Raw genomic sequence first — 461,373 nt, 5'->3', positions numbered from 1 at the left:
AAGCTGATCATTATAACTTAAAGTATCAAGTTTTGGATGAGTCACTGTATGAGCTTCTATAGATATTCCATTTTTGTCCATCTCCTTAAGATGATCTGTAGTCATATAATCTTCGTGTTTGTCAACAACACCAGAGATTACAAATACAGTTGCCTTAAATCCCAATTCTTTTAATATTGGGTACGCATTTGTATAGTTATCCGCATAGCCATCATCAAAGGTTATTACAATAGGTTTTTGAGGAATCTCTGAACCAAGGAGCATATGAGAATATAATTCATTTAAGCTAAGAGGATTAAATCCTTCCTTCTTTAAATACTCCATTTGCTCTTTAAACTTTTCCTTTGGTATTCTAAGTTCATTATCCTTTTCATATTTTATGGAATGATACATAAGTATAGGTATCTTTTTAGAGTCTCCTTGTCCATTTATTGCAGCTTTTAACTTAATTGGATCTTCCAGTTTAGTTTTTTCTTGTTGTCTTTTTAGTTCTTCTTGTTTCCTGAGATCATCTTGCTTTTCCTGCTGCTGCTCAGCTTTGTCTTCCTTCTGGGCCTGGAGTATAATGGTACTTTCATTTTGCTGAACTGGAACCTTGGCACATCCTGTTACAAATAATATAAATACTGATGCAACAGTTATAATCTTTTGTATCTTGTTTTTCATAATAAAATTTCAACTCCGTTAATTATCACTATTCTAATCCTTAGTATACCACATAGCTGTTAATGAAAAAAAGAGGGAATAAAATCCCTCTTAGATTATGCTATATCTTAAATACTTTTAATTCATGCAGTGCTCTCGTAGCCATAACATAGTTAAGCTTGCTTTCCTGCTCTTTATCCTTATGCTGAAGCAGTATTACAGCATCAAACTCAAGTCCCTTTGCAAAATAAGAGGGAATAACTACGATACCTCCGCTGTAAACTATATCTTCATTGTCAATTACCTTAACATAATCTCTTGCTTTAAGTTTTGCCCCAAGCCTTTCTGTTTCTTCTAGATCTCTGCATAGTACAGCTATATTTTCATATTCTTTTTCTTTCAAGTTATGAAGGGCTTCGTCTATTTTTTCCACCAGCTGTTCTTCATTATTAACAATTATCTCTTGAACCGCTTCTCCACTTCTAACAAGAGGGATTATTCTGCTGTCACCAATATATCTATTTGCATACTCCATAATTTCCTTTGTAGATCTGTAGCTCTTATACAAATTAAAATCTTCAATGCTTAAAGTTGGTACAATTTCTCCAAGCTGAAGCATTGGAGTCTTGCCTTCTAAAGGAAGCAATCTTTGATTGCTGTCTCCAACAATAGTCATTGAACTGCATCTTGTAAGTTCTTTGATAACTAAAAACTGTATAGGACTATAATCTTGAGCTTCGTCTATAACTACATGCTTAGTTTCTTCCTTAATTTTTAATCCTTCAAGCTTAATTTTAAGATAAAGTATTGGCGCTAAATCATCCTGAGTAAATTCATCACTTCTATTAAATTCACCATAAAGATCAATACAGTCAGGATTTTGTATCCAAGCCATTTCTTTTTTTGCTTTCATAACCTCTTTAATAACTTCTCTAATATCATGCTTTCTCTTCATATTAAGGGAAGTTTCATATATTTCAAGCTCAGACTTAGTCATTTTGGCAATTCTTTCATTGTATTCCTTTTGAATTCTTCTTACTTCTTCATCTCTATAGTCTCTAAGCTTTGAAAATACAATTCTTCTTATTTTTTTACTTCTTCTAAAAAGAGGCATATCTTTATAGTAATTAGTAAACAGCTCCTTAAGTTCCTCTGAATTAATTACCGTTCTATCATAAAATCTAACATTATTAATCTTAAAATATTCCTTGTCTAATCTATCTACAAAACTGTTTATCTCATGTAAAAAGTCCATGGAAGTTTTATAAAGGATATCATCAATAAATTCCTTATCATTATTTAAAACTCTCTCCATATATTCCTTAAAACTCATAATATTGTTCATTTCTAAAATATCTAATGCAAAATCTCTAAAGGTTGTCTGTCTAACTCCAACCTCACCTAAGCTCGGAAGTACAGTACCTATATATTCCATAAAAATACTGTTAGGACCCAATATAAGCACCTTGTCCTGTAGAGTATCTCTATGATTGTAAAGAAGGTATGCAACCCTATGAAGAGCAATTGTAGTCTTACCACTACCTGCTACACCATCAACTACGATGGTCTTATCCTTAGGCTGCCTTATTAGATTGTCCTGTTCTTCCTGGATAGTCATTATTATATCACGAAGTTTATCGGAAGTATTGCCACTTAAAACCATTTGAAGTATGTCATCCCTAATGTCCAAAGCTGAATCAAACAATCCAATTAGCTTTGCTCTTTTAATAATATACTGCCTCTTTAAAAGTATATTTACATCTACCTTTCCAGCTGGAGCAGTGTAAGAGTTTTGACCAAGGCTGCTTGTATAAAATAAGGCTGCTACAGGAGCTCTCCAATCAATCACTACAGGCTCGTATTCACCCTCTGGAGTCATTCCAAATCTACCCACATAAATACTTCCTAAATCATCGAACTCTTCGTCCCTGAAATCTACTCTTCCAAAATATGGTGCAGTAGCTAATATTGTAAGTTCCTTAAGCCTTCTATCTATTGTCTTGAAGGCTTCCTCTTTTACAAATCTTTCGTGGTCAAAATATTCAATAACCTTGTCTTCATCATCTCTATATTCCTCCAAAACATTTTTTCTGTAGTCTTGGATATAATCTGACATTTCTTTTCGCTTGCTTATATAATTTAAAACTTCCCTATTTATCTGATCAACAACATCTCTAAGCTTCTCAATCTCAAGATTCAGCTGCATTTCTTTCTCAATAGCCATCTGCTTTTCAAGCTTTAAATCTTCATTTTCCATTAGCACCGCTCCCCTAATCTTATTTATCTAGACTTTCAAGAACACCGCTTTCCTTAACTATTTCCATAAACTCGTCACCCATTATTGTTTCTTTTTCTAAAAGTCTTTCTGCTATATTAGTCATAAGTTCTCTGTTATTTTTCAGAATATCCTTAGCTTTCTGGTGAGCCTCTTTTATAATGTTTAAAGTTTCTTCATCTATTATCGCAGAAGTCTCTGCACTGCAATTTTGTACCGGCCTGCCATCGAGATACCTGTTTGATGGAGATTCAAGTCCCATCATATCAAAACGATCAGACATTCCATACATGGTTACCATACTTCTTGCGGTTTGAGTAGCTCTTTCTATATCGTTTGATGCGCCAGTTGAAATAGAATCAAATTCCACTTCTTCTGCAGCCCTTCCACCTAAAAGGATGGAAATTTGATTTAAAAGTTCTTCCTTAGTTGATAGATATTTATCCTCTTCAGGAAGCTGCATAGTATACCCTAAAGCTCCCATAGTTCTTGGTACAATAGTTATCTTGTGAACAGGATCTGTTCCTTTTAAAAGTGCTGCCACTAAGGCATGACCTACCTCGTGGAAAGCAACAGTCTTCTTTTCCTTATCTGACATTATCCTGTCCTTCTTCTCTTTACCTGCTATTATAACCTCAATTGCCTCTTCTAAATCCTCTTGTATAATTTCTTTCCTTGAATGCTTAACTGCTCTAAGAGCTGCTTCATTTACCATATTGGCTAAATCAGCGCCTACAGCACCAGGGGTTGCTTTTGCTATAGCTTCTGTATTTAAATCTTCGGAATACTTTACAGCCTTTAAGTGGACCTTTAAAATAGCTTCCCTTCCTTTTAAATCAGGTCTGTCAACTATAACTCTCCTGTCAAAACGACCTGGTCTCAAAAGAGCCTTATCAAGTATTTCAGGTCTGTTTGTAGCAGCCAGAATAACCACAGGCTTTGTAGAATCAAAACCGTCCATCTCAGCTAAAAGCTGGTTTAGTGTCTGTTCTCTTTCATCGTTCCCGCTAATATTTCCTTCTCTGCTCTTACCTATGGCATCAATTTCGTCAATAAAAATTATACATGGAGCTTTTTCTGCAGCTTGCTTAAACAAATCTCTAACTCTAGCAGCACCCATACCAACAAACATTTCAACGAATTCAGAGCCAGACATTGAGAAGAAAGGCACCTTAGCCTCTCCAGCCACTGCCTTTGCAAGAAGAGTCTTACCTGTTCCAGGAGGACCTACTAAAAGTGCCCCTTTAGGCAGCTTAGCACCAATTTCTGTGTACTTTTGCGGTTGATGAAGGAAATCAACAATCTCCACCAAGGATTCTTTAGCCTCATCTTGACCTGCTACATCTGCAAAAGTCTTTCCTGTCTCATTTTCTGCATATAGCTTTGCAGTGTTCTTCCCAAAGGACATAACGCCGCTTCCAAGCTTTTTATCTAGCCTTCCAAATATAAGCCTTCCTAAAAAGGTAAACATAATTATTGGAAGTACCCAGTTTATAAAAAAGTTTTTAAAAGGATTATTATCGGGAACTACAGAATTAAAAGTAACTCCTGCAGTCTTAAGGTTTTCAATAAGTTGAGGATCTCCTACATTTCCTGTATACATTATTTTTTTCTTCTGACCCTCTTCTGTCTTCGGTATTATAATTAGTCTATCCCTAGATATTTGAACTTCTTCAACCCTCTTTTCGTTTACCATCTGTAAAAACTCGTTGTATTTAATTGATTGAGTTTTCATATCTACTAAAACAAAGTTTAAAATCATTAATACTATAGCAGCACCTACAGCATAATATGCCGTATATTTGAATTTCTTGTTGTCAAACATGTTACCCTCCTGTATTCCTTATTCTGTGCACAAGCATTATTAATACTTGCGCCTCCTGTATTCCTTATTCTGTGCACAAGCATTATTAATACTTGCGCCTCCTGTATTCCTTATTCTGCACAAGTATTATCGATACTCGTGCCTTCTATATATTAATCCCCAGAATAATATCATATTACAGATTATAAACCAAAATAACCTACATTAGATATACTCTTCATAAAATATTAAAAATAATTTCAAATAGAAACCTCAAAATTTCTAGAATTGCGCTTTTGATTATGCTTTGATTCTCCTCTCTTTAACTCCAAGAACATATATTCCTATTAATTTTATCACAAATTCAATTTTATACAAGTTAATTTTAATGTTTTTTATATAGTTACTGGCAAGCATTAGAAAAAATATTTTGTGAGAGGATGAATTTAAAAATTGATACTCATCTGTTTTTTATGAGTATATAGAAAAGCTAAAGAATATGCTAGTCTAAAAATTTATAAGTAGATTGCAAAGCAATCTACTTATTTTCTATTCTTGTATATAATATTTTCCAGCCTTAAAATTGTGAATAAGTTCTATCATTTTTTCCGTAAGCAATTTAAATATTTTCTCACCCTTTTCTACAGTAGCAAGAGTTGCATCTCCAGAAAGCGCATTTTCATACAGTACACTTCCTCTGTCCTTAAAGTATACCCTCATTAAAGGCTTCTTTGTATTCTTGATTGCCTTATCCATCTGAACAAGTTTTTCATCATAGTATAGAATTGCTGAGCTTTCATCTTCCCCTGCATGTCCTTGTCCTTCTGTTACAGTTAAGATATCCTTTGAAAAATCAAGCCACCAATTTATTATTACAACGTCCATACCAAGCTGCATAAGCTTTTCACTGGCAAGATTAAGAGCATTTACATTTCCACCGTGACCATTTAAAAATATTAGCTTTTTCATACCATTGGCTAATAGACTTTTTCCTACAAAAAAAATATAATTCGATACTATCTCAGTTGGAATATTTATAGTTCCCGGGTATACAGATAAATCATAGCTTTGGCCATATGGAATTTCTGGCGCAATCCAAATTTCCTCACCTATTCTTTCATTTATTAATTTGCAAAAAAGCCTTGGTGAAAAAATATCTGTTCCAAGAGGTAAGTGATGTCCATGAGCCTCAACAGAACCTATTGGAACAATAGCAATTTCAGCTTTTGATAAATTAGCTTTAAAGTCATCACTAGTATAATTAACTAAGTACATTATATATCCCCCCTTTACCTCCGCCGCTTAGCAATCGACAGATAATACTCTATTCATGCCCTAAATGTTCAAGTCCTGCATTAAAAATGCTTCCAATATGCTCATCGTCAAGAGAATAATAAACAACCTTACCTTCTTTTCTAAACTTAACAAGCCTTGCTGCTTTTAACACTCTAAGCTGGTGGGAAATTGAGGACTGACTCATTCCTAAAAGCTCAGCAATATCGCAAACACAAAGTTCTTTTTTAAAGAGCGCATATATTATTTTTATTCTAGTATAATCTCCAAACACCTTAAAAAGCTCAGACAAATCAGTAAACACTTTGTTACTAAGCATATTTTCCTTAACGCAGTTCACACAATCCTTATGTATCTCTGTGCAGTTACATACTTCTATGTTACTTTCCATTCAACCACCTTATATTTCTTATTCCTGCAACAATAGTAATTTAATGTTACAGGAATAAAACAACCTTCTTTTTACCTATTATAGTATTATTAGTATTTTAATTCAACCTATAAGTATTTAGCTGAATAAAATATTACCATATAACCATATAACCATTTTCGGCACTGATACTAATTTATAAAATTTAAAGGGCTAATCATGCTGACATCTCTTTAGCCCTTTAAATTTAATGCGATAAGTCTAAATCTTGGCCAATCAAAGGCAACCCTTGCTTTTCTAGATACCTATTTATTTCGGGTATAATAACATCTAAGCATTGGGTAAACAATACTATAACCTCGCCATGCTGAGAATGTTCCATAGCATATACTATCGCATCCTCTTCCTTTAATATAACTTTTAAGTTTTGCTCGTTAAAGTTTGCCTCAAAAATTCCCTGCTTTATTAACCCAGCACTTTCTCCAACAGCCCTTCCTCTTAAATCAGCTTGCTCTCTGATTATTATATCATCACAATATTGAGCAGATATATAACCAAGCTCCTTTATATGCCTATCCATTCTATCTCCTGCTGCAGCAATTATAGCTGTTAGCTTTGTAGGATTTAATGATCTTCCTATGCTTAGTACCTCATGAAATGCTTCAGCATTGTGACCATAATCTAATATTACCTTAAATTTATCAAAGTCTAATATATTTTGCCTGCCTGGATTAAAATACAAGTCGCATTGGAGCTCCATAATTGTGCTTATAATTTCACTTTCATTCGGATAAATTGTTGATACTGCTGCTATAGCCGACATTATATTTTTTATATTTCCTTTTGATATCCCTCCATGAGTAAATGGAATACTTTTAACATCTAAAAGCTTTTTTTCTTGTTTATCTTTGCAATAAATTATATAATCCTTCTCAAGATAAAAAGCTTCTCCTCCATTTTTAATGTGCTCGCCAATATAAGTATTTTTTTCTACCTCATATAAGCATACATTATCCCTGCCTTGCACACATTCTACAAGTTCCTGCTGTGCCTTAACAATTAGCTTTCCGCCGCTATCAACCTCATCAATAATAGTGCTCTTTATATTAACTAAATCTTTAGTGCTTTTTATACCATGCATACCTATATGATCTTCCGATATGGAAGTTATAACAGCTGCCTTAGCTTTTTCATAACCCAGTCCATTCTTCAGAATTCCACCTCTTGCTGTTTCCATAACGGCTGTATCTACTTCAGTATTAGTTAGTACATCTCTAGCACTTAAAAATCCAGTAGTATCTCCATTTTTGATTTTTCTGCCTGCTATAAAAATTCCACCTGTAGATGTAAGTGCAGATTTATAGCCAAGCTTAAGTAAAATATAGTTAATTAGTCTTGAGGTAGTTGTTTTTCCATTTGTACCTGTTACTGAAATTATTGGTATCAAACCTATATTTTTTTTCAATAAAGAATATATAAAATAGTCTATAACCTTATCTTTTACTTCTTTTAACTCCTCTGCAACATCAAATACACAGCCCAAATCAGTAACTTTAAGTTCTTCTTCTTCTTGAAGATCTATAAACATGAATTCTATCGGAATACTCGTGTAAATCATTTTACAAAATTTTTTAAGTTTATCTAGTGCTTCAGCTAACTCCAATACTTCAAGGCTCTTTTCTTTAATCTCAATCACCTTGTATGCACCTTCCTTTTTCAGCATCAGCCCCACTTCTCCACCGAAGCAAATCAATCTATATTTAACATTGCCGCTGTACACAAAGGCCCTTGTGTACATATTCATCATATTTTTCAAAACCCTATTTAACTCTTCCTGATCAGAAATAGTTATTTTAATATCCATGGATTTATCTATGCTTCGAAGATTTAAAGGATACTTAAAATTCTCCAAATCCTTTATTTCTTCCATACTGTAAAGCACTCTTCCTTCTACTTTTGGAATTTGAGAATATCTTAAATGCTGCCAAAGACTTTTCCTATTTCTAGACACTTCAACCTTGACCATATTCTCATAGCTTTGATAATTTTTGCCTATAATAATAGAATTTTTCCCATATCCAAGCTGAAACAGGTCCTCATTTATATCTATTACAGGCAATCCTTTTTCTCTGAATGCTGCGACTATATCATATAAAAATCCTTCCTTAATAAGACTATTAGCCTTTTCTGCAATTTTTTCAGAGTTATCAAGATTATATAAAATGTTATTTAAAAGATACTTAGAGAGTTCCTCTTGTGTATATGTAACCCACAACTTAACGAGGTTATCTTCTCTATCTATGTCTACTAGCTGTTCTTTAAAGCCAAGCAAAAAGGAAACCCTGAAGTATGCCTTTAAATATTTTTTCACTTCAGAGTCAGAAGCATTTTCAAGAAAAACATTCATGATTCTCTTTCTTCTTTTTATATTATTTCCTTCATATACTTTTAGAGAAGTTATCCTCATTATTACCACATCCTTATAAAAATTGCTTGAGTAAATTATGGATATTAACCCTATGATTAGTATTCCAAAATTTTTCTGTTATATTTATGCAAATAAATAAAATGTAGCATTGACAAGTAAATGTTTTCGATTTATATTTTAATTAATAACAATTATTAATTAGGAGATTTTATTATGATTAGTATAAAAAATGAATGTATTAACCCCCATTTTAATTTAGCTCTTGAAGAATATGTTACCAAATACTTCAATCCTGATGAGGACTATGTTATACTCTGGCAAAACGAGCCCTCAGTTATTATTGGAAGAAATCAAAATACTATAGAAGAAATAAATCTTAAATATATAACCGATAATAAAATAAACGTAGTCCGTCGTCTTTCTGGCGGTGGCGCTGTTTACCATGATTTTGGAAATCTTAATTTTACCTTCATAGTTAAGAATGATAAGGATGTTGTCAGCAACTTCAAAAAATTTACTGAGCCTGTGATAAATGCATTAAGGGAACTAGGTGTAAATGCTGAGTTTTCAGGGAGAAACGATATAACAATTGAAGGGAAAAAATTTTCAGGCAATGCACAATACTATTTTGGGAACAGACTTCTTCATCATGGTACAATCCTATTCAACTCTGATTTAAACGTTGTTCAGGAGGCTTTAAATGTAAAGCAGGATAAAATTGAGTCTAAAGGTGTTAAATCTGTTAGAAGCAGAGTAACAAATATTTATCCTTACTTAACTGATAAGGTCAGAATTGAAGAGTTTAAAGATACACTGCTTAAATTTTTTATGAAGGATGAAAATTATAAGGATAAGGAATATATTTTAACAGATAAAGATTTAACAAAAGTAAAAGAACTTATGGCTAGTAGATACTCTAAGTGGGATTGGAACTTCGGGGAATCTCCTGAGTTTAACATTGAAAAAGGAAGAAGATTTGCTGGTGGAAAACTTGAGTTGCGTTTTAATGTACTTGAAGGGAAAATTAGCAGTATAAAAATATTAGGTGATTTTTTTGGAAAAAAGGAAGTTTTCGAGCTTGAAGCTTTACTCATCGGAGAGCAATATAAGGAAGAAGTGCTCAGAAAATTATTAACAACAATAGATTTTGAAAGCTATTTTGCCGCAATAACTGTGGATGACTTTGTGGAATGTATGTTTTACTAATATTTAAGGCTGCCTTTTAAAGATTAAAGCAGCCTTTTTAACAGCGTCAAATATTTTTTGTTGTAGTAAGAATAGTCAGCTTAATAATATCATTTAGTGTAGTTTCCCCCCCAGTAATCTCTTCCAGCTAATATTTGAAAGCTTCTATAGAAATCTTACAAAAAAACATATTAAAATTTAGGTTCATTTGCTTCATCAATGATTAATGTTATGCCACAGGATCTGCAAGTTTTATTTATACTATGGTTTACAGCGCCACAAGCTGGACAGTACTCTGCCTTTATATCTGTATCACCTAATACTTGTTCTTCTTTTTTTCTTTTGAATACAACAATTACTTCCCTAGAGCCCCCTTCATGCTGACTTGTATCAAAGCAGGATATTACCTCCCACCCATCATCACCATATCTATTAAGCTCCATGTTAAAGCTGCTTTCCTCTAGTATTCCTCCCCAGAAGCCTTTAGTTTGAAATTTTACAGTTTTGTATTCCCATTTATTCACTGCTCTTTCCCCTCTTTCAGTTGAATATATGCCAAAAGCAATTATTTTTTCTAATACCATTATAAGTTATATTTTGGTAATTTTAAAGAAATTAAATGAAATTCACATTGACATACTAATAATAAGATGATATTATAATCTTATAAAATTAAATTGTATAAGATTATATATGATGATATATTTTTTAAATAGGGAGGAAATATTATGAATATCTATGATTTTAAGGTTAAAACTATTGATGGGGAAGAAATATCTTTAGAAAAGTACAAAGGTAAGGTTTTATTAATAGTAAATACAGCAAGCAAGTGTGGCTTTACACCACAATACAAAGATCTTCAAAAGCTTTATGAAAAATATAATGATAAAGGTTTCGAAATTCTAGGCTTCCCCTCAAACCAATTCGGAGAGCAAGAGCCAGGAGCAAATCATGAGGTTAAGAGCTTCTGTGAAATAAATTATGGGGTTAGCTTTCCAATGTTTGAAAAAATAGAGGTTAGAGGCGGCAATGCTCACCCACTGTTTAAATATTTAACTCAGCAATCTCCTTTTAAAGGCTTCGATTTAGAAAATGCAACAGCTAAATTCCTTCATGGGCATTTAGTTAAAAATTTTCCTGATTACTTAATTGGCGATTCAATAAAGTGGAACTTCACTAAATTTATGATCGATAAAGAAGGAAATGTTATATCTAGATTTGAATCTCCAGTAGAGCCTATGGATATAGGTCTAGAGCTTGAAAAGCTGCTTTAATAATTTTAGGAAGTGAATAATCAAATGATAGATGAATTTCTTAAGCTGGATAATCAGCTTTGCTTTGCAATGTATGCTGCTTCAAAAGAAATAACTCGGTTATATAAACCTTTTTTAGATGAGCTAGGTTTAACCTATACCCAATATATTACTTTGCTGGTTTTATGGGAAAAAGACAATATAACTGTAAAAGAGCTTGGCGAGAAACTATATCTTGATTCAGGTACCTTGACTCCACTACTTAAAAAGCTTGAAGGAATAGATATTGTGAAGAGGTCTCGTGATACAAAGGATGAACGAAATGTTTTTGTTGAGCTTACAGACAAAGGAAGGTCTATGAAAAACAAAGCTATAGAATTTCCACATAAAATTTTATGCGGCACTGGTCTTTCAATTGATGAAGCTGTGGACTTAAGAGAAAAACTTAAGGCCTTGTTAATAACTTTAAGTAAATAGCTATTAAATATCATAAAGCCCCTTTCAAATGAAAGGGGCCTTGATTTTACTCATTTTTTGAATATATGAATCGGTTTTCCTATAGCACCATGAGCTGCTTCCATAACAACCTCCGACAGAGTCGGGTGAGGGTGAACTGCTTTTGCTAAATCATATACTGTTCCTTCTAATTCTAGTGTAGCGACAGCCTCCGCTATCATATCCGTTGCATGAGATGCAATGATATGAACTCCAAGAACTTCTCCATACTTTTCATCAGCCACTATTTTTACAAAACCATCTGTTTCACCTTCTGCCATGGCCTTGCCATTTGCAGTCATAGGGAATATACTAGTTATAATTTTATGGCCTCTTGCTCTTGCTTCCTCTTCTGAAAGCCCAACTGCACCAACCTCTGGAAAGGTATATATACATGAAGGTACTTTATCGTAGTTTATTTTTTCACTCTTTCCCATAATATTTTCCACGGCTATAATCCCTTCCGCTGAAGCTACATGAGCAAGCATATATTTTCCATTAACATCACCTATGGCATAAACTCCATCAATATTAGTTCGAAGCTTTTCATCAGTTACAATACCTTTACTATCTATTTTTAAATCAAGTTTTTCAAGCCCTTTAAGATTAGCAGTTCTTCCAATGCTTATTAAAATCTTATCTGCTTCATAGGTTTTATTCTCTCCATTAACCTTACATACAATCTTATTCATATCATATCGTTCAATGCCCACATTATAAACAATATCTATGCCTTTATTTCTTAGTATCCTTTCCATGGTTTCTCTTACATCCTTGTCCAGAGAACGAAGTATTTGGGAGCGCTGAAGAATTGTAACCTTGCTGCCTAAAGCGTTGTAAAGTGCAGCAAATTCAACTCCAACTACGCCTCCGCCTACAACTATGAATTCTTTGGGTATCCCATCAAGTGATAAAGCTTCTGTACTAGTTATTGAATACCCTTTATCAAAAGACTCCTTAAGCCCCGGAGTGTTTGGAATATAGGTTGATGAGCCAGTTGCTATTATCATATGCTTAGTTCTTAACTTTTCTCCGTTTACAGAAATAGTATTTTTATCTATCGCCTCTCCGTAGCCATTGTACACATCAACGCCATTCTGACTTAATAGTACTTTAACTCCACCAGTAAGTTTATTAACTATAGAATCCTTTCTACTCATTAAGTTTTTCCAGTTAACAGTCACAAGAGATTTATCTAATATATCTATTCCGAATTTCTCTGAATTTATTAAATCCTCATAAAGCTTTGCACTTCTAAGCAAAGTCTTAGTTGGTATACATCCTACATTTAAACATACACCACCTACTTTTTCTTTTTCTATGAGCGCAGTTTTAGCTCCAAGCTGTGCGGCCTTAATAGCTGCTACATATCCTCCCGGTCCACCACCTAGAACTACTATGTCATAATCCTTAATTTTTCACACCTCCAAGTATGGCAGCCTAATTACATACAAAAAGCTTAGACTGCCTATAAAATGTTTCTATAATTTTTTTATCCTAACAACAACAGTAAAGGCTCTTCCAAGTATTTCTTCAGCCTGCTTAAGAATCTCCCTGCGTCTCCACCATCGATTATTCTATGATCTATGCATAAACTAATATTCATAATACTTCTTATTACTATCTCGTCATGTTTGTTAACAATAGGCTTTTTAGCAATTTTCCCTATACCAATTATTGCAGCTTCAGGATGCCTTATTACTGGAATTCCAGAGCTTGATCCAAGCGCTCCGTAGTTTGTAATTGTAAATGTTCCGTTTTGTAGCTTTTCTAATGGGATGTTTTTATTTCTAGCGCCTTCACTAAGCTCTAGAATATCTCGTGCTATATCCAAAATCCCCTTTTTATCTACATCTTTAATTACTGGCACAAGCAACCCATCCGGAGTATCCACTGCAACACCAAGATTATAATACTTCTTTAAAACAATCTCTTCTGCCTCTTCATCAAAACTTGAGTTAAAGACTGGGAACTCTTTCAATGTAAGGGCTATAGCTTTAATTATAAAAGGCATATAGGTCAGATGGACTCCACTGCTTTCCACTAATTCCTTTACTGACGCTTTAAATTCTACAAGCTTTGTTACATCAAATTCATCTAAAACTGCTGCATGAGGTATAACTTGTTTTGAAATAGTCATGTTCTTTGCTATTGCTTTTCTGAGCATTGATAGCGATATTCTCTCTACCTCTCCACTAATCTTTAATTTAGGAACTTCTATAGTTTGTTTAACTATTCCAGAAACTTTTTCTGTCTCATGCTGACTAATTGCGGCCTCTTTGCCTTCCTTAGCTTTGTATATATCCTCTTTCATAACCCTGCCTGCAGCACCAGTTCCTTTTACAGTATTTATATCGATTCCTAAATCTTTAGCTAGTTGTCTTGCTACAGGAGTTGCTAAAACCTTATGCTTTGAAACAGCACCATTTTTATAACTTTCAAAACTAGAAGCGATAACCTCTGAAGATACTTCAATAGCTCCAACTACTCCAGCATTTTCTTCTTGCTTTTCATTTATAGGCTTCAGGTCACTTTCCTTAGGAGGTTCTCCGTTATCGATCTTAACTATTACCCCTCCAACATTTATGATATCGCCTTCCTTAGCCATAAGTTCTGCAATAGTTCCATCTGCTGGAGATGGAATTTCAGCATTAACCTTGTCTGTTTCAACTAAGAAAAGACTTTCACCTTCCTTAATCTTATCTCCTACCTTAACCACCCATTTTAGTAGTTTTCCTTCTGCAATTCCTTCACCTATATCAGGAAACTTAAATTCTATCATTTCTTTCTCTCCTTCCTAGAACTTAGCTACTTTTCTAATACCATGGGCAATTCTTTTAGCATCTAACAAGTAATGATGCTCTCCTCTTGGAAGAGGTACAGTGATATCAAAGCCAGCTAGTCTTGTAGGAGGTGCTTCAAGATGTAAAAAGGCACCTTCATTAACTATTGATATAAGTTCAGCTCCTGGTCCATAGGTTTTGCATGCTTCATGCACTACTACAAATCGCCCTGTCTTTTTAACTGAATCAATAATTGTATCCTTATCTATTGGAGATATTGTTCTTAAGTCTATCAATTCAACACTTATACCTTCTTCCTCCAATTCTTTCACTGCTTTTTCAGTTTCTCTTACATAACCCCCCCAGGTTACTACAGTTATATCAGTACCAGGCTTAACAATCTTTGCCTTACCTATTGGAATAACATAGTCCTCTTCCGGTACCTCCTGCTTAAAGGCTCTGTATATCTTAGTCGGCTCTAAAAATATTACAGGATCTTCATCTCTTATTGCGGACAATAGTAGTCCTTTTGCATCGTAAGGCGTTGATGGAATAACTACCTTTAACCCTGGAATATGTCCAAATAAAGTTTCAAGGTTTTCTGAGTGATGCTCTAATGCTCTTATACCACCTCCATGAGGCATTCTTATAACCATAGGAAGATTAAATCTGCCTCTGCTCCTGTTTCTCATACGAGCAACATGAGATACTATTTGATCATAACCTGGGAAAGCAAAGCCTGAAAACTGGATTTCTGCTATAGGCTTAAGTCCATTAATTGCCATACCTACTGCTGTTCCTATAATGGCAGCCTCGGCCAGAGGTGTGTCGAAACACCTGTCTTTTCCATATTTCTTTTGGAGATCCACGGTAGCTCTAAAAACCCCGCCTTCCACTCCAACGTCTTCTCCAAATACAACTATATTATTATCTCTAGCCATCTCCTGATCTAGGGCTTGATTTATAGCTCCTATTACATTAAGCAGTGCCATGCTAATTACCTCCTTTCACTTCCAAATATGCCTTGTATTCTTCATACTGTTCAACGAGATGCTTAGGCATATCCGAATAATGATATTTAAATATATCTTCAAGTTCAGTATCTCCAGAAGCTTCAACCTTTTTAAATACTTCTAAGGCATACTTTTCAAACTCTTCTATTTGAGCCTTATCTTTTTCCTCGCTCCAAAGTCCTCTATCTATTAAATATTTCTTAAACCTCTTCATAGGGTCTTTTTCCTTCCACTCCTCCACCTCGCTGTCTTCTCTATATCTTGTTGGGTCATCTGAGGTTGTGTGTGCTCCAAGTCTATAGGTTAAAGCCTCTATAAGCGTAGGTCCTTCCCCTCGCCTTGCTCTGTCTACAGCTTCCTTTGTTGCAGCGTGGACAGCCAAGATATCATTTCCATCCACCTGTATTCCTGGTATTCCGTAAGCAGTTGCCTTCTGGGCTATAGTTTTTGATTTTGTTTGGATGGTTCTTGAAACAGATATAGCATATTGGTTGTTTTGAACTATAAAAACTACTGGGGAGTTAAATACTCCAGCAAAGTTTAACGCCTCGTGAAAATCGCCCTCTGAAGTTCCCCCATCACCTATATACGCTATAGAAACTTCATCTAAACCTCTTATCTTCGCAGCCATGGCAAGACCAACTGCATGATTAAACTGGGTTGCTATCGGAACTGCTATCGGAAGCATCTTAACGTTTTCAGGAAGCTTGCTTCCAAACTCATTTCCAAACCAATAAAGATACACTTTTTCTAAAGACATTCCTTTGTAAAGCCATGCACCAAGTTCTCTAAAGGCAGGAACCAGCCAATCCCTTTCTTCTATTGCAGCAGCTGAACCCACTTGAGCAGCTTCTTGTCCTGTGTTTGGTGCATAGGTAAGCATTCTTCCCTGTCTCTGCAGTTGAAGTGCTTTATTGTCTGCGCACCTAGTTAAAAGCATAGTTTTATACATCTCAATAAGCTTCTCATTTTCTATTTGTGGTACTAAGCTTTCATCTAATATATTTCCGTCTTTATCTAAAATTGAAAACATCTTTCCTTCCAGTGGATTATATATTTCTGGCAGCATATTAATAAACCTCCTATTAACTCATAGCCTTCGTAATTGATATCTATTCTTAATTAAAGTATAATCCTTATTTATCCACATTTCAATACTTGAGGATAATAATTATTAATTAAAATTGATTATATAATTATATTTGAAACTTTAGTAATTAAAGTGATAAAAAAGAGGCTTTCTCAAAATAAAAAGGAACCTATAGAATAAACAATTTGAAAAGAGTCTATTCTATAGGTTCCTTTTTATTTTGAGTCAGCCCCTTTATCTAGGTTTAAGCTGCGACCAAAACCTAAAACTATAATAATGCAATTTAACATAGTTGCTAATAATCTTGCTAGAAAATATCTTCCTTATCATGTTACCATGCAAGGCAAAGGCCCTCTGGATTATCCTGCGTAAACACAATAACCTTCCCGTATCCGCTTTTTCCATTTGCACATAGTAAATCAACTTCAGATATAACCTCGCTATGGCACACAATAACAGTAGCCTCCTTGCCATCCTTAGTTATAACAACAGCCTGTGCTTTCTCATCTGAAAATATATATCCATAGCGCATGGAACTTACTGTTGCTTTTTCCACGCTAACAGGTTTACTGTCCATAGAAATCACAGTTATAAAACTAGCAAATCCACTACCAGTTTTTTCTGCCAATATAGCTTTTCCATGCTCAAGCAAATTATACAACCTGGAGTATGGCGCATCATATATTGACATTTCTACATCATCAAGGAAATGTAAACTTGCGGATGTATTTTTCCCCTTCCAGTAAACAATATTTTTATCATCTATCAGTGCTCCTTCTGCAAAATGAAAGTTCTGCCTATAAGCATGTTGACCTTCTGAGAAAAATTGATCAAAAACTATAAAAATATCAGGCTTAATAAATACTATTTTTCGTTGGGTGAAAATCCCCTTATCAATATACCCAAGATGCCCTCCACTTACATAATCAGCAGCGTCAGTAAACCGATGTTCTCCCTTTAAAGGTAAAGCTAACTTAGAATAGCCCCAGCTATCTTTACATACGCTAAAGTTGGTATCATCAACCCTGGTTGTATTATGTGCTGCTGGTTCTTTTAGATTACGTCGCAGTTCTGTATTTACATAAGTATATCTTCCACTGTCGATAAGCACATCTTCACCATTTGCAGATATATCAATGTGTAATAAATCTCCATGACCGTGACCACTTCCAAGGCAGCCACAATGAAAATGTAAAAAAGTAGCATCTGCATCACTGCCACTCCGTAGCATGTAATTACCGCTGTCGGTTAATGCAGTACTTGCTATTTTAGGATGGAGTGGCTCAATAGTTTTGTATAGAGCCACTCCATCTATCCCAAAATCCCACAAATTCTCTATAAAAAGCTCTTCTCCAGCAATATATTTTAAATATCCGTCTCTGAAAATCAGCGCCCCCTGAGCAATAATGTCCCGGGCATCTAAATCGTCGCTGTCGGACTGGCATACAAGCCTTCCGTCGGGTTTCAACCATTTGGCAAGAGCTATGCACATGTTGTGAACCTTATTTCTAAAGGATAACCGTATTTTTAGCCCATTTTGCTCTGCAATTGTTAAAACATCTATTACACAGTGTAAAACCTCACAGTGATACATAGGACTTTGTTCCCAGTGAGTGCCATCATGCATAACCTGCAAATGCAAATTTTCCTCAAGCCTATCTAACGCAAGGGAGCACCAATGTTCATTGTCAAAATACAAGCCTAACAAAAACAGTCCATGATCCTGCAATACACCCCAGTTGCTAAGCCTATGAAAATCATTATGGGTTTTTACAAGATATTCTCCATGTTCCTTAAGACTATTATCAATTCTATTACGCAGCGTTTTTGTAATAATGCCGCTGTTCTTAAACAACTGCAGAGCACGAAGCCAGAATTCACAGCGCAGCCCTGCTTCCAGGGAACGCCATGTAGTAGTGATGCTTTCCTTTGTGAGAGGTGCATTGTTTATCCAGTCAACCATTAGCCTTACAAAGCAATCTGCATACTTATCATTTTTTGTGTAAGCATAGGCTTTCCCAAGATTTACAAAAGAGGTATGTCTGTTCATTGCATAAAGCCATTCAGGGTCATCCTCCGGTATGTGATTCCAATCCACCGCATCATTGAATTTAACCTTTTTATGTGTACGCTCCATCTCCCAATGGTCCGAAAATATAAATATATTATCGCAGATATTATCTGCCTGTTTAATTGTTTCTTCAACTAAGTCTGCAAAATTCGCTTTACAGTATTCAGCAGTTTCATTGATATTCTGTGCCCAAAAAATCATAGCTAAACTCCTTACCAATAAATTTTCCAATCCTTAGAAAGACGAGTTAGAAGCTCCATATAAAAATAATCACCCCATGTGTTTGCCTCATCCACCCCTCTATCTTTAGGTATAGGGGTGTAAGGCGAGTTTTTCGCATAAACACCATGGAGTAGTAAAGCATTTGATAAATGTATGTCAGTAACAGCATAGCATGATGCAAGTGAAGCCGCAATACGCCTTGCAATATCGGTATAATATGAAGCTTTTTCATCGGAAAGATATTTTGCCATCTCCAGCATTCCGCATGCTGCAATTGCTGCAGCCGATGAGTCCTTTGGTTCTCCGTCACCATCTTTAAAGTCTAAATCCCAGTAGGAAACAAGGTCCTCCGGCAGACGGTCAATAAAAAAGCCTATAACACGGTCAAACAGCTCCAAACAATCAGGAGTTTTTGTATAACGGTAGCTTAACGCAAGTCCGTATACACCCCACGCCTGACCTCGAGCCCATGCGCTGCCGTCACGATATCCCTGCTGGGTGGCACCACGCATCGGTACACCTGTTTCCGGATTAAAAAAATAAGTGTGATAGGTTGAGTTATCATCACGCACAAGATTGGCAAGACTTGTTTTTGTATGGGCTCTAGCTATCTCACTATAGGTTTTATCCCCGGTTATTTCTGTTGCCCAGTACAGAAGCGGTAGGTTAAGCAAACAGTCGATAATTAGGCGGTAATTATCAGGCGCACCAAGCTCGCCCCAGGCCTGCAAAAACTGCCCCTTTACCTGGAAGCGTGCAATTAGATTATCCGCTGCAAGTAAGGCTGCTTTTTTTGCTGTTTCACTTCCGGTCAGCTTATATGCGGCTACACATGAAGGCGTGTAAAGAAAACCCATATCGTGATGATTAACATCGATTTTCTTTTCAATACGTTTTAAAAAGCTGTCTACCTGTGACAATGCAGCTGTACGGAAGGCTTCATCCGCTGTATGCTCATAGGCAAGCCAGTATTCACCGGTACAAAACCCTGTGGTCCACTCTACATTATCAGTTTGAGGATAGAAATTATTTTGACTGTTCGAGTCTTGAAACTTATCTGTAAAATCAGACAGATTGCAGTGAAGAATCTTGCATGCATTATCAAGTGCGGTATCCACTGCTGAAGCAGTTATTGGCTGAACGTTAGTATTCATAGAATTTACTCCTTGTCATTTTTTTAGCGGAATGCAGGCATTCCACGAACGTGTCATTGTAGCAAAACCGGCTTCTTTGCCATCGTTTGTAGCAACAAAAAGATGAGTCATTTCGTCGCCGTCAAACAAGATAAACGGGCGGTCCATATTGCCCATAGTGCGGGTTTTACCATCAGACCATAAAATATCACGGCTAAAAGCAGTATGATTATCTATTGTCCAGTTTAAGCCATCGGAAGATGCAGCATATACAACGCTGCCAACATTTCCGGTATAGGTTCCTTTCCAATCTTTTGCTATCATACCGTAACCGTTAGATGTTTTCCAAATAAAAGGATCTTCCAATACACCCTCATTAATATCAAATAAAGCCTTATCCGTTAAGCGTTTATATGGACCGCTATAATGCGGTGCCCATGCCACACCAAGGGCCATAGAGCCATAAATGTCATCGCCTTCATAGGGAGGCTTCAAATATGATCGTGTTTTATATATTAAAAGGCAGCTGCCATCTTCATTGATGCATGGAGCAGGATTAGATGTAAAGAAATTATCAAATCCCTCCGGTCTCACGTCCAAAAGCGGCTGGTCGCTGCGTTTCCACGGACCAAACACACTCTTAGAAGTGGCAGCACCAATGCGCTTATTACTTCGGGCAGCTTGCCATTGATAACTTTCATGTTTTAACTTTCCACCACGGGGAGTTGCCCCGAAGGGATGGGTTGTACCCATATAGAACAATACATATTCATCTTTGTATTTGCAAATAACAGGATTATGCACACTACGGCCATCCCAGTATTCAGGGCCGCGGAAGCCGAGCACAACCTCAGCAAACTCATATGGGCCTTCCGGAGTTTTAGACACGGCGCGTACAATTTCGCTTTCCATGCCCCACCCTGGATGAAAAGGCAAATCCTTAGGCCAGCGGGATGCGAACATGTGATAATTACCGTCTTCACCCTTAACTACACTTCCGCACCACACCCAATAGCCTTCCATAAAAAATCCTCCGCCAACTGGTGCAGGCATAAAATGATTTTCAAACTCCTTTGAATTTCTATTCATAGCATAAATCTCCTAAAGGTTAGCCTTTAAGGCCGCTTGTGGCAATACCTTGTATAAAGAACCTCTGAAAAGCTACGTAAATTGCAAACACCGGTATAAGTGCAATAACACTTGCTGCCATAATCAAGTTGTATTCTGCAGAATATTGGCTGATAAACATACGGATACCAAGCTGGATCGTTTTGACGCTTGTAGAGTTAAAATATATCATAGGACCCATAAAATCATTCCATACACCTACAAAGCTGAATATTGTAAGTGTTGCAAGGGCTGGTTTTGACAAAGGCAGAACGATACGGGCATAAATTCCATATTCTGAAAGTCCGTCAATACGCGCAGCTTCCAGCAGTTCATCAGGAATACTCATATAAAATTGACGTAGTAAAAAAACACCAAATGCTGTAAAGCTTTGTAAAAGAATTATAGACATGTGCGTGTCTACAAGATGCATCTTATTCATAATTGTATACTGTGGCAGCATATATACCTGCCATGGAATTGCAATGGTAATTATATAGCAGGTAAATAAAATATTTCTACCCTTGAATTGGCATTTTGAAAAACCGTAAGCAGCAAAACTTGAAGTTATAAGTTGTATAAACGTAATTATAACCGTAAGTTTTATGCTGTTAAAAGTAAATAAGGCAAGGGGTATTTTTTGCCATATCTTCACATAATTGCTCCACTGTGCGTTATCAGGTATCCACTTTATAGGAACACTAAATACCTCGGTTTCTAATTTCAATGATGCCGACAACATCCATATAAGCGGCAAAAGAGTTATAAATGCGATTAATATGAGAAAAATGTATATAACAATTTTCCATACACGGTTTTGTTTTTCACTCATTACACTTTCCTCCCTACTTAAAATTAAGCTTCTTTTCCACTCTAAACTGCACTAGTGTAATGCAGCCAACTATAAGGAATAAAATTATTGATGCAGCGCTTGCTGTACCATAGTTCCAGGATACGAAGGACTGATCATATATATAATTAGCCAGCATTTTCGTTGCCGTACCAGGTCCGCCGTCTGTAAGAACGAATATAAGATCAAATACTTTAAAGCTGTTTATTGTAAGCATCATAAATACAAAGAAATGGGCCGGGGTGAGCATCGGGAATGTAATACTCCAAAACTGTCTCCATTTTGATGCGCCGTCCATATCGCCTGCTTCATATAATTCGCACGGAATATCCTGCAATGCAGCTAAATATATAATCATAAAGTATCCTACATTTTTCCACACACTTACAATAATAACCGCCGGCAAAGCCCATGTTACACTGGCAAACCATCCTGGAGGGTTTTGAACCCCTATTAGGTGCAGGAAAGCATTTATAGGACCTCCATCTTTCATAAACATTGCGTTCCACACCGCACCCACAGCCACTATCGAAGCAACATAAGGAAAAAATACAGCACTACGGAAGAAGTTAACACCGCGTATTTTTTTATTTAGTAATACCGCTAAACCAAGTGCACCGGCCATACTTAGCAAAACTGAAAAAACCGTGTAAATACCAGTATGCCTCAGTGCCTCCCAGAATATACGGTCTTTAAAAATTGCAGTAAAGTTTGAAAAGCCTATAAACTGAATGGCATTAAAGCCGTCCCATTTGGCAAAACTAAGTACAAATGAAAATACCACAGGGATCATAATGAACAAACAAAAGCCAATAAAATTTGGCAAAATAAACGACATGCCAATGAGTGTATTCCTCGTATTGAGCGACAAACCTTTTTTGGTGGATTTGGCCGTTTGCATGTAAGTACCTCCTTTGAGTAACAACTTGTGCTTTTTATAAAATTCGGACAAACTTAGCAAGCTAAGTCTGCCCGAAACTAAATAGGGCTATTTTATTATTTCCCCTGCAATTGCTTGCTGCGGGCACCCATTTCTGCAATAACATCATCAAGTTTCTTTTGCCCAAGCATTATAAGCGAATGTTCTTCGTCAAGCATTTTGTTAACTTCAGCTACACGGTCTGCTATTGGACGGTCTGGGGTGATCTTTTTAACAGCAAGGGCGTCACCTAGACCTTGAGGCATACCACTCATATTAGCTATAGATTTAAGCGTTTCTGCATTAGCGCGGCCAGGAATAGCGCCTGCGTCAGCATAGATCTTTGCGCCTTCATCGCTTGTAGTGAATTTTACAAATTCCCACGCAGCAGCCTGCTTTTTAGATGCTTTATTTATAGAAAGAGGAGTTGCAGCACCAACTGTGTAGCCGGCAGGGACATCCTTACCATGAGGTAGTGTTGCTACGCCCCAGTTTACTTTACTTTCACCGCTTTTTATTTTTGAAGCTATAGTTGTCATAAACCAGGTACCCATAGGCATCATGCCCACTTTTCCTGTAAGGAAGGGACTTGAGTAATGAATCTGTCCTGTTTTAAGTGTTCCATAATCCATGATTGTCTTGTCCGTATTTTGCATACGTAAAGCCATCTCATAATACGGTTTAAAATAGCTGTAATCGGTGTCAAGAATAGTATGTTTGCCATCCTGTACGCCCCAGTTTTGTACACAGGCATTCCAGGTGTGAAGAAGTGCACCATACTTTTTATTAGCTCCTTCACCAGAAGTAATTTTCTTAGCAGTAGCTTCAAAATTCTCCCATGTCATATCGTTTGTTGGATAAGGAACTCTTGCGGCATCAAAAATATCTTTATTGTAATACAATACATAGTAATCGGTACGTGCAGGCAAACCTACTATCTGCCCACTTGGCATTTTAAAGTTTTCTGCAAGGCCATTATATGCCTTAAGATCAACTTTATCCTTTTCAATGTATGGAGTTAAATCGGCAAGCTGTCCTTTGTCAAAAAGTCCTTTAGTTGTATCCGCATCTTTTATCCAGAATGCGTCAAGATCGCTGCCGCCATTAAGCATGATATTAAGTTTCTGGGTATAATCGGCGCTTTGAATATCCATAAGATCAACCTTGATATTTGGATGAGCTTTCGTAAATGCATCGGCTACATTTTTAATTGATGGGTTTGCGCTTAAGTCCCATGTGGAGACTTTGATGGTTACGTTCTCAGAAGATGCAGACGAATTACCTGCTCCTTGAGTGGATGATGCAGTTTTGCCACAGGCAACAGCTGTTGATGCCATCATCACAGTGAGCGTTAATGCTATTAGTTTTTTCATAAAGCAATTTCCCCCTTTAAATTTAAGAGAAGAACTTGTTTCCTCCCTTATTATGATTTAATTCTATAATATCGATAATTTTAAGAAAATGTAAAATATCAATTTTCTGTAATACTTTTCAACTATATCTTAGCCATGAAATAATACTATTTTAATAACTATTACTTTTTAAAGCAGTCTTATAAGATGCATTGATAAAAGTTCACTTCTATCATATAATTTTTACATGTATTTTATTATATAAATGACTAATAACTATAGAGGTTAATTATGAATTTGCACAGCATTAAATTTAAAACTATTGCTAATACTATTTTGTGTGTTCTGCTAGTCGGTGTTATCAGCAATTGGCTGCAGTACAACTATTTTAACAATATAATTATTGAAAAAGCGAAAAAAATGGACCAGCTTAACCTTGATACTGTTAATAATCAAATACGTCAGCATATTTCCGATGTGTTTAATCTTGGAGTGCTGTGTGCAAACGATGACAGTATTTCATATGCCTCTGAATATACAAGCATCGAAACACTATCATCAAAGGAAGCCGCTCTACGGGCTCAAGAAAAGCTTACATTATATTTACGCTCCAGCGCGGCGGAACGTTATGCCGCCAAAATTGTGGTTTTTAATAACAGCGGACTATTGCTGCAGTCAAGCACCCATTATACGGGCACATTGTCGGATTTCAAATTAATCACTACTTCCCCTGCATTTATTAATTTTACAAATGCTTCAAATAATCAGCCATTTATCATATGCTTATCACAGTCTATTGTACACCCAAACCAGCAGGCACTTGTCTTTATTTCCAATATCAGTGGTCCGGGCGCAAAAAAGAACAATGCCTATATTTATGCTGAATTTGATATAGAAATTTTAAAAGATGTGCTTGAACCGTTTAGTGATTTACAAAATATATTTATATCATCAGCAAGCGGTAAAAATATATTAACCTTCGGCAATCATCCGCTCCCTTTTGAGGCAGACCTTTTAAAAGTGAAGAATGGTGATCATATACTTTATAATGGGCAAAATTACTTAATAAATTTGGTCCCCTTTGAAGATGCAGATTTGGTTTTATGCACTTATTCGAACATCACAGCATTATCTCGCACAGATGGAAATATGCTATATACTGTTATAGTTGTGGTTATCACTTGCATTTTGATTTCTATAGCAATTGCCATAATTCTATCGAACTATATCACAAGACCTATTAATCGCTTGATTTGCCGCATTCGCCGTATTTCAAACAATGACTTTTCATATGACCCTACAATCGAGCAGTCGCAGGATGAGATAGGGCAAATAGGCAAGGTGGTAAACAAAATGGCAATGAACATAGATCAGCTTATCAGCGAGACCAAAAGCATGTATGAGAAGCAGAAAAACATTGAAATATCGCTTTTGCAAAGCCAGGTTAATCCTCATTTTTTATACAACACCCTTGATTCACTGTACTGGATGGCTACTATACAAAAAAATATCGGTATCGCAAATATGACCCGAAGTCTTGTTAATCTTTTGAGAAATATTGCAAAAAGTACCCAGGACAAAATAACATTAGGCGAAGAAATACAGCTTCTTGAAGACTATATTGCAATTCAGTCTGTAAGATATGTTGAAGTCTTTGAATTTTTAAATGAAGTTCCTGAAGCTTTGCTTGAAATAAAAATTATAAAGCTCACACTTCAGCCACTGGTAGAAAATGCTATCTTTCACGGCATTGAGCCTACCGGAAAATACGGTATAATTAGGCTGAAGGCTCGAGAAGAGGATGGTGATATCCTCATAACAGTTGAAGATAATGGAGCCGGCATGACTCAGGAGCAATGCGATTCATTGCTTACAGATACTTCTTTGAAGAGTAATGGTTCCCTTAACGGCATAGGTGTGTCTAATGTCCATACTCGTTTGCAACTCACCTATGGTAATGGCTACGGTCTTTCAGTAGTAAGTGAAAGAGAGAAATATACATGCGTAACGGTGCGTATACCTAAAGAGGTGTAACTATGTATCAAATACTTATGGTTGACGATGAATCTATTATTTTGTCCGGAATCAAATTTTTAATTAACTGGGAGGAAAACAATTGCGTTATAGCTGGTACTGCGAGGAACGGCCAGGAAGCTCTGGAAAAAATCAACTCGCTTTCTCCCGATATTGTGTTTTGCGATATTAAAATGCCTGTTATTAATGGTATAGAGCTGTTGAAACACGTTTCTAGACAAAGGCCCGATATTGTTTTTATAATGCTCACAAATCTTGAAGATTTTGAACTTGCAAGGGATGCTTTGCGTCATCATGCATTCGATTACCTCTTAAAAAGTCAATTAGAGCCCGAAACTCTAAAAAATACTCTTATAAATGCATGTAATGAGCGCGAGAAGCGCACAAAACTGGCACAGGTTAACATGGTCGAAAGCCTTTTCAAAACCAACCGGAACCAATTGCTTAAGGATACATTTATGCGTATACTTCAAGCATCACAAAGCGATAATGCCTCTTCCGACATTGCTCAAATACTTGAGGATAATGGAGTACGAAACGGGTTTGGTGCGATTCAAATTCCATTTGATTTTTCTGCCGTATCCCAATATGAAACATTCTCCGATGATGAACGGTCAAGGCTTTTTGCATGGCAAACTGAAGTCTCTCAAAAGGTTGTAAAAAACTTTTTCGAATACAGCATAATAATTTTTCCCAACAAGTCCTGTACTAGTCTTCTGGTTTTCTGCTGGGATATGACTGCGGACGAATGGACGGAGAAATTACCAACTTTTACAACCCGCTTAATGAGTGCAAGTGCTAATATTACACAGGTTAAACCTATTGTACTCTCAACAGATTATTTTTCTAGCGTTTCAAAGTGGCCCGAATGCCAAATCCAGCTTTTAAAGCTAATGGATCACTATTATTTAACTGATTGCCTTGAAGGAAATGCATCAGATATCCCGAATACAGAATACCGTACTCTTTGTTTATCCGGCATTGCAGGACGTCTTGCTGCAGAGATACGTACAAAAAATATTGCAGGCTGCAACTATATACTTCAGAAAGCGATGAGCAATGTGCGCAAATTTCCGCATCAGCAAAGCCAGGCTTTATGGCTTTGCAATGATTTATACAACACTGCCTCAGATGCAATTAAAACTATTGCATCATATACAGAAATAAACTCTCCATTTTTTTACTCTGCATACAGTCATCGCGCAATTGACCATCTGACAACACGGTCTCAGGTATTGCAATGGCTTGAGATTTTACAAAACAATATCACAGCTACTTTAGAACAATTTTCCAGTGGCAAGTCGGAACTGATTGAAAAAGCACGGCAGTATGTACGGGACAATGTTGAGAAGCGTATTATGCTGCAGGACGTTGCTAATTATATTTGTATATCACCCGGATACCTTTCCGCATTGTTTAAAAAGCAATACAATCAGAATTTTGTTGAATATGTTAATTCAACAAAAATAGAACGTGCTTGTCAGCTAATTAAGGAAGACAAACTCATGATTTATGAAATATCTAACACGCTTGGCTTTGAAAATGCTTATTATTTTACAAAAGTATTTAAACGCCTAAAAGGCATGACCCCAACAGAATATCAACACAAAATGAAGGGTGGCTTTAAAGACAATGTGGAATAAACAACAAATACTAGCGGCACTTAAAGCTCAAGGTCAGCAGCTGCTTCAAACTGAGCTTATAGAATTTAGTAAAAAAAGCCATAGCCAGTTTACACTTGAACAACTATCAGCAATAGAAAAGCAGGCAAAAATTTATTTATCCCTGCCAATACCTCAGCTGACCTATTCAAAATTGCGCTTATACTGGGATACCGGAGACCGTGAATCATATCAAGCATTGTATTTTGAGAGGCGTGGACGTCTATTTGTATTTTCTGCTTTAACATGGCTAAACCCGCAAAATGAGGAATATAAAAACGCTCTTATTGAAATAATATGGGCAGTTTGCTCCGAACCATTCTGGGCTATGCCTGCACATTTTTTAGGAACAGATGACAAGGCTTTGCCGTTTGAGGAATATCCTACACAGCTGGATCTATTTGCATGTGAAACTGCATTTGCATTAGCGGAGACACTTGAACTTAATGAGCAGCTTTTACCTGAAATGGTGATTAAAATGGTAAAGCTTCAAATAAATAACCGAGTTTTTAATCCATTTTTACAAACCAATCATAAATACCGCTTTGAAAATATGAAAAACAACTGGAGCAGTGTTTGTGCCAGCGCCATCGGTGGAGCTGCACTTTATCTTATTGAGGATACAGATACTCTTGCAGAACTTTTGCACCGATGCCTTTTATGTGAAGAAGTATATCTTTCATCCTTTGGAAATGACGGAATCTGCACAGAAGGCGTTGATTACTGGACCTACGGATTTGGATTTTTCGTATGCTTTGCAGACCTTCTTAATAAACGTACCAACGGAGCACTCAATTATTTTAAGGATCATAAGGTTCAATCCATTGCGCGCTCCCAACAGCTTTTTTATATAAGCGGCAAATCCACCATCAGCTTTTCCGATGGCAGCGAGAACAGCCATTACCGTATTGGCTTATCCTTTTATTTGCAAAAACACATTGAGGATGTCGTATTGCCTCCGCAGAATTTTGCTGCGCCCATACTTGAGGATAAATGCTATCGCTTCTGCCTTGCATTGCGGGATCTTTTATGGGAAGGCCAGCCGCTTACAACCTTAAATGATAATTTTTCGGCATGGCTTAGCAATGCCCAGTGGTTTTTATCCAAAAAAGGCTCCATTACACTAGCAGCTAAAGCTGGCCATAATGGAGAAAGCCACAATCATAATGACTGCGGGTCCTTTATACTTTATAAAAATGGTGTCCAAGTTTTATGCGACCTTGGTTTCGGGCTTTATGACGCTGAGTATTTCAGCCCAAGGCGGTATGATATCTTTGTCAACCGCTCTTTCAGCCACAATATACCATTAATCGAAGACTGTGAACAACAGCCCGGAGCAGAACATAGCGCCGAAGTTTTGCTCACGAAGTTTGAAGATACTAAAAATATGTTTTACTGCGAGCTTAAATGCTGTTACGAAAATGAAAATCTTATCAGCTTCAAGCGTAAGCTAATCCATGAATTAAATACCGATAAGGTTATTGTAAATGATATATTTTCATTCAAACATCCTGGTATTATTACCGAAGTTTTTTGCTCCCGAGAGCCTATTTCCTTACAGGATGATTGTGCTATATTAAAGCGTTGTGGAGAGAAAATTGTTATACATTATGATAACAACCTATTCGATGCAAAAATAATACAGCAGGAGTATATTGATCATTATTCCCAAGAACAGTCAGCATGGCTTCTGCTACTTGAAATCCGCAATCCTCAAGCAGATATTTGCTGTTTCATTGAAATTGAATAGATATGTTAAATTGTGATAATCCCTAGAATAAAATAAGGAAGGACCGTATCTAAGTTTGTTTAATAAAATCTAGATACGGTCCTTCCTTATTTTATAACTGTGTTTTAGACTACTTTAATATCGTTATCTCTATTCTTCTATTCTTTTGCTTATTTGCTTCTGAATCATTAGGTGCCATTGGCCTGTACTCTCCATAGCCTGCAACTTCAAATTTATCAGCACTTATTCTTTGATCTTCTGGAAGCTCCTCTGTGAAATATCTTACTACACTTATCGCTCTATCAGCTGATAATTCCCAGTTGCTTCGGTATCTACTAGTTTTAATAGGTACATTATCCGTATGCCCTTCTACTTTTATGTTTTTATTATGGCTTCTAAGAACCTCACCTAACCTTTGAAGAGTATTCTTAGCATTTGCCTTTAATTCCGACTGTGCAACATCAAAAAGTATCTCATCCTTAAACCTTAAAAGTACTCCTGGACCTACTTTTTCAACTTTAACATCCTCTGTTAACCCTTTTGAATCAACTATTTCCTTAACCTTTGAATAAATATCATCCATTTCCTCTTGCACAGCTATAGCATTATATATATTAAGATCAGAAATAGAATCGCCAACACTATCCTTCATGCTTCCATTTTGCTGAGATACTCCCATGGAATTTAAGGATGCAGCTGCTTGCTTAAATTTCGCCATATCCATGATTGACATAGAGTACAGCAATATAAAAAAACAAAGCAGCAACGTTACAAGATCTCCATAAGTGGCAAGCCATTCGCTGCCTCCGCCTTCATCTTCATCTACATTATAATTATCTGCCATTCTATGTCCCTCCTCTATTACTCTTCTTCTTTCTTAGCAGCTTGTGCCTCCATCTGGCTTATGGTTTTTTCGTCCAAGAAAGAAAGCATTTTCTCTTTTAGTGTATTAGGATTTTCTCCAGCTTGAATACTTAGCAATCCTTCAATAATCATTTCCTTTTGATAAACTTCTTCAGAGGTTTTAGCTTTGAGCTTTTTAGACATTGGCATAAAAAGCATATTTGCCAAAAGAGATCCATAGAAGGTCGTAATTAGCGCAACCGACATCTGAGGACCTATTGAAGATGGATCTGATAACTGTTTTAACATGTTAACAAGACCAATTAACGTACCTATCATACCAAAGGCAGGCCCTAGAGCTGCTCCAGTATCAAACATGGCTCTGTTCTCACTATGTCTTGTAACAATTCCCTTTATCTTTAAAGATAAAACATTCTTAATCGTTTCAGGCTCAGCACCATCAACTATCATCATCATTCCTTTTCTTATGAAAGGATCAGGAATATTTTGAATTGTATCTTCTAGAGAAAGTAATCCTTCTTTTCTAGCTCTTGTTGCCCACTCTACCATACTAATAATTATTTCAACATCGCTTGATTTATTTTCTTTAAATACTTTTCCGAATAACTTTAAAAGCACTTTGGCATTTTTAGTCTTAGTAGTTATAAGAAGTGCGCCTATTGTTCCACCAATAGTTATAAATACCGACGGCAAATCAAAAAAAGTCATTATAGATCCACTTGAAAGTATTCCATATATAACGAATCCAAAAGCCAAGACCATACCTAAAATCGACATTAAATCCATTGTTTCTCCCCCTATGTATATAAACATGCAGCTATAGTTAAATTTCTATTTATTAATAACTATATCGTACAATCTAACATAATTCTTTAGCATTTTATCCACATTAAATATATTTTTCTAAGTGGTAAGTTATTCTATAGCAAAAAAGTCCAAGCAGTATTTTGATTACTACTCGGACTTTGATTATTTATATAAATCTACAGCTACAGCTTCCATAAGCTCTAAGCTGCTCTTAATATCTATTATTCTTTGATTGCTTGACCCTCTAAACTTAAGTTCTGAAGATTTTTTACTGTCCTCAAATTTACCATCCACAAGCACATCTACATATTGAAGCAGTTCATCCCAGCCTTTTCTCTCATTCTTGTGTTTTAAAATGTATTCAAGAGTGTACCCTGTATAGCACCAAACATTAAGACCAAATTTTTTAATTTCTTTAGCAATATAAGCAAACTTGTCTGCCTGTTCCCAAGGTTCTCCACCGCTAAAGGTAACTCCTCGAAGCATTGGATTTTTTCTTATATCTTCAATTATTTCATCCATATTGATTAAAGTTCCATCAGTATAAGAGTGAGTATGCGGACTAAAGCAGCCCTGGCAATTATGAGGACAACCCTGAGCAAACAAAACTCTTCTTATGCCAGCTCCATTAACAAGGCTTTCTGGAAGTATAGCAGCTAATCTAATTTTATTGTTTTCCTGCATAAGATTCCTCCTCTCACTCAAATAATTGTTCTTTAAATATCTAGTTTGAATACACATTAACATGACTGTCGGTATGTGCTTTTCTATCTGCTCTTTCAGCATACTTTCCAGCTCCAAACCTCTCATCAAGACTTAAGTATCCAGTTATTCTTGAAACTCCCTGAATATTATGGCTTCCACATTTGCTGCATTTATGACTCGCACCATTTAAATAGGTTCCACAGTCCTTGCAATACTTTATATGAAAATTTATGCCAATGTAACTTATGTTTGTATTTTTATAAGCATAATCTAGTATATCCATTATTATATTTTCATCTGGATAATCATCTAGCTCTATATAACTTATATGTCCTGCATTACAAAGCTTGTGATATGGAGCTTCAATATCTATTTTATCTTTTATTGATACTGTGAAACCAACAGGAACATGATAACTGTTTGTATAGTATTCCTTATCAGTTACTCCTTTTATTTCCCCAAATATCTTCTTATCTTGAAGAATAAACCTTCCACTCAAACCTTCTGCTGGTGTAGCATAAGTACTCCAATTAAGTTTCGTTTCCTGCGTTATCTTATCCGTATAATTCCTCATATGAGTAACTATTTTTAAACCTAACTCTCCCGCCGCTTCGTCTTCTCCATGATGTTTGCCAACTAAAGCTGATAAGGTTTCTGCTAGACCAATAAACCCAATTCCCCAGGTTCCGTTTCTAAGTATTGGCTCTATTGAATCCTCTGGGCTTAGCCCCTCTGAGCCTCTCATAAGCCCTTGTCCTGCAACAAACGGCAAATCTTTTATTCTTAGCCTTTTTAAAACATTATATCTATGAAGCAAAGCCTCTTTTGCAAGCTCTAGTTTAGCATCTAAAAGAGAGAAAAATTTATCTACATCACCTTTAGCAAGTATGCCTATTCTAGGCAGATTTAATGTGGTTGGAGCAATATTTCCTCTTCCTTTAGTACCAGGCTCACCATTGATATTTGACATTATATATGTTCTGCAGCCCATTGTAGCAGGCATATATCCTTTTTCATAATAGTCCTTATTAAAGTCTGAATCTATATTCATAAAGGTTGGGTTCATCCTTTTTGCCGCAACTCTGCAAGCTAATTTATATAGATAATGGTAAGGATCCTTAGGCTCCCTATTTATTCCTTCCTTTACTCTAAAAATTATGTTAGGAAATATTGGCTGCTCTCCCTTTCCAAGGCCTTTCTCATATTCTAGAAGGAATATTTCGCATACTAAAGCAGCATCTTTATCATATGGTATTCCTAAATTAATGGAAGAAAACGGAACCTGACTTCCAGCTCTGGAATGCATAGTATTAAGGTTGTACACTATTCCCTGCATAGCTTGATGAATAGTTTTAATAAGCTTCTTCTCAACAGCTTCCTCAAGTTTTTTGCCTTCAAGACCAAGCTCTACTAACTCAGCTCTTACCTCCTGCCTAGTCGGCTCAACAAACACTCCCATATCATTATCAAAATCAGGATGTGACTGTCCTCCAAACATATCATTTTGAGTTGATTGCAGAAGAATACATGATAATTCTGCCGCGGACTCAATTCTTCTTGGTGTATTTATAGTTCCGTAGCCAGTATTGAAGCCTCTTTCCAATACTTCCTTTGTGGGTATATGTAAACAGTTTGTTGTCAAATTATATGAATCAAGATCATGATAGTAAATGTCTCCATTTTCATGAGCCTTTGCCAAGTGCTTAGGCATCATTGCAAGATTATGCCATTTATTTGACTCGCTTGCTATTCTCAAAAGCTTTGAACTGAAGTTATTGCCAACATTTGCATTATCTCTGTCAGTTTCCACTCCTATTTGTTCTATAGCTCTCATCAAATCTGATTTAATTTCTCTTACTTTATTTCTTTCTTTTCTATAATTTGAATATGTATTTTTTAATATCTTATAATCATTTTGCAGCAGCACATCTTCAACGATATTTTGAACATGTTCAACAGCTATCTCTTCTTTGTCTAAGTCCTCTAATTTTTTAATTACCTTTTGAGTTAGCTCTACAGCTTCACTTTCCTTTAGGCTGTAAGCAATTTCATCAGCAGCTCCTTTGATAGCGTTAGTTATTTTGACTGAATTGAACTCAGCCTTTCTGCCATCCCTCTTCACAACATGTAGCATTCTCATTCCTCCCCAGGCACCATATCTTGTAACTTGCTTATTATACCTTTTTAAAATTTTTATAGCAATTTTTAAATTTATCATTTCATTTATTTATAACTAACTACATTAATTTACCTTCTATTTTGATTAGTTTTTAATGCCACAGGACAGTTGCGAGGAGTAGAAAAAGCTATCTACTAATTTTATTTAATCATAAATTCACACTTAATGAATATAAATTAATATATTGCAGTAATCATGCTGTTTTTTAATGGGAGATGATATCGTGAATCGTAAAGTAATATTGTTTTCTGCGCTAATAATAATTATTAGTATTTTATCTGGCTGCAGAAAAGAAAAAACCATAGAGACAATGGTACCTATTTCTCCAAGTACTGGTATTGAAATAAATAAACCTTCTAAGGAGGAGCCTAAAACTCCTGAAAAAAAACCTTTGGAATTCTTCGCGCCTTATACTGGGGAAAAAGTGGACGAGAAAAAGTCTAAAAATATCCCCTTTATGGCTATAATTGAAAATTCTAAGGATGCACGTCCACAATCTGGCCTTAATGATGCAGATATAGTTTATGAAACCATGGCTGAAGGTGGAATCCCTAGATTTATAGCCTTATTTCAAAAAAACTCTCCAGCTAAAATTGGTCCAATTAGAAGTGCACGACCTTATTTTATAAACATATCAAAAGAGTACAATATTCCATTTGCGCACTGTGGCTATAGTACAGAGGCAAAGGAGATGATAGAAAAAGAAAAACTTATGTCTATGAATGAGTTTTTTCTTACAGGCTTTTATTGGAGAGATAGAGAAAGAAAAGCCCCTCACAATCTTTATACCTCTGCTGAAAAATTGAGAAGTGCAGCAGTTTCGAGAGGATTTGTTAAGATACCAAAGCTTCCATTAAAATTTAATAAAGAGTTTTGGACTAGCGAAAATCATTCAAATGCACAAGATATAGATTTAAAGTTTAATAAATATTATTCTACCAGCTATAATTACACAAACGGCAAATACTATAAATCTATTAATAATGATGCTTTTTCCAACAAGGAAGATAGTAAAGCTGTAGCCATAACCAATGTAGTAGTTCAAATCACAAGCATTACTCTTCAGTCCGACAAGCAGCACCTTGATATAGACCTTGTAGGCGAAGGAGCAGGATATGTGTTCAGCAATGGAAAATATACAAAAATGAAATGGAGTAAAAAAAATATTAACTCTGCCACAATTCTAAAGGATGAAAATGGCCTAGATATTCCATTAAGCCCCGGTAATACTTGGTGGCACATCATAGACAAAAGCAATACAGTACAAATAAAGTGATTGTAAAAAACCAGAGGTACAGCATTAACCTCTGGTTTTTTACTACTATTCATTACTTACAGCTTGTCAGTTAGTTATATAACTGTATTTATGTATTCTTATATTTATAAATTGTTATATTGTTATATTTTTAAGAATCATAAAACTATATGGTTTTAATTTTATTTTTGTATCCAACCTAAGCTTCTCCTTTGTAAATACTTCAACTGCTTTTTTATTTGCTAAAGCTTCAGGAAGCACAAAGTCTAAATTACTCTCAGAATTATTTACTATAAACGTTACTTCCCCTTTTCTAAACGCTATAGTTCCTGTTTCTGAATCGGCTTCTATCCATTGTAAGGCGGTTAATCTAAACTCTGGATTCTCTTTTCTTAGCTGAAGCAGTGTCTTTACATGCTTAAACATATCTCTGTCCTGCTTTTCCTCTTCCCAAACCATGCAGCCTCTATTTGATTTTTCTTCTCCAATACCGCTGTCCATACCAATTTCGTCTCCGTAGTAAATGCAGGGGGATCCTGGTTGGGTAAGCATAAACAAGTATGCAAGCTTAACTTTATCTTTATTTCCATTTGCTATTGATAAAATTCTTGTAGTGTCATGGCTGTCTAATAAATTAAAGTTCACTTCATTAACCTGTCTTGAGTAGCTTACTAAAGTTTCATTTACCATATGCTTAAACTCTTCTGCGTTAAGCTTATCTTCGCAGAAGAATCCATTTATTGCATCTGTAAGAGGATAGTTCATAACTGCATCAAATTGGTCCCCCATAAGCCATGGAAGTGAATTGTGCCATATTTCACCTAGTATATATAAATCTGACTTAACGCTTCTTAATTCTTTTCTAAATTCCCTCCAGAAGGCATGATCTACTTCATTTGCAACATCAATTCTCCAAGCATCTATATCAAACTCTCTAACCCAATATTTTCCTGACTCAAGAAGATATTTTTTAACTTCAGGATTTTCTGTATTAAGCTTAGGCATTGTTGGAACTGTACCAAAGGTTTCATAATTAAGCCTTTTGCCATCTATATTCTCAGTCATTAAACCTTCTTTAACAGGGAACTTTTTAATACAGAACCAATCCTTATATCTTGATTTATGCTCATGCTCTAAAACATCCTGCCATGGTTTAAAGAAAAATCCTGAGTGATTAAATACAGCATCAAGCATTATTTTAATGCCTCTTTTGTGAGCTTCTTCAACTAACTTTTTAAAGGTATCTTTACTTCCAAGCCTAGGGTCGATCTCCATATAATCAATAGTATCGTATCTATGATTTGATTTAGCTGTAAATATAGGACAAAAGTATATGCCGTTAACCCCTAAAACTTTTAAGTAATCTAGTTTATCGATAACGCCTTGAAGATCTCCTCCCATAAAACCTGATTGTGTTGGTTCCTCTCCCCACGTTTCAAGTTCCCCCTTAGAAATAGACCTGTCACCTATAGCAAATCTATCAGGGAAAATTTGATACCATACAGTATCCCTTGCCCAAGCTGGAGTATTGGCAACATCTATTCCATTTAAATATGGAAAATTAAAGAATATACCTGGATTTGAAAGCTGTTTTTCATTTTTCTTTAGTCCTTCCTTCGATAAATCAAATATTCCTCTCTCAGTATATAAAAGTCTCTCATTTGAATTCTCTATTATAAAGGCATATCTAGTTCTCTTATACTTAGGTTTATACTCTGTAAACCAATAGTCAAATAATTCTGTTTCAACCTCCTTTTTCATCTCAATATTTTCAGCACTAGACCAATTAGAACCTGCTGCATTTAGGTTTCCGCCATTGGCTCCTCCCTGTTCCCATACGTATTGATCTCCTGCTCTTAAAATTACACTGTCAACTTCGCCTTTCTTAGTTCTAACCCTAATGTGTAAGGTGTCTTTGTCGTATCCATAGCTGTAATTGCTCTTAGGAATATGCAATATTGCTTCTTTTGTAATTACTCTTTGCTTGCTCATAGCTAAATCTCCTGTTCTCTTAATAAGCTTAATATATGTTATAATTATAGCAACTGTCTTCTTTTTCATTTGTATATTTTTCTTAAAACATGTATATATACTATGCAACTTTACAAAATACTATAATAGAGGTGAATCATAATGTATGACACTTTCGAATCCGACAGCTATCTTTTTAATAACGATATCTTCTTTCTAGTAGAAGCAAGATTAAAAGAAGATATACTTCAACTTACAAGAGAAAAGCATGTAAGAGAAATTGAGGACGACCTATCTGTTGTAGATAAGAGAAATGATTTGCTGATATGGAATGCAATTTATATAAGGGAAATAATAAAAAGCGGCATTTCAAAAAAATATCTTCATCCTTCTTACAATAAGTTTTATAAATCCGCTCAAGTCTCAAACGACCTAAAGGAATTACAAAGCCTTGAACTTAAGATGATTGAAGCTCATCTGGATATCCTTATAAATGACGTTCAAATAACAGACAACTATATTATAAACAGGATATTAAATTACCTTCATATAAATATTGAAAGTCATGTATCTCTAGAAAAACTATCCAAAGATTTAAGCATCTCCATGGGTTATGCTTCTGATATATTTAAAAAGCACATGGGCATTTCTGTGATGCTGTATTCAAAAAGACTTAAAATAGAACGGGCTAAGACTCTTCTATTAAACACAGACAAAAGCATCTTAGATATAGGCATTCTGCTTGGATTTTATGATCAAAGCCATTTTAGCCGAACCTTTAAATCTATAGCTGGAGTTTCTCCAACGGAATATAGAAATAAAAAAGCTGAGAATTAACCCAGCTTAGCTTTTAGTCTTTATGAATTCACTCGGACTATATCCGTAATACTTTTTAAAAGTCTGAGAAAAATATCTGTAGTCTGGATAGCCAACTCTTTTAGCTATATCATTTATCTTTATACTAGGATCTTTTAAAAGCTCCATGGCTTTTTTCATACGAAGCCTGGTAATGTACTCGACAAAGCTTATACCTTTAACTTTCTTTAGTTTCCTGCTTAGGTAACTCTCACTTAAATAAACCTCTTTAGCTACATCACTTAAGGAAATATCTTCGCAAAAATGCTCTTTAATAAAATCTATTGCTTTGTAGATGCTAGTATCATTGGCCTCAAGAGCTGCTTCTTTTACAGCCTCTATAATATTCAATAAAACCTTATAAACCCAGTTGTAAGCCTCGTTTAAATTTGAGGTTTCTGCTGCTCTTTCATAAACATCCAAACTCTCTAATCTTGCATCTTCAACTGATATATTATACTCTGACAAAGTATTTAAGGATTTTAACACTATATCAATGCTTACTTGCTTAATAATATCATAGTTCTCTTTATTTAGAATATTAAAGTATATCTTTCTAAGTAGTTTCTCCATTTTAACTTTATCATAAGCTTGAATAGTTAACAGAAGTTCTTTTTCTTCCTTTAATATCTGAGAAATTCTAATTACTTCTTCCCGTTTGATCAGTATATTATTCTTAATTGACTTTCTGCAGCGCTCAGCAGCTATTTTGAGCGCTTCCAAAAACTCGCTTTCATCTATAGGCTTTAATATAAAATCAATGGCGCTCAGTTTTATGGCTGCTTTGGCATATTCAAATTCATCAAAGCCCGTTATTATAATGAATTTACACTCTGGCAATAACTTTCTTATTTCTTTTGCCATTTCTATTCCGTTCATCTGAGGCATGCTTATGTCCGTAACTATTATGTCAGGTTTTAGCCTCTTAGCCTCCTCAACACCTTCGAATCCATCTTTAGCTTCTCCGCACACAACGCAGCCGTAATCCTCCCAAGGTATTGTCTTCTTCATTCCTTCTCGTGCAAAATATTCATCATCAACTATTAAAACTTTAATCAACTTTTCTCATCCCCTCTATCAGGAATAATAAGCTTAACTATTGTAAGTTCATCCTTTGTATCTATGGAGACTCCGTAACCTTCACCATAATGCAGCTTAATTCTACTGTCTACATTTTCAAGCCCTATGCCTTCTCCCTTCGTTGCACTGTTGCCTATTCCTACACCATCATCAATAATTTCAAAGCATAGGTCGTCTTTCAGTTTATAGCCTTTAATCCATAAGCTTCCACAATCCCTTTTTTGCTCCAAACCATGGATAATAGCGTTTTCTACAAGAGGCTGAAGTAAAAGCTTAAGAATATTTTTATTATAAATATCCTCCTCGATTTCTACCGAAACGCTGATTTTGTCGCCATATCTTATCTTTTGTATAGTTAGATAATTATTTATTTGCTCAATATCTTCTTTAACTGTGACTATATCTCCCTTACTGCTTATGCTGTATCTTAAAAACTTACCAAGAGCAGTAACCATAAGTATAGCCCCTTGCTTATTTTCAAGCTTAGCCATCCACTTTATAGATTCTAAAGCATTGTATAAAAAGTGAGGATTTACCTGGGCTTTTAATGCTTTAAATTCTGCCTCCTTCAGCAGATACTGCTTCACATAAACCTCTTCAATAAGCCTGTTTATTTCTCTTACCATGTTGTTAAAACTGTGACCTAGCTTTCCTATTTCATCCTCAGTATTCATATCAAAGTTAACTCCTAGCTCACCTTCTTCTACCCTTTTCATAAGCTCGGAGAGCTTGTTTACTGGACGTGAGATATTCCTTGACAGCACTAAAGATGCAGCTATTGCAAGCATTCCAAATAGAGCAATTAATACTATAAAGGTTCTAACTATAAAAACTCTGTCTTTATACATTGCACTAATAGGCACAGTTTCAACTAGCTTAAAGCCAGTATCTTTCAAGGTTGTAAAGTAAGCTATGGATTTTTCTCCATTGATAGTACATTTAAAGCTACCATTTTCACTGTCTAAAACCTTCTCCAAATATTCATTGTAAAATTTAAATCCTGTCTTATTCTTATATAGTTTATCTGTAATTATATTCCCCTTATTATCTAAAACATAAATATTATTCTCTTTATATACCTTTACACTTTTAAAGATATCATTAAAATAATCATCGTAAACGTCAAGTACTACATATCCTGTCTTATCGCCTTCCTTAAGACTTCTAGCCTGCTGACCTATAGATAAGACTATATCCTTTCTTTCTTTACCGTCTACTCTTCTATGGATATATAAAAGCTCTTTATTTTCTCTTTCATCAATCTGTTTAAATATATCTGACTTTAAATCCGAGTATATTGGCGGGAAGTAATCTGTGGTAGTAAATCTGCTGTATTTATTCATCCCTGCAATGTATATAGGGACATCCAGCCTCTGAGTTGCCAGTACACTGCTGGTAATCTTGTATATCTTTTGAACATCTCCGAATTTTTCATCATAGCTTTTATACTCTTTTTTTCTTAGAACAATCTGCACATCTTCATTGGTTGAGATATACGAGGTTATACTTATAAGTGTTCCCATTGAAGAATCAACTAGCTTTCCCATAACTTCTAGATTTTCCTTAACCGAAGAGTTAACTTTTTCATTTATGAGCCTTGAGGTATCATAATAAGAAAAGCTGCCCATAAGAAGAAGCGGAATAATTCCTACCAAAATGAAAGCCCTAAAAAGCCTGTTTCTAAACAGACCCTTTTTTAATATATTCATGCTGCAGCTCCTCTCTATTTATATAAATTATTATAACACTAAAAGCCCAACTTAGTACCGTTGGGCTTCTAGTGTGAGAGTTTTTCTATATTATATGAACATTATATGGATTGAATCTAATCATGGCTTCTTCCCCTTCTTTAAACACATCTCTACCTTGGGGATTATTGTCCTGAATTTTAACTTCTGCGTCTCCTACCTTAACCACATAATCCTGATAGGAACCCATGAAGGTTGAAAGTATTACTGTTCCCTTTAACAATCCTTCTCTTCCTACCTCTACAGCTTCTGGTCTAAGAACAAGCCTGCACTTTTCTCCATCCTTTTTGTTTCCCTTGTATGGTATGCTCATCTTTTTTCCATAAACGCTTATATCAGCAATTTCATCCTGTATAGATACTATTTCAGCGTCTATAAAGTTAGCTGTTCCTATAAAGTCAGCAACAAATTCTGTTTGAGGTGTGTAATAGACTTCCTTTGGAGTTCCTACTTGCTCAATTTTTCCTTTGTTCATTATTATAATTCTATCAGATAAGCTCATTGCTTCTGATTGGTCGTGAGTAACATAAACAGCAGTTATTCCAACTTTCTTTTGTATTTTTCTTATCTCAGTTCTCATATATACTCTAAGCTTTGCATCAAGATTTGAAAGTGGTTCATCAAACAAGAGTACTCCGGGTTCCATAACAAGCGCACGAGCTAGAGCAACTCTTTGCTGCTGTCCTCCTGACAATTGATTTGGATATCTTGTTTCCATTCCATTTAATCCTACAAGATCAATTATCTTTGCAACTTTTTCTTTTATAACTTCCTTGCTTAACTTCTTAAGCTTTAAGCCGTATGCAATATTATCATATATATTGTAGTGTGGAAATAGGGCATAGGTTTGAAACACCATTGCTGTATCTCTCTTGTCTGGAGGAAGATTGTTTATCTTATCTCCACCAAGATATATTTCGCCTGAGGTTGGAATTTCAAATCCGGCTATCATTCTTAGAGTCGTAGTCTTTCCACAGCCTGAAGGTCCAAGAAGAGTTACAAATTCACCGGCCTTAATATCAACTGATATATCATCTACTGCTTTGAATTCATTATTATTTGCACCAACATATATTTTAGAAAGATTTTTTATATTAACACCTTTTTTATTCATTTCTAAACCTCCATCATTACAGTTCTTCTCTGCTTATTCCCATTTTGCTAAGCAGGAAGTACATAATTGCTATTGCTATAAACACTATTACAATTAATATTGTTGAGAAAGCTGCTGCAACTCCAAATCTTCCTGCATCCACCTGAGAAAGTATCTGTACTGTAAGCAAGCTATATCTTGCTGAAACAAGGAATATTACTGCACTTACCGCGGTCATACTTCTTACAAAGGTATAAACAAGACCACTAAAGAAAGCAGGCTTTATTAATGGAAGTGTAACAGAGGTAAATACCTTTGTTGTATCTGCTCCAAGGTCTGATGCAGCTTCTTCTATAGCTGGGTCTATCTGTTGAAGAGCTGCAACACCAGAACGCACTCCAACTGGTAAGCTTCTCATTATAAAAGCAATTATTAGTATAGTTGCTGTTCCTGTTAGTACCAAAGGCTTAGTATTGTAAGCTAGTATATAGCCAATACCTATTACCGTTCCTGGTACAGCCATCGCCAATAATGATGTAAATTCCACAAATCCTCTTCCATAGAACCTCTTTCTTACAATTAAGAAAGCTATTATCATAGAGAGTATTCCTGATATAGGTGTAGATACAGTTGCCAGGAAGGTTGTATCTATTAGAGGTTTTAAGCCAAGTTCAAATACATACTTAAAGTGATTTAAGGTTAAGGAGTAATTAACACCCCAAATCTTGAATAATCCTCCTATTGGTATAAGTACATAGAAGGAAAGGACAAATATAGTTATTAAAATACAGAATACATCTATTGGAAATACAATTTTTTTCTCACTTATTAATTCTCTTTCTCTAGAAGCCTTACCTGTAACAGTTATATAGGATTTTCTTTCAATCCAGTACTTCTCAATTATGAATAGAAGAATGGTAAGTGCAAGAAGAATAACAGCTACTGTAGCTCCACCCTGCATATCATAGTTTCCTATAGCCTGAAGATAAATTTGTGTTGCAAGTGTTGAATAATCTCCCCCTATTACCATTGGATTTGAAAAGTCTGCCACTGTTTCAATAAATGTAAGCAAAAATGAATTCGCAATACCTGGCGCCATTAGAGGAAGTGTTACTGTAACAAAGGTCTTCCATCTTGAAGCTCCCATATTTCTGGCAGCCTCTTCTAAAGCAGGGTCAATGTGTTTTAATAGTCCAGTTAATAGAAGATATGCCACTGGGAAGAAAGTCATAGTCTGAACTATTACTAATCCTTTAAAACCATATATATTTGCATTTTCTATATGCAGAAGTCTCATTGTTATAAGTCCACGCTGTCCAAACAACATAATTGCAGAAAGTGCAAGTACGAAAGGAGGTGATATTATAGGCAGTATTGAAACTACCTTGAAAAGTCCCTTAAAATGTGACTTTATATAGGAATCTGCATATGCAAAAATAAAACCTATAACTGTTGATAATGCTCCTACAACTGTTCCAAGTACTAAAGTATTCTTTAAAGTGCCTCTGAACTGCGAGTTCTTAAAGGTAGCCGCATAGGACTGAAAAGTTAGTCCTTGCTTTGTTATAAAGCTTTCCTTAAGCACTGAAAATAACGGAAATAATATAAAGATTAAAAGAATTATAATTACAAATATTATGGTTGTAAGCAGCATAGGATCTCGCCAAATCTTTTTCATGTCTGTTAAATCACGCTGCAATTTATTTTTGTGTTTGCTTAATGCCATTCTTTTACCCCTTTCATATATTATTTTAGGCATGCAGTAAAGCATGCCTAAATTTAGTCAGCTTATTTATTTGTAAGCTTGTGCCATGTTTCAACTAATCTTGCTCTATTTTTTCCTGCAAACTCCATGTCATAGTTTATAAGCTTTGTTGATTTTAACTGATCAGCTTCCTTTGGTGGATTTGCATTTGGGTTAGTTAAAAATTGGAAGGAACCATATTTTTGTCCTAACTCTTGAGCTTCCTTCTTTAAACACCAGTCAACAAACATTTTAGCGGCTTCCATATCTGGAGCACCTTTGATTATACCTACTGCGCCAACCTCATAGCCTGTTCCTTCTGATGGAGCTGATAAAACTATATCGGTGTAGCCTTCCTTTTGATATTTAATGCCATCATGAAGGAAGCATATACCTACCATAGCCTCTCCCATACCTGCCATCTGCGCTGGAGCTGAACCTGTCTTTGGATACTGCTTAATTTGTCCATCAAGCTTCTTTAAGTAGTCCATAGCTTTTTCTTCACCCATAAGTTGTACAAGTGTAGCTATCATTGCATAAGCTGTTCCTGAAGAACCAGGATTAGCAACAACTATTTGTCCCTTATATTCTGGTTTTAATAAATCTTCCCAGGACTTTGGAACTTCAACACCCTTTTCCTTTAATAGCTTTCCATTAACAACAAACCCTAAGTATCCATTATATATTCCTGTCCAGTAGCCGTCTTTATTCTTAAATTTATCAGGTATATCCTTTGAGTTTGGTGATACATACTTATCTAATAAACCCTTTTCCATACCTGCTATAAAAGTATCTGCTGGGCCACCATACCACACTGATGCTTTTGGATTTTGTTTTTCAGCATCAATTCTTGTAAGTATTTCTCCTCCGCTTAGTCTTACCATTGTAGTCTTAACACCTGTCTGTTTTTCAAATTCCTTAGCTACTGCATTTGCGTGGTCTTCCATAAGTCCAGCATAAATAGTAAGACTTAAGTCTTTCTTAGGCTGAGCAGCTGTATTTCCTGCGTCCTTCTTGCCGCAGCCTGCAAATAATGAACCAACTATAATTGTGCTTAGTGCCAAAGCTAAAAATCTTTTTTTGTTCATGGTTTACACCTCACCTTTTTAAATTGTGAATACGTTATCACTAACTTATTTAAATTATATAACAAAATATAATTTATTAATAAGTAATGAACAAAATATAAAACATAGAGGTAAAATTTTTATACATAACAAAAAGAATGGGTGTCCCCATTCTTTTACGAGTCTATGCTTAAATAAACGTTTATACTAGGGTAACCTTAATTATACCCTCATAAACACATAAATCTCTGATGATTTCGCTGCTTTTTATATGCCTTGGAACAAGTACTGTATAAAGACTTATCTTATTTAGAGATTCATCTTCTTCATCAAGTTCAAACTCAATATTTTGGACCTTTATACTCCTGCTTGAAAAGTATTCCTCCATATGTGTTACCAGCTCTACCTTATCTACGTATTGGACCTCAAATTTTTGAATTTTAGATTTTTGAAAAAACCTTGTTTCAACCTGCTTAAGTGACACAAGTATTAAAAAAACCACCACAGTTGCAGAGACTGTTAAGAAGTAGTACCCCAAGCCTACCCCTAAGCCAATACAAGCAACTACCCATAAACTTGCGGCTGTCGTAAGACCTTTAACCGAACCTTTATCATGCATTATAGTACCAGCTCCAAGAAAGCCTACCCCTGTTATAACTTGGGCCCCAAGTCTTCCTATATCCGCTTTTAGAGCACTTGCAAGCACCGGCTGCCTAACTATAATATTTGTAGTTTCTTGCACAGAATAAAGCTGTATCATGGATATTACAGCTGCACCTACACACACCAGAATATGAGTTCTAAAGCCCGCGGGTCTGTTTTTGTATTCTCTTTCGTATCCTATTAATCCACCTACTATTATCGCTAGTATGAGCCTTAGTATAACCTCGTACCAAATCATGTTGTTCACCCCTTAAGCATAATACATAAAACCTTCCTTACATTATATCAGTACTTTTAAGATTTTAACATCATTTGGTATTAAATTAATTCTATTTTCACAAATTATAATATTATTTACATCTAGTAGCTGCTCATACTTGCCATTCACTTCATCAAGCTTCAAAGAGTGATGCTCGTCACTATTATTGAGTATTATAATGATTTGTTCCCCTTGGATACTTCTCTTAAATACAATAACATTTTTATCTTTGTATAAGGTTTTAAAGTCTCCATAGATTAATGCCTTATTTTCTTTTCTAATCTTGCTTAAAGTTTTATAAAAATCAAATAAATCTCTATTCTGTTTTTCTTCATCCCATATCATGCACCTTCTGCAGTCAGGATCATTACCACCAGTCATACCTACTTCATCACCATAGTATATATACGGCATTCCTATATAGGTAAATTGGAACGCAGCAGCAAGCTTTAATCTTTCAATTCTTCCCTCAGCCTCTGTTAAAAATCTTGCTGTATCGTGGCTGTCTATAAGGTTGAACATATTACTATTTATCTTTTTCATATAAATAACTCTGTTATCAGTTAAGCCACTATCAAATTCCTCTGCATTTATAACTCTCTTTGCAAAAAAGTCTATGGATAGATGTTTAAAAGGATAATTCATTATGCTGTCCAGCTGATCTCCTCTAAGCCATGATGAAGCTTCATGCATTATCTCTCCAATAATTAAAGCTTCTGGATTTGCTTTTTTGACAGTCTTTCTAAATTCCCTCCAGAAGGCATGATCAACCTCATCGCATACATCTAGTCTCCATCCATCAATCCCTACTTCTTTAACCCAATATTCTGCAACCTTAAGAAGATATTGTACTACTTCAGGATTATTTGTATTAAATTTTGGCATGGTTGAAATATTGTTTGCAAAGGTCAAGTAATTTACCTTATCCTTATCAACCGGAAATTCCTTGATATAAAACCAATCCCTATACCGTGATTTCTCTCCATTTTTAACAACATCCTCAAATGCAAAGAAATCATCTCCGGAATGATTAAATACCGCATCAAATACTATTCTCATTCCCCTATCGTGACATTTGTTTACAAGTTCTTTAGCCTTATCTATGTTTCCGAAGGCGGAATCAATACTGTAGTAATCACGAGTATTGTATTTGTGATTTGTTGAAGAGGAAAATATAGGAGTCAAATAAATCAGGTTTACACCAAGCTCCTTCAAATAATCTAGCTTATCAATTATTCCTTGAAGATCCCCTCCAAACAGGCTAGTAGTTGTTACAGGCTCTTCCCAACCAAATGTATTTTCAGGATCATTAGTCTTATCTCCATTATTAAATCTATCAGGAAATATTTGATACACTATTCCTTCTTGAGCCCAATCTGGACTTTCGTAAACATCAATAGAATTTAAATATGCAAATTGAAATGCTCCCTGTTCTTTTGGTTCTCTCAGCTCAGTAAACATACCTCTTTCGGTCAAAAATGTTCTTTCATTTTTAACATCTTGAAGACCGAAGTAGTATCTGTATCTACCTTCTTCAACACTGATTTCCGCCTCGTAATAATCGAATAATTCATCTGATTCTGTAACAGCCATAATTTTGGTCTTGAATGGGTTTTCCCAGTCATATCTATCTTTATAGTAAATTATAGCCCTAGCTATATCCCCTTTTGCCGTTCTAATCCTTATAAGCAAAGTTTTTTCATCTATTCCATAAGCGTATGGTATATCAGTTATATGATATATTGCATGTTTATTCATATATTCCTCCTAAAACATTTTCCACATAAATATAAGGTATCTACAAACTAGGTGTATAACACCGAATTTATAGATACCAATTTTGCATTAACTATATTTTTTAGCCCTTAACAGCTCCTGCAACAAGACCCTTTTGTATAAATTTCTGAAGCAGCATAAAGATTATAACTATTGGAAGTGAGGATAAAACCGCTGCTGCTGCAAACTTAGTCCAGTTAGCTGAATATTGGTTATTTATAAATTGTCTGAGTCCTAGTGCTACAGTATAATTTTCAGGTGATTTTAAGGCTACAGCACTTATAATATATTCACTGTAGGTTCCTATAAAACTAAACAAGAACATTACTATAAGCATAGGTACTGACAACGGAAGTATTATCTTTGTGAATATCTGCCAATGAGTAGCGCCATCAACCATAGCTGCCTCGTCAAGTTCAATTGGCAAGCTGTCAAAGTAGCCTTTTAAAAGCCAGATATTATAAGCGCTTCCACCAGCAAAAATAAGTATTAAAGCATACAGATTGTCAATCAAATTAAACTTAAAAAGTATATAGTATATAGCTGATATTGTCATCATACTTGGGAACATTTGAAGAAGTAAAAGAGACATGAGCCCTTTCTTTCTTCCCTTAAATCTCATTCTTGAAAATGCATAAGCTGCGGTTCCAGTCATAAAAAGCTGAAGCAACGCAACTGAAGAACAAAGAATCAAGCTGTTTTTTATCCATATTGGAAAATCTCCACCCTTTGCAGATTCTCCTGAAAATAATCCTATATAATTTTCTAAAGTTATCTCAGTTGGAAATATGTTTCCTTGAACAAAATAATTACCCTTTGAAAGTGAGGCTGTAATTATGGATACTAACGGAAACAATACAATTACAAGTAATATCCAAATAACTATTCTGCTTAGCCAAAGATTTCTTACATCTCTTGGCTTTAATCTATTCTTATAAACTAATTGTCCTTCGTTCGAATTATTAGTTTTTGTATTCATTGTTAATCTACCTCCTCAAATGCACCTGACATTTTCATCTGGAAGAAGCTTATTGTTCCGATGAGGATAAATATCAATACGCTTAATGCAGCTCCTAAATCATATCTAAACAAAGTATTTACCATTTTAAAGGCAGCGCTCGCTAGTATGTCAGTATGTCCAGCAAAAGGGGTATCCAATTTAGCTGGTCCTCCACCAGTTATTAAATATGCTGCACCAAAATTATTAAAGTTAAAGGAGAAGGATGATATTAATAATGGAATTGATGATGATGCTAATGATGGAAGAGTAATTTTAGTAAACTTTTGCCACCAGTTTGCTCCATCTATATCCGCTGCTTCATAATAAGTGTCTGGAATAGCAGATAAAGCACCTAAGCAAACGTTCATCATGTAAGGGAATCCAAGCCATAAGCTTACTATTATAATACCTACTCTTGCCCATGTTCCATCTGTAAGCCATGGAATATTTGCACTTATAATGCCAAGCTTTTTAAGAAGCATATTTATTGTTCCATAATCATCATTTAGAAGTCCCTGCCAGGATAGTATTGCAATTGTAGCAGGAAGCGCCCACGGAATTATAAATAATCCTTTATATAAACCTTTTTCTTTCATGTTAGGGTTGTTTAAAAGCATTGCTATGAATAATCCAATAAAATAGTTACCAAAGGTTAAAATAGCTGCAAATACTATAGTCCATAAGAAAACTGGTAAAAATATTGGCTTTAATGGTCCTGTAAGTATCTGCTTAAAATTTTCAAGCCCAATAACCTTAAAGTTCTCCATATTATTTATATTATAATTTGTAAAAGCAATATAAATTGTATAAAGTATAGGTAGCAAGCTTAAAAGTATTATTGAAATAAGTGCTGGCGATAGATAAAAGTATGGTTTAAATTTACCCAATATATTACCTTTTTTCTTCCTTTCCATTGTAATCCTCCATATATTACTTATTTATATATAACTATTATCAGCTTTATGTCTTTATTATCAAATAGGAGGGGATATCCCCTCCTATTTAATTTGCATATTTTTATAATCACCCTCGGGTGTATGATCTTTAGTTATATTATTTAGCTTGAGTAGCTAATTGCGCCTTTAAGTTTTTAGCAGCTGTATCAGCAAATGTGTTAGCATCTTGCTTTCCGTCTAATAACAGTGGAAGAGAATCATTTAACTTCCAAGCAGCTTGCATTTCAACTATGTTTGGCATTGGGTATGAATTCTTAGCTTGTAGAGCAAATCCAGCATAGTCAGTCTTTGCTACTTCAGAATTTATTGGAGAATCCTTTAATACTGGTAGTCTGTGTCCAACTTCCCAAAGTTGTTTTTCTGTTTTAGCTGTTAAATACTTCATTAATTCCCAAGCTTCTGTTTGGTTCTTTGACTTTGAGTTAACAAATGCTGATTGAACTCCAAGGAATGGTTTAGCTGGGTTAGTTCCGTCTACTGATGGAATTGGAACAACTTTGAATTTTACCTTTTCTTTTGCTAAACCTTCAGCATCCCATGGTCCGCTTATAAAGTAGGCAATTTTTCCTGCTTTGAATTCTGCAACTGCTTTAGCTGAGTCAACTGTTGACTTCATGCCTAATTCTTTTGAGAATCTTTCAAGCATTGCAAAACCTTTTTTTCCACCTTCAGTTGCAAGCCCAATATCATTTGGATCTAATACACCGTTGGTATCCTTGAATATATATCCTCCAAAACCGCTTATAACAGCATAGCTGAAGTACATATCCTTGGCTTGATATAAGAATCCGTTTTTCTTTCCATCTTCTATTAAAGCATTCATATCCTTTGGAACTGCAGTAACTTTATCTGGATTATAGAATAAGCCAAGAGTTTCTTGAGCTATTGGAACTGCATATTTCTTTCCACCGATAGATACAGCATTTATTGTATTCTTTTCGTACTTGCTTTCATCGATAACTCCTGAAGGAACTTCAGCAACGACTCCTGCCTTTACGAAAGCACCAAGGTTATCGTGTGGAAGACCGTACATAATATCTGCTGCCTTAGCACTAGCCGCTGCTTGAGCAAAAGCATTCATATCTCCCTTGTCTTCTAAAACTTCAACTGTATTGCCAGTGCTCTTTGCCCACTCTTCAGCGATTGGCTTTATAGCTGTTACTTCTTCTGGCTTAAGATGTGACCAAACAATTATTTTCTTTCCACCTTTAGCTGGTGTATTTCCGCCTGCTGATGGAGCTGGTTCTGCTTTCTTACCGCATCCCGCTAATGCAGTTGCAACTATCATAGCTGCTAATGCTGATACTAAAACTTTAGATCTTTTCATTAAAGTTTCCCCCTTTAATCTATTCTTATATTTTTTTGCAACATTCGTGCAACCGTTTGCACTTTATGTATTAATTATAGCCTACTAAAACTAAGGAGTCAATATGTTTTTTGAAAATATTTTCAGTGAGGTATACATTAATGTATGTTTATTATCTCGATATAAGTATTCGACTAAATACATAAATCTATGCATTTAAAACACTACTGAGTTTAACGGAGAATTTACACAGCTACGCTTTCTTAAATGCAAGTCCTCTGTGCTACACTAACACTATTTTCTAATAAAAGGGAACCTAAAATAAAAAGTCTCAGCTGCAAACTGAGACCTTCGTAATAAAATATTTATTTGATTAACTTTTCTAATCTTTCAATTTCATTTTCTACATCTTCTCTTTTTATAGAAGTTAAAAAAGAAAAATTACATTCCAAAGCCTTTTTTATAGCTTCCAAGGCTTCTACAGGTTTTCCTTTCTTATCCAAAGTTAAACCATAGTAATAATAAGCCGTAACAAAGGCTGGATTCATAGACATAAGCTTTTCGAAACTTTCAATTGCCTTGTCATAATCAGTCATGTGATAATAAGTCATAGCCAAGTTGTCTAATATGCTGGCATCCGAGCTGTTATACTCATAAGCCTCCGTATTAAACTGCAGAGCTTTTTCTAAATCTCCACTTAATATATAAAAAAATCCAAGATTTTGATATACTAGTGTATTCTTATAACCATTGCCGTATAATTCTTCAAGTGCTTTGACAGCTTCATCTAGATTTCCATTTTTCCACAAAACAAGTGAAAGATTAATAACAACGTTTGATCTGTCCCCTACATTTAATGTTGTCTTCATTATATTTTCCAGCACATTCTGAGCTTTATCCAGTTCACCTTGTTTTAAAAGCATATAAGAATAATTTATTGCTGCCTTAGGATTATTCTCTTTAAGCTTATAGGATTTTTCATATAGTATCATTGCTTCTTTTATATTTCCATCAGAGTAATTCTTATTTGCTCTAATCATATATATGATTGGACGATTTTTGTATATAAAGAAAAATAATGCACCAGCCACTATAAGCAGTCCAGCCAATATATTAATTTTAAATATAGTTGTTACTAATACTATAACAATTATCGCTGTAAGTAAATTTTTCATGTTGTCATAAACTCCTTTATTTAAACTAAACTTAAAGTACTAATTAATTATAACAAATCACTTTAATTATCACTATCTATTTTCAACCTTTATGCTCTGCTGATTAAATTCTTAACTTGTTATATTCTTATGTTCTTATATTTTTATGTTCTTGTATTCATAAACTTATATATGGTTATATGGCCTTTTTTCTCATGTTCTTCTCATGCTTGTCGCAATACATTTCCTTATCAGCAGTACCAAAAATATCATCTTGACTTAAATCAATTTCTGAATTTATTTCGCTAACGCCATAGCTAAAACTCAAAACTATATTCTCAAGCCTTTGCTTTGATAGTTCTTTTCTTATATCTTCAAGCCTTTGGGTTGCATCTTGCTTGCTGCAATTTATAAATAGAATAACAAATTCATCACCTGACATTCTTGCAAAAATATCAGTTTTTCTTAAATTTTTTCTAAGAACATTGGCAAAAAGCTTCAGTGCTTTATCTCCCATGTTATGTCCATAGTTATCATTTATCAATTTAAAATCATCCAAGTCAATCAGAGCAAGACAGCATTGGGTTTTATACCTTTTTGCCTGTGATAGCTCCTTGCTTAAAAATTGCTTAAAGTATCTACGGTTATATAAGCCTGTTAGTTCATCATAATTTGCCATATATTTAAGTTTATTTTGGACAAATGAATTTTTCAAAGCTAGTTGAAGCTCATTATTAATGTAATTCATAAGCGCTAAATCTTCATCAGTAAAAAACTTTCCCTTAATTATACTATCAACATTAATTATACCTATGAGGTTGTCCTCTATAAATATTGGAGAACTCATTGTACAGCTAATATCAAGAACTTCAAGAGTGTTCATCTTATGAACTTTATCAGGTCTTATTACATCCTCGTCGAATCTATTTGGATCCTTAATAATAGCTGTCTCCGTAAAATTATTTATTTTGTATAGATATATCTCTTCCTTTTTTAAAGAGATTTTTTTAAGCTCCTCAGAGTATCCTTTCAAAGTCTTATAATGGAATTGACAATCTTCATCTAAAAGAAGTATGCTTCCTTTAGATGCATGAGGTATAAGTTCTATTGCAGTTTCCAAAACAAGAGTATATGCCTCCTCTTCGGAGTTTATCCTTATAATTTTTTCGGCAACTTCATACAAAGTACGTCTAACTTTTTCTAAAAGCAAAAGTTTTCTATTGATTTTCTTTATTTTAAAATATTCCATTATAGCTACACCAGCTATTAAAGCCATTATTAAAGCTGTGAATAAGTTGATCTCCCCCATTTTATTTTTTATCCCCCTTGTTTTCTAGTGTACTATTTTATACAGCTTAACATCGTTTATATTATTTTACAATTTTTACTCTTAATAAAATTATAATTGTTTATTTAATAGTTTACAATAAGTTTATACTATATGTTAATTCGTAATAAAACGAATAATTTATATAAATTTAATAAAAATATTAATATATACTATCTGTTAATGTACAACTATGCTATAATTACGCCATTAATAGTAAGGAGATTACTGCTTTGAGTAAAATTGCATTGATTACAGACAGTTCATGTGACCTAACACAAGAAATTATAAAAAAATACAACATTAAAGTAGCACCTTTAAGGATTATTTACAAAGACAAAGAATACATAGACAGAGTAAATATACAGCCTAAGGAGGTCTACGACAGACTCTCGCAAGAAATACCTACCACTTCTATGCCGTCCATGCAGGATATTGATGATTTATTTACTGCCGCAGAAGATGAAGGGTGTACGCATGTAATTGCTATAACTATCTCTTCTGGTTTGTCCGGAACCTTTAACACCTTCAAGCTGGTAAGCGATCAGCATCATAATTTAACTACCTTTGTTTTTGATTCAAAAACTCTTTCAGCTGGTTTAGGTGCTGTAGTTGCTAAGTGTGGAGAACTCATAGCATATGGTAAAAGCTTTGAAGAAATAGTTAACCTTCTCCCTTCCATCAAAGAAAGAGTTTTAGTGTATTACGTGGTTGAAACTCTTGAATATCTAAAAAAGGGAGGGCGGATTGGAAGAGTTGCAGGTACTATAGGCGATTTATTAAAGCTTAAGCCTATAATTTCTGTAGATGATGATGGTAAATACTTTACCTATGCTAAAGTTAGAGGAAGAAAGCAATCTATTTCCAAGCTTGCTGACATAGCAAAAGATGTCTTAGCTGCTGGCAAGGCAGAAGTTTACATACTCCAAGGCGGAGCTATGGAAGAAGGACAATTATTGTATGAAGCTTTTGTGGGAAGAGAAAATATCTCTGCTATTCATTTTACTGATATCAGCCCTGCATTAGGAGTTCATACTGGACCAGGCTTATTAGGTATAATAATGCTTAAAGAAGGTTAAATTAAATAATAATAAAAAAGTATATAAGTTTTACATAAAAGTAAAACTTATATACTTTTTTATTTTCAATTTAATTTGAATAATTAAATTAAAAAGGTCAAAAAATATAATTGTAGACAACAAAAAGGAGTTGATATGTATGGGTACTGGAAAAAGTGCAAAAGGTATAGTAGGAAAGTTCCCTATGGCAAGCAAGCGCAAAGGGAAGGTTGGCGAAGGTGTTGATTTCATACAAAAAAATTTAACTTCAGTTCCTGAGATAGATAAAACCTTACAGAATAGGAAGGAATTCTAATGCAAGCAGTAGTTATAGATGTATATGCTTCAGAAGCTTTTTTATCCCTGCAGGATGGCACTAATATCTGTGTAGGTCTTGCACATTTGCCATCAAGCATAAAAGCTGGTTCAACTGTAAATATTAATGTGAATTCATTGCAGATGACAAGTCATAAAGTTAGTCCATTAATTTTGTAAAGCTCCTAAAGTTTGTATTGCTAATAATTATTATTAGTAATATAATAGTTATATAAGTAAATATGTGCTAGGGGCGCCTTTAGGCTGAGAGGTGAAATTACTTCACTAACCCTTATACCTGATCTGGATAATACCAGCGTAGGAAAGCGATTTTAATATGTTATAAAACCGTATTCCACAACTGGATACGGTTTTTTTATATGTACCTCATAGCACATATATAATTATAAGTCGGCGTATTATTAATAGTTATTTTACGCCCACAAAAATTCCTAGGAGGTATTTTTATGAACAACTTTAGACTATCCTTTAAGGGCATCGACCTTAAAGCAATTAGTGAGGGCTTTGCTGAAGCTCCAAAACATCCTACTGCTATATTTGCAGTTATTGGGTTAATTATTTTAGCAATTGTTTTTGTTAGAATAAGAAAAGTAAAGCTAACTACTAAAATTATTACAAACATAGGGGTAGCGCTTGCTTTAGGAACAGTTCTTAAAATGATTAAGTTCTTCCAGCTTCCAAATGGCGGAAGTGCTACTTTAGGCAGCATGGTACCTATTCTTTTGATTGGTCTTTTCTATGGCTCAGAAATTGGACTTTTGACAGGGCTTATGTTTGGACTTCTAGACTTTATACTTGGCCCTTTTATAATGCACCCTGTTCAAGTGCTCTTTGATTACCCTCTTGCTTTTGCAGCCTTAGGTATAACAGGTTACTTCAAGGATAAGGGCAAAGTGCAAATGCTTATAGGTGTTGTGTTAGCAATAGCTGCTAGATTTTTATTTCACTTTATTTCAGGAATAGTATTTTATGGAAGCTATGCAGAACCTGGACAAAGTGCTGTTGCCTATTCCTTCTTATATAACCTAAGCTATTTAGGACCTGAGGCAATACTCTGCATAATAATTTTAGCTATTTTGCCAATAAAACAACTTTACTCTGTAATGGCCAAACCAAAATTGAATGCATAAAAACCATAACGCGGAAGGAGTTAGATAAACTATCTCCTTCCGCGTTCTCTTTTTTGACTATCATCTTTAATATTTCTATTAAGAAACTGATATAGCATTAACTGGGCAGGATTGTTCTGCTTCGTTACAGCTGTCTATAGCGTTTTCTGGAACCTCATCAGTAACTACCCCTGCTTTTCCGTCATCTTCCATCTCAAAAACCTCAGGACATAGTGATGGACATAATCCACAGGATATGCACGCATCCTTATCAACGTATGCTTTCATGTTAAAAACCTCCTTAAAATCTTCCAGGCATTTATATACAATAACATTAACAGTTATAGTGTTTCCTAAAAGAGGCTTATTATTACAAAAATTATTTATCAGTGCCAAACTTTAGTGCAGATAAGCTGTCTATCCCAACCTTAAGTCTGCTCAACATGTCTTCGGTTCCCTGCATAGTTTTGTTGCTGCCTGCAGCTACCTTAACAGCAGTATCTGAGGTTCCAACAATTAAATTTAAATATTCAATGTATTTATTATGAAATACGTTTAACTTTGGACTATGCTTAAGTTCTCTAACTTCCTTTTGATATTTGACAAGATTATCGTTTTCTATTTTAAGCGTGTTTATAGATACCTCATCCAGCTTCTTGCCTTCAATCACACTTTTAATTTTATCTGTAGAAGTTTTTATTTTAACTGTATACTCCGCAATGTCTTTGCCATACTGTATATTAGTTTTATAGGCATTGAATTCTTCAATTGGAGATACTCCTTTTATAAGTATATTATAAAGAGAAATTATAATGATAATTCCTATTACAAAAGTTAAAAGCTTAAAAGCCTTTTTAACGAGAGAGACTACTATTATAATTGCCAATACTGCAAGCAGTCCATAAACTAATATTTGATTTTCCAAGTTTAACACCCCTATCTCTATATGTGTCTTTTATTTTACTTCATTTTACATATTATTTAAAGTCACATAATAATTAAAAAGCAGAAGCAAGTTTTGTCAACCTCTTCTGCTTTTCAATCTTTTTAATTTTTATGATAATCTCATAAAGCTTCCTAGCAATTCATCATATTCAGGTGAAGCATTGATAAAGTCTTCAACTTCCCTGCTTTCCATCTTTTCAACCAAATCAAGGTTTATAGGTAGCTCTGCGATTAAAGGTACCCCAAGATTTCCAGCCTGTTCCTCAGCAGATTTTTTGCTGAATACCCTTTGTTTTTCGCCACAGCAGCTGCATCTTATGTAGGACATATTTTCCACTACTCCGTAAACCTTAATGTTCATCTTTTGAGCCATGATAACCACTTTTTTCACTATCATAGTTACCATGTCCTGTGGTGTAGCAGCTACTATAATCCCAGTCAAAGGTATGCTTTGCATTACTGTTAACGTTAAGTCTCCTGTCCCTGGAGGCATGTCAATAAGAAGATAATCCAAATCTCCCCATTCTGTATCTCTGTACATTTGTGTCATTACTCCTGTAAGAATCGGCCCTCTCCAAATGACTGGCTGTTCTTCCTCTTCAGTTAGAAGATTTAAGGATATAACCTTTATTCCTGTAGCTGTTTCAACTGGAATAAACTTAGCTTCCTCTTGAGATTTACCTGGAAGTATCTGTGCTCTTTCTTCATTTATTCCAAAAAATCTCGGCATAGACGGTCCTGTTATATCCCCATCTAATACACCAACCTTGTATCCTAAGCTTCTAAGTTTTGTAGCAAGTATCCCTGTTACGGTTGACTTTCCTACTCCGCCTTTTCCACTCATTACTCCTATTATATTTTTAATGCTTCCATAACTTGGCACTAATACGGAACAAGTGCTTTCCTTATTGCTGCACTTTCCTTTACTTGCACAGCTGTCACATTTGCTCATGTACTTCACTCCTTTATCAAGTGTATTAATTAATGAATAATTTTATTATATCATAAAAAAATTATTTTTCTATTTTATTACCATATACCGGTAATAGTTATTCTCCTATTCACTTATATGATATTTATATCTACAGAACCTTTTCGAATATAGCATAAATAAAAATTGGTACCTTCTCTTAAGTAAGAAGATACCAATTTATTTTATTCATATCTTAGCGCATCTATTGGATTTAAATTAGCAGCCTTTCTTGCTGGATAAATACCAAAGAAAATTCCTACCGCTGAGGAGAATAATATAGCTCCAATGATAACTCCTATGGAAAGTGAAGGGGTTATATTTGCAAAGCTTCCAATTGCATAGCCTCCCAAAATTCCGAGAATCATTCCAATTATACCGCCTATTAGTGAAATAATTACTGATTCAGTCAAAAATTGAAGAAGTATTGCATTAGTTGTCGCTCCTATGGCTTTTCTAATACCAATTTCTCTTGTTCTCTCAGTTACTGATACAAGCATTATATTCATAACACCTATCCCTCCTACCAAGAGAGAAATTGCTGCAACGGCTCCTATAAAGGCCGTGAATATTCCTAGAACCTTATTTACTTGATCAAGCTGCTTGAGTGCATTCTCAACCTTATATTTATCCTTGCCTCTATTGTTATGCCTGCTCTCTAGTATGTTTTTAGCTCCATTTCCTGCTGCTTCTCCTTCATCCTTAGTCGTTGCCACTAAAGTTAATCTATCAATATTGAAATCAGTAGGATACATAGTTTTAACAAAGTTTGTAGAAGCATAAATTAGTGCCGGCATTTGACTTGTGTCGAAGGCGAATCCACCTAAATCTAGCTTTGTAACTCCTATAATTGTTGCCTTTACAGGAGATTTTCTGCTTCCAAGCTTTATACTTTTTCCAACAGCATCTGTATAGCCGAATAGTGCTCTAGCATTAACTTCATCTATAACTATAACAGGCTTTCCTTCTAAAAACTCTCTTTCATTAAATCCTCTGCCATAAAGAAATTCAGCGTTTTGAGCTGCAAATAAATCTGGATTTCCTCCGGTTATGGAAGCTCTTTTTGTCTTCACCTCTGAGATCGCTACTCCATTTTTAGATACTGTAGGGCTAATATATTTAACTGTAGCCACTTTTTCTTTAATTGCATCTATATCTTTTAACGTAATATAATCACTTGGCTCTGCCTTTGAATTATCTAGTGAAACGTTTATAGTTGCAGCACCTATTTTTTCAAACTCACCAGTTATAGTGTTTTGTCCCCCCTGTCCAAGGGACACTATAGTTATAACGGAACTTATCCCTATTATAATTCCCAACATAGTGAGAAAGGATCGCATTTTATTTGATAATATACTATCTATAGCCATTTTAAAATTTTCAACTATATTTGAAAAAAGCCTCATTACTGTCCTTCCCCTCTATAAAATTATTCTATCTTTAACCTGATAGTCATCCACTATCTCACCATCTCTAAACCTAACTACTCTTTTTGTATGCTGAGCAATATCTGGCTCATGAGTTACCATTATTACAGTAGCACCTTCGTTATTTAAGTCCTGAAAAATTTTCATAATTTCAACTGAAGATTTTGTATCAAGGTTTCCAGTAGGTTCATCTGCCATTATAACAGCAGGAGTATTAACAATAGCACGAGCAATAGCCACTCTTTGCTTCTGTCCCCCTGATATTTCATTTGGTCTATGTTTAACTCTATCACTAAGTCCAACCTTTTCTAAAGCTATAAGAGCTTTTTCTCTTCTCTCTTTCTTCGAAATGCCTGCATAGGCCATAGGCAGTTCAACATTCTCAAGCACAGTCATCCTAGGAAGAAGATTAAATGCTTGGAATACAAACCCTATCTCCTTATTTCTTATGAGCGCCAGCTGCTTATCATTAAGGCTTGATACATTTTGATTATTTAAAATGTAAGTTCCGCTGTCCATTCTGTCTAAACAGCCTAATATGTTCATCATAGTAGACTTTCCTGAACCAGAAGGTCCCATTATTGATGTAAATTCACCTTTTTCAACTTTTAAACTTACACTCTTTAAGGCAGTAAAGTCTATATCACCTGTAATATACCTTTTGACTACATCCTTCACCTCTATCATTACTTGGCTTCACCAGCTTCCTTAACAACTGTTCCATTTTTTATATTTTCACTTGGATTTAGTATAATCTTATCCCCAGCCTTAACTCCTTCAATAACCTGTGCCTCCATATCTGATTGAAGTCCAAGCTTAACTTCTTTTTCCACAGCCTTGTTATCTTCAAAGACAAAAACAAAGGTCTTATCTTCTTTAGTTGTCCTCACACTTTCTGCTGGAATCTTTACAGTATTATCAACCTTACCCAGAAGAATATCTACGTCTGCATCAAAATCTATTTTTAAACCTTCAGGCTTATCTAAAATATCTATTTCCATTCCAAGAGTAGTTTCAGTACCAGTTGCAGATACTGATTTCTTGGCTGCTGGGTCAATAACTGCTACTTTTCCCTTATATTCCTTGGTTCCGCTCTTAACTATAGCTTCCTGCTCAACTTGTATCTTATTAGCATCGTATTTCCCAACAGAAACTTGAAGCTTTAAAGCATTTATATCCTGAACTGTAACCGCAGGCTGTGCAGCTGCCATTGTTGAAGCTCCCTCAACAACATTTACAGCTGTCACAACGCCATCAGCTTCTGCTATAAGCTTATCCTGACTTTTCGAAAGATTTTGCTTTGCATTATCAAGACCTATTTTAGCAAGTGCTATAGCATTATCTGCTTGCTTTAGCTGCTCGCTAGAAAATGGCAGCTTTAGATTATCCCTAGTCTGCTTGAGTGTTGCCTTTTGAGTTTCCAATGTTACAGCCTTTGCTGCCTCAAGAGGATTTTTCTTAGCATTTTCAATTTGACTTTCTAAATCTACAATTTGCTTATCCATATCTGACATCTTATTTTTCATGTCACTATTAGAATTTACTTGCATTTGCTTTGTAAGCACAGCATTATCGTACTGTATTTGAGCCTGTTTTACTGCAACGTTTGCATCAACCACTTCATACTCAACTAGTACTTGATCCTTTTTAACAGTATCTCCAACCTTAGTATTTACTTTCTTTACTTTTCCCTGAATCGGAAAATAATCTTTGCTGCTCTTAGACTTTATAGTGCCTGTAGTAGATAAATAAGACTTTATCTCTCCTTGTGACACTGCTGCTGTTTTAACCCCTATAACATTACCTTTGTTTTTATTAGCTGCTTTAAAGGAAATTATCCCTCCAACAACAGCAATCACTACAATCCAAATAATAACCTTCTTTTTCATAGTTTCCTCCTACTGATAAGCTTCAAAAATAAAATTTACTTACCACATTAACTATCTAATTATACAAGCTGTCTAACTTCAATTCCATATTGTATAAAAATTTAATATTTCCTTAATAATTTTAAAGCCTTAGGTTTCCCCAAGGCTTAGTTTACCACCCAGTAGGCTTTTGAGTATCTACTTTAGTAGTCCATCTTCCATCTGATGACTTATAAGTCATAGTTATATAATATTTTTTCTCACTTTTATTTTCCTTATCCCAGAAAGTTATCTCACATTTGTATAAAAAAGTCTTATACCCAACGGTTTTAACATTCATAACAACATCATATTCCTTTTGCTTTTCCTCACCTTTTGCCTGAGTCATAAGCTCCGTATTTAACCCTTTACCTGAAAGACTTGACTTAAAATCTTCCAAGTCCGCAGAGAATATAAACTTTGCAACCTCTACATCATCATAAATATTTATTCCAATGCTTTTACCCTTAGCTTCTTCTTTAGAATATTTCTCAGCAAAGCTAAGTATATTACCGTAGTAAATTTTTTGAAAGTCTTTCGGCTTTCTTATATTCCAAAAGCTTTTTATTATGTCATTATCTATTCTTTCAGAAACTAAATATATTTTATCCTCACTATACAAATTACCAGCATCTTTCTTATCTAGTCCAGCTATATAATTAAATCTATAAATCTTACCTGGACCTTCTTCCATTTCAAATATATAATCAGGCTCAAGTTCTGACTTAACTGGAGCAGGTTTAGCAGTGGACAATATTTCGTAGAGTTCTGATATAGCTTTCTGATCTGTAACTACAAATCTAAATCCTGTATCTCTTGTATTTTGAATAACTATTTTTCTAATCTTTCCCTGCTTTATGTATTCAAAATCATTGTTCTTCATACCTAGCTTAACTTTCATCTGATCAATCCTATCACAACCATAAAAAAAGCTTGAAAATAAGATTAAAACCAGTAGATAAATTAATCTTTTATTTCGCTTCAATGTTTTTTCTCTCCTAACTTTTATATCTGCTCAGTCTTTTCCTTAGAAACAATCTTCTTTATTTTATCATAATTAAAAAATATTGCTCCAAGTACAACTATAAACAAGCTAATAAATTGAGATGTAGATAATAATCCTACGCTACCTCTTGGATCATCCCTAATAAATTCTATAACAAATCTTCCTATACTGTAAATTATCAAATAAAGGGAAAAAACTCTGCCTTCTTTTCGTTCTTTTTTATCATACCATAATAAAAACAGCGCTAGGGCAAAATCAAATATGGAAGAAAAAATCTGAGTTGGATAAACATGAATGTCTAGTGGTCCAAGCGAACCTTCCTTAAACTTAACCCCTAAGAAAGAACTAGTAGGCTTCCCATAGCAGCAGCCTGCAAAAAAGCACCCTAATCTTCCAAATCCCTGTGCAAGAGGCAGACTAGGAATTACTAAGTCAAATATATTTAAAAGCTTCCAGCGCTTCTTCTTTGAATAAAGGTAAACTCCTGCAACTCCCCCAATTATAGAACCATAAATTACAAATCCATTTCCAAAATCCATAAGCTGAGAAGGATCGTTTATTATATTTTTTAGTTCTGTCATTATGTATAAAAGCTTTCCTCCAACTACACCAAGTACAACAGCAATAATTGCCATATTTAGCATGCTGTCCTCATCATAGCCCCTTTTCCTTGCCCTATAGTTTAATAGCAGAATAGCTGCAATTATACCAATAGCTATCATTGTGCCATAGCCATAAATAGGTACTCTAAAAATTCTAAAAAAAATTGGTCTCATTACAAATTCCCCCTTGTATTCCTTATAAGCATATAAAGACTTGTAATCTTTATGCCCCTTGCATTTCTTATAAGCACATAAGTATTATTATCAATTGTACTTTTATTCTTTAGAAATTAATAAGAGAAGCTAATGCTTCTCTTATCTCTAAATTATAATACTTTGACAGATTTAACGCAATGAATATTATTTTTTAAGCTCAAAGGTTTCAACTATGGTTTTAAATATAGTTGGCATATTCTCCTTGAAGTTTTTATCCCTTACATAAAAAGAAAATCTAAAGAACTTGTCTGTATCCTTTAAAAAGTATTCATACCCTTTAAAATTTGTATCTGTATCTGTCTTCATTGTATATGTAATTAAATATCCCTCATGCTTTTTTATTACTATTGGAGTCATATTATATTCACTATACTCAGCATATTGTTTATTAACTTCTTTGCTCTTATCTAGAAAGCTTTTCAAGTCTTGGTTTAGCTTCCAAACCTGTACAAAACCATGAATAACTGCATCCTCTGAGTCAAAATCATTATGATAAACTATTTCTCCTCCGCCAAAATCTTTTTTATTAGCTGTCCAATTATCTGGCAGCTTATAGCTGAAGTTTAATTCCGGCACATCGTACTTTACTAGTGTATTTATGTTACTCTGCATTAGAGCTACATATTTCAACCTTCCATCAAATTTCTTTTCAAGACCAAATAAGACTACCATAAGACCGACAATAATTACAGTTACACCAAGTCTTTTTCTGTTTAAAATTATTAACCTCATACTTCCTCCTTTCATTCGGAACACTAAGTAATTAAAATCACTAGCTTCCTCTCGCAAGCTACAGTTAACGTGCATTTATAACTTTTTCCGCACAGTTCTATTAATAAAGTATATGTACAAGCAATTAGTAATAGAATGAAGATTTAATCAATGAAGGATGAAGAATTTAATAGCTCTCATTCTTCATCCTTCATTAATTACTTTACAGGAATAACTATTGTTGAGTTTCTGAAATCATAGAACATTAACCAGTAACCATAACTGTCTTCTCCCTCGTCGCCTTCCTTTAGAGGTACCCAGGTAACAAAACCAGTTCTTCCTGCAAACGGCTGATCTGCTCTTGCTTTTGTTCCAGGTATTCCATAAACCAAATATTTCATCTTATTATCTTTATCAAGCTTATAGCCAAGTACAAAATGTCCAAACTTTCTTATATATTGATAATAGTTGTTCATTGGATAATATACTACTGTATGTTTATTGTAATCCATGCAGTTCATATCCTCTGGTCTATATACAGGAACCTTGTACCAGCTGCATCTCTTGATTTCGGTGCAAATATTCTCTAATTCTTCAAAGTCCTCTGCAACCTTCATAAAGAAATCGCCAACACTTCCCTTAGGTCGCTCCTTTTTGCACTTGTTTTCGCAATGCTCATGTTTTTCATTGTTATTCCAGTCATTTTCATGATGTTCATGCTTTTCATTATCTTTGCACTTATTTTCATGATGCCCATGCTCTTCATTGTCTTTGCACTTATTCTCATGATGCCCTTGCTCTTCATTGTGTTTGCACTTATTTTCTTGATGCTCATGCTTTTCATTATCATGACATTCATTTTCATGCTTGATCTCGCATACACCATCTTTGCATTTCTCTTTCTTTCTATCCAGGTCCATATCAATTTCACTGTCTTCAAGGATACCCATTGGCATATTGTCATTTGGTTGTTCCTCAACATTTTGTTTTTCAACTTCAATCTGCATTTCATATTCATCAAAAATATTAGTTGGTTGTGGATTATCAACTGCTGGCTGCTCCTCAACCATAGGTGCTGTTTTTTCTGGCTCCTCAATAACTGGTTCTACTTTCGCTGGTTCTGTAACTACTGGCTCAACTTTTACAGGTTCTACCTTTGCAGGCTGAACCTTTTTATCCATCCTATCTTCTTCCTGTCTATTTTTTTCCTCCTCTATCATAGGGAATCCCTTCCATTCAGGAATTTCAGTAGTTGTAAAACCACTCATTACAGGAATAATATTTGAGTTCATAAATCTAACGATCGAAGCTCCGACTACCTTATCCACATTTATACTAAAATTACCCACACTTTCTACTGGATACTCATAGGATACTTCAGCTCTTCCATGTTCATCTATGTTCAGTTCGCCAAGCTTTAACAGCTTCTTTGCATCTTTTTTGTTGCAAACTAGCACCATGTAATAGGGTGCGCTCTCCTTCTTAAGATTTTGAACATAGTAAGACACCTTGCATTTATCGTTCTTTATTTCCAACTTAGCATAGCCAGAAGGTAACTTGTCAGAGGCCAAAGCATATCCTTTTTCATCTTCTTGTAGTATTATAAAATACCTGCTGTAGCTCTTTTTTTGAGTCAACTCTTGTCCCTCCAAAAAAATTATTCAATATAGTATATGAAAGGCCTTTCCAAAAGTGACCATATAATAAAAAAATAAGACGCGGTTATAGTTATAACCACGCCTAAAATTCTATTTATGAGCTAAATCATATATGCTATTTGCTAAATTGCCAAATTCCTGCAGTGAAAGAGTTTCTCCTCTTCGCTTTGGATCTATATCAGCCATTTCAAAAGCTTGCTTCATCAATTCACTATCAACACCTAGATTTTTAGTTGCATTCCAAAGAGTCTTTCTTCTCATGTTGAAGGCTTCTCTACAAACTTTGAAGTAGAACTTCTCATCCTTAACATTCACTCTTGGTTGTTGAAGCTTATCAAGCTTAACAACTATTGAATCAACCTTTGGCTGTGGAATAAATGAACTTGGAGAAACCCTTCTTATAACCTTGGTATCGCAATAATACTGGACGAGAATTGACAAGGCTCCATAGTCGGATGTATTTGGTTTTGCTGCAATTCTTTCTCCAACCTCTTTTTGAATCATTATAGTAAGTGACTTAAAGTTATAGCCTTCATTTAAAAGCTTTGCTATGATCGGAGTAGTAACATAGTAAGGAAGGTTTGCAACTACCTTAACTGATGTTTCCTCGCCAATTAATTCTTTAAAATCAACTTTTAGAGCATCCTTATGAACTATTTCAAAATTATCAAATTCCTTGAGTTCTTCCTGTAATATAGGAAGAAGATCAGAATCCAATTCGATAGCACATACTCTTTTTGCTCTTTTTAATAATTCTCTTGTTAAGGTTCCTACACCAGGACCAATTTCGATAATGAAATCTTCCTTACCAACTTCTGCACCTTCAACAATATCTATTAAAACACTATCATCTATTAAAAAATTTTGTCCAAGGCTTTTGGTAAACTTAAAACCATACTTTTTTACAATATCTCTTGTTGAAAAATCATTCATTCTTTTTCTCTCCTACAACTCTACTCTCTTTAGAGCTTCAACAAATTCTTCTCGTGTTATTCCGTAATTATTTAATCTTGTTATAAACTGTGTTGAATTACAATAGCCTATACCAAGCTCCCGCCCTACTGCTTCTCTTCTTTCCTTGGCTTTATTGTCTCCTGTAAGCTTAAAGAATATAAGATCCTTTATATTAAACTCATTTCTTTTTTCTTTTACTTCACACTTTGCGCATTCAAGAGCCCTCAATATAGTTTCAGGTGATGCATTTTCAACTCCAATGTCATCATCTTTAGTACCTTCCTTTTGGGTTATGTATGCATGTTTAATTCCTAAAACTCTCTTTGCAATAATTCTTCTTATTTTCTCACCTGCATGATCTGGATCAGTAAGTACAATTACACCCTGCCTCTTTTGAGCTTCCTTAATTCTCTCGATAACTTTTGCATTTATACCAAAGCCGCCAACAGCTATAATCTCAGCATCCACTGCTCTTTTAACAGCAGTAATATCATCTCTTCCTTCAACAACAATAACTTCTTTAATCAATCTAATACCTCCTTCAAGCAAAGATTGAAAGCTCACAGCTTCATATCCACTAATTCACCTTAAAATATCTATTATATTGTGTTATAAGCGGCATAAAATGTCAAGGCAAAAAAATAAGGAGCAGTTAGCTCCTATGTATCACTTTAAGACGTACACATTCACATACCGTCTTCCCCATTTAATACATTCTGAATTTGAATTCAGGAATATATCTATGATATTTCCTTTAATAGCTCCCCCAGTATCCTCTGCGATAGCATAACCATACCCTTCAACATATAGTTTAGTACCCAGCGGAATAACTCTTGGATCTACTGCTATTGTGCTATACCCATTTGGATTTCTTTTTGCTGTTGTGCCTGTTGCGGTTATTCCAAAGCCTTTATCACCAGGTCTCTTGCCTGTACTAGCATAGTCAGCTGTGTATGCAGTGGCCTGCATTCTAAGAGCTTTCCTATAAACAACATCATTAATACTGCCTCCACGGGATACTTTAATAGCAGCTAATGTGCCTACAGAAACTATTTTTTTAATAGGCTCTTTTTCAACAGCTTCATTTACTACTTCTCTTGCTACTTCTTTTCCATCCTCATATAGAACTTTAGTAGTTATAACTTTCTCGCCCTGTTGGCCATTTTGAAGTACTTTGGTTACTGTATTAAGAGCTTCTTCATCCTTTTGGACTACAGTTGCAAAGTCAATAGACTCGCTAACCTTTATAACTCTTTCATCAATTCTTGTTATAGAAACTTTTAAACCATTCTCTACTGGTACGGTTCTTGAAGGCAAAACTCTATCTGAGTTTCTAACCTCTATCCCCTCTTCCTCTAACATTTTGTCTACAGTATCCTCAGTTGTTAAGACTTCAATATTCTGACCATCTACGGCAACTTCAACAGGTATAGCTCTTTTAATGTCTAATCTGTCGATTTTTTTTACAACTGTGTCAATGCTCGGCATTGTCTTGTCCTTTGGTCCTAAGACTATGTCGTTTGCCTCTAATACATTCTTAAAGGTCTTTCTAAAGGTAACAATTTTTGTTTCCTTTCCATCTATTGCTACTACGATAGTCTTTTTGGCTGCATTTACCCCCACAGTACTTCCTATTAATATAAGCACTACAATAAATGCTGCCTTGGGACCGATTGAAAAATAGCGCTCAAAAGCTTTTTTCAATTTATCCATCTTGGCTACCTCCTTACGCAAAAACAGCTTATTTCCACTGTTAAAGCTTTATTTTAGACTGTTTGGTTTCCGCAAAATAACTCTTGCTATCCTATTTAGCTATACCGCGTAATATTCTACTTGGTATTAGGAAAGCTAAGTTAACCTTGCAGCTATCCCTTAAATGCAGTAATATGCATAAAGTATAAAAAATAATGATTGCGGCTATTTTAATTTACAGTCTATAAAGAGGCTTTGTTAAAATAAAAAACAACAGGAATATAAAATTATATATTTTCACCAAAATTTGTAATATGTTTAATTATATGCCAATTGTCCAAGTTTTAATCACTTACATAGACAAAAAATAATAGACACGTCACCGTGTCTAATTTTTTATTATAATTTTAGCATTAACTTTGTATTATTTATTGTTGCTTTAGATATTTCTTCTTCAGATACTGCCTTAATTTTAGCTATTTTTTCTATAATATAGTTTATATAATCAGATCTGTTTCTTTTTCCTCTAAAAGGTGTTGGAGCCATGTAAGGGCAGTCTGTTTCTACCAGCATTCTGTCTAAAGGCACTTCTTTAGCAACCTCAACAAGTTTCTTTGCATTTTTAAAAGTAACAACTCCTGTAAAACCTATATTGTATCCAAGTTTTAAACATTCTCTAGCAAATTCTACGCTACCAGAAAAGCAGTGCAGCACCCCCTTAACCTTAGGAAACTCCTTTAGTATATTTAAGGTATCTTCATGAGCATCCCTATCGTGTATTACTACAGGAAGGTTGAGCTCTTCGGCAAGCTTCATCTGTGCTCTAAACACGCTCTTTTGAACCTCTCTTGGTGGATTTTCCTCATAATAATAATCAAGTCCTATTTCACCAATAGCTCTAACCCTTTTATTTTTAGCCATATCTCTTAGTTCTTCTAAAACATTTTGATTAAATTCCAAAGCATTTTCTGGATGAATTCCAACAGCAGCATAAAAAATATCATATTTATCAGCAAGCGCTACAGAAGTTCTTGCCCCCTCAAATGATGCGCCACAATTGAGCACTCCTACAATTCCATTTTCCTTAAGCTCCTTTATAACCTGTTCTCTATCTTCATTAAAAGATTCATCATCATAATGAGCATGTGAATCGAAAATTTTTAACATTTATATCACCTCAAAAATAAAAATAGTGTGTACTAAAAATTTTTAGCACACACTACATTATAACCTATGCTTGATTATTTAGTCTAAACTATTTAATAACTACTAGTTCATAATCTTGATTTCCAAGACCAATTTCTTCAGCGTAGTTTAAGCTGACTCTCCAATCTGTATTGGGATGAATGTGATGAATCTTATCTCCATGTTTATGCTCATGGTCTTCGCATTCACATACTCTCTCCTCTAAAAGACTTCCACCTGTTACTGGAGCTGCATTAACAGCGTCAATTGATGCCCTGTCAAGTGCAACCGGGTCAAAGGAAGCCATAATTCCTAAGTCTGGAACTATTGGCACATCGTTGCTGTCCCAACAATCACAGTTTGGAGATACGTTCATTATGAAATTAATATGAAAATTTGGCTTTCCATTAATAACTGCATGAGTATACTCAGCTATCTTTTCATTTGCAGTATCAGCTGCTTCATTCCATATTACCTGAGCTGCATCAAACTGGCAAACAGCCACACATTGACCGCAGCCAACACACTTGTCATAAGCAATAACAGCTTTTCTATTTTCGTTTAATTCTATAGCATCCTGTGCACAATTTTTGATACACTGACCACAACTCACACAATTTTCTACATCAATTTTAGGCTTTGAAGCTGAGTGCATTTCAAGCTTTCCACCTCTTGAGCCTGAACCCATACCAAGATTTTTAAGCGCTCCTCCAAAACCAGTCATCTCATGGCCCTTAAAGTGGTTCATTGATATTACTATATCAGCATCTGCAATGGCAGTGCCTATTTTTGCAGTTTTGCAGTGCTTCTTATTTATTTCTACTTCTCTAAAGTCTGTTCCCTTAAGTCCATCAGCTATTATAACATGGCAGCCTACAGCTAGTGGATTGAACCCATTTCCATAAGCAGCTTCCAAATGGTCAAGCGCATTCGCTCTTCTTCCAGAATACAAAGTGTTTGAATCTGTTAAAAATGGTACCCCACCTAATTCCTTAATAACTTTAACTATTCTTGCAGCATAATTAGGCCTTATGTATGCAAGGTTTCCTGGCTCCCCAAAGTGAATTTTTATAGCTACAAACTTATTTTTAAAATCGATGTCTGCTATGCCAGCTCTTTTAATAAGTTTTTCAACCTTGTCCAATAAATTAACACCTGGCTTAGTTCTTAAATTAGTGAAATAAACTTTTGATTTTTCCATATGTTATCCTCCCATCAAATTAAGCTCAAAGCAGTTTATCACTGCTCGCTCTATCAAACTTCTTATTAAAATCTATTTATAACTTTAGTAATACTAAAATATCATAAAATATATTATATCACTAAGTATATTTATACTGAATAAAATTTAAGTAATTTGGCAAAATATATACTATTAATAGGTTAAAATTTAATAATCTATTATATTCAGTTTTTTTATATATTTAGGAGGTTTACTTAAATGCAAGGAACAGTAAAATGGTTTAATTCACAAAAGGGTTTTGGTTTTATCACAACTGAAGAAGGAAAAGACGTATTTGTTCACTATTCAGGAATAGAATCAAATGGCTTCAAGACACTTAACGAAGGTGACAAGGTTTCCTTTGATTTAACACAAGGACAAAAGGGAGATCAAGCAATCAACGTAAAACCACTATAATAAATAGGAAGCACAAATACCACATTGGTTTGTTAATAGATGATATTAATAAAGCTTCTGCGATGCGAAAAGACCGCCTCTCCACGGCGGTCTTTTATCTTAACTATTTGCTTTTTCTTCAATCATCTTCGCTAATGAATGAGCCATTTCATCGATTTCTGATTGATTCTCACCTTCAAGCATAACTCTTAACAGAGGTTCTGTTCCTGAAGGTCTTATTAGGACTCTTCCAACTCCATTAAGTCTTTCTTCCATTTTTTTAATCTCGTTTGCTATTTCTAAGTCTGTTTCATGTATGTTTTTCATTTCATTTGGAATCTTAGCATTAACTAATACCTGTGGAAGCTCCTTCATCATAGAAGCAAGGTTTGAAAGCTTTTCACCTGTCTTTTTAACTATTGCTGCTAATTGAAGTCCTGTTACAAGACCATCACCTGTCGTATTGTGCTCAAGAAATATTACATGACCTGATTGCTCTCCACCAAGCACATACCCTTCTTTGACCATCTCTTCTAGAACATATCTGTCTCCAACCTTGGTTTTAACAGGTGTTATGCCCTCTTTAGCTAAAGCTATATCTAGTCCAAGATTACTCATTACTGTTACAACTACAACGTCCTTATTGAGTTTTCCTTGCCCCTTTAGGTATTTGCTGCAAATTGCAAGCATGAAGTCACCATGTACAAGGTTTCCCTTTTCATCAACAGCAAGACATCTGTCTGCATCACCGTCAAAAGCAAGACCTAAATCGCAACCTTTTTTAACTACATACTCCATAAGTTCTTCTGGGTGTGTAGAACCGCAGTTCTTGTTAATGTTTATTCCATCTGGATCATTATTTATAACAACAACTTCAGCGCCAAGACTTCTAAAGGTTTCAACAGCAGACTCATAGCTTGCGCCGTTAGCACAGTCTAAAGCGATTTTCATCCCTTTGAAATTAACATCAATTGTTGATTTTGCAAACTCAACATAATGCTCTAAAGCTGCTTCTTCTACTACTTTTCTTCCTAAATCTGCACCAGTTGGCTGAGGTACTCCCACAAAGCCGTTTTCAATTACAGCTTGTATTCTGTCTTCTAATTCATCAGATAACTTATAACCCTGTGAATTGAAGAATTTTATTCCGTTATATTCAACTGGATTATGAGAAGCTGATATAACTACTCCTGCATCCGCTTTATATTTTCTAGTTAAGTGTGCAACTGCTGGTGTTGGAACTACTCCTAAGCTTACAGCCTCTGCTCCAACAGAAAGTATTCCAGCTATAAGTGCTGATTCAAGCATATCTCCTGAAATTCTTGTGTCCATTCCAACCAGTATCTTTGGCTTATGAGCTCCTTCAGTTAACACAAAAGCTCCTGCTCTTCCTAAATTGTAGGCAAGCTGTGCAGTAAGCTCACTATTTGCTATTCCTCTAACGCCATCCGTTCCGAATATTCTACCCATTACAATAACCCTCGCTTTTCCTGTTTGACATAAATATACAGAATAATTATATAACACCTGCTATTTCATTACAATGTAAAAAAGTAGCAATTATAGTTGCTACTTTTTTAATCTAAGCAGTATATTCTGCACCTTTTTCAAGTGCTTTTTTATTAGCTTCATAGAACTTTGCTTTTCCGTGCTCCTTCAAAGCATTTAAGAGTTCCTCCATAGATACAATGCCTGTCTTAGCAACTAAAGCTCCTAAAAGCACCATGTTAGCTATGGTTTTGCTTCCTATTTCTTCAGCTATTGTTTGAGCTGGAATACTTATAATCTCTATATCTTTTCTCTCTGGCAGTCTGTTAACTAAATCGCTGTCTACTATTAAAAGGCCATTAGGCTTTATAGCATGTTCAAATTTATCTAAAGAAGGTCTGTTCATAACAACTAGTGTTGTTGATTCATTAACTATTGGAGAACCAACAGCTTCCTCTGAAAGAATAACAGAGCAGTTTGCAGTTCCTCCTCTCATCTCTGGTCCATAGGATGGGAGCCAGGAAACATTAAGTCCTGCATCCATACCAGCATAAGCAAGGAATTTTCCCATGGAAAGTATTCCTTGTCCTCCGAAGCCTGCAAATAATATTTCTTGTGCTTTCATATTACTTGGCACCCCCTGTTACATCCTTCTTAACACCTAATGGATAGTACGGTATCATGTTTTCCTTTAACCACGTGAAGGATTCTTCAGTGGATAAGCCCCAGTTGGTTGGACAGATTGAAAGAACTTCAACAAGCGAGAATCCATTGCCAGCCATCTGATTTTCAAAAGCCTTCTTTATTGCTTTTTTAGCTTTTATAACATTTGGAACACTGTCTACTGAAACTCTTTCAATATAGGTAGCTCCATCTAATGTAGCAAGCATTTCTGATACTCTGATTGGATGACCTTCTCTCTTAACATCTCTTCCATAAGGTGAAGTTTCAGTAACTTGGCCTGGAAGTGTTGTTGGAGCCATTTGTCCACCAGTCATACCATAAATACAGTTGTTAACGAATATAGTAACTATATTTTCTCCTCTTGTTGCAGCGTGAACTATTTCAGCTGTTCCTATAGCAGCAAGGTCTCCATCACCCTGATATGTGAATACTACGCTGTCTGGGTGTGATCTCTTAATTCCTGTAGCAACTGCTGGAGCTCTACCGTGAGCTGCCTGGAACATGTCGCAGGCAAAGTAGTCGTAAGCTAAAACTGAGCAGCCTACTGGTGCAACTCCTATAGTTTTATCTAAAATCCCTAGTTCATCTATTACCTCGGCAATAAGTCTGTGAATTACTCCATGAGTACATCCTGGGCAGTAATGAGTAGGAACATCTAATAACGCTTGTGGTGGTTGAAATACAATAGCCATTATTTTACTCCCCCTGCAACTTCATTATTAACTTCTTCATTGAAGCCAACTATCTCTTTTATCTTGTTTAATATCTCTTCTGGGTGTGGAACCATTCCACCAGATCTTCCATAGAAGTGTACTGGCTTTCTTCCGTTTACAGAAAGTCTTACATCTTCAACCATCTGACCCATACTCATTTCAACAGCTATATAACCAAGCTTTGTGTTAGCTATTGTCTTATCAAAAGCTTCTGCTGGGAATGGCCATAGAGTTATTGGTCTTATAAGTCCAAGCTTTATGCCATTTTCCTTAGCCATCTTAACAACGTTCTTACAGATTCTTGAAGTTGTACCGTAAGCAACTATTATTAAATCGCACTCTTCCTCACAGTTATATAATTCATACTTAACTTCGTTCTTCTTTATTTCAGCATACTTTGCCTGAAGCTTTAAGTTGTGTTTTTCTAATTCTTCTGGCTTTAAGAATAAGGAGTTTATAACATTGTGCTTCTTTCTTCCCTTTAAGCCGTCAGCAGCCCAATCTTTTTCTGGAAGCTGTCTTTGAGTTCTTTCCTTGAACTCAACTGGCTCCATCATCTGACCTAGCATACCGTCTCCCATAACCATGCATGGAGTTCTATACATATCTGCTACATCAAAGGCTTCCTGTACTAAATCAACCATTTCCTGAATTGATGCAGGTGCATAGACTGGCATCTGGAAGTCTCCGTGAGCTCCACCCTTTGTAGCTTGGAAATAGTCTGACTGAGCAGGCTGAATTCCACCAAGTCCTGGGCCTCCTCTAACTATGTTTATAATAACGCAAGGAAGCTCTGCGCCAGCGATGTAGGAGATTCCTTCTGCCTTTAAGCTTATTCCTGGGCTTGAAGAAGAAGTTAATACTCTAACTCCACTTCCTGCTGCACCGTAAACCATGTTTATAGCAGCCACTTCGCTTTCAGCTTGAACAAATACTCTTCCTAGCTTAGGCATCATTTTTGACATATAGGCAGCTACCTCTGTTTGAGGCGTTATTGGATAACCAAAGAAGCATTGACAATTAGCTCTAATAGCAGCTTCGCCTATAGCTTCATTTCCTTTCATTAATACCTTTTCGCTCATTACTATTCCCCCCTAATTAGAACTACTTTTCAACAACTATAACGCAGTCTGGACACATTCTTGCACAAGATACACAACCAATACACTGACTCATCCTATCCTCTGTAACTTCAGCTGGGTGATAGCCCTTATTATTTAGCCTATCTGAAAAAGCTATAATTTTCTTTGGACAGGCTTGGATGCAATTGCCGCAGCCCTTACATCTCTCTTCTTTGAACGTAACTCTTGCCATAAAATCCCCTCCATCTTTTTTTAATGAGTAATTGGTTTACCTCCACGGTGGTTTCATGTATATATCTAGTCCAAAGACCTCACCGCTAATCTTGCCTTCTAATTCATTGATGAAATCTTTTCTTACTGTAGTGTATTTATAAGGAATACCTGTCTTTTCAGACAGCTCCCTAACTTCTTTATCTCCCTTTAAAACATCTTCTATAGTTGTTTCATAGGACATATTTGTATTCGCGATTAAGTGAGTAACCTTAAGCCTTGAGGTGTATTCTATATTTCTTATATACTCCTCCGTGTCTTTAAGGTTTGAAGTCTGTGGCCTGTTGTTGTTTATTACAAAATACATGTCATAAGGCTCCTGTCTGAAGAACCTGTTGTATTGTCCAAGCACCACAGCCCCATTTTCATCTCCGCCTATATCTATGACAACCTCATAGGACTTGTCATTAAATATTGCAATAACCTCTGATGGTACTACAGCAAGCTCTGCATTTGAATAATGAGGATTAGAGGATATTACCCTAATTCCATACTCCTTATTTAAATGCTCGATTATGTCTCTAACGCAGAAGTAAGGATTAACTATGTCTATGTCAACTATAGCAACTTTTTTACCCTGCTTTGCCAGTTCAATTGCATAGTTTATTGATATTTCTGTTTTTCCACTTCCAAAATGTCCGGTAAAAATTCTTATTCTGCTCATACCTCACCGCCTATTTGTATTCTTTAGCTGTCTCCTCACCCTTTAAAACCCTAAGGCCACCTTGAGCTAGCGCTAAGAGCTCGTCTTCTCCAGGGTAAACCTTTACTTGAGATATAAATTCAACTCTTTCCTTTATAAATTCAGTTATCTCTTTTCCGTAGGCAATCCCCCCTGTTAAAAGTATTGCATCCACCTTACCATATAGTACTGCTGCACATTTTCCTATTTCTTTCGCTACCTGGTATGCCATAGCTTTAAGAAGAAGCTCAGCTTTCTTGTCTCCATCCCTCATAGCCTGAGCAACTATTCTTGCATCATTAGTGTTGTAGTGAGCAACAAAGCCGCCTTTGCCGTTTATCATTTTCTTAATCTCATCATGAGTATACTTTCCACTGAAGCACATTTTCACCAAGTCTCCAATTGGAAGACCTCCTGAACGCTCTGGAGAGAAAGGTCCCTCTCCATCAAGGGCATTATTTACATCTATTACTCTTCCAGCTTTATGGGCTCCTACAGATATTCCTCCTCCCATATGAGCTACTATTACGTTTATATCTTCATACCTTTTGTTAATATCATTTGCATATCTCTTTGCCACAGCCTTTTGATTCAATGCATGGAATATACTCTTTCTTTGAATTTCAGGAATTCCTGAAATCCTTGCTTCATCTTCCATTTCATCAACAACCACTGGATCTACTATAAATGCGGGTATGTTTAAACTATTAGCTATCTCGTTTGCTATTATTCCACCTAAATTTGAAGCATGTTGGCCTAAAACTCCAACCTTTAAATCCTCAAGCATAGCTTCATTAACCTTGTAAGTTCCACCTTCTATCGGCTTTAACAGACCGCCTCTTCCAACTACAGCATCAAGGGTAATTATATCTATACTGTTATTCTTTAACACTTCAAGTATAACGTCTTTTCTAAATTTAAATTGTTCATAGATACTGCCGTATTTACCAATATCTTCTGAAGAATGTCTTAAGGTTTCATCTAAGATTTTGATTTCATTCTCGTAAACGCCAATTTTTGTTGAGGTTGAGCCTGGATTTATTATCAATAGCTTATAATTCATCAATATGTCCCCCTACTTATTGGATACTAATGCAGCAAGTGCAATTGCATTTAGCTTTGATTCTGGACTGTCTGCTCTTGAGGTTAATACTACTGGAGCTGAAGCTCCTACAATTATTCCTCCACTCTTGGAATTAGTTGTATATGTTAGAGTTTTGTACATAACATTAGCAGCTTCAATGTTAGGGAGCAGAAGAACATCTGCTTTTCCTGCTACAGGACTGTTAATCTTCTTGTGATGAGCTGCTTCTTCAGATAAAGCATTATCTGTTGCTAAAGGCCCATCAATAATACAGCCTTTAATTTGTCCTCTTTCATTCATCTTTGATAGCAATGAAGCATCAATTGTAGCAGGCATGTCTGGGTTAACTACCTCAACCGCACAAATAGGAGCTACCTTAGGTATTTCTATATCTAGAGCATGAGCTACACTGACTGCATTGTTTATAATATCTACCTTGGCTTTCAAATCTGGGTACATATTAAGTGCTGCATCCGTTACAAATATTAATCTATTAAAGCCTGGAACCTCAAATACTGCAACATGAGACATAAGTCTTCCAGTTCTAAGGCCAATTTCTTTATTAAGCACCGCCTTCAATATTACAGCTGTTTCAAGAAGCCCCTTCATAACCATATGGGCCTTCCCAGAAGAAACCAGCTCGACAGCTTTTAAGGCAGCCTTATTGTTATCTGGTTCATGGATAATCTCTAAACCGTTTACATCGAAATTAATACTATTTGCTATTTGAATGATCTTTTCTTCATCTCCAACTAGTATAGCATCTACCATTTCTAAATTTATAGCATCTCTAATTGCTTCTAAAACATGTTCATCTTGAGCAGCTGCAACTGCAATTTTTTTGCGCTCATTTGACTTTACTTTATCTAATATTTGCGAAAAACTTTTAAGCATAAATGTTTCCCCCTACGATTTAAACACTTCATTTTCATATAACTTGGCACTTTCTTCTCCTGAAACTACTCTTAATGCACCTTCATATAAAGCCTGCATTTCACCTTCACCTGGAACAAGTTCTATTGGAGCTATAAATTTAACTCTCTCCTCTATCCAACTCATAAGCCTGATATTGTAGGCTAATCCCCCTGTTAGAATAATAGCATCTACTTTCCCCATTAAAACTGTTGAGTAGGCTGCAATCTCCTTAGCTATTTGATAAGCCATTGCCTTAAATACTAATTCTGCTTTAGCATAGCCTTCCTCAATTAGCTTATCCACTACTCTTCCATCATTGGTTCCAACATAAGCAGTAAGTCCTGCTTCGCCTACTAGCTTTTTCTTAAGTTCTTTGTATGAATATTTGCCGCTATAAGCTAGCTTAACAACTTCACCAACTGGAAGACCTCCTGCTCTTTCTGGCGAGAAAGGTCCATCCTCATTGGCATTATTCACATCTATAATTCTTCCATTCTTAACTGGAGCAATAGAAATTCCACCACCTAAGTGAGCTACTACAAAAGAACTATCTTCAAAGCTTTTATCTAATTTACTACATACTCTCCTTGTAACAGCCTTGATGTTAAGAGCATGTACAAGTGAACGTCTTGGAAGCTGGGGCAAGCCTGAAATTCTTGCCACTTCTTCAAATTCGTCTACTGCAACCGGATCAACTATAAAAGCAGGTCGCTTTGCTTTGTTTGCAATTTCATAGGCTATTATACCGCCTAGATTTGAAGCATGCTCACCTTGATATCCAACCTTCAAATCTTCAAGCATAGCTTCGGTAACAGAGTATGTTCCACCTGGCATTGGCCTTAAAAGACCACCTCTGCCGACTACTGCTTTTAAATCTTCAGCTGATAACCCCTGTATCTTGAGCCAATCCAAGATAACAGAGGTTCTCATATTCTTTTGATCATATATTCTTTCATATTCTTTAAGTTCTTCTGTGCTGTGCGATAAACTAGTTGATGATATACACTGCCCGTCATTAAATAGCGCTATCTTTGTAGACGTAGAACCTGGATTGATAACAAGAATATACCCCTCTTTATTCATAAATTCCCCCAACAAATGAATTAACAATTATCTGAAAATATTCTATTTTCTATACCTCTATTTTATCAGATTTAAAATGAAATTCAACCCTTCAAAAAATTATTCTGTCGGTGCCCATTCCTTCATAATTTCTTCAGCAATACGTAAACCATCTACAGCAGCAGAAACAATACCACCAGCATATCCAGCTCCTTCTCCTGCTGGATACAATCCCCTAAGAGATACACTTTGGAAGCCTTCGTTTCTTTCAATTCTCACTGGTGCTGAGGTTCTTGTTTCCACACCAGTAAGCACCGCATCTCCTGAACCATATCCTTTTATTTTATAATCAAAGTTGATTAATCCCTCTTTTAATGCATCTATAACGAAACTTGGCAAGCATTGTCTTAAATCTCTAAATTCATACCCTGGTGTATAAGTAGGTTTAATTTTTCCAAGCTTTAAACTTACTCTATCCTGTAGGAAATCCCCTACAAGCTGAATTGGTGCTTTATAATCACCACCGCCTAAATTATATGCTAAGGACTCGTAATGCCTTTGGAACTCCATACCTGACAACGGATTATCGTTTCCAAAATCCTCTGGTGTAACATTAACTACAAGTGCGGAATTAGCATTATCTAAATTTCTTTTATAATAACTCATACCATTTGTGACAAGTCTCATTTCTTCAGAAGCTGCTGCAACTACCTCTCCACCAGGGCACATGCAAAAACTATATATAGATCTATTAAGTTTTTCACTTGAGTAGCTTAAACGGTAGTCAGCAGCTTTAAGTCTTGGATGACCAGCAAATTTTCCATACTGACTTTCGTCTATTAAGCTCTGCAGGTGCTCTATTCTAACCCCTATAGCAAAAGGTTTTGACTTCAAAGCTATGCCGTTTCTGTAAAGAATCTCATAGGTATCTCTAGAACTATGGCCTATTGCCAATATCATATTTTCACAAGGAAGTTCTTCTCCATTAACTATTATTCCAGAAAGTCCTGCATTTTTTATTATCAGATCCTCAAGCCTACTATTAAATCTTACGTCGCCACCAAGACTTATGATTTCTTCTCTTATATTTTTAACAACATCCTTTAAAATATCTGTTCCTACATGCGGCTTGCCAATATATAAAATTTCCTCTGGCGCTCCTGCCTTAACCATAGCTTGAAGCACATAATCACATCTTGTATCCTTAATTCTTGTAGTAAGCTTTCCATCTGAAAATGTTCCTGCTCCGCCTTCACCAAACTGAACATTTGATTGCGTATTAAGCTTTCCAGCCTTCCAGAACAAGTCTACAGATGAAGTTCTCTCTTCCACTTTTTGACCACGTTCTATAATTATCGGCTTATAGCCCTTTCTAGCCATTAAAAGACCGGCAAACATCCCTGCCGGTCCCATCCCCACAATTACTGGTCTGTGATCCATTTTTTTAGTTCCAAGCTGAAATTCGTCCGTGTATTTAACAGATTCAAGTCTTACATCCTTGTCGTTTAACCTCTCAACAAGCTTGGCTTCATCCCCTAAAGCTGCAACCTCTATAGTATAATTAAATTTAATAATATCCTTTTTTCTTGCATCTACAGCCTCTCTTAAAATTTTTAGTTCTGTAAGTTGTGAAGCAGAAATCTTTAGTTTTTTTGCTGCCTTCTCCTTTAGAGCTGATATATCTTCTTCTATGTCTAAAATTATATTGTTTATTCTTATGGGCATGATAATTTTCTCCTTTCAGTCGAAACACTGAGTAATTTAAATCAATCGCTCCGCTCACAAATTACTCGTTAAAGTCCATTTAGGACTTTAACCTCCTTTCACTTGAAAGCACTGAGTAATAGTAAATTACTCAGTGCTTAACTAACTTATTGAAATCATTGTGTATTTGTTGGTGTAGTTGAAGGTTGTGTCGGAGTTGTATTTGTCGGCTGCGTTTCTTTTTTCTTAACTGTAATCTTTACACTCTGCGGATTCTGCGATAACTTTGAAACACCATCAGGAATTTTCAAGTTAACGGCTACAGTATAGTCTTTTTCTTCGGTAAAACTAGCCGCATCTATAGTATAATTAAAATCTTCATTTTTTATATTACTAATTAATTCTTGGGGTCCAGAAAGCTCAACCGATACCTTGGAGCTATCCAAAGCCACTGTATATGCATCATTAACATTTTTCAGCTGTATAGTACCTTGGAAGGTTTTGCTTATAACATTATCCAAGGAAGCCTTCACTTTAACTGTACCATCGCTGTTTAAAAGGCTAACGCCTTGAGGTACAATAATTTTTGCTATCACTACCTTGTCTGGTGTTAATCCACTTAAATCAATCGGTTCTGTTTTTAAAGCATTTACTGCATTTATACTAGCTTCATCACCCGCAATATCTATTTTATCTGGTGTTGGCAATAAAGCTCCCTTCATGGAATAAACCTTGTTCAGGGTGCCCTTTGTATCAACAGTAACAGGTACTGTCTTTATTTTCTTAACAGGCACTATAAATTCAACCGTATCGGGATGAATTGTAACCTCCTTAATTTCTCTTCCAGCTGCATCTAAAGCTTTAAGTGGCAGCTTCATGTTTAAATCCTTGTCAGTACTTTTAAAGTCTGCTTTAGCAGAAATAGATGTAACTTGATTAATAAACTTAGCAGCTCCACTAACTTCAACCTCGCTAGGCGTTATATTCTGAGCCATCGCCCAATACCCATCCTTAACTTTCCCAGCAATATCTAACTTTACTGGCATACTTTTCACTATCAAATCATCAAAAGTAACACTAACAAACAGTGTTTCACTATTTAAAACATTAACATTTGCTGGTTGCTTAACTAACCTTACAGGTACACTACGAGATCCTACTGAAAAAGCATATTGGCTTAGGTCTGCTTCAACTCTAAATTGATCTTTTCCAAGCATTATATCTGTTGGAGAGCCTTTTACATTGAGAGTCACAGAATATGCTTCTGCTGGTGGAATTATCTTAAGCTTTTGCTGCTGCTCTATGCTTTCTATTCCTGTTAAATAAACGGGTACCTGAATCTTATCAGTTTTCTGAGGGTTGGTTTCGTTTATTATATAAAGCCATAGGGAAAAAGCCGCAATTACGCAACATATTTTTATTATCCACGTATTTTTTTGATCCACACCATCACCCTCTCCCTAAAGGTCAATTTTTTAGTCTGCCTGCTCTTTAAAATTCTTATTAATATATCCATCAATCGTTCTTTAGTGTAATTTCTTGTTAGCTTCCCATTTACCGCTAAAGATATAACACCCGTCTCCTCAGATACAATTATTGTTAGTGCATCAGAGTTTTCAGATATTCCTATTCCAGCTCTGTGCCTTGTACCTAAAGACTTGCTTATACTGTCGCTGCTTGTAAGCGGAAGGAAACAGCCAGCTGCCACAATTTTATCATTTCTTATTATAGTAGCTCCGTCATGAAGAGGAGTATTAACAACAAATATATTTTGTAACAGTGCTGAAGAAACAGCCGCATCCAGCTTTGTCCCTGTACTTATAACCTCGCCTAGACCAGTTCTATTTTCTATAACTATAAGAGCACCTGTTTTCTCCTTGGCTAAACTTTCAACAGCATCAGCAACTTCAGTTATAACCTTTTCCATAGTCTCATCATCCTCAATGAGATGCATATCGTTAAAGGCACTTCTACCAAGATGCTCTAATGCTCTTCTTATCTCTGGTTGAAATATAATTATAATAGAAAGAACTCCGATAGTTATTGTTTTTTCAACAATCCATTTAAGCATTGTCAAATGTAGAATAGAGCTTACAGGTATTAGAAGAAGTATAAGTAAAATTCCTTTTAGAAGCTGAACCGCTCTTGTTTCTTTAATAAGCATATACCCCTTATAAAAAATGTATGATACCACAATTATATCCAGTATTGAAAACACATCCAACACCTTCAAACTATTTATTAATGCTTCTAAACCCTCTGCCAACTTTCTCCCTCCTTTTCCCAGGTTATTTATTTTACAAATTATTTATTGAAAAAAACTTTACATAAGGTTATTATTAATTGTCCATTTACAATTATACACCAATATATTGTATTGTTGAACAAAATATAGCACAAATTTAAGCACAAGAATATAAAATTTATTTTACAGAAGGAATTTTGACTTGTTGCCTAGAATAATATAATATCAACTCATATTTACTCTTTTAGGATAGTGTATGCAGTGGGAGGGAAATAATATTGAACAAAAAAAATAATAGTGTAGTAATGATTATAATAGGAATTTTAGCCTTTGTACTTTTAGCCTCAGGGGTTTTTTACGGTACTTATTATTTTATTATTAATAAGTCCTCAAATTCTTACGAGAAAGAAGTTAAAGCCGTAATAGACAAAATAAATGAGGTAAACAGCAGCGTTTCTTCCTTATTAAACGGACAAGCAATTGACTCCGTTAAGGCAAGAACTGAACTGTCACCTAAAATTGATGTGCTATCTAAGCAAAAAGAATTACTTGATAATATGACAGCTACTGATAAGTATAAGAAAGATCATGAAAATTTAATTAATGGAATTAGCAACAATATGCTAATATTTAGGCAAATAGACGCTATCATTAAAAACCCAAACGGAAAAGACCTGGAGAAGGCAGGAGAGGACCTTATAAAATATAAAGATAAGGCAGTTCAAAATTACTCTCTAGTAAATATAAAGAATTTTAAGGTTGGGCTAACTGATAGCGGAAACAAGCTCGTCGAATATACTTCCATATATGTAAATGAACTTGTTAAACTAAACAGAGACAATGAAATAACTCAAAGCAAAAACCAAGATTATATAAACAGTTTAGACGCCCTATTGGCAAAGTTTACACCAATAAATATTGATTATTCAGCTGAAATGTCTAAAGTTAGAGATGCAAAAGGAAATACAGATAATATTGTAGCTCTTGCTGAAAAAAATAGGGATGATCTTTCTTCAATTAAGCAGGAATTTGCAAGTCTTACTGTTCCTTCAAAGGCAGTAGGTTCATACAAAATATTTAGTAATATTTTAGAGAGCTTTGATAATTACCTTCAAAGTTTTGTTTATTCGGCTAACAATGAAAAACTAGCAGGAAATGCTTTAAGTTCGGATAAGTTAAAGGAGCTCTATGCAGAACCAGTTTCTAAGTTTAGTAGTATAACAAAAAACTATAACGACTTTATAAAAGCTTACAATGAATTTAGACAATCATCAAACAAGTAGTAATACTATAATCTGGCATACTATAAATAGTATGCCATTTTTTTATCAAAATTTGTATTAATTTTAAAAATGGTGGAATAATACCATTAGCCTAAGTTTAAATTTATAACGCGGGGAAACCAATATTTTGGGGTGAATCATTTTATGTAGGTTATGCCTTTACCGAACCCGTCAGCTAACCCCGTTGGCAAAAGGGAGGATATTAATGAAAAAGTATATATTCAGCTTTATATTGCTATGTATTTTTTTAGCAATACCTTGGTCTACCGTTAAAGCAGCGGAGGAATTAGACTGCGACCTATACAAGGAAGAAATTGGTTCAATAGAAGTATTTAGTGTAGGAAATAGAGAAATAAGAATCACTGAAGACGATGTCTATTTGATGGCTCAAATAGTTTATGCCGAAAGCCGCTCAGAACCTTATGATGGCAAAGTAGCTGTTGCTTCAGTTATACTTAATAGATTAGAAGCTCCTGGTTTCCCAAAAACTATAGAGCAAGTTATAAAACAAAAGGCGGCATTTTCATGTTTGAAAAATGGCGAAATAGATGTGATTCCAGACAAAATGAGCTATCAGGCAGTTTTGGATGCTCTAAAAGGCAAAGACCCAACTAATAATGCAGTTTTTTTCTACAATCCTAAAATTGCTACTAATACTTGGATGAAGCAAGTTAAGAAGAAGGATATTAAACCAATAGGAAATCATGTCTTCTTTGCAGTAAATAAATAAGGCTAAAAAACTCCCAGGAAATCAATCCTGAGAGTTTTTTATTTAAATATGTTTATCAACTAATTCTTTCACTGCTGCCTTTGGTCTAAATCCAACCATTGTATCAACGGTCTCTCCATTTTTAAATACCATAACAGTTGGTATGCTTGAAACTTTAAATTTCTGTGAAGTAACTGGGTTATTATCTACATTTACCTTTACAAACTTAACCTTTCCGGCATACTCTTGATCAAGTTCTTCTAGAACTGGTCCTAACATTTTGCAAGGTCCACACCATGGCGCCCAAAAGTCAACTACTACTGGCACACTGTCTGCTGATATTTCTTCATTAAAATTATTGTCCATAACTTCTTTCATAACTTTAATCCCTCCTATTACCTTAAGCGGTACATCTGTATTATATTGTTTAATTTTTAAATTAATACTGGAAATAATTATTACATAAAAACTGCTTATAGTCAATTTTACTTGCAGACAAAATTTCTCCTATCTAAAAAAAGAAAGAGTGCGCTAGTGGCACTCAGAAATTATAGTATCTAAATCTAAGGTCTAATAATAATTTCATCAAGGTTAAGAAGAATCTCTTTATCAGCATTAAATATTGTAAAGCTACCCGAATCTTTCTCAGGCACTGTAACTTTAAGATTTACTGCTCCTTTGTTAAAATTAGAGCTAGAAAACTTCTTCTCAAAACCAGGTATTTTTTTTGATAATTCTTTATAAAGTTTATCAATATTATCTTGATTTATAAATTTAATATCCTCAAAATTAGTAGAGCTTTGTGAGGACTCTCCAAATATGAAATTTATATAGGAGTAGTTTCTATTAGACTTATCAAACTCAAATATATATTCTACATAACCATCCTTTTCATTCATAGAAACTACACGACCTTTCTCCCCTTTGAAATCAAATTCCATGGGAAGCTTAGTCTTATCAATATAATACTTTTCACTGTCATCAAATTTATAGTTAACCGAGGCACCAATAAGAGTTATGCCTATCTCTTTAGGCGTAGAATAATACAAAGACTTAAATTCTTCTCCTGTATTAGTTAAATCCATACCAGTATTATTGTCTAAAATATTACTAGAAATTATAGTATTCATATTATCAATTCTATATGCGAAAGTAGGACTAAAGCTAATTTTATTTTTATCAATAGATATAAATTCATAATCAATATAGGTCTTAAGCGCACCTATATTTAAGGTTTTTAACTTCATAGTTCCAAGTTCTAATTTATACTCTTTATTTATTGGTATAATTTTAGACCTTTGCACAGGTACTTGCATTTTTAATGACCAATCTACAGCTATTTCTTTATCTTTTGAGCTATTGATGATTTTATCTATTTTAATAGTAATTGGATTATCCTTCATATGAATGAAAGTATCTCCCCTGACTTCAGTAAGAAAAACCTTCTCCTTTTGTGTTTCATCGTTTGTGGCATAGGAATAGCCCCAACTGATAGGCGGATGTACTTCTATATCTTTTAAGTTCATGCTTTTAATAGAATATTTAGGGTCGGACACCTCATACAAAATGACCATTCCTGTTTCATCAGCAACAGCTTCCTTAAATTTAAATTCAACATCCTTATACTTAAAAGTTGCATCAAGCTTGGATATGGTATTATTCTGTCTAGCTAAATCAATCTCTTGGATGTACGGAACGTTTTTAACATAATTATTATATGCTAATACTGAAGCAGGCAAACCTAATGCCAATATTAATGCTAATGAAGCTGCATACAAGTTTCTTCTTTTCTTTTTAGCATTAATATGGGTTCTTAATTTCTTTTCCACATTATCCATTATATTGTCCGGCATTTTTATATCATTAACACTCACTGTTTATCCCCCTATTCTTTAGTCTTAGAATATTAATACTTCTATATATTTTTGTTTTAACTGTATTAACAGGAATATCCATGATAGAGGCAATTTCATTTAAAGAATAATCTTTTAAATACCTCAGCACTAAAAGTTCTCTTTCATCCTGTTTTAAAGTATTGAGCAGATGTTCAATAATAATCTTATCTTCCACCGCACTATAGGAAAACTCATCTATTATCTCTCCAAGCTCTTCATCTGATGCTGACTGCTCTTTGCTTCTATATTTTTTTCTGCAAGTATTAATAAGTATTGAAGTAAACCAATTAAAAAATTTATCAGTCCTCCTTAAGTGCGTAAGCTTTTCAAAGCCTATTATAGCAGCTTCTGATATACAATCTTCAGCATCATAACCATTCTTTGTATAAGCAAAAGCAATCTTATAAAAGAGCTCCTGATTTTTCTTCAACAGTTCTATAAATGCAGAAATATCACCTTTTTTACTTTTGCTTACTAAATCTTCTATATTCATAGCTTACCTTCTTTCAAATGCTGCAGCATTTCGTTTTGCATAGGTTAGATGTTTTAGGAGGTTAAAAAGTTTCATATTTTTAATTTTTTATTATATTAATCATTAATGAATTATAAATATAAAAATATATATTTTTAACTTCTTATATTTAAAAATTCTTATATTCTTATATTTATATATTCTTATATTCTTCGCCAATTGTATAGTTATTTGATGGTATTTAGTTTTGCATTAATGTTTTATATATTCTAAAAAATAAAAGTATGATAAGCTTACTTTATGCAAGCTTATCATACTTTTTTACTTAACCTTAAATCCCAAAATTTCAGCACCTCTAGTTCCAACAACCAAAGTATCATTAAAAGCTGCAGGAGTGCCCTCTACATTCGCTCCAAGCTCGATGCTGTGAAGAAGCTTTCCACTCACGCCCTCTATGAGCATAGCCTTTCCTGTTGAATCACATTGAACTATATAGCTTTTTCCTTCCTTATTATAAAGAGCCACCGGTGAACTCCAACAGTAATTGTTTAGTTTTAATCGCCAAATCTCCTTGCCACTCTCCTTATCTATAGCAACAAGCAGGCCTTCATTATATTGTGGATGCCTTGCTATATTAAAAATAACCAAGTTGGATATGTCATTTTTACCAACAAGAGGAGTGGCTAATGCACCACCATTTACCCCCTCATTATAAGAGCACCTATATTTATTTTCCCACAGTATCTTGCCAGAAGTTGCGTCTATTTTACGTGCATAGCTGAAACCGTTATTTCCCTGATGGTCTACTTCTGTAGCAGTATATAAACTTAGGGTCCCTGTTTTCTCTTCTAAAACTACAGTTCCATCTGTATCGTCACCTACATTTAAAGCCCATACAGGAGTTAAAGTATTGATATCTACACATTGAAGAAGTCCATCATTATCAGCAAAGTATCCATAATTCTTGTAAATTGCTATACTGTTTTCAATGCCTTTTTTATTCATGCCCGGCACATCATATCTATATTTCGTAAGTTCAGGACTTATTTGCACCTTACCATTTTCATACTTAGTATTTAATTTTCCTGAGTAGAACAAACCATTTTCGCCACACAAGAAAATAGAGTCTGTATTTTTATCTATTAGAGCAGTTGAATCAAAAGCTCCCCAATCTCTTTTAGCGAAGCTGTCGTTACCTCTAATCTCATAAAGTTTTTTAAAATCTGTAAGACTAAACATTCTATAAGCAAAATCAACATATCTATTACCGTTTTTGTTTATACCTTGTCCTACATATAAAAGAGGTATACCTCTAGGATCTACAGTTAGACTTCCTTTTATTGGTGCACCTATATTTAGCTTATCTCTAGTATCCTTCCCATCCTCTAAATCTATGAAATAAACATTACCATCTAAGGTAGCATATATAACTTCCTTCAAGTTCTCCTTAGACTTCTTTTCCTGCTTAATGTTCATACTGTCAATCATTTCTCTGCTCCACTGCACAATTGAGGGTTGTCCATTCCAACCTACTCCTGTCCAGTTATCAATAGCTCCAATCTTTTTCTTCCACAAAAGTTCTAGCTTACCTTCTTTTATATCAGCCGTTCCATAACTTCCTCCATCTCTCATATTATTACCTCGAAAAGCTGTAACTCCAGGCAAGTCCGAATACAGCTTGTTGTTACTAAAATTAATACTTCTACCCTCTAAGGATTGTCCTTGAATTACAAATTTCATCCCATATTTTGAAATTTGTGCACTAGTATCCGCCGCAAAGTTTAACATATTTTTTCTATAATTCTGCTTAAAAGCCAAGACCTGCTCACTCAAGTCATTAAAGCTTTGTAGCTCAAAGTCAGACTCTATAAACTTGTTATTTTCAATATTTGATGTGGCAGCAGAATTCCTGATGCAGCCTTCACACCCTATCGAAACCAATATTGGTACAGTTAAAAGATATATTGCTTTTCTTACTTTACCATTCATCCCTATTCCCCCCATATAGATATAGAGTTTTTTCCATTTATATCTATATGGAGCAATTAACATTTTATAACCATTTTAACAAAATAAAAGCTGCTCTGTTAAAATACTACAGAACAGCTTTTGTTATCTTTTCATCAAATCTCTTACTATTGAATTATTATACATAGACTTCGGGTAAAGTTCCGAAAGCTTTGTTGCATAGCTTTTAGCTTCATTAATATCTATGTTCTTGTATATTAATGCTAGTTCATATAGAACTGATTCCTCATAATCCCCATTAGGATAATTATTATCATACTTCTTATAATATTTTATAGCAGTTTCCACATCATTTAAATTTTTATTACTCACTCCAAGTAAGTATATGATATGTGAATTTAGATAATGCTCTTCTCCAAACCTTGAACCTTTTTCCAAATACTCTAATGCAGTTTTATAATTTTTTGAAGACATTGCTTGTCTTGCAGCATTATAAAAATACTCAACTCCGCTATCTGTTAAAAGTTCATTAATCTGAGCCATTAGATACTTTTGATTATCTGTAAGTTCCTTGTTTCTCCATTTTATATAAACATCATATAATTTTTCATAATCCTTGCTGCTTAGATCAATTGAAGCTTCAAGTTCTGGAAAGCTTTCATGGCTTTTTTCCTCTTCCTGCTGCTTACTAATTTCAATATTAGCTTCTTTAGCCTGATTGTTTGAATTGTTTTCAGTTACATCGTTAGGAGCCAAAAGCAACTGATCTTGCTTAATACTATCTCTGTCTACTAGTTTGTTATCCTTATTTATAAATTTAAAAGATATTATTATGCCTAATGCAAGTACTATAACTGAAACGCCTGCAAATATATATCTTAATTTAAAACTGCTCTTTACAACACCTAAGTCTGCAAGCTCTTTCCTAGTATCAAGGGCATTCTTATTCTTCCTATCTATTTTTAATACTTTGTTAATATGAGCCAAAGCAGCACTGTATTCTCCAAGCTTTATATAACAAAGAGCAATATAGTTATTAACATTTATGCTATTAAAATCACTCTGTTCACATTTGTTAAGCATTGCCAGTGCTTCTCTGATCTTAAGTTCCTTTATTAAACTTATAGCACCATGATAAAAAAGTCTTTTGTCCTCATCATATCTACTGTCATCCAAATATTTTTTAGCTACAGCATTTCTATTAACCTGATAATTCATTTTCCATAAGGCTTGGGCACTTTCAAGTTCACCCTTAATATAGTAAAGCAGCCCTTTTAGATTTATTGCTGATGCATTTTTTATATTATCAGATATACTTTTTTCACAGTAATCTAACGCTTTGTCTATATAGCCTTCATTATAATACGTGATAGCCTTTGTGTATAATTTTGTTGATCTATCCATGCAATAATCCCTCTTTGCTACTATAATATATGTCCTTAGTTTATTATAGTGATAAAGAGGGATTTTATCTACAAGTAATTTAAAGAAAAATGGTTTAAATAAGCATTTTTACTTTATTGGTACAATTATTATCCTATTTTCCGCATGAAATTCATTTTGTATATCATCATCATATACAGATACCTCAATATTAATTTCTAACTGGTTATTGGGCAGTTTGTTTGTAGATACTACTCTCATTATTTCTGAGCCATTTTGAAGATTAGCCGTATTCTTAGGGTCAGCAGTAATAGTTTCTGCTGTATTAGTATTTAACATATACAAATTGCCTCCCTTAGATGCATGACCTTGAGCAATGCCTACAATTACAAGAAGCTTTTCATCATCAATCCAATAAACTGACTTTGGGCTGCTTTGCTGATCCTCATTGTTAAGTAGGTTAAAAGCCCATTGATTCTCTGTTACCGCTTCTTTTACAACAATAGTTGCCACCCCCTCATCTTCAGATGATATTCCTCTCCCTTCAACAGTAGCTGAGTACTTTTTATTTACTGAATCAGTCCAACCATTATTAAAATTAGGCATATAAGTTTTGTTCAAGGCTTTCTTCTCAAAAGCTCTTTCAGGTATATCTCTATTTGTAATAGCCAAACTCGTGTCTTGTTTAGCTTCTGCTTGGCCTTTTACGCTATTTGACTGCATTTTTGGTGCAGACTTCGCTGTTGACATTTCATTTTTAAAACTTTCACTTGATTTAGATGCTATTTGAGCATTTGACATATTCTCACTCTTTTTTGCGGTGAATCCTAAACCACTTTTACCTATATAAGGAGTTATAACTATTGCAACTGTAATTACCGCTGCTATAGATGTATACGTACCTCTATATTTCCTAAGATGATTCATAAATTTTTTCATTGGGCTTGTTCCATATTTATTTTTATCTATGCTTTTCATTATTTGTGTTCTTGAGCTTTTAAAGGCTTTGGAATCAATGGATAGTCCTTTTTTAATTGCGGCATCTAGTGAAAGTTCATCTTCATATACAGTTCTGCATTCTTCACATTCTACAATATGCTGAAGCATTGCATCTTTTAGATCGTATGCTATATTATCTTCAACTAAATCGTTAAGTCTTTTTCTAAAAACCATGCAATCCATTACTTACACCCCTTTCTCTGCTTGCTCTATATTCTCTAAAGCGTTCCCGTGCTTTATAGTATCGCCTTTTCACAGCAGATTCACCCATATTTAAGACCTCTGCAATATCACTAAAGGTCATGTTGTCATTTGTGTACCTAAGTAATATAATTTGCTTATCTATTTCGTTTAATGTGTTTAAAAAAATTTCCACAAGCCTCTTTGTTTCTTTAAATTCTGCTTTTTCCTCTGGAGAAGCCTCCTTTGAAATAACCTCCTGAACTTCTTCAACATTAGCCTCATAAACTCTTTTATATTTTCTCATATAATCTATAGCCTTATTTTTTGCGATTTGATAAAGCCAGTTTGAGAACTTGTATTCCTTATTATAGGAATACAACTTATTATAAACTGTAATAAAAACCTCCTGAGTTATATCCTCAGCTGCTTCTCTATCTCTAACTGAATTATATACAAACCTCAATATTGATAACTCGTATTTATTTATCAATATGTTGAAATTATCAATATTACCCTTCAGCACTTCTTGAACTAATTTCAAATCCTCGTCCAACTCGAGCACCATCCTTATATTTCGTTATGCATTCTATAATTATATACGATACTAAGATATGTTAGTCACCAAAAAATAAAAAATAGTGCTGCTCTCCTGATAGATTAATTTTCAATCTATCAGGAGAGCAGCACTAAAGCTACAAACTTTATATCCTTATTCTTACTAATTACATATTAGTAATTATCTGCTTTGCTCTTAAAATTGAAGAAGCACTCATGGAGAACTCATCTAACCCATACTCAACAAGAGTTGGTATAGCTTCTTCATCCCCTGCCATTTCTCCGCACATGCCGCACCACTTTCCGGCGTTGTGTGCTGCTTCTATAGTCATCTTTATAAGTCTTAGAACCGCTGGGTGCATTGGATCATAAAGGTATGATACCTTTTCATTCATTCTGTCTGCAGCTAGTGTATATTGAATTAGATCATTTGTTCCTATGCTGAAGAAATCTACATGCTTAGCCAGCTCATCAGCCATAATTGCAGCTGCTGGTATTTCTATCATTATTCCTGTTTCAAGCTTTTCATTAAAAGCCTTACCTTCAGTTCTTAGCTCTTCCGTACACTCTGCCAATATTTCCTTAGACTTTAAAAACTCGCTAACTGATGATATCATTGGAAACATTATTTTTATGTTTCCATATGCTGAAGCTCTGAGTAATGCTCTAAGTTGAGTTTTAAATATATCAACTCTGTCTAAACATATTCTTATAGCTCTATAACCTAAGAATGGGTTCATTTCTTCTGGCATTGGAAGGTATGGCAGCTTTTTATCACCACCAATATCTAGTGTTCTAATAACAACTGGCTTTCCCTCAAGCTTTTCTGCAACAAATTTATAAGCTTCAAACTGTTCCTCTTCTGTTGGCATGGTTTCTCTATCCATGTATAAAAATTCAGTTCTAAACAGCCCTACACCCTCTCCGCCGTTTTCTATAACCTTTAATACGTCTTGAGGCTGTCCTATGTTTCCTACAACTTCAATTCTCTTTCCAGCTTTAGTTTTTGTTTCAACGCTTATAAGTTTTTTAAGCTCTTCCTTTTCAGCTTCAAACTTAGCTTTTCTTGCAAGGTACTCTTCAACTTGGTCATCAGATGGATTCAATATTACTATGCCCTCTATACCATCAACTATAATTTTGTCTCCATCTTTAACTGATTTTGTTATGTTTCCCAAACCCACTACGGCAGGAATCTCTAGAGTTCTTGCCATAATAGCACTGTGCGAGGTTCTTCCACCTATGTTAGTTAAAAAGGCAACCACCTTGCTCTTATCAAGTGCTGCTGTATCAGAAGGAGTTAAGTCATGCGCAACTACTATAGTGTTGTTTTCCAATAATCCCATTCCTTCCATGGACTTTCCAAGGAGGTTATATAGTATTCTGTTTCCTACATCCTTAACATCGGCAGCTCTTTCCTTCATGTATTCATCTTCCATTGAGTCAAAGATTCCAACAAACATATCAACAACATCTGTTAATGCCTTTTCAGCATTTACCATAGCTGCTTCAACATTAGCTTCAATTGCTCCAACAAACTCTGGGTCATCTAACAGCATCATATGACTTTCAAAAACAGCCGCCTTGTCTGCTCCCATTTCAACTTCAGCTTTTTCCTTTATTTTTTCAAGCTGCTCTCTTGTAAGAGTTAAAGCCCCTTGAAGTCTTGCTTTTTCTTCCTCAAGGTTTTCTATCTTTCTTTCAACAACAACAATTTCTTCATGTTCCTTTAAAGCAACCTTACCTATAGCATAGCCTTTTGAAGCTGCAATACCTTTTTTCATAGAACTTTCCCTCCACTTATATATAGATGATTAAATTACTATTTATTATATGTATAATACAAGCAATTATCGTGCCAAATTCTAAGCCTTGATTAAAAGCGCCTCTTAGTAATATTGTTGATACTTTTTATCAAGATTATTTATTATATTATTTACTAGTAATGCTTTTTTATCAAAAAGCTTTGCTGGACAGGCTAATTTTCTTATTGTATGATATAGTTGATACTTTTTATCACAGTTATATTATATATTGATATTTTTTATCAAGGCGTTGGAGCTATGTATAAAAACAGCATTATTGTGAATATATCTCATGGGATTCATACAAGAATTGCAGCAATGATTGTTCATAAGGCTGCAGAATTAAAAGCTAAATATAACATTAATCTTTATATAAGAAAAATAGACAGCAAGGATCCTATAGCCCTTAGTATGCTTGCTCTTATTTCTCTAAAGATAAAACAAAACGAAATAATTGAAATTTCCTGCTACGAGGATACTATACCCGGAAGAAATGCTGTACTTGAGCTATGCAATTTTATTAACACTCAAATTGAACCTGAAGCACTTTCTATGTCAAACATAGATTCACTTATTGAAGAAAGTATAATAGCTAACGAGCAAGTACTTGAAAATCTACCGCTTGGAATTATAATTATTGATGCAAACTCGAACATTACTTCCGCTAATAAATATACTTTAAATCTCTTAAAGAAAGACGCAAATGAGGTTGTAGGAAGAAATGTTAAAGATATTCTTCCAACCTCAGACCTATCGGAAGTCCTGGTCTCAAAGAATGAAAATACCGGAGAAATACTGGATATACACGAGAATATCGTGATTACAAGTAGTTCTCCGATTTTTTCAGGAAACAGAGCTATAGGAGCTATAGGAGTTTTTCAGGATATATCAGAGCTTGCCAAAAAACTTGAAAATTATCAAGAAGAGCTTAATTACTATAAAGAAGAACTTCAAAGGCATACACGGCTCAACAGTGAATTTAATGATATTATAGGTTCCAGCGGAAGTCTTAAAGAAGCACTATTTATTGCAGAAAAGGCCTCTCAATCTACTTCAACGGTTTTAATAAGAGGTGAAAGCGGAACAGGTAAAGAGCTTATTGCAAAGGCTATTCACAATCACAGCGAAAGAAAAGCCAAGCCGTTTATAAAGGTAAATTGTGCTGCGATACCTGAAAACCTGTTAGAGAGTGAGCTTTTTGGCTATGAAAAAGGAGCTTTTACAGGTGCTGTAAAAAATAAACCTGGTAAATTTAAGCTTGCAGATGGAGGTACAATACTCTTGGATGAAATTGGCGATATGCCAAGGCAAATGCAAGTTAAGCTATTAAGAGTACTTCAGGAAAAGGAATTTGAAAGCATAGGTGGATTAGAAACACAAAAGGTTGATGTGAGAGTGCTTGCAGCAACAAACAGAAATCTTGAGGAAATGATTAAAACTGGTGAGTTTAGAGAAGATTTATATTACAGACTTAACGTGATAAGCATAAGTCTTCCCCCTTTAAGAGATAGAAAGCAAGACATTAATTTGATTGTAGAGTATTTTATTAATAAACTAAGCAGCAGCTTAAAAAAATCCGTTACTGGCATCAATAGTGAAGCCCTTAAATATCTTGAAGATTATCATTGGCCTGGAAACATTCGTGAACTTCAAAACATAATCGAAAGAGCAATAAATATGTGTGAAGGCTCAGTTATAACTCCAAAGGATTTGCCTTTCTTCATTACTAATATTAAGCCTAGTAGTGATGGCTTAATTAATCTAAGGAATGGTGAACTTCTGCCTCTTGAGGAATATGAAAAGGAGCTTATAGCTTTAGCTATGAAAAAGTACAAGAGCTACAATAAAGCAGGAAAGGCTTTAGGATTAACTCATAGAACTGTGTCGCTAAAGTGTGAGAAGTATGGAATAAAAACCAATAATTAGTTCTTCTTGTTAACGTAAATTATTAAGCTATAAATACTATAGCAAATTAAAAACCCACTTAAACATTAAACTGTTTAAGTGGGTAAAATATTCGCTAATTATAGAGCAACAATATTTTCTGCTTGAGGTCCTTTTTGTCCTTGAACAACATCAAAAGAAACCTTTTGTCCTTCTTCAAGTGACTTATAACCTTCTGACTTTATTTGAGAAAAATGTGCGAAAACATCTTTTCCATCTTCTCCTGTAATAAATCCAAAACCTTTTTCTGAATTAAACCATTTAACTGTACCAGTCATTTAACTGTACCTCCGAAATTTTATTATTCTTAAACTCATTGTAATAATTCGCTAACAAAATTTCGATATTGTTACATTGTATTAGACAAGTACTTATTGAAATATATTGTGCTGTATTATTTACTATCAATTTAAGTTCTTACTAAGAATAACATAGTTTAACTTATAAAGCAAGTTATTTATTTTTCAAATTATTCTATACTCTTATTAACTTCTTGTAAATCGTACCTGTTGACAGTATAAAAAATATTAATGTAGTTAAATTAAGAAAAGCTGGCGCTATAAAACCTCCAATAGGTTTTGGTGCTATTATGAGTAAAGGATATATATAAATCAGTATACATATCGGGTTAAAAAAGGCCATCCACTTTGGATAAAGAGTTTTTCCACTAAGTATTAGAATCACATAATAGGCAGAACTTAAAACTAGTTCTACTGACATTACTATAATTATTAACTTCCAATAATAAGCAAACCTCATAATCATTTTTTCTGCTACTTTGTCTCCAACTCCGATTTCATAATATAGATTCCATCCGCTGGCTATAAAGGCATATGAGGTATGAAAAGCGACTGCCATCATAAGGGTATGAGCATTTGTTAGAACTATAGCCAGCGCTTTTGCTTTACCTGCTGGCTTTATGCCATAATATATGGAGATTAGGCCAGCTATTTGAAATGGGATTATTGCTATCCCAACAAAGGCTCCTATAGTTATCCTCCATTGAGATAAGCCAGCCATACTTTCTGTCCCTAATTTAAAAAATGCCTTTGAGCTGCTAGGCCTACCAATTAAAATAAAATCGCTTGCTATAGTAAGCAGAACACCCATAATGCCTACAATTCCCATTATTAAAACTACTCTTGCTCTTTGACGGCTTTTATCCATTTTCACATCCTCCATATAATATTCTAATTACAAAACAATTCTTTGCAAGCTTTAGTGAAACTTATGTGATTTGAGTATTTTTATTTCACTATATCCTGAAATTCCTTACTGTCTTTAACATTATCGAAATCTTTTTCCTTCCTTGCTTCCTCTTTAACACTTGAGTTCATATCAATTGCTATTTTAAGGTTCTTTACTGCATTTAAAACATCGCCTTTTCTTCCATAAATGCTTGCTTTGCCGTAGTGACTCCAAACATAATTTTCTACCTCTAGAGCTTTGTCATACCAAACTAACGCTTCATCAAGCTTTTCATATAATTCTAAGGCCAATGCCTTGTTAAACCTTGCATAGGGATAGTCAGGCTTTATTTCTAGAGCTTTATCAATGTTCTTCATTCCATCTAAATATTTTCCTGAATAGCATTGCGCTATACCCTTTATATTATAGGCTTTATAAAACTTATCATCTTCTCTTATTATTTCGTCAGCCGCCTTAATAGACTCATTATATTTTTTATTGAAGAACGCAGTATGACTTCTTTCATATTTTTCCTCAAGATTTTTTTGCTTCTCCTCTATTTTAGCCGCCTCTTCTATTTTTTTCTGTTCATCCTCCTGCTTTTTTCTCAGAAGCTCTTCTTCAGCTTTTTTGGCTTCTTCCTTTTGAAGATTTATCCTTTCCTCCTGTTGTGCTTTCTCAAAATTAATAGCAGCTTTTTTATTTTCAATTCCAGTTGAAACTATGATTCCTATTCCAATTATAGATGCTATTGAAAAAATTATAGCTTTAGTTCTTAACGATATCTTGTTGAACATCTTTGACCTCCGTATTCTTTCATCTTGAAAATAATTATTATAACTATATTATCCTTAAATATCCTAGAAATTTCAACAAACAATAATAAAAGCCTGCAAAATGCAGACTTTTATTATTATGTTAAGTTATTGAACTAGTAATGAACTACTAACTGAAGAACTCCCAGAGGGGCCCCCTGTTTGAGGCGCTGATATCCCCTGAGCTCTAAGTGCGACTTCAATTAACAATGCCCAATAAGATATAGCTGCTGATATGAGTCCTAAGTCAGTAGCAATTAGTTTAAGATTATTTGCAAAGGTTGTGACTCCAGGCGAAATTTGCTGCTCGTTTGCTTCTTGATTTGCTGCAATCTTTGAAAAATAACTTGCTATAAGTCCTATAGTTGCTGCTATTACATAAATATCATCTCGTTTAGCTGTGGCTGTATTTAGATTATTTATTATAGAGGAAACTAAAACCAATTCACTGGATAAAGCAGCCGTGGCCGAAGACTTTTCTATTTGATTTGATGATTGTCCATCTGCATTTTTTAATTTCTGTTTTGCTGAATTAACTTCCACCAGAATCACCCCCTTTATATCATTATATTTTTAAGCATTCATTACTGTTACAGACTTCTAATAATTTAAATATATATTCAAATTTTTTTGAATATATAATGCGCAATCGCTTGCGCATTATATTCTTATCGTGTATAATTTCTTTATAAGTAAACAATAACATTGTTATAAATTTGTTATTTATAAGGAGGAAACTATGGATAATAAAAACCTTCCTAGAGTTGCATATTTCTGTATGGAATATGGACTTCAATCAGATTTCAAAATGTATGCAGGGGGACTTGGGATCCTTGCTGGAGACCATTTAAAAGGCGCTAAGGATTTAGGACTTCCTTTGGTTGCAATCGGAATTAAATGGAAGCAAGGTTACGGAGATCAGGTTATAGGTGCAGATGGAAAACCTTATGATGCATATAAAAACTACGAGTATAATTTCTTAGAAGATACTGGTGTTAAGGTTTCAGTTAAAATAAGAAATATTGATGTAGTGTGCAAGGTGTGGAAAACAGAAAAATTCGGGAACAACCCTTTATATCTTTTAGATACAGATATCCCCGAAAACGGAGATAGATGGATAACAGGACAGCTATATGGCTGGTTTGGAGAAGAAAGAATAGCTCAAGAAATAGTACTTGGTATAGGTGGAGTTAAAGCTCTTAGAGCTCTTGAAATTCCAGTTGATGTTTATCACTTTAACGAAGGCCATGCTGACCTTGCTGCTATTGAGCTTATTAGAGAAAAAATGTGTTCAGGCATGAGTTTTGAAGAAGCTTGGAAGGCTACAAGAGAAGAGGTTGTGTTCACAACCCATACTCCAATCATTCAAGGTAACGAATCTCATCCAATTGACAAACTTGAATTCATGGGAGCTTTTAATGGTTTAACCAGAGAGCAAATGATTAGACTTGGAGGAGAGCCATTCAATATGACCGTAGCAGGTCTTAGACTTTCAAGAAAAGCTAATGCTGTTGCTCAGCTTCATGCTAAAACTGCCAACAAGATGTGGAAGGAAGTGGCTGGGCGCTCTGAAATAATAGGTATTACAAATGCAATCCATACTCCAACTTGGGTAGATGAGAGAATTACTAATGCTTATGAGTCTAATGGAGACCTGTGGGCGTCACATATGGAAGTTAAAAAAGAGCTTATTTCTTTCATAAACGAAAGAACAGGAATTAAACTTGATGCAGATAAATTATTGATTGGTTTCTCAAGAAGAGCTGCTCCATATAAGAGAAGCGACCTTATATTCAGCAAGCCAGAGGTTATTGAGCCATATTTAAGATATGGAAAGATTCAAATAGTGTTCTCAGGTAAGGCTCACCCGCTTGATGATACTGGTAAGGCTATAGTAGCTACATTAGTAGCTATGATGAAGAAATATCCAAATGCTGTAGTGTTCCTCGAAAACTATGACATGACAATTGGAAGAATGCTCACTCGTGGTGCTGACGTATGGCTAAACAATCCGATAAGGCCGTTAGAGGCTTCAGGTACTTCAGGAATGAAGGCTGCTATGAATGGAGTTCTTAACTGCTCTATCCTTGATGGATGGTGGCCAGAAGCTTGCATTGATGGTGTTAACGGCTGGCAGTTTGGTGACGCTGCTGAAGAGGGTGACGTTCCGGATTTAAACGCTCATGATAGAGATGCTTTATATGATACATTATTAAATAGAGTTGTTCCTACTTACTATGACAATAGAGCTAAATGGGTAGAGATGATGAAAGAAAGCATTAGAACTACAAGAGACGAGTTTGCTGCAAAGAGAATGCTTGAACAATATTACAATGAATTATACACCAAATAATTTAATTTGTTAGATCCTTTAATCATATACATTTTCCCTTTTACTTAAGCAAGGCACGGATCTACTACCCGTGCCTTTCTGCTTTTTTGTACTTCCTCATTGTTAATGAGGTGTGTTACTCACCTTAATTTTAGCAACTATTTCTTTTCCCTTTTCGGTGTGTAAAAAACCTAAGGTTGTTTGCGGAAGAATTTCTTTGAGTTCTTCAAACTTATCTTCCTTGATGAGGTTCCTTACAGTTGAAGCGCTTATTTGATAGTCTCCCTGTTTTTTGCGTTCTATCATATGAAGCTCAACACCGTACTTGCTTAAAACTTCCTTTAGAGTTTCATTGTAAGCATTAGTTACCTTACAGTAGGGTTCTGTGCCTACATATCTTCTTTTAATATTTAGCTTGCTGCAGAAGTATTTTGCAAAAATACCTGCATCGAGTTCTGTGTAGGCATTTAATCTTGTGCCTTCTTCTCTTAAAAAATAGGATGGGAAGGTCGCTGAGGATATTATATATTCTCCTCCTGGAATTACAGTTACATTTTTAAGGTGCTCTGTACCCTTTCTAACTAACTCAAGTCTGGTCTCAAATGGGAAGAGTGATCTGTCTTCTTCCACTATAAACACAATGACATCTTCATTTTCCTCAGCGGCTTTTTGTATTAAATACTGGTGTCCTAAAGTGAAAGGATTACAATTCATTACTAGAGCAGCTTTTGTACTGCTGCTAATATTGTACTTTTTAATTAGCTTGTTAAGATAAACATTTATGTCCTGTATCCCATTTTCTAAAAGTGCTACATCTTTTACCTGATGAACAAGATTGAAGCCTAAGGAAGAAAATATTGATATATTTTCAGGCTTTGTGAATATGAAGCTGTGATATATACCTTCTTCAAAGAGCTTGTTAATTAAGTCCGTTATAAGGGTATTGGTTATTCCCTCTCCCCTTAGTGTCTCAGCTACAGCAAAGCACTTCAGAACATTTTTTGCCTTTGAGCAGGTGGCTTTTATTTCGCCACCATCTCTTACAACCAAACTGTAGTCAACATCTTTATCCAGTTCTAAGCCAAACTTGCTTAAGAAGACTTCAAGTTCCTGCTTTTCATTTTTATCTTTAAGGTCAAGCCTTTCAACATTTAGTCCAAACATAAAGTTCACTCATTTCATAATAAATTAATCTATAACTTTTCTAACTACATCTATTACTGTTCCATCTCGATATTCTACTACTGCTACTATATCCTCTGAAAGCTGTATTTGTTTTGGAGCACCTGTCATTTTCTCCGCTAAATTCTTTAGCTCTTCAATTGTCATTACTGGCAATTGTGTTTCTCTAAGCTTTTCTATTAAATCAGTTCGCCTTGGATTTACTGCTATTCCTCTTTCGGTAACAAGAACATCTACATTTTCTCCTGGAGTAGTTACTGTCGTTACCTTTTCTTTTATTATAGGAAGTCTTGCTTTTACTAGGTTTGTTACAACTATTGCAAGCTTTGAGCCTGCAGCTGTATCACTATGTCCACCTGATCCTCCCATAATAACACCTGAGGAACCTGTAGTAACATTAACATTAAAATCTAAATCTATTTCAGTTGCTCCAAGTATCATAATGTCAAGGTTGTTGACAACTGCTCCCTTATTGTGTGGATTAGCATACATAGAAGCCGACATTGCCTGATGCTTTGGATTTTCTCTGTAGGATTCAACAGCCTTTAAATCGAAGCATTGAACGTCAAAGATTGAATTAAATAGGCCCTCTTCAAGCATTTCAACTATATATCCTGTAGTTCCTCCTGCTGCAAAACTTCCAATAATATTATCCTTCTTCATAATATCTTTAAGCTCAGCTGCAACTGCAAGAGAGGTTCCTCCTGCTCCAGTCTGGAAGGACATGCCGTTTTTAATAAGTCCTGAAGCCTTCATAACTTCTGTTGTAAGCTTTGCAATCCTTAAGCCTACTGGATCTTTTGTGATTTTTGTGGTACCGGAAACTATTCCTGCTGGATTTCCTATTGATTCTATTTGAACTACATAGTCAACATAAATCTGACTTATTTCTATAGGACATGCTGGGTAAGGTACTAAGTTATCAGTTACAGCTATAACTTTATCAGCATATTCGGCGTCCGATACTGCATACCCTAAAGCTCCGCAAGCTGATTTTCCTGTAACTCCGTTTAAGTTTCCATAAGTATCTGAGGTTGGAGCAGCAATAAAAGCAACATCTATATGTAAATCTCCACTTTCAATGGCTCTTGGTCTTCCTCCATGAGTCTGCATTACTGCACATTTTTTAAGGTACCCTCTTGATATAGCTTCAGCTACAGGACCTGATATATAGTTTGCATACACTCCTGTAACAGTTCCATCTAGCATTAAATCAACCATTGGTGCATGTATCGGGAATATTGAGCTTGCTGCTACTGTTATATCTCTTATTCCCCTCTTAGCTATCGCTTGAAGTACTAAATTTAATACATAGTCTCCATTTCTTAAATGATGGTGGAAAGATATTGTCATTCCATCTTTTAGCTGAACCTTTTCAATTGCTTCTTCAAGGCTATTTAAAACCTTATTTTCATTTGGAGCAACAGTATTGCTTCTTACGGCTTTTCTTTCCCTAATTCCCATAGTTGCAAAGGCTCCTTCGAAGGGTTTAACCTTACCATAGCCTTCTATATATTCAGGTATTTCTCTGCCTATTATATTCTTCATGCTAATTCTCCTTTCAGTCGAATCACTGTACATCCTATACTCGCTGGTTCTCACTCGCTATGATGCCTGTAAAAGATCATTTAGACCTTTTACTTCCTAACTAAACCAAGCATTTTAGCTAATTTCATAGTGGTTATTGCTCTATTTATAATTGGAGCATCTACCATCTTTCCATCTAATGAGAATACACCCTTGCCTTCTCTTTTAGCTTCTTCCATTGCCGCTAAAATTCTTTGTGCATGCTTAATTTCAGCTTCTGTTGGAGCAAGTACTGAGTGTATAGTATCTATTTGTCTTGGATTTATAGCTGCCTTTCCTGTCATACCTATACTCTTTGCTTTAGCAGTATCGCGAGCTAAGCCCTCATAGTCATTTGTATCTGTAAAAGGAGTATCTATTGAATCAACTTTTAAAGCTTTGCAGGCAGTTGCTACCTTATTTCTTGCATAGAAGATTTCCTCACCTTCTTTAGTTCTTTTTATTCCCAGGTCAGCAGTTAAATCTTCTGCACCAAGAAGTACAGCAACAATTCTTCTTGAAGCTTTAATTATGTTATATACGTTTTCAAGTCCGAAAGCAGTCTCAATAATAGGTATTATTTTTATACTGCCTTCCTCGAAACCTTCCTCTTGTTCAATTTTACTTAATGCTTCATGAAGTGCCCTAACTTGGTCTTCATCAGCCTTTGGAAGCATAATTGAATCTGGTTTTACTCTAGCAATCACATCAACATCTGGTAATCCAAATTCAGTATCAAATGGGTTTATTCTTACTGCTACTTCAACGTTTGAGTAGTCTATACTTTTTATAGCTTCCCTAACAAGTACTCTGGCACTGTCCTTTTCAGTTAAGCTCACAGCATCTTCTAAATCAAGTATCACTGAGTCCGCACCTAATATACCAGCGTTTAAAAGCATTCCTGGGTTGTTTCCAGGCATAAATAGCATAGTCCTTCTAAGCTTGTTCATTACTCACTCACCGCCCTTTTAATAGCAGCTTCTACTCTTGCAGCTATAGCAAAATCTAAGGCACCCTTATCCTGAGCCTTTATACTTATATCTTTAATTTCCATTTCATCGACTTTTTCTAAAATAACTTTTCTTATTTGATCGCCAAACTGTTTAATAACTATGCTTTCTAGCAGAAGATTAACTCCTCCATCTTCATTTGGAGAAACCATAACTAGGATATCATTCGACTCTAGTGTACCAGCCTTGGCTACCTTTGTTATTTTCATCTAATCACCTCTAAGTTATAAGTTAGTGGAAGCGTTTTAAAATAGTGCTACGGTATAGCTGCTAGTTTCACTTAAGAAACCATCTGCTAAGCTAGAAATTTTAAACTTTCCTAGATTCGCCCAATGATTTCTGCAATGAAACTAGCAGCTATATCGACGCTATTTCAAAACACACTATTAATTTTAAATGGTTAATTACTTTAAACTATCTAAGTATTTCTTTTGACCAATCTCATACAGATTATTACCTTCGCAGTCTATAACAACCACAACAGGAAAATCTACAACCTCTAATTTCCTTATTGCTTCAGCTCCTAAGTCTTCGTAAGCTACAAGCTCTGATTTCACTACTGATTTTCCTATAAGGGCAGCTGCTCCCCCTATAGCTCCAAAGTATACTCCAGTATTTTTCTTAATTGATTCTATAACTTCTGATCCTCTTAAGCCCTTTCCTATCATACCTCTAAGACCAAGCTCTAAAAGTCTTGGAGAATAGGAATCCATTCTATAGCTTGTAGTTGGTCCAGCTGATCCGATTGCTTGACCTGGCTTTGCTGGAGTTGGTCCAACATAATACACTATAGAATCCTTGACATCTATTGGAAGTTTCTCTCTCTTTTCTAATAGTTCAACTAATCTTTTATGAGCCGCATCTCTAGCTGTATATATAGTCCCAGTTATTAATACGCTGTCTCCAGCCTTCAATTCTCTAACTTTTTCTTCTGTAAGTGGAGTTGTAATCTTCTTTTCCATAACTAAATTTCCCCCATTATAGTTCTATCTCAGCATGTCTTGTAGCATGACAGCTTATATTTACTGCTACAGGTAGTCCTGCTATATGAGTTGGATATACTTCTATATTAACACAAAGAGCTGTTGATTTTCCACCAAATCCCTGTGGTCCTATTCCAAGCGCATTTATTTTTTCAAGTAATTCATTCTCAAGTTCAGCATAAAAAGGATCACTGTTTCTCTGCGTAGTTGGCCTTAGTAATGATTTTTTAGCTATAAATGCAGATTTTTCAAACGTTCCACCTATACCAACCCCAACTATTATTGGAGGACATGGATTAGGACCTGCCTCTTTAACTGTTTGAAGAACAAAATTTTTAACCCCTTCAATTCCATCAGCAGGTTTAAGCATTTTAAGCTTGCTCATATTTTCTGAACCAAAGCCCTTGGGTGAAACTGTAATCTTAATTTTATCCCCAGGAACTATCTCATAATGCACAACTGCAGGTGTATTATCCCCAGTATTAACTCTATTTAAAGGATCTTTAACTACAGACTTTCTTAAATAGCCATCAGCATAGCCCTGTCTAACACCTTCATTGATAGCTTCTTCAAGATTTCCACCAGTTATATGAACTTCTTGACCAAGTTCTACAAATACAACAGTCATACCGGTATCCTGACACATAGGCATTCTTTCATTTTTAGCTATTCCAGCATTAGTAAGTATTTTCTCCAATATATCCTTAGCAATTGCCCAATCCTCTTCTTTGTATGCTTCCTCAAGCTTTTGCTTAATGTCATCTGATAAAAAATAATTGGCATCAATGCAAAGCTTTCTAACAGCTGATATTATTTCTGACACATTTATTTCTCTCATTTCTAAATCTCCCCTCTAAACTTATTAGATATAACAGAAGGCAGTTTAATCCTAAACCGCCTTCCAACCTTTGTTACTTATTATTTCTTCTATTAACGAGTGCTATAACTCTATTCATTTCATTATTAACTATCATATAACCTTCATCTACACCCATACCAGGTTTAGCAAGACATTGATCAGCTCCGCAGCCTATTGCTATGTTTGTAGTAACTTCTGCTGAACGATTTGTTTCGTTGCAAGTGCCACCACAGTATGCTCCAATTCCTTTTTTCTTACAGTAAAGTATGGACTCAATTATATTGTTTACTCCGCCAAGGTCTGGAGTTTTTATTTGAAGCATGTGACCAGCTTTATTGTCAGCAAAGAATACTACGTCCTCATAAGTGTTGCACCATTCATCAGCAACAAGCTCAACATTTATACCTCTTCTGTCTAACTCAGCTGTTAAATCTCTAAGAGCTTCCATTTGTCTTTCTCTATGCTCAACATCCATAGGTCCTTCAATTCTTAAGTGGAATGGTTTTGCAGCTTCCTCTAGTGTTTTAAGATAATCTGCCATAGCAGTAATATCATAGTTGAATGCAACTCCTATAGTTCCATAAACATCTATATGAAATACTGGATTGTAATAATCACTAGTTCTTAGCTTTAATACTCTATCTCTCATCCATTCAACATAAGCTAAAAGCTTTTCTCCCTTAAGTCCAAGCTTTTCTTCAACATGATTGATAAGAGCATGCGGCATTACGTCTGCACTCTTTATTATCATCTTATCAACGTTGTCGTATCTATCGTCTCCTGATTGAGTAAAGATAGGAATTCTCTTTATATTTACACCAGTATTGTATTCATCTCTAACAACCTCAGCCATAGTTATCTTTCTAGCTTTTGCAACTGCATCAAGTAGGGCTTGAGTAATACCATATCTAATAGCTGTATGAAGTCTTTGACCATCAATGCTCATCTTATCAAATTCTTCAGCCATTTCCTTAAATGTTGTAAGTTCTCTTCCTATAAGCTTTGGAGCTATTTTTTCTTCGATTACAGGAATAAAATCTCCTGCTAAGAATAATGGATCTCTTCCACCTGCTCCTGAATATTGAACAGCCGCGCAATCACCATGTGCAACCTGACCATCTTCTAATATCAGCATAACAGAAATAGACTCTCCAGCCATTCTAACTGCCTTAAAGCCATCTGTTACAGGTTCACCAACATAAGTAAAACCATCGTGCTTAGCACCCCTTTTAATAGCTCTTTGGTCATCAAAGTAAAATCCAGTTCTTCCACCAGAACAAACCACATCGATTATTTTCATTTCACTACGCCTTCTTCCACCAAAAATTAAAGTTTTTATATTGTTACCTTTTTATATTCTTATGTTCTTATGTTTATATATTTTTACTAGATAACTAGGTACCTGTACCTAGTTATCTAGTTCTATATTTAAATATTTACGCAGTTATTCACAAAATTTATTTTCCTGGTCTTCCTATCAAGACACCTTTACCAACAGCAAATATATCATCAATAGTCATCTGGAAGCTTACATCTCTTCCTTCATACTTTCCTCTTTCTTCAAGCTTCTTTCTGTTGTACGCCTTAAGCTCTTGGCTAAAAGGAAGGTTTCCAAATTCTAGATATCTAACGGCTCCATTGTTATCTCTTGCTGGCATCATCTTGCCTGCATTATATTTGCTTGGTGCAAATGGAATATCCACAACGCCGCTGGAAAAAGCCTTAACGGTTCCTATAGCAAGATCACCATTTCCAAGCTCATAAACCTTATCAAGCATGCACTTAGTTTCAGCTTTTATAATTGCTATTTCAGTTTCTAGTTCCTTTGATAAAGGCATTCTCTGTCCTCTTAATAAGTTTAATGCCATTTTTGTGGCTCTAATACCTTGACCATTAGCTTCCTTAGTAGGAATGCCAATAGCTTCGTGAGGAGTCTTAACTATAACCTTTGTTGCTCCTGCAAGTGCTGCAGTTGCTGCCCCTAAGGATATAAGTCCAAAAGCCTTAGCTTCATCCTGAGGGAATCCTCCCATCCATTGGTGGAACACTGTAGTTATATAAACATCTTTGTAACCTTTTTGTACTAGATATTCATTTACTTGTTCTTCTAAAGCCCTCATAGCTGCAACGTCTTGAATCATGTTACCGCACATGCCGTATCCTACAGTTATATTTTTAACTCCCTGCTCTGCTGCGAGAAGTGCTTCTATAATAGCAACTACGTTTGAAGTACTTGGAGGTACTAAAGTTCCTGTTAATGGTCCAAAAGGTTCTCTATTTATTGAAATTCCTTGCTCTTCATAGAAACCAACAAGTCTATCGCAGTACTGCCAATCTAAAAGTGTCTTTTCTATACTTACACTCTTAGCATAAGGAATGTTATAGGAGATTCCGCCGCCTTCGTTTGATGTCCATCCAGCTGCATGTATTATTTCTGATAATAATCTAGCATCTGGTGTACCGTGTCTTGCTTGAAGCGGCAAGTTTACAGCTTCAAACACCTGCTTACATCCTTGAACTCCATGGTTAACTCCTGGAAATCCATTTAATAAAGAACGTCCAGCTGCAATACTCTCATCTATTCCAACCTGACACTCATCATATCTATTTTGTCTTGTATAGCTATCTATAGTTGATGGCAATAGGTCAGCTTCACCAACATCTTGAAGATAGGTTAAAAGCTCAATGTGCTCACTTATTAAAGCAACACCTGCTCTTGGCTGAGCTAATGTAACTCCTTCTTCCTTAGCTTTTCTAAGCTTTTTTGAAAAATTCTTGTGTTCTGGAACCTTCTTTAGATACTCAACTGCATCATTTAAATTAACATCCTTACCCGTTGGCCAATGATTTAAAACCTCTTCTCTTACTTTAAAAAATTCTTCTTCAGTCCATTTTTTATTTTTAAGCTCCATTTTCTTTCCCCCTGTATATTAGGATACTTCAACTAAGTATTTTTTCATAATTCTTACTGCCATGTCTGGATAATCTTCAGCTAAAAGTCCCATAGCTGACATTACATAAGTTTTATCTAATAAATAGCCTGGATTTTGAGGCTTTAAATAGGTAGGATTGCTCATATCAAAGGTTCCTGCTTTTAAGATATCGGCTGGATTTTTGCTATGAACTAGCACGCCGCCTGTTCCTATAAAATACTTAACTGGCAACAAATCTTTTCCAACCTGAGAATAAACTACTCCCATAGGTGTATAGACACTTTCAATGACTCCTACGTGCCTTTCCATAGCCATGTCTGTTGCCACCTTAGCCATAGCTTCATCAAACTTTATTTCTTCTTCTGAACTAGGCACCATTTTTATATTTTGTGAACGATATTTACAGTTTTCCTCTACATCTATGCTTTTATCCTTTAAATATTTTTGAACTCTTCTTGTTCCTGCTGCTTCCCAAAGTGAAAGAGCAGAATATCTCATTCCCAAATCACCCTCAACAGTTCTCTTAGCAAATGGTTCTTGAAGTCCCCTAAGAGTTACACCTTGCTTTGATGGTTCTCCATCAGCAATAGAGTGAATATCTGTAGTAGCACCACCAATATCAACTATTATCAAATCTCCGATTCCATCTTCCTTATCGCTTCCTTCGCTAAGCACTCTTGCTGCTTTAAGTACAGCAGCTGGAGTTGGCATGAGAATTCCACTTATAAAACTTTCTGCTTTTTTCATTCCTTTAGCTTCGATAATCTTTGCCATGAAAATTTTTCTAATTTCTTCTCGTGCAGGTTCTACATTTAAAACACTTAGCCTAGGCATAACGTTTTCTGTTGTTCTGTAGTAAACGTCTGCTTTGTTAAATATCTCCTCAACTTCATCAACTGCAACTTTATTTCCTGCTACAACTATAGGAAGTTTTATACCACCTTCGGCTAGAACTTTGGCATTATGAATTATACATTCTTTATTTCCGCCATCCGTTCCCCCGGCTAAAAGAATAATATCTAAATTTGAATTTTTAATTTCATCTACTTCTTTTGAAGTAAGGTCATAGCTGTAAACTTTTAATACTCTGGCTCCAGCACCAAGAGCTGCTCTTTTTGCAGCCTCTGCGGTTAGCTCTGGAACAAGCCCAATAGCAACCATTTTGAGTCCTCCTGCAGCTGAGGAGCAGGCAAGTTTTTTTACAAATTCTACTTCCTTGCCTTCAAGTGCTTCCATAAGCACCTCATATGCTTTATTAAATCCTATCATTATATCACTTTCTACAGTAGTAATATCCTTTGCTGTAGCAAGTATTTCCTCATTCTCAATATCTACCGCAGTAAGCTTAGTGTAAGTACTGCCAAAATCTATAAGTAAATATGCCTTCATAATACCACCTCTAAAAATTAAGAATTACCGAATTAAAACTTTTGTTTATCATTCTTCATCCTCAATTTTATGTTATTCTCCAAGGTCTTCTCTTAAATCTTTAACAGCAGTTTCAGTAGAAGTTCCTGGTGGATAGACTCTGTCAAAGCCCATAGCTACAAATCTTTGATAAACATCTTCCCAGTTCTGTTTTCCTACAACTATGTTTCCACCTACATACAGTTTTATCCCCTTAAGTCCTGCTTCATCGCACTTTTCACGTAAACCTCTACAGTCAATTTCTCCATGTCCATAAAGGGAAGATACAAGGATTGCATGAGCACTTGTTTCAATTGCTGCATTTATAAAATCCTCTTGTGGTGATAAAACACCTATGTTTATAACATTGTAGCCTGCTTCTGTTAAAGCATGATCTAGTATTTTGTTACCTACTGCATGACAGTCTGATCCAATAACTCCAAGAACTATAGTTTTCATAATTTACTCTCCTTATTTAAGATAATTTATTTCAAGTATTTTGGGTTTTAATGCTTTTACTGAACCATCATCTAAACTATATAAAAACCTTATAATTTCTTTGTTGTCCTTATTTAACTCTTTAACATCATTGTACCTTCCTGGAGATACAATAAGCACATCTGAATTATTTATTATTTCTTTTAATTCTTCCTCATCGTGAGTGTTTGAATACACAATATTTATATTTCCTAATCCTGCTTCTTCTAAAGCACCTCTTATCTTGAACTTGAACTCTTCCGATATGCAAATAAATCCAAACTTAACTCCATCAGGAAACCTTGCTATCTTAACAATTGTTCCTAGGTCAGGATTTATAGCTATACCAAGTACCTCTCTCTTAAAGCTTCCTGTAAGCTCCTTAACTTCATTGACATGGTTAAAAGTAGCTATTATAACCTGAGATTTTTCAATTAGATCTTTAGTCGATTGCTCCATCTTATGTAGATCAGGCAAAGTAAGAGGTATTATGTTCATATTTGTACTTTTACTTAACTGCTGGCTAAACATCCTAGCTTGTTCGACATTACATTCTATATATACAGCAGTCATTTTACTCATTTGTTCTTTTTTCTCATTAATCCTGAGTGCCACGATTTCCAAAAACTCATCTGGATCAATACCTGTTTCTAACGCTTCTTCAAGACCTAAATCTACAAATTTTATTATTTTATCTTTAATTCCATATGCTTTCCAAGGCTTAGCTTCCTCTGCAACAAAAGTACCTCTCCCTTGATAGGACTTTAAGACGCCTTCCTGCTCTAATTCCTTGTAAGCTGTACTTATAGTATTTCTACTAACCTTGAGTCTTTCTGAAAGTTCTCTTTCAGTAGGCATTTTACTTCCAATCTTGAGAGAGCCATTTCGAATCAGATCCATTATTTGTTTTTTTACCTGTAGATACAATGGAACTCCACTATCTTTGTTCAATAGAATTTCTATAACAATCCCTCCCATGGAAGTTTATTGGCCTAATGGACTAATCCATTGGTTAATATAATGATACCATATTGGACTGGTTGTTTCAATATCTTTTCAAATAATCTGAATGTTTTTATTCATTTTTTTTGTTTTTTGCTAGATCGCCATCACTCCAGTTTTTAAACTTTTAAATTTAAAAAGCGACATATTACCCAGGCAATATGTCGCTTTTTCTAGAATATTTAATTTTTATTGTTTTCTAAATAGTTACCTATTGATTTTGCCAGTGAATCTGCTATTTTTTGTTGGTAATTTTCATCTTGAAGAAGCTTTTCTTCCTCGTAGTTAGATAAAAATCCGCACTCAACCAAAATAGATGGCATTATATCACTACATGTTAATATTTTATAATCATCTCTTGCAGGTTTTTCCACTCTTTTATTTTCCGCATTTATATCTATCTTTAAGTTCTCTTGCGTTATTCGGGCAAGCTCAGAACTGCCTTTACTTTTTGAGTACCAAACTTGTGATCCATAATACTTGCCTTGTGGAAAATGATTTTGATGTATACTTATAAATGCGTCTGCGTTTGAATCCTGTTTTATCTTACATCTGTTAGCTATATCTTGAGCTTTCTTAGTTCCAATTCTTTTCCCATCGTTCAACAGCGCTCTATCATCTTCCCTAGTCATGACTACGTTAAATCCTTTTGCTTCTAATATATCTTTGAGCTTTAAGCTAATTTTTAAGTTGATATCCTTTTCTTTTATCCCGCTTTTCCCTTCTGCTCCTCCATCATAACCTCCGTGTCCTGGATCTATTAATATTACTTTTTTGTCGTTTGCAGAATCATTTTGTGCTGCAACTAACAGTGTAGATTTTATAACTGCGTATACTAACAAGGTAAGAACTAAAGTGGCAACAATTATAAGTCTCCGTTTTAAATATACCTTATACTGCACTAAAATCCCTCCTATAAATTTTTATTTATCTTTATATATTCTGTACTACATTTTAATTTTTAAGTTAGGATATTTTTTGAAAACTTTACTGAAATAAAGCCTCTACATTGTGCAGGCTGCCTAAATCCAATTAAACTCATTATTACAAAAAATTAATAAAATTAACAAATAGAATAATCAAAAAAAATAAAAAAAGAGGGAAAATCCCTCTTTTGAAATATTATCTCTTTGAGAATTGTGGAGCTCTTCTAGCTTTCTTAAGACCGTATTTCTTTCTTTCCTTCATTCTTGGGTCTCTAGTTACAAAACCAGCTTTCTTTAATTCTGGTCTTAAAGCTTCATCAGCTTTCATTAATGCTCTAGTTATACCGTGTCTGATTGCTCCAGCTTGACCTGTGAATCCACCACCATGTACATTTACTATTACATCAAACTTCTCTTTAGTTCCAGTTAACACTAAAGGTTGGTTAACTATAACTCTTAAAGTTTCTAAACCAAAGTAGTTCTCTATGTCTCTCTTGTTTACTGTAACTTTTCCTTCACCTGGTACAAGTCTAACTCTTGCAACAGATTTTTTTCTTCTACCTGTTCCTATATATTGAACTTTAGCCATTTTAAATCCTCCCTCCAGCTTCCGATTAGTACTTTAACTCTAGTACTTCAGGTTTTTGTGCTTCATGCTCATGCTCAGAACCTCTGTATACCTTTAGCTTCTTAAGCATATCTCTTCCTAAAGGTCCGCTTGGAAGCATTCTTCTAACTGCTTCTGAGAAAGCGAATTCAGGCTTCTTAGCTAAAACTTCTCTGTAAGGAGTTTCCTTTAATCCACCTGGATATAATGAGTGATGTCTCATCATCTTTTGGTCTAACTTCTTTCCAGTTAAAACAACCTTCTCTGCATTGATGATTATAACAAAATCACCTGTGTCAACGTTTGGTGTAAATACTGGCTTATGTTTTCCTCTTAATATTGTTGCAACTTGGCTAGCTACTCTTCCAAGTGGCTTTCCAGCAGCATCAATAACATACCATTTTCTTTCAACTTCATTTTTCTTTGCTAAGTATGATTTCATCTTTTTCCCTCCCTGAACTCTACATAAAAACACGTTTATCTATGTCAAGATCCGGGGCTAGTGGATCTTATACACTTCATAATACAACATTACTCATTATAATACATTCTACCGGGTGTGTCAACAAATTTCCTTCAATTATAATATACAGCTTCAAGACATAAACCGCTTGCAGGAGCGGTGTTTCCAGCCTTACATCTTTCCTTAGATTTTATAATCTCTTCTAAATCTTTGGGAAATATTTTGCCTATTCCCACATCTATGAGTGTACCAATCATAATTCTAACCATATTGTAAAGAAAACCATCAGCTTCTACATAAAAAGTTATTTTTTCTCCAGACTTTTCAAGCCATGCCTTATGTACAGTGCGTATTGAAGTTTTTACTGAACTTCCAGTACTTCTAAAAGCTGTAAAATCATGCTTACCAACAAAGTACTGGCACGCTATTTCCATAGAACTAAAGTCTAACTTTTTTTTATAGTGATAAACATAGTTTCTTTCTAAGGCACTTGGCTGTAACCTGTTTAATATAGTATAGCTGTACTGCTTACCAATACAGGAATATCTGGCGTGGAAATCTTTGTTTACCTCATCTGACTGTAAAATGACAATATCTCTAGGAAGCTTACTATTTATAGCTTCTCGAAAACTTGAAGCTGGTATTGTGCTATTCGTATAAAAATTTGCAGTAAATCCTCGAGCATGTACTCCAGCATCTGTTCTACTGGAGCCAATAACCTCGATTTTATTACCTGTTAATTTTTCAATAGCACTTTCTAATTCCTGCTGAATAGTAGCTGCATTTTTCTGCTTCTGCCAACCAGCATAACTAGTACCGTCATATTCTATAGTAAGCTTTATATTTCTCATATGCACACTCCGTAATTCTTCTAAACAGCTGCCCACCAGTATCTACTTGCTATGCAAAGTGCCATAAATATAAGCGTTCCAGTTGCAGCAATAAAATCCAAATTGGTAAGTACAAGCTGCTTCATTCTTGTTCTTCCCTCTCCACCTCTATAACAGCGAGCTTCCATAGCCATTGCAAGCTCATCTGCTCTTCTAAACGAACTTATAAAAAGCGGAACTAAGAGGGGTATTAGGTTTTTTGCCCTTCTAAGTATATTGCCACTTTCAAAATCTGCACCTCTCGCCATTTGAGCTTTCATTATCTTATCAGTTTCATCCATAAGTGTTGGAATGAATCTAAGAGCTATTGTCATCATCATAGCTAATTCGTGAGCAGGAACCCCTATTTTTTTAAAAGGATTCAGCAGCCTTTCAATACCATCAGTTAACTCTATAGGAGAAGTAGTAAGTGTTAAAAGTGAGGTACCGATAATTAAGAAAGTAAGCCTTAATATCATAAAGGCAGCCATTATAAGTCCCTCACGATATACTCTTAGGAACTTCCATTGAAATAGAAGTACATCTCCGCTAGTCATAAAAATATTGATAAGAGCTGTAAATAAAAGTAGTACAAATATAGGCTTTAAGCCTTTGTATATATACTTTACAGGAACTTTAGAAATTAAAATCGATATTGCTGTAAAAGCTATAACAAATATATAACCTTCAAAATTATTTACTAAGAAAAGAGTAACTATATAAAAGATTGAAATTAATATTTTAACTCTTGGATCAAGCTTGTGGACAAAAGAGTCACCTGGTATGTATTGGCCTATTGTTATATCCTTAATCATCTTCCAGCGCTCCTTAATACATTTATAATTTCTTCCCTAGCTTGTGCTATTGTAAATGCATCACCAGACACATTAAAGCCTTTTTCTTTAAGTTGCCTCATTAGATAAGTAACCTGAGGCACAGCAAGACCCACACTTTCCAATGTATCTATCTCCTTGAATACATCCGTTGGCCTACCATCTAAAATACACTTACCCCTATGCATAACTAATATTCTGTCAGCTACTTTGGCTACATCTTCCATACTATGGGATACCAAAATTATTGTCATCTTGTATTCCTTATGCAAAACTTTCACCTGATTTAAAATATCGTCTCTTCCTCTAGGATCTAATCCTGCGGTTGGTTCATCTAAAATAAGAACGTTAGGTTCCATAGCAACAACTCCAGCTATAGCAACCCTTCTCTTTTGTCCACCGCTTAAATCAAATGGTGATTTATTTTTATAGGTCTCATAGTCAAGACCTACCATTTTCATAGCTCTCTTAACTCTATTGTCTATTTCCTCGTCGCTTAACCCTAGGTTTTTAGGACCAAACGCTATATCTTTTTCTATTGTTTCTTCAAAAAGTTGATATTCTGGATATTGAAATACAAGTCCAACTTTTTTACGAATATCACTGAGCTTCACACCTTTATCAGCAATATTAACATCATTAATAATGATATTTCCACTGTGTGGTTTTAACAATCCATTAATATGCTGGATTAAAGTTGATTTACCCGAACCAGTATGACCAATAAGTGCAACAAATTCTCCATCATTTATAGTTACTGAAACATTGTCTAAAGCTTTCTTTTCGAAGGGTGAACCCTTCATATAAATATGTGTCAGATTTTCTATTTTAATTGGCATAGAGCATTCACCATCTCATCTATTGATAATATATTTGTATCAATTTTAATTCCACTCTTCTGCAGTTCATAAGCAAGTTCTGTAACTTGTGGAACATCAAGTCCTATGTTTTTCATAACAGGAACCTGACTAAATATATCCCTAGGGGTTCCCTCAAGCTTTATACTTCCTTGATCCATAACTATAATTCTATCTGCTTCTGCAGCTTCTTCCATAAAGTGTGTTATTAAAATTATAGTTATTCCATAATTTTCATTTATATCCTTTATGGTTTTTATAACTTCTTTTCTTCCTGATGGGTCTAACATTGCTGTTGGTTCGTCAAATACAATACACTGTGGTCTCATTGCTAAAATTCCGGCAATTGCGATTCTCTGTTTCTGTCCTCCTGAAAGTAGATGTGGTGCATGCCTTTTATAGTCAAACATATCCACTTTCTTTAATGAGTCTTCAACTCTTGCTCTTATTTCAGAAGGTTCTACACCTAAATTTTCTGGTCCAAAAGCTACATCCTCTTCAACAATAGTAGCAACTATCTGATTGTCTGGATTTTGAAATACCATTCCTGCCTTGTTTCTTATGTTCCATAAATTATTGGCATCAGAAGTGTCTAGGCCATCTACATACATCTTTCCTCCGCTAGGAAGAAGAAGTGCATTAACATGCTTTGCAAGAGTTGACTTACCAGAACCATTACGTCCTAGTACTACTATGAACTCACCTTTTTTAACAGATAAATTAACACCGTCAACAGCAACTTTTGCTAGTTCACCCTCATTTGCAGCATATTTGTATATAAGGTCCCTGCACTCTACCATATTATCACTCATAGAAAACCTCCTAGTATTTCTCTAGGGTACACAACAATTATCAATTGTTGTGCCTCTATTACAAAAAAGGGACTAAGCTAGTTTAACTTAATCCCTTTTATATTATACTAACTCTAGTATAACCATTTCTGCTCCGTCGCCTCTTCTTGGACCTACTTTGTACATTCTAGTATATCCACCATTTCTCTCAGCATACTTTGGAGCTATCTTTTCAAATAAATCTGCAACTACAGCTTCTTCTGTTACAAAAGCAAGTACTTGTCTTCTAGCGTGAAGATCTCCTCTTTTAGCAAGAGTAATCATTTTTTCAGCTATATTTCTAGTTTCTTTTGCTCTAGTATCAGTAGTTTCTATTTTTCCGTGCTTTAAGAAACTAGTAACTAAGTTTCTAAGCATTGCTTTTCTTTGGTCAGTTGGACGACCAAGTTTACGGTATCCTGCCATGTCATTACCTCCTTTTTGAACTCATTGTTTATAGGATATCAACTAAAGATATTCCTATGCGCAATATATCGGTAAAAACCATTTAGGCTTTTACCTATTCATCGCTCATTCTTAAGCCAAGTCCTAAAGCAGCAAGCTTTTGCTCAACTTCTTCTAAAGACTTTTTACCTAAGTTTCTAACTTTCATCATATCGTCCATTGATCTTTGAGTTAATTCTTGAACTGTATTTATACCAGCTCTCTTTAAACAGTTGTAACTTCTAACTGAAAGATCAAGTTCTTCTATGGTCATTTCAAGTACTTTTTCTTTCTTATCTTCTTCTTTTTCAACCATGATTTCTACATTGTTAGCATGGTCTGTTAGTGTCATAAATAACTTAAAATGTTCGATAAGTATCTTTGCAGACAAACCTATAGCTTCATCTGGTTTAATAGTACCATTAGTCCATATTTCAAGAGTTAATTTATCGTAGTCAGTAATCTGTCCTACTCTAGTATTTTCAATTGTAAAATTAACTCTCTTTGTAGGTGTATATATTGAATCTACTGGAATAGTGTTAATAGGCTGATTGTCACTCTTATTCTTAGCTTGAGAAACATAACCTCTTCCTCTATCTACAGTGATTTCCATATATAATCTTCCATCAGAATCTAACGTAGCTATATGTAGATCTTGATTAACAACCTCTACATCTCCATCAGTCTTGATATCTGCTCCAGTAACTTCGCCTTCACCTTTAGCATCGATATAAATAGTCTTTGGTCCTTCTCCATTCATCTTAAGAGCTAAACCCTTTATGTTAAGCACTAGTTCAGTTACGTCTTCCTTAACTCCCTGAACAGTTGAAAACTCATGAAGGACATTTTCTATTTTTATGGCATTTGGCGCAACTCCAGGCAATGAGGAAAGTAATATTCTCCTCAATGCATTTCCTAGAGTAGTACCATATCCTCTTTCTAAAGGCTCAACGACAAACTTACCGTAAATACCATCTTCACTAAGCTCGACACATTCTATTTTTGGCTTTTCTATTTCTAACATACTATAACCCTCCTTATTATTAAATTAATTGCTATTTTGAGGGCAACTGATTCTATCTCTATTACTTGCTATATAACTCAACTATTAATGTTTCGTTAACTGGAATATCTATGTCAGCTCTTGCTGGCTCAGCTATAACCTTGCCTTCAAAGTTTTCTGAACTACCTTGTAACCAGTTTGGAAGAGCCTTTGGATTTTCAGCAAATACTTTAAATCTTTCGCTGCTTCTGCTCTTTTCAGCAACAGTGATAACATCATTTACAGATACTTCATAAGATGGAATATCAACTTTCTTTCCATTTACTAAGAAATGTCCGTGAGTTACTAACTGTCTAGCTTCTCTTCTTGATCCACCATAACCTAGTCTGAACACTACGTTATCTAATCTCATTTCTAGAAGCTTAAGAAGGTTCTCACCTGTGATTCCCCTCATTCTATCAGCTTTCTCATAGTACTTTCTGAATTGGCCTTCAAGTAATTCGTAGATTCTCTTAGCCTTTTGCTTCTCTCTTAATTGAACACCATAGTTTGAAAGCTTTTTCTTGCTTTGCCCGTGTTGTCCTGGCGCATAGCCTCTTCTAGCAACTGCACATTTATCTGTATAGCATCTATCCCCTTTTAGGAATAGCTTCATCCCTTCTCTTCTGCATAATCTGCAGTGAGCTCCAGTATATCTTGCCATTAAATCTACACCTCCTGTAAATTTCTCTCTATATATTACAACAAATTAAACTCTTCTTCTCTTAGGTGGTCTGCAACCGTTGTGTGGTATTGGAGTAACGTCTTTTATTAAAGTTACTTCAAGCCCTGCTGCTTGTAAAGATCTTATTGCAGCTTCTCTACCTGCTCCAGGTCCCTTTACATAAACTTCAACACTTCTTAAGCCGTGTTCCATAGCTGCCTTAGCTGCAGTTTCTGCTGCCATTTGAGCTGCATATGGGGTACTCTTTCTAGACCCTCTAAATCCTAATCCACCTGCACTTGCCCATGATAAAGCGTTTCCGTTTCTATCAGTAAGGGTAACTATAGAGTTATTGAAAGTGGATTTGATATGTGCAGCACCATGCTCAACATTTTTTCTTTCTTTTCTTCTTCTAGTGGTCTTTTTAACCTTTGATTGAGCTGCCATTTCCTAACCTCCCTACTATTTCTTCTTCTTAGCCCCTATAGCTCTCTTTGGGCCTTTTCTTGTTCTTGCATTTGTCTTTGTTCTTTGTCCTCTTACAGGAAGACCTTTTCTATGTCTAAGTCCTCTATAAGTTCCTATTTCAACTAGTCTCTTTATGCTAAGAGCTATATCTCTTCTTAGATCACCTTCAACCTTGAAGTTTTTGTTAATATAATCTCTTAATGCATTAACTTCTTCTTCAGTTAAATCTCTAACTCTTGTGTCTGGGTTAACACCAGTTTCACTAAGTATTTTGTGTGAACTTGGTAATCCTATTCCATATATATATGTTAGACCTATTTCTACTCTTTTCTCTTTTGGTAGGTCAACACCTGCTATTCTTGCCATTAAATCTTACACCTCCTAGGTATTAATCAAGCGAAAGTATTGCTAAAATATATATAAAAGTTTCAGGTCAATAGAAGCATAATGTTTCTACTGTCAGCCGCACCTAAAACAGTATTAACATTAATTAACCTTGTTTTTGTTTGTGCTTAGGATTTTCACAGATAACCATTACTCTTCCTTTTCTTTTTATTATCTTGCACTTTTCACATATTGGTTTTACTGATGGTCTTACTTTCATGGCTAACCCTCCTTAATTACTTTGCTCTCCAGGTTATTCTACCACGTGTTAAGTCATATGGAGATAACTCCACTGTAACTTTATCCCCTGGTATAATCCTTATGAAATTCATTCTAAGTTTGCCTGAAATATGAGCTAATATTTCATGACCACTTTCTAGTTCAACTCTGAACATTGCATTAGGTAGTGATTCTAAAACCTTACCCTGCATTTCAATAACATCTTCTTTTGACATAAGGTAATCAAACCTCCTCATTAGAGTTCATAGACTGTAAATATTTTCTTATCGCATTATTATTAACCTTATCTCCTTCTTGAAGTAGGTTTTTGATATTTTCTGATGTATGTTTTGTAAAGATAAGATGTTTTATCTTTTTCTTCTTGGGTTTTTGTAATCTTCTTAAATCTCCATCTGAAATATAGACATAATTTTCATTAATTATATCTACGATGACAAAGTATCTACCTTCATCTCTTCCAGACTTAGATAGTACAACCCTTCCAATATAGTCAGTACTTATCAAAATAACCACCTCATTAGATAAGAGTTAATATCTCAGGTCCATTATTTAAAATGGCTACTGTATTTTCATAATGCGCTGATAAAGTACCATCTGCGGTGACAACAGTCCAATCATTCGCTTCAACCTCAACGTGATACTTTCCGATATTCACCATAGGTTCTATAGCTAAAACCATACCATGTTTAAGTTTTGGTCCCCTTCCTGGTTTACCAAAGTTAGGAACCTCAGGATCTTCATGCATATCTTTTCCTATACCATGACCTACAAAATCGCGCACAACTGAAAATCCAAAGCTTTCAACATAAGTTTGTATTGCAGCGGATATATCAGTAAGTCTATGTTCTACCGTAGCATAATCTATTCCTTTAAAAAAGCTTTCTCTAGTAACTTCAATTAATTTTTCAGCTTCTTTTGAAATCTTTCCAACTGGAACAGTTCTAGCAGCATCTCCTTGATATCCATTTAAAATGGCACCACAATCAATACTAATTATATCTCCCTCTTGAAGTACACGATTCCCTGGTATTCCATGTACAACTTCATTGTTTACAGATGAACAAATAGAACCTGGGAAGCCATGATAACCCTTAAAGGATGGTTTAGCATTATGCTTTATTATGAACTCTTCTGCTATTTTATCTAATTCTGCAGTGGTTATACCTGGTTTTATTACCTCTTCAAGTCTTGCTAGAGTTTCTCCAACAAGCCTACCCGCTTTTCTCATATAGTCGATTTCTATATCATTCTTTATAATTATCATTTATCTCTCTCCCTAGGATATCGCAAATATTTTTAAAAACATCGTTAATTGCCTGTGTTCCATCAACTACTGAAAGTAAGTTTTTATCTCTATAATAGTTTATTAGTGGCTGAGTTTGTGCATCATAGATTTCCAGCCTGTTTCGTACTGTACTTTCCTCATCATCTTTCCTTTGAATAACATCACTGCCACAAACATCGCATTTACCTTCAATAATAGGAGGGTTAAATTTATTGTGGTAGCTGGCTCCGCAGGAAAGACACACTCTTCTTCCGCTCATACGTTCAATTATAAAATCTTTTGGAACATCAATCAACAAAGCAGTTGTTAAACTATCATTATTTTTAACTAAAAAATTATCTAGTGCTTTTGCTTGAGCAACTGTTCTAGGAAACCCATCGAGCAGATATCCTTTATTACAGTCTTCCTGTTTTAGCCTTTCCTCCACTAATTGAATAGTTATATCGTCTGGCACCAACAGTCCTTTATCAATGTTTTTTTTTGCTTCAATCCCTAGGAGGGTCATTTCCGATATATGCTTTCGGAAAATATCACCTGTAGATATGTGTGGTATGGAAAATCTATTGCATATTGACTTAGCTTGAGTTCCCTTTCCAGCTCCAGGAGGACCTAATAAAACTATTTTCAATAGCACCATCTCCAATTAGTTATTTTAAAAATCCTTGGTAATGACGCATTACTAATTGTGATTCTAATTGTCTCATGGTATCCATGGCAACTCCAACCACAATCAGCAGGCTGGTTCCTCCAAAATAAATCCCTTTGAAGTTAGTGTGTCCTTCTAAATAGATAGGGAATACAGCAATAAGTGCTGCAAAGGTTCCACCAATAAATGAGACTTTATTTAATACTCTTTCAATATGTCTTGCAGTATGATCACCAGGTCTTATACCAGGAATAAATCCTGAAGACTTATGCATATTTTCAGCCATTTCATCTGGTTTAAATGTAATTTGTGTATAAAACCATGCAAAGAATAATATCAATACGAAGAACGTAATCATATACATCCAAGAATTATCCTTAAACGGACTGTACTTAGACCCAACAATTGCTTTAAACACTGGCGATGTTGGCCAGAATTGAGCAATTGTTTTCGGGAACTGCATTACTGATGATGCAAAAATTATAGCAATAACCCCAGAAGAATTTAAATTTATTGGAATATGAGTTGATTGTCCCCTGAAAGTTTTATTTCCTACAGTTTTTCCTGCATACTGAACAGGTATTCTTCTTTCTGCCAAACTCATTACAACAACTGCAACTAATAATGCTGCAACAGCTACTATAAATATTATAACCTCTACTATATTAATTTCTTCAAAGCTTTGGAGACTCGCAATTTGGTTAATAGTCACAGGCATTCTCGATATAATATTAATAAATATTAAAAGAGACACACCATTACCAATTCCTTTTACTGTTATTTGATCACCAAGCCACATCAAGAATATTGACGCAGTAGTAACTATAAGCATTATAAGGAATACACTCATTTTTGAATTATCCTTTAAAACACCATAGTTCGCTATTAAAACATAGGTTGTAAAGGACTGTAGCAACGCAAAAGCAACAGCAGCATATCTAGTATAATTTTGGATTTTTTTTCTACCATCTTCGCCTTCTTTTGAAAGCTGCTCTAAATATGGTATAGCTATTGTTAAAAGCTGCATTACTATCGATGCATTAATGTATGGGATAACACCCATAGCAAAAATATTAAATCTACTAAATGCTCCACCTGTCATCAGGTCATAAAATCCAAATAAAGTTCCTTGATTGGCTAAGTTCTTTAATGCGCTTGAGTCAACGCCAGGAACGAGGATATGACTCCCCATCCTGTATATTGCAACAAAAAGTAGTGTGTATAGTAACCTTTTTCTTAACTCGGGAGTCCTCCATGCATTACGTAGGGTTGATAACATCTATACCACCTCAACTTTTCCCCCAGCCGCTTCAATCTTCTCAGCTGCAGTTTTAGAAAATTTTGCTGCCTTAACTGTCAACTTCTTTGTCATGTCACCGTTTCCTAATATTTTAACACCATCATATAATTTGCTAACTACTCTAGTTTCAAGTAATAATTCAGGTGTAACTACTGTTCCATCTTCGAATATATTTAATCTATCAACGTTTATTGTAGCGTATTCTTTAGCAAATATGTTTGTGAAACCTCTCTTTGGAAGTCTTCTGTAAAGAGGCATCTGACCTCCTTCAAATCCAGGTCTTACTCCGCCGCCGGATCTAGCCCATTGTCCTTTTTCACCTTTACCAGCGTTTCTTCCTAAACCTGAACCAGTACCTCTACCAACTCTTTTTGGGCTCTTCTTAGAACCAGCTGCTGGCTTTAGTTCGTTAAGTCTCATCATTTACACCTCCTCGATTGTTTTATTTTATTATACTTCTTTTACTTCTATAAGATAGCTAATTGTGTTGATCATACCTCTAATTTGAGGATTATCTTCCTTCTCAACGCTCTTTCCAATTGTCTTTAAACCAAGAGCTTTAGCTGTTGCTATATGATTGTCTTTTCTTCCAATCAAACTCTTCTTTAATGTTATTTGAAGCTTCGCCATGGTCAACCCCTCCTAACCTAGAATCTCTTCAACGGTTTTGCCTCTAAGTTTAGCTATATCCTCAGCTGTTCTTAAGCTAGCTAATCCGTTTATTGTAGCATTAACCATGTTTCTTGGGTTGTTTGATCCAAGAGACTTAGCTCTTACGTCCTTTAAACCTGCAAGCTCAAGTACTGATCTAGCTGGACCTCCAGCTATAACTCCTGTACCTTCTGCAGCTGGCATTATTAGAACCTTACCTTTACCAAACTCACCAGTTATATTGTGAGGAACTGTTGTTCCAACTATAGGTACCTTAACAAGATTTTTCTTAGCATCTTCCATTCCTTTTCTTATTGCTTCAGGAATTTCGATTGATTTTCCGATACCAACTCCAACGTGGCCATTTTCATCTCCAACTACTACAAGAGCACTGAATCTGAAGTTTCTACCACCCTTAACAACCTTAGTAACTCTATTTATAAAAACAACTTTTTCTTTAAGCTCTAGTGTGCTAGGATCAATTCTCATTTATTTCCCTCCTTCTTTTAGAATTCTAGTCCTGCTTCTCTTGCACCTTCAGCAAGTTCTTGTATTCTTCCGTGATAAATGAATCCACCTCTGTCAAATACTACAGACTTGATTCCCTTCTGTGCTGCTCTTTGAGCTACTAACTTACCAACTTCTCTAGCAGCAGCTTTGTTACTACCTACTCCATTAAAATCTTTATCTAATGAGGAAGCAGCAACTATAGTTACTTGAGCAACATCATCTATAATTTGAGCATATATATTTTTCTCACTTCTGAAAACTGCTAATCTTGGTCTTTCAGCAGTTCCTTGAACCTTCTTACGAATTCTTAAGTGACGTCTAACTCTAGCTTCTTGTCTATCTTCTTTTCTAATCATGAAGTTCACTCCTTTCTACTATATGTCAATACTCTAAATTACTTTATACGCATTGACTTTTGTTACTTCAATTATTTCTTACCAGTCTTACCTTCTTTACGTCTGATAACTTCGTTATCATACTTAATACCTTTTCCTTTGTAAGGCTCAGGTTTTCTCCAAACTCTGATATCTGCAGCAACATCTCCTACAAGTTCTTTATCAATTCCCTTAACTACAACTTTTGTTGGAGCTGGTAATTCGAACTCTATTCCTGAAACTGCTTCAATTTCAACTGGATGAGAAAATCCAAGGCTTAAAACTAGTTTCTTTCCTTGTAGTGCTGCTCTATATCCAACACCTACTAGTTCAAGTGTTTTTTGATAGCCTTGAGTAACACCTGTAACCATGTTATTTATTAAAGCTCTTGTTAAACCATGAAGAGCTCTTTCTTCTTTATTATCACTGTTTCTTGTAACAACTATTGAGTCGTTCTCTACAGCTATATTTATTTTTGTGCTCATTTCCTTTACTAGTTGACCTTTTGGTCCTTTAACAGTAACAATGTTATCTGGTGTTACTGTAACTGTTACACCGTTTGGTATAGCAACTGGAAGTCTTCCCACTCTTGACATCTATTACACCTCCTCTGTTAATTACCAGATGTAGCAAATAACTTCTCCACCTAGTCCTAATTTTCTTGCTTCTCTATCAGTAACGATTCCCTTTGAAGTTGATATAACTGCAACTCCAAGTCCGTTTAACACCTTAGGAGTTTCTTCCTTTTTACAATAAACTCTAAGTCCTGGCTTAGAAATTCTTCTAAGACCTGTTATAACTCTTTGCTTATTAGCACCATATTTCATGGATATTCTTAACATAGGAACTGAACCATCATTATACTCTTCTATGTTCTTAAGATATCCCTCTTGTAACATTATATTTGCAACTGCCTTCTTTATATTTGAAGAAGGTACTTCTACTATTTCATGTCTAACCACATTAGCGTTTCTTATACGGGTTAGTAAATCTGCAATAGGATCTGTCATAGCCATTTATTTGTGCCTCCTTTCACTTAATAAGTTGTATTACCAACTTGCCTTCTTAACGCCAGGAATCTGGCCCTTGTATGCAAGTTCTCTAAAACAAATACGGCATATACCGAACTTTCTTAATACAGCATGTGGTCTTCCACATATTCTGCATCTAGTGTAAGCTCTAGTTGAAAACTTAGGTTCTTTATTCCACTTTTCTATCAAAGCCTTACGTGCCATGTTTTCCCTCCTTAATTATTGAGCAAATGGCATTCCAAGGAATCTTAATAACTCTCTTGCTTCCTCGTCTGTATTTGCTGTAGTTACGAATATTATATCCATACCTCTTACTTTGTCAATTTTATCATATTCAACTTCTGGAAATATTAACTGCTCTTTAATTCCTAAGGAGTAGTTTCCTCTTCCATCGAATGATTTGTCTGAAATTCCTCTGAAGTCTCTAACTCTAGGAAGAGCAACATTCATTAGCTTATCAGCAAATTCATACATTTTGTTTTTTCTAAGAGTAACCTTACAGCCTATAGGCATGTTTTCTCTTATTTTGAAGTTAGCTATTGACTTCTTAGCTCTGGTAAGAATTGGCTTTTGGCCAGTTATAAGTTGCATATCAGCCATTGCAGATTCTAGAACCTTAGCATTATCCTTTGCTTCTCCAACTCCCATGTTCACAACAACTTTATCAAGCTTTGGAACTTCCATTATATTTTTATATCCGAACTTTTCCATTAAAGCTGGGATAACTTCTTTTTCATATCTCTCTTGTAGTCTTGTAACCATTAGTTAAACCTCCTTTCAAAGATTAAAATGTTTCTCCACACTTTTTGCACACTCTAACTTTAGTTCCATCTTCAAGTATCTTATGGCTTATTCTTGTTACGTTTTTGCAGTTATTGCAGTATAACATAACCTTTGAACTAAATATAGCAGCTTCTTTTTTAATTATTCCACCTTGCATATTTGCTTTGTTTGGCTTAGTGTGTCTGCTAACAACGTTAACGTCTCTAACAACAACCTTGCCAGTTTTAGGCATTACAGCTAAAACCTCACCGATTTTACCTTTATCTTTACCTGATATAACCATTACTGTATCTTTTTTTCTTACATGTACTTTATTATTTTCCATCATAGCCACCTCCTGTTTATAGAACTTCAGGCGCTAATGAAAGAATTTTTGTATATTCCTTATCTCTTAGCTCCCTAGCCACAGGCCCAAAGATACGAGTTCCCTTTGGCTGCTTATCATCTTTTATTACAACTGCTGCATTTTCATCAAACTTTATATATGAACCATCCGCTCTTCTCATTCCCTTAACGGATCTAACGATAACTGCCTTTACAACGTCACCTTTTTTAACAACACCGCCAGGTGTTGCACTTTTAACGCTAGCAACTATTACGTCTCCAATGTTACCATACTTTCTCTTTGATCCGCCTAAAACTCTGATACACATAATCTCTTTAGCACCAGTGTTATCAGCTACCTTTAACATTGTTTGTTGCTGTATCATGTAAATACCCTCCTTTCAGTGTTAAAGCTATTTAGCTTTCTCAACTATTTGAACTAGTCTCCATCTCTTATCCTTTGATAATGGTCTAGTTTCCATTATTAAAACTCTATCATTAAGCTTAGCTTCATTATTCTCATCGTGAGCCTTAAACTTTGTAGTTCTATTCATTGTCTTTCCGTATAATGGGTGACGAACTTTAGTTTCAACTGCAACTACAATTGTTTTATCCATCTTATCGGAAACAACTCTTCCTATTCTTGTTTTTCTCATTGCTCTTTCCACTTGGATGCTCCTCCTTTCGGCATTACTGCTTTATTGCCCTTAACTCAGCTTCCCTAAGGATGGTCTTAATTTGGGCTATAGACTTTTTAACTTCTTTAATTCTCATAGGATTTTCAAGCTGACCTGTAGCAAGCTGAAATCTTAAGTTAAATAATTCAGCTTTTAGGCCGTTTAATTTGTCTGTTAAATCTTGAGGAGTACTTTCTCTTAAATCTCTTAAATCATTAGCCTTCATTAATCTCACCACCCATTTCCTCAAAATCTCTTCTTGTAACAAACTTAGTTGCTACTGGAAGTTTGTGTGATGCTAGTCTCATTGCTTCTCTAGCAACCTCTTCTGATACTCCTGATAACTCGAATAACACTCTGCCTGGTTTAACTACTGCTACCCAGAACTCTGGTGAACCCTTACCGGAACCCATACGTGTTTCAGCTGGCTTTTCAGTTACTGGCTTATCTGGGAAAATCTTTATCCAAAGCTTTCCCCCTCTTTTTACGTGTCTGTTTATTGCAATTCTCGCTGATTCTATTTGATTGCTTGTAATCCATCCTGGTTCAGTTGCTTGAATAGCGAAATCTCCATAAGCTATAAAGTTACCTCTTGTAGCTTTACCTCTCATGTTGCCACGTTGAACCTTACGATGTTTAACTCTTTTAGGCATTAACATAGCGTAATCCTCCTTCCTTATGCGTTTGCTTCTTCCTTTTTAACTTTCTTTACTGGAAGAACTTCACCTTTATAAACCCAAACCTTAACTCCGATTTTTCCGTAAGTTGTATCTGCTTCAGCAAATCCATAGTCTATGTCTGCTCTTAAGGTGTGTAGTGGAATTGTACCCTCATGATATCTTTCGGATCTTGCGATTTCAGCACCGCCAAGTCTTCCTGAACATTCAGTCTTAACTCCCTTTATCCCTTGTCTCATTGCCCTTTGAATTGTTTGCTTCATAGCTCTTCTAAAAGCTATTCTCTTTTCTAATTGAGCAGCAATGTTTTCAGCCATTAATTGAGCATCAGTTTCAGCACTCTTAACTTCAACTATGTTGATAAGAACTGTCTTATCTCCAACTAAAGTTTGAACATTCTTCTTTAGTTCTTCTATTCCAGAACCGCCCTTACCTATTACCATGCCTGGCTTAGCAGTAAATATATTAAGCTTTACTCTTTTAGCAGCTCTTTCAATTTCAATTTTAGCTATTCCAGCTTGGAACAGTTTCTTTTTTACAAATTCTCTTACTTTATTATCTTCTATAAGATTGTCAGCAAAATTCTTGTTATCTGCATACCATCTTGCATCCCAATCCTTAATAACACCGACTCTAAGTCCGTGTGGATGTACTTTTTGTCCCACTATATATCCCTCCTTCTTAAGCTCTTTCCTTAACTACTAGAGTAATATGACTTGTTCTCTTCTTTATGCTGAAGGCTCTACCTTGAGCATGTGGTCTAAATCTTTTTAATGTTGGTCCATGACCTACATGTGCTTCTGCAACATATAATCTAGCTGTATCTAAGTTTAGATTATTTTCTGCATTTGCTACAGCTGATTTCAACACCTTATTCACCACTGCAGCAGCATCCTTTGGAGTATATTGTAATATAGCAACAGCTTCGTTAACATTTTTATCTCTTATTAAATCAAGAACTATCCCAACTTTCATTGGTGACATTCTTACGTATTTAGCTATAGCTTTAGCTTCCATAGTTAGCTACCTCCTTCCCAAAACTATCTTAAACCAGACTTCTTCTCTGTTCTATCTACGTGACCTCTATAAGTTCTAGTTACAACGAATTCCCCAAGCTTGTGTCCTACCATATCTTCTGATATGTAAACAGGAACGTGCTTTCTTCCGTCATGCACTGCTATAGTGTGACCTATCATTTGTGGGAATATAGTTGAGCTTCTAGACCAAGTCTTTATAACTTTCTTTTCTCCAGCTTTGTTCATTTCGTTTATTTTCTTTAATAAACCCTCGTGGACAAATGGTCCTTTTTTTAATGATCTGCTCACGGATTTTGCCTCCCTTCATATTACCAACTTATTAGTAACAATAATTTAGGAAGAGAATATTAAAATTCTCTCCTAATTATTTAGTGTTTCTTCTCTTAACAATTAATCTGTCTGAGTATTTCTTATGCTTTCTAGTCTTTAATCCAAGTGCTGGCTTACCCCATGGAGTAAGTGGTCCTGGATGACCTATTGGTGACTTACCTTCTCCACCACCGTGTGGGTGATCAACAGGGTTCATTACAGAACCTCTTACAGTAGGTCTCCAACCCATATGTCTCTTTCTACCTGCATTACCTAGGTTAACAATTTCATGTGTTAAGTTTGAAACTGTTCCAATAGTGGCTCTGCACTCGATTCTTACATATCTCATTTCTCCACTTGGAAGTCTTAGAGTTGCATAGTCGCCTTCTTTAGCCATAAGCTGCGCAGATGTTCCTGCACTTCTTACTAACTGAGCACCCTTGCCAACTGCTAATTCTACATTATGAATTACTGTACCAACTGGTATGTTCTTAAGTGGTAATGTATTACCTACTTTTATATCAACATCTGGACCAGATACTACTACGTCTCCAACTTTTAAACCAACTGGAGCAATGATGTATTTCTTTTCTCCATCTGCATAAGTTACTAATGCTATATAAGCAGATCTGTTTGGATCATACTCAACAGTAGAAACTTTTGCTGGGATACCGTCCTTATTTCTTTTAAAATCTATTATTCTATAACTTTGCTTTGCACCACCACCGTGATGTCTAACAGTTATCTTACCTTGATTATTTCTACCAGCCTTCTTCTTTAATGCTACTAAAAGAGATTTCTCTGGTTTATCAGTTGTTATCTCTTCAAATGTAGGCATTGTCATTTGTCTTCTAGAAGGTGTGGTAGGGTTAAATTTCTTTATTGCCATCTATGTTCCCTCCTTCTTTTAGCTTTTCTGGCCTTCAGCCAATACATGCTTTATTAATTACATTCCTTCGAAAAACTCTATTGTCTTGCTATCTGCTGTAAGCTTAACAACAGCTTTCTTGTAGTCAGGTCTCTTACCAAAGTGAACTCCAACTCTCTTGTTCTTTCCAAGAATGTTCATTACCTTTATTTCATCAACTTTAACTCCAAATACTTCTTCTACAGCTTTTTTAACCATAGTCTTGTTTGCATGAACATCAACTATGAAGGTGTATTTCTTGTCTGCCATAGAAGCCATACTCTTTTCTGTTATAACAGGTCTTCTTATTATATCGTAATTAGTTAGCTTCATTATGCATACACCTCCTCAATCTTTGATACAGCATCTTTTGTAACTATTACTTTTTCATACTTCAATAAGTCATAAACATTTATATTGTTAACTGGAGCAACTGCTACCCCTTCAATATTTCTTGCTGACTTATAAACATTTTCATTAACTTCAGCAGTTACGATTAATGTTTTCTTAGCACTAAATGCATTAAGCATTGCAACAACTTCCTTAGTTTTTGGAGCAGCTAATTCTAAACTCTCTAGAACTATTAGATTGTTATCAACAACCTTTGATGAAAGAGCTGCTTTTATAGCTACTCTTCTCATTTTCTTAGGAGTTGCCATGCTGTAATCTCTTGGCTTTGGAGCAAATACGATACCACCATGAATCCATTGTGGTGATCTTGTTGAACCCTGTCTTGCTCTACCAGTTCCCTTTTGTCTCCAAGGCTTTATTCCACCTCCAGAAACTTCAGCTCTAGTCTTAGTAGACTGTGTTCCTTGTCTCTTATTAGCAAGCTGTGCTACTACAACTTGATGCATTGCATGAGCGTTTATTGGAGCTCCAAATACGCTTTCTGCTAGTTGAATATCTCCAACTTTTTGACCTTCTTTATTAAATAATCCTACTGTAGGCATTCTGTATCCTCCTTTCTACCAAAACTAAGCTTTCACTGAGTTTCTTATTACAACTAAACCCTTGTTTGGTCCAGGTATTCCACCCTTTATAAGGATAAGATTTTTTTCTGGCATTACCTTTGCAACTGTTAGGTTTAAAACTGTTGTATTAACATTACCCATGTGACCTGGCAATTTTTTATTCTTGAAGGTTCTTGATGGGTCAGATGATCCTCCCATGGAACCTACTGCTCTATGGAACTTTGAACCGTGTGTTTCTGGTCCTCTGTGAGCATTCCATCTTTTTATAGTACCTTGGAATCCCTTACCTTTGGAAACTCCTGATACATCTATCTTTTCTCCTGCAGCGAACACGTCAGCCTTTATTTCTTGACCCACTTGATATTCACTAGCATTCTCTAATCTTAATTCCTTAACGTGTCTCTTTAGAGAAACACCAGCCTTTGCAAAGTGACCTTTGACAGGCTTATTTCTTAATGATTCTCTTATGTCTCCAAATCCTACTTGTATAGCATCATAACCATCTTTTTCAACAGTCTTTTTCTGAACTACAACACAAGGACCTGCTTCAACAACCGTAACTGGAACCACTTTTCCATTCTCATCAAATATTTGAGTCATACCAAGTTTCTTACCTAGTATAGCCTTTTTCATATTTCTTGCACCTCCTAAACATATTAGCGGATTGCTTTGCAATCATAATAGTTAAAACTTTTTTTACCGTACAGCTTATGTACGATTATAGTTTTATTTCAATATCAACACCTGCTGGCAGGTCTAATCTCATTAGAGCATCAACAGTTTTTGGTGATGGACTAAGTATGTCTATCAGTCTCTTATGAGTTCTTATTTCGAACTGCTCTCTTGAATCCTTATACTTATGTGGAGCTCTTAGGATTGTTATAATATCTTTTTCTGTTGGTAGTGGAACCGGTCCAGCCACCTTAGCTCCTGTGGATTTAGCAGTTTCAACGATTTTTTCAGCTGATTGATCTAATATATTGTGATCAAAAGCCTTAAGTCTAATTCTGATTTTTTGTTTTGCCATTTTAATTTCCCTCCTTTTCATCGCACGCTTTACTTCCTACGCACAACAGCGGATGTTCTGTAAACTGTTCCGGGTGTTGCCTACTATAAAAAACAACAACCCATTTACAGGATCCCCGTCGCTTGATTCAAGACCAAGCATACTCAGCAAGAATTTCCCGGAAGTCGGCTACCTCTCGCTTCATCGCTGTTATATCTTCGCAACTATTTTATTGTACAACAAAACTCATAACTTGACAAGTATTTTTTTAATTTATGCTGCATAATCATCTTTATTCTTTATATTGTTAACTTTTGCTAATGTTTTTAATCAATTATTGCCTTGTTATTTTAGTTGTTTAGAATAAAAAAAGAACTCTTTAATCATTAAAGAGTTCTTTTTTTGGTGCAGATGAAGGGAGTCGAACCCCCACGCCGTAGGCGCTAGATCCTAAGTCTAGTGCGTCTGCCAGTTCCGCCACATCTGCATAAATGGTGACTCATAGGGGAATCGAACCCCTGTTACCACCGTGAAAGGGTGGTGTCTTGACCGCTTGACCAATGAGCCATANAAGGTTACACCCGTTCCCATACCGAACACGATGGTTAAGCTTCTCAGCGCCGATGGTACTGCTCGGGAGACTGAGTGGAAGAGTAGGACGTTGCCAGGTTTACAATGGATCTTTAGCTCAGTTGGTTAGAGCAACCGGCTCATAACCGGTTGGTCCGGGGTTCGAGTCCCTGAAGGTCCACCATACGGGGGTATAGCTCAGTTGGGAGAGCACCTGCCTTGCACGCAGGGGGTCTAGGGTTCGAATCCCTATATCTCCACCAAAGAAAACAGTCTGAAAAGGCTGTTTTTTATTTTTTGCATTATAATATTAAAGTAAGAGGATTATGAGCAGCTAGTAACAAAATGGGCTAGCTGTTTGTTTTTCTATTATAAGATTTTATAGTGATATTATTTTAAAGCAATTTTACAATAATTTCAAAAAAATAAACGAACAATAGTATAAGAGATAGGGGACAAGCGATTTAAACTTAATTTACCTAGATAAGGTATTGAAGTAATTGAATATTAAATTTAAATAAGATTCAAATAATACATATTATCCTAGCAAATGAATATAAATTAATTGAAAACTTCAAATTATTTTAAGGGGAGGTTAAGTCAATGATCAAACTTATCGGTATTTTAATTATTATTATTGGCTTTATTGCAAAACTAGATACTATTGCTGTAGTTGTGTGTGCAGGAATAGTGACTGGACTTGTTTCTGGATTATCCTTTGATCAAATTATGGTTACTCTAGGAAAGGCATTTGTGGATAACAGATCAATGTCACTATTCATTATATCACTTCCTGTAATAGGGATACTTGAAAGATATGGACTTCGTGAGAGGGCTGCTTACCTAATAGGAAAGTTAAAATCAGCAACCTTTGGAAGGTTAACTGCATTATATCTTGTAATAAGAACATTTGCAGCAATGTTTAGCTTAAGATTAGGTGGACATGTTCAGTTTATAAGACCTCTTATACTTCCAATGGCTCAAGGCGCAGCTAAAGCTAAGCATGGCGAAATTGGTGAAGAAGACAAGGAAAAAATTAAAGGACTTGAAGCAGCAGTTGAAAATTACGGTAATTTCTTCGGTCAGAACTTTTTCGTTGCATCAGGTGGGATACTATTAATAGTTGGTGTTATGAAGGGATTAAATTATAATCTTGAGGCTGTAGATCTAGCCAAGGCTTCACTTCCAATAGCGATTATAATTATGGTAGTTGGTTCAATTCAGTTTTTATATTTTGATAAAAAGTTCGATAAGAAGTACAACAAGAAAAATGCTTTAAATAAAAATAATAGCAAGTCACTATAATCAGGAGGTGGATTTTATGTTAAAAGCATCTTTAGAAGAAGTTTTATATATACTATGCGGTATGGTTTGTTTCTTTTCAGTATTTGCAACCCTAAAGGATAAGAAGCATCCATCAAGAATACCAACAGCAATTTTTTGGGCTTTCTTAGGTGTAATATTTGCTTTTAGTAAAATAGGAGTATTGCTTGGAAATCCTAATATAGTCATAAGTAATAGAGTAATTGGCTACATGGTTTTAGTTATGACTGTATTATCAGCAGCTAAATTAGTTAAATTTAATACTTTTAGCCAATCAACCGAAGAATTTAAGAAGAAAGCAGCAGAAAGAATAGGAAATAAGATATTTGTTCCAGCTTTAACTCTTGCAGTGGTAGCCTTTCTAGTTGCTCAAATTTGGACAAAACAGCTAGGTTCACTAGTTGCTTTAGGCATAGCTGCCCTAATAGCAGCAGTAGTATCCCTAGTTATTACAAAGGGAAAACCATCAGAAATGGCTGAGGATGGAAGAAGGTTATTTGAAATAGTTGGGCCTGTAAGCATACTTCCACAACTACTTGCAGCACTTGGTGCAGTATTTACAGCTGCCGGTGTAGGAACAGTAATATCAAATGGAATTAAGACAGTAATTCCAGAAGGAAATCTTCTTATGGGAGTTATAGCATATTGTGTAGGTATGGCAGTATTTACAATGATAATGGGAAATGCATTTGCAGCTTTTGCAGTTATAACAGCAGGTATTGGAGTTCCATTTGTTATAGCTCAAGGAGGAAATCCAATAATAGTAGCAGCTCTTGGGTTAACAGCTGGCTTCTGTGGAACACTCCTAACCCCTATGGCCGCAAACTTTAATATAGTTCCTACAGCAATTCTAGAAATAAAGGATAAGAGATATGGGGTAATAAAATACCAGGCTCCTGTGGCTCTAACAATGCTTGTAATACACATTGCATTAATGTACTTATGGGCTTTCTAAAATACTAGATAATATGAAGTTAGAGCTCCAAGTGAGTTTTAACTGTTTAACAAGTTGACATTGAAAGGAGAATTTGAAATGAGGATTTTAGTTACAGGTTTTGATCCATTTGGAGGTGAAAAGGTAAACCCAGCTTTTGAGGTTATAAAAAGATTAAGAGACAGCATAGAAGGAGCTGAAATAGTTAAACTTCAAATACCAACTGCATTCTACAGTTCAATAAATAAGATAATAGAGAAGATAGATGAGGTTAATCCAGATGTAGTACTAATGGTTGGTCAAGCTGGCGGAAGATTCGATGTTACTGTTGAAAGGATAGGAATCAATGTTGACGATGCTAGGATACCAGATAATGAAAATCAGCAGCCTGTAGATAAGACTATAGATTCAGAAGGATTGCCAGCACACTTTGCTACAATTCCAATAAAAGCTATTGTACAAGATATAAGAGCTAAAAATATACCTGCAAGCATATCAAATACAGCAGGAACTTATGTATGTAACCATGTTATGTACGGAATTTTAAACCATATTTATAAAAACGAATTAAATATGAAGGCTGGTTTTATACACATACCATTTTTACTAGAGCAGGTTATTGCTAAGCCAAATACTCCGGCAATGTCCCTAGAAACAATGGTAGCAGCTATAGAGGCAGCTATAGCTGCTGTAGTTAAAAACGATAAGGATATTAACGTAACTGGAGGAACAGTTTGCTAATGAAGCAGGCAAAACTTTTTGTATATGGCACTCTTATGAAAGGTTTTATTAACTTTAATAAGTATCTTTCAAAGAATACTATCAGAATAGAAAAAGCTTTTGTTTATGGAAAACTATTTCATTTAATAGATAAAGAGTGTCCAGCTTTAATTGAAGGAACTGATAGAGTATTTGGTGAGGTAATAACAATAACTGATGATGATAAAAATAGTATTTTAAATGATATAGATGAACTTGAAAGATATTTCAAGGGTGATAGGAGGAATATAGTTTATACAAGACAGGGGACAAAAGTGTATTACGAAGATGGAAAAACAGAAATACTTGGAGCATATATTTTAAAAGATAGGAGATTTTTAAGCATAAATAATTCCATCTATATACCTGAAGGAGATTGGAGAGTGTTTTTAAAAAAAACTGTAAAACAAAAGGCTAGCTCTTATTAAGGGTTGGCTTTTTACTTTGCATATTCTTATATTTTTATATTGTTTAAGAGGCAGGTATGCTAGCAAAAATACCTGCCTCTTACTTTTATTTTTATCATCATAAATATAATGTACACATATAAATAAGTAATAGAGCACATAAAGAGCAAACCAAGCTTTAGCATATACTAAACAATAAGAATTTAATTGTATATAAATTTATTGATACTAAAAATTAAAAGATTCATTCCAGATAGTCATATCTGACAAGCTATACAAAACTCCAAACATAAATATTAAAATACTAACCAAACATCAACTAACATATCATGAATAAATAGTTTACAAGTTTAAAATTGCAAGTTCTTCTTGTAGCTATGCAATTAAATATAAATAAAAAGGGGGAGCAATATGAAAAAGAAACTACCTATTCTATTATCGCTGCTTATGGTGACATCAGTGGGCTTGGGAGGTTGCAAGAAAGCAGAGAACAATTCAAAATCAGGAGGCTCTGACGTAATTAAGATCGGAGTATTTGAGCCTATGACAGGTGCTAATGCAGCTGGGGGAGCATTAGAGATTGAAGGTATTAAGCTTGCAAATAAGCTATATCCAAATGTTTTGGGAAAAAAGGTTGAGCTTGTTATCGTTGATAATAAATCAGATAAGACTGAAGCAGCTAATGCGGTGCAAAGACTTGTAGACAAAGATAAGGTAACAGCAGTAATTGGAAGCTGGGGGAGTGGATATTCAATGGCTGCAGGACCTATTATAAAGGATGCTAAGATTCCTACAGTAGGTACTTCATGCACAAATCCATTGGTTACAAAGGGAAACGATTATTACTTCAGAGTTTGCTTTATAGACCCATTTCAGGGAACTGTCATGGCTAACTATGCTTTCAGTAAGCTAAACGCTAAAAAGGTTGCTATAGTTCAAGAAGTTAACAACGACTATGCAGTAGGACTTGCTAAATACTTTACAGATTCATTTAAGAAGCTTACAGGCAATGATAAGTCCATAGTATCAGTATCAAACTACAATACTGGTGACCAGGATTTCACAGCTCAGCTCACAAATATAAAAGCTCAAAATCCAGATGCAATATTTGCTCCAGGTAACTTTACAGAGTCAGCTTTAGTTATCAAGCAAGCTAGGCAACTTGGAATAACTGCTCCATTTATAGGAGGAGATACTTGGGAAACTCCAGCCTTTATTGAGACTGGAATTCAGGCAGTAGAGGGAGCTACCTTCTCAACTTTCTTTGCAACTGAAAAACCAATAACAAAGGAATCTGAAAAGTTCCTAGCTGAGTACAGAAAAGAATACAGCGGCAAGGAACCAGCAGCAGTTACAGCTTTAGGATATGATGCATACCTAGTACTTATTCAGGCTATAGAGAGACTTGGAAATACAAATTCAGTTAAGCTTAGAGATGAACTTGCAAAAACAAAGGACTTCCAAGGTGCTGCAGGAGTTATAAATTTTGATGAAAACAGAGATGCTGTTAAGGATGCAGTAATTAAAGAAGTTAAAGGTGGAAAGTTCACATTTAAAGACGTTATTAAGCCTACAAAATAATTATAGAGCTACAGAGCTTCAAGGACGTTTGGAGTTCTGTAGCTATTAATAGTAAAAGGGAAATAATGGTGAAATTTTATACTTAGTATAAAAGAGAAGGGGGTTAATATGGGACTAGATCTATTTTTACAGCACCTGACTAACGGAATTTCGCTTGGAAGCCTCTATGCGCTAATAGCAATAGGTTATACCATGGTTTACGGAATATTAAGACTTATAAACTTTGCCCACGGAGATATTTTAATGATGGCAACTTATTTCGCTTTTTATTCAATGGCAATCTTTGCTCTACCGTGGTACTTGTCCTTTATTCTTGCTATATTGCTAACAGCGCTTCTTGGAATATTTATTGAAAAAGCAGCGTACAAGCCACTTAGAAATGCACCTAAAATATCTATAATGATATCAGCAATAGGAGTATCTTTTTTTCTTGAAAATCTTGCTACGGTGGTTTTTAGTGGAGTACCAAAAAAGTTTCCTGAGCCTAAGTTTTTTACGGAGGTTATTCATATAGGAAACGTATCACTTCAAAGGCTGACTATAGTAATTCCTTTAGCAACCTTGGTGATTTTATTTATGCTATTGTACTTGGTAAACAAGACAAAAAATGGTATGGCTATGAGAGCTGTATCTAAGGACTATGAAACTGCAAGCATAATGGGGGTGGACGTTAATAAGACAATCTCGTTTACTTTTGGAATAGGGTCTGTCTTAGCTGCAGTAGGAGCTATTATGTGGGGAATGAAGTTTCCACAGATTCAGCCCTTAATGGGAGTTATGCCTGGGCTTAAATGTTTTATAGCTGCAGTTATTGGGGGAATTGGTAATATAACAGGAGCTGTTATTGGAGGCTTCATTCTAGGCATAGGAGAGATAATGCTTGTGGCTTTTCTTCCTACACTATCAGGCTATAGAGACGCTTTTGCTTTTATACTGCTTATACTGATACTTCTATTCAAACCTACAGGTATCATGGGCGAGAATATCTCAGAGAAAGTGTAGGTGAGTAAAATGAAGTTGATTTTTAAAAGTATTAAAAAATTTTTTAGTAATAGAAATTTAATGCTCACATATGGGGCTTTAGCCTTAGTTCTTTTATTTGTAGTATTTGCAAATATGTTTTTAGACAGATATGTAGTAAGAATACTAAATAACTGTGCCATATATGTAGTTCTTGGGCTTAGTATGAATTTAATAAATGGCTTTACAGGTTTATTTTCTTTAGGACATGCAGGCTTTATGGCTGTAGGAGCATATGTAACTGCGCTATTAACTATGTCTGCAGCAACAAAAGCACAAAATTTTTTCATGGTACCTATAGTAAAACCCTTGGAAAATATAAGTCTTCCATTTCTACCTGCACTATTAATAGCAGGATTATTATCAGCTTTTGTAGCTTTTTTAATTGGTGCACCTGTACTTAAGCTTAAGGGGGATTATTTAGCAATAGCCACATTAGGCTTTGCTGAAATTATAAGAATAGTATTTACAAACACTCAGAGCATTACAAATGGAGCTTTAGGAATAAAGGGTATTCCAAATACAACAAATCTATGGTGGACTTTTGGAATTGCGTTATTTACCATATTTTTTATGAGACAACTTATAAACAGCAGCTATGGAAGAGCCTTAAAAGCAATAAGGGAAGATGAAATAGCTGCGGAAAGTATGGGAATAAACCTCTTTAAGCATAAGCTTTTATCCTTTATGATTGGAGCCTTCTTTGCAGGAGTAGGGGGAGGGCTTCTAGGAAACCTATTAGGAACAATAGACCCTAATATGTTCAAGTTTCCATTAACCTTTAACATACTTCTTATAATAGTTCTTGGTGGTATGGGAAGTATCACAGGAACTATTATTTCAGCTTTTGTTATAACAATTGCAGGAGAGGCACTAAGATTCTTAGATGAAGGCTTCTTATTTATACCAGCTATTTCGGGATTAAGAATGGTTGTTTTTTCAGCACTTCTTATGGTCGTTGTTTTGTTCTTTAGCAAAGGGCTTATGGGAACAAGGGAATTTAGTTGGAATAAGTTTATAAGCATAATAACAAGAAAGCCTCTACAAAAAGGAGGTAACGAGTGATGAGTTTGCTTAAGACAGATAATATAACTATGCAGTTTGGCGGAGTAGTTGCAGTTAAGGACTTCAACCTTGAGCTTAATCAAGGTGAAATTGTAGCTTTAATAGGGCCTAACGGAGCAGGAAAAACCACTGCCTTCAATATGATAACAGGAGTTTATACACCTACAGTTGGAAAAATATGTTACAAGGATAAAGATATTACAGGAATTAAACCGGACAAGATAACAAAGCAGGGAATAGCTAGAACCTTTCAGAATATAAGATTGTTTAAGGACTTAAGCGTGCTTGATAATGTGCTTATAGCTAATCATCTTCACATAAAGTCTGACGTTTTTAGTTCTGTATTTAAGCTTCCTAGGTATAGAAGAGAAGAAAAACAGATGCTTGATAAGTCTCTAGAGCTTATAGATAAAGTAGGTCTAATGGATTTAAAATATGAAAAAGCTAGCTCACTGCCCTATGGAAAGCAGAGAAGACTTGAAATAGCAAGAGCACTTGCAACAAATCCTGAGATACTTCTTTTAGATGAGCCTGCTGCAGGAATGAATCCAAAGGAGACAGAAGACCTAACTCATTTCATAAAGCAAATAAGAGATGAATTTGATTTGACTATTTTTATGATTGAACATCATATGCAGGTTGTAATGGATATTTCAGACAGGATTTATGTATTTGATTACGGTGTAACCATAGCTGAGGGAAGCCCTTATGAAATACAAAATAACCAGAGGGTAATAGAGGCTTATCTGGGGGTGAATGAAGAAGATGCTTAAAATAGATAATTTAGTAGTGTCCTATGGTGGTATTGAAGCTTTAAAGGGAATAAGCCTTGAAGTTGAGGAAGGAAAGATTGTAACTTTGGTTGGTGCTAATGGAGCAGGGAAAAGCACTATGCTTCGTTCAATTATGGGGCTTGTTAAACCTAAGAGCGGATCTATAAAGTATAACGACAAAGACCTTTTAAGTGTGAAGACTAAGAATATGGTGGATAATGGAATTGTTCTTGTACCTGAAGGAAGAAGAGTATTTCCAAACCTCTCAGTAATAGAAAATCTTAGAATTGGTGCTTTTACTAGAAGGGATGAGAAAAAAATCAAAGAGGACTTAGAGTGGGTATACAAGCTTTTTCCAAGACTTGAAGAGAGAAGCTGGCAGTCTGCTGGTACATTATCAGGTGGAGAACAGCAGATGCTTGCTGTTGGAAGAGCCTTAATGTCTCGACCAAAGCTTTTAATGATGGATGAGCCTTCTTTAGGTTTGGCCCCCTTAATAGTTAAAGATATTTTCAGTATTATAAAAGAAATTCACAGACAGGGAGTTACTGTTCTCTTAATAGAACAAAATGCTAATGCTGCTCTTCATATAGCTGATATCGGCTATGTTATTGAAACAGGAGCTATAAAGCTTAAAGGTGCGGGTAAGGAAATGTTAAGCAATGAAGAAGTCAAGAAAGCTTATTTAGGTGAAGGTGCAAAGAAGTAAATTAGAAAGCTAGCCAATTAAAGGCTAGCTTTCTTGTATTTTTTATATCTAAGATAGAAAACAACTGCAGATAAAAACCTAAGAATTCCTACAACAGCTAGAGCTATATAAATATTTGTTAATCCCTTAAGCTTCATTCCAAGGATAGGTGCAAACATTAAAGTTATATTTGTCAGCACAGTATAAATACCTATATAAAGAGTTCTATTTTCATTTGGAGCTGATTCATAAAGGTTGCTTAAAAGAAGTAGTACCGTACCAGCAACTGCTGCACCTGTTATGACATTAAAAATAACTACATGGACTATGCTTCTAGATACTATATACAAAAACGGGGTTATAGACATAATTAAAACTGCTAAGGCTATAGCAAAAGTATTTCCTTTTTTCTCTGAAAGCTTCTGCCATAATGGGAAAGTTAAAGCTTGAAAAATTGAGGAAACTGTAGCAATAATAGATGACCAAAGTTCATTTGAATGAAGTATGTCATACTCGTAGGTAAAGAATATTGGCCATCCCATTTGCCAAGCAAAATGAAATATAACTACGCAAATACAGTAATCTAAAAAGCGTTTATTTGATATAACAAGCTTTGATATATTTTTAAGGCTATCGATTAGTGATTCGTTTTTAAATTCAGTAATGGTTTCAATTTGTTTATTATTCCTATCTAGTCTGTGTTTTATAAGAGATAAAACTTCAAATATAGCTACGATAAAAGCTATAATAAAGAATATTTGGTATAATAGCATTCGTTGAGAATCATTTTTAGGAATAAAATAAAGCAGATTTCCTGTTATAAGGGTTACAATAAGTGCGCTTATAGTAGAAAGAGAACTTCTTCTTGAAAAAGCTCTACCTCTCCATTTCTCGGGAAACAAATCTGCAAGGTAAGATTGCCAGCCCATATTAGCTATAGAATTTGGAAAACTCATAGCACCGTATAGGAGTACAAATAATCCAGGTCTTAGCCATGCTGGAAGAAAAGGAATAAATATAAATAGCAAAAAGAAAGAACGTCCAAGACCAAAGAACAAAGCAGTTACTTTTTTCTTGTTTTTAAACTTTCTAAATAAGTATGTACCTAAAAAAACTGCAAGGATAGAAAATATAGATGGATAGGCATTTAAAAGGGCAATATCATTATCTGTGCCATTAAGTCTTTTGGTATAAATACTTGCAAAAGGCACTACTAAGTTTATGGATAAAGCCTGCAAGATGCCATTTAAATTGTTTATACGCAGATTATAATCCAACGTGCTTTTACTTCCATTTTTAAAATTTAATTTCTGAAAAAACTTCATAGAATTAGCCCCCCCTCGTGCTATAGACTCCATAAATTTAACTCACATTCTATATTAATGCATAAATTCATTAAAATCAAAGTATTTAGAAAAAGTAAAATCTCATTAACAAATTGTTAATAGACTAGTATAATCAAATGTATTAAAATGTAAGTGTATGCTAGAAAGAACAAGGTGAAATGATATGTCTTTATATAGAGTAAAGCAGTTCTACTGGTCGCTGATTTCTAAGATGGATTCAAAGGATAAAGATTTTGTTGATAATATTTTAAATGATAATGAAAAGCAGCTTTTTAATAAGCTGGCTACCTATGAGCAAAAGCATTGTATAAATGTAGCTCAAGATGTTTTAAGGATATGCAAAGAAGATGAAATTAGTAATGAAGTTTTAATAAAGGTAGCTCTGCTTCATGACATAGGTAAGGTTTGTAAAACTCTTAATCCTATAGAAAAGTCTTTAATGGTAATGATAGATAGTATATCTAAGGGAAAGCTGAAAAGATTAAACAGCTTAAAAAGTGTTGATGTATACTATAATCATGCAGAGAAGGGCTATAATATTTTAAAAGATATAGGTAATTATAATGAAAGATTTCTTTATCTTATAAAAAATCACCATAATAATTCTATTGTTGGTGATAGAGAATTAGACATACTAAAAGCTTGTGACAGTAGAAACTAAGCGTGGATTTATCCACGCTTTTAGAATAGGAGAGCATATAAATGAGTTCGAGTGAAAGAAGAAGGTTTATAAAGGAACTTTTAATAAATAGAAAAGAGCCGCAAAAGGGACAGGACTTAGCCAAGGAATATGGAGTTACCAGGCAGGTTATTGTAAAGGATATTGCAATATTAAGAGCTGAGGGCTTAAATGTTATTGCAACTCCTGAAGGCTATATAACCCCTAAGGAAAATAAGCATAAGATAAAAAGAATTATAGCCGTAAGTCACAGGTCAGAAAATATAGAAGATGAACTAACCTGCATTGTAAAGTTTGGAGGAACTATAGAAGATGTTATAATAGAACATCCTCTTTATGGTGAAATGAGAGGTATGCTGATGATTAAAACTCTCTATGATGTTCAGAACTTTATAGAAAAATTTAAACAATACAAGGCAGAACCTTTATCTACGTTAACAGGAGGAGTTCATATTCACACTATTGAAGCAGACAATGAAGAAATTATTGATAGAATTATAAAAGAACTTAAGGAAAGAAAATATTTAATTTCAGATTAATACTGCATGGAGATGGAGCTTATGAAAAAAGTAGCATTACTAAAGTGTATAGATTATGATGTAGATTTAATAGAGAAAAAGCTAAGAGAAGGCTTTGAACTATTAGGTGGAGAGGCGTATCTTAGAAAGCTTATACCACAGGGAAGCAAGGTTTTGCTTAAGCCTAACATGCTTAGTATAGAAAAGGCAGGTTCACCTGTAGTAACTCACTATGCAATGTTTGAAGCAGTTATAAGAATAGTTAAGGAGTATACAAATGATATAACCTTTGGAGATTCTCCTGGGTTCGGAGATTCAAGAAAGGCTGCAGAAAAGAGCGGTCTTATGGAGGTTGCTAACAAGTATGGAGTTAAGTTTGATTCTTTTACAGAAACTGTTCATGTCAAGCTGGATAACTCAATACTTTGCAAATCTTGGGATATTGCAAAGGCTCCATATGAAGCCGATGTAGTTATAAGTCTTCCAAAGCTTAAAACTCATGCTATGGCTTATTTTACTGGAGCAATTAAAAATCAGTTTGGATGTATCTCAGGAACTCAAAAAGCAGGCTGGCATACAAGAATGCCTGATGCTAATAATTTCTGCAAAATGCTTCTAGACTTAAATACACTTGTGGGAACAAGCTTTGCTATACTTGACGGTATTGTTGCCATGGAAGGTAATGGTCCGAAGAATGGAAATCCACACAAAATGGATACAATTATTATGGGAGATAGCATAAGTGCTGTTGATTCAGTAGCGGTAAGACTTATAGGTTATGATGATCCTCTTAAGACCCCAACTTTAAAAGAAGTTTATGATAGCAAATGGGGAGCTGTGCTTCCAAGGGATATTGAAGTTGTGGGAGAAAAGATAGAGTCAATGAAGGCTAGAAACTTTAAGCTTACTAGACAAGGGGGGGCATTTCACTTTTCAAATCCGACAGTATCAAGATTTCTAACTGGAATGTTGGCTCCAAGCCCTTCATTAATAGACGATAAGTGTATAGGATGTAAAAGATGTGAAGAAGTTTGCCCTGAGCAAGGAAAAGTTATTAATATGGTTAATAAGGATAATAAGCTAAAGCCAACTTGGAACATGAAGGCTTGTATTAGATGTTTCTGCTGTCAGGAGTTATGCCCAGTGGGAGCAATAGAAACTAAAAATACTACCTTTGGAAAGCTGCTTGGAATGGATAGATAAAGCATAGTTGAAAGGAATAGTTTTATGAAAAAAAGATTTTTTGGTTTTACAACCCTATTTTTAATTATTTTAGCTGCAGTGTTTTTTGACACAATAGTTAATTTTATTGTTAATGTTAAATGGTTTATTGAAGTAGATTATCTTAATATCTACTTTACTAAAGTACTAGCCATACTTAAGCTTTTGGTACCTATTTTTCTTATAGTTTATATTGCTATTTGGATATACTACAGAAGTCTTAGGGCAAGCTTTATAAAAATCGCCAATATTGTTGAGATTACTCCAAACAAAAAGGCAACAGAGAAAAAGATATTTATTATTGTAAATGCAATAATATCATTTTTAATATCCTTTGGCATAGCTTCAACCTATTGGTATAGAATACTTCAATTTAGCAATGCTACAAGCTTTGATTTAAAGGACCCTCTATTTAGCAGAGATGTATCCTTTTATATATTCAAACTCCCTCTTATAGAGTCCCTATATGCTGCAGTTATTTCTTTTCTAGTGTTCTTAGTTGCAATAACCTTAGTTATTTACTTTATTATGAATGCTAAAGATAGGTTTTTTACAGGGGATATTAGAGGAGCTTTTAATAATGTAAGAGTAATTAAAAGTGGTCTTACTAGATTTGCAGGAAAGCAGCTTGCTGTGGTATCTGCGCTAATTCTTCTAATGCTTTCTCTAGGTTATATGATAAGAGGGTGGAATTTAGTATATAGCCCAACAGGTGTTGTATTTGGAGCAGGGTATACTGATACAAAAGTTACTTTAGTTTTTTATAGAATAATAAGCATTCTTTCTATTATTTCAGCTATAGTTGTATTTATAAGTGTTTTAAGGTCTAAGGTTAAACCTATAATTGTTTCAGTTGCTCTCATATTTGTGCTTATAGTTGGTGAAACATTAACCTCTGTTGCAGTTGAAAGGTTTTTAGTGAAATCAAATCAAATAAGCCTTGAGAAGCCGTATATAGAAAATAATATAGCTTTTACTAGAAAGGCATACAACATTGATAAAATTGAAGAGAGTACCTTTGAGGTTAAAAACAATTTAACAAAGGAAGATATAAGGGCAAATGATGATACAATAAATAATATAAAAATTAATTCTTATAAACCAGCACTTGAATTTTACAACCAAGTACAAGTTATAAGATACTACTATGATTTTAATGATATAGACGTAGATAGATATAATATAAACGGAAAGTATAATCAAGTTTTTGTTGCGCCAAGAGAAATAGATCTTCAAAAGCTTGAAGGAAATGCAAGTACATGGCAAAATAAACACCTTATATATACTCATGGATATGGAATTGTAATGAATAAAGTTAATTCTGTAACCACAGAAGGCCAGCCAGACTTTGTTATAAAGGATATTCCACCTGAAAATAGTACAAATATAAAGCTTGATAACCCAAGGATATACTTTGGAGAAAAGACAAATGAGTATGCAATAGTTAATACCGATACAAGAGAGTTTGATTATCCTAAGGGTGGAGATAATCAATGGAACAAGTATGACGGTAAGGCCGGAATAAAAATGAATCTTTTAAATAGAGTTCTTTTTACTATTAATCAAAGAAATATAAATTTTCTTCTCTCAAGAGACATCAACAGTGATAGCAAGATACTTATAAACAGAAATATTAAAGATAGAGTTCAAAAGATTGCTCCATTTTTAAATTATGACAGTGATCCTTATATAGTGGCAAGTGAAGGCAAGCTTTATTGGATAATTGATGCTTTTACTACTTCTGACAGATATCCATATTCTCAACCAGTTAAAAATATAAACTATATTAGAAATTCCATAAAGGTTGTTATTGATGCATCTGACGGGATTACAAATTTTTATATTGTAGACAATAATGATCCAATAGCAGCAAGTTATAAAAAGATATTCCCTAGCTTGTTTAAGGATATTAATACATTATCTCAAGATATAAAAGATCACTTTAGATATCCAGAGGACCTGTTCAATGTTCAAAACACTATACTTGGCAAATATCATATGACAGATCCAGGAGTATTCTATAACGGAGAAGACCTTTGGGAGGTATCTAAAACCCAAAAGAAGGTTGGCGAGGATCAGGAAGTTAATGAAGGTGCTTATGTTGTTATGAAGCTTCCTAATCATGATAAGGAAGAAATGATACTGCTTGAATATTTCAATATGAGAAATAAAGATAATATGGTTGCTTTGTTTGGAGCAAGAATGGATAAAGAAAACTATGGAAAGCTAGTTCTTTATAAATTCCCAACACAAAAGACTATCTACAGTCCATATTTGTTCAAACAGAAAATAAATCAGGATCCTGTTATTTCCAAGGAAATATCCCTATGGAATAAAGAAGGTTCTGAAATTATGTACGGAGATACGATGATTATTCCAATAAATAACTCTCTGTTGTATGTTGAACCTATATATTTAAGAGCTACAGGTAAAAACAGCATACCTGAAATGAAAAGGATAGTTGTTGGCTTTGGCGATAAACTTATACTTGTTGATAGCATAGATATAGCTCTGCAGCAAATATTTAACTATACTGAAGTTCAGCCTCAAACTCCAAATGTACCAGCAGTACCAAACAATCCTGGTACAGCAGACCCTAATATTAAAGAAAAGATAAAAAATGCAAAGGACATATTTGATAAGGCTATAGAATCTCAGAAAAATGGAGATTGGGCTAAATACGGAGAATATATCAAAAATCTTCAGGATATACTAAGCGAACTTAATAAATAGAATTAAACAGCAAGACAGAAATTTAAAGCAGTCTTGCTGTTTATTATTTCTGAAAGTGTAAAGAATACCAATGTATGAGCATATTGTTTAAGATGATAATACTTTGGTATTGGAGGCATTCTAATGAAAAAGACTTGGGTACTAAGTACTCTATTTACACTTTCAATTATATTTTTACCTCCTTTTTTAATGGATTTAGATAAGGAAAATAAAGAAATAAATTCGGATGATGTAAAAGTTATACAAGTTGAACATATTGATACTGATTCAGAAAAAAATAAGTATCAGGATGATATAACTACCTTTTACTCTAATACAAGCTTTAAAAAAACTTACTACATAAGCGGTGATAGAGTAAATGTATATTCTGATAGTAGCGGTAGTGACAAGCTGTTAAGGTATTTAAGAAAAAATGATGTTATAGTTGCTTATAATGAAAGAAATGGTTATATTTATTGTGAAGATAATAATGGAAGGTTTGGATGGGTAAGAAAAAATAAGGATAACTTATCTGGAGAGATTAATAAAAAAACTACATACAAGGTAGATGTGGATTTGACAAAACAACTTATTTTTATTTATAAAGATAATAAAGAACTAAGAGAAATAAAATGTTCAACAGGGCTTATTGGAAATGCTGATACAGAAACTCCTGTTGGCAATTTTGAAATTCAAAATAAGGGAACCTTCTTTTTTAGTCCTAAATATAATCAAGGAGGCAAATATTATATTAAATTTTTTTCAAATTATTTAATACACTCTATACCTACAGATAAAAATGGTAATATAATAGAAGAGGAAAAAGATAAATTAGGTGTTCCTGTATCTCATGGCTGCATAAGAGTACCTGTGGAGGAATCCAAATGGATTTATGACAATATTCCTGTAGGCAGCGCTGTGAGCATACACTATTAGAAGGAGTAGGCAGAGTCATGGATTATGATGTACTTATATTAGGCGGAGGTATTATAGGATGTGCAGCTGCATATGAGCTTTCTAAGTACAGCCTAAATATTGCGCTTATAGAAAAGGATTATGATATTGCAGATGATGTTGCTCTTATTAATTCTGCAGTAGTTTATGATGGCATGGAATGCGATGACAGCATGATATCAAAGCTTGAAGCTATGGGCAACAGCATGTTTGATGAATTGTCTCAAAAATTTAATGTTCCATTTAAAAGGACTGGCGGTCTCCTAATTGCCGGAAATGATAAGGAAGAACAAAAGCTAATACAGTTATATGATAGGGCCGTAAAAAGAGGACTTCAAAATATACAGCTTTTAGACAGCAAAGAAGTTTATGAAATGGAGCCAAATCTAAATTCAAAAGTTACTAAAGCTTTATATTCTAAAAATATTGGAGTAGTTTGTCCATATGATTTAGCTATAGCTTATGCTGAAGTAGCTTTTGATAATGGAGTTAACTTTAAACTTGAAGAAGAAGTTTTAGATATTCAAAAGATAACACGAGGCTTTAGAGTTGAAACAAATAAAAATAAATTTACTTGTAAGATGGTTATAAACACAACTCCCGGAAAAAGCTATAGTATAGATAAAAATGAGGATAGTTTTCAAAATAGTACAGGTCATTTAAAATACTTTTTATTTGAAAGGGAGTTTAAAGGTATTTTCTCCAAGATAGTTTTTAATATAAGCGAACAGGGGGAGAGGGTTTATACTATTCCTTCAGTTCATGGAAGCGCTATAGCAGCATTGGCTACAAATGATAATATTAATTATGCTGAGGGTGTAAGCAAGGTATCAAACCTAGTTAATGGAATTAAGGATGGAGATATTACAAGTTTTTATAAATCAGCTTTTTATGATAATTTAGTACTTATAGATGACAGCTCTGTAGATAAGGGATATATTAAAATTTCAGCAAAGCATTATGCAGAAGTTACAATGACTCCATCAATTGCAAGTATAATTTGCGAGACTGTGGTAAGCAATTTTAATTGTAAGCTTAAAAAGGACTTTCATGATAAAAGAAGAGAGTTCTATAGATTTAGAGATTTATCTAATGAAGAAAGAGATCAGATAATACAGCTTGACAAAAGATATGGAAAGATTGTCTGCCTGTGTGAAAAGATTACTGAAGGAGAAATAGTAGAATCTATAAGAAGGCCCTTAGGGGCTAGAACTCTAGAAGGAGTAAAGAGAAGAACTGGAGCAACTTTAGGAAGCTGTCAGGGCTCATACTGCATGAATAAAATAGTTTCTATACTTGCTAGAGAAACTAATAAAAAGATAACTGATATAGTTAAGGATTCTAAGAATTCTCGTATTATTTTAAATAGAATAAAAGAATTTGATGGAGTGTAATATATGGAAGAAGTAAAGGACTGTGGAATCTTAACTACTTTAGTTAGAATAAAGGGAGCGAAACATAATGTAGTGCCAGTAAAGAGTACCAAACCTATAGATAAAAAGCTTTGGATTGAATGTTCAAAGGCATTAAGTAGAATTTATGTAGGTGCCCCAATTAAGGTTGGCGACTTGGTATGTAAAAATATTTTAAATACCGGTGTAGATATTGTATGCACTAAAAATGTAAGCAGGGAATAATAAAGGAGACTAAAGTCTTAAATGGGCTTTAAAGGGCAGCTTGGGAATGGAAGCAAGTAAGGTTCCAAGTGGTTTTGAACGAAAGGAGAAAAGTTATGTTAGATTTAAAAAGAATAAGAACTAATCCTGAAGAGGTAAAAGCTTTATTAGCTACAAGGGGAGAAGCATTTCCACCATTTATTGATGAAATTGTAGCTTTAGATGAAAAAAGAAGAGAAGTATTGGTCCAGGTTGAAACCTTAAAAAGTAGGAGAAATCAAGTTTCAGCTGAAATACCAAAATTAAAGAAGGCTGGACAGGATGTTGAGCCTATAATGGCTGAAATGAAAAAGGTTGGAGAAGATATAAAGGTTTTAGATGCAGACCTAGCAGAAATAGATGATAAGATCCAAAACATTCTTCTTAGAATACCTAATATTCCAAATCTAAAGGTTCCAGAAGGAAAGTCAGATGCTGACAATATTGAGATAAGAAAATGGGGAGAGCCTAATAAATTTGCTTTTGAACCAAAGGCTCATTGGGAACTAGGAACTAATTTAGATATTTTAGATTTTGACAGAGCAGGAAAAATTACTGGTTCAAGATTCACGGTATATAAAGGCTTAGGTGCAAGACTCGAAAGAGCTATAATAAATTACTACTTAAATACTCATATAGATGTAGCAGGATATACCGAAATAATGCCGCCATTTATGGTTAATAGGAAGAGTATGACTGGAACAGGACAGCTTCCAAAGTTTGAAGAGGATGCATTTAAGATTGCAAATACAGATTATTTATTAATACCTACAGCTGAGGTTCCAGTAACTAATTTATATAGTGATGAAGTATTAAATGGTACTGACTTACCAATAAAGCATGCTGCTTATAGTGCTTGCTTTAGATCAGAAGCAGGCTCGGCAGGAAGAGACACAAGAGGACTTATAAGACAACACCAATTCAATAAGGTGGAGCTTGTTAAGTTTACTAAGCCAGAACAATCTTATGAGGAATTAGAAAAGCTTACTAATGATGCAGAAAGAGTACTTCAGGGGTTAGGACTTGCTTATAGAGTAGTTAGACTTTGCAAAGGAGATTTAGGATTTTCTTCAGCAATGACCTACGATATAGAAGTTTGGATGCCAAGCTATAATAGGTATGTTGAAATATCAAGCTGTAGTAACTTTGAAGACTATCAGGCAAGAAGAGCCAATATAAGATATAAAGAAAATCCAAAGGATAAGCCTCAATATGTCCATACATTAAACGGATCAGGTGTTGCTATAGGAAGAACTGTAGCTGCTATACTTGAGAACTTCCAAAGAGAAGATGGAACAATTGAGATACCGGAAGCTTTAAGACCATATATGGGTGGAGCCGAAGTTATAAAATAATTATAAGTTCAAAAAGAACGATTGACAGGAGTAATTAATTACAGTATTTTTGGTAATACTATAATTGGCTTGTTAATTGTTCTTTTTGTTAATTTAGAAGTATTTATATATAAAAGTTACAGATAAAATTAAAAAAATCCTATTAAAAATGTTGACACTATAAAAAGCTTTTGTTATAATAAATCTTGTCGTTAGACGTGGAAAGATGGTCGAGTTGGTTTAAGGCACCGGTCTTGAAAACCGGCGTACGGGTGACCGTACCCAGGGTTCGAATCCCTGTCTTTCCGCCATTTTAATATTTTTGGAGATGTACTCAAGTGGCTCAAGAGGACGGTTTGCTAAACCGTTAGTAGGGGTAACTCTAGCATGGGTTCGAATCCCATCGTCTCCGCCATAAAAGCACCTAACTTAGTTTAGGTGTTTTTATCTAAACTCAATAATATGCGATGGTAGCTCAGTTGGATAGAGTAGCTGGCTACGAACCAGTTGGTCGGGGGTTCGAATCCTCTCCGTCGCACCATAAAATATTGAAAAAACAGGATTTGCAGAAATGCAAATCCTGTTTTTTTTATGTAATAATTAAGATAATACGAATTGAGATTAAGGGATTAGTCAGAAGCACCTTAAATAAAAGGCTAAAGTAACTATATCATATACATCTTATTGTAAAACAAATGATTATTATAAATTCTAAATCCTAATACTAATGGTTATCGATAAGAAAGCTTCGTATAATATCTTGATAAGGTTTAATACTAACTCTGAGTCAAAAAGATGACAGGGAGGAAGAAGATAGATGTTTAAACATGAAAAACAATTATTAAGAGAAGTAAAAGTTGAAAGGCCAAACCCACAGTATGCAGTATTGATGCAGGAGCAGCTTGGAGGTGCAAATGGCGAGTTAAAGGCTGCCCTTCAATACCTTTCACAAAGCTTCAGAATTAAAGATCCAGCAATTCATGATCTGTTTTTAGACATTGCTGCAGAAGAACTTAGCCATATGGAAATGGTAGCTCAGACAATAAATCTGCTTAATGGGCACGCAGTAGATTTTACAAAGACCATGGCGGGAGAAATAGAAACACATACATTAACAGGGTTGGCACCTGGGCTTATTAATTCATCGGGTCATCCATGGACTGCTGATTATGTTAACGTAACTGGAGATATAGCAGCTGATTTATTGTCAGACATAGCAGCAGAGCAAAGGGCTAAGGTAGTGTATGAATACCTTTATCGTCAAATAAATGATAAGTACGTAAAAGAAACTATAGATTTTCTATTAAATAGGGAAGAAGCTCATAATGCGTTGTTTAGAGAAGCGCTAAACAAGATTCAAAATGAAGCTTCAAATAGAGATTTTGGTGTAACGGCGGATTCAAGGCTTTATTTTGACTTATCAACACCAGGGGAATTTTTTGATTCACCAAATCCAGCGCCTCCTAGCTTCAATAATCCACGTAAGGAGACTAGACCTACGACAAAAGTTTAAGGTAATAAGATAGGGAGTATAAAGTTTGTACTCCCTATAAATATATAAAGTCATAATTAAAGCTATATAAATAACCATACTAATTTTTTGAATTTTTAAACAGAGCATTAACTATTTTTATCATATTGTGGTAAAATTATACTGTGACATTGCTTGTATTAAGAGCGGCTAATTTTATATTAAAAACAAAAAACTAATAGCTTTTATATGTTAAAAGAAATACCGGGGGGATTAAAAAATCATGAACATGTTATTTAAGTATTCAATAATAATGGGGACATGCGTTGCAGCAGCTGTTAGCCTTATGGGGTGTAGTTCTATCAAAAATGAAAATACAACGGCTATCCCTACGCTTGTTAGTCCGGTTACAGAAAAGCTTAGGACTGAACCAGCTAAAAAGGGAAGTGTCGAAAGAACAACATACAAGGCAGGTTATATTGTTCCTATTAAAAAAGTGGACATGTGTTTTAAATTTAAGGGAGGATATCTTTCAAAACTGAATGTAAAATCAGGGGATGTAGTTAAAAAAGGTCAGGTCCTTGCAGAGCTTGATACAACTGATAAGAAGAATGCAATTAAAGAAGAGGAAATAAGGCTTAAGCAGGCACAGCTGGTCTATGAGAACGCAGAACAAAGCGGGGCTTCAGAGGCACAAAAGCAAATTTACCAGTTAAATATAGATGCTGAAAAACTTAAAATGAAGCAGCTTCAGGATGATTTAAAAAGTGCAGTTTTAACTGCTGATATTTCAGGAAAAGTTATAAATGTAGCAGATGTAAAGATATCTCAGTTCATAAGTGGCTATCAGTCTCTTTTAACCATTGCAGATACGGAAGGTATACAGATTCAGTGTGATGGTAATCTGCCTGATTTTACAATAGGCAGCAAGGCAGTTATTAAAGCTGGAAGTGCAAGCTATAAAGGAGAGGTTGTTACTAATACCTATGAGCCTAATGGCAGTTCTCAAAATGGCAGAGTGGTTGTTAAATTTCTTGAGGAACCTAAGAACTTAGTTATTGGTGACGGAGTTACTGTAATTTGCACTATAGAGAAAAAAGATAATGTGGTGGTAATTCCTTATAAAGCTGTGAGAGCTGGGGAGGATGGTCATTCCTATGTAAAGATATATGAGAGTGAGGATATCGTGGAAAGATATATAGAAAAAGGCATACAGGATGGAGACAATATCGAGATTACAACTGGGATTTCAGAAGGTGAAATAGTAATTTTGAATTAACAAGGAGATATAATACTATGCTTAGTATTACTATAAAAAATGTATTTAAAAACAAGCTGCTTTATCTTTGCCTAACTGCAGGCTTTATTTTTTCAATTGCTATTGTGTGCGCTGTGCCAACTTATATTGACAGTGTACTTAATAATTATATAAGTAGCATATTTTCACAGGCGGAGAACAAACCGCTACAGGAGAATAAAAAATATATACCTCCTTCTGCTGCCTACCTATCAGTAGGCTTTAAAAGTGGAATTGATTATGAAACTTTTAATCAAGGGTACGGAAGCTTTAAATCTATGTTTTTGACAGAGGCAAAAAAGGTTCCTGTTCCTACATTGGCTGAAAAGGTGTATTTAACCTTTGACAGTATAAGGTATACGTACACAAAAGACAATAAAAGCTATGATTCTATAAACAACAAGCTTGGCTCTATATCGGATTTTAACAGTCACATCGACATTGTTAGCGGAAGGCTACCAAGTAAGGATATTTCCGCGGAAAGCGCCGTTGAAGTAATTGTAGATAAAAAAACCTTTGATAACTTCAAATTAGAACTTGATAAAACCTATGAGATACTTCATATAGAGAATGGCGCTAACCCGAAAATGAAGGTTGTAGGTATTTTTCAAACTAAGGATGCTAAAGAATCTTACTGGCTGGACAAGGATACTAATTTCTATTGCAAGTTTATGACCGAGGAAGAGGCTCTTATAAAATTGTTTCAAAGCCATAAAGGTCTTGGAAAATTTTTAAAGGGTTTAACCTTTGAGATTATATATGATTACACTAAGATTACTAATAAAAATGCAACAGCTATTTATAAGACAGCAGCGGATATTGAAAGTAGCTTTATAAAAAGAACGGGAAGCGATATAAACTTTCAAATTGCAGAAAGTCTTAAAGCTTACGCTGCTAATGAAAGGCTTTATTCTGTTGTTATGTGGATATTCTTAATACCAATAATGTTGGTTGTAATGTACTACATATGGATGATTTCAGAGCTTATTGTAGATTCAGACAAAGAACAAATTGCAGTTTTAAAAAGCAGAGGTGCAAGTCAGTTTCAAATACTAAGGCAGTATTTGTATGAAGGGTTACTTTTAAGTTCAGTAGGAATGCTTTTTGGTCCTTTGCTTGGAATAGCTTTATGCAAGGCAATAAGCTACTCGGATGGCTTTTTAGTATTCAACTCTCTTCAGGGAATAAAAATAACAACAAGCAGCAAAGTGTATATTTATGCTCTGATTACGGTTATAGGTTTATTAGCTACCTTGTTAATCTCAGTATTCTTTGCAGCGCAAAAATCAATAGTTGAAGTAAGGCAAAGCAAAAATAGATATTTAAATATGCTTATCAAGAATAAGTATATGGATTTAATTTTGCTGGCTGTGGCTTTATACGGTTACTACAACTACAATGTAAATAAAAATATACCATCTTTAACAGGTATAAAAACAGACAGGCCTCCTTTAGATCCTCTATTGTATTTTCTATCTACAATCTTTATTGTGGGTGTTGGACTTTTCATGCTTAGAATCTACAAATATATAATGAAACTTATTTTTAAGCTTGGAAAAAACAAGTATTTTACGGCTTTGTATGTTTCAATAATTAATGTTATGAGATATCACCTTAAAAAAAGTACTGCAATGCTCTTTATTATTATAACTACTGCAATAGCGATATTTAACATGCATATTGCCAAAGATATTAATACTTCCTATATAAATACAGTAAAATACCCAACAGGTACAGATATTATTATAAAGGGGCAGTGGGATAAGGTTACCTACGAAGTAGATGAAGAGGATGTAAAGGCTCTGCCAAATACAAAATCTAAGGATACTTCACAAGTCAGTGCATATATAGAACCTTCTTACAATCAATATTCGAAAATAGAAGGTATTGAAGCTTATACTAAGGTTTTTAGGGATGAAGAAGGCCAAGCCTCCCTAAACAGCAATATAAATAATAAGACGACTATTATGGGAATAATACCACATGAATTTGGAGGTGCCGCTTATTTTGACAGCAGCCTTCTTAAAACTCACTGGTACAATTATTTAAATAAAATGACTCAAAAAACAAATTATATTTTAGTATCAAGAAACTTAAGTTCTTCTGCTGGAATAAAAACAGGAGACACGGTTTACTACAATGCTAAGGGTTCACTAATGCTTAAAGGAACTGTACTTGATGTTATAGATTATTGGCCAGGCTTGAGTGATATGCAGAATCAAAATATTCTCATTGCTAACTTTAATTATATTTTCTCTAAAATTCAAATGAAGCCTTATGAAGTATGGCTTAAGAAAAAGCCTGAGGTCTCAAATCAGTTTGTATACAATTCTATAAAAAACAATAATATAGCAATAGCAGAATTAAAAGATTTAACTATAGAAACCTTTAAAGCTAAGAGTGATATTTTTCTTAAGGGTACAAACTCTGTGCTTAATTTAGGTTTTTTATCAATAGGTGCAATAACAGTTCTAGGATTTCTTGTTTATTGGGTATTGTCTTTGAAAGCGCGTACTCTAAGCTTTGGAATATACAGATCCTTAGGAATTTCTTCAAAAGTCGTAACCCTAATTCTTATACTGGAACAGTTTTTTACCTTAGGGGCATCGATTCTGGCTGGAGTCATTGCAGGTAATTTAGCAGGAAATATGTTTATTCCTCTTATCAAGAAACTCTGGTATGAGAACAAATATGTTATACCTGCAAGAAACCTTCATTACATAATGGAATATCTGCAGCTTGGAGCAGTATTTACTTTAGTGTTTATAGCTTCCTTTGTGGTTTTAGCAAGGTATATGAGAAAGCTAAAAGTAAATCAAGCAGTGAAGCTAGGGGAGGATTAATGTGAGACAGGTAATTAGGACAGAAGGAGTCTCAAGAGACTTTTATGTGGGAAGAGAACCTATACATGCTTTAAAAAATATTTCCGTAGGCTTCGAAGAAGGGACTTTGACCATACTTAAAGGGCGTTCGGGCTCAGGAAAGACCACACTTTTAAACTTGCTTGGGCTTATAGATAAACCTACTGAAGGCAGTATTACACTGTTAGACAGAGAAATAAGCAGTATGAGTGAAACTGAAAAAAACAGCATAAGGCAGAAGGAATTTGGTTTTGTTTTTCAATCAGGTGCATTAATCCCAAATATGACGGTGTATGAAAATGTTGAATTGGTTTTAAGGCTTGCAAAGCTTCCAGAAAAGGAAAGAAAAAATAGAGTGCTTCAGTGCATAGAGGCAGTTGGACTTTCAAAGAAAACAAATCATTATCCTGAGGAGCTATCGGGTGGGGAGATGCAGAGAGCAGGAATTGCAAGAGCCATAGCTCACAGACCTAAAATTATGCTTGTGGATGAGCCTACATCTTCACTGGATTACAATACGGGGCTTTTAGTGGTGAAGCTTTTTAAGGAACTTATTGCAAGGGAAGGAACCACAATTATAATGACTACCCATGACCCAAAGCTGATTCCAATAGCTGATTATATGTACAGTCTTAAAGATGGGGAGATTATAAATGAATAAAAGTATTATAGAATGTGATAATTTATATAAAATATATAAGTCTGAGGATATAGAGGTTTTTGCTCTTTCTGGACTGGATTTAACAGTAGAGGAAGGAGAACTTTTAGCTATTATAGGGAGCAGTGGCAGCGGAAAGTCCACCCTTTTAAATATGCTTGGCGGACTTGATAAGCCCACTACGGGAAAGCTTTTTATAAATGGAATAGACATGATGACACTAAACAAAAAGCAGATGAGGGAATACAAAAGAGATGTGGTAGGTTTTGTATGGCAGAATAACGCTAGAAACCTCTTAGCCCATTTGACAGCTCTTGAAAATATAGAAATGGTTATGAGTTTTTCAAAAAAGCAAAAGGATAAAAGGAAAAGAGCCTTGGAACTTTTAGAGCAGGTTGAGATGTCTCATAGGAAAAATAATAGAGTTAGAGAACTTTCAGGAGGAGAACAACAAAGGGTTGCTATAGCTATAGCTCTTGCCAACAATCCTAAAATACTCCTTGCAGACGAACCTACAGGCTCTGTAGACAGCAAAACCAGTTCCTCAATTTTGGAATTGTTTAGCCGCTTAAACAAAGTTCTAAATTTAACTATAATCATTGTGACACATGACATGCAGGTTGCTCACAAAGTAGAAAGAGTTGTTTCTATAAGCGAAGGAAGGATTTCCAAGGAGCTTATAGCTAGAGAGAGTTACGATAAGGCTTTGAGTACTATGGAAGAGCTTTACACGGATATAAATGAAGGAGATACTCATGAAGAATTTCTTGTGGTTGACAGGCATGGAAGAGTTCAGCTTCCTTCACAGTTTCTAGGTAGAATTAAAGCAGGCAAAAAGATTAAAGCGAGGATTGATGAGGATAGCATAATACTTCATAGTTAAAATAAGAATAAGTCCATGGATATTTTAATTAATTTATCCAGGGGCTTATTTTTATTTGTTATGATTATTAAGTTGCTATAGTAATTTATGCTAAATCAATATAAATACAATAACCTCAAACATGTTTGCGGTAAAATGTGAGAATGTACTAATCCATGCATTTTTTGTTTTATGAAAGATTACACCATATAAAATACTATTGATAAAGGTAAATATAAGGCCATAAACTACTATAATAGTATTTCCTGCTTTATAGTGTCCTAAAGTAAATAATAAAGATGAAAATAGGAGCGTAGGTATAATGGGTAAGATTTTGGTTAGTTGGTTTTGAAAGAAAGCTCTCCATGCAATCTCCTCACCTAAAGCAAATACAAAAAACAAAATTACAGAAGATACGCTTAGTTCAACTGGCACAAAGGCGCCTGCTCTTGCGGTTTCATACTCAATATATTGAGGTAAAAATAATTTTGAGATTATAACACAAACTGCATCTGTAACTATTGGTAGTACAAGCCAGATCCAAATTTTTCTGTCTTTTAAGTTAGCTCCTATTGCCTTTAAGTCAAGTCCGCTGCCTTTCATGGGCTGCTTTTCAATAGCTTTATTGATAAAGAAAAATGCAACCCCTATGAAGATACATGCTGATGAAATGTTTAGTCCAAATAGATTAGAAAAGGATAGAGTCGCCATTAAGGCTATTATTATTAATGGCAGTGTTTTAATATTTTTCATATCTTCCCCCCATAAAATAAATTATTTTTGATATATATTAAAGATAATAAAATAAGTAACTATGCTAAAATATATGAAATTTTGCAAATTAACTATTACAAAGTTACTTTTTTCTGCTATATCAATAGCCTAATTTAATTATACAGAATGTATATATTTGTTACAACAATTTCCAGGGACTTCTGTATAAATAGAACTAAGAGTATTAATATATTGCCAATGTATGATATCAACACAAGAACAAGGATTGTGTCATACTTGTTATACAAATCATATACTAAATCAAAGTATGTAAAAAGGTGGTCAAGTCTGTTGATTATCCATGTTGTAAAACCCGGTGAATCACTTTATACAATTTCTCGTTTATATAATGTTTCCTTAGATAAAATTGCTTCAGATAATGAGCTTGCAAACCCAAGCAGGCTTGTGGTAGGTCAAACATTGGTTATCCTTGAGGGCATAAGAAGGCATACAGTTTCAACAGGTCAAAGCTTCTATTCCATTGCTATTACCTATGGGCTGACTGTTGGCGAACTTGCAGCAGCAAATCCTCAAGTTTCAAACCCTTCACTTATATATCCGGGGCAGATATTAAATATTCCTCCTAGAACGCGAAAATTAGGAACTATAGAAGTAAATGGTTATGCTTTTCCTAATATAAGTATGGAGGTTTTGAGAAAGACCCTGCCTTATCTAACTTATCTTAGTATCTTTAGCCATGAGGTAAAGGAAGATGGTACCTTAAGAGAAATAAATGATACTCCACTTATTGAGGCAGCAAGACAGGCTAAGGTAGCACCACTTTTAGTTATAACTAATCTTCTTCCAGGAGGAGGCTTTAGCAGCGATTTAGCTCGTACAATACTAACAAGCGAGCAGCTTCAAGATACTCTTTTAAATAATGTTGCTCAGATTTTAAGAGCAAAGAATTACTATGGACTTGATATAGATTTTGAATATATCTATCCCGAAAATAGAGAGAATTATAATAACTTTGTTAGAAAGGCTATAAGTAAGCTAAGGCCTTTAGGTTACTCTGTAACTACTGCTCTTGCCCCTAAGCTTTCAGCAGAACAAAGAGGGTTATTATATGAAGCTCATGACTATCTTGTTCATGGTCAACTTGCATCCCATGTTATACTCATGACATATGAATGGGGCTATACCTTTGGGCCGCCTATGGCAGTTGCTCCTCTTAACGCTGTGAGAAGAATTTTAGACTATGCTGTTACTGCTATACCAAGAGATAAGATTTTAATGGGAATACCAAACTATGGCTATGATTGGACACTTCCATATCAAAGAGGTTCTAGAGCAGTTACTTTAGGCAACGTAGGAGCAGTAGACCTTGCAGCAAGAGTAGGAGCTCAAATCAAATATGATGAATTGTCACAGGCTCCATATTATAATTATTATGATGAGAGTGAAAAACAGCATGTTGTATGGTTTGAGGATGCTAGAAGCATCGAAGCGAAGCTTAGATTGGCTAAGGAATTTAGACTTAGCGGTGTAAGCTACTGGACTATAGGAAGATACTTCCCTCAAAATTGGCTGGTTTTAAGTTCATTGCATGATGTTAGAAAAGTAATCTAGTAAAAAGGCTTGTAGGCTATTGCTTGCAAGTCTTTTTTTACGAAGTAAACAATTTAAATATTAATAACTTCATACAATTTTTACAAACTATTGAAATTTGTATTATAAAATTGTAAAATTAACAATGAAAGTTAAAGTTTTGACAATAATATTTACTGAAAGAAGGCGAAGCTTAGTGGCGTACAAAAGTCTCCAGGAGTTTGTAAAGCTGTTGGAAGAGAAAAAACTTTTAAAAAGAATCAGCACCAAGGTAAGCAGTGATTTAGAGATTACCGAGATCACAGATAGGATTTCAAAGGCTTATGGACCTGCACTGCTGTTTGAGAATGTGGAGGGTTCTGAATATCCAGTGTTAATTAATGCTTATGGAACTTATGAAAGACTTAATCTTGCATTAGAAGTAGACAATATAGATGAAATCGCACAAGATATTGAGAAGCTTATTGACATGTCGAGCTATCTCGGAATACTTAATAAAATTAAAGCTGTTCCAAAGGTTGCAAGGCTGGCTACAGTTTTTCCAAGAAAAGTTGAAAGAGCTGCTTGTCAAGAGGTTGTTGAAGATAATCCAGATCTCTCAAAGCTTCCAATATTAAAATGCTGGCCAGAGGATGGAGGTAAATTTATAACTTTGCCTTTAGTTATTACAAAGGATCCTGAAACAGGGATTCAAAACATGGGAATGTACAGGCTTCAGGTGTTTGATAAAAATACTACCGGAATGCACTGGCACTTACATAAGGATGGAAGAGAGATATATGAAAAGTATAGAAAGCTCGGAGGTAAAATGCCTGTATCTGTTGCAATAGGTACTGATCCAGCAACAACCTATGCGGCTACAGCTCCACTTCCGAAAGAAATAGATGAAATGATGTTTTCAGGCTTTTTAAGGAAATGGCCTCTAGAAATAGTAAAGTCAAAAACAAACGATATATACGTTCCAGCAAATGCTGAATTTATATTGGAAGGTTATGTGGATGTTAACGAAGAATTAAGAATAGAGGGACCTTTTGGAGATCATACAGGTTACTACTCTTTAGCAGATAAGTATCCAGTATTCCATGTAACCTGCATAACACATAAGAAAAATCCTATATATCCAACAACTATAGTTGGAAAACCGCCGATGGAGGACTGCTACTTGGGAAAGGCAACAGAGAGAATATTCTTGCCTCTTCTAAAGCTACAGCTTCCAGAAATAATAGATATGAATTTTCCTCTTGAAGGTGTTTTTCACAATTGCGTTATAGTATCCATTAAAAAGAGATATCCTGGACATGCGAAGAAGGTTATGCATGCACTCTGGGGCATGGGACAAATGATGTATACAAAGATGATTATTGTGGTGGATGAAAATATAAGTCCTCAAGACCTTTCCACAGTTGCTTGGAAGGTATTTAATAATATCGATGCAAAGAGAGATGTGGTTATAGTAGAAGGTCCGCTAGATGCTTTAGACCATGCTTCAAACCTCCCACACTATGGACATAAGATGGGAATAGATGCTACAAAGAAATGGCCAAGTGAAGGACACACAAGAGAATGGCCAAATGATATTGAAATGACAGAGGACATAAAGGATATGGTCAGCAGGAGGTGGGCTGAATATGGTTTTGAGCAAGATTAAAACCTATGGAAATCTTGTTATGTTCTCACATACAATTTTTTCACTTCCTTTTGCTTTTGTTTCAATGCTCATTGCTGCAAATGGAATGCCAAGTTTTAGAGTTTTCTTTTGGATTGCAATGGCGTTTTTAGGTGCAAGAACAGGAGCAAATGCTATAAATAGGCTTATAGATAAGGATATAGATGCTAAAAATCCAAGAACAGCTAATAGACATATGCCTCGTGGAGCTGTGAAAATCAAAGAGGTAATCATGCTTGTTGTAATCTCCTTCGCACTTTTAGCTTTGTCGGCTTTTATGCTGAATCCCCTTTGTGCAGCATTACTTCCAGTTGCTATATTTCTTTTTATTCTTTACTCTTATACAAAAAGATTTACATGGGCTTGCCACATTGTGCTTGGAATAATAAGTGGCGGTGCACCAGTAGGAGCTTGGATAGCGGTAACAGGAAAAATAAGCTGGATTTCTTTGGTGCTTGGAGCTGCAAATGCTCTTTGGGTTGCAGGGTTTGATATAATCTATGGGTCTCAGGATGTGGATTTTGATAGAAAGGAAGGCCTGTTTTCTATACCAGCAGTTTTTGGAATAGAAAATGCTCTAATAATATCCTCACTGTTTCATGCGGCCGCTGTGACAATTTTAATCTATATATACTTTATCGCTCATATGAGTTGGCTTTTTCTTATAGGGATAGCTATAGTATCAATACTACTAGTTATTGAACACAAAATGGTTTCACCAACTAATTTAACAAACGTAAATATAGCTTCTTATGGAATAAATCAAATTGTAAGCATAGTTTTCTTAGTATTTAGTGTTGCAGATATATTTTTAATGAGGTGAGGACTTGGGTAAATACATAGTAGGAATTACAGGAGCAAGTGGAAGTATATATGGAATTAGACTTATAGAAGAATTACTGAGAAGTAGCAATGAAGTACATGTTATAGTTACAGACTCAGGCAAAAAGGTTATGGAGTATGAAACAGAATATGATATGGATGGCGTGTTAAGGAAAATAGAAGAGCATAAAGACAGAATAAAAATTCATAACATAGACAATCTGTTTGCAGCAACGGCAAGTGGTTCCTTTAAAACGGATGGCATGATAATAATGCCTTGCTCAATGTCTACCCTTGGAGAGATTGCAAACGGAGTTTCGAAGAATCTTTTGGGAAGGTCTGCAGATGTGTGCCTTAAGGAAAGAAGAAAATTGATTGTAGTACCAAGAGAAACTCCTTTTGGAACAATTCATTTAAGAAATATGCTAAGCTTAAGTGAGGCAGGGGCAGTAATTCTTCCCGCTATGCCTGGCTTTTATCACAAGCCTCAAAGCCTTAATGATGCAATTGATTTTGTAGTCGGCAAGGTGCTAGATGCTTTAGATATAGAAAATAATCTATTTAAAAAATGGGGACATGACGAGTATTAGTTTTGCCCCAATACTTTATAAACAAATGCTTAAAAAATAAACATAAAATATATATATTAATTGATAGAAAGAGGGAATTAGTTATGAAAAAATCACTAGTTTGCTTATTAGCAGCATTAAATATATTTACTTTTGCAGCCTGCTCCAAGGGAGCTAATACTCAGCCAGCAGCAAATACACAAAAAGAGGAGCCAAAGAAGACAATAACAATAGGAGTTCTTCCAGACACAGATTCTGTGCCTTTTGTAATAGCAGATAAGCAAGGATACTTTAAAAATGCTGGAGTAGATGTAAAGATAGAGCAGTTTAAAAGTGCAAAGGATAGAGACAGTGCTTTTCAAAGTGGAAAGCTTGACGGAGTTATAACAGATGTACTAGCAGTTGCTTTTGCTAAAGAAGGTGGCTTTGATGTAAAAATAACCTCAAAGACAGACGGAAACTACAAGCTTCTTGCAGGAAAGCAATCTGGAATAGATAGCTTGGAAAAGCTTAAGGGAAAAAGCGTTGCAATTTCACAAAACACTCTTATAGAATATGCTACAGATAAATTAGCTCAATCAGCTAACTTTACTGATAAGGATATTAAAAAAGAAATAGTTCCACAAATTCCAACAAGGCTTGAAATGCTTCAAAATGGGAAGGTAGATACAGCAACTTTACCTGAGCCAATGGCAAGCCTTGCAGTTAAAAATGGAGCAGTGGTTATAGACAGCACTGATAAGCATGGTATAAATCCAGGGGTTATGGCATTTACTTCAAAAGCTATAAAGGAAAGCTCAAAGGAAATAAAGGCTGTGTACAAGGCGTACAATGATGCTGTAGATTATTTAAATAAAGAGCCTGTAGCAAGCTTTGCAGACCTTTTAGTTAAGGAAGTTGGCTTCCCAGAGGATATGAAGAATTCCATAGTTCTTCCAAAATACACAAAAGCTCAAATGTCAAAGGAAAAGGATGTAACAGAGGTTTTAGACTGGATGAAGAGCAAGAACTTAATCAAAAACAGCTACACCTTTAAGGATTTAATAAGCGAAGAGTTCGTAAAATAAAGGAGAAAAATCCTAATGATAAAAATAAAGGACCTTTCAGTAGAATATAAAGGAAATAAGGAACAAGTGCTTGCTTTAGATAAATTAAGTATAGACATAGATACTGGTGATATTTATACCTTTATTGGCCCTTCAGGCTGTGGAAAATCTACACTTTTAAGTGTATTATCCGGCATTCAAGAGAATTATACTGGAAGTGTCCTAATAGATAAGATTGCAGTGAATCCTAAGATTCATCGCATAGGTCTTGTGCTTCAAAACTACGGTTTATTGCCCTGGAAAACCATTGAAGAAAATGCCTTGATAGGTCTTAAGATAAAAAGGGAAAAGACTGATGGCTACGAGCATTATATTTTAGAAAAGCTTGGTCTTACAAGTCTACTTAAAAGATATCCAAAAGAATTAAGCGGTGGGCAAAAGCAGAGAGTTGCTATTGCCCGAGCTTTTATTCTAAAGCCTGACCTACTTTTAATGGACGAGCCATTTTCAGCTCTAGACGCCATTTCAAGGGAAGAAATGCAGGAGCTTTTTATAGAAACCTGGAAAGAAAATAAAGTAACTACTGTTTTTATAACTCACAGCGTGGATGAAGCAATATATCTAGGCAGAAAAATAGCAGTATTCTCGTCTTCTCCTGGAAGGATAATGAAAATTATTGAAAATAAAGCCTTTGGTCTTGAGAATTTGAGAGAAACTTATGAATACTACAATATTTCCAGAGAAATAAGAAAAATAATCAAAGAGAGTTGGTCAAAATGCTCTTCATAAAAAAGATAAAAGCATATTTATATGGCTTTATAATAATAACTGTTTTATGGTACATAGCTTTTTTTAACATACAGCTTCCTATTGTACCGTCACCTTTGAAAATTTACACTAAAATAATTGAGATATTTAGTAATACAATAGCTATACATGTACTTTACAGCTTGGCAAGAATCTTTGGCGGTATTTTTGTTTCATTAATTATAGGAGTTCCAATAGGTTATCTTATGGGATACTATAACTCTGTCGATAAGCTGCTCTCGCCTTTAATTTATTTCACCTATCCAGTGCCTAAAATGGCATTACTTCCAATTGTAATGCTTATATTTGGTCTTGGAGAAAGCTCCAAAATAATAATGCTAGTTATGATAGTAATTTTTCAAATAATAATTACAGCTAGAGATTCAGTAAAAGCTATTCCTAAGGAAACCTATCATTCTCTATATTCCCTAGGAGCAAGCAAGCTTCAAATATTTAGAGAAATAGTTTTTCCAGCCTCCTTTTCTGAAATAATAACCTCTACAAGACTTGCTCTTGGAACAGCGGTATCCATACTTTTCTTTACAGAAACCTATGGGACAAGATTTGGTATGGGCTATTTTATTATGGATAGCTGGATGAGAGTAAACTATGTTGAGATGTACTGTGGAATTGTGGTACTTAGTATAATGGGAGTACTGATCTTTGCTATAATTGATATATTAGAAAGCTACGTTTGTGCATGGAGATAACAGCTTTTTATTAACATACGTTATAATCAGTGTTATAATTTAATAAGCAAGAAATAAAGAATTACAGTAGAATAGGGCTTGAAATTATGAATTTAAAACTTTTGGGACAGGACTATAAGCTAAATATAAGTGAGTCTTTCAATGAGGGAATACAGGTTATATTTGATAAGACACAGTTTAATGTATTTGTTTCAAGAAAGATAAAAACTCACAGAGATGAATATGTAAGGCAGGTACTTATAAAGTGGTATAGACTTCAAGCTGCTAATATCTATAAAGCTAGGGTAGACTATTACGCTGAAAAGCTTAAGGTTAATTATAATAGAATAACAGTAAAAGAACAAAAAACAAGATGGGGAAGCTGTTCTTCCAAAGGAAATTTAAATTTCAACTGGAGAGTTATAATGGCTCCAATTGAAATTGTTGACTATCTTGTTGTTCATGAACTATGCCATCTTGTCCATATGAATCACTCTAAGGAATTTTGGACTTTGGTTCAGAGCATTTTGCCTGACTATGAAAAAAGGCAGCAATGGCTAAAGGATAATGGAAATAAATTAGGAGTATAAAAGGTTTTGCTTTACACAAAACCTTTTATACTCCCTATTTTTTCGCCCATAAGTACATAGGTTTCAATACCTTTGTTGGTCTGCTCTATGATGTCCTTGTCTATTTTAATTTTGTTAGGTTCAAAGAATAAAATTACTGTTGAACCTCCAAATTTAAAGTAGCCCTTTTCCTCGCCTTTTTTAACTCTTTCATATGGCGTGTAGGTTTGGATTATTGAACCTACGCAAGTAGCTCCCACTTCAACATAAAGCACATCGCCTAAGTTATCAGAGTGGAAGGTGCTCCATTCTCTTTTGTTCTCACAAAACAGCTTTTCTACCTTTTGAAGAGCAACAGGATTAACAGAGTAGTAAGCCCCATTTATTTTTACTGTTTCTCCACAAGTACCGGCATCTATAAAGTGAAAGCGATGGTAGTCTGTGGGGCAGAGTCTAAGAATCAAGCAGGTTCCCTTATCATACTTTTGGGCAATCTTATCATCCTTGATAAGCTCCTTTAAACTGTAGGTGAAGCCTTTAACCTGTACTAAGTTATTCATATCTATACTTTCATAGGCATAAAGCTTTCCATCACCAAGAGAAACAACTGAATTTTTATTTATATCTATTGGGCGAGCGTGAGCTTTTAGCTTTCTATAAAAGAAATCATTAAAAGAAGTATAATCTTTCTCTGATTTTTCTGTAATAGACATATCTAAGTTAAATTCATTTATAAAATTTTTGATTTTTCTTTTACTAAGACCTCTATCTAAGTACCAGCCGTAAAGGCTTGAAAAAGCTTTTTTCTTTATAAGAGCTTCTAATAGGGTCATGCCAACTGGTGATGAATAAGTCCAGTTTAAATATTTTTCTCCTGCAACCTTTTCTATTTCGTAATCTTTAGTTTTTCTGTTATAGTACTTAATCATAAATTCAACCCTTTCTTCTGGGACAAGATAGCTTGAAAGACGTTACCAGATTCGGAAGCTACCTGCTTAAAATCAATTTAAGACTTTAATCTACATTATTTTACCACATAATTTATAGTTTTAACCATAGCTTTTAATTTGACAAGTTGCAGAAAATTACATAAAATTATACTGGTTATACTAAATAAAATACTTATGAAAAAAAGTTTTGGAGTGATTTTTATGATGAGCAAGACCAAAAGGTCTATTTTTGAGGCAGCAATTAGAGTGTTTTCTATAAAAGGTTATGATGGCGCCACCATGGATGATATGGCTCAGGAGGCAGGGGTAGCTAAGGGTACGCTTTATTACCATTTTAAAAGCAAGGAAGAAATATTTAAATATATAATAACAGAAGGAATGGAGCTTATCAAAGATGAGCTTAAAGAAGCGGCAGAGAAAGAAAAAGATTCTCTATCAAAGCTAAAGGTTATTTGCAGGCTTCAGCTTCAGTTAGTATATGAAAAAAGAGACTTTTTTAAAATGATTATGAGCCAGCTTTGGGGGCAGGAGATAAGACAGCTGGAGCTTAGAGAGATAATTCGAAGCTATATAGGAAGTATTGAACAGTATATTAAAGAGGCTATCGAAGATGGTCTTATTAAAAAGGGAGAACCAAATTTTATGGCTTATACCTTCTTCGGAACCTTGTGTTCGGCAGCTGTATATGAGCTTATTAATAAAGGTCAAAATAATTTAGACGAAATATCAGATAATCTAATGAATAATATTCTACACGGAATTCAAGCGTAAATATAGAATCTCTAGATTACATTTTAAAATGAAATCTAGAGATTTTTTTATTATTAAAATATATAGCATTAACATTTTAATAATATGGCTCTATTTGACAATAAAAACATATTATTAAGTCTCCCAACTAAGCTATAAAGCAGGAAATATATATAAATATAGACGGTTTATTAAGTTGTTTAAACCGGAGTATCCCTGAAACTCATTGGAGTTAGCTTAGTGTGTTTCTTAAAGGAGGTTACAAAGCTCGATTCACTGCTAAAGCCTGTAGCAAATGCAACTTCCTTTACTAAAAGAGTTGATCCCTTTAATAGTTTTTTTGCTTCATTAATACGAGTCATTAGTATATATTCATAAGGAGAATATCCCATTTCTTTTTTAAATAGCCTGCTAAAGTAAAATACGCTTAGATTTACTTTTGAGGCTACTTCTTCAAGAATAATTTTATTTTTAAAGTTTTCTTGAATATATGAGGTAGCTAAAGCAATTGGACTGGAACTATTATCTAAGCCATCTGCATTATTACTTAAATGAAGCTGAAATAGTTCAGTAAGCATTCTTTGTATGTAACAGGAGATTAGCGGTTCGTTTATGTCTTTATTACTTATAAATGAGTTTATTATAATTGAAAGATTCTTCTGTATCAAAGTATTATCCCTTAAGGAAAAAATGCAGCCAAAGCTATCATAGATTAAGTTAAAATATTGCGAACTCATATTTCCGTCAAAATGTATCCAAAGAGTTTCCCAATTCTCTGTGGAATAGCCGTGAGGTTTATTGCAATTTAAAAGTACAACGTCATTTGCCTTTGCAGTAAATACCTTATTATCATAAGAAATAAATCCATTACCAGATTTTATATACATAAACAGATAGCTGTCGTAGTTATCTCTTTTTACGGAGTATCCCTTTGTGCAGAAATAATGGCCGGCACATTTTAAATAGAAAAAAATTGATTTGGCAATACTGCTTGGAGTATGAAAAAAGGCACTTGAATTTTGTAGGACTCCTGGTTCTTTAATATACATTGTAAGAATTCCTCCACCTATAAATTACAGCAATATTTTTAAATACATGGGCAACTATTTGTAATGTACATATAATAATTGAATTATATAATATAGTCATAATGTGTGCAAGTCTAATAAGTAAATGGAGGAAATTCAAGTGGAACATAAAGAATTTGGTGTGAAGATATGGGAGCAAGATATTGAAATTCCAACCTACGAAGTTGGTGAACCTGATAAGAACCCAATGTTTCTTGAAAAAAGAGTATACCAAGGAAGCTCGGGTAAGGTTTATCCCAATCCTGTTATAGACAAGATATATGATGAGAAGAAAAAGAAAAAATATAGAGCAGTTTTCTTAGAAAATGAATACCTGCAAATAATTATTTTACCCGAAATAGGTGGGAGAATTCAAAGAGCACTGGATAAAACAAACAACTATGATTTTGTATATTATAATAAAGTAATAAAGCCTGCATTAGTAGGGCTTGCAGGTCCATGGATTTCAGGGGGAATCGAATTCAACTGGCCTCAGCATCATAGACCTAGTACTTTTGAGGCGGTAGATTATAGACTAACTGAAAATGTAGATGGAAGTAAAACTGTTTGGGTCAGCGAAATTGAAAAGATGTTTCGAACAAAGGGAATGGCGGGATTTACACTGTATCCTGGAAAGGCTTATCTTGAAATTAAAGCTCAGCTTTATAATAGAACCTCTGTACCTCAAACCTTTCTATGGTGGGCAAATCCTGCAGTAGCAGTGAATGATTATACACAATCAGTATTTCCGCCTGATGTACACGCTGTTTTTGACCATGGTAAGAGAGACGTATCTAAATTCCCTATTGCCACAGGAACTTATTATAAGATGGACTATTCCGCCGGTGTTGATATATCCAGATATAAAAACATACAGGTACCAACTTCTTATATGGCATATCACTCAGATTATAATTTTGTAGGTGGTTACGACCATGAAAAGAAAGCCGGCATATTGCACATTGCAGATCATCATATATCACCTGGCAAAAAACAGTGGACCTGGGGATGTGGGGACTTTGGCAAGGCTTGGGATAGAAATTTAACAGATGAAGATGGTCCATATATTGAGTTAATGACAGGAGTATATACTGATAATCAACCTGACTTTACTTGGATGGAGCCTTATGAGGAAAAAACCTTCAAGCAATATTTTATGCCTTATAAAAATGCTGGAGTAGTTAAAAATGCTTCTATTGATGCAGCAGTAAATCTTGAAGTTATTGGCGAGAAAGCAGTGGTTAATGTGTATGCTACCTCTGTTTTTGAGGATGCTCAAATAGTTTTACAAGGCACAAACAAAACTTACCTAAACTCTATAGCAACACTTTCTCCGGTAAACAGTTTTAATGCTTCGGCCTACCTTGAAGAAAGTGAATTGGAAAAGGACCTTTGTATTACTGTAAAGGATAAGACGGGAAAAGAACTTATAGCCTATAGACCAAGAGAGAAGAAAAATGAACCTATACCAGACGCTGCAAAGGCTGCACTTTTACCTCATGAGATTAGCAGCAATGAAGAATTATATCTCACTGGCTTACACCTGGAACAATACAGGCATGCCACCTATGAACCAGAGGTATATTACCTAGAAGGACTAAAGAGAGACCCAGAGGATATAAGGATTAATAATGCTTATGGAAATCTTCTATTTAGACAAGGCTTATTTGAGGACTGTGAAAAATATTTTAAAGCAGCAATTAAGAAGATAACTAAGTTTAATACAAACCCATATGATGGAGAATCTTATTATAATTTAGGATTGGCTCTTAAAATGCAAGGCAAGTATGATGCTGCTTTTGATGCTTTTTATAAATCTGTATGGAATGGAGCTTGTCAGGATAAAGGTTATTTCTCCTTAGCAAGCATAGCTGCATTAAAAGGTGAATATGAAGAAGTTTTAGATATAGTAGAAAAATCCATAATCAGAAATTATCATAATTATAAGGCAAGGGCGTTAAAAAGTACAATTTTAAGAAAGTTAAAGAGATATGAAGAAGCAGAGAAGTTCTCAAGGCAAACCCTAAGTATTGATGTCCTGGATTTCAACTCCAGAAATGAGCTTTATAAAATATACACTGAAACAGGCAGGCAAGAAGAAGCGATATCAATTTTAAAGGAACTAACCAGTATAATGAGAAATAATAGCAACAACTATATAGAATTATCAATTGATTATGCTGGTGCAGGCTTTTATGAGGAAGCAATTGAAATACTTGAGAGATTGCTTGACGGAAAGAACATTAGTCCAATGGTTTACTATTATATTGGATATTATCATTATAAATCAGGTGATTCAGAAAGTGCTTTACAATACTATGAAAAAGGTATGAAGGTGAATTCAGATTATTGCTTTCCGAGCAAATTAGAAGATATTTTAGTGCTGCGGAATGTACAGGATTTAAATTGTGGAGATGCCAAAGCCCACTATTATTTGGGCAACCTTTGGTATGATAAAAAACAATATGATGCAGCAATTATTTCCTGGGAGACTTCAAGAACTTTAGATGAAAGCTTTGCAACTGTACATCGAAACCTTGCTCTTGCTTATTATAATAAAAAGAAACAGCCTTTAAAAGCTAAAGATGCTTTAGAAAAAGCATTTAATTTAAATCAAAAAGATGCAAGGGTATTTCTTGAATTAGATCAGCTATACAAAAAAATAGGTTACAGACATGAAGAAAGATTAGTTAACTTTGAAAAATATAGAGAACTAGTACAAATACGTGATGATTTATACCTTGAAAATGTGAGCCTTTTGAATTTCCTTGGAAGATATGAAGAAGCAAGAGAACTTATATTAAATAGGAAATTCCATCCTTGGGAAGGTGGAGAAGGAAAGGTAACAGCTGAATATGTTTACTGCCACGTAGAACTTGGCAAAGAGCTTTTAGCAAAAGGTGAGTATAATGGAGCTGTTAAACTCTTTAAGGATGCAATGGTATATCCTCATAACCTTGGAGAGGGTAAGCTTGCAGGAGCACAAGAAAATAATATAAATTATTACCTTGGATGTGCTTATGAAAGGCTTAATGATAAAAAAACAGCTAAAGATTATTTTGTTAAAGCATCTATTGGACTTGATGAACCATCAGGAATGATGTTTTATAATGACCAACCGGCAGACATGATATTTTATCAAGGTCTAGCTCTACTAAAGCTTAGGCAAACAGAAAAAGCAAAAGGTAGATTCAATAAGCTTATAGGTTATGGAGAAAAGCATATTTTTGATAAAGTAGCTATAGATTATTTTGCAGTTTCGCTGCCTGATTTCTTAATATTTGAGGAAGACTTGAACAAGAAGAATATGGTTCACTGTTCTTACTTAATTGGACTTGGACAATTAGGCCTTGAGAAATTTGAGGAAGCAAGAAAAAAATTTGCTGAGGTTATTAAGCTTGATATTAACCATTTAGGAGCTTTAACTCACTACAAAATGATTTAGTAGCCCAAAGAAAAGCAGGAGGGTCATTATGAAAAGTATTATATCTTTAGCTGGTCAATGGAACTTTAAATTGGATAAAGATAATAAAGGTATTGAAGAAAAATGGTTTGATGGGATATTATCAGAAAAAATTAAGCTTCCTGGGTCAACGGATGAGGCGGGTTATGGAGGAAAAACAAATGAGAAAGACCCTCATCGTCTAAGCAGAGTCTATGAGTATATAGGGGCTGCCTGGTATCAAAAGGAGGTCTTTATTTCCGAGGAATTTAAAGACAAAAGTATAGTTCTATTTTTGGAACGCTGCCATATCGAAACTAGAGTATGGGTGGATGGAAAAGAAGCAGGGATGCAGGACAGCTTATGCGTAGCTCACAATTATGATGTAAGCAGCTTTATGACTCCGGGAAATCATATTTTGACTATACGAGTGGACAACACAGTTAAATACGATGTAGGAGTAAATGCTCATTCTGTTACAAAGGAAACCCAGACTAATTGGAATGGAGTAATTGGTAAAATTCAATTAGAGGCATATGATAAAGTGCGAATAGCTGATGTTCAAGTTTATCCTGATATCGAAAGAGCAACTGCAAAGGTTATAGTTTCTCTTCAAAATGATTCTAATGAAGCAGTGCGAGGAAAGCTATCATTAAATGCAAGTACTTGGAATACAAAGATGCTTCAAAGCCTTTCAGAATTAGAAGTTTCTTTTGATTTTCAAGATAAAAGCAAAGTTATTGAAGTAGAATATGAGATTGGATCTAAGATGCAGCTTTGGGATGAATTTTCACCTGCTATGTATAAATTAACTGCTTGTATTGATGGAGAAACTGATTCCTGCAAATTTAAACATAGCAATAGTGTAGATTTTGGAATGCGAGAATTCAAAGCACTGGGTTTGCAGTTTATGATTAATGGAAGACCAACGTTTTTGAGAGGTACCTTGGAATGCTGTGTTTTCCCATTAACAGGATACCCTCCAACAGATGTTGAATCTTGGAATAAATTGTTCAAGATTGCAAAAGATTATGGCTTGAATCATATTAGGTTTCATTCCTGGTGCCCGCCTGAAGCAGCTTTTACTGCTGCGGATACAGCCGGTTTAATGCTTCAAATTGAGACGCCTGTTTGGACTGTATTAGGAGAAGATCCGGAAGTTGATGAATTTATATATAAAGAAGGGGAGCGAATACTTAGAGCTTATGGAAATCACCCCTCATTCTGTATGATGGCAGTGGGAAATGAACCTTCAGGTGAAAATATGAATAAGTTCCTGTCAAAGATAGTTTCTTATTGGAGAAACAAGGACTCAAGGCGGTTGTATACTGGCTGTGCAGGTTGGCCGGAAGTTTCTGAAAATGACTATCACTGCATTAAGAATAGGAAAGAAGTACTTAGGGCACAGGATTGGCTGGCGAACCTTAGTGGAAGGCTAAATGCAAAGCCTTTAACTACAGATTTTGATTATAATGAACAAATCGCGGACTGCGCAGTTCCTGTAGTTTCTCATGAGATCGGTCAATGGTGTTCATATCCAAACTTTAAGGAGATGGATAAATATACAGGAGTACTAGAACCAAGGAATTTTGAAATTATTAAGGATAGTCTGATACAAAAAGGTATGTTTGAACAAGCGGAGGATTTTCTCAAGGGGTCAGGTAAGCTTCAAACACTACTATATAAAGAGGATATTGAAGCTGCTCTGCGTACAAAAGGCTTTGGAGGATTTCAGCTGCTTGGCTTAACTGATTTTCCTGGTCAGGGAACTGCTCTGGTAGGTATGCTTGATACTTTCTGGGAATCAAAAGGTTATGTTGATGAGACTGAGTTTAATAGATTCTGCTGTGAAACAGTGCCACTTCTGAGAATGAGCAAGGTAGTGTGGACGAACAATGAAACTTTTAAAGGCAGCATCGAAATTGCCAACTTTGGAGCAAGTCCCATTGAAGGAGCGATAGTTGTCTGGCAAATTGAGAATAAGAATGGCAATAAGGTAGCTTATGGAGAATCAGCACCTGTATCATTACCCGTTGGTAATGGTATTAAAGTATCAAATATAGAATTAAAGCTTAATGCTATAGATGAATCTTCAGAGCTCATTGTTACTGTTGCAATAAAAGGAACAAAATACAGCAACAGCTGGAGCATTTGGGTGTATACTGATAAGCTTGATTTAACAGTACCTAAAGAGATTGTGATGACACAGTCTCTTGAAGAAACAATAAGTGAGCTAAGACAAGGAAAAAAAGTATTGTTTATGCCTGTAATGGATCAATTTATATCAAATGATATACCTGCAGGATTTACTACAATATTTTGGAATACTGCATGGACAAGGGGGCAAAAACCTCATACATTAGGAGTTTTATGTAATCCTGAAAATCCTGCATTAAAAAACTTTACAACAGATTTTCATACAAACTGGCAGTGGTTTGATCTTATTACAAAATCAAAGTTTATGGTGCTGGATGGGCTGAATGCAGGGTTTAAGCCTATAGTTCAAATAATAGATGACTGGAATAAAAATCGCAAGCTAGGGCTGCTGCTTGAGGGAAGAGTTGGTCATGGAGAACTTTTAATGTGCAGTATTGACTTAAACAGCAATATTGATGAGAGGCCAGTGGCAAGACAATTTCTTTATAATTTATTTAGATATATGGAGAGTGTAGATTTTTCTCCAAAAAATCACATTGAAATAGAGCAGCTTAAAGCTATATTTTTATAAAAACACATTAATTTAAAATATGCCCAACAAAAATCAGACTGGCAAGCGGACAGGTTTTTGTTGGGCATATTTACGATGTGGAGTACGTATAGTATAATGTAATCATTAATAAGTATTGATTGCGGAGTGTCAAGCGGTCGGGATAGGATGATTGTATGGAAAATAGTAATCTATTGTATAAGCAGATAAAAAGAAATATCATAGAGGAGATAAAATCCATGTCTCCGAATGAGCGTATTGCATCGAGAACTGACATGGTAAAAAAGTATAATGTAACAAGAACCACAATTGACAGAGCTATATCGGAATTGATAGGAGAAGGATATTTATATTCTCTCAATGGCAGTGGAACTTTTGTTAGTGAACGAGAAGTAAAAGCTATTCAACAGCTTGACGAAGGACAAGCAATCAGTTTAGGGATTATTCTGCCAAACATAATGAATGACGCATATCCTGGTATATTACGGGGTATCGGAGATGTCGCCAGTGTAAACGATGTGAATGTTATAATATGTAATTCTGATAATGATGCAGATAAACAAGCAAAGCAAATTAGCAAGTTGATTGAATCAGGTGTTAAAGGTTTAATTATAGTTCCTGCTATTTCTGAGAAGAAAGATATAAACTCATTTAGATTGCTGAAAGAAAGAAAAATCCCTTTTGTATTTTGTAATAGAGGTGTAGATGATATTGAGGCTCCTAAAGTAATGTCTAATAATTTTTATGGAGGATATATTGCAACAAAACATCTTCTGGAAAATGGATATAGGAATATTGCATATGTTTCAAGATTTATGTATTCTGCATCTGTTGAAAGATATCAAGGATATGTAAGTGCTCTATATGAAGCAGGGGCTGAGCTTAATGAGGAATTAGTAGTATTTGAAGAAACTTCTGGTGAAGAAAAGCATGGATACAATAGCACAAAAATGCTGCTATCAAAGGATAAAGGTAAAAGGCCGGATGCAATATTTTGCTTTAATGATGATATCGCAATGGGAGCTTATGAAGCAATTACTGAAGCTGGGTTAGCAATTGGGGAAGATGTCGGAATTGTAGGTTATGACAATACAAGTATATGTGAGATGCTTCCTGCGAAACTTACTTCAGTAAGATTTAAAACTTACGAGACAGGCACTAAAGCTGCCGAATTGTTGATAAGTAAAATGAATGGGGAAATGATACCTAACAATAAAATTGTTGTTTTACAGCCGGAACTTAAGATGAGAGAAAGCAGTTTTAAAATATAATTAATCTGTTCAGAGATGTGAATCTGCAGTTTTAAATAGTAAAAAATTCAGGAGGTGCTTGAAGGTGTATAAGCTACTTATTGTTGAAGATGAAGAAATTTTTAGGGGTGTTATGCCAATAATTATTGATTGGAATTCCATTGGTTTTGAAGTAGCAGGGGTATGCGAAAATGGATACAAGGCTCTGGAATTTTTAGACAAAACAGAAGTAGATGCTATTCTGACAGATATACGTATGCCGGTATTAAATGGTCTTGAATTGGCTATGGAAGTAAAAACCAGACTTCCGAAAACTAAGGTAACTTTATTTAGTGCATTTAATGAATTTGACTATGCAAGGAAAGGTATAGAGTGTGGGATTTACGGATATATTTTAAAGTCTGACGGGGAAGATGAAATAGTTAATCATTTTACAAAGCTTAAAGAAGTTTTAGATAAAGAAAATCAAATAAGTATGGATAGCGAAGATATATGGAGGCAGCGGGAGCTACTCTTCAAAAGCATTATGGAAAGTGCTTCGGGTTTTGACGATAAAACTGAAGCTATGATTCGAAAAATTGGTATTCCTGAAAAAAAACCCACGTATGGCATTTCTTTGTTTGGGCTTGACGAATATAAACTTATGACCTTTTATTCCGGTGCAGACAGAGTACGTAGAATAAATGAATTTATCCGAGGCTATCTATATGAAAATATTGAAATTCAGAATAAAGGATTTGTTATCTTTTTAAATGATATGGTCTGTGTTGTTTGGACTATTTCAGAAAAAGAATTGGAACAATCTATAAATGAAGTATATAAGAATCTAAAAGAAGAGCTGGGATTGCATGAAAAAAGCGAAGGAGAATGTCTTGATATATCCTGTGTTATTGGAAGAATGGCAGATAATTTGAAAGACATATGCAGCTCCTATAAGAGTGCTAGAAGGACTTTCCTTCACAAGGCTTATATTAACAATTGCATTATCAATGACTGTGAGATAGGTTACAATAACAGACAAAAGCTGACCTATATGAAAGAAGAACGATTGTTGAAAGAAATAATACCTCTCGTTCATAGTAAAGAGCCCGTTAAATTGATTGAGTTTATTGAAAAAGTTAAAAATGAATTTATATCATCTAAATTAACAGATATTGATATGATCTCAGGATACGTAGTTAGGTTAATCCTGGAAGTAATGACAGATCTGAAGGAAATGGGAATAAGGTCTGATGCATTGCTTGAAAAATCAAACTATATAATAAAAGAGATTGGATATTGTGAGACTATAGAGATGATTTTTAGAAAGCTGGAAGTTTTTATTGTTGAGGCGTTTTCTTTAGTAAATGAAGATAATAATATGCAAAATAGAAGAATTGTAGATGAAGCACTAGGCTATATAAGGGAAAATTACTCTGCACAAATAAGCCTTGAGGAGTTAGCAAGGTATGTAAATGTTCATCCAGTTCATCTTTCAAGGCTTTTCAGTAAGGATTTAGGAGAAACCTTTAAACACATACTCATTGAGGTAAGGATTGAAGAAGCAAAAAGACTTCTAAGGGATATTAACTATAGAGTTTATGAGGTGTCAAGTTTGGTTGGTTATGAGAAGCCTCGCTATTTTAGTGAACTTTTTAGAAGCGTAACGGGCCTTACACCTTTGGAATACAGAGAAAAATATAAAGGTTAACCAAAACTTATGAGGAGCATGATGATTAATAATGGTTATGTGTAAAAAAAGGAATACGAGGATGTTGTATGATAAAATTTAGCTTTAAAAAGTCTCTGGAAAAGAAAATCATCCTTTTTGGAATTATTCTTTCATTGATATCTATAGGGTTAACTACCATAACTTGCTACTTTGTTACGAATAGATTTATTTTGTCTCAGTTTGAACGCGTAAATGAAATAGCAACCGGTGCAGCAGTTGAAAAAGCCAACACTTATTTAGGGGAATTTGCAAATATCGTTAGTATGTCGATGAAAAATCAGTATTTTGACAGTATAATAAGTTCAAATGAATCAGATCCATATGTTCTAATAAAAGCGCAGAAGGACTATGAATCATTCTTGAAAAATCTTATTTTAAGTAATGATAAGGTAGACGCAGTACTAGTAGTTGACTATAATAGAAATATTTTTATCAAGGCTTGTAATTCTGTAGGGAAATATTATGAAAAATATGGAGCTGCAGAATTCTATAATAATCTAAACAAACCTTTGCTTCAAAACTCAAAAAGTCAGTTTTTCCTTGATAGATATAAAGAAGGAAATTATGAAAGATTAGCAATTATAAGTCCTGTATTTGAGCCTTATAGTAATGAAATTAAGGCATATATGGTTGTAGTATTAAGTAAAAAACTCATTGAGGAAATGCAGTTTGCAGGAAACGGGATTTTTATTACCGATAATGCCGGAAACTCCGCTGAGTTGACCTACAATGTAAATGATGATGAGTTGACTGGACAAAAGTTCTCATTTAAAAATGCATTAAACTATGAAGGGTGGACTATAACAAATACATTTACTTTTGATAAGCTTCAGGAGTCTATTAATAAAAACCTTACAGCTAATATAAAAATTGGAATAGTATGCCTTATTTTGTCTGTAGTTATATTGACTATCACAGGCAAAAAAATCGTTAAGCCTATTAAAAATATGGAGGCGCAGATAAGTGAGTTAAATCACAGTTATATTGAAAATAAGCCAATTGTGTTTTTCAAGAGAAACATTGGCTTCAAATTGACTCTGCTTATTTTGTATTGCACTATAGTAACTGTTCCGGTTGTTTTAATTACAGGTAGTTCATATTTTTCAGCCAGAAATACAGTAGAGAACAAAGTAGGCTCCGTTTTTGAATATAGTGCTCAAATTCTCTATCAACAGATGCAATTTGTCTACAATAATTACCGGAGGATGACAATAGAAACTTCTTCTTTCAACGAGAAGGTACAAAAGCTTCTTGATGTTAGTAATTCTTCCAATAATTTAGATAATGAAATACGGGACGAGATGAATAATATTATCCTATCTAGAAATTTATTTGATAAGGGTATTTCTAATATTACTATATATGACACCGAGGAAAGGCTGGTATACTCTTCTACTTACGGGGGACCATTCATGATGCGCCCTGATACAAAAGCTGATTTGGATTATGTTAGAAATAATTTTAGTGCTTTTCTATGGCGAAGCTATACGGAATCACCTTTTAATAAGAAAGGCATACGTATAGGAATGCAGATTAGAGGTGCAGCAGACGGCATAGAAGCTGGAAAACTATTAGGTTTTATTTTAATTGATTTTAATGGTGAAGATATTGAGAAGATGCTGAATGTATTCTTGAAATATAGCTATTTGGATCTTTATCTTGTAGATAGGACTGGCAATAATATCTTTAGTGATATTGGGAGCAGTGATAAGAAGGGATTATCAGATATATTAATATTTAACAAACCTTCATTTGAAAAGAATGAAAGGATATCTTTTCGGGAAAATGGTAATAACTATCTAATGATATCGAAATACTTTGATGAAAACCAGTGGAGTTTAGTATTTCTTTTAAAGAATTTCAATGAGAATGAAAATATACTTGTTTACAGTGTTATTGTACTCATTGGACTTGTTATCCTAAGTTTTGGATTCTCCTATGGATTTTCTTCCATACTTTCACTAAATATATCATCTTTGATTAAAATAGTTAGAAATGTGAAGAGAGGAAACTTAAAAACTCGTTTTAAGAGTACTGCTGAGGATGAAATAAGCGAATTAGGCAATAGCTTTAATGATATGCTTGACCGTATTAATCTATTAATTGAAGAAAAGTATACTTCTGAGGTTAAGATAAAAGATGCAGAAATTAAGGCTAAAGAATATGAACTTAATTTACTGCAATCACAAATAAATCCGCACTTTCTATATAATACCTTAAAAACTGCACAATATATGGCTTTCATCAAAGACCCTAGAACAGAACAAATGATTAAACTGCTTATAGCATTGTTTAAAACAAGTATAACAAGAGGTGAAAAAATAGTAAGGTTTGGAGAGGAAATGGCTCATGTAAAAACTTATGTAGATATTCAGAAAATGAGATTTGGGGATAAGATTAAAGTAATTTACGATGTAAGTGACGACATGATGGAAACTCCAGTTCTAAAGTTGACTCTTCAGCCAATAGTGGAAAATGCAATTTATCACGGACTGGAGGTAACTGAAGATGGTGGAACTATTATAGTAGCGATTCATAAGCTTAATGACAGATTAAAGATATCAGTAAGTGATGATGGGGCTGGGATGAGCAAAGATAAGCTGAGCGAAATAAAGGAAAGGCTGGAAGGTAAAACTAAAGGACAAAGTATTGGAATAATAAATGTCCATGAACGGATAAAATTATATTTTGGTGATGAATATGGCATAGAAATAGATAGTATTTTAGGAAAAGGGGCAGTGGTCACTATCAATTTTCCGTTATTAGATCAGCAGGGCTACAATTTAACGTAGCCCTGCTGTTTTATTTTCTTCATTTTTATAATTTAAACTAACCATAAAGATGAAGAAAATATGAAATGGTTAAAAAAACGTAACAAATGTTATGTTAGGGTCATACTTTTATTTTTTGCATCAATTTATAATAAGTACAAGTGGTACCACTTAGTCAGGTAATATGAAGATTATAAGGAGAAGATACATGAATACTGAAGTGATGCAAACATCGAAAACGAATACAAAACGAAGTTTCAAAAAACAATGGAAAAATATATTAAATTATAAATATTTGTATATCATGCTTATTCCTGTGCTTGTCTGGTATCTAATTTTCTGTTATGTGCCAATGTATGGAATAATAATGGCCTTTCAGGATTTCACAATGAGTAAAGGTTTTTTTAACAGTCCTTTTGTGGGTTTGAAGCATTTTGTAGAATTATTTAGTGATGCAGATTTTTGGAGAGCTTTTTGGAACACAGTTATTATTGCGATATATCGCCTGCTTACACAATTTCCAATTCCTATAGTTATAGCACTACTTTTAAATGAGGTAAGGCATAGCAAATTTCGTAAATCTGTTCAGACCGTTATATATTTGCCACATTTTATTTCATGGGTTATAGTTGCTTCAATATTTGTAACCTTCTTTAGCCCTGAGTCAGGGATTCTTGCGGCATTGTTTGCAGGACATGCCTCGGACTTAATGACAAAACCCGAAATATTTAGGCCGATATTGATATTAACAGATCTTTGGAAAGAAGCAGGATTTTCAACTGTAATTTATGTAGCAGCTATGGCGAGCATAAGTACAGAGCATTATGAAGCGGCAGTGATGGATGGTGCGGGACGTTGGTCTCTCTTATGGAATGTTACACTGCCAGGAATACGCAGCGTTATTCTAATAATGTTTATTCTAACAATTGGCAGGGTTTTAACATGGGGTTTCGACCAGGTTTATAACTTCTACAATCCTATGGTATATTCAACTGGTGATATTCTTGACACTTATATTTTCAGAACAGCTTTAGGAGATGGCAAATTTAGTTATGCGGCTGCAGCTGGACTTTTAAAATCAGTAATATGTACCTTTTTACTTGTGACTTCAAATAGGGTAGTAAAAGCCTTTGGAGAAGAGAGCGTATATTAAAACGAGGGGAGGATTCAATAATGCCTATACAAAAAAAATTTTCTATAGCTGATGTTATCATATATCTAATCCTCGGATTAGCAGCCATCATTATATTATTACCTTTATGGAGAATAATAGTTATATCTTTCTCCTCGCAAGAAGTATATTTAACAGACCCATATCACTTAATTCCCAAAAGCTTCAGCCTTACTGAATACAAACGAGCACTTGGTAGTATTGGTGGGATTGCAAAAGCGTTATTAAGATCCGTTCAAATAACTGCATTAGGAACTACGATTAGTATGTTGCTTACCAGTTGTGGTGCTTATGCACTTTCAAAAAAGAATCTGCCTGGTAGAGCCATAATATTCCGATTGCTGGTATTTACAATGTTTTTCAGTGGTGGATTAGTTCCATTTTATGTGCTTGTTAGAAATTTAAAATTAATTGATACAATTTGGGCATTGGTTTTACCTACAGCTATCTCCACTTATAACTTAATTATCATGAAAAATTACTTTGCCGGAATTCCTGAAAGCCTTGAGGAGGCTGCTAAAATTGATGGATATAACGACATACAAATACTTTTTAAGATAGTAATTCCAATATCCATGCCAGTATTTGCTGCTGTTAGTTTATTTTATGGAGTAGCCTTATGGAACGATTACTTTTCGGCAACACTGTTTATAAATTCAAATAAAATGTTTCCGTTGCAGGTTTTACTAAGACAGATGATTATTCAAGATTTAGTAACTGCAGAAGTAGGGGTAATGACTTCAGGATCTAATATGGAGCAGTTTAAAATGGCTTGCATCATTATAGGAATGATTCCAGTACTTTTAATTTATCCATTTGTGCAGAAGTATTTTACTAAGGGAATAATGATGGGTGCTGTGAAGGAATAATGAAAATCCCCCATAGGTGGATTATATAAGTAAACAAAGTTTTCTACTAAAAATAAAGGAGAGGTATGAAATGAATAGGAAAAGCATTATCAAACTTTTGACGATGTCGCTGTCAATCATAATGATATCTTCAGTGTTAGGTGGCTGTTCAACCAAGGGGCAATCCAAGAATACTGCAGGTACTGAACAAAAGTCAACCGAGCCAGTTAAGATCCGATGGGTACGTGCTGCAAATGAGCAGGATCCGGAGAAGGATCGTATACTTCAAGAATTACAAAAGAGAACTAATACTAAGATTGAAATTGTAAGTATACCTAATGACCAGTTTGCAAACAAGCTTAACCTTATGATGGCATCCGGAGAAGAATTTGACCTTGCTACATGTGACCCAGGAAAGACATTAAACGAATGGGCTAAAAATGGGTTGATTTTATCTTATGATGATTACTTGAAAAGCGGAAAGTATCCAAATATTAGCGCTGTAATTAATTCTGATGTTTACAAAGGCTTCAAAATAGATGGAAAGTCATACTTTAAGCCGTTAGGACTTGCTCCAATGCAGTGGGGTTGGATAATTCGTACTGATTGGTTAGAAAACTTAGGCTTAAGCATGCCAACAAATCTCGAAGAATTCTATAAGGTGGCAAAAGCCTTTAAGGAAAACGATCCTGATAAGAATGGTAAAAATGATACTTATGGAGTTTATACAAGAGCAAGTGGTATGTCAGACCCTTCAATTACTCAGCTTGGACAATTCATATCAAAGTCGTATGCCATAGCTGGTAGAACAGATAATTGGGTGGCAATGCCAGATGGAAGTATTACAAGATATGAAGCTTCACCATATGCAAAAGAAGCAACTGCTTTCTTTAGAAAATTAGTAAAAGAGGATCTTATTAATAAGGATTGGCTCAGTTTAAAACCAGACGGAGCACAAGGCCCTGAGTCAGATGACTTTGGAGCAGGAAAATACGGTATTGCATCTACTACTAAACCAGACTTATTTTTGCAAAAGGCTAAGGCAGTTAATCCTAATGCTAAAGTAGCATATCTTTCACCACTAAAAGGAGAGAATGGGGTACCTGCAAATTTAGGTCATTCAGGCGGTTTCTGGAGAGGAAATGTTATTCCTAAAACTTCTAAAAATCCTGAAAAAGTTTTAGAGTTAATAGAATATACACTAACTACAGAAGGTAGAGAATTAACTGAATTTGGTATTAAGGGAATACATTTTACAGATGTAAAAGAAGAAAATGGCCGCAGAGTTTATACTGTAAATAAGGCTGAATGTGATAAGGATTGGGATACAAAGAAGAATGGATATCTTTATCCACTTGCCTGGGGTGCTATGAATTACTTTGAATACGCATATATTCCGATTAAGGAAAATAACTACAACTATGACGAAGCATTCAAGAAGCTGCAACCATGGATTCCATCAGAGATGGCTGTAGGGGATTTTACAAACTTTGTTGCTACCAATGCAAAATATACTATGGCTCCACCATTAATGAATGTGTTTGATGACAAAATTCTTGGAGATCAAACTAAGCTAAGATCAATCTATGGAGAAGGTTGGCTTAAGGCTGTAATGGGCGACGATTTTAACGGAGCTTGGGCTGAACTTCAGAAAAAATGGTTAGCAGCAGGCGGACAAGATATCATTACTTATGGACAAGAATACTATAAGAAAAACAAATAACATATATACTCAAACTTTTAGTAGAAGCAGCCAGATGCAAGTCTGGTTTCTTCTATATCAAAGAGAAGGGAAGTAAAATGATTTATAGTGAAACTATTTTGTTTGAGTCAACAGTTGATGGATATGCTCAATATAGGATACCTGGAATTGTGGTTACCGGGGATGGTACAGTAATTACCTACTGTGAAGCAAGAAAGACTACATCTGATTGGGCAGTAATCGATATTTACATGAGAAGGAGTATAGATGGCGGAGTTACTTGGAGCGAAAGATATAAACTAGTAGATGGGGTAACTTCAGGCAATACTATCAACAATCCAGTAATGATTGCGCAAAGGGATAGTGGTACTGTACACTTTCTTTATTGTAGAGAGTATAGTCAAGCTTATTATCGTAAGAGTTTAGACCATGGAGAAACTTGGTCTGATCCTGTTGAGATTACAGCAGCTTTTCAGCAATTTAAACCAGAGTTTCAATGGATTGTTATAGCGACAGGCCCAGGGCACGGGATTCAGATGAGAAATGGAAGACTTCTAGTACCAGTATGGCTTTCTGCGAGTAAAACTCATGCTCCTGGAGTTGTATCCACAATTTATAGTGATGATGGAGGGACTACTTGGAATAGAGGAGAAATTATATATGAAACTACTCAGATACCTAGTCCTAACGAAACAACTGCTGTGGAGAAGTATGATGGCTCTGTTTTGCTAAATATGAGAAATAATACAGTTGCAGAAAAGCGTCGCTCTATATCAATAAGTCCGAACGGAATCAATGGATGGTCAGTCCCCATTCTTCATTATGAATTGGCAGATCCATTATGCTGTGGAAGTTTAATACGGTTTACAGATAAAAATGAGTACCTCAGAAACAGAATTATATTTTCAAATCTAAATAACGCTGATGACAGGTCCAATCTTACAGTTAAAATGTCTATGGATGAGGGGGAGACTTGGACTTATTCCAAGGCAATATGCACTGGTGGATCTGCTTATTCAGACTTGGCTGTTAGTAATGATAAGAGAATTATATATTGCTATTACGAAAAGTGGAAGGATAGTCTTAAATACCACTATCTTGTATTAGCTAAATTTAATATAGAATGGCTCACTGATGGTAGACAAACTCTTGATCCACTATAAAGTGTAGTTTTCAACTCAGAAAATACTAGAAAAGAGGTTTTTATAATGAACAAATATACAGGAATATTTCCAGCCTTAGTAACTCCATATAAAAGTAACGGTAAAATTAACGAAGAATCTCTGCAAAAAATAATAAATCTTAATCTTGATAAAGGTGTAAAAGGCTTTTATATTGGTGGAAGCACAGCTGAAGCTTTTTTGTTATCTATGGATGAGAGAAAATATATTTTGGATATAGTGGCACAGGAATGTAAAGGAAAGTGCACTCTTATAAGCCATATTGGTTCCATTGGCACAGAGCATGCAGTAGAATTGGGAAAGTATTCTGAAGCATTAGGATATGATGCTATTTCCTCCGTTGCTCCGTTTTATTACAAGTTTTCTTTTGAAGAAATAAAAAATTATTATTTTGATATCGTAAATAATGTAAATCTACCAATGATAATTTATAATTTTCCTGCCTTCTCGGGAGTTACATTTAATATGAGCAATATTAAAGAATTTATGAATGATGAGAGATTTATTGGAATAAAGCATACATCTTATGATTTATATCAACTAGAGCAAATGCTGAAAATTGATGAAAGACTAACAGTATTTAATGGGCATGATGAAGTGTTCTTAGGAGCATTGGCAATGGGAGCAAAGAGTGCCATAGGAAGCACCTTTAATTTCATGTCAGAAAAATTTATTAAAATCGATAAATTATTTAAAGAAGGAAATATATCAGAGGCCCAGGAAGTACAGGCTAAGGCAAATGAAATTATTGATGCTTTAATTAAAGTAGGAGTAAACCAAGGAGTAAAATATGCTTTAGAGATTCAGGGCATTGAATGCAATGGTTCACGAAGGCCATTTAGATCCTTGACTGAAGATGATAAGAAGTTATTGGAAAAGATTTTAGAATAGATATTTTGTACAAGTGGATGATGTGTTAAATCATCCATTTATATTATTAAGACTATATTGAAAATCAAGGTAAAATACAAGGAATTAACACCCTAGTAGTCTAATTAAAAGGAGTTTATTATGGTATTTGCTAATATTAAGGATTATGAAAAATATGAAAGTTTACATGAGAATTTTAAAAAAGTATTTAAATTTCTAAATAGAGAGGATTTAGCGGCTCTTTTACCTGGGCGTTATGAAATAGATGGTGATGATGTGTTTGCTTTGGTACAAGAATATGAAACTAAGGAATTAGAAGGGGCAAAATATGAAGCTCACCAAAAATATATAGATGTACAGTACATGGTGGTGGGAACTGAAAAAATGGGATACTTTCCGGTGGAAGGCTTATCTGAATTTTCTCCATATGATATAGATAAGGACTTTATGCTATTGGAGGGAGTAAATAATCTATCACTTTTGAGAAGTAGAGAACTCTTTATTTTTTTTCCTGAGGACGCTCATATGCCGGGAATAATGCTTAATAAGAGAGAAAAAGTCAGGAAGGTTGTTATAAAGGTTAAAGTTTAGCAGGTATTTTGAAGTAACTTTGGAGTGATACTGTGAAGAATATCAAATATAAGCGTGCTATTACTAGAAATGGTGGAAATATATTACTTGGAGAAGCATATAAGCATAGTATAAAAATTTTGACTATAAAATGATTAGAGATTTGGGAGTTAAAAAGTGGTTATTTAGAAAGTTAGCGATAACCTTCACATTACTGTCTCTTATAACATTATCTATATCTGCTTTACTAATATATAGCGTGACAAAAGAAAAAGTATCTGCTGATTTTAAAGAATCTACTATGCAGATACTAAAACAAAATGAAATGTATATAAAACTTATAGATGAAAGCATAGAAGTTACCTCGATTCAGATGTTACAAAACAAGGATATTGCTGAAAATTTCAATGTAAAGGGATTAAGTACATTTGAGCAGCTTCAGGCTAAGAATAGAGTTGAAAGCTATATAAAAAGTATAGGAAACAACGGTAGTTCCTCTTTGATAAAAGTTTAATTGCGCTAAGATATCTGAAAAATTTAATGATGAAATAACTAATACTATAAGACTTTTAAAAAATGTTAATACAGCAACTAATATCACAATAAAAGTTGTTATAGATAGCTCTAACGTTATTAATAATTTAAACAAAACCTCAACGAACAACTCAATGGCTATGGAAGAAGCTACAAATGCAATTTGCAACTTAGGTACTAATACTAAAGATATACTTACTATCTTAAATAAGATTAACAATATAACAAAACAAACTAATCTGCTCTCGCTTAATGCATCTATAGAGGCTGCAAGAGCAGGACAAGCAGGTAAAGGATTTGCAGTTGTGGCATCTCTATATATTCCTTCTAATGCTCAGAAATTATTTAAGGAAGAATTAGAACAGGCTGGGTATACCATTAAGTCCTTTGAGAATATAAAAGCTGCAACAACAAATATTATAGCCTCTATGAATGATACTATGGCTTCAATCAATGTAATAGATGAAGAAAAGGAATACTTAAATGATGCTGTAAGCAATATTGCTGCTATATCAGAAGAAAATATTGCTGCGACAGAAGAAGTTTCGGCAACCATTCAAAACCAATCTGAACAAAACAATGAGATGTATTTACTTGTAAAAGGATTAAGTGAAAAAGCAAATGAATTAAGTGAACTGATTCTAAAGTTTAGATTTTAAGGAGATGAGTTTATGATAAATAAAACTATTGAATTATGGGAAAATCTAACCTTCCAAAGGTCAGAACTGGATGATTTCAAACCTACTTTGGTTTCTTATGTACTAGGTGGAAATAAGAAAAGAGCAGCTGTACTTGTATGTCCAGGCGGTGGATATAGAATTACTTCAGATAGAGAAGCCGAACAAATTGCCATACAATTTAATGCTGCAGGCTTTCATGCCTTTGTTGTTTATTATAGCTGTGCACCTAGAAAGCATCCTCAGCCATTAATGGATGTATCAAGGGCTATGTGTATAATACGAGAAAATGCAGAGGAGTGGAATGTTGACGTTGATAAAATTGCGGTGTGTGGATTTTCAGCAGGTGGGCATTTAGCGGCAAGTCTCGGGGTACACTGGGAAAAATCATACTTGCTTGAGAATCCTGGAATTAAGCAGGGACTTAATAAACCAAATGCTTTAATATTAAGCTATCCTGTTATAAGCTCAGGTGAACTTGCTCATAGAGACTCTTTTGTGAATTTGTTAGGAGTAGAAGCTGATAGTAATTTATTATATGAAATGTCTTTAGAGCATCATGTGAAAATGAGTACATCTCCAACTTTTATCTGGCATACTGTTGAAGACAAAACTGTTCCAGTGGAAAATACCATACTATTTGCACAGGCATTATGCAAAAACAAGGTACCTTTTGAGCTTCATATTTATCCTAAAGGTCCTCACGGCTTATCTCTTGCAACTGCTGAAACACAAACTAAGGAGAAAGAGATAAATCTTCACGTAGCTACATGGATGAACCTATGCATCCAGTGGTTAGATGAATTATTTTAGATAATTTTTATGATAGGTGGTAGAGATAATGATTTATAAAAATGCAGAGTTTTATAACATAGATGAAATTCATGAAATAAAGGAAGAGGGAGTTTTTGTATTATCACGCATTCCTGAAAAAGTTAGAGCAGAGCTTAACGAAAAAGCTAAGAGAGCAGCTTTTTTTGGCTGTGGAACAGAAATAAGGTTCAATATAGAAGATGAATGTATAAAGCTTGTATTACAAAGGGCACCAGAAGAGGGTGCAGTTCTCGATACAGGATTGGTGGAAATATATTATGGAAGCTTCCAAGCTTCTTGGGAATATAGCCCTAGGATATTATCCACAAAAAAACCTACTGAGCTCATTATTAAAAGGCCTAAAAACATAAAGACTTTAGAAAGACTCTCTAAAGAATATAGTCTTCCGTTTGATCCTAATTTAGTAAGGGTGATTCTGCCCTATGACTGGAAAAACTATTTGATAGATTTAGAAGGTAGCTGCACCCCTCCAAGGTCAGAGCAGGTTCCAAGTAAAAGATATTTGGCTTATGGTTCTTCTATTACTCACGGAAGCTCAACTATAGGGCCAAATGCATCTTATGCTATGAGAACAGCAGAACTATTAGGAATTGATTTAATAAATTTAGGCTTTGCCGGAGGTGCATATATGGAAGCCGCCATGGCAGATTATATTGCAGAAAGAAATGATTGGGATTTTGCGACGTTAGAAATGGGCATTAATGTTGTTGAACAATGGAGTGTAGAACAGTTTGAAGAGAAGGTAGATTGTTTTATTTCTAAAATAGCTTTAGCAAATAAAAACAAGTGGATATTCTGCATCGATTTATTTACCTGTTATCTTGATTATGAAAATAGCGATAAAATCATAAAGTATAGAAAAGTTGTTAAAGAAAAAGTTGAAAAACTCAAGCTGCCAAAACTTATTTATATAAATGGTACAGATTTGCTTAAGTCTGTAACTGGATTAACGATAGACCTGACACATCCGTCAGCCTTTGGGATGGAGGAAATTGCAAGGAATCTTAGCTATGTAATAAATAAATATATGAAGAATTGAAGAAATACTACAAAATTAAATCATGTTAAGTTATTGCAACAAATATAGGAGTGAGAGGTGATAAGCTTGATAAATATAAAAAAGTATTGGGAAGATTTGAATATAATGCATGTTAATAGGGAGAACCCTAGAGCTTACTATATACCCTATGGAAGTGAAGAGACAGCTTTAACGAAGAATCGTACATCATCACCCTTTTTTCAATTGTTAAATGGAGGATGGAAATTTAAATACTATGAAAGCATAAAGTTTGTAGAAGACTGTTTTTATAAAGATTACGTGGATGTAAGTGCATGGGATACTCTAATAGTTCCTTCTTGCTGGCAGGCTAAAGGATATGATAAATACCATTATACAAATGTTAATTACCCATATCCTTGTGATCCTCCATATGTACCAAATGATAATCCGGTTGGATTATATATAAGAGATTTTAATATAAGAGACCAGTGGGATGAAAAGGAAAAATATGTTGTTTTTGAAGGAGTGAATTCTTGTTTTTATTTTTGGATTAATGGCAGCTTTGTAGGATACAGCCAAGGAAGCCGTATGCCAGCTGAGTTTAATATTTCACAGTTTGTACGTAGCGGGAAGAATAAGATGGCTGTAATGGTACTTAAATGGTGTGATGGTAGCTATATTGAAGACCAAGATTTATGGCGCTATTCAGGAATTTTTAGAGATGTATATTTACTTGCTAGGAATGAAACACATATCAGGGACATTTTTGTTAGACAAACAGTATCAGAGGACTTCAAAAATGCGGTATTAAAATGTGAAATAGATACAATTGGCTGCTGTAGTATAAAAGCTGAGCTAAGAGATGCATCAGGAAAAGCAGTAGTGCAGGGAGAAGTTGTAATTGATGGAAGCGGATCAATTGATTTTAAAATAGACGAACCTATACTATGGAATGCAGAAAAACCTTATCTATATAAACTGTTTGTATACAGCGGTGAAGAAGTACTTGTTTTCAATACTGGTTTTAGAAGAGTTGAGATTAAAGATAGTGCATTCATGATAAACGGAAAGCCTGTAAAGCTAAAAGGAGTGAATCGTCATGATTCACATCCGGAACTTGGACAAACCATTCCATTAAATCACATGATTAATGATTTAATGATTATGAAGAGAAATAATATAAACACAATCAGAACATCACACTATCCAAACGATCCGCGTTTTTTAGATTTATGTGATGAATATGGATTTTATTTAGTTGATGAGGCAGACTTAGAATGTCATGGAGTTCAGCATGCAGGGGACTTCCATATGCTGACTAAAAATCCTCAGTGGGAAAAAGCTTTCATGGATAGGGCAGAGAGGCTTGTGGAAAGAGATAAAAACCATGCTTCAGTTATAATATGGTCCATGGGTAATGAATCAGGATATGATGTAAATCATATGGTTATGGCTGATTGGACTAAAAAAAGAGATAACTCAAGATTAATTCACTACGAAGGTGCAGCATCAATATATGGCGGTAATCTTAATGCAGAGTGCTTAGATATGGAAAGCAGGATGTATGCTTCAACAGAATTTATTGAAGAGTATGCAGTGAATGATGGAAATAAGAAGCCTCTATTTTTATGCGAATACAGTCACGCTATGGGTAACAGCCCTGGAGACTTAAAAGAATATTGGGATATCATATACAAGTATCCAAAGCTTATGGGAGGATGTGTATGGGAATGGTGCGACCATGGCATAAAAACAACTAACCGTGAAGGATTAGAATATTATGCCTATGGCGGAGATTTCAAAGATATGCCTAATGACGGGAATTTCTGCCTTGATGGATTGGTTTATCCTGATAGGACACCTCATATAGGACTTTTAGAATTTAAAAAAGTTATTGCACCTGTTAGAATAGAAGAGGAAGACTTGAAGCAAGGTACAATAAAGGTTACAAATCTCTATGATTTTATTAACTTATCACATATAACTTTACAATGGAAGATAGAGAAGGATGGAATGACTATAGAGCAGGGAGAGATTAGTGATTTGGATATTCTGCCACAAAGCTCTGCTATAATAAAATTGCCATATAATTTGCCTGAAGAATCTATTAGCAAGTTTTTTATTACAATATTTGCTTTGCAGAAGAAGTCTACTCCTTGGGCTGAAAGAGGACATGAAATAACCTTTGAGCAATTTGAACTTCCTGTAACCAAAATCCTATCCAATGATAATAAATATAGCTCTTATATCAAGTTAGAAGAAGCAGGAAACCTTGTTAAGGTAGAAGGCTTTGATTTTTATCACGTGTTTGATTTGTACGAGGGGAGCTTTATCAGGATATCAAAGAATAATGTTGATATGATAAAAGGGCAGCCTAAATTCAATATTTGGCGTGCTCCTACAGATAATGACAGGAGAGTAAAGCTAAAGTGGATGGAAGAAGGCTATGACATAGTAAAAACTCATGTGTATGAGTCAAAAGTTTTAGAAGTAAATGAAAGTTCCGTAAAAATATCCGTTGATTTTTCTCTTGGTGGATATACTAAGCTTCCAATTTTGCACGGAAAAACTGTATGGACTATTCTTGGCACGGGAGAAATTATGCTTGATGTAAGGGTAAATGTAAGAGAAGGTTTGGTATTTCTACCTCGTTTTGGGCTGCAGCTAGAAATGCCTGAAGGAAATGAAGAAGTAGAATACTTTGGAAATGGACCACATGAAAACTATATAGATAAGAAGCATAGCACAAGAATAGGCAAATATTTAACAACAGTAGATGGAATGTTTGAAAATTACCTTAGGCCGCAGGAAAATGGCTCAAGGTGTGAAAATGATTGGCTTATAGTATCTAACGAGCAAGGAATGGGACTAAAGTTTATAGCAGCTTCAGGTTTTTCCTTTAATGCTTCACACTATAGCCCTGAGGATTTGGCAGCTGCAGGCCATCCTTTTGAACTCAGAAAAAGAAAAGAAACTATTGTAAATATTGATTACAAAATGAGTGGAGTAGGATCTAATTCTTGTGGTCCCGAGCTTTTAGAAAAATATCGCTTAGATGAAATTAAATTTGAGTTCAAACTTAGAATTGTTCCAGTATTTAAAGAAAACTGACTTAAGCCTGTAATTCATATTAACCTGAAATTTTGAGTATTAGAAAATGAAGGCAGCCTCAAAGTAGAATGAATCTTCTATTTTGAGGCTGCCTTTTTATTTGTTAAATCAGCATAATGTAGAGACTAAAAATTAATGAGATTAATCCTATTGACATAAAAAGAAAAAAGAGTTATAACTATAACTGACTGGTCAGTATAAACTGAACAGTCAGTTTAAAATTATTCAGAGAGGGGAGATAGTACGATGAATTTTTTCAAAGTAGCAGGAAGAGATATATCAAGTATATTTAAGAATCGATTTATTAGAGTATCGGTCGTAGCAATTATTATAGTTCCTCTTTTATACAGTCTGCTCTACCTATATGCTTTCTGGGACCCATATAACCGTCTGCAGGACCTTTCAGTTGCAGTAGTTAATACGGACAAGGGAACAGAAAAGGACGGGGAGGCCGTAAACTACGGGAAGGACTTAGTGGATAAACTAAAGGATAATGATAAGGTAGGTTGGAAGTTTGTGTCCAAGGAAGAAGCTGAAAGAGGGCTTAAAGACAAAGGTGGCTATTATGCTATATTTGTAGTTCCAGAGGATTTTTCAGCTAAGGTAATTAGTGCAAAGGATGGAAAACCACAACCGCCTAGTATTCTATACTCCGCAAATGAGAAAAAGAATTTTCTTGCAGCACAGATAAATAAAAATGTTTTGGCTGAACTAAAAGCAGAACTAACTAAAAACATTGTTGATGAATATACTAAGGTAACCTTTGACAGTCTTTATGAAGTTAAAGACGGAATGCAAAAAGCTGCTGATGGCAGCAAAGAGCTTTATGATGGAATGGGTCGGCTTAAGGATAAAGTTCCAGAGTTAAAGGATGGAGTTAATAAACTTGCTGATGGTTCAGGAGATTTAAAGGATGGCTTAACTACTGCTAAAGAAGGAACTGTACAGCTATACTATGGAGCAAATGAACTAGACTCAGCTTTAGCTAAAGCAAAGGATGGAGCTTCACAGTTAAATGAAGGTCTAGGACAGTTAAACGGTCAAGTTCCAGAGCTTAAAGCTGGAATTTCACAGCTTTATAAAGGTTCAAGTGATTTGAACGCTGGACTTAATCAAGTAGGAGCAGGTTTAAATCAGCTTAATAATGCTGTTAATACAGGTGATGCTCAGCATCCAAGCTTAGTGCAAGGAATAACTTCTATAAACTCTGGTGTGACTAGGATTTCAAGTACAGTAGATGCATTAAACAAGCTAGTATTGTTATACAATAATGCACCAACTCAACAACAAAAGGATTATGCTTTATCACAAATAATAGCAATTATTCCTCAATTAAATGCAGCTGTAAATACAGACAGTCAAACCAACATAAGCCTAAAAACAGGAACAGCGATGCTTTATAATAAAGTAGTTGAACCAAAGACAGGCTTAGCTGATGGTGTTAAGGCTTTAAATGCTGCAGTAAATGTAGGAAGCAAAAACCAAAAGAGTGTAGTTGCTGGTGTTGGACAAATGACAGAAGGCTTGAATGCTTTAAACAGCAAAATTCCAACATTAGAAGCTGGAGTTGGAAAGCTTTATGCTGGGTCTTCAGATTTAAGCAATGGACTTGTGCAAATAAAAGATGGTTCATCTAAATTAAAAAATGCTATAGCAAAGCCTGAAGAGGTTAAGAATATTGCACAAAAACAAACTAGCTCAAAAGACACCCTGCTTGGTGGAATGACAAAGCTTCAAGATGGTGGAGTTCAGTTAAATGACGGACTAAATACACTAAAGAGCAATATACCACAGCTTGAAGACGGAGTTAATAAATTAAGTGATGGTTCACAAGAACTAAGTGATAAGCTTCAAGAAGGTTATGACAAGATAAATAAAAATTTATTAAATGACAGCAAAACTATGGGAGACTTTGTTTCACAGCCTTTGACAATAGATGAAAAGCCAATGTACGCAGTTAAAAACTACGGCTCAGGCTTTACACCATACTTTATCCCACTATCTTTGTGGGTTGGGGCTTTAATGATGTTCTTCGTAATAAAAGAAGATGTAGATTCAGATATCAATGCAAGTTCGGCTTCGGTAGTACTTGGTAAATTCCTATCCTATGGTATTATAGGTATAATACAAGCCGTTCTAGCAAGCTCAATAGTTTTAGTTTTAGGCTTAACGCCAGATAACGTGGTTCTATACTTCTTATTTAATATTTTATTATCCTTTGTATTCATAGCTATAATACAAAGCTTGATATTCTTAATGGGTGATGCAGGAAGACTTTTAGCTATAGTATTATTAATACTTCAGCTTACAGCTTGTGCAGGTACTTTCCCACTAGAAGTAGTGCCAACTTTCTTTAAGGTAATAAATCCACTTATGCCATTTACTTATGCTGTATCAGGTTTAAGAGAAGTAATTTCAGGCTTAGACTATAATGTGTTTGCAAAAGATTCAGCAACACTTGCAGCAATAATGGCAGCTTTCTTAGTATTTTCTGTATTAATGAAGGGACATGCAGACAGAGTTAAAGAAAGAATTAGACAAAGAAAAAATGAAATAACAGCATAATTTAAGAGGGTGTCTAGAAAATAGGCACCCTCTTTTTATATTTATATTATTAATTTACCTAACTTGACCTTCTCCGTAAATCATATATTTTATGCTTGTAAGCTGCTCCAATCCCATTGGTCCTCTGGCATGAAGCTTTTGAGTACTTATACCTATCTCTCCTCCAAAGCCGAATTCAAAGCCATCTGTAAATCTTGTAGAGGCATTTACATATACTGCAGCTGCATCAATCTCCTTTAAGAATCTTTGCGAGTTAAAATAATTATTTGTTATAATTGCTTCTGAATGCTTAGTTCCATATTTATATATGTGTTCTATTGCCTCATCTAAAGAGTCTACTATTTTTACAGCAAGAATTAAATCTAAAAATTCTGTGGACCAATCCTCTTTACTGGCTGGTACTGCAGCTTTAATTAAAGCCTGAGTTTTTTCACATCCTCTTATTTCAACACCTAGAGATACCAATTTGGGAGCCAATTTTTCTAAAAGTTCCTTATAGCAATCTTTATGAACAAGTAAAGTCTCCATAGCATTGCATACAGCAGGTCTTTGTGTTTTTGCATTTATTATAATATCTTCAGCCATGCTTAAATCAGCATCGGAATCTACATATACATGACAATTGCCTACACCTGTTTCTATAACTGGAACTGTAGCATTTTGTACTACATTCCTAATTAATCCTGCTCCACCTCGTGGAATAAGCACATCAATATAAGAATTTAGCTTCAACATTATGTTCACAGCTTCTCTGTCTTTTATATCTATATACTGAATACTGTTTTCAGGCAAACCAGCAGCATCTCCAGCCTTTGCTATTATTTCTGCAATAGCCTTATTGGAATTTAATGCTTCAGAGCCGCCACGCAGCAGCACAGCATTTCCAGACTTGATGCAAAGACCGGCAGCATCAACAGTTACATTAGGTCTAGCCTCATAAATAATGCCTATTACTCCAAAAGGAACTCTTACTTGGTTTATTCTAAGTCCGTTAGGTCTTTGAAAACCTTTGGTGACTTCACCAATAGGATCTGGAAGAGCTGCAATTTGCCTTAATCCTTCAGCCATATCAGCAATTCTTTTTTCATTTAGTAAAAGCCTGTCAAGCATAGCTCTTGATAAGCCCTTATCTTGTCCAGTCTCCATATCCTTTTTATTTTCATTTAAAATAAATGAAACATTTTGAATAAGTGCTTCTGCCATCATATTCAAAGCTTTATTTTTTATATTTGTAGCTGTATTTCCAAGTGTTCTTGCTGCTTCTTTTGATCTTTTTCCCTTTTCCTCAATATAAGCTTTATTATCCATACCGTATAACACTCCTATTAATTAAATTTTTTCAAAATTGTCATTAGGCCTAAATAGCGTGCCCACTTCGCTGCAGTTTACTATGTCTTGAAGTATTCCTTTTTTTGATCCGTTTGCAATCACCATTGCTGTTCCTGCCGAAGTAGCTATTTTTGAAGCAGAAAGCTTTGTAGTCATACCACCAGTTCCAAGCTTTGTACCTGCACCGCTTGCAGTCTTTTCAATTTCAGCATTAATATGATCTACAAATGGTATAAGGGAGGCATTAGGATTTATATTAGGATTATCGTTATATAAACCATCAATATCTGAAAGCAATATTAATAAATCGGCTTCTATCAAGCTTGCTACCAAGGCAGATAAAGTATCATTATCTCCTACCTTTATTTCATCTACTACAACAGCATCATTTTCATTTACTATAGGGATAACCCCCAGGTTTAATAAGGCAAGAAAGGTGTTTTTAGCATTAGAGGCTCTATGTTTATTAGAAAAATCCGCCTTTGTTAAAAGCATTTGTGCCACTGTTTTTCCGTATTCTGAAAATAGCTTCTCATACATATGCAAAAGAATTCCCTGACCTACCGCTGCAGCTGCCTGTTTTTCTGGTATAGTCTTTGGCTTCGTCTTAAGTCCAAGCTTGCCCATACCTGCCCCAACTGCCCCAGAAGTCACTAATATTACCTCATAATTTTGATTGTGCAAGTCTGCTAGCTGCCTAACAAGCTCTTCAATACGAGATAAATTTAATAGACCACTTGAGTGAGTCAAAGTCGATGTACCAACCTTTACAACTATTCTCTTAGTCTCTTCTAAATACTTTTTTCTATAATTCATGTAATTAAAGCCTCCTAAACTGAAGTCTATCTATATCATAAGCACTTTATTACATTAATTTTATACACAAAATGCAAGTTTATCAAATAAATATTTCAGGTTTAGAATGCATAATCTGTCTAAATTCGTCGTAGTTTAGGATGTCTCCTTAGATTTTCCTTGTATTTATCGTCAAATAATTTATAATATTTATATAAGTATAAGGAAGCGAGAGAGGATAAATTATGGCTGGAAGCTTAATAAAAATAAAAGAGATTATCCAGGACTTAAATCCATCGGAAAAAAAGGTGGCACAGTATATTGTAGACAATCCATCAGACATATCCCACCTGTCTATAGGAGAATTGGCAGAAAAGAGTGGTTCTAGTGAAGCTACTGTTGTTAGGCTGTGTAAGCTTTTAGATTTTAAAGGCTACAAGGATTTTAAAATAAGTATCACAAGAGATATTGCTTTCATGGCAAGAGATGATGAGGGTGAGCAATATACGGATGTTGAGCCAGGTGACGATTTAAAATCCATAATTCAAAATATAAGCTATAACAATAAAAAGTCCATAGAAAATACGTTAGAGATAATATCCTATAAAGCTATAGAAGAAGCTGTTGAGGCTATATCGAAAGCTGATAGAATAGAGTTTTACGGTGTGGGAGCTTCTCATATAATTGCACTTGATGCTGCTCAGAAGTTCTCAAGAATTAATAAAGTAGCATTAGCTTATCCAGATCCTCATGTTCAAATAGTTTCAGCGGCGAACCTTAATAAGGGCGATGTGGCAATTGCTGTTTCATATTCAGGTGAAACAAAGGATACTTATGAATCCATAAGTGTTGCAAAGGAATCGGGAGCTACAACTATCAGTATAACAAAGTTTGGTCAGAGTACTATAAGTGATTTCTGCGATATTAATCTTTTTGTATCAGCACCAGAAATAAGCATAAGAAGCGGTGCGATGTCCTCTAGAATAGCTCAGCTTAACGTTATAGATATATTATTTACTGGTGTTGCTAGTAAGGATTTTGACAAGATTAAAAAGCATCTTAACAGAACTAGAAAAGCCACTAGAGAAAAAAAGAGCATTTAGAAAAAGCCGGCCTATATAGGCTGGCTTTTGTATTCTCTTCTTGCATGCTCAGTTGTTGGATGCATATTTTTATTTTTTATAAAGTCTTCTGCTATTTGAGGGAAGAGAAGGTAGGAAAGTACATCCTCATCATGAGTAGTTGTATCCTTCAAATGTTCTTTCGCTTTATCAAAAGCAGGTTCTAAGGTATCCGCAAATCTTATAGTTATAGGTTTTTCATTTCCTAGTGCTTTTTCTAGTAGTTCTTCATTTATTCTTCCAGGTGCTTTTCCATATTCACCTTTACAGTAAGCCTTAACTTCCTTAAGAATCATTTTGTACCGTTCCCCTGTAAGAATATTTACTGTAGCTTGAGTACCCACCATTTGACTCATTGGGGTAACCAATGGGGGATAGCCTAAGTCTTCTCTAACTCGTGGGACTTCGTTTAATACAGCATCAAGTTTATCTATAGCATTTTGATTCTTAAGTTGAGATATCATATTAGAGAGCATTCCACCAGGAATTTGATAGGTTAAAGCCTCAGGCTGTGGAGTTAATACCTTTGAATCTAAGACTCCTGACTTGGAAAAATCATCTCTTATAGGCTTAAAAAAGTCATTAACAGCTTTTAGCTTGGAAGCCTGAAGACCAGTATTAAAGTCCATATCTTCTAAGACATAGTGCATAGATTCTGTTGGAGGCTGTGAGGTTCCACTTGAGAAAGAAGATATTGCGCAGTCTATTCCATCTACTCCAGCTTCAGCAGCCTTTAAATAAGACATTTCTGCTATGCCGTTTGTTGAATGAGAATGCAAGATTACAGGCACGTTTACAACTTCCTTTATACTCTTAACTAAATTATAGGCAATTCTAGGCATTATAAGTCCAGCCATATCTTTTATGCATATGGAGTCTGCACCTATATTCTCAAGCTGTTTTGCTAGCTTAATATAGCTTTCTATATCATGAATAGGGCTAACTGTATATACAATGCAGCCTTGAGCATGAGCGCCTTGTTTTTTTGTTTCCTCCATAGCAACTTCAATATTTCTAAAATCATTTAAAGCATCAAATATTCTTATTATATCCATACCATAGTAAACAGCCATTTTAATAAATTTTCTAACCACATCATCTGGATAATGCTTATAGCCTAAAAGGTTTTGACCTCTTAAAAGCATTTGAAGCGGAGTTTTTCTAACTATGGTTTTTATTTTTTTTAATCTTTCCCAAGGATCTTCGTTCAAGTATCTTATACAGGAGTCAAAGGTAGCCCCGCCCCAGCATTCAAGTGAATGATAGCCAACTTCATCAAGCTCTTTAAGTATTGGAGCAAACAGGTCAAAGGAAAGTCTTGTTGCAATAAGAGACTGATTTGCATCTCTAAGCACAGTTTCAGTTATATTAATTTTCTTCATAGCGACCTCCTGGTTATATTGTGAATATTATGCCAATTAGCCTTTAATTAAAGCATATATCAAAATAATCATTTTTAAAACTAGTATTTGTAATTAATATGGATTCTTATCCATTTTTTAAAGGCTATTGACACATAATTTATATTGTAATAAAATGTTATGGTAATATTAATATGTTTCCGTAGCTCAGAAGGATAGAGCGACCGCCTCCTAAGCGGTAGGCCGTGGGTTCGATTCCCGCCGGGAACACCAAAAACTCTGTAGATTAATTAATCTACAGAGTTTTTTATTTATATAATAATGAAATTATAATAGCAAAGAATACCTATTAGCTATATAATAATATTGTCGAAACTAGTGTTTTAGAGTACTCGCTGTTTAAGGAGGGCATAACATTGAAGCATCAAAATCAAAAATCAATTGCTGAGCTTTACAAACAGCATATTAAACTGATAATTTCAATAATAGCTGCAGTAATGATGTCTATATTTATCTTACTATTTTTAAATTTAAGCAAAACAAACAATAACAATAATCTTATAAATACTCTAGGAAAGCAGAGAATGCTTACTCAAATGATGGCTAAGGATGTAGGCAGAATTTATGAGTTAACAACAATTACAAATGGACAAGTTCTATATGAAATAGATAAAGATGAGCTTAAAAGCAGAACTATAAAAACTATAGATGAATTGAGCTTATCAATGAACGAATATGATAAACAGCTTAGCAATATCAAAAAGGGTTATGTTGAAGCAGATGGAAAAGGTATACGTTTCAAAGGAAATTTTAATGAATTAAATAAAATAATAGATGAGCAGGAAAAAGTTTGGACGAGTTTTAAGGAAGCAATAAATAAGGTCATTAAAGAACAAAATAATTCGACTGAATTTTTAGATGCAGTAAAATACATAAATGAAAATAATGAAGTTCTTTTAAATTACAGCAATCAAGTAACGGAAAATGTATTAAGCTATAATAACAAAAGGGCTACTATAATATATTATTTATTTATGATTTTACCTCTTCTGATGCTTATATTCCTTGCGGTGTTCATTAAGAGAGCATATAAGAGTTTGTTTATACCAATCAGCCAATTATCAAAGGGAGTATCTACTCTAGGTATTAAAGTAGAGCAGGAACCTCTTATGACGGCTGCAGGTCAGGAATCTCTTCCGGCCTTCTCAGAAGTAACTATGCTTTTTGATCAGTTAAATAGCTTGATACTGTTTATTGAAAACTTAAATAGAAATATTCCTTTTAAAGATGTGCTAAATTATATATTTAAAGATTTTTCAAAATATATTCCATACACCTATATTGGAGTTGCATTGATAGATGATGATAAGAAAAATATAACAGCTGCCTATGCTGCTTGTGATAAATTTCATACTAATTTGCCTCAAAAGCTTTTAGGAAAAACAGTTACTTTAAAGAATACAAGCCTTGAAAAAATTGTTGAAACGGGCGAAGAGAGAATTATAAATGATTTGGAGGAGTATATAAAAGACAAGCCTTTTAAAGAGTATAATAGAATTTTACTTGAAGAAGGAGTAAGAGCTTCCATTACATTTCCTCTTAGAAAAAATGACGAAGTTATAGGAATTATATTTTTCTCAAGCAATACTAAAAATGTTTATAGAAAAGAACATGTAAGATTTCTTAAAACTCTTGCTAATAGTATTGTGCTTGCACTAGAGAAGGATATTCTGATGGAAGACATGATTATAAGTTCCACTATGGCGTTAGCTAAGCTCACTGAAGAGAGAGATAATGAAACAGGAGAGCATCTGCAGCGTATGAAGATATATTCGAGAATGTTAGCTCAGTTTTTAGCTGAAGAGGAAAAATATAAAGACTTTATAGATATAGATTACATAAATGATATTGAAAGGTTTGCACCTTTGCACGACATAGGAAAAGTAGGTATAAGGGATGAAATTTTACTAAAGCCAGGCAAGCTTACAGAAGAAGAATTTGAAATTATGAAAACTCATGCTTCCTATGGAGCTAAGGTTTTAAGAATGGCAGAGAATAACCTAAACAAAAAAGGAAGAAGCATATATAGATTGGCTATAGAAATAGCAGAAGGACACCATGAAAAATGGGATGGAAGCGGATACCCCTATGGAAAGAAAGGAGAGGCTATTCCAGTAAGCGCTAGAATAGTAGCCATGGCAGATGTATTTGACGCCTTAACAAGTGAAAGGCCCTATAAAAAACCTTTTAGTTTTGAAGATTCAGTTAAGATTATTACAGATGGTAAAGGAAAGCATTTTGATCCTGAACTAGTTAATGTGTTTATGAGAAATATACATAAGATAAAACAGAAGTATATAGAATTTAATTCTAAGCCGTTGTTATAATTAGTTTAGGTTTAGGGAAATATAAGGTGTGAGATTTATAAAACGAAAGGAAGAGATCTTTATGCCTTATACTTTACCTGAATTACCTTACGCTTATAATGCTTTGGAACCACATTACGATGAACAAACCGTTAGACTTCATCATGACATGCATCATAAAGCTTATGTTGATGGACTTAACAATGCAGAAACTAAATTAGCTGAAGCTAGAGAAAAAGGTGATTATGCATTGATTAAGCACTGGGAAAGAGAATATGCTTTCCATGGAGCAGGACATATTCTTCATACAATGTTCTGGCAAAATATGAAGCAAGGCGGCGGTGGAGAAGCTGCAGGGCAAATAGCCGATCAAATTAACAAAGATTTTGGAAGCTATGATGCATTCAAAAAGCAGTTTAGCGCAGCGGCAGTAGCAGTTGAAGGTTCAGGCTGGACAGTTTTATGCTGGAATAAAATGTTCCAAAAGCTAGTTATACTTCAAGTTGAAAAGCATCAAAATCTAACTCAATGGGAAGTATGCCCTTTATTAATAGTTGATGTTTGGGAACATGCTTACTATTTGAAATATCAAAATAAGAGAGCAGCTTTTGTTGATGCATGGTGGAATTTAATAAATTGGGATGATGTAAATAATAGACTTGCAGCTTCAATGAAATAAGCAGCAAAGCAAAACACACCTGAAAGAATTATCTTTTAGGTGTGTTTTATTTTGGATATAATTACTTTAACAAGCAGTTTGAATTGGAAAGGTAAAGCTATGAAAGAATTTTATATGAATGAAGCCATAAAAGAAGCTAACAGAGCATTAGAATTAAAAGAAGTCCCAGTGGGAGCAATTATAGTAAAGGATAATAAAATAGTTTCAAGGGCGCATAACCTCAAGGAAACTCTAAAGGATCCTTCTGCTCATGCAGAGATTTTAGCTATAAGAAAAGCTTGCGAGGCTTTAAACAATTGGAGACTTACAGGTTGTAAAATGTATGTAACACTGGAGCCATGTCCAATGTGTGCCTCAGCTATTTCCCAAGCAAGGATAAGCAGGCTTTATATAGGAACCTTTGACCCAACTGCAGGTGGCTGCGGTTCCGTTATAGATATAATTAATGACTATCATCTTAATTACAAGACACAGCTTGAGTGGATGTATGATGAACGATGCAGCAGGCTTCTTAAAGAATTTTTCAAGAAAAGAAGATAAGAAGAAAACAAGATAAGAAGAAAAGAAGAAAAGAAGATAACAATTTAACAATATAAAAATATAGAGGCTTTAAGGTAAAAGTATAAGTTAAAAATAAATAATATTTTGTGAAACTAAAGTGGGTTAATCAAAGTCTAATTGGCGAAAGAGAAAACAAATAATACAGCCATGCATAAATTGCAGCGTACTGTTAGGGAGGAAGTTATGAGCGAGGAAGAATTGGTCATAGCAGCTCAAAGTGGAGATAATGAAGCATTTTATAAGCTTATGTCCTTATATAGCAAAAGCTTGTATAAGATAGCTTATAGTTATCTAGAAAGTCAGCAGGAGGCACTTGAAGCTGTTCAAGAAACTACCTGTAGAGCTTTTATAAAGCTTAAAAAGTTAAAGCAAACGAAGTATTTTAAAACCTGGGTTACTAAAATACTAATAAACTACTGCATAGATGAAGTTAAAAGAAATAAGAAGTTAACTGAGCTAACTATAGAGATTGAGGCAATTAACAGCACTTCAGAAGATGATATGCTTGATATTGAAATAGCTTTAAATAAATTGGATTCAAGGTATAAAGAAGTAGTAGTTCTTAAATATTTTCAAGACATGACTACCCAGGACATAGCCAGCATCTTGGATTGTCCCGAGGGAACTGTAAAAACTTGGCTTCACCGTGGACTTAATAGCTTGAGAAATTATTTTAAGAAGGATGGTGATTTGAATGTTTGATGCTGAAGATAGCATAGTAGTTCCAGATAATTTAGATGATTATATTAAAAAAGGAATCGCCTCTGGCATAAAGAAAAAGAAAGTAAATAGGACAAAGTTTGCAGCAAATGCAGCGGTGGTATGTTTATTGCTTTTATTTACAGTGTTCATTAGAACATCGCCTGTTTTTGCAGCTTATGTAACTAAGATTCCCGGCCTTGAATACTTGGTTAGGCTGATAAATCACGATAAAGGACTGCAGAGTGCTGTAGAGAACAATTTTATTCAAAACATCAACTCGTCCATAACTAAAGAAGGCATAACCTTTACCATTAAGGATACGATAATAGACAAATATAAAGCATTAATCTTTTATTCCATAGAAAATAATAAAGACAGCAAGTTTATTGAACTTGCTGAAGTAAAATTAATTGATGAGAAGGGAAAAGAGCTCCCTGTAGGTGTAGGCTGGAGCGTAAGCAGACCTGATGAGAAAGTCGGCAATAAAAAAGTTGAAGATAAGATTGAAATAAGTTTTATAGAGGAAGGTACACTGCCAAATAACCTTCACCTTGAAATAAAGCTTAGAGAACTGGATTCCTATGATGATATAAATAAGGTGAAAACCATGATAGATGGAATTTGGACCTATGATATTCCTGTAAATAAGAAAAAAATAGAGGCTATGGAAAAAAGCTATAGCTTAAATAAGCAAATTAATATAGACGGCCAAAAAGTAACCTTTAAGAAGGTGATGATTACACCAATAAGAGCTGCCGTAGAGGTTGAGTATGATGAAAATAACTCAAAGAAAGTACTTGGCTATGATGATATAAAAATTGTTGATGAAAAGGGAAATCAATGGGGAACTATCATAAATGGAGTTAGTGGCAGCAGGAAAAATGATAGTCACGAAACAATTTACTTCCAGAGCAACTATTTTAATTCACCAAAGCACTTATATATAAAAGCCTCTAATGTAAGGGCTGTTGACAAGGATAAAGCAAATGTAGTTGTAGATATTGAAAGTAGCAAGCTTTTAAAGGCTCCTGACGAAAAGCTTAAGCTAATGAGAGTAGACAAAGGAGAAACAGAAACCCGTATAACATTCTCTCTTGAAAGAGATAAGTTGTTTGATGAAAAACTGGGCTACTTTATTTTCAGCGGTACCTTTAAAGACTCTAATGGAAAGGCCTACCATGAAAATCATTGTGAGACATACAGCGAGAGCGTTAACGAACAAACCATAAATTTTATAATTGACAATAACTCCGATATTAAAGGTCCAATCTTCTTAGAGTTATATAACTATCCACAGAGAATAATCAGTGATTTTGAAGTAAGGATTAAATAGATAGAGGAGCCCTAGGCTCCTTTATTGTTTCTTGCATTTTATCTTAAAATCTAGTAAAATAATAAAATAAAAGAATATGGAGAGATGTCCGAGAGGTCTATGGTAGCTGACTCGAAATCAGCCGTACGGGTCATACCCGTACCAAGGGTTCAAATCCCTTTCTCTCCGCCAAAGAAGGTGCTCCAGCAAATTTGGAGTACTTTTTTGTTTTCCAATAATATACTACAAAAATACCTATTAGAAATAAAGGAGTTTATAAAGTAACGTCGAAATATACATTATATGTTATTTCTATAACGCACTTATTTTAAAAGCTTTCGGGGGATAAATATGTTTAAATCATTAAAGACAAAAATACTAGCATCTATGGTAATGTTAACCTCTATATGTACATTTACTTTTATAGGTGTTTCTTTTTATGCAATGCGAACAACAGTTACAAGTCAAATGAAGAACGATGGTGCTAATCTGGTTAGTGTTATTAACAGAGAAATAGGGAAGCATGACTTAAACGATAGGGAAGGCATCACAAAAATATTAAAGGAAATTAAAGAACAAGGCAATGGAAATATAAAGTATATAACACTTGCAGACACAAACCTAAAGGTTGTTGCTTCAAGTGATAGTGAATTTAAGGCAGCAAATGATGAAAATGTTGATTCTGTATCTTCTGCTTCTACTCAGGGCAGCAGTGAATCAACAAAAAACATAGAACAAGGGAAGTCTAATGGATATACCTTTAAAACGGATGGTGGAGAAAAAGTATATAATGTATCTACTTCTTTTTTTCAGGCAGATAAACAGGTTGGAACTATAAGTGTTGGAATTTCCTTAGGTCTAATGAACAGCATGATTACTAAAAGTATTATACAAGTTCTTATTGTTGCTTTAGCGGTGCAGGCACTTGCAGTTATTATTGGAGTAATTATATCTAAAAATATAACTACTCCAATAATAAACACAATAAAAAAGCTTGATTTATTTGAAAAAGGAGACTTTACAGTAGAATTTGAAAGTAAGTCAAATGATGAAACAAGAAAGCTTACAAATGCCCTTAATGAATCAATTTTTGTACTAAAAGGAATGATTAAAGAAACAAAACAGGGTATGGATGAGCTAGGGGGAATATCAGCTACATTAAAACATTCTAGTGAAAATGTGGAGAACTCTAGCAGGATTGTTTCAGAATCTATTATTGAAGTTGCAGCAGGGATTGAAGAGCAAGATAATAATGTTAGTCAAGTTAATAGATCTTTAGAAAACTTTAGCAGTACACTTGAACAAATACAAATAAAGGTTAAGGATGCTACGAAAAGTGGTTCAGAGATTGAAGTGTCAGCTGATATTGGAGCAGAGAAACTTACTGATTTAGTTAAGTCTATAGAAGATGTCAGAAGTTCTTTTGGTGCGGCTGTGTCAAACATAGAGATGCTAAATCAAGATGCTAAAAAGATTAGTGAAATAATGAATGTAATAAATAATGTTGCAGAGCAGACAAATCTTCTAGCATTAAACGCTGCCATAGAAGCTGCAAGAGCAGGGGAAGCCGGCAGAGGATTCTCTGTTGTAGCAGATGAGATAAGAAAGCTTGCAGAGCAGGTTATGAATTCTTCAAAGAGTATAAACCAAATAGTTGCAGGAGTACTTTCAAGCGTAAAGGGAGTATCAAATACTACAGAGAATATTTCCTTTAAGATGGATAATCAGATTGATATAGTAGATAATACAATGTCAGCCTTTAAAGCTATTCAATCCGAGGTTCACAAGACCACTTCTCAGTTTAAAAATATTTTTGAAGATTTAAAGGGAGTAGTGCTTGAGGAAGAAACTATAGTTAGCAATGTTCAAGAGGTATCAGCTATTTCAGAGCAGATTTCAGCGTCTACACAACAAATATCTTCATCGGTTCAGGAACATGTTGCTACTATGGAACAGCTGTCAAAGCTTGCTGAGAATATTGAGGCTATGGCAGAAAGACTTAATAAAAATGTAGATAGGTTTAAAATATAGTTAAATTAAAAGGGCTCCAGCAGTTTTGCCGGAGCCTTTAACTTATATAGCTTTAACCTTGTTAATTAAAGTTCCTATCTTTTCAACGCAGCATTCCACGGTATCTCCAGCTTTTAATAGCCTTGGAGGGTTAAAGCCAAAGCCAACCCCGCTAGGAGTACCTGTACAAATTATGTCTCCTGGCTTCAAAGTAAAGCCTTTAGATAAATCGCTTATAATATAGGGAATATTGAAAATTAAAAGCCTCGTATTAGAGTTTTGTCTAACTTCTCCATTAACAATGGATTTTATATCAAGTTCAAGCGGTAAAGAAATCTCATTTTTATGTACGATACAAGGCCCCATAGGTGCAAAAGTATCTAAGCTTTTTGCCTTAAACCACTGCTTATGCTTAATCTGAAGGTCTCTGGCAGATACATCATTAACTATTGTATAGCCAAATATGTAGTCTTCTGCTTCCTCTTGTTTTATGTTCTTTCCTTCCTTGCCTATAACTATAGCAAGCTCAACTTCGTAATCAACCTGATTTGTTACGTCAGGGGAATATTTAATAAAATCACCATTTCCTATAACAGCCTCAGCAGCTTTTGTAAAATATATAGGATCATCAGGTACAAATTTATCTGAAATTTTGGTTGCGCCTAGTTCCTTTGCATGGTCTTCATAGTTCTTTCCAAGACATAAGAGATTTCTTCTTGGCTTTGGAATGGGTGCAAGAAGTTTAACTGCTTCTATAGGCAGTTTTTCAGAACTATTCACATTAACTAAATCTTCTCTAAAGTTCTCAATCAAATCATACATTGAACCAAATCCATCTAAAGGAATTATTGTATTTTCAGCTAGCACTCCTACTTTTTCTTTTCCATTGTACTCATAAGTAACAAATTTCATAATACAGCCCCCAGTATATGATTTTATGGTTAAATTTTGAAATTTTACTTATATTATAGCCTCATACTCCTAGTATTACAATAAAAGATACTATATATTGCTAAAAATTGAGAGAAATTTAGTATAAAAATAGTTTTTATTAAATAAGCTTTAATAGTAATTGGCATTTACTAGGAGGCGTGACAATTAATAATTGTTACGTGCAGAATGAGAATACAGGAGGCGTGACAATTAATAATTGTCATGTACAGAATAAGAATACAGGAGGGTTGCATGAGAGCTAAAGTAGATATTTTTTCAGGTTTTTTAGGCGCAGGAAAGACAACATTAATTAAAAAATTGATTAGTGAAAGCTTATATAAGGAAAAGGTTGTTATTATAGAAAATGAATTTGGTGAGATAGGCATAGATGGCAGTATACTAAAAAGCACAAATATCGAGGTTAAGGAGATTAATGCCGGCTGCATTTGCTGCAATATATCAGGAGATTTTAAAAAGGCTGTTAAAGAGGTTGTTGCTAAGTATAGCCCGGAAAGAATTATTATAGAGCCAACAGGTGTAGCTAAGCTTTCAGACTTGCTCACTGCCTGCAGCAGCATAGAATTAAAAAGTATTATAGAGCTTAACATGGTTGTAACTGTTGTTGATGTTCTAAAGTACGATATGTATCTTGCTAACTTTGGAGAGTTTTACAGAAATCAAATCATGAGCAGCAGTATTATAGTTTTGAGCAGAACTCAAAATTTAGAAGCAGACAAAATAGAAAGTATAAAAGAAAAAGTAGAAAAGCTTAATAACAAAGCTTGTATAGTAACTACACCTTGGAATAAGCTAGCTGCACAGAGAATTGTAGAATTAAATCATAACAACACAAAACTATCCCTTCAGAACGAAGTGAATTTAATCAGACGTTCTCTTGGAACAGCTTCTATGAAATCAGTAAAAAATCATGCAGGAAATGAAATTTTTGAAACCTGGAGTTATGAAACACCAAGAAGGTTTAGTGAAAAGGCTTTAGTTAATCTGCTAAAGAAAATTGACAGCAGCTCCTTTGGTAATATTTTAAGAGCTAAAGGAATAGTTCAAGGAGATAATGATGAATGGATGCAGTTTGATTATGTTCCTGGGGAATTTGAAATGAGAAAAACCTCTCCAGACTACTCTGGAAGGCTTTGTGTTATCGGTACAAACCTAAATAGAGAAAATTTGAAAAAAGTATTTAGTTTGTAAATGAGGAAAGAGGAATGAAAATAAAAACTGAAATAGAAATTGTAACAGGTTTCTTAGGGTCTGGTAAGACAACATTTATTAATTCGCTAGTTAAAAACAGTTTAGTTACGGGAGAGATAGTTCTTATACTTCAATGTGAAACAGGAGAGAAAGCTTTATATATTGAGGAAGGCTTGAAAAACAAAATAATTATAAAAGAACAAGATGCTTCAAAAGCTTTAAGCTCGGCATATATAAAACAAATGATAAATTTTTATAGTCCTCACAGAATTATAATTGAGCATAACGGAATGAAAAGCTTGGGAGAAGTATTAAGCGTATTTAATTTTGAACTAGAACATTTATGTCTTGAGCCTACTGTATATCACATAACTGATGCAGTAACTTTTGATATGTTCTTCTATAACATGAGAGAAATAATTGAGCCTTTTATATATCATAGCAATTTAATTATTATAAATAACAGCAGCATGCTTGAAGATAAGGCAAAAAAAAGCTTAGTAAAAAGACTGGAAACCTTAAATCAGGGTGCATTTATAATTTGTCTAGACAGTATCAATGATATAGATAGCAAGCTAAAAAAGGCAGATATACTTCAAGATAAGCTTATAAAAAGCTTTAAAATGGCTTTAAGAGATAAGTTACCCCATGCCTGGGAAATGAGATTGAGGAGAAAAAAGGTATGATACAAAATTTTTCAGTAATATTTATAAGTATAGTGCTTGAAGCAATGCCTTTTATAATGATGGGGGCTTTTATATCTGCCCTCATTCAGGTTTTTATAACTGAAAACACGATAGCAAGGTTTCTTCCTAAAAATAGGTTTTTGGGTGTATTTGCTGCAGCTCTTTCAGGCCTCATATTCCCTGTATGTGAGTGTGCAGTAATTCCCATTGCGCGAAGACTTATTAAGAAAGGTGTTCCAATAAATATGGCAGTAGCATTTATGCTGGCAGTGCCTATAGTAAATCCTATTGTTTTATTATCAACCTACTATGCTTTTCATGCCAAGCCATATATGGTTTTAGTCAGAGGTGGCTTTGGGCTTTTGATAGCAGTATCCATTGGAATAATAATAGACATGCTTCAGGGAAAAACATCACCTTTAAAAAACTCTTTTGTTGAAGGTGGAAGCCTTTGTTCCTGCGGTTATGATCACACCTATAAAAAACAACAATCCAAGTTTATGGAAATAATTCATCATACAAATTCAGAGCTTTATGATATAGGTAAGTTTCTTATATTAGGAGCTTTTATATCTGCCTTTTTTCAGACAGTTATATCAAGAGAACAGGTGCTAGTAGTAGGGCAGCATCCTATTTACTCTATAGCGGCTATGATGTTTTTTGCCTTTTTAATCTCACTTTGCTCAGAGGCGGATGCCTTTATAGCCAGCACATTTGTAGGACAGTTTACATATGGAGGTATAACTACTTTTATGCTTCTAGGGCCTATGATTGATATTAAAAACACATTAATGCTCACAGCTTCCTTTAAAAAGAGTTTTATCATTAAGCTAGTATTTTTAATTTTCACCATGTGCTTTGTAGCCGGAAGCATTATAAATATGTTTTTATAGGAAGGATGAAAAATGAAGAGATTTAATATAAATGAATTTATCTGGTTTCTGATATTATCCTTATTCACCTTGTACATATATTTCCTTATATCCTCAGGGAAGATAACTTTATTTCTTCATCCTAAAATGGTTAAGTATGCAGCGTTTTCTTTTATTGTATTTGGAGAACTTGCAGTAGTGCAGTTGTTTAAGGTGTTTACTGTTGCAACTAGGGTTAGATTTAAGAAGGGGTATTTGCTGTTTTTTATAACCTTAATTATTGGAGTATTTATAGCTCCAGGAGGTCTTACCTCACAGATAGGTGAGAAAAAAGGAGTAATTCTTGTAAGCTCTAGTCATATTGAGAGTATAGCAGAGCATAGTCATAACGAAAAGCAGCGCATAGAAGGAAATGAGATAATTTTTAATGAAAAAAATTATATTCATTATTTAGAAGACTTAAGTGACCATATTGATGAGCATATAGGAAAGAAAATTAGAATAACAGGCTTTGTACTTAAGGATAACAAGCTAAGCAAAAATGAGTTCCTTGTATCAAGAATGCTTATTAATTGCTGCGCTGCCGATTCTCAAATTTTAGGGGTAGTGGGAAGCTATGATAAGTCTGAAGCTTTAGAGAAAGACTCCTGGATAGTTGTAGAAGGAAAGGTTAGTCTTAAGGAAGAGAAAGATATAAATAACAAAGTTATAAAGAAGTATCCTGTAATATTGGTGGAAAAGCTTATTAATATAGAAAAGCCTAACAATCCATACATATATGAGTAATAAAAAAAGACATACTTTCGTATGTCTTTTTTGGTGGAGGAAGATGGATTCGAACCATCGAAATCACTGATAACAGATTTACAGTCTGCCCCCTTTGGCCACTCGGGAATTCCTCCAAATATGGAGCTGGCAATAGGAATCGAACCTACAACCTGCTGATTACAAGTCAGCTGCTCTACCGTTGAGCCATGCCAGCATATTAAGTTTAAATGGTGGGCACAACAGGGATCGAACCTGTGACCCTCTGCTTGTAAGGCAGATGCTCTCCCAGCTGAGCTATGCGCCCTTAACTCTGGTTTTTGTTTATCAGGCTTACCCGACGAATTTTATTATATAAAGAAGTGAGATATTTATCAAACTCATAAAACGCCATTATTCTAAATTAAAACCATTTTGCTTCAATACATAGTGCATTTTCTCCAGAATGCTTATAGATTTAACAATTCACTAATTAATTAGCTTTATGTGAAAAATATGTTTCTACTGCTGATTTTTTAGTCTTAATTGTTATTTTATCCTATATTGCCAGCTATATTTAAGTAAAAACCTATTGCGTTAAGAGAAAATACATTGTATAATAAGTCTTGTCGTTAAGACATTATGTTTCATGAGTATATGGAGAGTTGTCCGAGTGGTTTAAGGAGCACGCCTGGAAAGCGTGTATAGGGGAAACTCTATCGTGGGTTCGAATCCCATGCTCTCCGCCAATTCCGTGCTAGATGGGGAACTAGCGGTGCCCTGTAACCTGCAATCCGCTGCAGCAGGATTGAATTCCTCGCTTAGGCTCTAGCATGTGAGGTCTGGTCTATAAAAGTGGCGTTGAGAATTGGGTCCCACGCAACAAAAACTCATGAACCCCGTCAGATCCGGAAGGAAGCAGCGGTAAGTGATAATTTTTGTGTGCCGTGGAGCAACCTGGTTTGAGCTAACTAGATAGATAACGCTCATATGCTATCAGTCGAAGCGAGGTGCACGGTTTACATAACTAAATACCAAAGATAACAAGGATGCTGAAAGGCGTCTTTTTTGTTTTTTGTGGTGCTTTAAAACTTCCCTAATTTTCAAAGTGGATGTTTTAAATGAAGCATTAATAAGGTATAATATAAGCTGATGTTTTAATAACTGAGATATCAGAGTTTAATATATAACTATTAGATAGATTGGGGTGAGACCATGGCGTATACCGCTTTGTATAGAGAGTGGAGACCTAGAAATTTTGCTGATGTGGTTGGACAAAGGCATATAACCACAACTCTAAAAAACCAAATAATTAATAATAGAATAGCTCATGCTTATCTTTTGTGCGGAACAAGAGGTACAGGAAAGACTTCTACTGCTAAAATACTTGCAAAGGCGGTAAACTGTCTTGACCTTAAGGATGGCGAGCCCTGCAATCAATGTGAAATGTGCAAAAATATCAACGCTGGACTTGCTATAGATGTAGTAGAACTAGATGCTGCTTCACACAATGGAGTAGGCAATATAAGAGATATTATAGATGAGGTACAGTATCCTCCAAGAGAAGCCAAGTACAAGGTTTATATAATGGATGAGGTTCATATGCTATCAGACGGAGCTGTTAATGCCTTCTTAAAGACATTAGAGGAACCCCCTTCAAGAACTATATTTATCCTTGCAACTACAGACCCTCAAAAGCTTCCAATAACTATTCTTTCACGCTGTCAGCGCTTTGACTTTACAAGAATAAGAAGTGAAGAGATTTTTCAAAGGCTTAGAAGGATTGTTAAGGAGCAGGGAGTTTTTGCTGAAGATAAAAGTCTTCACCTTATAGCTAGAATGTCTGACGGAGCTATGAGAGATGCGTTAAGTGTACTTGATCAGGCTATATCTATGGGAAACGGTAAAGTAGACTATGATGAAGTTATAGGAATGCTTGGCCTTGTCACCAATGAACATTTGTTGAGACTTACAGATGCTATGATAGACAAGAATGTTGAAAGATCCATGAAAATAGTTGATGATATAGTATTCAGTGGTAAAGATATATATAATTTTATAAAAGAAATGATAAATCATATGAGAAATCTCATGATGGTTAAGGTAAGTAATAATCCTGAAGATATATTGGATATGTCTGAAGAAAACATCGCTGCTTTAAAGGAGCAGGGGCAAAAGATTAGAATTGAAGAGCTTATGAGAATTATAAGAATTTTTCAAGAAACAGAAGAACAGTCAAAATGGAGTAAGCAGACTAGGATTTATCTTGAACTTGCTATAATAAAAATATGCAAAATTGAATATGATACTTCTAAGGAGGTAATTCTTGCTAGAATAAATAAGCTTGAAGATGCCTTAAGAAATGGTCAAATAACTGTAACTTCCACATCAGCTGAAGCTTCTGGAGCTGCTCAAGCGAAAAAAGCACAAGTTGTTAAACAAAGAAGGCAGGAAGAAACCAAAGCTCAACCATTTGAAGAGCACAACCCGCACTCTACCTTAACTGTAGATACTGTGAGAAAGTCTTGGAGAGATATGCTGGAACTTTTAAAATCCAGAAGACATATGGTTTTATATGCATCTCTTATGACAGGTGAGGTTGTTGGCTGTAGAGATGGAATAGTAGAAATTAAATTTGATGAAGCCTATGCTTTTAATAAACAAAGGCTTGAAAAAGATGATAACAAAAAAATTGTAGAAGAAGTATTTTCTCAGGCACTAAAAGAGAAGATTAGAATAAGATATATAGTAGACCAGAAACAAGAATTTGCAAAGTCCCCAGAGGATATACTAAAGGAGACTTTTGGAGAAGAACTTGTAGAAATAATTGACGATTAGGTATATAATGGTGCATGAATATTATTTTGTGGAGGTATTTAGTTATGGCTAAAGGTGGTTTTGGCAACTTCGGTGGCGGAGCTAATATGAATAATCTTATGAAGACAGCTCAAAAATTCCAACAACAAATGGAAGATATGCAAAAGCAGCTTGAATCAAAAAGATACGAAGAAAAAGCAGGCGGCGGTGCTGTTGTAGCTGTTGCTAATGGAAAAAAGCAAATAGTTGATTTGAAAATAAACCCAGATGTCTTAGATCCAGATGATGTAGAAATGCTTCAAGACCTTGTAATGACTGCTTGTAATGCAGCCCTTAGAAGAGCTGAAGAAGATACAGCAAATCAAATGGGAAAATTAACTGGCGGACTTAATATACCAGGAATGTTCTAGATTTAGCAATTAATAATTAACAATAAATAATTGGTAATTGTGATAAATAATTAAGAATGAAGAATAAGGAATTAGAGGATGATAATATATAAGGATCTTTTAATTCTGAGTTTTTCATTCTTAATTTAGTTATAGATATTTTTATAACAATATAACCATATAGTTGTACATATGTTTAAATGTATAAATGGTTATATGGCTGAATAGATTAATATTTTTGTTGATACAAAAGGAGGAAAAATTATGGATTTTTATCCAATTGCTATAGAAAAGCTTATAGAAGAATTTGCCAAGCTCCCTGGAATTGGCTACAAGACTGCACAAAGATTAACTCTTCACGTTTTAAATCTTCCACAAGATGAGGTTAGAGATTTTGCAAAAGCTTTAGTAGAAGCTAGGGGAACAATAAAATACTGTTCAATCTGTGGAAATTTTACAGATAAAGACCCGTGCAGCATATGCGGCAATCCAAATAGAGACAAGAGCACTGTATGTGTGGTTGAGCAGCCAAAAGACATTATGTCTATGGAAAAAGTAAGAGAATTCAACGGAGTATACCACGTTCTTCATGGAACAATATCACCAATGGCAGGTCGAGGACCTGAACAGATAAAGCTGAGAGAGCTTATAAGAAGACTTAACGGTGAGATTAAGGAAATTATTGTGGCTACAAATCCTAATATTGAAGGTGAAGCTACAGCAATGTATATCTCAAAAATAGTAAAGCCTCTTGGAGTTAAAGTTACAAGAATAGCTCATGGAATTCCTGTTGGAGGAGACCTTGATTATGCTGATGAGGTAACTTTGAGCAAAGCCTTAGAGGGTAGAAGAGAAATTTAATTTTGAGGTTGAATTTTGAACAAGCTTATGGTAATATAAGAAAAAATATACAATGAATTAAACTATGAAAGAGGAAAGTAGATATATTTACAAGCTTACAGAGAGCGGGAAAAGCTGAGAACCTGCAGCAGAGGATATGTTGAAGTTCCCTCTAGAGTTTCGAGCTGAAATACTATTAGGCAAGACGGAGCTTTCACCGTTAAAAGAAAGAGAATATCGGAAGCTTATTCCTGTATTTATTTGAGATATTAGTTATGTTTATCCTATAGCTTAATTTAAACATACTAATAATGAAGGTGGTACCACGTGAGTTTACCTCTCGTCCTTTTTGGATGAGGGGTTTTTTGTTTTTCAAAATAATTCTTGCAGTAAAATTAAGGGGGCAAAATAAATGAAAATTTCTTTAAATTGGGTAAATGATTATGTAGATACAAAAGATATTAATACAGATTTACTTATTGAAATGCTAAAGGCTAATGAGCCTAAAGTTAAAGCTGTTGTTCAGCTAAATGAAGACATAATATTTGAGTTTGATGAAATATGCTGCCACTATGAAGCAGCAAACACAATTGGGGCTATAATTGGAAGAGATACAAATAATATTGAATATGTTAATGAATCTTATTTAAAATATTCTAGCAGTACTTTATTAGGCAATGAGGTGAGTCGTGGAAAAAGGTATCTTAGTTATTCTGCAATTAGAATAGAAAATATAAATTTTGAACCATCTCCAGATCATTTATCTAATAGATTAATAAACTGTGGAATTAGGCCAACTAATCTTATAGAGGATTTAGCAAAATATATTGAATTGGATATAGGGCAAAAGGTAAATATCAATCTTAAATTTGGGATTATGCTTGTAGAAGCGGCTGTAACAAATGGAGAGCTTAAGAGTACGGCTTTAAGCGTGGTAGCTGTATGCAGGTATGTTAGGCTGCTACAGGAATATATGCCGGAGGCGAGAGTAAGTTCTGCATTATATGATAGCATAAGTGCATAAAAGTACATATAAATAATTTTAATACAATTATATCGAAGGTATACATATTAATTATCAGTAGAATCTTGTTGTAATATGACGAAATTTGTAATAAAATAAAATTGTATAAACACTATTAATTTATGGCAGGATACATAAACTTGATGAAAATGCATAGTATTTTTATGCTATTAAAAGGATGAGGGGGCTAAACAAGTGACTTTTTTAAAAAATCTAAAGATAAAAACTAAGCTTTATTCCACATTTGCTATTTTTATCATACTTATTGGGTTCATAGCATATTCAGGCATAGGCAGTGCAAAGAAAATGAATATGAGCCAGGAAGCAATGTATAATGATAATCTGAAAAATATTGATAACCTACATATTTTAAATGAAAACCTATTACTTATACGTTCTGAAGTGCAAAATATGCTTCATGAAAGAAAAACTGAAGTCTATAAGTCAGGGATAAAAAAAGTTGAGAACTTAAAAAACAGTGATGAGAAAATAATATCTGAAATTGATAAAATGCCGTTAGAATTAGACGAGAAAAAGATATGGAATGGCTTTAAAGAAAATTTAGAAGTTTATAGAAAAATAAGAGCTACCGTAGTTGAACTTATTGGTGCAGAAAAATATAGCGAAGCAGAAACTGCGTTTACAGAGATGGGTAATGCCAGAGATAAGGTTGAAGAATCCATCAATCAATTTATTGAAATACAGAGAACCTCTGCCAAGGTTAGTTATGAATATAATAATAAAATATATAGTTACATAATTATTTTTATGTACGCTATTACATTAGTTGGTTTGATTATTTCTGTTATTTTTGGAACTATTATATCCTCATATATCTCTGGATCAATAAAGAAGGGGCTAAAATTTGCAGAAGCTATAGGAAATGGAGATTTAACTCAAAGTGTTGATTTAAGCAGCAAGGATGAATTTGGACAGCTTGCTAAAGCCCTAAATACTGCTAGAGATAATATTAAGGAAATAATTTCAAAGGTTATTGAACAGTCAGGTGATGTGAGTGCTGCAAGTGAAGAATTGTCTGCTACAGTAGAAGAAGTTACTGCAAAACTTATAAGCGTTAATGAATATACAAAAGAAATAGCTAGAGAAACTGAGGAATCTAGTGCAACTACCCAGGAAATTTCAGCATCTATTGAGGAAGTAAATTCAGGTATTGCAGAATTATCAAGCAGATCAACAGAAGGCAGCTATAAATCTGAAAAGATAAAGGAAAAAGCAGTTATTATAAAGGATAAAGGAAATGAATCAAAGACATCTGCAGAGGAATTATATGAAATTAAGGAAAGAAATATTATAAAAGCTATTGAAGAAGGAAAGATTGTTGAAGAAGTTAAGGTAATGGCTAGTGCAATTGCAGGAATAGCTTCACAGACCAATCTGTTAGCTCTTAATGCAGCTATTGAGGCTGCAAGAGCAGGAGATCAAGGAAAAGGCTTTGCAGTAGTAGCAGATGAAATTAGAAAACTTGCAGAGCAGTCTGCAGAAAATGTAAACAATATTCAAGGTGTTATTGAAAAGGTTCAGGAAGCATTTAAAAACCTTTCAGAGAACTCCTATGATGTTTTAAGTTTTATTGATAAAAAGGTTAGAGCTGACTATGAGCTTTTAGTTGATACCGGGAATAATTATGAAGTTGACGCACAGTTTGTAAGCAGTATGTCCGAAGACATAGCATCTTTATCTGAAGAAATAAACGCAACAATTGATGAAGTAGCAATGGTAGTTCAAAATATCGCTAGTTCTGCTCAGGCTGCTGCTTCAAATTCAAATGAAATAATGTCAAGTATTAGTGAAACTACACAGGCGATGGAACAGGTTTCAATTTCAGCACAAAATCAAGCAAATATTGCAGAACAATTAAGTGCTTTGGTTCAGAAGTTTGTTATATAATCCTAATTATAAGTAGGAATAATGAATAGATTAAAACTACTAATAATTATAAAAAATACGATAAAGCTGTATAGAGCATAATAATGATGTAACATAGAATTATGGTTAGAAGGCACGAAATAATGACTTCTAACCATCTTTTTTGTGTATATAAAATCCGTTTTATGGCAAGTATCTAAATATAGAGATTGTCCAAAATGGGAGGGTTAAATAGTGAATAAATTTGCCATAATTGAATTTATATCTAAAAACATAAAGTATACAGAAGAAGAAAAGGAGCTTATAAAAGCTATTGAAGAAGCTAGAGCAGAGCTTTACAGAACAAGGCAGTATTTTGAAATGGTTACTGACCCACAGCTCGTTGACTATGCAATTTATATGGAACAAGCTGCAAAATCCAGATTTGTTTACCTTTTAAAGCAGGCAAAGGAAAGCGGAATAAAGCTGAATAATAAATTTTTACAAAGTGAAGCAGATGCAGTGGTATAAATCACTGCTTTTTTGTAATATAAATTATATAAGCGATTCTAAATAGAGAATCTAAAGATTAAGGAGGGGAATGAACGATGGAATACATGGGGTATTTTTTACTGGCGCTGGTATTTCTATTTTTAGTAATAAAGGTATTTACCTGGCCAATTAAAATGTTTTTTAAATTATTGGTTAATGCACTGCTTGGGGTTGTGTTGCTTTTAATTGTTAACTTTATAGGAGGATATTTTAACTTCTTTATAGGCATCAATTGGATAACAGCTTTAATAGCAGGCTTCTTTGGAGTTCCTGGGGTTATATTCTTAATAATATTTAAGTTATTTTTGTAAAAATATATAAGCTAACTAAATATAAAATACAATGATTTAAGAAGAAAGCTGGCGTGTAATCTTATTTAAGTGCACGCCAGTTTTAATTTACCCTATTTAAAATCAACAAAAATAATTTTAGAAGTAACTCTTTCACTCACAACCTCTTTGCTAGTCTCAATTTCTTTAGAAACAATTAACTCAGTCTCATGTAAAACCCCTCCACAGTCTCCGCATTTTTGATTAGCTCTGGTATTTGAAGTATACCAAATATGATTACATTTACTACAAACAAGCCGTATCACAGTAACCCCCCTCCACATAAATAGCGCCCCTTATTTTGTTTCCTCATTATATGAGGTATGCAAGAATATTATGATACATAGCAATTGGAAAATATAGTAAAATATTCTGACAAATTTATTGTAAGTTTTGTAGATTAAATAAGTATTTAGCGATAAGTGTACTTAATTCAGTACTAAAGTACTATAAGACGTAAATTTTAGTGAAATAATTGGAATAAATTTGCAAAAAATAACGTGTAATTTGTAGGATAAAAATTAAAAATATCAATTAGTTGTTTATAGAACAGCTTCTATAACAAGTAAGGTTAGAAAGGGAATACTACTTTTGTATCATATAATATCACCTCTTAGTGTAATGTATCTAATCATGTGAAATGATATAGTTTAATAGATTAGGTATATGTTTTAAAGTCAATAAATTAAGTTGATGTCATTAAGACAAAGAGGTGATTATATAATTGGCTAAGACTAATAAAAAAAGCTATGGTTTAAAGACTATATCTGCATTAATGGTATTATTATCTACCTCTATAGGGGTAGGATATGCACATTGGACAGATCAGATACAAACGGTTGCTGCAGTTTCAACCGCAAAGATAAATCCTGTTTTTTGTGGTAAATTTAATATTACAGATGTTCAAGGAAGCAGCAGGGATTTAAAAATATCTTTTGATGGTGATATGAAAAATACAGAAACAAGGTCAGATGATGAATATTATACTATGATTTTAGAAAATAAATTATACTTGAAAAATAGTAATGGCAATGGTTCACAATATAAAGGCTTCTTACATTATTGTATAAAGAATAATGGGTCAATTCCAATAAAATTCGATGGTGATAATGGCATAATACAAGTCAAGATAAATGGAAATAAAATAGATGTACCTGTTGTAGTAGTAAAGGGCATAAGTGGCAATGAACAGGAAGAATTTCAATCAGAAATTTCACTTTACGATGGCAAATTAAAACTAATACTAAACCAGCCTAAAAAGGTATTAGATGGTGGAGAGGCCATATATAATGAAAATGCGGCACCGCAAATTCATATACAGGCTTTCAATCCAGGGGTATATTCATTTGAAATCGAATTGCCATTTGTAATGAAGGATAATATTAAGAATACAAAGGAATGGAGTAATAAGTTAGTTATAAAAGGTGTTAATTTAGAGGTTGTTCCAGAATCTAATTAAAACATTGTATAGCTAAGAGATGATGTTATTAAAAGCATCATCTTTTTTTAATATACTACTAAAGAAGTAAAAGCAGGTGTAGGTTTTGATTATGCAAAGTACACTTTATGCGGAAGAAAAAAGAAAAGTTATTAGTTAAAATTCAATTAGAGTAAATATAATTTAAGCAAGGTGTGATTAATGTTGAAGTTATTTAAGAATAAGAGTATATTTGCTATTTTTAGTCTCATATTTCTAGTGATCTTTATTTTTTCTAAATCATATATTATGGCAGAAGCCCAAAATGCTGAAAAAGTGTTTTATTTAAATGAAAATCAGAGTATTGACGGAACTTTATTTACAAGTGATGAGTTGCTAGGACCTGGTGATAAGCTAATTAAAGAATTTTATATTGCTAATAATAATAATTTTAAATGTACCCTTAAAAGCATTAGTATTACTGGAAAGATTTATAATGAAAAGAAAAAGCTTTTAGCTAAAGAGGATACGGAATATCAAAGTTTTATTAAAAGCTCCCAAATGAACTTTTTCTGTGAAAATGAAATAATATATTCAGGGAATGTAGATGAAACGCTTATATTTAGTTCAAAAGACGGCAATTCAGTAGATTTAGAAAAAAACAGTAAGAAGAAGTTTAAAATTGAGTATGCTCTAAGTAAAGAAGCAGACAGCAGTACTATGGGGCTTGAGCATAAGTTTGATATAAGTTTTAATTTTTCAGGGAACGATCCTAATATAATTGATAAAGGAACTGATGAAGATATAGTAGTAATAGAAAAAGGGGTTGGAGGAAGTTTAGTTCAAACGGGTTATATGGTTGATACTAAAGTTCTTTTAGGGATAGGGTCAATTATACTAGTTTGTGGATTGGTATTTAGTTTTAAGAGAAAACGTGAATAATTTGATACATCAAGACATGAGTTATCATTAAGCTCATGTCTTCTATTTTTTTAATCTAGAACTAAAGTAGTAGATGAGTAGATAAAAGGGATAAGTGAATAGTAGTTCTTTTGTTTTACCAAAATTATACCAATGTAGGAAGTTTCAGTAAGTTAAAGTGGATAGAATTATATATGTGATCACAATTAAATAAAAGATTAACAAATATTCTGGAGGGATATTATGAAAAAGACAAGAATTATAGCAGCTGCTCTTATGGCAGCAGTTATATCGGCAGGTGCTGGATATGCAGCTTGGACTGATACATTAAATATTAATAGTACAGCTAGCACAGGAAAAATGAATGTTGAGTTTACAACAACTAAGATATTTGGTCAAACAATAGTTCCAAACAAGGCTGAATTGGGACCATATCTAGGAAGTACATTAGATCAAACTACTAAGGTTGTTAATGTATCATTAAGTAATTTATATCCTGGTTCAGGATTACTTTATGCAGTGCAGTATGAAAATAAAGGCTCAATACCAGTTAAAATTGAAAGCGTAGAGGTTAAGATACCTACCGGAACATTTGCTGATGAAATGAAAGATGCATTGGTTGTTGTTGGTGGATATACTCATTGGAGAAATGGAAGGATTATAGGTGGTGGAATACTGCCAGGGCTTGGGGCTATAGAACAAAACAAATATCATTTGAAAGATTTGCAAACTAATTTAAATACATTATTAGCAGGTACAACAATGGAAGTGGGAGATGTGATTAGTTTAGATATCCCAGAGGAAGATAAAGGTACAATTAAGAACTTGCTTGACAGTGAAGGAATAGAAGGATTTAATCCTGAAACACAAAACTGTATAGTAATGGGACTTCCTAAAGGAGCAGATAGTGACAATACATTAATGTCAAAAAATTTAACTACAGATCAAAAGGAACAGAAATCCATAAATTTCCAAATAAAATTTAACTTTAAGCAATTTAATAAATAATAGAATGAAATAAAAAATTATTTTTGGAGGGTATATTATGAAAAAATCAAGAATATTAACAGCTGCAGTAGTAGCGGCAATGGTTTCCTTAGGAGCTGGATATGCAGCATGGACAGATGCATTAACTATTAATAATACAGTTAGCACAGGTACTTTAGATGTAGATTTTGTTGGCGGCGGTGTAGTTTGGAATGCTGACAATGCTAATGTAGCATTTGGAACTGCTAGTGGTAGTGAAAATACTGCAACTATTGATTTAGATAATTTATATCCAGGAGCTGTTGCAACAGTTACTCTTCCGGTAAAGAATAATGGAACAATACCTGTAAAGAATGGTACATTTACATTTAGTAATGTTCCTAGCTGGTTAACAGTTAGTACAACTAGCCAACCTACTTTAGCTGTGACTGAACAAAAGAATGTAACAATTACAATGACAGTTGGAGAGAATGCTCCACAAACTTCAGATGCAACATTTACAGCTACAGCTGTTTATCAACAATTTAACAAATAAATTAATCTTAATTTAATAAAGCAGGTTATAAACCTGCTTTATTAATATATATTTAGTTAAGTCGAAAAAAAATCTTAACATATGAAAAGGTGATAATAAGATAATTTAATTATAACATTATCTAAAGGTGTAAGCATTTATGAGAAAGATAAAATTATTGTGTATAAGCTTTGTTGCTGCGCTTAGTCTAATGGGTATAGGCTTTGCTGCTTGGCAGGATGATTTAACGGTTTTTAATACCGTTTCAACGGGACAATTAAATATTGAATTTATGAAAGATTCAAATGGATCTGCATCATCTATTTTTAGCATAGATGATGCAACGCAAAATTATGTGAAGCTTCAACCAACAGAGATTTCAGATAACAATAAAAAGTTGTCTATATCTGTTAAGGATTTATATCCAGGGGCAATGGTGTTGTATAATTCTAAAGCTCAAAATGTTGGTACAATACCTGCTGCAATCTCAGAGATCAAAGTGGATTTTCCTATCGATAATACGCTGCTAAAACAGAGCTTAGTTATAGCTGGAGGATATACTTTATTTGATAAGACTGGAAAGGTAAAATATGATTCTCAAAATGAACCTATGGAGGGTTACTTTGTTGGAACGTTGGCTGAACTTCAGAGAAATTTAAATTCAATTCTTAAGGGATTGAGAATGGATTCGGAAGATTATATTCTGTTTGGAGTTCCGGAAAAGTATGCAGATAAAGTAAAACAGAAAGTTCCTTCATTTAATAAGGATTGGGCTAATAATACTGTTATATATTTTCCAAATCTTAATGAAGATCAGAATCAACTCCAGAAACAAACAGTTTTATTTGATATAAAAATTAATTTCCAACAATTTAATAAGAATATACCATAATAAGAAGGCAGGGATAGAATGAACTAACCCTGTCTTTTTAAATTTGCTGTATTAAGATGTCATAAAGTTTGATTAAAGCAAATGAAAGGTATGATTAAAACAAAATTTGTCTATAAAAAATAAAAAAATGACACATAAATCATTTGGAAATAATATACAATTAGGTGATATAATAAGTAGGAAAGTTAAATATAATGGAGGCAAAGAAATATACACTGCAATTGGGCACCTGGTGTATATTGAGCCAGTGGTGCAACCGGCCAATGAAAAATTATTTTCGTTGGTTTTTTTATTTGTAATAAAAATTAAAAACAAATAGGAATTAAGTGTTGATGAAGGGAAGGAATTTAAGTGATAAGTGTGTTGAAAAATTTAGTTAAAATAAAGCATATGTCAGATGATATAAAAATAATTTATCTATATAGATATTTTTCACTTGCAATAACTTCTCTGTTCTATTTGATTACAAATAATCAATCTTCTATAAATAATAAATTAATAATGATTTTATGCTTAAGCATATCATCCATTATCTTAAATTACTTGTATATTAAAGTGGATGCAGGTAAGACAATTATTAAGCTGTTAATTTTAATTGAAATTATAGTAAATACAGTGATTTTGATACCTACAGGAGGAATAAACAGCCCCTATATATGGTATTCACTAAATACAATTCTAATTAATATACATTTTTTAAATATATATTATTGCATGATAAACTTAATTTTTTATCTTATTGTTTCTTCTGAAGTTTCTGCCTACATATTTAATAAAGCAGATCATAACCTTGAAAAAAATTTAATAATCAATTCAAATCTAATACTTAGCTTCGTGTTAATTACATTGGCCATATATTTATTATTTAAGCTAGCAGATAAAATAGGAAGAGAAAGGGAACAGCTTAAGATATTAAATAATCAATTAGCCAATACAAATAAAAGACTAAATGAGTCTATGGAGTATACAATGTCTCTCTATCAAGCGGTGTATTCGTTTGTAAATGTAAAAAATGGAGATAAGTCAATAAGATTACTTGTAGACTATACTAAGAAAATCACTAAAGCAAACAATGTATTTTTTTTCGAACCTTGCGCTAGTGGCGAATTACTTATACTATTTGATAACAATATACCTGAATACTCAAAACACGCAATAAGTAAAGTAATTACCAATAACTTAAATGATATTAAGGACTCTGATGAACCTGTTTATATATTTGAAGGCAATTATGATTATATCGCTGTCACTGTAAAGTCCTTAAATAAAATATATGGAATACTAGGAGTTGAAATAAATTTAAGTCAAGATAAAGTTATTATAAGAGAAAACATAGATCAATTAAGATTTTTAGCATCTTTAAGTTCTGTTGTGTTTGAAAAAAATGAATTAGAGCAAATCAATGAGAGGTTAGTAATAAGTGAAGAACAAAATCGAATAGCGAATGAAATTCATGATAGTGTTAGTCAAAGGCTATTTGCAGCAGCATGTGGAATCCATTCATTAACTAAAAAGGTGATGAACAACTATTCAGTAGATGTTATTGAAGATCTTAATGCTATTAGAGATTCTATAAATAATTCAATAAAGGAATTAAGGGAAACAATTTATAGGCTTAGCTGGAAGAAAAAAGGACATAGTGCATTTAAGGAAAATATAGAATCTTTTATTGAAGATATATCTAAGCTTAATAATGTAGATATACTATTTGATTTAGTAGGTGATGAGGAATTTATAAGCACTGATGTTAAAAAGGCATTATACAGAATTATTTGTGAATGTATTGGAAATTCCGTGAGGCATGGCAAGTCAACTAGTATTAAAATTCTGATACATATAGAAAGGAGCTATACAAGCTTAGAAATTATTGATAATGGAATAGGTTTTAATGTAGATGATAGAACCAAAGCAAAGAATGGAGGCTTAGGTCTTTCAAATATATTTAATTTAGTATATCTATTTAGTGGAAAAATTAAAATCAATAGTTCAGATAACGAAGGAACAAGGGTCGATGTGTTATTCCCTAATAATACTTTAAGCGATGTGGAGGTAGTAGTATGAGGTTAGTAATTGTTGATGATCATCCATTAGTAAGAAGGGGACTTATTTCAGTTTTGAAGGAAGAGAAAGATATAGAAATGGTAAAAGAAGCATCTAATATTACTGATGCTGTTAGTTTAATTACTAAAGAACAGCCTGATATTGCTATTATTGATTTAAAGTTAGGGAACGAGAATGGACTAGATATTGTGGCAAGAAGCAAGAAGTTAAGTAATACTACCAAATTTATGATATTAACTACATTCATATCACAGGAAGATTTCTTAAAGGGTGAGCAGATAGGTGTGGATGGTTATATGCTTAAAGATGCATTTTTTGAGGATCTTTTTTATGCAGTTAAATCTATAAATAGAGGCAAGAAATATTATGATCCAGGGATTATTGATTATAGTCATAGGGAAAAGGAAAATAATTTGATAAGTCAATTAACTGATAGGGAAAAAGAAGTGTTGCTAGAGCTTGGTAAGGGGTTTAGCAATGAGGATATAGCAAAAAAGCTTTTTATATCTGAAAATACCGTTAAGAAACATGTTAGTAATATACTACTTAAGATGAACCTGAAGCAGCGCTCTCAGGTTGTTGCTTTGGTTAACAGTAAGTAGTGCAAAATTATTATACATTTATTAATATATGGAGGAACTCTAATGATAAAAGGTGGAGGAATAAAAAATGCAGCCAAGTCTAGTTTTCTTATAGCACTAATGATGGCTATATATTTGCTAGAAAATTTAAGAGCTGTTTCTTTCAATAGCAGTACAGTATTTATATATGCTATTAAGCCGGCTATATGGATAGTAATATCATGCTTAATTATATTTTTTTCAAAGATACGACCAAAAGCTAAGATAAGGTTATACAGTTTTTTAAGATGGTGGGCTGGATATTTGGCCTTTATATATATTGTTATAACAATGGGCGGCGGACTAATTGATGGATTTGGAAAGAGTCCCTATGATTTATCTTTTATTGGAATTATAAAAAACCTATTTATAGTAATAACCACTCTATTAGGAAGAGAAATTATTAGAGCACGTATTGTAAATAAAAGCTCAGAAAAATACTTATATTTTAATATAGTTACTATTTCGATTATATTCACTTTTCTCAGTTTGCCATTTAATAGAATATCAACATTACAGGGTACTCAAAAGATTGTTCAATATATAGCGCAATACGTAATACCGGAGCTTTCTAAGAATATTTTAGCATGTTATTTATCATATCTTGGTGGCTCAGTAGTTTCTATAATATATATAGGAGTTATAGAGAGCTTTACATGGGTGTTTCCCATTCTACCCAATTTAAAATGGATTACCCAGGCAGTTATCGGAGGTTTAGTACCTATCTTTAGCCTTATGTTTATCCAATTTATTTATTTTAGTCAGATAAAAGGTAGAAAAAAGAATTTTGAAGAGAAAGAAAACCCTTTGGGGTGGATTATAACAGCTACTTTATCTATAGGGATAATGTGGTTCTCCTTTGGAGTTTTCCCTGTGTCTCCAGCGGTTATAGCAACTGGAAGCATGAAACCTATGATAGATCCAGGCGATATGGTGTTAGTTAGAAAGCTTAAGCCTGATGATATAAAGGTTGGAGATGTTATTAAATTTAAAAGCGATAATATATATATTTTCCATAGAATTATTAGCGTAAAAAATGACGAACAGCAAGTTAAGTATGAAACTAAAGGTGATAATAACAGTACGGCAGATAGAGAGTTAGTTGCAATTGAAAATATTAAAGGAAAAGTCATTGGAGTTATACCAAAGATAGGATGGCCAACTCTAATACTAAAAAGTAGAAATGATGTTCCAAAGGAAAAAGTGGAGTTTTAGGAGAAGCAGCTTTTGAATTTGTATAAATATATATAATTAATTATTTTTGGGGAGAGTGCTGGCATGAAGCAAAAGAAAGAAAGAAGTATAAAGCTCTTTAAGATTAATAGGTATTTAAAATTAGCTAGTATTATTGTGATTTCAATAGCTATTATAGTTTTTATAGCTTTGTTAGTGATTGGTATAAGAAAGCATAAATATATTGAAAATAAAGTTCCATTCTATACATATACCCATAAAGGAGTTGTTAATTATTCGGTAGATTTGCTGCCTAATATTATATATAGTCAAAAAAGCCTAGGTGAGAATGGAGTATATGTTACTGACTTTGTTGACAATATTAATACTAATTTTAAATATGAATACAAGGGGGATTCGCCTGCTAAGGTTAAAGGGAAATATAATGTTGTTGCTGTTGTAGAGGGGCTTTTAGGAAATGAAAAGGCTACAAAACCTGCTTGGAAAAAGGAATTTATACTTCAACCAGATACAGCATTTGAAGGAAAAGAAAAATCAGCAGCTGTTGAAAAACAACTGAATATAAAGCTATCTACATATAATGATTTCATTCAACAAGTAACAGCTGCCTCAAAGATAAATTTTGAAACACGATTGACAATATATTGGAATGTATCTGTAAATGTAGAAAGTGAAAAGGGAGTAGTAAATGAACAATTAGTATCTACTATGGAAATCCCACCAACCTCAAAGTATTTTGAGATAAAAGGCAATTTACAACAAATGAAAAACGGCAAAATTGAAGGGGTGGAAAAAGTTATTTCTCCAAGCTTCTATAAGAGAGTTAATTTATATGGTGCATTAATACTTGTTTCTACTATAGCTCTAATTTTTGTTATAGTATTTACATATCCAGAGGTTGCAGCTGACCCGTCGCAAACAAAATTAAGACAGATATTAAGCAAGTATGGAGAAAGAATTGTTAATCTAGGTGGAAACATTAACTTTAGGTCAGAAAAACAAATCCTTGTTCAAGATATGGAGGATTTAATACGTGTTGCTGATGATATAAGTAAGCCTGTCTTATATAAGAAAGTGCTAGAGTTATCTGAAAAGCCAACGTTTTATGCTATAGATGAAAATGTGGTTTATGTTTATGAGCTAAATAATGATCAAATAGAAGTAAAATCTAGTGGTAAGAAGGATGTAGGGTCTATAGAAATTTCAACTTAATGAATGAAGGATTTTTTGAGGGAGTGATATACTCCCTTTTGTTATGCTCTTAATTATAATTCAGGTAGCTATATAAATATACAAGCACTAGAGAACTGCTAGACAACATGAGTAAGTAGACTCCTTTAATGCTAAATATTTATATTTTGTCTGAATATTATGTATATTTTTTACATTTATGTCTATAATTCGAATGAAATCGAATTTTATATGTTTTTAAGGAGAATTGTTGTGAAATTAACAATCAAATTGATAAATAATTTGTTATTTGGACTTTTAATACTACTATTTTTAGGATCTCTTTATTCCTTAATAAATAACAGAGAAAATAAATCTTATGTGCCTTCAATATTTGGATATAAAATGATGACTGTCTTAAGTGGTAGCATGGATCCAGGGATAAAGGCTGGAGATGTTATTTTTGCTAAAAGCATAGATGCGGATTCAGTAAAAATAGGAGATGTTATAACATATAAAACTGAAAATAATGACTTAATTACACATAGAGTAACAAACGTAAAAATAGAAAATAAAAATGTTTATTTTGTTACCAAAGGTGATTCCAATAATGTTGAGGACTCAAAGCCGGTGCCATATAGCAACGTAGTTGGTATTTTAGCGTTCAGAATTCCTTATGGTGGATGGGTTCTAGAATTTGTTAATAGTAAGGTTGGAATTGTACTATTCATATTCATTCCTATTTTTATACTTATATTTGGTGAGGTTAAAACCATATTATCAGAGCTTAAAAAACAAAGTGCAGCTGAGTAATAAAGGGTAATGTGGAAATATAAATTATAAGAAAATGGAGGCAGCCAAGTGAAAAGAATAAGAAACAGGTTATGACTAAACACTGACATAATATAAATTACTGAAATACAAAATAAGAAATAGTAAGGAGATAGAGAAAGATGTTTAATAAAATTACATGTAACAAGAAGATTCTAACGAGTTTGATTTTAGTTGGAACCTTATCAATTGGAGCAGGGATTGGTACTTATGCTGCGTTTACAGCAAAAGTAAAGAGTGTAAATAATAAAATAGAAACTGTTACTTATACGATAAATAATAAGGTTGGAGAGCAAAAATTTGAATTATTCACACTGAATGATGCAGTTCCAGGAAGTGTTGAAAGTCTTAAGCCACTTAGAGCAGAAGTTACAGGAAATAAGAGTATGAAAATCAATCCTGAGTTGATACTTACTGTAAAGAAAAGAAGTATTGTTGATAATGAATTGTCGGAAACTGCCACACCTTTAGTATTAGATACTGAATCAGATAAAGCTAAGTATTTTGAAATTAATACTGTAGTTAAATTTGGGGATGAAACAATATTTGATTCAAAAGGGGAATTTTTGCCTATAAAAGACTTAATGGATGCTATAAATAATTCAGAAACAAAAGAGCTTTCGAAAAATGGAACTTTTATTATAGAGCAAGGTGAAGTTAGAATAAATAGCTCTGCGGAGAACGATTATCAAGGAGCATCAGTTGAGGCAGAGTTGAACCTTACTACTGAGGACTTAGTGGCATCTAAATAGTTATAAGATACAACCATAGGTAAATTTAAGTCTATGGTTGTATAATTTTTATTCCATTTATTATGACTGCTTCTTTAGGAGAATAGATATGAACAAATTTATTAATACGTTTAATAATAAAAAACTGTTAGCTAGTTTAATATTATTCGCTTTAACAGTACTATTAGCAGGGGCTAGTACCTATACTTGGTTTACCGCTAGTGTAGTCAGCAGTGGTAAAATCCAAGTTGGAACCTTTAAGCTCGACATAAATGATGAGGCTAAAGCTGTAATAGATTTAGGAAAGATACAGCCAGGAGAGGCTTCTGCTGAGAAGGTTATATACTTCAGCAATGCAGGGAACCTCGATATGGTGCTTATGGGAAATCTAAACTTATTATCAGAAGATAAAGTTTTTAATAATGGTGTCGGGGATATCAACGCATATAAAATTATAGCTAAGATATATAAAAACAATGATATGGATCCCAATAATCTTATATATGAAACAGCTGATAGTAAGCTTGGTGAACCTATAGTTACCTTTAATTCCGGACTAAATAACAATTTAGATCCCCAAGGTGGAGTTCCAAAAGTGTTTGCTTCAAATGAAAAACTTGTATGCAAATTTAGATTCTTATTAGATTCCTCTCTAGCTAATAATACTCATCAAGGTGATGACGTTAATATTATTTTTGAGGTGAAGGCAAGGCAAAATATTGCTGGGGCAGTTTACTCTGAGTAGTAGGAGAATATACAATGAAATTGCTAAAAGATACTGATTCAATTAAACTTAAAACAAAATTTATATGTTTAATAATATTATTCATAGGTTTTATAACCTTCAATAATATTAGGACATATTCTTGGTTTTCAGTAAAAAAAGAAGTTCAAATAAGCTCAAGTGTTGCTACTACAGAGGATTTTATAACAGTTGGCGAAGTTATAAATGAATCTCCAGACCCTAAACTTACAATACCAGCTTATATTAAGATTACAAAAAATTGCAGTCAAGATATAAATGCTTCTTTTGAGCTTCAAGGAGAAGTTGCACAGTTTTTATCTCCTATAGCGCCAACCAAGTTAATAAATAAGGAAACCACTATCCCTATTACTACAATACTAACCTTGGAAAATTATTTGGCTATGAGTCGTCTCTTTAATGCTAATGGTAAGAAAGATAAAATGCTCGCCGGAACTATTAGTGTAAAGTGTTATAATAAATTCATAAAAGAGGATAAAGATATTAAAATATCTTTGAGATATTTAATGATTAAAACTGTAATACAATAGATGTGATTAAAGGTTATTGCGAAATGCGATAACTTTTTTATTTTTGGTATTTTACAAATCCATATTTACAACGAAACAATGTTATGTTACACTAAAAACATACCAATAATATAACAAGGGCGTGATACATTGGAAGAGAACTTAATCTCGAAAAAAGACCTTCTTGAGCTAACAGACATCTCCTACGGGCAACTCTACAGGTGGAAGCGCAAGAACCTTATACCTGAGGAATGGTTTATAAAAAAGTCTAGCTATACAGGACAGGAGACATTCTTTCCAAGAGATAAGATACTTGAAAGAATAGATAAGATTAAAAACATGAAGGATGATGCATCGCTTGATGAGCTGGCTGAAATGTTTTCGCCTGTTCCATCAGATGTGATTTTAAGTAAAGAGGAGCTTTTGAGAAGGAACATTGTTTCACAAATGGCGTTAGAGATTTATGAAAGCTTTCATGGGGAAGTTAAAGTGTTTCCTTTTGAAAAAATATTGTATGTTGGGCTATTAGAAATCTTTCTTCATTCTGGAGAAATAAGTTTAGATGAAGGTAAGCTTATTCTCACAACTATGGAAGCTCACTATAAAAATTTTGAGGGTAAAGATTGTGAAATAGTTCTTATAAGAAAGTTTGGTGTAGCTGTATGTTTCTTGATAGGTTTGCCTAATGAAATTTTGATAGAAACAGGAGCAAAGCTGGTTTTGAAGGTTAATATAAGCAAGGCAATTGAAAATTTGAAGCTTAAGCTATAAAAGAGGGAGGATATATTATGAATAATGAAACAGTTGGAAGTTTGAAAATATCAGGTTCAGGTAGTGCTGGTGGTGGAATTTATGACCAGGTTAAAATAAGCGGTTCCGGAAAAATTACGGGGAATGTAGAGTGCAATGAGTTCCACATAAGCGGTTCTGGAAAGGTTGAAGGAAATATTAAGGCTAAAGAATTTAAAACTAGTGGATCATCTCGTATTACTGGAAGCATGGAGGCTGCAGAGATTAAAATTAGCGGCTCATCACGTATAACAGGACCTGTACAATGTACTGAAATAAAAGTTTCTGGATCAGCTAATATTGAAAAAGATTTAAAAGGTGATGAAATTAGTATATCTGGATCTGAAGAAATAGGTGGAAGTTTAAATGGGGAAAATGTTCGAATTTCTGGGGGAATAGATATTGAGGATGATTGTGAGTCTGAGGAATTTATTGCAAGAGGTTCTTTTAAAATAGGCGGACTTCTTAATGCAGGCAGCATCGACATAGGAGTTGGAGGATTTTGTTCTGCGAAAGAAATTGGTGGAGAGAAAATTGTAGTTAGAGAATTAGGGGTAAGTGGTATTTGGAATAGAATAGTAAGCATGTTTACAAGCCATAGTGTTGGACTTACAACAGAAATTATTGAAGGTGATGATATTTATCTTGAATATACCACAGCTAAGATTGTTAGAGGAAATAATGTGACTATAGGAATAGGCTGTATCATAGATACAGTAGAATATAAGAATAAGCTAGATATAATTGATGGTGCAAGAGTAGAGAATCAAATTAAGGTAGATTAATTTATTTAAACCTTTGATTAATTATTTTAATCAAAGGTTTAATTTTTATAAAATAATATAAATATAATATTAAAATATTTAATTTACATATTGATTTTTATAAACTGCAGCATTATAATGTAAATATAGACAATAATTCGAATTAATTGTTAATTCTCGCATAGAGAGTTAGAGGTGATTTAATGGCATATAGAGTTATAAGCAAATGTCCTATCTGCAGTGCAAAGCTACGAGTTACAAAGCTTAAGTGCAGTAAATGCAATACGGTAATAGAAAACGACTTTGAATTTTCAAAATTTGAGTACCTAAGCAGCGAGCAGCTTAATTTTATGGAAGTGTTTCTGAAATGCAGAGGCAATATTAAGGATGTTGAAAAGGAGCTTGGAATATCTTATCCAACAGTTAGAGCAAAGCTTGATGATGTGGTTACAGCTCTTGGCTATACAGTAGTTAAAAAGCCAGCAATGGCAAGCAAGGATATATTAGATATGCTTGAAAAAGGTGAAATTACACCAGAGCAAGCTATTAACATGATGAAAGAAGAATAAAATTTATTAGATATAAATGGAGGGGTTTATTAATGAAAGAAGAAGTTAAAAGAATTTTAAAGATGGTTGAAGAGGGGAAAATTAATTCTGATAAGGCTACAGAGCTTATTGAGGCACTAAATAAGACTACTGCTGTTTCAGAGATGCCAGTATCAAGCAACTTGGATAGGATGCTGAGAATTAAGGTGTTATCCCATGACAAAGACAACGTAAATGTAAATGTACCAGTAAGATTTTTAAAAGCTGTTGGCAGCTCAATCAAAAATGTACCAGGGCTAAAGGAAAATGGGGTGGACATAGACATAAAAACAATTATGGATGCTATAGATTCTGGTCTTGAAGGCAAGATTGTTGATATTCAAACCGCTGATGGAGATATAGTAGACATTTCAATTGAGTAGGGGATTTGCTATGAGAATTTATATTAGGACCAATGAAGGAAAGGTAATTAAGCTTCCAGCACCTATGTGGCTTGTTAAAGGTGCTCTTGGCTTTGGAAATGTAGGAATAAGAATAGCTAAAAAATACGCACCTGCTGAAAGTCAGCAGTATATTGATATGGTAGATTTACATGAACTTAAAAAAGGTTTCAACATTTTAAAGGACTATAAGGGGTTAAAATTAGTGGACATAAAAAGCAGTGATGGAACCATAGTTGAAATAGTAATTTAAAAGGATGTATTGAGATGGAGAGAGCTGTTGAGGTTAAAGATTTAAAAAAGTATTTTATCAGTAGAAAAAAGAAGTTTTTTAGAACTATAGAAAAGAAGGAATTTAAGGCTGTAGATGGAGTTAGTTTTGATATATATAAAGGAGAAATTTTTGGTCTGCTTGGTCCAAATGGAGCGGGAAAAACTACAACTATAAAGATGATTACAGGCCTTTTGAGACCAACCTCCGGAAGTGTATGTGTTATGGAAAAAGACGTAGATAAAAGTCCTATGCAGGCACTTAAAAATATAGGTACTGTACTGGCAGGAGATAGGAGTATATATTGGAAGCTTACGGCTCGTGAAAACCTTGAATATTTTGCTTCTCTTTATGGTTGCAATAAAAAAGAAGCAAAAAAGAGGGCTGATGAGATAATAAACAGGCTTGGTTTAGTAGAAAAAGCAGATGAACTTGTTGAAAAGTTCTCAACAGGTATGAAGCAAAAGGTTGCCTTAGGTAAGGCCTTAATTCCAAATGCTCCAGTGGTTCTTCTAGATGAACCAACCCTAGGACTGGATCCGCAGTCAGCGCTTAATCTAAGAGAAATAATTATGGATATAAAGCAGGAAGGCAGAACGGTGCTTTTAACTACTCACTATATGGAGGAAGCGGATTTTCTCTGCGATAGAATTGCTATTATAGATGGTGGGAAAATAATTGCATTGGATACTCCTGAAAATCTTAAGAAAAGTATTAACGAAGTAAAAAGCATAAAAATTGAACTTACTAAAGCAGACGATAAACTAATCAATGAAATAAAGTCACTTGAAAATATAAAGAACGTCATAAATGATTACAACTCTGAGAAAAGAAACTACACTTTAACTGTACATCACACCAATGGAAATACTATAATTCAAAAGCTGTTAGACTGTATATCTAAAAACAAATCCCAAATATTAAATATAAATGTACTTGAGCCTTCTCTTGAGGATGTATTTATTCACCTTACAGGCAAGAGTTTGAGAGAGTAGGTGGAGCTATGAGAAGACTTCGTACTATTTATGCGGTTTTTTTAAAGGACTTAACACAAATGCTCAGGTATCCTTCTTGGTTTATTCAACTTATAATTTGGCCATTAATCTTTCCATTATTATATATAATGAGTGCAATTGGATTGTCTGGGCCAGACATGTCAGGTATAGAGGCCTTTAAAAATGCAACTGGAACAGGCAGCTATGCTGGGTTTATAGTTGTAGGTACTATGGCCTGGATGTGGGTAAATACAACTATGTGGAGCTTTGGCACCTACCTTAGAGAAGAGCAGACAAGAGGAACACTTGAGTCAAACTGGCTTTGTCCAATAAATAAATTTGACCTTCTTATTGGAGGTGGCCTTGTATCAGTATTTCAAGCTGTATTTATATCCCTTGTATCTGTAATAGAATATAGATTTATTTATGGAATACACTTTACAGGCAGCATACTTCAATGGGTTTTTATATTCATTATAATGATGCCAGGGGTTTACGGCTTAGGTGCTTTGTTTGCCAGTATAATTTTATGGCTTAAGGAAGCTAATGCGGCTGTAAACGTGGCAAGAGGAGTTATGATGATACTTTGTGGAATAACCTTTCCTATAGCTATTATGCCAGAGTGGATGAGGTTTTTGTCAAAGGGAATCCCTTTTACCTATGGCATAGAAGCTGCAAGGCAGGTTATGGTCAATGGAGAAGGACTAAAAGGTGCCAGTTTCAATATTATGATGTGTTTAGTAGAAGGCTTTATAATACTAATGTTAGGAAGAATTCTATTTATGGCTATAGAAAATAAAGTTAAAGAATCCGGTTCTCTTGAGAGATTTTAGGAGGGGGTGAGCCAATGAGTTTTAAAGATATACTAATAGTATTTAGATCAAGATTTTTAATAACTGCAAAAATATATTTCAGGTATCCAGTTAATTTCATTATGACACTGTTTGATCCAATAATGTGGCTTACTCCCTTTTATTTCATGGGTAAAAGCTTTTCTGTTAATGGAAAACTTCCGGGTTTTGAAAAGTATACAGGCAACTCAGATTATATTAGCTTTCTCGTTATAGGCTACATGATTTCTTCCTATGTAGCTACAGTATTTTGGACAATGGGCTTTTCGTTAAAGGAAGAGATGCGTCAAGGTGTCTTAGAATCTAATTGGAGCGCACCTGTAAATAGAATTGTACTAATGATAAGCAAAAGTATTTTTAACTTTTGTGCTACTACCTTTGAAGTTATATTAACAGGAATTGTATGTCACTTTGCCTTTGGTTTCAATCTTAATGCAGGGCTTCTTAAGGCTATAGGTTTTTTAATTCCTGGAATAATAGGGATGTTGGGACTAGGTTTAGTGATAGGCTCCCTAGTACTGCTTGCAAAGGAAGCTAACGGAATAATTGATATAACAAATGCCACAGTATCAGCCTTTTCGGGAGGATATTTTCCGGTAAAGGTACTGCCAAGAGGTTTCATGTTTGTATCTTTTGCTCTTCCTATGACTTATATCTACGACAGCAGCAGAGCAATATTAACAAATCAAATACCTTTATTCTCACTTAAAACTGAGTTTGCTATAATTATTGCAACTATGATAGGTTTCTCACTACTTGGAAGTTTTATATTTATGAAGGTAGAGAGAAAGTGCAGAGAGCTTGGAATCTTGGGAGGCCACTAAAAGTTTTTTAACCTAAAAAGTTAACAATTTAAAAAGTTAACTTTTTAGGTTGCAATAAAAAAGCTATTCCTGTGTTTTTCTTGTTGGGTTATATAATTTCTGTTCTATTTTTATTTTGCATTTCTAATCAAATCATAAAAAGGTTCTAGATGCACAAATACCTGAAGGTTATTATTTATTTCCTTTCTCATTTTCTTTTCAATCTGATGAATCAAATCATGAGATTTTTCTACGCTCATATTTGGTTCTGTTAATATGTGCATATCTATATAAACATCATCCTCGCTGCCTCGGCTTCTAATGTTATGCACTCCTTTTACCTGATCAAATTCCAAGGCTAAATTTTTTATCTTTTCAGTGTCTATTACAGCTTTATCGACTAATATACTTCCAGCAGATTTAAAAATTTCATAGGAAGCATGAAGTATAAATAAGGATACTATTAAAGAAGCTATTGGATCTATAATAGATGGAAGTCCAAGTTTAATGCAGACTAAAGTAATTAAAACTCCAATGGATACATATATATCACTTCTTGTATGAAGTGAATCTGATAGGAGTATAAAGCTATTTAATTTTTTACCCTGACTATACTCGTAGGTGCAGACAAATATATTAATTGCAAGTGTGACAATGAGAGCCCTTAGGTTCTCTAAGGCAATATTTAGAGAAACAGGATTTAAAAATCTGTTAACAGCTTCAACTATTATTTTCCCTCCTATAAATAGAAGCATTCCAGCTATAAAAAGCCCAGCCAAAGTTTCGAATTTTCTATGTCCATAAGGGTGTTCCCTATCTACTGGTTTAGCTGCAAGGCTGATTCCTATGAGCCCCACAATATTTGAGGAACCGTCTGTTAGAGAGTGAAAACCATCTGCAGTTATACTAGCACTTTTTACTGCACTCCCGATTATAATCTTTAGTAGGGCTACTGCGAAATTTGCAAACATAATAACCCATAAGACCTGCTTTATTTTTTTATAATTTGTAGAGTTCATTGTATTCGTCTCCCTTTAAGTGGTTTAATACTTTCAACTGATAATAGAATTATATGCATCAGATATTGAAGTTGATACAAAATTAAGAGAAAGAATACAAGATATATGTTATCAATTGATAATGAACTATATATAAGGTAAAATTTCAATTGTAACAAATTACATAAAATTCCTGGCAAGGACAATCAATTGTTGCATAAATGGTTAAAAATCACTACAATAGATTTATAGGTTTATTGAAAATGGTTACTTCTTAGTTGAGGTTTTGTGGAGGGATTGAAGTGAGGAACGATGAGTTTAATATAATGTCAAGCGTTAAGGTAATTGAACAATATAAAGCAAGACTACTTACAATAATAGGCGATTTTTTCACTCTTTTAACAAAAGGAAGCAATGTTGCTCAAGATGCGATATTAGATTGCATTTCCAAGGCAATAATAATACTATACTTACTTGCAGATAGATTAGGTTACTCTCACACTGCAGTGGATGAAAGCATGAAGAAAAATTTAAGGGAAGGTCTGAGTGAAGAAGACAAATATGATAATGATTTGAGAAGATTATATACTCACTTAAAAGAAAGGCAATAGGATGAGATATGGAAACTAGAAAATATAGTACTAAGTCTACAGTTGAGGCAGGAATTATTTCAGCTATAATTGTTGTATTAATGCTTATAACAGGGTATGTTCCTATTATGTCCTTCATGGGAACGCTAATTTTACCTGTGCCAGTAGCACTTTTATTTATTCGTCACGATATCAAGGTAACTACAGCTGCTATAGTTGTAAGTACTATTATTACAGCGGTGCTTTTTAATCCAATTCAAGCGCTGCTTTCTGCTATATCCTTTGGATTAACCGGGCTGACTTTAGGCTATAGCATAAAAAAAGACAAAAGCTCGAACTACACCTTGTTTTTACTTGCTGTTATGTCCTTAATAGCTACAATATTAACTTATATTGCAACTGTATTTTTAATACAAAAGACTACATTAACAGAATTTTTTACGACCTTCATAAATGAAATGAATTCAGCTTTAACAGAATCTATTAATATGGTCAAGTCCTTCTATTCTAAGGCTGGCGTACCAGAAGAGCAGTTTAAACAGATTGAGTCGATGTTTAGTATGTTCAATGCTGAGTTTTTAATAAATGCATTTGCATCTATTTTAATATTCCAGTCAATTTTTTCAGCATTTTTGAATTACATTACTGCAAAAGCTGTACTTAAGAGACTAGGTTACCATATGAAGAAGATGACTCCATTTACTGAACTTTATATCAACAGCTTTGCTGGAGCTTTAATAGTACTTCCAATCCCTCTTGGGGTGTATTTAAAGGCAAAAAACCTCCCGCTAGGAGGACCTATATTAACTTCTGGTCAAATAATTATGCAGTACAGCTTCTTAATAGTTGGAGCTTCTGTTGCCGCATATTATTTAAGAAACAGATTTAAGCTTTCCAATGGGATAATAACATTAATTCTTTTGTTTGTTTCTTTTAATCCTCTATTTGCCAGTGCGCTTTTATACCTTGGCATAGCAGATATGATAATAGATTTTAGAAAAGTAAATCCAAATAGGGTCCTAAAAAGATAAAGGGGGCTGAGCATGGATAATAAGTATAATTATTTTAATGCCGGAAATAGAGCTTACATGATTATCCTAGCGTTTGCTATTATGATTCTGTTCGTCTATGGACACTTTTTAGAAGGCATAGCTGCTCTAATTATCTATGGTGGCTTAGTAATCTACAACATAAAGCGTTCAAAGGTTAAAAAAGACGAATGGAAAAAGTTTATTGAAGATTTTACTTCAAAGCTTGATATAGCTACAAGCAGCACGCTTATTAAACTTCCGTTCCCACTTATAATAGTAGGAGAGAATGGAGATGTTGCTTGGTATAATCAAAATGCTACCTCTATGCTTGACGGTGAGGATGTTTTAGGTAAAAATATTGGAACCATAATTAAGGAATTTAATATAAGACAGGTACTAAATGAAAAAAGAACTGAATTTAGACATATAAACTTGAAAGACAAGTATTACGATATATATACAAGCATAGTAAATACTGCTGAAAATATAAGTAACGAGGATAACATAGTGTTGCTTTATTTTTATGAGGTTACTGAACAGATTAACCTTCAAAAGAGCATGGATGATAATAAGGCTTCTGTTATGATGCTTGAAGTAGATAACTTGGATGATGTTATTAAGACTACTGTTGAAGATAAGAGACCTCTTTTAGCTGCTCAGATTGAGAGAACGTTGAACAACTATGGTCAAAGTCTAAATGCAATTTTCAAGAAGTATTCCGACAATAAGTATATTTTGATAACACAAGACAAGTATATACAAGGGGAAATCGAAAAGAAATTTGAAATTTTAGATTCCATAAGAGAAATAAACTTAGGGAATACACTAGCTGTTACTTTGAGTGCTGGTGTTGGGCGTAATGGAGATACGCCACAGGATAACTATAATTTTGCACTATCTGCAAAAGAGCTTGCTCTTGGACGTGGTGGTGATCAGGTTGTAGTTAAAAATGAAGAGAAGCTTTCCTTCTACGGCGGAAAGACTAAGGAAGTTGAAAAGAGAACAAAGGTAAGAGCAAGGGTTATAGCTCATGCATTAGTAGACCTGATTAATGGAAGCGACAGAGTTTTTGTTATGGGGCATAAAAATCCTGATACAGACTGTCTTGGAGCTGCAATAGGCATAAACAGTGCTATTAGGCTTTTGAATAAGCCTTGTTCCATAGTTCTTGATAATAGAAATTCAGCAATAAAGGTGGCTCTCGAAAAGTTTCAGGATGATGAGGACTATACTAATACTTTTTTAAGTCCTGAGACCGCTAGTAAAAGTTTAACCGATGACAGTTTGCTTATTATAGTTGATGTCCATAATAAAGGATATGTATTGGATTATGAGCTTGTTAAGGCCTTTAAGAAGATAGTAATCATAGACCATCACAGAAGGTCGCCAGATGCTGTTGAGGGGGTACTGCTAAGCTATATAGAAACCTATGCCTCTTCAACTTCGGAGCTTGTTACAGAAATGCTTCAATATATGATTGAAAACCCAAAGATAAAGCCTAAGGAGGCAGAAGTGCTTCTTGCAGGAATTTGTGTTGATACAAAGAATTTTTATTTTAAAACTGGTGTAAGAACCTTTGAGGCTGCAGGCTTTTTAAGAAGATTAGGTGCAGATACCATTGACATTAAAAAAATGTTTGCGGAAAATCTGGATACTTATCTCAAAAAAGCTGAAATTATTAAGTCTGCAAAGGTAGACAATGGAATAGCTGTAGCCATATGCCCACCTGAAATAGAAGATAATGTATTGGCTGCCCAAGCAGCGGATGAACTGCTAAATATTACAGGTATTCAAGCATCCTTTGTTATTGTTAGAATAGATGATGAAATACTTATAAGCGGAAGATCCTTGGGTGATGTCAATGTACAAGTAATTATGGAAGCTTTAGGGGGCGGCGGTCACATGACTATGGCTGGAACAAAGCTTAGTGGCTTAACCATTGAAGAAGTTTTAGAAAAATTACAGGATACAATTGATAAAAACATAAAGGAGAGTGAAAAGTAATGAAAGTTATATTATTAGCTGACGTTAAAGGAGTAGGTAAGAAAGGTGAGGTTATTAATGCCTCTGATGGATATGCAAGAAACTTCTTGTTCCCAAGAAAACTTGCACAGGAAGCAACAGAAGGCAATATGAATATTTTAAATCAAAAGAAGGAAGCTGAAAGAAGAAAGAAGCTTGCAGAGATTGAAGCAGCTCAGAAATTAGCTGATGAGTTAAAAGGAAAAGCAGTTAAAATAACAGCAAAATCAGGAGAAAACGGAAGACTATTTGGTTCTATAACAAGCAAAGACGTAGCAGATGCACTTAATGCTCAGTATAAAGTTAACATAGATAAGAAAAAGATAGTTGTAGATACAATAAGAACACTTGGAACATATGAAGTTGAAGTTAAAATTTATCCAGAAGTATCTACAAAAGTCAATGTTGTTATAGCAGAACAAAAGTAGGATTCGTTTCTCCTTAATTGAAGCATACGCAGCATTAGTGAGGGGGATAATTTAGTGAAATCACAGTTTAAAATTGACTATGGATTTGATGAAAGCAAACTTAAAAACATACCACTTGAGTCCCAAGTGGATGTTTTATTTGAGCTCATAAGAAATGTACTTGATGAAGGTGCAGTTAAATCTAGAATTATAAAATACAAGCTTCAAAAATATATCCATAGTGGTGATATATATAAGAGAATTTACGCTTTAAACAGAATAGTAAGCGATGGTAAGGGTATAGATACCATTCCAAGCGAAGGAAATATAAGTGAAGTACTTCAAGATACAAATAAGTGGATCTCAGAAGCAATTGCTAAAAAATATGTTCAAAATGAAATAGAAAAAGAAGTTGAACAGGCTTTAATTGAAAGACAAGATAAGTATGTTGATGAAATTAGATTAGGCATACTTAAAAAACAAAAAGGACCTGAAAATGCAAAAACTCTTAAAAAGTATGCCCAGCTTGAAGTGCTTGATTCTAAAAAGCTTACAAAGAGCATTCAGGCATTATTAAGACCTGAATCTTTTGATGAAATTATAGGACAAGAAAGGGCTATAAAGTCTCTTATATCAAAAATGGCTTCACCATATCCACAGCATATCATTTTATACGGACCTCCAGGAGTTGGTAAGACTACAGCGGCAAGGCTAGCTCTTGAAGAAGCAAAGAAACTTAAGCATACTCCTTTCAAAGGGGAAGCAAAGTTTGTCGAGGTAGATGGAACTACAGTAAGATGGGATCCAAGAGAAATAACAAACCCTCTTTTAGGTTCAGTTCATGACCCTATTTATCAGGGAAGTAAAAGAGATTTAGCTGAGATAGGTGTTCCAGAACCAAAGCCAGGTCTTGTTACAGAGGCTCATGGAGGGGTTTTATTTATAGATGAGATTGGAGAGCTTGATGAAATACTTCAAAATAAGCTTTTAAAGGTTTTAGAAGACAAGAGAGTTGAGTTTTCTTCTTCTTATTATGATCCAGAGGATGAAAATACTCCTAAATATATAAAGTATCTGTTTGATAATGGAGCGCCAGCAGATTTTGTGCTCATTGGAGCAACTACAAGAGAACCGAGAGACATAAATCCAGCACTTCGTTCAAGATGTACTGAGGTTTACTTTGAGCCATTAACAGCTAAGGATATTGAAAAGATAGTTGAAAATGCAGCAGCAAAGCTTAGCATTGAGCTTGAAGCAGGAGTTGCTGAACTTATAAGCAGATATACTATAGAAGGTAGAAAAGCAGTTAACCTTCTTGCAGATGTTTATGGATATGTGCTTTATAATGACAAAGGTGAAACAGATGAAGTTAAAATAAAAATCAGTGATGTTCATGAAATAATTTCTATAAGCAGATTAACTCCTTATGAAGAGGTCAAGACTGAAAATGATAAGGAAATTGGTCATGTTTATGGTTTAGGGGTTAGCGGTTATGTTGGCTCCACAATAGAGATAGAGGCAGCAGTTTTTGAGGCTAAGGATAAAGGTTCAGGACAAATGCGCTTTAATGATACTGCAGGAAGTATGGCAAAGGACTCTGTGTTCAATGCAGCCTCAGTTATAAGAAAACTTACTGATAAAGATATAAAGGACTATGATATTCACGTTAATGCTATAGGTGGTGGAAATATAGATGGACCATCAGCTGGAGCTGCTATAACTGTATGTATTATTAGCGCACTGCTCGATAAACCTATAAGACAGGATATAGCTATAACTGGAGAAATATCCTTAAGAGGAAAAGTTAAACCTGTAGGTGGAATTTTTGAAAAGGTATATGGTGCAAGAAGAAAGGGAATTAAGCTTGTTATTGTACCAAAGGATAACTTAAAGGAAGTTCCGACAGGACTTACAGATATAGAAGTTAAAGCAGTTGATACAATAGAGGAATTAATGGACTTAGTATTTTAATATGAGTAAATTTACAAGGAGGCGATTCAATGGATACACCTCTTAGAAGTTTACCTCACAACATTGAAGCAGAGCAGTGGGTTTTAGGTGCCATGCTTAAAGAAAGAACTTCCATAGCGCAAGCTGTGGAAGTTTTAAAAAGTGAGGATTTTTATAGAGACGCACATAAAATTTTATTTAGCAGTATGGTTGAACTCTACCAAAAGGATACTCCTGTAGATATGGTTACGCTAGCTGAAGCTATGACAGCATCTAAAAAGCTAGAATCTGTTGGCGGTTTAAGTTACATAAGTGAAGTTTATGGAACTGCTATATCTACGGCAAATGTTAAATCATACATAAGAATAGTATCTGAAAAGGCGATGCTAAGAAAGCTTATAAGGGCTTCAACGGAAATAATCGAGGCTAGCTACGATAAACAGGATGATGTTGAAGCTGTAATTGAATCTGCAGAGCAAAAGATATTTAATTTAGCGGACAAGAAAAACACCTCTGACTTTGAGCCTATGAGCACAGTGCTTGAAAGAGGATTTTTAGAAATAGAGAGACTTTTTAATAATAAAGGAGAGCTTACTGGAGTTTCTTCTGGTTTTAATGATTTAGATGCAAAGACCTCAGGTTTTCAAAAGGGTGATATGGTACTTATAGCAGCAAGACCTTCCATGGGTAAGACCACCTTTGTTTTAAACCTTGCACAGCATGCGGCTTTAAGAACAGGAAAAAGCATCGCTATATTTTCGCTGGAAATGTCCAAGGAGCAGCTTGCCTATAAGCTCCTTTGTGCAGAGGCTAATGTTGATATGCTTAAGCTTAGAACAGGTAACCTTGATGACAGAGACTGGGAGAATATTGCTAGAGCAGCAGGACCATTAGCAGCGGCAAAAATTTATATAGATGATACTGCCGGTGTTTCTGTAATGGAGATGCGCTCTAAGTGTAGAAGGCTTAAACTTGAACATGGTATAGATATGGTAATCATTGACTACTTGCAGCTTATGTCAGGAAGCAATCCTGAGAACAGACAGCAGGAAGTTTCTGAAATATCAAGATCTATAAAGGCACTAGCTAAGGAAATGAGCTGCCCTGTTATTGCACTTTCTCAGCTTTCTCGTGCTCCTGAACAAAGAGCAGACCATAGGCCAATGCTTTCTGACCTTAGAGAATCTGGTTCTATAGAGCAGGATGCCGACGTTGTTATGTTTCTTTATAGAGATGAGTACTATAATAAGGAAACAGAAGAAAAGAATATGGCTGAGTGTATCATAGCTAAGCAAAGAAATGGTCCAACAGGAACAGTAAAGCTTGCATGGCTAGGTCAGTATTCTAAATTTGGTAATCTTGATACAGTTCATACAGAATATTAGGATGGTGCAGCAGTAATGCTGCACCATTTTGTATATAAAGTGTAAAACTTAGCTAGAATATGGAATTATTTATCATATTATGTTATAATTATGCGAAGTATAGTTTAGTTTGGTAAATTGGGGGATATACATGGAGGTTTATGTGGCTCGTCAGCCAATTTTAGATATAAATAGAAAAGTAGTTTACTACGAGCTCCTGTTTAGGTCAAATCAGGATAATTATTACGTAGCTTTAGACGGAGATAAGGCCACCTTAGAGGTTATAACAAATAGTTTTACTTTAATAGGAATGGGAAGTTTAACTAATGGAAAAAAAGCATTTATAAATTTTACAGAAAGTCTTCTTTTGCAAGAAACAGCATTGTTGCTGCCGAAAGATAAAGTTGTGATTGAAATACTGGAAACGGTTACTCCTTCTGATGAAATTGTAGAGTGCTGTCGTAAGCTTAAAGCCTTAGGCTATGCTTTGGCTCTTGATGACTTTGTATTTAAGCCAGGCTATGAGGCTTTAATAGATATTGTTGATTTCATAAAGATTGATTTCGTAGCAACAAAGGGCATAGAAAGAAAAGCAATTATTGATAGATTTAAAAATAAAAATATAAAGTTTTTGGCTGAGAAGGTCGAAACTATTGAAGACTTTAATGAAGCTGTAGGTTTAGGTTATACTTATTTTCAAGGTTATTTTTTTAGTAATCCAACTATATTGAGTGCTAAAGAAATCCCAAGCAACAGCTTATATAATTTTGATTTAATAAAATTGATGAAGGAAGATAATTACGATATTATAAATATCGCAAACGCAATAAAGAAAGATGTGTCTCTTTCTTATAAACTATTAAAATATATCAATTCTGCTTCAATAGGTCTTAAGACTGAAATCCACTCAATAAGGCAAGCTCTTGTATTGATGGGAAAAAAAGAATTTATGAAGTGGGCATCATTAGTAACTATTAGAAGCTTTAATGACAAAAACAGTGAAGCAATAATGGATATTTCAATTTTAAGAGCATTGATTGGAGAGGCTATTGCTAGTAAGGTTAGCATGGCTAGTCGAGCCTCAGAGGTTTTTATAATGGAGATGTTTTCTAATATTGACGTTCTCTTAAATCAACCTATGGAAAAAATTCTTCAGGATCTGCCAATAGCTGAGGATATAAAGGCGGCCCTTCTTGGGGAAGAAAATATATTTAGATCTATAAGTGAATTAATTCTTTGTTACGAAAAGGCTGACTGGAAGAACTTTAGTAGTTTTTCAAAAAGATTGGGACTTAGAGAAGAAGAGATTCCACCTATTTATGCTAATGCAGTAATAGATGCTGCTAACATTATAGGAAACTAAATAATTGAAATAAAAATACAATTTATGGTATAATAAATATATAAGGTGCTTCTGTAGCTCAGTTGGTAGAGCAACTGATTCGTAATCAGTAGGTCAGGGGTTCAAGTCCCCTCAGGAGCTCCATGTAATAAGCGCACAAAAACCTCGATAGTTACTATCGAGGTTTTTATATTTATTACCTGTTATACACAGATTCAGCAATATTCATAGCGTGGTCAGCAACTCTTTCAAGATTGCTTATCATATCAAGGAAGACTGTTCCGCTGTAAGCGGTACAGGAGCCTGAATTAAGCCTTTTGATATGAGTTGATCTAAGATCCTTTTCCAAGCTATCGATTCTTTCTTCTATATCTAGAACAGTTTTTGCTTTAGTTGCATCGTTATTCTCAAAGCTTTCAATACTTGTATTTAATGCAGTTAAGGTATAGCTATATATATGCTCAAGCTCAGACATAGCTTGGTCTGAGAATGGAAGCCTTCTAGTAATTTTTTCCTGAGAAAGTTCAGCTAAGTTTTCTGCATGATCACCTATTCTCTCAATATCATTTACAACATGATACATAGAAGTGATTAATTCTGAATCCTCGGCGGAAATCTGCTTATTTGCAAGCTTAGCTAAGAAAGAAACAATATCAGCTTCAAGTGTGTTAATAAGCTGTTCATTCTCAAGCACTTTTTTAATTAAAGCTTCATCGTCGGTTTTAAAAGCTTGCATAGATAGTTCCAAGTTTTGCTTTGCTTCATGAGCCATTCGTATTATTTCCTTTACAGCTTGCCTTACTGCGATAGCTGGAGTTTCTAAAAGCCTCTCATCTATATATTTTGTTTCAACCAATTCATATTTATCATCACCCGGTATAAGTTTATTAACAAATTTAATTAAATAAGGTATAAACCATACTAGTATAAAAGTATTAACTATATTAAATAATGTATGAGCATTAGCAATCTGTCTCTTAACATCTGCTCCAGGGCTTATAAAATTAACAGCGCTGGTAAATGGGTTTAGAGCAAGAGTAAATATAACTGTACCTATAACATTAAAAGTTAAATGAAATAATGCTGCTTTTCTGGCTGCTTTTGAGGTTCCTATACTTGAAAGCATAGCCGTAATACAAGTACCAATATTTGTACCAAATAAAATCGGTATTGCAGTTCCAAGAGGTATAGCACCACTACCTGCCATTGCTATAAGAATACCTGTAGTAGCAGATGAACTTTGCACTACTGCTGTTGCTAACATACCTACTATTATTCCGAGTATTGGGCTCTGCCCTAAAGTTACTATCATATTTTCAAAGGCAGGAGTAGATGCTACTGGCTTTAAAACTGTCTCCATAAACTGAAGTCCCATGAAGAGTATACCAAAGCCAAGAACAATGTGACCAATCTCTCTGCTTTTTTTAGCTTTCGAAAATAATACAATGCCTGTTCCTATACCAACAAATATAGGAGCTATAGCTGTTAATTTAAAAGCAACTAATTGAGCAGTTACTGTTGTACCAATATTGGCTCCCATTATAACTCCAGCAGCTTGATATAAGTTCATTAAACCTGCATTAACAAATCCTACTACCATTACTGTAGTAGCACTGCTGCTTTGGATTATAGAAGTAACTACTGTTCCAACTAAAATACCTTTAACAGGGTTTGAAGTGATTTTTTCTAGAAAACCCTTTAATTTGTCGCCTGCTGCATTCTCAAGGCCATCTCCCATAAGCTTCATTCCGTAAAGAAATAGTCCTAGGCCTCCTAGCAGACCAATTATAATTCCTGAGATATCCATTGTTTCTCCTCCATATCATTTGTTCTTAAAAAATCTCACAATGAATATAATACTATATTTACTATCACTTTGTTAAGAGAAAGCTGAGATATATTATAGTAGAATTGAATAAATAATAATAAAGTGTTAGATTGACATAAATAAATCGTTTTCAAAAATACCAAGGAGTTTCTACCTTGGTATTTTTCTTTTTTTGTTCTAAAGCTTTATAAGGCTCCAATATATTATTATTAAGCACTAAATGACTTATGAAAAACACTAGGGGGTAAAGTATGGGGAAGCGTAATAAAATATTAATTATTATTTTTTTAATATGCTTTATACTCCAGCCTTTTATTTTAAAAGAAGTTAAGGCTGCAGAATTAGAAAAAAATATCATCATTCTTATAGATAACTCAGGAAGTATGAAAATAACAGATCCGCACAGATTGGCTGTTGTTGCAGGAGCAATGCTTATAGATACAGTTGATGAAAATACAAATTTAAATGTAATAGCATTTGGTGATAAACCTGATTTTGTGCAAAAGCTCGCAGATAGACCTTCTAAAGAAAAACTAAAGTCCAAGCTATCCGGACTAATGTTTGATAATAGTAGAACTAATCTAAAGGAAGGGCTAAAAGAAGCTTTAGGTCAGTTTGAGAATGTACAAGGAGAAAAAACCATCATAGTTCTTTCAGATGGTAAGGAAGATCCGGTTGGCGGAGTTACTGAAGAGCATATGAAAGAACTATTTTCTTTAGGAGATAAAGCTCATGATATGAGAGTTATGGTTCACTGCATAGGTCTGTCTGAATATGCTGATGAAGATACTTTGACAAAGCTAAGTTCAAAGACTGGAGGAGACTATTTTTACAGTGAAAATCCTTCAGGAATTTTTGCTGCGCTTAATAAAATATTAGGCAGTCTAAATAATTTTTATACTATTGAGCAATTTACAACAAATTCAAATACTGATAAAGAGATAAAGCTGAGCTCTTATGTAGACGAAGTGGTTATAAAGATAGCTTCTTGTGATAATACAGTTCCTTTAGTAGATGTAGCTTTTGAAGAAGGAATAACTCCTGACTATAAAATAGGAGATAAATATAAAATATATAATTTTAAAAATATCAAAAGTAGTACTATAAGAATAACTTCAAAGGATAAGGAAAGTAATTTTGTTATAGTTCAAGTGAAATCTAAAGTTCAGCTTAATATAAATTCTTCTAGTGATAATTTATCTATACCGTTTAAAGTTCCTATGGATATTAAAGTTAATTTTCAAGCAGAAGAAAATATCAAAGGACTTCATATGGATAAGCTTGAGGATGGAATAAGAGAAAGAATAAGCAGTACTGATAATGAGTTTAAGTTTACCTTTAAAAAAGAAGTACCAGGTAATTACCCAATTCTTATAACTGCTTACGATGGAAATGGAAACATAGTTGCTGTAAGGGATATTAATATAACAGTTAAGGATTACCCTCCCTTTTATTATACAAAATCTCTTCCGAGCACTATAATAACTGAAAACAGCTTTAAGGTAGAAATAAAGCAGCAGGATGACTCTAAGGTGAATAATCCTTCAGGAGAGATTTATATTGAGTATGGAGATAAGTATGAAAAGATTCCTCTTAAATTTGAAGGTGGAATGCTTACCGCAGATATAAATCTTAAAAATTCAGGAGAAATTAAAATTTCTTCGAGAATTGATGTTATAAGGGATAATAAAACTTATTCCTACTATCTGCCGTATTTTAATTCTAAGGTGCTTGAAAAGCCTTTTGTTGAGCTTTCAAGCGAAAGCTATGCTAAGCCTTTTAAGCAGAATGAACAAGTTAACTTAAGACTTTCTATAAATAAAAATTCAATTTATGGCGAAGAGGACTTTTTTATACTGAATAGCAAAAATGAGAAAATAGGAGAATTTAAATTAAACAAAGACAGTAAAGGAAGGATAGAGGTTGCTCTAAAGCCTTTAGGTAAGGGTGAGAATTTTGAGTTTTTTATAAGACCCAGAAACGAAAAGGGCGTTAAGGTTACAAGTAAGATTTCTACTAATATAAGAGTTGTATCAGATGGAAGTTATTTTATAAGCAAGAATAGAAGAATTATTACTTGTATTGTTATATTTTTATTGTTAGTAGCTCTTGTTATTGCCACTGGTTTTGCAGGATATAAAATATACGTCAGATCTTGCAAGATTAATAAGGAAGTAAGTTTTGTTATTTCCTCTAATGCAAATATACATACTAAGGGGATTTATGTAGATATAGATAACCCATGTACGTATATAAATTTGATTAATGATAGGATTATTGTAGATAGCACAGAAAACAATGCTATAGGGAGTTTTGAATTAAAAGCATATAGGGGCTTTAAAATTGTGCAAGGGTTAAGTTTTCTTCTTCATAAATATATATTAAGAAAAGATGAAGTATTTAAGCTTTGGTATAAACCTATAGTACGTCATGTGAATTCATACAGTGAAGAAATATCAGACATTCCATACCTGGAAGGAGAAAAGCTTAAAGTAAAGCTAGGTCAAAAGGAAATAAAAATAAATTTTTTATAAAATAAAAACATAGGAGGCTAACTATGCAATACCCTAAGGTTCCAAAGGATATTCTGCCAACCCTTGTAATTGGACTTGGAGGAACAGGATACCAAGTAGTAAAAAGACTTAAACAGCTTTTTAACAAAAGATACAACACTGATAAGCTGCCTGTTAGATATCTTTTAATTGATACAGACCTAAAAACTTTTCTAGATGATAATGTAAAGAATAATGAAAAGTGCCAATTAAGATTTGGGGAAGGAATAAAAAATACTCTAGATTGGGCTTACAATAATCCCAATTTTGAATGGCTGCCTCAAAATCCTAGGATAACTCCTGATTTTTTTACTTCTACAGACCAGGGAGCAGGGCTTGTCAGACCTATTGGGAGAATGTATTTATGTAAAAATGCAAAGCTCGTCTACGATAATTTGCAGACAGCAAAAAACGATTTAGTAGACTTGCATAAGGTTTTAACAGACCTTGGAGAGAATTACCTTGAAAATATAGATAGGCATAAGGTTTATATAGTTGGTTCTTTAGCAGGGGGAACAGGCTGCGGAACCTTCCTTGACGTTGCAGTAATGATTTCAAAAATATTTAACAGAGACAATACAAATATTATAGGAATGTTTACTTTGGAAAGCTGCTACGATGATAAGCTCTCCTCGGATTTAGATGCCCAAAATAGAAGTAAGGCAAACTGTTATGCTGCTCTTAAAGAACTTGAATTTTATATGTCCTCCATTACAAATCCAGAGGATAAAAAGTATGCATTTAAATACAGCAATATTGGAGAGATTAAGCTAGATAGAAAGCTTCTGGATATATGCTACCTAATAGAAAATAAAAATGAAATGGGCGGTGTACTGACTAATATTGAGGATATTTATGACTTATGTTCACTTCAGCTTTATCAAGAGATAGGGACAACTCTAGGCTCGCAGTTAAGAGCGGATTATGCAAACTTCATATGCAAGGATAAGGACCCTATATTAAAGAAAGATAGGCATTTTAGTACCTTTTCTTCTTCTTCTATGGAGTTTCCAGTAGAAAATTTGACTAAATACTGCTCTTATATGCTTGCTAAAAATATACTTCTTGGACTAAAAAAAGAATTAGATAAAGAGCAAGAACAGGATTTACATGAAAGTGCTGAAGCATACGTAGCTGAACTGAATTCATTAATGGATTTAAATGATTTAATATCAGATTTTACTCAGCAGAACAGGCTGAAGGCACAAACTAAATATAATGATTTGGTTAGAAGCAAAAGGAATCTCAACGGGGTCGACAACATAATTGAACAAACAAGGGAGAACCTTAAGGAGATTGAAGAAAGACGATTTAAAGAAGCTAATGACAGACTTAATAGGTTTGTTTCAGAAACCACTGTAAGAAGGGGAATAGTGTTTACTACTGAAGCCTTAAAAATGATAAGAGGTATGCTTAACAGCGATATTAACAATAATGTTTCAGTTACTCTTGAAAGATCAAGGATAGAGCTTGAGATAAATAATTTAGAAACTGACAAAAAGAATAAGAAGATAGTTCAAGGAAAGGAAAACGTTAAGAGCAACCTTATAACTTCCTTTAATTCATACATTGAGGAGGCTTATAAGAAGGTTAAATATATGGTCTTTAGCAAAAGATATGAGCTGGTAAAGGATAGCCTAGATAGATTGAACAGTACTCTTAACAATTTAATAAGCGAAACTGCAGAGATGAACAAGGAAATAACAAGCTTTATAAGTAAAATAGATGTTCAAAGCGAAAAGAAATATGGTGGAAATATTATTTCAAGAGAAATGATAACGAAGGATTTTTATGATAGATATTTCAACAAGCATTTTAATAATAGCTCATCTGCTAATTTATTTAGCTTATTTGAAGGTAAGAATTTAGTTGAGGAAGTAAAAAAAGGTTCAAAGGAACTTATTAAGCTTTGCAGAAACAAAGTTGAAGAGCAGATTGCTAAAGAAAATATTATGGATATATTAAAGAAAAGCTATGAATATAACAGGGCTAAGATTGAAGAAGAAAGTAAGAGCTATAAATTCAATGATTTTATAAAAAATGAGCTTGATGTAACAGCTAAGCTTGCAAAACCATTCTGGTCAGCTATCAAAAATCCTGAGGTATCTTGGACAGAATGTTATTACATAGGATGCTTGAAAGGGGAAAGTAATAATGGATTTACAATAAAAGCTCCTGAGGCAGTAGATGAATGGATAAGAAATCAGACAGGAGAACGTTCAAGATGGGCTAGATATGTGGAAACTACAAATCCATATTCTATTGATGTTATTCATATAACCATGGGGGCTTGCGCAGCTTATCTTCCAGATATAAAGCACTATAGGCAGTTCTATTTAAAGCTTTTAGCTTCAAAGACGTATCCTCTTCACTTAAATGAAGCTTATGTAGGATTAGAGGAATTAGATAAAGAGTTAGACGATATACTTCTAAGCTATTCTTTAGCTAAAGCTTATGGAGCAATTATTGAACAAGAAAATACTTCGTACTTAAATATAAGGTATGAGGATGATGAGTATATGTATATTTATCCATCTAAATATTGTTTGTTTGGTGGAGATGAAACGATAGAGAATCTTGGAGAGGCTGGAATTTCCAATATAAGCATCAGTTTTGCTCCAAGTAAGCGATATAAAATTGTTAATCAGGCTATACCAGAAAATAATAACATGATTCCTAGCGAATTAGAACTTGGCGGAAATTATCAGGAAACTATAAGAAAGATAAGTGAAAACCATGAAATATACGCTATGCTTAAGAGCTTTATGGAAGATGCTAAAAATAAGTTTGGCAAGAATAAGCTTAAGGAACACTGTATAAATCGATATATTAAAGACAAGGTTTCAGATGATTTTATTGCAAGGAACAAGGTCATTAGCGATATAGCAGCAAATTAGTCCATAAAAAATAAAGGAGATAGATATGGACGAGATTTTTAATCCTTCACTTTTGATTTCTCTTGGGCCTTCTGGGAGGAGGGCTCTTAATTTTTCTGAAAAACTTTTATCATATTTACCAAGCTATTTTTTAAATGTGGTAGATTACTATTCAGTAGAAAATATAGAGAATGTATCTGAAGAAATACAAGCCATAGTTGATAATAAACTTCTTTCAGCAAAGCACTTAAATAAGCTTGTTGACTTAGGCTATAAGGTAAGAAGTGAAAATGTGAGTTCTGTAAAGCTTAATATTTATCTGCTTTGGGATGTATATAATTCGGAACAGTCAGCCTACGAGGTAGTAAAAACTTTAACCAATTTAAATTATGGCAATATAGATAAAGACCAGCACTCAGGAGTATCTTTATTTATGCTTCCTATAATGGACAAGGAATGGCTGCTTGAAGATAAGAATAGTCTTGAGTCAATAAGAAAGCTAAATAGAGTAATAGATTTTATATCACAGCAGGAGAGTATTTTAAGTCTTGATTCAAAGGTGTATATGCTTCACTGTGTTTCAAATGATGGAACAAGGATTCCTAAAGAGGAGCTTGAGAATATTTGCGGTATTCTTGCTTACCTTAATATACTTCCTTCAAAAGATCCTCCTCTTTCACATTTTAATAGAAGATTGCTTATGGAAGAAAGCTCCTATAAGGTAGGAACTATAGGTATAACAACCTTAACAGTTTTTAAGGATAAACTTCTAGAGGACTTTGCCAGATACTTATCCGTAGATTTATTAAACTATGCATCAACCTATGAGATAAATATAGACTATAGAAACTATACAGTATTCGATTTATTAACCTATGAAAATCAAAGAAATATGCTTAGAAGAGATGTAAACATAGTTGAGGGGGATGAGGGGTATAAGCTGAGCAATGTAAAAAAATTTGAATTAGTTCTTCCAAAGGATATAGCAGCATATCCAAATATTTTTAAAAATTGGGAGCAATACATTGAACATCAATGCCTTAGTGAGGTAAGAAAAACTATAGATACAAATAATACACTTGCGATTGATAGGATTATAGATAATATAGAAGAAGACTTAAAGGATATAATTTTTAAATATAGTTTAAGAGAAGCAGTAAAATACATTAGTCTTCTAGAAGAAGAAATTGCAAAGCAAAGGCCTAATAATAAATCTAGTATAAATAGTGATACCTCAAGATTAAATAAGGAGCTAACTTCCAGGGTAAATAATTACCCTAATTTAATTGGATATATCTTTAAATGTTTAACCTTAGGCGTGTTTTTTTTATATGCCATAGTAAATATTATTGTTCCATTTCTTTCACCAAGTCTAAATATAGTTTTTTTGCTTCTTTTCCTATTAGTGTTTTGCTCCACAGCTTACTTAGATTTTCTTTTTACACAAAAGAGATTTAAAACCTTTCTGGAAAGGTATAAAGAAGAGATATTTAAGAAAAGCGGAGCTCTTATAAGCCTTTATATAGAGAAAAGTATTGTAGATATACAGAAGGACCTTCTTAACTACTTGAATAATAAGAAGAGGCTTATTATAAGCTGCATTGAAAATTGCAGAACAGTTTCTAAGAATATAAATTCTAAGCCTTTAGTGGAAGAAGAAAGCTTAGGAAATTTAATTACGGATATCTTGAATTTTAAGGACAGAAAAGAATTCTATAAGGAAAAGTCACCTAAAATATCAGATATATACAGAGAATTTATAAAGGAATTAGAAATATATGAAGGTTTTAAACGAGAAGATATGGAGGGAAAACTTTTAGGTTTTGCATTAAAAGCCTCTCAGCCCTATGTTGACCTGGATTTCTTTGAATACATGAAGTTTAAGTATAAGGATGATATTAGAGAGGAACTAAGCAATTGGATTGATAAAGGTATTATAAAGTCTAAGTATCTTCTTCAATATATAAATAATGATTTTCTTGAAGAGCATTCCTTATTTATTACTTCACCAGAAGTGCATAGAGTGGTTAAGGATATGAGAGACAGCAAGCTGTCTAATTTTCAAGTATCTGTTGTAGAAGGCAATGATATTTATACTAACTGTATATCTATTGTTAGACTTTGCTTGGGGATAGATTTTAATGATATTACCTCCGTAAAAAAGATTAAAACAAATGAAAAAGCTAATGAGAAAGAAGATAGTATGAGGGGGGATAAGAATGCTTGAGCTTACTGCGCTTTCTGTAATCATACTGCTCTATATAATCCCTCTAAATATCTTGTTCTATTATATATCAAAGGAAACCGTTATGAGTATACTGCAGTTTGAAAATATAGCTGGTGTATCAAAAGCCTCAGAAATTGCAATGAATGCTGCTGCAGCTTTCTTTTATATATTGTATGTTGGCCTTTTATTTATAACCATTTATCTTATATACAGATTTATAGTAGTAAAAAGCTTATATGTCTACCTTGACAATGAACTTGAAGTGAGAAAGCTAATCTTAAAATATCAAAGGGGACAAAAAAATATAGATGCTGTTTCAATTATTGCCATAGTACTAGTTTTGATGTTTCATATTCTCTTCAGAGTATTTGATATTAAAATTTTTGTGCTTGCTTTCCTTTGTATCGCCTTTGTCTTTAGAAAGAGAAAAATAAAGAAAAGTAAAGGCTTAAAGCAAAAGGAGAGTATTGCAGAAGAGCAGGATTTAGATTCGAGCAGTACAAATACTCTATACTTTGAGTGGTATTACAATAATGATCCATTGGGAATGCAGCATGCTGTTAGGTTTAGTGTTAATGTTCCTGTTAGTTTTGAAAGATATGCGGATTATAAGACTAAGAAGCATTTAGATAATTCTTCTATGTCCCTAAGAGAACATGTGTTAGAGGGAATTTGTACCGAAATTATTGAGGTTGCTAAACAGATTAAAAGTCAGTGCGCAAGTAGAGGTTTTACTACATTTCACCAGGCTTCTGCAGTAATGGCTTTTCAGCAGAGTCTTAAGTATGTTGAAGATATAGCTTCTAAAAACCAGGAGGAATATGTAAGATATCCTTTAGAAACACTTGTAGATAAAGAAGGAGACTGTGATTGCCATGGAATATGTTCAGCAGCAATTCTGTTTTCTATGGGATATGATATCGTGCTATTAAGAATAGTATTCCCTGAAGGAGGCGGACATCTTGCGATTGCTGTTGAGGGGGCAGATGGTATACCAGGAAACTTTTTTGAGCTAAGTGGCAGAAAATATTATTATTGCGAGGTAACTCCTTCAGAAGGAAGCAGGATGAATTTTAAAGTAGGAGAAATGCCTGATATGCCAGGAGCAAGTATAACTGCTATTCCTGTAAAAGAAATAGTGAATAACCTGTAGCAGTGAAGGATTCTTATTCATACTATAATATAAAAAATAAAAAGGTGAGGGTATGAATAAGGTAATAAACGTAGAAACACTTCGTATTTATAGGGAAGCAGTAGAAAAGCTGGAAAAACAGAAAATCGATTTTGATAAGAAGCAACTTCTGGACAACCCAGAGCTTTGCAAAGAGATAATTAATCTTATAGATTATTTTAAAAATGAAGAATGAAGATTTCTCTTCATTCTTCATTTTTAATCATCATCTTCCATTTTCTTTTGCTCAATATAAATCCTAATCTTATGAACCCATTTTCTATAAAGACTAGGATTTTCCTGCTTTAGAATAATAAGAAAGTCATCTAAAACCCCAAGCTTATAAAGTCCTTTAGAAAGGTGCTGAGGGAAATCTCTTTTTTTACTATAAAATTTTTGAGGGTCAATGACCATAAGCCTGCCATCAGGTTCAACAAATACATCCTTACACCTAATGTCAAGCTTAATAAACTTTAGTCTTTCAAATTCCTTTAGTAGCTCTAATATATCTACAACAAGTTTCCTGCTAAGGCCATTCTTCTTTATGTATTTATTTAGAGGCAATCCATCAACATAATCTCTTATCATATAATTCCCGCCAACCTCATATAGTTTTGGGAAGTATTTGCTGCCTCGTACTTTTTTCAATATATGTGCTTCACCATGAAAGTCCTTCATTACATAGCATATTTTAATAACCTTTCCGTCAGGAAGCCTATATACTATGCCGTTGTGTCCTTTCCCAAGAAATTTACACTCGAACAGATCAATATCTGTATACTTGCTAGAATAATTTTTTCTACCCATATATGCACCTAAAGTATTGCTTTCTACTATAATATGAGTAGTAGCTATAAAATGTTACACTAAAGCATCCACATTTCCTTTTAAGCCTATAGCTTCAGCTTCCTTTTGCATGCCTTTTAAGGTTTCCTCGATAACTTTATCAAGCTCCATATCTAGCATTTTTGCTCCGCCTTCAATAAGTTCTCTATTTACTCCAGCAGCGAATCCCTTGGTTTTCCATTTTTTCTTAATAGATTTTAATTCTGTATCTAATATACTTTTGCTAGGTCTCATTAACGCTGTTGCAGCAATAAGACCGGTTAGTTCGTCTGTTGTATAAAGTACTTTTTCCATTCTTTCTTTTGGCTCCACATCAATACAAATTCCGTATCCATGACTTTGAATTGCACGAACATAATCTTCAGGCCAATTTCTTTCTCGGAGTATCTCTCCAGTTTTTACGCAGTGCTGCTCTGGATACATTTCATAATCTAGGTCGTGTACCAACCCTACAATTGACCACTTCTCTACATCTTCTTCACCAAAAAGTTCAGCGAAGTGCTTCATAACAGCTTCTACTGAAAGTGCGTGCTTTATTAAGCTGTCGCTTTTATTAAATTCTTTTAAAAGTTTAAGAGCTTCTTCTCTTGTTGGTTTGTAGTTAGACATAATTCTCACTCTCTTTCTTTTGCTTCATTTCTATTATTTACATATTAGTTATATAATTTCCATGTGTCAAGTGTTTATTGCAAGTGTTAAGTTTTAAAGTTGCATTATATAAAATGTTAAGTATTAGTTTTAACATTTTAGACATAAAGTAAGAGCTATTATAATAAAATTATAGTGTTTTAATTTTATCATTTTAAAATAAATTTTAGACAACATAATATTTGCTAGATGATTGAAATATCCCAATTTTCAATAAATTGTGTTGACAGCAAAAGAAAAAGAGCGATATAATATAATCAGAAAATTAACAAATATATACATAAATAGAGGCGCAAGTAAATGGGTAATCTTTAAGTGTTAAGGAGAAGAACCTTCAATATTAAAGATGAAGGATTTACCTGCCGAAAGAATATGTTTGTTCTTGAACATTTTCTTGGGAGTAAGAGGTACACTTTTATTCTTGCCGTGAATTATCATTCATGGAGAGCTATTTATGTGATGAGAATAAGATTTTCATTGCATAGATGGCTACAGGATGAATGGTAGCTTTTAATTACCATGCCATCAAAGCACTGAGAATCTTCAGTGCCTTTTTTATTTTTTTGAGAAGGGGGAATGATCTTGAAGGCAATTATCAGAGTTAGAATGAGCATGCATGATGCTCACTATGGTGGAAACTTAGTAGATGGTGCTAAGATGCTTCAACTTTTTGGAGATGTTGCTACTGAACTACTGATTAGAAACGATGGAGATGAAGGCTTGTTCAGGGCTTATGAAAATGTAGAATTTTTAGCGCCTGTTTATGCTGGAGACTTTATTGAGGCTGAAGGAAAAATTGTAGGTTGGGGAAACACTTCTAGAAAAATGGAGTTTGAAGCTAGAAAAGTTATTGTGCCTAGGACTGATATCAATGATTCAGCTGCAGATTTGCTTGAAAAGCCAATAGTTGTTTGCAGAGCTACAGGAACTTGCGTAGTTCCAAAGGATAAACAGAGAAAAAGATAAAACTAAATATTTGTATGGGGGATGGGCATGGATAAATTAATAATTACAGCTGCAATTTGTGGAGCAGAAGTAACAAAAGAACAAAATCCTAATGTACCTTATACGGTAGAAGAAATAGGAAGAGAAGCGGAAGCAGCCTATAAAGCAGGAGCAAGTATAATTCATCTTCATGTTAGGTATGATGATGGAACTCCTACTCAGGATAAGGAAAGATTTAGACTGTGTATGGAAGAGATAAAGAGGAGATGTCCAGATGTAATTGTTCAACCTTCAACTGGTGGGGCAGTTGGAATGAGTATTGAGGAAAGGCTTCAACCTGTTGAACTTCTTCCTGAGATGGCAACGCTAGATTGTGGAACCTGCAATTTTGGTGGAGACGATATTTTTGTTAATACAGAAAATATGATAAAAGCCTTTGGTGATAAAATGATAAGCCTTGGAATAAAGCCGGAAGTTGAAGTTTTTGATAAGGGAATGATTGATATGGCAGTGAGACTTCAAAAGAAAGGGTATATTAAGGCGCCAATGCATTTTAATTTTGTTATGGGGGTAAATGGTGGGATAAGTGCAGAACCTAGAGACTTTACTTTTATGAAAGATAGTATTCCACATGGCAGCACCTTTACAGTTTCAGGCATAGGGAGAAATGAATTTCCTATGGCGGTGATGTCTATAATCTCTGGAGGTCACGTTAGAGTTGGTTTTGAAGATAACGTTTACTTATCAAAAGGTGTGCTTGCTAAATCAAATGGGGAACTTGTAGAAAAAGTTGTGAGACTTGCTAAGGAACTTGGAAGAGAGATTGCAAGCCCAGCAGAGACAAGACAAATACTTAGCCTAAAAATATAAGAATACAAGAACATAAAAATATAAAAATATAAAAATATAAGAATATAAGAATATAAGAATATGGGGGTTTATTATGGAAAAGGGATGTAAATACGGAACACATAGGGTTATTGAACCAAAAGGAGTGCTGCCTCAGGCTGCGCAAAAAATATGTAATGATATGAATATATACAGCAATGAAATACTTATTGATGTTCAAGCGCTTAATATTGATTCAGCTAGTTTTACCCAATTAGAGCAGGAAGCTAATGGTGATATTGAAAAGATTAAAGCTAAAATTTTAGAGATAGTAAGTGAAAGAGGAAAGATGCAAAACCCTGTGACTGGTTCTGGAGGAATGCTGATTGGAACTATAGCTCAAATAGGCGAAGATTTACAAGGAAGAGATTTAAAAGTTGGAGATAAAATAGCCTCACTAGTTTCACTTTCTCTTACTCCATTAAAAATTGAAGAAATTACAGATATAAAATGTGAGATAGATAGAGTTGAAGTTAGGGCAAAAGCAATATTATTTGAAAGTGGTATTTATGCAAAGCTTCCAGATGATATGACTGAAAACTTGGCGCTTGCAGCTTTAGACGTAGCAGGAGCCCCAGCTCAAGCTGCAAAATTAGTTAAGCCAGGACAAAGCGTATTGGTTCTTGGTGCAGCAGGAAAATCAGGTATGCTTTGCTGCTATGAGTCTATGAAGAGAGTGGGACCAACAGGAAGAGTTATAGCTATGGTTAGAAAAGAGGAACAAGCTAGGAAGCTTTTAGATTGGGGATTATGCCATAAAGCAATAATAAGCGATGCCCAAAAGCCAGTGGATGTTCTTAATAAAACCTTAGATGCGAACAATGGTAAGGAAGTTGATATTTCCATAAGCTGCGTTAATATTCCTAACACAGAGATGTCCTGCATACTTCCTGTTAAGGATGAAGGAATAGTTTACTTCTTCTCTATGGCAACAAGCTTTACAAAGGCAGCTCTTGGAGCTGAAGGTATTGGCAAGGATGTAAATATGATTATAGGAAACGGCTATACAAAAGATCACGCTGAAATAACTTTAGCTGAACTTAGAGAAAGTGAAACCTTAAGAAAAATCTTTGAAGAGTTATATGTTTAATATTTAGTGTGGGGGCTAACTAATATGAAAGTAAATAGAAGACTTGAACTCTTTAGAGACATACCTGATGAACAGTGGAATGATTGGAAGTGGCAGGTTAGAAATAGGATTGAAACTTTAGAAGAATTAAAAAAGTATTTTCCCTTAACTGGAGAAGAGGAAGAAGGGATTAAGAAGTGCTTAGTTAATTTTAGGATGGCAATAACACCTTACTATTTATCTCTTATAAATATAAATGATAAGCATGATCCTATAAGAAAACAAGCAATTCCAACCGCTTTTGAAACCACGAGGTCTGGAGCAGATTTAGTTGACCCTCTTCATGAGGATGGAGATTCACCGGTTCCAGGATTAACTCACAGATATCCTGACAGAGCCCTGCTGCTTGTTACGGATCAATGCTCCATGTACTGCAGGCATTGTACTAGGAGGCGTTTTGCAGGATGTAATGATTCAGCTATGCCTATGACTCAAATAGACAATGCAATAAACTATATTGCAAAAACCCAAGCAATAAGAGATGTTCTTATATCTGGTGGAGATCCTTTACTGCTGTCAGATGATAGGCTTGAGTATATTATTAAAAGACTTAGAGAAATTCCACATGTAGAAATAGTAAGAATAGGATCAAGAGTACCTGTAGTTATGCCCCAAAGGATAACTGAGGATTTGGTTAATATGCTTAAAAAATATCATCCTGTTTGGCTTAACACTCATTTTAATCATCCAAATGAAATTACAGAGGATTCAAAGAGAGCCTGCGAGCTTTTATCTAATGCAGGCATACCACTTGGAAATCAATCTGTATTGCTGCGTGGAGTTAATGATTGTGTTCATGTTATGAAAAAGCTTGTTCATGAGCTTGTTAAGATAAGAGTGAGACCATACTATATTTATCAGTGTGATTTATCCTTAGGACTTAGCCATTTTAGAACTACAGTTTCAAAGGGGATTGAGATAGTAGAAGGGTTAAGAGGTCATACTTCAGGTTTTTGCGTGCCAACCTTTGTGGTTGATGCTCCAGGGGGAGGAGGAAAGATACCTGTTATGCCTAACTATGTAGTTTCACAAGGTTATAACAAGGTAATTTTAAGAAATTTTGAAGGTGTAATAACTACCTATGATGAGCCTGAGTATTATACTCCAGGCTGCAGCTGTGAGGTTTGCAGAGGGGAACGTGAGGCAGTTAGGGTAGGAGTAGCGGGATTATTAAATGACCAGCAAATGGCTCTTGAACCAGAGGGACTTGAAAGGAAAAAGAGAAAGAAGAAGTCGGTCGATGAATTGGCGCTGACGGTCTAAATGAAAAATAGGTACGGAGGTTTATCGTGGGGAATTTTGATTTGATAGATGTAATAAAACAATATAACTCCGTATCTATAATCGGAATGGAGAAAAATGTTGGTAAGACTACTGTTCTTAATTATATCTTGAGTAAAGCTTGGGGGAGTCTTACTCTTGGTGTTACCTCAATAGGACGTGACGGGGAGGATAAGGACAGGGTAACTTCAACAGAAAAACCAAAAATATTTATTGAGAGTGGTACTTATATTGCCACCGCAAAGGAATGTCTTTTTAAGGGAGATATTACTAGAGAGATTATAGAGGCTACAGGAATCCATACTCCCATGGGAGAGGTTATTATTGCAAGAGCGTTGAGTGATGGCTACGTTGAACTAGGAGGTCCTTCTATAAACGCTTATATGAAGGAGATCTGCCATAAGCTTAGTTTGCTGGGGGGCGAACTTATAGTTGTGGATGGGGCATTAGGCAGAAGGACTTCTGCATCACCAGCTATAGCAGAGGCTTGTGTTTTATCAACAGGAGCCTCTCTTAATAGAAGTATGGATAAGGTAGTTGAGATGACGAGCTACATTGTAAAATGCCTATCCTTGAAGCAGGAAATTGATGAGGAAATTTTAAGCCTAGTAAATAATCAACTTCTTTCTTCAAGAGTAGGAATTATATATAAAAATAAGAGTTTTAAGACTTTAAAGCTAGAAACTTCATTGAATGCAGGAAAAAACATAGCTGAAAGCTTAGATAATGGGGTTAGTCATGTGCTTATTAGAGGAGTAGTTTCTGATAAGCTTATAGAAGACACTATTAAGTGTACAGATAAATATAAAGGTGTTGTATTTTTAATTGAGGATGGAACAAAGCTTTTTTTAAAACATGAAAACTTTAATAAATTTGAAAGACTTGGAGGTCAATTTAGAGTAATTGATCACATTAATTTATCCTGCATAACCTGTAACCCAAAGTCTCCATATGGATATGAGTTTGATAGCAGAGCGTTTTTAGAAAAGCTAAGAAAAAATATCAATTTACCCATAATAGATGTCGTTGGGGGCTAAAGAGTTAATACTCTTTTAGTTACCAAGATATGAATAGGAGGGGAATGAGATTAGATTTTTAGATAGCCAGCAGAGAGAGCAGATAGGGTTCTCTTTTATAATAGATAATTTACAGGTTATGACTCCCTTTGGAGTTGAACTGAAAAATGAAATAAAACCTTTTAGGGAAAAGAAAGTCTTAGAACAAGAGTTTAACAATATTGAGGCTTTTATTGGTGCTCTTCTGAAATATAAAGTGAGTATAGACGAGATTGAAAGAGTGTTTTGCAGAGTTAAGGATTTAAGAAATACATTAAGAAGATTAAGGAGTAGTATTACTTTAGATGATGTTGAGTTATATGAACTTAAGTATTTTTCAATTCTGGTAGAAGAAGCAATATCAGCTTATGAGAAAATGAATTTAAATATAAACACTATAAAGTTTGTTCCCTTAAAAGATATAATCCATATATTGGATCCAGACAATAAAAAGCTACCAACATTTTATATATATGATAGTTATTCAGAAAATCTAAAGAAAATAAGAAGTGAAAAAAGAAGACTTGAAGAACAGATTTATAGGGAAAAGGATACTGCAAAACAAATTAAATTAAAAAGCGATAGATTAGAGGTAGTGATTCTTGAAGAAGAGGAAGAACTAAATGTCAGAAAGCGTCTTACGGAAGAACTTATAAGTTATACAGAGGCCATAGAAAATGATATAGAAGCTTTAGGAAAATTAGATATTTTAATTGCTAAAGCTAAGCTTGCTGTAAAATACAATGCAGTTAAGCCGCATATTGCTGAGGATATGAATATTAATTTTAAGGATATGTTTAATCCTGAGATAGTTGAAATTCTAGAAAAGAGGCATAAAAAATTTACTCCTATAAGTATTGAGCTTAATTCAGGTGCGACAGTTATAACTGGAGCTAATATGGGTGGAAAGTCTGTAGCGTTAAAAACTATAGTGTTAAATCTGTTGCTTGGACAATGTGGTTTTTATGTGTTTGCTAAAGAAGGACATTTTCCTGTGCTTGGATTCATATATTTTATTTCTGATGATCTCCAATCTGTTACACAGGGGTTAAGCACCTTTGGAGCAGAAATAGTGGCCTTCAAGCAAGCTGCAGAAGCAGTTAAACATATAAATGGTTTTATGGCTCTTGATGAGTTTGCAAGGGGAACCAATCCTAAGGAAGGCTTTTATTTGGTTAAATCGCTATGCAAGTACTTAAATAACTATAAAAGCATAAGCGTTATTTCAACGCACTATGATGGTACTGCTGAGGATAATATGACTCATTATCAGGTAGTAGGGCTTAAAAATATAGACTTTAATGCTCTTAAAAATAAAATTGACCTAAACAAGAAAAACTCTATTTCTATTATACAGGAACATATGGATTATAGGCTTGAAAAGGTAATTAAGGACCAGGAAGTTCCAAAGGATGCATTAAATATATCAATACTATTAGGCCTTCAAGAGGAAATCATAGATATAGCCAAAGGTTATTATAATTCCTGCGTGCAAAAAAGGGATACAAGGGGCGTAGGAATTAATAATTCATACGTGCAAAAAAGGAATACAAGGGGGATATAGATGAATAGTAAGCTGAATTTGAATTTAGACTTGGTTAATAAAAGCAGACAAGCGGCTCACAAGATAGCACAAGATACCCAAGAATTTATAGACAGGCATACAACAGTAACCGTTGAAAGAACGATTTGCAGGCTCTTAGGAGTTGATGGAGTAGATGAGTTTGGAGTACCGCTTCCTAATGTTATTGTTGATAATATTAAAAGCAATAACGGACTTCCACTAGGAGCAGCATTTTACTTAGGAAATGCTGTAGTTAATACGAAGCTTAGCATACAAGAAATAGCTATCAAAGTTTCTAAAGGGGAGCTGAATTTAACTAAATTACCTATTGTGGATATGTTTGATATAAGGCTTGCTATAGATACCGTAGCAAGGGATACTGTTGAAAAAATAAAGAAGAACAGAAATTTAAGAGGAGATTATTTACAAAGATTTGGTGATAAGGAAGGACCCTATTTATATGTAATTGTTGCTACTGGAAACATTTATGAGGATATAACCCAAGCTGTAGCAGCAGCTAAGCAGGGGGCAGATGTTATAGCAGTTATAAGAACCACAGGTCAAAGCCTCCTAGACTACGTTCCTTATGGGGCAACTACTGAGGGTTTTGGTGGAACATTTGCCACTCAAGAAAATTTTAGACTTATGAGAAATGCACTTGATGAAGTGGGAGAAGAGCTTGGAAGGTATGTAAGACTTTGCAATTACTGTTCAGGACTTTGCATGCCTGAGATAGCAGCTATGGGAGCCTTAGAAAGGCTTGATGTGATGCTTAACGATGCTTTATACGGTATATTGTTTAGAGACATAAACATGAAGAGAACCCTTGTAGATCAGTATTTTTCAAGAATAATAAATGGCTTTGCAGGAGTTATTATAAATACTGGTGAGGATAACTATCTGACCACTGCAGATGCAGTAGAAGAAGCTCATACAGTGCTTGCATCACAATTTATAAACGAGCAATTTGCTCTTTTAGCTGGTCTTCCAGAAGAACAAATGGGGTTAGGTCATGCTTTTGAAATAAATCCAGAGCTTAAAAATGGATTTTTATTTGAACTTTCACAGGCTCAGATGGCAAGGGAAATATTCCCTAAGGCACCTCTTAAATATATGCCTCCAACTAAATTTATGACCGGAAATATATTTAAAGGTCATATTCAGGATGCTTTGTTTAATATAGTGACTATACTTACAAATCAGAAGATTCACCTTCTAGGAATGTTAACTGAGGCTATTCACACTCCTTTTATGTCTGATAGAGCCTTAGCTATAGAAAACGTTAAGTATATTTTTAATACTATGGCTGAATTAGGGGAAGAAATCAATTTTAAGGAAAATGGAATAATTCAAAATAGAGCAAACGAAGTTTTGGAAAAAGCCTGCAGTCTTTTAGAAGATATCCAATCCATAGGGTTATTTAAGACACTAGAGAAAGGGATATTTGCAGGAATAAAAAGACCTATAGACGGTGGAAAAGGACTTGATGGAGTTATAGAAAAGGATAGAAATTATTTTAATCCATTTGTTAGCCTTATGCTTGGAAAGGAGGAAGTGTAATGAGCGGAGGACTTTATTCCACAGACAAAAGAGATTTTGACAAGACTTTAGATTTAACAAAGATAAAACCCTATGGTGATACTATGAACGATGGAAAAGTCCAGATTAGCTTTACTCTTCCGGTTCCTGATGGAGATAAGGCGGTGGAGGCAGCAAAGCTTTTGGCTAAGAAGATGGGACTTGAAGAACCTAATGTTGCTCATCATCATTCTTTAGATAAGGGATTTACTTTTTTCGTTGTATATGGAAGCTTAAATCAAACCATAGATTATACAGCAATAAAGGTTCAGTCTGTAGATATTCACTCCATGAGCATGGAGGAAACTAATGAGTATATAAGGCAGAATATAAAAAGAAAAGTTGTTGTAATTGGCGCTAGTACTGGAACAGATGCGCATACAGTAGGCATAGATGCCATAATGAATATGAAGGGCTTTGCAGGTCATTATGGACTTGAACGCTATGAAATGATAGAAGCTTATAACTTAGGGAGTCAGGTTCCAAATGAAGAGTTTATTAGAAAAGCTATTGAATTAAAAGCTGATGTGATTTTAGTTTCTCAGACTGTAACTCAAAAAAATATTCATATTCAAAACTTAACTAATTTAGTAGAACTTTTAGAAGCTGAAGGGATAAGAGACAAGATAATTTTGATATGCGGAGGGCCAAGAATTACTCATGAGCTTGCTAAAGAGCTTGGCTATGATGCTGGCTTTGGACCAGGAAAATATGCAGATGATGTTGCTACATTTGCTGTTAGTGAAATAGTTAGCAGAGGAATTGTTTAGGTTTATATGTAAAAGCAGGACTTATGCAAAAGCTTAAGTCCTGTTTGATAATACTAATCGAATTTTATCTTTAATATAGGTATTCTTATATAGAATATCGGGACTAAACTTACACTTGTTAACTATAGCCAGAAAGGTTATAGTTTTATTTGCTTTAACCAAATTATTAACAGCTCTGTCTATCTTTTGATTTATGACTTGAACCTCTTTATAATATACAAGCTGTTGCAATATATAGTTTCTAAGCTCAGGATATTTTCTTACAACAAAATTTGTAACCCCGGACTTTTCTGCTACAAGAGCAAAGACAAGCCTTTCGTTAGTTTTAAGCATACTTTCAATAGTGCTGTTTATATCGATTTTATATTCTTCCAAGTCTTTATAATAAATTTCTGTGGTATTTAAACAATTTTCCATCATAAACCACCTTGTTCGACAATCTTTATAATATAATAATATACTATTAGAAGATAATTGTAAATTGCGTGCAGTGCAGGTATTTAAAAGTTTTATAAGTTAGGCTAAAATATAGGTATATTTACATATATACTGTGGAAAAGGTGGATAACTATGAGTGAAACTGTTAATGTTTTAGGTGTATCTTTTAATAAAATCACCATGAAGGAAACTGTTGAAATAATTGAAAGTGAAATAAAAAGCAGTAGAATAAATCCATATCATATTGTAACGGGGAATCCTGAAATAGTTTTAAATTATAAAGAAGATAAAATGTTAAATAATCTTATCAATGAAGCTGACTTGATTACTCCAGATGGAATAGGAATAATATTAGCTTCAAAATGGAAAAGAAATAGTCTTCCAGAGAGAGTTCCAGGCTCAGATCTATTAATAAATATTTTAGAAAAAGGCAGTGAAGAAGGCTGGTCTTTTTACTTTTTAGGCACTGATGAAGACACTAATAAAAAGGCTGTAGAGAATATACGAGCTAAATATCCCAAGGTTATTATAAGCGGAAGGCATGATGGATTTTTTGATAAGGTGAAAGAAGAAAATATAATTGAAGAAATCAATAAGGCTAAGCCAGATATCTTGGTGGTAGCACTAGGCGCTCCTCGTGCTGAAAAGTGGATTTATGAGAATAAGAGTAGGCTTAATACAAAAGTAGCTATTGGTGTAGGGGGGATGCTTGACGTTATTGCTGGGAAGGTAAAACGTGCTCCACTTATATGGCAGAAGATGAATCTTGAATGGCTTTACAGGCTGCTTCGTCAACCCTCCAGATGGAGAAGACAGCTTGCTCTACCTTTGTTTGCTTGGAAGGCATTTTGCGAAGCTTTAAGCGAAAATAGTTTAAAGAAAAATTAAATATTAGCGTTACTTATATTTCCAGTTAGGGAAATAATTATAGTCCCTCAAAATTGATTTCTCTTACGTATAGTATTATAAGGAGCGTAGGCATTAATCATACTTGCGTTTCGAAAATACTACAATAGCAATAACAATTAATACCTGTTATTAAGTAGTATGAGGAACAGATGAGGCGAAGCGGTTAATAATCGCTAAGCACAGTATAAGGAGTACAGGAGGCATAGTAATTGATAATTACTATGTACAGTATGAGGAATACAGGAGGGACACATATGATTAAGTACTTAACGCAGCATGTCAACCATAAGAGGTTTTTCTCAGAGCTTAGGGAAGATGAGATTTTCATGTATTCATATGTAGATTTTACATGGGAGCAAATAATTGAGCTGGCTGAAGAAAATAAAGTTAAGCTAGAATATATTCAAAAAGGAACAGATGAATATAAGATGTATGGAGAATGCTCTGCAAGAGTTGTAGATATAAAAGGTAGAGTATTCGAATATAGGATTGGTTCAAAGGAAATTGTTAAGATTGAAGCAAGAGATGAAGAAAGTGCACGAGTTAAACTCATTGACTATTTATTTAGTGAGGACTATATTATATTAGAGAAAAAATCAGCAAGTTAATTAAAGACGCTTTTTTAAAAAAGTGCAAATGGGATATACAAAATATTTAATAGAATAGATGCAATCAAGTTTTTTAATCTCGCCTAGGTTGGCGGGATTTTTTTTATATTTATTAGTATAATATACTTATGGAATTATATGGACTAAATTGATATGAAAACATTCGTAGAGGCAGGTTGAACATGAAGAAGAAATTAAGTATAAAATTAATTGTTATCATGCTTTCTCCAATAATATTTATAGCAAATATTATCACTAAAAGGTACCCCAAATTTATTGAGAACTATTACTCTACATCGGCTAATAAAGGTATAAGACAATTGCTGAGTTTAATAACTAGCATCTTTCCTACATCTCTAGCTGAGTTCTTAATACCTTCTTTATTTTTAATTTTAATTGTAGGCTTTATTTTTCTACTAGTTAAAATAAAAAAAGGTGGGTTTTCGGAGCAAGTAATTAATTTATCAACTTACGTTTCGGTGTTGTATGTTCTATTTATGGTTCTTTGGGGATTTAATTACAATAGGCTTTCCTTTGATAAAATAGCAGGATTAGAGATAACAAGATCTTCAAAGCAGGAGCTTTATGATCTCTGTGAAAGCCTTATAGACAGAGCTAATACATTGAGGGGAAAGGTAGAAGAGAACTCACAAGGAGTAATGACTGTTTCTGGTGGTTATAAGGATGTTTTTAAGCGAGCGCAAAAGGGATACGATAAGGCTGCAAAGTTATATCCAGAGCTTGGTGGAAAATATGGACCGCCAAAGAAAATATTAGTATCAAAAAAGATGTCCTATACAGGAATAACAGGAATATACATACCCTATACAGGAGAAGCAAATGTTAATATCAACATAACAGATTACATGCTTCCAAACACTGCAGCTCATGAGATGGCTCATCAAAGAGGCTTTGCAAGAGAGGATGAGGCAAATTACATTGCTTATATTGCCTGCACGATGCATCCTGATGCAGATTTTCAGTACTCAGGAGTAATGCTTGCTATTGTTTATTCTATGAATGCCTTAGCTGATGTGGACAGGGATATGTATAAGCAGCTTCTAAAAAGCTATACTCCTGGAGTTAGAAGGGATATAAATAATGATATAGAGTTTTGGCAGAAATATAAAGGAAAGGTTGAAGAGGTAGCTAATAAAGTAAACAACACCTATTTAAAATCTAATGGTCAACAGGATGGAGTACAAAGCTATGGAAGAATGGTAGATCTTCTGCTTGCTGAATACAAAAAAGAAAAATAAGCACAGGAATAAAGTGTGCTTATTAATAGTCATTTTTATCAGGGCGAGTACTATATTTGGTTTCGTAATCTAGGGGTGGTCTTGAAAGATTCGTTAAATTTAAGTGATCTATACTCACAAAATCTGCTGCTTCACCAACCCTATCAAGCCAACTAAAAAACCTTGATGTTTTTGCATTTTTATTCATTTATCATCACCAATAATATGGTATGTAAAAAAATAAAAAATATAACAGGTAGGAGGGATAAAATGAATTTTATAAATAAAATGGATAATGCAAGTGCGAGAGAAATATCTAATTGGAAATATGAACATCCATATTCCATGTATAGTATGGATGGAAGCGAAGAATGTATAAATGAACTTTTAGATGGTTCATACTATGTTGTTAACAACGCAAAGCTTGAAATAATAGGATTTTATTGCTTTGGTCAATCAGCTCAGGTGCCAGCAGGTATCAGGAGTGGAGTTTATGAAAATAAAAATTTTATAGATATAGGGTTAGGGATGAATCCTGATGTTTGTGGAAAAGGAAAAGGCTATGATTTTATAAGTAGGCAAATAAAGTTCGCTGAGTCCCTATTTGGAACATATAGACTTAGACTCACTGTTGCAGAATTTAACAAGAGGGCTATTAGCGTTTATACAAAAGCAGGTTTTAAGCAAGTAAACGATTTTAGTAGAACTAATGAACAAGGAACTACAAAGTTTATAGTTATGAAGCTTGCATAATTTTCTGGATTTTATATTTACTTTGTACATAATTGGTGATAGAATCTATAATAATATATAACACTAGTGTATATAATTTATATTAAAGCAATGAAGGAAGCTTAAATTAATACTATATTTTAGAGAGCCGATGGATGGTGTGAATCGGTGTATAGTTTAATTGATCCACTTCCTAAGCTTAGGTGAAAAGCTGATGGCTTGTGCCCTTTATAGCACTGTTGAGAGGTCATGTTAATTACAATTTTAATATGACAATTAGAGTGGCAACGCGGGATATACTCCCGTCTCTGTTTTAATGCAGAGACGGGAGTTTTTTGATTTTTTAAAATTAAATGTATGAAGGTTATAGTCTTAAAGGAACTTTAACTAACAAGTGTGGTGAGTAATATTTAATCGCTCAGTGCCCAACTAAGAGGAGGAAAGTTATGTTAGATTTAAATTTAATTCGTGAAAACCCTGATAAGGTTAGAGAGGCTCTATTAAAGCGTATGGATGAGGTTGATTTTACAGGGCTACTCCAATGGGATAAGGAAAGAAGAGAGTTATTAGTACAAGTTGAGACTTTACAAAACAAAAGAAATACTGTTTCTAAGGAAATAGCGGAGCTAAAAAGAAAAGGTGAGAATGCTGAGCAGTACTTTGCTGAAATGAAAGAGCTTGCTACTGCTATTAAAGTGCTTGAGGAAAAGCTAGGAAGATTAGAGGAAAACATAAAGGTATTTATAGAAAAACTTCCTAATGTGCCAGATGAGGATGTGCTTCCTGGAGGCAAGGAAAATAATAAGATAATAAGAGAATGGGGTAATAAGCCAGAATTTACTTTTGCTCCAAAAGATCATATGGATTTAGTAAAATTAAATAATCTAATTGATTATGAAAGAGGAGTTAAGCTTGGAGGAAATGGATTCTGGGTATACAAAGGCTATGGTGCCATACTAGAGTGGGCTTTACTAAACTATTTTATTGAGGAACACACAAAGGATGGATATGAATTTATACTTCCACCCCATATTTTAAATTATCAATGCGGGCTAACAGCAGGACAATTTCCGAAGTTTGCGGATGAAGTTTTTATAGTTAAAGGTGAAGGAGAAGAATACAGCTTCATGCTACCAACTTCAGAAACAGCCTTAATAAATCTTCATAGAGATGAAATTCTTAAGGAAGAAAATATGCCGAGAAAGTATTTCTCATACACTCCTTGCTATAGAGTTGAAGCAGGCAGCCATCGCGCATCTGAAAGAGGCATGATAAGAGGTCATCAGTTCAATAAGGTGGAAATGTTTCAATACACAAAGCCTGAGGATTCAGATAGAGCTTTAGAAGAATTAATTGGAAAGGCTGAAAGGCTTGTACAAGGATTGGGACTTCACTATAGAGTAACAAAGCTTGCAGCTAAGGATGCAAGTGCATCAATGGCTAAAACCTATGACATAGAGATTTGGATTCCTAGCATGAATGATTATAAGGAAGTAAGCTCAGCATCAAACGCTAGAGACTACCAGGCAAGAAGAGGAATGATTCGATTTAAGAGAGAAGGCAGCAAGAAGACTGAATATGTTAATACACTAAATGCATCAGGTCTTGCTACAAGCAGGTTGTTTCCAGCAATTATTGAAACCTATCAGCAGGAGGATGGAAGTATAGTTGTTCCAGAAGTTCTAAGAAAATGGATAGGTAAGGATAGACTAACTTCTGACAAATAGTATAATCATTTTGACTTAAGCAATAACTATTATGACAAAAGGGAGTGATTCACTCCCTTTAAAATAAGCTATATTCTTAAAACTTTAATCAACTGTGGGACTTTCTGTATATATTAGCAGAAATGCCCTCTGATTTTTTAAATACCCTACTGAAATATAATGGATCTGAATAACCAACTATATTAGAAATCTCTTTTATACTTAAGGATGAATTTAATAAAAGCCACTTTGCCTTATTTAAGCGAATCTCTAATAAATATTCCATAGCAGATACTCCGCTTTGAGCTTTAAATCTATGCATAAACCAGTCAATACTTAGATTACATTGCTTTGCCAGTTTTGAAATTGTCCAATTATAACTGTAGTGAGTATGCATTTCTTCCATAACCTTAATAATAGGTTCATCCTGAATTCTCTTTGGTGAAGCTTGAAGAGTTAGCTTAGTTCTTGCCATTAAGGTTAATAAATCTAGTATAACAAAATTAGAAGCTTGCTCAAATAGAGGAAGTTTTATTTGTAATTCGTGAATAACTTTAGTAAAACAATCTATAAAAGTGTTATTTAAACCTATGTAGTGAGGTTCGTTAGCTTTTAAACCGATATTTTCTAGCAGTTCTTGTGCCCCATAACCAGTAAAATGAACCCAAAATACTTCAGTAGAATTTTCATATCTGTAACTATATTGCTGAGTTTCACCAGGTGGATATATTAGAACTGTTCCTTTAGTAAGTTCTATAAATTTTTCCTTCACTAAGAAGGAACCATAACCATTTACAACATAGATAAGCTGAAAATCAGGCCTTCCATGTATCCTAAGAGTATCTATGTTTTTGCTTAAATACTTTTCGTATCCGCAGCAGTTAACCGAAAAATAATTCTTTGTATCCTGAGAGCAGGAGTCTTGGTCAGTTTTCACTCTATAACCTGATAAATAAATCATGTTACCTCCTACGGTTTTGTCCATGTTTATAACAGTATACTACATTTATTTAGTTGTAGTATAGGGCTATAATAAAAATATGCAATTTTAAAAAAATGGAGGGGTTTTTTGTGGATGGCTCATTAAAAATTAAATTAGTATCATCTTTAGAAAAAAATTTTCTAGATGAAAAGCTTGAAGACAAGAAAGTGTTTAATAAAGCTTCCATGCTTAAAAATGAGAGGTATTCTTTTCAGATAGCTTATATTGAGACAAATTCAGAGATTTTTGGGAAGAGAATGGGGACTGTAGAAATTAAGTCTGATTTGAAGTCTTGTATTACGTTAAGGCGTGTGGAATTAATACCAGCTCAACTGCCAGCATATACAAGCATTGATGATAATTATTTAAGAGTAGAGCCAGGGCTCTTTCCAGATGAACTAGTAGATATTCAAGAGGGTGAAAAGCTTTATTTAGTTCCTAATCAACTTAGAAGTATTTGGGTTACAATTGAAGGTAGTGATAAAATAAAACCAGGTGTTCATCCTATTGAAATTAATTTTTATGGTGAGCAGGGAGAACTTCTTGCTAGTGATACCTTTATGTTAGAAATAATTGATGCTATGCTGCCTAAACAGGATTTAATTGTAACTCAATGGTTTCATTGTGATTGTTTAGCAGTAGAATATAATGTAGAAATTTTAGGGGAAGAACACTGGAGAATTATTGGAAATTATATAAAAAATGCAGTTAAAAATGGAATGAATATGATATTGACCCCCATATTTACACCGCCACTTGATACAGCGATTGGTGGAGAGAGACCAACGGTTCAGCTTGTAGAGATAGATAAAATTGGAGTTAATAAGTATAAATTTGAATTTACTAAGCTTAAACGCTGGATTGATATGTGCCTTGAAGGTGGGATAGAATATTTTGAGATTTCTCATCTTTTTACACAATGGGGAGCAAAGCATGCGCCTAAGATTATGGGAACAGAAAATGGCGAGTATAAAAAGCTTTTTGGCTGGGAAACTGATGCAGCTTCAGAAGAATATGCTGTATTTTTAAGGTTTTTTTTAACTGAGCTGGTTGAATTTTTAAAGGCTGAAGGTATTGAAGAAAAATGTTATTTTCATATATCAGATGAACCTGAATTACAACATCTTGAAAATTATATGAGTGCCAAAAATATAGTTAAGGACATATTGAAGGAGTTTCCTATAATTGATGCTTTATCAGATTATACTTTTTATGCTAATGGATCAGTTAAGAATCCTATACCTGCAAATAATCATATAGATAAATTTATAGAAAATCAGGTGCCAAGTCTTTGGACTTATTATTGTTGTGCACAATACCAGCAGGTAAGTAATAGATTTTTTTCTATGCCATCTCTTAGAAATAGAATCATCGCCACTCAATTTTACAAATATAATATAGCAGGTTTTTTACATTGGGGCTACAATTTCTGGTTCAATCAATATTCAAGAAAACCTATAAATCCATTCCATGTTACAGATGGAGAATTCTTTGTCCCTTCAGGGGATACTTTTGTAGTTTACCCAGGAAAAGATGGACAACCTATTGAATCCTTAAGATTAGTAGTATTTTATGAAGCATTACAAGATTTAAGAGCCTTTAAATTGTTAGAAAGTATTTTTGACAAGGAATTTGTTATAAAGCTAATTGAGGAAGATACGGGGAAACCAATTACTTTTAAGGAATATCCTAAAAAAGATGAATACCTTTTGGAGTTAAGAGAAAAGGTAAATCAGCTTATTAAAGAAAAAATGCAAAAATAAAATTATATGGGGAAGGTTCATTTATTAAGAACCTTCCCCATATAATTTAGCTGGAATTTTAATTTCTACTGTAGTTCCATGGCCATACTGGCTTTTAAAGGATAATCCGTAATTTTCACCGTAAGATAGTTTTAGGCGGTGGTTAATATTTTTAAGTCCGTAACCACTTCCTGCACTGCTGCTTAGTTCTTCTGTTAGAATTTTATTAATTTTATCCTCTGGAATTCCAATACCATCATCCTGTATGAATAAAGTGATATCATTATTTTCAAATTTGCTGCTAATTATTATTTGGCCATTTACGTTACCTCTGCCTAGAATACCGTGTATAATTGAATTTTCTAAAATAGGCTGTAATGTAATTTTTAAAATACTATAACAATATATATCTTCAGGCAAATCTATGATTAATTTTATTCTATCAGAATATCTCATGTTTTGAATATTGATATAAAGTGAAGCGTGAGTTAACTCGTCTTTAATAGAAACACTGGATTTGCCCTTATTTAGACTAAGTTTATAAAAATTTGCCAAGCTTTTAACAGCAGAACTTATCTCTTTATTCATATTCTTAAAAGCCATCCAGTTTATCATGTCCAAGGTATTATATAGGAAGTGAGGATTTATTTGCATTTGAAGGGCTTTTAATTCTGCATTTTTAACTTCTTTACCAGATTTATATTGTTCTTCTATAAGTACTGCCATTCTTTTAGTCATAAAATTGTAATTAGCAATAAGTTCACCAATTTCATCATCGCTTGAATCGTCAATAAAGGTATCAAATTTACCTCGATGAATACTTTTCATAGCCGTAGTTAGCTTTGTAAATCTTTTATTTAAGGAATTTGAAAAGTAATATGCTAGAGCAAAGGCTACGGTTCCTATTATGCTCATTAACAAAATCAAGGTGTTTCGTATAGTTTTAATTTTAGAATTGATACTTTTATAAGGAATCACTGTAATCATGTACCAGTCTGTGTTGTTTATTAAAGAACTTTTTACAATACAATTGTTATTATGTATAGTTATGGTATGAAATTTGTCTTCCTGGGAGGATAGATTACTTACTAAGGTATTATTAATGCTAAATTTATCTATTAAAGAATCATCTGTAGATGAAACAATAACCCCTTTAGAATTTTGTATATAGGTAAAGCTTCCGTCAACAGTATTTATCTTTTTTATAATATCATCTACCATGGACCGTTGGAAATCCAGACGAAGAAATCCAATGTCTTCTTGAAAATTATTAGGATTTTTTATTGCTGAAACTATGGAAAGTTTATCGGTACCAAGAGTTTTAGTATCCTCAAGATAGGAACTAGGACACCATAAATTCCTTTTGTTATTTTTCTTGAAGATTGGATACCATTTAGAATTTTTAGCTTGGCTAAGGCTAAACATATTATAACCTTCAGCAGAGTAAAGAAAGTTATCATTTACATATAGTTTAACATTACTTATATCAACATTATTTTCGTAAGAAGTAAGATACTTACGAAGAAAGTACATATCTTTAATTTGGTCATTTATAGAATATGATGAAAAGGTTTTGCTTAATATTGTAATTATATTACTTTCCATAGTAGTATAATTACTATCATTGGAAAGTATATTTGATACATCATTTATTCTATATAGTTTGTAGGACAAAAAAGAATAAGATTGTTCAAAGGCTTGTTTTGTTGCAGAAGTAATATAGTTTTCTATAATACTAGAAACGTTTTTATAGGTTAAAGAGGATAATAGTATTAAGGGAATTATTATAAACATAGAGTAGGTTAATAGAAATTTTTGCATTAATTTAAGATTAGAAAATTTTTTTAGCTTCATGAAAAAAACTTCCTCCTATATTCAGAGGGGTTAAAGCTTGTCTCTTTTTTAAAAATTTTTGAAAAGTAATTCCCATCGCTAAATCCTACCTTAGCGGATATATCAGTAATTTTCATGTTTTGATCTTTTAAAAGAATTTTTGCCTTTTCAATTCTATATTTGGTAATATATGCATTTATGGTGCTGCCAGTTTCTTCTTTAAATATTGCACACATATATGCAGTGGTTAAGTAAGTTTTATTACTAATATCTTGCAAAGATAAATTTACATCTGAATAGTTGAGATGAATATATTTGATTATAGATGATATATGATTTGTATTCAGATTTTTTTCTTCAATAGTCTTAAAGATAATTTCCAGTTGATATAATACATAACTTTTAATTTCCATAAGTGTACATAAATTTGATAGGTATTCAAACGGACATTTATTACTTAATTCTACTTGCGGGATAGTAAGTTTTCTATCAGAAGCAAATTGTAATAATTGCAATAAAAGCTTATAGTATATATCTTTTATATAATTTATTGGAGTACCCTCTTTTCCTTTTATTTCGTAAGTAAGTCTATTGATTAAAAGAACACTATTTTGTTTATCTTCACTTGAAAGATGTTTTGAAAAAGTTTTAATAGTGTCTTCATTTAATTTATAAACTAAGGTGTTAATTTTATCATAATAAATTATGGAATTATAATCATAAAAAAATGTTTTATTTAATGCGTCTAAAGCGGTTTTATAGGAAATATGTATTTGAGTTGCACCTAAAACCCTTTTACCTTCACAAATATAGAAATTTGTAATTGGTTTTAGATATTGACATAAAAGAAAATATAAATCCTCTAATACAATATTTTTAGATAATAAGCATAAGCTTTTATTCCAATATAAGTGCATAAGAATAAGAGAATCTTCTTTATAGGCTGAAATACAATTAAAACCGGCTTCAGTAACTATCTTTTCTAATTCAAGAAGTATGGTTTCCTTTAGCAGGTTGTTATTATTTAAAACTTTTATTAAAACTGTTATAAAATTAGTTTCATGGAGTTCATTAAAATAATCTATATGAAAATAATTATTTAAATTAGTAATATCAGCATTTTGCTTAATAATATTAAGAGCAATAGTACTTTTAATATTTTTCATTTCTTTAAGTTTTACAGCAATTGCACTTTCAATCGCTGTTTTAAGCTCTTCAATATCTATAGGTTTTTCCACATAACTAATTGCTTTTAGTTTAATAGCTGATTTAAGATATTCTTTATCCGAATAACCGCTCAAAAAAATAATTTCACAGCTAGGGTAAAGTTCTCTAATTTTAAAAGACAATTCTATACCGTTCATTCTAGGCATTCTTACATCAGTTAATAAAATATCAGGAATAAATTCTTCTGCAATCTCAAGAGCATCGATACCATCGTAGGCTTGTTTTATTTCTATAGAGCCCATTTCGTTCCAAGGAATTTCAGCTATAATACCTTCACGTGTGAAAATTTCATCATCTACTAATAATATTCGAATCATTTTGTAATCCCTCCGTATTATAACAATAATTACATTATATAGTTAACTAAACTTTAATACAACGGCCCTTTGATAAGGTTTACAAGAACATAAGATTTTACTATTATCAAAAAAAATTACAGATAGATTATTAAGTATAAAATGATATCTTTATATTATAAGACAAGAGAAAGTTTCATAATTGAAAGGATGATGATAAGAGTGGAGAAAAAAAGTTTTTTATATAAAGTAAAAAAAAATAGAACTTTACTGCTAATGCTTCTACCTTCTGTACTTTTTTTCTTTTTATTTAGCTATCTCCCTATAGCTGGAATAATTGTAGCATTTAAGAGTTATAACTTTAGGGATGGTATATTTGGAAGTCCATGGGTTGGTTTAGATAATTTTAAATTCTTCTTTATGTCAGGGCAAGCTTTTGTGGTAACTCGTAATACTGTTTTATATAACTTGGCATTTATATTTGTTAATACAATTCTTCAAATTACCATGGCTATTTTATTATCAGAAATAGCAGGGAAATGGTTTAAAAAAATAACCCAATCTCTTATGTTTCTACCATATTTTGTTTCTTGGGTTATAGTTGGAGTTATTGTTTATAACATGTTTAATTTTGAACATGGAACTCTAAATTCCTTTCTTAAGATGCTTCATATTGATACTGTGGATGTTTATTCAATGCCAGGTGCTTGGATTTTTATAATAATAGCACTGTGTGCATGGCAAGGACTTGGTTATGGTACGGTACTTTATTTAGCAGCTATAATGGGAATAGATACAGAAATTTATGAGGCTGCTGAAATAGATGGAGCAAATATATTTAAAAGAATTAGATATATAACAATTCCATCATTAATTCCAACAATTTCAATACTAAACCTACTTGCTATCGGTGGTATATTTAGGGGGAACTTTGATATGTTCTATCAAATTGTAGGGAATAATGGTACTCTTTTCAATATCACGGATGTTATTGATACCTTTACTGTTAGAGCTTTGATGCAGAATAATGAAGTTGGTATGGCAGCAGCAGCAGGTTTTTATCAGTCAGTATTTTGTTTTGTTACAATAGTCGTAGTAAATCATATAGTTAAAAAACATAATCCAGATAATTCATTATTTTAGAAAGGAGAAATGGAAATTATGAAAAAAACATCAAAGGATAAAGTGATATTTAATTTTATTGCTTATATTATCATATCCTTTATGACATTATGCTGCGTAATTCCATTTATTATAATAATTTCAGGTTCATTTACATCTGAAACTTATATTTTAAACCATGGCTTCAGCTTAATACCAAAGGAATTTTCTATTTCAGCTTATGCCACTGCTTTTAAGGAACCATTAGTAGTATTAAGAGCTTATGGAGTCACTATATTTGTAACAATCACTGGAACAATTATTGGATTATTTCTAACAGCAATGACCGCATATGTATTGACTAGAAAAGATTTTGAATGGAGAAATAAGTTTTCCTTTTATTTTTATTTTACTACTTTATTTAGTGGTGGACTTGTACCTTGGTATATATTAATGGTTAGATATTTACATTTAAAAGATACTTATCTAGCACTTATACTTCCATTACTATTAAGTGTTTTTAACATATTAGTTATGAAAAGCTATATGAATAGTATACCTAATGCTATAACAGAGTCTGCTAAGATTGATGGAGCAGGAGATTTTACAATATTTATTAAACTAATACTTCCGCTATCTAAACCAGCTCTTGCTACAGTAGGTCTATTTATAGCACTAAAATATTGGAATGATTGGTATAACTCAATGCTATTTATCCAAAATGATAAGATGTATAGTTTACAATATTTTCTTTATAAGATAATTAATAATATTGATGCTTATAAGAAAATAATAGCAGCTTCAGGGGGAAGTACTAATGTTGTAATGGATCTACCTAGCGAATCGCTAAAGATGGCACTTACTATTATTGTTACTGGACCAATAATACTTTTGTATCCTTTTGTTCAAAAATATTTTGTACAGGGAATTACAGTAGGATCAGTTAAAGGGTAAAGTTCAATTAAAAATATTAATAATCTTGAAAAACAAATAGTTTCAAGGTTTATAATATACCTAAAATTTATATTATGAGGGGGAGAATTAATAATGAACAAATTTGTCAAAAGATTATGTTCAACATTGTTATTAGCTGGTATAACTATGTCAGCATTTTCAGGTTGTAATTTGAACAAAAATTCAACTTCAACTTCAGGTGAAGAAACAAAAAATACTCTAAAAGAGGTAAAATTAAAAATGTATATTTTAGGTGACAAACCTAAAGATGCAGATGCTGTTTACGCTAAAATGAATGAATTGCTGAAGCAAAAGATTAATGCTACTATTGATGTTAATTTTATATCTTGGGGAGATCAACCTACTAAATATCCACTACTATTTTCTTCAGGAGAAGATTTTGATTTAGTTTTTACAGCAAGCTGGTGCTATTATAACCAAATAGCTACTAGAAATGGTTTCCTTGAGTTAACTCCAGAATTACTCCAAAAGTATGCTCCTCAAAGTTGGAAAAATGAACCTAAAATTGCATGGGAGCAAGCTAAGATTAATAATAAAATATATATGATTCCTAATGACCAAAGTGAGTTTTCATATAAAGTTTTTGGTATTAGAGGAGATTTAAGAGAATAGTATAATATACCTGAAATTAAAAACATGGCAGATCTTGAAAAATATTATGATGCTATAGTAAAAAATGAAAAAGATATAGTTCCTCTTATTAATGGAGGAATACAAAATCTTCAAGAACCTTTAGAAATGCAGCCTAATAAATTTGCAGCTATAACAGGGACTTATGCAACAGACCCAATTTTAGCATACGATATGACAGATACTACCGGAAAGATTTTTTCTATAATAGATACGCCTCAGTATAAGGACTATGTAGTAAAAATGAAGGAATATGCTGATAAAGGCTATTGGTCTAAGAGCTCTATTTCAAGTAAAGAAACAAAGGATGATGGGTTCAAAGCTGGAAAAGCAGCATCCATGGTTTGGAACATTGGAACAGTTGCAAAGGATATTAAAATTATGAATGAAGCTCATCCGGAATGGAAAGCAGAAGTTGTAGACATATTACCGGGAGCTAAAAAGTTTGTTGCCCCTTACACTAGTAATGGTGTAGCAATAAATGCAAATTCCAAGAATCCTGAGAGAGCATTAATGGCATTAGACCTTTTAAGATATGACAGAGATATATATGACCTAACTTTCTATGGAATTAAAGGTACACATTGGGAAGCGGTTGGTGATACTCAGTATAAGACTTTAGCGGCTACAGCTAATTTTCCAGCAGGAAATGTATGTCCATGGGGATGGCACACACCTATAAATCGTACAGATGTTAACCAACCAGCAATAGTAGACCAGCTAAATAATAAGTGGTTAAAAGAAGATACTATTCATAATCCTCTAGAAACATTTACTTTTGATGATAGTAAGGTTAAAAATGAAATGGCAGCAATAAATACAGTTATTACTCAGTATGGACTTCCTCTTCATTTTGGTATAACAGATGATCCAGTAAAAGGCATAGAAGTCTATAAGCAAAAATTAAAAGCAGCAGGTTTAGAAAAAGTAATTAAAGAAGTTCAAACCCAAGCGGATGCATTTATTAAAGCTCAGCAGAAATAGTTTATAAATATTTTTTAAAAAGGGACTGACTCATGAAACAGTCCCTTTTTATTATAATAACTTACTTTCATTGTGACGATATGCTAAAGGTGATACTCCAACATTCTTTTTAAATATTCTACTAAAATATAGTGGATTTTCATAACCAATTAAATCAGATATCTCACTAACACTAAGTGAACTGCTGCTTAGCAGGCTTTTAGCTTTATTTATTCTAATGTTGGTAATATATTGAATAGGTGTTGTTCCTATATATTCTTTAAAACTGCGGATAAACCAGCAGCAGCTAATATTGCAGTTGTCCGCATATTCTTTTATATTGATAGCAGTATTAAAATTATCGTTAAAATACTCTAGTGCATAAGTTATAAGTTTATTTTTTTTGTAGGTAGTTTCCTTGAATTCTGTTAGGTTTCTAGAAATTAGAGTGATTACTTCCTTCGTATAAAGGTTACACATTTCAAAATAGTTTAGCTGCTTAATCTGCAGTTCTTTAATAATTTTATTAAAAATAATTATAAGTTCATTTTTCATACCAAAGTAGTAGATGCCGCTATGCTCTATCCTAATATGCTTTAGATAATTAAGTGCATTAAAGCCAGAAAAGTGAATCCAATAAATAACTGGAGCATCAGAGCCGTAGTAGGTATAATACTGACTTTCCCCTGGAAAATAAACTACCAAAGACCCTTCATTAACCATATTTTCTTTACCGTTAATAATGAAAGTACCTTTTCCTTTAGCTATATATATTAATTGAAAATCTGCTCTTCCATAGGGTCTGGAGGTTTTTATTTCTTTTTTACTTATAAGCTGATACCTGCCGCAGCTATTGATAGCTATATCATATTGTATATTTTTTAAATTATCATCATCACTCATATGGTAGCCTGATAATATTTTCATAACAAAACAAAACTCCTTGATTTTAATATGTTATAGGAATTGCTATGGAAATAAACTCCTTTTTATAGTATCTCCTACAAAGGTATCATTGTCTAGGCAATAGTATCATTTTGTACATATTTTAGTCAATAATATGCATTTTGAAAGTAGCATAAAAGCATTATAATTTAAATAATTAAAGAAACAGGAGAGATGAACAAATGCGAAGCTATGAAGATTTAAATTTAATTCAGATGAACAGAGAACCGCAAAGAGCTTACTATATACCTTATGATACTTTAGAAAAAGCTTTGGAGGGAAATAAAGAAAAGTCAGCATATTATAAGTTGTTAAATGGAGAATGGAAATTTGCCTACTTTGAAAGGGATATTGATGTACCACAGGTTATTGCTAAATGGGATAAAATAAATGTACCATCAAATTGGCAGATGTATGGATATGATGTCCCCTATTATACAAATATAAATTATCCATACCCAGTGGATCCGCCTTATGTACCTGATGATAACCCTTGTGGTGTTTATTCTTTGGATTTTGATTTGGATAATAAGTGGATAGATAGAGATGCCTATATTGTTTTCGAGGGAGTTAATTCTTGTTTATACTTATATGTAAACGATATTTTGGTTGGGCATAGCCAAGGCTCTCACCTTCAAAGTGAATTTAATATTTCAAAGTATGTAAAGGAAGGTACAAATAATTTAACAGTTAAAGTATTAAAATGGTGTGCAGGCAGCTATTTAGAGGATCAGGATTTTTTTCGCTTATCGGGAATATTTAGAGATGTTTATTTGCTTTCGAGAGATAAAAATTGTGTTAAAGATATTGAAATACATGCAGATTCTAAGATACTAACTGTATCAGAAAAGGATTATGCTATATATGATGGGCTAAATAAGATAGAGAAATTAGATAATCCTATTTTGTGGAATTCAGAAAAGCCCTATTTATATACCGTTATAGTAAAAAGTTTCACAGAATACATACCATTTAAGGTTGGTTTTCGTGAGGTTAGTGTATCTGAAAGAGGAGAGTTATTAATAAATGGTGTTTCAGTTAAATTAAAAGGAGTTAACAGGCATGATACCCACCCAGTTTTAGGCCACTACGCCCCTTATGAGTATATGAAAGCAGAACTGCTTAAAATGAAGGAACTTAATATTAACTGTATAAGAACCTCTCATTATCCACCAGCACCAGAGTTTTTTAATTTATGTGATGAAATAGGTTTTTATGTGGTAGAGGAAACAGATATAGAGACGCACGGTTTTGGCACAAGAAATACTGGCTGCGGATATGATATTGAAAGCTCAGATTGGATATGTAAGCAAAAGCAGTGGGAAAATGCTTTTGTGGAAAGAGCAGAAAGAATGGTAGAAAGAGATAAAAACCATTCGTGTATTATTATGTGGTCTATGGGTAATGAAAGTGGATATGGAAGTAACCATGATGCTATGATTGCTTGGACAAAAAATAGGGATAAATCTAGATTGGTTCACTATGAGGGAGCTTCATTAATTGAGGATAAATGTGATGTGGATGTAGTATCTAGAATGTATACAAGTATAGATAAAATAGAGGAACATGCTACAAATGCAGATATGAGACCGTTCTTTTTATGTGAATATTCTCATGCCATGGGAAATGGGCCTGGTGATGCTTGGGACTATTGGCAAACCATTTATAAGTATCCTAAACTTATAGGCGGCTGTGTATGGGAGTGGGCAGACCATACAGTGCTAGAAGATGGTGTATACAAGTACGGTGGAGATTTTAGAGAAATAACACATGATGGAAACTTTTGCTGTGATGGTATGGTATTTGCCGACCGAAGCTTTAAAGCCGGTTCTTTAGAAGTAAAAGCCGTATACCAATATATAAAAACTGATCTCCAAGGTAATGAATTAAGTGTAACAAATCTTTATGATTTTACAAACTTAAGTGAATATAAGCTAATTTGGAAGGTTCAATGTGATGGTCAAATAATAAAGGGTGGAGAATTAATTTGTGATATTGAGCCTCATAAAACAAAGAAATATCTTCTAGATTTTATATTGCCAAAGAGCTGTAAATTAGGTTGTTACTTAGATATTAGTTTAATGGGCGAATATGAAGCTGCTATGGAGCAGCATAGACTGCCTGTTGAAATAAAAGAAAATACATGTACTTTCATAACCTCAGCGGAGTTTATAGAAGAAAATAATTCAATAAAAATTACTGGAGAAAACTTCACTTATTTATTTAATAAACACTATGGAAATTTCAGCAGTCTTATAATAGATGGAGAGGAAAGATTAGCAGCTATGCCAAAACTATCTGTATGGCGTGCACCAACAGATAATGATAGAAATATAAAATATAGATGGGGCTTATTTGAAGATAACATGAGAGGAGAAAACTTTAATAGGATATTCTCTAAAGTATATTCTTGTGAGTTAAAAGAAAATAAGATAATAGTTAATGGAAGTCTTGCAGGTATTTCACGTTCCCCGTTTTTAAGATTTAGTATCACTTATGAGGTTTTATCCTATGGTGAAATTAAGTTAAAGCTGCAAGGAAGTGTGAAGGATAGCAGTGTATATTTACCAAGGTTAGGCTTTGAATTTTTCATGCCTAAAGCTAATGAAGAGTTTAAATATTATGGTATGGGTCCAGTTGAAAATTATATAGATATGTATCATCATACTAAAGTCGGAATTTATGAGAGTACAACTGCAAAGGAATATGTGCCTTACATTGTTCCACAAGAGCATGGGAATCATACAAAGGCTAAGTTGGTTGAAATTGGTGGTTTAAAATTCACAGCAGAAAAAGAGTTTGACTTCAATATATCAAGGTATTCTTCAGAAACTCTTACTAATGCAATGCACGCGGATGAATTAATTGAAAGTGATAATATCATAGTGCGCATAGATTATAAAAATTCAGGTATTGGTTCAAATAGCTGCGGCCCAGAACTTCTAGAAAAATATAGATTAATGGAAAAGGACATTAAGTTTGAATTTTCAATAGCTCCAATGAATAAGATATAATAATGCAGTATAAATAGGGAGCATTCTATTAATAAAGGTAGATGCTCACTATTATTTTGCCTTCTTTAGTTATAACTCTTTAATTAAGTTGGTATCTTCTATCATTTCCTCTAATATCTTAAGTTCATCAGAATTAAGCTCTTTAAGTTGAATTAATTTACCTAGTAAGCTTTTTAAATTAAGTAAGTACTTATCTGCACTTTCATAAGTTTCCTTATTAAGGTCATCTCTTAGAGTATGTATTTCCGTATCCATTTCAAGCTTTCTATATGGATAGTAAGTTTGTTTATTACTTCTAATCTTGCGTCCTCTTTTGCTGACATTTATTTACCTCCCTGCATTTAAATCTATTTTATAGTATAGCTTAATTTATTTTGCTTGTTATTTCTGTTGCTGTATATTACACTTATATACAAATATATCCATCAATGTAAATGGAGGATAGCTTAATGATATTAAAAATTCTACTTGTTGCTTTTATTTTAATATTGTTTCAAGTATATTTCGAAACTAATTTTCCAAAGCTTGCTGTTATAAGTATAAAAACTAATAAATTTAAGAACAAAGGAAAGGTAAAGGTATTACAAATAACTGATTATCATAACTTTAAGTATAACAACAGAGTTTTAAAATTGGTTAAAGAAGATATGCCTGATTTGATAGTAATTACTGGAGACTTAATAGATAAACGAACTAAGGATTATGCTAATGTATACAATTTTCTAGAAAATTTATATAGCTTGAATGAGAATATATTTTACGTGCCAGGAAATCATGAGCGTAATAGTAAAAGCATAAGTTCTTTATTAGAAGGTATTTCAAAAAGAAATATAAGAGTACTATTAAATAGCAGCTGTACTAAAAGTTTTAAAGAATATCAGTTAAATATATGTGGCATAGATTATTCATTAAATCAATTAGGAGATTTGAATAAAACACTACAAGGAATAGACTGCGGCCATTTCACTATCTTGTTAAGTCATAAACCTGATGTGGTTATAGATCATAAGAATATTGGGTGTGACTTAATCCTATGTGGGCACACACATGGAGGGCAAATTAGATTTCCCTTCATGGGAGCTGCAATAGCACCAGACCAAGGGTTTCTTCCAAAGTTCAATAAAGGAATATATAAACTAGAGAAAAACACAGTGTTATACGTAGATAGTGGTGTTGGTACAACAAGGCTTCCTATAAGGTTTATGAATAGAAGTCAGGTGAGTTTAATAGAAATAGAAAGTAATTAGCGTCATAACAAGGAATACAAGGGGCGTAGGAATTGATAATTTCTGCGTGCAAAAAAGGAATGCAAGGGGGAAGATAATATGTTAAAACCAAGAAGGCTTAAAACAGGTTCAAAAATAGCAGTGGCCTCACCATCAAGTGGTGTACCATATTTGTTTCCTGATATCTATGAGCTAGGACTTAAAAACCTAAGAGATTTATTTGGTTTTGAAATAGTTGAGATGCCAACAGCTAGGATGTCTCCAGAGGAGCTTTATAAAAACCCTAAGCTTCGAGCTGAAGATTTGAATAGGGCTTTTGCTGATGATAGTATTGATGGAATTATTGCCTCCATTGGCGGCTACGAATCTGTGAGAATATTAAAGTATTTAGATACAGAAATGATACTAAAAAGTCCTAAGTTTATAATGGGTTATTCAGATGCTACTGCTTATCTGACATATCTTAATTCTTTAGGAATGGTAACCTTTTACGGCCCTTCTATAATGTCGGGATTTGCTCAGCTTAAACACTTGCCAATTCAGTTTGAACAGCACTTAAATGAGTTCTTGTTTGATGACTTTGGTTTGCTTTCCTATAAGACTTATGACAAATGGTGCGACAAATATAAGGATTGGAACAATAAAGAAACTATAGGTCAGTGTGAAAGTTTCTATGAAAATGAAGGATGGTTATTTTTACAGGGAGAAGAAATGACAGAGGGAGTTTTATGGGGAGGTTGCATTGAGGTCCTGGAATTTCTAAAGGGCACTAAATATTGGCCGGATAAAAAGTTTTGGAATGATAAGGTATTATTTTTTGAAATGTCAGAGGATAAGCCGTTGCCTCTTCAAGTAGGGTATATGCTTAGAAATTACGGTATTCAAGGGATTTTAGACAATGTTAAAGGTATAATGTTCGGAAGACCAAAGGGTTATTCAGAGGAAGAAAAAGAGGAACTTTATAAAACGGTAGAAAATATCTTTAGAATCGAATTTGGAATTACAGATATTCCTATAGTAATGAATATGGATTTTGGACATACTGATCCCAAAATAATAGTACCTTTAGGCTGCAAGGTTAGTATAAACCCAAAAACAAAAGAAGTTATGCTTTTAGAGAATCCTTTTATTTAACGGAAAGGCACATGATATCCATGTGCCATTACTTACTTTCTATTATATGTGCCTGGTTTTAAATTTATAGTTTTTTCTCTATTAGTTTTGTCATTTGATGTGTCATCAAATTCTAGAAAGAATGATTTGTTACTGGCACCAACATGCCCAGAATCAATTGTTAGGTTTGACGATTCCGAAGTCCCATGAGAGCCTGTAACAGATGGTGTAGATAGTATTCTGTCATCTTTAGCAGCTTTAGTCATAATTAATCACCTCCCTGGTATAATTCAATATTAGTATCACCAAGGTGAATGATTATAGTCAAAAATAGTAATTTAAAAGTCAGCTTATAAATATAATTAAGTAAACTAATTTCAGGGAGTAAAGACTAATTATTTCTATGAGCATACAAGGAATACAGGAGGCATAAAGAAGTGTAGGAGGGACGTATATGAAAATTTATATTAGCGCAGACATAGAGGGTGTTACTGGAACAGTTCATTGGAATGAAACAGAGAAGGATTTATCCGATTTTAATGATTTTGCTGATCAAATGACTAATGAGGTTATAGCGGCTTGTCAAGGGGCAATGGCAGCAGGAGCAGAGGATATTTGGATAAAGGATGCGCATGATTCTGCTAGAAATATTGATATAAAAAAACTTCCTAAAAACACTAAATTAATTAGGGGGTGGAGTAGACATCCGTTCTGCATGATGCAGGAGCTTGACGAAAGTTTTGATGCTGCTATCATGACTGGATACCATTCAGCAGGAAGTCTAGGCGGGAATCCATTATCTCATACTTTAAACAACAGTAAGGTCAATTATATAAAAATAAACGGAGAGATAGCAAGCGAATTTATAATTAATGCTTATACAGCTGCATTAATTGGAGTGCCTGTAGTGTTTGTTAGTGGAGACGAAGAACTTTGTGAAATTGTTAGAGGAACAAGTCAAAACATTAAGACTACAGCTGTAAAGAAAGGTGTAGGAAACTCTGTAATAAGTATTCATCCAGAACTTGCTAATGAAAAAATAAAGACTGGAGTTGAAGAAGCTTTAAGAGGAGATTATAAAAAGTGTTTGATTAAGCTTCCAGAAAACTTTAAAGTTGAGATAGGATACTTAAATCATAAGTATGCCTATGCAGCTTCATTCTATCCGGGAGCTAGGCTCTCAAATACAACAACCGTTGAATTTAAGGCAGACAACTATTTTGACGTGCTTAGAATGTTTATGTTCTTAGCTTAGAATAATAATCATTTTATACAAATAAAATAGAAATGTATGTTAAAAATAAAAAGGAGATGAATTAATTGTACGAAGGTGGTCAAAAACTTAATTCGGAATATAAACAGCTGGCCAAATATCAATTAGCTGGAAGATGGATGATGGCTGTTTTAGTTGTCTTAATAACTTGGATATTAACCCAGGCTTTTGCCTCAAGAGGAATAACTTATACTAATATTAATGGCAATTTAGTCAGAACTTCAAGTGGGGCTAACGGTTTTGCCTCGATAATTAGTTTAATAGTAGCAGGACCTCTTAATCTTGGTGCAGCACTTTACTTTCTAAGGCTATCAAGGGAAAATAACCCTCAGCTTGAAGACTTGTTCAGTGGGTTTAAAAATTTTGGTAATGCGTTTCTTTTAAATCTTTTAACTATGATATTTGTAATTTTATGGTCATTACTTCTTATAATTCCAGGAATAATAGCAGCTATCAGCTATTCTATGTCATATTTTATTATGAATGACAATCCTGGCATGAGTTCAACAGATGCCCTTAGGGCAAGCAAAGAGCTTATGAGAGGCAACAAAGGTAAATATTTTGTTTTTGTATTAAGCTTTGCAGGATGGTTTTTATTGAGTCTTTTAAGTCTTGGGATTGGACTTCTTTGGTTGGGAGCCTATTATAATACAGCAAAGGCTAATTTTTATGAAGACTTAAAGCGAAACTCATTTTCTGGAAATGTGGGAAATGGCTATTAAAATTAATAAATAAAAATTATTGTTTACAAAAATAAAATAACTACTGGGTATATCTCAGTAGTTATTTTATTTTTGTAAACAATAATCTAAAAAACAATAATTACTTATTCTGTAAGAAAGGTAATATGAGTATCTTATAGTTAACTTAAAACAGTAAAAAACAATGATATTTTAGTAAAATATCATTGTTTTTTACTAAAATATATAGTAAAATTCATTATAGAAAACAATTTCAGTACAATTTGAAAGCTGAACTGTTTTTTCTTAATGATGAGGTTAGACAACGATTTTATTTTTTACTAAACTCTAAAGTATGATAAGGAGGCGGCGTATGAGAAAGCTTAAGGAGTGGGAAAACATAGCTCTAGATCATAAAAATAGATTGGAAGCTAGGGCACATTTTAATTCTTTTTTAAATAGAGAAAAGGCTATAATTGGTGAGAAAAAATACGGTCATAACTATAAAGTGCTAAACGGTAGTTGGAGGTTCTTATTTCTTGATGCACCAGAATACTCTCCGGAAGGTTTTTTTAAGGAAGACTATGATGATTCAAATTGGGATAATATAGCTGTGCCTGGTAATTGGCAGCTTCAGGGTTATGGAAAAATGCATTATTCTGACTTGTGGTATAACTTTCCCATAAATCCTCCTTATGTTCCAACTGAAAATCCAACAGGAATTTATAGGAGAGAGTTCTATTTATCTGATAGATGGTTTAACGAAAGAATAATTCTAAGATTTAACGGGGTGGACTCAGCCTTTCATTTATGGATAAACGGAAAAGAAGCAGGTTATAGTAAAGGTGCAAGAATACAATCAGAATTTGATATAACGAATCTAGTTAGAAAAGGCAGCAACAATTTAGCTGTTAGAGTTTATCAGTGGTCCGATGGAACTTATCTTGAGGATCAGGACATGTGGTGGCTAAGCGGTATATTTAGAGATGTAGAACTTTACTCTGAACCTTTTAAGGGCATAGATGATATCTATGTTGTAACAGATTTTGATGAGAGTTTTAGAAATGCCTTATTAAAGGTAGAGGTAAGATTAAGGGGAGAGTTTCAAAAACACACTCTTTCATATGCACTTCTTGATAAGAATAATAAAACTGTGTTTGAAGATGAAGTTACAGTCAAAGACAGGATAACAGCTTTCCAAAAAGAAATAGCAAGTCCGCTAAAGTGGTCAGCAGAAGACCCTAATTTATATACTTTACTTATTACTTTAAAACAAGGAAACAATATAATTCAAGTTATTCCTCAGAAGGTTGGCTTTAGAAAAATTGAGATAAATGGAGAGACCTTCACCGTAAATGGAGTAGCAATTAAGTTAAAAGGTGTAAACAGGCATGATTATAATCCTGTTAACGGCAGGGTTGTAGCTAAGGAAGAAATAGAAGCTGATATAAAATTGATGAAGCAGCATAATATAAATGCTATTAGAACTGCTCACTATCCTAATTCAAGTTGCTTTTACGAGCTTTGTGACGAATATGGAATGTATGTTATAGACGAAACGGATTTAGAGTGTCATGGCTTTGAATTAACTAATGATTACAAATGGATTAGTGATGATCCTTCTTGGGAACTTGCTTATGTAAGCCGACTTGAGAGGATGATTCAAAGAGATAAGAACCATCCTTGCATAATAATGTGGTCTTTAGGTAACGAATCTGCCTTTGGACATAACTTTAAGGCTATGGCTAAGAGGGCTAAAGAGCTAGATCACACTAGGCTTGTGCATTATGAAGGAGATCGTGAGGCTGAGGTAAGCGATGTGTATTCAACTATGTATACCTGGCTTGAGCATGCTGACAGAATGCTTATGGATAAGATAATAAATGAGTCTAAGAAGCCTCATATTTTATGTGAATATGCCCATGCTATGGGTAACGGCCCTGGTAATTTAAAGGAATATCAGGACTTGTTTTATAAACATGATAAGCTTCAAGGTGGCTTTGTTTGGGAATGGTTTGATCATGGCATAAAAGCTTTGGACGAAAAAGGACAAACATATTACAAATATGGAGGAGACTTTGGAGATGATCCTACAAACGGCAATTTTTGTATAGATGGATTAATTATGCCTGATAGAACTCCATCACCAGGATTATTAGAGTATAAGAAGGTAATAGAGCCTGTAGAAACTAACGAAGTTGATTTGCAAAAGGGCATACTGAGATTAAGAAACAGATATGACTTTATAAGTCTAGATAACCTGGATCTTATATACTCTATTGTTAAAGATGATAAAGTTATATATAGCAATAGGGCAGAAATAAAGGCTATAGAGGCTAGAAGTGAAAAAGAAATAAAACTAGACTATCCTTTAGATTTTTATGTTGAAGAAGAAACAGATTACTATTTAAATATATCTTATATCCTAAATAAAGAATTAAATTGGGCGAGAAGGGGGCATGAATTTGCCACAGCTCAATTTAAGCTTCCGGTATTTTTAAAGGGAAGTGCTTATAAGCCTGAAGGGTTTATAAAGGTTCAAGAAGAGCATTGCAGGTTGTTGATTCAAGGAGAAAACTTCTCTATTGCCTTTGATAAAGTAAGAGGAAATATATTGTACATTGAAAGAGATGACTGCAGGGTAATTAGTGAAGGACCTAGATTAAACTTCTGGAGAGCGCCTATAGATAATGATATGTATTTATTAGAGGATTATTACAAAAAGTATTTTATGCACCTTATGCACGAAGTAGTAGAAGACTTTATGTTTGAATGCGAAAAAGACTTTGTACTCGTAAAGGTGACAACTATGAATGGAACAACTAACTCTTCATGGTATTATCAGAGCACCTATGAGTATAAGATTTACCCTTCGGGAGATGTACTTTTTTCAGTAGAAGGAATTCCTTCAGGTAGGATAGAGAATGCTCCAAGCATGATGCCAAGAATAGGGATTAAGATGAAAGTAAATGAGGAATGCTTCAATACAAGATGGTATGGCAGAGGTCCCGGAGAATCCTATTCTGATTCAAAACAATACAACCTTTTTGGTGTACATGAAAAGAAAGTTGATGAGCTGTTTACAAACTATGTAAAGCCTCAGGAAAACGGAAATAAAACTGACTGTAGATGGGTAAGACTTGTGAATGATAGAGGGGTAGGTATGATGGCTGTTGCTGAAGGTAGCTTTGATTTTAGTGCCATGTACTATGAGGCTGCTGACTTAGAGAAGGCGAAACATACTATTGATTTAAAAAAGAGAGATTATATAACTCTGAATATTGATTACAAGCAAAATGGGTTGGGTTCCAATTCATGTGGGCAGAACCAGCTGGATAAGTATAGGTGTAAATTTGAACCCTTTAGATTATCTATGAGACTATCAGTGTATACCAATAAAGAAATTTCAGATTTAGCAAAAGCAAAGGAAATAATAGAAGGCTAATTTATATAGCATAACCTTGTGGTTGGTCGCTAATCAAAGGGTTATGCTATATAATAAATAACATGATAGGTTTTACTAAAAATAATAGTAAAAAGCAGTTAAAATTATCGAGAAAACGTTGACATTTTACTAAAAAAGTTATATTCTATAATTACAAAAATCAAACAATTGCAAAAATAAAAAAGTAGGGGGATTTATCTATGAGAAAAGTTATGTCTTTAATGCTAGCAAGTGTTTTAGCAGCATCAGTTTTTGCTGGATGTAGCAAGCCGGCAGATACCAAGGATTCTTCGCAAACTACCATCAGGTTTGCAACTTGGGATACTGAGGATACACTTGATGTTCAGAAAAAAATAGTTCAAAAATTTGAAGAAGCTAATCCAGGAATAAAAGTGCAACTCGAAGCTTACGGTGATAATTTTGATACAAAGATAGCAGCGGGCTTTGGAGCTGGAGACGCACCGGACGTAATGTACATGTGGAATTATCCAAGGTACAAGGATGGATTAGAGCCTTTAGACAAGCTGATGAAAGAGGATAAAGATTTCAAAAAAGATAATTATTATGAAACTTTATTTGGTTACAACTCTATAGGTAGTGTTACTTATGGTCTTCCAATAGGATATACAACACATGTGGTATTTTATAACAAGAAATTATTTGATGAAAAAAAGGTTTCCTATCCAAAGGAAAATTGGACTTGGGATGATTTAATAGAAACAGCTAAAAAATTGACTGATACATCCAAGAAACAATATGGATTTGTATTTCCAATGGAACCAGACCCATATGACTTTGAACACTATCTATGGAGTAACGGAACATCATTTGTAGGTAAAGATGGGGAAATAGCTGGAAATGCAAATAGCGATAAGTCTATAGAGGTATTTAATAAGTTCCAAGGCATGGTTAAGGACAAGATAGCTATAGTTTCTGAGGGTTCAGGAACAAAAGAAGTAAAGTCAGGCTTGATTGGAATGTATGTAAGTGGTGCGTGGTCTGTTCAAAGTCTTAAGGATGAAAAAATTGATTTTGGAGTAGCTCCGCTGCCAAGCTTCCAAAAGGATAAGAAATCGGTCAGCGTGGTAAATTCTTCAGGTATGTCTATATACAATAAGTCAAAAAATAAGGATGCAGCCTGGAAGTTTATAAAGTTCTACACCTCTGAAGAAGCGAACAAAATGAGAATAGGTACAGACCTTCCGGTTTTAAAGAATGTAGCTGAATCTGAAAAGTTAGTTACGGATCCTGTTTACTCAGTATTCTACAAGATGCTTGATCAAAGCCAAGGATATGTATCCTCTTCCTTTAAGATAGATAACTGGAGCGAAGTAAGTGAAAAGCTTGCAGAATCTATTTCGAAGATATTTAATCCTGAAGTAAAAATGGATCCTAAAAAAGCGCTTGATGAAGTAGTTAAATAAGAATTTAAATAGGTTACCTTAATTTAGAATTGGGTAACCTATTTACTTAAATTAGAGGAGGAAACTATATGGCTGCTAATATTGCAAGAAATAAAAAATCCATCATACCATTATTGTTTATATCTCCCTGGGTAATAGGACTTTTAGTATTTACTATGGGACCTCTCATAATGTCACTTATAATGAGCTTCTTTAACTGGCCAGTAATAGGAAAGCCTGAATTTATTGGTTTTGGTAATTATATTCAGATGTTTACGAAAGATGCTCAGTTTGGGAAGTCCATATGGATTACTGTAAAATTTGCACTAATTTTTGTTCCGCTAAACATTATTGTTTCGCTTATATTAGCTGTATTAATATCACAACCAGTTAAGGGAGTAGGAGTTTTCAGAACTATTTTCTACCTTCCTTCTGTAGTTTCTGGTGTTGCGGTTTCAATAATATGGGGTTGGATACTTAACTCGGAATATGGTCTGTTAAATTATCTTCTTTCTTTATTGGGGATAGAGGGACCGAGGTGGTTAAGCAGTCCTAGCTGGGCGCTCATAGCTATGGTTATTGCCAGCATATGGGGACTTGGTACTTTAATGCTTATATTCTACACTGGCCTAAAAAATATTCCTATAGAGCTTTATGAAGCAGCTTCTATAGACGGAGCAAGCCCAATAAGAAGATTTTTCAGTATAACACTGCCGATGCTGAGTCCGACTATTTTATTTAATGTTATAACAAGTACCATTGGTGCACTCCAGCAGCTTACTTTAGCTTTGCTGTTAACCAATGGAGGACCATCAAAATCTACTTATTTCTATGGAATGTTTGTCTATAATAATGCTTTCAAACATTTTAAGCTAGGATATGCAAGTGCCAATGCTTGGTTTATGTTTATTGTGATTTTAGCTTTAACTGCACTTATTTTTAAATCATCTTCCATGTGGGTATTTTATGAAAATGAAGTTTCTAGTAAGAAGGGGGCGAAATAAATGAAGCTTACAAAAATGCAAAAAACCTTAGCATACGTCTTCTTAGGAGCCTTGTCTCTATACTTCCTGGTGCCATTTATATGGATGATATTAACATCTTTTAAAACAGAATCGGAAGCAATGATGTACCCTCCTAAAATATTGCCTTCTATATGGAAGTTTGGTAACTTTGCAGAAGCTTGGAAATCACAGCCCTTTGGAACATATCTATTAAATTCTGTTTTAATAACTGTTATGACTACAGCAGGTACAGTAATATCAGTATCTCTTGTGGCATATGGTTTTGCAAGGTATGATTTTAAAGGAAGAAATATAATCTTCATGGTACTTTTAGCTACTATGATGATTCCTTGGGATGTTACGATGATACCTCTTTATATGGAATTTAAACTGCTTAACTGGATTAATACGTTAAAGCCATTAATTATACCATCTTTCTTTGGTTCAGCCTATTATATTTTCCTCTTAAGACAATTCTTAATGGGAATACCAAAAGACTTTGAGGAAGCTGCTTACATTGACGGAGCAAATGATTTTCAGATATTCTTAAAAATATTTGTTCCTATGATGAAAGCTCCATTAATACTTATAGGTGTTTTAAATATGATGTCAGTATGGAATGACTATCTAGGACCGTTAATATTCTTGCAAAGCAGCTCGAAATATACACTGCCTCTCGGATTAGCTGCATTTAAGGGAGCTCACAGTGTTGATATAATTTCAGTAATGGCAATAACTGCCCTGATGGTAATACCGCCAGTAATAGCTTTTGCTTTTGCACAAAAATATATAGTAGAAGGAATAAGCGGAGGAATAAAAGGATAGAGGGTGAAAAAAATGAAAATAGATATTTCTAAAATACCTTTCAGTAGATTTGGTTCGTATTTTGCAATTTCCATGGATGAAAAGGATAATGGACTTTATATAAGAGATCTTCACGGAGGGGATGAGAGCCCTAGTAAACTCTTTAAACTGGAACTTATAGAACAAGAGCTTCCACAAGATTTTTATGTAAAGGCAAATGAAGTAGGGGTGTCTTTATACAATAAAAGTAACAAAGAGAAGTTCGTTAATATCTGTATGCCGGAATATGATATAATCAGGATAAATGCGAGGAATTGCGGCATAAGGCTTACAATGATAAAAAACAGATATGATAATGTAATGGCTTATGAGAAGAATAGATTAGAATTTCACAGTTATTCAAAGGAGATAAAATTAATGCTTTCTATCCTTGGTGGAAAGCTGAAACTGGATGCTCCCTGGGATATGATAGGGAATACTCATGTGATAGCAGATGTAGATCCGGGAGATAACGGAGAAGCGGATATAGCCTTGGAGAGCTACAAAACAGTTTGGTCTCCTAAGGAATATATAAGATTTGATGAAGCTCAAGAAAAAGTTCGCTGCGAATATGAAAGCTGGAAGGATAAGGTTCTTAAGGTTCCGGAAACATATGCTTCGAGCAGAGACTTGGCTTCCTATATAACTTGGTCTTCTGTAGTTGCTCCTCAAGGTATACTATCAAGACATGCCATGTATATGTCAAAGAACTGGATGTATAATATTTGGAGTTGGGATAACTGTTTTAATGCTATGGCATTAAGCAAAAATAATCCTGAGCTTGCTTTAGACCAGCTTATGATTTTTATAGATAAGCAGGATGATAGCGGAGTATTTGCTGATTTTATTAATGACAGATATTGCTCTTTTAGCTGCTGCAAGCCGCCTGTTTATGGATTAGCTTTTAAGTATATGCAAAAGCAAAATGAGTTTTTTAATAGAAAAGAAGTAGTGGAGACAATTTATGAGGCTATCAGTCGCAATACTGAATACTGGTTAAAATACAGGACTAGGACTTCAGAGAGTCTGCCTTACTATAAGCATGGTAATGATTCAGGATGGGACAATGCTTCTATATTCCATAAGGGAATTCCGGTGCAAGCGCCAGATTTAAGTGCATTTTTGATAAAGCAGATGTATATTCTTGCAGAGCTTGCGGATAGCTTGGGAGAAGAGGAGCATTCCGTACAATGGAAAGATAAAGCAGAAAAGCTTTTGGATAAACTGATAGCTGAGCTTTGGAAAAAAGATAGATTTATTGCGATTAAAGCAGATACAGGAGAATACCTTGATGAAGGTAGCAGTCTTATATTAATGCTTCCTATAGTGCTTGGAGATAAGCTTCCAAAGGAAGTTAAAGAAAGTCTTATGAAAGAACTTAAAAAAGAAGGTAAGTACTTAAGCAAATATGGGCTTGCTACAGAAGCTATGGACAGTAAATTCTACAAGGAAAATGGGTACTGGCTAGGTCCTATATGGGCACCGGTAATGATGATTATTATTGATGCGTTAAGCCAGTGCGGAGAGAAAGAGTTTGCAAAGAAATTGGCAGAGCGCTTTTGCAATGTAACCCTTATTGGTGGAATGGCTGAAAACTTTGATCCAATAAGCGGCACAGGACTTGTTGACCCTGCCTTTACTTGGACTTCCAGTGTATTTTTAATGCTTGCTAATGAATATTTGTTATAGAGGTTGATGTTATGAGAAATAAACTAGCGGATATAGCTTTGGCAATAGTGGCTATTATTTGGGGAACTGGATTTGCAGCCTCTCAGATGGCACTAGATGCAAGACTTTCTCCATTTCAAATAATGACCTACAGGTTTTTTATATCCAGTGTCTTAATGATTGTTATGTTTTGGAAAGAATTTGTGAAAATTAGACTGCCAGAGATTAAGTCTGGGGCTATAATTGGATTTTTTCTATTTTCAAGCTTTGCTTTTCAAACTATAGGACTTCAATATACTACTCCTTCAAAAAATGCTTTTATAACAGCTACAAATGTTGTAATGGTTCCTTTTATATATTGGGTGTTTTTAAGGAGAAAACCAGACAAGTATTCCATTATTGGGGCTATACTCACTATCATAGGTATAAGCTTCCTAACATTAGAAGGTTCCTTTAGTGTAGGTTCTGGAGATTTACTAACTCTAGTTTGTGCCTTAGGCTTTGCGCTGCATATTATTTCTATTGGATATTTTACGAAGAAACATAGTCCAATACAGCTGGTAATAGTTCAAATGATAACTGCTTTTTTTCTATCAATGGTATGTTTGTTCTTCGCTCAAGATGCGGTGACTTTAACTCAAAAAGGAATTTTTGCGGTGCTTTATCTGGGTGTTTTAAGTACAACTGTAGCTTTTTTAATTCAGAATATAGCTCAAAAATATGTCAATGCTACAAAAACTGCAATAATTTTATCCACAGAAGCGGTTTTTGGTACGCTTTCATCAGTAATATTTCTAGGTGAGAGTTTAAGCTTGAAAATGATTATAGGCTGCTTAATAATTTTTGCTGCAATAATAGTTACCGAAACGAAGCTTGATTTTATAAAGGTTAAGCGCCAAATGAACTAACACCCTAAAGAGATATTTAGAAAGGTATGAGAAATATATGGCTACAATTAAGGACATAGCTGAAAGAGCAGGGGTATCTATAGCGACGGTTTCTAGAGTATTAAATTATGATGATACCTTAAATGTAACAGACAACACTAAAAAGAAAGTATTTGAAATAGCTCAAGAGCTTGAATATATCAACAATAAAACAAGAAAGAGCAAGGTGCAAACCTATAAGATAGGAATAAAAAGAGAGTATTCTGATAAGGAAGAAATGGAAGATACTTATTACTTCCTTATTAGAAATACCATAGAGAAAATATTTCTTGAAGAGAGAATTGATTTTTTTAACATTGGTAATGAGGAAGATTATGATAGACTAAAAAGTCTTGATGGAATTATTGTTATAGGAAGCCTTAATGCTAATGATATTGATAATTATAAGTTAAGAAATAAGAATATCGTTTTTGTAGATTATGCTCCTGAGGATGATGAATTTGATTGTGTTATAGTGGATTTAGCTAAGGCGGTGAAGAAAGCCTTGGAGTATTTAATCAATTTAGGGCATAAGAATATAGGTTTTATTGGTGGGCGAGACCAAAAAGAACAAGGAAATATTGAGCTTATAGATAACAGAGAAAAAGCCTTTTATGATTATATGAGACTAAAAGGGATACTTAATGAGGAATATATAAGACTTGGAAACTTTACACCTGCCAGTGGATATAAGCTTACAAAGGATATATTGGATAGTGGAAAATATCCTACTGCTTTTATAATGGCTAATGACTCAATGGCTATAGGTGCATATAAGGCAATACAAGAGAAGGGGCTAAGAATACCTGAAGATATAAGCATAATAGGTTTTAATGATATATCTACTGCTCAATATATAGTTCCTGCTTTAACTACGCTAAGAGTTCATACGGAATTTATAAGTGAATCTGCTGTGAATCTTCTAATGGAGAGGGTTAAAGATGGGCGTAAGATAAGTAAAAAAGTTATTGTGCCAACTAAACTTGTAATAAGAGAAAGTTGTAGAATGATATAATAACTTATTTGTTAAAGATTAGTAAAAAATACACCAGAGGAATGTTTACTGGTGTATTTTTTATTGCCCAAAACTCTATAAGATGAAAATTTTATACCTAGCTATAATTGGATAGATTTGCACTTATATCATATATAAGGAAGACAATATATAAATTAGGACTTAACTTTTTGGAAAAGATGCCGATATAAGTAACATACTATATATAAAATTAGAGATACATTGACAGGAGGAGAAAAATGGAGCACATACACCCAATTTTAAAAAATTTAGTAGAGGCTGCACCACATATAAACAAAATGAGGGAAAATGGATACATGGTTGGAATTACAGACAGGGAAAAATCACTGATTTTTATACCTAACCATGTAATCGATATAAGAATGAAGCCTAATCAAATGCTTCCGCCGGATGACCCTATGCTTAAGGTAATGAAAACAGGGCAGCCTATCGAAGTAAAGGTAGGAAAGGAGTTATATGGAATATCTTTTAAGGCATACTATTCTCCAATAAGAGATGAACATGATAACATAATTGGAGGCTTTGCTCTAGGAAGAGAACTTAAGGTAGAAGAAGAAGTGCATGAAATATCAACAATGCTATCTCAGTCCATTTCGCAGATAAGTGAGGCTGTATCCCATATAGCAAAAGGTTCTCAGAACCAGGAAAGTATTAGTCATATGATGGTGGATACTGTCGTAAGTTCCTCTGATAAATATAAAGAAACTGATAATATAATTAATTTTATTAAGACGGTATCTAATCAGACAAACTTACTTTCTTTAAATGCTCAAATTGAGGCTTCCAGAGTAGGTGTGGCAGGAAGAGGTTTTGCTGTTGTTGCTAATGAAATGAAAAAACTAGGAACAAGTAGTGGTCAGGCAGTAAATAACATTGGCAATATAATTAATGATATTAAAAAAGCTAATGATAAGGTTAAAGATCTTGTAAATGATAATAGTTCCATAGCTACCGAGCAGGCTGGGGCTATACAACAAATATTAGCAAGCATGGAAGAGCTTGATAGAGGAATAGCTAAACTTAAAAAAATAGTAGAGCAGTTATAATTATAATATATAACATATAACATATGTCCAATAAACATAGTAAAGATTCCAATAAAACAAACAAAAAACAAGGATAAAACAAATAAAAAACAAATAAACCTATTGAAAATGTTATCAGTGCATGATAGAATTAAATTGAAGTTTTGATTTATTAGAAAATTTGTTTTGTTCTTGTTTTTTTATTTTTGTTTTAAGTGTAAACGTTCTGAAAATCTTTGGAGGTGAGGAACCTAGCAGTAGAATCTTGGAATAAGAACAATAAACCTGAATTAAATAACCAATTAAAAATAATATTATTAGGGGGAAAACCATGAACAAAAGATTATTAACACTAGCTTTAATTGCAACAATGTCAGTATCGGTATTCGCTGGCTGTGCTAAGAAGGATGCTCCGGCAAATGCAGGAAAAAAAGTAGAATATTCAAAGAACATACCTGAAAAAATAGCTAATGATAAAGATGGAGTAAAGATTATGGTTATTCGTAAGATAGGCGGAGATGACCATACAGCGCAATTTTTAGCAGGAGCTAAAAAAGAAGGAGAATCAATGGGATTTAAAGTTGATACCTTCACCGCAAATGGTGATACTGCTAAATTCCATGATGCTGTAAGTCAAGCTATTGAAAAAGGTTATGATGGAGTAATACTATCACATGGTGATGATGCTGCTACAATTGAAGATGTTAAAAAGCTTACTGAAAAGGGAATAAAAGTATCTGCTTTTGATTCTAATCCAGATGCAGGTAAGGTGTCAGGAGTTACTTTAACTTCTCAAGATGATGCATCATTAGCAAAGCTTGCTTTAGATGAATTAAAGAAGATAACAAATGGACAAGGTAATCTAGCATACCTTTGGGTTGATGGATTTCCACCAATGGTAAATAGAAACAAAGTTTATACTAGTTTCTTAAGTGAAAATACTGGATTAAAGGAAGTTGACAGGTTTGGAATCGCTGCTGCAGATACTTCAGTTCAAACTCAGAATGCAGTTTCAGCAATGCTTACAAAGTATCCAAGCGGTAAATTAAATGCCGTATTTGCTACATGGGATGCATTTGCAATAGGTGCAACTCGTGCTGTTAAAGAAGCGAATAGAAGCAAAGATGTTAAAATTGTTGGTATAGACGTATCAAATGCTGACCTTCAAGCTATGCAAGAAGAAGGAAGCCCTTGGGTTGCTACAGCTGCGGTTGATCCAAAGCTTATAGGAGCAATCAACATGAGAATAGTTGCTAAGAAAATTGCAGGAGAACAAACTCCAGCGGAGCATAAGCTACAGGCTTCTCTAATTACTCAAGAGCAATTAAAGAAAGCAGGAAAAGCTGTTAATATGGAAAATCTTTCAGAAATAGTTCCTGGATGGGGTAAATCTGAAGACTTTAATGAAGCTTGGATGAAGGAATTAAAAGATTTATTTAAGAAATAAATAATTTCAAGCATACAGAGAACACAAATTTTTGTGTTCTCTGTAAATTATCTAAGGTAGGTGAAAAAGGTGGACACAATGCAAAAAATAAAGCTGGAAATGAAGAACATATCTATAGAGTTCCCGGGAGTTAAGGCACTAAAAAATGTTGATTTTAATACAGAGACAGGAGTGTCACACGCTTTAATTGGTGCTAATGGTGCTGGTAAATCTACATTGATGAAGGTTTTATCAGGAGCGTATAACCATTACACAGGAGAATTGTTTTTTAATGGACAAAAGGCTGATATAAGATCACCAAAAGAATCAAAAAATTATGGAGTACAAATTGTATACCAAGAAGTTGATACTGCACTTATTCATTATCTTACAGTAGCTGAAAATATAATGCTAAATGAAATGATTGATGGAGAAAGAAAAACCTCTTTTGTAAACTGGGGTTCTATTTATAAAAAATCACAACAAATTCTAGATAGTATGAATGTGAAGATATCTTCTAGAAAGCTTGTAAGTGAATTATCATTAGCTGAAAAGCAAATGGTTTTAATAGCAAGAGCTATTTCTAAGGACTGTAAGTTTCTTATTTTAGACGAACCTACGGCACCTCTTAGTAATACAGAAACAGAAGAGCTTTTTAGAATAGTTAGAGAGTTAAAAAAGAAAAATGTTGGTGTTGTTTTTATATCTCACAGGCTTCCAGAGCTTTTTGAAATTTGTGATGAGATAACAGTAATGAGAGATGGAGAGTTTGTCGTTAAAAAAGATATAAAAAATACCTACCAAAACGAAATAGTAGAATATATGCTTGGGAGAAAAATGGACGAGCAATTCCCAGCTAAAGAAAACAAGCCTGGAGAAAAGCTTTTTGAAGTTAAAAATTTAAGTGATGGAAAGCTTGTAGATAATGTAAGTTTCGATGTTAGAGCTGGCGAAATAGTTGGAATATCAGGACTTGTAGGTGCTGGTAAAACAGAACTTTGCAAGGCTTTATTTGGAGCTACACCTAATGTAACAGGCCAAAGAATACTCAAAGGAAAAGCGCTTTCTATAAAAAAACCTCATGAGGCAGTAAGGCAAGGTATAGCGCTTGTACCTGAAGAAAGAAGAAAAGAAGGGATACTAGTAAGTGAATCCGTTGCTATAAATATAACAGTTGCAAACCTTAAAAAGTTCTGCAGCGGCGGAACTTTCCTGAATTTTAAGCAAGAAAGAAATGTAGCTAAAAACATGATTGACAGTTTAGGGATAAAAACTCCTGGACATGAAGCTAAGGTTCAAAATCTTTCCGGAGGTAACCAGCAAAAGGTAGCTATAGGTAAGTGGCTTGTAACAGATTCAGAGGTTTATATCTTTGATGAGCCGACAAAGGGTGTAGACGTTGGAGCAAAAAAAGATATTTTTGAACTGATAAACAGCCTGGCTAAAGCAGGAAAAGCAGTAATCTACGTTACTTGTGAGTTTAGCGAAATACTAGGGGTCACAGACAGAGTTTATGTTATGTATGATGGAAAGATAATGAAGGAATTAGAGACAGCTAAGACTAATGAAGAAGAGTTACTATATTATTCAACAGGAGGAAAATAATTGTGGAAAATAAGGCGGTAAATAAAAAGTCTTTTAATCTATTTGATTTCTTATATAAATATGGAACTATTATAACTATTTTGATATTACTTGTTTTCTTTACAATGTCTTCAGACAGATTTATGACGCAGTCTAACATTATAAATATATTACGTTCCATATCCATAGTTACGATTATCTCAATTGGTATAACAATTTCACTTTCAGTAGGTGGCTTTGATCTTTCAGCAGGAAGTGTAGCTTCAATTTCAGTGGCAGTAGTTATATCAATGTTCGTATGGCACCAACAGAATACTTTTGTAGCAATTCTTGCAGCTATTGGAGCAGCGTTAGTTGCTGGAGCATTTAACTCTTTTATGATAGTTAAAGTTAGAATTCCAGATATGCTTATGACATTAGCAACAATGTTTATTTTCCAAGGTATTGCACTTACTTATACTAAGGGTGCAGTTATTTCACAAAACATGGTTATGTCAAATGGTGAAACTGCTCCAGGACAAATAAGTTCGTTGTTTGCTCAGTTTGGAAAGGTTCCATGGATAATTATAATAATGCTTGTAGTTGTATTAATAGTACATGTTTTCCTAACATACACAAAGCATGGAAGATATATGTATATAATTGGGGGAAACATGGAAGCTGCCAGATTATCTGGTATTCCAGTTAACAAGTATAGAGTGTTAGCGTACCTTCTATCAGCGCTGTTTGCTGCTATAGGTGGTATAATGTTGGGTTCACGTGTTATGACAGCTGAAATAAATGCAGGTGCTCCATACTTAATGGATGCTGTAGCTGCTGCTTACATAGGTCTTTCAGTAGGAGGTTCGGGCAAGGCGAATGCTCTTGGAACTCTTGTAGGAGCAATTCTTATAGGGATCCTTCAAAATGGACTTGTTATGCTTTCAGTTCCTTACTATGCAATGGATATAGTAAAAGGAACAGTTCTAGCCTTTGCTCTAGCACTAACTTATTATAAAAAGCGTTAGGAGTTAGATTTAAGGACGGTTAACAAATTTATATACTTAATATAAATTAGAAGGAGATGTTAATATGTCAAGGTTTGAAAAAGAATATTTCACTATGAGTGAAAATGATGCTATAGAATATTCAAAGGTTGTACTAAAGTTTTTCAGCGAAAATGCAGTGTTAACTTGTAAAGAGATTGGTGATGGAAACCTTAACTATGTATTTAGAATAATAGAAGAAGCTACTGGAAAGTCTGTTATTGTAAAACAAGCAGGACCAGTTGCGAGAATTTCTGATGAGTTTAAGCTTTCTCCTGATAGAAACAGAATTGAAGCAGAAATATTAAAGCTTCAGTATGAGTTGGCTCCAGGACTTGCACCAAAGGTTTACAACTATGATCCTATTATGAACTGCTGTGCTATGGAAGATTTATCTGACCACGTAATTTTAAGAACAGCATTGCTTAAACATCAAAAGTTCCCAAAGTTTGCTGATCATATAACAACTTTTATGGTTAATACATTGCTTTTAACTACAGATATAGTTATGGGACACAAAGAAAAGAAAGGCCTTGTAAAGAGTTTTATAAATCCAGAACTCTGTGAAATAAGTGAAGACTTAGTTTATACAGAGCCATTCTTTGACTGTCCAAGAAATGATATATTTGAACCAACAAAGGCTTTTGCTAAAGAACTATTATGGGAGGACAAGAAATTCCTTCTTGAAACTGCAAAATTAAAATTTGAGTTTATGGCTAATGCGCAATCATTAATTCATGGAGATTTGCATAGTGGTTCAATATTTGTTAAAGAAGATTCTACAAAGGTTATCGATCCGGAATTTGCTTTCTATGGTCCGGCTGGATATGATATAGGAAATGTAATAGCTCATTTTATATTTGCTTTAGTAAATGCTGAAGCTACTATGGAAGAGGGAACAGAAAAGGATGCCTATATAGCTTGGATAAAAGAAACTGTAGCAAATATTGTAGATATGTTTAAAGAAAAATTCAATAAGGTTTACGACGAGAAAGCTACTGAAAGAGTTGCTAAATACGAAGGCTTTAAGGAATACTACTTAAGTTCTATACTAAGAGATACTGCTGCTGTAGCAGGCCTTGAGCTTTGCAGAAGAACTCTTGGACTAGCTCATGTAAAAGATGTTACTTCTATTGCTGATGCAGAAAAAAGAGCAGCTTCTGAAAAGTTCTGCTTAACTGTAGGAAAGAATTTAGTGATGAACAGAGAAAGTATGCTTGATGGAAAGAGTTATTTACAGCTAATTGAGAGATAAACAACAGGAGGTGCTCGATATGAGTGAAAATACAGTAATACAATCAGTGCTATTGGATGATGAAAATAGTACTCTAGTTATATTAGATCAAACACTACTTCCGAATGAAAAGTTATTCTTAAGATTGACTAGCCAAAACCAAATTTGGGAGGCTATATATTCTCTTAGAGTTAGGGGAGCACCAGCAATAGGTATTGCAGCAGGTTTTGGTGCTTACCTTGGTACAAAAGAGTCTAAGGCTGAAACTTATGAGGCGTTATATGAAGATTTCAAAAAGGTTAAAGAATACCTTGCTTCTTCAAGACCAACTGCAGTGAATCTTTTCTGGGCGCTAGACAGAATGGAGACTCGTTTTAAGAAAGAAGAAGGAAAGACAGTTGAAGAAGTAAAAAAAGCTCTTAAAGAAGAAGCTGAAAATATAAGAAAAGAAGATGAAACAATTTGTAAAACTATAGGAGAAAATTCCCTTTCATTATTAAAGGATGGTATGGGGATACTAACTCACTGTAATGCGGGTACTATTGCAACAGCTAAGTATGGTACTGCACTTGCTCCAATTTACCTTGGTAAAGAGAGAGGTATAAATTTTAAGGTTTATGCCGATGAAACAAGACCACTACTACAGGGAGCAAGACTTACAGCTTGGGAGCTTAATGAAGCAGGTGTAGATGTTACGCTAATTTGTGACAATATGGCTTCTATAGTTATGAAGGAAGGGAAAATAAACGCAGTTCTAGTGGGCTGTGACAGAGTTGCGCTAAACGGAGACACAGCTAACAAGATAGGTACCTCAGGAGTTGCTATACTTGCTAAGCACTATGGAATACCATTTTATGTACATGCACCACTTTCAACTATAGATTTAAAATGCTCAACAGGAAATGATATTCACATAGAATTAAGGCCAGATGAAGAAATAACAACAAAGTGGTATGAAAAGCCAATGGCTCCAGAAGGAGTTAAGACTTACAATCCATGCTTTGATGTAACTGATAACAGCCTAATAACTGCTATCATTACTGAGAAGGGAATAGCTTATCCGCCATATAATGAAAGTCTTCCAAAATTATTTAAATAAACAGTAATAAAAAGTCCTCAGCTTTTTTAAATACAGCTGAGGACTTTCTTAATATATCATTTTCATTATTAAAATGTTTAATTAAATGCTATTCGCACTCGATTAAATTAATATCATAACTTTGTAAAAATAATTTCCATTCATCACTCAACGACTTATCTACAATTAAGGTGTTAATTGTCTTGTAGTCACAGATTTTTGTAAAAGCAGTCCTATCAAATTTAGTATAATCAGCAACCAAAAAAGCTCTATTAGAGTGCTCGATAGCTATTTTTCTTATTTCTGCCTGCATTTCATTAGAGTCTGTAATTCCGTGCTGCATGCTTAGTGCTCTGCAGGAAATAAAAGCAGCATCAAAGAAATAGTTGTTCATATTGGATTCAGCATTTCGGCCTAAGACAGACATAGAAGCTTGCTCTATTCGTCCACCTATAATAATAAGCTTGATATTTGGATTGCTAGCTAGATGCTCTACTATTTTAATTGAGTTAGTAGTCACAGTTAAACGTTTATTCTTCAAGCTTTCGGCTATATAAAGTGAAGTCGAAGAGGCATCTAGAAATATAGAGTCGCCATTGTTGATATAATTTAAGCATTCAGCTGCAATCTTTTGTTTTCCTTCTATATGGATATGTTCTCTTAAAGTAATATCGACATCGTTTTCAACGCCGTCGGGTATATAAGCTCCCCCGTATGTTCTTGTTAAAAAACCCTCTTCTTCTAAACTTTGAAGATCTTTTCTTATAGTCTCCTCAGTAACCTTAAAGGATTTTGCTAACTCTGAAACTGTAACACTTTTTTTTTCTTTTATTATTTCTTTGATTTTATTTTTTCTAGCGATTGGAAGCATGGATCTTCTCCTCTTTTCGTATTTATTAAGATAATTATAACATTTACTGTTAAACACATCAAATATTATGGCAATATTTTTGATTATTTTTGGTTAAAACAAAGAAAACAAAAATAAAACCAAAAAAATATTGATTAATTTAACTAGAAGTAGTAAAATTAAACTATAGAAAAACTAATCGATAGGAATAATATTGAGTTTGTCCTAACGTTATGTATAAATGTCTTGGTTTGTTACAAAAGAAAACGATTCAAATAGATGTTTTGTGTAGTCATTTTGACTTGTAACGAATTTGAGAGGGGAGGAAAATAATGCAGAAAAAGTATTACTCAGACTTTGAAGCAAAAAATGTAATATGTGAAATAGGTAAGAGAATGTACAACAGAAACTTTGTTGCTGCAAACGATGGAAACATATCTGTAAAGGTCGGACCAAATACAATTTGGTGCACTCCAACAGGAGTAAGCAAAGGATTTATGACTCCAGATATGCTTGTTAAAATGGATTTGAAGGGAAATGTGCTTTCAGGAAAATGCAAGCCTTCTTCAGAGGTTAAAATGCACCTTAGGGTATATAATGAAAACCCAGAGGTAAATGCAGTGTGCCATGCTCACCCACCTGTAGCAACTTCTTTCGCTATAGCAGGAATACAGCTTGATAAGGCAGTGCTTCCAGAAGCAGTAGTTCTTCTTGGGAATGTGCCTGTAGCACCATATGCTACACCAGGAACTCAAGAAGTGCCAGATTCCATTGCTCCTTATTGTAAGGATTATAATGCTGTACTTCTTGCAAACCACGGAGCTTTAACCTGGGGAAGTGACCCGATTGAAGCTTACCATAGAATGGAATCATTAGAGCACTATGCACTTATACTTATGTATACAGGCAAGATAATAAATAAGTCAAATGAACTAAGCTGCAATCAAGTAGATGAGCTTTTGAAAATAAGAGAAAAGATGGGAATAAAAAGTGGAGGAGTACCTCCATGTAAGATAGAAGAACCAAAGACTAGTAAAGTAGATAAAGAAATAGATAAGGATGAAGCTATTAAAGTTATAGTAGCTAAGGTAACAGAACAAGTATTGAGAGGATTAAAAGGCTAGAGTAGGAGGTGGCACTGTTGAGTGTAAATATAACAGAAAAAGACTTGCAAAGCATAATAGAACAAGTAGTGAAAAACATATCCGGTATCCAAGGAGTAAGTGAAGCAAAGCAGCAGGTTGAGGCTTTAAAGGAAATAAAAATTGCTCCAAGTAATATTGTTAACCCTGAATCAACTTCAAATTACAGCAAGCTTCCTCCCGTAAGCGGAGTCTTTGAAAATATGGCTGAGGCTATAGAAGCAGCTGATAAAGCGCAGAAGAACTTTATTAAAAAGTGTAATTTAGATGATAGGGAAAGAATTATAAATGCTATTAGAAAGATGATATTAAGCAATAAAGAAACCTTAGCTAAAATGGTTTATGACGAAACAAAGCTTGGTAAATATAGAGATAAATTAGCTAAATTAGAATTAGTTGCAGCTAAAACCCCTGGCGTAGAAGACTTAAAAACAGAAGCTTTTTCAGGAGACAGCGGTTTGACAATAGTAGAGAATGGAGCATTCGGAGTAATAGGAGCAGTTACACCTGTTACAAATCCAATTGAAACTATTTTAAACAACTCTATAGGAATGATAGCAGGTGGAAATACAGTTGTTTTCAATGTACATCCTTCTTCTAAAAATTCCTGTGCATATGTAGTAGAACTTTTAAATAAAACCATAGTAGAAGCTGGCGGACCTGCAAACCTAGTTAATATGGTTAGAATTCCAAACATGGATACTTTAAAGGAACTTACAACAAATCCAAAGATAAGGCTATTGGTTGGAACAGGTGGACCTGGGCTTGTAAAAACACTTTTGCAGTCAGGTAAGAAGGCTATTGGAGCTGGAGCAGGAAATCCACCGGTTATAGTTGATGAGACTGCAGATTTAGAACATGCTGCTAAGGAGATTATAAAGGGAGCTTCCTTCGATAACAATATCTTATGTATCGCAGAAAAAGAAGTTTTCGTAGTAGACAAAGCAGCTGATGAACTCATATTCCACATGCTAAATAATGGAGCATATATGCTTTCCAAGAGAGAAGTAGAATTTGTAATGCAGTTTGCTCTAGAAGAGAACGTTAATAAAGTAGCTAGAGGTTGTTCTTTAGATAACAAGAGAGAATATCATGTAGCGAAGGATTGGGTAGGCAAGGATGCTTCACTTTTCCTTGAAAAGCTGGGTGTTAGAACAGACAAGGAAGTTAATTTATTAATTTTTGAAGCAGAATTTGATCATCCTTATGTTCAATTAGAGCAGATGATGCCAGTTATGCCAATAGTAAGAGTTAGAAACGTAGATGAAGCTATTGACTTAGCTGTAGAAGCTGAACATGGTAATAGGCATACTGCTATGATGCACTCAAAAAATGTGGACAACCTAACAAAGTTTGCTAGAGCCATAGGAACTACAATTTTTGTAAAGAATGCGTCCTCTTTAGCAGGAGTTGGATTTGAAGGAGAAGGATATACAACGATGTCTATTGCAGGACCAACAGGAGAAGGCTTAACTTCAGCTAAAAACTTCACAAGGAAACGCAGATGTGTTCTTGCTGAAGGTGGATTTAGAATAGTATAGCGATAGGTGAAAAACATGGATTTTAAGGCATTAGGTTTATTAGAGGTACAAGGCTACAGTGTAGCATTAGCAGCTATGGATAAAGCTTGTAAGGCAGCCAACATAAAAATACTAGCAATGGATTGCAATAATCCAAAAGCAGGAGATAATGCTTTTATACCTGTAGTAGTTCAAGTTAAATTTGTTGGAGATATAAGTGATGTAAAGACAGCATTAGAGGTTGCAAAGGAAGCAGCATTAAGATATATACCAGAGGAAGAGATAGTAATACATTGCATAACTTCTTATTCTGAGGAACTTGAAAAGCTTCTTCACACTGGCAAAGTTAAGTGTAAGCAGGCTTAGTTGATAGGAGTGAAGAAAATGAGTAAAGCTATTGGAATTATTGAAACAAGAGGGTATGCTGCAGCTCTTAGAGCAGCAGATATGATGCTGAAGATGGCTTATGTAGATATAGTCAAGCAGGAACAAATAGGTTCTGGTTTGGTTACTACAATAATTGAAGGTGATATAGCTTCAGTTAAAGAAGCGTTAGATTATGGTGCTGAAGCTGCTCAAAGCACAGGAGAACTTGTAGCGGTTCACTCTATAGCAAAGCCACTTATTGACTTGAAAGGGGATAGGATAAATGAAGCAATATGAAGCAGTTGGAATAGTTGATGTTAAGTATTACACCCTTGCCCTTCAGGTGTTGGATGCTATGTGTAAGGCTTCAGAGGTAGAGTTTTTAGGCAGTGAAAAGGCATTGGGTGGAAGACTTGTTACCATAATTGTAGGTGGATCTATAAGCAATGTTCAAGCAGCAGTTGAGGCTGCAAGAGAAGTATGTGAAGGCAGGGAAGATTTCCTTAAAAATGCAGTTGTAATTACAAGGCCGCACGAAGAAATTATGAAGTTTATAGTTAAAAATGAAGTGTCTAAAACAAAGGAGTTACCAAAAAAGAAAAAGAATAAAAAACTTGAAGAAAGTAATGAAGAATTTAAGCAAGAAAATGAAGAATAAAGGAGGAATTATTAAATGAATTCACTAGGAGTAATTGAAACAAGAGGATTAACAGCAGCAATAGAGGCAGCAGATGCAATGCTTAAAGCAGCAAATGTAGAGGTTGTAGGAACTGAGAAAATAGGTTCAGGACTTGTAACTGTAATAGTTAAGGGTGATGTAGGCGCAGTTAAGGCTGCAGTTGAAGTTGGAGTAGAAGCAGCTCAGAGAGTCGGAGAATTAGTAGCTTCACATGTAATAGCAAGACCTCATAGTGATATAGATAAGATACTTCCTATAGTGAAATAATAGGGTGATGGTTAATGATAAATAACTCTCAAAATGAAATGGTTAAGCTTATAACAGAAATCGTAGTAAAAGAAGCTTCAGCTTTAGGAATAGAGATTAAAAAGGACAAAAGCTTAGTACCAGTAAGTATCTCAGCGAGACACCTACATCTTAAAAAGGAACATCTTGAAACTCTATTTGGTTCAGGTCATGAACTTATAAAGGTAAAAGATATATCTCAGCCAGGTCAGTATGCAGCAGAAGAAAAAGTTACGCTTCAAGGACCTAGAGGTAAGATAGATAACGTAAGAGTCTTAGGACCTATAAGAAAAGAAACTCAAATTGAAATAAGTGCAACAGATTCAAGGGTATTGGGAGTAAAACCTGTAGTAAGAGACAGTGGTAATATTGATAATACACCAGGCATAGTTCTAATTGGCCCTAAAGGAAGCTTAGCAATCGACAAAGGCTGCATAGTAGCTGAACGGCATATACACATGACTCCAGCAGATGCAGCTGAATATAACGTTTCAGATGGTGAAGTTGTAAGTGTTAAGGTACACACGCCAAGAGGCGGAGTATTTGATAAGGTTCTTATAAGAGTAAGAGAGGATTATGCACTTGATATGCATATTGATGTAGATGAAGCAAATGCATTTTTAATAAGCAACGGTGATCTAGTAGAAATAGTTAAAAATAAATAATAAAAAAGCTATAGAAAACCCCCAGGGGTTTTCTATAAATTTAATTAAGGAAAAATTCAGGGCGCTTTTTGATTTAAGGTGTTGATTTCCTAAAGGGAGGTAAGATAGTGGTAGTAGGAAAGGTAGTCAGTACAGTAGTATCCTCAAGAAAGTATGATAGCCTTCAGGGGTTAAAGCTTCTTGTTATAGAACCTTTTTATGGTAGTAACAAGGACTACTTTATAGCTGCTGATGTTATAGGGGCGGGCATAGGTGAACTTGTTTTAATAACTAAGGGAGAAATGACAAAATATGCTCTAAGCAAGGAAGCGCCAGTAGATGCTATTGTAGTTGGAATTTTAGATAAAGAGCCTAGCTTCTAGGAAAGGAAGATAGTTATGAGCAAAGTGTTAAAGGTTTTAGCTGTTGGAGATCCAGCTGTATATGCTTATACGGACGAAAGATATAATATATTATCTAACTTTAAAGGAAACTTTAAAGTTGATTTTGATATAGTTCCTTTTACTGAATACTATGGTACAATGATTGAAGCTTTTGAAGGAAAAAGGGAATATGACATTGTAATGGTAGCAGGACATCTTTGGATGAAAGATTTTATAAACAAAGGGTATCTTGCAGCTGTAGAGAAAGATGAAACTTCAGAATATGGTTACGAGGATATCCTGCCTGTAATAAGAAAAGAAATAGAACTTGAAGGAGCTCAGTATCTTTACCCATCCTTCTGTGATGGACACGTAGTGCTTTATAGAAAGTCTATAGTGGAAAAAGTGATGGGAAAGCTTCCTCAAAAAGTTATGACTACAGATGAACTTATAGATATGGCAGCTTCCTGCAATGGTTATAACACAATGCAGGGTATAGTGCTTAAGGCGCATCCAAGCGAAATATTTTTAGATTTTATACCTTATTTAAGAAATGAAGGAATAGAAGTAATTAATGAAACCACACTAACCCCGGAGTTTAATAATGAAAAGGGTGAAAAGGCTCTTAAAAAGTATTTAAGTTTAAAGGCTTTTGCACCTGATAATACAGGAAGCTTTGGGAATGATGAAGTCAAAAGGGCTTTTCAAAATAAGCAAAGCGTTTTTGCTGTAACCTGGGGAGGTCAGCTAGGAGTTGTTCTTGGAGATGGCTGTGAAGATATAGAAGACATTGGTTTTGCGGCGTTAAAAACCTCCTGGAATGTAACCTGGAGCTTTGCTATAAATAATTTATCAAATAAGAAAGAAGAAGCTAACGAGTTTTTAAAATATATTACTTCTAAAGAAGTAGATAGAATAGTTGGAGGCTATGCGGGATCCCCTGTAAGAAAGTCCAGCTATTTAATGGACAGAAACAAATACAATTGGTATGATATGCATCTTGAGCTTATTGAGCACTATGCACGTCCATTACCACAGCTATTAAAAGCTGGAGATAAATTTGGAATGCTTTATGAAGCTATTTCTAAGACTTTTAACAATGAAATTACTATAAAAGAATGCTTGAGACAAGCAGAAGAAAAAATAAATAGTATAGATTAATTATTTATATATTTATATATTTATATATTTATATATTCCTGCCCGGTTAAGTTAAATTTATATTTTGATATTTGGCAGCAGCAACAAGATAGTACAAGGCGGTGAAGTTATGAAGGTTATAATTATTGGAGGGGTGGCAGCAGGCATGTCTGCAGCTTCGAAGATAAAAAGAGTAAATAAGGATACAGAAATAGTAGTTTATGAAAAAGGCTCATTCCTTTCCTATGGAGCTTGTGGTCTTCCATACTATGTGGCTGGTATCAATGACGATTACACTAAGATGATAGCTAGAACTAGAGAAGAGTTTGAAAAGACAGGTATGAAAATTCATCTTAGACATGAAATTGTTAAAGTAGTACCAGAAAAAAAGCAGGTAATGGTAAAAGATTTAGAACAGGGAAAACTTTTTATAGATTCCTATGATAAGCTTATGATATCTACAGGTACAGTTCCTGTAGTACCACCATTAAAAGGCAAGGATTTAAAGGGAGTTTATGTTTTAAAAACCTTAGAAGATGGTTTAATACTTAAAAAGGCAGTAGAAGAATCCCACGTAAAGAACATTGTGGTAGTTGGTGGAGGCTATATAGGTGTAGAAGTCGCTGAAACTCTATGTCACACAGGAAAAAGTGTGAGAATAGTGGAGCTTGCACCAAGAGTTCTTGGACCATTTGACACTGAACTTACAGATATGGTTCAAAAGAGAATGGCTGAGGAAGGCATTAGCTTAAATTTAAGTGAGAAGGTAGAAGAAATACTAGGAAATGAAGCCGTTTCATCAGTGAGAACTGATAAAGGAACTTATGAAGCAGATCTTGTAGTTCTAGCTATAGGGGTAAGACCAGCTACAGCTTTTCTAAATGGCTCAGGAATAGCTTTAGCTAGAAATGGTGCAGTTATAATAGATAGGGAAATGAGAACTAATATACAGGATATATATTCTGCAGGGGACTGTGCAGAGGTTTATCATAAGGTTAAAGAAGAGAACTCCTTTATACCTCTTGGTACAACGGCTAATAAATGTGGAAGAATAGCTGGAGAAAACATAATGGGCAAGCACAATAAATATGTTGGAACCCTAGGAAGTGCTGCTATTAAGGTTTTAGACTATGAACTAGGAAGAACAGGATTATCAGAAAATGAAGCTAAAGCTTTAAGCTTAGATTATAAAACAGTATTTGTAAAGGCAAATGATCATCCTGCCTACTATCCAGATCCAACTCCAATATGGATTAAGCTTATTTACGAAGAAAGAACGCATAGAATTCTTGGGGCACAGGCTATTGGAAAAAAAGGTGCTGTTTTGAGAATAGATATGTTTGCAATTGCTATTCATAATAACATGACAACAGAAGACTTAGGAATGGTTGATTTAAGCTATGCACCTCCTTTTGCAGGTGTATGGGATGCGGTTCATATAGCTTGCAATGCAGCGAAATAATGGTGGTGAAGATAAGTGATAGATAAAGTGATAACATTAGAAGAAGCAGGCAGCATAGTAAAAGACGGAGATATGGTAGCTTTTGGAGGAAACGTACTTCATAGAGCACCAATGGCTTATACACGTGAACTAATAAGACAAGGTAAAAAAGAGCTAAAGGTAGTTAAAACTGCAGGAGCTCACGAGGTAGATATACTTTGTGCTGCAGGCTGCGTGCAAAGTGTAGATGCTGGATTTATAAGCTATGAGACAGAGTATGGTTTGGCTAACCACTATAGAAAGGCTGTTCAGTCTGGAGTAGTTAAGGCTAATGAACATGCTTGTTATACGGTTATAAGCGCATTAAGAGCAGCGGCTTATGGAGTTCCATTTATGGCTGTAAAGGGACTTATGTATGGTGACCTTTTAGCATACAATGATTATTTTAAAGTAGTTGAAGACCCATTTAGCGGAGAGCCTATAACGCTTGTAAAAGCTCTTAATCCGGATGTGGGAGTAATACATGTTCAAGAATGTGATGCTAAAGGAAACTGTAGAATTTATGGTCCTAAGTTTGATGATGTTTTAATAAGCAGGGCTTCTAAGAAGCTTATTGTTACAACGGAGCAAATAGTTCCAGAGAGCAAGATGGCTATGAATGCAGAGTTTGTTGACATACCACATTTCCTAGTATCAGCAGTAGTACATGTGCAAAATGGAGCTGCACCGTGCTCATGCCCTAAAAAATATGATATTGATAAGTCGGTTTTAAATAAATTTATAGCTATGAAAGATGAAAAAGGCTTAGAGGAATATTTAAAAGTTTACGAAGCTAAAGATAGAAAAACTATAGGAAGGAGGTACTAAAATGAACACAGCACATAAGAACAACCTTAGAGTAAGCGATATAATGACTTGTGCTTTGGCGAGACTGTTAAAGGATGGAGAAAAGGTGTTTCATGGAGTATCTTCACATATGCCTATGGTTGCTATGAGTTTAGCCAAGAACCTTCATGCTCCAAATCTAGTACATCTAAATATTCCTGGCGGGGTAAATCCCAAAGTTATTAAAGACGCACACTACTCTTCAGCAGGTTTTGATTTATGGAGTACTGGCGAGGCGATTTTTCCTCTAGCTGAAATCTTTGACTTATCCATGAGAGGTCAGTTAGATGTAGCTTTTCTAAGCGGAATCCAATTTGATGTAAATGGAAATGTAAATGCCTCTGTAGTAGGAAATTATAATAAGCCCAAGGTAAGACTCCCAGGCGGTGCTGGAAGTGCAGTACTTATTCCAACAGCTAAAAAAGCTGTAATTTGGAGAACAAAGCACGATAAGAGAACTTTTGTGGAAAAGGTTGATTTTGTAACTACAAGAGGAAATCTTTATAAGATAGTTACCCCATTATGTATATTTGAATTCAAAGATGGACAGCTATGGTTAGATAGCATTCATCCAACTTCTTCTCTAGAGGAAGTAATAGAAAATACAGGGTTTAAGGTAAACTACAGTGAGATAAAGTTTACTGAGCCTCCAACTGAAGAAGAGTTGAAAGTATTAAAGCGAATAGACCCTCATGATTATAGAAGTAAGGAATTTTAAAGTGATTTATAAATTCTATTTGTAGTATATAAGCTAATTAGGTATATATTCTTTTGCGTTACAAACAATAAGCTTATACTCACCTCCAAAAAATAATAAAGCTCGAGTAGAAGAAATAGTGTTTAAAGTAAACACAATTCTCTTTTCTCTCGAGCTTTTTATTTTAGTATCTATTTAAGTTTTCATGGTGTTTTAGAAGCTAATATATTAAAATAATAATTACTAATGCAGCGTAAAAAGGGGAAAGAAAATAAAAATTAGATGTTAATAAGTATTATAGGGGGACTAATATGAATTTAACTAAAAGGGCTTTTAATAAACTAGATATTTATTCAGGCCTTCCAAAATCTATCTATATTTTGTCAATGGTTCGTGTAGTAAATGCCATGGGCAATTTTGTTTATCCGTTTTTAACTTTATTTTTAACTGAACATATAGGGTTTAGTAAAAAGGCAGCTGGAGATTATTTTATGATAAGTGCTTTTGCGCAAGCTGCTGGTTCTTTGATTGGAGGTAAGCTTACAGATAATTTTGGGCGTAAAAAATTATTTATGATTTTTCAAGGCTTTGCAGCTTTGTGTTTTGCACCTTGTGCGTTTTTAGGAGATTCTATATGGGTGCCAAGACTTTTGATTACAGCAGGATTCTTCATGAGCGCTGCGCAACCAGCCAATTCTGCTATGGTAACAGATTTAACTAATAAACATAATAGAAAGCAGGCATTTTCTCTATTATATCTTGGAATAAACTTAGGTTTTTCTATAGGTCCTATGATAGCAGGATTTTTGTATAGAAACCATACGAGCTTAATATTTTTAGGAAATACTGTTTCTATAGTTATAACTTTGATAGTGTTATTTCTATTTATTGAAGATACTGCTCCGACCAGAGAAGAAATTGAAGAGAGTAAATCTATAGAAGATGATGAGTCTGCTGAGGATTCAAATGTTCTTATAGCTTTAATAAAAAGACCGTCTTTATCCTTATTTCTGGTTGGCAAAACAATAAATGCTTTTGTATATTCGACTATAGGTTTTGTAATTCCTATTCAAATGACACAAGCTTTTGGCAGTGACTTAGGTTCAAAATACTTCGGGTTTGTAATGGCTACAAATGGCATAACCATCATTATTTGTACAACCTTTATAATTAAAGCAACTATGAATATAAAACCGGTAATAAATGTAGCGCTTGCTTCATTATTTTATGCAGTAGGTTTTGGAATGCTTGGTTTCGTAAATAGCTTTTTCTTGTATATAGTGGCAGCGGTAATTTATACCTTAGGTGAGATACTTGAGGCAACAAATGCAGGAGTTTATATAGCAAACCATTCACCTATAAATCATAGAGGAAGATTCAATGCAGTTATACCACTAATTACAGGAGTAGGATTTTCTTTTGGACCATCGATTTTTGGAAGGTTTATAGATGCTTATGGTACAAGAAAGCTTTGGATTATGTGTTTTATTTTGGCTTCTATTTCAAGTGCGTTTATGAGATGGCTTAGAGGTTATGAAATGCAAAACAATAAAGAATAGCCATCTATTGATTATTATAAGAACAAATAAAAAATCCTCATGAAGAGGGTTTTTTATTTGTTCTAAATTTTATTTTTCTATATATAGAATTCCTATAGTATTTGGGCCGCAGTGACTTGAAATTACGCAGCCTGCCTGAGTTTCAATGATATCTTTAGCTTCAATATTTTTTGATAGCTCCTCTATTAAATACTCTGCGTCATTACTTATAGAATGAGTTACCATGATCCTTTCAGTATCTATCCTATCTTTTTCCTTTATAACATTGTTAAGCATTGTATTTAAAGATTTTTCTCTTTTACCCATAAGTTTTTGAGCAAGGATCATCTTTCCATCTACAACTTTAACTACAGGTCTAATTTTTAAAACCCCACCAACAAAATTTGCAAGGGCAGAGCAGCGGCCTCCTTTATACAAATAGTCTAAGGTATCTATAACAAAGGCTGTTTTAACTTTTGGAACTAATTCTTTAACCTTTTCAGCTATTTCAGCAGCATCTAATCCCTGATTTTTAAAATCTACTGCTTTCATTACTAAAAGACCGATGCCTGTTGAAAGGTTTAAAGAATCAACAATGTGTATCCTGCCTTCAGGAAATTCACTTGCTGCAAGTTTAGCATTTTGAAGATGTGAGGATAGTTCTGATGAAAGCCCTATGAAGACAATATCTTGTCCATCATCAATATAAGGTTTAAAAGCTTTATAAAAGTTTGCAGGAGAATTTGCGGCAGTTTTAGGAAGCATCCCTAGTTTTTCAATCTTTTTATAAAGCTCAGGCGTGGTAATAGTTACACCATCTATATAGCTTGTCTCGTTAAAGTTCACATATAAAGGAACAATAGATATATCATTATTTTCTATAATTTCTGGGGTAAGATCACTAGTGCTGTCTGTAAAAATTTTTACATTACTCACACTACTACCTCCTTTTTTAAAAGTATAAATAGTTTGTTATATAGTTACTTAATATAAAAATATATAAAAGCATGATAAAAATATATGCATGCAATGTTAATTATATAACATTATTACTGCCATTCATATAAGTTATATAGAAAACATTTTGTTAACAAAATACCCCAGGCGTGTTTGCCTGGGGTCAATACTACTTATTAAGTTTTTGCTTTATGGTTGTCCAATATCTTGAATCTTCAAGACCAAGACGCCAAATTGCAATGCCTTTTAAATTGCTGTTGTTAACTATGTTAAGCTTATATGCAATGCTCATATTATTCTCAAAATATACAGTATGGCTACCTTTGCTATCATTATAGGTGAAATACGGAACCTTTGCGACATCATTCCATAACACGCTGGCTCCATTTGCTGACGCTGTGCTGTAAGCAGATTGAATTGATAATGATTTTGTTGAAATAGTTTTTTCGTCTTTAACAGTCCAATCATAACCATAGGCTGCAAGTCCTAAAAGAAGTTTATTTTTTGGTATCTTACTTGATGCGTAGTTAACTACTTGTTGTACCCATTGTTCTGAAGCTATGGGGCCTGGGGTTCCTCCTGGGTAATGCTCATCGTATGTCATTAATACAACTTGATCGGAATATTCTCCAAGCGTAGCATAATCAAAGGCTTTAACCCAGGTTTCAGAATCTGACCTTTTGGGTTGAACTGCTATTGATACAATATAGCCTTTAGGTTTAAGGGTGGTATATAGCTCTTTCATAAAATTGCTAAGAGCATCTCTGTCGGCAGGCTTTAATATTTCAAAATCTATGTTTACTCCTTTATAATTATTTGCAGCTAAAGCGGCCTCGATGTTTTTAATTAAATTAGCTCTTACTGGAGCTATAGTTAGTACATCGTGTGCTAGTTCCGAGTTGAATTCATTTCTAACTACTGCTATAGTCTTGATTCCATTTTTATTTGCAAAAGAAATTTGGCTAGCAGGTGCAGTGCCAGTAAGAGTTCCCTCATGAGTTACTATATAAGTATGAGTTGCAACTTCGTCTATTAATGAACTATTAGCGGTCAAAGAGGATAATGAACTCTGGTTCCAATCTACAGAATAACCTAATATAAGCTTGTCCGAGGACGGCTTGCTTATAGGAGCAGGTTTGGGTTCAGTTGGTACTGGCTGCGGAGTTGGAGCTTTAGAAGAAGCTTCTGAAGATTTTGTTTCTGTTTTAGGGACCGATGTTGAGGCTGAGTTTTTTGAAGTTTTTATTGCTGTGCTATTACTACTTTTATTGATAGTAGCATTGGAATTATCACTAGTAACAATTTTAGTGTTAGGATTAGGAACAGATGCTGCAATAGGACTACTAGTTATATTGGAGGGTACTGAATTACTTTCATTATTTTGAGAATTTGACTTATCATTTGCTATGCTCACACTATCTGCTATTGAAGTCACTGTTTTAGTATCAACTATTTTACTATTAGAAGTGTTTTTAATATGATTAGTTGAGCTTAGAATAAGTAAGGTTGCTAAAGCTGCCACAGAAATAATTTTTTTGGAAAACTTCATAGAATCCTCCTGCATGATATGTTATATTTTTAGGTACAAGTATAAGTTCTAAGCCCATATTACAGTATGAAGCATATGCTAGTCCACAAGTAATATATGTTAACATATAATTAAAATAATAAGATATACCATTATTTTCAGGACTTGTAATAAATTAAAGGATGAAGCAGAAGCCTCATCCTTTAATTTATTACAGTATTTTATAGTTTCTCTCTTTTTATATAATGGGTGTGAAGCAGTTCATGAGCTTTTTCACCATAAGGTTCACCTAAAAATTCCTCATAAAGCTTTAATACAGCTTCATTTTCGTGGGATTTTCTCTTAATCTTGCCTCTGTCTTCATTATATATTCCAGCAGCACGTTTTTTTAGAATTTCAACGTCTCCATGGATATAAGGTTGACCACCGCCCCCTATACATCCACCAGGGCATGCCATTATTTCTATTGCGTGATAGTTGGCTTCTCCAGATTTTATTGCCTCTAGTAGCTTTCTTGCATTTCCAAGACCGTGAGCTACAGCTACATTAACATCCATGTCATTAATTTTTATTGAAGCCTCTTTGACACCGTCTAAACCTCTTAGCGCATGGAATTCTACATTCTCAAGAGATTCTTCAGTCAGCCACTCGTAAGCTGTACGAAGAGCAGCTTCCAAAACTCCGCCTGTTGCGCCAAATATTATAGAGGCTCCAGTTGATTCTCCTAATGGATGATCGAAATCACTATCCTCTAAGGAGTTAAAATCTATTCCAGCTTCTTTAAGCATTTTAGCAAGCTCTCTTGTAGTTATAACTATATCAACGTCTTGATTTCCTTCATTTGAAAGTTCAGGTCTTGCAGCTTCATACTTCTTTGCAAGGCAAGGCATAACTGAAACTACAACTATATTTTTAGGATCAATACCTAATTTTTGTGCTAAATATGTCTTTGTTATAGCTCCAAACATTTCGTGAGGAGACTTACAGGTTGATGGTATGTCTAAAAGTTCAGGGAACTGATGCTCAAAGAATTTAACCCAGCCTGGACAACAGCTTGTTAGTATTGGAAGCTTCCCGCCGTGCTTAAGTCTGTGAACAAACTCTGAAGCCTCTTCCATAATGGTTAAATCCGCTGCAAAGTCGGTATCGAATACCTTATCAAAGCCGAGGCTTCTCAAAGCAGAAGCCATTTTTCCTGTTACCACTGTTCCTGGCTCCAAACCAAATTCTTCTCCGAGAGCAACCCTAACAGCTGGAGCTGTTTGAACTACAACATACTTATCCTTGTTCTTTAAAGCTCTCCAAACCTTTGGAACGTTATTAACTTCTGTTAAGGCAGCGGTTGGGCATACAGCAACACACTGTCCGCAGAAGGTGCAGGCAGTATCAGTCATCGGAAGGTTGAAAGCAGGGGCAACAACTGTTTGAAAGCCTCTTTCAATTCCTGATAAAACATTTACCGTTTGAACCTTATTGCACATAGTTTCGCATCGTCTGCAAAGTATACACTTATCAAGATTTCTTACTATGGAGTAACTGGAATCGTCTATTTCATAAGTTGACATTTCCCCCTTATAAGGAATTTCACGAACCCCTAAATCGGCTGCTAGAGCTTGTAGTTCACAGTTTGTGTTTTTTTCACATATTAGGCAGTCTTTTGGGTGGTCAGATAAAAGAAGTTCAACAACAGTTCTTCTAGCGTGTATTGCACGAATGCTGTTAGTTCTAACTACCATTTTATCAAAAACTGGAGTAGCGCAAGCTGGAGCAAGATTTCTTCTTCCATCAACTTCGACCATGCAAACTCTGCAAGAAGCTGTCTGATTAACCATTTTAGTATCATGTAAATTCAGGTGACAAAGAGTAGGAATCTTTATATTTAAAAGCTTTGCTGCTTCTAGTATTGTGGTACCTTCTTCTACTAGCACCCGCCTATTATTTATTGTTACAGTAACTAAACTCAAAATCTTCACCTCTTTCGAAAATTATACCTATGGCTATCTTTTAACTATTGCCTTTACTGGACAGGAAGTTAAACAAGCACCGCACTTGATGCACTTGTCTTGACCAATAACATGCTTTTCTTTAACTTTTCCGCTTATACAGCTTACTGGACACTGTCTAGCACACTTTGTACAACCTATACACTTATCAGTTACATAGTATTGCAGAAGTGATTGGCAAACTCCTGCTGGGCAGCGCTTTTCTCTAACGTGAGCTTCATATTCATCCATGAAATATTTCATAGTGCTTAATACTGGATTTGGAGCTGTTTGGCCAAGACCGCAAAGTGAAGTATCTTTTATTGTTTCAGCAAGTTCCTTTAAGTCTATTAAATCTTGTTCAGTTCCTTTACCTTGAGTTATTCTGGTTAAAATTTCTAGTAGTCTCTTATTTCCAACACGACAAGGAGTACATTTTCCACAAGACTCATCAACTGTAAATTCAAGATAGAACTTAGCTATATCAACCATGCAATTATCTTCATCCATAACAATCATTCCGCCTGAGCCCATCATGGAGCCTATACTGTTAAGCGATTCATAATCTATTGGAATATCAAGCATGGAAGAAGGGATACATCCACCTGAAGGACCACCAGTTTGTACTGCCTTAAATTTGCGACCGTTCTTTATTCCGCCTCCGATATCATAAATAATTTCTTTAAGAGTTGTTCCCATAGGGACTTCAACAAGACCAACGTTGTTTATCTTTCCTGCAAGAGCGAAAACCTTAGTACCCTTAGAGGTTTTTGTTCCCATTGAGCTGTACCAGCTTGGGCCATTAAGTATAACAGGAGGTATATTGGCAAAGGTTTCTACGTTATTAACGCAGGTAGGCTTTTCCCATAGTCCGCTTACTGCTGGAAATGGAGGCTTTGTAGTTGGCTCTCCACGACTTCCTTCTATTGAGTGAATGAGTGCTGTTTCTTCACCGCAAACGAAAGCTCCGGCACCAAATTTAATTTTTATATCAAAATCAAAGCCTGTGCTTAAAATATCTTTTCCTAAAAGACCTACCTCACGAGCTTGGTCTATAGCTTTTCTAAGTCTTTCTATGGCCAGAGGATATTCTGCCCTTATATAGATGTAGCCTTCAGATGCACCTATAGCATAGCCTGCTATAGCCATAGCTTCTATAACACTGTTAGGATCTCCTTCAAGTATGGAACGATCCATAAATGCTCCTGGGTCTCCTTCGTCAGCGTTACATATAATATATTTTTGGTCAGCTTTACTTCTTCTTGTAAATAGCCACTTTTGACCTGTTGAAAAGCCACCGCCTCCACGACCTCTCAAGCCTGAATCAATCATAGTTTGTATAACTTGATCAGGAGTCATTTCAGTTAATGCTTTTGCAAGAGCCATATAGCCATCTTCAGCGATGTATTCGTTTATGTTTTCAGGATTTATAAGTCCGCAGTTTCTAAGTGCTATACGATGCTGTTTTCCATAAAAGGACATCTCATCCTGTCTTTTGACTTTTTCCTTTATTGTTGGTTCTTCATATAAAAGTCTTTCCACTACCTCGCCGTTAACTAAGTGCTCTCTAACTATATCCTCAGTATCTTCAGGCTTTACATGAACGTAAAATACATTGTCAGGACTTACTTTAACTATTGGACCTTTTTCGCAGAAGCCGAAACATCCTGTGATAGATACATGAACTTTATTTGTAAGACCAGCTAAGTCTATATATCTATTTAGGTTTCTAATTATTTGATCACTTCTAGAGGCTTTGCAGCCGGTTCCGCCGCATACTAAAATCTCTCTCTTTTCTATTGACTTTGTTTCCGTAGGTATATGATCATGAGATAGCTGCCTCAGTTCAAGAAGAGGCTTATTTTCTTTATTTAGTTTTTGAAGTTCAGCTAAAGAACTTATTTTGTTCAAGTTAATCCCCCCTAATTAATCCTGATATTCAGCTAATATTTTTTTTACATCGTTTGGAGTAACATGGCCGTAAACTCTGTCATTTATAGTAACTACCGGGGCAAGACCGCATGCTCCAACGCAACGAAGTACTTCGATTGTGAACTTGTTGTCTGATGTAGTTTGTCCAACATTTATGCCAAGCTGTTTTTCAAACTCTGCTAATACATTGGCAGCACCACGAACAAAGCATGCTGTTCCCATACAAACATTCACAACATATTCTCCTCTAGGTGTAGTAGTAAAATAGGAATAAAAACTTACAACGCCAAACACTTTAGATGTAGGTATATTCAGTTTTTCTGCAACAAAGATCTGTACTTCTTCAGGCAAATAACCGAAAATATGCTGGGCTTTATGAAGAACCTCAATCAAAGCACCTTTTTTATCAGGAAGGCTTTTTATGAATTCTTCCAGCTCGTGGAACTTTTCCTCAACGAGGATACTTTTGCACATTTTAATTCCTCCTTTATACATGAGCTATACCGTAAAAATTGTCTAAAATTTAACAAAGTTAGCCGTGTTAATAGGTAATTGTTTAAATACAATCACCTAACAGAATAACTTATAACTCTACTTAACTATTATACTAGAGATTTAACAAAAAATTAAGGTTTTTTTGAAAATTAAAATAACATTTTTCGACTAACAAAGAATGGTTATAAAAAGAAGCACAAAAACTAGGTTAAGCTTCGTGCTTTAATACATTAATTTTTTTGACATATATATACGCCTAATATTATTAAGGCGGCAGTTAGAAGTTTGATAGGATTTAAGGTTTCTTTTAGTATTAATACAGAAAGAATTATTGAAAATATGGGGACTAAGTTTATAAAAATTGATGTTTTGCTCGGACCTATTTGTTTTATAGATATCTGTTGAACGAGATAGCCTACGACTGATGGGAAAATGCTCATGTATATTACAGCTATAAAGGAGTAATAAGGAATAGAATTGATAAGTTCCCAGGGCATCTCATATACAACAAAAGGTATTATTAAAATAGTGCAAAACAAAAAACTATAAAAGGTTAATATTATTGGAGAGTATCTAGGCATAACCCATTTGCTAAAAACTCCATATGATGCCCACATAAAGACTGCTAACAGCATTATTATATCTCCATAATTGAAGGAAAAGGATTTTATAACAGATAGATTAGCATTTGTCAAAGTTAAAAATACGCCGGTAAAAGATAGAATAATTCCTAAGATTCGTTTATAAGTAAGCTTATCTTTAAGAAAAATTATGCTTAGTATGGATGTTATTATAGGGTTTGAAGCTCCAATAATAGAAGAATTTATAGCTGATGTATATTTAACGGCTATAAAAAACAGAACATGATAGCCAAACATTCCAACTAATCCGGTAAATAAAAATATAGGAAAATCTTTTATTTTAAGTTTATATATTTCTTGTTTTTTATATTTAATAACTATATAAAGAATCAAAGTTGCTATGAAAAATCTTAAAAACGTTAGAGTGAAAGGTGGTATAAACGGTGATGAGAGCTTGGCCGCAATAAAGGCCCCAGCCCAGAATATTGTGCAGAGTACCATTAAAAAATAAATTTTAGCATTAGACATTTAAATCCTCCTCCTTAGAGTATTCTGTCAAAAAATATTTCTTGTGTCAAACACTAAATACAATATATTTAGTGTTTGCTAAAGATTGCTATTATTACTTAAAACTTAGAAGGATTTTTAACATATTGGTAGAATTAATATAAACGTAATATATAATTCATGGTAATTTTGCTAAATAGATATGGAATGATAATAATTATAGTTTATTATTTTGGGTAGCAACTAAATTAAGAGATGGAGACATTTTATGATAGACTTTAAAGATAATAATGAAACTAATAATAGGCTTTATAAGTTGAGGTCTTCTGTGCTTGAGCTAACACAGCAGGGAGTTGTTATTATAAACAACCAGGGAATAATTGAGTATGTAAATCCGGCTGTTGGAACTATTTTAGGATCTACTGATACTGTAGGGCTTAACATGCTTGAGTTTGATACAATAAGATGCTCTAATATTTATCAGGGTATTATAAAATCTTTCAATGGTATTTCATCAGAAATTAATAATGAACAGTATACTTCATATACAACAGGGATTAAGAGGGTATTAAATATTTTAATTAATCCAATTGTCTCTGAGCAATCTGAAGAAATAGAGGGAGCAATACTTATTATTCACGATGTAACGGAACAATACAACTTAAAGCTTAAGATGGAATCTACATACTTATCAACTATATCAGCATTGGCAGAAGCTGTAGATGCCAGGGATGAATATACTGGTGAGCACTCTAAAAATGTTTCAAGGTTTGTAGCTTTGCTATGTAATAATTTAAAACTTAGCGAGGAAGAAATTGATAAGATTAAAATAGCTGCAACAATCCATGACATAGGTAAAATTGGAGTTAGGGACAATGTTTTAAATAAGCCTGATAAGCTTACATTTGAAGAATATGAGATAATGAAGACACATCCTTCTATAGGTGCTGATATAATTGGCAAGATAGATGGGTTTGATGATATTGCAAAAATAATTAAACACCATCATGAGAAGTGGGATGGAAGAGGGTATCCAGACAAGCTAAGAGGAGAAGAGATTCCGATTGGTTCACAGATTATTGCTATTGCTGATACCTATGACGCAATAGTGTCAAACAGAGTATACAGGAAGAGTCTTGGAAGAGATAGGGCTATTGAAATATTACTTGAAGAAAGAGGAAAGCAATTTAATCCTGAATTAGTAGATTTGTTTGTAAAAGAAATTGTTAATTTAAGCCTTAATAGTCAAGATGAAGCTATATAAATATAAAAGAGCTTTCTCTATATTTTGAGATAAGCCCTTATTGGTTTAAGGTAGATGATACATCCTCATCTGCTTTTTTATTTTTTGTATATAGTCTTGAGTAATTGAAAAGTGCGGCAATAGCTATACCTACTGATAAATATAAGAGGCATGCCCCTACTTTATCATTAAATACAAGAATAAAAATCGATATATAAAAAAATATAGTAGATGCTTTACCTAAAATGTTCGAAGGTATGACAGTACCTTTTTTATATAGAAAGATACCAGAGAAAATCATAAAAAGTTCCTTTGAAGCAATTATTATAAGTACCCATATAGGAATATAAAACCCTATTACAAGGCAGGATAAGACTGTAAGGAGCATAAGCTTATCTGCAAGAGGGTCTAATACGATGCCTATTTTGGTTATTAATTTGTATTTTCTAGCTAGGTATCCATCTAAAAAATCTGTTATTCCTGCTATTAAAAATATAGCGATAGCATATAAAAGGCTGTTAGGATTTCCGGAAAAGAAAACAATGATAAAGACTGGTATTAATACTAGTCTGAGAAATGTAAGCATGTTAGGTATATTCATAGCATCACTCCGCTCAAATTACTTATTAATTATATATTAATATATGAGATTGAGACTGACTATGACAATATAGTAACACAATTACATGATTTAATATATATACGAATAAAACTCATATACGTCAAAATAATATTCGTAGATTCTATTGACTATATAAGTCTCTTTTGTTACTATAATTTTGGGGAGGGATGAATATGAATAAGGTTTATGACGTTGTAATAGTTGGTGCAGGAGCTAGTGGCATATTTACTGCTTACGAGCTTATAAAGAAAAATACGAACATTAATATTTTAATAATAGAAAAAGGCAATAGTCTTGATAAAAGAGTGTGTCCTATAGATGGAAATAAAATAAAAACTTGTATTCATTGCAAGGTGTGTAATATAATGAATGGCTATGGCGGTGCAGGTAGCTTATCGGATGGAAAGTACAATATAACAAATAATTTTGGCGGAGAGCTTTATAAATATGTAGGAAGAGATAATGCAATCGAGCTTATGAACTATGTTGATGAAGTGCTCTGCAGTATGGGTGGAGCTGATGCAAAACTATATTCCACTTCCCACACAGAGCTTAAAAGTAAAGCGCTTCAATATGATTTACACCTTCTAGATGCTAAGGTGAGACATCTAGGAACTGATAGAAATTTAGTTATTCTTAATAATATATACGATTTTTTAAAGGATAAGGTTGACTTCTTATTTAATAGAGAAGTTATTGAAATAGGCAAGAGTGACGATGAGTTTTTTATAAAAACTAAGGATGAACTTTATACTTGTAGAGATTTAGTTATTGCAACAGGCCGCTCTGGCTCGAAATGGATTTCTGAAATGTGTAAAAAGCTTAAGATAAGTACAGAAAGCAACAGAGTGGATATTGGAGTTAGAGTAGAGCTTCCTGCGGCTGTTTTTGAACATATAACAAAAGAGGTTTATGAAAGTAAAATTATATACAGGACTAAAAAATACTCTGATTTTGTTAGAACCTTCTGTATGAATCCTCACGGAGAGGTTGTAAATGAAAATACAAATGGGATAGTAACTGTTAACGGACACAGTTATTCAAATCCAGAGCTTCATACAGATAATACAAATTTTGCACTATTGGTTTCAAATCATTTTACGGAGCCTTTTAAAAACAGCAATGAGTATGGAGAATCAATTGCAAGGCTAAGCAATATGCTTGGTGGTGGAGTACTAGTTCAAAGATTTGGAGATTTAGTCCAAGGAAGAAGAACTAATGAACATAGATTGGCAAAGAGTTTTACAAGGCCAACACTTAATGCCACTCCTGGAGATTTAAGCCTTGTTTTGCCAAAAAGGCAGCTGGATGATATTATTGAAATGATCTATGCATTAGATAAAATTGCTCCAGGAACAGCGAATGAAGATACCCTTTTATATGGTGTTGAAGTTAAATTTTATAATTCTATGGTAGAAGTTAATAATGATTTAGAGACAAATATTAAAGGTTTATACGTTCTTGGTGATGGTTCAGGAGTTACACACTCGCTTTCACAGGCTTCAGCAAGTGGAGTACATGTAGGAAGAATTTTAGCGAAAAAATATAACTAGAAAATTGGAGGTTTTTTATATGTCAGCGTTTATAGTAGTTGGAGCTCAATGGGGAGATGAAGGTAAGGGAAAAATGACTGATTACCTTGCTGAAAAGGCTGAGGTTATAGTTAGGTTTCAAGGCGGAAATAATGCAGGCCATACCGTTGAGGTGGGAGATAAGCAGTATAAGCTGCATCTTATACCTTCTGGTATTCTATATGGAACTAAGCTAAATGTTATGGGAAATGGAATGGTGCTTGACCCTAAAGCCTTGTTTGCTGAGATTGATTATTTAGAAGGTTTAGGAGTTAAAGTTACTCCAGAGAATCTGATAATAAGTGATAGAGCCCAAGTTATTATGCCTTATCACAGAGTATTAGATGCCCTAAAGGAAAAAGCTAGAGGCAAAAATGATATAGGAACAACTGGAAAAGGTATAGGACCATGTTATACTGATAAGGTTGAAAGAAGTGGTGTAAGGGTTTGCGATCTTATCAATAATGATGTGCTTAAGGAAAAGCTTCAGGAAAGTTTAAAGGCTAAAAATGAAATTATTGCAAAGGTTTATGAGGGTGAGGTATTAGATTTTGAAGAAATCTATAAGGAATACTCAGCCTATGCAGAAAGAATCAAACCTTTTGTTAGAGATATATCCGTTAGGGTTTACGATGAAATTAAGGCAGGTAAGAAGGTTCTTTTTGAGGGTGCACAAGGGACACTTCTTGATATAGATTATGGAACTTATCCGTATGTAACTTCTTCAAACACAATAGCAGGCGGAGTTTGTACAGGGGCTGGAATTGGACCAACTATGATAGACAGTGCTGTTGGAATAGCTAAGGCTTATACAACTAGAGTTGGAAAAGGGCCTTTCCCAACAGAGCTTAACGATGAAATGGGAGAGTGGATAAGAGAAAAGGGAAGAGAATATGGCGTTACGACAGGAAGAGCTAGACGTTGCGGATGGCTAGACCTTGTTATTTTGAAATCCTCAGCAAGAGTTTCCGGACTTACAAGTTTTGCTGTAACAAAGATAGATACACTTGCAGGCATTGAAAAGATAAAGGTATGCGTTGGATATAAATTTGAAGATAAGGTTATAGACTATTTCCCTGCAAGTCTTGAAGACCTCGCAAAATGCGAACCAGTTTATGAAGAGTTTGACGGCTGGGATGAAAGTGTAGCAGAAGCAAGAAGTTACGAGGAGCTTCCAAAGAATGCAAAGAAATATTTAAGAAGAATAGAAGAATTTACTGGAGTTAAGATTTCTATAGTGTCAGTAGGACCAAGAAGAGACCAAACAATGGAAGTAGCAGATATATAATGAATAAAATAATAAATTAGAGATAAACTTATAAAGGGACTTTAAATAGGTAGACATATCTGCTATAATTTAAACCAAATCATACTAAAACAGTAGGATTTAGTTTAAGGATATTGTGAGGTGAATGTAATGGCTAAAGTAACTGGTGATATGACTATTGGTGAAGTAGTTAGAATGCATCCAGATGCTTCTAGAGTTCTTATGTCCTTTGGAATGGGCTGCATCAGCTGACCGGGCGCGCAAATGGAAACCCTTGAAGAGGGTGCGCTTGTCCATGGATTGGACGTAGAAGAAATGTTAGAAGCATTAAATAAGTTGTTTGAATAGATATCATAAATGCCTAGGAGTTAATCCTAGGCATTTTAATTTATTTATTTTGTTATTCTAATGCCTCCAGAGGAGGTGTTAATTCTAACTTTGTTTTTATCGTTTCCCACTACACCTTTAAGGTGACGTTTATCACTAGAACCTGTCATCGCAACAGGAAAGTCGCTTCTAATGCTGCCTGAGCTAGCATTAGCATCCAGATAGAATTCAGCTGTTTTAGGAAGTTTTAACTCAACACTGCCGGAGGAGGCTGTTATAGATATATCATTATCGAAGCTCAAATACTCAACTCGTGTGCTTCCTGATGATGAGGATGCCTTTAAGTTTCCTGTAAATCCGTTAACTCGCATACTTCCTGAAGAGCTTGAAAGCTTTGAAGTCTTCGAGGTCAATCCATTTATAGTTAGGCTGCCTGAGCTGCTGGAATGATCAAAGTTATCCGCAATAACATTATCAATAGTTGTACTGCCTGAACTAGAATTGCATTGAAGACTGCTAAGCTCCAATTCCTTCACATGAATACTGCCTGAGGAAGACGTGAGTTTTAATTCATCAATATAAGATGAAGGTAAATAAACATCTAATTTTAATGAAGAACTATAGAATCCCAAGGTAATCTTGGTGTTAGTTTTTACATTAACATATAGAGTGCTGCCAGAAGCATAGCACTCTAAGTCTGGTTTTCTGTAGGGGCTCATACTTATAATGTTTCCGTTAAGGTGAGCTTTGAGCTCAGCTTCAGAAGATGGAATAATATTTATGCTTGCGCTTGACACATTTACCTTAATATCTTTTATTCCTTTTAGAGTGACTGTCTTTATTTCGTCTACATCAAGGTTGCCTTTTTCTCTGCTAAAAATAGCTTTAGGAGAAGTAAATATAATTATAGCTCCAATACCATAAGAGATAAGCATTACAGCCAAAAGAACGTGAACTAGTTTTTTTATATTAAACCTTTCCATGTTAAATATCTCCTTGTTTCTTTATAATTCTCAGATTCCAATTAATATATTTCACTGTACCTTTTATAAAATACTTTGCTATATAACAATCACCTATAAAAAATAAAACACCAAAAGCTGTCGTTCCGACACCAAATAATATTGAAGCAATAGGAGATACAGTGACTAAAAGCCCGGATACATCATTTATAAAGTTTTCAAAAACTGTTCCAAAAATCAATGCTATACCGCCGAAGAAAGCTCCTATAGCACCTGCGAAAAGTCCGATTATAGCGCTTGCAAGGCCTAGAAAAGGCGCTAATATAAATATCAGATTAAATATTAGAAGACTAATGGCTGCTATGCCGGATATTGATGTATTATCAAGTTTGCTAACCTTTGCTGTGTTATGATTTATACCCTTTTGCATTGTATTATCAACATTTAAATTCTCTCTATATTGACTTGCAATACTTTTAGGATCACCAAGTTCTTCAATAAGCCCTTCATCTGACTTGCCATTTTGGAGTCCTATTCTAAAATGTTCTTCATAATCATAAATTATGTCTTTTTTCTCTTGCCATGTGAATCCTGTGAGCGCCTCGTCGAGGGATTTAAGAAATTCGTCTTTATTCATTTAATGCAGCGCCTCCTTCAATTATTATATTATTAACGCCATCTACTAGCTCGGTCCATTCCTTAAGTAACTCATCCTTTATTGACTTTCCAAAATCAGTTAATTTGTAGTATTTTCTCGGTGGCCCTTCCTGAGATTCTTGAAGATAAGTTAGAAAGTAACCTTCTTGATTCAATCTTCTGAGTATTGGATATATGGTTCCTTCTGAAATTTCCACATTTTTAGATATTTCATTTACTAACTCATAACCATAGCAATCCTTTTTATCAAGTACAGCAAGAACACAAAGCTCTAGTATGCCTTTTTTTAGTTGAGTATTCATAGCACCAGTCCTTTTGGTTATTTTTGTATATATATAGTATAACGTTTGGTATTAAATAATGCAAGGTACTAGGTAATGCTATTTTGATGATAAGTAAAAGTTTTAATAACTACTTGCTGAGGGATATGTTGTGATATAATTGAACTAACAGTTATTATATTATATTTTTTTATTTAGTTTAATATAAGATAAGATGTATGGTTTAAAGATATATTTTGTTAGGAGTAAGCGAATGTACAACTTAGAAGAAGTTCTCATAGAAAATCCTATAATAGCAGCCTTGAGAAACGATGTTGATCTAAATAAGGTTACTAATAGTAATGCTGAGGTAGTGTTTGTTTTATACGGTAATGTTATAACTATAAAGGGGATATGCGAAAAATTGAAAGCTTCCAATAAGCTCGTGTTTATACATATAGATATGTTGGAGGGGTTAAAGGGAGATTTTGCAGGGCTTGAATTTATAAAAAAATATATAGAGCCACACGGAATTATAACTACAAAAGCAACCAATGTGAAATATGCAAAGCAGCTTGGTTTAAGCACTATACAGAGAATTTTTATTATAGATTCTCTCTCTCTAGAGACTGGTGCCAAAAATATAAAAGATGCTGCTCCAGATGCGGTTGAAGTGATGCCTGGAATAGCTAATAAGATAATCCATAGGCTTCAGAGCAAGGTACATGTCCCGGTAATAGCAGGTGGTTTAATAACTGAGAAAAAGGATGCTATGGAGGCTTTATCAAGTGGAGCTATTGCAGTTTCTACAAGTGCTTCTGAGCTATGGGATATGTAGTTTTAAAAGTGTTTTATGTAATTGTTTACAAATATATAGGGGGAAGGGTTAAATGAAGTATATAATGGCGTTAGACCAGGGGACAACCAGTTCTAGATGTATAATATTTGATAAATCAGGTTCTGTTATTAGCAAGGCTCAAAAGGAATTTAAACAAATTTACCCTAAGGCCGGATGGATAGAGCACGATCCAATCGAAATATGGGCTACACAATTTGGAGTCGCTGTAGAAGCTTTGGTTATGGCAAATCTCCAAGCTTCTGATATCGCAGCTATAGGAATAACGAATCAAAGAGAGACTACAGTTGTTTGGGATAAAAGAACAGGGATCCCTGTTCATAATGCAATAGTTTGGCAGTGCAGAAGAACTTCAGAAATTTGCGAAGAACTTAGGAAGCTTGGTTTTGAAGGAAAAATAAAAGAAAAGACAGGTCTCATTCTAGACCCATATTTTTCTGGAACAAAAATTAAGTGGATTTTAGACAATGTTCCAAATGCAAGAGAAGAAGCAAAAAAGGGAAATCTTATATTTGGAAACATAGATACTTGGCTTGTGTGGAATTTAACAAAGGGGCAGATACATGTAACTGATTATTCAAATGCAGCGAGAACAATGCTTTATAATATTCATACTCTCGAGTGGGATGAGGAGGTATTAAGGGCGCTTAATATTCCAAAGGAAATGCTTCCAGAGGTTAAACCTTCTAGCGAGGTTTATGGTCATACTAGCAAGGTGCTTTTTGGTGAAGAAATTCCAATATCAGGTATTGCAGGAGATCAGCAGGCTGCTTTATTTGGGCAGACTTGCTTTAAGGAAGGTGAGGCAAAGAATACCTATGGTACTGGCTGCTTTATGCTTATGAACACAGGTTCAAAGGCTGTAAACTCAAAACATGGGCTTTTAACCACTATAGCCTGGGGCGTAGACAATAAAATAGAGTATGCCTTAGAAGGAAGTATATTTGTAGGCGGAGCATCTATTCAATGGCTTAGAGATGAGCTTAGGATGTTAAAAAATGCTTCAGAGTCGGAAAGATATGCGCTAGAGGTTGAGGATACTAATGGGGTATATGTAGTTCCTGCCTTTACTGGGCTTGGTGCACCATATTGGGATCCATATGCAAGAGGAACTGTTATGGGGCTTACTAGAGGAACAAAAAAAGAACATTTTATAAGGGCAACTCTTGAGTCTATAGCATATCAAACTAATGATGTTTTAAAGGCTATGCAGGAGGATTCCGGTATTTCTCTAGTTCAATTAAATGTAGATGGTGGTGCAAGCTCAAATAACTTCTTGATGCAGTTTCAATCTGATATATTAGGTGTTCGAGTTGATAGACCTCAGGTTGTTGAAACCACTGCACTTGGAGCAGCTTATCTTGCAGGATTGGCAGTTGGCTATTGGAAGGATAAAGAGGAAATCTCACAAAATAGAAGCATAGAGAAACAGTTTAGACCAGCAATGGATGAAGATAAAAGGGCTAAGCTTTTAAAGGGCTGGCATAGGGCATTAAAAAGAGCAATGGAATGGGAAAAGGAAGAAGATTAAAGGTTCTTGAAATTACCAAGATTAAGTGATATAATATAGATAGGCGAGAGAACGAGAGCCAATATCTAAGGGAAACCTTATATATTGGCTCTTTTTTTGTTGAAAAATTTTATCAAGTTAAATTGATAAAATGATTTTGAAGGAAAATTTTAGTAGAAGTAAATACAAAGGGAGGATTAGGGGATGTATGATGTTTTAATAGTTGGTGCAGGAGTTATAGGTTGTTCCATAGCAAGGGAATTATCTAAATTTGAATTAAATATTTGTGTTGTTGAAAAAGAGTCAGATGTTGCAGCAGGAACAACAAAGGCAAACAGCGCTATCGTACATGCTGGTTTTGATGCCAAGACAAACTCTTTAAAAGGAAAACTAAATGCTAAGGGCAATGCTATGTTTGATAAGCTTTCACAGGAGCTTGAGTTTCCTTTTAAAAGAATTGGGGCGCTCGTTTTATGTTTTGATGAGGGCGATTTGTATAAGCTTGAGGATCTGAAAAGCCAGGGTGAAATAAATGGGGTTTCTGATTTGAAAATATTAAGTAAAGAAGAAATTAAGGAACTGGAGCCCAATATATCAGATCAGGCAGTAGGAGCTCTTTACGCTCCCACCAGCGGCATTACTTGTCCATATGAGATGACTATTGCCTTGGCCGAAAACGCACATGCTAATGGAGTTGAATTTAAATTTAATGCACCAATCTTAAATATTGAAAAGAAATTAAATAGTTATATAGTTGATACAAATGATGGACATCTTGAAGCAAGAGTTGTAATAAATGCCGCAGGAGTTTTTGCAGATGAGCTTAACAATATGATAAGCAGCGAAAAGTTAAGTATTATACCAAGAAAAGGAGAATACTGCCTATTTGATAAAGAGGTTGGAAATTTGATTTCAAGAACTATATTTCAGCTTCCGACTTCAATGGGTAAGGGGGTTCTTGTTACCCCTACTGTAGATGGAAATCTTCTTTTAGGACCAAACGCTGTTGATGTTGAAGAAAAAGAAGATTTAGTAACCTCAAGAGAAGGCTTGGAGGAGATAGTTCAAAAGGGTAAGCTAAGCGTTAAGAACCTTCCGCTAAACAAAGTAATAACTTCATTTTCAGGGCTTCGAGCTCACAGCTTAGCAGATGATTTTATTATTGGAGAAGCTAAGGAGGCAGAGAATTTTATAAATGCGGCAGGCATCGAATCGCCTGGACTATCAAGTGCTCCAGCTATAGCTGAAATGGTAGCTCAGATAGTGATAGATAAGCTTAGTCCAAATAAAAATGAAAGCTTCAATCCTATCAGAAAAGGAATCCCCAAATTTAGAGAGTTAAGCAATGAAGTAAGAAACGAACTTATAAAGGCTAGGCCTGAATATGGAAGAATTGTTTGCAGGTGTGAGGTTGTAACAGAAGGTGAGATACTGGATTCAATAAGAAGACCACTTGGAGCAACCACACTAGATGGAGTAAAGAGAAGAACAAGAGCGGGTATGGGAAGATGTCAGGCGGGCTTTTGTTCTGCAAGAGTTTTGGACATTTTATCAAGAGAATTTGAGGTTGACCCAACAGAGATTACTAAGTTTGGCGGCAATTCTAAGCTCTTAGTTGGAAAGAATAAGGACAGCATTAAGTAAGGAAAATTAAGGGGGATTATATAATGCAAGAGTATGATATTGTGATAATTGGCGGAGGTCCTGCTGGATTGGCAGCTGCTATTGCTGCTAAGGAAAATGGCGCTGAAGACATACTAATACTTGAAAGAGAAAATCAGCTAGGGGGGATTTTAAACCAGTGTATTCATAATGGTTTTGGACTTCATACCTTCAAGGAGGAGCTAACTGGGCCTGAATATGCCCAAAGATTCATTGATAAGGCAATGGAGCTTAATATACCCTATAAATTAAATACAATGGTTTTAGATTTAAACAAGGATAAAGTAGTGACTGTTGTTAATGATATAGACGGAATAACTGAGATAAAGGCTAAGGCTGTAATATTGGCCATGGGTTGCAGAGAAAGGCCAAGAGGGGCAATAAACATACCAGGAAGTCGCTGCTCGGGAATATACTCAGCTGGAACTGCTCAGAAGTTTGTAAATGTTAAGGGCCAGCTTCCGGGCAGGGAAATAGTGATACTTGGTTCAGGAGATATAGGACTTATAATGGCTAGAAGAATGACTCTTGAAGGCTGTAAGGTTAAAGCTGTAGTTGAACTTATGCCTTATTCAAGCGGACTTAAAAGAAACATCGTTCAGTGCCTTCATGACTATGATATACCTCTTAAGCTTAGTCATACTGTTATTGACATTAAGGGAAAAGATAGAGTTGAAGGAGTAACCATAGCAAAGGTGGATTCAAATCGCAATCCTGTAAAAGGAACCGAAGAATATATACCTTGTGATACACTTCTACTTTCTGTAGGTCTTGTGCCTGAGAATGAGCTTTCAAAGAAAGCAGGAGTGGCTTTAAGCAATACCACTAACGGGCCAGAAGTAAATGAAAGCATGCAGACAAATATAGAAGGCGTATTTGCCTGCGGTAATGTTCTTCATGTACACGATTTAGTTGATTACGTAACCTTAGAAAGCTATACAGCTGGAGAAAATGCGGCTAGATTTATAAAAGGACAGAAGAATCAGGAAGGGTATGTTGTTGAAGTTATAACAGGTAATGGTATAAGCTATGTTGTTCCTAAATATATTAGCCCCTCAAATATTGAAGAGAGTATTGATATTAAATTTAGAGTCAAAACAGTATTTAACAACAGCTATATATCTGTTTATTTCGATGATACAAGAGAAATGCATATTAAGAAAAAAGTTCTAGCTCCTGGAGAAATGGAGATAGTAAAGCTAAAAAAGGATATGTTTAATGGGCATCCTGAGTGCAAGAAAATAATTATCAAGGTGGAGGTCTAAAGGTGTAAATGGTTCTAACGGGCAGCTTGCGAATAGTCTTAAACTGCCCCAGCTTGATTGAAAGGAGAGTAGGTTATGGAAAAGAGAGAATTGATATGTATAAATTGCCCTTTAGGATGCAGCTTAGAAATAGATATAATAGATGAAAACAATATAGAAGTGAAGGGCAATAGCTGCAAGCGTGGAGAACTTTATGGAATAAAGGAATGTACAAATCCAACTAGAATACTAACTACTACTGTATTTGTAAAGGGTGGATCGGAAGAAGTTCTTCCAGTAAAAACTGAAAAAGATATTCCTAAGGGAAAGATATTTGATTGTGTTAGAGTTTTGAAAGGTATTGTAGTGGAAGCACCTGTAAAAATTGGGGATGTAATTATAGAAAATATTTTAGATACGGGAACGGATATTGTTGCCGCAAAAAATATATCCAAGGTGTAAGAGTGAAAGGAATTTGGTATTGGGCTAAATTCCTTTTTTATACTTAATTGTTAAATGGACAATATGCTAGTATAATAGTAGCATTGGTACATGATTTTGGAGGGTGGTTGGAAAACTTATGAGTTATTTGAAGCAATTGGATAGAGATCTCTTAGGATTTTTTTCAGAAGGAATAAAGAATGCTTTTTTTGATCAATTAATGCCTTTTTTTTCACTCATAAATAATCATGGAGAGGTATGGATAGCTCTAGCAATAATTCTTATGATTAACAAAGATACAAAGATTAGAAGACTTGGGATATCTGTACTTATAGCTTTAGCTATTGGAAATATAATAGGAGACCAAATACTTAAAAATATTATAACAAGGCAAAGACCTATAGGAATCGAGTTTGGTTTTGATTTTATAATTAAGTTGCCTAAGTCGTATTCATTCCCTTCAGGACATACTACTTCTTCCTTTGCTGTATTTGGAGCATTTTTATTCAGTAAGGCAAGGTATAAGTATTGGGTGCTGGCACTAGCTTCTTTTATAGCCTTTTCAAGAATATATCTTCATGTTCATTATCCATCCGATATACTTGGAGGGATAGTTTTAGGGTTGATATGTGGGAAATTGGCTGTTAAATTAGGAAAAGGTTTTTTTAGAAAGGAGAATTAATCATGCCTGGATTTATATATGAAAAAGAATATGAAATACACTACTACGAGGTAGATAACAGAGGTAGAGCGCTGATAACAAGCATAGTAGATTTTTTAGGAGATATAGCTACAAAGCAGTCCGAGGAGCTAGGTATTGGGATAGATTATCTAAAGGAAAATAAGCTTGCCTGGGTGCTTTATAAATGGAATATTGATATGTATAAGTATCCGGTTTATGGGGACATAATTAAGATAAAAACCTGCCCTTATTCTATGAGAAAATTTTACGCCTATAGAGCTTTTGAAATATTCAATTCTCAAGGAGAGCTTCTAGGTAAAGCTGAATCTGTTTGGTTCTTAATAAATCTTGAAAGAAGAAGACCAGCGAGAATTGGGCAGGATATATACAAGTTCTATGGCTTGGATGTAGATGATGAGAGCATACTAGAGATTGGAGACATAGAAAAACTCCAGAATGTAAACAGTGAAAAAATGTTTAATGTCAGATATAGTGATATAGATACTAACCAGCATGTTAACAATGCAAAATATATTGCTTGGGCCATAGAAACAGTACCAATGGGGATAGTAATCAACTATACTCTGAAAAATATAAAAGTTACATACGAAAAAGAAACTACCTATGGAGAGACTATAACAGTATTTACCGAAACAAAAGTAAATGACAATCAAACTACTTGTATTCATAAAATTATAGATAAAGAGGGTAAGGAGTTAACGCTTCTTAAAACTATTTGGGAGAAAATTTAAATTTTCTCCCTATTATTTTATTAAACTTATAATTTTGATAAAATAATGTATACTGATAGTTATACTGTCGATTTGTGCAGGAGAGGTGTGGAGGAAACAGTATGAGAAAAAAACTAATACCTTCCGGTATTGAGGCTATAGGATATGTGCCATGGGGAACTCATCTTAGCCAGCTTTATGAAACAAAGGAAGATTTATTGAATATATTAGCTTTATACTTTAAGGCAGGGCTTGAAGGAAATGAATTCTGCTTATGGATTACTTCTAATAGTGTAAAGGAAAGCGAAGTTTTAGAGGCGCTAGGAAAGCAGGTGCCAAATGTAAGAAAATACTTAGAAAGTGGACAACTGTCTATAGGTGATTATAAAGATTTTTATTTACAAGATGGAAAGGTTAAACCTGAAAACCTAATAAATAAATGGGTTGAGCTGCATGATAGTATTATAGGGAAGGGGTTCCATGGTCTTAGAGTTTGCGGTGATGAAAGTTGGATTGAAACAAAGCTGTGGAAGAGCTTTATAGAATATGAAAATCGTCTTAATAAAATAGTTAACAGCTACAAAATAGTTGCTTTATGTACCTATTGCTTAAAAAACTGCAGTGCTTCAGATGTCATAGATATAATACAAAGTCACCAGTTCATGCTTGTAAAAAAGAATGATGAATGGGTTATCGTTGAGGGTACAGGACTAAAGGATGCTAAGGAAAAACTTAATAGAGTGAATAGGCTTTATAAAGTACTCAGTAAAATAAACCATGCGGTTATAAGAAATCATAATTCCAGAGAATTATATGAAGAAGCTTGCAGAATTGCAGTTGAGGATGGTTTATTTAAGGCGGCTTGGATTGGACTTGTTAATAAGGAAGTTGAAGAGTTTGAGCCTGCAGCCCAATGGGGACTTAATAAAGATGAAACAGAATTGTTATCAGAACATCTTAATAGCTGTGAATTATATAAAAATGGAATGATTAGCAATATGATCAATACTAGCGGATATATGATGTTAAATGATATTCAAGACAAAATAAAGCATGTTGAATTTCGAAAAGGTATTATTAGGCATAATATAAACTCCTGTGCAATATTTCCGCTTGTAGTCGGTGCGGAAGTCATTGGCATTATGGCTTTCTATTCACAGGAATGTTCTTCTATGGCAAAGGAAGAAATTGACCTGCTTAGAAGTCTTTGTGAGGATATTTCCTTTGCAATTAAAGCTATTGAAAAAGAAGAGGAGTTAAGACAGAGTGAAGATAGATACAAAAAGATACTTACGCTCTCTCCTGCAGCCATAATAGTTCACAGCAGATTTATAATAAATTATGCGAACTTAGCCTCGGCAAAGCTTTTAGGAGTTGATAAACCCGAAGACTTAATAGGGAGAAGTCTTTTGGATTTCATCCATAAAGATTATCACGAAATAGTTAAGGGAAGGAAAAAATTATTAGGGCAAGAAGGGGTTCCGCTACCTTTTGTTGAGGAGAAATATATAAAATCAGATGGAAGTATTATAGATGTTGAGGCCACTGCAGCTTATTTTCCGTACAAGGATAAAAATGCTATGGTATCTGTAATTAGAGATATAACTGAGATAAAGAAAATAGAGCAAATAAAGAAAGCTTCAGAAGAAAACAAGAGACTCTTAGGTGAAGCTAGAGAATATGATAAATTAAAAACAGAGTTTTTTGCTAATATATCCCATGAGCTTAGAACTCCTATAAATGTTATACTTTCAGCGGTACAGCTTATAAATCTATACGGTACGGATGATAAAATAAAGAAATATATCGATACCTTGCAGCAAAATTGCTATAGGCTGTTAAGGTTAGTTAGTAATATAATTGATATAACTAAGATGGATGCTGGATTCTTTGAGCTTCAGTTAAAAAATCATAACATAGTAAGTGTAGTTGAAGATATAACTTTTTCAGTATCGGAATATATAGAAAACAAAGGCATAAGTTTATTGTTTGACACAGAAGTAGAAGAAAAAGTTATTGCCTGTGATCACGATAAAATAGATAGGATTATGTTAAACCTCCTCTCTAATGCTGTTAAGTTTACTAATTCAGGAGGAACTATATTAGTAAATATATATGATAGAAATGACAATATTTTAATTTCTGTAAAGGATGATGGCATAGGTATTCCTGAAGATAAGAAAAGCTTAATTTTTGAAAGGTTTCATCAAGTTGATAAATCTCTTACTAGAAGTCATGAAGGCAGCGGTATTGGTCTTTCTATTGTTAAGTCATTAGTTGAGCTTCATGGTGGAACTATAAGAGTTCAAAGCGAGTATGGAAAAGGTACGGAGTTCATAATTGAACTACCTGTGAATATTGTTGATGAATATGAGGACGTGAATACTAACAGCATTCAAGGGGAAAATTTTGAAAAGATAAGCGTAGAGTTTTCGGATATTTATAAATAAAAAGAATGAAGAATTGATAGGGTTTCACATTTAATTCTTCATTCTTTTTATTTTCTTAAACAAAGTTGAACTTATTTGCTTAGCTTTGAGGCAGCGTTTGCTGCAACATAGGCAGAGCTCCATGCCCACTGCAAATTAAAGCCTCCGCAGTCTCCGTCTACATCTAAAATTTCACCTGCAAAATATAGATTTGGAATGAGAAGAGATTGCATAGTTTCAGGGTTTACATCCTTTGTATCAACTCCGCCAGCAGTAACCTGAGCATTTGAAAAACCATTAGTGTCTGTAACAGCGAATTCCCAGGATGTTAACAGGTTATACAAATTTTTCTTTTCTCTATAATTTAAGTCCCAGGCAGCTTTATGAATATCGGTTATTCCAGCTTCTTTTAAAATAACTGGTATAAGTTTTTTGTTTATTATCCCAATAAAGCAGTCATGAACACTTCTATGGCTGAATAGGGCGAAATGAGTTTCAAGGAAATTCTCTAATTCATCATACTTCATCGTGTACATAATGTTTATTTTAAGAGAAGTCTTTATTCCCTTTGAAAGGGCATAGGAAGCTGTCCGGCTTAATTGCAAAATTGGAGGACCTGATATACCGTAATCTGTAAACAATACTTCTCCAAACTCACGCTTTACAAGCTCATTATCTATAAGTAATTCTGCTATTCCATTAAATTTAACTCCTGATAATGCTTTTAAATTCTGATAGTGAAGCTTTAATTGAACTATTCCTGGTATAGGATTCACTACTTTATGACCTAAATTTTTAGCCATCGCATAACCTGAGCCGTCAGAGCCTGTTGGTGCTAAGGATTTGCCGCCGCAGGTTAATATTACTTTGCTGCACTCATAGCTTTCATTAGTTGAAGTTTCAAGTATAAAGCCCTTCTTAGTTTTTCTTATATACTTAACCTTTGAGTTTAAGTATATGGATATATTTCTATCTGATAATGCAAGTCTCATAATGTCAAGCACTGAAGAAGCCTGAAGAGACACTGGATACATTTTCCCCTCCTCAAGGGTTGTCAGGGGTAACCCGATAGAAGAGAAGAAATCTATGGTATCACTAACTTTAAAAGCATTTAGTGCATATTTGAAAAAGTCAGGATTATCACTATGATATCTATCTTCTGTGGCATACTTATTTGTAATATTGCACCTACCATTTCCGGTGGTTAAAAGCTTCTTACCTACTCTGTCGCTTCCTTCTAATATTGCTGCATCTATTCCCATATCCTTAAGCAGTATTGCTGTCATCATTCCAGCAGCACCGCCGCCTATAATAATAACTTCATGCCTCAAAATAATCTCTCCCTTAGCTTTTATAAGTTTCATGTCATCTTTATATTTTATCCTAAACTTAAGGTTTTGAATATATTAACAAAATATTTTAAATTACCATGTGCAAATGTAAACTGTTTTGATTGTAAAATAACATACTAACTAGAAAGAGCGGTTAAATTTACATTTGTGTGAGCAAATTTATTAAACTATAATTTAATTGTGCTCACGAGAAAAAACTCCGACAAGCAAATCAGCGAGCAGTATAAGCTACCTAAATTCTGCAAACAGGAGGAGGATTTTTATGAAAATAAGAGTAGTAAATCAAGGACTTTCTGAGTTTAATCGCAGTTATAAGGTTAAAAATATAAATTATGATATGGTTATTGCTGTAGAAAATGATGAGTTTATTCCTTTATTTATGGAAGATATTGAATTAATACCTGAGAATGAATATGATGAGATGATTATCGAGTATAGAGATATTTTGAAAATTAAGCTTGGCAAGAGTATATCCATGAAATTTTATGCTGCATTAATAAATTGTATTGAAGAAAGGATAGGAAAAAAACTAATTAGCTTGGATGTTTTAAGAGATGAATATAGTATTAATAAGAGAGGGGTATGGGAGAAGAAACTAATATTAGTAGTTAACCATGCTATTCCTTTAGATATATCAGTTATCGGTGAAAAGTATGCGGAGCAGTTCAGTATAACCTTTAAGGATATAACCCTTCAAAGCTTTATTGAAGGCTGCGGCGAGAATATAAAACATATAAGAAGAGAGATTGAAGAAAAAGAAAATTCTATAAAAGTATATAAACGTGCTATTAGTGAGGTTCTTAGAGGCAGGTTGAATTCTGCGACTAAAATTGAAGATAGGCTTCCAGAAGCACAATAAATATATGTAAACTGTTCTAGGAATTTATAGAGCAGTTTATTTTTTATGTAATTACTTAGTAGGGTTTGATATATAATATACCTATAAAATAAATAATGGAGATGATATTGTGCAAGCTCAAGAATTATTAAATTATAAAAATTGGGTAGTCGTAGGAGATGTTTTAAATCAAAGCAAATATGCCAGCAAGATACTGCTTTCATTAAAAGTTTCAAAGTTTAATGCATCTGGAGTAAACCCAAGAGATACAACAGGAACTGTGCATAAGAGCTTAAAGGAGGTTCCATACAAGATAGATGTTATTGATCTATGTATTAACCCTATTGCTGGTTTTAAAATTATCCAGGAGGCATATGAGCTTGGTATCCACAAGGTTTTAATTCAGCCAGGAGCAGAAAGTTCAGATATAATAGATTTTTGCAAGGAAAATGGAATAACTGCTGTTGAAGGCTGTGCACTTGTAGAGCTTAATAGCTATATGAGATAACTATATAAGAAACGAAAATATAAAAACATAAGAATACAACAATATAAGAATATATAAATATAACTAGATAAGGGGATATATAGTTATATTTATATACTGAGAAATTCAACAGTCACATTATAGGAAAAAAATTCTATTAAAAATTTTTTAAAAAACTTGTTGACAGTTTGTTAGATTTTTTGTATTATAGTCTATGTCGGGTCGCGAGAGCGGTCGAAACGATAAAATATGGCTCATTGGTCAAGCGGTCAAGACACCACCCTTTCACGGTGGTAACAGGGGTTCGATTCCCCTATGAGTCACCACTATGGGCGCATAGCTCAGCTGGGAGAGCATCTGCCTTACAAGCAGAGGGTCACAGGTTCGATCCCTGTTGTGCCCACCATAGTGATTTAATTACTAAAAATAATATATGGCTCAGTAGCTCAGTTGGTTAGAGTGCCGGCCTGTCACGCCGGAGGTCGAGGGTTCGAGCCCCTTCTGAGTCGCCATTATTATGCTGGCATGGCTCAACGGTAGAGCAGCTGACTTGTAATCAGCAGGTTGTAGGTTCGATTCCTATTGCCAGCTCCAATAAAACATGGCTCATTGGTCAAGCGGTCAAGACACCACCCTTTCACGGTGGTAACAGGGGTTCGATTCCCCTATGAGTCACCACATGGGCGCATAGCTCAGCTGGGAGAGCATCTGCCTTACAAGCAGAGGGTCACAGGTTCGATCCCTGTTGTGCCCACCATGTGTTTTATTACAAAAAAATAAATATGGCTCAGTAGCTCAGTTGGTTAGAGTGCCGGCCTGTCACGCCGGAGGTCGAGGGTTCGAGCCCCTTCTGAGTCGCCAACAGAAAATCCTGAACGTTATGTTCAGGATTTTTTATTTTTTGTTGAAGCTTAGGTTTTAAAATAGTGTGGTTTTATAGCTGACCAGCTATCGTCTCACTATTTTAAAGCGAAGGTTTGTAAAAATAAAAGCTGAAGTTTATGTTCACTTCAGCTTAATAGTTATTTTGCTTTACTTAGGTTTTTCTTTATTCTGATGTCATCTCCAAAGAACTTATATAATCCGAAGTTTCCAAGAAGCCTTGAGCTTATACGTTCAGAGTAGATTTGAAGAAGCTCTTCAAGGGTGCAGTTAGTTGAAACTATCATCTTTTTATTCTTTAGAATTTTTTTGTTTAAAAGATTAAACAATTCTGTTTTGGAAAAATCACTTATCTGTTCTGTTCCCAGGTCGTCAATGATTAACAAGTCACAGTTTATAATAAGATCTTCAAGAAGCTCCTCACCGTTAAAACGTATGTTTTTTAAGTTTTGAATCAAGCTTTCAGCGGTTCTATAAACTACCAGATATCCTTTATCTAAGAGCTCTTTAGCTATACAGTTAGATAAAAAAGTTTTCCCTGTACCTGAGTTTCCATAAAAGAGAAGATTTTCATTTGTAGAATCAAAAGTTCTAATAAAATTCATGGACCTTGTAAAAGTTTTCTCCATATTTTTTCTTGGACTTTCAGGCTCGCTTCCAGCCTTTCTTGATGAGTAATATTCCATGTTGAAATTATCAAAATTATTATCTTTAGTAAGCTCATTTAAATCAGAATTCTTGTAATAGATTTTAACTAGATTATGCTTATAACAGGAACATTTTTGAACTCCAATAAAGCCTGTATCCTGGCATTTCTCACATTTATAATTGATTTCTAAATAATTTATAGGATAGCCCTGTGAAAAAAGAAGTTCGGATTTTCTCATTCTTAAGTCTGTAATTTTTTCTCTTAACAGTTTAAGGTGCTCGTCTCTGTTTGGTATATCTTTAAAAGCAGTCATGGAAACCTCAACACTGAGTTTTCCAATCTGTCTTTCAATATCCAAAACTTGAGGCAGCTTTAACTCAATCTCTTTTCTTCGATTTGCTAAAGCTTTTGCTTCTGATTCCCTTAAGTTCTCATAAATTTTCATTATCTCTGCTTGATAACCCTTAATCATCGCTATTCTCCCATCCTAAAAGCTTCTTCTCAAGCTCATCAAAGTTGTAGCTTCTCTGCTCAAAGTTGTTAAAGGTACTGTTTTGAGGTGGTTTAAAATTATTCGGCTTTCTAGCTGGTGTGGTTTTTGTATCCTTTTTTGCAATATCTTCAAGAGTCATGAGGCCATCTTTATACCAGCTGGTTAAGATACCATCGATATACTTAAATTCTGCTTTATTAATTCTTTCAAAGCAAATATCGCAAGCTTTAAAGATTACTTCAAGAGGGAATTTATAAGTGTTAATCCATTTGTCCAGCATATCCTCCTGAGGCTTCATAACTTCTCCATCTTTCGCGCCAAGATAAGTTAGAATTTTTTTGATTTTAATCCACTTGTCCTCACGCCTCTTTATAAAAGATTGAGCTTCTTCGATAGTTTTTATATTCGAATCAAACCAGGCAATAGCAATTTTCTCTATGTATCTAAAATCAGTCTTACCCTTTGAGACGCTGTATTGAATTATTAGCAGTATAACTTCAGGAGGGAAATTGTACTCCTTCTGCCAGCCGACATACATGCTCATTTCTTTCGAAGAAAGTGGTCGCCCAAGAAGCTTTTCGATATCCTGAAGCATATCCTTTGTTGGACCTTTATTTAATTCTTTCAAGAGGTTTATATTGTTATCATTGCCTTCAATTTTTTCATTTAAATCTACAAACTGTATGCTAAAGTTTCCCATGTTGTCTATAGGAATCATATTAATAACACCTTCATCATTCCAATAATTCCAAGCGTTTAGAACATCTGTCTCAAGAAGATGCAGCGTGCTTGCTAAAATGGAAGAGCTAACCCCTAATTCACCAGACATACAGTATTTAAGACCAAGAAGATAAACCTTAACAAAATCCCCGCGGGCTCTAACCATGTACTTATCTATGAAAATGTTGCTTACAGGCGTGTAATCTTGAGCCTTACTCTTAAACATAAAAGTGCTCATAGTACCTCAACCTTTCTTTGCTAATTTTATACAATATATAGTATCGCATAAATCAATTATAACAAAATATAGCCCCTCTCACAACTTTTATGACCTATCTTAAATATGGACAACTTGCCAATTTTTATTCATATAGTGGAACTTATTAGAAAAATAATTATATTTTATACAAAGTTGGGTATATTACTTAAGGTGAGAGGAGAGATAACTATTGAGTTTCTTTAATAGATGTAAAAAATATATAGCAATTGCAGCAGTTTGTGGAACTATAGGTATGTCCTACATATATATTATCGAAAATAAAGCTAATGCCTATGAAGTCCGTGTAGGCGATAAGGTAGTAGCATATATAAACGAAGATAACAACACAGTTAATATGATAAAGGCTATAAGTGAAGATGTCGAAAACAGATTTGGGAGCTCGGAACTTAAAAATATATTAAGCTTCAATAAAGCTCAGGTTGCCAATAGCTTTATTACAGATGAAAATAAATTAAAGAAAGCAGTTTTAAATAATGCTCAAATAGAAGTAGAATCATGTGTTTTAATATCAGATGGAAAAGAAGTTGCTTTAGTAGGAAATCAAGCCGAGGCAAAGCAAGTGCTAGAGAAGGTAAAGAAGTATTATGCAGATAAGAGTGAAATATCAATAAAGGAAAGTAAGATTAAGAATAGTATTACATATTCTATGAAAAAGGTTTTAATTTCGAAGGTTCAGGAAATAGATAAGGCTTATGAAGCTATTATTGAGGCTAATTCAAAGTTTAAGACACCGATTGTTACTGTTATACTTACCGGAAACACAGAAACTAAACAGGTAATATCGCCTGCAACAACAATAACCTATTCAAATGAAATGCTAGTTGGGCAGAGTAAAGTAAAAAGTAATGGTAAAGAAGGAGAAAAGCTTGTTTCTAAAGAGGTTGTTTTAGAAAATAGCAAGATTATAAGCTCAAGAATTATAAGTGAGAAGATAATTACAGCAGCACAAGAAAAGGTAATTATCAAAGGTAATAAAGCGCAAGCTTCAGCTTCTAGTGCTGCACTTGTAATGCCATCTAGAGGGGCTGTGTCTTCAGTTTTTGGCTGGAGGTGGGGCAGAATGCATGAAGGAATTGATATAGCTGCGCCTATGGGGGAGCCTATCAAGGCTGCTTTAGATGGGACAGTTACTTATGCAGGCTGGATGTCTGGGTATGGGAACTTTATAAAGCTTAAGCATGCAGATGGAGTGGAGACTGCCTACGGCCACTGCAGCAGGATAGATGTTAAAGTTGGAGAAAGTATTAAAAAGGGTGAAGTAATTGGAGCGGTGGGAAGCACAGGAAATAGTACAGGACCGCACCTTCATTTTGAAGTACTTGTAAATGGAGAACCTAGAAATCCAGCACCATATATAATAAAGAATTAAAAAAGAAGAATGAAGAATTAAATGTTGTTTTGATTCAAATAATTAGACATTTAGTTCTTCATGCTTCTTTTTATTTTTTAACGTTTAATTTACGCTGTTGTATCTATTGGTGGAGTAAAGGCTCTTGTAGCTAGCTCAGTATCAAGCATGTAAAGTGCTGCACTGTCATTTCCTATGCGCTCAAGCTTTTTAATTATTGAGTTCATAAGAGCCTCTTCTTCAACCTGTTCGTCAATAAACCACTTCAAAAAACTTATAGTCGCATGGTTTCTTTCTTCCATGGCTACATCAGCTATGGAATATATATTTTTAGTATTTGATTTTTCATGCTCCAGTCCTGCTTTGAAGGCCTGTAATACGGATTCATAATCATTTCTTGGTTCTGGTGAATTTTTGATTATAACCCTTTGATTCATTTCTACTACATAGTCAAATAATTTCATAGCATGAAATCTTTCCTCTTCTGCCTGAATTCTAAAAAAATTAGCAAAGCCGTCAAGGTCTTCATCTGCGCAATAGGCAGCCATAGCCAGATAAACATGCTCTGAGAAGAATTCGTAATTAATTTGCTTGTTAATAAGCTCTACAAGTTTTTCACTTAACATCTGGTTTTCTCCTTTCAGTAGAAAGCGCTGAGCAACTATGCACTTGGGTGCCTAATAGGGATAGCCTCCGCAGGATTAACCTTTAGTAAACCCATTAGGAAGTTTAACCTTGCTCATGCTCGCAAGTTCTTCGTTAAAGTTTATTCAGAACTTTAATCGCCTTAGTTTATACATATTTTCTCATCTATATTGTTGCCCTATTTACAAATAAAATAACACTCTTTAAGGTAAAAGCTTGCTTATATCGATCATCCCTGATCCTTGAGACCACTTAAACATATCTAGAAGCTTGCAGGATACTTTGAGAAGAGCAAGAACATCTTTAAATTGAAGTTCAGGGTTATTTTCAAATAACATTGCACATACGCCACTTATAAAAGCAGCTGCACAGGAGGTGCCGGAATAAGTAGTGTAAGGATGCTCTAGCGGATAAGCGTATACTCTTGTTCCGTTTCTTTGGGAAATATAATCCTTATTTGTGTTTAGTGAGCAGATATCAACACAAGCAGCAGCAAGATCTGGTTTTTCAAGTTTTCCGTAAGGTCCTGCAGAGGAGTGAACATAGGGCTTAATGCCTCCTCTAGTATCTAGACCAGCAACAGTTATACAATTGGATAGAATAGCAATCCCTTTTATTGAACTTTCTTTGCTGCCGCTGTTACCACTAGGAACAACAACTACTATTCCTTTTTTCAATGCCATATCGAACATTTTACTAAACAGAGATATAGTAAAGCTGTTATGATCTAGAAGTTCAAACGGAAGGCAAATAACTTTTATATTATATTCCTGGCTTTCATTTAGAATTAATTCTAGACCATATAGAATATCTGATACAAAACCCCTGCCAATACTGTTAAAGGCTTTAACTGAGTATAGATGGCTATTTTCTGCAATTCCCCTATACATACCCTTAGAAGCAATACCTGTACCGCATATAATGCCGCTCATAAAGGTACCATGCCCATTATCATCATAAGGGTATTTAATATTACTAATTATATCAATAAATTTTTTTACCTTGCTGCTTGGACTTGAAAGATCTGTATGAGGATATGTTCCGCTGTCTATAAGGCCAATTCCAACACCTCTTCCTGTAAGTTTATATCTTTCTTGAAAAGCTATACCATTTGCGCTTAATACACTGCTGCCGCATAAAAGAGCAGTGTTATCAAAGCCTATAAATGAGACTTCTGGATGCTCTAAAAGCCTTTCTATAGCACTTGCTGATAAATTTGCACTAATACAGTTTATTGAGGGTATAGAACGAATAAGTTCCGCCTTATAGGATTTTATTTTGATTTCTATATTTTCTCTTAAACTTTTGCAATGGATTATTACTCTATAATGCTTGTAATTATTACTAGCTATTGCTGCTTTAAGGTTATGATCTAATTTATTTTTAAAAGAGAACATAAAACCCTCCTTTTATTCCTCTTGCTTAACGACTAAAAATTCATACCATTATATATTATGAATGGTTTAAAATATTGATACAGCTTATTTGAAGAGTTTATAAAATTTTAAGTAATAATTAATTGATATATTTTGTTTTTAATATTAAGCTTATCTACATATACTATAAAAATCGGAAAGAAACATAAATGAAAGGAATGAAGCTATGAATATATATGAAGAGCATGCTCTGCAGGAGATGAAAAAATGGCAGAGAGAAATTTCAAAAAAGCCTTCCATAATAAATAAAATGACAAAAGGTATTCAAAGAAAAACAAATAATCTTATACCTGAAAAGGCTCACAGGGTAATAACAGAAACTATTAAAAATATATCTAAGACAGTAATTATAGGCTCTGAATATATAACAAGGCAGCCGTTAGTAGAAGCATCATTAGAAGAAAGAGAAAGACAGGTTTTAGATAGATTAAACTTTTATAGGAAAGCTGCAGTTGTTGAAGGAGCTGGTACAGGGGCAGGTGGAATACTACTAGGCTTGGCTGATTTTCCGCTTTTGCTTAGCTTGAAAATGAAGTTTTTGTTTGATACAGCTTCCATTTATGGTTTTGATGTGAGGGATTATAGAGAAAGACTTTATATTCTATTTGTTTTTCAGTTAGCTTTTTCAAGTAGACAAAGACAGGTGGAGCTATATTATCAAATGGAGAACTGGGAGAATTACGTTCACAGTCTTCCTATGGATATGAATGATTTTGATTGGAGGACCTTCCAGCAGGAATATAGAGATTATATAGATTTAGCAAAACTTATGCAGTTGGTGCCTGGAATTGGTGCTGTAGTTGGGGCGTATGCAAACTATAAACTTATGGATAAACTTGGTGAAACTGCCTTGAATGCATATCGAATGAGGGTATTTAGAAAGGTTTAGCAAAAGAGAAAAATCATTTTTACTAGTGATAACAGATATATAAAATTAAAGAACGGAATTTGTTGGAGGTAAGCTATATAGAAATATAAGCCAACTTCATGAAATTCCGTATTTTTATTTATTCCTTACCAGAGTCGCTTAGATCTACTAGTTCTTCTGGATAAGGTGATAATATTGTCTGCTGTAGTATATAAGGCTGATTATATTCAATGGCGTAACCTTTAAGCATGTGAATTAATACACTCAAGGGTACCTTATTAGCTCTATATCCTTCTAAGGTTTCTAAAAAGAAATTTTTTTCACTTTGTGAAAGCTCTTCTGAAAAATACCCAAATATGTGCTGAAGTGCATTTATTATACTAGTGTACCTTGGGGCTCTAGCAAAGGCTAATACTAAGTGTTCTTTATATTCCTTAACAATAGTATCAAAGTTTTTGCCATCCTTATTTGCAACTATTCTTCCTAAAAGCTTTTGTTCCTTTTGATTGTAAGCCATAAGAAGATATTTGTTATCGCTTTGAAATTTAACCAGTTCTGCTAATGAATTTGACTTTTCTATTTCACTTAGCTTAAAAAACATAAAGAGTTTGCTTAAAAAGTGTTCTCGAATTTTAAAATTAGTAAGTCTGCCTTCTTCTTCTACAGCTGCGGCAGGAAACCTTTCAACGACAGCTTTTCCAAAAAGACCTGAACCTTTTATTGAACCAACAGCTTTTTCCCTGCCTAAATAAATTTTAACATCCTTAGTTCCACAGGAAGGAGAACGCCCTTTTAAAATAAAGCCGTGGACTTGTGGAAGTGAGGAGAGAAATTCATCAGTAAAAGCACTCATTTCATTTGTAAGCTCTCTGTTGGTTGAAGGCTGAAATAGTTTTATTTCATCATTTTCAGAAACAAGCCTGATAGTTTCTCTTGGTATGGATAGACCAATATCCACTTCAGGACAAACAGTTATGTAATTAACATAGTTTCCAAGCTTTTTAACAAATCTATCTGGAATCATATCGCCATTATATCTGCATTTGTCAAAGCCAAGACATCTACTTACAACTATGGTTGGTTTTGAAATATCCATCTTTAATCCTCTCATATCAATTTTAGGCTTCTAGGCATTAGCAATACTTACATCCCTAGAAGTTTTTTAAATATTAATTTTATTCTGTGCTATCATAAGTACCATTATACTATTTTCAACTTGCTTTGAATATTCAAACTAAAAACGGTGTTTTTAATTTGAAGCTTAATTTTTTAATTCCCTGCTAAGCGGTTTTGATGGCATAAAATCTAATAAAATAATAGAGTATGCAAGGTGGAAAGTCTTTTTTTATCTATATTTCCTGTTAGTAATGCTAGAAATAGTTGCTATAAGTTACTATTTATAATAAAAATAACTGCTATAATAGAGTGAGATAAAAATATTTATTATTTTCAATACACTTTATTATAACAGGGGGACAACTTGAAAATGAAAAGCAAAAAACTAGTAATGTGTATTACACTGGGACTTACTATGTTTGTCTTTGTACTTGGAGGATGCAAACAAGGACAAAATGTAGCAAACACAAATAATACAGTGGTAACGCAAAATCAAAAACTGCAAACAAATAAGCAAGAAAATAATGTATCTCAAGATGATAAGCCTGAAGAAGACAGTGCATCACAAAGCCAAAAGTCTGAGGAAAGTAATTCATCAGAAAGCGAGAAAGCTGAAACAGAGAGTAAAGAAAACAATACATCGCAAAATTCTCAGGAGAATGATACTAAAGAAATTGTGACACCTGCAGTAAAAGATGAAACAACCTTACTTAAGGTGGGCGATAAAGGGACAAGCGTTTTAGAACTTCAAAAAAAGCTGTTTAATGCAGGATATACACTTAGTGTAGATGGAAGTTATGGACCTGGAACCAGAAAAGCAATAGAATTATTTCAATCAGAACATGGCATAGAGAAGACTGGCAGTTATACTAAGTCAACAGAAAAAGCTTTAGCAGGCATTAAAGATATACGTAATTATGATGCTATACGTGCAGAAGAACAAAAAGCTCTTGAGGAAAAAAACAAGCAACTTGCAAACTTACCTTTAGAGGAAAGAATAAAATCCTATCTTGGAAATGGGATAAGCAAAGTAGGTTTTGTTTATTATGATCTGGCAAGTGGTGAAAAGATAGCTATAAATGAAAACAAGGTATGCATAGCAGCCAGCACATATAAGGTTGGGATGAATATGGTTGCTTATGATAGCATAAGAGCAGGAACCTTAAATTTGAATGAAGGCTTAAAATATGATAGCAATATGTATGAAGGTGGTACTGGAATATTGCAAGGACAGGTAAATACCACCCTTAAGAATCCTATTGAAGTACAGAAATTATTAGATTTAGCTATAACACATTCAGATAATATAGCAACAAATATGATTTCACGACGACTTGGAGGTACTCAGGCCGTAAGAAAAGCTGTTCTAAGAATGACAGGCATAACCAATGTAGATTCTACAAGCAATAAGACAACTCCGGAAATTCAGTTTAGACTATTAAAAAAGCTTTATGAGAATAAAGGGGACAAGTACAATGCTCATCTAATAAGCGTTATGAAGCAAACTGTATTTCATGATAGAATTGACAAATATGTTCCAAAAAATATTGTAGCACATAAAATAGGTAACTATGGCTCATATACAAATGATGTAGGTATAGTGTTTGCGGACAAGCCGTATATTTTTGTTATGTATGTGGATGGATTACCGAGTTCAGCTGAAAAGATAGCACAGGTTTCCAAGATGGTATATGAGACGCAATTGAAAAAATAAAGAGGCCACTATTTCAATATATAAGTTTTATAATAAACGAAAAAATCACGTGTGAATTGCTGTAAAAATCACACGTGATTTTTTCTGTTGAATTTATCACTACCGTAAAAAGACAAGGTGATTGAAAACCCGTGGTTGGTATTATTCTTTATTCTTCTACACTTTGATACGTAGAAACGACATAATCAAACTCTTCAGCGTCAGTAATTTCACCATAGCTGTCTTCAGACAACCCAGGATAATAGTAAAGAACGAATTTTTCATCAGTTCTAAGATTTTCAATGATGATGTATTTTTGATCTTTAGAAACATCCTGCAGGGTTGCTAACACCTTAAATTTATCAACTTCGCCTGTTCTATCGTTATTTAAAGGCAGTATCCAATTATCATGAAAAGTAACATTAATCTTTTCATGGTCGCAGTATGCTATCCTTGAGTTTTCCCTGCAGCCAAGGCAGCCATCAAACTTATCTTCAGTGCAATTTATGTGAACACACTTACTGCAGTGCTCCAATTGATTTATAGCATCTGCATTGTCATGCTTATAAGAATTCAGAAGGTCAATATATTTATCATCATTAAAAAAGCTTAGGAAGCCGCCCTTCTTATTAACTTCTCTTTCAGCCGACTCAACAAGATCGATATATTTTTTTAAAACTGGAAGCTTTGTAACGTATTTTCTCTTATTGAGCTGTTCTTTTTCTATAAAAGGAGATACATTGTCTACAGCGTAGGTAAGGTCTACATAGACCTTACCATATCGCTCTCTTTCACGCTTTAGGAAATCTTCTGCTCTACCCATGCTTCACCCTACTGCTGCTTATATTTCTTTAATTCTTCATCAAGGTCAACTTCTTCAAGCTTCTTAAATTCATCTTCAAGGGAATTATCTTCTCTTAATTCACCAAGACCCTCTGCATAAGCTTCTTTCTTTTGAATCTTTCTTTCAATATCATCCATATTAATTTTGTTATTTTTTGTGTCTACATTTGCAAGTATCTCATTAACCTTACCAGTTGCCTCGGCATTGTTAAATCTTGCAGCAGCTTCATCTCTGTATCTTCTTGCTTCTTCGATTTCTTCATCAAGATCTCTAAGCTTAGTTTTTATAGCCTCAGCCTTAGCACGAGCATCCTCATAGCTAGCTTTTAAGCTTGCATAGCTTTTGTCAGCTTCGAGCTTCTTTTCAAGAGCCTTCTTAGCTAGTTCTTCATTACCCTTGCTCATAGCAAGTTTAACTTTAGCATCATAATCCTTTGATTCAGCTTCAGCTTTTTCCATTTTCTTTTCAATTTCATGAACATTGCCTAAAATTTGAGCTGAAGAAAGTTTAGCGTTGTTTAAGCTTTCCTCCATATCCCTGATTTTTTGGTCTAATAGCTCGATTGGATTCTCCATATCGTCTATTGCGTTGTTTACCTTTGCCCTAAAAATGTTTGAAATTCTGTTGAATACTCCCATTGTTAAAATCCTCCTTTAGAATCTTCTTTTATTATTTTTAATTATTCTTATAATTACAGCTATTACTATGATTAGTATTATAAGTTTTACAAATCCTGATACCAAACTTCCTACAAAATTACCAGGCCCGCTGTAATAGCCTCCAAATGGGGAATTGTAGTGTCTAGTGGTACCCCATGGAATAGGTATAGGTATTGGTAAAATACTCCGCTTTGTACCACCTGAATTATAATTAGGTGTTGTGGTAGTACCGCTTCCAGAGTAGCTTGAACTGCCGGAGCTAGAGCTTCCTGGCATTGTCTTTGGAGTACTGTAGCTTCCAGATTTAAAACCTCCAGAAGATGATTTTGAAGAACTTGAGCTTGAAGAGCTGCTAGAGCTCCCTGAACTCTTTGTGCTGGAGCTGGAACTTCCAGGCATTGCTTTTGGTGTACTGAAGCTTCCAGATTTTAAACCGCTGGATGAAGATTTAGAGCTTGATGAACTGCTTGAGGATTTTGAACTGCTGCTAAATCCACTTGATTTAAAGCTGCTGCTACTAGTACGAGGTTTTGCATATACCGTGCTGCTAAAGACTCCAGGTGTAAGTATATCTACTGACAAAAAGAGGAAGGCTAAAACTAAGCTGAATAAAAAGCGCTTCTTATTTTTAATTTCTTTCACCCCCAAGAAAATGATTAATACAATTATATACTAATTATACTATGAATTGGTTAAAGTTAATATCAATATGTATTAATCAATCCATGTTTTTATTATATAGTAAATAATACTATTTTACAATATATATTTAAACGTATTTTAGATTAAATAAAACGATTTGAATACAATTGCGTGAGCAATCTTTATATTGCTCACTATTGCTCGTTATTTCTTTAACTTTCATTTAAGTTTTTATAAAATATAACTTGTAATAAGTTTATATAAACCTTATAATATAATTAAAGGGAAAAGCATGGAGAAATTAATTAATAAGGAACTAGGAGGAGAGCTATTGTGGAAAAAGACAGCGAATTCAGTATAGACTACATTAAAAAAGTAGCAGCGGATATAGCGCAAAATACTATAGTGTCTTATGAAGATTTGCCACGTTACGATTTATTTTTGTCACAAGTAATAGATTATTTAAATGACAAGTTTGAAGATGAACAATATACAAGCAATATAGTTCAGAATTATATTAAAGGCGAGGTTATTTCTAAGCCTGAGGATGGAAAAAAGAGAGGTTATACAAAGGATCATTTGGCTCAGCTTTTGCTTTTAAGCTACATGAGACCAATACTTACAACAGAAGAGATAAAAAAGGTATTTGCTCTTGCCTTCAATAATATAAACAACAGAACAGACGATATTTTATCTTGGGAAAATGCTTATAAAGTTTTCTCAAACTTTCAAAAAGAAATGTTCGATGACTTTTTATCGGAAAATCACTTTAAAGAGCAGAAGTTGATGGAAATAATTAAGGAAAGCAAGCTAAAAGGCACCGATGAGGAAAGAATTTTGGTTTTTCTCACTGTCATGACTTTGATAGCTCAAGCTAGTGCTATTAAAAAATTAGCAAAAAAAATAGTTGATGAATATAATCAGGAATAAAAATATATCTAAGTCGCCAAACCTAAACTAGGCTTTGGCGATTTTTATTTTGTAATTATTGCTTAACTATGGTATTCGTTATACAATTTAACTGTATTAAGATAATAATTGTGGAATATAATAGAAGATATATATAATGAGAGGTTTAAATATGAGTAAAAAATTTAGGATTATTAAGTCCTTTAATAATAATGTAGTATTTTGCATAGACTTGGAATCAAATAAGGAATGTATTTTGTTAGGCAGCGGGGTGGGTTTTGGAGCCAGGGAGAACCAGACTCTAAAGAATACTGATAAAATTGAAAAAATATTTTATCTGGTAGATGAAAAGAATATGTTTAAATTTGCAGGTCTGTCTAAAGAAATTGATAAGGACATTATAGGAATTACAGAAGAAGTAATCCTTATGGCATCAAAGGAATTAAACAAGGATTTTGATGAAAGAATACATATTACTCTACTCGACCATATAGCCTTTACTATAGATAGATTTAAAAACAATATGGCTATAGTAAACCCTTTTCTTGCAGAAATTAAGAGCCTCTATAAAGCTGAATATATAGCATCTTTAAAAGGTCTTAGACTTATAAATGAACGGCTCAACATCGAGCTTCCCGAAGATGAGGTTGGATTTATAGCTATGCATATTCATGCGGCAATAAATAAGGTTGATGTGTCTAAAACTGCTCAGAGCACAACTATCATAAATGAGGTTATACTATTCCTTGAGGAAAAGACCGGAAAAGAAATAGATAAAGAAAGCATCGATTATGTAAGACTTATTACGCATGTTAGATTTGCGTTAGACAGAGTGGAAAAGAAGATACCTATTAAAAATATTCTTCTTTCTGATATTAGAGAGAAGTTTAAGGAGTCCTACAGCTTGGCAACTGAAATTGCCAACGAAATAGAACAAAGCTTTAAAATTAAACTTCCTGAAGATGAAATTGGCTATTTGGCAATACACATAGAAAATATTGCAAGTAATATTTTTAATAAAAATAGTTGACAGAAACGTTTACAGGGTGTACAATTAAAACATAAATTTAATAAAAGCGTGTTACTGGTTAAGCAGGCATGAGCTAAGGGAGATTTTACTTTCGTAATAATCTTTTTTAGCTCTTTTTTTATTAAATTTAATTAAATTATATAATAGGAGGAATCATAATGGCTAATTCAAATCAACCAAAGGCTATAGCTGAGGCATTGCTTGCAAAGCTTGGCGGAAAAGATAATCTTGCATCCGTTGCTTACTGTATGACTAGACTTAGAGTAATTGTTAAAGACTCAAGTGCAGTTGACAAGGACGGAATAAAGAAAGTAGAAGGTGTTATGGGCCTTGTTGAACAAGGTGGACAACTCCAGATAATACTTGGACCAGGAAGAGTTACGAAGGTTGCTAATGAAGTAGGCGCGATTACTGGACTTAAGATAGGAGAGGTTGACGAAGCTGCAGTTAGAAAAGAAGAAATTAAGGCTAAGAACAATACTCCATTTAAGAATCTTTTAAAGAAGATATCAAGCATATTTATACCATTAATTCCAGCATTCATAGGTTGTGGTCTTGTTACAGGAATTTTAAATATTTTAGTAAAGTTTGATGCTGGTTTTGCTGCTACTCCAACTGCAAAGATACTTGTTATAATAGGTAACTCAGTATTCTGGGGATTAAATCTATTTGTAGGTGTTAATGCTGCTAAGGAATTTGGTGGTTCACCAATGCTTGGTGGTGCAATGGCTGCAATAATTACTCACCCTAACCTAGCTGGTGTAACTCTATTTGGAAAAGCATTAGTACCAGGTAGAGGTGGTATCATAGCTGTTTTACTAGTTGTTGCATTTAGCAGCTGGCTAGAGAAAAAAGTAAGAAAGTTTGTTCCAGAAATGTTAGACTTATTCCTCACTCCATTACTAGTTGTTTTAATAGCTGGTTTTGCAGCACTAATAGTTCTACAACCATTAGGAGGACTTATTTCTGATTCAATAGGAACTGCTGTTAAAGCTGTTATAGGTACTGGTGGAGCAGTAACTGGATTTATACTTGCAGGAACCTTCCTTCCATTAGTTATGACAGGCTTACACCAAGGTTTAACTCCAATACATGCTGATCTTATAAAGACTACAGGCATGACTATGCTTCTTCCAATACTTGCTATGGCAGGTGCCGGCCAAGTTGGTGCTTCTATAGCTGTATATGTTAAGACAAAGAGCCACAGACTAAAGAAGACAATAGCTTCAGCTCTTCCAGTAGGAATACTTGGAGTTGGAGAACCATTAATATACGGGGTTACACTTCCGCTTGGAAAACCATTTATAGGAGCTTGTATAGGTGGAGCATTCGGAGGAGCAGTTATGGCTGCAATGGCTATTGGTGCTAAGAGTATGGGACTTTCAGGAATTCCACTTGCACTATTAGTTAACAAGCCATTAGGCTACTTAATAGGCATAATAGTAGCATATGTAGCTGGATTTGCTGCTACTTATGTATTAGGCTTTGAAGATCCACAAGAGTAATAGAATACAGTGGGGGATAGCAATTGCTATCCCTTATTTTATAGACAGATATAAGAAAGGAAGGATAGTATGGCTAAAGGCATATCAGTTTTTGTTGGCATGAATTATTCATTAGAAGAAAACAAACAATTTATTATAAAGGCTAAGGAGTATGGCTATTCCGGAGTTTTTACTTCCCTTCATATTCCTGAAGCAAATTATGAAAAGGCTGTAGAAGAATTTAAAGAGTTAGCGAGATTGTGCGGCAGTCTTGATATGAACATAATTGCAGATATTTCACCAAGGGCCTTTACTTATCTTGGTGCAGATATGAATAATCTAAAGGTTCTAAAGGATATGGGTATATACGGGGTTAGAGTTGATTTTGGATTTACTCCTGAGGAAATTGCTTCCTTTACAAGAAACCAGTATGGCTTAAAGGTTGAGATAAACGCCAGTACAGTATCCAAGAAATTCTTCAAAGAACTTGATAAATATAGTCCAGATTATAATATGCTTCAAGCCTGCCATAATTACTATCCAAGGCTTAATAGTGGTATATCTCTAGAGACCTTTAATAAAAAGAATGAGATGTTAAAAAGCTATGGATTAAAAGTTTCTGCCTTTGTACCTTCTTTAATAAATAAAAGAGGTCCTATTTTTGAGGGACTTCCTACCTTGGAGATACACAGATTTTTAGAACCGAAGGTATCAGCTCAAGAATTATTTATGCTGGGTATGGATTCGGTATTTTTTGGAGATAGTATTCCAACTGGTAAAGAATTAAAAAGTGTAGGAGTTCTTTCAGAGGAAATTATTGAGCTTAGAGTAGAATTATTTGAACCATGCTCTGTTGAAAGGAGTATTATTTTTAAAGAATGTCATGTTAATAGGCCTGATGCTGCAGAGGATGTTGTAAGATCAACAGACTCTAGAGAAACCCTAAGAAAAGAAGATATAATAAACCCTTTTAATAATATTGATAGAAAAGTAGGATATATAACTATAGATAACAAAGACTATTTGAGATACTGCGGTGAACTTCAAATATGTAAGAAGAACCTGCCTATGGATAAAAGAGTAAATGTAGTTGGCAAGGTTATAGAAGAGGACTTATGCTTACTTAAATATATAGAGGACGAGACAAAATTTAAATTTATAGAAAATAATATGAAATAAATTTTTATGAATTGGTTGAAAAAAATGAAAAAGTATTTTATAATTTTATTATCAAATTACTTGGAGGTGAAGGCTGCTTAAGCAGCTTGATTATGAAGGTTGAAAATTTAGCAAAGCTTGTTACAGAGGGAAGAAATCCAAATACAATGAATATAGATAGTGTTAGCACTTTAGAAATGATTAAAATGATAAACGAAGAGGACAAAAAGGTTGCTTTAGCTGTTGAGGGAGCAGCAGAAAGTATTGCAAAGGCTGTAGACTTAATTGCTGATAGACTGGCTGAAGGCGGAAGGCTTATATACATTGGAGCAGGAACTAGTGGAAGACTAGGAATATTGGATGCTTCAGAGTGTCCTCCAACCTATGGAGTTTCTCACGAATTAGTGCAAGGAATTATTGCTGGAGGCTATACAGCTATATTCAAGGCTGTTGAAGGTGCTGAGGACGATATGGAGCTTGCCAAGGAGGATCTAAAAGAAGCAAGCCTGACAGCTAAGGATGTTGTTTGCGGAGTAGCTGCATCAGGAAGAACACCTTATGTTATAGGTGGTATGAACTATGCCAAGGAAATAGGTGCTGGAGTAATCTGCGTTACTATGAATCCTGGAAGTGAGATGGCTAAGATTGCGGACACTCCTATATCTGTAGTAGTAGGACCAGAGGTGATTATGGGTTCCTCAAGAATGAAAGCAGGTACAGCTCAAAAATTAGTTCTAAACATGCTTTCAACTGGAGCCATGATTAAGCTTGGTAAGGTATACGGAAATCTTATGGTTGATGTTAAAGCTTCCAACGAAAAGCTTTATGCTAGAGCGAAAAGAATAACTATGATGGCTACAGAGGAGCCTGAAGAAGTTGTTAAAAAGGTTCTTGATGAAACAGACCAAAATGTTAAGCTAAGTATACTCATGATTAAGACAGGACTTAGTAAAGAGGCTGCAGAAAAGCTTCTGGAAGAAAATAATGGCTATGTACAAAAAGCAATAGAGGCGGCTCAAAAATAATAACAGAATAAAAAGTTAAAAAGTTAAAAAGTTAACTTTTTAACTTTTTTTTGTATATTGGCATTTGTATATTTATATAAATATAGTATATTATAACTATATCAATTTGACGAGGAGAGATACTGTGAGCAATTTTGTTACACCAAGTTGGCTGCATGAGCATCTTGAGGATAAGAATATAATTATAGTAGACTGTAGAGCAGACCTTTTAGATAGGGAATACGGAAAGGGAAAATATGAGGAGGGTCATATAAAGGGAGCCTTCTTTATAGATGTTAAAAAGGATTTAGCTGCAGAAGCAAAGGAGCATGGCGGAAGAAGCCCTCTGCCTGAATTTGAAGTTCTAAAGGAAAAGCTTGAGAGTATAGGTATAAGCAATGATAAGATTATCGTAGCTTATGATGAAGTGCTGCTTGCTGGGGCAGAAAGATTTTGGTGGATGCTTAAATTTATTGGGCATGAAAGGGTTTATATTTTAAATGGTGGAATAAATGCTTGGATAGAAGCCGGATATTCATTAGTAAAGGATATTCCAAGTGCTGAAAGAGGAAACTTTATTCTAGGTCCAAAAGAAGATATTAGGACTGATATGCATTATGTTAAAAACAACCTAGGAAATAATAAGCTTATAGTTATAGATTCAAGAGCACCTGAAAGATATAAAGGAGAAGTTGAACCAATAGATCCTAAGGCTGGGCACATTCCTGGAGCAAAAAATTATCACTGGAAGGATGTCCTAGATAAAAAGGGAGGCTTTAAGCCAAAGAAAGAGCTTGAGAAAATATTTAAGGACTTAAAAAAATATGAGGAAATTATTCTTCAATGTGGCTCAGGTATAGATGCCTGCGGTAACTTTGTAGCTATGGATGAAATTGGATTTAAGCCAAAGCTTTATGTAGGCAGCTGGAGCGATTGGGTTAGCTATGAAGATAATCCAGTAGCAACAGGAAATGAATAAAAAACTGCAGTTTAGCCATATGGGCTAGACTGCAGTTTTTCTTATTTTCTTATTTTGTATGAACTAACTACAAGTTCTCCAATCTTATTTTTTAGATTATCTTTTATACTATAAAGCGCATTGTAGTAAGCAGAAGGGGTTAAAGAAAAATTAATTAACTGATGTGGTATGGTAGTGTTTTTTATATAGTTCTTAAAGGCTTCATAGTTATTCTCAAAATATTCTAAAATTCCATAAAGATTAATTAATTCAACAAAGGATAAGGTAATATTTCCGGATATTTGAAGCGCGTGAACACAGCAGGTATTGTTTTTGAAGGCTTCAACTGTTCCACGTACATGATTGTAGTTATTTTTCATGTCTAGAGTATGCTTTTCAAGCTTTTTTGCTAAGGAATTTAAACAATCTTTATCTAATTGTTCGAGATAAGAATTTTCTTTCTCAGCTAAATGATTTTTTGCAATAGAAACTAAAAAATTTATAAAATGAACTGTTTCTTCATTGTTTTTGTCTGGCATAAAGTTGCAAAAACAAAGTTTTAATTCTTTATCTCTTAGGTTTTGGAAAAAACTAATTTCTCTTACACTTTTAATAACCATAATATATCCCCCTTTTTAATCAATTATTAGGACTGCAGATATAATAATTTCCTTAATATACTTTATGCTGTGTAAACCGTTACATATTATATTTCTACAGAAATAAATTAAATCCTTTTTTTAACAATGAAAATATTGCTTAGGATAAAAAGATTCACTAAGAAAAAAATAAATTGAGGATGAGTTGTTTTGTTGGAAAGGTGGGATTAGATGAAAACAAAATTTGTTAAGGATATTAAAACTAGTAATAACATAGAAGGCAGTTTTATGATTATGAAAAAACTTGCAGTGGAAGGGAAGAATTTAATTGCCTATATAGGTGACAAAACTGGAGATATTAAAGCTTATATACCAATAGAGAGTGAGGAATTAAAAGTTGGAAATGTTATTCATATAAAAGCTTCTTATGGGGTTAATCTCCAAGTTATTAAATATAAAAAGGAAAAGTATTACGATCTAGATGATTTTTTGCCAGCTATAAGCAAGCCTCTTGATGAAATCATGAAAGAGCTCGAACAAATATCCGAAGAAGAATTTAAAAGTGAAGAATGCAGGACTTTAAATGATTATTTTTTTAAGAATGAAAGCTTTATTGAAAAGTTTAAAAGAGGCATTGGAGGCTTGAATCAGCACCATAACTATATAGGCGGACTAGCTGAACATACCCTTAATGTAACATATATGACTAAGGTTATGGCTTATAGATATGATTGCAGGCATAAGGATATTGCTATTCTTGCTGCAAAGCTTCATGATATTGGGAAAGTTGAGGAATACAGTGTTAATGGACCCTTTTCAGTATCATTACGAGGTGAAATGGAAGGTCATATAGTTATTGGAATTACTATGCTTGAGGAGGCATTTAAAGATGGAGGAGACACTTACAGTGAGGATTTTAAGCATAGAATTAAAGGATGTGTTGTTCAACATCATGGGAAGGTTGAGTATGGTTCCCCTAAAGCACCAAATAGTGAAGAGGCTTATATAGTTCATTACGCTGATTTTATTGATGCAACTATGAATAAGATAGGACAGGTAAAGGACTTAACAGAGCCTGGACAATGGTCTGAATATGACAGGAGAATCGGAACAAGACTTTATGTTTAATAATTTTGTATTATAAAAAAAATCAAAAAAATAACTTAAAAACTAGAATTTATTATGAAAATAAGCGGTTCATTAATATGTTACCTTTAATTAACAAATTATTAATATGTGCATGTTATTATTATATCAAGAAGTTAGATCCCCCTTAGAGATAATTTCTTGAAACATACTTGATGCTAGATTTTAATCTAGCATCTTTTTTTATCCTCAAAAGTGAAAATTTAGTGCAAAAAATAAATTCATATACGCAGGAAAATATTGAAATAATATTACAATTAATGTAAAATTATTATTGTAAACGATTCATATTGTTTAAAGGGCGTAAGGGTTCATAACCTTTGCGTACTAAGAAGAAATACAAGGGGGAATTTTGTTAATGATGAGATTTAAAAAACTCACTGCACTGCTTGTTGGGGTAAGCATTATTTTCGGTGCAGCACCAAGCTTTGTAAAAGCAGATGCGCCGATAGAAGTATCTACTCAAGCCTTTAGCAAGGAAAAGATTATGAGCAAGGATACTGCAAACAAAATTTTGGATTTAGAGCTAAAGGGAAAGGTAACTTTAGCGAGCGACTATTCTGTATATCAATTTAAGAATGGAAGCGTTTTGAAAAAGTCTTTAAGTGACGTTATGGTAGGAGCAGAAAATATAACTGTTTACTACAACAATGATGGACAAGTTAGTCATATCTTTATTGATGGAGATACTCCTATTAAAGATATGAGAGTAGGAATAATGAATAGTGGCTTTGCTTCATTAGAACATAGTAGTCTAGATTTTAAATCATCAGATGGATTTAATTTAGTTGATAAGAAGGCTAATATTACGAAAGAAATTTCAGCTAATACTGTAATCACTATATCTAGAGATGGTGAGGAAATAAAGGTTGTTGACGCAGGGACTGAAATATATAGAACTAAAAACAGACTATATGCTTTGCCTAAAAATACTGATACTTCAACAATTCAAATAACTACCTTTAAAAGAGGCTACGGTAACCCAATTTATAGGGGAGAGTTCGAAATAACTCCTTCACTAACTGCAGGAAAGATAAACTTAATAAACGAAGTTGAGATGGAAAACTATCTTTATCAGGTAGTTCCAAGTGAAATGCCAGCAAGTTTTGGTATTGAAGCCCTAAAAGCTCAAGCAGTGGCAGCAAGAACCTATGCTTTAGGTGATTACTTTAGCAATAGATATTCAGCAAGAGGGTTCTTTGTAGATGATAGTACACTAAGCCAAGTTTATAATAACAGCGCAGAAAACACACTAACAAATCAAGCTGTAAATGAAACGAAAGGCAAGGTAATGAAGAGCAATGGTGCTCTTGTGGATGCAAGATATTATTCAACCTCTGGAGGTTACGGAGCAGGGAGACATGAAGTTTGGTCGGATGCAGGGGCTGCCACAATGCCGGGAACTCCGGTGCCTTATCTACAAGCAAAAAGCTATACATATGATCCAGCTGATAATACTAAGATGCTAAATATAAACACTGCTGATGAAAATGAGCTTAATGCTTTCTATAAGAACTTATCGTACACAGGCTATGACTCTGAGTCCTTATATTTCAGATGGAAGGTAGGACTTACTAAAGAGCAGTTTGAAAAGACTGTTAGCAAGAATATACTCTTAAGATATTCAGCTGATCCTAACTTTATATTAACAAAAGATACAAATGGAAGCTTTGTAAGTAGGCCTATTCCAGCAGAAGGTATAGGAACTTTAAATAATATGTTTATTGCTAAGCGCGGTGCTGGTGGAAATGCAATTGAGCTAGTTATTGAAGGAAGTACAGGAACATATAAGATAATAAAAGAATATAATATTAGATTTACAATAAGACCTAATAGAACTGATACTGGGGCTGCAACAGATATACTTGCGTATAGAGCAAAGGGTGGTTCAAATGCTTATGACTCTACAGGAATTTTAAAAAATCCTAGCATATTATACTCAGCATTCTTTACTTTCGATATGGAAAAAGCTGCCGATGGGCAACTTACAGGAGTCACTTTCTATGGTGGTGGTAATGGTCATGGAGTAGGTATGAGCCAATATGGTGCATCTGCTTTAGGTGCAAAAGGTTGGTCTTTCGACAAAATATTAACCTCCTATTATTCAAATATGGATTTGGTTGATATGAATGCCGGACTTGTAGCACCATCAAGCAATTCATTAAAAATGCTTGCAGATTATGCAGCTACAATACTTAACTCAGCAGTTGAAGGAATAGAAGCAGGACAACATAGGCCAGGCTCAAAGAACATATTTAAAGCTGTCATTGATAAGACTATTGAAATATCAAACAAGGCTGATGCTTCAGAAAGCGAGCTTCAAGCTGCAGCTAAGGACCTGCTAAATGCTATTAGCGTATTTAATACTTCAATTGTAACAGAGGAGGAAGCTATACAGTTTGCAAAAGAAAAAGCAGCAATAGATGCTATTGACGCTCTCCCAGCTGTTGAAGACTTAAAACTTTCAGATGAACCAGCAATTATAGTTGCCAGGGAACTAGTCACTGCTGCAAACAAGGATGCTAACATAACAAATTTAAATAAGTTAGTTGCCTTAGAGCAAAAACTTGCTTATCTAAAAAAGATACAGGAAGCTAAAGAGCAAGCAGCTATTTTAGCTATAGATTCTTTGTCATATATAAAGAAAGTAAAGCTTAAGGATGAATGTGCTATTGTAGCTGCGAGAGCACTGGTTACGATAGCGAACAATGACGCTAATATAACCAATATAAACAGGCTAGTAGAACTTGAAAAAGAGCTTAAAGAACTGCAGATGAAAAAGGATAAAGACAACAAAAATCATGAAAAATAAAATAACAATAGAAAAGACTTTAGCTTAGAGCTAAAGTCTTTTTTATTGTTAATAATTAATTAGTAAAGCCTAGCAGCTTCCACCACCGTTTGGATTGTAAACATCAAAGAAATCGCCAAAAACACCTTTTTTGTAAATTATTTTAACACCGTCAAATACAAAACTTATGTCTTTTTCTGCTACAAATTTGATACCATCTATTTCTTGAACGTCATCATTATCTGTTTGTTCATCCAGAACAACACCAAAGGTTGGACCGCCTCAGCCAAAGCCTTTTATAGCAAGTCTTACTGCATTTTTGTTTCTTTTTTCAAGATTAGCTCGTAAAGCTTCCTTTGCATCATTTTCTATAAGAATATTCACAAAAATCCCTCCTAAAATCCATCCTACCCTATGGGGGTATTGCATATTAATATTATATTCCCCTAAGTATAGTATGTCAATTGTTTTGAGAAAAAGACCTTGAAAATTAAGTAAAAAATTTTATTAAATTTTATTCACAAATTACATGTATTTATGCATTATACATTTTTTATGCATAAAAAGCTTTATATAAAGATGTCAAATATTAATATATTAAAAAAATATTATAGATAAAATATATAATATTACACGTTAATACTTATACATTTTTACTTAATATGCAACTATTGACAACAATAACCTGCAAAGGTACTATTAAAATGAATTTACAAAATTGTCAGAATTAATAAAACTTTAGTAGGGGGAATTTATATGAAGATAGTGTTGGCTTTAGGGGGAAACGCACTACAAGCTGATCCAAAAGACGCAAGTTCGGAATCTCAGCTTAAGACTTGTAAGCATACGGCAGAATCTATAGTAGATCTTATTGAAGAAGGACATACTGTTGCAATAGTCCATGGGAATGGACCCCAGGTTGGTCAAATTTTAAGCTCTGTAGAAGCAGGACACAAAGCAAACAAATCAAATGTATTATTCCCTTTTGATGTGTGCGGCTCATTTTCTCAGGGTTATATAGGCTATCACCTTCAAAATGCAATATCAGGAGAACTTAAGAAAAGGAACATAAACAAAAGTGTTGGTACAGTTGTAACCCAAGTTGTTGTAGATAAAAATGATGGAGGATTCCAAAACCCTACTAAACCTATTGGGTCTTTCCATACAAAAGAGGAGGCTGAAATTTTAGCTGAAGAAAAAGGTTACACAATGAAGGAAGATGCAGGAAGAGGATATAGAAGAGTTGTGGCATCACCAAAACCCATTGATGTTATAGAAAAAAGCATTATAAAAGAATTAGTCGAAAATGGCACAGTTACAATATCCTGCGGTGGTGGAGGAATACCTGTAATAACAGAAGAGGGAGAAGTTAGAGGGGTACCCGCTGTGATAGACAAGGATTTTGCAGCTGAGAAGCTGGCTGAAATACTTGATGCAGATGCTCTAGTTATTTTAACTGCTGTTGATAAGGTAGCGGTTAATTTTAATAAACCAGACCAAAAAGATTTAGAAGTTATGACTTTGGAAGAAGTAGAAAGATATATACAAGAAAAGCAGTTTGCACCTGGAAGCATGCTGCCTAAGGTTGAAGCCTGCAAGAAGTTTGTACAATTTGATGAAAATAAGCTTGCTATTATAGCATCCCTCTCGAAAGCAAAGGAAGCTTTAAGGGGTGTTTCCGGCACAAGGATAGTAGCGAAATAATAAGGAGATAGCGATGGAAAGAAAAATCAAAGTCTATTCTGAAATAGGCAATCTCAAAACAGTACTTCTTCACAGGCCCGGGGCGGAAATAGAAAATTTAATTCCAGAGCATTTAGCAAGACTTTTATTTGATGATATACCTTTCTTAAGAGTTGCTAGAACTGAACATGATAATTTTTCAAAGGTGCTTTCAGATAATGGTGTGGAAGTTTTATATATAGAAAACTTAGCTGCTCAGGCGGTTAAGGATAAAGAAACTAGAGAGAGTTTTCTAGATGAGGTTATAGCTGAAAGTGAAATTAAGGACGAAAATATAGCTGGAACCTTAAAGAACTATTTAAGGGCTCTGCCTGAAAAAGAGATGATAGATAACATAATTGCAGGCATTAGAAACAAGGAAATAGGGTTGAGCGAGGATAATAATGAGTATCCATTTATAATGGAGCCTATGCCTAATCTGTATTTTACTAGAGACCCTTTTGCTTCTATAGGTAGAGGGATCACCTTAAACTCAATGAAAAATCACATAAGACATAGGGAAACTATTTTTGCTAAGTATGTTTTTAAATATCATCAAGAATTTAAAAATTCTGATATTCCTCTTTGGTATAACAGAAACGAAAAGTTTAGCATTGAAGGTGGAGACGAGCTCATCTTTTCTGATGAGGTTATAGCAATTGGAAATAGTGAAAGAACAAGCACTGAGGCTATAATGAGAACGGCTAAAAATATCTTCGAGGCACGGGAAACCTTTAAAACAGTTTTGATGTTTAACATTCCTAAGTCTAGAGCCTTTATGCACCTTGATACTGTATTTACAATGATAGATTACGATAAATTTACAGTTCATCAAGGCATAGAAGGAAACTTGCAAGTAAGTGCAATAACTTATGATTATAAAAATAAAGCTCTTAAGGTTACTCATGAAGAAGACAGCCTTGAGAGAATATTATCTAAATATCTAAATAGGGATATAACGCTTATACGATGTGGCGGCGGGGATAGGGTCATAGGTAGAAGAGAACAGTGGAATGACGGCTCTAATACTTTAGCTATATCACCAGGAAAAGTTATAACATATGAGAGAAATTACATAACAAATGAGATATTAGATAAGCATAATGTGAAGGTTATATCAATACCTTCAGGGGAACTTAGCAGGGGGAGAGGCGGTCCTAGATGCATGAGTCAGCCGCTATTTAGAGAAGATATTAAATAAGAGGGGGAAACCAATATGTATAATTTAAGGAATAAAAGCTTTTTAACCTTACTTGACTACTCGCCAAAGGAAATAGAATTTTTGCTTGATTTATCGGCAGAGCTGAAGAGAGCAAAGTATGCCGGAACAGAACAACAAAAGCTTAAAGGAAGAAATATTGCTTTACTATTTGAAAAAGATTCAACTAGAACAAGATGTGCTTTTGAAGTTGCAGCTTATGATCAAGGAGCACATGTTACTTATTTAGGTCCTTCAGGAAGCCAAATGGGTAAGAAGGAATCTATAGCTGATACAGCTAGAGTTTTAGGAAGAATGTATGATGGCATAGAATATAGAGGTTATTCTCAAAAAACAGTTGAAGACTTAGCAAAGTACTCAGGAGTGCCTGTATGGAATGGCTTGACCGATGCAGACCATCCAACTCAAGTGCTTGCTGACTTTTTAACTGCTCATGAACACTTAAAGAAACCTTATAATCAAATGGTATTTGTATATGCAGGAGATGGAAGAAATAATGTTGCAAATGCACTTTTAATAGGTGCTTCCAAGATGGGAATGGACTTTAGAATGGTTTCTCCGCAAAGTTTGTTCCCAGCTCAAGAGCTTTTAGATAAGTGTATGGCCGTTGCAGTGGAAACAGGTGCTAAAATAACCTGTACTGATAATATAGCAGAAGGAGTTAAAGGAGCTGACGTGATTTATACTGATGTTTGGGTATCTATGGGAGAACCAGATTCAGTTTGGGAAGAAAGAATAAATCTCTTAAAGCCTTACCAAGTAAATATGGAAATGATGAAGCTAACCGGTAATCCTGATGTAATATTCGAGCATTGTCTTCCAGCCTTCCATGATTTAAATACTACTGTAGGGTTAGATATCTACAAGAAATTTGGTTTGAAGGATATGGAAGTAACTGATGAAGTGTTTGAAAGCAAGCACTCAGTAGTGTTTGATGAAGCAGAAAACAGAATGCACACAATTAAAGCTGTTATGGTTGCAACCTTAGGATCATAGTTATACAATCCCTGGACTTTTGTTCAGGGATTTTTTATGTGCAAATTCAGTATGATACATGTTGATTATTGGAATAATATTTGAAGACATATTTTTAATGAATTCAGGTTACTAAAAGATTGTACTAGTAAGCTGAAAAATACAGGAGGGGCACTGATGCAGCATATTTTACTGAAAAATTGTCTTATAATAGACATGAATAATGGGAATACAAATAAGAAGGATATATTAATAGAGAACAGCAAAATAAAACAAATCGCTGAAAATATAGACTTTGAAGCAGAAAATATAAAAAGGATAGATGTTAAGGAAAACTATGTTATGCCAGGCATGGTAGATTGCCATACTCATATGGGAATAATCGAAGAATCTGTAGGTAAGCTTGGACTTGATAATAACGAGGCAGCTGACCCAGTAACTCCTCATGTAAGAGCATTGGATGCTGTCAATCCATTGGATGTTGCTTTTCTTGATGCTATTAAATGTGGTGTTACTACGGTAATGTGTACTCCTGGCAGCAATAATCCTATTGGTGGTCAAAACTTTGTAATGAAAACCTATGGACATATTATAGACAAAATGCTTGTTAAGAATCCATTAGGACTTAAGGTTGCATTTGGTGAAGACCCTATAAGCACTTACGGAACAAATAAAAAAACTCCAGTAACCAGAATGGGTGTAGCTGCGCTTATTAGGGAGACCTTTATGAAAGCTCAGGACTACATGTATAACAAGGAGCAGGGAAATATAAAAGAAAGAGACATCAAGCTTGAAGCTATCATACCTGTTTTAAAGGGAGATATGTACTTGAGAGCCCATGCCCACAGAGCCGATGATATGGTTACTGCTATAAGAGTGGCAGAAGAATTTAATATTAAAAAACTAGTTATAGAGCACGGTACAGAAGCCGGACTTATAATAGACTATCTGGCAGAAAAGAACGTTCCAATAGCTCTTGGACCAGTAATTACTCCAAGAATTAAGGTAGAGTTAAGGGAAAGAGATTACAGTTTAGCTATGCATTTAATTGAAAAGGGAATAAAGGTAGGGCTTACAACTGATCATCCGTACAATACAATAGATCAACTACGACCTGTTGCAATACTTACAGTATCTGAAGGGTTAAAAGCAATTGATGCATTAAAATGTATCACCATAAATGGTGCAGAAATCTTGGGCTGTGATGACAGAGTTGGTAAAATAGAAGAAGGTTATGATGCAGATTTAGTTGTTTTTGATAAGCATCCATTAGATATGATGGCAAGAACTATTTTTACAATAATTAATGGTGATATAGTTTATTTAAGTCAAAGACGTAAAGAAAAGATAGAAATAAAGTAAGAAGACAAACACTTGAGGAGAGATACCTTAGGTGTTTTTTAATAATTTCATTAGTAAGCATTAATTATAAACTATAAAAAATAAGTCGAAAAACTAAAGTTTTTGTAGAATAAAACGATATTTAAGGTATATTAAAAATGTTGTGATTATAGGGGGCAATTATGAGAAAAACAAAAACCTTACGAAATCAGATGTTAGTATTGCTTATTTTGGCTGTGTTAATGCCTGTTGCTGCACTTACGGGTTTTAATATGTACAGTACAAACAAAAACTTAAGGAATCAATTCGAAGATACAACAGCTGACAATGTAAATTGGATTGTAGAACTTATTAGGGAGACAAACAAAAGCAATGTTGAATCTATAAATATGCTTTCTCAAGATCCAAATGCACTTGCAATCTTTGAAGTGGATTCTTCCGGACAATGGCTGCAAAAGTCATTTGAATCCTTTATGTCTACCCACAAAGGAGTAGCAAGTGTTTTTTACGGGCTTAATGATGGTAAAACAATAATAGCACCAAGTCAGGATCTTACAGGCTTTGATCCAAGAACTAGACAATGGTATAAAAGCGCTGTCCAAGCAAATGGAAATACAATTATTACCGATCCCTATGAAGATGCTGTTCAAAAAGGAACTTATGTCATAACCTTTGCTAAGGCTGTTAAGGACGCAAAAAGTGGACAGATTTTAGGAGTAGTAGGAATAGATTTAAAACTATCTTCGACAGCCGATATTGTTAAAAATTTAAAAATTGGACAAGGTGGTTATGCAGCTATAGTAGATAAAACTGAAACGATTATAGCTCATAAAGATTCAAAACTTCTTGGTAAAACCTCAAAGGACCAGGAGTGGGTTACCAAGGTACTATCGAACAAGGATAATAAGGATAAAATATCTGTAGATGGAAACAGGTACATAACCTATGTTGCAGAGGAAAAGGATACTGGATGGAAAGTCATAGGTTTTATGCCTGAGCAGGAAGTGTTAAATAAAATAAATAGCAGTAGAAATATTGCTTTAATTATTTCAGCTGTATTTTTAATTTTGTCAGTACTAATAGGAACTATATTTGCGGGTTCAGTAACAAAACCAATAATAAAACTAACTGAGGTTTTAGGGAAAATTAGTAAGGGTGATTTCACTGTTGCCATAGACAATAAAAAAGGTATGAGTTATGAAATTGAAATTATAGCTAACGCAATAAATAAAATGGTCCAAGATATAGTATCTGTTATTAAGAATATATCTAACACCTCCATGAGTATAAAAAGTTCTTCAGAGGCGTTAGTTTCAATTACCCAACAATCAAATGCTGTTGGTGAAGAGGTCGCGAGGGCTGTTCAGCAGGTTTCAGCAGGCGCACAAGACCAAGCTGAAAGCCTTGATGAGAGTTCAGCGGTAGTTGGGGTGCTTGGAGAAGAGGTTATTAAGGCGATAGAAAACAGCAACGAAATGGTAGCCGTATCTCAAAATGTTAAGGTTTCTACTGAGGACGGAACCCATATAGTAGAAAATTTAAGAGATACTTTTACAGAAGCATTCAAGGCAAATAAAGAACTAGAACAGCAAATTAATGTTCTAGCTGATAACTCAAATAAGATTAGTGCCATAACTGATACTATTAAAGCTATAACAGAACAGACAAGTCTTCTTGCTTTAAATGCAAGTATTGAAGCTGCTAGAGCAGGAGAGGCTGGTAGGGGTTTTGCTGTAGTTGCAGACGAAGTTAGAAAGCTTGCGGAGCAGTCAGCTAGTTCTGCTGGAGATATTAACAAGGTTATTATTGATATTAAAAAGAGTGTCGATGCTGTGCTTGAAAGGGTTCAACTTTCAATAGCTCTAAATGAGAAGTCTGAGAAAAGCGTTATGCTTACAAACTCAAGCTTTGAGATAATAGAAGAGTCATCGAAGCTTTTAGAGGAAAATATCAAAAAAGTTAATGAGTCTCTTCAAGAAATAAACAGAAGCAAGGAAACTGTTGTTCAAAAAATAGCTGAGGTTGCAGCAGTAGCACAGGAAACAGCAGCAACAACAGAAGAGGTAAGTGCTTCTTCTGAGGAACAGTCAGCAGCATTACAAGAGGTTGTTGGTTCAGCAGAACAATTAAGTAATCTGGCTGAAAGTTTAGACGAGATTCTTAAGAAATTTACAATATAAATATTATAACTATAAGGCAGCCATGTTATTATGGCTGCTTTTGATTTTAGCTAAAAGCTATAGAGATAATTTCATTGAGGTCATAAGAAAGCTGTTCTAAGTAGGGAAACAGCTATTTATTCTTTTTAGGATTCTTATGTTAAAATATAAATTGAAATACTATACAAAAGGATGAATAGAAGATGTATAAAATTTTATTAGTAGAAGATGACAGCACTGTGGCCTACGGTCTTGAATTTACGCTTAAAAGTGAAGGATTCCAAGTAACTATTGCTGATAGATTGGATAAAGCAAAAAATGAATTTTACAAAGCAAGCTTTGACTTAATCTTGCTAGATGTAAAGCTTCCAGATGGCACAGGTTATGAGTTTTGTAAAAAGATAAGAGAAAGCTCTGATATCCCAATTGTTTTTTTAACAGCTTGTGATGAAGAGGTCAATATTGTTCTGGGACTTGATATGGGAGGAGATGACTACATAACAAAGCCTTTTAGAATTAGAGAGCTGATTTCAAGGGTTAAGGCTGTCTTAAGGCGGCAAACTAAAACAATTGAAAGCAGCGAAGTAGTTATAACTGGAGGTATAAAGATTCATTTGCTTCAAGGCAAGGTTACTAAGGGAGTTCAAGAAGTTGTGTTAACTTCACTAGAATATAAATTGTTATTAACTTTAGTTAAGCATCCAGGACAAGTACTTAGCAGAAGTACAATTTTAGAAAATCTATGGGATGTAGGAGGCGAATTTGTTGACGACAATACTCTATCGGTTTATATAAGAAGGCTCAGAGAAAAGCTTGAGGATAATCCTGCTGAACCAAAGTACATATTAACAGTTAGAGGTATGGGGTACAAATGGAAGGAAGGTGATAGGAATGAATTCACTTCTTAAAAATCCTGAGGTTAAGAGTATACTAATTAAGCTACTTGTATTACATATATTTTTTGTGCTTATAATATTTGTCTTTTCAAGCTATGAAACATCACAGCTTAAGAGAAGTATTGTGAATCAAAATGAAGCCTTAGTTGGCAGCATTCTCATGAAGCACCCTGAGCTTGAACGGGAGATTATTGGAATTGTAACAGGAAAAGCAACTCACCAGGAAATAGAAGCTGGTAGAATTGTTTTGAAACAGTATGGTTATACGGAGCTTATGTCTAATGCGTCGGAGCCAAGCCTGGAAGCTTTTTATAATAGTTTTAGGTTAAAAGCTTCAGGGACGATATTTTTGTTTTTAATTCCATTACTTATATTAATTCTAAAGGAATATAGCAAGGCATTTGGCAAGGTTAGAAAAATTTCTATGGCTGCTGAAAGGGTTATTGAAGGTGATTTTTCTGTAGCCTTGCCTGATGATAGGGAAGGCGATTTCGGAATACTTGGCCATAATTTTAATCTGATGGCAAACAGGCTGAAACTAAGTCTTGAAAGACTTAAGGAAGATAAGATATTTCTTAAAAACATTATTTCTGATATTTCACATCAATTAAAAACACCTCTTACTTCTCTTGTAATGTTTAATGATTTAATGCTTGAAGATATAAATATGGGAGAACAGCTTAGAGAGGATTTTTTAGAAAAGAGCAGGTCTCAGCTTAATAGAATGGAGTGGCTTATATTAAATCTTTTGAAAGTAGCCCGACTTGAAGCAGGAGCAATTGAATTTAAAAAAGAAAATATCCCTCTTATGAATTCAGTTAACAAAATGATAAATGTTCTTGGGAGTAAGGCAGAGGCTAAGGAGCAAAGGTTTATAGTAAAAGGAAGTACTGAAGATGTTAGGTTTAATGGAGATGAGGAATGGACTGCAGAAGCCTTGATAAATATAGCAAAGAACTCTATAGAGCATACAGAGAAAGGCGGAGAAATAACTGTTGAGCTTTCCGAAACACCGCTCTTTAGCAGCATTATTATACAAGATGATGGAGAAGGTATAGATAAAAAGGATTTGCCCCACATATTTGAAAGATTTTATAAGGGCAGCAGCACGGTTAAGACTGAAAGTATTGGTATAGGACTCGCTCTATCAAAGCTTATTGTAGAAGCACAAAATGGAAGCATTTCTGTCTACAGTGAAAAGATGAAAGGGACTAGGTTTGTTATCACCTTTTTAAAGGGAGTCATATAAACCTTACTAAATTGTAAGATAAAAATTCACCTCTCTGTAAGGTTGAAGGATTAAACTAAATATTGTAATTAGAAAGACTATGGGGAGGTTTATATATGGAGATTTTAAAAACAATAGACTTATGTAAAAGCTATGGCTCAGGCGATACTAAAGTTGAAGCGCTTAAGGAAGTTAATATATCAATAAATCAAGGGGAGTTTGTAGCAGTAGTAGGGGCTAGCGGCTCAGGAAAAAGCACTTTGCTGCATTTATTAGGCGGGGTGGATAAGCCATCAAATGGTAAGGCAATTATAGATGGTGAGGATATTTATACATTAAATGAAAAACAGTTAGCTGTATTTAGGAGGAGAAAAGTTGGGTTTGTATTTCAGTTTTATAACCTAATTCCTGTTTTGACTGCAGAAGAAAATATAACACTTCCTCTGCTTTTAGACAATAAGAAGGTTGATAAGGAGTACTTAGAGGATTTGATTAATATTTTAGGGCTTAAAGATAGAAGACATCATCTTCCCTCAGAGCTTTCAGGAGGGCAGCAGCAAAGAGTTTCTATAGGGAGAGCCCTTGCTTACAAGCCCTCTATAATTTTGGCTGACGAGCCTACAGGAAACCTGGACAGCAAAAATAGCAAGGAAATAATAGAACTTTTGAGGCTTTCAGTTAAAAAATATCACCAAACCCTTATTGTAATTACTCATGATTTGAATATTGCTACACAGGCAGATAGGATAATAAGCCTCGAAGATGGAAGGGTTAGTAAGGATGAGGTGATGAGAGCATGAAAAGCTACAGTGAGATTACATATAGATATTTAAAGCTACAGAAAAAGAGAAGTATATTGACTGTAGTTGGAATAGTGTTGTCTGTAGCTCTTTTGACTTCTATCTTCACTATGATGGTAAGTCTTAGAGATAAAATGATTAGGGATGCAATAAAAAATAATGGAGACTACCATGCTCGCTTTGTAAATATATCTGGAGACAAGGTTTATAAAATTGGAAATAACGTAGAAGTGAAAGAATATGGCGTAGCAGAAAGCGTGGGTACTGCTTTAATATATAAAGCTACGGAGCAGGATAGAAAAACTAACCCTGAAAAAATGCCTTATAACTATTTGACTATAAGCGGCTATGATGATGATGCTTTCAAGTCTCGTGGAATAAGCGCTATTGAAGGAAGGCTACCCAAAGCTGCAAATGAATTAGTATTAGACAGAAGTTCATTAATTGGCTTTGAAAATACACCTAAGATCGGGGATAAAATAAAGCTTGAGTTAGGAATAAGAAAGGATGGGGGCAGCGGTAAAATTATGCCGGAAAACTCCTGGAGCAGCAATGAGATATTTGAAAAAATTGATGAGAGGGAATTTAGTATTGTAGGTATAACAAATTCTAGAAGTATGTATGGACATGGCAGTACCTTTTATGGAGCTACCTATATGGATAGTGGATTTTTAAAGGACAAGGGAAACTACAATGTTTATATTAAGCTTAAATCTACAAAGGGTGCTTATGAAAAGCTTGAAAACATTGCTAAAGGGTCAGGATTATTAGTAACGAATAATGAAGGCAAGGGAATAGCGAAGTATAATATACAAACAAATCAAGAGCTATTAAAACTGTATGCTCAAAGCTTAAGTCCAACTGCTAATGAAGGTGCTCTACTAACTTTAATGTTTGTAATTGCTCTAATTGTAATAAGCACTGTTGCTGTAATATATAATGCTTTTCATATATCAGTACTTGAGAGGGTATCACAGTTTGGGGTACTAAGATGTACTGGCGCTTCTCCAAACCAAATAAGAAATATTGTGCTAAAAGAAGCAGGAATATTAAGTCTTATTGGAATACCACTTGGGCTTTTTAGCGGCATATTTGCTATGAAGGGTGTAATTAGCATAATAGGACGATTTAAGTATAATTTTTTTGAAGATATGCAAATAGTAGTCTCACCCCAAGTATTTATTCTTGGAGCCTTGCTTGGAATTGTTACGGTATATCTTTCAGCTTTTGGACCAGCAAGACAAGCTGGACGTGTATCAGCTCTGGAAGCTGTGAGAAATACAGGAAGCTTTAAGAAGGAAAATTTTAAAAAAATTAAAAAATCAAGGCTTGCGGGAGTCCTGTTTGGAGCAGAAGGTCAGCTTGCTTACAAGAATTTAAGAAGAAATAAAAAAAGATTTAGGATAACAATTTTCTCAATGGTTATAAGCATTGTACTTTACATTGTTTTTGGAAGCTTTGTTGATTTTATATTCAATATGAATGTTATACAAGACAGTAAAAATCCAGACTTTAGAGTTTATAAGTCCTCAAGAAAAGATGAAGGTATTGAAGAGGCTGTTTATACAGAACTAAAAAATTTGCCTGAGGTAGATAAAGTGTTTAAGCAAATGAATCAAAATCCAATCTTAGTAATGCCAAAGGAAAGTGTTAATCCTAAGTTGAACGAAAATAACTGGGGAAGTAAGCCTTATCCAATAGGTGATGAGGTTGGGCTGCTTAATAATAGTTTAATATGTTATGGAGATGAGGGACTAAAAGAAGTTAAAAAGTACCTTAAGGAAGGCAGCATAGATAAGGATGCTTTAAACAAGGAAAATGGAGTTATACTTATAAAGACAGGAAATATAAGAACTGGCGAATTCGATAAGGGAATGATGCTTGATGTTATAAATTCTAAGGTTGGAGACAAGATAAAGCTTTCATTAGATCATGAATTATTATCAAAAAGACAGGAAAAGGATATAAAATATAATGAAGTAAAGGTTATGGCTATTGCAGAAAAAGGGCTTTTTGGCGATGATTATAATCCAAATGGCGGTGTTATTCTAATAACTACAGAAGAAGTCTTTAAAGCTATCACGGGAATTGGAAATAATAGTACGCTTTTACTTACACTTAAACAAAATACAGATAAGCAGAGCGTAATAAATTATTTAGACAATTTAAAACAGAAGGATTATAGATACGGCTACAGTGATATGGTTGAGAGAGCTAGAGAAGAAAGAGAAAACTGGATTACTATAAGTATATTTCTCTATGGCTTTATAGGGGTAATAACTTTGATTGGCTGCCTAAACATAATAAACACCATTAGTACAAACTTAATTCTAAGAACAAGGGAGCTTTCAATGCTTAAGGCTGTTGGTATGGCAAAGACGGCTATAGAAAAAATGGTATGTCTTGAAGCAATTTTCTATGGGGCAATAGCAGCACTGTATGGAGGAATAGTAGGAACAGGCTTATCCTACATATTATTTAGATTTATGATGAATGTAAGAGAATTTGAGTTTTTTCTTCCTATTAAGCATATAATAACTGCAATGATAGGATCAATTCTAATAGCTTTAATATCGGGAATAATTCCCTTAAAAAAGATTAATAAAGGTAGTATAATTGACCATATAAGAATGGAAGAATAGTATTAGAGTACTTTATCAGAGAAGCCAGGACAAATTAATGCCCTATGGTGTTGCTGCTTTTCTGATGGAGTGCTCTTTACTTTTGCATGAATCAGTGATACAATTTATTAAGAGTTATATGATAACTCTTAATTAGGTAAAACATATCACTATATTGAGGGTAAGAATTATGAAATTTGATAGTCTAAGTATGCTTCATGTGATGATTTTGGTAGTATTCTTCGCTGGAATACTTTATACTGCTATAAATATTGCTAAAACTAATATAGTAAAATATCAATGCAGACAATTAAAAGGCATATATACCTGTGCTTTAGATTATTCAAGAACCCTAGTTAAAAAACAGTATGTATGCTTTGAAAAATATGATATTTGGCGGTATTGTGTGCATTTTTAATGGAAATGATGTTGATTGAATTATTTTAATAGTAAGGAGAGATAGAATGAACATCATTTCAAATGTATTAAGTTCAGCACTTAACTACTTTTTTAATATAACAGGGGATATAGGAATATCAATAATACTTCTAACTATAGCAGTAAGACTTCTTTTAATTCCGTTATCTATAAAACAGAAACTAGGTATGCAGGAACAACAAGAGATTTCTAAGGGGTTAGAAGAGATTAAGAAAAAATACAAAAACAATAAACAAAAACTAGAACTTGAAACTCAAAAGTACTACAAGGAAAATGCAAAAGGTATGCTTGGATGCTTTACTACAATCTTGCAGCTGCCAATAATTTTTACATTATATAATGTGATTTTAAGAATGCCAATACAGGCAGGTACTATACTTTTGCCATGGGTGGCTAGTGTTAAAATGGCAGATAGTTATTTTATAGTACCAGCTATATATGTACTTTCAATGCTTAGTCCAAATATGTTGGCTTATGTGCCTTTTTTAAGGGTATCAGCGCAAGCAAAGATAAGTAGAACTAATATTATAATAACAGCAGCTATGAGTGTATTAATAACACTAAAAACACCAGTTGCTTTAGGATTATACCTTATAACTACAAGTATATTTTCATTCATGGAAGAATTGTTTTTCAGGCTATATATAAAGAGAAGAGCTGCAGCTTTTAACTAAAGAGCTGTAGGTAAGTGTAATATAGAAGCAGCAGCTGCTGCTTCTTTTTTATGATTAAATGCAATATTGTAAAGAATTTGTGAAATTTAAGCCTGCCAATAGTCTATCTTTCTCCAACTAAAAATAAAACTAATTAAAAGGGTGTGCTGGAGGAAGAAAATGAAGGTTCTTAGACCGATGCTATTCGTAATTGTCTATCCAATATTGATATCAGCGATTTTTTTGGTATCAATGCTTTTAAGTAAACTAGGAAATTTGGTTTTTGGTATTATCAGTATGATTATTGGAATAGGATGTATTGTCTTTGGATTGATTATTTTTATAAAGGAAAAGAAGGAGAAATATAACTTATTAATTATCGGCGGTGTATTGATATCATGCATATACTTCATTCAATACAAGAACCTTCAAATATTAAAAGAAAACCCTAAAGCAGTAACGGTCTTTGATGCTGCTAAAGAGCGAATGACTGCTCAGAAAATGACAGATAAGTATAAAAGCATATTTAAGACCTTCAATTATAAGAATATTACAGTTTATTATCATCCAAGTCTGGAACCTGCATTAAAGCTTATAAAGATATATTTAATTCAGGCGGAGGAAGATACATCTAAAATTTTATCAGATACTACAGGCAACCCATTAACTATATATCTTGATTACGATGAAAACGTTTTTAGAAAACTAGAGCCTAATTTAGTTAATTCTCAAGGTTTTTATATAAGAGCAGAAAATAGAATTAATATATTAGTAAAAGATTGTTATGAGGATATATTATCGCTAGATATAAAAAGCACTGATTTTAAAGATACGTTCATGCATGAATATTGTCATTACAAGCTTAAGGAATTTATAGAGGCAAAAGGGATTACATTTGATAGAGTCCCAGCTTGGATTAATGAAGGTCTTGCATCCTATATAGGACTGGAGGGGGCAAGTCAAATCTATCAGCCTAAAACAATAATGCCTTTTAATCAGTTAATGGATCCCAAAGAATGGATGAGTCAGTCAAATAAAACCAAGGGAGAGGTTTATGTTCAAGCTCACTATGCTGTAAGCCAGCTTATCCTTTCTAGAGGGGAAGGAATAGTGGAAGAACTGCTTTTAAGTACAAAAGAACTGGCTTTTGAAGTTGCCTTCGAAAAAATTATTGGCTTAAATATTCAAGATTATCAAATAGAACTTAAAGAAGACATGAAAAATGGTTGGAGCAGGTATTACAGTATGATTCCTTTAAGCTACCCTAAGGACATTAGCAAGGACAAAATCAGCTGCCTTGAAGAATATATAAATATAAATCCATTTAAGGTGGAACCGCTATTTGATTTAAGCACTTTATACTCAGGTGTAGGAGATTATGAAAAAGCTAGACTTGTTCTTAATGATATTCTCCACAAGGAACCTGAAAATAGTACTGCTTGGAAAAGGCTAGCTTTTGTGTTGCAGAATTTAAACGATTTTGATGGAGCTCTAAAAGCTTATGAAAAGGAACTCAGTATTTCAAACGGCAGCTATGAAAGCTATATGAATATGGCACAGCTATTACTGCTGACTGATATTGATAAAGCTGCAAAAATGGCTGAAAGAGCAACCTGGTACAGGAATAGCAAGTATGTTTTGAAACAGGAAACTGAGATAAGGAAATTTATTGGGGCTATAAAGAATGGTACGCCTTATGAGGGGTGTTTGGAGCTTATAATAGGTGATAGTTTAGCTTCAGATAATTTAAAAAGGGCTATAGTTCAAAAGATTATGAAAGAATATCCAAATATCAAAAATAAAGCTAGAGAAGAGCTAGAGAGAATTCAGTTATAAATTATATTTATCAGACTTAATATATACTTTTTTTCTTTATTAAAAGGAATTATAGAACGGTTATAGAATATATTGGAATTAAGAATTATAGATGAAAGGAAGGACAATTTTATGAGCCCTTTTAATGCTTTTGACACCTTCATGTTTTCTTTTGGTCCTATTTTTATGGTTATAATATTTCTTATGGTAGTTGGAGGTTTTGTTTTTGTTATTTTTAATGGTATAAGGACTTGGAGTCATAATAATGCACAGCCTGTTTTGACAGTATGGGCAAAAGTTGTTTCTAAAAGAACAAGCGTATCAAGCCATGTTCATAACGATAATGGTACACATCATCATTCAAGTTCAACATTTTATTATGTAACCTTTGAAGTTGAGAGCGGAGATAGAATGGAACTTGCTGTAACTGGTCAAGAGTATGGAATGCTTGTAGAAGGAGATACAGGCAAGCTTACATTTCAAGGCACTAGATATAAGGGATTTACAAGAGAAAGATAAGAATAAATTAAATAGTTACTGGATAAGGAACTACTCTTAGGTAGCTCCTTTAATTTTTATTTATCAGCAATTTTTGCAATAATCTTGGCTAAAACTTTTCTGTCGTTTTCATCTGATGCATCCCACATTTCCTTTAAAAGCTTTTCTTCATCATTATGTGGATGAACATGATTTGAAAGATAAGTCCCAACCTTTTCTGCCATATTAGTTATTGTTTCATCCGACATTCCAACAGTTTCGCCGAGATCTACTGCTTTTCCAAGAGTTTTTTTCCAGTCATACCAATTTTCCATTATTCCCACAATAAGTGCCTCCTTATACTTTTATGTTTATATTATTTTATTTTTAGATAAATATATGTAAGCTTAAATTTTATTCGATATGATAAAATATATTATATAAATATGTAAATATATAAATTTAAGAAGCAAGCTTTGAAATGGGAAGTGATTATATGAAACCTAGAATATTGATAGGAGAAATGGCTAAGCTTCATAATATCTCAGCTCAAACCCTAAGATATTATGATAAGATAGATTTATTTAAACCTGGTTACATAGATGAAGAAAATAATTACAGATATTATGGCATTGAGCAGTTCGCTCATCTCGATTCTATTTTGTTTTTAAAAAAGCTTGGAGTACCTTTGAAGGATGTTAGAAAGTATTTTAATCAGAGGAATCTAACGTCCATGATACAAACACTTGAGCAAAATAAAATTATGATATTAAAAGAAATTGAACTTTTAAAGAAGCAGTATGATAGTATTGAAAACAAATTGAGTCTTATAGCTGAATACAGCAGAGGGGAAAGCTTCTACAAATGCAGGATTAAGAATATTCCTTTAAGGAAAATAGCTTATCTTGATTTTGAAGGCGGGGGCGATGAAGTTGGCTTTGAGTATGGCATAAAGGAACTTTCTTCATTGATTAAGGATGATTTAAGTCTTTTTAATGGAACTATTGGGTGTATTATTGGCATAGAAGAGCTTGAAAAGAAAAGATTCAATTACTTTAAATCAGTTGCTATTTTGTTTAGCGATGACAACTGGAGTAGTTTAAAGGATTACCCAGGAGGAGAGTTTGCAGTTGTAGCCTATAAAGGTAAATATGAGAAAGGTGAGGAAGCTTACAGAAGGCTTTTAAAATGGATTAGGGATAATGGCTATAAAATATCAGGAGAAGCTGTAGTGCTTGTAATTGCAGATTCAGCGTTTTCCAACATTGAAGAGGAGTATATAAATGAACTTCAGATTCCTATAAAAAAACCTTGACATTATAGTTGCTATAACCTTTATTATTGTAGTTGTGATTTGTTAAAGGAGGTTGCGGCGGTATGTCTCATAAGGTTGATTATTTAAAGGATGATATAAACAAGCTTTTTATGAAATTTTTGATACCAAGCATAGCTGGTTCAGTTATGGTGTCCATGTATATATTGTTTGATACTATTTTTGTAGGAAGAGGGGTAGGCAGTGAGGGCTTGGCTGCTTTAAACATATCTATTCCAATATACAATGTGTTGTTTGCAGTGGGACTGTTGATGGGAGTTGGTGGTGCTACTGCTATGTCAGTAAGTATAGGACAGAGGAAGTATGATAAGGTTAATGATATTTTTACTTATTCAGTTGTTGCAGCATTTTTGATAGGAGCTTTGATAACTATATTTGGAACTATTTTTATTGATGAACTTTGCTACTTCTTAGGTGCTAATGAGGAAAATGTTTATCTTGTTAAGCAATATTTAAGGGTAGTTATATTATTCAGCACTTCTTTTATAATGGTAAATACTCTTTCTGTTTTTATAAGATCAGACAAGGCTCCTAAGCTTGCTATGTGGGGGACGGCTATTGGAAGTGTACTTAATATAGTGCTTGATGCAGTATTTATATTTACCTTTGGATGGGGAATGAAAGGGGCAGCTATTGCTACCGTTATATCTTCAGTTTTAAGTCTTTGTTTTCTTATATATTTTCATTTTATAAGAGGAAACTCAAGGCTGAGATTAGTAAAGCCTCGTTTTGAGCTTCAGCTTGTAAAAAGAATAGGTCTTAATGGGATACCAAGTTTTATAATTGAAGTATCTTCAGGTATTGTAATTTTTGCTTTTAATAATGTGCTTGAAAGTATAACAGGAACTATTGGTATTTCTGCCTATAGTATTATTGCTAATATATCCTTAATATGCGTGGCTATTTTTACTGGAGTTGCACAAGCAATTCAGCCTATCATAAGCATAAACTTTGGTGCAGAAAAATATAACAGAGTTAATAGGGTTGTTAGGCTTGGAGTAATGTTTTCAGGTTTATTTGGTATCCTATTCTTTACTACTGGCTTATTATTCCCAAGGCAGATAGTTTCATTGTTTAATACAGATAGCATAGAACTTATGAATATAACTGTTAGAGGAATAAGTATATATTTTATAGGCTTTATAATTATGGGACTAAACATTGCTCTCGGAGCCTTTTACCAAGCAATAGAATATTCAATGTTCTCGATGGTTATATCCGTAAGTAGAGGCATAGGTTTTATTCTTATAGGGCTTTTAACACTACCAAGATTATTGGCTGCTGATGGAGTTTGGATAACAGTACCTTTTGCAGAAGCTGCAACCTTAGTTTTAGCCGCAGCGTTTTTTGTAAGAGTAAAGAAAGCTATAAGAAATTCAGAAAAAGCTATAGCGTAGATTTCAAAAAGATAAGTTCTTAAGAATTTATCTTTTTTTAATTTTATTTCCTTTAAGATTTTTTAAAACATATATGCTTTTTAATGAATAATCTTTTAAAAGCTTGTCCATAATTATAATAGATTAGATTGAAAAATCTTTTATAGAGGGGAAATATATAATGAAAAAGATAATTGTGAAGACTTCAACTAAAAAGCCAGGCAAGGATTCAGGTAAGAAAAGCAATGGCAAGTATTTGATTGGGGTAGGCAAAAATTTTTAAATGAGACAATATGTTTTTGGAAAATTACTGTACAGAGCATCCTTATAGTGTAAAAATACACCATAAGGATGTTTTTATTTAAAAAATTCTAATCCACCTGTAACTTTTTTAAAACTTGTTAGTCTATATAAGTAAATGTGCCAGGTTGTGGAAGGAAAGAAAGAAAATGTTTTTAGAAAAAGTAATAAATCACTTTAATAACTATATGATTATTAGTAATATTACTCTTTATATAATGAGTGCAGCAATACTTTTAATGAGTCTTGTATTTATGTTTCATTTGCTTTTTAAAAAGCAGCTGCTTGAAAGAAATATACTTATATCAGGGATATTAGCGAGAGTGCTTATGTTTGCAGGCTTCACTATTGAATTTGCACATCAAATGACCACTTATAATAGATACACACCTATTTATAATGCAAAGTGGGATGCTGTAGTGCAACTTGTACACTTCCTGTTTTGGGGCTATATTGCGGTTGTGGGCGTTTATTATTTATTTGTTATGGGAATTAAAAAGTACAGAGGTCTTATATATACCTTTGATATAGCTATGATGAGCATACCTTTAATATTTGGTATTGTTTTAGGTGTATTTGAGGGTTTATACAATGGAGGAATAGAAAGTCTTCTGCTTATACCTCTGCCAGCTGCTTGTCTCTTTGTTTTTTTTCAATGCTACTGGAGACGCAAACCGAGGTATTATATAGCTTTCTTCATAACTAGTATAATAAGCTTAGCTTGTGCCTACAAATTTAAGTCACTAAAGCTTATGCTGCCCTTTTCGGCTTTCATAATTTTATTAGGCATATATCAGCTGATGATGGCAGACATACAATTAAAAAAGTATAGAGAAATTTTATTAGTATTGCCTATAGCTTTTATCTTTTCAGCAAATCCTTTTTATAATTTATGGATTGCAGTAGAAAGTGGACAAACCTATACTGTTACAAATATTTTCTATAAGGATGTTAAAAATGTTTCACCAAAGGAGATAGAAAAAAGGGTGAGAGCGGCTCTTGAAAATGATAAGGACAAGCTGGAAGTTAAAAAAGTTTCTAATGCTTATATAAGCAAAGCCTATGAGCTTCAGCTTGGAGGCTATAATATATACATTAGTGGTGTGGATGGAAATAGAATCCTCATTGAGAAGAAAGACTCCAAAAGTAAAATAACCGACGATATAGGTTTTGACGGTAACCTGCTTAGGGAAAAGAGCCTGAGTATTTTAAACAAGCTAGGCTATACTTATAATTCCAATACTACTGAAATTAAAGAGAAGGTTGAAAAAGGACAATACATAGTAACTTTCTATCGCAAATTTGATGACGGAAGCTTATATAATTCAATGCTCCCAGCTAGTGAATTTAAATGGGATGCAAACAATGAGTTAAAATTTATGAAAGTAGTAGGAGTTTTTGATATAAAGGATTATTCTACTGTTAAAATAAGCGAAACTCAAATAAAAGAAATTTTAAATAATTTTTATAAAAAGATAAACAAAATCATGCCTAATTACGTCATTACTTATGTAGGGGGAACCTGGAGAGAGAATATAAGTATAGAGTGTGATAATAAGGACAGCTTTGAGCTTGATGCAGTTAATGGTGAGATTTTAAGCTATATAAGCAGTTCCCCAGACTCAGCAAAGTATGATAAAACAGAAGAAGGAATAATTAAGAATAGAGAGAGAGCTATAAATTATGCAAAAGCTATAAGCAGTTTTTGGGATAAGGGGGTCCTTAAAGAGACAGAGCTTGGGAAATCCTATGCTTATGGTCAGTATAATTTTATAGGTTACATACCTTCGGGAAAAGTTACAATAGAAACTTTAATTAATGAAAATGGAGAACTAGAGATATTTACCCAAAATATAACTCCAGACAAGAAAGTTTACTCAAACAAGGAGTTTAAAATAACTAGAAAAGAAGCTATAAAGCTAGTTGAGCAAAATTATAATCCATTTAAAATTTACACAACTAAAGCTGCGTTGGTTTTAACTTCAGATGATTATTTTAATACAGAGCTTAAATGGAGAGTTGGAGTAGTTCCGTTTTTGAGTTCAGAAAAACATTATTATTTAGTAGATGTGAATACAGGAAGTATTGAACCTGTTGGAGATTATGGTAAAGGAGAATAGGTATGAGAGTATGTAAAAGCCAATGCTCACTGTTTAAAGATTTATATAGGGCTTTTCTTCAAGGTGAAGTTGAAGAAGAGACAAGGGCTTGGATGATAAAGCATAAAGAAGAGTGCAGCTTTTGCAGGGAGTGGGCTAAAAGCTTTGAAGAGAATAGAGAGGATAAATTAGACGAAGAAAGTGTACAAAAAGACATATTCGATGAAGCAAAAGGGGCTATAAAAAAAGCTAAGCTATTTCTAGGCTTAGGTATAGGCGCAATTGTTTTTGCGGCTCTTTGGATGTCTGTTTGGCTTAGTATTTAGGTGAGTCTGTATGGAAACTATCAAAAACATTGAGGAGCTTTATGAGAAATATAAGCCTCCTATTTACACTTATCTCTACTATCAGACTGGAAACAGAGAGGCGGCAGAAGAACTTTGCCAGGAGGTTTTTCTTAGAGCTTTCAAAAGTCTAACCTCCTATAGAGGGGATTGTTCTGTTAAGACTTGGCTGTATACCATAGCTCGTAATTTGCATGCAACATGGTATAAGAGAGAAGTAAAGTATGAGATGCTTACTTTAGATAATATAGGGGAGGCAGAATTTATATCAGATAAGGCTTCCCCTGAAGAAACAGTAGAGAAACGTGAAAAGAGGGAGCAGGTAAGAAACATTTTAAATCTTTTGAAGGAAGAGTATCGTTCGGTACTCATATTGTGTGACATTATGGAGTTTTCTTATGGTGAAATTGCATCACTTATGGGGTGGAATCTATCAAAGGTTAAAATAACAATTTACAGGGCAAGAATTCAGTTTAAGACTCTCTTTGAAAGTGAAGGTGATAATAGATGAAGTGTTTTCTAATAAGAGATTTACTTCCTTTCTATGCAGAGGGACAAGTATCGAAAGAAACAAAAACTGTTATAGAGCAGCATTTTAAAGAATGTAATCATTGCAGGGAGCTTTATGAAAGCATTACTGATTATAGCTCGGAGTTAAAGGAAAGTGCCGAATTAATAGAAGCTTGGGAACCAAAGTCTGATGATAGAGAATTTTGGAGAAAATATTATAGTAGTTTGTACATGAAAAATATAGGGTTGTTTTTTGCGGTGCTTTTTTTTATAATTGAGATGGTAAGGTTTGTAAAAAGCTTCAAGTAATGTTTAAATGCTTAATAGATAAGCAGCAGAATTTTTCAATACAGTAATCATACAAAATTCTGTGAATATATTTTTAAGGAAAGTTATATTGAATGGGGGAGAAATCTATGGGCGAAAAAAGGTACCGCAAGGAAGTAGCGTCAAAGGGGATAGGGTTAGGTGCATGTATTGCAGTAGCTATATCCTGGAGTCTTAATCAATCTGTGCTTTGGGCGATAATACACGGGATATTTGGATGGCTTTATGTTTTATATTATCTCATAAAATTTGCATAGCAAGGATTCAAGCTTCTGCTGGATAAGTCAGGGGCTTTTTTGTGTTTTAATGGATAATATAGCTAAAAATGTGGTAGTATTTATACTATGGTTTATATTGCAAAGGAGACGTTAAGATATGAACGAAACTTTAAAGAAACTAAAGCTTACAACACAAAACCCGATCTTAATTTTAAATGCACCTGAAGAATATCAGGAAGTAATAAAGGATATAGAATCAGAAATACATACAGAAATTAAAGACAAATATAAATTCATTCAAATATTTACAAAGGATCTAGCAGAACTTAAGGAGTATGTCCCAAGCGCCGTTGATGCATTAGATGGCGATGGATACTTATGGGTATGCTATCCTAAGGGAACTTCTAAAAAATATAAAAAGTCAGATATAAATAGAGATTCTCTGTTTAATGAAGTTCAAGAGTATAACTTCTCAGGAGTTACTCTAGTATCTATTAGCAATGATTGGTCAGCTTTTAGAATAAGACACAATGATTATATAAAATCAAGTAAGAAATAAAACTAAGGAGGAGAGGATATATATGAAGGTACTAGTTACTGGTGGAGCTGGTTATATAGGAAGTACAGTGTGTTCAGCACTTTTGGACAGAGGGCATACTCCGGTTATTTTAGATTCTCTAGTTACAGGAAGAGAGGAATTCACAAAAGGTAAAATCTTTTATAAAGGTGATATTGCAGATAAGGAACTTTTAACTAAGATATTTACTGAGCATCCAGAAATCAGCCACGTGGTTCATTGTGCTGCATTAATAGTTGTTCCAGATTCTGTTTCTAATCCTTATGGATATTATCACGAAAATGTTGCTAAATCCTTAGAATTGTTCAATAATCTAAACAACCTTGGCTGCAAGAATGTTATATTTAGTTCCTCAGCTTCAATTTATGATGACGTTGAAGGGTTTATGGTAACCGAAAAAGCTCCATTAAATCCAAGAAGCCCATACGCAAGAACAAAATACATGATGGAAATGATACTTAAAGATTTTTGCACAGCTTATGGTATGAAGGGTATAGCGCTAAGATATTTTAATCCAATTGGTGCGGATCCAAAGATGAGAAGTGGAGTTCATGTTCAGTTTCCATCTCACGTCCTTGGAAAGCTTGTTGAGGTTGCATTAGGAGCAAGTCCTCAATTCAATATTACTGGAACTAATTATGATACTCGTGATGGTTCAGGTATAAGAGACTATATTCACGTTTGGGATTTAGCTCAGGCACACGTTAAGGCTATTGAAAACTTTGATGATGCTTTCAGTAAGGCAGAGAACCCTGATTATTTGGTTATAAATCTTGGAACAGGAAGCGGAGTTACAGTTAAGGAACTTGTTACTGCTTTTGAAAATGTCTATGGAAAGACTATAAATAAAGTAGAAACAGAACCAAGACCAGGAGATGTTCCAGGAGCGTACGCAAATGCTGATACTGCCTTAAGACTTTTAGGCTGGAAGGCTGAAAAGGATATTGAAGATGGAATTGCTGATGCTCTTAAGTGGGGAGAGATAAGAGAAAATATAATTAAATACTAAAAATATGGATAGCAGAATAGTTTCTGCTATCTTTTTTTGGCAGCAATCAATTTATAGTAGCAATATATTAGAGCTAAAAGAAGTAAATAGAAAATGCTGCTTTAGTGCAGTTGTATACAAATACTTAGTGGAATGTTGGTAATATATTGAGTAGTTTTGTAGGGTGTGTTATCATGAATTTGTGTAATAGAGTATCTAATTGAGCGGGGGATAATTATGGATGAAAATGTTTTTTTAAGAGCGTTAGATAAAGAATTGGTTGTAGCGTTGGGGTGTACTGAACCTATAGCTATAGCTTTAGCAGCAGCCACGGCAAGAAAATATTCTGGCGATGGTGAAGTATTAGATTTAAAGGTATATGCAAGCAGCAATGTGATAAAGAATGCAATGGCCGTTAACATTCCCGGAACAGGTAGCTGCGGAATAAATTTGGCTGCAGCTTTAGGAGCTCTTGCAGATGCAGATAAAAGCCTTGAGGTCTTAAGTGGTTTAAATAAAAAGGATATTGATGTAGCTAGAGATATGATAAGAGGCGGGGTTATATCTGTAGATACAGCCAATACAAGTAAGAAGCTTTATATTGAAGTTGTTATTAAAACAGATAAGTCCACTTCAAGGGTTATTATAGAGGATAGGCATACCAATGTAACAGTGATTGAAGTTGATGGTGTAGCAGTAAAAGACAGCAGAGTAGAAGAAGTATCTGAGGATAGCAGCGATTTTACTATGCTAAATATCGATAATATATGGAATTTTATTGAGACAGTTAATGTTGATAAGCTAGGTTTAGTTAAGCAAAGTATAGAGCTTAATAAGGCTGCTGGAGAAGAAGGTCTGAGAAATCCCTATGGGCTTCAAGTTGGAAAAACAATTATTGAAGAAATAAAGAAAGGTATCATAGCTGACGATTTAATGAACTATGCTATGGCATTGACTGCAGCAGGTTCAGATGCAAGAATGGCAGGCTGTACTCTAAGCGTTATGAGTAATTCAGGAAGTGGAAACCAAGGTATAACAGCTACTTTGCCAGTAGTTGCTGTTGGAGAAAAGCTTAAAGAGACAGAGGAGAAACTTTTAAGAGCAGTTACACTTAGTCATTTAATAACTATATATATAAAATCAAAATTTGGAAGACTATCAGCTTTATGTGGAGCTACTATAGCTGCTACAGGTGCAAGTTGCGGTGTAGTATATATTTTAGGTGGAAATAAAAGTGCTGTGAGAGCAGCTATCCAAAATATGCTTGGTAATATTACTGGTATGCTTTGTGATGGTGCAAAGATTGGTTGTGCGCTAAAAGTATCTACCTGTACCAATGCTGCTATACAATCTGCATTTCTTGCAAATAGAGGAATCGCAATTAGCGCAACAGATGGAATTATTGAAGAAGATGCAGAGGATACCATTGATAATTTATGCAGATTAGGCAATCAAGGAACCCCTGAAATAGATAAGATAATCCTAGAAATTATGCTTAACAAGTAAAATTGTGAAATGGCTCAGTAAGAGTTTAGTTTATGGATATATAAAATAAACATAAATATATTGCAATACAAATTTAGAAAATAGAAAAACCTGACAAGAATCTCTTGTCAGGTTTTAATTATTTATTAAGCAACGTTTCTGCCTTTTTCAGATTTGCATTTTTTCTCATAGCTGTTGAACATAAGAACAGCAACTAATCCGAAGAATATTGGTCCAGCTATTTGCCAAATTGTTGTTGGCAAATCTCCGCCTAATGCTGGTTCGATTATTGAGAAGAAGTTAGCGAATCCTACTGTTAATGTAACTATTACACCCCAGATAAGAGCAGTACTATAGCTCTTATATACTTCAAATGGTTTTTCTATTTCTTGCTTCTTCTTAAATGCTATAAATGCGATTGATAAGAACATGTAAGGAATAGTCATAGCTACGTTAGTCATAGAAACTAATATTTCGAAGAACTTAGCCATTGAGTCTCCACCGAAGGAAACAAGTGCAATCATTACTACAACGATTATACATTGAATCCACATAGCGTTAACTGGCATTCCGTCTGATTTTCTAGTTTCTCCAACTTTTCCTGGCCATAAAGCTCTTGGAGTTCCATCGATTAACTGCTTTAATGGGGAATAAGTTAGTGTGAAGAAAGCTCCGGATAATGCTAAGAACATTGAAAGTCCGATATATCTTGAAATCCATTGTCCCATAAGTACTGCTGTAGCTTCTGAAGCTCCAAATGCAGTTCCTAAAGAGTAACCTAAGTTAGACATAACTATATAGCTTGCATTTCCAAGTGTAACACCCTTCATAGACATAACTGCTGACCAGTTAGTGAATATACCAATCATGAATATTAATAGTGAATATCCGATTGCTATAACAGCTGCTGATATCATAACACCCTTAGGGAATGTCTTTTCTGGGTTTTCAGTTTGGTCAACAAGACCACCAACTGCTTCAATTCCGCCATATGCGAACAATGCATAAACTACGAATGCTAGAGCTGAAATTGAGTTTCCTGCAAACTTAGGATTTGGTGTAGTCGTGAAAGATTTTAATCCTTCGATTGGTTGAGCTAATTGTCCACCATTTCCTATAAATACTGCTATTGCACCTAAAAGTACAACTATGTTTATCAAAACAACTGCTGATCCACCTACTGAAGTTACCTTCTTTATTTTGTCAACACCCTTTGTTGATACGAAAGTAACTAGTATGAACCAGATAATTCCTAATATACCTAATGTTTTTGGTCCTGTTAACCCTTCAATACCGAAAAGTTTCCAAGTAGCTGTTGTATCCTTACCAAATATAGCATTTGATATTGGAACCCAGATACCTGAGGATACGTTTACCATCCAAATAACATAAGAAGCAAACCACATGAATGTTCCTATGAAAGCGAATCTTGGTCCAACTGATTTTTCCATCCAGGAATAAATTCCACCCTTTTCATTTTTGAAAGCTGCACCAAACTCAGCCATCATCAATGCAAATGGAATAAAGAATGCTATACCAGATATTATATACCATGGAATAGCTGCATATCCCATTTTGTAAAAGGATCTTGGGATGTTATTGAAGCCGTAAACTGAAGTAAATATCATCAGTATAAGAGATACTAATGAAAGTTTTTTGGTAGCGTTTACATTAGAAGACATTTAGTTCTTCCCCCTCTATAATTTTATGATGATTTCTTTGAGTGAATCACTCGAGATTTATTATATAAGCAAATGTCGTATTTTGCAACTAGGAATTTGCTGTTTTATTTATTTTTCGATAATCAGAGTAGTTTTATTCATTGAATTTTTAAAATTATTGAAATCTAATTCAAAAAAGTATGCAAAAACACTGAAATAAATATATTTATCGAATATATTTCTGAAATTTTTGTTTCAAATTTAATTCAATTGAAAAATAAATGAAACTTTAAAAAAAATAAATTCATGTAAGATTATAATTACAAAAAAGAATAGAAATTCATATTTAGCTATTTCATATAAATATTTACATCAATATATCAACATAAATAATCGGTTATGTGACAAGCTAAATTTAATTAAAAAAACAATAAAGCAGCAAAGGAGGACTATATGAAAAAAATTGGTGTATTAATGATGTCCCTAATTATGTTTTTTACATTTTCTTTTGATATTATTCATGCACAGGAACTAAGTGGTGAAGCAGAAAAACTCTCTCAAATTAAAGAATTAAGAGAGAGTATAAAGCAGCACTTAAAAGATAATAAAAAAATAGAAATTCAAATTGAAAAGAGCAGCAAAAAAGTTGAGAAAGTATTAGTTAAGCTTCCTCAAAACAGTCTAGTTTCACAAGAAATTATAGACGAACAAATTAGCCCGAAGCTCGAAATGATAATGAGTCAGCTTATGCAGGTGGGTGAATATGAAACATCCTCCTGGAAACATTTAAATACAGCTAACAGATTAATTAAAAATAAGAAATATGATGCAGGGGTTAAGCATTTAGGCAAAGCAAATGCAGATCTCCAAGAAAAACATGAGCTAATGATTGTTTTTGAACAAGATTTAGAAGAGTTTTTAATTTTTATTAATTCTCTACAGCATAAGTAAAAATTAAAAGATTATTTATTAAGCACTTTGGCAGCTATTTTAAAGCCAAGGTGCTTTTTTAATTATATATTTATAATTTCATACAACACTAGGATACTTCATTTGCTAGAGGCATATTGATGATTAATTACTGGCTTAACGCTCATTCCTGTTTTTGGGGAATTCCACTTATCCAAGAAATTGAGGTGTTTGAGTGTTGTCTGAACGTATTGCCTTTTGCAAAATTGTAAAATGAATTTTTCCGCCTAGCTGATCTAATTCGCAAGGGTATTGAGTTTTACATTTATCACATTCTAGATATTCTCTGCTTCCTATTTTTTCTCTATTATCAAATAAAAAAGGAAGGGGTTCCTCATTATCGTTTCGTTCTTGATTATCAGGAGCTTCTAGTTTGTAGGAATATAAATAGGTCGCTTCTCTCTTTACACTAAAATATTCTCCTCCGCATGCTGGACATTCTAAAGTTTTATTTATGTTCAATTTAAGCACTCCAATCTTATCATATATTTGTTTATATTAGTATTTACATAACTGTATAAAATATTAGAGGCTGTTTCTTAAATTTGAAACAGCCTCTATTTTTAAGCTATTAAAACGATTAATTATTTTAATGTATAAATATGTGCTGACTCCTATATTTAAGGCTGTCCTTCTGCTTGCTGATCCTTAGGGGACTGACCTGCTTGCGTTTCATTAGCTGATGTATCAGTAGCTTGAGGTTCATCAGTTGAAGCTTGTTCTGATGGGGAATTTGTACTTGATGTTTCAGTTGTTTGAGCTTTACTGTTTGGAACCTCACCTTTAGAAATACTTACTATTCCTAAACTTTCAAGTAGTTTGCTAAGACCAACCTTACTAGTTAATGATGGAAGCAGTTTGGTGACGTCTAGCTTATCAGCTATACCTGGAAATAAAGCATTTAGGTCTTCCATACTAATATATATTTTCTGTGCAGACGTGCTGCTGGTTTCATTAGCTTCTGTAGCGTTATTATTTAATTGTTGAGAATTTTTAGCTGACTGAGGATTTTGGTAAGACTGTATAGGTGATATTTGCTGTACGCTCCCAAGTTTTGAGAGTATATTTATTATTTTTCCTAAATTACCTGCCATGGGATAACCTCCTTTAAAGACAAATAGTGTTGACTGATTATAATTTATAGATTCTCTTTATTTCACTACATATTATGTTTGATAAAAGAAAATGTGCAGCTAGTACAATTTAATGTTTTTTATCTTCGTCAAAATATTCTTTAATAAATACCTTGAAGATATTTATTAAAGAAGCTATAGCTGTATAAATAATGTGTTTCAATTTGATTTTACCAGTGATATTATTAAGTAAATATAACTTAAAAGGATTGATAAAAATGAAGAAACAAGATTTGTTTGAACTTATAGAGGATTATAAGCCTATAGATACCAATGAGATAAAGTCTAAAAAAAAGATTCTAGACTTTATTTGTAAGCATGATAACTTTGCAAATAGAAATAATACTTCTGGACATATTACCGGTGCTGCTTGGGTTGTGAACAGGGACAGAAGCAAAGTTCTTTTAACACATCATATAAAGCTTGATATGTGGCTTCAGATAGGAGGCCATGTTGAGGGTGAGGAGCATGTTTTGGAAACTGCTTTAAGAGAGGCAAGAGAGGAATCGGGATTAACAAGCTTAAAGCTAATATCTAATAAGGTTTTTGATACAGATGTACATTTATTCCCACAAAAAGGAGACTTTCCCGCTCACTTTCATTACGATATAAGATTTTTATTCGAAGCTGATGAAAATGAGAAAATTAACAGACAGAAGGAAGAATCAAAGGATATGAAGTGGATAGCTTTGAAGGATGTTCCGATTTACGCAAAAGAAAACACTATTTTAAGGATGACTAATAAGATTAAATAATGGCAATTATTTTTATATTAAATGAGAAAGAGCCCATAATAAAGAGGCTCTTATTTTTTATCCAATTGTTGATTGTGATTTTGAATAAGATTCAACTAATTGATGTCTTGGGTCATCGTAAGGTTTTTCCCAGCCTCTTTTAATAGATAAATCAGCAAGAGCACAATAGCCGTTTAAAACCTGTGTTAAATTGGAGGAATACATTGCTCTAAGCTCTGGAGTTGGAGCAGCTAAAGCAGCATTAAGATAAGCATTAGCTCCGCCCTTAGCACCAGCGAGCATATCGCTTGCTATTATTTCATCATTAATATCTGTAGTTCCTTGAACCATATTACTAATTATTGTAGACATACTATCTTACCTCCCCAGTTATTCCATTTTCATTAATAAACTGCTGGATTCCTTTTATTCTGCCTTCCATTGCAAGAATACCTGCTTCAGCCTGTTTTTTAAGTTCATCATCACCTATTATTGTTTGCATTGCTTTGGCCACAGCCAAGGTGTCATTTTCCATTTTTAATAATCCTGTTAAAGATAATACTTCTGCATCAGATAGATTTCTCATAACATTCCCTCCCGGTCGTCGCATTTTTAAAATACCCATAACTATTGTTTACTTAAGAAGTTTTATTACACTAGTAAGTTAGTGTCAATTTTAAATTAATTATGAAATAAAAATTAACAATGTTTATTCCATAATTATGGAATGTTATACTTATAATTGCATAACAAATATAGAAAGGTGAGCTGATGTATCAAAGGGGAAGAAATAATTTAAAATAGGGGTGGGGTTGAAAATTATGATGGAAAATATAAAGGTGGACTTGAGCAGGGGGATAAAAATATCAAACTTAGAATTAGTTATATTAATTGGATGCATTCCTACTGCTTTAATTCCAGTGGTCTTGTTATCAAGATTTGCACCAGGCTTGTATAACTGGTCCTACAATATTACAAAGGGGCTTATAAATCAAACCTTAATCTTGTATTTATTACTATCTTTTATATTTATTTATTTAATATTATATAAAAGTTCTAAATTTAGACCTATAGATATAGGATTAAAGAAAGGCAAGCTAAAAGATGGTATTATAATAACGGTAATACTGTTTATACTTTTGCAAGTATATGGAGTCGTGTATAGTTACTTTTGCTTTGGAGAGTTAACTATGAATGAAGTGATGTACAAAGGTACTATTGTAGCTGGATATTACATTTCTATGATATTTGGTGTTGCATTTTTTGAAGAAGTTTTGTTTAGAGGAGTTTTAATTCCACAAATATTTATTAGATTAAAATCTGATAAAAGCAAAAATAAAATAATGTTTATGGCTTTATTTATATCTCAGGCTTTGTTTTCAGTTATGCATATTCCTATAAGGCTGATAAACGGAGTTGGTTTTACTGATTTGATGATCAGTTTGGCTTCTATTTTTATAATCGGAATAGTTTTTGCATTTATATACCTTCTCACCGACAATCTGTTTATAGCAATTGGAGTTCATGCTCTTTGGGATATTTCCCAAAATAATGCTGCTACTTTTTATAATAGCAAATATGCTTTTATTGTAGTGGGGGTGTTTGCTTTTGCAATAATGTATGTGTCGGTAGTAAGAAACTCTAAGAGAAACACTAATATGTCCGTTAAGAATTAGATATCTAAGAAGATGCCGCTTCGAAACAGGAGCACTTTCTATAGTATGGGACTGTTTGACGGAGAGTTCGGAGGAGATGCAGAGCTTTGAAAAAAGCTATAATACATATACAGAAATAAGAATGCAGAGGGAGATAAATTATGAATTTTATTGAATTACTTAAGGCAATTATCCTTGGAATAGTACAGGGAATTACAGAATGGCTGCCTGTGAGCAGCACAGGGCATCTTATACTCGTAGAAGACTTTATAAAGTTTAGTCTTTCGGATATCTTTGTAAGTACCTTCTTTGTAGTTATACAATTTGGTTCTATACTTGCGGTAATAGTACTTTTCTTTAGGAAGCTTAACCCTTTCGATGCTGGAAAAACAGATATTCAAAAGCAGGAAACTATAAGTCTTTGGATAAAGATAATTGTTGCAACAGTTCCGGCGGGTATAGTTGGATTTCTATTTGATGATGCAATTGAAGCAGCTTTATATAATCCAACTACAGTGGCTGTGATGTTAATAGGTTACGGAATACTTTTTATAATAATAGAAAGTTGGCAGAAAAGGCCTAAAATCAACGACCTTATGCAGCTTAGCTATATGAAAGCGGTAAGTATAGGATTATTTCAAATGCTTGCCTTGATTCCGGGAACCTCAAGGTCAGGAGCAACCATAATAGGAGCAGTTTTGCTTGGAACCTCGAGGTATATTGCAGCAGAATTTTCATTTTTTATGGCTGTTCCAATAATGCTTGGAGCCAGCGGGTATAAGCTTTTAAAAGCAGGCTTAAGTTTTACAGGTTTTGAGTGGCTTGTATTATGTTCAGGCGCCTTAACAGCTTTTTTAGTTTCTATTTTTGCAATAAGATTTTTGATGGATTATATTAAAAAACATGATTTCAAGGTATTTGGATATTATAGAATAGTACTTGGAATATTAGTTTTAGGGTATTTTTATTTTATTAGATAACTATTATATGATAAAGCAGCGTGCATGGAAATATGCATGCTGCTTTTTTAGTGAATATTTACAAGGACAATGAGTTAAAATTATGGTAATATACTTATTGCGGCTTTATGCTGCGGGTGGGAGAGGGATGTTAGGATAAGAGAGGAAAGGAAGATGAAAAAATTTTTTAAGTTAAGTGACTACAATACTACGGTGAGAAAGGAGGTCATTGCTGGGCTAACTTCATTCTTTGCAATTGTATATATAATAGCTGTTAACGCAAGCATATTAAGCGATGCGGGAATTCCTGTAGAAGGAGAGATAATAGCTACGATTTTAGCAGCGTTTTCAGGGTGTCTTTTGGTAGCATTATTAGCTAATGCTCCAATAATACTAGCTCCAGGTATGGGCTTAAATGCGCTCTTTACTTATACTTTTGTAATGCACATGGGATTAACCTACAGACAGGCCTTTGCTGTAGTATTTGCATCGGGTATTTTATTTTCTTTAGTCGCTTTTACTAAGCTGTCCCACATACTTACTGTATCAATTCCACAATCCTTAAAGGAGTCAATAACAGTAGGAATAGGATTATTTATTGCTTTTATAGGGCTTCAAAAGGGTGGAATAGTCGCTCAAAGCACTACTACTTTTGTGACTCTAGGGCAGATTAATAAACCTTTTGTATATATAACAATAATTAATCTTATAATTACCTTATTTTTATTCTTGAAAAATATATCAGGAAATTTTCTTATAAGTATTATTATAGGAACGCTAACCTCCTGGGCAGCAGGGCTTGTAAGTCTTTCAGATGTAAGCTTAAGTTCGTTGAATTTTGGAGAGTATGGAAAGCTGTTTTTGCAGATGGATTTTTCTAAAATAGCCTCATCGCAATTTTGGATTGCTACTTTTTCATTAACTATGGTGCTTGTTTTTGAAAATATAGGACTTATTCATGGCCAAGTTAATACAATGCTGAATAACCCCCGAAAATTCACACCAGCACTTAGAGCTACATCTATATCAGCTATATTGTGCGGTGTTTTGGGAACTAGTCCAACAGTTGCTACAGCAGAAACTGCAGCTGGTATTACTGCGGGAGGAAAGACTGGTCTTACAGCTATGACTAATGCTGCGTTATTTTTACTGGCACTATTTTTAATACCTTTTATAAAGATAATTCCAGATAGTGCTATAGCACCAATACTCATAGTGCTAGGCGGTATAATGATAAGAAATGTTGTGCACGTTGATTTTCATGACTTTACAGAGTCGTTCCCAGCTTTTCTTACAATAGCAATGATACCTCTTACTTTTAGTATTGTGGATGGAATTGCTTTTGGATTTATAAGCTATCCTCTAGTTAAATTATTTAGTGGAAAGCATAAGGATGTTTCTATTCCTATGTATATAGTTGCCTGTATGTTTCTGTTGAATTTTATACTGCATGCAATAAATTTATAAAATGATAATTATTAGCGTGAAAATCTTAAATACGAAAGATTTTCACGCTTTTTTATAGAATAATTTTTAAACATTTGCATCAAAATCTCTAGTAGATGAAAACTTTTTTAAAGCTTTGAAGGTATATATTATATAAGGCTTTAACTTAATATATAAGGCATAAGGACGGGAGGGTATAGTTATGAAGAAAAATTTGATTATAGTCACTGCTATAATTACCACTTTAGGTTTGATTTCAGTACCAGTAGGCTATGCGAGAGCTACAGAACAAAATTGGAGCAAGGTTGTTTATCCAGGAGTTTATATAGAAGATCTAGAGGTTAGCGGCAAGCAGCTTTCAGAATTGGAAGAATTGATAAAAGAGAAGTATGTAAAACCTGTTCTGTCAAAGAAAATAGAGATTCAGGCTAATGATAAAAAATATGAAATTGATTATGAAAAGCTTCAGGCTAGATATGACGCTGAAGCTGTGGCTAAGGAGGCTTTCAATTACGGAAAGGAAGAAAACATAGTAAAAAGATACATGCTTATAAAATCTCCAGTAAAAAAAGAGTTTAAGCTAAGTTTCACTTATAATCCTGCACCAATTGATGAAATTATAGAAAAAATAGAAAAAGACCATAAAAAAGAGGCTGAGAATGCTAAGATTTCTGTAACAAAAGGCGATATTAAGATAACTCCAGAGAAAACTGGAATGAAGCTTGAAAAAGATAAGCTAAAGCAAGATATACTATCTCAAATAAATGAAGAACTGTCGCAAGAAGTTGTTAAGCTTAATGCTCCATTAGTGGTTGTAAAGCCTGAAATCACTTCTGAGAAGCTTTCTTCTATAAACAGCAAGATTTCTTCCTTTAGCACTAGTTTTTCTACCTCCTCGGCAGGAAGAATTAATAATATAGATTTATCTACAAAGTCTATAAATGGGACTCTTCTTATGCCAGGAGACACCTTTAGCTTCAATGAAGCTGTTGGTGAGAGAACAAGAGAAAGAGGCTATAAGGAAGCAGGAGTTATAATTGGAGACAAGATAGAATCAGGCCTTGGCGGAGGAATTTGCCAAGTCTCAAGTACCTTATACAATGCAATGCTCAAATCAAATATTAAGGCTGTAGAGAGAAGAAATCATTCACTTCCATTAGCCTATATAGGTAAAGGACTTGATGCTACAGTAGACTGGGGAAACATTGACCTTAAGTTTAAAAATACTTTAGATGTACCTGTTTATATAGAAGGCTACACTGAAAATAAGAATGTATATTTTAATATTTATTCAAATCAAGACTTAACAAAGAAGTCTTATGAGTTAGTAACTGAAGTGACTGATACCATTCAACCAACAGTTAAGTATATAGACGATCCTAAGCGTAATGAAGGCTATACTGAAGTTGTGAAAAAAGCATCTGCAGGATATAAGGTTAAAACTTATAGAAAAATCTTTGAAAATGGAAAGTTAATTAAAACTGAGCTTGTTTCAAGCGACTATTACAGAGCTGTGAATGGAGAAATTATTAGAGGTACTAAAAAAGTTTCCAAATAATATCGAAAGAATGAAAACCTTATTGTCAGCTTATGGGTATATATTATGTAAGCAATAAAAAATCCGGCCGGATTTATATTTTAGCAGGAGGATTCAACGTTGGACAGAGAATTACTACAAAGAATTAGAGAGGGTGACAACGAAGCTTTTGAGGAGCTTTATAACAAATATGCAGATTACGCTCTAAGGGTTGCCGCGGTAGTAACAAAAAACAAGATGAGCGCTGCAGATGCTGTTCAGGAAGCTTTCATAAGGGTTTATAAAAATATACAAGCTTTTGATTTAGATAAACCTTTTGAACCTTGGTTCTATAGAATTTTAATCAATGAATGCAACAGGGTACTTGGGAAAAATTCTAACCTAGTTCTTGTTGATGATTTTATTGAAAATAATATTCAAGGTTCCAGTGAGGATGCTTACAATTTCGAGGAATATGAAAGCTTGTATAAAGCAATAGAGAGTTTAGAGGATAACAATAAAATTCCTATAGTTCTTAAATACTTAAGAGGTTTTAAGGAAAGTGAGATTGCTGATATTCTTGGTATCAATATCAACACTATAAAGTCTAGATTATTTAAGGGAAGGCAAAAGCTGAGAACTATAATTGAAAGACTGGAGGAGAATAGGGGTGATGGATCATATGGAAGATAAAAAAGTTAGAGACGCTATTTTTGAAGGCACTGAAGAAGCAGCAGAATTAAAGAATATGGTATGGAACAATATCCAAAAGGAGCTAAACTTAGATGGGGGAAAAGTAAAAACAATGAAGAGAAGTGATAGAAGAAAGAAAAAAGGAGTACCTGCATTTGTTAAGTACGGCAGCGTTGCTGCAGCAGTAGCTTTAGTTGTAGGTTTTAATACAGACTATGGGCAGGCAGCCGTCGGCAAGATTAAGGAAATATTTGCGCCAAACAAAGTAATCAAGCAGGGAATTGAGGGGATGCCGACGCAGGATAATGTCACCCTAAAGGAAAGCGCAATGAAATATATCATTTATATTGATGAACAGATGTACACAATGCAGAATTTAGAAGGTAAAGATAAAATAGTTCCAAAGAACAAGGCAGCCAACTATCCAGAGGTATTTATGGAAATTCAGCAGATTAAGGATAAGAAGCCTTCTGCAGTAGCAGAAGATGTTGAAAAGGAGCTCAAGTCAAAGTTCAAAACTGTTGAGAACAAAGGTGCTGTAAAAGACCCTGTAAGCGGGATACTGCTTCGTGCTAAAAGCGGTACAAATTCAAAGGATACAGTAGTTCAGTATTATCTTGTTGATAATACAAAGGGAGGAACTTTTGTAATTAAGGAACAATATTTTATTGAAGCAGCAGAGGGGCATGGAGCAAGGTTTTACAATATGCTGAAGGAATTTAAGATAGTGAATGAGTAATATAAAAGGATTGCAGCACTTAATCAGGCTGCAATCCTTATTTTTAGTTATTTAATAGCTCTTCTAGCTTTTCTTTTATGTAAGCTCTTAGTTCCTTGTCACCTACAAAGGTGTTTTCATCAAAATCACTAGGTTTAACTCTAAAGAAATTGATTATAAGCTTATTGTCTTTGATAAGATACTCATCTAGGTGAAGTGGTGAGAAATAAACTTCAAGCTCGTTGTATTTTGAGTTAGGGAACTTAGAATTTAGTTCATCTATTAAGTAGTCTAAATTGAGTTTTTTAATAGGAGCAACCATTAGGTTAGTGTACTCAAGGTCTTCCATCATCCAAAGGTTATTGTTATAGAAACGGCCTTCTTCTCTGGAGCTTCTTGAAAAAATTTCTCTGTTTTTAAGCGCACTTAAAGCCCTACGAACAGACTCTTCTGTGAAGTTAGCGTCGTAAGCTAGAGTTAATCCCTGCATTGAAGTTAGATCGTAAATGAACATTTCAGAAACATTTTCTCTATCTTTTACTGCATTCCAAAAATACAACATTGCTTCTATAGTTTCTAAATTCAGCTTAATTGAAGTTATCATGATATATCCCTCCTGAATTTTTATATCTTCTGCCTAATATCGTTTACATGAATTATTATAGCACTCTTTTCAGTAGAAGTGAAATTACTTTAGCGAATTAAACAAAAGTTGTATTAATAGTATAAATTTAAAGCTTACACATATGTATTATATAGAAAAGTACTATTAGGTTAGGAGAAATAAAATGAAAAAATCTATACTTATTAGCGGTTTTTTATTGCTTGCAGGCTTAGTTTTATCAGGCTGCACTGTTTCAGATTTTCAAAAAACAGTATATAACGATGATGCAAAGATAGCTAAGAAGGCTGATAGCTATAACTTTAAAAGTAGAGTTGGAACTACTACAAGTCATAGATCAGAAATAAAGTTTGGAACTTTTTATGGTATGGATACTCTATGGTCTATAGATGCAAAAGAACAAACAGAGGTAACCGTAGATTATGATATAAAGATTGAAAAAGGAGATTTTAAGGTAGTGCTGATTGGACCTGATAACAAGGTTATAACTATTGTAGATGGAGGAAAGACAGGTAAGCAGGGAATTAAGGTTCAAAAAGGAAACAGCAGAATAAAAATTGTGGGAAGAGATGCTAAGGGTAATATCAAAATAGATATAACTGGTGATAAAAATTTAAAGATAAAAAAGCTAAATAACTAGAATTGCTTAAAAGACGCTGAAATAGGTGTCTTTTTTATATGAGGAAATACCTGCATGTCTGGGTACGTACTTAAATTCAAAGATATGGACGTATATAAGAAGTAAAGGACTGCTTGAATAAATATGAAGTTGGAGGAATTTGAATATGATAAAGAAACTAGTTATAGTTTTGCTTTCAGCAGCTATATTGTCAGGCTGTACTCAAGCTAAAACAGCAAACAGCAGTGCCATACCTAACAATGAGATACCTGGTTTAGTGGACAACCTTATTAAGGAACAGGCAGGTACAAAGCAGTCTGCTGAAGATGAAGCCAAGATAAAAGCAGAACAGGAAGCAAAGCTTAAGGCTGAACAAGAGGCAAAAGAAAAAGAAGAGGAACAATCCAAGGCAAAGGCTAAAGCTGAAGAAGCTAAAGCACGACAAGCAGCTAAGGCTGAGATAAAGCCGTCTGCATCTACTGCTTCTAAGCCATCTCCTGAGAAAGTTGTACCAAAACCAGCGCAGCAAGCCTCAACACAAAATAGTACAAGCTCTTCTGCATTAAAGCATCCAGTAGAATATAAAGCTAGTATTGAAGAAGAAATATTAGTGCTTGTAAATCAAGAAAGAGCAAAAGCAGGAGTTAAGCCTTTGGTTATGAATGAAACTTTAAGAAGCATGGCAAGATACAAATCTAATGATATGCTTCAGCATGATTACTTTGAGCACACCTCACCCAATATAGGAGGGTTAAGTAGTTTAGCTAAGAATTTTAACTACAGATATACTACTATTGGGGAAAATATTTGGATGGCTAAAGCCTCAAGTGTCGATTACTTAAGACAGAATGCTACTGCTGTAAAGATAATGAATGGATGGATGAATTCACCTGGGCATAAAGCAAATATTTTAGATCCTGCCTTTGGTAGGATAGGTGTGGGAGTAACCTTATCAACTGATGGATTAAGTCACGCAACTCAGGAGTTTTCAAATTAGATATATATATAATGCATTAGAGCTTTTGCATTATATATAAATGCCAAAATCTAGACCAATATGTATGGTATAATTATAGAAATAAATATTTAATCAGATATAGAGGTTTAAGATGGCAGATAACAAAAGTATTAGTAAAATATTAAAACCAAAGCTTTCAAAGGATTTAGACTTGATGGACATTTCGAGAGATAACCTGGAGGATTATGCTTCAATTTCATACGCACTAGTTAAGGATGGTTTTATAGAAGACCACGAAGCTAAAAAGGTATCCTTTAAGGAAGTATTGTTTAAGAATACAGTTTTCCTGAATGTTTCTTTAGAAGCCTGTGAGCTTACAGATGTGAGATTTGAAAACTGTGATTTATCCAACCTTGATTTAAGAGAAAGCTCGCTGCACAGAGTGGAATTTGTAAATTGCAAGCTTATTGGTTTAAACTTAACAGAAACAACTTTAAGAAATATTGTTTTTGAAGACTGTAATGGACGATATGCGCTATTTAGATTTGCTGATTGCAAGCAGGTGTCCTTCAAAGGATGTCAACTTGGGGCTTCAGACTTTCAAGAAAGTCAGCTTTCAAAAGTTGAGTTTATCAGCACAGATTTAACTGAGTGCCAAATGTATGGAGTTAAGCTTGAAGGAATTGACTTAAGCAGCTGTGGAATAGACGGCTTGGCAGCAAGGGTTGAAAATGTTAGAGGGGCCATTGTATCAACGGCTCAGGCTATTTCGCTTACAAGTCTTCTTGGACTTGTAATTAAGGAATAGAACTAAATAAGGTTATTAAAATATGCTGGACAATTTGTTCAGCATATTTTTTTCTAGTAAAGTTATATTTATATGTTTTTATATTTATCTATAAAATAGTTGCTAATGTGTGGGAGAAATCTATAATTTAACTTGTAGTAATAAGTGAAAGAGATTATTGAGGTTTGACTGGGGGAAGAAAATTGTGAAATTAAACATTGAAAAGCTCATGGACTTGTACATGGGTTCGGTGTATGGGCTTGCCAAGAGCATTTTAATAAACACGGGTACTGAGCAGGATATTGAGGAATGTGTACAGGATGTTTTTATTGAAGCTTGGAACAACATAGATAAGTTTGATGAGAGCAGAGGAAGCTTAAAGACTTGGATATTAATACTTTGCAAATACAAGGCTTTAAATAAAAAGAAAGCATTGATAAAGAAAAATAATATTATTGATATTGAAGCTTTACAGCTTTCATCAAAGGAAGATATTGAAGAAAATATTTTGCTTAAGGAAAGAAAGGATGAAGTTATTGAAGTAATAAAATCTTTCAATCCAATAGATAAAGAAATATTTTTAAGAAGATACTTCATGGAGCAGAGTATTGAATACATTTGCGGATATATGAAGCTAAGCAGACAGGCTGTGGATAATAGGCTTTGGAGAGGAAGAAAGAGGCTGAGAGAAATAATAGAGATTGAGGGAAGGAGGCATATAAATGAACAGCGAGGATAAGGAAATATTTGATCTTATGGTAAGTCTTTCAGAAGAGGAAAGCAGGAGACTTCTTGAAGATGTAGATTTTGGTGAAGAAGAATTGAGCTGTGATCAAAGAAACAGAATTAAAAATAATGTTTTAAGGGAATTAGAGAAAACTCCAGCAAAGACAAGGCGCGAACTAAAAAAGAGCTTAATAGCAGCTTCGGCTTTAGCGCTGATAATATTTACTGGCTTCACACCTCCAGGAAAAAAGGCTGTGGCTGAAATTATAAAAAGGCTTTATTTTATTCCAGGAGTAGGTAGTGTTCAGGAAAGCAAGGGAAGAGAGCTTTATGTGCTTTCTAAACCAATAAGAGCGAGCTTTAACGGCGGAGAAATAGTTGTAAAATCAGTTGTTAAAGACAGAAGCTCCTTATCACTAGAACTTGAAGGTGACAAATATATTGAAGCTGAAGCTTTTGCAAGTATTTTTATCACAGCTGAAAATGGTAATAGCTACAATAAGCAAACTTATTCCCTTGGCAGCGGTGGAAGTATATGGACCGGAAATCTAGGCTTCAGTAACGTGCCTGAAGATATGAGAAGCTTTTATATTATACTTCCTGATAAAAGCAGTATCCACGTAGCTTTAAGACTTGGTGAAAGCTTTGGGAATTATTCAGAAATGGGACCTACAGATATTAAGAATAACCTAGGAATAACTTTAGTACCCTCTAAGCAGGAAGATAAAATGAAATTTAATCTAATAGAGCATCCTTCAGCAAACAGAAAGATAGCAGAATACGGTCAGCAGGTAGATCTTGATAACTATGGAAAGTACGATATTTCTCTAAAGGATGACCTTGGAAGGCAATATGAGTTGGATTATCCTAAGCAGTTTTCTTCGCCTTTGTCAGAGTTCTATTTTGTTCCTAAGGAGGATGCAAAAAACTATATAGTTGAAATACCTGAAGTAAGCTTAACCTATAAAATTGATAAGAGTATTAAATTTCAAATACCAAAGGAAGGGGAACTTGAATTAAATAAGTATTATGATATAAGCGGATATACCTTTACAATAAAGAAGGCAGTGAGAACAGGAAACAATATAAGAATTTATGTGGATACAAATTATGATAATGCGAAAGTTGAGAACCTAAGCGAACTTAAAATTATCGCTATAAATTCTGAAAGAAGCATGGGCTACAGTTGGAATGTTAAACGTGACAATAGAACTGTTGAATATTATGAATTTGACTTTAAGGGAAATTCTAAAAACATTGATTTAAGAATTTCAGAATTCAAAACAATCTTGAATGGTCCTTGGAAATTTCAGTTTCCTGCCAAATAGAATAAGCTTCTTACAATAATTGTAATGCATAATAATATCTAAATTTAGAAAGATAATATTAGATTTATATTGTAGGAACTATATTATTTATTTTAGGAGGACTTATAAATGATTCAATGGAGAGGACTATTTACTGAAGATGAAGCAAAGCTATTAGTTGAGATTGTAAATTCACAATTGATTAAAAATGACAAGCATAATAATAGGGGCAATCTAAAGATAGCTGTTAATGAATATCTTGGAAGCACTCCAGCTAGAGATACTATAATAAATAAGCTTGAAAGTCTCAACCAGGAGCAGTGCAATGAGATTATAAATGCCTGCATAGGACTTGGAAGACAAGAAAATATAAACGAACTTACAAATATATTTAACCCTCAAGAATCAACCTTTCAAAAATAAGGATTATAACGCTGGCGGATATTTTTCTGCCAGCGTTATTTTTTTATCATAGACTTAAGAGTAATTATATAAAATCAGAATTTAATTATTAATACAAACAGTAAATTGAGGTAATTGTTTAGACAAATTTTACGAGTTATATACTGAAAGAAAATAGCGTTCAAATATCAAAAATGAATTTTTTGATATCCAATTATTCAATAAATTTGATGGGTAATAAATAGCATATAATTGAAAATTGAAGGATTAAGCATCAAATAAAGTCAAATTTGACGAATGTAAACGGTATTTAAAGAAATATTACAACTTTCATAGCATATAAAGATATGAATGAAAAATCAATAAAATGAATAATTTAATTCGCAATTATTCAAATATATATTGACACTGAAAAAAGGACATGCTAATATAAACTTACGAAATTTTAAAATTATTTTAACACTATTAAAAGGGGGACAAAAATGATTAATAAGGTTCAAAAGCAGAAGACCGAAAAAAAAGGCCTATTTGCCAGATTCTTAGATGTTGTTGAAAAAGTAGGAAATAAAATGCCTCATCCAGTAACAATCTTCTTAATACTTTGTGCGGCAATAGTTATTATTTCTCACATATTAGCAACAGCAGGAGTTTCAGTAACCTATACGGGGTTTGATTCAAAAACACAAAAGATGGGAGAAATAACAGTAAAGGCAATAAGTCTTTTAACTCCAGACGGTGTAAGATATATGTTCACTGATGCAGTTAAAAACTTTACAGGCTTTGCACCTCTTGGAACAGTTTTAGTTGCGCTTTTAGGCGTTGGGGTTGCAGAAGGAACAGGACTTATATCAGCTTTAATAAGAAAATTAGTATTAGGTACTCCTAAGAGACTTATAACAGCAGTAGTTGTATTTGCAGGTGTTATGTCAAATATTGCTTCAGACGCAGGCTATGTTGTTTTAATACCTCTTGGTGCGGTAATATTTTTAGGTTTTAAGAGACACCCTCTCGCTGGTGTCGCAGCAGCTTTTGCTGGCGTATCAGGTGGCTTCAGTGCTAATCTTTTCCCAGGACCCACAGATGCTCTTCTTGGTGGAATCACAACAGAAGCAGCTAAGATGCTTGATCCAAAATATTCTGTAGGGGCTACTGATAACTGGTACTTCCTTGCAGTATCAACTGTGTTAATTACTATACTTGGAACTTATGTAGTTGAGAAAATAGTTGAACCAAGACTTGGGGAGTATAAGGGAAATGCTTCGGTTACACTTGAAAAATTAACTGATTCCGAAAAGAAGGGTCTAAAATATGCTTTAATAGGTTTTATACTAACGGCTGCAGCTATGGTAGCGTTAGTAGCTCCATATAACGGATTGTTAAGAGATCCTAAAACACATAAGGTTCTAGAATCCCCATTCATGACTTCAATAGTTGTGGTTATAGCTTTAGCTTTCTTAATACCAGGAATCTTCTATGGCATTGGGTCAGGAACTGCTAAGACCGATAAGGCAATTGTTGCTCAAGCTTCTAAAGCTATGGCTTCAATGGGCAGCTATATAGTACTTGTTTTCGTAGCAGCTCAGTTTGTTGCTTACTTTAACTATTCAAAGCTTGGCACTATACTTGCGGTATCAGGTGCAGACTTTTTAAAGGGAGCAGGCATAAAGGGTATCCCGCTAATGATAGGGTTTGTAATAGTAACAGCACTTATCAACCTATTTATGGCTTCAGCTTCTGCTAAGTGGGCAATTATGGCTCCAATATTTGTTCCTATGCTTATGCAGATGGGCTTTGCACCAGAATTTACTCAGGTTGCCTTCAGAATAGGTGATTCTACAACAAATATAATAACGCCATTAATGTCATACTTTGCTATGATAGTAGCACTATCAGAGAAATATGATAAGGATGCTGGTATTGGAACACTTATATCTACAATGGTTCCATTCTCAATAGTATTCCTTGTAGGATGGACAATACTTCTAGTAGTATGGTATGTATTAGGTCTCCCAATAGGACCAGGTGCAGGAATATTCATGTAGTTATAAAAAGGTACCTAGCTAGGTACCTTTTCTAATGGGATTAGTTTTAAATTAGTAGTGATTATAAAAAAGAAAGGAAGCGGTAAAATGGTTAATAGAGAAAGAATAGTTAATGAGTTTCTAAAGTATATACAAATAGACAGCTTGTCTGGAACTGAGGGAAACTTTGCAAAATTTATCATAGGCGAGCTTGAGGCTGTTGGAGCTGAAGTTTATGTAGATGCTGCAGGAGAAAAAATTGGCGGAGAAACTGGAAATGTTATTGCTAAGGTTAAGGGAAGTCTTGATAAGCAGCCGGTTTTATTTAGCTGTCATATGGATACAGTAACTCCTGGAATAGGAATAAAGCCCGTAATTAAAGATGAGGTTATATACAGTGATGGAACTACTATACTTGGCGGTGATAACAAGGCAGGTATAGCTGCGGTACTTGAGGCTTTAAAGTGTATAAAGGAAAATAATTTGGAGCATGGTCCAATAGAAATTGTGTTTAGCATAGCAGAGGAAACAGGATTATTTGGTGCTAAAAATCTTGACTACAACAGGCTTGAAGCAAAGCTAGGTTATGTGCTTGATAGCGGCGGAGAACCAGGACAAATTATTGTAAAGGGACCTGCTCAGGATAAAATAGATGTAAAAATCATTGGAAGACCTGCCCATGCTGGAGTTTGCCCTGAAGAAGGGATAAGTGCAATTCAGGTTGCTTCTGCTGCAATAGCAAATATGAGACTTTTAAGAATTGATGAAGAAACTACGGCTAACATAGGTTCAATAAGTGGTCAGGGGCCAACAAATATAGTTTGTCCTGAAGTTATAATAAAAGCAGAAGCAAGAAGCTTAAGCAGTGAAAAGCTTGATGCTCAAACAGCTCATATGGTTCAGTGCTTTGAAAAGGCAGCTGAGAATTTTGGAGCAAAAGTTGAAATTGAGACTTCAAGAGCGTATGGTCCTTTTGTTATAGACGAAGATGATGAAATTGTTGCCCTTGTAAAGAAGGCTTGTGGTAATATGGGATTAAGCTCCTTCACAGCAGCTACAGGAGGCGGCAGCGACACTAATATACTAAATGGACATGGTATAAAAGCTGTTAATCTTGGAATAGGTGAAAGAAAGCCTCATACTCTTGAAGAACATTTGAGAATTGAGGATTTAGTTAACACATCAAGGTTAGTTTTAGAAATAATTAAAGCAGTTTAATTTGGAGCTCCACATTGGTGGGGCTCTTTTTGGTATACTATATTTAAACTATACAGGACAAAGGATGTGATTTAGTGATAGACAGATGTATACTGAGCTTAATAAAAATATCCTCAAAGGGAAGCTATGAGGCTACTAAGGAAGGCTTCTTAATACAAATTGGTGAATCTCAAAAGTGCATGGCACTATTAAATAACGAGGCAGTTGAATTCAACATAAAAACTATTAAATGGCTTCCAGGTTCTTATGAACCTATTGAAGAAAAGACTTTATATAAAAAAATTGAGTATATGGAGCTAGATGGCTTAAGCAATGAGGAAATCTTATCTAGATTTAAATCTATTGTTGATAAGCTCAGCGATTAGTTTCAAAGAATGAATAGCAAGAATACTAAAAGGAGCCTTGAGGGCTCCTTTTAGTATTCTTGATTAAGTAAATTATTAGTGTTACAGGCTAATCCACAGGAACAACGGGTTGAACCAAACAGTACTGAATAGGAAAGCGGAAACTCTCTATTAACATTTTGAACATCCCTTGTAAATTCCTGTTGTGCTTCAGTGAGGGTAGGCAGAGCGTCAGCTTCCTGCTGTGTATCAATAACAGCTCCAAGAGGTACAAAACGATTATCAGGCAGTCTTACACCACCAGTCACAACTGCATTTGGAGATATATAAGCACCTTCCCCAATAATACAGTTAAAAACAATGGCATTAAAGCCTACAAAAGCATTATCCTTAATCTTGCAGGGTCCATGAACTAAACAACCATGAGCACAGCTGACACCTTCACCGATGTAAATTGAATACTTTCTTCCATTTGATATAACTCTTCCATTCTTTAAACCATGCAAAATAACTCCATCTTGAATATTTGTATTTGCTCCAATATAAAAAGGTGTTCCTTCATCTGCTCTTATAGACACATTTGAGGCAATAAAAACATTCTCCTTTATAGTTATATCCCCAATTACTGAGGAAAAGGGACCGATAAAAGCAGAAGAATCTACAGTTGGGCAAATGCTGCAAGGGTTAAAAGAAGTAGAGGGGTTAGGACCGATAAAATGTACAAAAATATTAAGCATATCTTTAGGAATCTTGGAAAGTTTCATATACTTCTCCTTCTTAATAAAGGGCTTTCCTATATTCTATTTTAGACTCAAAAAAGATGTTACTGCATAAATGCGTATAAAATATAGAAATATATTGATTTGATCTTGTAAGATTTTTTTTGAATCTGCAGGGAATTATATGAACATAGTAGCTCAATGATTGGTTAAGGAAGGTTATATTATGCATTTTATACTTTGTATAATAACTGTATATATGGTGTTCATTATTGTAGCATTGCCGAAAGTTTTGATATACAAAGTACCAGTATAAAGGGGTTTTTAGAGATGAATAATAGAGTTTTAGATGATATACATAGTAAGTTCGTTGATATAAATAAAGAACTTTTTAATTTGTGGCGTGTTGAAGTTTTGTTTAGCTGGAGATGGTGGCTCAACTTAGCTCTAACTATTATTCCTTGGATAATATGGATGAGGTATAGGCGTAGAGAAGATACAATACGAATGCTGTTTACTGCCTTTGTTATAGCAGTAGTTACCGATTTTCTCGATATTATTGGTATTTCTTATGGACTTTGGCACTATGACTGGACGCTGCTTCCCCTATTTCCCATATATATCCCATGGAATTTTTCTTTATTCCCTGTTCTCATTATGTTTATGTTTCAAACTATGCCAAAGGTTAGTCCTATTATAAAAGCTCTTGGTTTCGGAGGGTTTAGCGGCTATTTAATGGAGCCTGTTTTTTCGAAAATAGGTATGTATCACAATATTCGCTGGAGCTGTTTTAAGTCTTTTATAATTTATGTACCTTTATATTTATTTTTCTTTTGGGTATACAAACAAACAGAAAAATGTAAAATTTAAATAAAACTAGTGAAACACTTAACAAAAATAGTCTATAATATATATTAATAACTTTATGTATTGATAACATGAGGTTGTTTGTTTTATTATAATAAAGTGATGAATTTAATTTACATATTAAATGAAATTGAATAGGAGAGAATTAAGATATGGCTAATCAAATAGTTAAACCATCAACCCTTCCAGGCTTTCTAGAGTGGCTTCCAGCTGACCAAATAGCTTTTAATAAAATGATGGATACAATAAGAAAGAATTATGAAAAGTATGGCTTTATTCCTGTGGATACTCCTGTTATAGAAAAGTCAGAGGTACTTTTGGCTAAAGGTGGCGGAGATACAGAAAAGCAAATTTATAGATTCAACAAGGGTGACAGTGATTTGTCCCTTCGTTTCGACCTTACTGTTCCTCTAGCTAGATTTGTGGCTCAACACATGAGCGAATTAAACTTTCCCTTTAGGAGATACCAAATAGGTAAGGTTTATAGAGGAGAAAGAAGTCAAAAAGGTAGATTTAGAGAATTCTACCAATGTGATATAGATATAATAGGAAACGGAAAGCTAAACATTATAAACGATGCTGAAATTCCTAGTATCATTTACTCAACCTTTACTGACCTAGGCTTTGACTCCTTCACAATTCACATCAACAACAGAAAGGTTTTAAACGGCTTCTTTGAAGCAGTTGGTGTTGAAGCTAAGATGGAGGTTTTAAGAACCATCGACAAGCTTGACAAGATAGGCATGGAGGCAGTTAAAAGTGAGCTTAAGGAGTTAGGCTTAGCTGACGAGGCTGTTTCTAGAATTGAGCAGTTTATAAATATCACAGGCAGCAATGATGAAATATTAGAAGGCTTAAAAAATCTTAACATAGAAAACGAAGAGTTTGCTTTAGGCTTAGAGGAGCTTTCAAAGGTTGTTTATTATATAAGGCAATTTGGAGTTCCTGATAAAAACTTTGCTATAGATTTAAAAATAGCAAGAGGACTTGATTACTATACAGGAACAGTTTATGAAACAATACTTAACGATTACCCAAGCATTGGTTCAGTATGCTCAGGGGGGAGATATGACAACCTTGCTGAATACTATACAACCCAAAAGCTTCCAGGAGTAGGTATTTCTATAGGCTTAAGCAGATTGTTCTATCAGCTTAAGGAAGCAGGCTTCTTTAAGGAAAGTACTTCTTCAACCTTAACAAAGGTTTTAGTTGTACCAATGGACGAGAATATTGGTTACTCAATTGGAGTTTCAAACGAGCTTAAAAAAGCCGGCATAATTACTGAAGTTTATTTTGAAGAAGGTAAGTTTGCAAAGAAACTTAATTATGCAAACAAACTAGGAATCCCTTATGTAATTATAATTGGTGGAGACGAGATTGCTAGTGGTGTATTAACTCTTAAGAATATGGTTACTGGGGAGCAGTTTAAGCTAACTGTACAAGACATAGTAGACAAAATTAAATAAAGATATTAGAAGGCAGCCTAAGCAGGCTGCCTTTTACAATACTATCTCCACAGAATATAATCCATCTATATTAACAAACTTGCCTATAGTAGACTTTTGTCCTGAAGGATTATTTATTAAGTCATTTATATTAACCACTTTCATAAGCATTTTTGCTATCATTGGGTTTAATTCGCTAGATTTACCATCTTTAAAATGCAGTATTATTTTCATAGTAAAAAACCTCCTTTCTTGAATACATAGGTCTATATATGTTTATTCAGTAAGGAGAGAATTTGTTCATGTTATTTTTAAAACAATATATTGAGGTGTTGTACACATTATGCACAATATGTTGTGGATAACTTTACAGAATTATTTTAAAATAAGCTCCACCCTGTGGATTGTTTTCTGCAGTTATGCTTCCTTTGTGCTTTTCTACTATGGTTTTGGCTATTGCAAGTCCTAAACCATACTTGCCGCCTTTGCCTTTATAGAATCTGTCAAATATTCTGGGAATATCCTCTTCTTCAAGACCAGAGCCATCATCTAATATTTTAATGACTGAATAACTATCTTCTATTGAAAAGAAAATATCTATATTTTCCTTAGCATATCTTAATGAGTTTGCAAGAATGTTTAATATTGACCTTGAGAATTTTTCTTCGTCAATATTAAGAACAGAGTCACTATTATCTATATGCAGCCTAATATTTCTATTTTCATAAAGTGCTATTCCTCTTATCCTTTCAATACAGCTTCTTAGGAAGTTTTCTGCATTAACTGCTTCTATATTCAGGTTTTCCTGCATTGTATCTATTTTAGACAGATAAAGCAAATCTTCTACCAGGCTTGAAAGCCTTTTGCTTTCATCAATTATTATTTCAACTGCTTTATCTTTGTTTTCCACCACACCATACTTAATTCCTTCAGCGTAGCCTTGAATAGACATTAAGGGTGTGCGAAGCTCGTGAGAAGAGTTTTGAAGGAAGGTTTTCATTGTATTATCATAAGCAGATAGCTTCTCTGACATGGCAATCATGGTTCTGCCGAGTTCACCAGTTTCATCATCTGAAAAGTTGATTTCAGGGGCTGCATATTCCCTGTTTCCAATGTTTTGAGCAAATTTGCTAAGCTGTGAAATTGGATTGGAAATTTTCCGAGACAATGCATTAGACATAGTTAATGCCATTGCTGCTGCCAGCAAAAGTATTCCTGCCAATATAATGTTAATGGTAGACTTAAGCTGCATACTTTGGGCTAAATCAGAATAGAGGAACAGGTAACCTATGCTCTTATTGTTTTGAAGCTTTAGGGGATAGACCATAGAGGCATAGCTTTTGCCTGAAGCTGAAAAATATAATATTCTATTTTTTACAGCTTCGGCGGAAGTTATACTTTCCTGCTTAAGTGCTGGAAGTATTTCTTCTTTAAGTGTTTGAGAATCTTCGCTTGAGTGAAGATTATAAATTAGATTTTTATTTTTTCCTATAATTGCATAGTTAATATCCATTATAAATTGAGTTTGCTTTAGTGCTCTATTGATTTTAAGCACAGCTTTTAAATTCTCTCTATCTTCTTTTTTTAAGCTAGACTCTAGATTTAAATCAGCAAGATCTGTAGCTATAAATTTACGAAGCACTGCAGCAGCTGCGACTAACTGCTTCTTAGCTTGTGACCTTATATAAAGACTAAGACAAATATTAAAGGCTATGACCGTTGTTAAAAGTACTGCTAAAACAACAGAAATCTGTGAAAGAAATATACTTTTCTTGATAGTTTTTCTTGCCTTTATCACTTTAAATTCCTCTCAATCCTCGCTTGATATTATAAAGCCAAAGCCCCAGAGGGTTTCAATTTTTAGACTGGAGCCTGCATTTGAAAGCTTTTTTCTAATTCTTTTTATCATATCATCAGTAGCTCTAGTATCTACATCACTTTCAAAGCCCCACACTTTGTTCAAAAGCTCTTCTCTTGAAACTCCTTTATTTTTGTTGTTTGATAGATATAATAGAAGGTTAAATTCCATAGGAGTGAGCTCTAAATTTCGATTTTTACATTCAGCATATCTCTTCTCTGGGTAAATGGTTATATCTGAAATTTTAATTTCTTCAGAAGAAATTTTTATAGACTTATCAAAATCCATTCTCTTAAAAATGCTTTTTACACGGAGCACAAGCTCTACAGGACTGAAGGGCTTTGTTAGATAGTCATCACTTCCAAGCATAAGTCCAGCTATTTTGTCAGCTTCTGAATCTCTTGCGGAAACAAATATAATTGGAACATTGCTGAATTTACGTATTTCACTGCAAAGGGAAAAACCGTCCAGCTTTGGCATCATAATATCTAAAATTATCATATTGGAAGGCCTTTGCTTAAAGCTTTCTAGAAGTTCCTGACCGTCGGAAAAGCTTTCTACAGCAAAGCCTTCCTTTTGTAGGAACATTCTAATTAATTCCTGTATATTAATTTCGTCATCTGCTATGTAAATAAGCTTCTTATCCATTATAGCACCACCTTTTATCATAGGCTGTATTAAAATAAGGATCTATTTTTTATTATTATAGCATAGTTAGATTCTATTAATTATATTACAGCTAATACTGCCACAATTTTGCCGCAAACCTTCTGAGATTTAACCAAGGAAGCCGTAGTATAATAGAAACATAGGAGCTTGCAGGCTAAATAAAAGGAAGGAGAAGTATAAAAATGATAAAGAAAAAAGTTGCTGCAATAATAACAGCGGGGATAGTTATTTTAGGTGGAACTGCTACAGCTTTTGCTGCAGAAGGAAACCTAAAGGATAGCGTCAAGACCGCTAGGGAGAGTGTAAAGAAGAATGTTGAAAGCTTAAAGGGCAAGAAAGGTACTGTAGTTAAGGCGGTAGAAAGCAAGAGAGGGGAGCTTGGTTTTAAAAAGATTGATAAAGCAGAAGCCGCTCCTAAGCTGGAGGAATTAAAAACTTCAAAGGCAGAGCTTAAAAAGCTTCATGAGAACTTTAAAGCTGCAAAGGAAGCAAAGGATAAGGAAAAAATGGCTGCTTTAAAGCCGCAAATAGATAGCGCCTTAGAAAAGATAAACAGCGAGGTACAGGGTCTTGCTTCATTTAGAGAACAAGTAAAGAAAAATAAAGAGGCAAGGAAAGATATTAAGCCTCTTAGGGAAGACTTAAAGCTTATGCAGCAGCAAAGGCAAGCGATTTGGCAGGACAATAATGCTATAAGAAAAGACATTAAGAACTTAAGAGAACAGCTTAAGACTGCTATGAAAAATAATAACGAAGAAGAAACAACCAATCTTATGAACATGGTGCTTGAGAAATTAAATAAGCTAAATGACAATCTTACAAAGCTAAACAATTTTAAGGATGAGGCAGTAAGCAAGGTTAACGGATTTAAGCCTCAATAAAAGTTGTAGTTTTTGTTTTGAGGTGTATGCCTAAAAATATATAGAATAATAATACGAAAACAGCAATAATTTCTCTGAATTTTATTGCTGTTTTTACTATATTTTGTGTAAGGTTAACTTGACATGATTAGAAGGTAATGCTATATTGACAATGTAAGGTAAACATTACAGGAGTGATATCTAATGAAAAATAAAATAAAGCAATTTCGTGAACATTTAGGACTAACTCAAGAACAGTTAGGAGAGCTTGTAGGAGTATCAAGACAAGCAATTAACGCTATTGAAACAGAGAAGTTTGAACCTTCTATATGGTTAGCGTATGACATTGCAAAAGTATTTCGCAGCAGCATAGAGGAAATTTTTCTATTTGAAGAAAGTGAAAGAAAATCAAGAGCAGAGCAAAGTAGAGGTGTAGTTTAAATGGCATTGAGACAAATAAGATTGGTTGATGACGAAATATTAAGGAAAAAAAGTAAGGTAGTTGAAGTTGTAGACGATAAAATAAGACAAATATTAAATGATATGGCTGATACTATGTATAATACGGAAAATGGAGGTGGATTGGCCGCCCCACAAGTAGGTATATTAAAGAGATTAATTGTAATAGATATGGGACAAGGACTTATAAAATTAGTAAATCCAAAGATAATTAAACAAGAAGGAACACAGGAAGTTATAGAAGGTTGCTTAAGCATTCCAAATAAATGGGGTAAACTGATAAGACCTGCAAAAGTGACAATTCAAGCATTAAATGAGAATGGGGAGCAAATTACATTGACAGGTACAGGAGATTTGGCAAAATGCTTCTGTCACGAAATAGACCATTTAGAGGGCATTCTCTTTACTGATTTTGTTACCGAATATATAAAGTAATTTCATTTTTCTATATTGCAATTTTCTGAAAGCTAATATATAATGTATTAAAACAAATATTAAAATGCTTTGATGAGAAAGAGTAGGATACAAGTTGTCTTTACAGAGAGTTCCCGGTTGGTGAGAGGGGCAAGAAACAGTATTTGAATACGTCTCTGAGCAGAAGGCCAAACGCTTTTGCTAGTAGGCTGTTTACGGATTCCTTCACCCGTTATAGTGATAGAGTATCGCAGGTTTTAATGCTGTACTTGAAGAGGTTGATATGGTGACATGTCGGTGAATTAAGGTGGTAACACGGGATTTATGCTCTCGTCCTTTATGTATATAAAGGACGGGAGCTTTTTATTTTTGAGTCAGGTTAGGTTTTTAAATAGTGTCAGTCTATAGTGTGACAACTTCATCTAGGAAGTCGTTCACTGTGCAAGAAAATCTAAGCCTTCCTTTGTTTTAAAGTCCTAAGCACTCTAAACTCGCTATGCTCAAACAGTAGAGTGCTCTTAACAGACATTAAAAGCCGGAAAGCTAAGATTTTCTAGGCCTCGCTCAATGACTTCTGCGATGAAGTTGTCTCACTATACCAACACTATTTTAAAACACTAGCTTTCGCAGCCATATAACCAGTTAAGAAGATATCATGATAAGAAGATATCGCGATATCAAGAAATCAAGAAATCAAGATAACAAGTTATGGCATTTCTTGTGGGGATAAGCAGCTAAGATTTGATAAAAAGCATTTTGATTTTATATTTTAAAGATTTGAGGAGGAATAAATTATGGTAAGTGTTCAAGAACAAATTAAAATCATAACAAAAGGAGCAGCAGAGGTTATAAATGTTGAAGATTTGGAGAATAAACTTAAAAAGGCTCAGCAGGAAAACAGACCGCTGATAGTAAAGCTTGGGCTTGATCCATCAGCGCCTGATATTCACGTAGGTCACGCTGTTGTGCTTAGAAAGATGAAGCAGATTCAGGATTTAGGTCATAAAATTGTAATTATCATTGGAGATTTTACTGGAATGATTGGCGACCCTACTGGAAAATCAAAGACCAGAAAGCAATTAACTAATGAAGAGGTTTTAGAAAACGCTAAGACCTATGAAAGACAGATATTTAAAATTTTAGATAAAGAGAAAACTGAATTAAGATTTAACAGTGAATGGCTATCAAAGCTTAACTTTAAAGAGGTTATTGAGCTTGCAGGTAAATATACTGTGGCAAGAATGCTTGAGAGAGAAGACTTTAAAAATAGATTTAACAATCAATTGAGTATTGGAATCCATGAATTCTTTTACCCTTTAATGCAGGGCTTCGATTCTGTAGAAATTAATGCAGACATTGAGCTTGGTGGAACTGATCAAAGGTTTAATGTGCTTATGGGAAGAACCCTTCAAAAGGATTATGGAAAAGAGCCTCAGGTTGCGCTTTTTATGCCTCTTCTTGAGGGTACTGACGGAGTAGAGAAAATGAGTAAAAGCCTTGGAAATTACATTGGTATTAATGAGAGTGCAAGGGATATTTATGTAAAATCTATGCAGGTGCCCGATAATCTTATAATAAAATACTTTGAGCTTGCAACAGATATCCATCCTGATGAAATTGACAAGATTAAGGAGCAGTTAAATAAAGGAGCAAATCCTAGAGATATAAAAATGAATTTGGCCAAGGAAATTACAAGACTATACCATGGAGATTCCAAAGCTCAGGAAGCTGAGGAATACTTCAAAACTCTTTTCCAAAACAATGAAATTCCTGAAGATATACCAGTATTTCAGGTAAGTGGAGATGAAAGTCTTATAGAAATTATGCTGAATTCTAAGCTTGTGCCCTCTAAAAGCGAAGGGAAAAGGCTGATAATGCAAGGTGGAGTTAAAATTAATGGTGAAAAGGCGAATGAAGCAGATAGAACCGATTTTAAAAACGATGATGTAATTCAAGTTGGAAAAAGAAAATTCATTAAGCTTGCCCTATAGAAAATATAAGTTAAATTAACGCTTACAGATTAAAGTTTTTGCTTCATATAATCGCTCTTCCAAGGGGAATATAAGAATATATGTTGAAAGGGAGAGCGTTAATATGAAGAAAAAGTGTTTATCTATTCTAACTGCTATAGCTATAAGTTATCTATATGTAATTGAAAGCCCTGTTATTGTATTTGCTGAAGAGACTAAATACACATATAATGTACAACAACTGGCTAATTTCAAGGATAAAAATTTAGAAAAGGTTATTAGAGAAAAGCTTAATAAGCCTATTGGACCATTATATATAAAGGATTTGCAAAGCATAACAGAGCTTGAAGCAGATAATAAAAATATCTCTAGCCTTGAAGGAATACAGCAGCTTTCAAAGCTTAATACCTTGGAGATAAACTTTAATAATATTACTGATTTAAGACCCTTAGCTGCTCTTAGCAGCCTAAGAAATCTTAGCATAAGCTACAATAAAATCTCAAACCTTATGCCTTTAACTTCTTTAAAAAATTTGACGGTTTTAAATCTACAAAAAAACAATATATCAAATATTATTCCATTAAGGGTATTAAGTAACTTAACAAATTTAGATTTAAGCTTTAACGCAATTTCTAATATTGCACCTTTAGGAGGGTTAACAAAATTAGCAGTGTTAGAATTGTATGGCAATAATATTACAAATATAAGTCCATTGGCAGGTTTAACTAATTTAACTTCTTTGACACTAGGAATGAACGGAATATCAAATATTGCACCGCTAAGAGGACTTACCAAGTTGCAAATACTTGAGCTTGGTCATAATAAGATAGTAAATCTTAGTCCGCTAAGCAGCTTAAAGGCTTTAAGGGATTTATATTTATATGAAAACAATATAAGCAATATATATCCTTTACAGACACTAACAAACCTTAGACATCTGTTTTTAGAAAGCAATAAAATATCTGATATTAAGGGTACAGGAGAGCTTACTAACCTGGAAACCTTGTATTTGGATAATAATAGAATAGTTGATATAAGTGCTTTAGGAAGTTTAAAAAATTTAATTGGTTTAAGATTATCTCGCAATAAAATAGAAAATGTTATAAGCCTTAGTAATTTGACAAAGCTTCAAATTCTAGACCTTAGCAATAATAACATTAAAGACATAAGCCCGTTATCAAAAATAAAGCCTAAATATATGGATGTTTCAAATAATCCTATAGTAAAGAGATAACAAAAAAGAATCTCCCTTTTAATAAAAAGGAGATTCTTTAATTATTTAAGCCCACTTACTTTTCCCTTTAATGCCTTTATACGCCCATTAACATAGTTTATAAGCTCATATTTTCTGTCTTTGATATCATTTGGAGCGCTAGAAACTATGGACATTATGTCTAATATATTCCACTTAATATCATCTGATATTTCATAGGACAAAAGTTTATTTTTTACCTTCCAGTAGGTAAGGTTAAATTCATCTGCTTGCCTTTTTGTATAGTATCCCTTTTCAACACCAAATTGAAAAAGATCAGCAGCAGATTCTAGTTCCTCTAAATTTTCAACCTTTAAAGTCTCCTCTGTAAGAGCCTGAAATGATTTCATTATGACCACTCCTTTTTAATGAGCTAACCTTATTTTAAGCCTTTATTAGGATTCATATACTGGAGTATATTGGTCGTAATCCCATAGCAAATTCAAGGCACGCGGTATAATAATAGCTTGTTTGCATTTTCTTGTCAATATTTTTATTTATCAAAGGAAATAAATTGAAATGCATATATAATATAGAATATAATTAAAGTTAATAATTATTAGAAAAAATTATAGACGGGCAATTTATAATTTCTAAGCTAAAATAAGACATATGAGGTTGATATTTTATGGTTAAATCAAAGGAATGGAATTGGGCTGAGGTAAAGGAAAATATATGGAATGAACCTTCAGAGGATGTTTATTACTATGTGAGTAGATGGAAAAAACAAGGCTTTAAAAAATTTTTAGATTTAGGCTGTGGACTTGGAAGACATTCAGTTTTATTTGCTGAAAACGGATTTGATACATACAGCTTGGATTTGTCGGATTTTGGTTTAAATGCTTTAAACACAAAAGCTGAACAACTAGGTTTGGAAGTAAAGACTGTGCTTGGTGATATAAATAATCTTCCTTATGAAGATAACATGTTTGATTGTCTATTGTCTTATCACGTTATATCACACACGGACACTCAAGGGATTAAGGTTATTATAGGTGAGATAAATAGAGTGTTAAAAAACGGGGGAGAATTTTTTATAACCTTGTGTTCAAAAAATAGCCCATCCTATACAAAAAAGAACTATCCTAAACTCGACGAGAATACAATAGTAAAAACAGAAGAACCTGAAGCAGGAGTACCCCATTTTTATTCAGATTTAAATGGAGTTAAGGATTTGCTTGGCAATTTTGAAGTTATTAGGATTCGACATATAGAGGATATATATGAAGATACTAGCGGATGGCACTATTTTATTCATGGACGAAAAAGATAATTTAAGAAAGGTTATGATGCAATGGAGATTTGGGATATATTAGATGGAGAAGGTAAGAAAACAGGAAAAACTATTATAAGAGGACAAGAGCTTAAGGATGGGGATTATCACCTCGTTGTTCACATATGGATACTAAATGATAAAGGTGAGTTTTTAATACAAAGAAGAGCAGAACATTTAAGGCTTCTTCCGGGGCTTTGGGCGGCAACTGGAGGCTCTGCAGTAGCAGGTGAAGATGGAAAGACTGCAGCAATTAGGGAAGTTAAAGAAGAACTTGGAATAGATGTTGATACAGAAAACATGATAAAGCTTAAGACTATGAAAAGAAGAAACAACTTTGCTGAGATTTGGCTTGTAAAGCAAAATATTTCACTAAGGGATGTACATCTACAGGCTGAAGAGGTAAGCGGTGCAAAATGGGTTACAAAAGAAGAGCTTGAGAATATGATAAAATCTGGAGGCTTTCACAACTATGGGGAGGACTACTTTAAAGATATATTGGCACTTATGAAATAGTAATAGATTGGGGAGTTGGATATGAAGATACTTTCAAATATTCTACTTTGTCTCTTTTTTGGAGGCGTATTATTTGTTGTTGGTGGATTCTGTGCATTATTTGTTGTTTTTTCATCGGGTAAAGTCTTATATGGGTATGTAGTAATGGCTGCTTTTGTAGGACTTTTTATATATACAATAATGATGCTTTATGGTTTTATAAATAAAAAGAGATTAAACTATGGTTTGGGTATCTTTATGCTTATTTGTATATTAACAGCTTCGGGCTATAAGATAAGTGAAGTAGTAGAAAAAAATATTCCTACTGTAAATGATGAGATTGTTGATTTAAATAACTACAAGCCATTTAAAGATGATACAAAAGCAGTGTCTCTTTCAGAGGCTTCAACTCTAAAGCTAAAAGATAACTTGCCAAGACTTGACGGTGCAACAGCTTTGTACCCTTTATATTCTGCTTTTGCAAGAGCTGTCTATCCTGAGGGGGATTATGAGGTATATGACGGTAAAGTTATGTGCTCAACTACTGACAGTGCTTATAGAAATCTTATTGAAGGAAATGCAGATATTATATTTGCAGCACGTCCATCAAACGAGCAGCTGGAGGCTGCAAAGGCCAAAGGTATAGAGCTTAAATTAACTCCTATAGGAAGAGAAGCCTTTGTATTTTTTGTTAACTCTAAAAATAAGGTAGAGGGACTTACTAAGGAACAAGTTCAAGGTATATATTCAGGACAGATTACTAATTGGAAAGAAGTTGGCGGAAAAAACGAGGATATACGAGCCTTCCAAAGACCTAGAAACAGTGGAAGCCAGACTATGCTTGAAAAATTCATGGAGAGAAAAAAATTAATGACACCTCCAAGTGAAGATATTGTTTCAATGATGGGAGGAATAATTAAAAAAACTTCAGATTATAAGAATTATAAAAATTCAATAGGCTACTCTTTCCTTTATTATGCCACAGAAATGGTTAAAAACAATCAGATACGTTTAATAAAAATAGATGGAGTTTATCCAAGCAGGGAGACAATTAGAAATGGACAATATCCTCTTTCAGCTGAGTTTTATGCTGTTACAGCAGGAAGCACTAATCCTAATGTGCAGCCTTTTATTAACTGGATATTAGGAAATCAAGGGGAATATTTAATAGAGAAGACAGGATATACGTCAATGAATTCGGGGAAATAGCGGATATCATTTTAACTTCATTATATTTAATATTAAAGTTGGAATACTAAGCATGTATACTTACTTAGAAAAAGGTGGGATTTTACATGCAGGATAATCAAAGTGGAGTACAAGGGCTTTTGACTTTAAACTATCACTCACATGAGGAAGAAAACATAATAGAATCCTCGGCTGCACAGCTGTCTGCTGGGGATAAAAATTCAGTAGTGCTTTTAGAATACAATCAACAAAAGCAAATGGACAGCGAGGAATATAACAAAAAAGATAGCAGAAAGTATTCAATAGATGCGGATAAGCTCATATCCCTAATAAAGGAGCATGGAACACAGGTTTGAGAAATATAACTTAGCCTGTTGTGCCGGATTAGTCTTTAATCACCGCGAGAATGTATAAAATATATTAATTTTTATTATGTTTATAGGTGCAAAACTACATTAAGTTTTGCACCATATTTTTTTATTAAATAAGTTTATAGTTAAAATACTTTAATAAATTTACACATTTATACAGTAGTAGTACAATTATACTATAGATTACTTTGGGGGATTAGATATGAAAAAGCGGGTTAAAAAGTTTTACAGGTTTCTAGCTTGGTTTTTCTCAATGATTATTGCAGCGGGAAGCTTGGCGGGGTGCCGAGGTGAAAGAGAGAATAAATACGGTCCGCCAGTCAGCAAGTACGGTCCACCTACTAGCTACGAGAAAAAGATAAATTAGTTTATAGTGAGGAGATAAAAAATATGGCTAAACAGGTTAAACAAGTGTATAGATTTTTAGCTTGGTTTCTAGCAATGCTTCTTGCGGCAGGTACCTTTGTGGGCTGCATTGGCGGAAAATATGGACCACCGCCAACGCCTAAGTATGGGCCTCCACCAGTCACAAATCAAAATAACGATAAAGGAAATGTGAATTAACATGAAGAAGCAGTTTCAAAATTGGGCATGGAGCCAGGGAATGAAGTTTACAACAAAGGTTCATGACTTAACGTATTTCTTTTGGGAGACAACTTTAAGTTGCAATCTTAAATGCAGGCATTGTGGTTCTGACTGTGACAAGGACAAGTTTATAGAAGAATTGCCTAAGGAAAAAGTGCTTCAGGTTTTTAAAAATATAGCTGAAAACTATGAGCCTAAGGATATAATGGTAGCTGTTACAGGTGGAGAGCCTCTTGTTAGAAAGGATTTGTTTGAGATTCTTTCTGAGGTGAGCAGCATGGGATTTCCATGGGGTATGGTCACTAATGGAATGCTTGTAGACGAAGCTGCTGTTGAAAAATGTGCCGAGTCAGGAATGAAGACAGTGTCTGTAAGCTTGGACGGTCTTAGGGAAGCACATAATCATTTGAGAAACAGCGAGCTTTCCTATGATAGAGCGGTTAATGCATTAAGATTATTTTTAAAGTCTGGAAAGTTTGATATAGTTGAGGCTATTACCTGCGTAAATTCTGATAATATAAATCAGCTTGAAGATATGTATAAGCTTCTTAAAGATATAGGAGTACAGGGCTGGAGACTATTTACTATTTTCCCTAAGGGACGAGCCGAAGTTAATTCGGAGCTGCTGCTGAATAAAGATTTGGTAATTAGGCTTTTTAACTTTATAAAAGATAAAAGAAACAGTAATCCTGGCATGCATATCAGCTACTCTGAAGAAGGCTACTTGGGCTGCAATTGGGAGAGAGAAGTTAGAGATGATTTCTTCTTTTGTGGAGCAGGAATTAATATAGGAAGCCTTTTAGCTGATGGTTCCTACAGTGCATGTCCATCGTTGCCTAGAGAGTGGATTCAAGGACACGTAGATGAGATAAGCTTTTCTGAAGCCTGGGAAACAAGGTATAAGAATATGAGAGATAGAAAATGGATGAGAACTAAAGGCTGCGAATCTTGCAAGCAGTGGAGCAATTGTAATGGTTCAAGCCTTCATCTTTGGGATTTTAAAGAAGGAAAGACAAAAGTATGTCACTATAATATGCTTAATGCTTAAAGTTTTAGATATGAAGCTCATAGATAATACATTTCGAAAGGCTAGGAGGCAGATAAGTAAAGAAACTACTTATCTGTCTCCTAGTTTTATGAGTATATATGTATAAATTAAATAATGAGCTGCATTATAAAATCCAAATCTGTAACATTAAATATTGTTTTTAAATAAATGTTCCTTGGATTTTAAAAACTTAAGATTTTGTAAGGAATTCTTATAAGTATTGTAAAGTCAATCTTCTACAATGAGACTATGTTGATAGAAGAGGAGTTTAGAATATGAAAAATTGGTTTAAAAAGATTTTAATTTTTATTATGATAGCTTATGGAACATTGTATATAATTGGGTGTACTGTTACAGAATTAAAAGATAAAAATAATAACGGTAACGAAATTGATTTAAATGAAAAAGATAGGCCAGTAAATCAAAATAACGTTAATTTAGACAGTATGAATACAAATAGTATTAATAAGAGGGCAAAATTGGTATTAGTAAACAGCGAACATGGTTTAAGTGAAGTTTATAAACCAGAAAAATTAACTATACCCAATATACCATTTGCTGCTGGAGTGGACCAGGAAGAAAAACATGTAGCAGGAGTTATTGTAAGTCCTTTGGAAAAGCTAGTTAATGCAGCCAAAAAGGAAGGGGTAGTATTGCTTGGAAATTCCGGCTATAGGTCGTATAAATCACAAAAGGAGACCTATAACAATAGGGTCAAAGCAGAAGGAAAGAAGCTTGCAGATGCCTATGTGGCTAAGCCGGGATTTAGTGAGCATCAAACCGGATTATGCATGGACATTACGAACAAAAGCGGATACTTTGCAAAGGGAACAAAAGAAGCAGAGTGGCTAGCTGAAAATTGCCATAGATTTGGTTTTATTATAAGATATCCTTATGGAAAGAAAAGTGTAACAGGAATCGAATATGAACCTTGGCATATTAGATATGTTGGAGATGAAGCTGCCAAGTATATTTATGACAACGAAATTACGTTAGAGGAATACTTGGATAAATAATTATACAATTGGAGGAATAAATGAACAGCAATATTCTTGTAGTAGATGATGAAAAAGAGATAAGAAACTTGTTAGAAATAAATCTTAGAAATGAAGGATACAATGTTTTTAAGGCAAGCTGTGGAGAAGAAGCTTTAGTTATATTAGATAGAGAAGAAATACACTTAATAGTTCTAGATATTATGATGCCAGGTATTGATGGGCTGGAGGTATGCAGAAGAGTAAGGGAAAAGTACAACATACCTATACTTATGCTAAGTGCAAAAGCGGAGGATATGGATAAAATTCAAGGTATTATGACTGGTGCAGATGACTATGTATGCAAGCCCTTTAATCAATTGGAACTGATAGTTAGAGTAAAGGCATTGCTTAGAAGGGCATATTTTTTAAACACTAAAATGCAAATTTCAGAGGACTTGATAAGAATTGAGTCAATGGTTATAGATAAGAGCAAACACCAGGTAGCAATTGATGATAAAGAAATAGATTTAACAGCTAGAGAGTTTGAGATTTTATATCTATTAGCTACAAATAGGGGAAGAGTTTTTAGTGCAGAAGAAATTTTTATAAAAGTATGGAGAGAAAGATATTATCAGTCTAATAACACTGTTATGGTTCATATGAGCAGGCTCAGAGATAAGATAGAACACAATATGAATGGAAGTAAGATAATTCATACTATATGGGGAGTTGGGTATAAAATTGAAAAATAAAAGGTTCTATAAATACTGGCTGTCATTATTAGCGGAGGTAGCAGCGGCAGCGTTATTAACATATGTAATTTTGGTTACAATCAATAGGATATTAGTTTTTTTATATATAAATACTAAAATTCAAATCGTTAATTACATTTTTAAGTTTTGGAGAGTTATTTATAAGCTGTCTGAAGGTAAGATACATATATATATTGCAATAATACTATTCGCGGGGTTATATTTACTAATAACCTATAGAAAAGCTAAAAGTTTTGCAGCTATTATTGATGAAGCTGACATAATGGCTAATGGTGACTTGGATAGACTAATTGAAGTTAAGTCAAAGGGTGATATTAAAAATTTAGTGGAAAACATAAATAATATCTCAAAGCAGCTTAAGGAGATAACAATAGAAGAAAGAAAAGCGCAGCAAACTAAGAGTGATTTAATAACTAATGTTTCTCATGACTTAAGGACTCCTTTAACTTCTATAATAGGCTATTTGGAGATAATTGATAGTGACAAGTATAAAGATGAAGTAGAACTAAGATATTATGCTAATATAGCCTTTGAAAAAGCTAAAGGCTTGAATTTGCTTATCAACGATTTATTTGAGCTTACTAAAATGCAGAACAACACTATTAATCTAGATAAAGTAGATATCAATTTAGTAGATTTATTAGGGCAGGTAGTTGCATATTTTGAATATCAATTTAGAGCTGCAGACATGCAATCAAGAGTTAATTTTTCAGAAGATAAGCTAATAGTCAACGCAGATGCAGGGAAGTTAGTGAGGGCCTTTGAGAATTTGTTGTCTAATGCGATTAAGTATGGACGAGATGGTCTTTATGTTGACGTAACATCAAAAATTGAAGAGAATATGGCAGTGGTTCAAGTTATAAATTATGGACAATCAATACCAGCAATAGATTTGCCTCACATATTTGATAGATTCTATAGGGTAGAAAAATCGAGAAACAGCAATATAGGGGGATCCGGCTTAGGTCTATCCATTACAAAAAATATTATAGAGCTTCATCAGGGAACTATATCAGCTTATAGTAACAATGACAGGACTATATTTGAGGTTAGACTGCCAGTTAAGCAAGTGGTATGATGATGAATGGTATATTAAGATGTAAAAGCAGCATATAAACCTTTCAGGCAAGACAAAACATAACACAAAAAGTCGGGAACAAAGGCTTTAAAAGCGATAAGATATATGTACAGACAGGGGGAATGATTATGGGATGGATTGAAAGAATTGGTGAAGCTATCAACTATATTGAGGAGAATATCGCTGAAGAAATCTCAACAGAAAGTATTGCCCAAAAAGCATTTATGTCGCCGTTCTATTTCCAGAAAGGCTTTGGAATGCTTTGTGGCTTTACGGTTGGAGAGTACATCAGACAACGCAGGCTTACTATTGCCGGCAGTGAGCTTGTTTCCACTAATGAAAAAATTATTGATATTGCACTGAAGTATGGCTACGACTCACCGGATAGTTTCACAAAAGCTTTTACTCGATTCCATGGCGTCACACCTACTGCTGTTCGCAAAGATGGAGCAATGATTAAGTCCTTTGCTCCGTTGAAAATCAAATTTTCACTGGAAGGTGGTTATATTATGGATTACAAAATTGTTGAAAAAGATTCGTTTACTGTCATGGGTGTATCAAAGGTGTTTAAATATGATAGTGCAACTGCAGAAATTCCACAGTTTTGGACAGACCATTATCAAACAGGAAATGGGAAACTTGTATGCGGAATGTATGGAGTATGCATAGATGAGAGCATGGGTTCAGATGAGTTTGAATATTTGATTGCAGACAATTACAATCCATCTATAGAAATACCTAGTGGGTTTGTTACAAAGAATATTCCTAAACACACGTGGGCTGTTTTTGCTTGCAAGGGCGCAATGCCGAAATCTCTGCAAGATGTAAATAAAAAAATCTTCTCAGAATGGCTGCCTAATTGCAAGGATTATGATATAGCAGCAGGCTACAATATTGAAATGTACACCAATATAGCTGATTATCCTCAAGGTAATCAAGATGAAAACTACTACAGCGAAATTTGGATTCCTGTTAAGAAGAAATAGATTCGTAAAATAGATAATTCAGAGTTCATCATTTAATTAAGTAAGTTTTCTAGAAAAAGGTGCTAATCTTGATATGCTCCCTGTCTACTTGACAGGGAGCATATCAGATGCAGCACCTTTTTCCTTGCTTTTAACTACTATATCACGATCAGAAGATTTAGTCTTATAATGTGCATCATATATTTTCAATCTGCCAGTCTATAGGCTCTTTACCTATGGAAACAAGGAAGTTGTTAGTCTTAGAAAAAGGTTTGCTTCCAAAGAATCCTCGCATGGAAGATAGAGGACTTGGGTGGACAGACTTTATTATATAGTGTCTTTGATTATTTATTATACTTAGTTTTGATTGAGCATTTTTTCCCCATAGTATAAAAATAATAGGGTCTTCTCTATCGTTTAAAAAACTAATTATTTTATCGGTAAAGTGCTCCCAACCCATGTTTTGGTGAGAGTTTGCATCACCTGCTCTAACTGTTAATACGGTATTAAGCAGCAGAACTCCTTGATCAGTCCATTTTTTTAAATATCCATTGTTAGGTATATAGCATCCTAAATCATCACGAAGCTCTTTATAAATATTCACAAGAGAAGGTGGAGCAGGCACTCCGGGTTTCACAGAAAAACTTAGACCATGGGCTTGGTTAGGACCATGATATGGGTCTTGGCCTAATATAACTACTTTTACATCCCTATAAGCTGTATAGTGCAGGGCATTAAATATATCATACATATCTGGATGAATAGTCTTAGTTTTATATTCATTTATCAAGAATCCCCTTAATTTTAAGTAGTAATCCTTTCTAAACTCATCCTCTAATAAGTTTTGCCAATCATTTTTTAGTATTTGCATTTAAATCACCCTAGTAGATTATATCATATATAGTTGAAGTAGTTTAGGTCAATTTATCAGTGGAAGAATGCTTATAGAATAAAGTAAAGTGTTATAGAAATTTAAATAAATTTTAATAACATATAACTACATATGAATTGGAAAGCTTTAATAGGTAGATTGTTTTTCATTTTAAAGCATTGTATGATTGTTTCAGGCACCGGTGTACTAAAAAATAGGAGAATAATTAATGGTGATAGATAAAGAGTTATATAAAATGATTTTTAAAAGAAAATCGTTCAGAAGATTTAACGGCACCCTTAAGCTTTCTGATGATGAAATATGTGATATTGATAAAAAAGTTAAAAATTTAATATCACTTGTAGACAATATAAAAGTAAAACATCGTATTGTGCGAAGAGAAGAAACTACCTGTAAACGGGGTGAGTATTGTTTACTTATTTATAGTGAAGAAAAAGAAAAATTTCTATTAAACATTGGCTATATGTTTGAGCAGTTAGATTTATATTTGGCTTCCAAAGATATAGGAGTATGCTGGTACGGAATGGGTAAAACGCAAGAGCCAGGATATGATAATATGAAATTTGTGATTATGATGGCTTTGGGTAAAGGACAGCCTAGCGAATTTAGAAGAGATTATACAAAGTGCAAGAGAAAAGAAACTCAAGAAACCTGGGAAGGCGTATCAGGATTAGAAGCAGTAGCTGAAGCCTCAAAATATGCTCCAAGTGCATGTAATACGCAGCCCTGGAAAGTTGTTTGTGAAGATAATAAATTAAAAATTTATAGGAAAACAAATATTAAATCTATCATGCCTAAAGACAAGGTACCATTTTACAATTCAATTGATATGGGGATATTTTTGTGTTTTTTAGAACTAGCACTGTTGCATAATAATATTTCTTTTCAGAGATTTCTTTGCAAGGAAGAGGATAAAACTGAGTTAATACCTATTGCTATATATAATTTATTCTAAGAAAAAATGAATTTAAGCTTAATGGTATGTTAATCGGAAAAGGTGCTAAATTTTGCTGTATGGAGCACCTTTTGTTGAACAGACTATTTTTGTGATATAATTAAGAAAATCACATAAGCGAGGGTGTATTATGACTAAACATAATATTTATACAGTTAGTGTAGCAAGTGTCTATCCCCTTTATGTTACGAAGGCCGTGAAAAAAGGACGTAGTAAAATAGAAGTAGATGAAATCATACGTTGGTTGACAGGATATAGCCAAGAGGAGTTAGAAGCTCAACTTGAAAAGCAGACAGATTTTGAGACCTTCTTTGCTAAAGCTCCTAACCTTAATCCTTTGAGAACCTTAATCAAAGGTGTGGTCTGCGGTGTTAGAGTGGAAGACATTGAAGAACCAACAATGCAGGAAATTCGCTATTTGGATAAGCTAATCGATGAGTTGGCAAAAGGAAAAGCGATGGATAAGATTTTGCGAAAATAATAAAACTAGAGCTATCCTTAAATAACATAAAAGGGGCTGTCTCAAAATATAGTTTAGAATAAAATTACCGCTGAAATATATAAAATATGCTTAGTGAGCTTGACCGCTGTGCAAGAAGTTCTAAGCTCAGAAAAGCCACAAACCAAGTGTTTTCCACGGGGCAACTAAGGAGTACTCGTTACCACTCGCAAGTTGCCCGTTAAAAGCCATTTAGGCTTTTAACCTCGTACCTCAAACAAACGAACAACACTAAGGTTTGTGGCTTTTCTTTCGCTAAGTCCTTCTAGGCTTCGCTAAATGCTCATACAGTATATTTTATATATTTCAGCTGCTTTTGTACTAACATATTTTGAGGCAGCCCCTTTATTATTTACTACAGCAAATATTGCCTTGGTTTGATTCTACAAAGTTTTTTAAACTGCTAAGAACTTGGTTCCATGCGAATTCATGCCAATTTTTAGCTGCATCCCATTCATCCCCTGTACCCCATCCAGAGTGGGAAACCTTAACTTTAACATTAGCATTTTCTTCAAAGAATAAAACATTGACAACTGTTAGAGGTTCGCTGTTCATTAGTTCCGAAAAGTCATCAGGGCCTTTCCAATTGAAGCTTAATTTTTCAAAGGGTGTAAGTTCTAAGAATGTACATCCTTTTGTTGTCATATGATTGAGATTTGATGGATCGAAAAATAGTTCAAATGCACCTCCAAGCATAGGTTCAACATTAGCTAAAGGAGAAAACCATCTTGATACATTCTCACTGCTTGTCCATGCTGACCAAAGTTGCTCTTTTGATGATATTATATCAATTTCAAATTCTAATGAGTTCATATAATTACCTCCAAGATTAATTTATTATAAGATATTATATTAAATGATTTGTGCAGATGTATTGTATAAATCCGACATTCTAATATTCGTAGTAAAATAGCGAGTGAGTTCATTACTACCAATAAAAAAGGAATTAGGATTCATTCCTGAAAATTGTTTAAACTCTTTGATGAAATGAGCTTGGTCATAATAGCCGCATTGTAGAGCTAATACAAGCCAGTTATTAATACGATGTTTTTCAAGTTCTTTAAAGATTCTTTGGAACCTGGTAATTCTGTTAAACATCTTAGGACTTATGCCTAAATATACGTTGAATAAGCGTTCAAGCTGCCTTGAGCCTATACCTATGCTCTCTGAAAGACTAGCAACAGCAATCATACCATTTGAATATTTAATAATATTAATAGATTCTTCTACAACCTTGTTTGTTGGGGTAAGTTTGCTCATAAGATGCTTAGTCAATATACTGTTAACAAGACTGAATCTTTCTTCAAAGTTAGTAGAAGAAAGTACACTAGCTTCAATTTCTTTTGAAAGCTCTTTTGCTATGAAGGATAGATCAATATATTTGTTTGTAAGTTCCTTCATTGGTATCTGAAAAAATGGATACATCATGCCAGGCCAAAAGCGAATACCTAAAAGCCCAACTTTTCCTGTAGCCTCTAAATGCAGGTACTTGGTGAATGGACCGGAGGCAAAGCTATTAGTCAAGAAGTTTTCTTTTCCGCCATCTATTTTACATTTAAATCTATCTGAAAAATTTACTATAATTTCAGTATATCCATCAGGCAGAATTCTTTCATTTTCACTTGGAGTCAGCGTTCCGTTATATTCAATAGTCCAAATACATTTAATGTACTTCTGCAGGATATTAAAAGGTTTTTTTTCTATGTAAATCATATATTTACTCCACTCATAAGATATAATTTTATTATAACATAGTGTTTAATTCTAGGAAAAATGAAATATCGAAAGCATTAGATTCAAGGAGAGTAGAGCATTTATTTAAATTTTATCTTTAGGAGGAGCTAGATATGGAAGAGAATATTGCATGGTATATTGAAAAGCAAATTGAGAGAACGATAAAAAATATATATAGCCGTAATATGGAAGGATATTACATTCGAAATAGGGAGCAGTTACTTCAAGTATTAAAAGATTTAATAACTGAAGGTTCTACTGTTGGTGTAGGAGATTCAATGACTCTTTTTGAAACTGGAGTAATAGATTTCTTAAGAAGTGGTAAGTTTGTTTTTTGGATAAATATAAGCATGGATTAGGTAGTGATGATAAACGAGAGTTATATATTAAGAATTTTTCTGCAGATACCTTTATTTGTAGTACAAATGCAATAACAGAAAGTGGAGAATTATATAATATAGATGGCAATGGAAGTAGAGTTGCCCCAATGATATACGGTCCTAAGCAAGTTATAATTGTGGCAGGAATAAATAAAATTGTTAAAGATTTAGATGAAGCAGAGAAAAGAGTAAGACAATATGCTGCTCCAATTGACGCAAAGAGGTTGAATAAAGATACACCATGTACAAAGCTTGGATATTGCGTTGATTGTAAAAATCCAAATAGAATTTGCAATGATTTTGTGGTAATTAAAGGACAGTTTATTAAAAATAGAATTAAGATATTAATTATCGGAGAAGTATTAGGCTATTAAAAAGTTAATAATTAATTAAAGTGTTTTGATTTAGATGATTAACTTCAGTACTATAACCTGTAATATGATATAATGGCATTATTATACAGGATTGATGGTGATATGGTGAGGATTGGAAGATTTGCAGAGGAAAATGGAATAAGTATAGATACTGTAAGGCATTATATGGATTTAGGACTGATTATTCCTGAAAAGAGTGGGGGACAGTATTGCTTTGATGAAGTTTGCAAATCTGATATTGGGGAAATATTTAACTTAAAAGGGCTTGGATTTTCATTAAAGGAGATAAAAACAATATTTATGTTCAGAAGGCTTGGAAATCTTACCCCTTATCAGGAGGATGAGTATTACAAGGATATTTTTGTTTGCAAAGATAAATATGTTGGAGAACAAATACACGAGCTCATAGGCGTTAAGAAAAGACTTGAGAAGAAAATACAGGAGTTATCCGAAAGAAAAAACGAGAGAAAAAGCATTCTTGGTGTTGATATAAAGGCATTGGACTTATTAAAATGCTTGAAATGTGGAGGAGGATTGATGCTTTCTAAGGGAAGTATAACAAGCAATCAAATTATAGAGGGCGAGCTTAGCTGCAGCTGTGGGGAAACCTATCTGATTGAAGATGGTATCTTAATAATTGGAGATGAAAAGAAAAATTCATGGGGTAAATTTATGGAAAGCTATCTTAGTGAATACATAAATGAAACGGACCCTGACTATTTGAATAATATCTATAGAGGTATTGATTGGGGAACGAAGAGATTATGCTCCAGTGATCTTCAAGGAAAAGTTCTGCTGGAGCTTGGTTCAGGTTCGGGATTTTTCTTAAGAAATGCATATAGCTGCTTGCCTGATGACTGTATCTATATTGCTGTTGACCATGATATTGAAAGGCATAAGTTTCTCAAAAATATGCTTGAAGGGGTTGAGCATAAAAGAAATATTCTTTTCATATGCTCAGATTTTTTAGAAATTCCTTTAAAGAACATGTCTGTTAATATACTTGTAGATGCGTCAGGTACAAGTAATTACAGCTTTGAGCATGAGGAATTCCTGTTAGGACTAGTAGACAAGTATGTTAAAGAGGATGCAGTTCTGATTGGATCATATATTTTATTTAAAAACTTTAATACAAACACCTTAATAGAGGCTAGATATAGAAAGAACTTTACAATCGATAACATAAAAAGGAACCTAAGTAGTCTTAAATACACGCTTCTTGATGATATGACTTCAGATTATGTGGAAGATGGCGGCAAGTTTGAAGATTATTTTAAAAAGGGAGAAAAGGTATATTCATATATGGTTTATGGAAAAAGGTAGGGTTAACCCTATCTTTTTTTATATATACAGTAAAATTTTATGAATTTCTATATTGATGTAGGCCAAAGACCACTGTTTAGAATTGTATTAAAGGGGTGATAGATATGAAAATATCATATGAAGCATCAAATTTATTGTTATATTCCTTAGGGAAATTTGTTTCAATATTTGGAACAACCATATTTACTTTTGCAATAGGGCTATATGTCCTTAAGCTTACTGGTTCAGGCTTGAGCTTTGCTGCTGTTTTAATTATGAGTATAATTCCCAAAATAACTATATATCCTTTTGCGGGGGTTTTGGCTGATAAATTAGATAAGAAGACCATGGTAGTTATGATGGATTTACTCAATGGAGTTATGTTTGTTGGGCTTTATCTACTCAGTCCAAGTTCAGGGCTAAGCCTGTCAATGGTATTTGGGACAACACTTATTATGAATATTTTTACATGTTTTTTTGATATAAGTTTCGAAGCTGCAATTCCTAACATTGTATCAGAAAAAATGTTGATGAACATCAACTCTGCCAGTAGGGTAATCAACTCTTTATCCTCAATTCTTGGACCAATTATTGGAGGAATGATATATGCATTTCTCGACGTAAGGTTTTTTATATTAATAAATGGTCTATCCTTTCTCCTTTCAGGTATCTCAGAGCTGTTTATAGATTTTAAGTTTAATTTTAAAACCGAAGGAGATAAGAAAGCAGGAGGTAAGATTAATTTCATAAAAGATATCAAGGAAGGTTTCGATTATTTGATCCAAAATAAGAATCTTAAAGGGTTACTGGGAGTTTTTGCAGCTTTTAATTTTATTATGGGTTTTTCCGTTACAGTACCACTGCCTTTTATAATTAATAATATATTGAAGTTGAATTCAAGAGATTTTGGCATAATACAGGGAGCGATACCAGGCGGCATGATAATTGGGGCGTTGATAGTTAAGAAAATAAGCGAAAGAATATCTTACATTAGAATTTTAAAGATTATAGGCAGCATACTTACAATCTGCATTGCCATGATAGGACTTCCAACGATATTTGACATTTCAAGCTTTTCAAATTTAAGCTGTTTAATTTACTATTGCATTATCATGGGGATATTCGGAGTAGCTATTTCCATTGTTGATATTCCATTATCATATATTATGCAAAAAAGTATACCAGATGAATACAGAGGTCGCGTTATAAGCATGTTAATAAGTCTGGTTAAAATCATTGCACCAGTTGCGCTGCTTGCTTCAGGGTTCTTAATTAATTTGGTGCCTGCATATTTCATGACTTCTTTAGGAGGACTGTTACTTATGGCTTTTATAAGCATATATTCAAGGATTAGTAGACAGCTTTGATATTTTTAGGGCAAAATACAAGAGTTTAATGATAAAGACTTGTACTGAGGTAGCACTCAAGGCGAGTCTTTTTTAATAGTAACTATACAATTAAAAAGTGCGTACTTGTATACGGCCCTAAGCAAAACTATAATTGATTATATAATAATAGAAGAAATTACAACAAACTAGAAATGTGGGGAGAACAGTAAATGTATAAGATTTTTATAGTAGAAGATGATTTAATTATTGCTAAAACAGTAAAAAATCATATAAAGTCTTGGGGATTTGAGGTAGAGTGTGTAACTGATTTTAAGGATGTATTAGCGGCTTTTGTTTCTTATAGTCCTCAGCTTGTGCTTTTAGATATTGCCTTGCCGTTTTTTAATGGCTATCATTGGTGCAGTGAGATTCGCAAGGTTTCCAAGGTTCCTATTATCTTTATCTCATCTGCTTCAGACAATATGAATATAGTCATGGCTATGAACATGGGCGGAGATGATTTTATAGCAAAGCCTTTTGATTTAAATGTTTTAACAGCCAAGGTTCAGGCATTGCTGCGCCGTACCTACGATTTTACAGGACAGACCAATTTGCTTGAGCATAAAGGCTTGATACTTAATATTAGTGATTCAACTTTAAATTTTGATGACGGGAAGATTGAACTTTCAAAGAACGAAAACAAGATACTGCAGATTCTTCTTGAGAATAAAGGCAAGGCTGTATCTAGGGATACTATTATGACAAGGCTTTGGGAAACTGACAGCTATATTGATGACAATACCTTAACAGTTAATATAACAAGGTTGCGTAAAAAGCTTCAAGAGGCAGGGCTGTCTAATTTTATTGCTACTAAAAAGGGTGCAGGATATTTGGTGGAATGAGATGAAAAAAACAGAAGCTTTCAAGCTATTAATGATTTATTTTAAAATGCTGCTTAAAGCAATTATTATTTTAAGCTTGTTTTGGGCAACCTTTGCAGCTGTGTTCTTTTTATATAATTTACCTTTGGAACCAGTGGTATATGCTATTGTGCTTAGTGCAAGCATGGGGATTATTTTCTTTATAGTAGATTTTATTAAGCTATACAAGAAGCATAGATTGCTTTTAGATTTAAAAAGCAGCATTTCCTTAGGCTTTGATAAACTGCCTGAACCTGGGAACATAATTGAAGAAGACTACAGGGAGTTGCTTACCTCTGTTTATAAGAAAAGCACTGAGATTGCCTATACTGCAGAAATTAGCAGAAGTAATTTGGTGGATTACTATACATTATGGGCACATCAAATAAAGACTCCTATTGCTGCCATGAGGTTAATCCTTCAGTCAGAGGAAAGCGAACAGAATGCAGAACTTTCTATGGAGCTTTTTAAGATAGAGCAATACGTAGAATTTGTATTGCAGTACTTAAGGGTTGAGAGTATGTCTTCTGATCTTTTATTAAAAAAATACAGCCTCGATGACATCGTTAAACAGGCAGTGAGAAAATACGCAAGAATGTTTATAAGAAAGAAAATTAAGTTGAATTTTAAAGAATTAAACTGTGAAGTTTTAACTGATGAAAAGTGGCTTGTATTTGTTATTGAGCAGCTGCTGTCAAATGCATTAAAGTATACTAAAGAGGGAACTATTTCTATTTATATGGATAGTTGCTTAGAAAAGACACTTGTTATTGAAGACTCAGGTATAGGCATAAAGGAAGAGGATCTGAATCGATTGTTTGAAAGAGGTTTTACGGGTTATAATGGACGCTCAGACAAGAAGTCTACAGGCCTTGGGCTGTATCTATGCAAGCAGATTTTAAACAGGCTATCTCATAGTATAACTATAGAGTCAAAAGTTGATAAAGGCACAAAGGTAATGATTGATTTAGAAACTATGGAAGTGGGCATAGAATAAGCTTTTATTTTAACCTTACAAAGACGTAAGGTTAGAGGAAGAAATGTAAGCCAAAGTTAAGGCAGTCATTTCTTCCTTTTGTTATACTGAACATGATAAGGCTGAAGTCCTAAATGGACTTCAGCGGCTAGTCTGCCAGTGGAACGAGCAAGCCAGACTGCCTAGTATTTTAGCAGAAAGAGGGAATAATCTATGTCAATACTAGAAGTGAAAAAACTAAAAAAAATATATACCAGCCGTTTTGGAGGAAATCATGTTCAGGCTTTATCCGATGTGTCCTTCTCAGTGGAAAAGGGCGAATACGTAGCGATTATGGGAGAGTCTGGTTCAGGTAAGACCACGCTTTTAAATATTATTGCAGCACTTGATAAGCCTACAAATGGCGAGGTAGTGTTAAGTGGTATAAGCAGTATGAATATAAAGGAAAAGGAAATTTCCAAGTTTCGCCGTGATAATTTAGGCTTTGTGTTTCAAGATTTTAATTTGCTTGATACTTTTTCCCTGCAGGATAATATATTTTTACCTCTTGTTTTATCCGGCAAGGCTTTTGGGGAAATGGAAAGCCGCTTAAAGCCTATAGCAAAGAAGCTTGGTATTAGCGACCTTTTACAAATATATCCCTATGAGGTTTCTGGGGGTCAGAAGCAGAGAGCCGCAGTTGCTAGAGCTTTAATAACTAACCCGCAGCTTATTCTTGCTGATGAGCCTACTGGAGCTCTAGATTCTCATTCCAGTGATGAGCTTCTACGACTATTTAATGATATTAACAAAGAAGGACAAACGATAATAATGGTTACTCACAGTACTAAAGCAGCCAGCCACGCAAGCCGTGTACTTTTTATAAAGGACGGAGAAGTTTTTCACCAGCTATATAGAGCTTCTATGTCCCAGGAAGAAATGTATCAAAAAATTTCTGATACACTTACTATAATTGCTACAGGCGGTGGTCGATGTGAGTAAGATATTCTATCAAAAGCTGGCTGTAACTAACATTAAAAAGAATGGAAAAACTTATTTCCCATATATCTTAACCTGTATTGGTACTATTGCTATGTTTTATATCATGAACTTTATATCAGTAAATGACGGACTAAACAATATGTCTGGAGGAAGAGAACTTAAAATAATTCTCAATTTAGGAACTTATGTTATTGGTTTCTTCTCTATAATTTTTCTCTTCTATACTAATAGTTTTCTTATTAAAAGGCGTAAAAAGGAACTTGGCCTATATAATATACTAGGCATGGAGAAAAGGCATATTGCCAAAGTACTCACTTGGGAAACTATTTTTGTAGCTTTTATAAGTATGGTATTGGGGCTTTTCTTAGGAATTGCAGTAAGCAAGCTTATGTTCTTAGTGCTTCTTAAGATTTTGCACTTTAAAGTGCCTATGGGTTTTTTTATATCAACTAATTCCTTAGTTAAAACAGCTATTCTCTTTGGTTTGATTTTTATATTAACTCTTATAAATAATCTAAGGCAGATTCATCTTGCAAAGCCTGTTGAACTTCTTAAGGGAGGCCAAGTTGGAGAAAAGGAGCCAAAAACAAAGTGGATTCTTACGTTAATTGGAGTTCTTAGCCTTGGAGCAGGTTACTATATTGCTTTGACTACAGAATCTCCTTTGGCTGCACTTAACATGTTTTTCCTTGCAGTAATTTTTGTAATGGTAGGAACCTGGGCATTATTTACTGCAGGAAGTATTGCTCTTTTAAAAATGCTTAGAAAAAATAAGAAATTTTATTATAAGACTAATCATTTTATAAGCGTATCTGGTATGATTTATCGAATGAAACAGAATGCAGTAGGACTTGCTAATATTTGTATTCTTTCAACAACTGTTCTAGTGATGCTATCTACAACAGTATCACTGTATGTTGGTATGGAGGAGGTACTTAGAACAAGATATCCAAGAGATATTTCAATAAGCGCAGAGAATATATCTAAAGAAAAGGCGGAAATGATTAATAATCTCATAAAAGAGCAGGCCGATAAAGATAAAGTTGCTGTAAAGAATATAGTTAAATACAGGTCCTTGTCTCTTGCTATGATGCAAGATAAGAATTCTTTCACAGATAACAGTAATGATATGAAGAACATGAACAATTTAGGCTTCTTAGAATTTATACCATTAAGTGAATACAATGATGTGGAAAACAAGGCTATTTCCTTAAAAGAAAATGAAGTACTCCTCTTTACGTATAGAGGAAAAATAGCTGAAGACAGCATTAACATTTTAGGCAACGAATTTAAAATAAAGGAACGCATAAATAATATGACAGTGGACGGAATCGCTTCTGCAGTTGTTGCAAACGGCTACTTTGTCATTGTACCTGATGAAAAAACAATTGAAAAAATATATGCTTCCAGCACTAATGCCAAAGGGAATATTGGCGATTTGTCTTATTACTTTGCTTTTGACACTGATGCTAATGCAGAAAAGGAAATTGTACTAACTAGTGAAATTAATAGTAGAATAAAGCAGTTATCCGCTGATGCACGATGCGAAGGTTTAGAAGAATCTAGAGAATCCTTCTTTTCTGTGTATGGAGGGCTTTTCTTTCTAGGAATTTTCCTAGGAGCACTGTTTATTATGGCTACGGTGCTTATTATATACTACAAGCAGATTTCAGAAGGCTATGATGATAAGGAACGCTTTGAAATTATGCAGAAGGTTGGCATGAGCAAGGAAGAAATAAAAAAGTCAATTGGCAGCCAAGTGCTTATGGTGTTTTTCTTACCTCTTGTAACAGCGGTTATCCATATTGCCTTCGCATTTAAGGTTATTACTAAACTTCTGGCAGTATTAAATCTTACTAACATAACCTTGTTTGTACTCTGCACGGCAGGAACAATTTTTGTATTTGCCATCTTCTATGCTATTGTGTATATTCTTACCTCGAAGGTTTATTATAAAATTGTTAGTTAATTAATGTTGTTCTAGAATTATTGAATAAAGTTTAAATCCTCGTAAGCAATATGCAACAAATATAAATTACTGTGATATAATATTACTGTAAGAAATTCAAACCATTACGGAAGGGATTTTTATATGGAAGAAAACATCTATAACAATGGACAAAAAATAGAAGAAAGTTTTTATACAAAAGGTGAGGAGATAGCTAACGCAATAACACACGGTGTAGGTGCTGCTCTAGCCTTAGCTGCACTAGTGCTTTTGGTTGTTTTTTCAGCAATATATGGTACAGCTTGGCATGTTGTAAGTTTTTCCATATTTGGAGCAACGCTTTTCATTCTTTACCTTGAATCAACTTTATATCACAGTCTAACAAACAAAAGAGCAAAAAGGCTTTTTAGAAAGTTTGACCACATGTCAATCTTTCTGCTTATAGCAGGAACCTATACCCCCTTTTGCTTAACAATACTTAGAGGACCTTTAGGATGGACAATATTTGGCATAGTATGGGGAGGCACAATAATAGGCATTGTTTTAAAAGCTTTCCTAACAGGAAAGAAGGATAAACTTTCAACTGCTTTATATATAGTCATGGGATGGCTTATAGTTATAGCTATTAAAAAAATGTATCTTTCTATGACTTTAAGCGGTTTTGTATTTTTAGTAGTAGGAGGAGTGCTGTATACAGTAGGAGCGCTATTCTATTCCTGGGACAAATTGAAATTCAATCATGGAATATGGCATTTGTTTGTTATCGGAGGAAGCGTGTGTCACTTTTTCTCGATAATGAGTCTTTTGTTTATATAATAAAAAATATAAGACTGCTTGAAGCATTTTCAAGCAGTCTTATACTTTTATTATTTGATTTAAATCATATATTTTTATGTTATTAGGTGCTAAGATTGACAAGAAGCTTAGTTATTAGGGGGAATACATAATGATTTTTAGTAAACTTAAGAATAAAGAAATAGTGAAGTCAGATAATCAAGCAATTAAGGACAAGACTTTGGATAAGAGTAGATATCATATGGAAGTTATTGATTTTGTTTATTCAATAAAAGGTCTGCTTAAAGATACTACTCTTCAGCATCATACTGTTAATAGTCAGCATAATGAATTAGCTGATCTTACTGAGGAAGTCAAAGATCATATGAGTACAATATCTTCTTTAACAAGTAAAACAAATGAGACTACAAAGGAGCTGCATTTAGAGGGAGATAAGCTATTGAAAATTACAGAGGACACTGTGAAGATGTCTCAAGAAGGAAAGATAGCCATTGAAGAAATGGTAGAAATAATTAAAGTCTTAGAAAACGAAAATAGAAACAGCAAGACAATGATTGATGTATTGGCAAATAAATTTGAGCAAGTTAATGAGGTGGTTAAGCTTATAGCTGGTATTGCAGCTCAAACTAATTTGCTAGCATTGAATGCTGCTATTGAGGCTGCAAGGGCAGGAGAACATGGCAAAGGCTTTGCTGTAGTTGCAGGTGAAGTAAGAAAGCTTGCTGAGCAGACTAAGAGCAGCACCAAGGATATTGCTGAGTTGATTGAAAGCATTTCCACTGAAACTCAAAAGGTTATAAATAACGCTGAAAAATCAAATGAAGCAATAGTTAAAGGTGTAAAAACTTCAATGCAGGCAGTAGATAAGTTAGAATTAAGCCTATCCTCTGTAGCCAAGGTAGACACTGAGGTTAAGGAAGTTATAAAAATTTTGAGCGATCAAAAGGCCCATATTTCTAATGTGAATATAGAAATAAAAAATATAGATAATCTTCTAAAAGTTACTGCAGGAGTTATAGAAAAGCATATTGAAGAGGCTGATGTTGTAGACAATCAACTTGAAAAGACAGGTAGGAAGCTTGATAGTTTTGAACATAGTATTACTGATTTTGAGTACAGGAAATAGCTGACAAGGCAAATTAAGAAGAGCCAAAGAAGGTCATGGGATAATAAAGTATCACCGAAAAGTGTACAAGTACATACTATATACCGAAAAAGTATAAATAAGGAGGGAACCTCATGGCAAACAACTTTGGATATTATGACAATGTGGCTGGTGTTAATTATAATACACCAAATTTCTATAATCCTAACTATTATAACCGTAACCCTTATTATCCTCAGACAAATTGGACCAACCTTGTTGCAGGTGCTGGCTTAGGATATTTGCTTGGATTTGGGCCTCTAGTTGGACTTGGATTAGGAGCAATATTATCTAATACTGGTGGAGAAAATACAAATGTAATTAATATCAACACTGGAAGAAGAGGCTACTATAACGGTAATTTCTAATTGTGGACAAGTGGGCCTATTCAGGAAACTGAATAGGCTTATCCACAAAAATCTGTTGATAAGTTGTGGACAATGTGTGTAAAAGCTGTGTGCAAATGTTGCTTTTAATTGTCATTAAACCTAAACATGATTACAATTGTGTAAAAATATGGAATAAGGGAAGCGATATAATACATATAATGGAAACTAGCGTAGGTTATAAGCATATTATTTTCACAATAAGTTATCCACAATAGCTTATTACATATTACTATAAATATTGTTCTGAAAAAAGACAATATAAATAATAAAAGCAGTAGCTTAAGTAATTAAATAGCTGCTGCTTTTACTGTAGGTTGTCCAATTATTGCTTAATCCTCTCCAAGAAGCTCGTATAAGTTATTCCATATGTGCTTTAATAATACTAGCCTCTTAGATTTATCATATTTGGCATGCAGGCGCCCTAATGCTTTAGAACTATTTTTTATAAGCGCCGTACTTCTTTCAACCAATAAGTTCAATTTATATAATTTGTAATTATTTTCATCATTAATATTAGCTTGTAAATTTTTAATATAGTCCTCAAGAGCCCTTAGTAAAAAACTAAGTTCAAGAATATGAAAAGGAATTATTAAAATATAATCTTCATATTTATTTGTATATTTGCCTTTTATCTCTTGTAGTATATCCTCAATATCTATAAGCAGGTTGATGTAAACATCGATGACGTTATAATAGGACTTACTGGAGCATATACCTATTTCATGCTTTATAGCTTCATAAAGTTCATATAATTCATCAATGGATAAATTAAAGTCTGAAAATACTAATACCGCCTTAGGCAATTTGCCTTGTTTAGCTGTTGTTTCCCTATTTTTAAATTCAATTGTTTTTTGCACAACTTCACCCACCTCCTCTTTGTATATAATATTCGGCATGTCAATTTTTGCTATAAACATCTGAAATTATTACTTAATAGGAGGGTATCTAGTTGAAAATATAACTAAGCAATATATTTTTGTGTATTGATACATGTCTTAATTTTGAAGATATTGTTAAATATTATTGTTTAATTGAGAATTCTTATTAAATAGGGTAGAATATAAATATATTTTCACTTTGAGAGGTATAATTGCATGAAAAAAATAATTTCAGCTATTTTGATTTTAGTATTGATATTAATGGGTTCAACAGCCTATAAGTATTTTGCAAAAGCTCCTGAGGATGTTGGTGTTGATGCTTCATCTGATACTAGTCTTGCGTTTGCTGTAGTAGGTGACGTTCATACTAACACAGAGAATTTTCAGATGGCTATAGATGATATGAGAAGAATAAATAACAGGTTAGATGCTTTAGTTATGAATGGCGATTCTGTTGACCAAGGTCTTGATAAGCAGTATCAGTCAATGAAGGATATTTTACAAAAAAACAACTCAAAACTGCCTAAGACAATAATTAAAAACATTGGAAATCATGAGTTTTTCGATTATGACCATGGCACAAATTCAGCAGAGGATGTTAAAACCTTTATAAATAAATATTTAGATTTCTCAGGAGAGAAAAGCGTATATCATGATCAATGGATTAATGGCTATCATTTTATATCTCTAGGTTCCGAGGATGGAAACACCACTAAAATTGGTACAACCAAGGCTTTTTTATCTGATAAGCAGATAAGCTGGTTTAAGGAAAAGCTTGCTGAAAACTATGAAGCTAAGAAACCCATTTTTGTGTTTTTACATCAGCATTTAAGCACTGGTATAGGAAACTGGATAGGTACTGACCAGTCAAAACAGCTTAAGGAGATCTTATCTAAATATCCGGAAGCTTTTATTTTTACTTCCCATACTCATGCTTCCTTCGATGTAAACAATGTCGCTGTTGATCAGCCTTTTACCATGGTTCATACGGGAGCAGTAAGCTATACTTTTAAGACTGGCAGCGATGGTAAAAGAGAAAGAGCTAATGAAGCCTATGGGGTGTATATCGAAGTGTTTGGTAATAAAGTTGTTATAAAAGGCAGAGATTTTAATAACAGTAAGTGGGTGTTTGAAAAGGAGGTTAGTAAATGATAGCTATATTATCTCCTGCAAAAACCCTTAATTTTGAACAAAGATATACAGATACTGAATATACTAGGCCAGTATTTAAAAAAAAGGCTTTAGAAATTATAGAACTTCTTAGAGAATATTCTCCATTGGAATTGAGTGGACTTATGAAAATAAACGACCAGCTTGCAGAGGTTAATTTCTTTAGGCATCTTCAGTGGAAGGAAGAACATGATATAGAAAACTCAAAACAGGCGCTGCTTGCCTACCATGGGGCTGTTTACCAAGGCTTAAATGCTCAAAGCTTTAAGAGGAATCAGCTTGAGTATGCACAAAAGCATTTAAGAATTTTATCTGGGCTTTATGGAGTTTTAAGACCACTTGACTTAGTTCAGCCCTACAGGCTTGAGATGGGAACTAAGCTTAAAAACAGCAGGGGTAAGGACTTGTATGTGTTTTGGAAGGAAGCTATCACTTCTTACTTTAATGATGAGCTTAATAATCTAGATAATAAGTTGCTTCTAAACCTAGCTTCAAATGAGTATTCTTCTGTGATAGATTTTAGGAAATTGAATGGAGAGGTAATAACTCCAGTGTTTAAGGAGTACAAGCAGGGGACTTACAAGAATGTAACAATTTACGCTAAAAGGGCCAGAGGGCTTATGGCAAGGTTTATTATTGAAAATAAAATTGATGAGGTTGAAAAACTTAAGGAATTTGAAGAAGAAGGCTATGAATTTAATAAAGCTTTATCTTCAAGCAACGAGTTGGTCTTTACTAGATAGAAATGAAAGATAAAAAGCAGAGATTTTCTTTCTCTGCTTTTTCAAACAACATTATATACCTTCTGCGTTAAACCTTCATAAATTAAAACTTTATTTTGTACTTTAAACAAATCAGCAGGTACGGTTAGTTCAGGTGCTTTTTTTGACTGATAAATACTGCCTTTAATAAGTACTTCAGAAACGAACTGGGAGCAGAAGTAATGGTTTTTTCTCTTGATAGGCTTGTTTAACAACACAGCAAATAAACCTAAAAAGTTGTACCTGTATAGATCCTTGTTGTTTGAAAAGTCCTGCACTGTTTGCTGAAGTTGGTAATATTGGTCTTCTGTAACTCTAACTTTATATATTAAACATTCGCTTTTAGGAAATTTTTTATAAACACCGCCATATAAATTTTCTTCAACAAAACCGCCTGAAAAAGGATTGTCAGGATTTGTTCGGCCAAAGGAGTACATTTTAGTAAAGCTATGGTCAAAGCTTATAGATGCATGGACATATTTTGTTTCAGAAAAAATATTTAATGCTCGTGAAAGCCAAGTTCCTGTCTTTGAAAAAACTAAGTAAATATATTTATGCCTCATACCGTATCTTTCAGCTCCTTAACACTGTTAATAATTTATATTCATCATGTTCTATTGTAATACGAAAACCTTAAGTATTTCTTAAGAAGGAGTTAGCTTTTTCTTAAAAGTATATTAGGATATTATTATGAGAGTAATTATAGCATGTACTTGTCCAATATAATATAGTTAAAGTAAGTGATATGAGGAATTAATTTCAATATAGTATACTGTTTAGAAGAATATTTAAGGCAGGAGTGAGCTTGTTGGAAGCTAAAGATAAAATACTAGAATCAGATTTATGGAAACCAGTGAGTGATTTTTTTGTAAAAGAAGGCTATACAGTTAGAAGTGAGGTTAAGGATTGCGACATAGCTGCTATAAAAGGTGAGGAACTTGTGGTTATTGAACTTAAGAAAAATCTTAGTGTGGATCTCTTAGCTCAAGCTGCGAAGAGACAAAAGGCTGCAGACTTAGTTTATATTGCTGTACCCAAACCTAAAAAACTTATAGGAAATGCTAAATGGAAAGATATTTGTCACTTGATTAGAAGACTTGAGCTTGGACTTATTCTTGTATCTATTAAAGGCAGGCAAAGCTTCATAGAGATTCCAATCCATCCTATACCTTTTGATAGAGAGAAGAGCAGGAATATGAGCAAAAAGAAAAGAGAAAGTATCATCAAAGAAGCAAGCAGCAGATACAAGGATTCAAACATCGGAGGAAGTACAGGCAAGAAACTTGTTACGGCTTATAAAGAATGTGCTATTTTTATTGCCTGCTGTCTTCAAAAGTTTGGGCCGCTATCTCCTAAAAAATTAAGAGAATTTGGTGCGGATGAAAAAAAGACTACTTCAATCCTTTCAGAAAATCATTATGGATGGTTTAAGAGAATTGATAGAGGTGTTTATTCGATTACTGAAGTAGGGGTAAGGGAGCTTACGCAGTATAAAGAGCTGACAGAATACTATAATTCTAAGATAGTTGATTTATAATAAAAAGCGTATGAGGCTGTCTCAAAATAAGGTTTAACATTTCAGCTTCCTTTGTACTAACATATTTTGAGACAGCCACAGTGTTTTAAACTCTAAAGTCTTTTTTCTTATATATAAAGTAGGTTGCTGTAATGCAAACTATGCTTATAATAAATGCTAGCGCTATATTTATAGGTTCAAAGCCTTTCTTTACAAGTTCGGAGGGAACAGCATAGTGAAAGGGTGAGAAATATCTTAAAAACTCAAGCTCATCTATCATTCCTGAAAAAGTTCCTAGGAGGTAAGTAACAAAGAAGGCTCCAATTGATATAGGTGTTGCAAGTCTTAAATGAGGAATCAAAACAGAAACCAGAAAGCCTGCGCACATAAATACCAAGCCTACTAGAAAGAAGCCTGCAAATAACAGTTTCATATCCATAAATAAATCAATTGTTTTTAGATCTTCTGGTTTTACAGCTAGTGATATTAGTATTGAGGCAACTGCCATTATAACTACAAAAATATAGAATAAAGCAAGTGAAGACAGAAGCTTCATTGTAACGATTTTAGTTCTACTAGCAGGCTGAGCATAAAAAAACTCTATTGTTCCTTCACTTTCCTCTGATATCAAAGACTTGGCTCCCAGCATTGCAGCATAGATACTTCCGGCTATAACGATATACTGAAAAACATAGGCAAAAAATTGATTTAGCTTTGAAAAATCAGGTACGTCCTTCAAATTGAAGGCTTCCAGTATGGCAGGAGGCATAGAATCCATCTTTGTATTAACAAGCTCTTGCATTCCGCTGTCCTTCATGGAAGGAAACATAGACATAAATAGAATGGTTAGCAGCACGCACACTACAGTCCATACGACTAAAGGTTTAAGTCCTTTTCTAAATTCTATTTTAAATATATTCATTTAGTTTTCCTCCTTTTCTGATGAATCGTAGTAGCTCATGAAAACCTCAGAAAGTTTCCTGTCTTCAATAATTAAATCCTTAAGTTTATACCTATTTAGTACTAGGAGAAGCTTGTTTACATCCCCGTTATAATTAAAAGAAATACTATCCCCAGATTGCTCAAAGCCTTGGCAACCAATAGCTGAAAGCTCATTTTTAACAGCATCTGAAGTTTTTAGAGTAATTTTCTTTACTTTTTTACGAGCGAAGTCGGAAATAGTTTTTACATCTATAATTTTGCCTTCCTTAATTATAGCTACCTTGTCGCAAAATTCCTCTACCTCTGTTAAGTTATGGCTGGATAAAAATATTGTTGTGCCTTCTTCTTTAAGCTTTAATAAAGTGTTGAAGAGTTTTTGCTGAATTAATGGATCTAGGCCATTTGTAGGCTCATCCAATATAAGAAGCTTTGGCTTATGAAGAATAGCTTGAACAATGGCAACCTTTTTCTTGTTTCCAAGAGAAAGCTCTGAGATATTTTTATCAAGCTCAACTTCAAATAGCTTGCACAATTCCGAAATATATTCATTGTCAGGATTTTTGCGGAAGGACTTTGCATATTCGATAAGCTCCTTGACCTTCATATTATCATAGTAGCGCACCTCACTTGGTACATAGCCTAAGTCTTCCTTAATCTTTACAGTATCATTAACACAGTCTAAACCAAAAATGGTTGCTTTTCCTGAAGTCGGGAAAATAAGATTTAACAGTACCTTTATAGTAGTTGATTTTCCAGCACCATTTGGACCGATAAAGCCAAAAATTTCCCCTTTATTAACCTTTAAATTTACACTATCTATTCCACGGTTTTTCCCGTAGGTTTTAGTAAGGTTTTTTATATCAATTATATTCATTTAACTTCCTCCCCCTAATTATTTAATATTCCTATTTTGTTTATATGCTGTAAGTCGCTGATTTAATTCCTCACCTGTGGCTTTGTAATAAAGATAAAAGGAATGTATGCAGGCTATATATAAAAACAGATAACTGCCTGTAAATATAGAA

General features: G+C 34.1%; 446 protein-coding genes, 20 tRNA genes, 1 rRNA gene, 1 other RNA gene, 2 pseudogenes, 4 riboswitches and 3 other annotated features (2 of these 477 cut by a window edge). Of the genes and pseudogenes, 281 read left to right on the top strand and 189 right to left on the bottom strand.

What is annotated here, in order from left to right; all coding sequences use genetic code 11:
• The 6 genes from NBE98_RS14255 to NBE98_RS14230 all read right to left on the bottom strand — a co-directional run.
• On the bottom strand, positions 1-666 hold the 5' portion of the coding sequence (locus tag NBE98_RS14255) for a polysaccharide deacetylase family protein (RefSeq protein WP_250815651.1). Its footprint begins 249 nt before the window's first position; the window shows 666 of its 915 coding nt (coding positions 1-666); its start codon is at positions 664-666; the stop codon falls past the left edge of the window.
• Between the two features lie 100 nt (positions 667-766).
• Positions 767-2,902: a HelD family protein gene (locus NBE98_RS14250; protein WP_250815650.1), complete on the bottom strand. Its 2,136-nt coding sequence runs from the start codon at positions 2,900-2,902 to the stop codon at positions 767-769.
• A 19-nt stretch (positions 2,903-2,921) separates the two neighbouring features.
• Positions 2,922-4,745, bottom strand: a complete 1,824-nt coding sequence (gene ftsH / locus NBE98_RS14245) for an ATP-dependent zinc metalloprotease FtsH (RefSeq protein WP_250815649.1) — start codon at positions 4,743-4,745, stop codon at positions 2,922-2,924.
• Positions 4,746-5,273: 528 nt separating this feature from the next.
• A complete protein-coding gene (locus NBE98_RS14240; RefSeq protein WP_250815648.1) occupies positions 5,274-5,999 on the bottom strand; it encodes a creatininase family protein in 726 nt (241 codons plus the stop codon).
• A gap of 49 nt (positions 6,000-6,048) precedes the next feature.
• On the bottom strand, positions 6,049-6,408 hold the full coding sequence (locus tag NBE98_RS14235) for an ArsR/SmtB family transcription factor (RefSeq protein WP_250815647.1): 360 nt from the start codon (positions 6,406-6,408) through the stop codon (positions 6,049-6,051).
• A 226-nt stretch (positions 6,409-6,634) separates the two neighbouring features.
• On the bottom strand, positions 6,635-8,854 hold the full coding sequence (locus NBE98_RS14230) for a Mur ligase family protein (RefSeq protein ID WP_250815646.1): 2,220 nt from the start codon (positions 8,852-8,854) through the stop codon (positions 6,635-6,637).
• A gap of 174 nt (positions 8,855-9,028) precedes the next feature.
• Between NBE98_RS14230 and lplA the strand changes: the two genes are divergently transcribed.
• Positions 9,029-10,021 (top strand): lipoate--protein ligase, encoded by a 993-nt coding sequence (gene lplA, locus NBE98_RS14225; RefSeq protein ID WP_250815645.1) that lies wholly within the window; start codon positions 9,029-9,031, stop codon positions 10,019-10,021.
• A gap of 170 nt (positions 10,022-10,191) precedes the next feature.
• Here the strand turns inward: lplA and NBE98_RS14220 are convergent, their stop codons facing one another.
• Positions 10,192-10,524 (bottom strand): DUF4177 domain-containing protein, encoded by a 333-nt coding sequence (locus NBE98_RS14220; RefSeq protein ID WP_250815644.1) that lies wholly within the window; start codon positions 10,522-10,524, stop codon positions 10,192-10,194.
• A 204-nt stretch (positions 10,525-10,728) separates the two neighbouring features.
• On the opposite strand from NBE98_RS14220, the gene NBE98_RS14215 reads away from it, so the two are divergent.
• Both NBE98_RS14215 and NBE98_RS14210 read left to right on the top strand, forming a co-directional pair.
• Positions 10,729-11,274: a glutathione peroxidase gene (locus NBE98_RS14215; RefSeq protein ID WP_250815643.1), complete on the top strand. Its 546-nt coding sequence runs from the start codon at positions 10,729-10,731 to the stop codon at positions 11,272-11,274.
• Positions 11,275-11,298: 24 nt separating this feature from the next.
• Positions 11,299-11,730 carry a MarR family winged helix-turn-helix transcriptional regulator gene (locus NBE98_RS14210; RefSeq protein WP_250815642.1) on the top strand — a complete coding sequence of 144 codons (432 nt, stop codon included), beginning with the start codon at positions 11,299-11,301 and terminating at the stop codon, positions 11,728-11,730.
• Positions 11,731-11,780: 50 nt separating this feature from the next.
• Here the strand turns inward: NBE98_RS14210 and lpdA are convergent, their stop codons facing one another.
• The 10 genes from lpdA to NBE98_RS14160 form a co-directional block, all read right to left on the bottom strand.
• Positions 11,781-13,148: a dihydrolipoyl dehydrogenase gene (gene lpdA / locus NBE98_RS14205; protein WP_349305987.1), complete on the bottom strand. Its 1,368-nt coding sequence runs from the start codon at positions 13,146-13,148 to the stop codon at positions 11,781-11,783.
• A gap of 92 nt (positions 13,149-13,240) precedes the next feature.
• On the bottom strand, positions 13,241-14,530 hold the full coding sequence (locus NBE98_RS14200) for a dihydrolipoamide acetyltransferase family protein (protein ID WP_250815641.1): 1,290 nt from the start codon (positions 14,528-14,530) through the stop codon (positions 13,241-13,243).
• Between the two features lie 15 nt (positions 14,531-14,545).
• Complete coding sequence (locus NBE98_RS14195) at positions 14,546-15,523, bottom strand: alpha-ketoacid dehydrogenase subunit beta (protein WP_250815640.1); 978 nt, start codon at positions 15,521-15,523, stop codon at positions 14,546-14,548.
• A 1-nt stretch (position 15,524) separates the two neighbouring features.
• The gene (pdhA, locus tag NBE98_RS14190) at positions 15,525-16,613 is read right to left on the bottom strand and encodes a pyruvate dehydrogenase (acetyl-transferring) E1 component subunit alpha (protein ID WP_250815638.1); all 1,089 of its coding nucleotides are present in this window, start codon (positions 16,611-16,613) and stop codon (positions 15,525-15,527) included.
• 352 nt (positions 16,614-16,965) lie between these two features.
• Entirely contained in the window at positions 16,966-18,906 is a 1,941-nt protein-coding gene (locus NBE98_RS14185; protein WP_250815637.1) for an alginate lyase family protein, read from the bottom strand.
• Positions 18,907-18,917: 11 nt separating this feature from the next.
• Positions 18,918-20,081 (bottom strand): glycoside hydrolase family 88 protein, encoded by a 1,164-nt coding sequence (locus NBE98_RS14180; protein WP_250815636.1) that lies wholly within the window; start codon positions 20,079-20,081, stop codon positions 18,918-18,920.
• Between the two features lie 15 nt (positions 20,082-20,096).
• Entirely contained in the window at positions 20,097-21,149 is a 1,053-nt protein-coding gene (locus tag NBE98_RS14175; protein ID WP_250815635.1) for a glycoside hydrolase family protein, read from the bottom strand.
• Positions 21,150-21,168: 19 nt separating this feature from the next.
• Positions 21,169-21,999, bottom strand: a complete 831-nt coding sequence (locus tag NBE98_RS14170; protein WP_250815634.1) for a carbohydrate ABC transporter permease — start codon at positions 21,997-21,999, stop codon at positions 21,169-21,171.
• Positions 22,000-22,012: 13 nt separating this feature from the next.
• On the bottom strand, positions 22,013-22,918 hold the full coding sequence (locus NBE98_RS14165) for a carbohydrate ABC transporter permease (RefSeq protein ID WP_250815633.1): 906 nt from the start codon (positions 22,916-22,918) through the stop codon (positions 22,013-22,015).
• A gap of 95 nt (positions 22,919-23,013) precedes the next feature.
• Positions 23,014-24,309: an ABC transporter substrate-binding protein gene (locus NBE98_RS14160; RefSeq protein WP_250815632.1), complete on the bottom strand. Its 1,296-nt coding sequence runs from the start codon at positions 24,307-24,309 to the stop codon at positions 23,014-23,016.
• 270 nt (positions 24,310-24,579) lie between these two features.
• Here NBE98_RS14160 and NBE98_RS14155 point away from each other — a divergent pair, with 270 nt between their 5' ends.
• The 3 genes from NBE98_RS14155 to NBE98_RS14145 are packed head-to-tail and all read left to right on the top strand — an operon-like array spanning position 24,580 to position 29,733.
• Positions 24,580-26,322 carry a sensor histidine kinase gene (locus tag NBE98_RS14155; RefSeq protein ID WP_250815631.1) on the top strand — a complete coding sequence of 581 codons (1,743 nt, stop codon included), beginning with the start codon at positions 24,580-24,582 and terminating at the stop codon, positions 26,320-26,322.
• 2 nt (positions 26,323-26,324) lie between these two features.
• Positions 26,325-27,965, top strand: a complete 1,641-nt coding sequence (locus NBE98_RS14150) for a response regulator transcription factor (RefSeq protein WP_250815630.1) — start codon at positions 26,325-26,327, stop codon at positions 27,963-27,965.
• Entirely contained in the window at positions 27,955-29,733 is a 1,779-nt protein-coding gene (locus tag NBE98_RS14145; RefSeq protein ID WP_250815629.1) for a heparinase II/III domain-containing protein, read from the top strand. The genes NBE98_RS14150 and NBE98_RS14145 overlap by 11 nt, the downstream gene beginning before the upstream one ends.
• Before the next feature lie 109 nt (positions 29,734-29,842).
• Here NBE98_RS14145 and NBE98_RS14140 read toward each other — a convergent pair whose 3' ends face one another.
• The 4 genes from NBE98_RS14140 to nrdD all read right to left on the bottom strand — a co-directional run bounded on the left by NBE98_RS14140 (position 29,843) and on the right by nrdD (position 34,222).
• Positions 29,843-30,556: an OmpA/MotB family protein gene (locus NBE98_RS14140; RefSeq protein ID WP_250815628.1), complete on the bottom strand. Its 714-nt coding sequence runs from the start codon at positions 30,554-30,556 to the stop codon at positions 29,843-29,845.
• A 17-nt stretch (positions 30,557-30,573) separates the two neighbouring features.
• Entirely contained in the window at positions 30,574-31,362 is a 789-nt protein-coding gene (locus NBE98_RS14135; RefSeq protein ID WP_250815627.1) for a motility protein A, read from the bottom strand.
• Between the two features lie 183 nt (positions 31,363-31,545).
• Positions 31,546-32,067, bottom strand: a complete 522-nt coding sequence (gene nrdG / locus NBE98_RS14130) for an anaerobic ribonucleoside-triphosphate reductase activating protein (protein ID WP_250815626.1) — start codon at positions 32,065-32,067, stop codon at positions 31,546-31,548.
• 40 nt (positions 32,068-32,107) lie between these two features.
• Entirely contained in the window at positions 32,108-34,222 is a 2,115-nt protein-coding gene (gene nrdD / locus NBE98_RS14125; RefSeq protein WP_250815625.1) for an anaerobic ribonucleoside-triphosphate reductase, read from the bottom strand.
• Between the two features lie 268 nt (positions 34,223-34,490).
• Between nrdD and NBE98_RS14120 the strand changes: the two genes are divergently transcribed.
• Positions 34,491-35,543 carry a DUF3048 domain-containing protein gene (locus NBE98_RS14120; protein ID WP_250815624.1) on the top strand — a complete coding sequence of 351 codons (1,053 nt, stop codon included), beginning with the start codon at positions 34,491-34,493 and terminating at the stop codon, positions 35,541-35,543.
• Positions 35,544-35,657: 114 nt separating this feature from the next.
• Here NBE98_RS14120 and NBE98_RS14115 read toward each other — a convergent pair whose 3' ends face one another.
• Positions 35,658-37,514 carry a glycoside hydrolase family 13 protein gene (locus NBE98_RS14115; protein ID WP_250815622.1) on the bottom strand — a complete coding sequence of 619 codons (1,857 nt, stop codon included), beginning with the start codon at positions 37,512-37,514 and terminating at the stop codon, positions 35,658-35,660.
• 141 nt (positions 37,515-37,655) lie between these two features.
• Here NBE98_RS14115 and NBE98_RS14110 point away from each other — a divergent pair, with 141 nt between their 5' ends.
• On the top strand, positions 37,656-38,330 hold the full coding sequence (locus NBE98_RS14110) for a helix-turn-helix domain-containing protein (RefSeq protein ID WP_250815621.1): 675 nt from the start codon (positions 37,656-37,658) through the stop codon (positions 38,328-38,330).
• 6 nt (positions 38,331-38,336) lie between these two features.
• Here NBE98_RS14110 and NBE98_RS14105 read toward each other — a convergent pair whose 3' ends face one another.
• From NBE98_RS14105 to NBE98_RS14050, 12 genes are all read right to left on the bottom strand, one after another.
• On the bottom strand, positions 38,337-39,407 hold the full coding sequence (locus tag NBE98_RS14105; protein WP_250815620.1) for a response regulator transcription factor: 1,071 nt from the start codon (positions 39,405-39,407) through the stop codon (positions 38,337-38,339).
• Entirely contained in the window at positions 39,404-41,137 is a 1,734-nt protein-coding gene (locus tag NBE98_RS14100) for a sensor histidine kinase (protein WP_250815619.1), read from the bottom strand. Before NBE98_RS14100 ends, NBE98_RS14105 begins: the two co-directional genes overlap by 4 nt.
• A gap of 85 nt (positions 41,138-41,222) precedes the next feature.
• On the bottom strand, positions 41,223-42,290 hold the full coding sequence (locus NBE98_RS14095; RefSeq protein ID WP_250815618.1) for an ABC transporter ATP-binding protein: 1,068 nt from the start codon (positions 42,288-42,290) through the stop codon (positions 41,223-41,225).
• A gap of 16 nt (positions 42,291-42,306) precedes the next feature.
• Positions 42,307-43,995, bottom strand: coding sequence for an ABC transporter permease (locus NBE98_RS14090; RefSeq protein ID WP_250815617.1), 1,689 nt, complete (start codon positions 43,993-43,995; stop codon positions 42,307-42,309).
• Between the two features lie 62 nt (positions 43,996-44,057).
• A complete protein-coding gene (locus tag NBE98_RS14085; protein WP_250815616.1) occupies positions 44,058-45,101 on the bottom strand; it encodes an ABC transporter substrate-binding protein in 1,044 nt (347 codons plus the stop codon).
• Between the two features lie 181 nt (positions 45,102-45,282).
• On the bottom strand, positions 45,283-45,981 hold the full coding sequence (locus tag NBE98_RS14080; protein WP_250815615.1) for an MgtC/SapB family protein: 699 nt from the start codon (positions 45,979-45,981) through the stop codon (positions 45,283-45,285).
• A gap of 42 nt (positions 45,982-46,023) precedes the next feature.
• Complete coding sequence (locus NBE98_RS14075) at positions 46,024-47,760, bottom strand: glycoside hydrolase family 13 protein (protein WP_250815613.1); 1,737 nt, start codon at positions 47,758-47,760, stop codon at positions 46,024-46,026.
• Positions 47,761-47,860: 100 nt separating this feature from the next.
• Positions 47,861-48,757 (bottom strand): sugar ABC transporter permease, encoded by an 897-nt coding sequence (locus NBE98_RS14070; protein WP_250815612.1) that lies wholly within the window; start codon positions 48,755-48,757, stop codon positions 47,861-47,863.
• 2 nt (positions 48,758-48,759) lie between these two features.
• Complete coding sequence (locus tag NBE98_RS14065) at positions 48,760-49,692, bottom strand: carbohydrate ABC transporter permease (protein ID WP_250815611.1); 933 nt, start codon at positions 49,690-49,692, stop codon at positions 48,760-48,762.
• 139 nt (positions 49,693-49,831) lie between these two features.
• Positions 49,832-51,061 (bottom strand): extracellular solute-binding protein, encoded by a 1,230-nt coding sequence (locus tag NBE98_RS14060; RefSeq protein WP_250815610.1) that lies wholly within the window; start codon positions 51,059-51,061, stop codon positions 49,832-49,834.
• A 344-nt stretch (positions 51,062-51,405) separates the two neighbouring features.
• On the bottom strand, positions 51,406-52,215 hold the full coding sequence (locus tag NBE98_RS14055; RefSeq protein ID WP_250815609.1) for a tetratricopeptide repeat protein: 810 nt from the start codon (positions 52,213-52,215) through the stop codon (positions 51,406-51,408).
• A gap of 175 nt (positions 52,216-52,390) precedes the next feature.
• A complete protein-coding gene (locus tag NBE98_RS14050; protein ID WP_250815608.1) occupies positions 52,391-53,503 on the bottom strand; it encodes a sensor domain-containing diguanylate cyclase in 1,113 nt (370 codons plus the stop codon).
• Positions 53,504-53,754: 251 nt separating this feature from the next.
• Between NBE98_RS14050 and NBE98_RS14045 the strand changes: the two genes are divergently transcribed.
• From NBE98_RS14045 to thiT, 4 genes are all read left to right on the top strand, one after another.
• Positions 53,755-54,600 (top strand): DegV family protein, encoded by an 846-nt coding sequence (locus NBE98_RS14045; RefSeq protein ID WP_250815606.1) that lies wholly within the window; start codon positions 53,755-53,757, stop codon positions 54,598-54,600.
• Between the two features lie 139 nt (positions 54,601-54,739).
• Entirely contained in the window at positions 54,740-54,895 is a 156-nt protein-coding gene (locus NBE98_RS14040) for a hypothetical protein (protein ID WP_250815605.1), read from the top strand.
• Positions 54,895-55,074, top strand: coding sequence for a hypothetical protein (locus tag NBE98_RS14035; protein ID WP_250815604.1), 180 nt, complete (start codon positions 54,895-54,897; stop codon positions 55,072-55,074). The genes NBE98_RS14040 and NBE98_RS14035 overlap by 1 nt, the downstream gene beginning before the upstream one ends.
• A 59-nt stretch (positions 55,075-55,133) precedes the next feature.
• Positions 55,134-55,236, top strand: a riboswitch (TPP riboswitch).
• 125 nt (positions 55,237-55,361) lie between these two features.
• Entirely contained in the window at positions 55,362-56,045 is a 684-nt protein-coding gene (gene thiT, locus NBE98_RS14030) for an energy-coupled thiamine transporter ThiT (protein ID WP_250815603.1), read from the top strand.
• 78 nt (positions 56,046-56,123) lie between these two features.
• On the opposite strand, the gene NBE98_RS14025 is transcribed toward thiT, so the two are convergent.
• The 15 genes from NBE98_RS14025 to NBE98_RS13955 form a co-directional block, all read right to left on the bottom strand.
• Complete coding sequence (locus NBE98_RS14025) at positions 56,124-56,312, bottom strand: ferredoxin (RefSeq protein ID WP_250815602.1); 189 nt, start codon at positions 56,310-56,312, stop codon at positions 56,124-56,126.
• 91 nt (positions 56,313-56,403) lie between these two features.
• Entirely contained in the window at positions 56,404-56,949 is a 546-nt protein-coding gene (locus NBE98_RS14020) for a hypothetical protein (protein ID WP_250815601.1), read from the bottom strand.
• Between the two features lie 129 nt (positions 56,950-57,078).
• Entirely contained in the window at positions 57,079-57,921 is an 843-nt protein-coding gene (locus NBE98_RS14015) for an Mrp/NBP35 family ATP-binding protein (RefSeq protein WP_250815600.1), read from the bottom strand.
• A 203-nt stretch (positions 57,922-58,124) separates the two neighbouring features.
• Positions 58,125-59,345, bottom strand: a complete 1,221-nt coding sequence (locus NBE98_RS14010) for an ABC transporter permease (RefSeq protein ID WP_250815599.1) — start codon at positions 59,343-59,345, stop codon at positions 58,125-58,127.
• A gap of 15 nt (positions 59,346-59,360) precedes the next feature.
• Positions 59,361-60,053 (bottom strand): ABC transporter ATP-binding protein, encoded by a 693-nt coding sequence (locus NBE98_RS14005; RefSeq protein ID WP_250815598.1) that lies wholly within the window; start codon positions 60,051-60,053, stop codon positions 59,361-59,363.
• A complete protein-coding gene (locus NBE98_RS14000) occupies positions 60,053-61,255 on the bottom strand; it encodes an efflux RND transporter periplasmic adaptor subunit (RefSeq protein ID WP_250815597.1) in 1,203 nt (400 codons plus the stop codon). The genes NBE98_RS14005 and NBE98_RS14000 overlap by 1 nt, the downstream gene beginning before the upstream one ends.
• Before the next feature lie 151 nt (positions 61,256-61,406).
• Positions 61,407-62,258, bottom strand: a complete 852-nt coding sequence (locus NBE98_RS13995; RefSeq protein ID WP_250815595.1) for a YhfM domain-containing protein — start codon at positions 62,256-62,258, stop codon at positions 61,407-61,409.
• Positions 62,259-62,278: 20 nt separating this feature from the next.
• Positions 62,279-63,055: a prolipoprotein diacylglyceryl transferase gene (locus NBE98_RS13990; protein WP_250815594.1), complete on the bottom strand. Its 777-nt coding sequence runs from the start codon at positions 63,053-63,055 to the stop codon at positions 62,279-62,281.
• A 186-nt stretch (positions 63,056-63,241) separates the two neighbouring features.
• Entirely contained in the window at positions 63,242-63,829 is a 588-nt protein-coding gene (locus NBE98_RS13985; protein ID WP_250815593.1) for a PsbP-related protein, read from the bottom strand.
• A gap of 197 nt (positions 63,830-64,026) precedes the next feature.
• Positions 64,027-65,445 (bottom strand): DUF7922 domain-containing protein, encoded by a 1,419-nt coding sequence (locus NBE98_RS13980; protein WP_250815592.1) that lies wholly within the window; start codon positions 65,443-65,445, stop codon positions 64,027-64,029.
• 111 nt (positions 65,446-65,556) lie between these two features.
• Positions 65,557-66,399, bottom strand: a complete 843-nt coding sequence (rsmA, locus tag NBE98_RS13975) for a 16S rRNA (adenine(1518)-N(6)/adenine(1519)-N(6))-dimethyltransferase RsmA (RefSeq protein ID WP_250815591.1) — start codon at positions 66,397-66,399, stop codon at positions 65,557-65,559.
• Between the two features lie 12 nt (positions 66,400-66,411).
• Positions 66,412-66,948, bottom strand: a complete 537-nt coding sequence (gene rnmV / locus NBE98_RS13970; protein ID WP_250815590.1) for a ribonuclease M5 — start codon at positions 66,946-66,948, stop codon at positions 66,412-66,414.
• A gap of 138 nt (positions 66,949-67,086) precedes the next feature.
• The gene (locus tag NBE98_RS13965) at positions 67,087-68,133 is read right to left on the bottom strand and encodes a resuscitation-promoting factor (protein WP_250815589.1); all 1,047 of its coding nucleotides are present in this window, start codon (positions 68,131-68,133) and stop codon (positions 67,087-67,089) included.
• Positions 68,134-68,511: 378 nt separating this feature from the next.
• Positions 68,512-69,279 (bottom strand): TatD family hydrolase, encoded by a 768-nt coding sequence (locus NBE98_RS13960; RefSeq protein ID WP_250815588.1) that lies wholly within the window; start codon positions 69,277-69,279, stop codon positions 68,512-68,514.
• 88 nt (positions 69,280-69,367) lie between these two features.
• Positions 69,368-70,498, bottom strand: coding sequence for a DUF362 domain-containing protein (locus NBE98_RS13955; protein WP_250815586.1), 1,131 nt, complete (start codon positions 70,496-70,498; stop codon positions 69,368-69,370).
• Between the two features lie 240 nt (positions 70,499-70,738).
• On the opposite strand from NBE98_RS13955, the gene NBE98_RS13950 reads away from it, so the two are divergent.
• Entirely contained in the window at positions 70,739-70,936 is a 198-nt protein-coding gene (locus tag NBE98_RS13950) for a cold-shock protein (RefSeq protein ID WP_250815584.1), read from the top strand.
• Positions 70,937-71,035: 99 nt separating this feature from the next.
• Here the strand turns inward: NBE98_RS13950 and glmM are convergent, their stop codons facing one another.
• From glmM to cdaA, 12 genes are all read right to left on the bottom strand, one after another.
• Positions 71,036-72,385 carry a phosphoglucosamine mutase gene (gene glmM / locus NBE98_RS13945; protein ID WP_250815583.1) on the bottom strand — a complete coding sequence of 450 codons (1,350 nt, stop codon included), beginning with the start codon at positions 72,383-72,385 and terminating at the stop codon, positions 71,036-71,038.
• Between the two features lie 112 nt (positions 72,386-72,497).
• Positions 72,498-73,028, bottom strand: a complete 531-nt coding sequence (locus NBE98_RS13940; RefSeq protein ID WP_250815582.1) for a 2-oxoacid:ferredoxin oxidoreductase subunit gamma family protein — start codon at positions 73,026-73,028, stop codon at positions 72,498-72,500.
• A gap of 1 nt (position 73,029) precedes the next feature.
• A complete protein-coding gene (locus NBE98_RS13935; protein ID WP_250815581.1) occupies positions 73,030-73,779 on the bottom strand; it encodes a thiamine pyrophosphate-dependent enzyme in 750 nt (249 codons plus the stop codon).
• The gene (locus tag NBE98_RS13930; RefSeq protein WP_250815580.1) at positions 73,779-74,882 is read right to left on the bottom strand and encodes a 3-methyl-2-oxobutanoate dehydrogenase subunit VorB; all 1,104 of its coding nucleotides are present in this window, start codon (positions 74,880-74,882) and stop codon (positions 73,779-73,781) included. Before NBE98_RS13930 ends, NBE98_RS13935 begins: the two co-directional genes overlap by 1 nt.
• 22 nt (positions 74,883-74,904) lie before the next feature.
• Entirely contained in the window at positions 74,905-75,114 is a 210-nt protein-coding gene (locus NBE98_RS13925; protein WP_250815579.1) for a 4Fe-4S dicluster domain-containing protein, read from the bottom strand.
• Between the two features lie 36 nt (positions 75,115-75,150).
• Positions 75,151-75,816, bottom strand: coding sequence for a nucleotide-binding protein (locus NBE98_RS13920; protein ID WP_250815578.1), 666 nt, complete (start codon positions 75,814-75,816; stop codon positions 75,151-75,153).
• A 10-nt stretch (positions 75,817-75,826) separates the two neighbouring features.
• Positions 75,827-76,897, bottom strand: coding sequence for a butyrate kinase (gene buk / locus NBE98_RS13915; RefSeq protein WP_250815576.1), 1,071 nt, complete (start codon positions 76,895-76,897; stop codon positions 75,827-75,829).
• Positions 76,898-76,909: 12 nt separating this feature from the next.
• The gene (gene ptb / locus NBE98_RS13910; protein WP_250815575.1) at positions 76,910-77,812 is read right to left on the bottom strand and encodes a phosphate butyryltransferase; all 903 of its coding nucleotides are present in this window, start codon (positions 77,810-77,812) and stop codon (positions 76,910-76,912) included.
• A 12-nt stretch (positions 77,813-77,824) separates the two neighbouring features.
• Complete coding sequence (gene buk / locus NBE98_RS13905; RefSeq protein ID WP_250815574.1) at positions 77,825-78,916, bottom strand: butyrate kinase; 1,092 nt, start codon at positions 78,914-78,916, stop codon at positions 77,825-77,827.
• A 99-nt stretch (positions 78,917-79,015) separates the two neighbouring features.
• On the bottom strand, positions 79,016-80,620 hold the full coding sequence (locus tag NBE98_RS13900) for an NAD(P)/FAD-dependent oxidoreductase (protein ID WP_250815573.1): 1,605 nt from the start codon (positions 80,618-80,620) through the stop codon (positions 79,016-79,018).
• Between the two features lie 155 nt (positions 80,621-80,775).
• Entirely contained in the window at positions 80,776-82,044 is a 1,269-nt protein-coding gene (locus NBE98_RS13895; protein WP_250815572.1) for a CdaR family protein, read from the bottom strand.
• Complete coding sequence (cdaA, locus tag NBE98_RS13890; protein ID WP_250815571.1) at positions 82,020-82,865, bottom strand: diadenylate cyclase CdaA; 846 nt, start codon at positions 82,863-82,865, stop codon at positions 82,020-82,022. The genes NBE98_RS13895 and cdaA overlap by 25 nt, the downstream gene beginning before the upstream one ends.
• A 257-nt stretch (positions 82,866-83,122) precedes the next feature.
• Between cdaA and NBE98_RS13885 the strand changes: the two genes are divergently transcribed.
• Positions 83,123-84,127 carry a hypothetical protein gene (locus tag NBE98_RS13885; protein ID WP_250815570.1) on the top strand — a complete coding sequence of 335 codons (1,005 nt, stop codon included), beginning with the start codon at positions 83,123-83,125 and terminating at the stop codon, positions 84,125-84,127.
• Between the two features lie 78 nt (positions 84,128-84,205).
• A riboswitch (cyclic di-AMP (ydaO/yuaA leader) is annotated at positions 84,206-84,332 on the top strand.
• Complete coding sequence (locus tag NBE98_RS13880) at positions 84,333-84,857, top strand: cell wall hydrolase (protein ID WP_250815568.1); 525 nt, start codon at positions 84,333-84,335, stop codon at positions 84,855-84,857.
• Positions 84,858-84,899: 42 nt separating this feature from the next.
• Here the strand turns inward: NBE98_RS13880 and trxA are convergent, their stop codons facing one another.
• From trxA to ptsP, 8 genes are all read right to left on the bottom strand, one after another.
• The gene (gene trxA, locus NBE98_RS13875) at positions 84,900-85,214 is read right to left on the bottom strand and encodes a thioredoxin (protein ID WP_250815567.1); all 315 of its coding nucleotides are present in this window, start codon (positions 85,212-85,214) and stop codon (positions 84,900-84,902) included.
• Between the two features lie 185 nt (positions 85,215-85,399).
• On the bottom strand, positions 85,400-86,710 hold the full coding sequence (locus NBE98_RS13870) for a DUF4179 domain-containing protein (protein WP_250815566.1): 1,311 nt from the start codon (positions 86,708-86,710) through the stop codon (positions 85,400-85,402).
• Positions 86,700-87,224: an RNA polymerase sigma factor gene (locus tag NBE98_RS13865; protein ID WP_250815565.1), complete on the bottom strand. Its 525-nt coding sequence runs from the start codon at positions 87,222-87,224 to the stop codon at positions 86,700-86,702. The genes NBE98_RS13870 and NBE98_RS13865 overlap by 11 nt, the downstream gene beginning before the upstream one ends.
• Before the next feature lie 300 nt (positions 87,225-87,524).
• Positions 87,525-89,192: an outer membrane protein assembly factor BamB family protein gene (locus NBE98_RS13860; protein ID WP_250815564.1), complete on the bottom strand. Its 1,668-nt coding sequence runs from the start codon at positions 89,190-89,192 to the stop codon at positions 87,525-87,527.
• Between the two features lie 123 nt (positions 89,193-89,315).
• Positions 89,316-90,575: a tetratricopeptide repeat protein gene (locus tag NBE98_RS13855; RefSeq protein ID WP_250815563.1), complete on the bottom strand. Its 1,260-nt coding sequence runs from the start codon at positions 90,573-90,575 to the stop codon at positions 89,316-89,318.
• Between the two features lie 108 nt (positions 90,576-90,683).
• Positions 90,684-91,736, bottom strand: coding sequence for a DUF4652 domain-containing protein (locus NBE98_RS13850; protein ID WP_250815561.1), 1,053 nt, complete (start codon positions 91,734-91,736; stop codon positions 90,684-90,686).
• A complete protein-coding gene (locus tag NBE98_RS13845) occupies positions 91,717-92,289 on the bottom strand; it encodes an RNA polymerase sigma factor (RefSeq protein WP_250815560.1) in 573 nt (190 codons plus the stop codon). The genes NBE98_RS13850 and NBE98_RS13845 overlap by 20 nt, the downstream gene beginning before the upstream one ends.
• 169 nt (positions 92,290-92,458) lie before the next feature.
• Positions 92,459-94,075, bottom strand: coding sequence for a phosphoenolpyruvate--protein phosphotransferase (ptsP, locus tag NBE98_RS13840; protein WP_250815559.1), 1,617 nt, complete (start codon positions 94,073-94,075; stop codon positions 92,459-92,461).
• 279 nt (positions 94,076-94,354) lie between these two features.
• On the opposite strand from ptsP, the gene NBE98_RS13835 reads away from it, so the two are divergent.
• Complete coding sequence (locus NBE98_RS13835; protein WP_250815558.1) at positions 94,355-96,022, top strand: sigma 54-interacting transcriptional regulator; 1,668 nt, start codon at positions 94,355-94,357, stop codon at positions 96,020-96,022.
• Positions 96,023-96,120: 98 nt separating this feature from the next.
• Here the strand turns inward: NBE98_RS13835 and NBE98_RS13830 are convergent, their stop codons facing one another.
• The 4 genes from NBE98_RS13830 to NBE98_RS13815 all read right to left on the bottom strand — a co-directional run bounded on the left by NBE98_RS13830 (position 96,121) and on the right by NBE98_RS13815 (position 98,586).
• Positions 96,121-96,318 carry a cold-shock protein gene (locus tag NBE98_RS13830; RefSeq protein ID WP_250815556.1) on the bottom strand — a complete coding sequence of 66 codons (198 nt, stop codon included), beginning with the start codon at positions 96,316-96,318 and terminating at the stop codon, positions 96,121-96,123.
• Between the two features lie 196 nt (positions 96,319-96,514).
• On the bottom strand, positions 96,515-97,207 hold the full coding sequence (locus NBE98_RS13825) for a DUF6796 family protein (protein WP_250815555.1): 693 nt from the start codon (positions 97,205-97,207) through the stop codon (positions 96,515-96,517).
• An 80-nt stretch (positions 97,208-97,287) separates the two neighbouring features.
• Positions 97,288-98,025 (bottom strand): tetratricopeptide repeat protein, encoded by a 738-nt coding sequence (locus NBE98_RS13820; protein WP_250815554.1) that lies wholly within the window; start codon positions 98,023-98,025, stop codon positions 97,288-97,290.
• A gap of 126 nt (positions 98,026-98,151) precedes the next feature.
• Entirely contained in the window at positions 98,152-98,586 is a 435-nt protein-coding gene (locus NBE98_RS13815) for a hypothetical protein (protein WP_250815553.1), read from the bottom strand.
• A gap of 196 nt (positions 98,587-98,782) precedes the next feature.
• Between NBE98_RS13815 and glgP the strand changes: the two genes are divergently transcribed.
• A complete protein-coding gene (gene glgP, locus NBE98_RS13810; protein WP_250815551.1) occupies positions 98,783-100,396 on the top strand; it encodes an alpha-glucan family phosphorylase in 1,614 nt (537 codons plus the stop codon).
• A 102-nt stretch (positions 100,397-100,498) separates the two neighbouring features.
• Here the strand turns inward: glgP and citC are convergent, their stop codons facing one another.
• The 51 genes from citC to NBE98_RS13555 form a co-directional block, all read right to left on the bottom strand.
• The gene (citC, locus tag NBE98_RS13805; protein WP_250815550.1) at positions 100,499-101,539 is read right to left on the bottom strand and encodes a [citrate (pro-3S)-lyase] ligase; all 1,041 of its coding nucleotides are present in this window, start codon (positions 101,537-101,539) and stop codon (positions 100,499-100,501) included.
• Positions 101,540-101,563: 24 nt separating this feature from the next.
• The gene (gene citF, locus NBE98_RS13800; RefSeq protein WP_250815549.1) at positions 101,564-103,105 is read right to left on the bottom strand and encodes a citrate lyase subunit alpha; all 1,542 of its coding nucleotides are present in this window, start codon (positions 103,103-103,105) and stop codon (positions 101,564-101,566) included.
• A gap of 89 nt (positions 103,106-103,194) precedes the next feature.
• A complete protein-coding gene (locus tag NBE98_RS13795; RefSeq protein ID WP_250815548.1) occupies positions 103,195-104,073 on the bottom strand; it encodes an HpcH/HpaI aldolase/citrate lyase family protein in 879 nt (292 codons plus the stop codon).
• Positions 104,073-104,342, bottom strand: coding sequence for a citrate lyase acyl carrier protein (citD, locus tag NBE98_RS13790; protein ID WP_250815547.1), 270 nt, complete (start codon positions 104,340-104,342; stop codon positions 104,073-104,075). Before citD ends, NBE98_RS13795 begins: the two co-directional genes overlap by 1 nt.
• 195 nt (positions 104,343-104,537) lie before the next feature.
• The gene (locus tag NBE98_RS13785) at positions 104,538-105,095 is read right to left on the bottom strand and encodes a Fe-S-containing hydro-lyase (RefSeq protein ID WP_250815546.1); all 558 of its coding nucleotides are present in this window, start codon (positions 105,093-105,095) and stop codon (positions 104,538-104,540) included.
• A 16-nt stretch (positions 105,096-105,111) separates the two neighbouring features.
• Entirely contained in the window at positions 105,112-105,954 is an 843-nt protein-coding gene (locus tag NBE98_RS13780; protein WP_250815545.1) for a fumarate hydratase, read from the bottom strand.
• 73 nt (positions 105,955-106,027) lie between these two features.
• Positions 106,028-107,275 carry a methylaspartate ammonia-lyase gene (locus tag NBE98_RS13775; RefSeq protein ID WP_250815544.1) on the bottom strand — a complete coding sequence of 416 codons (1,248 nt, stop codon included), beginning with the start codon at positions 107,273-107,275 and terminating at the stop codon, positions 106,028-106,030.
• Positions 107,276-107,432: 157 nt separating this feature from the next.
• Positions 107,433-108,887: a methylaspartate mutase subunit E gene (locus NBE98_RS13770; protein ID WP_250815543.1), complete on the bottom strand. Its 1,455-nt coding sequence runs from the start codon at positions 108,885-108,887 to the stop codon at positions 107,433-107,435.
• A gap of 18 nt (positions 108,888-108,905) precedes the next feature.
• Complete coding sequence (gene glmL / locus NBE98_RS13765) at positions 108,906-110,297, bottom strand: methylaspartate mutase accessory protein GlmL (RefSeq protein ID WP_250815542.1); 1,392 nt, start codon at positions 110,295-110,297, stop codon at positions 108,906-108,908.
• A 72-nt stretch (positions 110,298-110,369) separates the two neighbouring features.
• Positions 110,370-110,774: a methylaspartate mutase subunit S gene (gene glmS, locus NBE98_RS13760; protein WP_250815541.1), complete on the bottom strand. Its 405-nt coding sequence runs from the start codon at positions 110,772-110,774 to the stop codon at positions 110,370-110,372.
• Positions 110,775-110,786: 12 nt separating this feature from the next.
• Positions 110,787-111,770, bottom strand: a complete 984-nt coding sequence (locus NBE98_RS13755; protein ID WP_250815540.1) for a GntR family transcriptional regulator — start codon at positions 111,768-111,770, stop codon at positions 110,787-110,789.
• Positions 111,771-111,976: 206 nt separating this feature from the next.
• The gene (gene cwlD, locus NBE98_RS13750; RefSeq protein WP_250815539.1) at positions 111,977-112,696 is read right to left on the bottom strand and encodes an N-acetylmuramoyl-L-alanine amidase CwlD; all 720 of its coding nucleotides are present in this window, start codon (positions 112,694-112,696) and stop codon (positions 111,977-111,979) included.
• A 220-nt stretch (positions 112,697-112,916) separates the two neighbouring features.
• Positions 112,917-113,309 carry a 30S ribosomal protein S9 gene (gene rpsI, locus NBE98_RS13745; RefSeq protein WP_250815538.1) on the bottom strand — a complete coding sequence of 131 codons (393 nt, stop codon included), beginning with the start codon at positions 113,307-113,309 and terminating at the stop codon, positions 112,917-112,919.
• A 25-nt stretch (positions 113,310-113,334) separates the two neighbouring features.
• Entirely contained in the window at positions 113,335-113,769 is a 435-nt protein-coding gene (rplM, locus tag NBE98_RS13740) for a 50S ribosomal protein L13 (protein WP_250815537.1), read from the bottom strand.
• A 134-nt stretch (positions 113,770-113,903) separates the two neighbouring features.
• Positions 113,904-114,641 carry a tRNA pseudouridine(38-40) synthase TruA gene (gene truA / locus NBE98_RS13735; RefSeq protein ID WP_250815536.1) on the bottom strand — a complete coding sequence of 246 codons (738 nt, stop codon included), beginning with the start codon at positions 114,639-114,641 and terminating at the stop codon, positions 113,904-113,906.
• Positions 114,642-114,661: 20 nt separating this feature from the next.
• Positions 114,662-115,474, bottom strand: a complete 813-nt coding sequence (locus NBE98_RS13730; RefSeq protein WP_250815535.1) for an energy-coupling factor transporter transmembrane component T family protein — start codon at positions 115,472-115,474, stop codon at positions 114,662-114,664.
• On the bottom strand, positions 115,471-116,331 hold the full coding sequence (locus NBE98_RS13725; protein ID WP_250815534.1) for an energy-coupling factor transporter ATPase: 861 nt from the start codon (positions 116,329-116,331) through the stop codon (positions 115,471-115,473). Before NBE98_RS13725 ends, NBE98_RS13730 begins: the two co-directional genes overlap by 4 nt.
• On the bottom strand, positions 116,316-117,161 hold the full coding sequence (locus NBE98_RS13720; RefSeq protein WP_250815533.1) for an energy-coupling factor transporter ATPase: 846 nt from the start codon (positions 117,159-117,161) through the stop codon (positions 116,316-116,318). The genes NBE98_RS13725 and NBE98_RS13720 overlap by 16 nt, the downstream gene beginning before the upstream one ends.
• Before the next feature lie 102 nt (positions 117,162-117,263).
• Positions 117,264-117,605 (bottom strand): 50S ribosomal protein L17, encoded by a 342-nt coding sequence (rplQ, locus tag NBE98_RS13715; protein ID WP_250815532.1) that lies wholly within the window; start codon positions 117,603-117,605, stop codon positions 117,264-117,266.
• 94 nt (positions 117,606-117,699) lie between these two features.
• Positions 117,700-118,647: a DNA-directed RNA polymerase subunit alpha gene (locus tag NBE98_RS13710; protein ID WP_250815531.1), complete on the bottom strand. Its 948-nt coding sequence runs from the start codon at positions 118,645-118,647 to the stop codon at positions 117,700-117,702.
• Positions 118,648-118,708: 61 nt separating this feature from the next.
• Complete coding sequence (gene rpsD / locus NBE98_RS13705; protein WP_250815530.1) at positions 118,709-119,329, bottom strand: 30S ribosomal protein S4; 621 nt, start codon at positions 119,327-119,329, stop codon at positions 118,709-118,711.
• A gap of 45 nt (positions 119,330-119,374) precedes the next feature.
• On the bottom strand, positions 119,375-119,776 hold the full coding sequence (rpsK, locus tag NBE98_RS13700) for a 30S ribosomal protein S11 (RefSeq protein WP_250815529.1): 402 nt from the start codon (positions 119,774-119,776) through the stop codon (positions 119,375-119,377).
• A gap of 15 nt (positions 119,777-119,791) precedes the next feature.
• A complete protein-coding gene (gene rpsM / locus NBE98_RS13695; protein ID WP_250815528.1) occupies positions 119,792-120,163 on the bottom strand; it encodes a 30S ribosomal protein S13 in 372 nt (123 codons plus the stop codon).
• Positions 120,164-120,287: 124 nt separating this feature from the next.
• Entirely contained in the window at positions 120,288-120,401 is a 114-nt protein-coding gene (gene rpmJ, locus NBE98_RS13690) for a 50S ribosomal protein L36 (RefSeq protein ID WP_025434559.1), read from the bottom strand.
• 16 nt (positions 120,402-120,417) lie between these two features.
• Positions 120,418-120,636, bottom strand: a complete 219-nt coding sequence (gene infA / locus NBE98_RS13685; RefSeq protein WP_250815527.1) for a translation initiation factor IF-1 — start codon at positions 120,634-120,636, stop codon at positions 120,418-120,420.
• 7 nt (positions 120,637-120,643) lie between these two features.
• Positions 120,644-120,922 carry a KOW domain-containing RNA-binding protein gene (locus tag NBE98_RS13680; RefSeq protein WP_250817583.1) on the bottom strand — a complete coding sequence of 93 codons (279 nt, stop codon included), beginning with the start codon at positions 120,920-120,922 and terminating at the stop codon, positions 120,644-120,646.
• A 16-nt stretch (positions 120,923-120,938) separates the two neighbouring features.
• Positions 120,939-121,685 (bottom strand): type I methionyl aminopeptidase, encoded by a 747-nt coding sequence (map, locus tag NBE98_RS13675; RefSeq protein WP_250815526.1) that lies wholly within the window; start codon positions 121,683-121,685, stop codon positions 120,939-120,941.
• Positions 121,666-122,334, bottom strand: a complete 669-nt coding sequence (locus NBE98_RS13670) for an adenylate kinase (protein WP_250815525.1) — start codon at positions 122,332-122,334, stop codon at positions 121,666-121,668. The genes map and NBE98_RS13670 overlap by 20 nt, the downstream gene beginning before the upstream one ends.
• Positions 122,335-122,353: 19 nt before the next feature.
• On the bottom strand, positions 122,354-123,631 hold the full coding sequence (secY, locus tag NBE98_RS13665; protein WP_250815524.1) for a preprotein translocase subunit SecY: 1,278 nt from the start codon (positions 123,629-123,631) through the stop codon (positions 122,354-122,356).
• Positions 123,632-124,072 (bottom strand): 50S ribosomal protein L15, encoded by a 441-nt coding sequence (rplO, locus tag NBE98_RS13660; protein ID WP_250817582.1) that lies wholly within the window; start codon positions 124,070-124,072, stop codon positions 123,632-123,634.
• Positions 124,073-124,102: 30 nt separating this feature from the next.
• The gene (gene rpmD / locus NBE98_RS13655; RefSeq protein WP_250815523.1) at positions 124,103-124,282 is read right to left on the bottom strand and encodes a 50S ribosomal protein L30; all 180 of its coding nucleotides are present in this window, start codon (positions 124,280-124,282) and stop codon (positions 124,103-124,105) included.
• A gap of 12 nt (positions 124,283-124,294) precedes the next feature.
• Complete coding sequence (gene rpsE / locus NBE98_RS13650; protein ID WP_250815522.1) at positions 124,295-124,792, bottom strand: 30S ribosomal protein S5; 498 nt, start codon at positions 124,790-124,792, stop codon at positions 124,295-124,297.
• 17 nt (positions 124,793-124,809) lie between these two features.
• Positions 124,810-125,169 (bottom strand): 50S ribosomal protein L18, encoded by a 360-nt coding sequence (gene rplR, locus NBE98_RS13645; protein ID WP_250815521.1) that lies wholly within the window; start codon positions 125,167-125,169, stop codon positions 124,810-124,812.
• Positions 125,170-125,240: 71 nt separating this feature from the next.
• The gene (gene rplF / locus NBE98_RS13640; RefSeq protein ID WP_250815520.1) at positions 125,241-125,783 is read right to left on the bottom strand and encodes a 50S ribosomal protein L6; all 543 of its coding nucleotides are present in this window, start codon (positions 125,781-125,783) and stop codon (positions 125,241-125,243) included.
• 21 nt (positions 125,784-125,804) lie between these two features.
• Entirely contained in the window at positions 125,805-126,203 is a 399-nt protein-coding gene (gene rpsH / locus NBE98_RS13635) for a 30S ribosomal protein S8 (RefSeq protein ID WP_250815519.1), read from the bottom strand.
• A gap of 33 nt (positions 126,204-126,236) precedes the next feature.
• On the bottom strand, positions 126,237-126,422 hold the full coding sequence (locus NBE98_RS13630) for a type Z 30S ribosomal protein S14 (RefSeq protein WP_250815518.1): 186 nt from the start codon (positions 126,420-126,422) through the stop codon (positions 126,237-126,239).
• A 15-nt stretch (positions 126,423-126,437) separates the two neighbouring features.
• On the bottom strand, positions 126,438-126,980 hold the full coding sequence (gene rplE / locus NBE98_RS13625) for a 50S ribosomal protein L5 (protein ID WP_250815517.1): 543 nt from the start codon (positions 126,978-126,980) through the stop codon (positions 126,438-126,440).
• A 22-nt stretch (positions 126,981-127,002) separates the two neighbouring features.
• Complete coding sequence (gene rplX, locus NBE98_RS13620) at positions 127,003-127,326, bottom strand: 50S ribosomal protein L24 (protein ID WP_250817581.1); 324 nt, start codon at positions 127,324-127,326, stop codon at positions 127,003-127,005.
• Between the two features lie 16 nt (positions 127,327-127,342).
• Positions 127,343-127,711, bottom strand: coding sequence for a 50S ribosomal protein L14 (gene rplN, locus NBE98_RS13615; RefSeq protein WP_250815516.1), 369 nt, complete (start codon positions 127,709-127,711; stop codon positions 127,343-127,345).
• A 27-nt stretch (positions 127,712-127,738) separates the two neighbouring features.
• Entirely contained in the window at positions 127,739-127,993 is a 255-nt protein-coding gene (gene rpsQ, locus NBE98_RS13610) for a 30S ribosomal protein S17 (RefSeq protein ID WP_250815515.1), read from the bottom strand.
• Between the two features lie 22 nt (positions 127,994-128,015).
• Complete coding sequence (gene rpmC, locus NBE98_RS13605; RefSeq protein ID WP_250815514.1) at positions 128,016-128,228, bottom strand: 50S ribosomal protein L29; 213 nt, start codon at positions 128,226-128,228, stop codon at positions 128,016-128,018.
• Complete coding sequence (gene rplP / locus NBE98_RS13600; RefSeq protein ID WP_250815513.1) at positions 128,218-128,661, bottom strand: 50S ribosomal protein L16; 444 nt, start codon at positions 128,659-128,661, stop codon at positions 128,218-128,220. The genes rpmC and rplP overlap by 11 nt, the downstream gene beginning before the upstream one ends.
• A 17-nt stretch (positions 128,662-128,678) precedes the next feature.
• Positions 128,679-129,344, bottom strand: a complete 666-nt coding sequence (gene rpsC / locus NBE98_RS13595; RefSeq protein WP_250815512.1) for a 30S ribosomal protein S3 — start codon at positions 129,342-129,344, stop codon at positions 128,679-128,681.
• A 16-nt stretch (positions 129,345-129,360) separates the two neighbouring features.
• A complete protein-coding gene (gene rplV / locus NBE98_RS13590) occupies positions 129,361-129,696 on the bottom strand; it encodes a 50S ribosomal protein L22 (protein ID WP_250815511.1) in 336 nt (111 codons plus the stop codon).
• Positions 129,697-129,719: 23 nt separating this feature from the next.
• Entirely contained in the window at positions 129,720-130,004 is a 285-nt protein-coding gene (rpsS, locus tag NBE98_RS13585) for a 30S ribosomal protein S19 (protein ID WP_250815510.1), read from the bottom strand.
• A gap of 76 nt (positions 130,005-130,080) precedes the next feature.
• Positions 130,081-130,914 carry a 50S ribosomal protein L2 gene (rplB, locus tag NBE98_RS13580; protein WP_250815509.1) on the bottom strand — a complete coding sequence of 278 codons (834 nt, stop codon included), beginning with the start codon at positions 130,912-130,914 and terminating at the stop codon, positions 130,081-130,083.
• 57 nt (positions 130,915-130,971) lie between these two features.
• A complete protein-coding gene (gene rplW / locus NBE98_RS13575) occupies positions 130,972-131,265 on the bottom strand; it encodes a 50S ribosomal protein L23 (protein ID WP_250815508.1) in 294 nt (97 codons plus the stop codon).
• Positions 131,265-131,885, bottom strand: a complete 621-nt coding sequence (gene rplD / locus NBE98_RS13570) for a 50S ribosomal protein L4 (protein WP_250815507.1) — start codon at positions 131,883-131,885, stop codon at positions 131,265-131,267. The genes rplW and rplD overlap by 1 nt, the downstream gene beginning before the upstream one ends.
• A gap of 24 nt (positions 131,886-131,909) precedes the next feature.
• The gene (rplC, locus tag NBE98_RS13565) at positions 131,910-132,539 is read right to left on the bottom strand and encodes a 50S ribosomal protein L3 (protein WP_250815506.1); all 630 of its coding nucleotides are present in this window, start codon (positions 132,537-132,539) and stop codon (positions 131,910-131,912) included.
• Between the two features lie 85 nt (positions 132,540-132,624).
• Positions 132,625-132,933 carry a 30S ribosomal protein S10 gene (gene rpsJ / locus NBE98_RS13560; protein WP_250815505.1) on the bottom strand — a complete coding sequence of 103 codons (309 nt, stop codon included), beginning with the start codon at positions 132,931-132,933 and terminating at the stop codon, positions 132,625-132,627.
• Between the two features lie 382 nt (positions 132,934-133,315).
• Positions 133,316-133,399, bottom strand: a tRNA-Leu gene (locus NBE98_RS13555).
• A gap of 65 nt (positions 133,400-133,464) precedes the next feature.
• On the opposite strand from NBE98_RS13555, the gene rrf reads away from it, so the two are divergent.
• The 12 genes from rrf (at position 133,465) to NBE98_RS13495 (ending at position 142,053) form a co-directional block, all read left to right on the top strand.
• Positions 133,465-133,582, top strand: a 5S ribosomal RNA gene (gene rrf, locus NBE98_RS13550).
• Between the two features lie 7 nt (positions 133,583-133,589).
• Positions 133,590-133,666: transfer RNA gene (locus NBE98_RS13545), tRNA-Ile, on the top strand.
• 3 nt (positions 133,667-133,669) lie between these two features.
• A tRNA-Ala gene (locus tag NBE98_RS13540) sits at positions 133,670-133,745 on the top strand.
• 343 nt (positions 133,746-134,088) lie between these two features.
• Complete coding sequence (locus tag NBE98_RS13535) at positions 134,089-134,787, top strand: DUF969 domain-containing protein (protein ID WP_432432684.1); 699 nt, start codon at positions 134,089-134,091, stop codon at positions 134,785-134,787.
• 16 nt (positions 134,788-134,803) lie between these two features.
• Entirely contained in the window at positions 134,804-135,760 is a 957-nt protein-coding gene (locus NBE98_RS13530; RefSeq protein WP_250815503.1) for a DUF979 domain-containing protein, read from the top strand.
• A 78-nt stretch (positions 135,761-135,838) separates the two neighbouring features.
• Positions 135,839-136,480 carry a pyroglutamyl-peptidase I gene (pcp, locus tag NBE98_RS13525; protein WP_250815502.1) on the top strand — a complete coding sequence of 214 codons (642 nt, stop codon included), beginning with the start codon at positions 135,839-135,841 and terminating at the stop codon, positions 136,478-136,480.
• Positions 136,480-136,926: a gamma-glutamylcyclotransferase family protein gene (locus tag NBE98_RS13520; RefSeq protein WP_250815501.1), complete on the top strand. Its 447-nt coding sequence runs from the start codon at positions 136,480-136,482 to the stop codon at positions 136,924-136,926. Before pcp ends, NBE98_RS13520 begins: the two co-directional genes overlap by 1 nt.
• Before the next feature lie 390 nt (positions 136,927-137,316).
• The gene (locus tag NBE98_RS13515; protein WP_250815500.1) at positions 137,317-138,486 is read left to right on the top strand and encodes an ABC transporter substrate-binding protein; all 1,170 of its coding nucleotides are present in this window, start codon (positions 137,317-137,319) and stop codon (positions 138,484-138,486) included.
• Positions 138,487-138,594: 108 nt separating this feature from the next.
• Complete coding sequence (locus NBE98_RS13510) at positions 138,595-139,488, top strand: branched-chain amino acid ABC transporter permease (RefSeq protein ID WP_250815499.1); 894 nt, start codon at positions 138,595-138,597, stop codon at positions 139,486-139,488.
• 9 nt (positions 139,489-139,497) lie between these two features.
• Complete coding sequence (locus NBE98_RS13505) at positions 139,498-140,571, top strand: branched-chain amino acid ABC transporter permease (RefSeq protein ID WP_432432668.1); 1,074 nt, start codon at positions 139,498-139,500, stop codon at positions 140,569-140,571.
• Entirely contained in the window at positions 140,571-141,344 is a 774-nt protein-coding gene (locus NBE98_RS13500; RefSeq protein WP_250815498.1) for an ABC transporter ATP-binding protein, read from the top strand. Before NBE98_RS13505 ends, NBE98_RS13500 begins: the two co-directional genes overlap by 1 nt.
• Complete coding sequence (locus NBE98_RS13495) at positions 141,337-142,053, top strand: ABC transporter ATP-binding protein (RefSeq protein ID WP_250815497.1); 717 nt, start codon at positions 141,337-141,339, stop codon at positions 142,051-142,053. The genes NBE98_RS13500 and NBE98_RS13495 overlap by 8 nt, the downstream gene beginning before the upstream one ends.
• A 17-nt stretch (positions 142,054-142,070) precedes the next feature.
• Here the strand turns inward: NBE98_RS13495 and NBE98_RS13490 are convergent, their stop codons facing one another.
• Positions 142,071-143,357 carry an MFS transporter gene (locus NBE98_RS13490; protein WP_250815496.1) on the bottom strand — a complete coding sequence of 429 codons (1,287 nt, stop codon included), beginning with the start codon at positions 143,355-143,357 and terminating at the stop codon, positions 142,071-142,073.
• A 184-nt stretch (positions 143,358-143,541) separates the two neighbouring features.
• Here NBE98_RS13490 and NBE98_RS13485 point away from each other — a divergent pair, with 184 nt between their 5' ends.
• From NBE98_RS13485 to NBE98_RS13410, 16 genes and pseudogenes are all read left to right on the top strand, one after another.
• Positions 143,542-144,039, top strand: coding sequence for an HD domain-containing protein (locus NBE98_RS13485; RefSeq protein WP_250815495.1), 498 nt, complete (start codon positions 143,542-143,544; stop codon positions 144,037-144,039).
• Positions 144,040-144,080: 41 nt separating this feature from the next.
• Positions 144,081-144,596, top strand: a complete 516-nt coding sequence (locus NBE98_RS13480) for a transcription repressor NadR (protein WP_250815494.1) — start codon at positions 144,081-144,083, stop codon at positions 144,594-144,596.
• 21 nt (positions 144,597-144,617) lie between these two features.
• Positions 144,618-145,778, top strand: a complete 1,161-nt coding sequence (locus NBE98_RS13475) for a DUF362 domain-containing protein (RefSeq protein WP_250815493.1) — start codon at positions 144,618-144,620, stop codon at positions 145,776-145,778.
• Positions 145,779-145,802: 24 nt separating this feature from the next.
• A complete protein-coding gene (locus tag NBE98_RS13470; protein WP_250815492.1) occupies positions 145,803-148,529 on the top strand; it encodes a UPF0182 family protein in 2,727 nt (908 codons plus the stop codon).
• Between the two features lie 123 nt (positions 148,530-148,652).
• Positions 148,653-149,444 (top strand): L,D-transpeptidase family protein, encoded by a 792-nt coding sequence (locus NBE98_RS13465; RefSeq protein WP_250815491.1) that lies wholly within the window; start codon positions 148,653-148,655, stop codon positions 149,442-149,444.
• A gap of 17 nt (positions 149,445-149,461) precedes the next feature.
• Entirely contained in the window at positions 149,462-150,856 is a 1,395-nt protein-coding gene (locus NBE98_RS13460) for an NAD(P)/FAD-dependent oxidoreductase (RefSeq protein ID WP_250815490.1), read from the top strand.
• Positions 150,857-151,099 (top strand): annotated as a pseudogene (locus NBE98_RS13455) (DUF1667 domain-containing protein); the annotation flags it as partial. It abuts the gene before it with no gap.
• Between the two features lie 95 nt (positions 151,100-151,194).
• Entirely contained in the window at positions 151,195-152,472 is a 1,278-nt protein-coding gene (serS, locus tag NBE98_RS13450) for a serine--tRNA ligase (protein ID WP_250815488.1), read from the top strand.
• 199 nt (positions 152,473-152,671) lie between these two features.
• Positions 152,672-152,762 (top strand) — tRNA-Ser (locus NBE98_RS13445).
• A 13-nt stretch (positions 152,763-152,775) separates the two neighbouring features.
• Positions 152,776-152,866, top strand: a tRNA-Ser gene (locus tag NBE98_RS13440).
• 49 nt (positions 152,867-152,915) lie between these two features.
• Positions 152,916-152,992, top strand: a tRNA-Arg gene (locus tag NBE98_RS13435).
• A 276-nt stretch (positions 152,993-153,268) separates the two neighbouring features.
• Complete coding sequence (locus NBE98_RS13430; protein ID WP_250815487.1) at positions 153,269-153,964, top strand: manganese catalase family protein; 696 nt, start codon at positions 153,269-153,271, stop codon at positions 153,962-153,964.
• 241 nt (positions 153,965-154,205) lie between these two features.
• A complete protein-coding gene (locus NBE98_RS13425; protein WP_250815486.1) occupies positions 154,206-155,201 on the top strand; it encodes an efflux RND transporter periplasmic adaptor subunit in 996 nt (331 codons plus the stop codon).
• A gap of 17 nt (positions 155,202-155,218) precedes the next feature.
• The gene (locus NBE98_RS13420) at positions 155,219-158,062 is read left to right on the top strand and encodes an ABC transporter permease (protein WP_250815485.1); all 2,844 of its coding nucleotides are present in this window, start codon (positions 155,219-155,221) and stop codon (positions 158,060-158,062) included.
• A 1-nt stretch (position 158,063) separates the two neighbouring features.
• Positions 158,064-158,741 carry an ABC transporter ATP-binding protein gene (locus NBE98_RS13415; protein ID WP_250815484.1) on the top strand — a complete coding sequence of 226 codons (678 nt, stop codon included), beginning with the start codon at positions 158,064-158,066 and terminating at the stop codon, positions 158,739-158,741.
• Positions 158,734-159,621 (top strand): ABC transporter ATP-binding protein, encoded by an 888-nt coding sequence (locus NBE98_RS13410; protein ID WP_250815483.1) that lies wholly within the window; start codon positions 158,734-158,736, stop codon positions 159,619-159,621. The genes NBE98_RS13415 and NBE98_RS13410 overlap by 8 nt, the downstream gene beginning before the upstream one ends.
• Before the next feature lie 90 nt (positions 159,622-159,711).
• Here the strand turns inward: NBE98_RS13410 and NBE98_RS13405 are convergent, their stop codons facing one another.
• Complete coding sequence (locus NBE98_RS13405; protein WP_250815482.1) at positions 159,712-160,353, bottom strand: CPBP family intramembrane glutamic endopeptidase; 642 nt, start codon at positions 160,351-160,353, stop codon at positions 159,712-159,714.
• A gap of 312 nt (positions 160,354-160,665) precedes the next feature.
• Here NBE98_RS13405 and NBE98_RS13400 point away from each other — a divergent pair, with 312 nt between their 5' ends.
• The 8 genes from NBE98_RS13400 to NBE98_RS13365 all read left to right on the top strand — a co-directional run bounded on the left by NBE98_RS13400 (position 160,666) and on the right by NBE98_RS13365 (position 168,114).
• On the top strand, positions 160,666-161,946 hold the full coding sequence (locus NBE98_RS13400; RefSeq protein ID WP_250815481.1) for a LysM peptidoglycan-binding domain-containing protein: 1,281 nt from the start codon (positions 160,666-160,668) through the stop codon (positions 161,944-161,946).
• Positions 161,947-162,121: 175 nt separating this feature from the next.
• Positions 162,122-163,573: a menaquinone biosynthesis decarboxylase gene (locus tag NBE98_RS13395; protein WP_250815480.1), complete on the top strand. Its 1,452-nt coding sequence runs from the start codon at positions 162,122-162,124 to the stop codon at positions 163,571-163,573.
• Positions 163,554-164,414 carry a UbiA-like polyprenyltransferase gene (locus NBE98_RS13390; protein WP_250815479.1) on the top strand — a complete coding sequence of 287 codons (861 nt, stop codon included), beginning with the start codon at positions 163,554-163,556 and terminating at the stop codon, positions 164,412-164,414. Before NBE98_RS13395 ends, NBE98_RS13390 begins: the two co-directional genes overlap by 20 nt.
• Before the next feature lie 4 nt (positions 164,415-164,418).
• Positions 164,419-165,003 (top strand): UbiX family flavin prenyltransferase, encoded by a 585-nt coding sequence (locus NBE98_RS13385; protein WP_250815478.1) that lies wholly within the window; start codon positions 164,419-164,421, stop codon positions 165,001-165,003.
• An 83-nt stretch (positions 165,004-165,086) separates the two neighbouring features.
• On the top strand, positions 165,087-166,049 hold the full coding sequence (locus NBE98_RS13380) for an ABC transporter substrate-binding protein (protein WP_250815477.1): 963 nt from the start codon (positions 165,087-165,089) through the stop codon (positions 166,047-166,049).
• Between the two features lie 15 nt (positions 166,050-166,064).
• Positions 166,065-166,817, top strand: coding sequence for an ABC transporter ATP-binding protein (locus NBE98_RS13375; protein ID WP_250815476.1), 753 nt, complete (start codon positions 166,065-166,067; stop codon positions 166,815-166,817).
• Complete coding sequence (locus NBE98_RS13370; RefSeq protein WP_250815475.1) at positions 166,805-167,545, top strand: ABC transporter permease; 741 nt, start codon at positions 166,805-166,807, stop codon at positions 167,543-167,545. Before NBE98_RS13375 ends, NBE98_RS13370 begins: the two co-directional genes overlap by 13 nt.
• Before the next feature lie 86 nt (positions 167,546-167,631).
• The gene (locus NBE98_RS13365; protein WP_250815474.1) at positions 167,632-168,114 is read left to right on the top strand and encodes a M48 family metallopeptidase; all 483 of its coding nucleotides are present in this window, start codon (positions 167,632-167,634) and stop codon (positions 168,112-168,114) included.
• Between the two features lie 11 nt (positions 168,115-168,125).
• Here the strand turns inward: NBE98_RS13365 and NBE98_RS13360 are convergent, their stop codons facing one another.
• A complete protein-coding gene (locus tag NBE98_RS13360; RefSeq protein WP_250815473.1) occupies positions 168,126-169,022 on the bottom strand; it encodes a phosphatidylserine decarboxylase in 897 nt (298 codons plus the stop codon).
• Positions 169,023-169,247: 225 nt separating this feature from the next.
• On the opposite strand from NBE98_RS13360, the gene NBE98_RS13355 reads away from it, so the two are divergent.
• Positions 169,248-169,814 (top strand): TetR/AcrR family transcriptional regulator, encoded by a 567-nt coding sequence (locus NBE98_RS13355; protein ID WP_250817577.1) that lies wholly within the window; start codon positions 169,248-169,250, stop codon positions 169,812-169,814.
• A 179-nt stretch (positions 169,815-169,993) separates the two neighbouring features.
• On the opposite strand, the gene NBE98_RS13350 is transcribed toward NBE98_RS13355, so the two are convergent.
• Positions 169,994-170,842 (bottom strand): AraC family transcriptional regulator, encoded by an 849-nt coding sequence (locus NBE98_RS13350; RefSeq protein ID WP_250815472.1) that lies wholly within the window; start codon positions 170,840-170,842, stop codon positions 169,994-169,996.
• Between the two features lie 139 nt (positions 170,843-170,981).
• Between NBE98_RS13350 and NBE98_RS13345 the strand changes: the two genes are divergently transcribed.
• The 17 genes from NBE98_RS13345 (at position 170,982) to NBE98_RS13265 (ending at position 197,804) form a co-directional block, all read left to right on the top strand.
• Positions 170,982-174,305: a tetratricopeptide repeat protein gene (locus NBE98_RS13345; RefSeq protein ID WP_250815471.1), complete on the top strand. Its 3,324-nt coding sequence runs from the start codon at positions 170,982-170,984 to the stop codon at positions 174,303-174,305.
• Positions 174,306-174,333: 28 nt separating this feature from the next.
• The gene (locus NBE98_RS13340) at positions 174,334-177,030 is read left to right on the top strand and encodes a DUF8487 domain-containing protein (RefSeq protein ID WP_250815470.1); all 2,697 of its coding nucleotides are present in this window, start codon (positions 174,334-174,336) and stop codon (positions 177,028-177,030) included.
• A 155-nt stretch (positions 177,031-177,185) separates the two neighbouring features.
• Positions 177,186-178,280: a GntR family transcriptional regulator gene (locus NBE98_RS13335; protein ID WP_250815469.1), complete on the top strand. Its 1,095-nt coding sequence runs from the start codon at positions 177,186-177,188 to the stop codon at positions 178,278-178,280.
• 64 nt (positions 178,281-178,344) lie between these two features.
• Positions 178,345-179,949 carry a response regulator gene (locus NBE98_RS13330; protein ID WP_250815468.1) on the top strand — a complete coding sequence of 535 codons (1,605 nt, stop codon included), beginning with the start codon at positions 178,345-178,347 and terminating at the stop codon, positions 179,947-179,949.
• Positions 179,950-180,017: 68 nt separating this feature from the next.
• Complete coding sequence (locus NBE98_RS13325) at positions 180,018-182,762, top strand: sensor histidine kinase (RefSeq protein WP_250815467.1); 2,745 nt, start codon at positions 180,018-180,020, stop codon at positions 182,760-182,762.
• 187 nt (positions 182,763-182,949) lie between these two features.
• Positions 182,950-183,894 (top strand): ABC transporter permease, encoded by a 945-nt coding sequence (locus tag NBE98_RS13320; RefSeq protein ID WP_250815466.1) that lies wholly within the window; start codon positions 182,950-182,952, stop codon positions 183,892-183,894.
• A gap of 20 nt (positions 183,895-183,914) precedes the next feature.
• Positions 183,915-184,781: a carbohydrate ABC transporter permease gene (locus tag NBE98_RS13315; protein WP_250815465.1), complete on the top strand. Its 867-nt coding sequence runs from the start codon at positions 183,915-183,917 to the stop codon at positions 184,779-184,781.
• 70 nt (positions 184,782-184,851) lie between these two features.
• Positions 184,852-186,483, top strand: a complete 1,632-nt coding sequence (locus NBE98_RS13310) for an extracellular solute-binding protein (protein ID WP_250815464.1) — start codon at positions 184,852-184,854, stop codon at positions 186,481-186,483.
• Positions 186,484-186,560: 77 nt separating this feature from the next.
• Positions 186,561-187,625 carry a sialidase family protein gene (locus tag NBE98_RS13305; protein ID WP_250815463.1) on the top strand — a complete coding sequence of 355 codons (1,065 nt, stop codon included), beginning with the start codon at positions 186,561-186,563 and terminating at the stop codon, positions 187,623-187,625.
• Between the two features lie 45 nt (positions 187,626-187,670).
• Complete coding sequence (locus NBE98_RS13300; protein ID WP_250815462.1) at positions 187,671-188,534, top strand: N-acetylneuraminate lyase; 864 nt, start codon at positions 187,671-187,673, stop codon at positions 188,532-188,534.
• 120 nt (positions 188,535-188,654) lie between these two features.
• On the top strand, positions 188,655-189,104 hold the full coding sequence (locus NBE98_RS13295) for a NanQ anomerase/TabA/YiaL family protein (RefSeq protein ID WP_250815461.1): 450 nt from the start codon (positions 188,655-188,657) through the stop codon (positions 189,102-189,104).
• A gap of 142 nt (positions 189,105-189,246) precedes the next feature.
• Positions 189,247-189,597 carry a hypothetical protein gene (locus NBE98_RS13290; protein WP_250815460.1) on the top strand — a complete coding sequence of 117 codons (351 nt, stop codon included), beginning with the start codon at positions 189,247-189,249 and terminating at the stop codon, positions 189,595-189,597.
• 10 nt (positions 189,598-189,607) lie between these two features.
• Entirely contained in the window at positions 189,608-190,276 is a 669-nt protein-coding gene (locus NBE98_RS13285) for a methyl-accepting chemotaxis protein (RefSeq protein ID WP_349305986.1), read from the top strand.
• Positions 190,277-190,288: 12 nt separating this feature from the next.
• Positions 190,289-191,107, top strand: a complete 819-nt coding sequence (locus tag NBE98_RS13280; RefSeq protein WP_250815458.1) for an alpha/beta hydrolase — start codon at positions 190,289-190,291, stop codon at positions 191,105-191,107.
• 28 nt (positions 191,108-191,135) lie between these two features.
• A complete protein-coding gene (locus tag NBE98_RS13275) occupies positions 191,136-192,167 on the top strand; it encodes an SGNH/GDSL hydrolase family protein (protein WP_250815457.1) in 1,032 nt (343 codons plus the stop codon).
• 57 nt (positions 192,168-192,224) lie between these two features.
• Positions 192,225-195,239, top strand: coding sequence for a glycoside hydrolase family 2 TIM barrel-domain containing protein (locus NBE98_RS13270; RefSeq protein ID WP_250815456.1), 3,015 nt, complete (start codon positions 192,225-192,227; stop codon positions 195,237-195,239).
• Positions 195,240-195,485: 246 nt separating this feature from the next.
• Positions 195,486-197,804 (top strand): YhgE/Pip domain-containing protein, encoded by a 2,319-nt coding sequence (locus NBE98_RS13265; protein ID WP_250815455.1) that lies wholly within the window; start codon positions 195,486-195,488, stop codon positions 197,802-197,804.
• 54 nt (positions 197,805-197,858) lie between these two features.
• On the opposite strand, the gene NBE98_RS13260 is transcribed toward NBE98_RS13265, so the two are convergent.
• A complete protein-coding gene (locus tag NBE98_RS13260; RefSeq protein WP_250815454.1) occupies positions 197,859-199,112 on the bottom strand; it encodes a glutamate-5-semialdehyde dehydrogenase in 1,254 nt (417 codons plus the stop codon).
• Positions 199,113-199,133: 21 nt separating this feature from the next.
• Positions 199,134-199,949, bottom strand: coding sequence for a glutamate 5-kinase (proB, locus tag NBE98_RS13255; protein WP_250815453.1), 816 nt, complete (start codon positions 199,947-199,949; stop codon positions 199,134-199,136).
• Positions 199,950-200,173: 224 nt separating this feature from the next.
• Between proB and NBE98_RS13250 the strand changes: the two genes are divergently transcribed.
• Complete coding sequence (locus NBE98_RS13250) at positions 200,174-201,031, top strand: MurR/RpiR family transcriptional regulator (RefSeq protein WP_250815452.1); 858 nt, start codon at positions 200,174-200,176, stop codon at positions 201,029-201,031.
• Positions 201,032-201,042: 11 nt separating this feature from the next.
• Here the strand turns inward: NBE98_RS13250 and NBE98_RS13245 are convergent, their stop codons facing one another.
• Entirely contained in the window at positions 201,043-202,431 is a 1,389-nt protein-coding gene (locus NBE98_RS13245) for an oxaloacetate decarboxylase subunit alpha (protein ID WP_250815451.1), read from the bottom strand.
• 175 nt (positions 202,432-202,606) lie between these two features.
• Here NBE98_RS13245 and NBE98_RS13240 point away from each other — a divergent pair.
• From NBE98_RS13240 to NBE98_RS13205, 8 genes are all read left to right on the top strand, one after another.
• Positions 202,607-202,683: transfer RNA gene (locus NBE98_RS13240), tRNA-Arg, on the top strand.
• Between the two features lie 143 nt (positions 202,684-202,826).
• On the top strand, positions 202,827-204,797 hold the full coding sequence (locus tag NBE98_RS13235) for an HD-GYP domain-containing protein (RefSeq protein WP_250815450.1): 1,971 nt from the start codon (positions 202,827-202,829) through the stop codon (positions 204,795-204,797).
• 61 nt (positions 204,798-204,858) lie between these two features.
• A complete protein-coding gene (locus NBE98_RS13230) occupies positions 204,859-205,455 on the top strand; it encodes a superoxide dismutase (protein WP_250815449.1) in 597 nt (198 codons plus the stop codon).
• A gap of 99 nt (positions 205,456-205,554) precedes the next feature.
• Positions 205,555-205,995 carry a nucleoside deaminase gene (locus tag NBE98_RS13225; protein ID WP_250817575.1) on the top strand — a complete coding sequence of 147 codons (441 nt, stop codon included), beginning with the start codon at positions 205,555-205,557 and terminating at the stop codon, positions 205,993-205,995.
• 204 nt (positions 205,996-206,199) lie between these two features.
• On the top strand, positions 206,200-206,718 hold the full coding sequence (locus NBE98_RS13220; RefSeq protein ID WP_250815448.1) for a sigma-70 family RNA polymerase sigma factor: 519 nt from the start codon (positions 206,200-206,202) through the stop codon (positions 206,716-206,718).
• Positions 206,711-208,051, top strand: coding sequence for a DUF4179 domain-containing protein (locus NBE98_RS13215; protein ID WP_250815447.1), 1,341 nt, complete (start codon positions 206,711-206,713; stop codon positions 208,049-208,051). The genes NBE98_RS13220 and NBE98_RS13215 overlap by 8 nt, the downstream gene beginning before the upstream one ends.
• A 78-nt stretch (positions 208,052-208,129) precedes the next feature.
• Positions 208,130-208,222, top strand: a tRNA-Ser gene (locus NBE98_RS13210).
• Between the two features lie 159 nt (positions 208,223-208,381).
• Positions 208,382-210,061, top strand: coding sequence for a methyl-accepting chemotaxis protein (locus NBE98_RS13205; protein WP_250815446.1), 1,680 nt, complete (start codon positions 208,382-208,384; stop codon positions 210,059-210,061).
• Positions 210,062-210,103: 42 nt separating this feature from the next.
• On the opposite strand, the gene NBE98_RS13200 is transcribed toward NBE98_RS13205, so the two are convergent.
• Positions 210,104-210,952 (bottom strand): fumarylacetoacetate hydrolase family protein, encoded by an 849-nt coding sequence (locus NBE98_RS13200; protein ID WP_250815445.1) that lies wholly within the window; start codon positions 210,950-210,952, stop codon positions 210,104-210,106.
• 273 nt (positions 210,953-211,225) lie between these two features.
• Here NBE98_RS13200 and NBE98_RS13195 point away from each other — a divergent pair, with 273 nt between their 5' ends.
• From NBE98_RS13195 to NBE98_RS13180, 4 genes are read left to right on the top strand one after another with little or no spacing between them, the layout of a single operon-like run.
• Positions 211,226-212,182 (top strand): CobW family GTP-binding protein, encoded by a 957-nt coding sequence (locus tag NBE98_RS13195; RefSeq protein ID WP_250815444.1) that lies wholly within the window; start codon positions 211,226-211,228, stop codon positions 212,180-212,182.
• Positions 212,183-212,196: 14 nt separating this feature from the next.
• Positions 212,197-212,868 carry a GTP-binding protein gene (locus NBE98_RS13190; protein WP_250815443.1) on the top strand — a complete coding sequence of 224 codons (672 nt, stop codon included), beginning with the start codon at positions 212,197-212,199 and terminating at the stop codon, positions 212,866-212,868.
• Positions 212,865-213,761 (top strand): permease, encoded by an 897-nt coding sequence (locus tag NBE98_RS13185; RefSeq protein ID WP_250815442.1) that lies wholly within the window; start codon positions 212,865-212,867, stop codon positions 213,759-213,761. Before NBE98_RS13190 ends, NBE98_RS13185 begins: the two co-directional genes overlap by 4 nt.
• A gap of 12 nt (positions 213,762-213,773) precedes the next feature.
• Positions 213,774-214,526, top strand: coding sequence for a TIGR03943 family putative permease subunit (locus tag NBE98_RS13180; RefSeq protein ID WP_250815441.1), 753 nt, complete (start codon positions 213,774-213,776; stop codon positions 214,524-214,526).
• 31 nt (positions 214,527-214,557) lie between these two features.
• On the opposite strand, the gene NBE98_RS13175 is transcribed toward NBE98_RS13180, so the two are convergent.
• The 3 genes from NBE98_RS13175 to NBE98_RS13165 form a co-directional block, all read right to left on the bottom strand.
• A tRNA-Tyr gene (locus NBE98_RS13175) sits at positions 214,558-214,642 on the bottom strand.
• 5 nt (positions 214,643-214,647) lie between these two features.
• Positions 214,648-214,722, bottom strand: a tRNA-Thr gene (locus tag NBE98_RS13170).
• A gap of 14 nt (positions 214,723-214,736) precedes the next feature.
• Positions 214,737-214,812 (bottom strand) — tRNA-Val (locus tag NBE98_RS13165).
• A 331-nt stretch (positions 214,813-215,143) separates the two neighbouring features.
• On the opposite strand from NBE98_RS13165, the gene NBE98_RS13160 reads away from it, so the two are divergent.
• The 9 genes from NBE98_RS13160 to NBE98_RS13120 all read left to right on the top strand — a co-directional run bounded on the left by NBE98_RS13160 (position 215,144) and on the right by NBE98_RS13120 (position 222,283).
• A tRNA-Ser gene (locus NBE98_RS13160) sits at positions 215,144-215,233 on the top strand.
• 3 nt (positions 215,234-215,236) lie between these two features.
• Positions 215,237-215,502, top strand: an RNA gene (ffs, locus tag NBE98_RS13155) — signal recognition particle sRNA large type.
• Between the two features lie 197 nt (positions 215,503-215,699).
• Entirely contained in the window at positions 215,700-217,322 is a 1,623-nt protein-coding gene (dnaX, locus tag NBE98_RS13150; RefSeq protein ID WP_250815440.1) for a DNA polymerase III subunit gamma/tau, read from the top strand.
• A 44-nt stretch (positions 217,323-217,366) separates the two neighbouring features.
• Positions 217,367-217,711 carry a YbaB/EbfC family nucleoid-associated protein gene (locus NBE98_RS13145; protein WP_250815439.1) on the top strand — a complete coding sequence of 115 codons (345 nt, stop codon included), beginning with the start codon at positions 217,367-217,369 and terminating at the stop codon, positions 217,709-217,711.
• A 243-nt stretch (positions 217,712-217,954) separates the two neighbouring features.
• Positions 217,955-218,551, top strand: a complete 597-nt coding sequence (gene recR / locus NBE98_RS13140; RefSeq protein ID WP_250815438.1) for a recombination mediator RecR — start codon at positions 217,955-217,957, stop codon at positions 218,549-218,551.
• 55 nt (positions 218,552-218,606) lie between these two features.
• Positions 218,607-218,881, top strand: a binding site (T-box leader).
• Positions 218,882-218,942: 61 nt separating this feature from the next.
• Complete coding sequence (locus NBE98_RS13135; RefSeq protein ID WP_250815437.1) at positions 218,943-219,554, top strand: phenylalanine--tRNA ligase beta subunit-related protein; 612 nt, start codon at positions 218,943-218,945, stop codon at positions 219,552-219,554.
• Between the two features lie 195 nt (positions 219,555-219,749).
• A complete protein-coding gene (locus NBE98_RS13130; protein WP_250815436.1) occupies positions 219,750-221,462 on the top strand; it encodes a methyl-accepting chemotaxis protein in 1,713 nt (570 codons plus the stop codon).
• Between the two features lie 213 nt (positions 221,463-221,675).
• A complete protein-coding gene (locus NBE98_RS13125) occupies positions 221,676-221,951 on the top strand; it encodes a YaaL family protein (RefSeq protein ID WP_250815435.1) in 276 nt (91 codons plus the stop codon).
• Positions 221,952-222,028: 77 nt separating this feature from the next.
• The gene (locus tag NBE98_RS13120; protein ID WP_250815434.1) at positions 222,029-222,283 is read left to right on the top strand and encodes a pro-sigmaK processing inhibitor BofA family protein; all 255 of its coding nucleotides are present in this window, start codon (positions 222,029-222,031) and stop codon (positions 222,281-222,283) included.
• Between the two features lie 92 nt (positions 222,284-222,375).
• On the opposite strand, the gene NBE98_RS13115 is transcribed toward NBE98_RS13120, so the two are convergent.
• Positions 222,376-222,567 carry a hypothetical protein gene (locus tag NBE98_RS13115; RefSeq protein WP_250815433.1) on the bottom strand — a complete coding sequence of 64 codons (192 nt, stop codon included), beginning with the start codon at positions 222,565-222,567 and terminating at the stop codon, positions 222,376-222,378.
• A gap of 458 nt (positions 222,568-223,025) precedes the next feature.
• On the opposite strand from NBE98_RS13115, the gene NBE98_RS13110 reads away from it, so the two are divergent.
• The 21 genes from NBE98_RS13110 (at position 223,026) to NBE98_RS13010 (ending at position 240,393) form a co-directional block, all read left to right on the top strand.
• Complete coding sequence (locus NBE98_RS13110; protein ID WP_250815432.1) at positions 223,026-223,760, top strand: hypothetical protein; 735 nt, start codon at positions 223,026-223,028, stop codon at positions 223,758-223,760.
• A 180-nt stretch (positions 223,761-223,940) separates the two neighbouring features.
• The gene (locus NBE98_RS13105; RefSeq protein ID WP_250815431.1) at positions 223,941-224,660 is read left to right on the top strand and encodes a hypothetical protein; all 720 of its coding nucleotides are present in this window, start codon (positions 223,941-223,943) and stop codon (positions 224,658-224,660) included.
• Between the two features lie 222 nt (positions 224,661-224,882).
• Positions 224,883-225,647: a hypothetical protein gene (locus tag NBE98_RS13100; protein WP_250815430.1), complete on the top strand. Its 765-nt coding sequence runs from the start codon at positions 224,883-224,885 to the stop codon at positions 225,645-225,647.
• Between the two features lie 37 nt (positions 225,648-225,684).
• Complete coding sequence (locus NBE98_RS13095) at positions 225,685-226,161, top strand: SipW-dependent-type signal peptide-containing protein (protein ID WP_250815429.1); 477 nt, start codon at positions 225,685-225,687, stop codon at positions 226,159-226,161.
• Between the two features lie 139 nt (positions 226,162-226,300).
• Complete coding sequence (locus NBE98_RS13090) at positions 226,301-227,032, top strand: hypothetical protein (protein ID WP_250815428.1); 732 nt, start codon at positions 226,301-226,303, stop codon at positions 227,030-227,032.
• Between the two features lie 187 nt (positions 227,033-227,219).
• Positions 227,220-227,303, top strand: a riboswitch (cyclic di-GMP riboswitch).
• Positions 227,304-227,383: 80 nt separating this feature from the next.
• A complete protein-coding gene (locus NBE98_RS22540) occupies positions 227,384-229,093 on the top strand; it encodes a sensor histidine kinase (protein ID WP_250815427.1) in 1,710 nt (569 codons plus the stop codon).
• Entirely contained in the window at positions 229,090-229,695 is a 606-nt protein-coding gene (locus tag NBE98_RS13080; RefSeq protein WP_250815426.1) for a response regulator, read from the top strand. Before NBE98_RS22540 ends, NBE98_RS13080 begins: the two co-directional genes overlap by 4 nt.
• A gap of 42 nt (positions 229,696-229,737) precedes the next feature.
• Complete coding sequence (locus tag NBE98_RS13075; protein WP_250815425.1) at positions 229,738-230,928, top strand: signal peptidase I; 1,191 nt, start codon at positions 229,738-229,740, stop codon at positions 230,926-230,928.
• A 63-nt stretch (positions 230,929-230,991) separates the two neighbouring features.
• Positions 230,992-232,119, top strand: coding sequence for a DUF5305 family protein (locus tag NBE98_RS13070; protein WP_250815424.1), 1,128 nt, complete (start codon positions 230,992-230,994; stop codon positions 232,117-232,119).
• Between the two features lie 231 nt (positions 232,120-232,350).
• A complete protein-coding gene (locus tag NBE98_RS13065; protein ID WP_250815423.1) occupies positions 232,351-232,890 on the top strand; it encodes a signal peptidase I in 540 nt (179 codons plus the stop codon).
• 140 nt (positions 232,891-233,030) lie between these two features.
• A complete protein-coding gene (locus NBE98_RS13060) occupies positions 233,031-233,660 on the top strand; it encodes a hypothetical protein (protein WP_250815422.1) in 630 nt (209 codons plus the stop codon).
• Positions 233,661-233,748: 88 nt separating this feature from the next.
• Entirely contained in the window at positions 233,749-234,384 is a 636-nt protein-coding gene (locus NBE98_RS13055) for a TasA family protein (RefSeq protein ID WP_250815421.1), read from the top strand.
• Positions 234,385-234,398: 14 nt separating this feature from the next.
• Positions 234,399-234,932: a hypothetical protein gene (locus tag NBE98_RS13050; protein WP_250815420.1), complete on the top strand. Its 534-nt coding sequence runs from the start codon at positions 234,399-234,401 to the stop codon at positions 234,930-234,932.
• A gap of 129 nt (positions 234,933-235,061) precedes the next feature.
• Positions 235,062-235,682 carry a YhbD family protein gene (locus NBE98_RS13045; protein ID WP_250815419.1) on the top strand — a complete coding sequence of 207 codons (621 nt, stop codon included), beginning with the start codon at positions 235,062-235,064 and terminating at the stop codon, positions 235,680-235,682.
• A 17-nt stretch (positions 235,683-235,699) separates the two neighbouring features.
• The gene (locus tag NBE98_RS13040; protein ID WP_250815418.1) at positions 235,700-236,485 is read left to right on the top strand and encodes a polymer-forming cytoskeletal protein; all 786 of its coding nucleotides are present in this window, start codon (positions 235,700-235,702) and stop codon (positions 236,483-236,485) included.
• Positions 236,486-236,667: 182 nt separating this feature from the next.
• Positions 236,668-237,033, top strand: coding sequence for a DUF2089 domain-containing protein (locus NBE98_RS13035; protein ID WP_250815417.1), 366 nt, complete (start codon positions 236,668-236,670; stop codon positions 237,031-237,033).
• A 32-nt stretch (positions 237,034-237,065) separates the two neighbouring features.
• On the top strand, positions 237,066-237,434 hold the full coding sequence (locus NBE98_RS13030; RefSeq protein ID WP_250815416.1) for an SHOCT-like domain-containing protein: 369 nt from the start codon (positions 237,066-237,068) through the stop codon (positions 237,432-237,434).
• A 10-nt stretch (positions 237,435-237,444) separates the two neighbouring features.
• Entirely contained in the window at positions 237,445-237,705 is a 261-nt protein-coding gene (locus NBE98_RS13025; RefSeq protein WP_250815415.1) for a hypothetical protein, read from the top strand.
• A 14-nt stretch (positions 237,706-237,719) separates the two neighbouring features.
• Positions 237,720-238,718 carry an ABC transporter ATP-binding protein gene (locus NBE98_RS13020; RefSeq protein WP_250815414.1) on the top strand — a complete coding sequence of 333 codons (999 nt, stop codon included), beginning with the start codon at positions 237,720-237,722 and terminating at the stop codon, positions 238,716-238,718.
• A gap of 8 nt (positions 238,719-238,726) precedes the next feature.
• The gene (locus NBE98_RS13015; RefSeq protein WP_250815413.1) at positions 238,727-239,551 is read left to right on the top strand and encodes an ABC transporter permease; all 825 of its coding nucleotides are present in this window, start codon (positions 238,727-238,729) and stop codon (positions 239,549-239,551) included.
• Between the two features lie 14 nt (positions 239,552-239,565).
• Positions 239,566-240,393 carry an ABC transporter permease gene (locus NBE98_RS13010; protein ID WP_250815412.1) on the top strand — a complete coding sequence of 276 codons (828 nt, stop codon included), beginning with the start codon at positions 239,566-239,568 and terminating at the stop codon, positions 240,391-240,393.
• Positions 240,394-240,503: 110 nt separating this feature from the next.
• On the opposite strand, the gene NBE98_RS13005 is transcribed toward NBE98_RS13010, so the two are convergent.
• Positions 240,504-241,391: a cation diffusion facilitator family transporter gene (locus NBE98_RS13005; protein WP_250815411.1), complete on the bottom strand. Its 888-nt coding sequence runs from the start codon at positions 241,389-241,391 to the stop codon at positions 240,504-240,506.
• 281 nt (positions 241,392-241,672) lie between these two features.
• On the opposite strand from NBE98_RS13005, the gene NBE98_RS13000 reads away from it, so the two are divergent.
• The 8 genes from NBE98_RS13000 (at position 241,673) to NBE98_RS12965 (ending at position 250,220) form a co-directional block, all read left to right on the top strand.
• Entirely contained in the window at positions 241,673-241,981 is a 309-nt protein-coding gene (locus NBE98_RS13000; protein WP_250815410.1) for a MazG-like family protein, read from the top strand.
• Positions 241,982-241,989: 8 nt separating this feature from the next.
• Complete coding sequence (locus tag NBE98_RS12995; protein WP_250815409.1) at positions 241,990-242,991, top strand: YybS family protein; 1,002 nt, start codon at positions 241,990-241,992, stop codon at positions 242,989-242,991.
• Between the two features lie 12 nt (positions 242,992-243,003).
• Positions 243,004-244,995 carry a DHH family phosphoesterase gene (locus NBE98_RS12990; RefSeq protein ID WP_250815408.1) on the top strand — a complete coding sequence of 664 codons (1,992 nt, stop codon included), beginning with the start codon at positions 243,004-243,006 and terminating at the stop codon, positions 244,993-244,995.
• Positions 244,995-245,441 carry a 50S ribosomal protein L9 gene (gene rplI / locus NBE98_RS12985; RefSeq protein ID WP_250815407.1) on the top strand — a complete coding sequence of 149 codons (447 nt, stop codon included), beginning with the start codon at positions 244,995-244,997 and terminating at the stop codon, positions 245,439-245,441. The genes NBE98_RS12990 and rplI overlap by 1 nt, the downstream gene beginning before the upstream one ends.
• 72 nt (positions 245,442-245,513) lie before the next feature.
• A complete protein-coding gene (gene lonC / locus NBE98_RS12980) occupies positions 245,514-247,391 on the top strand; it encodes a Lon family ATP-dependent protease (protein ID WP_432432683.1) in 1,878 nt (625 codons plus the stop codon).
• 29 nt (positions 247,392-247,420) lie between these two features.
• Positions 247,421-248,755, top strand: coding sequence for a replicative DNA helicase (locus tag NBE98_RS12975; protein WP_250815405.1), 1,335 nt, complete (start codon positions 247,421-247,423; stop codon positions 248,753-248,755).
• Positions 248,756-248,885: 130 nt separating this feature from the next.
• Positions 248,886-250,097 (top strand): EAL and HDOD domain-containing protein, encoded by a 1,212-nt coding sequence (locus NBE98_RS12970; RefSeq protein WP_250815404.1) that lies wholly within the window; start codon positions 248,886-248,888, stop codon positions 250,095-250,097.
• Between the two features lie 47 nt (positions 250,098-250,144).
• Positions 250,145-250,220: transfer RNA gene (locus NBE98_RS12965), tRNA-Thr, on the top strand.
• A gap of 52 nt (positions 250,221-250,272) precedes the next feature.
• Here NBE98_RS12965 and NBE98_RS12960 read toward each other — a convergent pair.
• Positions 250,273-251,883 carry a Na/Pi cotransporter family protein gene (locus NBE98_RS12960; RefSeq protein ID WP_250815403.1) on the bottom strand — a complete coding sequence of 537 codons (1,611 nt, stop codon included), beginning with the start codon at positions 251,881-251,883 and terminating at the stop codon, positions 250,273-250,275.
• Between the two features lie 272 nt (positions 251,884-252,155).
• Here NBE98_RS12960 and NBE98_RS12955 point away from each other — a divergent pair, with 272 nt between their 5' ends.
• From NBE98_RS12955 to NBE98_RS12935, 5 genes are read left to right on the top strand one after another with little or no spacing between them, the layout of a single operon-like run.
• Positions 252,156-254,438, top strand: a complete 2,283-nt coding sequence (locus tag NBE98_RS12955; protein ID WP_250815402.1) for a vWA domain-containing protein — start codon at positions 252,156-252,158, stop codon at positions 254,436-254,438.
• A 23-nt stretch (positions 254,439-254,461) separates the two neighbouring features.
• Positions 254,462-257,353, top strand: coding sequence for a tubulin-like doman-containing protein (locus NBE98_RS12950; protein ID WP_250815401.1), 2,892 nt, complete (start codon positions 254,462-254,464; stop codon positions 257,351-257,353).
• Positions 257,354-257,378: 25 nt separating this feature from the next.
• On the top strand, positions 257,379-259,559 hold the full coding sequence (locus NBE98_RS12945; RefSeq protein WP_250815400.1) for a hypothetical protein: 2,181 nt from the start codon (positions 257,379-257,381) through the stop codon (positions 259,557-259,559).
• Positions 259,552-260,712 (top strand): hypothetical protein, encoded by a 1,161-nt coding sequence (locus NBE98_RS12940; protein WP_250815399.1) that lies wholly within the window; start codon positions 259,552-259,554, stop codon positions 260,710-260,712. The genes NBE98_RS12945 and NBE98_RS12940 overlap by 8 nt, the downstream gene beginning before the upstream one ends.
• 52 nt (positions 260,713-260,764) lie before the next feature.
• Positions 260,765-260,926: a hypothetical protein gene (locus NBE98_RS12935; RefSeq protein ID WP_250815398.1), complete on the top strand. Its 162-nt coding sequence runs from the start codon at positions 260,765-260,767 to the stop codon at positions 260,924-260,926.
• A gap of 23 nt (positions 260,927-260,949) precedes the next feature.
• On the opposite strand, the gene NBE98_RS12930 is transcribed toward NBE98_RS12935, so the two are convergent.
• Positions 260,950-261,537, bottom strand: a complete 588-nt coding sequence (locus NBE98_RS12930; RefSeq protein ID WP_250815397.1) for a protein kinase — start codon at positions 261,535-261,537, stop codon at positions 260,950-260,952.
• A gap of 54 nt (positions 261,538-261,591) precedes the next feature.
• Positions 261,592-262,185, bottom strand: coding sequence for an HDIG domain-containing metalloprotein (locus tag NBE98_RS12925; protein ID WP_250815396.1), 594 nt, complete (start codon positions 262,183-262,185; stop codon positions 261,592-261,594).
• Positions 262,186-262,501: 316 nt separating this feature from the next.
• Positions 262,502-262,683, top strand: a riboswitch (Lysine riboswitch).
• A gap of 123 nt (positions 262,684-262,806) precedes the next feature.
• Between NBE98_RS12925 and kal the strand changes: the two genes are divergently transcribed.
• The 8 genes from kal (at position 262,807) to kamE (ending at position 271,434) form a co-directional block, all read left to right on the top strand.
• Positions 262,807-263,190, top strand: coding sequence for a 3-aminobutyryl-CoA ammonia lyase (kal, locus tag NBE98_RS12920; RefSeq protein ID WP_250815395.1), 384 nt, complete (start codon positions 262,807-262,809; stop codon positions 263,188-263,190).
• A 27-nt stretch (positions 263,191-263,217) separates the two neighbouring features.
• Positions 263,218-264,039, top strand: a complete 822-nt coding sequence (gene kce, locus NBE98_RS12915; RefSeq protein ID WP_250815394.1) for a 3-keto-5-aminohexanoate cleavage enzyme — start codon at positions 263,218-263,220, stop codon at positions 264,037-264,039.
• A gap of 73 nt (positions 264,040-264,112) precedes the next feature.
• Positions 264,113-265,147, top strand: a complete 1,035-nt coding sequence (kdd, locus tag NBE98_RS12910) for an L-erythro-3,5-diaminohexanoate dehydrogenase (protein WP_250815393.1) — start codon at positions 264,113-264,115, stop codon at positions 265,145-265,147.
• 24 nt (positions 265,148-265,171) lie between these two features.
• Entirely contained in the window at positions 265,172-266,449 is a 1,278-nt protein-coding gene (kamA, locus tag NBE98_RS12905) for a lysine 2,3-aminomutase (RefSeq protein ID WP_250815392.1), read from the top strand.
• A 26-nt stretch (positions 266,450-266,475) separates the two neighbouring features.
• Entirely contained in the window at positions 266,476-267,504 is a 1,029-nt protein-coding gene (gene kamB, locus NBE98_RS12900; protein ID WP_250815391.1) for a lysine 5,6-aminomutase reactivase subunit KamB, read from the top strand.
• 49 nt (positions 267,505-267,553) lie between these two features.
• Positions 267,554-269,086, top strand: coding sequence for a lysine 5,6-aminomutase reactivase ATPase KamC (gene kamC, locus NBE98_RS12895; protein ID WP_490016185.1), 1,533 nt, complete (start codon positions 267,554-267,556; stop codon positions 269,084-269,086).
• Complete coding sequence (gene kamD, locus NBE98_RS12890; RefSeq protein WP_250815389.1) at positions 269,087-270,646, top strand: lysine 5,6-aminomutase subunit alpha; 1,560 nt, start codon at positions 269,087-269,089, stop codon at positions 270,644-270,646.
• On the top strand, positions 270,646-271,434 hold the full coding sequence (kamE, locus tag NBE98_RS12885) for a lysine 5,6-aminomutase subunit beta (RefSeq protein WP_250815388.1): 789 nt from the start codon (positions 270,646-270,648) through the stop codon (positions 271,432-271,434). The genes kamD and kamE overlap by 1 nt, the downstream gene beginning before the upstream one ends.
• Positions 271,435-271,467: 33 nt before the next feature.
• Here the strand turns inward: kamE and NBE98_RS12880 are convergent, their stop codons facing one another.
• Positions 271,468-271,851: a hypothetical protein gene (locus NBE98_RS12880; protein WP_250815387.1), complete on the bottom strand. Its 384-nt coding sequence runs from the start codon at positions 271,849-271,851 to the stop codon at positions 271,468-271,470.
• Between the two features lie 153 nt (positions 271,852-272,004).
• On the opposite strand from NBE98_RS12880, the gene NBE98_RS12875 reads away from it, so the two are divergent.
• From NBE98_RS12875 to NBE98_RS12865, 3 genes are all read left to right on the top strand, one after another.
• Complete coding sequence (locus NBE98_RS12875; RefSeq protein ID WP_250815386.1) at positions 272,005-272,760, top strand: WecB/TagA/CpsF family glycosyltransferase; 756 nt, start codon at positions 272,005-272,007, stop codon at positions 272,758-272,760.
• Between the two features lie 275 nt (positions 272,761-273,035).
• Positions 273,036-273,389, top strand: a complete 354-nt coding sequence (locus NBE98_RS12870; protein ID WP_250815385.1) for a hypothetical protein — start codon at positions 273,036-273,038, stop codon at positions 273,387-273,389.
• Between the two features lie 182 nt (positions 273,390-273,571).
• Positions 273,572-274,648 carry a DUF3810 domain-containing protein gene (locus tag NBE98_RS12865; protein WP_250815384.1) on the top strand — a complete coding sequence of 359 codons (1,077 nt, stop codon included), beginning with the start codon at positions 273,572-273,574 and terminating at the stop codon, positions 274,646-274,648.
• A 22-nt stretch (positions 274,649-274,670) separates the two neighbouring features.
• Here the strand turns inward: NBE98_RS12865 and NBE98_RS12860 are convergent, their stop codons facing one another.
• Entirely contained in the window at positions 274,671-274,835 is a 165-nt protein-coding gene (locus tag NBE98_RS12860) for a hypothetical protein (RefSeq protein ID WP_250815383.1), read from the bottom strand.
• A gap of 62 nt (positions 274,836-274,897) precedes the next feature.
• On the opposite strand from NBE98_RS12860, the gene NBE98_RS12855 reads away from it, so the two are divergent.
• Together NBE98_RS12855 and serS (NBE98_RS12850) are read left to right on the top strand one after the other, a co-directional pair.
• On the top strand, positions 274,898-275,380 hold the full coding sequence (locus NBE98_RS12855) for a GNAT family N-acetyltransferase (RefSeq protein WP_250815382.1): 483 nt from the start codon (positions 274,898-274,900) through the stop codon (positions 275,378-275,380).
• Between the two features lie 81 nt (positions 275,381-275,461).
• Positions 275,462-275,672, top strand: a binding site (T-box leader).
• A gap of 133 nt (positions 275,673-275,805) precedes the next feature.
• A complete protein-coding gene (serS, locus tag NBE98_RS12850; protein ID WP_250815381.1) occupies positions 275,806-277,086 on the top strand; it encodes a serine--tRNA ligase in 1,281 nt (426 codons plus the stop codon).
• An 88-nt stretch (positions 277,087-277,174) separates the two neighbouring features.
• Here the strand turns inward: serS (NBE98_RS12850) and NBE98_RS12845 are convergent, their stop codons facing one another.
• Positions 277,175-278,026, bottom strand: coding sequence for an AraC family transcriptional regulator (locus NBE98_RS12845; RefSeq protein WP_250815380.1), 852 nt, complete (start codon positions 278,024-278,026; stop codon positions 277,175-277,177).
• A 110-nt stretch (positions 278,027-278,136) separates the two neighbouring features.
• On the opposite strand from NBE98_RS12845, the gene NBE98_RS22535 reads away from it, so the two are divergent.
• The gene (locus NBE98_RS22535) at positions 278,137-279,810 is read left to right on the top strand and encodes a glycoside hydrolase domain-containing protein (protein WP_250815379.1); all 1,674 of its coding nucleotides are present in this window, start codon (positions 278,137-278,139) and stop codon (positions 279,808-279,810) included.
• Positions 279,811-279,834: 24 nt separating this feature from the next.
• On the opposite strand, the gene NBE98_RS12835 is transcribed toward NBE98_RS22535, so the two are convergent.
• Together NBE98_RS12835 and NBE98_RS12830 are read right to left on the bottom strand one after the other, a co-directional pair.
• Positions 279,835-281,643 carry a sensor histidine kinase gene (locus NBE98_RS12835; protein ID WP_250815378.1) on the bottom strand — a complete coding sequence of 603 codons (1,809 nt, stop codon included), beginning with the start codon at positions 281,641-281,643 and terminating at the stop codon, positions 279,835-279,837.
• Positions 281,640-283,166 (bottom strand): response regulator transcription factor, encoded by a 1,527-nt coding sequence (locus NBE98_RS12830; protein WP_250815377.1) that lies wholly within the window; start codon positions 283,164-283,166, stop codon positions 281,640-281,642. The genes NBE98_RS12835 and NBE98_RS12830 overlap by 4 nt, the downstream gene beginning before the upstream one ends.
• A 192-nt stretch (positions 283,167-283,358) precedes the next feature.
• Here NBE98_RS12830 and NBE98_RS12825 point away from each other — a divergent pair, with 192 nt between their 5' ends.
• From NBE98_RS12825 to NBE98_RS12810, 4 genes are all read left to right on the top strand, one after another.
• On the top strand, positions 283,359-284,288 hold the full coding sequence (locus NBE98_RS12825) for an ABC transporter permease (RefSeq protein ID WP_250815376.1): 930 nt from the start codon (positions 283,359-283,361) through the stop codon (positions 284,286-284,288).
• A gap of 18 nt (positions 284,289-284,306) precedes the next feature.
• Positions 284,307-285,200 carry a carbohydrate ABC transporter permease gene (locus NBE98_RS12820; protein WP_250815375.1) on the top strand — a complete coding sequence of 298 codons (894 nt, stop codon included), beginning with the start codon at positions 284,307-284,309 and terminating at the stop codon, positions 285,198-285,200.
• 93 nt (positions 285,201-285,293) lie between these two features.
• A complete protein-coding gene (locus tag NBE98_RS12815) occupies positions 285,294-285,833 on the top strand; it encodes a type 2 periplasmic-binding domain-containing protein (protein WP_250815374.1) in 540 nt (179 codons plus the stop codon).
• A gap of 24 nt (positions 285,834-285,857) precedes the next feature.
• Positions 285,858-286,835 carry an ABC transporter substrate-binding protein gene (locus NBE98_RS12810; RefSeq protein ID WP_250815373.1) on the top strand — a complete coding sequence of 326 codons (978 nt, stop codon included), beginning with the start codon at positions 285,858-285,860 and terminating at the stop codon, positions 286,833-286,835.
• Between the two features lie 51 nt (positions 286,836-286,886).
• On the opposite strand, the gene NBE98_RS12805 is transcribed toward NBE98_RS12810, so the two are convergent.
• Positions 286,887-287,741: an AraC family transcriptional regulator gene (locus NBE98_RS12805; protein WP_250815372.1), complete on the bottom strand. Its 855-nt coding sequence runs from the start codon at positions 287,739-287,741 to the stop codon at positions 286,887-286,889.
• A 200-nt stretch (positions 287,742-287,941) separates the two neighbouring features.
• Here NBE98_RS12805 and NBE98_RS12800 point away from each other — a divergent pair, with 200 nt between their 5' ends.
• A complete protein-coding gene (locus tag NBE98_RS12800; RefSeq protein ID WP_250815371.1) occupies positions 287,942-290,773 on the top strand; it encodes a glycoside hydrolase family 2 TIM barrel-domain containing protein in 2,832 nt (943 codons plus the stop codon).
• A gap of 69 nt (positions 290,774-290,842) precedes the next feature.
• On the opposite strand, the gene NBE98_RS12795 is transcribed toward NBE98_RS12800, so the two are convergent.
• A complete protein-coding gene (locus tag NBE98_RS12795) occupies positions 290,843-291,028 on the bottom strand; it encodes a hypothetical protein (RefSeq protein WP_250815370.1) in 186 nt (61 codons plus the stop codon).
• 194 nt (positions 291,029-291,222) lie between these two features.
• Here NBE98_RS12795 and NBE98_RS12790 point away from each other — a divergent pair, with 194 nt between their 5' ends.
• Positions 291,223-292,020, top strand: a complete 798-nt coding sequence (locus tag NBE98_RS12790) for a metallophosphoesterase (protein ID WP_250815369.1) — start codon at positions 291,223-291,225, stop codon at positions 292,018-292,020.
• Between the two features lie 78 nt (positions 292,021-292,098).
• The gene (locus NBE98_RS12785) at positions 292,099-293,133 is read left to right on the top strand and encodes a S66 family peptidase (protein WP_250815368.1); all 1,035 of its coding nucleotides are present in this window, start codon (positions 292,099-292,101) and stop codon (positions 293,131-293,133) included.
• A gap of 32 nt (positions 293,134-293,165) precedes the next feature.
• Here NBE98_RS12785 and NBE98_RS12780 read toward each other — a convergent pair whose 3' ends face one another.
• Entirely contained in the window at positions 293,166-293,378 is a 213-nt protein-coding gene (locus tag NBE98_RS12780) for a hypothetical protein (protein ID WP_250815367.1), read from the bottom strand.
• Between the two features lie 188 nt (positions 293,379-293,566).
• On the opposite strand from NBE98_RS12780, the gene NBE98_RS12775 reads away from it, so the two are divergent.
• The 15 genes from NBE98_RS12775 to mtnA all read left to right on the top strand — a co-directional run bounded on the left by NBE98_RS12775 (position 293,567) and on the right by mtnA (position 312,783).
• Positions 293,567-294,367, top strand: coding sequence for a M55 family metallopeptidase (locus NBE98_RS12775; protein ID WP_250815366.1), 801 nt, complete (start codon positions 293,567-293,569; stop codon positions 294,365-294,367).
• A 65-nt stretch (positions 294,368-294,432) separates the two neighbouring features.
• Positions 294,433-295,107, top strand: a complete 675-nt coding sequence (locus tag NBE98_RS12770; protein WP_250815365.1) for a DUF975 family protein — start codon at positions 294,433-294,435, stop codon at positions 295,105-295,107.
• A 331-nt stretch (positions 295,108-295,438) separates the two neighbouring features.
• A complete protein-coding gene (ebgA, locus tag NBE98_RS12765; protein ID WP_250815364.1) occupies positions 295,439-298,510 on the top strand; it encodes a beta-galactosidase subunit alpha in 3,072 nt (1,023 codons plus the stop codon).
• A gap of 200 nt (positions 298,511-298,710) precedes the next feature.
• A complete protein-coding gene (locus NBE98_RS12760) occupies positions 298,711-299,934 on the top strand; it encodes an ABC transporter substrate-binding protein (RefSeq protein WP_250815363.1) in 1,224 nt (407 codons plus the stop codon).
• Between the two features lie 68 nt (positions 299,935-300,002).
• Positions 300,003-300,917, top strand: coding sequence for a carbohydrate ABC transporter permease (locus NBE98_RS12755; protein ID WP_250815362.1), 915 nt, complete (start codon positions 300,003-300,005; stop codon positions 300,915-300,917).
• Positions 300,918-301,742 (top strand): carbohydrate ABC transporter permease, encoded by an 825-nt coding sequence (locus NBE98_RS12750; RefSeq protein ID WP_250815361.1) that lies wholly within the window; start codon positions 300,918-300,920, stop codon positions 301,740-301,742.
• 12 nt (positions 301,743-301,754) lie between these two features.
• Positions 301,755-303,449, top strand: coding sequence for an amylo-alpha-1,6-glucosidase (locus tag NBE98_RS12745; RefSeq protein WP_250815360.1), 1,695 nt, complete (start codon positions 301,755-301,757; stop codon positions 303,447-303,449).
• An 11-nt stretch (positions 303,450-303,460) separates the two neighbouring features.
• The gene (locus NBE98_RS12740) at positions 303,461-304,336 is read left to right on the top strand and encodes a DMT family transporter (protein WP_250815359.1); all 876 of its coding nucleotides are present in this window, start codon (positions 303,461-303,463) and stop codon (positions 304,334-304,336) included.
• Between the two features lie 37 nt (positions 304,337-304,373).
• Entirely contained in the window at positions 304,374-305,369 is a 996-nt protein-coding gene (locus NBE98_RS12735) for a LacI family DNA-binding transcriptional regulator (protein WP_250815358.1), read from the top strand.
• A gap of 239 nt (positions 305,370-305,608) precedes the next feature.
• The gene (locus NBE98_RS12730) at positions 305,609-306,436 is read left to right on the top strand and encodes a methyl-accepting chemotaxis protein (RefSeq protein WP_250815357.1); all 828 of its coding nucleotides are present in this window, start codon (positions 305,609-305,611) and stop codon (positions 306,434-306,436) included.
• Positions 306,437-306,746: 310 nt separating this feature from the next.
• Positions 306,747-307,862, top strand: a complete 1,116-nt coding sequence (locus NBE98_RS12725; protein WP_250815356.1) for a sugar ABC transporter substrate-binding protein — start codon at positions 306,747-306,749, stop codon at positions 307,860-307,862.
• 78 nt (positions 307,863-307,940) lie between these two features.
• The gene (locus NBE98_RS12720; RefSeq protein ID WP_250815355.1) at positions 307,941-309,446 is read left to right on the top strand and encodes a sugar ABC transporter ATP-binding protein; all 1,506 of its coding nucleotides are present in this window, start codon (positions 307,941-307,943) and stop codon (positions 309,444-309,446) included.
• A 2-nt stretch (positions 309,447-309,448) separates the two neighbouring features.
• Complete coding sequence (locus NBE98_RS12715; protein ID WP_250815354.1) at positions 309,449-310,432, top strand: ABC transporter permease; 984 nt, start codon at positions 309,449-309,451, stop codon at positions 310,430-310,432.
• 64 nt (positions 310,433-310,496) lie between these two features.
• A complete protein-coding gene (gene mtnK / locus NBE98_RS12710; protein WP_250815353.1) occupies positions 310,497-311,705 on the top strand; it encodes an S-methyl-5-thioribose kinase in 1,209 nt (402 codons plus the stop codon).
• A 19-nt stretch (positions 311,706-311,724) separates the two neighbouring features.
• Complete coding sequence (gene mtnA / locus NBE98_RS12705) at positions 311,725-312,783, top strand: S-methyl-5-thioribose-1-phosphate isomerase (RefSeq protein WP_250815352.1); 1,059 nt, start codon at positions 311,725-311,727, stop codon at positions 312,781-312,783.
• A gap of 88 nt (positions 312,784-312,871) precedes the next feature.
• Here the strand turns inward: mtnA and NBE98_RS12700 are convergent, their stop codons facing one another.
• Positions 312,872-313,633, bottom strand: a complete 762-nt coding sequence (locus tag NBE98_RS12700; RefSeq protein ID WP_250815351.1) for a DeoR/GlpR family DNA-binding transcription regulator — start codon at positions 313,631-313,633, stop codon at positions 312,872-312,874.
• A 311-nt stretch (positions 313,634-313,944) separates the two neighbouring features.
• Between NBE98_RS12700 and NBE98_RS12695 the strand changes: the two genes are divergently transcribed.
• From NBE98_RS12695 to NBE98_RS12635, 13 genes are all read left to right on the top strand, one after another.
• Complete coding sequence (locus tag NBE98_RS12695; RefSeq protein ID WP_250815350.1) at positions 313,945-314,736, top strand: class II aldolase/adducin family protein; 792 nt, start codon at positions 313,945-313,947, stop codon at positions 314,734-314,736.
• 17 nt (positions 314,737-314,753) lie between these two features.
• Positions 314,754-316,295, top strand: coding sequence for an aldehyde dehydrogenase family protein (locus tag NBE98_RS12690; RefSeq protein ID WP_250815349.1), 1,542 nt, complete (start codon positions 314,754-314,756; stop codon positions 316,293-316,295).
• A gap of 15 nt (positions 316,296-316,310) precedes the next feature.
• Complete coding sequence (locus NBE98_RS12685; protein WP_250815348.1) at positions 316,311-316,640, top strand: BMC domain-containing protein; 330 nt, start codon at positions 316,311-316,313, stop codon at positions 316,638-316,640.
• Positions 316,641-316,658: 18 nt separating this feature from the next.
• Complete coding sequence (locus NBE98_RS12680; RefSeq protein WP_250815347.1) at positions 316,659-316,937, top strand: BMC domain-containing protein; 279 nt, start codon at positions 316,659-316,661, stop codon at positions 316,935-316,937.
• Positions 316,924-317,298, top strand: coding sequence for a BMC domain-containing protein (locus tag NBE98_RS12675; RefSeq protein WP_250815346.1), 375 nt, complete (start codon positions 316,924-316,926; stop codon positions 317,296-317,298). Before NBE98_RS12680 ends, NBE98_RS12675 begins: the two co-directional genes overlap by 14 nt.
• A gap of 15 nt (positions 317,299-317,313) precedes the next feature.
• Positions 317,314-317,586, top strand: a complete 273-nt coding sequence (locus NBE98_RS12670; RefSeq protein WP_250815345.1) for a BMC domain-containing protein — start codon at positions 317,314-317,316, stop codon at positions 317,584-317,586.
• A gap of 14 nt (positions 317,587-317,600) precedes the next feature.
• Positions 317,601-318,269 (top strand): phosphate propanoyltransferase, encoded by a 669-nt coding sequence (gene pduL, locus NBE98_RS12665; protein ID WP_250815344.1) that lies wholly within the window; start codon positions 317,601-317,603, stop codon positions 318,267-318,269.
• Between the two features lie 107 nt (positions 318,270-318,376).
• Positions 318,377-318,631: a EutN/CcmL family microcompartment protein gene (locus tag NBE98_RS12660; protein WP_250815343.1), complete on the top strand. Its 255-nt coding sequence runs from the start codon at positions 318,377-318,379 to the stop codon at positions 318,629-318,631.
• Between the two features lie 15 nt (positions 318,632-318,646).
• Positions 318,647-319,792 carry an ABC transporter substrate-binding protein gene (locus NBE98_RS12655; protein ID WP_250815342.1) on the top strand — a complete coding sequence of 382 codons (1,146 nt, stop codon included), beginning with the start codon at positions 318,647-318,649 and terminating at the stop codon, positions 319,790-319,792.
• Between the two features lie 109 nt (positions 319,793-319,901).
• A complete protein-coding gene (locus NBE98_RS12650) occupies positions 319,902-321,233 on the top strand; it encodes a CoA-disulfide reductase (protein WP_250815341.1) in 1,332 nt (443 codons plus the stop codon).
• Positions 321,234-321,248: 15 nt separating this feature from the next.
• On the top strand, positions 321,249-322,079 hold the full coding sequence (locus tag NBE98_RS12645) for a CoA transferase subunit A (protein ID WP_250815340.1): 831 nt from the start codon (positions 321,249-321,251) through the stop codon (positions 322,077-322,079).
• A 1-nt stretch (position 322,080) separates the two neighbouring features.
• Positions 322,081-322,815: a CoA-transferase subunit beta gene (locus tag NBE98_RS12640; RefSeq protein ID WP_250815339.1), complete on the top strand. Its 735-nt coding sequence runs from the start codon at positions 322,081-322,083 to the stop codon at positions 322,813-322,815.
• Positions 322,816-323,105: 290 nt separating this feature from the next.
• Positions 323,106-324,353: an MFS transporter gene (locus NBE98_RS12635; RefSeq protein WP_250815338.1), complete on the top strand. Its 1,248-nt coding sequence runs from the start codon at positions 323,106-323,108 to the stop codon at positions 324,351-324,353.
• Positions 324,354-324,422: 69 nt separating this feature from the next.
• On the opposite strand, the gene NBE98_RS12630 is transcribed toward NBE98_RS12635, so the two are convergent.
• The 6 genes from NBE98_RS12630 to NBE98_RS12605 form a co-directional block, all read right to left on the bottom strand.
• A complete protein-coding gene (locus NBE98_RS12630; protein WP_250815337.1) occupies positions 324,423-325,268 on the bottom strand; it encodes a DegV family protein in 846 nt (281 codons plus the stop codon).
• A 190-nt stretch (positions 325,269-325,458) separates the two neighbouring features.
• Entirely contained in the window at positions 325,459-326,838 is a 1,380-nt protein-coding gene (locus tag NBE98_RS12625) for a glycosyl hydrolase family 18 protein (protein ID WP_250815336.1), read from the bottom strand.
• Positions 326,839-327,038: 200 nt separating this feature from the next.
• Positions 327,039-328,781: an NADH-dependent [FeFe] hydrogenase, group A6 gene (locus NBE98_RS12620; protein ID WP_250815335.1), complete on the bottom strand. Its 1,743-nt coding sequence runs from the start codon at positions 328,779-328,781 to the stop codon at positions 327,039-327,041.
• A gap of 33 nt (positions 328,782-328,814) precedes the next feature.
• Positions 328,815-330,710, bottom strand: coding sequence for an NADH-ubiquinone oxidoreductase-F iron-sulfur binding region domain-containing protein (locus tag NBE98_RS12615; RefSeq protein WP_432432667.1), 1,896 nt, complete (start codon positions 330,708-330,710; stop codon positions 328,815-328,817).
• 15 nt (positions 330,711-330,725) lie between these two features.
• Positions 330,726-331,205, bottom strand: a complete 480-nt coding sequence (gene nuoE / locus NBE98_RS12610) for an NADH-quinone oxidoreductase subunit NuoE (protein ID WP_250815334.1) — start codon at positions 331,203-331,205, stop codon at positions 330,726-330,728.
• Positions 331,206-331,456: 251 nt separating this feature from the next.
• On the bottom strand, positions 331,457-332,335 hold the full coding sequence (locus tag NBE98_RS12605) for a DMT family transporter (RefSeq protein ID WP_250815333.1): 879 nt from the start codon (positions 332,333-332,335) through the stop codon (positions 331,457-331,459).
• Positions 332,336-332,582: 247 nt separating this feature from the next.
• Here NBE98_RS12605 and NBE98_RS12600 point away from each other — a divergent pair, with 247 nt between their 5' ends.
• Positions 332,583-333,578 (top strand): HD domain-containing phosphohydrolase, encoded by a 996-nt coding sequence (locus tag NBE98_RS12600; RefSeq protein ID WP_250815332.1) that lies wholly within the window; start codon positions 332,583-332,585, stop codon positions 333,576-333,578.
• A 37-nt stretch (positions 333,579-333,615) separates the two neighbouring features.
• On the opposite strand, the gene pgsA is transcribed toward NBE98_RS12600, so the two are convergent.
• The gene (pgsA, locus tag NBE98_RS12595) at positions 333,616-334,158 is read right to left on the bottom strand and encodes a CDP-diacylglycerol--glycerol-3-phosphate 3-phosphatidyltransferase (RefSeq protein WP_250815331.1); all 543 of its coding nucleotides are present in this window, start codon (positions 334,156-334,158) and stop codon (positions 333,616-333,618) included.
• 194 nt (positions 334,159-334,352) lie between these two features.
• On the opposite strand from pgsA, the gene NBE98_RS12590 reads away from it, so the two are divergent.
• The 3 genes from NBE98_RS12590 to NBE98_RS12580 all read left to right on the top strand — a co-directional run bounded on the left by NBE98_RS12590 (position 334,353) and on the right by NBE98_RS12580 (position 337,365).
• Positions 334,353-335,732 carry an NAD(P)/FAD-dependent oxidoreductase gene (locus NBE98_RS12590; protein ID WP_250815330.1) on the top strand — a complete coding sequence of 460 codons (1,380 nt, stop codon included), beginning with the start codon at positions 334,353-334,355 and terminating at the stop codon, positions 335,730-335,732.
• Positions 335,733-335,751: 19 nt separating this feature from the next.
• A complete protein-coding gene (locus NBE98_RS12585) occupies positions 335,752-337,038 on the top strand; it encodes an adenylosuccinate synthase (RefSeq protein WP_250815329.1) in 1,287 nt (428 codons plus the stop codon).
• Between the two features lie 129 nt (positions 337,039-337,167).
• Positions 337,168-337,365 carry a DUF1858 domain-containing protein gene (locus NBE98_RS12580; protein ID WP_250815328.1) on the top strand — a complete coding sequence of 66 codons (198 nt, stop codon included), beginning with the start codon at positions 337,168-337,170 and terminating at the stop codon, positions 337,363-337,365.
• 44 nt (positions 337,366-337,409) lie between these two features.
• On the opposite strand, the gene NBE98_RS12575 is transcribed toward NBE98_RS12580, so the two are convergent.
• Genes NBE98_RS12575 through NBE98_RS12565 form a run of 3 tightly spaced genes read right to left on the bottom strand, consistent with a single transcriptional unit; the run spans position 337,410 to position 339,265 of the window.
• Positions 337,410-338,327, bottom strand: coding sequence for a DUF4097 family beta strand repeat-containing protein (locus NBE98_RS12575; RefSeq protein WP_250815327.1), 918 nt, complete (start codon positions 338,325-338,327; stop codon positions 337,410-337,412).
• Between the two features lies 1 nt (position 338,328).
• On the bottom strand, positions 338,329-338,943 hold the full coding sequence (locus NBE98_RS12570; RefSeq protein ID WP_250815326.1) for an HAAS signaling domain-containing protein: 615 nt from the start codon (positions 338,941-338,943) through the stop codon (positions 338,329-338,331).
• Positions 338,936-339,265, bottom strand: coding sequence for a PadR family transcriptional regulator (locus tag NBE98_RS12565; RefSeq protein ID WP_250815325.1), 330 nt, complete (start codon positions 339,263-339,265; stop codon positions 338,936-338,938). The genes NBE98_RS12570 and NBE98_RS12565 overlap by 8 nt, the downstream gene beginning before the upstream one ends.
• Positions 339,266-339,497: 232 nt before the next feature.
• Here NBE98_RS12565 and NBE98_RS12560 point away from each other — a divergent pair, with 232 nt between their 5' ends.
• The 8 genes from NBE98_RS12560 to NBE98_RS12525 all read left to right on the top strand — a co-directional run bounded on the left by NBE98_RS12560 (position 339,498) and on the right by NBE98_RS12525 (position 348,799).
• Positions 339,498-340,061 (top strand): glycerol-3-phosphate responsive antiterminator, encoded by a 564-nt coding sequence (locus tag NBE98_RS12560; RefSeq protein ID WP_250815324.1) that lies wholly within the window; start codon positions 339,498-339,500, stop codon positions 340,059-340,061.
• Between the two features lie 52 nt (positions 340,062-340,113).
• Positions 340,114-341,610: a glycerol kinase GlpK gene (glpK, locus tag NBE98_RS12555; protein ID WP_250815323.1), complete on the top strand. Its 1,497-nt coding sequence runs from the start codon at positions 340,114-340,116 to the stop codon at positions 341,608-341,610.
• Between the two features lie 183 nt (positions 341,611-341,793).
• Complete coding sequence (locus tag NBE98_RS12550; RefSeq protein WP_250815322.1) at positions 341,794-343,233, top strand: NAD(P)/FAD-dependent oxidoreductase; 1,440 nt, start codon at positions 341,794-341,796, stop codon at positions 343,231-343,233.
• Positions 343,234-343,256: 23 nt separating this feature from the next.
• Complete coding sequence (locus NBE98_RS12545) at positions 343,257-344,516, top strand: NAD(P)/FAD-dependent oxidoreductase (protein WP_250815321.1); 1,260 nt, start codon at positions 343,257-343,259, stop codon at positions 344,514-344,516.
• 75 nt (positions 344,517-344,591) lie between these two features.
• The gene (locus NBE98_RS12540; RefSeq protein WP_250815320.1) at positions 344,592-344,957 is read left to right on the top strand and encodes a DUF1667 domain-containing protein; all 366 of its coding nucleotides are present in this window, start codon (positions 344,592-344,594) and stop codon (positions 344,955-344,957) included.
• A 118-nt stretch (positions 344,958-345,075) separates the two neighbouring features.
• The gene (locus NBE98_RS12535) at positions 345,076-345,618 is read left to right on the top strand and encodes a phosphatase PAP2 family protein (protein ID WP_250815319.1); all 543 of its coding nucleotides are present in this window, start codon (positions 345,076-345,078) and stop codon (positions 345,616-345,618) included.
• A gap of 2 nt (positions 345,619-345,620) precedes the next feature.
• Positions 345,621-346,370 carry an acyl-[acyl-carrier-protein] thioesterase gene (locus NBE98_RS12530; protein ID WP_250815318.1) on the top strand — a complete coding sequence of 250 codons (750 nt, stop codon included), beginning with the start codon at positions 345,621-345,623 and terminating at the stop codon, positions 346,368-346,370.
• A gap of 101 nt (positions 346,371-346,471) precedes the next feature.
• Positions 346,472-348,799, top strand: coding sequence for an MASE3 domain-containing sensor histidine kinase (locus tag NBE98_RS12525; protein WP_250815317.1), 2,328 nt, complete (start codon positions 346,472-346,474; stop codon positions 348,797-348,799).
• A gap of 71 nt (positions 348,800-348,870) precedes the next feature.
• Here NBE98_RS12525 and NBE98_RS12520 read toward each other — a convergent pair whose 3' ends face one another.
• A complete protein-coding gene (locus NBE98_RS12520; protein WP_250815316.1) occupies positions 348,871-350,109 on the bottom strand; it encodes a BaiN/RdsA family NAD(P)/FAD-dependent oxidoreductase in 1,239 nt (412 codons plus the stop codon).
• Positions 350,110-350,392: 283 nt separating this feature from the next.
• Between NBE98_RS12520 and NBE98_RS12515 the strand changes: the two genes are divergently transcribed.
• The 9 genes from NBE98_RS12515 (at position 350,393) to NBE98_RS12475 (ending at position 352,316) form a co-directional block, all read left to right on the top strand.
• Positions 350,393-350,989 (top strand): hypothetical protein, encoded by a 597-nt coding sequence (locus NBE98_RS12515; RefSeq protein WP_250815315.1) that lies wholly within the window; start codon positions 350,393-350,395, stop codon positions 350,987-350,989.
• Positions 350,990-351,098: 109 nt separating this feature from the next.
• Positions 351,099-351,476 (top strand): CoA-binding protein, encoded by a 378-nt coding sequence (locus NBE98_RS12510; RefSeq protein ID WP_250815314.1) that lies wholly within the window; start codon positions 351,099-351,101, stop codon positions 351,474-351,476.
• Positions 351,477-351,706: 230 nt separating this feature from the next.
• Positions 351,707-351,781: transfer RNA gene (locus tag NBE98_RS12505), tRNA-Glu, on the top strand.
• 4 nt (positions 351,782-351,785) lie between these two features.
• Positions 351,786-351,861 (top strand) — tRNA-Val (locus NBE98_RS12500).
• Positions 351,862-351,890: 29 nt separating this feature from the next.
• Positions 351,891-351,967 (top strand) — tRNA-Asp (locus NBE98_RS12495).
• Between the two features lie 7 nt (positions 351,968-351,974).
• Positions 351,975-352,049 (top strand) — tRNA-Thr (locus NBE98_RS12490).
• Between the two features lie 9 nt (positions 352,050-352,058).
• A tRNA-Glu gene (locus NBE98_RS12485) sits at positions 352,059-352,133 on the top strand.
• A gap of 3 nt (positions 352,134-352,136) precedes the next feature.
• Positions 352,137-352,212: transfer RNA gene (locus tag NBE98_RS12480), tRNA-Val, on the top strand.
• 27 nt (positions 352,213-352,239) lie between these two features.
• Positions 352,240-352,316: transfer RNA gene (locus NBE98_RS12475), tRNA-Asp, on the top strand.
• 161 nt (positions 352,317-352,477) lie between these two features.
• Here NBE98_RS12475 and NBE98_RS12470 read toward each other — a convergent pair.
• Together NBE98_RS12470 and NBE98_RS12465 are read right to left on the bottom strand one after the other, a co-directional pair.
• Positions 352,478-353,458, bottom strand: coding sequence for an ATP-binding protein (locus NBE98_RS12470; protein WP_250815313.1), 981 nt, complete (start codon positions 353,456-353,458; stop codon positions 352,478-352,480).
• Positions 353,451-354,437 (bottom strand): DnaD domain protein, encoded by a 987-nt coding sequence (locus NBE98_RS12465; RefSeq protein ID WP_250815312.1) that lies wholly within the window; start codon positions 354,435-354,437, stop codon positions 353,451-353,453. The genes NBE98_RS12470 and NBE98_RS12465 overlap by 8 nt, the downstream gene beginning before the upstream one ends.
• Positions 354,438-354,648: 211 nt before the next feature.
• Between NBE98_RS12465 and NBE98_RS12460 the strand changes: the two genes are divergently transcribed.
• Positions 354,649-355,848 (top strand): peptidoglycan DD-metalloendopeptidase family protein, encoded by a 1,200-nt coding sequence (locus NBE98_RS12460; protein ID WP_250815311.1) that lies wholly within the window; start codon positions 354,649-354,651, stop codon positions 355,846-355,848.
• Between the two features lie 89 nt (positions 355,849-355,937).
• Here the strand turns inward: NBE98_RS12460 and NBE98_RS12455 are convergent, their stop codons facing one another.
• Together NBE98_RS12455 and NBE98_RS12450 are read right to left on the bottom strand one after the other, a co-directional pair.
• Positions 355,938-356,453, bottom strand: a complete 516-nt coding sequence (locus tag NBE98_RS12455) for a ferritin (protein ID WP_250815310.1) — start codon at positions 356,451-356,453, stop codon at positions 355,938-355,940.
• 222 nt (positions 356,454-356,675) lie between these two features.
• Positions 356,676-357,869: a S8 family serine peptidase gene (locus NBE98_RS12450; protein WP_250815309.1), complete on the bottom strand. Its 1,194-nt coding sequence runs from the start codon at positions 357,867-357,869 to the stop codon at positions 356,676-356,678.
• A gap of 205 nt (positions 357,870-358,074) precedes the next feature.
• Between NBE98_RS12450 and NBE98_RS12445 the strand changes: the two genes are divergently transcribed.
• Positions 358,075-358,797, top strand: a complete 723-nt coding sequence (locus NBE98_RS12445; protein WP_250815308.1) for an EcsC family protein — start codon at positions 358,075-358,077, stop codon at positions 358,795-358,797.
• Positions 358,798-358,915: 118 nt separating this feature from the next.
• On the opposite strand, the gene NBE98_RS12440 is transcribed toward NBE98_RS12445, so the two are convergent.
• Entirely contained in the window at positions 358,916-359,872 is a 957-nt protein-coding gene (locus tag NBE98_RS12440) for a YbgA family protein (RefSeq protein WP_250815307.1), read from the bottom strand.
• A gap of 390 nt (positions 359,873-360,262) precedes the next feature.
• Between NBE98_RS12440 and NBE98_RS12435 the strand changes: the two genes are divergently transcribed.
• The gene (locus tag NBE98_RS12435) at positions 360,263-361,606 is read left to right on the top strand and encodes a serine hydrolase (RefSeq protein WP_250815306.1); all 1,344 of its coding nucleotides are present in this window, start codon (positions 360,263-360,265) and stop codon (positions 361,604-361,606) included.
• 148 nt (positions 361,607-361,754) lie between these two features.
• On the opposite strand, the gene NBE98_RS12430 is transcribed toward NBE98_RS12435, so the two are convergent.
• From NBE98_RS12430 to NBE98_RS12420, 3 genes are read right to left on the bottom strand one after another with little or no spacing between them, the layout of a single operon-like run.
• A complete protein-coding gene (locus NBE98_RS12430) occupies positions 361,755-362,408 on the bottom strand; it encodes a DUF1292 domain-containing protein (RefSeq protein ID WP_250815305.1) in 654 nt (217 codons plus the stop codon).
• 8 nt (positions 362,409-362,416) lie between these two features.
• Positions 362,417-363,067, bottom strand: a complete 651-nt coding sequence (locus NBE98_RS12425) for a PspA/IM30 family protein (protein ID WP_250815304.1) — start codon at positions 363,065-363,067, stop codon at positions 362,417-362,419.
• 15 nt (positions 363,068-363,082) lie between these two features.
• Positions 363,083-363,730 (bottom strand): hypothetical protein, encoded by a 648-nt coding sequence (locus tag NBE98_RS12420; RefSeq protein WP_250815303.1) that lies wholly within the window; start codon positions 363,728-363,730, stop codon positions 363,083-363,085.
• A 333-nt stretch (positions 363,731-364,063) separates the two neighbouring features.
• Here NBE98_RS12420 and NBE98_RS12415 point away from each other — a divergent pair, with 333 nt between their 5' ends.
• The 6 genes from NBE98_RS12415 to NBE98_RS12390 all read left to right on the top strand — a co-directional run bounded on the left by NBE98_RS12415 (position 364,064) and on the right by NBE98_RS12390 (position 370,294).
• Positions 364,064-364,660: a DUF1836 domain-containing protein gene (locus tag NBE98_RS12415; protein WP_250815302.1), complete on the top strand. Its 597-nt coding sequence runs from the start codon at positions 364,064-364,066 to the stop codon at positions 364,658-364,660.
• A gap of 151 nt (positions 364,661-364,811) precedes the next feature.
• Complete coding sequence (locus tag NBE98_RS12410; protein ID WP_250815301.1) at positions 364,812-365,669, top strand: PRD domain-containing protein; 858 nt, start codon at positions 364,812-364,814, stop codon at positions 365,667-365,669.
• A gap of 158 nt (positions 365,670-365,827) precedes the next feature.
• The gene (locus NBE98_RS12405; RefSeq protein WP_250815300.1) at positions 365,828-367,174 is read left to right on the top strand and encodes a PTS transporter subunit EIIC; all 1,347 of its coding nucleotides are present in this window, start codon (positions 365,828-365,830) and stop codon (positions 367,172-367,174) included.
• Positions 367,175-367,243: 69 nt separating this feature from the next.
• Positions 367,244-368,332, top strand: coding sequence for a DUF871 domain-containing protein (locus NBE98_RS12400; protein ID WP_250815299.1), 1,089 nt, complete (start codon positions 367,244-367,246; stop codon positions 368,330-368,332).
• 92 nt (positions 368,333-368,424) lie between these two features.
• Entirely contained in the window at positions 368,425-369,336 is a 912-nt protein-coding gene (murQ, locus tag NBE98_RS12395) for an N-acetylmuramic acid 6-phosphate etherase (protein WP_250815298.1), read from the top strand.
• Positions 369,337-369,460: 124 nt separating this feature from the next.
• On the top strand, positions 369,461-370,294 hold the full coding sequence (locus tag NBE98_RS12390) for a sulfurtransferase (RefSeq protein WP_250815297.1): 834 nt from the start codon (positions 369,461-369,463) through the stop codon (positions 370,292-370,294).
• Positions 370,295-370,335: 41 nt separating this feature from the next.
• Here the strand turns inward: NBE98_RS12390 and NBE98_RS12385 are convergent, their stop codons facing one another.
• Positions 370,336-370,893, bottom strand: coding sequence for a hypothetical protein (locus tag NBE98_RS12385; protein WP_250815296.1), 558 nt, complete (start codon positions 370,891-370,893; stop codon positions 370,336-370,338).
• Between the two features lie 210 nt (positions 370,894-371,103).
• On the opposite strand from NBE98_RS12385, the gene NBE98_RS12380 reads away from it, so the two are divergent.
• From NBE98_RS12380 to NBE98_RS12310, 15 genes are all read left to right on the top strand, one after another.
• Positions 371,104-372,000: an HD domain-containing protein gene (locus NBE98_RS12380; RefSeq protein WP_250815295.1), complete on the top strand. Its 897-nt coding sequence runs from the start codon at positions 371,104-371,106 to the stop codon at positions 371,998-372,000.
• A 376-nt stretch (positions 372,001-372,376) separates the two neighbouring features.
• The gene (locus tag NBE98_RS12375; RefSeq protein ID WP_250815294.1) at positions 372,377-374,830 is read left to right on the top strand and encodes a SpoIID/LytB domain-containing protein; all 2,454 of its coding nucleotides are present in this window, start codon (positions 372,377-372,379) and stop codon (positions 374,828-374,830) included.
• Positions 374,831-375,565: 735 nt separating this feature from the next.
• Positions 375,566-376,513 carry a carbamate kinase gene (arcC, locus tag NBE98_RS12370; protein WP_250815293.1) on the top strand — a complete coding sequence of 316 codons (948 nt, stop codon included), beginning with the start codon at positions 375,566-375,568 and terminating at the stop codon, positions 376,511-376,513.
• A 7-nt stretch (positions 376,514-376,520) separates the two neighbouring features.
• Positions 376,521-377,732 (top strand): arginine deiminase, encoded by a 1,212-nt coding sequence (gene arcA / locus NBE98_RS12365; RefSeq protein WP_250817570.1) that lies wholly within the window; start codon positions 376,521-376,523, stop codon positions 377,730-377,732.
• 15 nt (positions 377,733-377,747) lie between these two features.
• A complete protein-coding gene (gene argF / locus NBE98_RS12360) occupies positions 377,748-378,746 on the top strand; it encodes an ornithine carbamoyltransferase (protein WP_250815292.1) in 999 nt (332 codons plus the stop codon).
• A 156-nt stretch (positions 378,747-378,902) separates the two neighbouring features.
• Positions 378,903-380,087, top strand: a complete 1,185-nt coding sequence (locus tag NBE98_RS12355; protein WP_250815291.1) for an amidohydrolase — start codon at positions 378,903-378,905, stop codon at positions 380,085-380,087.
• A 161-nt stretch (positions 380,088-380,248) separates the two neighbouring features.
• Complete coding sequence (locus NBE98_RS12350) at positions 380,249-382,246, top strand: methyl-accepting chemotaxis protein (RefSeq protein ID WP_250815290.1); 1,998 nt, start codon at positions 380,249-380,251, stop codon at positions 382,244-382,246.
• A gap of 182 nt (positions 382,247-382,428) precedes the next feature.
• Positions 382,429-383,133, top strand: coding sequence for a response regulator transcription factor (locus NBE98_RS12345; protein WP_250815289.1), 705 nt, complete (start codon positions 382,429-382,431; stop codon positions 383,131-383,133).
• Positions 383,117-384,370, top strand: coding sequence for a HAMP domain-containing sensor histidine kinase (locus NBE98_RS12340; protein WP_250815288.1), 1,254 nt, complete (start codon positions 383,117-383,119; stop codon positions 384,368-384,370). The genes NBE98_RS12345 and NBE98_RS12340 overlap by 17 nt, the downstream gene beginning before the upstream one ends.
• A 95-nt stretch (positions 384,371-384,465) precedes the next feature.
• Positions 384,466-385,149: an ABC transporter ATP-binding protein gene (locus NBE98_RS12335; protein ID WP_250815287.1), complete on the top strand. Its 684-nt coding sequence runs from the start codon at positions 384,466-384,468 to the stop codon at positions 385,147-385,149.
• Entirely contained in the window at positions 385,146-387,791 is a 2,646-nt protein-coding gene (locus tag NBE98_RS12330) for an ABC transporter permease (RefSeq protein WP_250815286.1), read from the top strand. Before NBE98_RS12335 ends, NBE98_RS12330 begins: the two co-directional genes overlap by 4 nt.
• Positions 387,792-387,960: 169 nt before the next feature.
• Positions 387,961-388,188: a hypothetical protein gene (locus NBE98_RS12325; RefSeq protein WP_250815285.1), complete on the top strand. Its 228-nt coding sequence runs from the start codon at positions 387,961-387,963 to the stop codon at positions 388,186-388,188.
• Between the two features lie 46 nt (positions 388,189-388,234).
• Complete coding sequence (locus NBE98_RS12320) at positions 388,235-388,882, top strand: YidC/Oxa1 family membrane protein insertase (protein WP_250815284.1); 648 nt, start codon at positions 388,235-388,237, stop codon at positions 388,880-388,882.
• Positions 388,883-389,041: 159 nt separating this feature from the next.
• The gene (locus NBE98_RS12315) at positions 389,042-390,697 is read left to right on the top strand and encodes a hypothetical protein (RefSeq protein WP_250815283.1); all 1,656 of its coding nucleotides are present in this window, start codon (positions 389,042-389,044) and stop codon (positions 390,695-390,697) included.
• A gap of 111 nt (positions 390,698-390,808) precedes the next feature.
• Positions 390,809-391,195 (top strand): DUF2500 domain-containing protein, encoded by a 387-nt coding sequence (locus tag NBE98_RS12310; RefSeq protein ID WP_250815282.1) that lies wholly within the window; start codon positions 390,809-390,811, stop codon positions 391,193-391,195.
• Between the two features lie 56 nt (positions 391,196-391,251).
• On the opposite strand, the gene NBE98_RS12305 is transcribed toward NBE98_RS12310, so the two are convergent.
• Positions 391,252-391,488, bottom strand: coding sequence for a DUF3243 domain-containing protein (locus NBE98_RS12305; protein ID WP_250817569.1), 237 nt, complete (start codon positions 391,486-391,488; stop codon positions 391,252-391,254).
• Between the two features lie 161 nt (positions 391,489-391,649).
• Here NBE98_RS12305 and NBE98_RS12300 point away from each other — a divergent pair, with 161 nt between their 5' ends.
• The 10 genes from NBE98_RS12300 (at position 391,650) to NBE98_RS12255 (ending at position 400,731) form a co-directional block, all read left to right on the top strand.
• The gene (locus NBE98_RS12300) at positions 391,650-392,468 is read left to right on the top strand and encodes a MerR family transcriptional regulator (RefSeq protein ID WP_250815281.1); all 819 of its coding nucleotides are present in this window, start codon (positions 391,650-391,652) and stop codon (positions 392,466-392,468) included.
• Between the two features lie 62 nt (positions 392,469-392,530).
• Positions 392,531-393,883, top strand: a complete 1,353-nt coding sequence (locus NBE98_RS12295; RefSeq protein WP_250815280.1) for an MATE family efflux transporter — start codon at positions 392,531-392,533, stop codon at positions 393,881-393,883.
• Between the two features lie 428 nt (positions 393,884-394,311).
• Positions 394,312-396,282 carry a YwiC-like family protein gene (locus tag NBE98_RS12290; RefSeq protein WP_250815279.1) on the top strand — a complete coding sequence of 657 codons (1,971 nt, stop codon included), beginning with the start codon at positions 394,312-394,314 and terminating at the stop codon, positions 396,280-396,282.
• A 2-nt stretch (positions 396,283-396,284) separates the two neighbouring features.
• Complete coding sequence (locus tag NBE98_RS12285; protein WP_250815278.1) at positions 396,285-396,587, top strand: hypothetical protein; 303 nt, start codon at positions 396,285-396,287, stop codon at positions 396,585-396,587.
• Positions 396,588-396,597: 10 nt separating this feature from the next.
• Positions 396,598-397,116, top strand: a complete 519-nt coding sequence (locus NBE98_RS12280; RefSeq protein ID WP_250815277.1) for an RNA polymerase sigma factor — start codon at positions 396,598-396,600, stop codon at positions 397,114-397,116.
• Positions 397,113-397,424: an anti-sigma factor family protein gene (locus tag NBE98_RS12275; RefSeq protein ID WP_250815276.1), complete on the top strand. Its 312-nt coding sequence runs from the start codon at positions 397,113-397,115 to the stop codon at positions 397,422-397,424. The genes NBE98_RS12280 and NBE98_RS12275 overlap by 4 nt, the downstream gene beginning before the upstream one ends.
• Positions 397,425-397,531: 107 nt before the next feature.
• The gene (locus NBE98_RS12270) at positions 397,532-397,699 is read left to right on the top strand and encodes a hypothetical protein (protein WP_250815275.1); all 168 of its coding nucleotides are present in this window, start codon (positions 397,532-397,534) and stop codon (positions 397,697-397,699) included.
• Between the two features lie 118 nt (positions 397,700-397,817).
• A complete protein-coding gene (locus NBE98_RS12265; protein WP_250815274.1) occupies positions 397,818-398,219 on the top strand; it encodes a hypothetical protein in 402 nt (133 codons plus the stop codon).
• Positions 398,220-398,241: 22 nt separating this feature from the next.
• Entirely contained in the window at positions 398,242-399,246 is a 1,005-nt protein-coding gene (gene galE / locus NBE98_RS12260) for a UDP-glucose 4-epimerase GalE (RefSeq protein ID WP_250815273.1), read from the top strand.
• A gap of 216 nt (positions 399,247-399,462) precedes the next feature.
• Positions 399,463-400,731, top strand: a complete 1,269-nt coding sequence (locus NBE98_RS12255; RefSeq protein ID WP_250815272.1) for an L-cysteine desulfidase family protein — start codon at positions 399,463-399,465, stop codon at positions 400,729-400,731.
• 125 nt (positions 400,732-400,856) lie between these two features.
• Here NBE98_RS12255 and yjeM read toward each other — a convergent pair whose 3' ends face one another.
• On the bottom strand, positions 400,857-402,392 hold the full coding sequence (gene yjeM, locus NBE98_RS12250; RefSeq protein ID WP_250815271.1) for a glutamate/gamma-aminobutyrate family transporter YjeM: 1,536 nt from the start codon (positions 402,390-402,392) through the stop codon (positions 400,857-400,859).
• Positions 402,393-402,824: 432 nt separating this feature from the next.
• On the opposite strand from yjeM, the gene NBE98_RS12245 reads away from it, so the two are divergent.
• Positions 402,825-403,322, top strand: a complete 498-nt coding sequence (locus NBE98_RS12245; RefSeq protein WP_250815270.1) for a hypothetical protein — start codon at positions 402,825-402,827, stop codon at positions 403,320-403,322.
• 168 nt (positions 403,323-403,490) lie between these two features.
• Here the strand turns inward: NBE98_RS12245 and NBE98_RS12240 are convergent, their stop codons facing one another.
• Positions 403,491-403,802, bottom strand: coding sequence for a hypothetical protein (locus NBE98_RS12240; RefSeq protein ID WP_250815269.1), 312 nt, complete (start codon positions 403,800-403,802; stop codon positions 403,491-403,493).
• A gap of 158 nt (positions 403,803-403,960) precedes the next feature.
• Positions 403,961-404,434, bottom strand: coding sequence for a hypothetical protein (locus tag NBE98_RS12235; RefSeq protein ID WP_250815268.1), 474 nt, complete (start codon positions 404,432-404,434; stop codon positions 403,961-403,963).
• Between the two features lie 257 nt (positions 404,435-404,691).
• Here NBE98_RS12235 and NBE98_RS12230 point away from each other — a divergent pair, with 257 nt between their 5' ends.
• Positions 404,692-405,228, top strand: coding sequence for an NUDIX hydrolase (locus NBE98_RS12230; protein WP_250815267.1), 537 nt, complete (start codon positions 404,692-404,694; stop codon positions 405,226-405,228).
• A 57-nt stretch (positions 405,229-405,285) separates the two neighbouring features.
• Here NBE98_RS12230 and NBE98_RS12225 read toward each other — a convergent pair whose 3' ends face one another.
• On the bottom strand, positions 405,286-405,579 hold the full coding sequence (locus tag NBE98_RS12225) for a spore coat protein (protein ID WP_250815266.1): 294 nt from the start codon (positions 405,577-405,579) through the stop codon (positions 405,286-405,288).
• Between the two features lies 1 nt (position 405,580).
• Complete coding sequence (locus tag NBE98_RS12220; protein WP_250815265.1) at positions 405,581-405,793, bottom strand: hypothetical protein; 213 nt, start codon at positions 405,791-405,793, stop codon at positions 405,581-405,583.
• A 235-nt stretch (positions 405,794-406,028) separates the two neighbouring features.
• Between NBE98_RS12220 and NBE98_RS12215 the strand changes: the two genes are divergently transcribed.
• From NBE98_RS12215 to NBE98_RS12190, 6 genes are all read left to right on the top strand, one after another.
• On the top strand, positions 406,029-406,883 hold the full coding sequence (locus NBE98_RS12215) for a CPBP family intramembrane glutamic endopeptidase (protein WP_250815264.1): 855 nt from the start codon (positions 406,029-406,031) through the stop codon (positions 406,881-406,883).
• 140 nt (positions 406,884-407,023) lie between these two features.
• On the top strand, positions 407,024-407,842 hold the full coding sequence (locus tag NBE98_RS12210; protein ID WP_250815263.1) for an undecaprenyl-diphosphate phosphatase: 819 nt from the start codon (positions 407,024-407,026) through the stop codon (positions 407,840-407,842).
• 153 nt (positions 407,843-407,995) lie between these two features.
• A complete protein-coding gene (locus NBE98_RS12205; protein WP_250815262.1) occupies positions 407,996-409,288 on the top strand; it encodes an NCS2 family permease in 1,293 nt (430 codons plus the stop codon).
• A 181-nt stretch (positions 409,289-409,469) separates the two neighbouring features.
• On the top strand, positions 409,470-410,825 hold the full coding sequence (locus tag NBE98_RS12200; RefSeq protein WP_250815261.1) for a VanW family protein: 1,356 nt from the start codon (positions 409,470-409,472) through the stop codon (positions 410,823-410,825).
• A 99-nt stretch (positions 410,826-410,924) separates the two neighbouring features.
• Complete coding sequence (locus NBE98_RS12195) at positions 410,925-411,476, top strand: RNA polymerase sigma factor (protein ID WP_250815260.1); 552 nt, start codon at positions 410,925-410,927, stop codon at positions 411,474-411,476.
• Complete coding sequence (locus NBE98_RS12190) at positions 411,454-412,215, top strand: hypothetical protein (RefSeq protein WP_250815259.1); 762 nt, start codon at positions 411,454-411,456, stop codon at positions 412,213-412,215. Before NBE98_RS12195 ends, NBE98_RS12190 begins: the two co-directional genes overlap by 23 nt.
• 43 nt (positions 412,216-412,258) lie before the next feature.
• Here NBE98_RS12190 and NBE98_RS12185 read toward each other — a convergent pair whose 3' ends face one another.
• Complete coding sequence (locus NBE98_RS12185) at positions 412,259-412,798, bottom strand: TDE2712 family protein (RefSeq protein ID WP_250815258.1); 540 nt, start codon at positions 412,796-412,798, stop codon at positions 412,259-412,261.
• A 184-nt stretch (positions 412,799-412,982) separates the two neighbouring features.
• Between NBE98_RS12185 and NBE98_RS12180 the strand changes: the two genes are divergently transcribed.
• The 9 genes from NBE98_RS12180 (at position 412,983) to NBE98_RS12140 (ending at position 421,219) form a co-directional block, all read left to right on the top strand.
• A complete protein-coding gene (locus tag NBE98_RS12180; RefSeq protein WP_250815257.1) occupies positions 412,983-413,456 on the top strand; it encodes a hypothetical protein in 474 nt (157 codons plus the stop codon).
• Between the two features lie 145 nt (positions 413,457-413,601).
• Complete coding sequence (locus NBE98_RS12175) at positions 413,602-414,432, top strand: CAP domain-containing protein (protein ID WP_250815256.1); 831 nt, start codon at positions 413,602-413,604, stop codon at positions 414,430-414,432.
• A gap of 112 nt (positions 414,433-414,544) precedes the next feature.
• On the top strand, positions 414,545-415,201 hold the full coding sequence (locus NBE98_RS12170) for a pentapeptide repeat-containing protein (protein ID WP_250815255.1): 657 nt from the start codon (positions 414,545-414,547) through the stop codon (positions 415,199-415,201).
• Between the two features lie 184 nt (positions 415,202-415,385).
• Entirely contained in the window at positions 415,386-415,919 is a 534-nt protein-coding gene (locus NBE98_RS12165; RefSeq protein ID WP_250815254.1) for a sigma-70 family RNA polymerase sigma factor, read from the top strand.
• Positions 415,903-417,234, top strand: a complete 1,332-nt coding sequence (locus NBE98_RS12160) for a hypothetical protein (protein ID WP_250815253.1) — start codon at positions 415,903-415,905, stop codon at positions 417,232-417,234. The genes NBE98_RS12165 and NBE98_RS12160 overlap by 17 nt, the downstream gene beginning before the upstream one ends.
• Positions 417,235-417,342: 108 nt before the next feature.
• On the top strand, positions 417,343-417,636 hold the full coding sequence (locus tag NBE98_RS12155) for a hypothetical protein (protein ID WP_250815252.1): 294 nt from the start codon (positions 417,343-417,345) through the stop codon (positions 417,634-417,636).
• A 461-nt stretch (positions 417,637-418,097) separates the two neighbouring features.
• Positions 418,098-419,657 carry an AbgT family transporter gene (locus NBE98_RS12150; RefSeq protein ID WP_284703637.1) on the top strand — a complete coding sequence of 520 codons (1,560 nt, stop codon included), beginning with the start codon at positions 418,098-418,100 and terminating at the stop codon, positions 419,655-419,657.
• Positions 419,658-419,744: 87 nt separating this feature from the next.
• Positions 419,745-420,854 (top strand): M20/M25/M40 family metallo-hydrolase, encoded by a 1,110-nt coding sequence (locus NBE98_RS12145; protein WP_250815251.1) that lies wholly within the window; start codon positions 419,745-419,747, stop codon positions 420,852-420,854.
• A gap of 74 nt (positions 420,855-420,928) precedes the next feature.
• On the top strand, positions 420,929-421,219 hold the full coding sequence (locus tag NBE98_RS12140; protein ID WP_250815250.1) for a hypothetical protein: 291 nt from the start codon (positions 420,929-420,931) through the stop codon (positions 421,217-421,219).
• Positions 421,220-421,269: 50 nt separating this feature from the next.
• Here NBE98_RS12140 and NBE98_RS12135 read toward each other — a convergent pair whose 3' ends face one another.
• Entirely contained in the window at positions 421,270-421,962 is a 693-nt protein-coding gene (locus NBE98_RS12135) for an LbetaH domain-containing protein (protein WP_250815249.1), read from the bottom strand.
• Positions 421,963-422,247: 285 nt separating this feature from the next.
• Here NBE98_RS12135 and NBE98_RS12130 point away from each other — a divergent pair, with 285 nt between their 5' ends.
• Together NBE98_RS12130 and hisS are read left to right on the top strand one after the other, a co-directional pair.
• Positions 422,248-422,787 carry a CBO0543 family protein gene (locus NBE98_RS12130; protein ID WP_250815248.1) on the top strand — a complete coding sequence of 180 codons (540 nt, stop codon included), beginning with the start codon at positions 422,248-422,250 and terminating at the stop codon, positions 422,785-422,787.
• Positions 422,788-422,936: 149 nt separating this feature from the next.
• Positions 422,937-424,250 (top strand): histidine--tRNA ligase, encoded by a 1,314-nt coding sequence (gene hisS / locus NBE98_RS12125; RefSeq protein WP_250815247.1) that lies wholly within the window; start codon positions 422,937-422,939, stop codon positions 424,248-424,250.
• 33 nt (positions 424,251-424,283) lie between these two features.
• Here the strand turns inward: hisS and NBE98_RS12120 are convergent, their stop codons facing one another.
• The 3 genes from NBE98_RS12120 to NBE98_RS12110 form a co-directional block, all read right to left on the bottom strand.
• Positions 424,284-424,463 (bottom strand): hypothetical protein, encoded by a 180-nt coding sequence (locus NBE98_RS12120; protein ID WP_250815246.1) that lies wholly within the window; start codon positions 424,461-424,463, stop codon positions 424,284-424,286.
• A gap of 133 nt (positions 424,464-424,596) precedes the next feature.
• Positions 424,597-426,027, bottom strand: coding sequence for a HAMP domain-containing sensor histidine kinase (locus tag NBE98_RS22530; protein WP_250815245.1), 1,431 nt, complete (start codon positions 426,025-426,027; stop codon positions 424,597-424,599).
• A gap of 12 nt (positions 426,028-426,039) precedes the next feature.
• A complete protein-coding gene (locus NBE98_RS12110) occupies positions 426,040-426,735 on the bottom strand; it encodes a response regulator transcription factor (protein WP_250815244.1) in 696 nt (231 codons plus the stop codon).
• A gap of 203 nt (positions 426,736-426,938) precedes the next feature.
• On the opposite strand from NBE98_RS12110, the gene NBE98_RS12105 reads away from it, so the two are divergent.
• The 5 genes from NBE98_RS12105 to NBE98_RS12085 all read left to right on the top strand — a co-directional run bounded on the left by NBE98_RS12105 (position 426,939) and on the right by NBE98_RS12085 (position 431,693).
• The gene (locus NBE98_RS12105) at positions 426,939-427,637 is read left to right on the top strand and encodes a hypothetical protein (protein WP_250815243.1); all 699 of its coding nucleotides are present in this window, start codon (positions 426,939-426,941) and stop codon (positions 427,635-427,637) included.
• Positions 427,638-427,820: 183 nt separating this feature from the next.
• Positions 427,821-428,057 (top strand): helix-turn-helix transcriptional regulator, encoded by a 237-nt coding sequence (locus NBE98_RS12100; protein ID WP_250815242.1) that lies wholly within the window; start codon positions 427,821-427,823, stop codon positions 428,055-428,057.
• Entirely contained in the window at positions 428,058-428,510 is a 453-nt protein-coding gene (def, locus tag NBE98_RS12095) for a peptide deformylase (protein WP_250815241.1), read from the top strand.
• Between the two features lie 60 nt (positions 428,511-428,570).
• Positions 428,571-428,830: a binding site (T-box leader), on the top strand.
• A gap of 453 nt (positions 428,831-429,283) precedes the next feature.
• Positions 429,284-430,480: a tyrosine--tRNA ligase gene (gene tyrS, locus NBE98_RS12090; protein ID WP_250815240.1), complete on the top strand. Its 1,197-nt coding sequence runs from the start codon at positions 429,284-429,286 to the stop codon at positions 430,478-430,480.
• A gap of 103 nt (positions 430,481-430,583) precedes the next feature.
• On the top strand, positions 430,584-431,693 hold the full coding sequence (locus NBE98_RS12085; RefSeq protein ID WP_250815239.1) for a leucine-rich repeat domain-containing protein: 1,110 nt from the start codon (positions 430,584-430,586) through the stop codon (positions 431,691-431,693).
• Positions 431,694-431,734: 41 nt separating this feature from the next.
• Here NBE98_RS12085 and NBE98_RS12080 read toward each other — a convergent pair whose 3' ends face one another.
• Positions 431,735-432,061, bottom strand: coding sequence for a hypothetical protein (locus NBE98_RS12080; protein ID WP_250815238.1), 327 nt, complete (start codon positions 432,059-432,061; stop codon positions 431,735-431,737).
• A 278-nt stretch (positions 432,062-432,339) separates the two neighbouring features.
• Between NBE98_RS12080 and NBE98_RS12075 the strand changes: the two genes are divergently transcribed.
• From NBE98_RS12075 to NBE98_RS12025, 11 genes are all read left to right on the top strand, one after another.
• Positions 432,340-432,984: a class I SAM-dependent methyltransferase gene (locus NBE98_RS12075; RefSeq protein WP_250815237.1), complete on the top strand. Its 645-nt coding sequence runs from the start codon at positions 432,340-432,342 to the stop codon at positions 432,982-432,984.
• Between the two features lie 21 nt (positions 432,985-433,005).
• The gene (locus tag NBE98_RS12070) at positions 433,006-433,500 is read left to right on the top strand and encodes an NUDIX hydrolase (protein ID WP_250815236.1); all 495 of its coding nucleotides are present in this window, start codon (positions 433,006-433,008) and stop codon (positions 433,498-433,500) included.
• A gap of 21 nt (positions 433,501-433,521) precedes the next feature.
• Positions 433,522-434,688, top strand: a complete 1,167-nt coding sequence (locus tag NBE98_RS12065; protein ID WP_250815235.1) for a PstS family phosphate ABC transporter substrate-binding protein — start codon at positions 433,522-433,524, stop codon at positions 434,686-434,688.
• Between the two features lie 86 nt (positions 434,689-434,774).
• On the top strand, positions 434,775-435,023 hold the full coding sequence (locus NBE98_RS12060; RefSeq protein ID WP_250815234.1) for a hypothetical protein: 249 nt from the start codon (positions 434,775-434,777) through the stop codon (positions 435,021-435,023).
• A 217-nt stretch (positions 435,024-435,240) separates the two neighbouring features.
• Entirely contained in the window at positions 435,241-435,405 is a 165-nt protein-coding gene (locus NBE98_RS12055) for a hypothetical protein (RefSeq protein WP_250815233.1), read from the top strand.
• 23 nt (positions 435,406-435,428) lie between these two features.
• Positions 435,429-435,602 carry a hypothetical protein gene (locus NBE98_RS12050; RefSeq protein ID WP_250815232.1) on the top strand — a complete coding sequence of 58 codons (174 nt, stop codon included), beginning with the start codon at positions 435,429-435,431 and terminating at the stop codon, positions 435,600-435,602.
• A 1-nt stretch (position 435,603) separates the two neighbouring features.
• Positions 435,604-436,671: a radical SAM protein gene (locus tag NBE98_RS12045; RefSeq protein ID WP_250815231.1), complete on the top strand. Its 1,068-nt coding sequence runs from the start codon at positions 435,604-435,606 to the stop codon at positions 436,669-436,671.
• Between the two features lie 275 nt (positions 436,672-436,946).
• Positions 436,947-437,687 (top strand): M15 family metallopeptidase, encoded by a 741-nt coding sequence (locus NBE98_RS12040; protein ID WP_250815230.1) that lies wholly within the window; start codon positions 436,947-436,949, stop codon positions 437,685-437,687.
• Positions 437,688-437,707: 20 nt separating this feature from the next.
• Positions 437,708-438,400 carry a response regulator transcription factor gene (locus tag NBE98_RS12035; protein WP_250815229.1) on the top strand — a complete coding sequence of 231 codons (693 nt, stop codon included), beginning with the start codon at positions 437,708-437,710 and terminating at the stop codon, positions 438,398-438,400.
• A complete protein-coding gene (locus NBE98_RS12030) occupies positions 438,390-439,499 on the top strand; it encodes a sensor histidine kinase (protein ID WP_250815228.1) in 1,110 nt (369 codons plus the stop codon). The genes NBE98_RS12035 and NBE98_RS12030 overlap by 11 nt, the downstream gene beginning before the upstream one ends.
• A 128-nt stretch (positions 439,500-439,627) precedes the next feature.
• Positions 439,628-440,485 carry an AraC family transcriptional regulator gene (locus tag NBE98_RS12025; RefSeq protein ID WP_250815227.1) on the top strand — a complete coding sequence of 286 codons (858 nt, stop codon included), beginning with the start codon at positions 439,628-439,630 and terminating at the stop codon, positions 440,483-440,485.
• A gap of 175 nt (positions 440,486-440,660) precedes the next feature.
• Here the strand turns inward: NBE98_RS12025 and NBE98_RS12020 are convergent, their stop codons facing one another.
• Complete coding sequence (locus NBE98_RS12020) at positions 440,661-441,335, bottom strand: uracil-DNA glycosylase (protein ID WP_250815226.1); 675 nt, start codon at positions 441,333-441,335, stop codon at positions 440,661-440,663.
• Between the two features lie 229 nt (positions 441,336-441,564).
• Here NBE98_RS12020 and NBE98_RS12015 point away from each other — a divergent pair, with 229 nt between their 5' ends.
• Positions 441,565-442,311: a nitroreductase family protein gene (locus tag NBE98_RS12015; protein ID WP_250815225.1), complete on the top strand. Its 747-nt coding sequence runs from the start codon at positions 441,565-441,567 to the stop codon at positions 442,309-442,311.
• 130 nt (positions 442,312-442,441) lie between these two features.
• Positions 442,442-442,792, top strand: coding sequence for a DUF2200 domain-containing protein (locus tag NBE98_RS12010; protein ID WP_250815224.1), 351 nt, complete (start codon positions 442,442-442,444; stop codon positions 442,790-442,792).
• A 366-nt stretch (positions 442,793-443,158) separates the two neighbouring features.
• Here the strand turns inward: NBE98_RS12010 and NBE98_RS12005 are convergent, their stop codons facing one another.
• Together NBE98_RS12005 and NBE98_RS12000 are read right to left on the bottom strand one after the other, a co-directional pair.
• Positions 443,159-443,623 carry an SRPBCC family protein gene (locus NBE98_RS12005; protein WP_250815223.1) on the bottom strand — a complete coding sequence of 155 codons (465 nt, stop codon included), beginning with the start codon at positions 443,621-443,623 and terminating at the stop codon, positions 443,159-443,161.
• 39 nt (positions 443,624-443,662) lie between these two features.
• Positions 443,663-444,523 carry a helix-turn-helix domain-containing protein gene (locus NBE98_RS12000; protein WP_250815222.1) on the bottom strand — a complete coding sequence of 287 codons (861 nt, stop codon included), beginning with the start codon at positions 444,521-444,523 and terminating at the stop codon, positions 443,663-443,665.
• Between the two features lie 134 nt (positions 444,524-444,657).
• Between NBE98_RS12000 and NBE98_RS11995 the strand changes: the two are divergent.
• The 10 genes and pseudogenes from NBE98_RS11995 (at position 444,658) to NBE98_RS11950 (ending at position 455,060) form a co-directional block, all read left to right on the top strand.
• Positions 444,658-445,298: pseudogene (locus NBE98_RS11995) on the top strand (lactate utilization protein).
• Positions 445,299-445,400: 102 nt separating this feature from the next.
• Entirely contained in the window at positions 445,401-446,621 is a 1,221-nt protein-coding gene (locus NBE98_RS11990) for a MerR family transcriptional regulator (protein WP_250815221.1), read from the top strand.
• A gap of 104 nt (positions 446,622-446,725) precedes the next feature.
• Positions 446,726-447,967, top strand: a complete 1,242-nt coding sequence (locus NBE98_RS11985; RefSeq protein ID WP_250815220.1) for an MFS transporter — start codon at positions 446,726-446,728, stop codon at positions 447,965-447,967.
• A 191-nt stretch (positions 447,968-448,158) separates the two neighbouring features.
• Positions 448,159-448,830 carry a response regulator transcription factor gene (locus tag NBE98_RS11980; RefSeq protein ID WP_250815219.1) on the top strand — a complete coding sequence of 224 codons (672 nt, stop codon included), beginning with the start codon at positions 448,159-448,161 and terminating at the stop codon, positions 448,828-448,830.
• 1 nt (position 448,831) lies between these two features.
• Positions 448,832-449,845 (top strand): sensor histidine kinase, encoded by a 1,014-nt coding sequence (locus NBE98_RS11975; RefSeq protein ID WP_250815218.1) that lies wholly within the window; start codon positions 448,832-448,834, stop codon positions 449,843-449,845.
• A 192-nt stretch (positions 449,846-450,037) separates the two neighbouring features.
• Positions 450,038-450,805 (top strand): ABC transporter ATP-binding protein, encoded by a 768-nt coding sequence (locus tag NBE98_RS11970; RefSeq protein ID WP_250815217.1) that lies wholly within the window; start codon positions 450,038-450,040, stop codon positions 450,803-450,805.
• Positions 450,798-452,774: an ABC transporter permease gene (locus NBE98_RS11965; protein WP_250815216.1), complete on the top strand. Its 1,977-nt coding sequence runs from the start codon at positions 450,798-450,800 to the stop codon at positions 452,772-452,774. Before NBE98_RS11970 ends, NBE98_RS11965 begins: the two co-directional genes overlap by 8 nt.
• A 156-nt stretch (positions 452,775-452,930) precedes the next feature.
• Entirely contained in the window at positions 452,931-453,569 is a 639-nt protein-coding gene (gene trhA, locus NBE98_RS11960; protein ID WP_250817565.1) for a PAQR family membrane homeostasis protein TrhA, read from the top strand.
• A gap of 130 nt (positions 453,570-453,699) precedes the next feature.
• The gene (locus NBE98_RS11955; protein ID WP_250815215.1) at positions 453,700-454,674 is read left to right on the top strand and encodes a methyl-accepting chemotaxis protein; all 975 of its coding nucleotides are present in this window, start codon (positions 453,700-453,702) and stop codon (positions 454,672-454,674) included.
• Between the two features lie 113 nt (positions 454,675-454,787).
• Positions 454,788-455,060 carry a hypothetical protein gene (locus NBE98_RS11950; protein ID WP_250815214.1) on the top strand — a complete coding sequence of 91 codons (273 nt, stop codon included), beginning with the start codon at positions 454,788-454,790 and terminating at the stop codon, positions 455,058-455,060.
• Positions 455,061-455,410: 350 nt separating this feature from the next.
• Here the strand turns inward: NBE98_RS11950 and NBE98_RS11945 are convergent, their stop codons facing one another.
• A complete protein-coding gene (locus tag NBE98_RS11945) occupies positions 455,411-455,938 on the bottom strand; it encodes a hypothetical protein (protein WP_250815213.1) in 528 nt (175 codons plus the stop codon).
• A 237-nt stretch (positions 455,939-456,175) separates the two neighbouring features.
• Here NBE98_RS11945 and NBE98_RS11940 point away from each other — a divergent pair, with 237 nt between their 5' ends.
• Both NBE98_RS11940 and yaaA read left to right on the top strand, forming a co-directional pair.
• Positions 456,176-457,111 carry a metallophosphoesterase family protein gene (locus NBE98_RS11940; RefSeq protein ID WP_250815212.1) on the top strand — a complete coding sequence of 312 codons (936 nt, stop codon included), beginning with the start codon at positions 456,176-456,178 and terminating at the stop codon, positions 457,109-457,111.
• Positions 457,108-457,872: a peroxide stress protein YaaA gene (gene yaaA, locus NBE98_RS11935; protein WP_250815211.1), complete on the top strand. Its 765-nt coding sequence runs from the start codon at positions 457,108-457,110 to the stop codon at positions 457,870-457,872. Before NBE98_RS11940 ends, yaaA begins: the two co-directional genes overlap by 4 nt.
• Positions 457,873-457,913: 41 nt before the next feature.
• Here yaaA and NBE98_RS11930 read toward each other — a convergent pair whose 3' ends face one another.
• Positions 457,914-458,453 (bottom strand): hypothetical protein, encoded by a 540-nt coding sequence (locus tag NBE98_RS11930; protein WP_250815210.1) that lies wholly within the window; start codon positions 458,451-458,453, stop codon positions 457,914-457,916.
• A 245-nt stretch (positions 458,454-458,698) separates the two neighbouring features.
• On the opposite strand from NBE98_RS11930, the gene NBE98_RS11925 reads away from it, so the two are divergent.
• On the top strand, positions 458,699-459,427 hold the full coding sequence (locus tag NBE98_RS11925; protein WP_250815209.1) for a DUF2161 family putative PD-(D/E)XK-type phosphodiesterase: 729 nt from the start codon (positions 458,699-458,701) through the stop codon (positions 459,425-459,427).
• Positions 459,428-459,512: 85 nt separating this feature from the next.
• Here NBE98_RS11925 and NBE98_RS11920 read toward each other — a convergent pair whose 3' ends face one another.
• The 3 genes in view from NBE98_RS11920 to NBE98_RS11910 are tightly spaced (at most 18 nt apart) and all read right to left on the bottom strand, a layout consistent with a single transcriptional unit that may run on beyond the window.
• Positions 459,513-460,328, bottom strand: a complete 816-nt coding sequence (locus tag NBE98_RS11920) for an ABC transporter permease subunit (protein WP_250815208.1) — start codon at positions 460,326-460,328, stop codon at positions 459,513-459,515.
• Entirely contained in the window at positions 460,329-461,222 is an 894-nt protein-coding gene (locus NBE98_RS11915) for an ABC transporter ATP-binding protein (RefSeq protein ID WP_250815207.1), read from the bottom strand.
• Between the two features lie 18 nt (positions 461,223-461,240).
• A protein-coding gene (locus NBE98_RS11910) for a DUF3021 family protein (protein WP_250815206.1) crosses the window boundary here: on the bottom strand, positions 461,241-461,373 show its final stretch. 311 nt of this gene lie beyond the right edge of the window; 133 of the gene's 444 nt are visible here — the last part of the coding sequence; its start codon lies beyond the right edge, outside the window — the gene reads right to left on this strand; the stop codon is at positions 461,241-461,243.

The organism is Clostridium swellfunianum (assembly GCF_023656515.1).
Taxonomy (GTDB): Bacteria; Bacillota; Clostridia; order Clostridiales; family Clostridiaceae; genus Clostridium_AT; species Clostridium_AT swellfunianum.
Note: the sequence above shows the minus strand (reverse complement) of the source record. Positions and strands in the feature narration are given on the sequence as shown.

Bases quoted from the DNA above. Each gene is read 5' to 3' on its own strand.
- kce (WP_250815394.1), top strand. From the start codon at position 263,218: ATGGATAAATTAATAATTACAGCTGCAATTTGTGGAGCAGAAGTAACA.
- NBE98_RS13340 (WP_250815470.1), top strand. From the start codon at position 174,334: ATGAAAAGTATTATATCTTTAGCTGGTCAATGGAACTTTAAATTGGAT.
- NBE98_RS14085 (WP_250815616.1), bottom strand. From the start codon at position 45,101: ATGAACAAAAAAAGATTTTTAGCTTTGGCACTAAGCACAATTATAGTT.
- NBE98_RS14165 (WP_250815633.1), bottom strand. From the start codon at position 22,918: ATGCAAACGGCCAAATCCACCAAAAAAGGTTTGTCGCTCAATACGAGG.
- NBE98_RS14175 (WP_250815635.1), bottom strand. From the start codon at position 21,149: ATGAATAGAAATTCAAAGGAGTTTGAAAATCATTTTATGCCTGCACCA.
- NBE98_RS12865 (WP_250815384.1), top strand. From the start codon at position 273,572: ATGAAGAAGAAATTAAGTATAAAATTAATTGTTATCATGCTTTCTCCA.
- NBE98_RS13485 (WP_250815495.1), top strand. From the start codon at position 143,542: ATGTCTTTATATAGAGTAAAGCAGTTCTACTGGTCGCTGATTTCTAAG.
- NBE98_RS14230 (WP_250815646.1), bottom strand. From the start codon at position 8,854: ATGAGGATAACTTCTCTAAAAGTATATGAAGGAAATAATATAAAAAGA.
- NBE98_RS14100 (WP_250815619.1), bottom strand. From the start codon at position 41,137: ATGAATATATTAAAAAAGGGTCTGTTTAGAAACAGGCTTTTTAGGGCT.
- NBE98_RS12745 (WP_250815360.1), top strand. From the start codon at position 301,755: ATGAAAATAGATATTTCTAAAATACCTTTCAGTAGATTTGGTTCGTAT.
- NBE98_RS13420 (WP_250815485.1), top strand. From the start codon at position 155,219: ATGCTTAGTATTACTATAAAAAATGTATTTAAAAACAAGCTGCTTTAT.
- rplI (WP_250815407.1), top strand. From the start codon at position 244,995: ATGAAAGTTATATTATTAGCTGACGTTAAAGGAGTAGGTAAGAAAGGT.
- NBE98_RS14005 (WP_250815598.1), bottom strand. From the start codon at position 60,053: ATGATAGAGGTGAAGGATGTAGTCAAAAGGTATATTACAGGTGATATA.
- NBE98_RS13310 (WP_250815464.1), top strand. From the start codon at position 184,852: ATGAATAGGAAAAGCATTATCAAACTTTTGACGATGTCGCTGTCAATC.
- NBE98_RS12405 (WP_250815300.1), top strand. From the start codon at position 365,828: ATGGCTAATTCAAATCAACCAAAGGCTATAGCTGAGGCATTGCTTGCA.
- NBE98_RS13990 (WP_250815594.1), bottom strand. From the start codon at position 63,055: ATGAGACCAATTTTTTTTAGAATTTTTAGAGTACCTATTTATGGCTAT.
- yjeM (WP_250815271.1), bottom strand. From the start codon at position 402,392: ATGTCTTCTAATGTAAACGCTACCAAAAAACTTTCATTAGTATCTCTT.
- NBE98_RS12270 (WP_250815275.1), top strand. From the start codon at position 397,532: ATGGGCGAAAAAAGGTACCGCAAGGAAGTAGCGTCAAAGGGGATAGGG.
- NBE98_RS11940 (WP_250815212.1), top strand. From the start codon at position 456,176: ATGAAAAAAATAATTTCAGCTATTTTGATTTTAGTATTGATATTAATG.
- NBE98_RS13495 (WP_250815497.1), top strand. From the start codon at position 141,337: ATGCTTAAAATAGATAATTTAGTAGTGTCCTATGGTGGTATTGAAGCT.
- NBE98_RS12290 (WP_250815279.1), top strand. From the start codon at position 394,312: ATGTTTTTAGAAAAAGTAATAAATCACTTTAATAACTATATGATTATT.
- rplP (WP_250815513.1), bottom strand. From the start codon at position 128,661: ATGTTAATGCCTAAAAGAGTTAAACATCGTAAGGTTCAACGTGGCAAC.
- NBE98_RS12750 (WP_250815361.1), top strand. From the start codon at position 300,918: ATGAAGCTTACAAAAATGCAAAAAACCTTAGCATACGTCTTCTTAGGA.
- NBE98_RS12670 (WP_250815345.1), top strand. From the start codon at position 317,314: ATGAATTCACTAGGAGTAATTGAAACAAGAGGATTAACAGCAGCAATA.
- NBE98_RS12540 (WP_250815320.1), top strand. From the start codon at position 344,592: ATGGAAAAGAGAGAATTGATATGTATAAATTGCCCTTTAGGATGCAGC.
- NBE98_RS12020 (WP_250815226.1), bottom strand. From the start codon at position 441,335: ATGCAAATACTAAAAAATGATTGGCAAAACTTATTAGAGGATGAGTTT.
- NBE98_RS13530 (WP_250815503.1), top strand. From the start codon at position 134,804: ATGTTAAAAGCATCTTTAGAAGAAGTTTTATATATACTATGCGGTATG.
- NBE98_RS12220 (WP_250815265.1), bottom strand. From the start codon at position 405,793: ATGAGAAATCTATCTGATGCAGAAGTATTATCTTTAACAGGATTATTA.
- NBE98_RS14170 (WP_250815634.1), bottom strand. From the start codon at position 21,999: ATGAGTGAAAAACAAAACCGTGTATGGAAAATTGTTATATACATTTTT.
- NBE98_RS12185 (WP_250815258.1), bottom strand. From the start codon at position 412,798: ATGATAACTTCAATTAAGCTGAATTTAGAAACTATAGAAGCAATGTTG.
- argF (WP_250815292.1), top strand. From the start codon at position 377,748: ATGTATAATTTAAGGAATAAAAGCTTTTTAACCTTACTTGACTACTCG.
- glpK (WP_250815323.1), top strand. From the start codon at position 340,114: ATGAAGTATATAATGGCGTTAGACCAGGGGACAACCAGTTCTAGATGT.
- NBE98_RS12530 (WP_250815318.1), top strand. From the start codon at position 345,621: ATGCCTGGATTTATATATGAAAAAGAATATGAAATACACTACTACGAG.
- NBE98_RS13080 (WP_250815426.1), top strand. From the start codon at position 229,090: ATGAGGTTAGTAATTGTTGATGATCATCCATTAGTAAGAAGGGGACTT.
- truA (WP_250815536.1), bottom strand. From the start codon at position 114,641: ATGAGAAATATAAAGCTTACTATAGAATATGACGGTACTAGTTATGCT.
- NBE98_RS12330 (WP_250815286.1), top strand. From the start codon at position 385,146: ATGAAAAGCTACAGTGAGATTACATATAGATATTTAAAGCTACAGAAA.
- NBE98_RS14185 (WP_250815637.1), bottom strand. From the start codon at position 18,906: ATGATTTTTTGGGCACAGAATATCAATGAAACTGCTGAATACTGTAAA.
- NBE98_RS14195 (WP_250815640.1), bottom strand. From the start codon at position 15,523: ATGGCACTGCTTAATGTAATAGGAGCTATAAATCAAGCCCTAGATCAG.
- NBE98_RS12300 (WP_250815281.1), top strand. From the start codon at position 391,650: ATGAAACCTAGAATATTGATAGGAGAAATGGCTAAGCTTCATAATATC.
- NBE98_RS13050 (WP_250815420.1), top strand. From the start codon at position 234,399: ATGAAATTGCTAAAAGATACTGATTCAATTAAACTTAAAACAAAATTT.
- NBE98_RS12925 (WP_250815396.1), bottom strand. From the start codon at position 262,185: ATGTCTAACTACAAACCAACAAGAGAAGAAGCTCTTAAACTTTTAAAA.
- NBE98_RS12605 (WP_250815333.1), bottom strand. From the start codon at position 332,335: ATGTCTAATGCTAAAATTTATTTTTTAATGGTACTCTGCACAATATTC.
- NBE98_RS13430 (WP_250815487.1), top strand. From the start codon at position 153,269: ATGTTTAAACATGAAAAACAATTATTAAGAGAAGTAAAAGTTGAAAGG.
- NBE98_RS14145 (WP_250815629.1), top strand. From the start codon at position 27,955: ATGTGGAATAAACAACAAATACTAGCGGCACTTAAAGCTCAAGGTCAG.
- NBE98_RS13710 (WP_250815531.1), bottom strand. From the start codon at position 118,647: ATGTTAGAAATAGAAAAGCCAAAAATAGAATGTGTCGAGCTTAGTGAA.
- NBE98_RS13780 (WP_250815545.1), bottom strand. From the start codon at position 105,954: ATGAGAGAAATAAATGTGTCAGAAATAATATCAGCTGTTAGAAAGCTT.
- NBE98_RS13055 (WP_250815421.1), top strand. From the start codon at position 233,749: ATGAACAAATTTATTAATACGTTTAATAATAAAAAACTGTTAGCTAGT.
- NBE98_RS12135 (WP_250815249.1), bottom strand. From the start codon at position 421,962: ATGAAACTTTCCAAGATTCCTAAAGATATGCTTAATATTTTTGTACAT.
- NBE98_RS11980 (WP_250815219.1), top strand. From the start codon at position 448,159: ATGTATAAGATTTTTATAGTAGAAGATGATTTAATTATTGCTAAAACA.
- NBE98_RS12385 (WP_250815296.1), bottom strand. From the start codon at position 370,893: ATGGTTATTAAAAGTGTAAGAGAAATTAGTTTTTTCCAAAACCTAAGA.
- NBE98_RS14135 (WP_250815627.1), bottom strand. From the start codon at position 31,362: ATGGATTTAATGTCGATTTTAGGTATGGTCTTGGCTTTTGGATTCGTT.
- NBE98_RS12155 (WP_250815252.1), top strand. From the start codon at position 417,343: ATGATTCAATGGAGAGGACTATTTACTGAAGATGAAGCAAAGCTATTA.
- NBE98_RS12720 (WP_250815355.1), top strand. From the start codon at position 307,941: ATGCAAAAAATAAAGCTGGAAATGAAGAACATATCTATAGAGTTCCCG.
- NBE98_RS13190 (WP_250815443.1), top strand. From the start codon at position 212,197: ATGAAAATAAAAACTGAAATAGAAATTGTAACAGGTTTCTTAGGGTCT.
- NBE98_RS13325 (WP_250815467.1), top strand. From the start codon at position 180,018: ATGATAAAATTTAGCTTTAAAAAGTCTCTGGAAAAGAAAATCATCCTT.
- NBE98_RS12355 (WP_250815291.1), top strand. From the start codon at position 378,903: ATGCAGCATATTTTACTGAAAAATTGTCTTATAATAGACATGAATAAT.
- NBE98_RS13365 (WP_250815474.1), top strand. From the start codon at position 167,632: ATGAATTTAAAACTTTTGGGACAGGACTATAAGCTAAATATAAGTGAG.
- NBE98_RS12340 (WP_250815288.1), top strand. From the start codon at position 383,117: ATGAATTCACTTCTTAAAAATCCTGAGGTTAAGAGTATACTAATTAAG.
- NBE98_RS13320 (WP_250815466.1), top strand. From the start codon at position 182,950: ATGAATACTGAAGTGATGCAAACATCGAAAACGAATACAAAACGAAGT.
- rsmA (WP_250815591.1), bottom strand. From the start codon at position 66,399: ATGAATGATTTTTCAACAAGAGATATTGTAAAAAAGTATGGTTTTAAG.
- NBE98_RS13825 (WP_250815555.1), bottom strand. From the start codon at position 97,207: ATGGATAAAAGCCGTCAAAGAGCAAGAGTAGTTTTAATAATGGGAATT.
- NBE98_RS13180 (WP_250815441.1), top strand. From the start codon at position 213,774: ATGAAGAGATTTAATATAAATGAATTTATCTGGTTTCTGATATTATCC.
- NBE98_RS14250 (WP_250815650.1), bottom strand. From the start codon at position 2,902: ATGGAAAATGAAGATTTAAAGCTTGAAAAGCAGATGGCTATTGAGAAA.
- NBE98_RS13040 (WP_250815418.1), top strand. From the start codon at position 235,700: ATGAATAATGAAACAGTTGGAAGTTTGAAAATATCAGGTTCAGGTAGT.
- kamD (WP_250815389.1), top strand. From the start codon at position 269,087: ATGAATAGTAAGCTGAATTTGAATTTAGACTTGGTTAATAAAAGCAGA.
- NBE98_RS12035 (WP_250815229.1), top strand. From the start codon at position 437,708: ATGAACAGCAATATTCTTGTAGTAGATGATGAAAAAGAGATAAGAAAC.
- map (WP_250815526.1), bottom strand. From the start codon at position 121,685: ATGATAATTATAAAGAATGATATAGAAATCGACTATATGAGAAAAGCG.
- buk (WP_250815574.1), bottom strand. From the start codon at position 78,916: ATGAATAAAGAGGGGTATATTCTTGTTATCAATCCAGGTTCTACGTCT.
- NBE98_RS12170 (WP_250815255.1), top strand. From the start codon at position 414,545: ATGGCAGATAACAAAAGTATTAGTAAAATATTAAAACCAAAGCTTTCA.
- NBE98_RS14160 (WP_250815632.1), bottom strand. From the start codon at position 24,309: ATGAAAAAACTAATAGCATTAACGCTCACTGTGATGATGGCATCAACA.
- NBE98_RS12800 (WP_250815371.1), top strand. From the start codon at position 287,942: ATGCGAAGCTATGAAGATTTAAATTTAATTCAGATGAACAGAGAACCG.
- NBE98_RS13855 (WP_250815563.1), bottom strand. From the start codon at position 90,575: ATGGATAGATCAACAAAATTATACACAAAGGCTATCACGTATTATAAT.
- NBE98_RS12010 (WP_250815224.1), top strand. From the start codon at position 442,442: ATGACTAAACATAATATTTATACAGTTAGTGTAGCAAGTGTCTATCCC.
- NBE98_RS13850 (WP_250815561.1), bottom strand. From the start codon at position 91,736: ATGGATTGCATGGTTTTTAGAAAAAGACTTAACGATTTAGTTGAAGAT.
- nuoE (WP_250815334.1), bottom strand. From the start codon at position 331,205: ATGTGCAAAAGTATCCTCGTTGAGGAAAAGTTCCACGAGCTGGAAGAA.
- glgP (WP_250815551.1), top strand. From the start codon at position 98,783: ATGGATAATAAAAACCTTCCTAGAGTTGCATATTTCTGTATGGAATAT.
- NBE98_RS12550 (WP_250815322.1), top strand. From the start codon at position 341,794: ATGTATGATGTTTTAATAGTTGGTGCAGGAGTTATAGGTTGTTCCATA.
- NBE98_RS12175 (WP_250815256.1), top strand. From the start codon at position 413,602: ATGATAAAGAAACTAGTTATAGTTTTGCTTTCAGCAGCTATATTGTCA.
- NBE98_RS12265 (WP_250815274.1), top strand. From the start codon at position 397,818: ATGAACGAAACTTTAAAGAAACTAAAGCTTACAACACAAAACCCGATC.
- NBE98_RS12040 (WP_250815230.1), top strand. From the start codon at position 436,947: ATGAAAAATTGGTTTAAAAAGATTTTAATTTTTATTATGATAGCTTAT.
- NBE98_RS13375 (WP_250815476.1), top strand. From the start codon at position 166,065: ATGATAAAAATAAAGGACCTTTCAGTAGAATATAAAGGAAATAAGGAA.
- NBE98_RS13425 (WP_250815486.1), top strand. From the start codon at position 154,206: ATGAACATGTTATTTAAGTATTCAATAATAATGGGGACATGCGTTGCA.
- NBE98_RS14180 (WP_250815636.1), bottom strand. From the start codon at position 20,081: ATGAATACTAACGTTCAGCCAATAACTGCTTCAGCAGTGGATACCGCA.
- NBE98_RS13860 (WP_250815564.1), bottom strand. From the start codon at position 89,192: ATGAATGGTAAAGTAAGAAAAGCAATATATCTTTTAACTGTACCAATA.
- NBE98_RS12465 (WP_250815312.1), bottom strand. From the start codon at position 354,437: ATGAGCACTTTTATGTTTAAGAGTAAGGCTCAAGATTACACGCCTGTA.
- rplQ (WP_250815532.1), bottom strand. From the start codon at position 117,605: ATGGCAGGATACCGTAAACTTGGTCGTCCAACTGACCAAAGAAAAGCA.
- NBE98_RS12045 (WP_250815231.1), top strand. From the start codon at position 435,604: ATGAAGAAGCAGTTTCAAAATTGGGCATGGAGCCAGGGAATGAAGTTT.
- rplX (WP_250817581.1), bottom strand. From the start codon at position 127,326: ATGGAAAATAATAAAGTACATGTAAGAAAAAAAGATACAGTAATGGTT.
- NBE98_RS12120 (WP_250815246.1), bottom strand. From the start codon at position 424,463: ATGAAAATAATACTGCATTTTAAAGATGGTAAATCTAGCGAATTAAAC.
- NBE98_RS12535 (WP_250815319.1), top strand. From the start codon at position 345,076: ATGAGTTATTTGAAGCAATTGGATAGAGATCTCTTAGGATTTTTTTCA.
- NBE98_RS12625 (WP_250815336.1), bottom strand. From the start codon at position 326,838: ATGAAGTTTTCCAAAAAAATTATTTCTGTGGCAGCTTTAGCAACCTTA.
- NBE98_RS12320 (WP_250815284.1), top strand. From the start codon at position 388,235: ATGAACATCATTTCAAATGTATTAAGTTCAGCACTTAACTACTTTTTT.
- NBE98_RS14210 (WP_250815642.1), top strand. From the start codon at position 11,299: ATGATAGATGAATTTCTTAAGCTGGATAATCAGCTTTGCTTTGCAATG.
- NBE98_RS14025 (WP_250815602.1), bottom strand. From the start codon at position 56,312: ATGAAAGCATACGTTGATAAGGATGCGTGCATATCCTGTGGATTATGT.
- NBE98_RS13230 (WP_250815449.1), top strand. From the start codon at position 204,859: ATGCCTTATACTTTACCTGAATTACCTTACGCTTATAATGCTTTGGAA.
- NBE98_RS13275 (WP_250815457.1), top strand. From the start codon at position 191,136: ATGATTTATAAAAATGCAGAGTTTTATAACATAGATGAAATTCATGAA.
- NBE98_RS12445 (WP_250815308.1), top strand. From the start codon at position 358,075: ATGAATATATATGAAGAGCATGCTCTGCAGGAGATGAAAAAATGGCAG.
- thiT (WP_250815603.1), top strand. From the start codon at position 55,362: ATGAACAACTTTAGACTATCCTTTAAGGGCATCGACCTTAAAGCAATT.
- NBE98_RS12875 (WP_250815386.1), top strand. From the start codon at position 272,005: ATGAGTGAAACTGTTAATGTTTTAGGTGTATCTTTTAATAAAATCACC.
- NBE98_RS13725 (WP_250815534.1), bottom strand. From the start codon at position 116,331: ATGCCAATTAAAATAGAAAATCTGACACATATTTATATGAAGGGTTCA.
- NBE98_RS12785 (WP_250815368.1), top strand. From the start codon at position 292,099: ATGTTAAAACCAAGAAGGCTTAAAACAGGTTCAAAAATAGCAGTGGCC.
- NBE98_RS12845 (WP_250815380.1), bottom strand. From the start codon at position 278,026: ATGATTTATTTATCAGGTTATAGAGTGAAAACTGACCAAGACTCCTGC.
- NBE98_RS13215 (WP_250815447.1), top strand. From the start codon at position 206,711: ATGTTTGATGCTGAAGATAGCATAGTAGTTCCAGATAATTTAGATGAT.
- NBE98_RS13730 (WP_250815535.1), bottom strand. From the start codon at position 115,474: ATGATTAAGGATATAACAATAGGCCAATACATACCAGGTGACTCTTTT.
- rplN (WP_250815516.1), bottom strand. From the start codon at position 127,711: ATGATACAGCAACAAACAATGTTAAAGGTAGCTGATAACACTGGTGCT.
- NBE98_RS12345 (WP_250815289.1), top strand. From the start codon at position 382,429: ATGTATAAAATTTTATTAGTAGAAGATGACAGCACTGTGGCCTACGGT.
- NBE98_RS11950 (WP_250815214.1), top strand. From the start codon at position 454,788: ATGGCAAACAACTTTGGATATTATGACAATGTGGCTGGTGTTAATTAT.
- NBE98_RS13070 (WP_250815424.1), top strand. From the start codon at position 230,992: ATGAAGCAAAAGAAAGAAAGAAGTATAAAGCTCTTTAAGATTAATAGG.
- trxA (WP_250815567.1), bottom strand. From the start codon at position 85,214: ATGAAAGAAGTTATGGACAATAATTTTAATGAAGAAATATCAGCAGAC.
- recR (WP_250815438.1), top strand. From the start codon at position 217,955: ATGGATTTTTATCCAATTGCTATAGAAAAGCTTATAGAAGAATTTGCC.
- NBE98_RS12295 (WP_250815280.1), top strand. From the start codon at position 392,531: ATGTCTCATAAGGTTGATTATTTAAAGGATGATATAAACAAGCTTTTT.
- NBE98_RS12085 (WP_250815239.1), top strand. From the start codon at position 430,584: ATGAAGAAAAAGTGTTTATCTATTCTAACTGCTATAGCTATAAGTTAT.
- NBE98_RS11970 (WP_250815217.1), top strand. From the start codon at position 450,038: ATGTCAATACTAGAAGTGAAAAAACTAAAAAAAATATATACCAGCCGT.
- pcp (WP_250815502.1), top strand. From the start codon at position 135,839: ATGAGGATTTTAGTTACAGGTTTTGATCCATTTGGAGGTGAAAAGGTA.
- NBE98_RS12055 (WP_250815233.1), top strand. From the start codon at position 435,241: ATGAAAAAGCGGGTTAAAAAGTTTTACAGGTTTCTAGCTTGGTTTTTC.
- NBE98_RS13770 (WP_250815543.1), bottom strand. From the start codon at position 108,887: ATGGAGCTTAAAAATAAAAAATGGACTGAAGAAGAATTTTTTAAAGTA.
- mtnA (WP_250815352.1), top strand. From the start codon at position 311,725: ATGAGTGAAAATACAGTAATACAATCAGTGCTATTGGATGATGAAAAT.
- tyrS (WP_250815240.1), top strand. From the start codon at position 429,284: ATGGTAAGTGTTCAAGAACAAATTAAAATCATAACAAAAGGAGCAGCA.
- NBE98_RS13315 (WP_250815465.1), top strand. From the start codon at position 183,915: ATGCCTATACAAAAAAAATTTTCTATAGCTGATGTTATCATATATCTA.
- NBE98_RS11920 (WP_250815208.1), bottom strand. From the start codon at position 460,328: ATGAATATATTTAAAATAGAATTTAGAAAAGGACTTAAACCTTTAGTC.
- NBE98_RS13830 (WP_250815556.1), bottom strand. From the start codon at position 96,318: ATGACTGGTACAGTTAAATGGTTTAATTCAGAAAAAGGTTTTGGATTT.
- NBE98_RS13500 (WP_250815498.1), top strand. From the start codon at position 140,571: ATGAGTTTGCTTAAGACAGATAATATAACTATGCAGTTTGGCGGAGTA.
- rplF (WP_250815520.1), bottom strand. From the start codon at position 125,783: ATGTCAAGAGTGGGAAGACTTCCAGTTGCTATACCAAACGGTGTAACA.
- rpsH (WP_250815519.1), bottom strand. From the start codon at position 126,203: ATGGCTATGACAGATCCTATTGCAGATTTACTAACCCGTATAAGAAAC.
- NBE98_RS12080 (WP_250815238.1), bottom strand. From the start codon at position 432,061: ATGAAATCATTTCAGGCTCTTACAGAGGAGACTTTAAAGGTTGAAAAT.
- NBE98_RS14115 (WP_250815622.1), bottom strand. From the start codon at position 37,514: ATGAGCAAGCAAAGAGTAATTACAAAAGAAGCAATATTGCATATTCCT.
- rplV (WP_250815511.1), bottom strand. From the start codon at position 129,696: ATGGAAGCTAAAGCTATAGCTAAATACGTAAGAATGTCACCAATGAAA.
- NBE98_RS13930 (WP_250815580.1), bottom strand. From the start codon at position 74,882: ATGAGCGAAAAGGTATTAATGAAAGGAAATGAAGCTATAGGCGAAGCT.
- nrdD (WP_250815625.1), bottom strand. From the start codon at position 34,222: ATGCTACATGTTGTGAAGAGGGATGGCAGAAAGGCTGAGTTCAATTCA.
- NBE98_RS13410 (WP_250815483.1), top strand. From the start codon at position 158,734: ATGAATAAAAGTATTATAGAATGTGATAATTTATATAAAATATATAAG.
- NBE98_RS12545 (WP_250815321.1), top strand. From the start codon at position 343,257: ATGCAAGAGTATGATATTGTGATAATTGGCGGAGGTCCTGCTGGATTG.
- NBE98_RS13865 (WP_250815565.1), bottom strand. From the start codon at position 87,224: ATGAATATAGAAGATTTAGTAAGCAAAAGTAAAAAAGGTGATATTTCT.
- NBE98_RS14055 (WP_250815609.1), bottom strand. From the start codon at position 52,215: ATGAAAAATTTACTTACAGCGATAATTGTTATAGTATTAGTAACAACT.
- NBE98_RS13925 (WP_250815579.1), bottom strand. From the start codon at position 75,114: ATGGCAAGAGTTACGTTCAAAGAAGAGAGATGTAAGGGCTGCGGCAAT.
- kamE (WP_250815388.1), top strand. From the start codon at position 270,646: ATGAGCGGAGGACTTTATTCCACAGACAAAAGAGATTTTGACAAGACT.
- NBE98_RS12255 (WP_250815272.1), top strand. From the start codon at position 399,463: ATGGATGAAAATGTTTTTTTAAGAGCGTTAGATAAAGAATTGGTTGTA.
- rplR (WP_250815521.1), bottom strand. From the start codon at position 125,169: ATGATTAGAAAAGAAGATAGACAAGAAGCTAGAGTTAGACGTCACTTA.
- rpsM (WP_250815528.1), bottom strand. From the start codon at position 120,163: ATGGCAAGAATAGCAGGTGTTGACCTACCAAAAGAGAAAAGAGTAGAA.
- NBE98_RS12600 (WP_250815332.1), top strand. From the start codon at position 332,583: ATGATAGACTTTAAAGATAATAATGAAACTAATAATAGGCTTTATAAG.
- NBE98_RS12740 (WP_250815359.1), top strand. From the start codon at position 303,461: ATGAGAAATAAACTAGCGGATATAGCTTTGGCAATAGTGGCTATTATT.
- NBE98_RS13785 (WP_250815546.1), bottom strand. From the start codon at position 105,095: ATGGAAAAGAAGATTACAACTCCACTTACAGAAGAAAAAGTTAGAGAA.
- NBE98_RS12880 (WP_250815387.1), bottom strand. From the start codon at position 271,851: ATGGAAAATTGTTTAAATACCACAGAAATTTATTATAAAGACTTGGAA.
- NBE98_RS12755 (WP_250815362.1), top strand. From the start codon at position 300,003: ATGGCTGCTAATATTGCAAGAAATAAAAAATCCATCATACCATTATTG.
- dnaX (WP_250815440.1), top strand. From the start codon at position 215,700: ATGGCGTATACCGCTTTGTATAGAGAGTGGAGACCTAGAAATTTTGCT.
- NBE98_RS12100 (WP_250815242.1), top strand. From the start codon at position 427,821: ATGAAAAATAAAATAAAGCAATTTCGTGAACATTTAGGACTAACTCAA.
- NBE98_RS13075 (WP_250815425.1), top strand. From the start codon at position 229,738: ATGATAAAAGGTGGAGGAATAAAAAATGCAGCCAAGTCTAGTTTTCTT.
- NBE98_RS12130 (WP_250815248.1), top strand. From the start codon at position 422,248: ATGAATAATAGAGTTTTAGATGATATACATAGTAAGTTCGTTGATATA.
- rplC (WP_250815506.1), bottom strand. From the start codon at position 132,539: ATGAAAAAGGCTATACTAGGTAAGAAACTTGGTATGACTCAAATATTT.
- rplW (WP_250815508.1), bottom strand. From the start codon at position 131,265: ATGAAGCTAACTAATTACGATATAATAAGAAGACCTGTTATAACAGAA.
- rplB (WP_250815509.1), bottom strand. From the start codon at position 130,914: ATGGCAATAAAGAAATTTAACCCTACCACACCTTCTAGAAGACAAATG.
- NBE98_RS12685 (WP_250815348.1), top strand. From the start codon at position 316,311: ATGGATTTTAAGGCATTAGGTTTATTAGAGGTACAAGGCTACAGTGTA.
- NBE98_RS12565 (WP_250815325.1), bottom strand. From the start codon at position 339,265: ATGAATACTCAACTAAAAAAAGGCATACTAGAGCTTTGTGTTCTTGCT.
- NBE98_RS12935 (WP_250815398.1), top strand. From the start codon at position 260,765: ATGAATAAGGTAATAAACGTAGAAACACTTCGTATTTATAGGGAAGCA.
- NBE98_RS12425 (WP_250815304.1), bottom strand. From the start codon at position 363,067: ATGGGAGTATTCAACAGAATTTCAAACATTTTTAGGGCAAAGGTAAAC.
- NBE98_RS14150 (WP_250815630.1), top strand. From the start codon at position 26,325: ATGTATCAAATACTTATGGTTGACGATGAATCTATTATTTTGTCCGGA.
- nrdG (WP_250815626.1), bottom strand. From the start codon at position 32,067: ATGCAGGAAAACAATAAAATTAGATTAGCTGCTATACTTCCAGAAAGC.
- NBE98_RS12560 (WP_250815324.1), top strand. From the start codon at position 339,498: ATGTACAACTTAGAAGAAGTTCTCATAGAAAATCCTATAATAGCAGCC.
- secY (WP_250815524.1), bottom strand. From the start codon at position 123,631: ATGTTATCAACCCTACGTAATGCATGGAGGACTCCCGAGTTAAGAAAA.
- NBE98_RS13265 (WP_250815455.1), top strand. From the start codon at position 195,486: ATGAATTTTTTCAAAGTAGCAGGAAGAGATATATCAAGTATATTTAAG.
- NBE98_RS14050 (WP_250815608.1), bottom strand. From the start codon at position 53,503: ATGGGGGAGATCAACTTATTCACAGCTTTAATAATGGCTTTAATAGCT.
- NBE98_RS13200 (WP_250815445.1), bottom strand. From the start codon at position 210,952: ATGAAATTTGTTACTTATGAGTACAATGGAAAAGAAAAAGTAGGAGTG.
- NBE98_RS11975 (WP_250815218.1), top strand. From the start codon at position 448,832: ATGAAAAAAACAGAAGCTTTCAAGCTATTAATGATTTATTTTAAAATG.
- NBE98_RS12005 (WP_250815223.1), bottom strand. From the start codon at position 443,623: ATGAACTCATTAGAATTTGAAATTGATATAATATCATCAAAAGAGCAA.
- yaaA (WP_250815211.1), top strand. From the start codon at position 457,108: ATGATAGCTATATTATCTCCTGCAAAAACCCTTAATTTTGAACAAAGA.
- rpsK (WP_250815529.1), bottom strand. From the start codon at position 119,776: ATGGCAGCTCAATCAAAGGTTAAAAAGACCACTAGAAGAAGAAAAGAA.
- buk (WP_250815576.1), bottom strand. From the start codon at position 76,897: ATGAATTATAAGCTATTGATAATAAATCCAGGCTCAACCTCAACAAAA.
- NBE98_RS12315 (WP_250815283.1), top strand. From the start codon at position 389,042: ATGAAGGTTCTTAGACCGATGCTATTCGTAATTGTCTATCCAATATTG.
- NBE98_RS12700 (WP_250815351.1), bottom strand. From the start codon at position 313,633: ATGCTTCCAATCGCTAGAAAAAATAAAATCAAAGAAATAATAAAAGAA.
- NBE98_RS12695 (WP_250815350.1), top strand. From the start codon at position 313,945: ATGCAGAAAAAGTATTACTCAGACTTTGAAGCAAAAAATGTAATATGT.
- NBE98_RS12870 (WP_250815385.1), top strand. From the start codon at position 273,036: ATGATTAAGTACTTAACGCAGCATGTCAACCATAAGAGGTTTTTCTCA.
- NBE98_RS12450 (WP_250815309.1), bottom strand. From the start codon at position 357,869: ATGTTCTCTTTTAAAAATAAATTAGATCATAACCTTAAAGCAGCAATA.
- NBE98_RS11915 (WP_250815207.1), bottom strand. From the start codon at position 461,222: ATGAATATAATTGATATAAAAAACCTTACTAAAACCTACGGGAAAAAC.
- ftsH (WP_250815649.1), bottom strand. From the start codon at position 4,745: ATGTTTGACAACAAGAAATTCAAATATACGGCATATTATGCTGTAGGT.
- NBE98_RS14060 (WP_250815610.1), bottom strand. From the start codon at position 51,061: ATGAAAAGATCTAAAGTTTTAGTATCAGCATTAGCAGCTATGATAGTT.
- NBE98_RS12650 (WP_250815341.1), top strand. From the start codon at position 319,902: ATGAAGGTTATAATTATTGGAGGGGTGGCAGCAGGCATGTCTGCAGCT.
- NBE98_RS12015 (WP_250815225.1), top strand. From the start codon at position 441,565: ATGGTGATAGATAAAGAGTTATATAAAATGATTTTTAAAAGAAAATCG.
- NBE98_RS12000 (WP_250815222.1), bottom strand. From the start codon at position 444,523: ATGATTTACATAGAAAAAAAACCTTTTAATATCCTGCAGAAGTACATT.
- mtnK (WP_250815353.1), top strand. From the start codon at position 310,497: ATGTCAAGGTTTGAAAAAGAATATTTCACTATGAGTGAAAATGATGCT.
- NBE98_RS14040 (WP_250815605.1), top strand. From the start codon at position 54,740: ATGGGTACTGGAAAAAGTGCAAAAGGTATAGTAGGAAAGTTCCCTATG.
- galE (WP_250815273.1), top strand. From the start codon at position 398,242: ATGAAGGTACTAGTTACTGGTGGAGCTGGTTATATAGGAAGTACAGTG.
- NBE98_RS13260 (WP_250815454.1), bottom strand. From the start codon at position 199,112: ATGGATAATAAAGCTTATATTGAGGAAAAGGGAAAAAGATCAAAAGAA.
- citD (WP_250815547.1), bottom strand. From the start codon at position 104,342: ATGAAAATAACAAAGGTAGCCAAGGCTGGTACACTAGAGTCGAATGAT.
- NBE98_RS13940 (WP_250815582.1), bottom strand. From the start codon at position 73,028: ATGAAAGCACAAGAAATATTATTTGCAGGCTTCGGAGGACAAGGAATA.
- NBE98_RS12455 (WP_250815310.1), bottom strand. From the start codon at position 356,453: ATGTTAAGTGAAAAACTTGTAGAGCTTATTAACAAGCAAATTAATTAC.
- NBE98_RS13470 (WP_250815492.1), top strand. From the start codon at position 145,803: ATGAAAAAAAGATTTTTTGGTTTTACAACCCTATTTTTAATTATTTTA.
- NBE98_RS12990 (WP_250815408.1), top strand. From the start codon at position 243,004: ATGGATAATAAGTATAATTATTTTAATGCCGGAAATAGAGCTTACATG.
- NBE98_RS13015 (WP_250815413.1), top strand. From the start codon at position 238,727: ATGAGAAGACTTCGTACTATTTATGCGGTTTTTTTAAAGGACTTAACA.
- rpmJ (WP_025434559.1), bottom strand. From the start codon at position 120,401: ATGAAAGTAAGACCATCAGTAAAACCAATATGTGAAAAGTGCAAGATA.
- NBE98_RS12680 (WP_250815347.1), top strand. From the start codon at position 316,659: ATGAGTAAAGCTATTGGAATTATTGAAACAAGAGGGTATGCTGCAGCT.
- NBE98_RS13025 (WP_250815415.1), top strand. From the start codon at position 237,445: ATGAGAATTTATATTAGGACCAATGAAGGAAAGGTAATTAAGCTTCCA.
- NBE98_RS12225 (WP_250815266.1), bottom strand. From the start codon at position 405,579: ATGTCTACAATAATTAGTAATATGGTTCAAGGAACTACAGATATTAAT.
- NBE98_RS12930 (WP_250815397.1), bottom strand. From the start codon at position 261,537: ATGGGTAGAAAAAATTATTCTAGCAAGTATACAGATATTGATCTGTTC.
- NBE98_RS12380 (WP_250815295.1), top strand. From the start codon at position 371,104: ATGAAAACAAAATTTGTTAAGGATATTAAAACTAGTAATAACATAGAA.
- NBE98_RS12245 (WP_250815270.1), top strand. From the start codon at position 402,825: ATGAAAAAAATTGGTGTATTAATGATGTCCCTAATTATGTTTTTTACA.
- NBE98_RS11985 (WP_250815220.1), top strand. From the start codon at position 446,726: ATGAAAATATCATATGAAGCATCAAATTTATTGTTATATTCCTTAGGG.
- NBE98_RS12730 (WP_250815357.1), top strand. From the start codon at position 305,609: ATGGAGCACATACACCCAATTTTAAAAAATTTAGTAGAGGCTGCACCA.
- NBE98_RS12515 (WP_250815315.1), top strand. From the start codon at position 350,393: ATGAAAATAAGAGTAGTAAATCAAGGACTTTCTGAGTTTAATCGCAGT.
- NBE98_RS12470 (WP_250815313.1), bottom strand. From the start codon at position 353,458: ATGATTAAGGGTTATCAAGCAGAGATAATGAAAATTTATGAGAACTTA.
- NBE98_RS13060 (WP_250815422.1), top strand. From the start codon at position 233,031: ATGTTTAATAAAATTACATGTAACAAGAAGATTCTAACGAGTTTGATT.
- NBE98_RS13755 (WP_250815540.1), bottom strand. From the start codon at position 111,770: ATGGGAGGGATTGTTATAGAAATTCTATTGAACAAAGATAGTGGAGTT.
- NBE98_RS13515 (WP_250815500.1), top strand. From the start codon at position 137,317: ATGAAAAAGAAACTACCTATTCTATTATCGCTGCTTATGGTGACATCA.
- NBE98_RS13965 (WP_250815589.1), bottom strand. From the start codon at position 68,133: ATGGATAAATTGAAAAAAGCTTTTGAGCGCTATTTTTCAATCGGTCCC.
- NBE98_RS12400 (WP_250815299.1), top strand. From the start codon at position 367,244: ATGGCTAAAGGCATATCAGTTTTTGTTGGCATGAATTATTCATTAGAA.
- NBE98_RS13775 (WP_250815544.1), bottom strand. From the start codon at position 107,275: ATGAAAATAATCGATGTGGTTTGTTCTGGTGGAAGAACTGGATTTTAC.
- NBE98_RS12760 (WP_250815363.1), top strand. From the start codon at position 298,711: ATGAGAAAAGTTATGTCTTTAATGCTAGCAAGTGTTTTAGCAGCATCA.
- NBE98_RS13295 (WP_250815461.1), top strand. From the start codon at position 188,655: ATGGTATTTGCTAATATTAAGGATTATGAAAAATATGAAAGTTTACAT.
- NBE98_RS12575 (WP_250815327.1), bottom strand. From the start codon at position 338,327: ATGGAAAGGTTTAATATAAAAAAACTAGTTCACGTTCTTTTGGCTGTA.
- NBE98_RS13020 (WP_250815414.1), top strand. From the start codon at position 237,720: ATGGAGAGAGCTGTTGAGGTTAAAGATTTAAAAAAGTATTTTATCAGT.
- NBE98_RS12995 (WP_250815409.1), top strand. From the start codon at position 241,990: ATGGAAACTAGAAAATATAGTACTAAGTCTACAGTTGAGGCAGGAATT.
- NBE98_RS12310 (WP_250815282.1), top strand. From the start codon at position 390,809: ATGAGCCCTTTTAATGCTTTTGACACCTTCATGTTTTCTTTTGGTCCT.
- NBE98_RS12795 (WP_250815370.1), bottom strand. From the start codon at position 291,028: ATGGATACGGAAATACATACTCTAAGAGATGACCTTAATAAGGAAACT.
- NBE98_RS14035 (WP_250815604.1), top strand. From the start codon at position 54,895: ATGCAAGCAGTAGTTATAGATGTATATGCTTCAGAAGCTTTTTTATCC.
- NBE98_RS12150 (WP_284703637.1), top strand. From the start codon at position 418,098: ATGATTAATAAGGTTCAAAAGCAGAAGACCGAAAAAAAAGGCCTATTT.
- NBE98_RS13195 (WP_250815444.1), top strand. From the start codon at position 211,226: ATGAGAGCTAAAGTAGATATTTTTTCAGGTTTTTTAGGCGCAGGAAAG.
- NBE98_RS13505 (WP_432432668.1), top strand. From the start codon at position 139,498: ATGAAGTTGATTTTTAAAAGTATTAAAAAATTTTTTAGTAATAGAAAT.
- NBE98_RS13145 (WP_250815439.1), top strand. From the start codon at position 217,367: ATGGCTAAAGGTGGTTTTGGCAACTTCGGTGGCGGAGCTAATATGAAT.
- NBE98_RS12810 (WP_250815373.1), top strand. From the start codon at position 285,858: ATGGCAGATCTTGAAAAATATTATGATGCTATAGTAAAAAATGAAAAA.
- NBE98_RS13335 (WP_250815469.1), top strand. From the start codon at position 177,186: ATGGAAAATAGTAATCTATTGTATAAGCAGATAAAAAGAAATATCATA.
- citC (WP_250815550.1), bottom strand. From the start codon at position 101,539: ATGTTTGGACTAAATGTTGAAAGGCTTGACCTTAAAGATAAAAATGAA.
- NBE98_RS13510 (WP_250815499.1), top strand. From the start codon at position 138,595: ATGGGACTAGATCTATTTTTACAGCACCTGACTAACGGAATTTCGCTT.
- NBE98_RS12070 (WP_250815236.1), top strand. From the start codon at position 433,006: ATGGAGATTTGGGATATATTAGATGGAGAAGGTAAGAAAACAGGAAAA.
- NBE98_RS13480 (WP_250815494.1), top strand. From the start codon at position 144,081: ATGAGTTCGAGTGAAAGAAGAAGGTTTATAAAGGAACTTTTAATAAAT.
- NBE98_RS12285 (WP_250815278.1), top strand. From the start codon at position 396,285: ATGAGAGTATGTAAAAGCCAATGCTCACTGTTTAAAGATTTATATAGG.
- rpmD (WP_250815523.1), bottom strand. From the start codon at position 124,282: ATGGCGAAGCTTCAAATAACATTAAAGAAGAGTTTGATTGGAAGAAAA.
- NBE98_RS12075 (WP_250815237.1), top strand. From the start codon at position 432,340: ATGGTTAAATCAAAGGAATGGAATTGGGCTGAGGTAAAGGAAAATATA.
- NBE98_RS12205 (WP_250815262.1), top strand. From the start codon at position 407,996: ATGAAAAAATTTTTTAAGTTAAGTGACTACAATACTACGGTGAGAAAG.
- kamA (WP_250815392.1), top strand. From the start codon at position 265,172: ATGAAAGTAAATAGAAGACTTGAACTCTTTAGAGACATACCTGATGAA.
- NBE98_RS12105 (WP_250815243.1), top strand. From the start codon at position 426,939: ATGATAAAGAAAAAAGTTGCTGCAATAATAACAGCGGGGATAGTTATT.
- serS (WP_250815381.1), top strand. From the start codon at position 275,806: ATGTTAGATTTAAATTTAATTCGTGAAAACCCTGATAAGGTTAGAGAG.
- NBE98_RS12790 (WP_250815369.1), top strand. From the start codon at position 291,223: ATGATATTAAAAATTCTACTTGTTGCTTTTATTTTAATATTGTTTCAA.
- NBE98_RS13475 (WP_250815493.1), top strand. From the start codon at position 144,618: ATGAAAAAAGTAGCATTACTAAAGTGTATAGATTATGATGTAGATTTA.
- NBE98_RS13950 (WP_250815584.1), top strand. From the start codon at position 70,739: ATGCAAGGAACAGTAAAATGGTTTAATTCACAAAAGGGTTTTGGTTTT.
- NBE98_RS12305 (WP_250817569.1), bottom strand. From the start codon at position 391,488: ATGGAAAATTGGTATGACTGGAAAAAAACTCTTGGAAAAGCAGTAGAT.
- NBE98_RS13100 (WP_250815430.1), top strand. From the start codon at position 224,883: ATGAAAAAGACAAGAATTATAGCAGCTGCTCTTATGGCAGCAGTTATA.
- NBE98_RS12970 (WP_250815404.1), top strand. From the start codon at position 248,886: ATGGAGGTTTATGTGGCTCGTCAGCCAATTTTAGATATAAATAGAAAA.
- NBE98_RS14010 (WP_250815599.1), bottom strand. From the start codon at position 59,345: ATGAGGCTTTTTTCAAATATAGTTGAAAATTTTAAAATGGCTATAGAT.
- NBE98_RS12775 (WP_250815366.1), top strand. From the start codon at position 293,567: ATGAAAATTTATATTAGCGCAGACATAGAGGGTGTTACTGGAACAGTT.
- NBE98_RS14140 (WP_250815628.1), bottom strand. From the start codon at position 30,556: ATGGCAGATAATTATAATGTAGATGAAGATGAAGGCGGAGGCAGCGAA.
- rpsD (WP_250815530.1), bottom strand. From the start codon at position 119,329: ATGGCAAGATATACTGGAGCTCACTGCAGATTATGCAGAAGAGAAGGG.
- NBE98_RS12940 (WP_250815399.1), top strand. From the start codon at position 259,552: ATGCTTGAGCTTACTGCGCTTTCTGTAATCATACTGCTCTATATAATC.
- NBE98_RS12430 (WP_250815305.1), bottom strand. From the start codon at position 362,408: ATGGGTAGAGCAGAAGATTTCCTAAAGCGTGAAAGAGAGCGATATGGT.
- NBE98_RS12025 (WP_250815227.1), top strand. From the start codon at position 439,628: ATGGGATGGATTGAAAGAATTGGTGAAGCTATCAACTATATTGAGGAG.
- NBE98_RS12210 (WP_250815263.1), top strand. From the start codon at position 407,024: ATGAATTTTATTGAATTACTTAAGGCAATTATCCTTGGAATAGTACAG.
- NBE98_RS14110 (WP_250815621.1), top strand. From the start codon at position 37,656: ATGTATGACACTTTCGAATCCGACAGCTATCTTTTTAATAACGATATC.
- lplA (WP_250815645.1), top strand. From the start codon at position 9,029: ATGATTAGTATAAAAAATGAATGTATTAACCCCCATTTTAATTTAGCT.
- NBE98_RS13880 (WP_250815568.1), top strand. From the start codon at position 84,333: ATGAAAAAGTATATATTCAGCTTTATATTGCTATGTATTTTTTTAGCA.
- NBE98_RS14070 (WP_250815612.1), bottom strand. From the start codon at position 48,757: ATGAATACAAAAACTAATAATTCGAACGAAGGACAATTAGTTTATAAG.
- NBE98_RS12815 (WP_250815374.1), top strand. From the start codon at position 285,294: ATGAACAAATTTGTCAAAAGATTATGTTCAACATTGTTATTAGCTGGT.
- NBE98_RS13465 (WP_250815491.1), top strand. From the start codon at position 148,653: ATGAAAAAGACTTGGGTACTAAGTACTCTATTTACACTTTCAATTATA.
- glmL (WP_250815542.1), bottom strand. From the start codon at position 110,297: ATGAAGGCATATTTACTTATAGATTTTGGCAGTACTTACACTAAGCTT.
- NBE98_RS12160 (WP_250815253.1), top strand. From the start codon at position 415,903: ATGAACAGCGAGGATAAGGAAATATTTGATCTTATGGTAAGTCTTTCA.
- rpsI (WP_250815538.1), bottom strand. From the start codon at position 113,309: ATGGCTAAAGTTCAATATATAGGAACAGGTAGAAGAAAAAAATCTGTT.
- NBE98_RS12635 (WP_250815338.1), top strand. From the start codon at position 323,106: ATGAATTTAACTAAAAGGGCTTTTAATAAACTAGATATTTATTCAGGC.
- NBE98_RS11990 (WP_250815221.1), top strand. From the start codon at position 445,401: ATGGTGAGGATTGGAAGATTTGCAGAGGAAAATGGAATAAGTATAGAT.
- NBE98_RS12855 (WP_250815382.1), top strand. From the start codon at position 274,898: ATGAATTTTATAAATAAAATGGATAATGCAAGTGCGAGAGAAATATCT.
- NBE98_RS12655 (WP_250815342.1), top strand. From the start codon at position 318,647: ATGAGCAAAGTGTTAAAGGTTTTAGCTGTTGGAGATCCAGCTGTATAT.
- NBE98_RS13820 (WP_250815554.1), bottom strand. From the start codon at position 98,025: ATGTTCAACAAGATATCGTTAAGAACTAAAGCTATAATTTTTTCAATA.
- NBE98_RS12230 (WP_250815267.1), top strand. From the start codon at position 404,692: ATGAAGAAACAAGATTTGTTTGAACTTATAGAGGATTATAAGCCTATA.
- serS (WP_250815488.1), top strand. From the start codon at position 151,195: ATGTTAGATTTAAAAAGAATAAGAACTAATCCTGAAGAGGTAAAAGCT.
- NBE98_RS14200 (WP_250815641.1), bottom strand. From the start codon at position 14,530: ATGATAGAATTTAAGTTTCCTGATATAGGTGAAGGAATTGCAGAAGGA.
- rplO (WP_250817582.1), bottom strand. From the start codon at position 124,072: ATGAGACTTAACGAACTAAAGCCAGCAGCTGGTTCTAAGAAGAGCCCA.
- NBE98_RS13835 (WP_250815558.1), top strand. From the start codon at position 94,355: ATGTATAAAAACAGCATTATTGTGAATATATCTCATGGGATTCATACA.
- NBE98_RS12350 (WP_250815290.1), top strand. From the start codon at position 380,249: ATGAGAAAAACAAAAACCTTACGAAATCAGATGTTAGTATTGCTTATT.
- NBE98_RS12825 (WP_250815376.1), top strand. From the start codon at position 283,359: ATGATAAGAGTGGAGAAAAAAAGTTTTTTATATAAAGTAAAAAAAAAT.
- NBE98_RS14075 (WP_250815613.1), bottom strand. From the start codon at position 47,760: ATGAATAAACATGCAATATATCATATAACTGATATACCATACGCTTAT.
- NBE98_RS13035 (WP_250815417.1), top strand. From the start codon at position 236,668: ATGGCATATAGAGTTATAAGCAAATGTCCTATCTGCAGTGCAAAGCTA.
- hisS (WP_250815247.1), top strand. From the start codon at position 422,937: ATGGCTAATCAAATAGTTAAACCATCAACCCTTCCAGGCTTTCTAGAG.
- rplE (WP_250815517.1), bottom strand. From the start codon at position 126,980: ATGGTTACAAGACTACAAGAGAGATATGAAAAAGAAGTTATCCCAGCT.
- NBE98_RS13390 (WP_250815479.1), top strand. From the start codon at position 163,554: ATGGTTTTGAGCAAGATTAAAACCTATGGAAATCTTGTTATGTTCTCA.
- def (WP_250815241.1), top strand. From the start codon at position 428,058: ATGGCATTGAGACAAATAAGATTGGTTGATGACGAAATATTAAGGAAA.
- NBE98_RS12585 (WP_250815329.1), top strand. From the start codon at position 335,752: ATGTCAGCGTTTATAGTAGTTGGAGCTCAATGGGGAGATGAAGGTAAG.
- NBE98_RS12145 (WP_250815251.1), top strand. From the start codon at position 419,745: ATGGTTAATAGAGAAAGAATAGTTAATGAGTTTCTAAAGTATATACAA.
- NBE98_RS12060 (WP_250815234.1), top strand. From the start codon at position 434,775: ATGCAGGATAATCAAAGTGGAGTACAAGGGCTTTTGACTTTAAACTAT.
- NBE98_RS13220 (WP_250815448.1), top strand. From the start codon at position 206,200: ATGAGCGAGGAAGAATTGGTCATAGCAGCTCAAAGTGGAGATAATGAA.
- NBE98_RS13280 (WP_250815458.1), top strand. From the start codon at position 190,289: ATGATAAATAAAACTATTGAATTATGGGAAAATCTAACCTTCCAAAGG.
- NBE98_RS13985 (WP_250815593.1), bottom strand. From the start codon at position 63,829: ATGAGGTTAATAATTTTAAACAGAAAAAGACTTGGTGTAACTGTAATT.
- NBE98_RS12725 (WP_250815356.1), top strand. From the start codon at position 306,747: ATGAACAAAAGATTATTAACACTAGCTTTAATTGCAACAATGTCAGTA.
- NBE98_RS13520 (WP_250815501.1), top strand. From the start codon at position 136,480: ATGAAGCAGGCAAAACTTTTTGTATATGGCACTCTTATGAAAGGTTTT.
- NBE98_RS12440 (WP_250815307.1), bottom strand. From the start codon at position 359,872: ATGGATATTTCAAAACCAACCATAGTTGTAAGTAGATGTCTTGGCTTT.
- NBE98_RS12525 (WP_250815317.1), top strand. From the start codon at position 346,472: ATGAGAAAAAAACTAATACCTTCCGGTATTGAGGCTATAGGATATGTG.
- NBE98_RS12955 (WP_250815402.1), top strand. From the start codon at position 252,156: ATGGGGAAGCGTAATAAAATATTAATTATTATTTTTTTAATATGCTTT.
- NBE98_RS14065 (WP_250815611.1), bottom strand. From the start codon at position 49,692: ATGGAAAGGAAGAAAAAAGGTAATATATTGGGTAAATTTAAACCATAC.
- NBE98_RS13720 (WP_250815533.1), bottom strand. From the start codon at position 117,161: ATGAGTGATAATATGGTAGAGTGCAGGGACCTTATATACAAATATGCT.
- NBE98_RS12975 (WP_250815405.1), top strand. From the start codon at position 247,421: ATGGATACACCTCTTAGAAGTTTACCTCACAACATTGAAGCAGAGCAG.
- NBE98_RS12860 (WP_250815383.1), bottom strand. From the start codon at position 274,835: ATGAATAAAAATGCAAAAACATCAAGGTTTTTTAGTTGGCTTGATAGG.
- NBE98_RS13185 (WP_250815442.1), top strand. From the start codon at position 212,865: ATGATACAAAATTTTTCAGTAATATTTATAAGTATAGTGCTTGAAGCA.
- NBE98_RS12945 (WP_250815400.1), top strand. From the start codon at position 257,379: ATGGACGAGATTTTTAATCCTTCACTTTTGATTTCTCTTGGGCCTTCT.
- ebgA (WP_250815364.1), top strand. From the start codon at position 295,439: ATGAGAAAGCTTAAGGAGTGGGAAAACATAGCTCTAGATCATAAAAAT.
- rplD (WP_250815507.1), bottom strand. From the start codon at position 131,885: ATGCCTACAGTAGGATTATTTAATAAAGAAGGTCAAAAAGTTGGAGAT.
- NBE98_RS12780 (WP_250815367.1), bottom strand. From the start codon at position 293,378: ATGACTAAAGCTGCTAAAGATGACAGAATACTATCTACACCATCTGTT.
- NBE98_RS13350 (WP_250815472.1), bottom strand. From the start codon at position 170,842: ATGTATATTAAAGAACCAGGAGTCCTACAAAATTCAAGTGCCTTTTTT.
- NBE98_RS13380 (WP_250815477.1), top strand. From the start codon at position 165,087: ATGAAAAAATCACTAGTTTGCTTATTAGCAGCATTAAATATATTTACT.
- NBE98_RS14090 (WP_250815617.1), bottom strand. From the start codon at position 43,995: ATGGCATTAAGCAAACACAAAAATAAATTGCAGCGTGATTTAACAGAC.
- NBE98_RS11930 (WP_250815210.1), bottom strand. From the start codon at position 458,453: ATGAGGCATAAATATATTTACTTAGTTTTTTCAAAGACAGGAACTTGG.
- glmS (WP_250815541.1), bottom strand. From the start codon at position 110,774: ATGAAAACTATAGTTCTTGGAGTTATTGGATCAGACTGTCATGCAGTA.
- NBE98_RS12275 (WP_250815276.1), top strand. From the start codon at position 397,113: ATGAAGTGTTTTCTAATAAGAGATTTACTTCCTTTCTATGCAGAGGGA.
- NBE98_RS13460 (WP_250815490.1), top strand. From the start codon at position 149,462: ATGGATTATGATGTACTTATATTAGGCGGAGGTATTATAGGATGTGCA.
- infA (WP_250815527.1), bottom strand. From the start codon at position 120,636: ATGTCAAAAGAAGATGTTATTGAAATGCAGGGTAAGGTTTTAGAATCA.
- NBE98_RS13095 (WP_250815429.1), top strand. From the start codon at position 225,685: ATGAAAAAATCAAGAATATTAACAGCTGCAGTAGTAGCGGCAATGGTT.
- NBE98_RS12280 (WP_250815277.1), top strand. From the start codon at position 396,598: ATGGAAACTATCAAAAACATTGAGGAGCTTTATGAGAAATATAAGCCT.
- proB (WP_250815453.1), bottom strand. From the start codon at position 199,949: ATGAATTATAGAAAAAAGTATTTAGAAGAGACTAAGAGAATAGTTGTA.
- NBE98_RS12820 (WP_250815375.1), top strand. From the start codon at position 284,307: ATGAAAAAAACATCAAAGGATAAAGTGATATTTAATTTTATTGCTTAT.
- NBE98_RS14015 (WP_250815600.1), bottom strand. From the start codon at position 57,921: ATGAGCAAATGTGACAGCTGTGCAAGTAAAGGAAAGTGCAGCAATAAG.
- NBE98_RS12410 (WP_250815301.1), top strand. From the start codon at position 364,812: ATGAGTAAAAAATTTAGGATTATTAAGTCCTTTAATAATAATGTAGTA.
- murQ (WP_250815298.1), top strand. From the start codon at position 368,425: ATGAAGGTTGAAAATTTAGCAAAGCTTGTTACAGAGGGAAGAAATCCA.
- NBE98_RS13205 (WP_250815446.1), top strand. From the start codon at position 208,382: ATGTTTAAATCATTAAAGACAAAAATACTAGCATCTATGGTAATGTTA.
- NBE98_RS13030 (WP_250815416.1), top strand. From the start codon at position 237,066: ATGAAAGAAGAAGTTAAAAGAATTTTAAAGATGGTTGAAGAGGGGAAA.
- NBE98_RS13105 (WP_250815431.1), top strand. From the start codon at position 223,941: ATGTTGAAGTTATTTAAGAATAAGAGTATATTTGCTATTTTTAGTCTC.
- rpsE (WP_250815522.1), bottom strand. From the start codon at position 124,792: ATGAGAATTGATCCTAGCACACTAGAGCTTAAAGAAAAAGTTGTTTTT.
- rpsJ (WP_250815505.1), bottom strand. From the start codon at position 132,933: ATGGCAAAACAAAAAATCAGAATTAGACTTAAGGCTTTTGATCACAAT.
- NBE98_RS14080 (WP_250815615.1), bottom strand. From the start codon at position 45,981: ATGATTTGGTACGAGGTTATACTAAGGCTCATACTAGCGATAATAGTA.
- NBE98_RS12735 (WP_250815358.1), top strand. From the start codon at position 304,374: ATGGCTACAATTAAGGACATAGCTGAAAGAGCAGGGGTATCTATAGCG.
- rpmC (WP_250815514.1), bottom strand. From the start codon at position 128,228: ATGAAGGCTAATGATTTAAGAGATTTAAGAGAAAGTACTCCTCAAGAT.
- NBE98_RS12590 (WP_250815330.1), top strand. From the start codon at position 334,353: ATGAATAAGGTTTATGACGTTGTAATAGTTGGTGCAGGAGCTAGTGGC.
- NBE98_RS13405 (WP_250815482.1), bottom strand. From the start codon at position 160,353: ATGAAAAATATTAAAACACTGCCATTAATAATAATAGCCTTAATGGCG.
- NBE98_RS13960 (WP_250815588.1), bottom strand. From the start codon at position 69,279: ATGTTAAAAATTTTCGATTCACATGCTCATTATGATGATGAATCTTTT.
- NBE98_RS12325 (WP_250815285.1), top strand. From the start codon at position 387,961: ATGAAATTTGATAGTCTAAGTATGCTTCATGTGATGATTTTGGTAGTA.
- NBE98_RS12335 (WP_250815287.1), top strand. From the start codon at position 384,466: ATGGAGATTTTAAAAACAATAGACTTATGTAAAAGCTATGGCTCAGGC.
- NBE98_RS13490 (WP_250815496.1), bottom strand. From the start codon at position 143,357: ATGAAGTTTTTTCAGAAATTAAATTTTAAAAATGGAAGTAAAAGCACG.
- NBE98_RS13120 (WP_250815434.1), top strand. From the start codon at position 222,029: ATGGAATACATGGGGTATTTTTTACTGGCGCTGGTATTTCTATTTTTA.
- NBE98_RS12180 (WP_250815257.1), top strand. From the start codon at position 412,983: ATGAAAAAATCTATACTTATTAGCGGTTTTTTATTGCTTGCAGGCTTA.
- NBE98_RS12675 (WP_250815346.1), top strand. From the start codon at position 316,924: ATGAAGCAATATGAAGCAGTTGGAATAGTTGATGTTAAGTATTACACC.
- NBE98_RS13250 (WP_250815452.1), top strand. From the start codon at position 200,174: ATGGCTGGAAGCTTAATAAAAATAAAAGAGATTATCCAGGACTTAAAT.
- NBE98_RS13010 (WP_250815412.1), top strand. From the start codon at position 239,566: ATGAGTTTTAAAGATATACTAATAGTATTTAGATCAAGATTTTTAATA.
- arcC (WP_250815293.1), top strand. From the start codon at position 375,566: ATGAAGATAGTGTTGGCTTTAGGGGGAAACGCACTACAAGCTGATCCA.
- glmM (WP_250815583.1), bottom strand. From the start codon at position 72,385: ATGGGTAGAATATTCGGAACGGATGGCGTTAGAGGAATAGCAAATAGT.
- NBE98_RS13135 (WP_250815437.1), top strand. From the start codon at position 218,943: ATGAAAATTTCTTTAAATTGGGTAAATGATTATGTAGATACAAAAGAT.
- NBE98_RS12235 (WP_250815268.1), bottom strand. From the start codon at position 404,434: ATGGCAGGTAATTTAGGAAAAATAATAAATATACTCTCAAAACTTGGG.
- NBE98_RS12950 (WP_250815401.1), top strand. From the start codon at position 254,462: ATGCAATACCCTAAGGTTCCAAAGGATATTCTGCCAACCCTTGTAATT.
- rplM (WP_250815537.1), bottom strand. From the start codon at position 113,769: ATGAAATCATACTTAGCAAAGAAAAATGAAGTTGAAAGAAAATGGTAT.
- ptsP (WP_250815559.1), bottom strand. From the start codon at position 94,075: ATGAAAAAAGGTATTGCAGCTTCAAAAGGCTATGCTATAGGTAAGGTT.
- NBE98_RS13090 (WP_250815428.1), top strand. From the start codon at position 226,301: ATGAGAAAGATAAAATTATTGTGTATAAGCTTTGTTGCTGCGCTTAGT.
- NBE98_RS14095 (WP_250815618.1), bottom strand. From the start codon at position 42,290: ATGAATAAAAAAGGTGTTAATATAAAAAATCTTTCTAAAATATATGTT.
- NBE98_RS12215 (WP_250815264.1), top strand. From the start codon at position 406,029: ATGATGGAAAATATAAAGGTGGACTTGAGCAGGGGGATAAAAATATCA.
- NBE98_RS12050 (WP_250815232.1), top strand. From the start codon at position 435,429: ATGGCTAAACAGGTTAAACAAGTGTATAGATTTTTAGCTTGGTTTCTA.
- pduL (WP_250815344.1), top strand. From the start codon at position 317,601: ATGATAAATAACTCTCAAAATGAAATGGTTAAGCTTATAACAGAAATC.
- kdd (WP_250815393.1), top strand. From the start codon at position 264,113: ATGGAAAAGGGATGTAAATACGGAACACATAGGGTTATTGAACCAAAA.
- NBE98_RS13005 (WP_250815411.1), bottom strand. From the start codon at position 241,391: ATGAACTCTACAAATTATAAAAAAATAAAGCAGGTCTTATGGGTTATT.
- NBE98_RS12200 (WP_250815261.1), top strand. From the start codon at position 409,470: ATGAAGAAAAATTTGATTATAGTCACTGCTATAATTACCACTTTAGGT.
- pgsA (WP_250815331.1), bottom strand. From the start codon at position 334,158: ATGAATATACCTAACATGCTTACATTTCTCAGACTAGTATTAATACCA.
- NBE98_RS12570 (WP_250815326.1), bottom strand. From the start codon at position 338,943: ATGAATAAAGACGAATTTCTTAAATCCCTCGACGAGGCGCTCACAGGA.
- NBE98_RS14240 (WP_250815648.1), bottom strand. From the start codon at position 5,999: ATGTACTTAGTTAATTATACTAGTGATGACTTTAAAGCTAATTTATCA.
- NBE98_RS12960 (WP_250815403.1), bottom strand. From the start codon at position 251,883: ATGGATATCTCAGGAATTATAATTGGTCTGCTAGGAGGCCTAGGACTA.
- NBE98_RS12830 (WP_250815377.1), bottom strand. From the start codon at position 283,166: ATGATTCGAATATTATTAGTAGATGATGAAATTTTCACACGTGAAGGT.
- NBE98_RS13900 (WP_250815573.1), bottom strand. From the start codon at position 80,620: ATGCCCATAAGAATAAACAATATAATTTTAGACATAGAAGAAGATATA.
- NBE98_RS13360 (WP_250815473.1), bottom strand. From the start codon at position 169,022: ATGATTAAGTACTATAACAGAAAAACTAAAGATTACGAAATAGAAAAG.
- NBE98_RS14215 (WP_250815643.1), top strand. From the start codon at position 10,729: ATGAATATCTATGATTTTAAGGTTAAAACTATTGATGGGGAAGAAATA.
- NBE98_RS12835 (WP_250815378.1), bottom strand. From the start codon at position 281,643: ATGAAGCTAAAAAAATTTTCTAATCTTAAATTAATGCAAAAATTTCTA.
- pdhA (WP_250815638.1), bottom strand. From the start codon at position 16,613: ATGCTGCCAGAAATATATAATCCACTGGAAGGAAAGATGTTTTCAATT.
- NBE98_RS12640 (WP_250815339.1), top strand. From the start codon at position 322,081: ATGAACACAGCACATAAGAACAACCTTAGAGTAAGCGATATAATGACT.
- NBE98_RS13355 (WP_250817577.1), top strand. From the start codon at position 169,248: ATGAGCAAGACCAAAAGGTCTATTTTTGAGGCAGCAATTAGAGTGTTT.
- ptb (WP_250815575.1), bottom strand. From the start codon at position 77,812: ATGCTTAAAAGTTTTTCGCAAATATTAGATAAAGTAAAGTCAAATGAG.
- citF (WP_250815549.1), bottom strand. From the start codon at position 103,105: ATGAAGAATATAATAGGCAGAGAAATACCTGAATATATAGAAGGCTAT.
- NBE98_RS12805 (WP_250815372.1), bottom strand. From the start codon at position 287,741: ATGAAAATATTATCAGGCTACCATATGAGTGATGATGATAATTTAAAA.
- NBE98_RS13955 (WP_250815586.1), bottom strand. From the start codon at position 70,498: ATGGAAAAATCAAAAGTTTATTTCACTAATTTAAGAACTAAGCCAGGT.
- NBE98_RS12065 (WP_250815235.1), top strand. From the start codon at position 433,522: ATGAAGATACTTTCAAATATTCTACTTTGTCTCTTTTTTGGAGGCGTA.
- NBE98_RS13225 (WP_250817575.1), top strand. From the start codon at position 205,555: ATGAAAGAATTTTATATGAATGAAGCCATAAAAGAAGCTAACAGAGCA.
- NBE98_RS12110 (WP_250815244.1), bottom strand. From the start codon at position 426,735: ATGGATAAGAAGCTTATTTACATAGCAGATGACGAAATTAATATACAG.
- NBE98_RS13300 (WP_250815462.1), top strand. From the start codon at position 187,671: ATGAACAAATATACAGGAATATTTCCAGCCTTAGTAACTCCATATAAA.
- NBE98_RS13920 (WP_250815578.1), bottom strand. From the start codon at position 75,816: ATGAGCAGAATAAGAATTTTTACCGGACATTTTGGAAGTGGAAAAACA.
- NBE98_RS14155 (WP_250815631.1), top strand. From the start codon at position 24,580: ATGAATTTGCACAGCATTAAATTTAAAACTATTGCTAATACTATTTTG.
- NBE98_RS14000 (WP_250815597.1), bottom strand. From the start codon at position 61,255: ATGAAAAAGAAGGTTATTATTTGGATTGTAGTGATTGCTGTTGTTGGA.
- NBE98_RS13305 (WP_250815463.1), top strand. From the start codon at position 186,561: ATGATTTATAGTGAAACTATTTTGTTTGAGTCAACAGTTGATGGATAT.
- NBE98_RS13795 (WP_250815548.1), bottom strand. From the start codon at position 104,073: ATGAACAAGCTTAGAAGGACTATGCTATTTATGCCTGGAAACAACCCA.
- NBE98_RS13245 (WP_250815451.1), bottom strand. From the start codon at position 202,431: ATGAAGAAAATTAATATAACTGAAACTGTGCTTAGAGATGCAAATCAG.
- NBE98_RS13935 (WP_250815581.1), bottom strand. From the start codon at position 73,779: ATGGCTATTGTATTTCAACCACCACAAGCGTTATTAGATGTTCCTACT.
- NBE98_RS14235 (WP_250815647.1), bottom strand. From the start codon at position 6,408: ATGGAAAGTAACATAGAAGTATGTAACTGCACAGAGATACATAAGGAT.
- NBE98_RS12435 (WP_250815306.1), top strand. From the start codon at position 360,263: ATGAAAAGCAAAAAACTAGTAATGTGTATTACACTGGGACTTACTATG.
- NBE98_RS11955 (WP_250815215.1), top strand. From the start codon at position 453,700: ATGATTTTTAGTAAACTTAAGAATAAAGAAATAGTGAAGTCAGATAAT.
- NBE98_RS13630 (WP_250815518.1), bottom strand. From the start codon at position 126,422: ATGGCACGTAAGGCTTTGATAGAAAAGTGGAATAAAGAACCTAAGTTT.
- NBE98_RS13370 (WP_250815475.1), top strand. From the start codon at position 166,805: ATGCTCTTCATAAAAAAGATAAAAGCATATTTATATGGCTTTATAATA.
- NBE98_RS12375 (WP_250815294.1), top strand. From the start codon at position 372,377: ATGATGAGATTTAAAAAACTCACTGCACTGCTTGTTGGGGTAAGCATT.